Genomic DNA, 447,034 nt, shown 5'->3' on the forward strand with positions numbered 1-447,034 from the left:
CGGCCACCCGTTCGGCGTCGCGCCGCGCCGATTCGGCCTGCGCCTGCGCCTGCGCCAGCGCGGCCTCGGCCTGCGCGACGCCGGCTTCATAGCTGCGCGGGTCGATGCGATACAGCGGATCGCCCGCCTTGACGGGGCTGCCTTCCTCGAACAGGCGTTCCATGATGATGCCGTTCACCTGCGGCCGCAGTTCGGCCTCGGCCGAGGCCACGACCCGTCCCGGCAGGCTGGCCGTCAGCGTCACGTCCGATCCGTGCAGCGTCTGCACCGTCACCGCCGGCGGAGGCGCCTCGCCCCCCTGCTGCTGCGCGCGCGCCGGCATGGCCGCTACCTGCACCGACAACGCGCCGGCGAGGACAAGGATTAGGGTCAGCGTTTTCATGCTGTCAGGTCCGCTTCGTAGGGAAGGATCAGGATCGCGCGCGACACCGCGTCACAGCATAGCAAGGCGGCACCGCGCGCGACGCTAGCGCGATCCACGGGCAAGGGCAACCGCCGGGCTTCGTGTTTTGCGTGCATGGCTGCCCCGCATATGGCTCATGCGTGACGCGGAAAAGCCGTGTCAGTGAAAATCGCGGCTGGGGAACAGGCGCTTGGCCTGTTCGCGCGGATGACGCGCGGCGGGGGCGTGGCGGCGCGGGCGCGGGGCGTCGTCGGCCTCGGGGCGGGTCAGCCCGACCGCATCCTCCAGCGGCGATCCCAGATCCGAGATGCGGGGCGACAGATCCTCGATCCGTTCGGCGATCAGGTGAACGACGATGCCTTCGCGTTCCAGCCGCCCGGTGACGCGCAGCAGCCGCCCGCCCATCACCTCGCGCCGGAATTGCCGGTAGATGCTGTCCCAGACGACGATATTGGCGGTGCCCGTCTCGTCCTCCAGCGTCAGGAAGATCACGCCCGAGGCGGTGCCGGGGCGCTGGCGGGTGATGACCAGCCCGCAGACCGAGACGCGGCCGGGCCGGACATGCAGCAATTCGGCATGGGGCAGGACATCGGGAATGGTCGGGCGCAGCAACTCCATCGGATGGGCGCGCAGGGTCAGGCGGGTGGCCACGTAATCCTCGACCACCTCTTCGCCCAGATGCATGGCGGGCAGGTTCACCGCCGCCTCGTGCACCCCCTCTCCGTCGATGGGATCGGCAAACAGCGGCAAGGGCGCGGGGGCGCGGATCGCGCGCACCTGCCACAGCGCATCGCGCCGCGTCAGCCCCATCCCGGCGAATGCGTCGGCCTCGGCCAGCCGTTCCAGCACCGCGGGCGCGATGCCGGCGCGCAGCCACAGGCTTTCGGGATCGGGATAGCCGTTGCCGCGCGCCGCCGCGATCCAGTCGGCATCGTCCTGCCGGAACCCCTTGACCTGACGAAACCCCAGCCGCAGCGCGAAGGCGCCGTCGGCGCGGCGTTCCAGCGTGCAGTCCCATGCGCTGTGGTTGACGCAGACGGGGCGCACCTCGATCCCGTGCTCGCGCGCGTCGCGCACGATCTGGGCGGGGGCATAGAACCCCATCGGCTGCGAATTCAGCAGCGCGCAGGCAAAGATCGCCGGATGGCGGCATTTCAGCCAGGACGACACATAGGTCAGCATCGCGAAGGCCGCCGCGTGGCTTTCGGGAAAGCCGTAATCGGCGAACCCCTCGATCTGCGAAAAGCACTGTTCGGCCACCTCGCGCGAATATCCCCGCTCCATCATCCCGCTGACGAAACGGTCGCGATGCCGGTCGATGGTGCCCATGCGCCGGAACGAGGCCAGCGACCGGCGCAGCTGGTCGGCCTCTTCGGCGGAATAGCCGGCGCCGACGATGGCGATCTGCATCGCCTGTTCCTGAAACAGCGGCACGCCCAGCGTCCGCCGCGTCACCTGTTCCAGTTCCGGGCCGAAAGGCTGGGGCGCCTCCAGCCCCTGCCGGCGGCGGATATAGGGCCTGACCATGCCGCCCTGGATCGGGCCGGGACGGACGATGGCGACCTCGATCACCAGGTCATAGAATTCCCGCGGCCGCATCCGGGGCAGGAAATTCATCTGCGCCCGGCTTTCGACCTGGAACACCCCCACCGCATCGGCGCGGCACAGCATGTCATAGGTGGCCGTATCGCCCTGCGGCACGGTGGCAAGGTCGTGGTGGATATCCTTGTGCGCGCGCAGCAGATCGAAGGATTTCCGGATGCAGGTCAGCATCCCCAGGCTGAGCACATCGACCTTCAGGATGTTCAGCGCGTCGATATCGTCCTTGTCCCATTCGATGACGGTGCGCTCGGCCATCGCCGCGTTCTCGATCGGGCACAGCTCGTCCAGCCGGCCGCGGGTGATGACGAAACCGCCGACATGCTGGGACAGGTGCCGGGGAAAGCCCACGATCTCGCGGATCAGGCGGATGGTCTGGGCCAGCCGGCGATCGTCGGGATCCAGCCCCATCTGGCGCATCTGTTCGGGGTCCGCCCCCTTGTCCGAGATGCCCCAGACCAGCCCCGACAGGCTGGCGGTCACGTCCTGGGACAGGCCCATCACCTTGCCCACCTCGCGGATCGCGGCGCGCGAGCGGAAATGGATCACGGTCGCGCACAGCCCGGCGCGGTCGCGGCCATAGCGGTCATAGATCCACTGGATCACCTCTTCGCGCCGTTCATGTTCGAAATCGACGTCGATATCGGGCGGCTCGCCGCGATGGCGCGAGACGAAGCGTTCGAACACCATGCCGATCATGTCGGGCGACACATCGGTGATGCCCAGCGCCCAGCAGATGATCGAATTGGCCGCCGAGCCGCGCCCCTGACACAGGATCCCCAGCCCGCGCGCATGGCCGACGATGTCGTGGACGGTCAGGAAATAGGCGGCATAGCCCAGATCGCCCACCACCCCCAGCTCCTTGTCCAGCAGGTCGTGGTAGCGTTGGGGAATCCCGTTCGGGCAGCGCCGGATCAGGCCCTGCCGCGCCAGCCGTTCCAGCCGGGCCTGCGGCGCCTCTCCGTCGGCGATCTCGTCGGGATAGTCATAGCTGAGATCGCCCAGATCGAAATGACAGCGCGCGGCGATCTCCAGCGTGCGGCGGATCGCGGCCGGATGGCGGGCGTAAAGACGGACCATGTCGCGCGCCGGTTTCAGCCGGCGTTCGGCATTGGGCAGGGCGCGGGTGCCGATCCGGTCGATGGTCAGCCCCTCGCGCAGACAGGTCAGCACGTCGGCCAGCGGACGGCGATGGGCGCGGTGCATCAGCACGTCGCCCACCGCCACCATCGGTGCCGACGCCCGCAGCGCCAGCGCCGCGCAGGCGTCGAACCACGCCTGATCCGACCCGTCGTAACGCGGCGCGGCACCCAGGAACACATGGCCGGGATACCGCCTGCGCAGGGTCTGCACCGGCGCCAGCGCGCGGCCCGGATCGACGCCCGGCGGCGGCAGCGCGATCAGGATCATGCCGTCGCAGCCCTGGACCAGATCCTCCAGCATCAGCGCGCAGCAGCCCTTGTCCGTGCGCCGCTTGCCCAGGGTCAGCAGCCGCGACAGCCGGTGCCACGCGTCGCGGTCGGTCGGCAGGGCCAGAAACTCGACCGGGCAGTCGCGCAGCACCAGCCGCGATCCCGCGATCAGCTTCGGCAGGACCGGCATCGCCGCATGGGGCATGTCCACCGGATCGCCCACCTCCTGCCGCGAACAGGGATCGGTGCGGTGGGTCGAGCGGACGGGTAATCTGCCCTCGACCTCGTTGCGCAGGTTCTTCAGCGCCGTCCACGCCCGGACCACGCCGGCCACCGAGTTGCGGTCGGTGATGGCGATGGCCTGCAACCCCAGCTCGGCCGCGCGCAGCACCAGTTCCTCGGGGTGCGAGGCCCCGGTCAGGAAGGTGAAATTCGTGGTGATCGCCAGTTCCGCATAACGCGGCGGCGACGAGGACGAATCGGGGGGCGAATCTGAGACGGGATGCGGGGCGATGACGGTCATGCGAATTCCCCCTGCACGAACCAGCCCGGATTCTGCGGCGTGTGAAACATCCACAGCCGCCGCCCCTGCCGCGTCTCGATCCGCCAGTAATCGCGCAGTCCCGTGCGCCATTCGGGATCGTCCAGCCACCATTCGGGCGCGATCCGTTCCGGTCCGGTGGCGCGCGCCAGATCCAGCGCCATCCGCCGCCAGCGGAACCGCGCGGGCGGGGCCGATCCGCGCGCGACCACGGGTTCGGGCGCGAACAGAACCAGCGGGCGCGGCAGCGGCGCGCACCAATCGCCTTCGGCGCGCGACCATGCGGCCGGCGAGATCAGGAAGCTGCGTTCCGGGATATGGCTGTCGGCGGGCAGGAAACGCTGAACATTCTCAAGCCCGATCCGGGTGCCGATCCGGGTGATCAGGTTTTCCAGCCGGTCCTGCGCCACCTGCGCCCCGCCGATCTGGGCGGCGGGCAGCGGTTCGACCTGCACCGCCTCCAGCCGCAGCTGGTCGATGCCGAAGCCCGCATCGACCTGCTCCACCCCGCGCGCGAACAGCGGCAGGATGCGGGCCGGATCGCGCATCGCGGCGGCCAGCCGCAATTCCACCTGCCGGCTTTCCTGATCGACGCGGCGCAGCGTCAGGCGCAGCAATCGCGCCCCCATGTCGCGCGCGGTCAGCCGCGCGCACAACGCGATCAACAGCCGTTCGGTGCCCGCCATCACATCGTCGCGCAGCCCGATCGGGTCGGGCAGGGTCAGCCGCGCGGCATAGACCGGCGGCTCGGGTTCGGGGTCGATCGGTTCGGGCTGCCGGCCCATCGCCTGATCCAGCCGGGTCAGCAGGCCCGGTCCGAATCGCCGCGCCAGCGGCGCGCGCGGCACCGATTCCAGATCGCCGATCCGGCGCAGGCCCAGACGCTGCAACCCGACCGAGGTTGCCTCGTCCAGCCGCAGCGCCGCGACCGGCAGCGGCGCCAGCGCCTGCGCCCCCTGCCCCGGCGCCGCCCGGTCGCCGTGCCGCCGCCTGCCGTGACGCGCCAGCGCCCAGGCTGCGCCCAGGCTGTCGCCCAGCCCCAGCCGCACCGCGAATCCGGCGCGGTCCAGCCGGTCGCGCATGTCGTCCAACATCGCCTGTTCGCCCCCCGCCAGATGGGCCGAGCCGGTGATGTCCAGCGCCAGACCGTCGCGCCCGTCGCGGCCGACCCACGGACAATATCGCGTGGCCCATCGCCGCAGCACGCCCAGCATCCGCGAATCGGCGGCCGGATCGGCCGGCGCCTGTTCCAGACCGGGGCAGAAGATTCGCGCCTCGGCCAGCCCCATGCCGCGATGCAGCCCCTGCGCTTCGGCCGCCGCGTTCAGGCAATAGATCCGGTCGGTATTGTCCGCGCGCAGGGTCAGCGCGAAAGGCCGGTCAGTCGGACATGCCCGCAGAACCCGGTCGCTTGGAAGACGGGGGAACCACATCGAGACGATGCGTCTCTGCGCTCCATCGAACATGCCAGGCTCCAACGGTTCCTGATTTGTTCTTTTTAAGCTCCCACCGCATCGGAGTCGAGAGGTCCGCGGTTTGCGGATCGAGGATCGGCGCGCAGTGCCAGCGCGTCTCGGCGGCGTTGCTGCCCATCCCTTCGGGGATCAGGCACAGCCCGGTCGCGCCGCCGGCCCGCGCGGCCAGTTGCAGGCGCCGCCCCTCGCGCAGATCCAACGGACGGCTGATTTCGATGACGACCAGCGCGACGACGCCGTCCTTCAGCGCCTCTTCGGCCACGGCCAGCGCGTCGGTCTGATCCTTCGCCTGCGCCACCAGAAGCCGCGCGGGATCGAAGAAGGGCGACAGGCCGACCGGATGCAGCGCCGCGGGCTGCCACGATTCGCGGACCCAGATCAGCGCCCCCTGCGCCTGCGCGCAGGCAACGGCCGCAAATCCCGCCGCGCCGGGGCCGAACGCCTCGTGGACGCGGCCCCGGCGCAGGGGAAAGGGTATGGCTGCGGGATCGGGCATGGCGCGAGATTAGCGAAACCGGGCGGCAAGTTAAATCCGGACGGGGGACGGAAAAAAGGGGGGCGTTGCCCCCCTCTTGCCTGCGGCAATTCACCCCCCAGGATATTTGATCGCCAAAGACCGACGGAGGCGGGCGGTCCGACGCAGCGTCGGCTGGAAAAGTCGCCCCCCGCGATTGCTGCCACAACGCGGGGGGCGGATGTCAGGTGCGCACCTCTTGCCGGGCCGCTGGCTGCTCCGATAGGCGCACGGGGAGGAGGAGGAAAGCCCCGCGACCTTCGCCTGACACAGGTTGCCGGGCCGCCGGGGCGGCCCGATCTTGTTCAGCTACACCCGCTTGTGCCGCCGCAGGTGTTGCACTTCATGCAGGTGCCGTTGCGGACCAGCGTATAGTTGCCGCATTCGCCGCAGGGGTCGCCCTCGTATCCCTGCATCTTCGCCTTGGTGCGGGCATCCAGCGCGGCGGTCGTCACCGACGCGACCTGAAAGCCGGCCGCGGATTCGGCCATGCCGGTGGCGACGGCGGCGGATGACGTGCCGCCCTGCAGCACCATCAGCTCCTGCGGCAGACGCTTGCGCAGATAGCCGGCGCTGCTGATCTGTTTCAGCATGGTCAGCGATTTCAGCTCGGACTGTTCGCTGACGGGCGTGACGTTGCGCCCCTCGAATTCGCCGCCGCCCATGTCGTCGAACCGGGCGCCTTCGGGTTTGACATGCGCCAGATCGGTGCGGTCCAGATAGCTGACGGCCAATTCGCGGAACACGTAATCCAGGATCGAGGTCGCGTTCTTGATGCTGTCATTGCCCTGCACCATGCCGGCCGGCTCGAACCGGGTGAAGGTGAAGGCGTCCACGAATTCCTCCAGCGGGACCCCGTATTGCAGGCCGACCGACACTGCGATGGCAAAATTGTTCATCATCGCCCGGAAGCCCGCACCTTCCTTGTGCATGTCGATGAAGATCTCGCCCAGCTTGCCGTCGTCATATTCGCCGGTGCGCAGATAGACCTTGTGGCCGCCGACATTCGCCTTCTGGGTATAGCCCTTGCGGCGCTGCGGCAGTTTTTCGCGGTGGGACCGCACCATCTCCTTGACGATGATCTTCTCGATCACCTTCTCGGCGATGACGGCGGCCTTTTCCTGTGCGCTGCCGGTGGCCAGGATGTCCTCGGCCTCCTCGTCATCCTCGACCAGCGCCGAGGCCAGCGGCTGCGACAGTTTCGAGCCGTCGCGATACAGCGCATTGGCCTTGATCCCCAGCGACCATGACAGCTCATAGGCGGCCAGCGTATCGGCGATGGTGGCGCTGTTGGGCATGTTGATCGTCTTGCTGATCGCGCCCGAGATGAAGGACTGCGCCGCCGCCATCATGTGGATGTGGCTGTCGACCGACAGATAGCGCCGGCCCCGCTTGCCGCAGGCATTGGCGCAGTCGAAGACCGGCAGATGTTCGTCCTTCAGGAACGGCGCGCCTTCCAGCGTCATGGTGCCGCAGACATGGTCGTTGGCGGCCTCGATCTGTGCGCGGGTAAAGCCCAGATGGCGCAGCAGGTCGAAGCCCGGATCGTTCAGCTTCGCCTGGGGGATGCCCAGCGTCGCCTTGCAGAACTCTTCGCCCAGCGTCCACTGATTGAAGACGAAGCGGATGTCGAAGGCGGTGGCCAGCGCCGCCTCGACCTTCTCGATCTCGCGCGGGCCGAAGCCGTGGCCGGACAGCGCGGTGTGGTTGATGCCGGGGCAATTGCCAAGCGAGGCATGGCCGACCGCATAGGCGATGATTTCCTCGATCTGGGCGCTGGAATAGCCCAGCACCTCCAGCGCGGCCGGGACCGACTGGTTGATGATCTTGAAATAGCCGCCGCCGGCCAGCTTCTTGAACTTGACCAGCGCGAAATCGGGCTCGATCCCGGTGGTGTCGCAATCCATCACCAGACCGATCGTGCCGGTCGGTGCGATTACGGTCGCCTGCGCGTTGCGGAAACCGTGCTTTTCGCCCAGGGCCAGCGCCTGATCCCACGCCTCGCGGGCGATGGCGACCAGCCGCGCGTCGGGGCAGTTGCCGGCATCCAGTTCCACCGGCACCACGTTGACGCCGCAATAATCGCCCGTGCCATGCGCGGCGGCGCGATGGTTGCGGATCACGCGCAGCATGTGGTCGGCGTTCTTGCCATAGCCCGGAAACGCGCCCAGCTCTGCCGCCATCTCGGCCGAGGTCGAATAGGCGACGCCGGTCATGATCGCGCTCAGCGCCCCGCACAGCGCCCGGCCCCGGTCGCTGTCATAGCCAAGGCCCATATTCATCAGCAGCCCGCCGATATTGGCATAGCCAAGGCCCAGCGTGCGGAAGTCATAGGACCGCTGCGCGATCTCCTTGCTGGGGAACTGCGCCATCAGCACGCTGATTTCCAACGTGACGGTCCACAGCCGCGTGGCGTGGACATAGGCGTCGGCGTCGAATTTGCCGCCGGTCCAGAATTTCAGCAGGTTCATCGACGCCAGGTTGCAGGCGGTGTCGTCGAGGAACATGTATTCGCTGCACGGATTGCTGCCCCGGATCGGCCCGTCGGCCGGGCAGGTGTGCCAGGCGTTCACCGTGTCGTGGAACTGGATGCCGGGATCGGCGCAGGCCCAGGCGGCGTGGCCGACCTGTTCCCACAATTCGCGCGCGCTGACGGTCTTCGCTACCTTGCCATCGGTGCGGCGCAGCAATTCCCACGGCTTGTCCTCGCGCACGGCGGTCAGGAACGCATCCGTCACCCGCACCGAGTTGTTCGAGTTCTGGCCCGACACGCTGACATAGGCCTCGCTGTCCCAATCGGTGTCGTAGGTCGGAAACTCGATGCTGTCGAAACCCTGTCGGGCATATTGCAGCACGCGGTTGATATAGGTTTCGGGGATCATCGCGCGCTTGGCCGCCCGGATCGCCGTTTTCAGACCGTCATTGCGGGCCGGGTCGGTCGCGTCCGCGATGCTGCCGTCCCAGGCGCCGATGGCCGCGAAGATGTCATTCAGCCGCGCCTCGTGCGCCTTCGATCCGGCCACCAGGCTGGCGACCTTCTGTTCCTCGATCACCTTCCAGTTGATGAACTGCTCGATATCGGGATGATCCATGTCGCAGATCACCATCTTCGCCGCGCGGCGCGTGGTGCCGCCCGACTTGATCGCGCCGGCCGCGCGGTCGCCGATCTTCAGGAACCCCATCAGCCCGCTGGACTTGCCGCCGCCCGACAGGCTTTCGCCCTCGCCGCGCAGGGACGAGAAATTGGTGCCGGTGCCCGAGCCGTATTTGAACAGACGCGCCTCGCGAACCCACAGATCCATGATGCCGCCCTCGTTCACCAGATCGTCGCTGACCGACTGGATGAAGCAGGCATGGGGCTGGGGATGTTCATAGGCGCTGTCGGACTTGACCAGCTTGCCGGTCTTGTAGTCGACATAAAAATGCCCCTGCGACGGCCCGTCGATGCCATAGGCCCAGTGCAGGCCGGTATTGAACCATTGCGGGCTGTTCGGCGCGGCCATCTGCCGGGCCAGCATGTGCCGCATCTCGTCGTAATAGGCGCGGGCGTCTTCTTCTTTGGAAAAATACCCGCCTTTCCAGCCCCAATAGGCCCAGGCCCCGGCCAGCCGGTCGAACACCTGCCTTGCGCTGGTCTCGCCCACGTAACGCCGGTCCTCGGGCAGGTCGGCCAGCGCGTCCGTGTCGGCCACGCTGCGCCACAGGAATTCGGGCACGCCCTTTTCCTTCACCCGCTTCAGGGCCGCCGGAACGCCGGCCTTGCGGAAATATTTCTGGGCGATGACGTCGCTGGCGACCTGGCTCCAGCCCTGGGGGATCTCGACATGCTCGTTGCGGAACACGATCTTGCCGTCGGGATTGCGGATCTCGCTGACCGTCGTGGTGAAGGCGATGTCGCCATAGGCTCCGCCTTCCGTGGTGGTGAAACGCCGTTCGATCTTCATGCCTGCCCCTCAAGCTTGTCTGGTCTGTCCCTCGTTCCCGATCGTCCGCATGCACATCGCCGCCCCCACCCCCGCACGACGCGGCGAGGGGCGGCAGGCGGCGGACCGCCTGTCAGCTTTCGATCAGGACGCGGCCGGAGAGTTCTGATCCGAGGCTAGTGGGTGCCACCAGATATTGTGTCGCCCGTGCCGCAAGACACAACCTGACCGCTTTCCAACGCGCTTTCAACAGATTTTTTACATGTTGGGGCGGGTGTTTTTGGTTGACAGGCACGGAAGGCGCGGGTGCCAGATTCGCCCACAGGGCGGGGCAAACGCCGCCGCCCAGACGGCGGCACGACCGACAATCGGTCTTTCAAAACAGGGCGTTGCCACATCTTGTTCAACAGTTATCCACAGGCTTATCCCGCACTCATCCGCAGGTTGCGCACAGCGCGCACATCAATGCGCGGGCAGGACGATTCCCGCATCGGTCACGATCAGGTCCAGCGGCTGGTCGAACTCTTCTGTCGGAACCTGCGGCAGTTCCTGCGACGCGAAGGCCAGCCCGATGGCGACCACCGGGCCCGCCGCACGCAGGATTTGCAGGGTCCGGTCGTAATATCCGCCGCCATAGCCGATGCGGTTGCCCGCCCGGTCGAAGGCGGCAAGCGGCACGATCAGCACCTCGGGCGTCAGGACGGGGGCTGATTCGGGCGGATGCCAGGTGCCGAACGGTCCGGGGTCCAGCGGCCCGCCGCGCCAGGCGCGGAAGATCAGCGGCACCGCCCGCCCGGTCACGACCGGCAGGCACAGCGGGCCGTCATGGGCCTGCATGGCGGGCAGCGGATCGGCCTCGCCCCGCATCGGCCGGTATCCCGACAGCACCCGGCCCCGGTGCGGGGCCAGCGCCTGCGTCAGGTGCCCGGTGATGCCGGCCGGATCGCCGCCGTGGCGCAGCCGCGCGGCCAGCGCCTCGGCCCGCAGCGCGGCCTTTTGCGCCGCACTCACAGCAGCACGGTCGAGGCCAGCCCCAGAAAGGCGAAGAACCCGACCACATCGGTCACGGTCGTCACGAACGTCCCCGATGCCAGCGCCGGGTCCGCCCCCAGCCTCTCCAGCGCCAGCGGCACCAGAATCCCCGCGACCGCCGCCACGAACAGGTTGATGATCATCGCCATCGCGATCACCATGCCCAGCAGCGGGTCGTGGAACCACGCATAGGTCACAAGCCCCATGATCGTGGCAAAGATCAGCCCGTTCAGCAGCCCCACCGTCGCCTCGCGCCGCACGACCCGCCAGGTGTTGCTGGCGGTCAAGCTTTTGGTGGCCAGCCCGCGCACCGCCACGGTCAGGGTCTGCGTGCCGGCATTGCCGCCCATCGAGGCCACGATGGGCATCAGCACGGCCAGCGCCACAAGCCGCACGATCGCGCCCTCGAACTGCGCGATGACCGAGGCGGCGAACAGCGCCGTGACGATATTCGTGGCCAGCCACGGCACCCGCTGGCGCGAGGTTTTCCAGACCGTGTCCGACAGGCTGGATTCGTCGCCCACACCGGCAAGGCGCAGGATATCTTCCTGATGTTCCTCGTCCATGACCGCCATCGCATCGTCGATGGTGATCACGCCCACCAGCCGGTCGTCGGCATCGACCACGGGGGCCGAAATCAGGTGATACTGGTTGAACGCATAGGCGACATCGCCCTCTTCGGCATAGGCGCTGACGGGGCGAAAGCTGGCTTCGGTGATCTGGCCCAGCGGGGTGCCGCGCGGCGATGACAGCAGCCGCCCCAGCGCGACATAGCCGACCGGATGGCGGCGCGGATCGACCAGGATGATGTGATAGAACTGTTCGGGCAGCCATTCCTCGGCGCGCAGGAAATCGATGGTCTCGCCCACGGTCCAGTGGGCGGGGGCGGTGACCACCTCGGACTGCATCAGCCGGCCGGCCGAGTATTCGGGATAGGCCAGCGATTGCTGGACCGCGGCCCGGTCGGAATCGTCCAGCGCGGCCAGGATCTCGGCGCGCTCGGGCTCGTCCATGTCCTCGATCAGGTCGACCAGATCGTCGCTGTCCATCTCGCGGACGGCCTCGGTCAGCACGTGCCGGGGCAGCTGCTCCAGCACCTCGTCGCGGATGCCCTCGTCGATCTCGGACAGGATCTCGCCGTCGATCTCGCCGGAATACAGCCGCAGAAAGGTGCGGCGCTCGCCCGTATCCAGCCGTTCGATCAGGTCGGCGATGTCGGCTGCGTGCATCGGTTCCAGCAGCGTGTTCAGCCGTTCGCCGTCTTCGGCGTCGATGGCGTCGTCGATCTGTTCCAGCAATTCCCGGCGCGGCAGGAAATCGTCCTCGTCCGGGTCGGACGGCCTGTCGATCGTCTGATCCCTGGGGTCGGGGCGTTCCTCGTCGGTCATGCGGCCTCTCCTGCGTTGCGCGTCCCGTGTCTCGCCCGGTGCTGCCGGGCCGGTCAACCGTTCAGATATGCCAGCGCCTCGCGGTGCAGGCTGGCGGTCGCGGCGGCGATGACCTGCCCGCCCTGCGCCGCCGGCCCGCCCTGCCAGTCGGTGACGATGCCGCCGGCCGCCTCGACCACCGCCAGAGGGCCTGCGATGTCATAGGGCTGCAACCCGGCCTCGATCACCAGATCGACATGACCCAGCGCCAGCAGCGCATAGGCATAGCAGTCCAGCCCGTATCGCGTCAGCCGCACCCGGTCCGCCACCCGGCGAAAGGCGTTCGCCTCGGCCGGGGTGCCGATCTCGGGAAAGGTCGTCATCAGCGTCGCATCGGCCAGCAGGGCATCGCGCCGCACCGCCAGCCGCCTGCGTCCGCCGGGGCCGGTCAGCTGCGCCCGACCCAGCCCGCCTTCGAACCGTTCGCGCGTATAGGGCTGGTCGATCAGGCCATAGCGGATGCCGTGCCCGTCGCCCAGACCGATCAGCACGCCCCAGCTGGGCGCGCCGCACAGAAAGGCGCGCGTGCCGTCGATCGGGTCCAGAATCCAGGTCAGCCCGCTGTCGCCGTCCGACAGGCCGAATTCCTCGCCCAGGATCGCGTCCTGCGGCCGACGCCGCGCCAGCACCGCGCGCATGGCGGTTTCGCCGGCGCGGTCGGCCTCGGTCACCGGGTCGAAGCCTGCGGCGCGCTTGTTGTCGGCGATCAGATCGGCGTTGCGAAACAGGGGCAGGATGGCCGCACGCGCCGCGTCCGCCATCTCATGCGCGGTCTCGATGATCTGCTGTGCGTCGCGCATGTCGTCCCCGGCCGTGGCAAGTTTTCCTGCCGACAGGTCTAGCGGTAACGGACCCTGCCCGCCAGTGCGCGCACCGGGTCGCGGCCGGGAAAACCCGCGCGGACCCGAACGCCGTCGGGGCAGGACAGACGCAGCGCGACGATGTTGCCGGGCGCAAACGATGTGGAAACGGAACACCCGACCGGCAGCGCGGGGCGGATCGCCGCCAAGGCTGGCCGGCGGGTGCGGGCGGTCCGGCCAGACGCCTAGTCGGCCGAACCGCGGTGCTTTCAGGCGGCGTCCGACAGGACCCGCGCCAGTTCGAAGATCTGCCGGCGCTGCGGGGCGGGCATCGCGTAATAGGCGCGCACCAGTTGCAGCGCCTCCTTGTCGGCCAGGATATCGCCCTCGACCGCGTCGACCGCATCGCCCTCTTGCAGCCCGTCGAAGAAAAAGCTGACCGGCACATCGACCGCCCGCGCGATGTCCCACAGCCGCGAGGCCGACACCCGGTTCATTCCCGTTTCGTATTTCTGAATCTGCTGAAACTTGATTCCGACCTTGTCGGCCAGTTGTTGTTGGGTCATTCCGATCATCCAGCGACGATGGCGGATACGCTTACCAACATGAACATCTACACTATGCTTCATCGCCCATCCTCATGCAATCTCAAGAGGCAATAGCCGAATCCGCCTCAATTATCGAGTGTCAACATGGTAAACAGGGCGCTTCCTGACCAAAAAGACAGGTCTGGCATTGCGCGTTGTGCAGGTTTCGGGGACAACGCCCAAACGAATGAACTCACTGTCTTATTTTTTCGGAGACTGCGATGTCCGACGCCATCCGAATCGCCCGTGTCGAGGTTTTGGGACAGGACCCGGTCCTGCGCACCGCGCCCCCGCCCCGGCCTGCCCCCGATCGGGTGCTGGTCCGGATGCGCGCCGCGGCGCTGAATTTCGCCGATCTGCTGAAGGCCAGGGGACAGTATCAGGAACCGGCCGACCCGCCCTTCGTCCCCGGGCTGGAAGGCGCGGGCGAGGTCGTGGCGGCGCCGCCGGACAGCCGCCTTGCGCCCGGCGACCGCGTCGCGATCAGCGCCGCCGGCACGATGGCGCAGATGGTGGCGGTGCCCGTGGATGCCTGCCACCCCATCCCCGACGGGATGAGCTTTGCGCAGGCCGCCGGGTTCCAGATCGCCTATGGCACCAGCCATCTGGCGCTGGATCTGCGCGCCGGGCTGCGCCCGAACGAGACGCTGGCGGTTCTGGGCGCGGCGGGCGGCGTGGGGCTGACCGCGGTCGAGATCGGGCGCGCGATGGGCGCGCACGTCATCGGCATCGCCCGCGGCGCCGACCGTCTGGACACCGTGCGCGACGCCGGCGCCCATCGCGTGATCGACAGCGCCGACACCCCCAACCTGAAATCGGCGCTGCGCGATCTGGGCGGGGTGGACGTCGTCTATGACCCCGTCGGCGACACGGCGGGCGAGGCCGCGTTCGGGGCGCTGAAACGCGGCGGCAGGTTTCTTGTCATCGGCTTTGCCGGCGGCCGCCCCCCCGCACTGCCGCTGAACCACGCCCTGGTCAAGAACATCGCGATCCACGGCTTTTACTGGGGCGGATACCGGCAGTTGCAGCCGCAGGCCCTGCACGACAGCATGGAGGCGCTGTTCGACCTGTTCCGCGACGGCAAGCTGCATCCCGTCGCGGGCACGACCCTGCCGCTGGAGCGGCTGGCCGAGGGGTATGAGCTGCTGCGCAGCCGCAAATCTGTGGGAAAGATCGTGATAACCTTGTGATGGCGCGATTTTGACGCGGTTTCAGCATTGAAACGCGGGGCCGACCTGCCAATATGGGACGCATATGCAGGGGACTTCCCCGCACCGCCTGAGAGGGAGAGACTATGGCAGATTACAACACCTACCGCACCGCGCAGGGCGTCGGCACCCGCTCGGCGGCGGTCGATGAGGGCCTGCGGGCCTATATGAACCGTGTTTATGGGCTGATGTCGGTCGGAATGATTGTGACCGCCGTCTTCGCCTACGGCATCAGCACGATGGCCGTCGATGCCAGCGGCCAGCTGACGCAGCTGGGCGCCACGATCTATACCACGCCGCTGAAATGGGTGATCATGTTCGCGCCGCTGCTGATGGTGTTCGCGTTCGGCGCGGCGCTGAACCGGCTGTCGGTGCAGGCCGCGACGCTGATGTTCTATACCTTCGCGGCGCTGATGGGTCTGTCCATCAGCTGGATCTTCATGGCCTATACGGACTTCTCGATCGTGCAGACCTTCCTTGTGACGGCCATCGCCTTTGCGGGCCTGTCGCTGTGGGGATACACGACCAAGAAGGACATTTCCGGCTGGGGCAGCTTCCTGATCATGGGCGTGATCGGCCTGATCGTCGCCATGATCGTGAACATCTTCCTGCAAAGCTCGGCGATGCAGTTCGCCATCTCGAGCCTGGGCGTGCTGATCTTTGCCGGCCTGACCGCCTATGACACGCAGAACATCAAGAACACCTATCTGCAGATGCAGAACTCGGACAGCGATTTCATCGGCAAGGCCGCCATCATGGGTGCGTTGCAGCTGTATCTCGACTTCCTGAACCTGTTCATGTTCCTGTTGCAGTTCATGGGCAACCGCGAGTGATCGCGGCGCAGATCCAAGGCTGAACGCACTGAAAAGGCCGGGCGATTGCCCGGCCTTTGTCGTCTGCGCGATGATGTGACCTGCGCAAGGTCGCGCAACATCACGTCAGGCGTTGAACAGGAAATGCAGCACGTCGCCGTCCTTGACCTCATAGGACTTGCCCTCGACGCGCAGCTTGCCCGCCTCGCGCGCGCCCGCCTCGCCCTGGCCGGCGATGTAATCGTCATAGGCCACGGTCTCGGCGCGGATGAAGCCCTTTTCGAAATCGCCGTGGATCACACCGGCCGCCTGCGGGGCCAGCGTGCCCTTGCGGATGGTCCAGGCCCGCGCCTCCTTGGGGCCGACGGTGAAATAGGTCTGCAAGCCCAGAAGCTCGTATCCGGCCCGGATCAGCCGGTCCAGCCCGGCCTCGTCCAGCCCCATCTCGGTCAGGAACATCCGGGCTTCCTCGGGGTCAAGCTGGCTGATCTCTTCCTCGATCCGGGCGGAGATCACCACATGGCCCATGCCCTGCGCCTCGGCCATCTCGGCCACGCGCGCGGACCAGTCATTGCCGGTGGCGGCGTCGTCCTCGGACACGTTGCAGACGAACAGCACCGGCTTGGCGGTCAGCAATTGCAGCATGTTCCACGCCTTGCGCTCATCCTCGGACACCTCGACCGTGCGCGCCGGGCGCCCGTCCTCCAGCACCGCCAGCGCGCGTTTCAACAACGATTCCTGCGATGCGGCATCCTTGTCGCCGCCCTTCAGCTTGCGGGTCAGGTTGGCCAGCCTGCGTTCGATGGATTCCATGTCCGCGATCATCAGCTCGGTCTCGATCACCTCGGCGTCGGCGATGGGATCGACCCGCCCCTCGACATGGGTGACATCGCCATCCTCGAAGCAGCGCAGCACGTGGGCGATGGCGTCCACCTCGCGGATATTGGCCAGGAACTGGTTGCCCAAGCCCTCGCCCTTGCTGGCGCCCTTCACCAGACCGGCGATATCCACGAAGGTGATCCGCGTCGGCACGATCTGCCGGCTGCCGGCGATCTCGGCCAGCCGCTCCAGCCGCGGATCGGGCACCGCGACCTCGCCCACATTCGGCTCGATGGTGCAGAAGGGGAAATTCGCGGCCTGGGCGGCGGCGGTCCGGGTCAGCGCGTTGAACAGCGTGGATTTGCCCACGTTCGGCAGCCCGACAATCCCCATCCGAAAGCCCATGATCGCACCCTTTCCCTGAATTTCGCCGCTGTTTAGGCCCCCTGCCGGGCCAAGTCCAGCCTGCGCGGATTGCGCAGCGCGGGCATCGCGGCTAGTGCTGGGGCGCGACCAAGACGGGGACGGACATGACCAGAATCGACAAGCGTTTTCAGGCGTTGCGGGCCAAGGGCAGGAAGGCCTTCGTGACCTACATGATGGCATCTGACCCCGACGATGCGACCGCGTTGCAGATCATGCAGGGCCTGCCGCAGGCCGGGGTGGACATCATCGAACTGGGCATGCCCTTTACCGATCCGATGGCCGACGGACCCACCATCCAGGCCGCAGCACAGCGCGCCCTGGCCCAAGGCGGCAGCGTCACCCGCACGCTGGACATGGTGCGCGAATTCCGCCGCCGCGACGATGAGACGCCGGTGGTGCTGATGGGCTATTACAACCCGATCTACGCGCGCCCCGGCGGGGTGGATCAGTTCCTGACCGATGCGGTCGCGGCGGGCGTCGATGGGCTGATCGTGGTCGATCTGCCGCCCGAGGAAGACGACGAGCTGTGCCTGCCCGCCGGCCGCGCGGGTCTGAACTTCATCCGGCTGGCCACGCCCACCACCGACGACCGCCGCCTGCCCGCCGTGGTCCGCAATACCAGCGGCTTCGTCTATTACGTCAGCGTGACCGGAATCACCGGCGGCCCCGCCGCCAACGCCGCCGAAATCGCCCCCGAGGTCGCGCGCATCCAGAAGGCCGCCGATCTGCCGGTGGTGGTGGGTTTCGGCATCTCGACCCCCGAGGCCGCCGGGCAGATCGCCGCCATCGCCGATGGCTGCGTGGTGGGCAGCGCCATCGTCAAGCGCATCGGCGAAGGCCGCCCCGTCCCCGAGATCCTCGATTTCGTGCGCGATCTGGCTCAGGGCGCGCATCGCGGATGAGCGTCGGCGAATTCGACCATCTGGCCATCGCCGCCCGCACCCTGGCCGAGGGGGCGGCGTGGTTGCAGGACCGGCTGGGCGTGGCCTTGCAGCCGGGCGGCAAGCACCCGTCGATGGGCACGCACAACATGCTGGTCTCGCTGGGGCCGCGCGAATATCTGGAACTGATCGCCATCGACCCCGACGCCCCCGCACCCGGTCGCCCGCGCTGGTTCGGGCTGGACGATTTCGACGGCCCGCCGCGCATCGCCGGCTGGGTGATCCGGCAGACCCCGCTGACCGCGCCCCCGGGCACCCGCATCGCGCAGGCCAGCCGCGGCGATCTGCGCTGGCGCATCACCGTGCCCGACGCGGGCCAGATGGCGGGCGCGGGCGCGGTGCCGATGCGGATCGACTGGGGCGATGGCGCGCATCCCTGCGACAGCCTGCCCGACCAGGGCCTGCGCCTGACCGGGCTGACGCTGCGCGCCCCGGTGCCGCTGTCCCTGCCGCTGGACGATGCACGCATTGCGGTCGCGACCGGGCCCGCGCGCCTTGCCGCCCGCATCGCCACGCCCACTGGTGCGGCGGAACTGTAGCCGCGCGTCCGCCGTTCCGTGGAACCTGCCGCCCCCGCGCGCCAGCCTCCTGCGACAGGTTCGCCCCTATCGCGCGGACACCAAGCCGGATAGAGTGCCGACCCGATGGATATGACCGCGCCCGGACCGGACTGCCCGAATCTGCCGAAGCCCCGCAGCTTCTGGCAGCGGATCGGCGACCGCATGGCGGCGCTGCTGGGTCGCCAGCCCTCGACCACGCCGCCCGAACGCTCGGTCGCGTTCACCATCGCGGTGATCGCGCTGGGCGCCAAGCTGGCCAAGGCCGACGGCACCGTGGCGCGGTCCGAGGTGACGGCGTTCCGGCGCGTCTTCATCATCCCGCGCGCCGAGGAAAAGAACGCCGCCCGCGTCTTCGATCTGGCGCGGCAGGATGTCGCCGGCTTCGACGCCTGGGCGCGCCGGATCGCGGCGATGTTTCCGCCCGGCGATCCGGTGCTGGAGGACGTGCTGGAAGGGCTGTGCATCATCGCCGTCGCGGATGGTGACATGCACCAGGCCGAGATCGTGTTTCTGGACGAGGTCGGGCGCATCTTCGGCCTCAGCCCGTCGCGCATCGCCGCCATCCGCGCCCGCCACGACCCCAAGGCTGGTTGCCCGCCCTGCGAGGTGCTGGGCATCCCCATCGAGACCCCCCTGCCCGAGGCGCGCAAACGCTGGCGCGACCTGATCCGCGAGGCCCATCCCGACCGCGCCATCGCCCGCGGCCTGCCGCCCGAGGCCGTGCGCCTGGCCGAGGCCCGCACCCGCCGCCTGAACGAGGCGTGGGAAAAGTTCCGCGACATGCATGGCGGCCCCGGCCACAGCCCCGCCTGAGGCGGTTGTGACCCCGCCAGCGCCCCGTTACAGTGGCGCAAACACCCGGGTGACGGATGAGCGAGACGCAGCAGACATATCAGGTCCTGGCGCGGAAATACCGGCCCGAAACCTTCGCCGATCTGGTCGGTCAGGATGCGATGGTGCGCACGCTGAAGAACGCGTTTGCCGCCGACCGCATCGCGCAGGCCTTCATCATGACCGGCATCCGCGGCACCGGAAAGACCACCACCGCGCGGATCATCGCCAAGGGCATGAACTGCATCGGCCCCGACGGCCAGGGCGGGCCGACCACCGAACCCTGCGGCGTCTGCGAACATTGCGTCGCCATCAGCGAAGGCCGCCATGTCGATGTGCTGGAAATGGACGCGGCCAGCCATACCGGCGTCCAGAACATCCGCGACGCCATCATCGAGACGGTCAGCTATCAGCCCGCCTCGGCCCGCTACAAGATCTTCATCATCGACGAGGTGCACATGCTGTCGACCAGCGCGTTCAACGCGCTGCTGAAGACGCTCGAGGAACCGCCGCCGCATGTGAAATTCATCTTCGCCACCACCGAAATCCGCAAGGTGCCGGTCACGGTGCTGTCGCGCTGCCAGCGTTTCGATCTGCGCCGGATCGAGCCCGAGGTGATGATCGCGCTGCTCGACCGCATCGCCATGGCGGAAAACGCGCAGATCAGCGGCGATGCGCTGGCCCTGATCACCCGCGCCGCCGAAGGTTCGGCCCGCGACGCCACCAGCCTGCTGGATCAGGCGATCAGCCACGGTGCCGGCCAGACGACCGCCGATCAGGTCCGCGCCATGCTGGGCCTGGCCGACCGCGGCCGCGTGATCGACCTGTTCGACATGATCCTGCGCGGCGATGCGGCGGCGGCGCTGACCGAGCTGCAATCGCAATATGCCGACGGCGCCGACCCGATCGCGGTGCTGCGCGACCTGGCCGAGATCACGCACTGGGTCTCGGTCGTCAAGATCACGCCCGAGGCGATCGAGGACCCGACGATCTCGCCCGACGAACGCACGCGCGGACAGGACCTGGCCGACCGCCTGCCGATGCGCGTGCTGACGCGCCTGTGGCAGATGCTGCTGAAGGCGCTGGACGAGGTCTCGGCCGCCCCGAACGCGATGATGGCGGCAGAGATGGCGATCATCCGGCTGACCCATGTGGCCGACCTGCCCGACCCCGAATCGCTGATCCGCAAGGTCCAGCAGGCGCAGGCGGCCGGCGATTTCACCCGCGCATCCGCGCCCCCGGCCGCACCCCAAACCGCGCCCGCGCCGCAGCCGGCCCCGCAGCACACGACGCAGCAGGCCCCCGCGCCGCCACCCGCCCCGCGCCAACCCCCACCGCCGGCGTCCCGCGCAGCGGCGCGGCAACGGCGCTGGCCGTGGCCCCCGACGCCTTCGCGGCTTATCCCGATTTCGACGCCGTGCTGGACCTGATCCGCCGCATGGGCGACATGCTGCTGCTGGTGCAGGTCGAAAACCACGTCGCGCTGGCCCGTTACAGCCCCGGACGGATCGAATTCGAACCGCGCGGAAACGCCCCCGCCGATCTGGCCTCGCGGCTGGCCGAACGGCTGCGCGGCTGGTGCGGCGGACAGCGCTGGACGGTCAGCGTGACCGGAACCGGCGGCGCCCCCACCATCGCCGAACAACGCGCGGCGCAGATGGCGCAGGCACGCGAACGCGCGCTGGACCTGCCCATCGTGCAGCAGGTGATGGCCGCCTTCCCGCAGGCCCGGCTGAAGACCGTGACCCGGATCGACCCCGACCCGGACACCACCCCCGACATCGCGGCCGACGGCGCCGCGAACCCCCATGACACCCAGGGACCCCTTGCCGAGATCGAGGAATGGGACCCGTTCGAGGATGAGGATTGAGACGATGATGAAAGGTCTGGGCGGCTTTGGCGACATGGCCAAGATGATGAAGGCGGCCAAGGACATGCAGGACCGGATGGGCCAGATGCAGGCCGATCTGGAAACGATCACCGTGACCGGCGAATCCGGCGCGGGCCTCGTCAAGGCGACCTGCACCGCCAAGGGCGAGCTGACGGCGCTGGACATCGACCCGTCGATCTTCCAGCCCTCGGAAAAAGAGGTGGTCGAGGATCTGATCCTTGCCGCGATCAAGGATGCGCAGCGCCGCGCGCAGGACCGGATGCAATCCGAAATGGGCCGCATCACGCAAGAGCTGGGCCTGCCCGCCGACATGAAATTCCCGTTCTGATGACCGCGGCCCATGGCTGAAGGCAGCGACGACATCCAGGCGCTGATCGCGCTGATGGCGCGGCTGCCCGGCCTCGGCCCGCGCTCGGCCCGGCGCATCGTGCTGTCGCTGATCCGCAAACGCGGCGGCCAGATGCACCAGCTTGCCCGATTGCTGGACAGCGTCGCCACCGGATCGCGCGAATGCCTGGTCTGCGGCAACATCACCGACCGCGACGAATGCGCGATCTGCACCGATCCGGCCCGCGCCAACGGCGAAATCTGCGTGGTCGAGGATGTGGCCGATCTGTGGGCGCTGGAACGCGGCCACGCCTTTCGCGGCCGCTATCACGTGCTGGGCGGCACGCTGTCGGCGCTGGACGAGATCGGCCCCGACGATCTGGGCATCCCCGCCCTGATCGACCGCATCCGGCGCGAGGGCGTGACCGAGGCGATCCTGGCCCTCAACGCCACCGTCGACGGACAGACCACCGCCCATTACATCGCCGACGCGCTGGCCGACAGCGGCGTCACCGTCACCGGGCTTGCGCAGGGCGTGCCCATCGGCGGCGAACTCGACTATCTCGACGACGGCACGATCACGGCGGCGTTGCGCGCGCGCCGCCGGCTGTAACGCGAAAACGGCCGCCTTCGAAAAAGCGGCCGTCATTGCCTTGGGTCAAATATCCTGCGGGGGGTCCGGGGGGCGCAAAGCCCCCCGGCGGTCGCGGGACGCAAGATCAGGCGTCCAGTTTTTCCACCTTGGGCGCGGATTTGGCGATCTCGATCCGGCGCGGCTTCAGCGCCTCGGGGATCTCGCGGACCAGGTCGATATGCAGCATCCCGTCCAGATGGCTGGCACCGTCCACGCGGACATGATCGGCCAGCGTGAACTTGCGTTCAAAGGCGCGCGTGGCGATGCCGCGATGCAGATAGGTGCGGCTGTCATCCTCATCGGCCTTCTTCGCCGACACGATCACGGCGCCGTCGCGAACCTCGACATTCAGATCGTCGGCGGCGAAACCGGCCACGGCGATCGAGATGCGATAGGTATCCTCGCCGGTCTTCTCGATATTGTAGGGGGGATAGGTCGGAGCGGCCAGATCGCCCGACATGGCGCGGTCCACGACATCGGCAAGACGGTCAAAGCCCACCGACGCGCGGTAAAGCGGGGTCAGGTCAAAGTTACGCATGTGCTACATCCTCTCATAAGCGATGCATGTGTCAGGGCCCCCCGGTCTCCGGGCAGGCGGTCTCCGGCGCCGTTCCGGCCGCCGGTATCCCGAAATGTAATCAGGCCGAAGGGCGGTTCAAGACCCTTGCGGCACCGCAATCTCAGGCAATCGCGCCCAGCCCTTCGGGGCGCGGCCCGCCCGTGGCCCAGTCCAGCAACTGCACGGTGTGGACGACCGGCACCCCGGTCGCGCCGCCGATCTGCATCATGCAGCCGATATTGCCCGCCGCGATGATCTGGGGCCCGGTCGCCTCCAGCGTCGCGACCTTGCGGCGTTTCAGTTCCGCCGATAGGTCGGGCTGCAACAGGTTATACGTCCCGGCCGAGCCGCAGCAAAGATGCGCATCCGCCGGTTCCACCACCTGAAACCCGGCCTGCGTCAGCAGCGTCCGCGGCGCGGACTTGATCTGCTGGCCGTGCTGCAGCGAACACGCCGAATGATAGGCCACGCGCGCCCCCTGCCCCTCGGCGCGGGCGCGGTCGGGCAGACCCAGCCCTTCCAGAAACTCGGTCACGTCGCGCGCCAGCGACGCCACGCGCGCGGCGTCCTGCGCGATGTCGTCCTGCGCGAACAGATGGCCGTAATCCTTGATCGTCGTCCCGCAGCCCGAGGTGTTGATGACGATGGCGTCCAGTTCTCCGCCCTGCTCGGCGGCCAGCAGCCGGGCGATGCTGTCGCGGGCGCGCGCCCGGGCGTCGTCCTGCTGCCCCATATGCAGCGTCAGCGCGCCGCAGCAGCCGAATTTCTGGGGGATCACCACCTCGCAGCCCGCGCGGCGCAACAGCCGGATCGTGGCGTCGTTGATGTCCGTGTTCAGCGCCCGCTGCGCGCAACCGATCATCAGCGCGACCCGCGCGCGGCGTGGCCCAATGGGCGCGAAGACCTGCCCGTCATCGTTGCGGCTGACCGGCGGGATCGCCGCCGGCGCCATGTCCAGCATCGCGCGCAGCCTTGCGTCGGGCATCAGCCGCGCGAATGGCCGCGCCAGCCGCGCCCCCGCCAGCGCCAGCCGGAACCGGCCCGGATGCGGGATCACCGTCTTCAGCATCCAGCGCAGCGCGCGGTCGCGCCAGGGCCGGCGATAGGTCGCATGGATATGCGCGCGGGCGTGATCGACCAGATGCATGTAATGCACGCCCGACGGGCAGGTGGTCATGCAGGCCAGGCAGGACAGGCAGCGGTCGATATGCTTGACGGTCTTTTCGTCGGCGGGACGCCCCGCCTCCAGCATGTCCTTGATCAGATAGATGCGGCCGCGCGGGCTGTCCAGCTCGTCGCCCAGGATCTGATAGGTCGGGCAGGTGGCGGTGCAGAACCCGCAATGCACGCAGGTCCGCAGGATCCGGTTGGACCGCGCCACGGCCGGATCGCGCAACTGTTCGGGCGTGAAATTCGTCTGCATCAGTCGGCCCCCGCAAAGATCCCGCGCGGATCGAACCTGCGCCGCAGCCCCGCATCCAGCCGCGCCACCACCGGATCGGGCGCGGGCAGAACCGCGGGCGCCGCACCGGTGATGCGCCGTGCATGGCCGGCAAAACGCGGCAGCACCGGCATCTCGTCCGCAGGCAGGCGCAGATGGATCAGCGCGCCGCCCCAGTCCATCGACACCGGCGCGGGCAGCGCGGACAGGACCCGTGCCGCCTCGCCCGGCCGGCAGACGATGCGCCAAAGATCGCCGTCGGGATCGCCACCGTCCGGCCGCAGAAGCAGCCACGGATCGTCCTGCACCTCGACCACCTCGCCATGGGCGGCAAGCCGGTCGCGCAGGGCATCAGCCCGGATCGCGACCGAGCGTTCCAGCCCCTCCAGCCGGATCAGCGCGCCGCGATCGGGCAGCCAGGCCGCGCCGCTGACCTCGAACGGCGCGGACAGCGCATCGGTCAGCGCGGCGATGGCGGCGGCGGCGTCAAGCCCGGGCAGGCACAGCGTGCAGCGCAGGGGCGGCAGCGGCGCGGTCTTGAACGCAAGCTCGGTCAGCACCCCCAGCCGCCCGCGGCTGCCCGCCATCAGCTTGACCAGATCGTACCCGGTCACGTTCTTCATCACCCGGCCGCCATTGCGGATAAGATCGCCGTTCCCGTCCACGAACCGCACCCCGATCAGCGCGTCCCGCGCCGCGCCCGCCTGCACCCGGCGCGGACCCGAGGCGTTGGCCGCGACCACCCCGCCGATGGTCGATCCGGGCGCGCCCAAAGGCTCGAACCCCAGCATCTGCCCCTCCGCCGCCAGCGCCGCCTGCACATCGGCAAGCCGCGTGCCGGCGCGCACCACCACGGTCAGCGCCTCGGGCTCGTACAGCACGATGCCCGACAGGCCGGACACGTCCAGCCGCGCGCCCGCGCCCTCGCCCGGGTGCAGCCTTGTGCCGCCGCCGACGATGGACACGGCCTCGCGCGTGTCGCTGATGCAGGCGGCCAGCGCCTCTTCGCTGTCAGGCCGCATCGGGGGGCAGGTTCGGCCGCGCATCCCGACGGCTGGCCGAGACCTCCAGCGGAAAGACCTTGGCCGCGTTCAGCAGCCAGCGCGGATCGAACACGTCCTTCACCCGCATCTGCGCGTCCAGATCGGCGGGGCGGTATTGCACCGACATCAGGTCGCGCTTTTCGATGCCGACGCCGTGTTCGCCGGTCAGGCAGCCGCCGACCTCGACGCACAGCCGCAGGATGTCGGCGCCCAGGGCCTCGGCCCGGTCCAGATCGCCCGGCGCGTTGGCGTCGTGGATGATCAGCGGATGCATGTTGCCGTCGCCGGCGTGAAAGACATTGGCGACCGGCAGGCCGTAATCGCGCGACAATTCCCCGATCCGCGCCAGCACCCGCGGCAGGGCCGAGACCGGGATGGTGCCGTCAAGACAGATGTAATCGCCCATCTGCCCCATCGCGCCAAAGGCCGATTTGCGGCCCAGCCAGATGCGGCGCGATTCGTCCTCGGACCGGCTTTCGCGGAACTCGACCGGCTCGAACCCCTGCGCGATGTCGCGGATCAGGGCCAGTTGTTCGTCGATCTCGGGGGCCGTGCCCTCGACCTCGACGATCAGCAGCGCCTCGCAATCGGGATAGCCGGCCTGCGCGAAGGCTTCGGTGGCGCGGATGCAGGGGCGGTCCATGAACTCGATGGCCACCGGCAAGACGCCCGCGCGGATGATCGCCGCGACGCAGGCCCCGGCCGTCTCGCTGCTGTCGAACGCGATCAGCACCGGCCGCGCGCCTTGCGGCTTGGGCAGGATGCGCAGCGTGGCTTCGGTAACGATGCCAAGCTGGCCTTCGGACCCGCAGACCACGCCCAGCAGGTCCAGCCCCGCCGCCTCGCCCATCGGGCCGCCCAGCTCGACCACGGTGCCGTCCATCAGCACCATCGTCACGCCCAGCAGGTTGTTCGTCGTCACCCCGTATTTCAGGCAATGCGCACCGCCCGAATTCATGGCGATATTGCCGCCGATGGCACAGGCCAGCTGGCTGGAGGGATCGGGCGCGTAAAAGAACCCCTGACCGTCCACCGCGCCCGACACCGACAGGTTGGTGCGCCCGGCCTGCACCCGGACCAGCCGGTCGCCGGTCGCGATCTCCAGCACCTCGGTCATGCGCGCCAGGCCGATCACCACCGCATCGGCGGTGGGCATCGAGCCGCCGGCCAGGCTGGTCCCGGCCCCGCGCGGCACGACCGGCACGCCAAGCTGGTGACACAGCGCCATCAGCTGCGACACCTGCTGCGTGGTGCGCGGCAGCACCACCGCCAGCGGCGGACAGCGATAGGCCGACAGCGCATCGCATTCATAGGCCCGCGTCTCGGCCGGGTCGTCGATCACCGCATCGGACACCGCCTGGCGCAGCGCGGCCACGATCGCGTCGCGGCGCGACAGCACAAGCGCATCGGGTTCCGGCATCTGCATCATGGCGCTGACCCCTCCCCGGCCATGGCCCGTCTTGCGCGGCATGTGGCGCGCGGCGCGGCGGTCCCGTCGGACGGGCGCGCGCCGTCCGGTCACGATAGTCCCCGTCACGGGGGCTTTCAAGCCGGCGCGCACCGCCCTACAACCTTTGACATGACCATCGACATCGGCCTGCCCGCGATGCTGTATCTGCCCGACCTTGTCGCGGTCGCGCTGCTGTTTGCGGCGTGGTTCGCGATGGGCTGGCTGACCGAACGCCCGCCTGCGGGCCGGCCCTCGGTGTCGGTGCTGATGGCGCGGTTCCGGCGCGAATGGATGCTGCATTTCGTGACCCGAGAGCCGCGCATCTTCGATGGCAACATCCTGGCCAGCCTGCGCGAGGGCACGGCGTTCTTCGCCTCGGCCTGCATGATCGCGACCGGCGGCATCCTGGCCCTGATCGGCAATACCGACCAGCTTCGCGGTCTGGCGCGCGAATTCGATCTGGCGCGCGGCGCGGCGATCCTGTGGGAAATCAAGCTGCTGGTGACAATGTTCTTCGTCGTCACCGCGTTTCTGAAATTCGTCTGGTCGCACCGGCTGTTCGGCTATTGCGCGATCATGATGGCGGCGGTGCCCAACGATGCCGCCGATCCGGTCGCGCGCGACCGCGCCCTGCAGGCGGCGGATCTGAACATCACCGCCGCGCGCAGCTTCAACGCCGGGCTGCGCAGCGTCTATTTCGCGCTGGGCTCGCTGGGCTGGCTGGCGGGGGCATGGGCGCTGATGGCGGCGACGGTGCTGGTGCTGTTCGTGTCGTGGCGGCGCGAATTCGCCTCGGCGTCGCGCCGGGTCATCCTGCGCAGTCTGCCGCCGCCCCGGCTGCCCGATCCTGCCACACCGCCAGTGTCAGGACCACCGCGCCCCCGGCCGTAAGCACGATCCCCACCAGCCCCGGCGCCCGCCAGCCCCATCCGGCCGCCAGCGCCATCCCGGCCAGGAACGGCCCCAGCGCATTGGCCGCGTTGAACGCCGCATGATTCATTGCCGCCGCCATGTTCTGCGCGCGTCCCGCCACATCCATCAGCCGGGTCTGCAACGGCAGGACCAGCCCCGATCCCGCGCCCAGCAGGAACGACGACAGCACCATCATCGCCCAGTCGCCCACCGCCAGCGCGGCAAAGCCCTGCGTCGCGGCCATCGCGGCCAGCAGCAGATAGGCGGCGCGGATCTGGCCCACGCGCTCGGTCAGGCGTCCCGCGCCCCAGATGCCCAGCGTGCCGCCGACCCCGAACAGCGCCAGCGCCAGCGGGATGGCCCAGCCCGGCGCGGCGGTCGTGGCCAGGATCGCGGCGGTCAGGAAGGAATAGACCGCGAACAGCCCGCCGAACCCGATGGCGCCGACGGCCAGGATCCACAAGACGCGCGGATTGCGCAGCGCCTGCACCTCGTCCCAGGGGCGGGCATCGGGATTGCCGCCGACGCGCGGCGCGACCTTCAGGATCAGCCACGCCGACAGCAGCGCCAGAACGCCCGGCAGCGCGAAACCCCAGCGCCATCCGATCCCCTGCCCCAGCGCCCCGGCCAGCGGAACGCCGGCGATATTGGCGACGGTCAGGCCCATCACGATCTGCGCGGCCCCGCGGGCGCGATGTTCGTGCGGCAGCGCGTCGGCGGCATACAGCATCGCCACGCCCAGAAACCCGCCATGCGGCAGACCGGCCAGAAACCGCATCCCGGTCAGCGTGGCATAGCCCGGCAGCGCCGCCGCCAGCAGGTTCATCACCCCGTAGAAAGCGATCAGCGCCGCCAGATAGCGTCGGCGCGGCAGCCGCGCCCCCATGATCGACGTCACCGGCGCCCCGACCACCACGCCCAGCGCATAGGCGCTGATGACGTGGCCCGCCTGCGGCTCGGTGATGCCCAGATCGCCCGCGAAATAGGGCAACAGACCCATCGCCGCGAATTCCGAGGTGCCGATGGCGAACGCCCCCAGGGCAAGCGCAAGGATGGCGTGACGCAAATCACGGTTCTGGGTCATGTGGCGGTCCGTTCAGGAAGGTGTCGGGCATGGGACGGGTGTTAGCCCCAACATCACCCCCAGGCCCGACATTGGCAAGGGCCGCCGGCGACATGCAAGGGTTGCGCGCGCTGCATACAGACCGCCCGCCGCGGCGGCGTCACAGATGCCCGCGGCGCACCATGATCCACACGATCAGGGCCGCCAGAACCAGCAGCCCGAAGGCGACCGAGGCGGCAAAGCCGATCGCGCGACCTTGCCAGCGGCTGAGTTCACCCAAGGGTTGCAGATGGCCGACCAGCGCGGCATGGGCGCGGCTCAGCGCGGCCAGATCCTGCTGACGGGCAATGCGGGGCTGGGCGCTGATGCGGTCGGCCTCGGCCAGCCGCCGCGCGTGCTTGCGCAGCTTGCCGGGCAGCGCCGCGCCGCGGCGTCTGACCATCACGTGCAGCGGCGGCCGCTCGCCCCGCCGCGCGCCGCCGAAGCGCGCCGCCATCAGCCGCGCCACCTCGTCGGCCATCGGGCCGATATCCTCGAAACTCTGTGCCGGTCGCGTCATGGGCCGCAGGATAGTCGGGATGGCGGAGGCGCGCCAGACGCTCTAGGATCGCGGGATGAAGCTGAATCACACCACAACCGGCCCCGAATCCGGCGTGCCCATCGTCCTGGTCCACGGGCTGTTCGGACAGGGCCGCAATCTGGGCGTCATCGCCCGCAGGCTGGGCCGGACCCGCCGCGTCGTCACCGTCGATCTGCGCAATCACGGCGACAGCCCGCACGATCCCGATCACAGCTACGCTGCGATGGCCGGCGATCTGGCGCAGCTGATCGCGGATCTGGGCGGCCCGGTCGATCTGGCCGGCCATTCGATGGGCGGCAAGGCCGCGATGGTGCTGGCGCTGACGCAGCCCGGATTGCTGCGCAAGCTGGCGGTGATGGACATCGCCCCCGTCGCCTATGACCACGACCAGACCCACCTGATCGACGCCATGCAGGCGGTCGAGCTTGACGGTCTGGACCGCCGCAGCGAGGCCGACCGGCGGCTGGCGCAGAACCTGAACGCGCCGGCGCTGCGCGCCTTTCTGCTGCAACAGCTGGACCTGAAATCCGATCCCGCGCACTGGCGGCTGAACCTGCCCGTCCTGCGCGACTGGATGGATCGCACGACCGGCTGGCCCGACGACCTGCCCAAGGCAACGTTGAAGGGGCCGGCCCTGTTCATGGCCGGTGCCGAATCGGATTATGTGGACAGCGCGGGCGAGGATGCGATCCGCGACTATTTCCCGCAGGCCAAGCTGGTGCGCGTCAAGAATGCCGGCCACTGGATGCACGCCGACGCGCCCGAAGCGGTGGCCGACACGCTGGCCGTGTTTCTGGGCGACGGCTGAGCAGCGCGGCGACAGCCGCCAATCCCGCCGACAGACCCGAATTCAGCCCTTCTGCTGGTCGTCCAGCCGCTCGGCCAGCGATTCGGCCCGCGCGGCCAGTTCCGCCATCGCCTCTTTCAGATCGGCCGGGATCACCGGCACCTCGACCCGCGCCGGGTTGGATTGCAGCCGGTTCAGATGCCGCTCGGCCTTTTCGGCGCGATCCTCCATCGTGGCGTAACGGTCGGCCAGCATCAGCCCGGCCAGCAGCAGCAGCCGCGGCTCGGGCATCCGGCCGGCCTGTTCCAGGATCTGCTGCGCCTCGGCGTCCAGCAGCGCGGCGGCACGCTTCAGCAGCTTTTCCTCGCCGTCCTGGGCGCCCAGACGGTATTCCTTGTGTCCAATCGTGAAATCGACCTCGGCCATCTACCTGTCCCTGTCCTGTCCGTCCGCCGCCTCGCCCTCGGGCACGCCGGCGGAATCGCCTGCCATCTCGGGCAGGATCGTGTCGTCGCCGTCGCGCCCGTCCGGACCCGACGCCTCGTCGCCCTCGGCCAGCAGGCGTTCCAGTTCCTGCATGATGTCGCCCATCTGCGCGATCTCGGCGGCGCGGGCGGCGCGCAGCGCCTCGATCTCGGCCTCCAGCGCGACCAGCGCGGTTTCCTCGGGGTCGCCCTTGCCCTCGGCGCTTTCGATCAGGGCGCGATTCGCCGCCGCCAGCTCCTCGTTCGCGGCAGCCAGCCGCGCGGCCTGTTCGCCCGCGCCCGACAGCCGCGTGCGCGCCTCGGCCAGCGCCGCCTCCAGCGGGCCGCCGCGATCCGCGCGCAGCGCCGCCAGCTCATCGGCCAGCCTTGCGTTCTCGGCCTGCAGATCCTCGATCCGCGATTGCAGGTCCCGCCGGTCATCGGGTTCGGACGCGGCCGGGGATGCGGCCGGTCGGCCGGTTCCCGCCTCCAGCAGCTGGTCGATGCGGTCCAGCGCGGCGCTGAGGCGGCGTTCGCTGACGGAAATATCGCTCATCGCGTCGGTCCTTCGGTGGCGTCAAAGACGGTTTTCGCACCGCCTGCGTCATAAAACAAGAACGGGCGGGAAAACCCCGCCCGTTCCGATGGCCGTGCCCGGCGGTTCAGGCAAGTTCCCGCCGTTCCGCGATCAGCCCTTTGACGATGGCATAGCACGCCCCCAGCAGCACCAGCGTAAAGGGCAGACCGGTCGAAACCGCCATCGCCTGCAACGCGGTCAGCCCGCCGCCCAGCAGCAGGGCGATGGCCACCAGCCCCTCGATGCTGCACCAGAAGATGCGCTGGGGAACCGGCGAATTGACCTTGCCCCCGGCCGAGATCGTGTCGATCACCAGCGACCCCGAATCCGACGAGGTGATGAAGAACACGATCACCAGCACGATGCCGATAAAGCTGGTGATCGCGGTCAGCGGCAGGTTCGACAGCATCTCGAACAGCTTCAGCTCCAGCGCCGCATCGGTGATCCCGCTGATACCTTCCAGCGTCATCGTGATGGCCGTGCCGCCCAGCGCCGTCATCCACAGAACCGAGATCAGGAACGGCACGATCAGCACCGCGATCAGCAACTGGCGCACGGTCCGGCCGCGGCTGACGCGGGCGATGAACATGCCGACAAAGGGCGACCAGCTGATCCACCACGCCCAGTAGAACGCGGTCCATCCGTGCCGGAAATTGTCGTCGGTGCGCCCGAACGGGTTCGACAGCGGGATCAGCTGTTGCGCATAGGCGCCCAGATTGCCGAAGAACCCGGTGATGATCGACAGCGTCGGGCCGACCGCGATCACGAAGACCAGCAGCAGAACCGCCAGCACCATGTTGATCTCGGACAGCCGCTTGACGCCCTTTTCGACGCCCAGGATCACCGACAGGGTCGCCACGCCGGTGATGCACACGATCAGCACGACCTTGGACATGCTGCCCGCCGGAATCCCGAACAGAAAGTTCAGACCGGCCGTCGCCTGCTCGGCCCCCAGACCCAGCGAGGTCGCCAGACCGAACAGCGTCGCCAGCACCGCCAGAATGTCGATGATGTGGCCCGGCCAGCCCCAGATGCGGTCCCCGAAGATCGGATAGAAGACCGAGCGCAGCGTCAGCGGCAGACCCTTGTTGAACGAAAACAGCGCCAGCGCCAGCGCCACCACGGCATAGATGCCCCAGGGGTGCAGACCCCAGTGGAAGATCGTCGCGGCCATGCCCAGCCGCCGTGCCGCGGCCTCGTCGCCCGCCGCCCCGTTCAGCGGCGCCCAGTCGGTGCGCACGCCGTCCTCGACCACCGGGCCGGCCAGCGAGGTCTCGAAATGGCTCAGCGGTTCGCTGACGCCGTAAAACATCAGGCCGATCCCCATCCCCGCCGCGAACAGCATGGCGAACCATCCCGTCAGCGTGAAATCGGGCGTCGCCGCAGGCCCGCCCAGACGGACGCTGCCCAGCGGCGACAGGATCAGCCCAAGGCTCAGCAGCACGAAGATGTTGCCGGACAGCAGGAAGAACCAGGCCATGTTGCCGGTCAGATAGTCGCGCATCTGCGTGAAGACAGGCTCGACCTGATCGGGAAAGATCAGCGTGACGGCGGTGAACAGCACGATCGCCAGCGCCGAGATCATGAAGACCGGGTTGTGGATGTCGAAGGGGAACGGCTTGACGCCGTCGATATTGTCCTGGCCGACATGGTAATCGGTGTCGATGATCTGCGTCGGCCCCTCGGGTTCGGGCAGCGCCTCGACATCGGGCTGATGCGGTTCGGGATCGGCTTCGAACCGGCCGCTCAGCGCTTCTCTCTGGCGGTGTTCGTCTCCGGGGCGGCCCTTGTGATCCTTGCGGGATCGTTCCGTCTTTTTCTGATCCGACATGCGGTCCCTTCCGTTTCTTTTTGTTCAGATCGGTCGTGCGTGCGAATGGATCGGCATATCCTTGCCGAACAGACCCCGCCTTTTTTCACACTCCGCCCCGTTTGGCTACCGCCGCCGGAAAAACTTCGCCCGAACGTCTTGCCCCGCCCCCGCCCGATGCGACGCTGCGGCCCGGATGCCCCGGCTTGACCGCGTTTCGGCCGCGTGCGCAGTATGGCCGCGATGTGCGCAGATCGCGCGGCAAAGGTCGTTCATGGGCAGACAGAACCGCAGCTTCGTGGTCATCGGGCTTGGCGCCTTCGGCAGCGTCGTGGCCGCCGAACTGGCGCGGTTCGGCAATCGCGTGCTGGGCATCGACAAGGATCAGCGCCGGGTCGCCGCGCTGGCCGAACAACTGTCCAGCGCCGTCATCCTGGACGCCACCGACGAGGGCGCGCTGCGCGAGGCGGGCGCGGACCGTTACGATGTCGGGCTGGTCTCGATCGGCAACGATCTGGAGGGCAACGTCATCGCCGCGATGAACCTGCGCCTGATCGGGGTCGAGACGATCTGGGCCAAGGCCGAAAGCCGCACCCATCACCGCATCCTGACCAAGATCGGCGTCGACCGCGTGATCCTGCCCGGCGTGGAAATGGGCCGCCACGCCGCGCAGATGCTGAACAACCCGGCGGTGCAGGACTACATGGCGCTGGGCAACGGGTTCTCGGTCGTCAACCTGATGATCCCAAAGCGGCTGGACGACCGCAAACTGTCGCAGCTGAACCTTGGCGCGGGCGTCACCGCGCTGGGGATCATGCGCGGCACCGAACATGTCGATCTGCACGGCGATCCGGTCCTGCACACGAATGACCGGGTGCTGCTGCTGGGCAAGCGGGTCGATCTGACGCGGTTCGGCGACCGGTTGTGATCCGCCGCCCCCGACCGCTGGACGCGCTGCGCCGCTGGGTCGAGCGGACGCCGCCCCCCGCGGTGCTGGCGGTGCTGTATCTGGCCCTGATCGTCGCCGGCGGTCTGGCGCTGAAGCTGCCGGTGATGACCCGCCAGACGATCAGCCTGTCGGACGCGCTGTTCACCTCGACCTCGGCGGTGACGGTGACCGGGCTGGCGGTGCTGGACACCCAGCACGCCCTGACCTTCTGGGGACAGCTTGTGCTGGCGGCGCTGATCCAGCTGGGCGGGCTGGGGCTGATGACCTTCGCGGTGCTGGTCTGGTCGGCGCTGGGCCTGCCCATGGGGATCACCCATCACAACTATCTGCGCGAGGATCTGAACCAGACCTCGTATCTGCGCCTGACCCGGCTGGTGCGGACGATCCTGCGCGTCGTCGTCATCGCCGAGATCGCCGGCGCGCTGCTGCTGTGCCTGGCCTTCATGCCGCGCGAGGGGCTGGGCGCGGGGCTGTGGCACGCCGTCTTCCATTCCGTCTCGGCCTTCAACAACGCCGGCTTCTCGACCTTCTCGGCCGGGCTGACCGGATACGCCACCGATCCCGTCGTCAACCTGGTCATCCCCGCCCTCTTCATCCTGGGCGGCATCGGCTATGTCGTCGTCTCGGACATCCGCAACCGGCGCGTCTGGCATGGCTGGGGGCTGCACACGCGGCTGATGCTGGTGGGCACGGCGGCGCTGATCGTCATCGGGGTCGGGCTGACCGCGATCCTCGAATGGCACAACCCGCGCACGCTGGCGCAGTTCGACGGCGCCGGCGCGCGGCTGATGGTGGCGTGGTTTCAGGGCGTGACCACGCGCACGGCGGGCTTCAACACCACCGATATCGGCGGGCTGCACGATTCGACCTCGCTGCTGTATATGGCGCTGATGGTGATCGGGGCGGGGCCGACCTCGACCGGGGGCGGGCTGAAGGTGACGACGGTGGTGGTGATGGCGCTGGCGACGCTGGCCTTCTTCCGCCGCCGGACCGAGATCTGGGCCTTCGGCCGCTCGATCGGGCTGGATGAGGTGCTGAAGGTCATGGCGCTGGTCGCCATCGCCTCGGTGCTGATCTTCAGCGCGACCTTCCTGCTGATCGCCAGCCACGAAGGGCGCTTCCTCGACATCAGCTTCGAGGTGGCGTCGGCCTTCGGCACCACCGGCCTGTCGCGCGGCTATACGGCCGAGCTGACCGGCTTCGGCCGGCTGGTCATCATGGCGGTGATGTTTCTGGGCCGGGTCGGGCCGCTGACGCTTGGGTTCTTCCTGGCCACGCGGATCACGCCGCGCGTGCGCTATCCCCGCGGGCAGGTGCATCTTGGCTGATCGCCCCGCCCGGCCTATAAGGCCCGCGTCGTGAAAGGAAATCCCATGCGCAAGGCCACCATCACCCGCAACACCGCCGAGACGCAGATCCAGGTCACGCTGGATCTGGACGGCACCGGCCAATACGACAACCAGACGGGCGTCGGCTTTTTCGATCACATGCTGGACCAGCTTGCGCGTCATTCGCTGATCGACCTGACGGTGCGGGCCAAGGGCGACACCCATATCGACGACCACCATACGGTCGAGGATACCGGCATCGCCATCGGCCAGGCGCTAAGCCGCGCCTTGGGCGACAAGACCGGCATAAGGCGCTATGGCAGCTTTCATCTGGCGATGGACGATGCGCTGGTGCGCGCCGCGCTGGACCTGTCGGGCCGGCCCTTTCTGGTGTGGAACGCCGCCTTTCCGACGGGGCAGATCGGCGGCTTCGACACCCAGCTTGTGCGCGAATTCTTTCAGGCCCTGTCCACCCATGGCGGCATCAGCCTGAATGTCGCGCGGCTGGACGGGTTCAATTCCCACCACATCGCCGAGGCCGCGTTCAAGGCCGTCGCCCGCGCCCTGCGCGAGGCGGTGGAACCCGATCCGCGCATGGTGGGCGTCCTGCCCTCGACCAAGGGCGCGCTATGAAGGTCGCGCTGATCGACTATGACAGCGGCAACCTGCATTCGGCGCAAAAGGCATTCCAGAAGATGGGGCGCGATCTGGGGGCGCGGATCGTCGTCACCTCGGACCCCGACACCGCGCTGCGCGCCGACCGCATCGTTCTGCCCGGCGACGGCGCCTTTCCCGCCTGCCGCGCGGCATTGGGTCAGGTGGACGGCATGGCCGAGGCCCTGCGCGAGGCGGTGCTGACCCGCGGCGTGCCCTTCATCGGCATCTGCGTGGGCATGCAGATGCTGGCCACGACCGGCCACGAATACCGCCGGACCGCCGGTCTGGACTGGATCGGCGGCGAGGTGACGGCGATTGCCGCGCCGGGGCTGAAGGTGCCGCATATGGGCTGGAACGATCTGGTCATCGACCGCCCCCACCCCGTGCTTGACGGCATCGCGACCGGCGATCACGCCTATTTCGTCCACAGTTGGCAGTTCCGCGTCACCGATCCCGCGCATCTGCTGGCGCATGTCGATTACGGCGGCCCGGTCACGGCGGTGGTGGGCAGCGACAACATCGTGGGCACCCAGTTCCACCCCGAAAAATCCCAGACCGTCGGCCTGCGCCTGATCGCCAATTTCCTGCGGTGGAATCCCTGAAAGGGCGGCCGCCCCGCGCGACGCACAAGCCTGCGACCGGTTCCAGACCGATGGCGCGCGCCCTCTCCCCCGCAAGGGTTGACCCTTCCTTAACCGCCAGCCCGCAAGCGGTGTACACGCTGTGCCCATGCGGTGCCCGCGCGGTGCACGCCCCGTGCCCCCCATTTTCCAGCAATTGCGGGGCTTTCAGCGCGTGCCTCCTGTTGCGCCGCACCGTGCAACGCGCGCCGCATCGCGCAACGCCTCAGCCCTCGGCATAGGCCGCATACAGATCGGCCACCCGGCCCGTGACCGGACCCGGCAGCCCCGCGGGCAAGGCGCGGCCGTCGATACTGGCGACCGGGGTGATCCCGCCCAGCGTGCCGGTCACGAACGCCTCGTCGGCGGCATAGGTCTGGGCCAGCGTGAACGCACCCTCGCGCACCGTTCCGCCCGCCTCGCGCCACAGCCGGATCACCGTCGCGCGGGTGATCCCGCTGAAACAGCACGTCCCGTCCGAGGTCCACAGCGTATCCCCCCGCACGATAAAGAAATTCGTGGAATTGCAGCTTGCCACAAAGCCGCGGTCGTCCAGCATCAGCGCCTCGTCCGCGCCCATGCCGACCGCCTGGTTCAGCGCCTGGATAAAGTTCAGCCGGCTGTGCGAATTCAGCCGCAGATCGAACACATCCGGCGTCGAACAGCGAATGGCCGAGGTCATCAGCCGCAGGCCCCGCGCCTTCAGTTCTGGGTTCGGACGCTTGTATTCCGCCAGGATCACGATGGTCGGACCCGAGGCGACAAAGCGCGGGTCCTGATTGATCGTGGTCTTGGTCCCGCGCGTCACCATCAGCCTGATATGGGCGCCGTCCTGCATGTCGTTGGCCGCCAGCGTGCGGAAGATTTCGTCCGCAAGTGCCTGACGATCCATGCCAATATTCAAACTGATCGAGTTCGCGCCCTCATACAGCCGGTCCAGATGCGCCGTCAGCGACAGGATGCGCCCCCGCACCAGCCGCAACCCTTCCCACACCCCGTCGCCCAGCCCGAACCCGGCATCGAAGATCGACACGCGGGCCTGATCGCGCGGCACCATCTCGCCGTTCACATAGACCAGCACATCGTCGTTTCTGGCATCGTGGGCATAGCTTTGGGCGCTGTCCTGGCTGTCGTCGGTCATGTCGTCTCCGGTCTTGTGCGCGCCTCGGCCAGGCTGGCCGCCAAAGCGCGCGTGAACATCCCTGTATCGGTCGACAGCGATGCGAAATCAAAGCCCTGGTGCAGCATGTTCGCGACCATCGCGCCGCTGCCGCAATGGATGCCGGCCATCAACCCCGCCTGCCGGGCCGAGGTCAGGATGGCGCCGATCGCCTCCAGCACCTCGGGCGCGTCGGGTTGCAGCGTCGGTTCGTGACCCAGCGAAAGCCCCAGATCGGCCGGCCCGACATACACGCCCGACAACCCCTCGACCTGCATGATCGCGTCGCGATGGGCCAGCGCCTGCGCGGTTTCGATCATCGCAAAGACCTGCACCAGCCCGCCCGACCGCGCGACGTAATCGGGATGCAGCGAACCCGCCCGCGTCGGCCCATAGCTGCGCGTGCCAAGCGGCGCATAACGCGTCGCCGACACCAGCGCGCGCGCCTGATCGGGCGTGTTCACCATCGGGCAGACGATCCCCGTCGCGCCCGCATCCAGCATCTTCATCGCGATCCCCGGCTCGTTCCACGGGATGCGCACGAATTTCGGCGCCGGGCTGGCCGACATGGCCTGCAACATCGCCAGCGCCACCTGATAGTCGATCAGCCCGTGCTGCATGTCCACGGTCAGCATGTCGAACCCGGACCGCGCCACGATCTCGGCCGTGACCATCGACGGGATGCAGCACCAGCCGTTCACCGCCTTGTTTCCGGCCGCGAAATAGGCCCGGAAATCGTCGCTTGTCAGCCGCATCCCAGCCTCGTTGCCTGTTTGCCGCCCGCAAAGGCAAGCATGACCTGTCCAAAAGAGCAAGCGGGGCGGAAGGTTGTTGCCAGATGCGGGCGCAGGCCGCTAACACCATGCCGATTGTCTTCAGCAGTGCAGGGCGCGCGCATGTCGGGCGGAAAAATCTGGGTCATGCTGCCGGCGCTGGCCTCGGCCGGTCTGCTGTCGCTTGGGCTGTGGGCGGGCCAGCCGCAGCCGCCGGTAACCGGACCGACCCCGCCCGTGGCGACCGGCCCGCGCGCGCCCGCGGGGATGACGGTGCAGTTTCAGGCAGGCAGCCGGCCCGATGCCGCGATGTCGCCCCTGCCCGCGCGCGTGACGGGCCGTGCCGCACGCGATGGCGACGGCTATCTGCATCAATGGCCCGGCTTTCACGCCACCGCCCGGTTCAGCGGCACCGCCGTCGCGCTGGCCATCGACGACAGCGTCAACCGCTATCGCGTGACGCTGGACGAGACGCAAATCGTGCTGACCCGCGTGGGCGCAGGGATGCTGCGCATCGGCGGGCTTGCGCCCGGCCGCCACCAGATTAGGCTCGAGAAGCTGAGCGAAAGCGCCCAGATCGCGCGCTTCGACGGGTTTTTCCTGCCGGCGGGCGCGGACCCGCTGCCGCCGCCGGACCGGGCGCCGCTGATCGAGTTCGTGGGCGATTCCGACACCGTGGGCTATGGCAACACCGCCCCGGGCCGCGACTGCACGCCCGAACAGCAATATCTGGCCACCGACACCTCGATGGCCTACGGGCCGATGGCGGCGCGGGCGCTGGATGCCGATTACCGGATCGTCGCGGCCTCGGGGATCGGGCTTGTGCGCAATCTGGGCGGCGATCACGGTCCGGCCATGCAGGACCTGTATGACCGGACGATCCCGTCCCGTCCCGGCACCGCGCCGCAGCAGCCCGCCGACGTGATCGTGATCGCCGTGGGATCGAACGATTTCGCGGAACGGCCCGACCTGAAGGAAGGGCACCAGAACCTGATGCGCCAGCAGCGGATCTTCGCGTCCCGCCTGTTGCGGTTCATGCGCGCGCGGCGGGCCGAGGCACCCTCTGCCCGGATCGTCCTGCTGGTCTTTGGCGAATACGGCCGCAATCTGGTCGAGGCGCATGAAGAGGCGCGCGACGCCTTTGCGGCGGATGGCGACCGGGCCGATCTGCTGATCCTGCCGGAACTGGCGCGCACGGCCTGTCACTGGCACCCGTCGCTGAACGACCACCAGATCATCGCGGGGATGCTCACCGACCTGCTGCAATCGCCCCGACCGGCGTCGGAACCGGGCGAGGATCGCGACGGCGACTTTCCCCCAAGCTGATTCTGTCCTAACCTGCCGGGCCAGGGTCGGGTGGCGGCACCACGCGCCGCCGACCCTTGCCGATAGCCGACGGAGCCGCGACCGACATGCCGATGCGATCCCTGCGCCCGCTGGCCAACAAGATGCGTCGGCTGGCCCGGCTGCGTCAGCCCGGCCTGCTGGATCTTGCCGTGGACAGTTGGGAAATCTCGCCCGCCGAGATCGTGGACGTGCCGCCGGTGATCTGCCTGCCCGGACAGGCCGACCGCATCACCCGCACCGAATTTGCCAGCCTCGACACCGTCCTGCGGTCGCTGGACGGCGATCCGGCCACGCCGATGGCCGCGACGCGGGGCTATCTGCTGCGCGACGTCGATTTCGTCGACGGCGTGCTTTACGCCGGTCGGGCCGAGCTGCATCTGCGCGCCCGGTCCCGGTCGGCGCTGGCGCATCGGCGGCCCGTCCGCAGCATGTCGGGCGCGCTTTACGAGACATGGGTGGGCAATCGCTGGTTCGGCAACTGGCTGCTGGACGATTGCCTGACCTATCGTCTGGCCGAGGATGCGGGCCATCCCGTCACCTCGACGCCCGAACGCGGCGGCCATGTCCCGCGATACGAGGACTTGCTGGACATGTCGCCGCGCCGGGTCGGGGACGTTCATTTCGACGAATTGATCCTGTTCGACGACCATCCGAACAATTCCGGTCGTCTGGCGCGCGCCCAGGACATGCGCGCCCGGCTGCTGAAGGGCCGCGATCCGCAGCCCAATCCTGGCGTCTTTCTGTATCGCGGCCGCAGCGGCGATGCGCGGGTTCTGGAAAACGAGGATGAGCTGGCCGAAAAGCTGCACGTCCATTACGGCTTTCGGGTGATGTTCCCCGAGGATCACACGGTCGATGAATTGCTGGACGCCTGCGGCGCCACGCAGATCGTGGCCGGGGTTGAGGGCAGCCAGCTGAATCACGGCATGACGGTGATGCCGCCCGGCGGCACGCTGCTGACCCTGCAACCGGCCGACCGCGCGACGACGGCGATGAAGCTTCTGACCGACCGCTGGCAACAGCGTTTCGCGATGATCGTGGGTCCGGGGACCGCCGGTTCCTTTCGCATTCCATGGGACGATGTCCGGCGCACGCTGGACCTGATCCTGTAGTTTTGGACAATTTGGCTGCATTCAGGTCAATATGAGATTGAAATGACAGGGCCCGCCGGTCATTTTGCAGCCTCGGAAAGGGTTGAGCCGTTGGCGGCGATACATCCTTTGCATGTTTTGCAAGTTCGGAGTTTTCGGCCAGTGTGGCAACAGATACGCAAAGATTACGACCGGCACGGACGCCGGATCACCGATGCGGCGTTCATATCGCTGGCTGTCCATCGCTATGGCCGGTGGGCGATGCAGCGCCGGAACCGCGTGGCGCGCTGGATCGCCAACAAGGTCTATGGGCTGATGACGATCCTGATCCTGAACGTGACCAAGGTCTGGATTCCGCCGAATGTGCAGCTGGGCGAGGATTTTCATATTATCCATGCCGAAGGCTCGCTGTCGATCCATCCCGACGTGGTGATCGGGGACCGCTGCGGCGTCATGCACAACGTCACCATCGGCACCAATATGGGACCGGGCGCGCCGAAGATCGGCGATGACGTGTTCATCGGCGTCAACGCGACCGTGCTGGGCCGCATCAGGATCGGCAACCGCGTGCGCATCGGCGCAAACACCGCGGTGACGACCAATGTTCCCGATGACTGCATCGTCGTCGGATCGCCCGGACGGATCTTTCCCAGCCTGCCGATCTTCGCGCAGAAGAAAAAGGCGGAACAGCCGTGATCGCGGGCGGCGATTCCTCGATGTGGCGGCTGCTGGCCGACAATCTGCCTGCCCGTCCGGACAAGGTGGCGCTGATCGACGCGCGGCGGCAGGCAAGCTTTGCCGAGGTCGCGGCCGAGGCCGGGCGCGTGGCGGCCTGGCTGGCGGAACGCGGCGTAAATCCGGGCGACCGGGTGATCGTGCATCTGCGCAAGGGCATCGACGAGGTGACGGCGATGTTCGGCGCCTGGAAGATCGGCGCGGTGGTGGTGAACGTGAACCATCAGTGGACGCCGGCGCAACTGTCCTATGTGGCGGGCGACTGCCGGGCACGCGCGGCCATTCTGGGCGCGAACGTGCTGAAGGGGCTGGCCGCCGATCCGCTGCCGGGATCGGTCGAACATCTGCTGGTGCAGGGGCGCGCGACCGCCCTGCCCGACGGCGCGGCGGCATGGGACGATCTGCCCGCCGCCGACGGTCCCGAGGCGCGCGTCGATCCCGGCGATCTGGCGGCGATCATCTATACCTCGGGGTCGACCGGCAAACCCAAGGGCGTGATGCTGAGCCATCGCAACATCCGCGTGGGCGCGGTGTCGGTCTCGCAATATCTGGGGCTGGCTGCGGATGACCGGCTGCTGTCGGTCCTGCCCTACAGCTTCGATGCCGGGCTGAACCAGCTGACCGATGCGTTGCTGATGGGGGCGACGGTGATCCACCAGCCCGTCGCGATGCCGTCCGAGGTGGTGCGGATGGCCGCCGAACACGGCGCCACGACCATCGCGGGCGTGCCGCCGCTGTGGAATCAGGTGGTGCGCTATCTGGCCGATGCCGCCATCCCGCTGCCCGCCCTGCGGCGGGTAACCAATACGGGGGGCAAGATTCCCCCCAATATCCTGGAACTGATGCCGCAGGTGTTTCCCGGCGCCGACATCTTTCTGATGTATGGTTTGACCGAGGCATTCCGGTCCACCTATCTGCCGCCCGCAAAGTTCGCGCGCAAGATGGGCTCGATCGGGCAGGCGATCCCGAACGCGCAGATCTTCGTGGTCCGCCATGGCGAGGGGATCGCGGGGCCGGGACAGCAGGGCGAACTGGTCCATGCCGGCCCGCTGGTCAGCATGGGATACTGGGAACGCCCCGATCTGACCGCCGAAAAGATCCGCGTGCTGCCGGAGTTGCGCGACGTGCTGGGCGATGCGCCGGTGGTCTGCTCGGGCGATCTGGTGCGCGTGGACGAGGACGGCGATCTGTGGTTCGTCAGCCGCATGGACGACATGATCAAGACGCAGGGATTCCGCCTGTCGCCCACCGAGGTCGAGGATATCGTGTCGCAATCGGGCATCGTGACCGATGTGGTCGCCTTCGGAATCGAGGATGACGATGCCGGCCAGGTCGTTCATGTCGCCGCCAGCCTGATCGGACAGGCGGATGCGCCCGCGCTGCTGGCCCACTGCCGCCGGGCCATGGCGCATTACATGGTTCCGCGCCATATTCACCCGTGGGCAGGGGCGATGCCCCGCACCGCCAGCGGCAAGCTGGACCGCCCCGCCATCATCGCCGCCGCCAGGGCGGCCCGCCAGAAGGACATTGCATGAGCCTGACCGCCGACGACCTGATCCGCTTTATCCGCGACGAGTTGAACATCGAGGACGAGATCGACCCCGAAACCGAGCTGTTCTCGACCGGGATCCTCGATTCCGTCGCGATGATGAACATCATCGGCTTTGTCGAGGAAAAGACCGGGATCGAGGTGCGCCCCGCCGATGTGACGCTGGAGAATTTCGACACCTGCCAACGGATCGTGGAATACGCGCGTGAACAGGCCTGAACCCGACACCGACCGCATCCTGACGCAGGCGGCGGAACGGTTCGGCACGCCCGCCTATGTCTATCTGACCGATGTGATCGAGGCGCGGATCGCGGCGTTGCAGGCGGCGTTCGGCCGCTGGTTCAGGCTGTCCTATGCGATGAAGTGCAACCCGAACCCGGCGCTGCTGGCCTGGCTGAACGGGCGCGTGCCGTTCATCGACGTGTCCTCGGGCGGGGAATTCCTGCTGGCGACCGGCGCGGGCTGGGATGCAGGCCGGGCCAGCTTTACCGGCCCCGCCAAGCGCGAGGTCGAGTTGCGCACGGCCATCGGCGCGGGTCTGGGCGAGTTGGTGATCGAATCGCTGCGCGAGGCGCGGCTGGCGGATCGCATCGCGGCCGGGCTGGGGCGGCGTCAGAACGTGCTGATCCGCATCGCGCCCGACCGCGTGCCCAAGGGTTTCGGCGACCAGATGGCGGGCCGGCCCAGCCCTTTCGGCATCGACGTGGAAGAGGCCCCCGAGGCGCTGGCCCAGATCATGGCGCTGCCCAATCTGCGCGTCGCGGGGCTGCACATCTATTCCGGCACGCAATGCCTGAAACCCGCCGCCATCGTGGAAAACTGGGGCATCTTCACCGCCATCTTCCGCGATCTGTGCGCGTCCCACGACCTGCGCCCCGACCGGCTGATCTTTGGCGCGGGTCTGGGCATCCCCTATCACCCGGGCGATGCGCCGCTGGATCTGGAACAGGTGGCGGCGGGCGCGGCCGACGATCTGGACGCGCTGACATCCGATCCGCGCTTTGCGGACACCGAACTGGTGCTGGAACTGGGCCGCTATCTGGTCGGCCCGGCGGGGTACTTCGTCACCCGCGTCACCTCGGTCAAAGACTCGCGCGGCACCCGGATCGCGATCTGCGACGGGGGCATGAACACGCATCTGGCGGCATCGGGGCATTTCGGCATGGTGCTGCGCCGGAACTATGTCATCCATCGCGTCGGCGGCGGCGAGGGCGAGGTGAAGACCGACATCTCCGGCCCGCTTTGCACCTCGATCGACAAGCTGGGCACGAATGTCGTCCTGCCGCGTCTGGATGAGGGCGATCTGATCGCGATCCATGCCAGCGGCGCCTATGGTCCGACCTCAAGCCCGGTGAACTTCATCAGCCACCCCACCCCACGCGAGATCGTCGCCGAGGGCGGGCAATTGCGCGACGCCACCCGGATCGAAGGGGCGGGGCTGCGCGACTAAGGCCCGCTCTGGACGGCGGGGCGGGGATACGGTTCTATGGTGCGCGAGGATAACCGGAGGCGGCCATGGACGATCTTGAACGGCGCATCGCGCAGGCGCGCGGCGATGAACCGGCCGATCTGGTGCTGCGCGGCGGGCGTGTGTTCGATCTGATCACCGGCGAGACGATCGAGGGCGATGTCGCGATCTGCGGCGACCGGATCGCGGGCGTGGGCGATTATCAGGGACGCGAGGTGATCGACGTCACCGGACTGACGCTGGTGCCGGGGTTCATCGACACGCATCTGCACGTCGAATCCAGCCTGGTCACGCCCTTCGAATTCGACCGCTGCGTGACCCCGCGCGGCATCACCACCGCGATCTGCGACCCGCACGAGATCGCCAATGTCATCGGTCTGGACGGCATCCGGTATTTCCAGCAGGCCTCGCCGCATCTGCTGATGGATCTGCGGGTGCAACTGCCGTCCTGCGTGCCCTCGACCCAGATGGAGACCGCCGGCGCGCGGATCGAAGCGGACGATCTGCGCGAGGTCATGGACCATCCCTCGGGCATCGGGCTGGCCGAATTCATGAACTATCCCGGCGTCATCCACCGCGATCCGACCGCAATGGCCAAGCTGCGCCTGTTTGCGGGCAAGCATATCGACGGGCATTGCCCGCAACTGTCCGGGCGCGACCTGAACGCCTATGTCGCCGCCGGCATCCGCACCGAGCACGAGGCGACGACGGCCGACGAGGCGCGGGAAAAGCTGCGCAAGGGGATGCGGGTGCTGATCCGCGAGGGTTCGGTCAGCAAGGATCTGCGGGCGCTGCAACCGGTGCTGGACGAACGCACGTCGCCCTATATGTGCCTGTGCACGGATGATCGCAATCCGCTGGACATCGCGGAACACGGCCATCTGGATCACATGATCCGCACGCTGATCGTGATCGGCACGCCGCCGCTGGCCGCCTATCGCGCCGCCTCGCTGTCGGGGGCCGAGGCGTTCGGCCTGAAGGATCGCGGGCTGATCGCGCCGGGGCTGCGCGCCGATATCGTGGCGCTGGACAGTCTGGAGGGTTGTCACGCGCAGATCGTGCTGTGCGCCGGCAGGGTCGTGGACGCGGCGGCCTTTGCCTCGCGCGGCAGCGTGGCGCCGGTGGGGCGCAACTCCGTCCGCGCGCCGCGTGTCGGCGCCGCCGATTTCCGCTGCACGGGCAACCGGGTCGAAACCGATGTGATCGGCATCGAGGAAGGCCGGATCATCACCCGCCATTTGGTGGAAGACATCGCGCCGCAGGACGGCGACAAGCGGCCGGACACGTCGCGCGACCTGCTGCGGATCGCGGTGATCGAACGGCACGGCAAGAACGGCAACATCGCGACCGGCTTCGTGCGCGGCTTCGGCATGACGCGCGGCGCGATGGCCGGCACGGTCTGCCACGATCACCACAACATCGCCGTGGTCGGCGCGGATTATGACGACATGGCGCTGGCCGCGAACCGGCTGTCGGCCATCGAAGGCGGGTTCGTGGTGGCGGAAAACGGCCGCATCCTGGCCGAGCTTGCCTTGCCGGTCGCCGGGCTGATGAGCCTTGAGCCGTTCGAGACGGTGCGCGACCGGCTGGCCGATCTGCGCCGCGCGGCCGCAAGCCTGGGCGTGGTGCTGGACGAGCCGTTCCTGCAACTGGCGTTCCTGGCGCTGCCGGTCATTCCGGCGCTGAAGATCACCGATCGCGGCATGGTCGATGTCGAACGCTTCGAGATCATCGCGCGCTAGCGTTGCCGCCCAAGGCGCGGCGGCCGGGGTATCCGGTCAAGGAAAACGCCGGCTTCGCGTCAGTCGTGGCGGATGACCATCGTGCGGATCGCCGCAAATTCATACAGCGCGTCGAAGCCCTTTTCGCGGCCATGCCCGGATTTCTTCATGCCGCCGAAGGGCAGTTCGATCCCGCCGCCCGCGCCATAGGCGTTCACGAAGACCTGCCCCGCCACGATCCGGCGCGCCACCCGCAGCGCGCGCGATCCGTCCTGCGACCAGACGCCGGCGACCAGACCGTATTCGGTGTCGTTGGCCAGTGCGATCGCGTCGGCCTCATCGGTAAAGCGCATCAGCGACAGGATCGGGCCGAACACCTCTTGCCGGGCCAGCGCGTGATCGCGCGGCACCGGACCATAGGCGCGCGGCGCGATCCAGTTGCCGCCTTCGGCCGCGCCCGCGTCGATCCGCCCCTCGGCGATCAGCGGAATGCCGTCCGCATCGGCCTGCGCGCAGAACCCCCGGACGCGGTCAAGCTGCCTGCGGCTGATCAGCGGTCCCAGATCGCGGTCGCTTTCGGGCGCGGCGGCGGTCAGGTTCGGGACCATGTCGCGCAGGCGTTCGGCGATTTCGGGCAGGATGGCATCCTGCACCAGAAGCCGCGCCCCGGCCGAACAGGTCTGGCCGGCATTCTGCGTGATCGCCTTCAGGATCACGGGCATGGCGCGATCCAGATCGGCATCCGCGAACAGGATCTGCGGCGACTTGCCGCCCAGTTCCAGCGTGCAGCCGATATGGTTGTGCGCCGCCGCGATCTGCACCGCAGCGCCGGTTTCGGGACTGCCGGTGAAGCTGAGGAAATCGACGCCGGGATGGGCGGCCAGCGCCGCGCCAGCCACCTCTCCTCGGCCCGGCACGCAGTTCAGCGCGCCGTCGGGCAGCCCGGCATCGCGCAGGATCTCGCACAGGCGCAGCGGGGTCAGGCACGCATCCTCGGCCGGTTTCAGCACGCAGGCATTGCCCATCGCCAGCGAGGCCGCGATGGTGCGGCCAAACATCTGCGCCGGATAGTTCCACGGGATGATATGCCCGGTGACGCCAAGCGGCACATATTCGGTCATGGCCATATGACCCGGCAGGAAGGGGATCGTGTCGCCATGCACCTTGTCGGCCGCACCGCCATAGAATTCCAGATAGCGGGCGGTCGCAGCGATATCGGCGCGGGCCTGGGCGATGGGCTTGCCGGTATCGTGCGCCTCAAGCCAGGCCAGTTCTTCGGCGGCCCCCTCGACCAGCGCGCCTGCGCAGGCCAGAATCCGGCCGCGTTCGGCGGCGGACAGGGCACCCCACGCCCCCTGAAGCGCGCGTCGTGCGGCGGCAACGGCGGCGTCGATATCGGCGGCGTCGCCGTCCGCGATGCGGGTGATGACCTTGCCGGTGGCGGGGGCGATCACCTCAAGCGTCGCGCCGCTGCGCGCGGGCTGCCATGTATTGTCGATGAAGACGCCGTCCGAGGCGGCAATGGCGGATGTGGCGGCACGGGGCTGGACGTTCATGGCGACTCCTTCTTGCGGGCGACAGCGTTGCGCATTCCGCAGCCTCGCGCAAGCGCCGCTCAGCGCGCCGGACGGACCCTGTCCACCGCGGCGATGGCGGCGGCAACCGCCTCGTCGATCTGAAGGTCGCTGGTGTCGATCACGACGGCATCGTCGGCCGGGCGCAGCGGCGCGCTGGCGCGTTCGCTGTCGCGGCGGTCGCGTTCCCGAAGCTGGTCCAGCATCGCCGCGGGATCGGCCCCCAATTCGGCGGCGCGGCGATCCGCGCGCACCCGGTCCGAGGCGACCACATACAGCTTGACCTGCGCGTCGGGGCAGATGACCGTGCCGATATCGCGGCCATCCAGCACCGCGCCGGGCTCACGCGCGGCAAAGCGGCGCTGGAAATCGACCAGCGCCTCGCGCACCTGCGGAATCGCGGCCACGCGGCTGGCGGCCTGACCCGCCTCGGCGCTGCGAAGCTGGGGCCGGGTCAGATCCTCGGCGGTCAGGTTGCGGGCGGCGGCGACGGGATCGCCGCCCTTCACGCCGGTCGCGCGGTAAAGCAGCCCGGTATCCAGATGGTGAAACCCGAAATGGCGGGCCAGGGCGCGGGCGATGGTTCCCTTGCCGGACGCGGCCGGGCCGTCGATGGCGATGATGAAGGACATGAGGACGTGGTGATCTTGCCGTTGCGCGGTTCTGGCCACTTCTTGCACGGCGGCGCGGCGAAGGTCCAGCGGTGCGGTGCGTCCGTCGCGGGAACCGCCGGTCGGATCGCGGAACGAAAAACGCCGGCCATCGCGGCCGGCGTCGTATCGCAGTTCCTGTCGCGGGGCCGGGCGGCGTGAACCGCCCCGCCCGCAGGAAGATCAGGCGCCGCCCAGGGTCTTGGCGACCTCTGCGGCGAAATCCTCTTCGCGTTTGTCGATGCCTTCGCCGACGGCGACGCGGGCAAAGCCCACGATCTTCGCGCCGGCATCGCTGGCGGCCTGTTCGACCGTGACATCGGGATTGATGACGAATTTCTGTCCGTTCAGGGTGACTTCCTCAAAGAACTTGTTCATCCGGCCCTCGATCATCTTCTCGATGACCGCCTCGGGCTTGCCGGATTCGCGGGCCTGTTCGGTCAGAACCTGCTTCTCGCGCTCGACCAGGGCCGGGTCCAGATCGTCCTGACCCAGAGAGGCGGGCGAGGTCGCGGCGACATGCATGGCGATCTGGCGGCCGATATCCTCGTTGCCGCCGTCAAGCCCGACCAGCACGCCGATCTTGCCCATCCCGTCGGCGGCGGCGTTGTGGACATAGGACACGACCAGCGGCGCCTCGACCTTTTCCATCCGTCGCAGGGTCATGTTCTCGCCGATCCGGGCGATGGCGTCGGTCAGAACCTCGGACACGGGTTTGCCGTCGATCTGCGCGTTTTTCAGCGCCTCGACATCGTCCACGTCCAGCGCGGCCGTGGCGATGCGGCGGACCATGTCCTGAAATTCCTCGTTCTTGGCCACGAAGTCGGTTTCCGAGTTCACCTCGACCGCGACGCCCTTGCCGTCGCGCACGGCGACGCCGACCAGACCTTCGGCGGCGACGCGGCCGGATTTCTTCGCGGCCTTGGCCAGACCCTTGGTGCGCAACCAGTCCTGCGCGGCCTGCATGTCGCCGTCATTCTCGGTCAGTGCCTTCTTGGCATCCATCATTCCTGCGCCGGTCGTCTCGCGCAGCTCTTTCACCATTGCGGCGGTGATAGCCATGATCCGTCTCCTTTGTTCGACGCGTCAGGCGGGGCATGTCCCCGCCCGGCGGCAATTGCGTAAACCCGTGGCAATATCCGATCCGCGAAAACGGATCAGGCGTCGGCCGTCGCCTGCGGTTCGGCCTTGGCGTCGGCTTCGCCCGCGTCCAGCAGCTCTTCCGAGGTTTCGGCCAGCGCGCCCAGATCGACGCCCGCGGCACCCATCTGCGCACTCATGCCGTCCAGCGCGGCGCGGCTGATCAGATCGCAATACAGCGCGATGGCGCGGGCGGCGTCGTCATTGCCGGGAATGATGTGGCTGACGCCGTCGGGCGAACAGTTGGTATCGACCACGGCCACGACCGGGATGCCCAGTTTCCGGGCTTCGGCGATGGCCAGGTCTTCCTTGTTCACGTCGATGACGAACAGCAGGTCCGGCAGGCCGCCCATGTCGCGGATCCCGCCCAGGGATGCCTGCAGCTTGGCCTGTTCGCGTTCCAGCCCAAGACGTTCCTTCTTGGTCATGCCTTCGGCGCCGCCGGCCATGATCTCGTCGATGGCCTTCAGGCGGCCGATCGACTGCGACACGGTCTTCCAGTTCGTCAGCGTGCCGCCCAGCCAGCGGTGGTTCATGTAGAATTGCGCCGATCTTTCGGCGGCGTCGGCGATGGCTTTCTGCGCCTGACGCTTGGTGCCCACGAACAGCACGCGCCCGCCCTTGGCGACGGTGTCACGCACGACCTGCAACGCTGCGTCAAGCATCTCGACGGTCTGCGTCAGATCGACGATGTGGATGCCGTTCCGCTCGCCATAGATATATTCGGCCATGCGGGGGTTCCAGCGCTGCGTCTGGTGACCGTAATGAACGCCAGCTTCCAGCAGCTGACGCAGGGTAAATTCGGGAAGCGCCATGTCGATGTCCTTTCCGGTTTGCGCCTGGGCAGGGGTCTTGAAGGCGTCGCCTCAACCGGTGGACCGTGCGGGATGTCTGTCCGCAAAGCCCTCCCCTGCCTGTGAAGTGCGCTGCACATAGTCCGGGCGGGGCGCGGATACAACCCCAAAGACGCCGGGGGCGGCCTATTGCCGGCGGGCGACCAGGTAGGGGCGGATATCGCGGCCGCGCGTGCCGTGCCGGGCGCGTTCGACGATCTGAAAGCCCGCGCCGGCGATCTCGCGCTCAAGCTCGGCTGCGGACAGGAACGCGACGAAGGGCGCCTTGCCGATCAGTTGCATGACCGGCACGGCGATGCGGATCAGCGGCGTCATTTCCGTCAGGCAGGGCGTCTTCGACACGAAGATCCCGCCCGGACGCAGGGTGCGGTGGACGGCGCGCAGCGCCGCGCCCCGATCCTCGATCAGATGCAGCACGTTCATCGCCACCGCCACGTCGAAATGGTCGTCAGGCCAGCCGGCGGTTTCCGGTGCGGCCACCTGGAAACGCACATTGCCGCAACCCTCGGCGCGCGCCTTGTCGCGCGCGATCGCGATCATTGCGGACGAGATGTCGCTTGCGCTGATGTCAGCTGCATGGGGCGCAAGCCGCAGCGCGGTGGTCCCGGTGCCGCAGCCGAATTCCACCACCCTGTCCTGCGGACGCAGCCGGTCGCGCAGGCTTTGGACCGAGCGTTCATAGCCTTGCGGATCGCCGATCCGGCTGGCCGCGTATTTGCGCGCGGCGCGGTCCCAGAAACGGGCATTGCGTGTGACGTCGGCCATCGCGATCTCCGGTCGGCAAGACTGTCGGAATATACGGACAGGACCCGGATCGCGGCAAGACGTCCTGTCCGGGCGGGCGCGCGCCCTCGGCCCGCCTCAGGTCAGGAAACTGTCGGGGACGGCGGCCTTCTTTCGGGCGACATAATCGGCCAGCGCCTCGGCGGTGCCGGGGTCGATGGGCGGTGCCTGGTATTCGGCCAGCATCCGTTCGACCCGGATCGCGGCCAGCGTCGCGGTATCGCGCGCGCCTTCCTCGTCCCAGGTCTCGAACGGCTTGTAATCCAGAATGCCGCTGCGCCAGAACGCGTCCTTGAAATTGGCCTGCGTGTGCGCGCAGCCCAGGAAATGCCCGCCCGGTCCGACCTCGCGGATGGCGTCCATCGCCTGGCCGTTTTCGGACATGTCGATGCCCTGCGCCAGACGGTGCAGGATGCCAAGCTGGTCGGCGTCCATCACGTATTTCTCGTAACTGCTGACCAGCCCGCCCTCCAGCCAGCCGCAGGCGTGCAGCATGAAGTTCACGCCCGACAGCAGGCCGATATTCAGCGTGTTCGCGGTCTCGTACGCCGCCTGCGCATCCGGCAGTTTCGAGCCGCAGAACGCCCCGGCGCTGCGATAGGGCAGGTTCAGACGCCGCATCAGCTGCCCCGCGCCAAGGGTGATCTGCGCGGCCTCGGGCGTGCCGAATGTGGGCGCGCCGCTGTTCATGTCGATCGAGGTGACGAAGGCCCCCGCGATCACCGGCGCGCCCGGCCGGACCAGCTGTGCATAGGCGACGCCGGCCATCACCTCGGCCAGCACCTGCGTCAGCGTACCGGCGACCGTCACCGGCGCCATCGCGCCACCGACGATGAACGGGCTGACGATGCAAGCCTGTCCGGCGCGCGCATAGACCTCCAGCGCGCCCATCATCACCGAATCGAAGGTCAGCGGGCTGTTGATGTTGATCAGCGAGGTCATGACCGTGTTGCGGTCCACGAAATCGGGGCCGAACAGGATCCGCGACATCTCGACCGAATCGGCGGCGCGTTCGGGCAGCGTGACCGACCCCATATACGGCTTGTCCGACAGCGTCATATGCGCGTGCAGCATGTCCAGATGGCGCTTGTTCACGGCGATGTCGGTGGGTTCGCAGACGGTGCCGCCGCTGTGATGCAGCCATTTCGTCATCTGGCCCAGCTTCACGAAGTTACGGAAATCCTCGATCGTGGCATAGCGGCGGCCGCCGGCCAGATCGCGCACGAAAGGCGGGCCATAGACCGGCGCCAGCACAAGGTTGCGGCCGCCGATCTCGACATTGCGTTCGCTGTTGCGGGCGTGCTGGACATAGGTGGCGGGGGCGGTCGCGCACAGGCTGCGCGCCAGACCGCGCGGCAGGCGCACCCGCTCGCCGTCGATATCGGCGCCCGCATCCTTCCACAGTTTCAGCGCGTCGGGATTGTCGACGAAGTTCACGCCGATCTCGGCCAGCAGGGTTTCGGCATTCGCCTCGATGATCTCCAGCGCCTCGGCGTTCAGGATCTGGAAATCGGGCACGTTGCGGGTGATGAAACGCGCGAATTCGGTTCGCGTGGCGGTCCGTTCGGCCCGGCGGGCGGCCCCGCCCCCTCCTCTGCGCGTGCGGCGTTCTGCACCGGCCTCATCCATCATCGCCTGGTCTCCCGATCGTGACTGGTCCCCTTGATAGCGTGCCGGCCCCGCCCTTGCCGCTTGTTTGCGCCGCCCGCCTGCCGCAAAGCGACATCGCGCCGCTTGACGGCGATGGCCGCGACAGCCACATCGGTAAAAACCTGACCAAAAGGACGAATGGCGTCGCGCCGCCCGATCGGCGATGATTTGTCCGTATTCAAGTGTCCATGTCAGTCATCAGTGGGGCCGCGATGAGCAGCCAGTTCCGTTTCGGCAGAGATTACGATTTTCACGAGATTCTGGCAGACGGAATCGTGCATGGCATCGGTGTGGTGCTGGCGCTGATCGGGGTGACGGCGCTGATCTATCACACCACCGTCTGGGGCGATCCGGGCGCGGTGATCGCCGCCTGGATCTATGGGCTGTGTCTGGTGGGCGGGCTGGCCGTGTCGTTCACCTATAACATGCTGCGCCCCTCGCGGCTGAAATGGATCATGCGGCGGCTGGACCATTCGGCCATCTTCATCCTGATCGCCGCGACCTACACGCCGTTCCTGCAACCCGGCCTTGAAGATCCGATGATCTTCGGGCTGCTGCTGGCGATCTGGATCATGGCGGGGCTTGGGGTGGCGCTGAAATGTGCCCTGCCCGGACGCCATGACCGGCTGGCCGTCGTGCTTTATCTGCTGATGGGGTGGAGCGGCCTGGTCGCGATCCGCCCCATCGCCGCCACCCTGCCGCCGGATTCGGTGATCCTGATCGTCGTGGGCGGGGTGATCTATTCGGCGGGCGTGATCTTTCATCTGTGGCAGAAACTGCGCTTTCAGAACGCGATCTGGCACGGTTTCGTGGTGACGGCGGCCGCCGCGCATTACGTCGCCGTGCTCAGCGCGTTCCGGCACACGGGGTTCTGATCCGGCGCAGGTCGTCGCGGCCGCGCGGCGCGACACCGGACCCGCAATCGTCTTGCATCGGTCGCGGCTTGGGGTCAGGTTGCGCCTGACATTCCGGAGGGGCCGTGACATGACTCCGCAACAGCAATCGCAGAAGACCCGCGCCCTGTGCAGGCTGGCGCCGGTCATCCCGGTGATCGTGATACGGGACGCCGCAAAGGCCGCCGATCTGGCCGGCGCGCTGGTGCGCGGCGGCCTGCCCGTGCTGGAGGTGACGCTGCGATCCGACGCCGCGCTGGACGCGATCCGGCAGATGGCCGGGGTCGAGGGGGCAGAGGTCGGGGCGGGCACGGTGCTGACCCCGGACGACGCGACGCGCGCCAAACAGGCGGGCGCCACATTCGCCGTCTCGCCCGGGCTGACCGACCGTCTGGTCGACGCCTGCACCGATCTGGACCTGCCGCTTCTGCCCGGTGCCGCGACCGCGTCCGAGGTGATGCGCGCGGCCGATGCCGGTTTCGACATGCTGAAATTCTTTCCGGCCGAGGCGGCGGGCGGGCCGCCGGCGCTGAAATCGCTGGCAGGCCCGTTGCCCGCCATCGGCTTTTGCCCGACCGGCGGCGTGTCGCCCGACAATGCCCACAGCTATCTGTCGCTGCCCAACGTCGTCTGCGTGGGCGGCAGCTGGATCGTGACCGATGCCGATCTGGCCGATGGCAACTGGGTGGGCATCGAAGGCCGAGCCCGGGCGGCGGCGGCGCTGCGCCGGGCCTGACGGAGAGAGCATGATGGACCGGGCGCATCGGAATGTGGCGGTGCTGATCGCCGCGCAGGCGATCCTAGGCGCGCAGATGCCGGTGAATTTCATCGTCGGCGGGCTTGCCGGGCAGATCCTTGCCCCCAATCCCTGTCTTGCCACGCTGCCGATCTCGATGATCGTTCTGGGTTCCGCCGTGACCGCGCGGCCCCTGGCGCGGTTCATGCAGCATCACGGGCGTCGCAGCGGGTTCGTGCTGTCGGTGCTGGCCGCCGGCGCGGGGGCCGCGATCTCGGCTGCGGGGCTGTGGACGGGATCGTTCCTGCTGTTCATGCTGGGATCGCTGCTGACGGGCGTCTACATGTCGGCGCAGGGGTTCTATCGTTTTGCGGCGACCGACACGGCCAGCGACGATTTCGCCCCGCGCGCGATTTCCTGGGTGATGGCGGGGGGACTGGCCTCGGCCATCGTCGGGCCGGCCATCGTCCGGGCGACGACCGATCTGACCGCGGTGCCGTTTCTGGGCACCTATCTGGCGGTGATCGGGCTGAACCTGCTGGGGCCGCTGCTGTTCGCGTTTCTGGACATTCCAAAGCCCCCGGTGGCGCAGCCGGGCCAGATGGCGGGCAGGCCGATGTCCGAATTGCTGCGCACGCCGCAGATCGGCGTCGCGATGATCTGCGCGATGGTGTCCTATGCGCTGATGAATCTGGTGATGACCTCGACGCCGCTGGCGGTGGTCGGCTGCGGATTCGCGCCCACCCACGCCGCCGATATCGTCAGCGCCCATGTGCTGGCGATGTTCGCCCCCAGCTTCTTTACCGGCGCGCTGATCGTGCGTTTCGGCGCGCCGCGCATCGTCGGCCTGGGGTTGGTGATCCTGGCCTGCGCGGGCGCCGTCGCACTGTCCGGGGTCGAGCTGGGCCATTTCTTCGGCGCGCTGATCCTGTTGGGGATCGGCTGGAATTTCGGCTATATCGGCGCGACCGCGATGCTGGCCCGCGCCCACCGCCCCGAGGAGCGCGGCCGCGTTCAGGGCATGAACGACATGTTCGTGTTTGGCGGGGTGTTCCTGGCCTCGCTGTCCTCGGGCGGGCTGATGAACTGCACCGGCGGGTCGGTTCAGGCCGGCTGGAACGCGGTCAACCTGGCGATGCTGCCGTTTCTGGTTCTGGCCGGCGCCGCGCTGATCTGGCTGGTGATGCGCCCGCAGCCGGCCTGAGGACCGGGGGTTTCACACCCCCGGACCCCCGTGGGATATTTGCACGCCAAAGATCAGAACAGGGTCTTCTGTTCGGGCGTCGTTTCGGGCGGCGGCGATCTGCGCCCGGATTTCGGCGGGGCGGAATCGGGCCGCGCGGGTACGCGGCCATCGCAGAACTCGATCTCGAACCGGGCGGTCTGGCGGGCGGCGGCGGCCGAGGTGATCAGTCCGTCATCGCCGTGGACGACCGCAAAGCCGCGCCTGAGCGTTTCGGTATAGCCAAGCGTCAGCCGCATCCGGTCAAGCGTCAGCAGCGCATCGCGGCGCGTGGCCGTGGCCCGCCCGGCGGCGGTGTCGAGGCGGCGGGACAGCTGATCCAGCAGCGCGCCCTGGCTGATCACCGCGCGCCGCGTCACCGCCACGACCCGCGACAGCGAGGCGTCCAGTCTTTCCTGCAACGCCGTCAGCCGGTCGCTGCGGCGGTCGCGGCGGCGTTCGCGCACCGCGTCCAGACGCAGCCGGGCGCGGTCCAGATGGTGACGCTTGCCTGCCGTGAACTGGCGCAGCGTGGCTGCCGGTATCGGGCGCGAGGCAAGATGCTGTCGCCGCGTCCGCACCAGCCCGCGCAGCGCCGGTTCCAGCCTGACGCCCCACAGATCCAGCCGCTGCCTTGCAGCCTCGGTCAGCGCGGCGGGCCGGCCCATGGCGCGGGCCAGATCGCGCAGGCGCTGGCGCGGCCGGTCGATGCGCTGCGCGCTGGCGCGCGTCATCCGCGCGCCGAATTCGGCCAGGCGCGCGGCCAGATCGGACCTGACCGGCACCGCGATCTCGGCCGCGGCGGTCGGAGTCGGCGCGCGCCGGTCGGACACGAAGTCGATCAGCGTGGTATCGGTTTCGTGCCCCACGGCCGAGATCAGCGGGATGCGGCTGGCGGCGGCGGCGCGGACGACGCTTTCCTCGTTGAAGCCCCACAGATCCTCAAGACTGCCGCCGCCGCGGGCCACGATGATCAGGTCGGGGCGCGGGATCGGGCCGCCATCCGGAAGCGCGTTGAAGCCGTGGATGGCGGCGGTGACCTGGGGCGCGCATCCCTCGCCCTGCACGGCCACGGGCCAGATCAGCACCCGGGTCGGAAACCGGTCGCGCAAGCGGTGCAGGATGTCGCGGATCACGGCGCCCGAGGGCGAGGTGACGACGCCGATCACGCGCGGCAGGAACGGCAGGGCGCGCTTGCGGTCCTGGTCGAACAGACCCTCGGCGGCCAGCGCCTTGCGGCGCTTTTCCAGCATGATCATCAGCGCGCCCGCGCCGGCCGGTTCGATCTGATCGACGATCAGCTGGTATTTCGACTGGCCCGGAAAGGTCGTCATGCGGCCGGTGGCGATCACCTCCATCCCCTCTTCGGGGCGCTGCGCCAGCCGGGCCGCCTGCCCTTTCCACGTCACCGCCGCCAGCACCGACCGGTCGTCCTTGAGATCGAAATAGAGATGGCCGGACGAGGGGCGGGACACGCGCCCGATCTCGCCCCGCACCCGGACGCGGCCGAAGCGGTCCTCGATGCTGCGTTTGACCGCGCCCGACAGTTCGGACACCGTGAATTCATGGGCATTGCTGCCGGCTGCGTCTTCCAGAAGGTCCATGCCGCTTGTTCCCTTTCTTCGGCCAGACTAGAACGCCGGCAAGTCAAGCGAAAGGGCGGCAGATGAACATCCTGATCCTGGGCGGCGGCGGGCGCGAACACGCGCTGGCCTGGGCGATCCGGCAGAATCCGAAATGCGACCGCCTGATCGTCGCGCCCGGCAATGCGGGCATCGCCGACATCGCACGCTGCGCCAGCCTGGACATCGCCTCGCGCAGCGCGGTGCTGGAATTCGCGCAGGAACACGCCATCGACTTCGTCGTGATCGGCCCCGAGGCGCCGCTGGCGTCGGGCGTGTCGGATGCGCTGCGCGAGGCGGGGTTTCTGGTCTTCGGCCCCTCGCAGGCGGCCGCCGCGCTTGAGGCATCGAAGACCTTTACCAAGCAGATCTGCGACGCCTGCGGCGCGCCCACCGCCGCATGGGCGCGGTTTGCCGATGCAGCCAGCGCCCGCGCCCATGTCGCGCAGACGGGCGCGCCCATCGTCGTCAAGGCCGACGGGCTGGCCGCGGGAAAGGGCGTCACCGTGGCCGACAGCGTCGATCAGGCCCATGCCGCGATCGACGCGATCTTCGAGGGCGCGTTCGGCGACACCTCGGTCGTGATCGAGGAGTTCATGGAGGGCGAGGAGGCCAGCTTTTTCGTGCTGTGCGACGGGACGGATTGTCTGCCCATCGGCACGGCGCAGGATCACAAGCGGGTGGGCGAAGGCGATACCGGCCCGAACACGGGCGGGATGGGGGCCTATAGCCCGGCCTCGATCCTGACGCCCGATCTTCAGGATCGGGTGATGGCGCAGATCGTGCGTCCCACCGTGGCCGAGATGGCCCGGCGCGGCACGCCGTTCCAGGGTGTGCTGTATGCCGGGCTGATGATCCGCGACGGGCAGGCGCGGCTGGTGGAATACAATGTCCGCTTCGGCGATCCCGAATGTCAGGTGCTGATGATCCGGTTGGGGGCGCAGGTGCTGGATCTGTTGCTGGCCTGCGCCGAGAACCGGCTGTCGGACGCCCGCGTGAACTGGGCCGACGATCACGCGCTGACGGTGGTGATGGCCGCGAAAGGCTATCCGGGCGATTACCGCAAGGGCAGCGTGATCGGGGGGCTGGACGCCATTCGCGAAAACGGGTTCGAGATGGTGTTTCATGCCGGAACCAGCGAACGAAACGGGCAGATCGTGGCGACCGGCGGGCGCGTTCTGGCCTGCACCGGCCGCGCCGAAACGCTGGAGGGGGCGCACCGCCGTGCCTATGATCTGGTCGACGCCATCGACTGGCCCGACGGCTTCTGCCGCCGCGATATCGGCTGGCGCGAGTTGCAGCGCGTGGACCCGCAGGCGACATCGTGACGGCGTGCCGGTTGCGCGTGGCCCTTGCCCGACACCGGCCGTCCGGCGCGCATGGCGGGCGACCTGCCCCGCCCCCTCTTTCCACGGTCGCGCAAAAGCCCTTATGGTGATCGGCATGAGCGAACACAGCCCCAGTTGCCTTGTCAGCCGCCTGTCGCGTTTCGTGACGCTGACCGACCGCGAATGCGACTTCATCGCTGAGATGGAGCGCGACGAACGGCCCCTGACCAAGGGAAGCCTTGTCGTCGGCGCGGGCGATCTGACCGAAGGCATCGTGGTGCTGAAATCGGGCTGGGCGGTGGTGACGGCGGATATCGCCGACGGGCGCAGCCAGATCCTGCGGATCTATCTGCCCGGCGAGATCATAGGTCTGGCCGAACTTGGCGCCTCCGAGGCGCATCATCGCATCGCGATGCAGACGGACGGGACGATCTGCCCGTTCCCGCGCAAGGGGCTGGCGCCGCTGATCGTGGACTATCCGCGGCTGGCGGCGCTGCTGATCGGGATCGGCAGCCTGGATCAGATCGCGCTGCGCCATCACGCCAGTTCGCTTGGCTCGATGGATGCGGCGCGCAAGCTGAAATTCTTTCTGCTGCAACTGCGGTCGCGTCTGGCGGTCGCCAATGTCGGGCTGGGCAACAGGTTCCACGTGCCCTTCAGCCAGGTCGAGATCGGTCAGGCCGTCGGGCTGACCTCGATCTATGTCAACAAGATGCTGCGCTCTTTCGTGGCCGCCGGCGAGATCGAGATCGAGCGTCCGTATTTCCGACTTCTGGCCCGCGAGAAATGGGAGGAAGAGACGGATTTCGTGGATGCGTTCGTGGAACTGGATACCTCATGGTTCCCGCCCCCCGACGCGGTTCCCGCCACGGATGCCGCCGACGACGCCCGCGTGGGCGCATAGGTGGCGGGGGTCGCAGGCTGGCAGACGCATCCCGGCCTGCGCGGGCGCCGTTTTCCTGTCCGGAAGTTGGGGCGAGGGGCGATCCGGCAGCCCCGTTCCGCACATGAAGATCAAGCGGCGGGATAACGCCGCAGTGAAGGAGGTCACGCCATGCTGTTCGATATTCTGCGCGCCCTGATCTGGCTGGCCGGACTGGGGGTTCTTGCCACGACCGTCCTGCCGCTGACCAATTCGACAAAATGGTGGATCAGGGTGTGGGACTTTCCGCGCCTGCATATTTTCGTCGCGGCGGTGGTCGTGGCCATTGTCGCCATTCTGGTGCTGCGCGCCGATTCGCTGATCATCGTCGCAATCATGGCGATCTGTGCGGCGTATCAGGCCCGCAAGATCTTTCCCTACACGACGCTTTCCCCGGTCGAGATCGAGTTCGCCCAGCCATCGGACCGACCGACGATCAAGCTGCTGGCCTCGAACGTGCTGATGGAAAACGACCAGCATCACCATCTGATCGACCTGATCGACGAGGAAGACCCCGATGTCCTTTTCCTGATGGAAACGGATCAGGTCTGGGCCGATGCGCTGGAGGAGAGCCTGTCGCGATATCCGACCGTGCTGCGCCATCCGCTGGACAACCATTACGGGCTGATCTTTGCCACCAGGCTGGATGCGACATCGGCCGAGGCGGTGTTTCTGGCCGATGACAACACGCCCACCGTGCTGTCGGAACTGCGGGCCCCGGACGGCGCCGCCTTTCACTTCATCGGCCTGCATCCCCGCCCCCCGGTCCCCGGTCAGGACACGGAAGAGCGGGACGAACAGATCCGGCGCGCGGCCACGCTGACCGAACATTCCGACCTGCCGGTGATCTCGATGGGGGATTTCAACGAAACCGCCTGGTCATGGACCGCGCAGCGGTTCAAGCATCACGGCAATTACCGCGACCCGCGCGTCGGGCGCGGTATGCTGTCCAGCTTCGATGCCCGCTATCCGGTGCTGCGTTTTCCGATAGACCAGCTTTACGTCACCGAGGGCATCGACCTGATCTCGTTCGAGCGCAAGCGCACCATCGGATCGGATCACTTTCCGATGGCCGCAGTGGTGGCGATCCGCGGCGCGTGATCGCGGTTCGCGGCGCGCGGTCGGCCCGGCGCCGATCCGGCCTTCCTATTCGCCCGCCTTCTGCGCCATCGCCTGCCGGCGCGGGCGCGGGACGTCGCCGCGCCCGGCGGGCCAACCCTCGCGCTGCTTGCTGCGATCGCCGTCCACCTCTTCGGTCTGGTCGTGAAACAGGTGGATCTGAGTCGGATAGGGCATGTCGATCCCTTCCTCGTCCAGCGCCTTGTAGACCGCCTGCAAGACCTCTCCGAAGACGTGGATCTGCGAGGCGCGGTCGGATTTCGTCCACCACCGCAGGCGCACCACATTGGCGAAATCGCCCAGCTCGACCGGGATCGTTTCGGGCGGCGGATCGCTGCTGACCCCCTCGACCGAGGCGCAGGTCTTCTCCATCAGCGCGCGCGCCTTGTCCCACGGATCGTTGCAGCCGATGCCGATATCGTATTCCGACCGGCGCATCGGAAACGCCGTGTTCACGACGACGCTGTCGGTATAGATCACCGCGTTGGGGATCACGACGCGCCGGCCGTCATAGGTGGTGATCATCGTCGCCCGCGTCTCGATCCGTTCGACCGTGCCCTCGTGCCCGCCCGAGATGATCTGGTCGCCCACCTCGAAGGGCTGGCGCAGCAGGATCAGGATGCCGGCCAGCATGTTCTGAAGGATGTCCTTGAACGCGAACCCGATGGCGACCGAGCTGACGCCAAGCCCGGCGAACAGATCGCCGGGGCTGACCGACGGCGCGACGATGGTGACCGCCAGCATCATGCCCACGATCGCCATCGCCCACCGCGCCAGCGATCCGCCGACCTCGCCCAGGCTGTGACGACCCCGGCGCGCGGCGGCCGAATTCACGAACCGGTCCAGCGCCAGCCCCAGCAACCAGAACACCCCCAGCACGATCAGCGCGACGACGATGTTCGGCAGCAACCTGAAGAACCCGTCCAGCCAGCCGTCCAGCTTGTCGAAGATCAGCCCGACATTGGTGTCTATCTCGTCCATGACGGCGTCCGATCCCGATCACAAAGCCCGTTCACAAGGATTTACACCCGGGCGCGGGCGGGGATGCAAGCGGGATCGGGACCGTCTCAGCCATGATCGTCCAGGCGGTCGCCGATCAGATCGTCGGGCCGGGCCACGTATGCGCCGCCGCATGCCGCAGCCAGTCCCAGCAACAGCGCCAGCGACACCAGCAACGCGACCGAGGCGATGGCATCGCTGGTGGCCTGCGCCGCCTCGATGGCCTGTGCCCGCGCGGCTTCCGCCGTCTCGCGCATCTGGGTGATCGCCGATTCGATGCGCGACTGGACGGTGGCGACCATCTGTTCGGCCTCTTGCGGGGTCACGCCCAGACGGCGTTCCAGCACCGCAAGCGCCTGTTCCTTGTCTTCCTCGGACAGGATGGCGTTCGGGCCGCCGACCATGTCGTCCATCAGCGCGTCCAGATCCTGGTCGATATTTCCGGGCGAGGCGATGATGTCGGCCATCGCCTGGCGAATCCGGGCCATCGCCGCCTGCTGTTCGCTTTCGCTGAACACGTTGCGGAACGCGGTCTGCGCCTCTTGCCGCAGATTGGCCTCGGTGATGCCGTTCTCGCGCAGCGTGGCCTGAACCTCGTCGGGCAGATCATCGATGGACAGCTGGTCGGCCAGTTCCGACGGGTCGGGCAGCGAGATGTCGTCGGGCAGCACCGCCTGCCCGGTCGAGACGACCGTGTCGGCCGCCCCGCTCAGCAGCGATCCGGCGGCACCGAACATCGCGCCCGCGCCCGTCACCGACGCCCAGGCCAGAAAGATCGTAGCCACCGACCACACCGCAGCCCCGTGCAGGACCGAGGCGATCATGCGCGGCACGCCCGCCATGCGCGCGGCGACGTATCCGCCCGCGCCAAGCGCGATCAGGTTGGTCACGATCAGGTAGATGCCCGATCCGATCCCGATGCCTTCGGTGGGATTGCGTTCGAATTGCGGGTCGATTGCGGTGGCACCGATGCCGATGCCGAAGGTCGTGAACAGGATCATCAGCGCGACCGCCACGACCGCGCCCGCAAGGATCGCGCCCCATGACACGCGGTGCACGATGCCGTCCCCGCGCGGCGATGCCGAATAGCCGTAGTTTTCGTTCGTGGGCATGGGGTTCTCCATTCGTGATTGAAGGCTGGCGGCAAGGACGATCCGCGCCCTGCGGGACAGATCGCCGACCGGCCGGCCCAGGCGTCGCCCGCCCGGCCGGTCGTCATGGATGCAACAAGAGGATCAAGCCCGATGCTCGGGCAGGTTCTTCAGCTCATCTTTGGTCATGGTGGTCTGGGCGTGAACCTTGCCGTTCTCGTCCCGCATGAAGTTCAGGCGCGACACGTCCAGCGCGACCTGCTTGGCCCCGATTCCCAGAAAGCCGCCGACATCGACGACCGCCTTGGCGTTCGGGCCGGTGCCGTGGATTTCGGACACATCGCCGATATTGCTGTCGTCGGGGCCATAGACATTGGCGCCCTGCAGCGTGGCGGAATCCAGTTCCTCGGGGCGAAGCGGGGTGTGTTTGGAATGATCCATAAGACCTCCTCAGCGTTTCATGGACAGCGGCGCGCGACATTGCCTGCGACCGACCCCGCAGGGTCGCGGCCGCGAGACGGGCGGCACCGCTGAGGCCCGGATCGGCGCAATCGCCCATCCTTGAAGCTGCGTTCCAGCCTAGGCGGAAAAGCGGCGCGGGATGCTAATATGGGATAAGGAAGCGCGCGGTTTCCCCGAAAAACGACGCGCACGCCGCCCCGCGTCCGACATTTCGTCACGGCGCGGGTGCGGATAGGCGCGGGCACGATCTGCGGGGGGCGGCAGGACGGCCAAGCCGATTCGCCGCACAACCGCCGGGGTGGCGTCAGGCGGCGGAATACAGCCCTTCGTAGATCGGCAGCAGCGTGTCGGTCTCGAACAGGCTGCTGACCGAGGTGCCGTTCCAGATGTTCAGGATCGCCTGCGTGAACATCGGCGCAGTCGGCACGATGCGGATATTGGGCGCGTTCTTCACCGCATCGGAGGGCTGGATCGAATCGGTGATGACCAGCGATTTCATCACCGATTTGCTGACCCGCTCGACCGCGGGGCCCGACAGCACGCCGTGGCTGATATAGGCATGCACCTCGGTCGCGCCGTTATCGACCAGCAGTTGCGCGGCCTTGACCAGCGTTCCGGCGGTGTCGCAGATGTCGTCGATGATCACGCAGGCCTTGTCCCTGACCTCGCCGATCACCGTCATCTCGGCCACTTCGCCGGCCTTCTCGCGCCGCTTGTCCACGATGGACAGGGGCGCGTTGATCCGCTGCGCCAGTTCGCGCGCCCGCGCGACGCCGCCCACATCGGGCGAGACGACCATCAGATCGTCCATCCTGCCCTTGAAATGATGCTGCACATCCAGCGCGAACACCGGCGAGGCATAGAGGTTGTCCACGGGAATGTCGAAGAACCCCTGGATCTGCGCGGCATGCAGGTCCATCGTCAGGACCCGGTCCACCCCCGCCTCGGTCAGCAGGTTGGCGACCAGCTTGGCGCTGATCGGGGTGCGCGCCTTGGCGCGGCGATCCTGCCGTGCATAGCCGAAATAGGGAATGACCGCCGTGATCCGCGCGGCCGAGGACCGGCGCAGCGCGTCGGTCATGATCAGCAGTTCCATCAGGTTGTCATTGGCGGGGTTCGAGGTCGGCTGGATGATATACATATCCTCGCCGCGGACATTCTCGAACACCTCGACGAAGATTTCCTGATCGGTGAACCGCTCGACCCGGGCATCGCACAGCCCGACATTGACGCCGCGATGCATCGACATGCGCCGCGCGATGGAGGCCGCAAGCGGCTTGTTGGCATTACCTGCGATCAGCTTGGGTTCGGTCATGACGGGCATGGGAAAGGGCCTTTGGCGGTTGCGTCAGATTGCGGACGGCTTAGCACCGCGATAGCCTGCGGGCAAACCAAGAAGGACCTCTCTTTATGGCCAGTATCGACTATTATCTGGGGACCATCAGCCCCTTCAGCTATCTGGCCGGCACGCGGCTGGAAAAGATCGCCGACCGGCATGGCGCGTCGATCACCTACAAGCCCGTCGATCTGTTGCAGCTGTTCGACCGCACCGGCGGCATCCGCCCCGCCGACCGTCACCCAAGCCGGATGGAATACCGCGCGCAGGAGCTGGTGCGGTGGGCCGAATATCTGGACATGCCCCTGAACCTGAAGCCCGCGCACTGGCCGGTGAACATGGCGCCCTCATCCTATGCGATCATCGCCGCGCAGCAGGCGGGCGGAGGCGATCTGGGCGGGCTGGTCCACGGGTTCACCCGCGCCGTCTGGGCCGAACAGCGCGACATCAGCGACGACGCCGTGATCCGCGACGTGCTGGGCGCGCACGGCTTCGATCCGGCGCTGGCCGACCAAGGGCTGTTCGTCGGTGCCGAAACCTATGGCCGCAATCTGGAACAGGCGGTCGCGGACGGGGCCTTCGGCGGCCCGTTCTATGTCGTGCGCGACAGCGGCCAGCGGTTCTGGGGACAGGACCGGCTGGAGTTTCTGGACCGGCATCTGGCCAGCCTGTGACCGGGATCTTCAGGCGACACTGGCCGGGCCAGTCCGACCGCCCGGCGCTTGCGCTGCACTGCATGCTGGCCAGCGGCAGCTATTGGGGCGGCATTGCGGGTCATCTGGGCGGGCGGGTCGATCTGTCGGGGTTCGACATGCCGGGCCACGGCCGCAGCGACGACTGGACGCCCGGCCCCGACGATCCCGATTATCACACCGCCGTCACGCGGATCGCGGCCAGCTTCATCACCCGGCCGCTGGACCTGATCGGGCACAGCATGGGTGCCACCGTGGCCCTGCGCCTGGCGGTCGCCGCGCCCGAGGCCGTGCGCAGCCTGACCCTGATCGAACCGGTGCTGTTCGCCGCCGCCCCCGATCCGGACGAACAGGCGCGCGACCGGCAGATGCAGCGATTGTTGTCCGAGGGACGCCGGGAAGAGGCGGCACGCGGCTTTGTCGCCGTCTGGGGCGCGCAGGATTTCGACGATCTGCCGGCGCGGATGCAGCAGCAGATGATCGACCGCATCCATCTGGTCGCCGCCGCCGGACCGACCCTGTCCCAGGATCGCGCCGACATCCTGCGCAAGGGCGGGCTGGAATCGATCCACGCGCCGGTCATGCTGATCTCGGGCCAGCAATCGCCGCCGGTGATCCACCGCATCGCCGGGGCGCTGGCCGAAAGATTGCCCGATGTGGGCCGCGCCACGGTGCCCGGCGCGGGCCACATGCTGCCGATCACCCATCCCGAACAGGTGGCGGGCCTGATCGCGGTCAATCTGGACCGCGCCTGAGGGAAAGCGCGTCAGACGTCGAAATCGTCCTCGTGCCGGACTGCGCCGATGGCCAGCCATTCGGCCCGGATCCGCGCGACCCGCGTATCGCCCCAGGTGCGGAACACGATCTCGAACCCGTCTTCGGTGATCCGGTCGAACGAGATGTCGGCGCGCTGATTGCTGTCGCCGCCGATGTCCCACATGCCGATCGAGACATGCACGACCGGCGCGGCAATGAAGGGCGCGGCGAAATCGACCCGGCGGCGTTCGACCCTGGGGCCTTCGCCGGTCCACATCTCGCCATCGGTTTCAAACGCCGAAAACATCATCGTGGCCCCGCGCGCCACGCCGACGGCGCTGTGACTGAAACGCTGCATCCGACCCTCCTGCGGGGCGACCTTACTATGCGGAATCCGCAACGCAAAAGCCCCGGCATCGCTGCCGGGACCTGCACTTTCAGTCACATCCGGACCGTCCGGTTCACTCGGGCACGGTGGCCTGATTGGGGTCCAGCCCGATATGGGTGCCAAGCGCCTCCATATCGGCCAGCAGCTTGACGGCGGCGGTCACGAATTCCTCGCCCGCCGATTGCTGACCGGCCTTTTCCTGCGCGGCCTTCTTCTTGCGATGCGCCTCGGTCATCATTTCGTTGAAGATCTCTTGCGTGATCTCTTCGCGGGGATGGCCGCGTTCGGCCAGAAGGCTGACGGAGTCGCCGTTGATCTCGGCAAAACCGCCGGTCACGGCGAAATCGGACTGCGCGCCGCCCTCGGCCACGACCGAGACAAGCCCCGGACGCAGCGTGACGATGGTCGGCGCGTGACCCGGCATCGCGGTCATGTCGCCGTCGGTGCCCGGCAGGCGCACCTCGCGCACCGGAACCGACACGAGGCTGCGTTCCGGCGAGACAAGGTCGAACTGCATGGTATCGGCCATTTCGCCCCCTTATGCGGCTTCGGCCGCAAGACGTTCGGCTTTCGCCTTCACATCGTCGATGTCGCCGACCATGTAGAAGGCGCCTTCGGGCAGGTGGTCGAATTCGCCGGCGACCACGGCCTTGAAGGACGAGATCGTCTTTTCCAGCGGCACCTGGACACCGTCGGACCCGGTGAACACCTTGGCCACGTCGAAAGGCTGCGACAGGAAACGCTGCAGCTTGCGCGCGCGTGCCACGGTCAGCTTGTCCTCTTCCGACAGCTCGTCCATGCCCAGAATGGCGATGATGTCCTGCAGCGACTTATAGCGTTGCAGGATGCCCTGAACGTCGCGGGCGACCTGGTAATGTTCCTCGCCCACGATGGAGGGGTCAAGGATCCGGCTGTTGGAATCCAGCGGGTCCACGGCCGGATAGATGCCCAGTTCCGAAATCGCACGCGACAGAACGGTCGTGGCGTCAAGGTGGGCAAAGGTCGTGGCGGGCGCCGGGTCGGTCAGGTCGTCGGCCGGAACATAGACGGCCTGAATCGAGGTGATCGAGCCGTTCTTGGTCGAGGTAATGCGTTCCTGCATCGCGCCCATGTCGGTGGCCAGCGTCGGCTGATACCCCACGGCCGACGGAATACGGCCAAGCAGCGCCGACACTTCCGAACCTGCCTGCGTGAAGCGGAAGATGTTGTCCACAAAGAACAGCACGTCGGTCCCGGTGGAATCGCGGAACTGTTCGGCCAGCGTCAGCCCGGTCAGCGCCACGCGCATCCGCGCCCCCGGAGGCTCGTTCATCTGGCCATAGACCAGGGCCACCTGCGATTCGGACAGGTTGTCGGGCTTGATGACGCCCGATTCCACCATCTCGTGATAAAGGTCGTTGCCCTCGCGCGTGCGTTCCCCGACGCCCGCGAACACGGAATAGCCGGAATGCACCTTGGCGATGTTGTTGATCAGTTCCATGATCAGAACCGTCTTGCCCACGCCGGCGCCGCCGAACAGGCCGATCTTGCCGCCCTTGGAGTAGGGGGCCAGCAGGTCGATGACCTTGATGCCGGTCACGAGGATTTCGGAACTGGTCGCCTGCGCGGCGAAATCCGGCGCCGGCTGGTGGATCGAGCGGCTTTCCGAGGTGTTGATCGGCTCGCCCTCGTCCACCGGCTCGCCGACGACGTTGATGATGCGGCCAAGCGTCGCGTCGCCGACCGGCACGGTGATCGGGCCGCCGGTGTCGCTGACCGGCTCGCCCCGGACCAGACCTTCGGTCGCATCCATGGCGATGGTGCGAACGGTGTTCTCGCCCAGGTGCTGGGCCACTTCCAGCACCAGCTTCTTGCCGTTATTGTCGGTTTCCAGCGCGTTCAGGATCGCCGGCAGGTGTTCTTCGAACTGCACGTCTACGACGGCGCCGATCACCTGTGTGATTTTGCCAGTGGCCTCTGCCATGATGTCACCTCTGCGTTACGGTCAAAGCGCCTCGGCGCCCGAAATGATTTCGATGAGTTCCTTGGTGATCGCCGCCTGACGGGACCGGTTGTATTCGGTTGTCAGCCTGTCGATCATGTCGCCGGCGTTGCGCGTGGCGTTGTCCATGGCCGTCATCCGCGCCCCCTGTTCGGAGGCCGCGTTTTCCAGAAGCGCCGCGAAGATCTGCGTCGCGACCGAGCGTGGCAGCAATTCGGCCAGAATCGCGTCCTCGCCCGGCTCGTATTCGTGGATCGACGAGACGCCGGCGGCGTCTTCGCCTTCGGGAATCTCGGCCGGAATGACCTGACGCGCGGTCGGGATCTGGCTGATCACCGATTCGAACCGGTTGTAGAAGATCGTGGCGACGTCGAAATTGCCCGCTTCGAACCGGTCAAGCACGTCGTCGGCGATCTCGCGCGCGTTCTCGTATCCGACACGCTTGACGTTCGACAGATCGACATGGTTCACGAACAGCTTGCCGTATTCGCGTTTCAGCTGTTCGCGCCCCTTCTTGCCGACGGTCAGGATGGTCGCCTCCTTGCCGTTCGCGCGCAGCCGATCGGCATGCTGGCGCGCCAGCTTGACGATCGAGCTGTTGAAGCCGCCGGCCAGACCGCGTTCCGAGGTCATCACCACCAGCAGATGTTTCTGGTCCGAACCGGTCCCGGCCAGCAGCCGCGGCGCGGTGTCCGAGCCGGCCGAATTGGCCGTCAGCCCGGCCATCACCGCAGCCATGCGGTCGGCATAGGGGCGCGCGGCCTCTGCGGCCTCCTGCGCACGGCGCAGTTTTGCCGCGGCGACCATCTGCATCGCCTTGGTGATCTTGCGCGTGTTCTTGACGCTTTCGATCCGGTTCTTGAGATCCTTGAGGCTGGGCATCTATTCCACCTCTCAGGCGCGAGTCTTGTTGTATTCGTCCAGCGCCGCCTTGATCGCGTCTTCCAGATCACCGGCGACCTTGCGGTCGTTACGGGTGATGTCGTCCAGCAGGGCCGATTTCTGGTTGCGCAGATATTGCAGCAGACCCTGTTCCCAGGCCACGACCTCGCGCACCGGAACCTGGTCGATATAGCCCTTGGTGCCGGCATAGATAACGATCACGATCTCGGCGTTGGTCAGCGGCGAATACTGCGGCTGCTTCATCAGTTCGGTCAGGCGCGCGCCGCGGTTCAGCAGGCGCTGCGTCGCGGCGTCCAGATCCGAGCCGAACTGCGCAAACGCCGCCATCTCGCGATACTGCGCCAGTTCCAGCTTGACCGGACCCGCGACCGATTTCATCGCCTTGGTCTGGGCGGCCGAGCCGACGCGGCTGACCGACAGGCCGGTGTTCACCGCCGGGCGGATGCCCTGGAAGAACAGTTCGGTTTCCAGGAAGATCTGGCCGTCGGTGATCGAAATCACGTTGGTCGGAATATAGGCCGACACGTCACCCGCCTGCGTCTCGATGATCGGCAGCGCGGTCAGAGAGCCGCCGCCATTGGCTTCGTTCAGCTTGGCCGAACGCTCCAGCAGGCGCGAATGCAGATAGAACACGTCGCCCGGATAGGCTTCGCGGCCGGGCGGACGGCGCAGCAGCAGCGACATCTGGCGATAAGCCACGGCCTGCTTGGACAGATCGTCATAGATGATCAGCGCGTCCATGCCGTTGTCGCGGAAATATTCGCCGATGGCGGTGGCCGAATAAGGCGCCAGGAACTGCATCGGCGCGGGGTCCGACGCGGTCGCGGCGACGACGGTCGTATAGGCCATGGCGCCGGTTTCTTCCAGCTTCTTCACAAGCTGGGCGACGGTCGAACGCTTCTGCCCGACGGCGACATAGACGCAGTGCAGCGTCTTCATGCCGTCGTCTTCGCGGCCGTTATAGTTCAGCTGGTTCAGGATCGTGTCCAGCGCAATGGCGGTCTTGCCGGTCTGGCGGTCGCCGATGATCAGTTCGCGCTGGCCGCGGCCGACGGGAATCATCGCGTCGATGGCCTTCATGCCGGTCGCCATCGGCTCGTGCACCGATTTGCGCGGCATGATGCCCGGCGCCTTCACGTCGGCGACGCGACGCTCGGTGGCTTCGATCGGACCCTTGCCGTCGATCGGGTTGCCCAGACCGTCCACGACGCGGCCCAGCAGGGCCTTGCCCACCGGCACGTCCACGATGGAACGGGTCCGCTTGACGGTGTCGCCTTCCTTGATCTCGCGGTCGTCGCCGAAGATCACGACGCCGACGTTGTCGGTTTCAAGGTTCAGCACCATGCCCCGGACGCCGCCGGGAAATTCGACCATCTCGCCGGCCTGCACCTTGTCGAGACCATAGATCCGCGCGATGCCGTCGCCCACGGACAGCACCTGGCCAACCTCGGCCACCTCGGCCTCCTGACCGAAATTCTTGATCTGATCCTTGAGGATGGCCGAAATTTCGGCTGCCTGGATTCCCATTATCCGACCTCTTTCATAGTATTCTGGAGGGAGGCGAGCTTCGAGCGGACCGAAGAGTCGATCATCTGCGAGCCCATCTTTACAATCATGCCGCCGATGAGACCTTCATCGACGCGGGTGTTCAATTTGATCTTCTTGCCTGATTTCTCGGCCAGAGTCTCGCGCAGGCGGGCCTGCTGTTCGTCCGACAGGGCGATGGCGCTGGTCACATCGGCGGTCATCTCGCCGCGTTCCACCGCGATCAGCGCCCGCAACTGACGCACCAGCTGCGGCAGCACGAACAGGCGGCGGTTCTGCGCCATCAGTTTCAGCGTGTTCGCCAGCGTCTGCGACAGTCCCATCTTCCCGGCCAGCGCGGAAATGGCGCGCAATTGCTGATCGCGGGTATAGATCGGGGACGAGATCAGGTCGCGCAGATCCTCGCTGTCGTCCAGCGCCGCGTTCAGGTCGTCGGTCTGCCGGGACAGGTCGTCCAGCCCCCCATCTTCCTTGACGATGTCGAAGACAGCCTGCGCATAGCGTCCGGCGATGCTCTGGGACATGGAAACAGAGTTGGCCACGGTCATCCTTTACGTTTGCGCAAGCCCCGTCGGCGGGCCGGGCATCCGTCCGGTCTGTCGCGGGGTGCGGGTCGCGGTCGCACGGCGTCTGGAGGGCCGTCCGGAAATCTGCGGCGTCTCTAGCAGGTGATTTCGCGGGCGGCAACAGGCAAGCACACGGAAATGAGAGGATTTGCCCCGACCGACTCTTTCGTGATCGCAGCCGCGTACAAGGGCGTCTGCGCGGTCGCGTTGCGTCATCGCCGGGCGTTCAGGGCGATGCCGCCGCCCCCGGTCGGACCGGACGCGGCGGCAGGTCGGCGCGGGTATCGGGTGTCAGAACCCGTGCGACAACTCGGCGCGGGACAATTCGCGACTCAGCGGCCCGCGGGCAAGACCGCGCAGCCTGTCCGCCGCCGATTGCGGACGTTCCACGGCTGCGGCATCGCGTTCCCCGTGCAGCATCGCCGGCGCGACCTCGCGATCGGCGTCGGCCAGCCAGTCGGGCGGCGCCACCAGACGCGGCCGGCTGACCAGCGTGTCAAGCCGGGCCACATCGCGCGGCCAGACCGCCTGCCGCGAACGCTCGGGGTCCTGCGCGGCCCCTGCCCCGTCAAGAAGCTGCCGCGCCCCGCGTTGCGACAGCGCATAGCCCGACGACAGGCCCGCGCCCGCCGCCAGCGGACGCAGCCTGACCCCCGGCGAGGCATCGCAGCCGCCCCACCGCCAGACCCGCGCCCGGTCATAGCAGAACTGCGTCAGATCCGCGTGCAGATAGCCGCCGGATTGCAGAAAACGCACGAAGCCCGGCATCAGCCGGGCTCCGTCCTCGATGATGATCGCGCCGGGCAGGTCGTCGTCCAGAACCCGCCGCCAGGCACGCCGGTGCAGTTCCGACCGCCAGCCGACCGGCGACGCGCCCCGAACCGTTTCCAGAACCTCGAACCGCAACCGCCGGAATCGCAGCGTTTCGGTCAACCCGCCTTCGCGACGCTGAAGCCCCGCACCACAAAGAACCAGGATCGGCCAGCCTTCCAACGCCGGGGATACGCAAACAGCACACATGACATCACACCATTCAAAACTTGCCACAGTCACAGCATAGGCGAATTCCTGCCCATGCGACACCTCACCTTATGGACAGGTCTTTCGCGGCCTCGCGGCGCGCGGTCGGCGCCCGTCCGGGGCGCGGCAGGCCCACACCCTCAAGGATCTCCAGCGGGCTGGGCACCTGCACCTTGATCCCGCGCCCTGCCGGGGTGCGCGTCTGCTTGCTCAACTCGACCAGCACCACACCCGCGATCAGCATCCGGCTGATCCGCGCGCCGGTGCGTTCCCACATCTGCGCGCTGCCCAGCCAGAAGCGCCGGTCCGAGGGCGGAATATAGACCGCCGATCCGTGCCACTCGGTCGCGAATCCGGCCTCGCGCATCTGATGTTCCAGTTGCCCGGCCGTATAGCTGCGCCCCAGCCCGAACGGCGTGCGGTCGGACGCGGCCCACAACCCGGCGCGGTTCGGCACCATCGCGATCATCCGACCCCCCGGCCCCAGCACCCGCCACGCCTCGGCCAGCAGCGCGGCCGGGTGGTCGCTGGTCTCAAGCCCGTGCAGCATCACCAGCCGGTCGAGACTGCCCGTGTCCAGCGGCCAGGCAGTTTCGTCGCACAGCACGCTGCGGTTGGGCTGGCCGATGGGCCACGGCATCACCCCCTGCGGCCCCGGCATCAGCGCAAAGATGCGCCGCGCGCTGGACAGATACGGGCGCAGCATCGGCGCGGCAAAGCCGTAGCCGGCGACATTCATCCCCTGCATCCGTTCGGCCGGCCAGCGCGTCACCAGCCGGTCGCGCAGGATCCGCTGCACGACGCGGCCCAGGGAACGCTGATAATAGAACCGTCGCAGATCGTCGATGTCGTGATGCATTGCGCCCCGGCCCGGCTTTTGTCACCCTGACCACACCACAGAGGGAAGGATTTGCCAATGCCGCTGGAACTGGTGACGCTGCGCTGTCTGAAGGACAACTATGCCTATCTGCTGCATGGCGAGGGCGGCACCGCGCTGATCGACGCCCCCGAGGCGATGCCGATCCTGACCGAGCTTGAGGCGCGCGGATGGACCCTGGACGCGATCCTGCTGACCCATCATCACGGCGACCATATCGACGGCGTGGCGGAAATCGTCAAGGCCACCGGCGCGCAGGTGATCGGCAACGGAAACGATGCCGAACGCCTGCCGCCGCTGGACGTGGCCGCGACGCCCGGCCAGCGGCTGACGGTGCTGGGCGAGCCGGTGGACGTGATCGACGTGTCGGGTCACACGGTAGGCCATGTCGCCTTCCATTTTCCGCAATCGGGCTGCGCCTTTACCGCCGACAGCCTGATGGCGATCGGCTGCGGACGCCTGTTCGAGGGCGATGCCCCGATGATGTGGGACAGCCTGACCCGGCTGAACGCCCTGCCCGGCGAGACGCAGATCTGTTCCGGCCACGATTATTGCGCGGCAAACGGCGCCTTTGCCCTGTCGGTCGATCCCGACAACGCGGCTCTGCGCGACCGTCTTGAGGCGGTGGCCGATTCCCATCGCCCCTGCTCGCCCGCCACGCTGGAGGAAGAGCGTGCGACGAACCCCTTCCTGCGGGTCAACGAGTTGCGCGACGCCCTGGGGATGCAGGGCGCGCCGGATGTCGAGGTGTTCGCAAGGCTGCGCAAGATGAAGGATGAATTCTGATGGAACGCGCGCGACACCGGCACCGGTTTGCATCGCCCGGCCGCTTGAAATCCGCCTCGCGCGACATCACATCTGCCTCAATCGTGGGAAAAACGTGCCGGATTGGCGAAATAGCACTTGATGCGGGACGCAATCCACCAAATCTTAACTGCATCGTGACAGTCTGGGCAGGTGGGCCGCTAGATATGCCCATACCGCCAGCCGACTGACAGGAGACGACCGTGCCAAGTTTCTCGACCTCTCTGGAACAGGCCATTCACCAGGCGCTTGCGCTGGCGAACGAACATCGACACGAGCTTGCGACGCTGGAACATCTGTTGCTGGCGCTGACCGAGGAACCGGATGCGGTTCGCGTGATGCGCGCCTGCAATGTCGATCTGGACGAATTGCGCAAGCTGCTGGTCGAATTCATCGAAGACGATCTTTCGACGCTGATCACCGATGTCGAAGGGTCCGAGGCGGTGCCGACCGCCGCCTTTCAGCGCGTGATCCAGCGCGCCGCGATCCATGTCCAAAGCTCGGGCCGGCAAGAGGTCACGGGCGCGAACGTGCTGGTCGCGATCTTTGCCGAACGGGAATCGAACGCCGCGTTCTTCCTGCAGGAACTGGACATGACCCGTTACGACGCGGTCAACTTCATCGCGCATGGCGTGGCCAAGAACCCCTCCTTCAGCGAAAGCCGCAAGGTCGTGGGATCGGACGAACCCGCCGAGGCCCGGCAGGCCGAGACCGCGCAGGAACCGAAAGAGGAAACGGCGCTGTCGAAATTCTGCGTCGATCTGAACGCCAAGTCGAAAAAGGGCGAGGTCGATCCGCTGATCGGCCGCGAGGGCGAGGTCGAGCGCTGCATCCAGGTGCTGTGCCGCCGGCGCAAGAACAACCCGCTGCTGGTGGGCGATCCGGGCGTCGGCAAGACCGCCATCGCCGAAGGTCTGGCCAAGAAGATCGTCGAGGGCCAGACCCCCGACGTGCTGTCGGGCGCCACGATCTTTTCGCTGGACATGGGCGCGCTGCTGGCCGGCACCCGCTATCGCGGCGATTTCGAAGAGCGGCTGAAAGCCGTCGTCAAGGAACTGGAAAACCACGACGACGCGATCCTGTTCATCGACGAGATCCATACCGTCATCGGCGCCGGCGCGACCTCGGGCGGGGCGATGGATGCCAGCAACCTGCTGAAACCGGCCCTGGCCGGCGGCAAGCTGCGTTGCATGGGGTCCACGACCTACAAGGAATACCGCCAGCATTTCGAAAAGGACCGCGCGCTGAGCCGGCGGTTCCAGAAGATCGACGTGAACGAGCCGACCGTCTCGGACGCGGTGAAGATCCTGATGGGGCTGAAGCCGCATTTCGAAAAGCACCACGAATTGCGCTATACCAATGACGCGATCAAGTCGGCGGTCGAACTGGCCAGCCGCTATATCAACGACCGCAAGCTGCCCGACAGCGCCATCGACGTCATCGACGAGGCCGGCGCGGCCCAGCATCTGGTCGCGGAAAGCAAGCGGCGCAAGACGATCAGCCCGAAAGAGATCGAGAATGTCGTGGCCAAGATCGCCCGGATTCCGCCCAAGAACGTCAGCAAGGACGATGCCGAGGTTCTGCGCGATCTGGAAGTCTCGCTGAAGCGCGTGGTCTTTGGTCAGGATGCCGCCATCTCGGCGCTGTCCTCGGCCATCAAGCTGGCGCGGGCGGGTCTGCGCGAGCCGGAAAAGCCCATCGGCAACTATCTGTTCGCCGGCCCCACCGGCGTCGGCAAGACCGAGGTCGCCAAGCAGCTGGCCACCACCCTTGGGGTCGAGCTGCTGCGTTTCGACATGTCGGAATACATGGAGAAACATGCCGTCAGCCGCCTGATCGGCGCGCCGCCGGGCTATGTCGGCTTCGATCAGGGCGGGCTTCTGACCGACGGGGTGGACCAGCATCCGCATTGCGTGCTGCTGCTGGACGAGATCGAGAAGGCGCATCCCGATGTCTTCAACATCCTGTTGCAGGTGATGGATCACGGCAAGCTGACCGACCATAACGGACGGCAGGTGGATTTCCGCAACGTGATCCTGATCATGACCTCGAACGCGGGGGCCTCGGACATGCAGAAGGCCGCGATCGGCTTTGGCCGCGACCGCCGCGAGGGCGAGGATACGGCCGCGATCGAGCGGACCTTCACGCCCGAGTTCCGCAACCGTCTGGACGCGATCATCAGCTTTGCGCCGCTGTCGCGCGAGGTGGTGGTGCATGTGGTCGAAAAGTTCGTCCTGCAACTGGAAGCGCAGTTGATGGACCGCAACGTCCATATCGAACTGACCCCCGAAGCCGCGGACTGGCTGGCCGAAAAGGGTTACGACGACCAGATGGGCGCCCGCCCGCTTGGCCGCGTGATCCAGGAAAACATCAAGAAGCCGCTGGCCGAAGAGCTGTTGTTCGGCCGCCTGATCAAGGGTGGCGTGGTGCGCGTGAAGATCGAAGACGACAAGCCCGCCTTCGACATCACCGGCCCCGACGCGCCCCGCATCGGCAAGTCCAGAACGCCGCTGCTGACCGCCGAATAACACGGACTGGCAGACAAGGCATCGACCCCGCCGCGACCCGTTCGCGGCGGGGTTTTTCATGTGCCGCTTAGGCCACGGGTGGCAGTTGTGCACATGGTCGCGGCGGCGCGAGGGCATGCGCCGCTGCGCTTGCCGAGTCAGTGTTCCCCGGCCTGCATCGACCGGTCGCGGCGCAGCCGGGCGGGGATCAGCCCGCGCAGCGCGTTGCCGCAAAACAGCTCGCCCCGCTCCAGATCGCCCGGCGTCAGCACCGCCTCCTCGGCCCGGCCCGAGGCCAGCAGCGATGCGCGCAGGACGCCCGGCAGCACCCCGCATGACAGCGCCGGCGTCAGCAGGCGGTCGCCCCGGCGCAGGAACAGGCTGGTGATCGTGCCCTCGCAGATGTCACCGCGTTCGTTCATCAGGATCGCCTCGTCACAATCCGCCGGCAACGCCGCCCGTGCCGCGTCATAGATGGGCCGGTGCGAGGTCTTGATCGCCAGCCACGGATCGGAACTGTCCAGACGCAGCGGCGAGACGACGACGTTCCAATGCGCCGGGTTCGCAGGCAGCTTTGCGTGGGTCAGGGCCACCCGCCCCGCCCGGTCGACCGTCAGCCGCGCCCGCCGCACGTCCGCGTCGCGCGGCAACTGCGCCAGCGCGCGGGCCACCGCATCCTCATCGAGGTCATATCCGACCGCCGCGCAATCGCGCCGCAGCCGCGCCAGATGCAGCGGCCAAAGCGCGATGCGCCCGTGTGTGGCGCGCATCGTCTCGATCACCGTCAGATCGTCGGGGACAGGTTCAGGAATGCGGCCTTGCACAACGCTTCCTCCCATTCCGATCCGCTGCGGCTGTCATGGGTGATGCCGCCGCCGACCCCCAGATGCAGCGTGCCCGGATCGCTCAGCACGGGTGAGCGGATGGCGACGCTGAACCGCATCGGCCCGGCCGGGTCGACCCACCCGATGGCCCCGCAATAGACGCCCCGCGCCGCGCCCTCAAGCTCCGCGATGATCTGCATCGAGCGGATCTTGGGCGCGCCGGTGATCGAGCCGCAGGGAAACAGCGCGCGCAGGATATCGGCTAGCCCCACCCCGTCGGCCAGCCGGCCCTCTACGGTCGAGGTCATCTGGTGCAGCGTCGCATAGGGTTCGATGTGAAACAGGCTGGGCACCCGCACGCTGCCCGGCACGCAGACCCGGCTGATGTCGTTGCGCAGCAGATCGACGATCATCAGGTTCTCGGCCCGGTCCTTTTCGGACGCGGCCAGCGCCGCCGCCGCCGCCGCGTCCTCGGCCGGGCTGCGCCCGCGCGCGGCCGTGCCCTTCATCGGCCGGGTGCGAATCCGGCGGGCGGGATCAACGGCGAAGAACAGTTCCGGGCTGCGCGACAGGATCGGCGGCCCGCCCAGATCGACAAACGCCCCCTCGCCCACCTTCTGACGCGCGGCCAGCGCGGCATACACGGCCAGCGGATCGCCCGACACGCGCGCCGTCATCGGAAAGGTCAGGTTGATCTGATAGGTGTCGCCCGCCTCGATATGGCGGTGGATCGCGGCGATGGCCGTGTCATAGCGCGCGCGGTCCCACAGCGGTTCGGGGGCCGAGATCGACACGGGCGACGCGCCGGGCAGGCCGGGCGCCGCGCGCGGGGCATCGAACACGCCCATCAGGATCAGCGGCACCCGGCGGTCGGGCGGCATCAGCGGCGCCAGCCGGGGGATCAGCGCATAGCCCAGCTCGTAGGCGAGATAGCCGGCCAGCCAGCAGCCGCGCGCCCGCGCCGCCTCGATCGCGGCCAGTGCCGGGCCGACGCCCGCCGCCGTATCGGCGCGGATCAGGGTCAGGGGGTCGGCAAACAAGGTGCCGCCGGGCAGCGGTCCGCGGTCGAACAGGACCCGCCCGCTCACGCCGCGGCCTTCGCCTTTGCCGCCAGATCGCGCGCGATGGCGAATGCGCCCTTGATACGGTCGGCATCGGTGGCCCAGTCGCGGCGCACCACGATCCTGTTGTCGGTGACCTTGGCCATGCCGTTCTGATCGGTCAGGAATTCGACCAGCCCGGCCGGGTTGGGGAATTTGTCCTGATGGAACTGGACCGTCGCGCCCTTGGGTCCGGCATCAAGCCGGGCGATGTTGGCGCGCTTGGCCATCGCCTTGATGCGGATCACGCGCAGCAGCGTGTTCACCTCGCGCGGCAGCGGCCCGAACCGGTCGATCAGCTCGGCGGCGAAACCCTCCAGCTCGACCTTGGTGGTCAGCTCGGCCAGCCGCCGGTAAAGCCCAAGCCGCACGTCCAGATCGGGGATGAAGCTTTCGGGGATCGTGACCGGCACGCCCAGATTCAGCTGCGGCGCCCATTCATCCTCGGGGGTGCCCTCGATCTCGCCCGATTTCAGCTTGGCGATGGTTTCCTCCAGCATCTGCTGATACAACTCGAAGCCGACTTCGCGGATATGGCCGGATTGTTCCTCGCCCAGAAGATTGCCCGCGCCGCGCAGATCCAGATCCTGCGAGGCCAGGTTGAAGCCCGCGCCCAGCCCGTCGATCGAGCCCAGGAATTTCAGCCGCCGCATCGCCTGCGGGGTCAGCGGCTGACGCGGTTTCGTGGTCAGATAGCAATAGGCGCGGGTCTTGGACCGCCCCACCCGGCCGCGGATCTGATACAGCTGCGACAGGCCGAACATGTCGGCGCGCCAGACGATCATGGTGTTCGCGGTCGGAATATCCAGCCCCGATTCCACGATGGTCGTGGCCAGCAGAACGTCGTGGCTGCCGTCGTAGAACCCGTTCATGCGCGTGTCCAGATCGCCGGCGGCAAGCTGGCCGTGGGCGACGATATAGCTGATCTCGGGCACGTTTTCGGTCAGCCAGTGTTCGATGTCGGGCAGGTCCGACAGGCGCGGCACCACGAAGAAGCTTTGTCCGCCGCGATATTTCTCGCGCAGCAGCGCCTCGCGGATGGTCACGCTGTCGAATTCGCTGACATAGGTGCGGATCGCCAGCCGGTCCACCGGCGGCGTGCCGATCACCGACAGGTCGCGCACGCCCGTCAGCGACAGTTGCAGCGTGCGCGGGATCGGCGTGGCGGTCAGGGTGAGCACGTGGATATCGCTGCACAACTGTTTCAGCCGTTCCTTGTGGGCGACGCCGAAATGCTGTTCCTCGTCGATGACCAGCAGGCCCAGATGCTTGAACCGCACGCTTTTGGCCAGCACCGCATGGGTGCCGACGACGATATCGACGCTGCCATCGGCCAGCCCTTCGCGGGTCTTCGCCGCGTCCTTCGTGCCGACAAAGCGCGACAGCGGGCGCACGGTGATCGCGGTGCCGCGGAACCGTTCGGCGAAGGTGCGGAAATGCTGGCGCGCCAGCAGCGTGGTCGGCGCGATGACCGCCACCTGCATCCCCTGCGAGGCGGCGATGAAGGCCGCGCGCATCGCCACCTCGGTCTTGCCGAAACCGACGTCGCCCACGATCAGCCGGTCCATCGGCCGGCCCGCCGCCAGATCCTCGGTCACGTCCTCGATGGCGGCCATCTGGTCGTCGGTCTCGCTGTAGGGAAAGCGGGCCGAGAATGCCTGCCAGTCATGTTCCTCGGGCTCCAGCACCGGGGCGGGCCGCAGCAGGCGTTCCGCGGCCACGCGCATCAGCCGGTCGGCGATCAGCTTGATGCGTTCCTTCAGCCGCGCCTTGCGGGCCTGCCACGCGCCGCCGCCCAGACGGTCCAGCAGACCCTCTTCATGGCCATAGCGCGACAGCAATTCGATATTCTCGACCGGCAGGAACAGCCGGTCGCCGCCCGCATATTCCAGCGCCACGCAATCATGCGGCACCCCGGCGGCGGTGATCGTCTCCAACCCGGTATAGCGTCCGATGCCGTGTTCGACATGCACCACCAGATCGCCTTGCGTCAGGCTGGTCGTGTCCTGCAAGAAGTTCTCGGCCCGGCGCCGTTTCCTGGCGCCGCGGATCAGCCGGTCGCCCAGAACGTCCTGTTCCGAGATGACCGCGATGGACCCAAGCGCGCGCCCGTCGGCCACGAACCCCTCATCCAGCGGCCAGACCGCCAGTCCGACCGCGCCCGCCGTGTCGGGCAGGCCGCGCAGATCGGCGATCGGGGCGATGCCGGTCAGCCCCTCATCGGCCAGCAGACCCGACAGCCGGTCGCGCGCGCCGTCCGAAAAACAGGCCAGGATCACGCGGTGATCGCGCGACAGCGCCTTCACATGATCGGCCAAGGCCTTGAACAGGTTGAGCTGTTCGGCCTGCCGTTCCGGCGCGAAATTGCGCCCCGGCCGGCCGCCCGCGTCCAGAACGCCCGGCCCCGGCGGCCGCGCCAGAACCGACAGGCGCAACACCCGATGCGCGGCCAGCCATGTCGTCCATTCGGCCTCGGTCGGGAACATCTGGTCGGGCGGCACGGGCTTGTAGACCGTATCGGCGCGGCCCTTGGCGGCCAGCGCCGCACGACGCGCCTCGAACTGTTCGCGGATCATCTCGCGCCGGGCGTCGATCACCTGTCCGACATGATCGTCCAGCACGACCGAGGCGCCGGGAAGATAGTCGAACAGGCTTTCCATGCGGTCGTGGAACCACGGCAGCCAGTGTTCGGTGCCGGCCATCTTGCGGCCTGCGCTGACGCCCTCATACAGCGGATCGTTGGTGCCGCCGCCATACTCGGCGCGGTAATTCTGCCGAAAGCGGGTGATCGCCGCCTCGTCCAGGATCACCTCGGACATGGGCGCGATCTCGATCCGGGACAGTTTTTCGGTGGTGCGTTGGGTTTCCGGATCGAAGCGCCGCGCGCCGTCCAGAACATCGCCGAACAGATCCAGCCGCACCGGCCCCAGATCGCCGGGCGGATAAATGTCGATGATGCCACCCCGGATCGCATAATCGCCCGGTTCGGTCACGGTGGGCGATTGCACGAACCCCATGCGGATCAGGAAATCGCGCAGCGCCGCATCGTCGATCCGGTCGCCCACGCGGGCGGCAAAGCTGGCCCCCGCCACCAGATCGCGCGCGGGCACACGCTGCAACACCGCGTTCAGCGTGGTCAGCAGGACGAACGGCCCCCTGATCGCGCCCTGCGCCAGGCCGGCCAGCGTCGCCATCCGCGCCGCCTGGATGTCGGGCGAGGGCGAGACGCGGTCATAGGGCGTCGTGTCCCAGGCCGGGAAATCCAGCACCGGCAGGCCGGGCGCAAGAAAGTCCAGCGCGGCGCGCATCGCGGCCATGCGCCGGTCGTCGCGGGCGATATGGACGACCGGCTGGCCGCGTTCGGCCTCGCGCGCGATCAGCGCCGCGTCATAGCCTTCGGGGGCGCCGGAAAGGATCAACTGTTCGGACATTCCGGGTCAGGTAAAGCGCCGCGCGGCGGTGTCAAGTGTCACAGCCCGTTGGGATGCATCAGTTCCCACAGCATCCCCCACAGCGCCGTCAGCGCCACGGCCACCACCGACAGCGCGGTGACAAGGCGGCGGTGGCGGATCATCAGCCGCACCGTCTCGGCACCCACCCCCTCGACCGGGCGTTCGCCCTCTTGCCCGGCTGCCAGCAGCGGGACCAGCCGGCGGGCCAGCCGCACGCGCATCCAGAACAGGATCAGGAACGGCACCAGCAACAGGGTCAGCGCCTGCGCCATCTCAAGCCCATAGCGAAAGCCGAAGATGGCAAGCGAGGTCAGAAAGAACGCCGACACCGCCAGGAACACCACCCCCTCGTGCCGCCCCAACTGCCAGCGCGGCAGCACCAGCGACAGCCAGTCCAGCAGACTGACGACGGCGGCGCTTTCCGTCTCGCCTGCCCGTTGGGCATGACGCGCGCGGGTCACGATCTCGGTCGGAACGCCCAGCACATTGCGGCCGGTGGCGGACCACATGCCGATCACGACCAGCCAGAACCAGATCGTCCCGAAGGAACGGCTGTCGAGGAAGCTGATCAATCCGTCGAATTGCGGCACGCGCGCGGTTCCTTGTCCTTGCTCGCGCGTGACCTTAGAACGTTGTCACGCCAAGGGAAAGCAGATGCCTGCCCCGCCCCGCAGCCGCGAAAGGATGCCGCCAATGGCCAGCCCGATCATCGCCCCCTTCCCCGCCACGCGCCTGCGCCGGCTGCGCCGCACCGCCAGCCTGCGCGCCATGGTGGCCGAGGTGAACCTGACGCCCGCCAACCTGATCTGGCCGATCTTCGTGACCGAGGTGGCCGGCGCCGAGGGCGAGATCGCCTCGATGCCGGGGGTCGAGCGGCTGACGCTGGACGGGGCGCGGCGCGCGGCGGAACGGGCCGCGCGGCTGGATATTCCGGCGATCTGCATCTTTCCTCATTCCGATCAATCGCTTAAGACGGAAACCTGCGAACGCGCGTGGGACCCTGACAATATCGGCAACCGCGCCATCCGCGCCGTTAAGGAAACGGTGCCCGATCTGGCGGTGATGACCGATATCGCGCTGGACCCCTATAACGCCAACGGCCATGACGGGATCGTGGTGGACGGCGAAATCCTGAACGACGAGACGGTCGAGGCGCTGGTGCGCATGGCGCTGGCCCAGGCCGAGGCGGGTGCCGACATCCTTGGCCCAAGCGACATGATGGACGGCCGCATCGGCGCGCTGCGCGGCGCGATGGAGGCGGCGGGCCACAAACATGTCGCGATCCTGTCCTATGCCGCGAAATTCGCCAGCGCCTTCTATGGCCCGTTCCGCGATGCGGTGGGTGCCTCGGGCCGGCTGGTGGGCGACAAGAAGACCTATCAGGTCAACCCTGCCAATCGCGGCGAGGCGTTGCGCTGCGTCGCCCGCGACCTGGCCGAGGGCGCCGACATGGTCATGGTAAAGCCGGGCCTGCCCTATTTGGATATCTGCCGGGCGGTAAAGGACGAATTCGGCGCACCGACCTTTGCCTATCAGGTCAGCGGCGAATACGCGATGCTGGAGGGCGCGATCCGCAACGGCTGGCTGTCGCGCGAGGCGATGGCGGAAAGCCTCGTCTCGTTCCGCCGGGCGGGCTGCGACGGGGTGCTCAGCTATTTTGCGCCCATGGTTGCCGAAATGCTGGCATGAGAGGGCGGCCTCGCGTATCGTCAGCCCAAGCGGGCCGCAAGTGTCCTGCACAATGAGGCGAGGCGACAAAATGAACAAATCCAACATGATGAGCCGCCGTGGAATACTGGCCGGCGGCGGCGCGGCGCTGGTTCTGGCGGGGTGCAGCAACGCGGTCGGCGGCAATGCCGCGGCGCAGCTGGACGCGCGGGTGGACCAGACGCATCAATATCTTCTTCAGACCTATCCCAATGCCGCCCCCCTGGTGCAGAACGCCAAGGGCGTGCTGTACATGCCGCTGATGACCGAGGCTGCGTTGGGCGTCGGCGGCTCCTATGGCCAGGGGGCTTTGCGCATCGGCGGGGCGACGGTCGATTACTATTCCGCGACCCAGGCCTCGGTCGGCTTTCAGGCCGGCGCGCAGCAATATGCGCATGTGCTGATCTTCCAGACCGATCAGGCGCTGGCCGCGTTCCGCGGCGCGACCGGATGGGTCGCGGGGGCGGATGCGTTCTACGCGATCCCCGCCGGCGGGATGAGCTTGGGCGCCGACACCATCACCGCCCAGTATCCGGTCGTCGCGATGATCTTCGGCCAGTCCGGGCTGATGGCCGGCGCGGCGATCGAGGGCACCAAATACACGCGCATCATCCCGTCGGGCCTGATCGATTTCGGCAGCCTCGGCCTGCCCAGCATGCAGCGCGGCTGACGCACGCGCGGTCCGCACGGGGCCGCGCAGGGTCGTCGCGTTCGGGGACGTCAGGCGGCGGTCAGGTGGCGCAGCCCGTGGGTCACATCGGCCCGCACCGCCAGGCGCAGCGCCGGTTCGTCGCCCGCCCGCAGCGCGGCCAGGATCATCCGGTGATGGCGCGGCGGCTCGTTCCGCCGGACCCGCCCGTAAAGCGCCCGCATCGTCGGGCCCAGTTGCAGCCAGATCGTTTCCAGCATCGCCAGCATCGCCGGCGCCTGCGCCCGCAGATACAGCATCCGGTGAAAATCCAGGTTGCAGCGGATATAGCCGACCGCGTCGTGGCGCTCGACCGCATCCGCGATCCGGCCGTTGATCTGCGCCAGCCGGTCGATCAGCGCGAAATGCGCCCGCGGCAGGGCGCGCGCCGCCAGTTCCGGCTCGATCAGCGCGCGCAGGGCGGCCAGTTCCTCGATCCGTTCGTCCGACAGTTCCGGCGTCGCGACCCGCCCCGACGCCGACAGCGTCAGCGCGCCTTCGGCGACCAGCCGCCGCACCGCCTCGCGCGCCGGCGTCATCGAGACGTGATATTCCCGCGCCAGACCGCGCAGCGTCAGCGGCAGCCCCGGCGCCAGTTCGCCCAGCATGATCCGGCCGCGCAGGCTGCGGTACAGACGCTCATGCGCGGCGGGGTCGGCGGTTCTTGCGGCGGTCATGCGTCATCTGTGATCACGAATCGGCGCAGCGTCAATCGCGGAATTTCCACGCCATCAGATCGCCGCCATGAAGGCGCAGCCAGGCGCGATGCGCGCCATAGCCGGGCATCAGATCCGCGACCGCCGCCCAGAACCGGGGCGAATGATCCATGTGCGCCAGATGCGCGACCTCGTGGGCGGCGACATAGTCCAGCACCTCGGGCGGGGCCATCGCCAGCCGCCACGAGAACATCAGCCGCCCCTGCGACGTGCAGCTGCCCCAACGCGACCGGGTGTCGCGCAGGCTGATGGCCCGAACGGGCCGCCCCAGCACGGCCGCATAGCTGTCGCAGGCCGGGCGCAGGCGGTCATGCGCCAGATGTTTCAGAAACGCCTGCACCACCGGCCCCGCCGGCCGGTTCCGGGGCAGCAGCAGATTTTCTCCTTCCAGCCGAGCGGTCCGCGTCGCCGCCTCGACCAGCAGGCGGGCGCGCCCCTCCACCGGCAGCAGCGCGCCGGGCTCGGCGCGCAGCGGGGCCGGACGGCGCGCGGTGGCCTGCAACAGCCAGTCGCGCCGGGATTCGGCAAAGGCCAGCCCGTCGGCCAGCACGGCCCAGGGCGGCAGGGTCAGAACCGCATCGCCGCCATCGCGCGGCACCCGCAGGATCATGCGACGCGCGCGCGCGGATCGCCGCAACGCGATGCTGAGCCCGCCGGTGATGATGATCCGTTCGTTCAACCGTTCTGCCCGCACGCCGCGTTCCGTCAGAAAAGCCTTTGACAGCCCCGCCAGCCTGTGGCACGGCGTCGGCAAATCCCTAATCGCGGCGGAAGGAGATTACCATGCCCAAAGAGGAATGGGGCACGAAACGCCTGTGCCCGCATTGCGCCACGCGCTTTTACGACCTGAACCAGAATCCGATGACCTGTCCGGCCTGCGGCAACCAGTTCACCGCCGAAAGCTTTGCCGACGGGCGCGGCAAGGCGATGGTTCCCGAAAAGACCGCGGCCAAGAAGACCGACGAGGCGGTCGAAGAGGACGACGATCTGGAAGACGAAGGCGGCGAACTGGACGACGATCTGCTGGAAGACGACGACGATGACGGCGACGTGTCGCTGGACGACATCGCCGACGTCGCGGATGACGACGACGACTGACACAAGATCCGCCTGCCACATCGCGACGCGGCCCCCTGCGGGGCCGCGTTTTTTGTGCGGGAACACCCGGCTTCGCGGCACCCGCGATCTGCGCCGAAACTTTCCCGACACACCCGATTTTCCGCTTGCACCCCGCCACCCCCGCCCCTATACGACGCCACGCAGCGATCGGAACCGATCGCGCAGACCTCCGGTGGGGCCATAGCTCAGTTGGTAGAGCGCTTGAATGGCATTCAAGAGGTCAGGGGTTCGACTCCCCTTGGCTCCACCATCCCGCTTTTTTGGGTTGAAATGTCCGCTAACACCTTGAATGGAAAGGTGAAATTAGCGGTTCGATTACCTTCATCACGGCTATACCGTAAGGGCTCTGCAAAGGCCAGTTTGAGCACTGTCCTCTTGAAGGCAAACTCACCTTTTTCATATAGATTCCAAGGGCTTGCCAGAAACCTCAAGGCGTGTTCGATAAACTCCTCCAGGCGTCCTCGCGGAGGAATAATTTCTTCGGCTTGCTCACGCAGCCTGATCTTTTGACGCTCCAATTTATCGATGCGTGCTTCATATGCCGTTATGACGGTAGGGCTTGAGGCATCGACGATCCGATCCAACAGAGCATCGGTCTGATCCTCAACATCCTGTATCTGGGCAGCCAGCGTCCTTTTCGCGCTGTAGGCTTCTGCTAGCTTCATATCCCAGACGTCGATGAACATCGCTCTGACCAGCTCGTGGTAATCCCCCCTGATTTTAAGGGGATGCGGAAGTAGAATTTTCTCGGCAGGATGAACGAGGAGATTCCGATGAAGAAGACACGATTCACAGAAGCCCAGATCATGGGTGTGCTGCGCCAGATGGAGGGCGGTGTGCCTGCCGCTGAGCTGTGCCGCGAGCATGGGATGAGCAGCGCCACGCTGTACAAGTGGCGGGCGAAGTATGGCGGCATGGACGCCAGTCTGATCAGCGAGATGAAGGCAATGACCGAGGAGAACCGGCGGCTGAAGCGGATGTTTGCAGATGTGAGCATGCAGAATGATCTTCTGAAGGAGGCCCTCGGAAAAAAATGAACCGGCCAGCTCAACGCCGAGAGTTGGCCGTGAAAGCGGTGGCGATAAAGGGTATCAGCATTGCTCTGGCCTGCCGGGCATTCGACGTCAGTGAGACATGCTACCGGTACAGCCCGAAATTGGACGAGGAGAACGAGCAGATCGACGACCTGCTGCTCGGTCTGACGATGGCAAAGAAGACTTGGGGCTTTGGCCTGTGCTTTCTGTATCTGCGCAACGTCCAGGGCCATGGCTGGAACCATAAACGGGTGTACAGGATCTACCGGGAACTGGAGCTGAACCTGCGGATCAAGCCACGCAAGCGCCTGAAACGGGAGAAGCCCGAGGAGTTGGCCGTGCCCGAGGCCCCGAACGAGGTCTGGTCGATGGACTTCATGGCCGACAGACTGGAGGATGGACGACAATTCCGGCTGTTGAACGTTCTGGACGACTTCAACCGTGAAGGACTGGGCATTGAGATCGACTTCTCACTGCCTGCGGAACGGGTTGTTCGGGCATTGAACCAGATTATTGAATGGCGCGGCGCACCTCGAACCATTCGAGTCGATAACGGCCCGGAATACCTCAGTGGCACCCTCACGGAATGGGCTGAGAACAGGGGCATTACCCTGGCCTATATCCAATCCGGCAAGCCCCAGCAGAACGCCTATGTCGAGCGCTACAACCGGACGGTCAGGCACGAATGGCTGGACTTGTACATTTTCGAAGGCATTGAAGAGGTACAGCAGATTGCTACCGAGTGGCTCTGGTCCTACAACAACGAACGCCCCAACATGGGCAACGGCGGGATGACCCCCGCCCAGAAACTGAGAGTCGCCGCGTAGATTCTACGACCAAGCCCCCGCAAAAATGGGGGGATTACCGTGATCCAATCAAAATCATTCACTATCCATCTCCTTTCTTTTATCGTTCAAATCCAAAATCACGGCCTCTATCGCGTCCGCGCGTGCGCTTTCGGCCCTCACGATCTGGCTCGCGGCGCTCGTGCGAGCGCTCGCTCAAACCCATCTCCTGATAGCGGACGATATCTTCGCGCAGCAGCAACAGATCGGCTTGCTGCCGTTCCCGTTGCTCACGGATTTCCTGTTGCAAGACATGCCGTTCGTCGAGCTGATCCGCGATCAGCGTATCACGCTCGTCGCGATCCCGCAGAAGCGCCGCCCAGGCATCACGCTCGTTCTGTTCCCTGATCTTGCTGTATTTGCCCGTGACACGCTGCCAGAGTCCAGAGAACCCGCGCTGCAACTTTGCTGCACGCGCGTTGGTTTCTGCTGTCCAGCGCTTTTCCTGATTTTCTTTTTGCGTCGCGCGTTCCTGACGGTGCCGTCCTGCCAGTTTGCTGCGGCGGAATTCGAGCGCTGTGCGGCCTTGCCTCGCTTCAAGTTCGGCCTGACGGATGAACCCCCTGACGCGATCCGTCATGCGCGCGGCAATCGTAGTCTTGGCCTGACCAACTGAGGGCAGTTCGGCGAGATCGCCGAGTCGGGCCGCAACATCTTTGGTCTTCACGCCTGCTTGCCGCGCCACGGCATAGACCTCACCGCGATAATCAACGGCAACAACGCCACGCCGATCACCACGCGCGAGCGTGAACCCGCGCTCTCTTAAGGCTTGAGCAAAGGAAACGCCTGAATCTGAGCGGCTCCAGGCCTTTTGGAAAAGCGCCTTGATCTGTTTCGGATCGAGGCCCGTGCGCCGCGCTTGTTGCCACTCTTCACGGGTAAATCTGAGCGGATCGCGCTCTTTCCAATCGCGCAGCCCCTTGGGCATTTCCCAACCATGGGCGCGGAACAGTTCACGCGACACGTCGCGCAAATGCAGCTTGTAGTGCGGCAGATTGATCGCCCGCATTCGACCCGCATCAATACGCGACCAGACAACATGCGCATGACGCCGCCCGTCTTTTTCATGGAAGACAATCGCGCGCGGCTGGTTTTCCAGGCCGAGCTTGCGTTCAACTTCGTTTGCCGCCGCTTCGAATTCTTCGACTGTCACCGCCGCATCCTGCGGCGGGTTAAGACTAATCGAGAATAGGTGGTTGGTGCAGCGCGTGCCTTCAGCAATAGCATCGGCCTCAAGAAACGCGCCGCGCAGATCATCACTAACGAAGCCGCGTACCTCATGCAGCTCGACATGATCGTTATCCCGCATGGTCAGCAGATACCGCGCAAGTTGCGCCCCGCCGCTGCGTTCTTTGGCCTTGATAATCACGGCTTCGGACCACGATTGCTATCGCGACCGAGTGCGCTAAGAATATCTTGCCTCATGGCAAGCACGGCTGCACAAGCTTTGCGCAGTTCCTCTTCGGTTTCTGGCGTCACAGGCAACGAGCCGGTGTTCACGGCCTTTGCGAGTTGGTTGAGATTGGCAGAAAGGCGCGAAGACCCGAGTGCGCCGAGCACACGCCCAAGGGCAACGTGGTCTTTCACCGGAAACTTGCCACGCGTCGTCCGAGGGGTCACATCCTCTCCGAACAGGCGTTCGCGAATGTATGCCCCTAAAGCTTGCCCCGCAGCATCATGTTCAAGGATGCCGCGCTCATCGAAGCTGAGCCGCAGCGAAAATGGCGTATGGTGTTTTTCAATTTTCTTGTTGGCTAAGATATTGAAATCATTTGTGGGTTTTTTCATCGTCACGCTCCCGACCGTCAAGGTCTAGTTGCGCGAGATGGCATTCCCAACTCTGAAGGACTTCAAACAGGAGGTTCGATTCCTCTCCCGTCAGGTCCACCAGTATTGCCCTTCAAGGTTGAAATTACCCGCTACGCCTTGAGGGCCATTTCAGCGATTCGACTCCCTGTTTTTCTGCATTCGAAATCGGGCTTGGAAAACGTCCCGCCTTCGGCCCCGCCACATCGACATCCCGCCACGATCCGCCCCCCAGTCTGGACATGGCCGGCGGAGGATGTCATCAGGCGCGTCACATCGACAGATACCACCGTGCGGCCCAGGGCAAGACGATGCGGATCATATTTCATCTTGGTTCCTACAAGACCGGCACGACCAGCTTTCAGAACATGGTCTTCGAGAATCGCGATCTGCTGTCGGATCAGGGCGTGCTCTATCCCCGAACCGGGTTGACGAACGAAAAGGATCTGGGCCACCGGCACACCTCGCTGATCTGGGGGTATCTGTCCGGCAAGGCGGATGCCTGCCCCGATGCGCTGCTGGAGGAGTTGCGCGGATCGCACGCGCACACCGCGATCCTGTCGTCCGAGGCCTGGGCGCATCCGGGCCATCTGTCGCATCTGATCCGGCTGGTCACGCGGCTGGAGGATCACGGCTTTTCCGACCATGCAGCGATGCTGGTGCTGCGCAACCTGCCCGATTATCAGGTCAGCCATTACCGGGAATTCACGGTCAACCGCAACAATACAGGGCCCTATGCCGATTATGTCCGCAAACGTCCGAACCTGTTCGACTATCTTCTGCTGACGCAGTCCTTTCGAGCGATGTTCGGCCCGCGCCTGTCCGTCATCCCCTATACGGATGGCGCGGACATGACGGGCAGGCTGTTCCAGCGGATGGGTCTGGGGGCGCTGCACGACCGGATGGAAAACGTGGCGCGCGCAAATACGAAGCCGTTCGGCCCGCTGGAGATCGAGGCGATCCGCTGCGCGAAAGAGCTGAAAAAGCCTCAGGCGGACGGGCTGGCCGCGCTGTCTTCCCTGCTGGCAGAAGATGACACGCTGCGCGAGGCGACCTGGACCGAGCGTTTCGCGGACCACGTTCCCGCCCTGCCCGCCGCCTACCGGCAACGATTTCAGGACGCCGCCTGCTGGAGCACCGCCGAGGCCGAGGCGATCTTTCGCGAAGACGGCATCGAAGGACGCAACGTGGCCGGGATCACCGCCGCGCTGATGGACCGGCTGCGCGCGATGTAGGGGCCGACGGCGTCTGCGGTCCGCGGACGGCGGTCGCGCCTATTCGGCGGCGGTCCGGTCTGCGGACTGCGATTCCAGCTTTGCGGCGCGTTCCTCGACCAGTTCGACGATATGGTCGATCATCCGGTCGTTCGACAGCTTGTGGCTTTGGCGGCCGGCCAGATAGACCATGCCGCTGCCCGCGCCGCCACCGGTGAAGCCCAGATCGGTCATCAGCGCCTCGCCCGGCCCGTTCACCACGCAACCGATGATCGACAGGCTCATCGGCGTCTTGATGTGTTCCAGACGCTTTTCCAGCGCCTCGACCGTCTTGATCACGTCAAAGCCCTGCCGCGCGCAGGACGGGCACGAGATGATCTGGACGCCGCGCGTGCGCAGGCCCAGGGATTTCAGGATCTCGAAGCCGACCTTCACCTCTTCGACCGGATCGGCGGACAGGCTGACGCGGATCGTGTCGCCGATCCCCGCCCACAGCAAATTGCCCAGCCCGACGGCGGATTTCACCGTGCCGCCGACGAACCCGCCGGCCTCGGTGATGCCCAGATGGATCGGCGCATCCGTCGCCTCGGCCAGCTGCTGATAGGCGGCGGCGGCCAGGAACACGTCGCTGGCTTTCACGCTGATCTTGAATTCGTGGAAATCGTTGTCTTGCAGGATCCTTATATGGTCCAGCCCGCTTTCCACCATCGCATCCGGGCAAGGCTCGCCGTATTTCTCCAGCAGATGCTTTTCCAGCGACCCCGCGTTGACGCCGATGCGGATCGAGCAGCCGTGGTCGCGCGCCGCCCGGATCACCTCGCGCACGCGGTCGGGGCTGCCGATATTGCCCGGATTGATGCGCAGGCAGGCCGCGCCCGCCGCGGCCGCCTCGATGGCGCGCTTGTAGTGGAAATGGATGTCGGCCACGATCGGCACCGGGCTTTCGCGGCAGATCTCGCGCAGCGCCCGCGTGGTGTCCTGATCGGGGGCCGAGATACGCACGATGTCGGCGCCGGCATCGGCGGCGCGGATCACCTGATCCAGCGTCGCGCGGACGTCGCGGCCATCGGTGTTGGTCATGGTCTGGACGCTGATCGGCGCATCGCCCCCGACGGGGACGCGGCCGACCATGATCTGGCGGGATTTCCGCCGCTCGATATTGCGCCAGGGGCGGATCGGGTTCAGCGACATGCGGGCCTCCGGGGTTCGTGTCCCAGATAAGCCATCGCGCCGGTCGCGGCAACCGGTGCACGCAGCCGTGATCGCGGCTCAGCCGCGCGGCAGGCGCAGCGCCGTCATCACCGTCGCCAGCGCGTCGCGCGGCAGCATGACCAGCATCCTGCCCTCGATCTTCAGCGTCACCAGGCCCCTGGCCATGTTCGAGGTGCCGACCCGCGTGCCCGGCGCGAATTCGATCCCCTCGATCGGCCATTCCAGCCCGGTGCTGGTGCCGCGTGCCGGCCCCATCGGATACAGCGATACCCGCGTGCCGGGCATCAGCGGCAGGGTCACGCGCGGCGGCGCCAGAAACACGATGTCGTCGCTGGCCAGCAGGATCACCGGCGGGCGGGTGACGGTGGCCATCGCGGTCAGCGCGGCCAGCGTGTGATCAAGCCGCCGTCCGGCAAAGCCCACCGCCATCACGAAGGGCGCGGCGATCCGGGTCAGGCATTTGGTGAAATCGGTGCTGTCCTGTTCGGCGACATGGGCGACGCGCTGCGCCGGGATGGCCTTGCGGGCCGCGGCGCTGATGCTGTCCAGATCGCCGATCACCCAATCCGGCGGATGACCCAGGGCAAGGGCGCGGTCCGCGCCGCCATCGGCCGCCACCAGCGTCGGCGCGACCGACAGCGACTGGGCCAGATCGGCGGGCCGCACCGCGCCGCCGCCGATGACGGTGACGCCGCGATCCGAGATCACCAGCGGCGGGATCATTCGTTCCGGCCGATCCCGGTGAAGATGCGGCGCAGCGGCACCACCCAGACCAGCCCCAGCACGACATAGACCGCAATTTCGATCCAGATCGGCTGGCGGCCCCAACGCGTGTCCATCCAGTTCACGAGCGTGACCGCCACGATGATATAGGCCGGCAGCCCCAGAACCAGGATCAGCAGGGACAATCGCTTGCGGGTCTTCAGATCCATCACGCCCTCCTTGCCCGCCACGGGGCCTTCATTCCTCCGCACGCGTCACGCGGATCGTCCGCACGACAGCCCGGCACCCTGCCGCGCGGATGCGGTCAGTCCGCGAACGGGTCGGTCACCAGGATCGTATCGTCGCGTTCGGGGCTGGTCGACAGCAGCGCGACGGGACACTGGATCAGTTCCTCGACGCGGCGGACATATTTGATCGCCGCCGCCGGCAGATCCGCCCAGCTTCGCGCCCCTTCGGTCGATTCCTGCCAGCCCTGCATCTCTTCATAGACCGGGGTGACGCGGTCCTGCAGCGCGGCGGCGGTCGGCAGATAGTCGTAATGCCGCCCGTCGATCTCATAGCCGACGCAGATCTTCAGCGTCTCGAACCCGTCCAGCACGTCCAGCTTGGTCAGCGCGATGCCGTTCACGCCGCTGATCGCGCAGGTCTGGCGCACCAGCACCGCGTCGAACCAGCCGCAGCGGCGCTTGCGCCCGGTGACGGTGCCGAATTCGCGCCCGCGTTCGCCAAGGCGCTGACCGTCGCTGTCATGCAGTTCGGTCGGAAACGGCCCCTCGCCCACGCGGGTCGTATAGGCCTTGACGATGCCCAGCACGAAATCGATCGCGCCCGGCCCCATGCCGGTCCCCGATGCCGCCATCCCCGACATGGTGGTGGACGAGGTGACATAGGGATAGGTGCCGAAATCGATGTCCAGCAACGATCCCTGCGCACCCTCGAACAGGATGCGCTTGCCCGATTTCCGCGCCTCGGCCATGATCTTCCAGACCGGCTGCGCATAGGGCAGCAGCCGGGGCGCGACCTCCAGCAGCATGGCCTTCAACTCGGCCCGGTCGATGGGCGTCGCGCCCAGCCCCTGCCGCAGCGCGTCGTGATGGGCCAGCAGCCGGTCCAGCCGCGCGTCCAGCGTTTCCTCGTCGCCCAGATCGGCGACGCGGATCGTCCGCCGGCCCACCTTGTCCTCATAGGCCGGGCCGATGCCGCGGCCGGTGGTGCCGATCCTGGCCTTGCCGGCAGCCTCTTCGCGCAGCTTGTCCAGATCCTGGTGCAGCGGCAGGATCAGGGGCGTGTTCTCGGCGATCATCAGATTGCCGGGCGAGATGTCGACCCCCTGCCCGTTCAGCCGCTCGATCTCGGCGAACAGGGACCACGGGTCCAGCACCACACCGTTGCCGATCACAGCTAGCTTGCCCTTGCGCACGATGCCCGAGGGCAGCAGCGACAGCTTGAAGACCGTGCCGCCGATGACCAGCGTGTGACCGGCATTGTGGCCGCCCTGAAACCGCGCGATCACGTCGGCGCGCTCGCTGAGCCAGTCGACGATCTTGCCCTTGCCCTCGTCGCCCCACTGCGCGCCGACAACCACCACATTGGCCATGAGCCGGTCCCTTCCTTGCCCGAAAATTGTCCGGCATTTCGTCTAGCGCATGGGGCGGTCAGGGAAAAGCCGCGATTTGGCCGACACGCGCCCCCTTGCCGCCTACCAGTGCGGCGGGCGCTGATCGGCCAGGGGGATCGTGCCGCCCTGATCCAGTTCCGTCTGCGCGGCGCTGCGCAGCAGCAACGCGACGCGGCGCGACAGGCTGGCGATCTCGGCGTCCTGGCGGGCGATCACCTCGCTCAGCTCGTCAGTGGCGCGGGTCTGGTGGGCCAGCGCCTCTTCCAGACGCGCGATGCGCCGGTCCATGTCCTTGTCCATACCGCCCCCTTCCGCTACAGCAGCCACGGCTTGCTCTGTAAGGCACAGGACCATGGCGAAAGACAAGAAAAAGCAACCGCGCCCCAAGGCCGAGACGCCCAAGGGGTTCCGCGACTATTTCGGCGCCGACGTGACCGAACGCAAGACGATGCTGGACCGGATCGCGGCCATCTATCATCGCCACGGCTTCGATCCGCTGGAAACCAGCGCCGTCGAGACGGTCGAGGCGTTGGGCAAGTTCCTGCCCGATGTGGACCGCCCGAACGCCGGCGTCTTCGCATGGCAGGAAGAGGCGGTTCCGGGCGGCGGGTCCGGCGACTGGCTGGCGCTGCGATACGACCTGACGGCACCGCTGGCGCGGGTGGCGGCGCAGTTCCGCAACGATCTGCCGACGCCCTATCGCCGCTATGCGATGGGGCCGGTCTGGCGCAACGAAAAGCCGGGTCCGGGCCGGTTCCGGCAATTCTATCAATGCGACGCCGATACGGTCGGCGCGGCCTCGGTCGCGGCGGATGCCGAGATCTGCGCCATGCTGGCCGACGCGCTTGAGGCGGTGGGGATCGCGCGCGGCGACTACATCGTGCGGATCAACAACCGCAAGGTGCTGAACGGGGTGATGGAGGCCGCGCAGGTCGGCGCCGATCGGGCCGAGGACGTGCTGCGCCAGATCGACAAGTTCGACAAGGTGGGACGCGACGGCGTGCTGGCCCTGCTGACCCAGGGGCGCAAGGACGACAGCGGCGCGTTCATCGACGGCGTGGGTCTGACCCCCGCGCAGGCCGCGCCGGTTCTGGCCTTCCTGACCTCGAAAGGCGACAGCAACGCCGCCACGCTGGACAATCTGCGCGCGGCGGTCGGCGCGTCGGCCATCGGGGCCGAGGGCGTGGACGAGCTGGCCGACATCGCCGCCCTGCTGGACGCGATGGGCGTCGGCGCCGACCGCGCCGTCATCGACCCGTCGGTGGTGCGCGGCCTTGGCTATTACACCGGGCCGGTGTTCGAGGCCGAACTGACCTTCGAGATCCTCGACGACAAGGGCCGCAAGCGGCAATTCGGGTCGGTCGCGGGCGGCGGGCGCTATGACGGGCTGGTCGAACGCTTTACCGGACAGAAGGTGCCGGCCACCGGCGTCAGCATCGGCGTGGACCGGCTGCTGGCCGCCCTGCGCGCCAAGGGAATTGCCGGGGCCGAGGCGCGCGGCCCGGTCGTGGTGACGGTGATGGACCGCGACCGCATGTCCGATTATCAGGCGATTGCGGCCGATCTGCGCGCCGCCGGCATCCGGGCCGAGGTCTATCTGGGCAACCCGAAGAATTTCGGCAACCAGTTGAAATACGCCGACAAGCGCGGCGCGCCGGTGGCGATCATCCAGGGCGCGGACGAGGCCGAACGCGGCGTTCTGCAGGTCAAGGACCTGATCCTTGGCGCAAAAATCGCCGAACACGCCAGTCACGAGGAATGGAAATCCCAGCCCGCCCAGACCGAGGTGGCGCGCGCCGATCTGGTCGCCGAAGTCCAGCGCATCCTGCAATGACCTCAAAGCGCGACAAGCAGCAGATCGGCCAGCGCCTTCTGGCCGCCTTTCGCGACGCAGGCGCGGTCGAGATCGCGCCCGATATCCTGCTGCCCGCCGAAACCCTGCTGGACCTGTATGGCGAGGATATCCGCGCCCGCGCCTATGTCACCCAGGACCCGGTCCGGGCCGAAATGATGCTGCGCCCCGATTTCACCGTGCCCGTCGTGCAGGCGCATATGGAAAACGGGGCCGAGCCTGCCCGCTATTGCTATCTGGGCGAGGTCTTCCGCAAACAGGATACGGCCCAGCCTTCCCCGGACAATCCGCGCGACAACGAATATCTGCAATGCGGGTTCGAGCTGTTCAGCCGCCATCCGGGTGCCGATGCCGAGGTGTTCGCGCTGTTTCACCGGCTGCTGTCCCCGCATCGCCTGTCGGCCGAGACCGGCGATATGGGGCTGGTGCTGGACGCCGTGCGGGGCCTGCCGCTCAGCGTGGCGCGGCGCGATGCGCTGCTGCATCACGTCTGGCGGCCGCGGCGGTTTCAGCGCCTGCTGGCCCGGTTCTCGGCCCCGCCCGCGCCGCGCGATTTCGACGATCCGGATGTGCCGTGGACCGGATTGCGCACCCCGGACGAGATGAACGCGCGGATCGCGCGACTGCGCGCGGACGCGGCGCAGCCGCCGCTGCCGGCGGTGTGGACGGACAGGCTGCGGCGGCTGCTGACCCTGCGCGCCCCGGCGCCCGAGGCGATCGCGGTGCTGCACGGGCTGGCCGCTGACATGCCCGCCATCGCCGACGCCACCCGCCGGATCGAGGCGCGGTTCGACGCCATCGCGGCGTTAGGGATCGACCCCGCCGATGTCCTTTTCGACGCGGCGCATGGCCGGACGACGATGGAATATTACGACGGTTTCACCTTCAGCTTCCTTGCCCCGCATGACGGCTGGCCGGCCGTGGCATCGGGCGGACGCTATGACGCGCTGACCCGCGTTCTGGGCAAGGGCCGCGCGATTCCCGCCATCGGCGGGATCATCCGCCCCGGCCTTATCGCCGAGATGGAGGCCGCATGATCCGGTTGGGCGTGCCCTCGAAGGGGCGGTTGATGGAACAAAGCTTCGACTGGTTCGCGGATCGCGGGGTCCGGCTGTCGCGCGCCGGGTCCGACCGCGAATATGCCGGCCGTGTCGATGGCGCGCCGGGCGTCACGCTGATCCTGCTGTCGGCGGGCGAGATCCCGCGCGAACTGGCCGCCGGCCGGATCGAGATGGGCGTGACCGGCACCGATCTGGTGCGCGAAAAGCTGCCCTTCTGGCGCAATCTGGTCACCGAGATCGCGCCGATGGGGTTCGGCCACGCCGATCTGGTCCTGGCCGTGCCCGCCTGCTGGCGCGACTGCCAGACGCTGGACGACCTGACCTCGATCGCCCGCGATTTCCGCGCCGCCCACGGGTTCCGCCTGCGCATCGCGACCAAGTATCACCGGCTGGTGCGGGCCTGGCTGGCCGAACACGAGGTGGCCGATTACCAGCTTGTCGACAGTCAGGGCGCGACCGAAGGCACGGTCGCCAACCAGTCCGCCGAGGCGATTGCCGACATCACAAGCTCGGGCGAGACGCTGAGGGCCAATCACCTCAAGATCCTGCCCGACGGGCTGATCCACGCCAGCCAGGCCACGCTGCTGGCCGCGCGCGCGGCGGCCGACACGCCCGAATTGCAGGCGTTCTGCCGCAGGCTGGGCGTCGGCTGACGCGAGCATGAACCCATTCCCGTCCTGCCGCGTTTGTCCCGCAAGGGCGCACCGGCGCCCGCAACAGAATCGAGGAAATCATGGTCGAAGCGAATGACATCAAGGAACACATGGAAGTCGTCGGCGCGGACGGCGTGCATGTCGGCAAGGTCGATCACATGGACGGCGACCGCGTGAAGCTGACGCGCAAGGACAAGGACCACGGCCAGGACCGCGACCACCACCATTACCTGCCGCTGGCCAATATCGCATCGGTCGATGGCGGCAAGCTGTGGCTGTCGGCGGATGCGGCGAATGCAGCCCAGCTGCTGCAGGAAAAGGACGGATCGCCCGTCGAAGGGCTCTGATCCCGACAGGGCGCCCGGCGGGCGCCCTTTTTTTTTCCGTGCGCAAGTCAGATGGCGCGCGGCTCAGATGCCGACCAGCGCGCGCGCGAATTCATCGGCATCGAAGGCGTCCAGATCGTCGATCTGCTCGCCCACGCCGATGGCGTGGATCGGCAGGCCGAACCGGTCGGCCAGCGCGACCAGCACCCCGCCGCGCGCCGTGCCGTCCAGCTTGGTCATGACCAGACCCGAGACGTCGGCCAGCCTGCGGAACGTCTCGACCTGGTTCAGCGCGTTCTGCCCGGTCGTCGCATCCAGCACCAGCAGCGTATTGTGCGGCGCGGTCGGGTCCTTCTTGCGGATGACGCGCACGATCTTGGCCAGCTCCTCCATCAGGTCCTGCCGGTTCTGCAACCGCCCTGCCGTGTCGATCAGCAGCAGATCGGCGCCCTCGGCCTCGGCCCGGGTCATCGCATCGAACGCCAGGCTGGCGGGATCGGAGCCTTGTGCGGCGACCATCACCGGTACGCCGGCGCGCTGGCCCCAGACCTGCAACTGTTCGACGGCCGCGGCGCGGAACGTATCGCCGGCCGCGATCACCACCTTCTTTCCGGCCGCCTTGAACTGGCTGGCCAGCTTGCCGATGGTGGTGGTCTTGCCCGATCCGTTCACGCCGACCACCAGCACCACCTGCGGCGTCCTGGGATACAGCGGCAGGGGCCGGGCCACCGGGGCCATGATCCGCGCGATCTCGGCGGCCAGCAGCTGTTTCAGTTCGGTCGACGACACGCGCCGTCCCATGCGCCCCTCGGCGATGTTGGCGGTCACGCGCAGCGCGGTCTCGACGCCCAGATCGGTCTGGACCAGCATGTCCTCAAGCTCTTCCAGCATGGCGTCGTCCAGCGCCCGGCGCGGCTCGTCCGCCTTTGCCTCGCCGCGCCCGAGGATGCGGCCCATCAGGCCCGGCGACGGCCGCGCCGCAGGCGGGCTGGCCGCAGGAATGCCGGCTGCGGCGGACGATGGCGTGTCCGCCTCGGGCGCGGTGTTCGTATCGGGCGCGCTGTCGGCGACGATTCCGTCCAGCCCCTCGCCGATCTTCGAGGAAGACCGTGTCAGCCGCTCGCGCAGTTTCGTGAAAAACGACATGTCCGCATCCTTTCGTCGCCGCGAACCTAGCCGCTCTGCCCCACAAGGAAAAGGCGCGGCGCGTTCCGCCTCGCCCTCTTTCCAAATACCTTCGGGGGAATCTCCGCAGGAGATGGGGGCAGACAGCCCCCTGCCGCCCCTGCCTATCCGCGCATCGCCCGGAACAGGCTTGCCAGATGCCGCGTCGAGGGATCGTGGCCGGGCGATTCCCCGCCCGTCAGCAGCGGTTCGACCTTCAGGGCCAGTTCCTTGCCCAGTTCGACCCCCCATTGATCGAAGCTGTTGATCCCCAGAATCGCGCCCTCGACAAAGACCCGGTGTTCATACAGCGCGACGATCCGACCCAGGGTGCGGGGCGTCAGTTGCGGCATCAGCAGCGTGGTCGAGGGGCGGTTGCCCGGAAACACCCGGTGCCGCGCCTGACGTTCCAGTTCCGCCCCCGCGAACCCCTTGCCCCGCATCAACTCCCGCGCCTCCTCGACCGAGCGTCCGCGCATCAGCGCCTCGGACTGGGCCAGGCAGTTCGCGGCCAGAAGGATGTGGTGATGGGACAACCCATCCTCATGCCCCCGCGCGGCCAGGATGAATTCGCACGGCACCGGCATCGTGCCCTGATGGAGCAGCTGATAGAAGGCGTGCTGCCCGTTGGTCCCCGGCTCGCCCCAGACGACCGGACCCGACGGCATGTCCAGATCGCTGCCATCCATCGCCACGCGCTTGCCGTTCGATTCCATCTCAAGCTGTTGCAGATAGGCCGGCAGCCGGATCAGCCGGTTGTCATAGGGCAGCACGGCGCGGGTCGGATAGCCGCAGATCTGGTGATGCCAGATGCCGGTCAGCGCCAGCAGCACCGGCAGGTTTCCGGCCAGATCCGCATTGCGGAAATGGCGGTCCATGGCCGCGCCGCCCGACAGGAAGGCGTCGAAATCCTCGGGCCCGATGGCCAGCATCAGCGACAGCCCGATCGGCCCCCACACGGAATAGCGTCCGCCGACCCAATCCTCGAAGCCGAAGACACGGGACGAATCGATACCGAACTCCGCCGTCAGTTCCACCGCCGAGGACAGCGCCGCGAACTGCGCCGCTGGCTGCGACACGGTTTTCGCCATCCAGCCGCGGGCGGTGCGCGCGTTGGTCATCGTCTCGATGGTGGTGAAGGTCTTCGATGCCACGATCACCAGCGTCGTGGCCGGGTCCAGATCCGCCAGCGTGTCGGCGATGTCGGCGCCGTCCACATTGCTGACGAAATGCGTGCGCGGCCCGTCATGGTAAGGGGCCAGCGCCAGCGTCGCCATCAGCGGCCCCAGATCCGACCCGCCGATGCCGATATTGACCACATCGGTGATGGGCCCGCCCTGCCCGCGGAACGCGCCCGTCCGCACGTCGCGCGCAAAGCCCGTCATCCGCGCATGGGTCTCGCGCACGCCCTCCATCACGTCCCGCCCGTCCACCTCGACGCGGCCCGACAGGTTCCGCAACGCGGTGTGCAGGACGGCGCGATCCTCGGTCTCGTTGATCTTTTGGCCCGCAAACATAGCGTCGCGGCGATCCTCGATGCCGGCCGCCCGCGCCAGATCCAGCAGCAGGTCGCGGGCGGCGGCGTCGATCGTGGTCTTGGAATAGTCGAAAACCAGATCGTCGGCCTCGGCGCAGAAATCGCGCGCGCGGGCCGGATCGGCGTCGAACAAGGCCTCGATCCGCGTGTCGCCTTGCGCCGTGCGATGCATCTTCAGGTCGGCCCAGATGCCCTTCATCGCCGCCCGTCCTTTCGTGCCGCCCATGTCATTCCGCCCAGTGAACGGTGGCCTCATCCAGAAACGCCCGGATCGGCGCCTCGATCGGGTCCATCTTCTGTGCGCGTTCCAGCGCCTCGCGCTTTTCGGGACCCATGATCAGCAAATGGATGTGAATGGCGTTCGACAGGACCGGACGGGTCAGCGTGATGCGCGGCTCGGCCGCGCCCTCGGCCCGCACCGCCATCACCGGCGGCGCGCCTGGCGACAACGCCTCGGCCAGATGATCGGCGCCGGGAAACAGGCTGGCGGTGTGCATGTCGTTGCCCATGCCCAGCAGCACCGCCGTGATCGGCAGATGCGGCTTCAGCGCCTCGGCCAGCGCCTCGGTCGCGTCCTCGGGCCGCGGATCGCCGGTATAAAGATCGATATACTGCGCCGCCGCCGCCCGGTCCTTCAGCAGGTGCCGGCGCAGCAGCCGGCTGTTCGACCGCTTGTGATCGCCATCGACCCAGCGTTCGTCGCCCAGAAACACCGTCACCCGGTCCCAGTCGATATCGGAACCGCTGAGCGTGTCGAACACCTGCACCGGCGAGGTGCCCCCCGGCACGCACAGGCTGCCCTGTTCGTTGCTGCGCAGATGCTGCGCCAGTTGCGAGGCCAGCCTGTCGGCCAGCGACAGCGCCAGCATGTCCCGGTCGGGATATTCCACGAAATTCATGCTCATGCCCTGATCTCCCTCCAGCGTCGGTTGTCGCGATGCATCAGACGCAGCGCTTCTTCGGGGCCGGACGATCCCGCGTCATACGGTTCCGGCCGGCGCTTGCTGTCTTCCCAGCTGTCGATGATCGGGTCGGTCCACGCCCAGGCCGCCTCGACCTCGTCACCGCGCATGAACAGCGTCTGGTTGCCGCGGATCACATCCATGATCAGTCGTTCATAGGCATCCGGCATGTCCTGCCCCTCGGCTCCCAGCGCGTCGGCGAAGGACATGTCCAGCGGCACCTGCACCAGCCGCATCCCGCCCGGCCCCGGTTCCTTGATCATCACCTTCAGGTTCATACCCTCGTTGGGTTGCAGCCGGATGACAAGTTCGTTGGCCTTGGGCGCGCCGGTATCGTCGAAGATCGAATGCGGCGGTTCCTTGAAGGTGATGGCGATCTCGCTGGTGCGGGCGCGCAGCCGCTTGCCGGTGCGCAGATAGAACGGCGTCCCCTGCCAGCGCCAGTTCGAGATGCGCACCTTCATCGCGATATAGCTTTCGGTCCGCGAATCGGGATCGCCCACATCGTCCAGATAGCTGCCTGCCCCATCGTCGCCTTCATACTGGCCGCGCACGATGTCGGCCGGCTCGACCGGTTCCAGCGCGCGGATCACCTTCAGCTTTTCGTCGCGCACGGCGTCGGGGTCGAAATGATAGGGCGGCTCCATCGCGATCAGGCACAAAAGCTGCATCATGTGGTTCTGCACCATGTCCCGGATCGCGCCCGACTTGTCGTAATAGCTGCCGCGCCCGACGACACCCACCGTCTCGGCCACGGTGATCTGGACGTGATCGACATATTGCGCGTTCCACAGCGGCTCGAACAGGATATTGGCAAAGCGCACCGCCATCAGGTTCTGGACCGTTTCCTTGCCCAGGTAATGGTCGATGCGATAGACCTGATCCTCGTCGAAATGCTGCGCCAGCGTCTGGTTCAGCGCGCGCGCGCTGGCCAGATCGCGACCGAAGGGCTTTTCCACCACGATGCGGCTGTCGCCATGGGCCATGCCGTGGCTGGCCAGACGTTCGGCAAGATCGCCGAACAGCGACGGCGCGACCGAGAAATAGAAGGCGTGGATCGCATCCGCGCGCATCCGTCCCGCCAACTCCTTCCAGCCGCCCTGCCCGGTGGCGTCGATGGCGACATAGCCCAGCAGTTTCAGAAACTGCACCAGCCTTGGGTCGTTCTTCTTCACGCCCGCATGTTCCACGATGGCGGCCGCGACCGCGTCGCGGAACTGCGCGTCGTCCTGCTGCGTGCGCGCCGCGCCGATGATCTGCGACGTTTCCGGGATCTGCCCCGCGACAAAGCGCCGGAACAGCCCGGGCAGGATCTTGCGATGGGCCAGATCGCCCGTCGCGCCGAATATCACCAGGTCGAAATCGTCGACCGGAATGACCCGCGAGACCATGCTGTCCTCCTTGTGACCGGCATCCGACATATCTCTTGTTAGCGTTAACAGCAATCTGCTTCAACCTTTCAGCAACCGCGCCAGCCGCGGCAGACGGCTGCGTTTCAGCATGTCGCGCAGATCCATGTCTGCACCCAGCCGCGCGGCCTTGTCATGCGCCTTCTGCACCGCCAGCCGCACCGCCGCAGGGTGATCGGCGTGAAGGGCCAGAAGAAACGTATCCGGGTGGATGGCGCGCAGCCCCAGCGGCATCATCAGGGCGCGGGGGAAATCCCGCAGATTGGCGGTGACGATATGGGACGCGCGCCCCGCAAGCGCGGCTTCGATCACGTGGCGGTCGGCGGGGTCGGGAAGATCCAGGTCGATGACCCGGTGGCCATCGTCCGGCATCGCGGCGTCCGGGAACCGCAGGCGCAGCAGCGCGATCTCGGCCCCCGCGACCGCATCCTGATCCGGCCCCAGCCAGGAGGCGGCGTGCCGCCATTCGGCCAGAATGCGCGCCGACCACAGCGGCACGAACGATCCCGCCTCGGCCGCGTCGACCAGGATCTCTCGCAGGATGGTCGGGAACAGGACATTGGCGTCCAGAACCGCCCTCATCCGTCCAGCCGGAAGAACAGCGCCTTCAAATAGCCGGTTTCGGCCAATTGCGGCAGCGTCGGATGATCGGGCCCGGCCTGCCCGGTATGGATCAGCACGCCGCGCCGCCCGCCCCGGCCGATGCCGCGCGCGCTGACATTGCGGAACTGCGTCAGATCGACGGCATGCGAACAGCTGCACAGCACCAGATACCCGCCCGGCGCGACCAGCGGGGCGGCCAGTTTCGCGATCCGTTCATAGGCGCGCAGCCCCGCGTCCAGCGCCTGTTTCGAGGGCGCGAAGGCCGGCGGATCGCAAACCACCAGATCAAAGCGGCGACCCTCGGCCGCCAGCCCGTCCATCGCCTTGAACGCGTCGGATTGCAGGATGTCCAGCCGGTCGGCTACCCCCATCGCATGCGCCCCGCCCAGCGCCAGTTCCAGCGCCGGGCCGCTGCCGTCCACGCAGGTCGCGCGCGCAGCCCCGGCGGCCAGCGCAGCCAGCCCGAAGCCGCCCACATGGCTGAACACGTCCAGCACATCGGCCCCGGTCGCAAGCCGCTGCGCGAAGGCGTGATTCGGGCGCTGGTCAAGGAACAGCCCGGTCTTCTGCCCGCCCATCAGATCGGCTAGATAGGTGGCGCCGTTCATCGCGACCGGGATCGGACCGGTGGGCGCGGTGCCGCGCAGGATCGCGGTGCGTTCCTCCAGCCCTTCCAGCGACCGCGCCCGGCCCTGCCCGTTCAGAACCACGGTCGACACGCCCGTCACCTCGGCCAGCGCCTCGGCGATCTGGTCGGCCATCGCGTCGGCCCATGCGGCGTTCGGCTGGATGACGGCCGCGTCCCCGAAACGGTCGATCACCAGGCCGGGCAGGCCGTCGGCCTCGGCGTGGACCAGCCGATAGAACGGCGCGGAATACAGACGCGCGCGCATCGACAAGGCGCGCGACAGTCGGGCGCGCAGCCAGTCGCCGTCGATGGTGACGCCCGCATCGCCGTCCATCACCCGCGCCACGATGCGCGAATTCGGGTTGACCGTCACCAGCGCCAGCGGCCGACGATCGGAGTCTTCCAGCACGGCAAAACCGCCCGCCGGCAGGTTGCGGGTCCGCCGGTCCAGCACCGCCTCGTCGGCGAAGACCCACGGGAACCCGTGGCGGATCGCCTGGGGCCTGGATTTGGGGCGCAGGCGGATGACGGGCAAATCGCTCATGTCGGATGATCTCCTTTCCGGGCCGATCTGACACGCGGCCGCCGCCTGCACAAGCACCGGCCCGCCCGCGCCGGCAGGGGATATTGAAGCGTTATCGCTAACGGGATATAGTGGGCGGCAAGCAAACGGAGGCTGCAAGATGACGCTGAACGCCACCATCGACCGGGTGACTGACCGGATCCGCGAACGCTCGGGCACCGCGCGCGACGCCTATCTGCACAAGATCGCCCGCGCGGCCGAGGAGGGACCCCGCCGCGCGCATCTGTCCTGCGGCAATCAGGCCCATGCCTATGCCGCGATGGACGACAAGGAGGACATGGCGACCACCCGCAAGCCCAATATCGGCATCGTCACCGCCTATAACGACATGCTGTCGGCGCATCAGCCTTATGAGAAATTTCCCGACGTGATCCGCCGCGCGGGGCACGCGGCCGGCGCGACGGTGCAGGTTGCCGGCGGCGTTCCCGCCATGTGCGACGGCGTCACCCAGGGTCGGCCGGGGATGGAGTTGTCGCTGTTCTCGCGCGATGTGATCGCGCTGGCGGCGGGCGTCGCGCTGTCGCATGACTGTTTCGATTCGGCGCTGTATCTGGGCGTGTGCGACAAGATCGTGCCCGGTCTGGTCATCGCGGCGGCGACGTTCGGGCATGTTCCGGCGGTGTTCATCCCGGCGGGGCCGATGCCCTCGGGGCTTCCCAACGACGAGAAATCGAAGGTCCGCCAGCAATTCGCCGCCGGAGAGGTCGACCGCGCCACGCTGATGCAGGCCGAGATGGCATCCTATCATTCGCCCGGCACCTGCACCTTCTATGGCACCGCGAACAGCAACCAGATGCTGATGGAGTTCATGGGCCTGCATCTGCCCGGGTCCAGCTTCGTCAATCCCAACACGCCGCTGCGCGAGGCGCTGACCGTCGCCGGCGTCGAACGGGCCGCCGCGATCACCGGGTTGGGCAACGAATATCTGCCTGCCGGGCATGTGCTGGACGAAAGGGCGTTCGTGAACGGCATCGTGGGTCTGATGGCCACGGGCGGGTCGACCAATCTGGTCATGCACCTGCCGGCCATGGCGCGGGCTGCGGGCGTTCTGCTGGATATCGAGGATTTTCACGACATTTCCGAAGCCGTGCCCCTGATGGCGCGGGTCTATCCGAACGGGCTGGCCGACGTGAACCATTTCCACGCCGCAGGCGGGCTGGGATACATGATCGGACAACTGCTTGAGGCGGGTCTGCTGCACGCGGATGTCAAGACCATCAACGGCACCGGTCTGGACGGCTATACCGCCGAACCGAGGCTTGAGGGCGACCGCGTCCGGTGGCAGCAGGGCGCGGCCGAGACGCTGAACGACAGGATCCTGCGCCCGGCCAGCAATCCGTTCGCAAGGACCGGCGGGCTGAAGCAGCTTGACGGCAATCTGGGCCGCGGCGTCATCAAGATCAGCGCCGTGGCCGAGGAACGGCACCGGATCGAGGCGAAGGCGCGCGTTTTCAGCGATCAGGAACAGGTGAAGGCCGCGTTCAAGGCGGGCGAATTCACCGAAGACACCGTGGTGGTCGTCCGGTTCCAGGGGCCGCGCGCCAACGGGATGCCGGAACTGCATTCGCTGACGCCGATGCTGGCCGTGTTGCAGGATCGCGGGCTGAAGGTCGCGCTGCTGACCGACGGGCGCATGTCGGGCGCGTCGGGCAAGGTGCCGGCGGCGATCCACATCTCGCCCGAGGCATCGGTCGGCGGACCGCTGGCGCGGCTGCGCGACGGCGATCTGATTCGCCTGGACGCCACCACCGGCGCCATCGACTGCCTGGCCGAGGATTTCGACAGCCGCACACCGCAGCCATTCGACCCCGCCCCCAGCAGCGAAGGCATGGGCCGCGAGATGTTCGCGTTCTTCCGCAACAACGCGGGCGACGCGACGATGGGCGGGGCCTGCGTCGTGTAGGCTTCTGGCCGCCGCCGCGCGCGCGTTCAGGTGCGGCTAGGTCTGCGGCTCGGTCGGTTCGCCGAAACGCTCGATCATCTTGCTGCGGATCTGGTCGCGCGTCTGGCGATAGACGGCAAGCTTGGCCTCGCGCCCCTCGGCCAGACCCGTGGGGTCCATGATCGGCCAGTATTCGATGTCCAGATGGAACACCCGCGTCAGTTCCAGCGCCAGACGCTGGCTGGCCGGCGACAGGGCGACGATCAGATCGAACCCGCCCAGATCGTCGCCCCAGTCGCGCATCTCCTCGAAGCTGCGGCTGCGGTGGTTTTCCAGCTTCACCCCGATCTCGTCGCAGACGGCGATGGCGAAACCGTCGATCTCCATGTCGTTCTTGACGCCCGCCGACTGCACATAGGCGGTGCGGCCATAGAATTTTTTCATCATCCCTTCGGCCATGGGCGACCGGATCGCGTTGTGATCGCAGCAGAACAGCACCGAATGGGGTATCTTGTCCTGCGCCATCCGGTCAGGCCCGCTGCGGGATCAACGCGCAGACAAGGGTGAACAGGCGCCGCGCGGTGTCGATGTCCAGTTCCGCCTTGCCCTCAAGCCGCTCTTGCAGGGTGCGCGCGCCTTCGTTGTGGATGCCGCGTCGGGCCATGTCGATTGTCTCGATCTGGGCCGGCGGCAGTTTCTTGACCGCGTCGAAATAGCTTTCGCAGATCTGGAAATAATCCTTGACCACCTGCCGGAACGGGCCAAGCGACAGATGGAATTCCGCCACCTTCTCAGCATCCTCGGTGGTCACGTCGAAGACCAGCCTGCCTTCGCGGATGGCCAGGTCCAGCGCGAAGGGGCCGTCGGGCGGCGGCTGGCCGTCGCGGCCGGGCACGGCGAAGACGTTGTCCTCGATCAGGTCGAACACCGCGACGCGGCGTTCCTGTTCCATCTCGGGCGTGGCGGGCGGGATCGCGGAATCGTCGATCTCGATGCGGGTCAGACGGCTCATTCGGTTCCCCTGTCGTTCAACATGGCCAGCCGCGCCTCGACCGAGGCGCCGTGGGCGTGCAATCCTTCGGCCGATGCCAGCCGCACCGCCGCCGGCCCGATCCGGGCCAGCGCCCCCGGCGTCAGCCGCGCAAGCGTCGTGCGCTTGAGAAAATCCAGCACCGATAGCCCGGACGAAAACCGCGCCGACCGCGCCGTCGGCAGGACGTGATTCGGCCCGCTGACATAATCGCCCACCGCCTCGGGCGTGTGCGCGCCAAGAAAGATCGCGCCGGCGTGGACGCATCGTGCCGCCAGCGCCTCGGGGTTCTCGACGCACAGTTCCAGATGTTCGGGCGCGATCCGGTTCGACAGATCCGCCGCCTCGTCCAGATCGCGGGCGACGATGATCGTGCCGTGATCGCGCCAGCTTGCGCCGGCGATCTCCGCGCGCGGCAGCGTCGGCAGCAGCCGGTCGACCGCGCCCGCGACCGCATGGGCCAAGGCCTCGTCGGTGGCGATCAGGATCGACTGCGCATCGGCGTCGTGTTCGGCCTGCGCCAGCAGGTCCAGCGCCAGCCATTCGGGATTCTGCGGCCCTTCGGCGATCACCAGAACCTCGGACGGGCCGGCGATCATGTCGATCCCGACGCGGCCAAAGACCTGTCGCTTGGCCGCCGCGACATAGGCGTTTCCGGGGCCGGTGATCTTGTCCACCGGCGCGATCGTCGCCGTGCCATAGGCCAGCGCGGCGATCGCCTGCGCGCCGCCGACGCGATAGATCTCGTCGATGCCCGACAGTTGCGCCGCCAGCAGGACCAGCGGGCTGACCGCGCCGTCGGGCGTCGGCACGCAGATCACCAGCCGCTCCACCCCCGCGACGCGCGCCGGGATCGCGTTCATCAGCACGCTGGAGGGATAGGCCGCCTGCCCGCCCGGCACGTAAAGCCCCGCAGCCGAGACCGGGGTCCAGCGCCAGCCGAGCGTCGCGCCCTCGGGGTCGGTCCAGCTGACATCCTCGGGCATCTGCCGTGCGTGATAGGCGCGGATCCGTTCCGCGGCCAGGGTCAGGGCGGCGCGATCCTCGGCCGGAACCAGGGCTGTTTGCTCTGCAATCTCGGCGGCCGAAAACCGCAGCCGGTCGGCGGGCAGGTCCAGACGGTCGAAGCGGGCCGTCAACTCGCACAGGGCCGCATCCCCGCGCGCCCGCACATCGGCAATGATCGCCGCCACCGAATCGTTCACATCGGTCGCGCCCTCGCGCTTGGCCGACAGCATCCGGACAAAGCCGGCTTCGAAATCGGGATCGACAGTCTTCAGCGTGATCGGCATGCGGGCCTTCCTTGCAACCCGATCTTGTTAACGGCAAGCCCCGCCCGCCTCAAGCGCGCGCAGCATCGAGCGTGCCGATGAGGTGCAGGACGCGCGTGCAGGGCAAGATCGCGGGGGCTGGATCATGGTGCTGCGAGAGAGGATTGAATTTTCGTTTATCATCGAAAAATCAACGGCTTACAGCAAGTTTTGTAACAGTGGAACCGACCAGAAAATGACCGGATGACGTTGCGTCAACTTGGGCCGACACGGCAAAGAAAAACCCCGAGGGGACGTGACCACCCTCGGGGTTCTTTTCGGATCGCGCCAACCAGGAACGCCGGCCATCCGTGACGGGGTTTTCGCGCCTCAATAACGCCGGGGCACTCGCCGTCTAATCCCCAACACGTTCGCGGCTGTTGGCCCGCCGGGTGTGTCAGCCCGATCTCGTCAGGTCATGCTGCGATCCTCTCGCGCGCCGTCTCCGGCATCAGCCCGATTTCGGCCATCTGTTGGGCGGCGGCTTCCAGCGCGGCCTCGACCAGCGCCGGGTTCGTGACCGGCTTGCCCGCCATCAGGCCGGCAGCTTCGCGCAGCAGGATCGTGCCGGCCAGCATGTCGCGGCGCTCGTCCCATTCGTCTTCGGGTAGATAGGTGTTCGTCACTGTCGCCGTCCTCGTCTTTGGCGTTTTCGATGCCAGATAATCGCATTTTTGCGAATCAGCCGCAAGCCGGAATTGAGGCTGTCAACAGGAAATATGCTGTCGGCTGATCTTGAAAGTAAGTAGTTACTTATCGGCAACACATGGGCAGGGTGCGAGTGAAGAAAAGCCCCGGTCAGCGCAACGCTGCCGGGGGTTTCCTTTGCCGGGCACCACCCCAGCGGACCTACAATGACAAGCGTTCCGAGGAAGAACGATTGACAAGGCGGGTTATACCCCCGGAGCGATTCGGGCGCAAGCGGATAGTGATGATCAGGCGGAGTTCGCAGCGTCTTTTTCTGCCTTGGCGGCTGCGCGCTTCTTACGCATGCGCTGCCGGGCCTGCCCCCTCTTGTGCTGCTTGCGATCCGCGTCACTCATGGGCGACAAATCCATGTAGGCGCGAACATTTCCGCCCTTCTTGGCGGCATACTCGGAACGCGACCTGGCGCTCCGGCCCCTCTTGCCTTCTGGCGTCTGGCGATGCTCCGCGATCTGGTCGATCCGGCGCATGGCGTCGGGGTGCTCCTTGTATTGCTCCTGCACGCGCTTGAACCGCGCGCGGGCTTCGATCACGCGCTTGCCGGCCTCGGTTGTCCGGGGGTCGCCAGCGCCGTGATCCTTGAAAGCCGTGGCGAAGTCCTGCTCCGCGTTGCGAGCGTCGATAAATGCCGCGTCGTAACGGGTTTCGCCGGGCTGGTGGGCCAGGCGGGTGACGGGCTGCGATTCCTCGGCCTCGGCATGAATCCGAAGAAAGTCCATGTCCTCGTCGGTCAGGATGATCGGATCGGATGGCGCGGCAGGCTGGTCAGGCGTGGCCGGTGTCGGGCGCGGATGCGTCTTGGCATCCCATATCCGGCCCTCGGCATCCATCCATTCATCATGCGCAGGCACATAAGCGCGTTCCGGCCCGTCAGGGATCGCGCGCAGCTTGGTAGCAATGTCCGGGTCCAGTTCGGGTGCCGGCGGCTTCACGGGGCCGGCAGGCATTTCGCCGTTGCCGTCAAGGATGTGGTTCAAGACGCCGTGCCAGTAGGCGGCGCTGTCTTGGGGCGCGGGGGTCGTGTGGATGGTCATGGTCGTTCCTCAGAAAAGCAGTCATTGTGGTCGGTCCCTTTGGTGGCGCAGGATTGGTGCCTCCCTGCAACACTCGTGGTATATCAGCAACACTTGCCCGTCAAGCCGAAATTGCCGCCAGAGGCGCTAGAGCCGGCCTTACAGCGCGATCTCGGCCTTGGGATAGGCTGGGGTAGCCGGAATAGACTTGGGGCTGTGCGGGCCTTACAGCGCCGCTGATGGCACGAAAATTGTTTGACCCTCTATTTTGCCCATACAGCGCGTTCTTGGCCTTCTGGTAGGCTTGGGTAGCCGGGGCGGTCAGGATCGCGCTGTGCGGCGCTCTCAGCGGCTCTCAGGGCTATTTGGTGGCTGGTGGGTCCCTACGTGCGCGTGTGCGTGTGCGTGTGCAGGGGTGTGTGTGGGGTGCGGGTGTGGGGTCGGCGGCGGCGCTACCGTGGCGGGGTGCCGATCTGATCGCAGCGGCGCGCCGGAGCGGCGCAGCCGCGACGGTTGGCCGGAGGCGATGTGATCTGACGGGGTGCGTTGCTGGCGGTGCGCCAGCGTCCGACCGGGGGCAGGTCTTGAACAGTTCCCCAGATCAGCCGGAGCGGCGCAGCCGCGACGGTTGACCGGGGACATCTCCATCTTTACGTTTGCGTCACTTTAGCCGTGCCGGAGCGTCCGACCGGAGGGTGATGAAAGATGTTACGCTTTTCTGCCGATACGTTTCTTCTTCTCTTCTTCTTCTCTTCAACTTCTTAAAGAAACAACTCTATATCGGCAGAAAAGCGTAACACCGTATCGGCAGAAAAGCGTAACATATTCCGTTCCGGTCGGGCGGCACCGTATCGGCAGAAAAGCGTAACACCGCTCCGGTGCCGTGGCGGAACGATCAGGTTCCGGTCGGGCCGTGCCGCCCGCGTCACACCTCCGGGCCGAAATACTCTCGGAACGTCGCGGTCACGCGCGCCGGGTGGCCGTCCTCGATATGCCATTCTGCGCAGGTCCACCGCCTCGGCTGGGCCTCGCCGTTCAGGGTGTAGGTGAACGCCCGATACCCGCCCCTTCCGGTCAGGAACGTGTCGATCTGCTGCGCCTCATCCAGCGACAGATACGCCCATTCCAGCCGCACGATCCTGCGAATGTGGTTCAAGCCGCTCGGGCTGGCCTGCCCATAGCCGTCTCCGAACGGCGCTTTCCGCAAGTTGACCTCGGGCGTGATCTGGGTTCCGGCGGACGGGCGCATGGGCGGGGTGAAGGTTGGTGCCGGCATGTCTTATCTCCTTCCTGCCAGCATGGCGCCAGTCCGGTGTTGCCTGACTAATTCGTCGCGCACCAGCCCGCGCATGGCGCGCTCCGTCTCGGCGCTGATCTGCCGGGCAAGGTCTGCGTTGGCCTCGGGGGTGCCGCCGCTGGCGTTCACGTTGATGGTCGGCGACATGGTGATGTTCTGGACGTTCGCAGCGCCGCTGTGCGAGTCGCTGGCGGCCTTCGTGATCTGGCCGGTAGCACCGACTAGGCCACCGGCGGAATAGCCGCGTAGCGCGCTCCTATGCAGCGCCTCAAGGTTGTCCGCTCCGACACGCTTCACAACCTCTTGGGGCATAACATACTCGCCCGCATGGACGATCCCCGCCGGCTCGAATTTGCCGCCCGGCCCGGTGTAGCCGCCTTCGGCAAAACCCGGCGGGGGTGCCAGCAGCGCGCCCAGCGCCGACATGCCGGGCAGGCTGGACGCCACGCGCAGAATCTGGTTCCGAACGATGGCGCGCGCCAGATCGACCAGCGCCCGCTTGAACGTATCGGCGCCATCCGTCGCGGCCATGAACAGATCAGCGGTCGCCTCTGCGCCGTCGCGGGCGTTGTCCTGCAGCCGCCGGATGCGGTCGGCGGCTTCCTCGGCAGCGGCACCGGCTTTGACATAGGTGCCGGCCAGCCCGTCGATCTCGGCTTCCAGTTCGGGCGTGATCGTCTTGCCGGCCTGTTGGGCCGCATGCAGCAATTCCGCCTTGGCGCGGGCGAAGTCCATTGCCTCTGCCAGCTCGCGCTCACCGGATGCAGCGGCGACGATCTCGGCCGTTTCGATCTGTAGCGCCTGCGTGCGCTGCCGGACCTGCTCGACTTCGCGGGCGTAGTCATCGGGCCGGGGCGCAGATCGGCCACCACCGCCGCCACCACCAGAACGCCCGCGTCTGCCACCGCCGCCGCCTGTCGATTTGGGCGGGGCGGCGGGAAAGTCTGCGATGCTGACCGGCGCGGTCGGCGTCGGCTTGGGCGGGGCCTCATAGCCGGTGATGGGCTTGCCGGCATCGCTCATATCGTGAACGACAGTGCCGTCCGGTCGGATGCCGCTGACATACCGGGGCAACGCTGCCGCCTCGGCCCGGATCGCGGCCAGTTCCGCGCGCACCTCGCGCAGCCGGGCGATGGCCTCGGAATTGTCGAACCCAAGTTCGCTGTTGTTCTCGATCTGCGCTTGAAGGTTCTGCACCTCGCGTTCCAGCCCGGCGATCTTCTGTTCGGCCTCGCGCACATCAGGATTCAGAAACTGGCCGCCCTCGGTGATCCCAAGCGCGTCATTCAGGTCCGCGAACCCCTGCGCGTCGGCCAGCGCCCGCAGCCAGGACGAAACCGCGTCCTCTGCGTCGCCGAAGGCGTCGGCGATGCGCTGCACCTCGGCGACAAGGCCGCTGGCGTCGAAGCCATCCACCGCGTCGGCGACCTCGCCAAGCATTCGGGCGAGGGATGCCGATGCGCCGGACGCCTGATCAAAATCACCGGCGGCGCTGACAAGGCTGTTGCCGATCCGGGTCATGGCAGCCGCGACGGTCGATTGCGCGTTCGCGGCCTGTTCGCGCAGATCGGCAGAACCGACCTCGAAGGCGCGGAAGAACGCCGTGCTGGACACCTGCCCGTCATTCACCAGCCGGCGCAGTTCGGCCACGCTGCCGCCCGCCTCTTTCAGCCCGCGCGCCACGGCCTGCGCGATGGTCGGCGTTCCTTCTAAGATGCTGTTGAATTCCTCGGCCCGGACAATGCCACCGCCAAGGGCCTGCGACAGTTGCAGCAACGCCCCGCTGGCGGCGGTCGCGTCGGTGCCGGCCACGCGCAACGCCACCGCAACGCCATCGCTGAATCGGATCAGATCGGCGCTGGACACGCCCAATTCGTTCTGCGCCAGCGCCAGCTTGCTATACAGATCGACCAGCGAGTTGACCGGGGCGCTGTTGCGCTGTGCCGCCTTGAAAAGCTGCTCATAGGTCTCGGCCAGTTCCGCGCCCGCCAGCCCGGCATTGCCCAAGGCGTTGCGCATCGCGGTCGCCTCGTCGGCCAGCCGGCTATATGCGCCGATCTGGCGCGACAGCGCGCTGCCGGCCAGCAGCCCGCCGCCCAGGCGCAGCATGTTCGGCAGGCCGGCGAACGCGCGCTGCATCCGCGCCCCCACGCTATCATAGGCTTGGCCGATCCGCCGGGCGTTGTCGCGGGCGGTGCGCTCCATCTGGCCTGCGGCCCGGCGCTGCGCCTCGTTCGCCTTCTGAAGCCCGCGCTCCAACTTGGTGATGCGGGCCTCGACATCGACCACAAGGCCGGAAAGTTCGCTCATTTTTCGTTCTCACTCGTTACAAAATTAGCAACCCGGCAACATCCGGGTCGTCATATCTGGATTTCGTCTCATGGGCGCTCACGGCGCGGGATACGGCCATCGCGGACGCAACGGCGGCGTCGATCCGGCTGTTCGCGCGGGCCTTGTGCATGCGAACCAGCCCGGTCGTCGGGTTGCGGCTGGTCACGACATTCTCGAAATGCTGGCGCATCACTGGGTCGCCGTTGTGGCGGATCAGCCGCCCGGTCACGATCCGCTCAAGCTGACCGGCAGCAACGCCCATCGGCAGCACCCGCTGCGGGAAGCCGAAGACGGGCAACCCATCGTCATGCAGCCGCTGCATCATCAAGGCGGCAAGATGCGGGTCCACCGCGATCTCCTGCACGTCGAAGGTCGCGCACAGGTCGCGAATGTGGTCCTCGACCATGCCGTTGTCGATGATCGGGCCGGGGCAGACCTCTATCAACCCCTCGTCGCGCCACCGCTCATAGGGCGCTCCGTCACGGTCGCCACGCTGGCGCAGGTTCTCGCCCGGCACGAAAGCGCGCGACCTCAACGTGATCTGCCCATCGTCGTGCCGGAAGCAGATGGCCACGGCGGTCAGGTCGCCCGAAACGGACAGGTCCACGCCGACATAGGCCGGCAGCGTCTCCAGGTCGGCATCGCCATCTTCCAACGCGCGCTGGTCGTAAATGTCCAGATCGAACAGCGGGTCGCGGCTGTTGGCCTGCCAGATATTCAGGTTGAATTGCTTGAAGGACGCCAGTTCGGCGGGGTTGCCTTCCGCCTCCTTCGCCAGCGCCCGCAGCCCGGCCAGCGACGGAAAGCCATAGGCCAGACCGGGATTGCAGCGATGCCAGACGGCTTCGTCCTGCCAGTCTGCATCCGGTTCGGCGGCGAACAGAACCGGAAGGAATTCGTCGTTCTCGATCTCGCCCGATGCCACGCGGCGCGCATAGTCGAATTGATCGGCGGCAAGCCCTTCCGATCCGCGACCGGCGGTCGTGGCGATCACCATCAGCGTGTCATCCAACTTAGCCTGCCCGCTCTTGATGGCCTCCCACAGATCGCGCCCGCGCCATGCGTGAACCTCGTCAATGAGCGTGAAGGATGGCGTCAGCCCGTGGGCGGCACCGCCATCGCTGGCAAGGGCGGTCAAGGTCGATCCGTTCTTTCCGAAGGTGATCTGCTTCTTGCTGTTGAACGCATCGCGGATCGTCACCGCCTTCATCAGCCGCTTGTCCTCGCGGATGATGTTCGCGGCCTCGCGAAACCCGATGCTTGCCTGTTCACGGTCGCAGGCGGCGAAGACCACCTGCCCGGCGGGCCGCGTCTCGGGGCCGAACAGATGCAGCAGCGCCAGCGCAGCGGCCAGGCTGGTCTTGCGGTTGCCACGGGGCAGCATCAGGAACACGGTCTTGACGATGCGCGACCCGTCAGCGTGGCGCGGCCCGTAGATGCGCCTGACGATGCGTTCCTGCCAGTCGCAAAGCTGGAAGGCGCGCGGATGGCTGTTGGTGTTCGCTGCCGCCGGGGCCGCGTTGGTGTTGTCGGCGTTCGGGTGGCGCAGCCGGCGCAGAAATTCCACCGCGCGCTCGCCATGCCCAAGGGGGTCGGGGATAGGGCTGCCGTCATAGATCCATTCGGGAAACGTGCTGGCCATCACCGCACCGCCAGCGGGTCATCGCCGTCATCTTCATCGGCGTCCTTGTCCAGCAGCCGTGCCCGGCTGGACGGGTCCAGCCCCAGGGACGCCGACAGCCGGGCAGCGGTCAGCATAGCGGCGTTCTGGGTGCGCAGCCATTTCGCCATGTCCTCACCCTTCTGCCTGCGCCGGAGCTCTGCCTCCACGATCAGACCGCGCGCCACGCAATACGCCTCCACGAAACCCAGATCGGCCTGACAGATCAGCCCGCGCCGGATCAGCATGGGCAACACGCGGTCCCATTCCTTCGCCGCGAAGGGCGTCAGATGCTTGGGCACCGGCGGCTTGCGCTTGATGGCGTCAGGATCGCGGCCCGCAGGGGTCTTCACGCCGCGCAGATGGGTCGCAGACATCAGCCCACGGCCTCGCACCGGATTTCCAGCCCGCGTCTGCGCCCGATCTCTTGCAGCCCGACGATGTTCCACGCGCGGCCCGCATAGGTCAGCCGGTCGGCGGTCGTGATCGTCTGCACCGGCCAGCGGATCAGGAACACGGCGCGGTTCTTGTCGCCCACGATCTGGTTCAACAGGAATTCGTCGGTGCTGGCCTCCTTGACCTCGGCGCGGGTCGTCAGGATCGGCAACCAACGCTGCCGGGCGGTGCCGTTGTCGTTGACCAGCAGTTCCAGCCGCTCGATCTGGATGCGCGCCTGTAGCTTGCCGGCCCTCATTGATCCCTCCACCGGATCGTGGCGCGCAAGGCGACGGTGCCGAAACTGGCATTGGCGACAGCGCCGGCCTGATCCACCCAGGTCAGGTGCGGGCGCTGCCATTCGTCTATCTCGAAACCCTCGGCCTCGGGCGCGTCGATCAGCGCCATGAAGACCCCAGCCGCGATGCCTTCGCCCGTGCCCGACCCATCGGCGTCGGCCCAGACATGCAGCATGGCCGAAACCTCGGCCACGATCTGCCCACCGGCAGCACGACCCAGGATTTCGGTGCGGGCCGGCGACAGGATGATGCTGGGGAATTCCGACGGTCGCCTGTCACCGGCGCGGATGCGCTCGGGCAGCACCGATGCGGAAATGAACGGATCGGCCAGCAGGCGGGCGCGGACTGCCTGTTGCAGGGCGAGGGACGGGATCATGCCGACGCCTCCTTGATGGCTTTGCGGATCGCGCGGTTGATCCGGCGCTGGACGCGGGCGCGGTTCAAGCGCCAGCTAGGCAACAGGAACGGCTGCGGGTCGGTGCCGGGGTGCTGTGTGCCCGCGAACAGCCCGCCATTGACGTGCGGATCGGTGCCAAATTCGATCAGATGCGCATGGCGCACATCGGGCGCACCGGCCGTCACAGCACCCTGCAAATCGTGCAACTTGCGCCGCCCATCAGTGCCGTATGCGGGCGTCGTCTGGCCGGGGCCTGTCGCCTCGATCGACCGGATCAGATCGCCATCGTCCCGGCTCGCTTCGGCCAGCGTCTTCGCGTCGGCGGCGATCTCGTTCACGGATTTCTGGATGGCCGGCTGGACCTTGGCGACGATCTCGGCCGGAAGGGCAGCAAGGCGGCGGGCCAGCGCATCGCTGGATCGGCGGGTGATGCTCACGGCGTCACCTCGTCCTCGGCAGGCTCCACGGGCGCGACATAGCCGGTGATGCGGTCTTTCAGCGGCGACAGCAAATCAAGGACGCCGAAGGGCAACATATACTGATTGCTGAATGTGATGGCCTCGCGGGTCTCATACATCTGCGCCACCAGCAGCAACGCGGCCTGCGCCATCAGGGCGTTGTCGGGGTCGAAGGGCTGGCCGGTATAGGCGCTGATCCACATGGCGCTGACGTTGCCGTAGTGGGTCAGAATCTGGTCGTCTTGATCGTGGTCGATCACAAGATGCGCCCGGATCAGGGACAGCGGAAGGGCAGGCATATCGGGGTCACTCGCAACAAAAAACTGGTATAGTTGCAAAAATATCACACTCAGGCGTATTCCGCCAGATGGAAACTTATTTCATGGGTATCTTGTGCGCGCCTCACCACGCCGGTCCTGTCTGACGCCTCAAAGTCCGAGACCACCCCGGCATCAGTAAGTGGTGTCTTGACGGCAGACTAATTTTCGGCAGAGTTAAAGCAGGCGGTCCTAAACAGAGGTGAATATGACCGAAAATCCAATCAAGGTAAACGTCAATATTCCGGGCGGGGCTATCGATAAAGCAACCGCTGACTTAATGCTCAAGGCGTTTGGTGGTAGTGCCGAAGAGGCAGGCGGATTAGTCGGCGATGTTATTGGAGTGCTCAGAGATCAAGTCAGCGCGTTCAGATTCAACAATCGTCGGCGAATAGCCAACCGAACACGCGCGAGGCTAATTGAACAAGGTATTTCAACCGAAGATGCGTTACCGCTCCCCAATCGTGAGATTGGTCCCGTCCTTGAAGGTATCTCCGACGTGGATCAGCCAGCTTTATCAGATCTATGGTCGGGTTTAATTGCATCTGCTCTAAATCCGAATACGAATTTAACAGCAGATCGATCTTTTACTGGCACTATCAACCTGTTAAGTGAAGTTGATGCTCTCGTTTTTACTTTGCTGATTAATAGCAAAAAGATGCTTTCTTTAGTAGAAGAATATGCTCCAAAGACATCTCCATCCATTCAGAGCTTTGATGATAGGTGGCATGAGAAGACAGCAACGGTCAGCAATGAGGGCAGAAAGAAGTTATTCGATAGAATACAGCCAGCATGTTTATATTTTAACAATGCACTGGATCAAATTAGCCCCGAACAATTGAGCGCGTCTCTTGATAATCTTATCAGGCTAGGTGTGGTGACTTACGGCCCGGACAAGGCCACTGCTAGTCGTTTAGCAGCGTTCAGCACATCGATATCGAGAGAGAGACCAGAACATATAATCGGAAGAATATTAGAAGAATTACAGAAGCCGGGCAAGCTGCGCGACCGATGGAAAGAATACCCTATTGAGCGGGCTACCGGACGCTTGCCGAAATTTAACATTCACGCGACTGATTGGGGCGAAAGACTGGCGGCGGCATGTATGATTGAATTGCCGAAAGAGATACAAGATACTATTGTTACTTGATTTCCTAACCGTGCCCGCGCCTGATTGGTGGCGTGGTGATGGCGGCGGCGAAGGTCCAGCCGGAACGCAGGCGCTTGGCGATGGTCTGCTTGGCGATGCCGGTGCGCTCCGACCATTCCAGCAGGGTCAGGCGCTCGCCGTCGTGTTCATAGGTGGTTGTCGATGCTGATGGGCGGCGCTTGCGGCTGGCGGCGCTCTTGCGGGACATTACGATGTTGTAGGACGCGCGGGCCTCTGCGGCTGCATGCTGCTTGGCCTCTTGCCGTGTCAGCAGGAAGGCGCGATCCGTTGCCCAGCCGCGGTTGAGGCGGTTGTGCGCTAGTTGAAGATCAACGCCCGTGCGCTGGCACCATTCGGATGCGGTGCGCGTGGTGCCGTTGATCGTGAATTGCCGGTCGGGGAACGGGATGCGCTTGGGCTTGTCGTCGGACGCTGCCTTGCTGAAGGTCTGGCGGTTCATCTTGGTGCCGGCGATCAGGTCTTCGGGCGTGGGTGCCTGGGCGATCTTCACACGCATCCGGTCAACAAGTGCCTGCGCGTCGATCCCGGCAAGGGCGCAGACCTCGGACAGGTCTTTGCTGGGGGTCGTCAGGTAGCTGCGGGCCTCTGCGCAAACGCGCACCTTGTTGTGCGCCTCGAATTCGCCGGATGGGCCGATCAGCGCATCCTCGATGGCGGTCAGCAGGACGACCTGCCATAAGCGCTGGCGCGGGTCGGTGGCGGGTTCGCGTTCAAACATCGGCCTTGGCCTCGGCCCGCTCCTGGCGCTGTTTGGCGCTGTTGTGGCAACGGGCGCACAAGGTTTGCAGGTTCGACCACGACAGCAGCAGCGCCTTGCGGCCCTTGTGGGGAACGATGTGATCGACCACCTCGCCGGGGTTTCCGCAGAATGCGCAGAACGGGTGCAGGCGCATGAATTCGGCCCGCAGCTTGCGCCATTCCACGCCGTATCCGCGCTGCGATGCCGTGGGCCTGTTCCTGTCGTGCTTGGCCTTGCGGGCGCGGGCCGCAGCGATCTGGCAGGCGCATTGCTGGCCCGCCGGAACGATCTGGCCGCAGCAACCCATCAGGCGTGGCGGGCGCGAATTAGCCATGCTGTTGCGCTTTCAGCCGGCGCAGCCCTTCGCGGTCAAATGCCGGGTCGTGGCCCTGCTCCTCGATCTGGCGCAGGCGTTCGGGCGTGTAGGTGTCCCGGTCGGTCTTGGTGGTGGTCTCGGCGGTGCCGGTCGCGCCGGGGGTCAGCTTCACCAGCCGGTCGATATGGGCGCGGAACGCCGTCTCGATCTCGGCGGGTGAAGCCGCCCACGTCTCTGTCGGCGTCCATCCCAGCCAGCCGGTCGCATACTGGAACAGTTGCGCGAAATACTCGCGCATGGGCATTGCAGCCCCCTCGTCACCGCCTTGGCTCGGCGCTTCGTCGGCGCTGTCTTCACCTGCTTGGATCAGGGCGGCTAAGATCGCCAGACAAGCCGCCTGCGCGTCAGGGACGAAACGCGACAGGGGCTTGCCGGCGATGGCGGCAAGAAGGGTTCGGGCTTCTTGCCGATCCGCAGCGGCGGCGAGGATCACCGTGCGGATGGTCGTGAGGGATTGCGTCAGCAACCCCTCGTATGCGCCAGCGATCCCGCCGGGCATGTTCTCCAGCGTGGTCGCAGCCCGCAGCGATGCCCTGAGGGTGACGGTTCGTCCGCCATGCTCAAGGTCGATCTCATATGCGGGCTGCACCGACATGGGCTTAGACGGCCATCGCCAGCTTGCGGAACGCAGCGGCGCGCACAACGGCGGCACCGACGCGGCGGCGGGCGTGGTAGCGCATCAGGCCATTGACGCGAACGCTGTAGGGGTCGGCCATCATCGCCAGCGCCAGCCGGTCATAGATCCGATACCCACGCTTGAAGTCGCCGAAGATCACCGGCTCGGCATCGGCGGCAATGTCGGGCATGTCCACGGCTTCGACCACCGGGCGACCAAGGATCGTCTCGGGCTGGCCGGCCTGATAGCTGGGCTGCCAGATATAGTTGCCGTCGCTGGTCTTCATGCTGCGGATGGCGGCAAGGGTCTGGCCGTTCATCACCCACGTGCCGGCATTGCGATAGGTCGTGGGAAGCGCATACATCAGGGCGATCAGCGCATCCGGCGACAGCGCGGCGGTGTGGCCGTTATCGACGGTCTCGATCTCCGCGTTCGCCATGAAGCCCGAAGGTTCCAGCGCGGTGTTGCCGTGAACGAACGAAAGCGCCTCCTTCTGGCCGAAGTCCTCTGCCAGCGCGAGGGTGACTTCCGGCAGCACGTTGTCGCTGTCTTCCGCCAGTTGAAGCGACAGATCGACATAGGTTGCCAGTTCCTTCACCGCGATCTCGGCCTGATCGAAGGTCGGTTCGCTGCCGGTGCGCGCGGCGGTCTCGCCGACCCACGCGGCGTTGGTGATCGCGGTGCGCTTGGGCAAGACCACGCTGGCGCTGGTCGTGCTGCGCACATCGGCGATGGCGCGGATCGGGCTGAATTCCACCAGATTGCGAAGGAATTCGGCGCTGACATCCTCGGGGGCCAGGACATGGTTCGCGGTGTCGCTGGCCGTGGTCAGGGCCTTGCTTTCCGCGCTGCCGGTGGACAGGTAGTTGATGAAGCTCTTGCGCTCCACGTCGCCCTGCACGATGGCCGGTGCGCCGGGGCGGTTGCCCTTGGCTTCCAGCTTGTCCAGGCGCGACAGCACCGCGTCCAGCTTCTTCTGATCGAAAACCGGCGCGTCATTGGCCGGGGTGGTCTCGGCCTTGGGGGCCAGTTCTTCGTTCTCCACGGTGATATTCTCCTGTGATGTGGATTGCGATTTCAGGGACGTGATCTGTGCGCCGGGGTGGCATGGCACCGCGACAACAGAGATTTCATGCAGGGCCAGCTTGGCGATGCTGCGGCCCTTGGGGTTGCGGGTGGCCTCCTTGGTGACAAAGCCGATGCTCAACCCGCTGACGGCACCGGCGCGGATCATGGCGCGGACCTCGCGGGCGCGCTCCACGTCATCGACCAGCAGCTTGCCCTTGACGGTCAGGCCGGTGTCGGTCTCCGCGATCTCGTTCCAGACGCCGATCACCTGCCCTTGGTCATGGGCGAACAGCATCGGCAGGCTGGCGGGCTGGTCGAACGCGCCCTTCTCGATCACGTCGCCCACGCGGTCGGGTCCAGAAAATGGCCAAGCCGTTCCGGTGATCTCGCCTGCGTCGGTGGCGGTTAGCTGGGCTTTGACCTCGATAAAGTCAGTCATTGGTCTGCACCTCGTCAGCGCCCATCCATCGGGCCGTGATAACGTCCAGCGCCAGCGGCAGGATTTCCCCGATGGGCCGGTTCTTGGCGTAGGTCTCGACCAGCCGGGAAGCCTCTTGCGGATCGGTGTTCGCGCCGATCAGGCCAAGCCGGATGATCTCGACCAGATCGACCAGCCGGAAGTCGCTGCGGGACAGGCGAACGAACAGCGCGCCGATCCCGGTGCTGGTCTTGGTTTCCAGTTCGGCGATCATCGGATCGGACAGCAGGAAGTCGCGTTCGCCATCGCCGAAGAAAGCCCGGTGGGTGATATTCATGCGTCATCATCCAGTGCGGGATTGGCCGGGGCGGTCGTCCCGGTGCTGGTGTAGGGGTTGTCCAGGCTGTCGCCACCTTCGATGGGCGGCATGTTCATGCGGGCGCGGACCTCATTGGCGGTCATGGCACCCATGCTGCGATACTGCCCGAACGCAGCCGCACGGGCCGCGTGATCGACCGACAGCATGTCGTCCACGTTACACTCGATGTAGCGGGTGGCGCGTTCCTCGGGCCTCAGCAGGCAACGGCTGTAAGCCGCCTGCCATCGGGCAATCCACGGGCGAAGGGTGCCGGTCAGGAATTCACGCTGCGCCTGTTCGTAGTTGCTCCAGGTGGCGCGGCTCATCTCGAACAGCGATGCGGGCGGGACGCCGAACGCCCGCGCGATCTCGCGGATTTGTTCGCGCCGGACCTCGGAAAATTCCGCGTCGGCCAGCTTCATCGCGATCTCGTGGAAGGTCATACCTTCATCCAGGATCGCGGTCGAACCGGCCTGATCCCCGCCATGCGACCGGAACCAGCTTGAAGCGATCTTCTTTGCGCCTTCCGCGTCCAGCTTGTTCGGGTGCTGGATCACACCAGAAGGTCTGCCGCCATTGGCGAAGAAACCCGCCATGTGCGCCTCGGCGGCGATGGCAAGCCCGATGGCCTCTTTCGCCAAGGTGATCGGGCTGACGCCTCCAAGGGCCTGAATGTGCAGCACGTCCTGAAACGGCAGGACGTGTTCCCCGCCATCTTTCAGCCGGATGCGGTAGGACGGTTCGCCGAAGTCGTCATGCTCGATGCTGACCGCGCCGGGGTCCATGCGCAGCATGAAGACCGGGCGTCCGTCTGCATTGCGGGCGACCTGCGCGAAGCCGTGGCCCCGCAGCAAGGCGTCGGCGGTCAGTTGTTCGCGAAACGCCTCTGCGCTTGTCCAGTCATTGGCGTGATCGTGAACCAGCGCGAAGGCCGGGTGATCCTTCGCGGCCTCGCGGTCCTCTTGGCGATAGACCTTGAAGGGCAGCGTGGCGACGGATTCGGCAATGAGGGAAACGGCGCGGCGAACAGCAGGGACGCGCATCGCGGTTGTGGCGCTGACGCTGACGCCGGATGCGACGGGCGCGACACCGAACAGCCCAAGCAGCCGGTCGTCGGGCAGGGCCAGTGATTTTTCTTCGATGGGCTGGCCTTGGCCGAAGGCTCGGCCAAGGCGCGACAGGATGGACACTCGGATACTCGCTACAAACTACTGTGGCAAATATGCCACACATGCAGGATTTGTGCAAGCCGAATGTGTTCCGTCAGGGCAGCTTGTAGTCGGGCAGCGCGTCAATGACGCGGGCCTTCGCCACCACCGAAACGTCGCCGTAGTCATCCGATGCCGTCTTGCCCGCGTGGCCTTGGATCGCGTCTGCGATCCGATCCGACAACCCCAGTTCCCGCGTCAGCGACTTGAATCTGTGCCGCCAGCCATGCGACGGCTGCACCCCTTCCGGCACAAGATCAGCCTCTTGAAGCCATTGCGATACGCGACCGGCGGTCACGCGCGCCGATGCAAGGTATCTCTCCGGCTTCTTGCCGCCATGAAACAGCGGGCCGGCAGATGCCGAACGGATGAAGTCGGCAAAGCCCAATGCGACCACCTGCCGGTGTAGCGGAACGTCGCGATAGCCGCCCGCCTTGACGCTGCCAGCGTCGGGCGTGATCCTGACCACCCATCGGTCGCCCTCTTGTCGAACGTCCTCTTTCCGTAGCTGCGCCATTTCAGCGACACGCGCGCCGGTGAAGGCGCAGAGGATCGGCAACCAGCGTTTCGCAGCCGTGATGTGGGCGCTCTCGCGGTTGGCCGGGTTGTCTGCCTCTTTGGGTGTGTAGCTGGTCGAGAATTTCAGGACCGCGACGGCCTCGGGTGTGGTGTAGCCGCGTTCGCGGGTGCGCTGCGCCTTCGCGACGGGTTGCCGAACGGCCTCTGCCTCATTGGTGGGCAGGCGGTCGTTCTCGAACGCCCACCGCAGCAGGGCGCGGACGCTGGCAAGATACTTGTTCGCGATGGTCTTGGGCGATTTGCCTTCGACCAGCAGCTTGTCGCGCCAGTCCAGCAAGTTCCGTTTCGTGATCTGGCGCGCGTCGGAATGACCCAGGAATTTGACCAGATGCAGGATCGCAGCTTCCCATCCTCGCGCGCCGTCCTTGTGCTTGCCCAAGGCTTGCCGCGTGGCGATGTAGTCCTTGAACAGCGCCTTGATCGGCACCGGGTCTGGCTGGTCGTCAGGCGGCGCTGCGTTGGCGATAAGCGGATGCTCGGGCTTGCCGGCGAAGTTGCCTTCGTCGCGCTCCACGGTGCGCGCAAGCGCCTCTAGTTCACCAACAGCGATGGCGCGGGCGATCATGCGCCATTCGTCGGTGGCCGGCGCTGCCGTATGGTTGCCGGTCTGCCGGAACCGCTCGACCTGCTCACCGACAAGGACGGCAAGGCGCTGGTCGTCAAGGGTGCCGGCGATGGCGGCGCGAAGGTCGGCAACATGCTGGTCGTCTATCGACAGGCTCGGCCAGCGCGGATCGTTCCGAAGCGCCTCGTCCATCGCGATTCGCTGCCGGTAGTGGCTGGCGGCGATCTGGTCGGGCGTGAGGGGGTAACGGCCCACCTGCGCCACCATAGCGCCCTGTGACGCGGCCTTGCGCTCGGCCAGCGCCAATTCGTGTTGCAGGACCGCGACGGCACCGGGCAAGTGCTTCATCGCCGTGCGCCGATCAGGGCCTAGCGGATGGCGAAGTTCGGTCTTGCCGACGATCCGGCGAAGGTCTTTCGGCACGACCAGCCGGGCGAAGAATCTGCCGTCGCGGTTGAGAAGGTATCGGGTTGCGCCTGCCATGTCACACACTCGTTTGTAACGAAATTTGTAACATCAGAATGACCAAAGCCCCTGCAATGCAAGGGCTTTTTGACAAATCAATAGGTTAGATGGTGCTGCGAGAGAGGATTGAACTCTCGACCTCTCCCTTACCAAGGGAGTGCTCTACCACTGAGCTACCGCAGCATCGTGTGACGGGCGTTTAGACAATGGCCGATGAACGCGCAAGGGGGTGGGGCCAAGTTTTCGTGGCGTCCGGGCGGCCGCGATGTGCGGGCATTGCTGGACTGTCGCCGGCCCTGACGCTAACAGTGCGGCATGAAAGGTCGGGACCGGGACGCGCGGGACAAGGACGGGCAGGACAAGGCCGCCTCGGCGCGCGAGGACAGGCTGCGCGCGGCGTTGCGTGCCAATCTACAACGGCGCAAGGCGCAGGCCCGGGCGCGCGCGGCGCAGGACGCGGCCGCAGACGACGCATCGGGCGACGACCGACCGGACGACAGGACAGGCAAGGACGACAGCTAGATGGACCAGATTATCGTTCAGGGGAACGGGCCGCTGAAGGGCGAGATCCCGATCGCGGGGGCGAAGAACGCCTGCCTTGCCCTGATGCCCGCGACCCTGCTGACCGATCAGCCGCTGACGCTGACGAACGCGCCGCGCCTGTCGGATATCCGCACCATGACCGAGCTGCTGCAAAGCCTTGGCGCCGAGGTTGCCAGCCTTCAGGACGGTCAGGTCCTGGCGCTGTCCAGCCACGATCTGACCAGTCACCGGGCCGATTACGACATCGTGCGCAAGATGCGCGCCTCGATCCTGGTGCTGGGGCCGATGCTGGCGCGCGACGGGCGCGCCATCGTGTCCCTGCCCGGCGGTTGCGCCATCGGCGCGCGCCCCGTGGACCTGCATCTGAAGGCGTTGGAGGCGATGGGCGCGGAACTTGACCTGCGCGACGGCTATGTCCACGCCAAGGCGCCGCTTGGCGGGCTGAAAGGCGCGGTGGTCGATTTTCCGCTGGTCTCGGTCGGCGCGACCGAAAACGCGCTGATGGCGGCCACGCTGGCCCGCGGGACCACGGTGTTGCAGAACGCCGCGCGCGAGCCCGAGATCGTCGATCTGGCCCGCTGCCTGCGCGCGATGGGTGCCCAGATCGAGGGCGAGGGCACGCGCACGATCACGGTCGAGGGGGTCGAGACGTTGCAGGGTGCCACCCATCCCGTGGTGACCGACCGGATCGAGCTGGGCACATACATGCTGGCGCCCGCCATCTGCGGCGGCGAGGTCGAGTGTCTGGGCGGGCGGATGGATCTGCTGCCGGCGTTCTGCGAAAAGCTGGAAGAGGCCGGCATCAGCGTTCAGGACACGCCGCGCGGGGTCAAGGTGTCGCGGGCCAATGGCCGCGTGCACGCCGTCGATGTCACGACCGAGCCCTATCCCGGCTTTCCGACCGATCTTCAGGCCCAGTTCATGGCGCTGATGTGCCTGGCCGAAGGCACCAGCGTGCTGGAAGAGACGATCTTCGAGAACCGGTTCATGCACGCGCCCGAACTGATGCGGATGGGCGCGCAGATCGAGGTTCACGGCGGACACGCCACCGTCACCGGGGTGGACAGGCTGCGCGGGGCGCCGGTCATGGCGACCGATCTGCGCGCCTCGGTCAGCCTGATCCTTGCCGGGATGGCCGCCGAAGGGCAGACCACGCTGAGCCGGGTCTATCATCTGGACCGGGGTTATGAGCATGTCGTGCGCAAGCTGCGCGGTGTCGGTGCGCAGATCGAGCGCGTGAAAGAGGAGTAGAGGATGACGAAAGACGCGCGCTTTGCCGATGCGGATGCCCGTCCGCTGGCGCTGATGGCCGTGGACGAGGACGATCTGAAGATCATCTCGGCCCTGTCGCAGGACGCGATCCTGCCTGCGTCGGAAATCGGCTTCGATGCCGGCGCGCGGCGTCTGGCGCTGCTGATCAACCGTTTTCGGTGGGAGGACGCCGATCAGGCCCGCGCCGCCGGGCGCGAGTTCGAGCGGGTGCGGTCGCTGCTGATCGTGAACGACGTGCTGCGGATGCAAAGCGACGGCATCGACCGGGACGAGGACATCGTGCTGGAACTGCTGGCCCTGACCTGGACGCCCGGCAAGGACGGCACCGGACGCCTGTCGCTGGAATTTGCCGGGGACGGCACGCTTGCGGCCGAGGTCGAATGCATCAACATTGAACTGCGCGACGTGACCCGCCCCTATGTCGCCCCCTCGGGCAAGGCACCCAGCCATCCCGATTAGGCGGGCAAACCGCGCTGCTGGCGGACACTGACGGGTGCGGCAGGCCGGCCCGGCGGCGGAACGTGGCGACCCCGGAAGGACTCGAACCCTCAACCTGGCGATTAGAAGTCGCCTGCTCTGTCCAGTTGAGCTACGGGGCCGCGCTGTGGGCGCTTTCTGCGTGATCCGGCGCGGTTGCGCAAGCCGGTTGGCGCGGCCGTGCGGGGTTTTCAGGCGGTGTCGTCCGGCAGGGTCAGGGTCATGAAGATGCTGTTGGGATCGGGCCCGTAATCGCCGAAGGGCAGGCATTCCACAAAGCCTGCGCGGGCATACAGGGCGCGGGCGGCGGCAAAGCTGTCCTGCGCGCCGGTTTCCAGCGACAGTCGCGACAGTCCCGCATCGCGCGCATGGTCGATCATGTGCCTCAGCACCGCGCGCGACAGGCCGCGGCCGCGATATTCGGTCAGCACATGCATGGATTTCAGCTCTCCCTGCCGCTGGCCCCATCGTTTCAGCGCGCCCATGGCGACCGCGCGTCCGGCGACCCGCAGCACGAAAAAGTCGATCTGCGGCGCGCGCAGGGTGTCGCGCGGCATCATGTGGATCGATTCGGGCGGCGTGTCGGCATGCATGTCGGCCACGTGGCGCTGAAAGATCAGGTCCAGATCGGCGGACAGCGGGTCTTCGGTCGCGATACGGATATCTGTGTCGTCTTTCATCGGCCTCTCCTGCGCGGCGCAGTGAAAGCGCGGCGCGCGCGCAAGGTCAAGACGGCGCGACATCCGCGCCGGATCGTTGCCAGCCCGGTTTGGGTGACGGCGGGCTGCAATCGCAGGTGGTCCGCAGGGGCCTGTTTCGCTTGACTTGTCGGCGGATGCTTTGCAACATCATGATGTACCTATCTGTTGGACAGGCAAAGTGGAGGGTTCCATGAATATCGACCTGACACGCCGCAGCTTTCTGAGGCTGGCGGGTGCGGGCGTTGCGGCAACCTCGCTTGGGGCCATGGGCTTCGGCGAGGCAGAGGCGGCCGAGGCGGCGCATGTGCGCGCCTTCAAGCTGACCACGACGACCGAGGCGCGCAACACCTGCACCTATTGCTCGGTCGCCTGCGGGATCATCATGTATTCCAAGGGCGATGTGAACGCCGGCGAGAAAGCCGACCTGATCCACATCGAAGGCGATGCGGACCACCCGACGAACCGCGGCACGCTGTGTCCCAAGGGCGCGGCGCTGAAGGATTTCGTCAAGTCCGAAAGCCGCCTGACCCGCCCGCGTTACCGCGCCGCCGGCGCGTCCGAGTTTCAGGACATTTCCTGGGACGATGCGCTGGACAAGATCGCCCGCGCGCTGAAGGACGACCGCGACGCGAACCTGTTGCAGGTCAACGAGGCCGGGGTGCCGGTCAATCGCTGGACGACCACCGGGTTCCTGGCCGCCTCGGCCACCACGAACGAAACCGCATGGCTGACCTACAAGACGGTCCGGTCCATGGGGATCGTCGGATTCGATAATCAGGCGCGCGTCTGACACGGCCCTACGGTAGCCAGTTTGGCTCCAACTTTTGGCCGTGGCGCGATGAGCAACGCCTGGACCGACATCAAAAGCACCGATCTGGTGATCGTGATGGGCGGCAACGCCGCCGAAGCCCATCCCTGCGGCTTCAAATGGGTGACCGAAGCCAAGGCGTCGCGTGGCGCCAAGCTGATCGTGGTCGATCCGCGCTATACCCGCACCGCCAGCGTGTCGGATTACTATGCCCCGATCCGCCCGGGCAGCGATATCGCCTTCCTCATGGGGGTGATCCGCTGGTGCATCGCCAACGACAAGGTGCAGTGGGAATACGTGACCAACTTCACCAACGCCGCCTTGCTGGTGAAAGAGGGCTTCGGCTGGTCGGACGGCCTGTTCACCGGCTATGACGAGGAAAAGCGCGACTATGACAAGGCCGACTGGGATTACCAGATCGGCGAGGATGGCTTTGCCCGCGTCGACATGACGTTGCAGGACCCGCGCTGCGTGTGGAACCTGCTGAAGACGCATGTGGACGTCTATACGCCCGAATTCGTCGAGAATGTCTGCGGCACGCCCAAGGACAGGTTCCTGCAGATCTGCGAGATGATCGGCGAATGCAGCGCGCCCGACAAGGTCATGACGTCGATGTATGCGCTTGGCTGGACGCAGCATTCCAAGGGCGCCCAGAACATCCGCGGCATGGCGATGCTGCAGCTGATCCTGGGCAATATCGGGATGCGCGGCGGCGGGATGAACGCGCTGCGGGGTCACTCCAACATCCAGGGCCTGACCGATCTGGGCCTGATGTCGAACCTGATCCCCGGCTATCTCAGCATTCCGACGGAAAAGGAACCGGACTGGCAGACCTATATGTCCTCGCGCGAGTTCAAGCCGCTGCGACCGGGGCAGACCAGCTATTGGCAGAACTATTCCAAGTTCATGGTCAGCTTCATGAAGGCCATGTGGGGCGATGCCGCGACCGAGGAGAACGACTGGGCCTATCACTATCTGCCCAAGCTGGATGTGCCGACCTATGACATCCTGCGCATGTTCGAGCTGATGAAGCAGGGTCAGGTGAACCTGTATTTCTGTCAGGGCTTCAACCCGCTGATGGCGTTCCCGAACCGGGCCAAGCTGACCGAGGCTTTGTCCAAGCTGAAGCTGCTGGTCGTCATGGACCCGCTTGAGACGGAAACGGCGCATTTCTGGGAAAACCACGGCGCGTATAACGACGTGGACCCCGCTGCGATCCAGACCGAGGTGCTGGAACTGCCCTCGACCTGCTTTGCCGAGGATGAAGGCGCGCTGGTCAATTCGGGCCGCTGGCTGCAATGGCACTGGCCGGGGCCGACCCCGCCGGGCGAGGCCAAGCACGACACCTGGATCATGGCCAACCTGTTCCAGAAGGTGCGCAAGCTGTATCAGGAGGAAGGCGGCGTCTTTCCCGACCCGATCCTGAACCTGACATGGGACTATCAGGACCCGCTTGACCCGTCATCGGCGGAACTGGCCCGCGAAATGAACGGCCGCGCGCTGCGCGACGTGGCGGACCCGGCCAATGAGGGCGCGACCCTGGTGGCCGCCGGCAAGCAGGTGAAGAACTTCACCCAGTTGCAGGACGACGGCTCGACCATGTGCGCCTGCTGGATCTTCTCGGGCTGCTGGAACGAGGACGGCAACAACATGGCGCGGCGGGACAATTCCGATCCCGACGATGTCGGCATGTTCCTGAACTGGTCCTTTGCCTGGCCGCTGAACCGGCGGATCCTGTATAACCGCGCCTCGGCCGACCTGCAGGGCCGTCCGTGGGACCCCGACCGCAAGCTGATCGAATGGACCGGCGAGAAATGGGAAGGCTATGACGTGCCCGATATCGGCGTCACGTCCAAGCCGGGCGAGGTCATGCCGTTCATCATGAACCAGGAGGGCACGTCCCGCCTGTTCACCCGCGGCATGATGCGCGACGGGCCGTTCCCCACCCATATGGAGCCGTTCGAGGCGCCCATTGCCAACGTGCTGAACCCGAAGATGCGCGGCAACCCGGTCAGCCGGGTGTTCGTGGACGACGCCGAACAATTCGCCACCAGCGAAGAGTTTCCCCTTGTCGCCACCTCGTATCGCCTGACCGAGCATTTCCACTACTGGACCAAGCACAACAAGGTGAACGCCTCGTTGCAGCCCGAGTTCTTCGTGGAAATCAGCGAGGAATTGGCGGCCGAGCGCGGCATCACCAGGGGCGGGCGCGTGCGCGTCTGGGGCAAGCGCGGCGAGGTCTGGGCCAAGGCCGTGGTGACCAAGCGGATCAAGCCGATGCAATGCGACGGCAAGACCGTGCATGTCGTCGGCATCCCGCTGCACTGGGGCTTCAAGGGCGCGGCCAAGAAGGGCTGGGGGCCGAACACGCTGACGCCCTTTGTCGGTGACGCCAACGTGGAAACGCCCGAATTCAAGGCGTTCCTGGTCAATATCGAACCTGCAGCAGAGGAGCCGGTGGCATGAGCGTTGCACCTCAACCGACCACATCCGCCTCGAACCCGCCGGTGCAGCCGCTGGAATCGAACCTGCTGCCGTCCGACGTCGTCCGTGCCTCGGCGACGCCGGATCTGCCGCAGCCGGATCGTCAGCTGACCCGCGTGGCCAAGCTGATCGATGTCAGCAAATGCATCGGCTGCAAGGCGTGCCAGTCCGCCTGCGTCGAATGGAACGACACCAACCCGGCCATCGGCGAGAATACCGGCGTCTACGAAAACCCGCACGACCTGACGCCGGACATGTTCACGCTGATGCGGTTCAGCGAATGGGAAAACCCGGCCACGAACGAGCTGGAATGGCTGATCCGCAAGGATGGCTGCATGCATTGCGAGGACCCGGGCTGCCTGAAGGCCTGCCCGGCCCCCGGCGCCATCGTGCAGTATTCCAACGGCATCGTGGATTTCATCCACGAGAACTGCATCGGCTGCGGCTATTGCGTGACCGGCTGCCCGTTCGACATTCCGCGCATCAGCAAGGTCGATCACAAAAGCTATAAATGCACGCTGTGTTCCGACCGCGTGGCGGTGGGTCAGGGTCCGGCCTGCGCCAAGGCCTGCCCGACCAAGGCCATCGTCTTCGGCACCAAGGACGACATGCTGGCCCATGCCAACGAACGGGTCGAGGATCTGAAATCGCGCGGCTATGACAATGCCGGCATCTACGATCCCGAAGGGGTGGGCGGCACCCATGTGTTCTATGTGCTGCATCACGCCGACAAGCCCGGCATCTACAGCGATCTGCCCGAAAACCCGCGCATCTCGCCCATTGTCGAGGGCTGGAAAGGCGTTACCAAGACCGCCGGCATGGCGGCCATGGGGGTTGCGGCGGCCGGGGCCGTGCTGATGGGGCTGTTCACGCGCAACAAGGTCGACCCCGAAGAGGAAGAGGCCGCCGAACGCCTGGTGCAGGATCGGGAGGAAGGGTGATGCGCAGACCTTTCTATTCCGACCCGGCCGATCATATCGAAAGCACCGATCCGGTGCGCGTCAGCCGCTATCGCGGCATCACCCGGCTGAACCACTGGGTGACGGCGTTTTCGCTGATCGTCCTGGCGCTGTCGGGTCTGGCGTTCTTTTCGCCGTCGCTTTATTTCCTGACCGGCTTGTTCGGCGGCGGGCAGATCGCCCGCTGGCTGCACCCGATCGTGGGGGTGGTGCTGTTCTTCAGCTTCCTGCTGCTGTTCCTGCAGATGTGGCGGCTGAACCTGCCCAAGCCCGAAGACACGACATGGCTTGCCAATATCGACGGCGTGGTGACGGGAAACGAGGAAAAGCTGCCCGAATTGGGCAAGTACAATGCCGGGCAGAAGTTCATCTTCTGGGCGATGTCTGTGCTGATCGTGGTGCTGATCGTGTCGGGCATCATGATGTGGGAACAGTATTTCGGCGGCATCGTGTCGATTCCCACGCGGCGCGTCGCCACGCTGATCCACTCGATTGCGGCGGTTGCCATCATCCTGGTGTTCATCCTGCACGTCTTTGCCGCGTTCTGGGTGCGCGGCACGCTGCGCGCCATGACGCGCGGCGACGTGACCGGCGGATGGGCCTGGCGCCATCACCGCAAATGGCTGCGTGAAGTCGCTGGACGTTCGGGCAGCGGCCCGGCAGAATAGGCGACGAACCCCCAGACCCGGTGGCCCGTGCGGCCCGGAGAAATCATGCCCGCATCCATTCAGCCCGATCCTTCCCTCATCGGCGGCGTTCCCACGCCGCCGCTGGCCTTCCTGCCCGACCCCGACCGCCTGTTCGCCAGCCGCGCGCGGCGTTTCGCGTTTCTGGCCGAACATGACGCGCGGCTTGGGCCGTATCTGGCGTTTCTGGCCGAACTGACCACGTTGCAGGCGCGGCTGGTGGACGAATTGCCCGACCCCGATCCGATCCCGACGGATCGGATCGCGCAGGCGCGCGCGCATCGCATGCCGCCCATCGACCGCGATGCGCTGGCCACCGACGAAATGCTGCACCGGACCCTGACCGCGCTGTGCGATCAGGCCCAGTCGCTGGACATGCCGCAGCCCGCCAAGCTGGCCTTGCAAGCGGTGCTGGCCTCGGATCTGGCGGACCGGCACTGGCTGCTGGAAAACATCCTGTCCGACCGCATCCCCGAAGACAGCGCCGCGCCGCACCTGTTCGCCGCCGCCGCGGTGCAGATCCACATGGCACGGCTGGCCGCGACGCTGGACGCCGACGCGCTGGTGCCGATCCGCGCCGGGATCTGCCCGGCCTGCGGCGGACGGCCCGCGACCTCGACCGTGATGGCCGCGCAGGGGATCGAGAATGTGCGCTATGCGACCTGCGCCTGCTGCGCCACAAGGTGGAACGAGGTGCGGATCAAGTGCCTGTCCTGCGGATCGACCAAGGGCATCAGCTATCGCTCGGTCGAGACGGACGAGGCAGCGGTCAAGGCCGAGCTGTGTTCGGAATGCGACAGCTGGATCAAGATCATGTATCTGGCCCGCAACCACAGCCTCGATCCGATTGCCGACGATGTGGGCAGTCTGGGGCTGGATCTGCTGATGAAGGATACCGGGTTCAGCCGAGGCGGGGTGAATCCCTATCTGGCCGGGTATTGATGGCCGGGTTTCGTGCCCTGCCCTCGGTCGATCAGTTTCTGCAATCCGACGCCGGACAGGCCCTGATCGCCGAACATGGCCGCGCCATGGTCACGGATGCGGCGCGCGCCGGGCTGGACGCCGCGCGCGCGGCGATCCGGCAGGGTGCCTCGGGCGACGATCAGGCCGCGCGGCTGCCCGCGCATGTCGCATCCGAACTGGCGGCGGCAACGCGGACCGGGCTGCGGCCGGTGCTGAACCTGACGGGAACCGTGCTGCACACCAATCTGGGCCGGGCGATCCTTGCGCCGCAGGCGATCCAGGCCGCCGCGTCCGCGATGGCCGCGCCGATGGCGCTGGAATTCGATCTGGACGGCGGCGGGCGCGGGCAGCGCGACGATCATCTGCGTGGCTTGCTGCGCGAACTGACCGGGGCCGAGGACGCCACCATCGTCAACAACAACGCCGCCGCCGTGCTGATCGCGCTGAACACGCTGGCGCAGGGCCGCGAGGCAATCGTGTCGCGGGGCGAGCTGATCGAGATCGGCGGCGCGTTCCGCATGCCCGACATCATGGCCCGCGCCGGCACCCGGCTGATCGAGATCGGCACCACCAACCGAACCCATCCGGGCGATTACGAGGAGGCCATCGGTGCCGAGACCGGGGTCATCCTGAAAGTCCACACCTCGAACTATCGGATCGAGGGGTTCACGGCCCAGGTGGCCGCACCGCGCCTGGCCCGGATCGCCGCCGCGGCCGGGGTGCCGCTGCTGAACGATCTGGGTGCCGGATCGCTGGTCGATCTGTCGATCTTCGGGCTGCGGCGCGAGCCGACCGTGGCCGAGGCCGTGGCCGAGGGCGCCGATCTTGTCACCTTCTCGGGCGATAAGTTGCTGGGCGGGCCGCAGGCGGGCTTCATCGTCGGCCGGCGCGACCTGATCGCGCAGATCGACCGCAATCCGCTGAAACGCGCCCTGCGGCTGGACAAGATCCGCATCGCCGCGTTGCAGGCGACGCTGAGCCTTTATCGCGACCCCGACCGGCTGGCCGAGCGGCTGCCGACGCTGCGCCACCTGTCGCGCCCCAGGGACAGCATCGCCGCGCAGGCGGCCCGGCTGGCACCGCAGATCGACGCGCTGCTGGCCCCGATCGGGTTTCACACGGCGTCCTGCGACTGCGCCAGCCAGATCGGGTCGGGCGCGTTGCCCGTCGACACGATCCCGTCGGCCGGGCTGCGGCTGACCGGTCAGGGGGGCGATGCGCCCGACCGACTGTCGGCCCGGCTGCGCGCCCTGCCCCGCCCGGTCATCGGCCATATCCGCGACGGCTCGCTGATCCTCGATCTGCGCTGCCTTGACGAGGATCGCGATCTGCTGGACGCGCTGGCGGCGCTATGATCGTCGGGACGGCGGGGCATATCGACCACGGCAAGACCGCGCTGGTCCGTGCGCTGACCGGCACCGATGCCGACCGGTTGGCCGAGGAAAAGGCCCGCGGCATCACCATCGATCTGGGCTTTGCCTATGCCGATCTGGGCAGCGGCACCATCACCGGCTTTGTCGATGTGCCGGGGCATGAACGGCTGATCCACACCATGCTGGCGGGCGCGGGCGGCATCGACCTTGCGCTGCTGGTCGTGGCCGCCGATGACGGCGTCATGCCGCAGACGCGCGAACACGTGGCGATCCTGTCCTTGCTGGGGATCGCGCAGGGGATCGTCGCGCTGACCAAGTGCGATCTGGTCGATCCCGCACGCCAACAGGCGGCTGCGCAGGAAATTCGCACGACCCTGGCCGGCACCGCGCTGTCTGACGCGCGGGTCCTGCCGGTGTCGTCGCAGACCGGCGCGGGGATCGATGCGCTGCGCACGGCGCTGATCGCGGCCGAGGCGCGGCTGGTCGCGCGCCGCGCCGACGGGCCGTTCCGCCTTGCGGTGGATCGCAGCTTTACGCTGGCGGGGACCGGAACGGTGGTGACGGGAACGGTCATCAACGGCCGCGTGGCGGTGGGCGATCAGGTGATCGTCAGCCCATCTGGCCTGCCGGCGCGCGTGCGCGGCATCCACACCCAGAACCGTCCCGCCGAAACCGGCATCGCCGGCCAGCGTTGCGCGCTGAACCTTGCCGGCGAGGCGATGGGAAAGGACGCCATCCGGCGCGGCGATGTCGTGCTGTCGCCCGAGATCCACGCCCCGAGCGACCGGATCGACGCGATGCTGACCGTCCTGCCGTCCGAGGCGAAAGCGGTCGGAACCTGGTTCCCCGCCCGCCTGCACAGCCACGCGGCCGAAATCGGTGCGCGCATCGTGCCGCTGTCCGATCCTGTCGCGCCCGGTTCCAGCGGACCGGTGCAGATCGTGCTTGACCGGCCCATCGCCGCGTCCGTGCAGGACCGGTTCATCCTGCGCGACGTCTCGGCCAGCCGCACCATCGGCGGAGGCCGGTTTCTGGACCTGCGCGCCCCGGCGCGCAAACGCCGCAGCCCGGACCGGCTGGCCCTGATCGCGGCGGCGCAGCACGACGATCCGGCCGCGGCGCTGTCGGCCATGCTGGCCATCGCGCCGGTCGATCCCGGCATTTTCGCCCGCGACCGGGGCCTGTCGCCCGCCGCGCTTGCGCAGGCGCTGTCGGTCAGTCGCGCACAGCGGATCGGCGATCTTGCCGTCTCGGCCACCCAGATCGACACTTTGCGCGCAGATCTGCACCGCAACCTGACGGATTTCCATGACCAGAACCCGGACCTGCCGGGGCTGGCGCGCGAAAAGCTGCGCCTGTCGCTGTCCCTGCGCCTGCCCAAGCCCGCGTTCCTCGCATTCTTGCAGGACGAGGCCGGGGCGGGACGGGTCGTGATGGACGGCGCCTTCGTCCGCCTGCCCGGCCACGAGGTCCGGTTAAGCCAGGAAGATGAGGCGCTGTGGCAGCGGGTCGCGCCGGCGCTGAGCGGCGAAAAACGCTTTCGCCCGCCCCGCGTCCGCGACTTCGCAGCGGAGTTCGGCGTCGATGAACGAGAGATCCGGCGCGTCCTGAAGCTGACGCAAAAGCTGGGGCGGACCGACCAGATCGCGCGCGATCATTTCTTTGCCCGGCCCGTCACGGCCGAAATGGCGCAGATCGCGCAGGATGTCGCCGCCCGATCCGAAGATGGCTGGTTCGCCGCCCCGGCCTTTCGCGACCGGCTGGACAACGGCCGCAAGGTCGCGATCCAGATCCTCGACTTCTTCGACCGCCTCGGCCTGACCTTGCGTCGCGGCGATTTGCGGCGCATCAATCCTCATCGCAGCGATCTGTTCGATGCATCCGGAAGGGAATCGTCCCCGGTGGGGCGGCCGGTCTTCAAAACCGGTTGGGGCAGCGAGACTGTCCCGGGTGGGTTCGACTCCCATTCCCTTCCGCCAGAATAGGCCCGGCGGACGGTCGGGTCAGCAATCGGGCAGGTCAGCAATCGGGCAGGTCAGCAATCGGGCAGGTCCGCCAGATTATGCTCGGCCGGGCCGGGCTGACGGTCAGGCTCGTCGGTGCGATCCGGCATCTGCTTCAGGTCCAGCCCGCGTGCGGTCGGCGCGTGCCACGTCTTCGATTCCGCCGTGGCGTCCTGCGAATCCGTGCCGATCCGCGACCCGCCGGTGCCCCCTGTCCATCCGGTGCTGCCGGAATCGCCCGAGTCGGTGCCGTCCTGCCCGTCCCCCTGGCCGTCCCCCTGCCCCTCTGCGGCGCCCGCACCCGGCTCGGCCCCGTCCTGCGCCTGCGCGGTCTGCGCGGGGGGAACGACCTCTCCGGCCTCGTTCACGCATGCACCTTGCGGCGCCGACTGCGCATCCGGCGTGTCCGATTGCGCCAGCGCCGCGCTGGCGGCCAGGATCGAGGTCGTGGCGGTTACGGCGCAGACCGCGCGCAGCGAAGAAAAAAACATCGTCATCCTCCATTCCGGTGCAAGCCGGTCCATCTTCCGCAACGCCGCGTCCGCCCTGCGGTTCCCGGCCCGCCAGCTATCTGCTTGCAGTGCCACGTTCCGGCGACTAGAACGGCGGAAATTTTCAGGCCGCCGCTGGCACGGCGACCCTTCTTGCTATGAGGACGATGATGCAGGTCAAGGAAACCCGGAACGAAGGTCTGAAGCGGGGCTATCAGTTCACCCTGCCCGCCGCCGAACTGGCCGAGACGGTCGACGCCAAGCTGAAAGAGGCGCAGCCCGAGGTCGAGATGAAGGGCTTTCGCAAGGGCAAGGTCCCGATGGCGATGCTGAAAAAGCAGTTCGGCCAGCGCATCATGGGCGACGCCATGCAAGAGGCCATCGACAGCGCCCTGCGCAAGCATCTTGAGGATTCCGGCGACCGTCCCGCCGCTCAGCCCAAGGTCGAGATGGAAAATGGCGAGGGTTGGAAGGAAGGCGACGATGTCGTCGTCAATGTCTCGTACGAATCCCTGCCCCCCATCCCCGAGGTCGATCTGACCCAGTTGAAACTGGAACGGCTGAGCGTTCCGGCCGACGACGCGGCCATCGACGAGGCGCTGGAGAACCTTGCGAAATCGGCCCAGAACTTCGAGGACCGCCGCAAGGGCAGCAAGGCCAAGGATGGCGATCAGGTGATCATCGACTTCAAGGGTTTCGTCGATGACGAGCCGTTCGAGGGCGGCTCGGCCGAGGATTACCCGCTGGTTCTGGGGTCGAACAGCTTCATCCCGGGCTTCGAGGAACAGCTTGTCGGCGCCAAGGCCGATGACGAGATCAAGGTCGAGGTCAAGTTCCCCGAGGAATACGGGGCCAAGCATCTGGCCGGCAAGGATGCGGTGTTCGAATGCACGGTCAAGGCCGTCAAGGCCCCGAAACCGGCCGAGATCGACGACGAGCTGGCCAAGAAATTCGGCGCCGAAGACCTGGACGGGCTGAAAAAGCAGATCGCGGACCGGCTGGAACAGGAATATGCCGGCGCCGCCCGCGCGGTGATGAAACGCGCGCTGCTGGACCAGCTGGACGAACAGGTCAAGTTCGACCTGCCCGAGTCGCTGGTCGATGCCGAAGCCAGCCAAATCGCCCATCAGCTGTGGCACGAAGAACATCCCGAGGAACAGGGCCACGACCACGGCCAGATCGAACCGACCGAAGAGCACAGAAAGCTGGCTGAACGTCGCGTGCGTCTGGGGCTGCTGCTGGCCGAGATCGGCCAGAAGGCCGAGGTGCAGGTGAACGATCAGGAAATGACGCAGGCCGTGTTGCAGGCCGCGCGGCAGTATCCCGGCCAGGAACGCGCCTTCTTCGAATTCGTCCAGCAGAACCAGGCCGCCCAGCAACAGCTGCGCGCCCCGATCTTCGAGGACAAGGTCGTCGATCACATCGCGGAACAGGCGAAGGTCGAGGAAAAGCAGGTCAGCAAGGAAGAGCTGGAAAAGGCCGTCGAGGCGCTGGACGAGCTGTAACTCCGCCCCACGCAGACACACCGGAAAGCCGCGGCGCATCGTCGCGGCTTTTTTCGTGGCGCCGACTGCGGCGACGATCCTCGCGCTCTTTCCAAATACCTCGGGGTGAATTGGCCGCAGGCCAAGAGGGGCAGCGCCCCTCTGCCGCGCTTGCGACCGGGTGCCGCGATGCCTATCTTGCGGACATGGCCGCATCGCTCAATCTCGTGAAGCTGTGCGTCGGCGCCGAAGGGCCCGACGATCTGGCGCGTTGGCAGAAGCAGCGTTTCGGCGATGCGCCGGCCTGCCATGTCACCCGCATGTGGCCCCGGCGCGAGGCCGAGTTGCTGGATGGCGGCTCGATCTACTGGGTGTTCAAGGGCGTGATGCTGGCGCGCCAGAGGATCCTGCGCCTTGACGAACGCATCGGCGAGGATGGCATCCGCCGCTGCGCGCTGATGCTGGATCGCGATCTGGTGCGCGTCGGCGCCGTGCCGCGTCGGCCGTTTCAGGGCTGGCGCTATCTCGAGGGCAAGGACGCGCCCGCCGACCTGCCTGCCAGCCGCGGCGAGGAAGAACCGCTGCCGCCCCGCGTGGCGGCGGCGCTGGCCGAGATGGGGCTGGTCTGACGCTCTGCCCGGCAGGTGCCGCTTATCCGGCAGCCCGCATCACCGCGCGCAGCGTATCGGGCGACAGCGGCGCGGGATTGGCCTTCATCGACGAGGATGAGGCCGCCGCATCCGCCGCCAGACCCTGCGCCTCGGCGCCGATCCCCATCTCGCTCAGCCTGGGCAGACCGGCTTCGCGCGACCAATCGGCCAGCATTCCGGCGGCGCGGTCCAGCGTCGCATCCTCGGCCCCGAAAGCCGTGCCGATCCATCTTCCGACCTGATCCAGACGTGTCGGATCGACTGCCTCGCGCCTGTTCGCCATCAGCACATGCGGCAGCAGCGCGCCGCAGATCGCGCCATGCGGCGCGCCGGTCAGGCCGCCAAGCGGCCCGGCCAGCCCATGCACCCCCCCCAGCCCCGCATTGGCCAGCGCCATCCCGCCGCACAGGCTGACCCACGCCATCTCGTCGCGCGCCCCTGGGTCCTCGGCCCGCATCAGGCGGCGGATTGCGGCCAGCCCGCGCGGGATCGCATCGCGGCACAGCGCGTCGGTCATCGGGTTGGCACGGGTGCTGACATAGGGTTCGATGACCTGGGTGATCGCGTCCAGACCCGAGGCCAGCGTGATCCGGCGCGGACAGACATCGGTCAGCGCCGGGTCCACGATGGCCAGCCGGGGCAGCATCCGCGCATCGCGCAGGCTGACCTTGCGCCGGTGCGCGGGCACGCCGATGACGGCGTTGCGCGTCACCTCGGCCCCGGTGCCGGCGGTGGTAGGCATGGCGACGAAGGGCAGCGGCGCGCGATCCAGCGGCAGGCCCTGCCCGACCACCTCCAGATGATCCAGCATCGGACGCAAGGCGGGCACCAGGGCCGCAATCGCCTTGCCGGCGTCGATCACCGATCCGCCGCCCATCGCGACGACAACGCCCGCGCCCGCCTCGCGGGCCGCGCCGACGCCGGCCTCGATCAGCGCCATGTCGGGCTCATCCGCAACCGCAAAGCCCGACACCCGGCATCCTCGCGCCTCAAGCTGCGCGCGCAGATCCGCGCTGCGGGCCGGGGACGCGCCGTGAACCAGCAGCACCGATTGACCCAGTGCCGCCACACGGTCGGGGGCGGCACTGGCTTGCCCCCGGCCGAACAGGATTTCGGTCGCGGTGGCGAAGGCGAAGGGGGACATGGCTGGCTCCTGCGTGGGGTCGGCCCGTTATCCGGCGTGGCCGGGCCGGTGTCGATCGGTCACGGCGCGGGCGCGGCAGGGGCGCGCGGCGAGGGTCAGGCGACTGCCGCGCGATCCTGCTGCGCAAGCTCGGCGTCCAGCGCCAGGATCTGACGCACCGCCTCGGCCGCCTCGGCGCCCTTTTTCACGAAATGCCGGCGATAGAAATCGGTCATGGGCTCGACCTCCTGATAGTTGTGCGGCGTCAGCGAGACCGAGAAACACGGCACGCCGGTCTCCAGCCCGACGGTCATCAATCCGTTGACCACCGCGGCGGCCACGAAATCGTGGCGATAGATGCCGCCATCGACCACGAAGGCGGCCGCGACGATGGCGTCGTATCGTCCGGTCTTCGCCAGTTTCCGGGCGACAAGCGGCATCTCGAACGCGCCGGGCACGTCGAACGCGTCGATCTCGGCACTCGGCAGCAGCCGGGCGGCCTCGTCCACGAAACCGGCATGGGCGCGGTCCACGATGTCCGCGTGCCAGCGCGCCTTGATGAATGCGATTCGGGGGTGGGGTGTCGTGTCGGTCATCTTCTTCGGAACCCTTCGTTAACCAGCGTCAGGTCCCAGAGCACGAGCCTTGACCGGCCCGGAAAACGCGGGCGGCCCAAGGTTCTCTTCCATCCGGACTATACCGTCGGCACCGGAATTTCACCGGCTCTGCTGTCCCTTCACGAAAAGGCGCTCGCGGGCTTTCACCGCCGGTGGGGAATTTCGCCCCGCCCTGAGAACGACCGCGATATAGCATCGCCGCCGCCCGTGGCCAAGATGCCGCGTCGCGGCCATCGGCGGGACGGGCGCGGCAATCAGCGGTCGCCGCCGCCGCTGTCGGGCCCGGCCGCTGCGCCGTCGGCATCGTCGAAGGCAATCCTTGGGTCCTTGTCCGGCGTCTGGGCCGGCTGCTGCTGAATCGCAGCAGGTTCGCGCGCCGTGTCGCTGTCGGCTGCCCCGTTGCCGCGCAGCGTTTCGGGGTTGCGCAGCCAGATATCGCGCTGCGCGAAGGGAATTTCGATCCCCTCTTTCGCGAAGCGTTCGGCGATCTGGTGGCAGACCTCGGACGTGACGCCCAGACCGGCGCCGACATCGGACAGGACCGCCCGAATCTCGAAATCCAGGCTGTCGGCGCCAAAGCCGCGGAACAGGACCGCGGGCGGCGGGTCGATGGTGACGATGGGCTGATCCTCGATGATCTCTTGCAGGATGCGTTCGACCCGGCGCGTGTCGCTGCCATAGGCGATGCCCACCGGGATGATGATCCGGCCGGTCTGGTTGTGCCGCGTCCAGTTGGTCACCGGCTGCGTGATCAGGTCGCTGTTGGGAACGATCACCTCGGTCTTGTCGAAGGTCTCGACCTGGGTGGAGCGCACCGAGATGCGCTTGACGATGCCCTGCTGTCCGCCCGCGCTGATCCAGTCGCCGACGCTGATCGGCCGTTCGATCAGCAGGATGATGCCCGAGACGAAGTTCGACACGATGTTCTGCATGCCGAAACCGATGCCGACGCCCAGGGCACCGGCGATGAAGGCCAGCGAGGACAGATCGATCCCGGCCGAGGTGATCGCCAGCAGCCCGGCCAGAAAGATCCCGACATAGCCCAGCCCCGACACGACGGCGTTCTGCCCGCCGGGATCCAGCTTGGTCTTGGGCAGGACCGATGTGCGCAGCGCGCCCTGCACCGCCCGCGTCGCCATATAGCCCACCGCGAAGACGATCAGGAATGTCAGCACGCCGCCGGGCGAGATGGTGATGCCGCTGATGCTGAACCCGCGCGAGAACGAGGTCCAGTATTCGGCCAGATCGGTGCGGCGCGCGCCCCAGATCACCATGAACAGCGGGATCGACAGGATGACCAGCGCAAACCCGATCAGCAGCGGCGCCAGCCCGTCGCGCGCCCCCTCTTGGCCGCGCATGACCATGTCGAACAGATCGGCGATGAAATCCTGCAACAGGATCAGAAGGCCGATCAGCGCCAGCGTCAGCGCCCAGGGCCACATCAGCATGTTGGCAAAGTTGATCATGCCGACCGCGCCCATCAGCACCGCGAAGACGACGACGACACGCGTCAGCATCCCGGCCACGGCCAGCGTCTTGTGACGATAGGTCAGGTTTGCGCCCTGGCCGCGATGGTTCAGCGTGCGCAGCGCCTTGCCCAGCCGGAACAGCGCGATCCCGGCCAGCAGCAGCAGGATGAAATGCCAGACCGAGACTGCGCCTTCTTCGATGTCCAACGGGACGCGCGCAACCTGATCTCCGACCCGCTCATACAGGCCCGACAGCGGCAGGACGCCGCGCGCCAGAATGTGATGGACGGCAAAGATGACCGAAAGGGTGATGACCAGACGGCGCGCCTTGCCGCGCGGCCGCTCTTCCATGTCCAGCGTGTCGTAATTGATCGACCGCACCGGAAACAGCTGGCGCGCCAGCCAGCCGCCGCCGAACAGGATCACCCCCGCCGCAGGCAGCGCGTTGAGGAAAGGCAGCGTCCATTCGCCGGCCAGTCCGGTTTCCTTCGCGGCCCGGATGCCCAGATAGATCCCGATCATCGGCAGCACGATCTGCCCAAGCGAGGTGATGAACACCACGACGGCGCGCGAATGCTGGGACGCACGCGCCGACAGCCGCGAGGGCAGCGACTGCACCCATGACCGGCCATAGGTCAGCAGCACGACGGCGGCGACCAGATAGGCCAGGATCGGCAGGATGCGCGATCTCACCTGCGCCCAGACCGATCCGTCGGCAAGCTGCGCGACCTCGGCCCCCACGCCTTCGGCCAGTTCCAGCGCGGCATTCGCGGCCGCGACCCAGCTCGTCGGCGCCAGGGGCGAGGGAGAGGCGCGGGCAAGTTCGACCGCCTGCCTGTCGGTGGTGATCTCGTCGATCTGCTTGATCAGCCCGTCGGCGCGGCTGAACGCCTCGACCGCCTTCAGGCGCGGCGCCTGAAGCGTGGTCAGCTGCTGCTGCAATTCGGCCCGCCGCGCAGCCACGTCGGGGTCTTCGGTCTCGCCCTCGGCGGGGGCCGGGCCGATTGCCTCAAGCTGTTCCTTGACGGTCGCGATCCGGCCGGAATTGGTGTTCTGCGCCTGCTGAAACCTGCTGCGCCAGTCGACAAGGGCGGCGCGGGTGATGGCCAGCTGTTCGTCCGTGGCGGGGTCGTCGTCGTTGTCGGTGACCTCTTCGGCCTGCGTCGCGACCTTTTCCCATGCCTGATAATCCAGCCCGCCCCCCTCTTGCGCGGCCAGAGGCGCGGCGACAAGCAGAAGCACCGTCAGCAGGACGGTCAGAAATGCGCGTATCATGCGATAGGGTCCTCTCAGTCCTCGAAGACTTCGGGCAGATCGGGGGTTTCGCGCGTCATCCAGCCGGGAACGGGCAGTCCCTTGGCGCGCAGGAAATCGGGATTGAACAGTTTCGTCTGATAGCGGTTGCCGTAATCGCACAGGATGGTGACGATGGTGTGGCCCGGCCCCATCTCGCGCGCCATGCGGATCGCGCCGGCGACGTTGATGCCTGACGATCCGCCAAGGCAAAGCCCCTCGTGTTCCAGCAGATCGAAGATGATCGGCAGCGCCTCGTCGTCAGGGATGCGCCACGCCATGTCGGGGGTGAACCCTTCCAGATTGGCGGTGATGCGGCCCTGCCCGATCCCTTCGGTGATCGAACTGCCGGGGCTCTCGAATTCGCCGGTGGTGTAGAACGAATACAGCGCCGCCCCCTCGGGGTCGGCCAGCCCGATCCTGACGCCGCGCGGCTGCAGGGCCATCGCGACCCCGGCCAGCGTGCCGCCGGACCCCACGGCGCAGACGAAGCCGTCCACCTTGCCCTTGGTCTGGTCCCAGATCTCGGGGCCGGTGGTTTCCAGATGCGCCTGCCGGTTGGCGGTGTTGTCAAACTGGTTGGCCCAGATCGCGCCGTTCGGTTCGGACGCGGCCAGCGCCTCGGCCAGCCGCCCGGAATAGCGGACATAGTTGTTGGGGTTCTTGTAGGGCGCCGCCGGCACCTCGACCAGGGTCGCACCGGCCAGCCGCAGCATGTCCTTCTTTTCCTGGCTCTGCGTTTCGGGGATGACGATGACCGACCGGAACCCCATCGACGCCCCGACCAGCGCCAGGCCGATGCCGGTATTGCCCGCCGTCCCCTCGACGATGGTGCCGCCGGGGCGCAACTCGCCGCGCGCCACGGCGTCGCGGATGATATACAGCGCGGCCCGATCCTTGACCGACTGGCCGGGATTCATAAATTCGGCCTTGCCCAGAATCTCGCACCCGGTGTCGTCGCTGGCCCGGTTCAGCCGTATCAGCGGCGTGTTGCCGATCGCATCGGACAGATCAGAACAGTTTCGCATAACGATCGACCTTTCTTGAGGTGCGTGAGGCGTTCGGAATACCTACACATGCGGGGTCGCAATGGGCAACCCCGCCGCGCCGCACCGCACACGTCACGATCCTGCCAGTTCCCGCAACAGCCCCTCGCGCCGGTGTTCCAGCCACAGGACCAGCATCGCCAGCGGCCCGTTGGTGATCTGCCCGTCCAGCACCATCCGCACCAGATCCGCGCGCCCGACCAGATGACCCCGAATATCCTCGGTCTCGGTCTCAAGGCCGTGAACGCCCGCGCTGCCGTCGGGCAGATCGGCGATGCCCACATAAAGGTAAAGATATTCGGTCACCGCGCCGGGGGTGGGATAGTGATGGATCGCGGGAAACAGGCGGCCCAGTTTCAGCCCCGCCTCTTCCTGCGCCTCGCGCCGCGCCGCATCCTCGATCCCCTCGCCCGCATCGATGCGTCCGGCGATCGCCTCCAGCAGCCAGGGCCGGGGATCGCGGCGGAAGGCGGGACCGACGCGGAACTGTTCGATCACCAGCAGACGGTCGCGCACCGGGTCCCATGGCAGCACGACCACGGCATCGCCCATCACGAATCCCTCGCGCCGGACGGTCGGGGTAAAGCCGCCCGCATGGGTGCGATGCGACATCTTCCAGACATCGACGGCGAAATAGCCGGAATAGGGTTCCTGCCGGCCGTGCAGCCGGACATCGTCCGCACCGCGTCGCGCCACCAGTTCGCCGCCCGAAGGCGGGCTGGCGGCCGCGCGCAGCCGGCTGTGCGCCCACACGCCGATCATCGGCAACCGCGCCGCGACCTGTTCCGCATCCAGCCGATCGGGCGCGGCCAGAACCTCGTGCGCGATGGCGGCGGCCAGATCGCCGGGCCAGTCGGTGGCCGACCACGTTCCGCTTTCATCTGACTGCGCCTGAAGCCCCATCAGCGGCGGGCCGCCATCGTCAGCATCAACCGCCTTAAGCCCCATCACCGCCGCATAGCGCCGGAACGCCGGCGTCGTCGCGACACGGATCGCCGCGACCTCGCCCGCGCCCTCTGCCAGCACCGGCCAGGTCCCGGCCTCGATCCCGGCACGCATGCCGCCGATCAGCCTGCCCGCCACCGGCTCGGTCGCAGTCCCCGGCGCAAGCCCAAGTGCGGTCCGCATCCGGGGATCGGCCAGCGGACCGAGCAGCCGGACCGTGCCGGTCACAGCGCGCGCCCCTGCATCTGCGCGGCGGCGGCGACCCCCAGATCGCGCGAGGTTTTCAGAAACAGCGCATCGAAGCCCGCAAACAGCAGCGCCGACAGCGCCCTGCCCTCGTCCGAGCCGGCAAAGGCGATGTAGATCTGCAATTCGGCGTCGTTCAGCGGCGAATAGGCCAGCATCAGATACGCCTCCAGCCAGCCCAGAGTCTCGGCCCGGATGGCGGGTTCCTGCGCCCAGGCATCGGCCAGCATCTGCTCCTCGCTCATGTTCATGTCGAACCCGCCGGCATCGGCAAAGCCGCGCGAAAAGGCGATCGCGGCGTTCATGCCGCCGGCCACGTTGGGGCCAAGCAGATCGGCCGTCTCGATCAGCCGCGCGATGTCGCGCACGCGCGGATCGGCGCGGCTGGCCGCCGCGGAAAAGCGTTCGCGCGCCTGCGCCTCGGTCTCGGGATCCAGCATCGCCTGTCGCGCGCTGGTCTCAAGCCCGATCAGCCTTTGTCCCAGCCCGGTGCGATAGAAATCCAGCGCCGCCTCCAGCCGCGGGTCCGGGGTCGCGGGCAGGTTGCGCCGGATGCCGTCCTTGAACAACGCCTCAAGCCGGGCCGGATCGTGGATCCGCGCCACCTTGTCCAGCCAGCCGCCCGCGCCGCCGTTCTGGAACATCTCGTCCTGCATGGCGCGCGCCTCGATCAGCGCCTCCTGACGCAGGATCGGCATCAGCGCATCCATGTCCATCACCTGCCACAGCCGCGCGGCCTGCGCGGCCCGGTCCCCGGCGTCTTCGGACATAACCTGCGGCGGCGCGGGCTGCTGCGCCTGGGGCGCGCCGGCGACCAGCAGCGCCGCGATCAGGCAGAGGGTTCGGAACATGGCGATGCCTTTCTGTGGGAACGGGATTTTTTCGACCAAACCCCCTTGCACTTCAACCCCCACCAATCTAAATCCCCGCCTCACCACACCAGACGCGGAGAGGTGCCGGAGTGGTCGAACGGGGCGGTCTCGAAAACCGTTGAGCCTTCACGGGTTCCGTGGGTTCGAATCCCACCCTCTCCGCCACTTGCCCTCGCGAAAGCGTTCTCCTGATCCGGCTGCGGCGGGATTTTCTCGTTGTTTTCGAGGGTTATGCGGGACGGGCTGAGCACTGACCCCGGCGCCAGGTGGCCCGGAAGCGGTCTCTGAAGGCCGATATTCTCCGGACCTGATGACTGCGCGGGTTTGGTGAATTGTTTGCAAGTATCTGGAGCTGGAAGGTTTTTTCTAGGCGGAAGCTGAACACTTCGACGTCGGTGGCACTCGCCGAGACGGAACAGAGATCGAACTATCGCCAGCGATCGTGTGCCCAGTTCAGCCAGAACATTCGCCACTGACTATACCCGATTAGCGCTTTTGCGTCCGTTCGCTGCGCCCCGCGCAAACGGCCTGGTCGCGGACGAAGGGGCCGTTCAAAGAACTTAATTCAACGACATCTTCAGATACCGACCTCTCGCTGATTTCATATGAATCTAAACAGTAAGTATGGCTCGGGTCTGCGAAGCCGGGGCAAAGCCCTCCCCAACGCTCGGCATTGTGATCGGCGACGGTTTGCTTCATATCAGTAGACGCTGATACCTTATTCCTTCCAAGTATTGACGGCAGGCTATGAGTTCGAAGGATAACCAGGAAAAGCGGCGGCGGAGGGGGCGGCTGCTTGCGCTCTTGCCACTGGCGGTGTTCGGCCTGCTGGGTGCGGCCTTCTATTGGGGCCTCTGGAACAACGACGACCGGTTGCCCTCGACGCTGATCGGGAAACCGATCCCGGAGTTCGCGCTCCCGCCCATCGAAGGGCGGCAGGACGGCCTAGCGTCGGCGAACCTGCAAGGCCAGGTTTCTCTCGTCAATGTCTGGGCGTCGTGGTGCGTCCCCTGCCGCACGGAGAACCCGCTTCTCGTCGACCTGGCCGAAGCGGGCACCGTTCCGATCTACGGTATCAACTACAAGGACGATGCCGAGGAAGCGCTGGGTTTCCTCGACGAGCTCGGCGATCCCTTTACCCGCATCGGCGCGGACCGATCAGGCCGCGTTGCGATAGACTGGGGCGTCTATGGAGTGCCGGAAACATACATAATCGATGCCGAGGGGCGCATTGCATACAAGCATGTCGGCCCCTTTGATCAGGCCTCGCTTGAGGAGGACATTCTGCCGGTCGTGCGCCGGTTGCAGGCGGAGAGCGACCCGTGAGGCGACGTGACGTCCTTGCCGGAGTCTTGGCGCTTGCGGCAAGCCCTGCCTCCGCCCGACCACCGATCCCTAATCACGGGACTCCGCGTGAGCTCCTGTCGCCGCCTTTCGTGGATGGAGATGGACGGGATCTGACGCTGGCGGACTTCGAGGGACGTGTCGTGCTTCTGAACATTTGGGCGACCTGGTGCCCGCCTTGTCGCGAGGAGATGCCGACGCTCGACGCGCTGCAAGCGCGCCTCGGCGGATCGGATTTTCATGTTCTGCCGCTGTCGATCGATCGGGCCGGTCTCGAACCTGTGCGCCGCTTCTACCGAGAGACCGGCATTCGCAACCTCGATCTCTATATCGCGGAGGATACGCGCGCGATGCTGGCCTGGGCCGTGGTGGGCCTGCCGACAACGATTCTGATCGACCGCATTGGGCGCGAGCGCGGGCGCCTCGCAGGCCCGGCCGAATGGAACAGCCCCGAAGCCGTTGCGCAGATAAGCGCTCTTATTGACGAACGTAAGCAATAGGACATGGAAAAGCACGACGACCGCGCCAGCCGTTCCGCTCCGTGCGCACACGTGGTGGCGGTCTACCGATCAGTTTGGAGATGTGGATTTGATTGAACTTTCCGCTCTTGGACTAATGGCGGCATTGCTGGCCGGTGCCGTTTCCTTTCTGTCGCCCTGCGTGCTGCCGCTCGTGCCCGGCTACGTATCCTACGTTGCCGGACGTACGGTCACCGGCAGTGCAGCGCCTTCGAAGGGGCGGGCCGTCTGGCTCAGCTTCTGTTTCGTCCTTGGCTTCTCCACGATATTTATCGCGCTTGGGGCCTCTGCCACCGCGCTCGGTCAGGCGCTGCTGCAGTGGCGCTACGAACTCAACCTCGTCGGCGGCGCGATCGTGATCCTGTTCGGTCTGTTCATGATCGGGGCAGCGCGCCTGTCGGCCATGGAGCGCGACCTGCGTTTTCATCTCGACCTGCCGGGCGGGCAACCGGTCGCCTCCTACGTGCTCGGACTCGCCTTCGGTTTCGGCTGGACACCGTGCATCGGGCCGATCCTCGGCGCCATCCTAACCGCCAGCGCGACAAGCGCGACGATTGGCGAGGGCGTCGCATTGCTTGCCGTCTACTCGGCCGGCCTTGGGATCCCGTTTCTGGTCGTCGCGGGGTTCACCGACAGTATTGCCGGCAGGCTGCGCGGCATCGGTCGTTGGGGTCGCCGCCTGCATCAGGCTGCGGGCGGCGTCATGATCCTGATGGGCCTGGCGATGATGACCGGGCGGTTGAGCGCACTGGCCTACTGGCTGCTGGACACCTTCCCTGTCCTTGCGCGGATCGGGTGAACAGATGCGACTGTACGAGAAACATATCCTCCCTCGGCTGACGCATCTGGCGATGGGCCAGGATCAACTTCTTCCCTACCGGCGCCGCGCCGTCTCCGGGCTGCATGGACGTGTGCTGGAGATCGGGATCGGCTCGGGCCTGAACCTTGCGCTCTACCCCGAGGCCGTGCGTCAGATCATCGGTGTTGACCCGTCGCCCGAACTCCTCTCTCGGGCCGCGCAAACCTCCCATGGCCTGATGCCCGCGGCCGAGATCATCGAGGGCGTGGCCGAAGCATTGCCGCTGGAGGATCGCAGCGTCGACTGCGTCGTCGCCACCTGGGCGCTCTGCAGCGTGTCGGAGCCGGAGAAGGCGCTCGCCGAGATCCGGCGCGTTCTCAAGCCGGACGGCATCTTCCGCTTCGTCGAGCATGGTTTGGCGCCGGAGCCCGGTGTCCGGCGCTGGCAGCGCTGGCTCACGCCCGTCTGGAAACACTGCGCCGGGAACTGTCACCTTGACCGTCCAACGGCCGGCTTGATCGAGACAAGCGGCTTCCGAATGGAGCGGCTCGACACCGGCTACGCGACAGGTCCGAAGCCCTTGGTTTTCATGTATGAGGGGCAAGCTCGCCTCTACTAAGGAAGCTTGGAAAAAGAACAACATCGGCTTTCGATTCGTGGCGCAACACTAATGGCAAGGCAATCAATTCTCGCCTCGAACTTTGGCTGCAGGCTCCGCCTTATGAGGTATTATGAGTAGTCAGCAAGATAACCGGCAGGCCAATCTGACGCGCGGCATCCGCGTCGAGATCGCCAGCCTCGTCTACAACATCATCGAGGTCGTCGTATCCGTCACCGTGGGACTTCTGACCGGCAGCGCGGCACTGGTAAGCTGGGGTCTCGACAGCACGGTCGAGGCCACCTCGGCCGCGACACTGATCTGGCGCTTGAAGGGGGAGAAAGACGGTGCCGAAAAGCGCACGGTCCTGCACCGCAAGAAGGTCGCGCTCTACGTGGTTGCCTGTGCCTTCTGGATCGTTGTCGCGGCGATCCTCTACGAGGCGGTCTCCGCCTTCCTCTCGCAGAAGGCGCCGGGCTTCAACTGGTGGGGTATCGCGATCCTGGGTGCTTCGCTCGTGGTCAACCCGTTCCTCGCCTGGGGCAAGTATCGCTATGGCAAACGGCTCGATGCGCCCGCCCTGAAGTACGATGCCAAGGACACCATGATCTGCCAGTATCAGACAATCGTGGTGTTGGCCGGGATCGGTCTGACGCAATGGATGGGCTGGTGGTGGGCCGATCCGGTCGCGGCGCTTCTGATCGTGCCCTACGTTGCGTGGGAGGCGTTCGAGGCCACCAAGGATGCGCGGTCGGTCGATCCGGACGACGCCGAAGCTACTGCCGACGCCTGACGTTGCGCATGATGAACCGGGATTTAGGCATGGGCGGCAGTTCTCCGGTTTCCAGATCCAGATCCTGATCCGGCACTTCGTAGTCGATGGCGTTCACCAAGAAACTGCAAAACGCCTTCATCTGGCTGATCGCGATCCACTCGCCCGGACAACGGTGGTTCCTGTGGTGATCACCACCGCCCTGCGGAATGAAGTCGTAGGGGGTGACCTCCCGATCGTGAAACCGCTCGGGCCGGAACTCTTGCGGCGCGTCCCACGAGCGAGCGTCGGTATTCGTACCGTAGAGGTCGAGCAGAACCCGGTGTCCTTTGGTAAAGCGATATCCGCGCCACTCGAAATCGCTCTTCACCCGTGCCGCGACCGCGGGAAAGAACGGATACAGACGGCGGACCTCTTGCACGAAAGGTTCGAGCTGTCCCTCGTCATCCTTCAGCTTTTGCCGCCACTCGGGATTCCGATGCAGGGCATGCGCCGCCTGGGCGATGAACGCAGAGACCGCGACGATCGGGCGTACCACGTTCAGAAGCTCCACGGCGGCAACCTTGGAGGTCAGCAGCTCCCCGTTCAGATCACGCCAGGTCGCGACGATATGGGCAGCGCTTTCCTGTGCCGGCCGGAGGCTTCCGTCGCGCACCCGCTCGATGATGCCGGCCGCCCAACGCTCCGCGCGATGCCGCGCCAGACGCGCGCCCCAGTGCTTCCAGCCGACCGCCCCGGCGTCCTGGAATAACGCCGTCATCTGCGCCGTCCGCGTCTCGACCTCCGCTTCGGGAAGCGGCACGCCCGACCAGGCACAGGCGGCTCTGGTGAGGATTTCGCGCACTTCGTCGTAGAGAACGACCTTCTCCGCCGCTTGCCAGTCCCGTGCGTAGCGGTCCAACAAATCCCGCGTCCTGTTTTCGAGAGCTTCGATCCGCTCCGACGCCATGAGTGATATGAACATCCGCTTGCGATGACGGTGGGCCTCGCCATCGAGCCCCTGGATGCCCTTTTCGCCGAGCAGGGTTTTCTGGATACGCTTCGGCATCGAGCCCGCGCGCACGAGCCCATCTTCGGAATAGAAGACCTCGGCTGCTGCGGCACCGGTCATGCAGATCGTCTTCTGCAACAGGATGCGGGTCTCGAACAGGTCGCCTTCAAGATCGCGGCATGTGTCCGGAATGAATCCATATGGGTTGCGCAGCAGGGCGAGCGTGCTGTCGATGCCCTTTGCGGATGGAATGCTGGACATCGATTATTTCCCCGTAACGTTTTCTTCTCGGTGGTTACGTTCGGGCTTGTTCTTCGCCGAGCGGAAGCTGTCCCAGAACAGCAGGGCCGCACCGCAGAAAATCGCCACATCCGCGAGATTGAAGGACGGCCAGTGGTATGATCCGTAATGGAAATCCAGAAAGTCCGGGACGGCCTGATAGCGCAGGCGGTCGAGGACATTTCCGAGCGCGCCTCCGATGATCAGACCGAGGGCCGCACCCGTCAGCCTGTCCGGCGCGCGCCACAACCAGATCAACAGCCATCCAACGATCACGCCAGCAAGCGCGATGAGGCCCCACCACGGTACGACCCCGCCGAGTATACCGAAGCTGACCCCATCGTTCAGAACCCGCACGAGGTTCAGAAAGGGTAAAACCTCGACCCCGCTCTCAAGCGCCGGTGTGCTAAGGGCAAGCGCCTTGGTGCCCTGATCGAGACCAAGCGCTGCGATCGCGCAGAGCCCGCCCAGAACGCGGCTATTCATGCCGCCGCCTTCAGATCGGCCCGCGCATCGCGAATGATCGCCCAAGCGGAGTGCAGGAACAGTCCGGCGATACCGAAGGCGACGATAAGGTCGGGCCACGCGCTGCCCAGCCACGCTACGAGACCGGCGGCGATGACGACCGCCGCATTGCCGATGGCGTCGTTGCGCGAGAATAGCCAGACGGCCCGCATGTTCGCGTCGCCCTTGCGGAACCGCAGCAGCGGCAGAACGGAGACGACATTGACGACAAGGGCGATCATGCCGAGCAGGCCCATGAGACCTGCATCCGGCGTCGTCCGTTCGAAGACCCGGACGATCGTCGTGCCGAGGACGCCAAGACCGAGGAGCCCGAGGAAAATGCCCTGGATCAGGGCCGACCGAGCCCGCCAGGCGAGGCTCCAGCCAATGGCCAGCAGGCCGAGGAAGGTGATCGCGCCATCGCCGATGAAATCGAGCGCATCGGCCTTCACGGCCTGTGATCCGGCGATGAATCCGCCGATCATTTCAAGGACGCCGTAACCCACGTTCAGGATCACGACGATCCAGAGAGCGCGTCGGTAGGCCGGATCCTGATGAGCCGGATTCGGCGGAATATCTCCATCGCCCTCGATCCGGTCGAAGCCGTAACCGGTCACCGCAACGGCCTTTTCGATATCTGGCAGGCGCGCCTCGGAGGCGTTCAGTGTCATGATGTGCGTTGCGGCCGACACCTTCACATCGTCGGGCGCTACTCCGGCCGACTGCGCCGCCCGTTCAATCTGCGCGGCATCCTTTGCGCAATCCATACCGGAAACCCGGTAACGGAAGGGCGGGGCATCAGCCGTCGATCCGGCTCTTTCGGTGTTGGCCATGGTCGCGCTATTCCTGCTAGGATGAATCGAAGAACAACATATCAGCGAGGAGTGATATGGTGCAAATCGTCGATGACCGCAAGAGCGCGACCATCGAGCGACGGGCGAAATTGTTCCGCGGCTTCGCGGACCCGAGCCGCCTGGCCATTCTCGGTGCACTTTGCAATGAGCCATTGGCCGTTCACGAGATCGTCGAGCGGACGGAACTATCGCAACCCAACGTCTCCAACCACCTGAGGTGCCTGCTGGACTGCGGGCTTGTCGCCAGCGACCGCGATGGGCGCTTCATCCGCTACCGTATCAGCAGCCCGCGCATCACGGTCCTTCTGAGCGATGTGGACGCACTTCTCGACGTGGTCGCGGAAGGCGTTGAGGCGTGTGACAATTATCGTGGGGCGTAAAAGGTCGAATTTTGACCGGCACACGCAGCATCGCGAACCTTAGCGCTTTGTCGGCACAGCTTGCCGACAAGTAGAACAGTCGGTTCGCGATCGCCACGCCAGTCCGATCCTTGAGCCTCATAACCCGACTAGAATACCGCCCCCTAGCAACACATAGGCGATCATGGCGAGCCAGAATAGCACCTTCTCGACAGCGCCGCCGGTCGAAAATCAATGAGAGACCTCGTCGCGGACGCAAGACTGCGCGTCGATGGGATCAATCCCACTGACGCTCATCGGGCGATGGGGCGTGGCGATGTCATTTTCGACGTGCGCGAACCGGCAGAGCTGGAGAGCGAAGGCGCAATTGAAGGCGCGGTTCACATTCCGCGCGGCCTGGTCGAAGCGCAGGCCGATCCGACACCTGCGTGGCGAACGAGGCTCTGGCCGCGCAGCGCGATGGCGAGGGCCGTGTTCACGCTCTCTGTGCGTCCGGCGCGAGCGCGGCCCTTGCCGCCGACAGCCTGCGCCAGATGGGCTATGGCACCACCGTGATCGAAGGCGGTCTGGCGGGCTGGAAAAAGGCGGACCTGCCGCTTCGCGCCTGACACTGATACAAACGCTGAAGCGATGTTTTCCGGGCCTCGGCTGGGAACGACGCAACCCTTTTAATGACGGAGTATCACTATGAGACGCCGAAAGTTTCTTACCCTCGCCGCAGCCTCCCTCGCGACCCCTGCACTTAATATCAGCCGGGCGTGGGCCGCCGAGCCCGGCGCGCCCTTGCGGATACCGGAGGTCATGGAGATCGGCCCCGGCGCAGGCAACACACTCGATGCGATACGCGGAACACGCGACTTCATCGCAGGCGCGGCGTCGGAAACCTGGGGCTACTCGCAGGATTACCTCGGGCCGCTGCTGAGGTTCCGGCGCGGGCGCACCGCAAACATAAGTGTCACGAACCGTCTCGATGAACCGATCACGGCTCACTGGCACGGCATGCACGTGCCGGGCTATCTCGACGGTGGGCCGCAACTTGCTTTCGGCCCGGGCGAGACTTGGGCGCCGGAATTACCGGTCGATCACCCGGCGGCAACGCTGTTTTACCACAGTCATGTTCACGGGCGAACAGGCCCGCAGGTCTATCGCGGGCTGGCGGGCATGATTGTCATCGACGACCCCGAGATCGACGATCCGCTGCCGCACGACTATGGCGTCAACGATTTTCCACTCATCGTGCAGGATCGACGCTTCGACCGGTCAGGCCGCGTGACCTATAGTCTTGGCATGATGGACCGGATGCACGGGTTCCAAGCGGACCAGATCCTCGTCAACGGTGTGATCCGTCCCAAGCTTACAGTTCCGGCGGGTCTGGTACGCCTGCGTATCCTGAACGCGTCGAATGCGCGCGTGTACGATTTCCGTTTCACCGATGGCAGGCAATTCCACCAGGTCGCGAGCGATGGCGGCCTACTAGATCGCCCGCTGGCCATGGCCAGCCTCCAACTCAACGGCGCCGAACGGGCCGAGATCGTGGCCGATTTTTCGGACCGGTCACCTGTCTCTCTCGCCTCGCGCGACATCGGGATGGGTGGCATGATGAACGAGGGCACGATGGGTGACAGGGGCGGCTCCATGATGATGGGCGATAGAGGCATGATGGGAGATCGCGGTAGGATGGGCGACCGCGGTATGATGGGGATGGGTGGAAACAGTGGTGCGCCGATCGAGATCATGTCGTTTGATGTGGGCGCAGCTGCGCCCGCCGGCCCCACCCGCCTACCCACCTCGCTGCCTTCGGATGCGCCCGCACTCGGCGATCCAGTCCGCAGGCGCAATTTCACCCTCAACATGCACACCGGGGGTATGATGCGCGGCGGCATGATGGGTGGCGACGGTCAGACGATGGGGATCAACGGCGAACCTTACGTCATGGATCGCATTGATGAGACCATCCGCGCAGGCGAAACCGAGCTTTGGCGCATTAGTACCGACATGATGATGCGGCACACGTTCCACGTTCACGGGACTTCTTTTCGGGTCGTGAGTCAGAACGGACGACCGGTCGACTCAGCGCGGATCGGTTGGAAAGACGTTGTTCGTGTGCAGGGCTCGACCGAAATCCTGCTGAGGTTCGACAAGCTGGCTTCGGAAGAGACGCCATTCATGTATCACTGCCACATCCTCGAACACGAGGATGCGGGCATGATGGGACAGTTTACGGTCACATAACAGGACCCCACCCGCTCGACACCGGGTGTCGTCAAGAGCTTACGTCTTCTTGCGGCGTTCTATCAGGTGTCGGTGTCGCCTTGTTGAAACGCATTACGGAGTATGTCTAGACCCGAACGGAGAACACCTCGCTAAGCTGCGGGTCCGCCGAAGCGGCCGTTCAGTCGCTCGGCAGCATTCGTCAAAAAGGGGCTCAGGTGCAGTCGATTGCCGCACAGATCACGAACGGCCGTTCTCGCTGTTTCAACCAAGGTGTTCGGTCTGGATCGCCCACTCCACTGGAAATGGCTCGAGCACTCGCGCCAGCGTGACCTCCGGCCCCTGCTTCCCGTTTAGTATCGCTTCGACGATGTCGGGGGCGAGCAAGGTCAGGCGCAGGACGCGTGTCATGTAGGAGGGCGCGATCCCCTCGCGTTCGGCAAGTTCGGCGATGGTGGCATACTCACCAGACTCCAGCATCCGCTTCCAACGAAAAGCGCGGGCCAGCGCCTTGACCAGTGAGCTGTCGGCCCTGTGCGGCTGGGTGGCGCCCTCCGGCAACTGCATTTCCTTCCGGCCGCCGCGCTTCACAATGCGGAACGGCACGTGGAGCGTCACCGTCTCAGGGATCGGCGTCGCGCGGGTCATGCTGCTGCGCCCATATCGCCGGCCAGCATCTCGCGCGCGAGGTAGCCGAGGCCGTCAATGCGCAGACGAACGTTCAGCCCGCCCTCTCCAATATCCACACGCTCGACCAGCAGCGCCACGATGCGCGTCTGCTCTGCGGGGAAGAGTTCGTCCCACAGCGGATCGAAGTGCTGCAGGGCCGCGCGGGCGTCTTCCTCGGTGATGTCGTCGGCATTGGCGCGTGCCGCCTTCCGTGTCCCGGCCACGATCTCGGGTTGGCGGAACACTGCGCGGAGCTGATCAATGACGGCGGTTTCGATCTCACCAGCCGAGACACGGCCCACGGGACACGATCCGGCGCCGTGCTTCAGCACCGTCTGGCTGACATAGTAGCGGTACAGTCGGTCGCCCTTCCGGGTGTGCGTCGGCGAGAACGCGGCGCCATCGGGCCCGAACAGCAGCCCCTTCAGCAACGCCGGGGTCTCGGCGCGGGTGCGCGCGGCGCGCTTGCGCGGGCTCTCCCGCAGGATGGAATGCACCCGGTCCCATGTCTCGCGGTCGATGATCGCATCGTGCTCGCCGGGGTAGCTCTCGCCCTTGTGGACCGCCTCGCCGATGTAGGCGCGGTTGTTCAGCATCCGGTAGAGGTACTTCTTGTCGATCCGGTTGCCGCGCGGCGTGCGGATGCCGCGCTTGGCCACCCCGCGCGCCAGTTCCGTCCCCGAGCCAATCTCGAGGAAGCGCGCGAAGATCCAGCGGACGTGTTCGGCCCGTTCCTCGTCGATGACCAGCTTCCGGCTCTCGACGCGGTAGTATCCGTCTTGGTCAAGCGGGTCTGTCGGCCCATTTCCGGCCGTCGCGCAGCAGCGCATTGGCGAGGAGGACGAGCTTGCGCATGACGGCGGTGATCGCGAGCTTTGGTGCTTTGCCGCTTTCAAGCAGCTGCTGGTATTTTCGCTTGAGGTCTGTGTTGAAGCGGATGGCGACGAGGGCGGGCATGAAGATCGCGGCGCGCAGGCTGGCGCGTCCGCCGCGGATCATTTCCTTTCCCTTCCACTTGCCCGAACGGCGCGTGAAGGGTGCCAGCCCGGCGAGGCTCGCGGCCTGTTTCGGCTCGAGGGTGCCGAGCTCCGGCATCTCGATCAGCAGCATGCACGCGGTCACGGCGCCGATGCCGGGAATAGAGGTCAGGATGTCGAGACGCTCGGCCAGGGCGGGGTCCGCTGCGATCAGGGTGGAGATGGTTTCGTCAACTTCGGCAAGCTGCTTCTCGATGATGGCCAGCCGCGCCTTCGCCTGGCGGCGGATCAGGCTGATCGCTGCTGTTTCAGCACGGTTTCCTGCCGCCGTCCGATCCTTGATCAGCGCCAGCCGCGCGACGTGCAACTCCCTCAGTTCGTTCATGAGTTCGCCACGAACCGGCCGCGGCGGCAGGTCGAGTGCGAGCCCCATCCGCGCCAGCAGCATCGCATCCACCCGATCTGTCTTGGCCTGCGTGCCAGTGGCCTCCGCGAAGCGCCGCGCCTGGCGAGGATTGACCTTGACCAGCGCATGTCCCGCCTTTGCGAGCGCTTCCTCCATTCCACGATGATAGGGGCCGGTCGGCTCGTAGACGATCCGCAGTCCTTCGGTGTTGCCGATCCATTTCAGCAAGGTCTTGAACCCGGCCTTGTCGTTTCCGAAAGAGTTGTGTTGCCGATCCGAGAGCCGGAACGCGTCCAGCCGGTCTTTCGAGATGTCGATGCCGATGATATCCTGCATCCGTCTTTTCCTTACCTCTGCTTGTCATGCAGGCCCGAAGCCCTGCTATCCGTTCAGGTCATGAGAAAAGACGGGGGCGATCACACTACCGCACGGCCCGCAACGGCCGACCCATTCTCGATCCGTCCCCCGCCGCTGCCCGGCATATTTGGGGTGCCGGGCAGCGGCTCCCTTATCGCAAGGAAGCCGAGGGAAGTCATAAGACAAGCCATAGGGCGGCACCCCGCCCATCCACATGCCCTTCTTTCGGCTGGCGGCGACCTTGTCGCGGATGCGCTCGGCCGTCACCTCCCGCTCGAACTGCGCGAACGAGAGCAGGATGTTCAGCGTCAACCGGCCCATGGACGTAGTCGTGTTGAAGGACTGGGTGACCGAGACGAAGGTCACGCCGTTCCTGTCGAACACCTCGACCAGCTTGGCGAAGTCGGCAAGCGAGCGGCTGAGGCGGTCGATCTTGTAGACCACCACCACGTCGACCAATCCGTCCTCGATATCCTCCTGCAGCCGCTTCAATCCGGGCCTGTCGAGCGTCCCGCCCGAGATCCCGCCGTCATCATACTGATCGCGGACCAGCACCCAACCCTCGGAGCGCTGGCTGGCGATGTACGCCTCGCAGGCCTCGCGCTGTGCATGCAGGCTGTTGAATTCCTGCTCCAGCCCTTCCTCGGAGGATTTGCGGGTGTAGACTGCACACCGCAGCTTGCGGACGACCTTCGATTTATCGGACGGCTTCGTCATGTCTCCCGGCCCTGCGCTTGCGCTTCGGGCGTTCGCGGCTGCGAACGATCCACTGGATCGTCCGCTCGCCTGCGGCGACCCCCACTCACCCCCCTGTGGTTCTTGAGGCCGAAGAAGGTCCATCCGTTCCAGCGGGTGCCGGTGATGGCGCGGGCGATGGCCGACAGCGACTTGTACGGCCGCCCCTGCCATTCGAAGCCGTCGGCGGTGACGGTGACGATATGCTCGACGCCCTGCCATTCTCGCAGGAGGCGCGTCCCCGTGATTGGTCGGTCGCGGTCGGCGCGGATGCTGCGCTTCGCCCGGTCGCCGCCGTCCAGTTCCTCGCCCAGCCGTTCAAGCCGCCGGATCGTCTCGGGTTTCAGCCCGCCATAGGCGAGTTCTTGGATGCGATACGCGATGCGGCTTTCGAGATAGCGGCGATTGAAGGGCGGCGGCTCGCTATCGAACAGGTCGCGCCACTGTTGCTTCAAGTCGGGCGTCGGCGTGGTCTTGAGCGCGGCCAGGCGCACGGGGATGGGATCGGGCTTGTTCATGCATTTCTCCGGTGAGTTGGAGTTGCATGACGGCATTGGTCGGGCGGATAGTGTAGGCAACGTTCTCCAGTATCGTCAGATACTTCGCCCTTCTCCCGCATGCGCAACCGAACCAGCCCGAGCGCCAGCAGGCCGCACAGCTCAGTGCGGCGTTCTGCGGGCGTCATCTGGTCGGGCGGCAGCGGATTGGGGCGTTTCATGCGGGGCGGGTCCGGGCTGCAGGGGCTTCATCCGTAAAAAGCCACCTGCCGCGCGGGATCGGGACAGCGCTCCAGAAACGATCATGATGGATACCACTGCCGCTTCAGGTTGCGCTTCGGTCTTGTTTTGTTCGGTTGAATCGTCAGACTGGCGTTCCGCAAAGTCTAGTGAGGGCAGCAAGTAGGAGGGCCAGGTGGCTAGGTCATTGTTTCGCGGGGCGCCGGAGCTTTCGCGCCTGTTTATTGAATCTCCAATCCAATTGATCAGCGAATTTCTTTCGCACTCGCAGTTTTCGGTATTCCTAAGCGATGCAATGGCCGCTGTGCCCGCCGATGCTGAAGATCAGATCCGCACCGAAAGAATGGCGGAAGCTCTGAAGGCTCTGAAGAGTGACAGAATTAACCTGATCGAGATCGAGGCCCGTCGCGTCATGCTGATGACCGACACGACGCCTGATGCGATGCTCCGTCGGCTCGCCGAAGACCCGCGCTTCGCTGCGAAGGAAGGGTTGAAGGGGCAGCGCGACGCGGTCGCCAGAAGCCTTTGGGCTTACCTCCATGCCATAGCACTGTTCGAAGCCGCTGAGCGTGCGATGCAGGTGCGGGTCTACCGCGAGCATGGAACGCTATACGAGGCGTGGTCGATAGATGCCTCAATTCCCCTAGCGGCAGCGGGTGTCGACCATGATGCGCTCTCGAAAGAGATCGCCGAGCGCCTGCAGCATGACGATGGCTGTAAAGTGGAGGCTGTCGACCTACCCGCCGAAAACGGTGAGAGTCAGGACGTCTTGCTGGCTGTGACCTTCTTCGGCGCCTATGCGAGCCAGAAAACCGTCCAGCCGGACAAGTCGACGAAGCTGCTCTATTTCCGCCCACCTGATGAGATGCTGCTGGTCTATTCGCATGCCCGGCGACGGATCGAGGTGTGTTCGCGCGACAGGGTGGAACGCAAGATCGTCGCCAATCTGTTCGCCGCAGATACTCTGAAGCACGACATTTCGAACAAGCCCCTGACCCAGAAGACTTACAACCTCTCTCGCTTCCGAAACTCGCTCAAGCTGCCGATACCCGATGAAGAAGCGCATCGGGTCAAGAAGGCAGGCATCATCGAAGTTCAGGTCGCGCTGGGCGACTGGTCTCGGAAGGTGACCCTCAGTGTCGCGCCGGAGGACGACATCGACGCGATCGCGAGGAGCGTCTTCGGGGCGATCATCCCGAAAGCGGGCGGCGGCTATGTCACGAAGGTCCGCTTCCGGATCGAGCATGTGGACGGGCGCGGGCGAAAAGGTGTCCTTCAGTTCGACGTCTTCGGAAGGAACAAGTCGAACATCCAGAGCGAACGGGACCCCGCCAAGCGAGAGCTGGGCTACGATCTCCTCGAAGCCTGGGGTGTGCTTGAACGCATAGGCGACCTTTCGAAGCCGCAGCGCAAGGAGAAGCTTCCGCAGCTGTTGACGCTCTACGACCTCGCTTCCGAGAAGGCGTCCGGCCAGAACCTCGATGAACTTGGTGTTGCCGCCGACGAGTTGACCGGCGCCGGTTTCCTGACACGCAAGGGATGGTCGGATGTCATCCTGTTCGAGGACGATGAGCTTGGTGAAGTCGTTCACAACGTCGAGCGGGACGGCACGAGCGACGAGGCCACGCTGACGCTGGTCGAAGGCGGAACGGGGTCGACGGTCCCGGCAGAGGATGTCTCCGAGTACGAGATCCGTTTCGATTACCTGCGAGATGCGCTGCGTGACTTGCTCAAGCCGATGGGCCTGAAAGGTCGCGTGCGGGAACTCGCCGATCATCTCCATCAGTTGGGTGTCGCGACCATCGGCCTGGCCGAGGCGCCGATCTACCTCGCACGGGCGACATCGGTCGACAAAGTGCTTGATGCGTCCGACCGCCTCGCCCGGGGCGAAGGCAACCGAATTCGCGGGATCGTCTTCGTGCCACAGGACGTGCGGTTTCCCTATTTCGGTTGCCATGTCGTCCTGAGCCTCAGAGATCATGTCGATGCCGATACCGGCATGATCGACGCGGATGCGGTCCGCTCCTCCTATGAGGCTGCGATCGATCCGGCTGCGCGCGGAGCCGCTGTGCACTTCCGCAGGCAAGACGATGGCGCCGCTCAGATCACCGTTCCCGGTCAGGATCCGTGGATCGTCACTGGCGCGAAAAAAGTGAAGCTGTTCGAGCGTCTCTACATGGCTCACCGTGATCGGGAAGGCGGTGTGAAGCTCGCGGTTTTGAAGACGTACGCCGGGTTTTCTCAGCTGCCTCAGTTGTTTGGCGATGAATGGGATGAGGTGAACAACCGGTACCTGTATTCGCCCCGGCATGGCCACTGGGCCCTTTGCGAGGAACCCATCTCCGTTTGATCTCCGTTTGGGGGGTCTGACCATCTCCGATTCGGGCCGTCACTAGGGGTGCTCACTCAGTCAGAGGAGCACCCCGATGCCGACTCCCTTCCCCTCGCGCCAGGCGGCCCAGACGAGCTGGTCCGGCGCCGCGAACACCAAGCTCACCACCTCCAATGCGGAATGGCGCTGCACGCGCTGTGACAAGCTGCTCGGCGTCAGCCGGGACGGCCGCATGCACCTGCGCTTCGCGCGGGGGCACGAGTATCTCGTGGGCTTCCCGGTTCAGGCGACCTGCCGGGGCTGCGGCACGCTGAACCACGCGACCGCACCCGCGCGCTGACGCGCGCATCCACCCAACCCCCTGAAATCGCAGAGACGCGCGACGTCCTGACCTGGCCACGAGAAGGCGCCGGACGCCTGGCCGCAAGGCAGGCGTCCGATGTCCTTCGCGTGGCACGAGATCCGTGATCACCTCATGCATTCATCCTCCAACCTTCACTTTCAGCGCAGTTTCGACGCCATCCGGCGTGCGCAGGCCGCCCTCGCGCCGTTCCGCGATCCGGCGGCCCTGCTGGACGGGCTGCACCGCACGCCCGGCGATCAGGGCCAGAAGAACGTGATCCTCTCCGCGCTCGTCAGGGCGGCGCAGGGCGACGGGCCCGCGTCCGACTGCGCTCTGACGCTGCTGTTGCTGGCACTCTGGCCCGGCCTCGACGCCATCCGCCGCCGGTCGATCTGGCGCAGGATCGGCACCGCCGACGAGATCGCGTCCGACGTGCTGGCGCGCACCACCGAGGCGGTCCGCGGCCTCGACCTCGGGCGCGTCAACTGGATCGCGGCCACGGTGCTTCGGAACGTCGAGCGCGACATGATCCGCGTGCGCCAGCGCGACACGGCGCGCGAACATCTCGCCAGCAGCGCCGATCCCGATGAAGTGGCGGACAGCGGCGACAGCGGGATCGGCGCGGCCGGATACGCGCGGCTCAACGGCGCCGTGCGGAAGCTGCTCGGCGACGACGCCCTGCTGGTGATCCGCGTGGCGATCGAGGGCTTCTCCCAGGCCGAGGTCGCCGTCGAACTGGGCCTGACCGAGGCCGCCGCCCGCAAGCGGTACCAGCGCGCGATGCGCCGGCTGCACGCCGCCCTCTAGGAAATCCCCTGAACGGATGTCCCGATCCGGTCCCGCCATTGGCTTTTCCCATTCGAGCGCCCCGAGCGCCTTCCCTCCAACCGAAAGCAGACACGCATGAACCGCACTGCCGATCTGTCGCTCGAGGATTTCAGGCGTCTTCCGGGGCTCTATCGCCGCTGGGAGCTGACCGAGGTCTGCGAGCCCAACCGCAACTATCAGATCGAGGACGCCGGCATGCACGCCGACGGGACGCCGCTGCTGGCGATCTACGTCGCCGAGCCCGCGCCCGACGTCCGCGAGGCCGCGTGATGCGCCTCCTCGATCACATCATCTCACGGAGAACCGCCATGCCGGACCAGCCGGACGACATCACCCGTCTTCGCAAGGCGAGCTACGCGCTCGAAGACCTCCCCGAAACCATCGCCTTCCCGCAGCGCGCGGGTGACGAGCCGCGCGAGCCGCTACCGGTCGTCGAGGCGACCGTCGACGAGATCGCCTTCGCGATCGTGGAGGCGGAGCGCGAGAGCTCGGCCGCCTACCGCCGCGCCGATGCGCTGAAGCGGCTCTACAAGCTCGCCCGCGAGGCGGGGTGCATCGGCGCAGATCGCGCCGCCACGGCGGTGATGAAGAAGGAGGGCCAGTGATGGCCCTTCCCATCATCGGCGCCGACGAACGGCTCGCGCAGCGCAAGGGCATCAAGGGCGTCATCTTCGGCCGGTCCGGCATCGGCAAGACCAGCCTGCTCTGGACGCTGAACGCCTCGACCACGCTCTTCCTCGATCTCGAGGCTGGCGACCTGGCTGTCGAGGGGCTGGAGATCGACACGCTCCGGCCCCGCACCTGGAAGGAATGCCGCGACTTCGCGGTGTTCATCGGCGGGCCGAACCCGGCGCTGCGCGAGGACCAGCCCTACAGCCAGGCGCATTTCGACGAGGTCTGCGGGCGCTACGGCGATCCGGCGGTGATCGAGAAGTACGAGACGGTTTTCATCGATTCGATCACCGTGGCCGGGCGGCTCTGCTTCCAGTGGTGTCGCGGCCAGCCCGAGGCTTTCTCGGAGAAGACCGGCAAGCCCGACATCCGCGGCGCCTACGGGCTGCACGGCCGCGAGATGATCGGGTGGCTGACCCATCTGCAGCACACGCGCGGCAAGCATGTCTGGTTCGTGGGCATCCTCGACGAGCGGCTCGACGACTTCAATCGCAAGGTCTTCCAGCCGCAGATCGATGGCTCGAAGACCGGGCTCGAACTGCCGGGCATCGTCGATCAGGTCATCACCATGGCCGACATCCCGGACCCGGGCGGCCAGCCGCAGCGCGCCTTCGTCTGCCAGACGCTGAACCCTTGGGGCTATCCGGCCAAGGACCGCTCGGGCCGTCTCGACATGGTCGAGGCCCCGCATCTCGGCCGGCTGATGGAGAAGATCCAGCGCCCCGCGGCGCCTGCCTCCGAACGCCTGACCTGGCCGCCGGTGACGCCCGCCGATCCCGCGCCCGCGCAGGAGCCCGGCCATGGCTGAGCGCCTCTCGCCACGCCCGGTGTCCCGATCCGGTCGCCGGGGTGGCTTTTCCCTTCTGACGCCGCTGCGCGTCCCATCCTCCAACTGAAAGGAGCCGCGCAATGTCCGGACCCTGGAACGACTTCAACTCCGCCCAATCGAACACCAACGTCATCCCGAAAGGCACGCTCGCCAAGGTGCGGCTCACCCTGCGCCCGGGCGGCTTCGACGACCCCTCGCAGGGCTGGACCGGTGGCTGGGCGCGCCGCGCCGCCACCGGCGCCGTCTATCTCGACGCCGAATACACGGTGCTGGAAGGGCCCTATGCCCGCCGCAAGGTCTGGTCGCTGATCGGCCTCTACAGCCCCAAGGGTCCGGACTGGGCCAACATGGGGCGCGGCCTGATCCGCGGCATCCTCAACTCGGCGCGCGGCGTGTCGGACAAGGACAACTCGCCCGAGGCGCAGGCCCGCCGCCGCATCAACGGCTTCGGTGATCTCGACGGCGTCGAGTTCGTCGCCCGCATCGACATCGGCACCGACACCAACGGCGAGGACAAGAACGAGATCCGCGCTGCCGTCACGCCCGATCACCGCGACTACGCAGCGCTGATGGGCGCGGTCGCGCCGCAGTTCACCGCCGCCCCGGCCCAAGGCCATTCCCCGCAGCAGCCCTCCACGGCCACCCAGCCCAGCCAGCCCGCGTCCGCCCCCGGTGCCGCCGGTCGGCCGAGCTGGGCGCAGTAAAGGGGAGATCGGCCATGCGCCTGCGCCCCCGCCAGAAGACCTTCGTCGAGCGCAGCGTGGCTGCGCTCGCTTCCCGCGGCAACACGCTGGGCGTGGCGCCCACCGGTGCGGGCAAGACCATCATGCTCTCGGCGGTCACCGGCGAGATGATCGCAGACGGCGCGAAGGCCTGCGTGCTCGCCCATCGCGACGAGCTGACCGCGCAGAACCGCTCCAAGTTCCAGCGCGTGGTGCCGGGCGTCGCCACCTCGGTGATCGACGCCACGGAGAAGTCCTGGGGCGGCCAGGTCGCCTTCGCCATGGTGCCGACGCTGGCGCGCGCCTCGAACCTCGCCGACATGCCGCGTCTCGACCTGCTCGTCGTAGACGAGGCGCACCATGCCGTCGCCGACAGTTATCGCCGCATCATCAACCGGGTGCGCGAGGTCAATCCCGACGCCCGCATCTTCGGGGTCACGGCGACGCCGAACCGTGGCGACAAGAAGGGCCTGCGCGAGGTCTTCGACAACGTGGCCGACCAGGTGCGGCTGGGCGAGTTGATCGCCTCGGGCCACCTCGTCCCGCCGCGCACCTTCGTCATCGACGTGGGCGTGCAGGACGAGCTGCGTTCGGTCCGCAAGACCATGGCGGATTTCGACATGGCGGAGGTGGCGGGCATCATGGATCGCGCCCCCGTCACCGACGAGGTGATCCGCCACTGGAAGGAGAAGGCGGGCGACCGGCAGACCGTGGTGTTCTGCTCCACCGTCGCCCATGCCGAGCACGTCACCGACGCCTTCAGGGCGGCGGGCGTTTCCGCCGCGCTGATCCACGGGGATCTGGCGGCCGAGACCCGAAAGGCGATCCTCGCCGACTACGCGGCGGGCGACATCCGCGTCGTGGTCAATGTCGCGGTGCTGACGGAGGGCTGGGACCATCCGCCCACTTCCTGCGTCGTGCTGCTGCGCCCCAGCTCCTACAAGTCCACCATGATCCAGATGGTCGGGCGCGGCCTGCGCACCGTCGACCCCGAGGAACACCCCGGCATCGTCAAGACCGACTGCGTCGTGCTGGATTTCGGCACCTCAAGCCTGATCCACGGCACGCTGGAACAGGATGTCGATCTCGACGGCAAGACCGAAACCGGCGAGGCGCCGACCAAGACCTGTCCGGCCTGCGAGGCGGAAATCCCGCTGGCCGCCACCGAATGCCCGCTCTGCGGCGAGGCTTTCCCGCGCGAGGATGAAGGCGCTGGTGAAGGTGGTGGCACCGCGCCGCTGTCGGGCTTCATGATGACGGAAATCGACCTGCTGAAGCGGTCCAGCTTCGCGTGGGTCGACCTCTACGGCACGGACGACGCGCTGATGGCCACGGGCTTCGCGGCCTGGGGCGGCATCTTCTGGCTGGACGGGGTCTGGTACGCCATCGGCGGCGCGAAGGGCGAACGCCCGCATCTGCTGGGCGTGGGCGAGCGCACCGTCTGCCTCGCGCAGGCTGACGACTGGCTGAACACGCACGAGACCGACGAGAGCGCCTTCAAGACCCGTTCCTGGCTCCGCCAGCCGCCGACCGAGAAGCAGCTCCAGTACCTGCCGCCCGAGTGCCGCCATGACTTCGGCCTGACGCGCTACCGCGCCTCCGCGCTGATGACCTTCGGCTTCAACAAGCGCGCCATCCGCCAGCTGATCGACACGGCGGCCTCTCCCGAACGGAGGGCTGCATGACCCATGCCCACATCCACCCCCATCACCGCCGAGGACCGACGGCCGCTCTGGCATCCGCGTGGAACGCTCTGTGCTGTCTGCCGGCAACCCACCCGTGGTTTTGGCTGGTTCGATCCGCACCGGTCGAAGCGGCCCCGGCCCTCGGTCTGGTTCTGCTCAATGCCCTGCCAGTCCTTCTGGACGCGCTTGGCGCGGGAGCGTTTCGCCATGGTTGACCTGACCGAGGAGGAGCGCGCCGCGATCACCGCCACCATGAAGCGCGTCGCCCTGCTGATGGACGAGATCGGCTGGGCCACCCCGCTCGCCGATCTGACCGAGCCGCAGGTGCGCGCGCTGATCGAGGAAGCCGTCGAGGGCTTCCGCGAGGCCATGTCCGACATCGCCCGGGCGCAGACGCCGGAGGTGCCGTTTTGACCAAGCTCTGCACGAAATGCGGCGTCGAGAAGGACGTCTGCGAGTTCGGACGCCGCCGGCTCAGTCCCGATGGTCGGCAGACCTGGTGCCGCGACTGCCGCCGGGAATACCAGCGCGCCTACGCGCAGAAATTCAGGAACCCCGAGAAGCATCGGGAGGCGCAGCGTCGCTATCGCCTGCGCCACGCCGAGAAATATCGGGCCCACAGCATCGTCCGGCATGCCGTCAAGGCTTGTCGGATCGTCGTGCCGGTCTGGTGTCAGCGATGTGGCTGCGTGACCGACCTCGAAGCGCATCACCACGCCTATGACGCGCCGCTCTCGGTCGAATGGCTCTGCTCGACCTGCCACGGGCTCGCCCACCGCAGCTACGAGGGAGGCCAGCATGCTGGACTATAACCGCCGCCCCAGCTTTGCCGACAAGGTCAACGCCGCCGTCGATCGGGCGCTCACGGCCGATCAGGCGACGCGGCCGCCCCGCGACTATCTCGGCGGCTCGCGCCTCGGCCATGCCTGCGAGCGCGCCCTTCAGTTCGAGTTCACGGCGACGCCGAAGGACGAGGGCCAAGACTTCAGCGGCCAATCGCTGCGCATCTTCGCCATCGGCCATGCGCTCGAGGATCTGGCCGTCGCCTGGCTGCGCGGCGCGGGCTTCGACCTCTACACGCGCAAGGGCAACCGGCCCGATGGCGGCCAGTTCGGTTTCTCGGTCGCTGGCGGGCGCATCCGCGGTCATGTCGACGGCATCATTGCCGCCGGGCCCGAGGGCTTCGGTCTGGCCGTTCCCGCACTCTGGGAATGCAAGACGATGAACGCGAAGAACTGGCGCGCCTGCGTCAAGGACGGCGTGACGAAATCCAAGCCGGTCTACGCCGCCCAGATCGCGCTCTACCAAGCCTACATGGAAGGGACGGTCCCCGGCATCTCGGCCGCGCCCGCGCTCTTCACCGCGATCAACAAGGACACCGCCGAGCTTCATCATGAGCTGGTGCCTTTCGACGCCGATCTCGCGCAGCGCATGTCGGACCGCGGGGTGCGGATCCTTCAGGCGACCGATGCGGGCGAGCTTCTGCCGCGCGTCGCCACCACGCCCGACTTCTTCGAATGCCGCTTCTGCCCCTGGTCCGAGCGCTGCTGGGGGCTTCCCGCATGAGCGACGACGGCATCCTGCACTTCAACCCGTGGATGGACTTCAACGACGGGCCGCCGTCCGAGAACCCATTCGGCTGCGACCCCGACCCCGAGCAGATCGCCGTCTTCCTCGACACCGTGTTCAGCTGGTGCGAGGGGCTGATCCCGCTCCGCGGTTTCGTCGACAAGGGTCAGGGCCGGGACGGCAAGCCGCACAACATCTGGATCCCCGCCGATGACACCGCGCCGGGGAAACTCGCGACCTTCGCCGCGTGGGCGAACCGCGAGGGCGCGGCGGTCTATGTCATCCCCGGCACGGTCGCCGAACAGGGCCAGGCCCGCGCCGCCGACGTGCTGCAGATGCAGGCCATCGTCGTCGATCTCGATGCGGGCGACATCCCGGCCAAGCTGGACCATGTCACCCGCCACCTCGGCCCGCCCACGCTCATCATCGAAAGCGGCGGGCGCACGCCCGAGGGCGCGGCCAAGCTCCATGTCTGGTGGAAACTGACCGAGCCCGCCGAAGGCGACGACCTGGCCACCCTCTGTCGCCTGCGGGGCGAGATCGCGGTGAAGGTCGGCGGCGACACGCATTTCCGCTCCGCGCACCAGCCGATCCGGGTGCCAGGCACCGTCTATCACAAGCACGGCCATCAACGCCTCGTGCAGATCCGCGAGCATCGCTCGGTCGAAGTGGATCTTGCCGATTTCGCGGAAAAGGTCGCCGACATGCCGCCGCTGCCAGGCGTGGGCTTCGCCAGCGACGTCTCGGCCCCGCAGGCCAAGCCCGGCATCGACGCGGTGCTCACCACGCCGGTGCGCGAAGGCGCGGTGGACGACTGGTCCCGCTTCCAGGGGGCCAGCGCCGCCATCGGCCATTACGTACGCCTCGTCCACGAGGGCCGCCTCGATCCCTTCGCGGGCTGGGAGGCGATCTGCGGCTACAACGCCGCCATGCTGCGCCCGTCCTGGCCGCTCGATCGGCTGATGGCCGAGTCCGAACGCCTCTGGACGCTGCATGTGAAGCGCAACGGTCCGCCGCTCCTGCGCGCGGCCCGCGTCGATGCTCCGGCAAGCCCGCTGCCGACATTCAGCCTCGGCGCGCTGCTCGACGACACGAGCCCGATGCCCGAGGACATCATCGGTCCGCGCGTGCTGACGCCGGGCGGTCTCCTGGTGCTGGGGGGCGCGCCCAAGGTCGGCAAGAGTGACTTCCTGATCTCCTGGCTCGTGCACATGGCGGCGGGCGTGCCGTTCCTCGGCTTCACGCCGCCCCGGCCGCTGCGCGTGTTCTACCTGCAGGCCGAGATCCAGTATCACTACCTGCGCGAGCGCATGCAGCAGATCGCTCTGGCCGCCGCCGTGATCGCCGCCGCGCGCGACACCTTCATCGCCACGCCCAAGCTGAAGCTGCTGCTCGACGCGGAGGGCGTCGCCCGCGTGGCCGAGGCGATGCGGGCCGCATTCGCCGACGCGCCGCCCGACATCATCGTCATCGATCCGATCCGCAACCTCTTCGACGGTGGCCCCGAGGGTGGCGGCGAGAACGACAACACCGCCATGATGTTCTTCCTGAAGGACCGGGTCGAGCTCCTGCGAGAGGCGGTCAATCCGGACGCGGGCGTCATCCTAGCCCACCACACCCGCAAGGCCAGCAAGCACCAGGTCAAGGACGATCCCTTCCTCGCGCTCTCCGGCGCTAGCGCGCTGCGCGGCTTCTACACCTCAGGTCTGCTCATGCACCGACCAGACGAGGATAGCACCGTCCGCAGGCTGGAGATCGAGCTTCGGAACGGCCCTGCGCTGCCGGGCAAGCTCATCGACAAGGTGAAGGGCGAGTGGGTCGAGCTGAATCCGATGAACGAGCGCCTGGTGCGCAAGGAGGTCGGCGCCAAACTCGATGCCGAACGGCTGCGCAAGCACGATGTCATCCTCGGCATGTTGCTGGATGAGGCGGCGAGCGAGCGCCTCTACACCGCGATGCAGTTCGCCGAGACCTTCGAGAACCGGGGAGGTCTGGGCAGCAAGCACACGATCCGCGAGCGCCTCAGCGTGCTGGCGACCAAGGGCTTCGTGAAGTTCCTGCGCGACGCCTCGGGGTTCGGCTTCCCCGTCACCCGGTCGCGGTTCGGCTATCTCTGCGTCGAGGGCATGCAGTTCGGCGCGCCCGTCGAGCATGTCGATCCGGACACCGGCGAGGTCGCCACAACCGCCCGTCCGGTCCTGCCCAGCCACTTCAAATGCCCCCAGTCCGGACTCTGCCTGCAGGTCGAAAACCCCGCCGTCTGGGTCTACCCGGAGGGGCTCGAGGACGACCTAACTCATATGAGTGAGGCCTGACTCATATGACAGCGCCAACTGTGCACTCAACGAAATCAACGGGTTACGGGCAAATAAGAGTTAGGTCCCTAACTCATGCCCGAAGACTTCATGAAGTCTTATTCCGCAATGATTCCAGCCACTTGAACGCCCCGGAACAGTTAGGTGTCAAACCCCCATACTACGTATGGGAGGGCCACCCCACAGGGTTGGCCACTCCTCCCATACGTCCGGGTCAGCCGCGCGCGCCGCCGTGACGCTCCCTTGTGCTCTCCGATCCGACGACGGCGGGCCCGTACCGCCAAGCACCAGACCGCCGTCGTCTTCCACCACCACAGGCCACCGGCAAAGGAGACCCATCATGGCTCAGCCGACTCTGATCCCGAATTGCGACGGCGCAAGGTTTGAATCGCTGCCGCTCGACACCTCCCGCAACCGCTGCATCCTCGCCCTCGACCTCGGCACCACGACTGGCTGGGCGATCCGCGGCCATGACGGTCTGATCACCAGCGGCACCGTCTCGCTCCGCCCCGGCCGCTTCGATGGCGGCGGCATGCGCTACCTGCGCTTCACCAACTGGCTGACCGAGATCGACCGGCTGTCCGGTCCTGTCGCCGCCATCTGGTTCGAGGAAGTCCGCCGCCACGCGGGCACCGACGCGAGCCATATCTACGGCGGGCTTATGGCCACGCTGACCGCATGGGCGGAACTTCGCGGCGTGCCGTACGAGGGCGTGCCGGTCGGCACGATCAAGCGCCACGCCTCGGGCAAGGGCAACGCCGACAAAGCCACCATGGTCGCCGCCGTCCGCGCCCGCGGCTTCAGCCCGGCCGACGACAACGAGGCCGACGCCATCGCCATCCTGCTCTGGGCGATCGAGACGAAAGGGGGTGTCGCATGAGGTGGCACCCCCATGGCTACGGCGGTCGGCGCCGGGATCCCGAACAGGTCAAGCGCGAGGGCTGGCAGGAACAGGGCGTCCTCGCGGTCTCCGCTGATGACGACCGCCTCACCTGGCCCGAGCGTGAACTGGTCCGCCAGCTGGGCGAGAAGCTCTACGGCCCGCGCCCTTCCGACAGGGAGGCGCGGCATGGCTGATCGCGAATGGACCGCCGACTGCGTCGCCGATCATTTCGAGGAGGCATTCCGCACCCTGCGCAAGCTGCCGCCGGTGAAGGCACAGGGCTACTTCAACACCTGGCCCGACATCGTGCGGACCAGCCGCGAGATCGCCGCGATGGAGCCGCAGCCGATGCGGGTCTGGCCCTCTGCCGCCGCGATCACCCGGCTTGAGCAGACCTTCGACTGGGTGCTCTGGATCGAGGAGGCGGAGCGCAAGCTGGTCTGGTCGCGTGCGGCCCGGGTGCCGTGGAAGCAGATCAGCGGCGAGCTGGGGTGCGACCGCACGACCGCCTGGCGGCGCTGGCAACTGGCGCTGACCAAGATCGCCGCGCGGCTGAATGCACAGTGACTCCAATGTGTTGCAACACTTTTTCCTTCGACATCTGCAACATGATCGTGCTATTCCGAAGGCAAGATGGGGAGAGTGCGCTGGAAGCTCGCTCTCCCTTTTGCGTTGACGGGGGCCTTCTGGACCCCGGTATCCAGCGAGGGTCCGGCCGGGGTCCAGCCCACGGCAGTTTCTGGTTCCTTCCTGGCGACATTTGTATGCTGGCGGGCGAAGCGCGGAACATCGCCAGCGACAGGGCCGGATTTTTGGGAAGCCACCCGGAAGCCGGAGCCACGCGCGCCCCGCGCAAACACCAATGAACGCTGGCCTTCCGACCGGACACCGCTGGTGGCCGCTGGACCCCGTGTGGAGTCCGGCCCGGCATCCGGAGTCCGGAAGCCACCGGCATCCACCCGACCGAGGAACCGTGCCCATCATGACGTTGAGCTTCGCCCCGGACGCGATCGAGACGTGGCCGCTGTCGCGCCTCCAGCCCTACGCGAAGAACGCGAAGGCGCATGGCGCGGATCAGGTCGCGAAGATCGCCGCCAGCATGGCCGAGTTCGGCTGGACCGTGCCCTGCCTCGTCGGCGAGGACGGCGAACTGATAGCAGGCCACGGGCGCGTGCTGGCCGCGACGCAGCTCGGGCTGACCGAGGCGCCGGTGATCGTGCTCGGGCACCTGACCGAAGCGCAGCGCCGGGCGTACCGGATTGCGGACAACAAGCTGACGGAACTCGGCACCTGGGACGAGGCGCTGCTGTCGGCGGAACTGAACGACCTGCTGGCCGAAGACTTCGACCTGTCGCTGGTCGGGTTTTCCGATGGCGAACTCGACAAGCTGCTGGCCTTCGATCTCGACGGTGGCGGCGAGGAAGAGGGCGCCGGGGGCTCCGTGCCGCCGGTGACCATCCCCGAACCCCCACGCAATCCGGCGTCGCGGACGGGCGATCTCTGGATCCTCGGCGATCACCGGCTGCTGTGCGGCGACAGCACCAGCGCGGCCGATGTGCGCCGCCTGATGAACGGTGAGCGCGCGATCCTTTTCGCGACCGATCCACCGTATCTCGTCGACTACGACGGCTCGAACCATCCGACCCGCAACAAGGACTGGTCGGCGTCCTACGGCACGACTTGGGACGACAGTTCGCAGGGCGCGGAACTCTATGACGGGTTCATCGCTGCAGCCGTGGCGGAAGCCATCGCCGAGGATGCTGCCTGGTACTGCTGGCACGCCTCGCGCCGCCAGGCGATGCTGGAAGCCTGCTGGGAGAAGGCTGGCGCCTTTGTGCATCAGCAAATCATCTGGGTGAAAGACCGGGGCGTCCTGACCCGGTCGCATTACCTCTGGAAGCACGAGCCCTGTTTCATGGGCTGGCGTCGCCCGAACCGCCCGCCGAAGGTGGCCGAGGAAACGCTGCCATCGACATGGGCGCTTCCCAGCTTCGCCAAGGATGACCGGCCTGACCATCCGACGCCGAAGCCGCTCGACGCCTTCGGGATCCCGATGCGCCAGCATGTGGCGCGGGGCGGCCTCTGCTATGAGCCGTTCTCCGGCTCCGGGTCGCAGATCATGGCGGGCGAGGCCAATGGCCGCCGCGTCTTCGCAATGGAGATCAGCGCGGCGTATGTCGATGTCGCCGTGGAGCGTTGGCAGGCCGAAACCGACAAGGACGCGATCCTCGACGGCGACGGCCGGACCTTCGCGCAGGTGAAGGCGGAGCGGCTGGGCGACGTCACCGATACGCCGGACACGGACGCCGAACCCGAACCCGCGCGAAAGCGCCAGACCGCCGCGTGACATGCATGACCTGGCTCTACCTTCCTCCGGAGACGCTTCCGGAGCCGGAGACGCATGTCTGTTCGGCCTCTCCCTCTGCTCCGGCGCGGGCGGTATCGACCTCGGGCTCACCATCGCCATCCCCGGATATCGTGCTGTGGGCCATGTCGAACGGGAAACCTTCGCCGCAGCCACTCTCGTGGCGCGGATGGAAGACGCGTCCCTGGATCAGGCTGTTGTCTGGGACGATGTTGCAACTTTCGACGGCCGCCCGTGGCGCGGCGCGGTGGACATCGTCACTGCGGGCTATCCGTGCCAGCCGTTCTCCGTCGCGGGCAAACGCCGGGGCGCCGACGACCCGCGCCACCTCTGGCCGCATGTCGCCCGCATCATCGGCGAGGTCGAACCGCCCTTCGTCTTCCTCGAGAATGTCGCCCATCATCTCCGCCTCGGCTTCCCCGAAGTCGCCGCAGGACTGGTCGGCATGGGCTTGTCTTATGACTTCCCTCGGCTTCCTTGCGATAAGGGAGCCGCTGCCCGGCACCCCAAATATGCCGGGCAGCGGCGGGGGACGGATCGAGAATGGGTCGGCCGTTGCGGGCCGTGCGGTAGTGTGATCGCCCCCGTCTTTTCTCATGACCTGAACGGATAGCAGGGCTTCGGGCCTGCATGACAAGCAGAGGTAAGGAAAAGACGGATGCAGGATATCATCGGCATCGACATCTCGAAAGACCGGCTGGACGCGTTCCGGCTCTCGGATCGGCAACACAACTCTTTCGGAAACGACAAGGCCGGGTTCAAGACCTTGCTGAAATGGATCGGCAACACCGAAGGACTGCGGATCGTCTACGAGCCGACCGGCCCCTATCATCGTGGAATGGAGGAAGCGCTCGCAAAGGCGGGACATGCGCTGGTCAAGGTCAATCCTCGCCAGGCGCGGCGCTTCGCGGAGGCCACTGGCACGCAGGCCAAGACAGATCGGGTGGATGCGATGCTGCTGGCGCGGATGGGGCTCGCACTCGACCTGCCGCCGCGGCCGGTTCGTGGCGAACTCATGAACGAACTGAGGGAGTTGCACGTCGCGCGGCTGGCGCTGATCAAGGATCGGACGGCGGCAGGAAACCGTGCTGAAACAGCAGCGATCAGCCTGATCCGCCGCCAGGCGAAGGCGCGGCTGGCCATCATCGAGAAGCAGCTTGCCGAAGTTGACGAAACCATCTCCACCCTGATCGCAGCGGACCCCGCCCTGGCCGAGCGTCTCGACATCCTGACCTCTATTCCCGGCATCGGCGCCGTGACCGCGTGCATGCTGCTGATCGAGATGCCGGAGCTCGGCACCCTCGAGCCGAAACAGGCCGCGAGCCTCGCCGGGCTGGCACCCTTCACGCGCCGTTCGGGCAAGTGGAAGGGAAAGGAAATGATCCGCGGCGGACGCGCCAGCCTGCGCGCCGCGATCTTCATGCCCGCCCTCGTCGCCATCCGCTTCAACACAGACCTCAAGCGAAAATACCAGCAGCTGCTTGAAAGCGGCAAAGCACCAAAGCTCGCGATCACCGCCGTCATGCGCAAGCTCGTCCTCCTCGCCAATGCGCTGCTGCGCGACGGCCGGAAATGGGCCGACAGACCCGCTTGACCAAGACGGATACTACCGCCTTGCGGCAGGCCTCTTCACGGCGGCGGAAGTCGGCGCGCCCCACAAGCGCGAGCGGCTCTTCATCCTCGCCATCCGCGAAGGGGACGAGCTGGCCGACCCCGCGCGCCTGCTCTGGCACCCGGTCGAGTGGCGGGAACCGGACGGAACTGCTGCGGCTCTGGCCGACGCCAAGGGCCAGCGCCAACGAGAACAGGCAGACAATACCGACGCCGTCGCAGAAAGCGGGCCAGCACGGCATGAACCTGGCGACCACGGCTGCGATGTGGCCCACGCCGCAGACCGACAGTTTCCGCAGCCGGGGCGGCGAACGACGAGACGAGAAGGGTCTGGACCGCATGGCGCGGGACTGGCCGACGCCGATGGCGAACGACGGCTGCAAGCCGAGCGCGGGCAACCGCAAGACGGCCGATCTGACCCATGCGGTGGGATTGTGGATGACGCCGACGGCGCGGGATCACAAGGACGGGGCGACGACACTCGCGAACACGCCGGTGAACGGCCTGCTTGGCCGCCAGATGGGGTGGATGCCGCCCTTCCTCGGCGGCAACGCCATGTGCCACATTCGTGGTGCTTGGTTCCACGAGAGGAAAAGGAGGCATCCATGGAAAAAGGTATCATCGTCGGGGTCGATCTTGCAAAGCACAGCTTTCAATTGCACGGGTCATCGGCGGACGGGACCGTTCTGTTTCGCAAGAAGCTCAGCCGACCACAGTTTCACCGTTTCATGTCGGAGCAGCCGCATTGCACCGTTGTCATGGAGGCCTGCGGCGGGGCACATTTCTGGGCGCGTGAACTTGTGCGACTGGGCCATGAAGCGCGGCTGATCTCGGCGCGCTACGTGAAGCCGTTCATCAAGCGGCAGAAAAACGACGCGGCCGACGCCGAGGCGATTGTCGAGGCGGCAACCCGTCCGACGATGCGGTTCGTCGAGGTCAAGAGTGCAGAACAGCAGGCCCGCGCCGTCGTGTTCCGGACCCGTGAGCAACTTCTGAAGCAACGAACCGAGCTGGTGAACGCGCTGCGTTCGCATCTCTACGAATTTGGGTATGTGGCACCACAGGGGATCCACAATCTTCCGCGCATCGCGGAAATTCTTGATGATGAAAATACGGATATTCCGCTGCTGGCGCGCGAGACCTGCCTTGATCTGCTCTCACAAATCTCCGCTCAAACCGCCCGGATAAATGCGCTGACGAAGCGGATGGGCGAACTGGCCCGCACGGCGGACACGACCCGCAGATTGCAGACAATGCCGGGCATCGGGCCGATCGGCGCTCTGGCTATCGAAACCTTCGCGCCGCCGATGGAAACCTTCGGCTGCGGCCGAAACTTCGCCGCTTGGCTGGGTCTCGTGCCCCGGCAGAACTCGACCGGGGGCAAACAGCGGCTCGGTCGAACGTCGAAGATGGGCCAGCAAGACATTCGGCGATTGCTGATCATCGGCGCGATGGCCGTGGTGCGGTGGACAAGTCAGAAAGGCGCCCGTCCGGGGACATGGCTGGCGCGTATGCTGGCGACGAAGCCGCGAATGCTCGTGGCAGTCGCACTGGCAAACAAGATGGCTCGTGGCATCTGGGCGATGCTGACGCGCAAGGAGGATTATCGAGATCCGGGGCAGTTGATGGCGGCGTGATACCGCGACGACCATCATCTGAAACCGGTACGCCGAGGATGTAGGGAGAGGTGCCAAACTTCATGGGAAAATGATCGAACAGATCAGGGTCAGGAAAACCAGTCCAGGACACAGAGCCACTCGCTCGCCCGCCAGATTTGGACCTGGCCCGCGGATCACCATACCGGCCGGCGGCGCGTGAAAGGCCGCACTATCAGGCCTGACACAAGCACGCACTCGATCAGAAACTCAGAACAAGGCAAATCAACTTGCAAACCGGGCGGCATCCACACAAGGTCCTGGTGACGCCGATGGCTGGGAGCGATACCTCCGAGCCGCGCCGGACCTTGAACCCGCTGTTCGTCGAGGCACTGATGGGTTGGCCCACCGGGTGGACCGGCTTCGCCTCTGTGGCAACGGCGTGGTCCCCTTGGTTGCGGCGCATGCGCTGCGAACTCTCGCGGCTGAACTGCTGGCCGATGGATGAGGCAGCGGCATGAAGCAGACCCGCCTCATGTCGCTGGTCGAGTCCGTCGCCAACGTGATCGTCGGCTACGGCGTCGCGGTCGTGACGCAGATCCTGATCTTCCCGATCTTCGGGCTGCACACGACGCTGGCGCAGAACCTGAAGATGGGCGCCATTTTCACCATCTTATGCCGAGCTCGGCATAACACGGTTTATGCTGAGCGCAGGATTATGCGGAGTCGTCCGGGCGTTGGTGTCGCAAGTATCTGACCCGCATTTGTTTTCCTGCCTGCATCGGTCGGCATAATCGGATTGTCCTTCGTGTGGCGCCGCAGTGGCGCCTTTCACGGAGGACAACATGAACGAACTCAACGCGCCGGTCACACGGCGACGCCTTCTGGATGCAGGACCGCACCAAGCCCTGGTTGACGATTATGCCCGGTATCTTGCCGCAACCGGGCTTTCGCACGTTTCGGTTCGGATCCATCGGGGCTCCGCCCTGCATTTCCTGGCCTGGAGCGTCCAGAGCGGCATCGCGCTGGATCATGCCGGGCAGGATATCGTGGCGCGGTTCGCTGCGCATGATTGCCAGTGCCATTCGTCGCCGCGCTCGCTCGGGCAGTACTACATCAACCGGGTCGATGGCTTCGTGCGCTACCTCGCGGCGCGGGGTACTCTGCCGCCGCAGCCTGTGGCCGAGGCACCGGCGGTGGACCACAACGTTGCGGACTGGCTCGATGCGCAGGCCCGGCAGCGCGGGTTGGCAACGGTCACCATCGCGCGGCACAGTCGGATGCTGGCGCAGATCCTGCCGCTGATCGGCAGCGACCCATCGCGTTACACGCCCCGGATTATCCGCGACGGTTTGATCGAACACGCCCGGACGGCGCGGTCCGTGCATTATCCGAAGATGGTGGCAAGCGCGCTGCGCCTGTATCTGCGCCACCTTGCGCAGCGCGGGGTCGCCGCGCCCGGCCTTGACCGTGCGGTTCCCACGGCAAAGACTTGGCGACTGGCGAGCCTGCCGCGCTATCTGGAGCCGGACGCGGTCGAGCGGCTGATCGCGTCCTGCGATCCCGAGACCCCGGGCGGCCGCCGTGACCGGGCGATCCTTCTGCTGCTGGCCCGCTTGGGGCTTCGGGCGCGCGATGTGGCAGAGCTGCGCCTGGCCGATATCGACTGGCGTGCGGGGAACATAGCTGTCTGCGGCAAAGGTCGCCGGGAAGTCCGGTTGCCATTGCCGCAGGATGCAGGCGACGCCCTGATTGCCTGGCTGAGCGGGGCGCGGCCAGCCGCCTCGGGCGATACTGTATTCTCGCGGCTCTTGCCGCCCTTCGATCCCATCAGTTCCGGCGTAGTCGGCGGTGTGGTGCGCCGGGCGGTCGGTCGGGCCGGCATCGAGAATGCGCCCTCGCGCGGCAGCCATCTGCTCAGGCACTCGGCCGCCATCGCGATGCTGCGCGGCGGCGCCACGCTGGACGCCATCGCCACCGTGCTGCGGCACCGGTCGACCGACACCACGGCGCATTACGCGAAGGTGGATGTCTCCATGCTGGGGGACGTGGCGCAAGGCTGGCCGACCGACGGACCGGCATGCCCAGTGGCACCACCGCTCTTCGGCCTGGTCTGGCCGGAGGGCGCGCCATGCTGAGCCGCGACCTCGACGACTACATCGCGCTGCAACGGGCCCGCGGGTTGAAGTTCACGACCCAGCCCTGTCTGCTCAGGAGCTTCGTGGCTGCGGCCACCTTGGCAGGCGATACGCATGTGACGACCGCCCGCGTGCTCGACTGGGCGGTGCGGACGACATCCGACGTACAGGCGCGCAATCGCCTGGCCGTTGTCCGGCGCTTTGCCGAACATCTGGCCGTCGCCGACCCGGCACACGAGGTCCCGCCCGCCGATGCCCTCGGGCGCTGGCGCTTCGAACGGCGGATGCCGCACATCTATACGGGCGACGAGATTGCCGCGCTGATGATGGCAGCCCGGCGGCTCGGTCCTCCGGGTTCGATCCGGGGCGAGACGCTGGCCACGGCGATCGGCCTTCTGGCGGCAACAGGCCTGCGTGTCTCCGAGGCGCTCGGACTCGACACGAGGGACATGACGTCCGAGGGGCTGGTGATCCGCGAGACCAAGTTCCGCAAGAACCGCCTCGTCCCCTTGCATCCCACCGCACGGACGGCGCTTAAGTGCTACATGCGGCGGCGTGCGCAGGTCCGGGGCGCGGGCGATGCACTGTTCGTGAACGACCACGGCCGACGGCCGTCCTATGTCACGATTTACGCGCTCTTCCTGCGGATCGGCCGCGAGACCGGCATCCGCGGCTTGCCCGGCGAGAAAGGGCCACGGCTCCACGACCTGCGCCACACCTTCGCGGTGCGCTCGCTCGAGGCCTGCGACGGCGACCGCCGCGCGATCTCGCGGCACATGCTGGCGCTGGCCACTTACCTTGGCCATGCCGATCCCAGCCACACCTGGTGGTATCTGCAGGCGACGCCGACGCTGATGAGGCATATTGCCGATGCGGGCGAGGCCCTGATGGCGGAGGGTATGGCATGACGCCCCTCGCTCCGCATCTGTCCGCCTTTCTGCGCGACCACCTGCCGCGCGAACGCGGCGCCTCGCAACATACCATCGCATCCTATGCGCATTGTTACCGGCTGCTTCTGAGCTTCGCGGCCGAGCGACGAAAGACGAGGCCCAGCAGGATCGTCATCGAGGATCTCGATGCGACCCTGATCTGCGCCTTCCTGGATCATCTCGAGGCGGAGCGGTCCAACACGGCCCGCAGCCGCAATGCCCGGCTCGCGGCGATCCATTCGCTGTTCCGCTACGTCGAGTATCGCGTGCCCGCTTGCCTCGATCAGGCGCGGCGGATCCACGCGATCCCGATGAAGCGCAGCGCGCAGCCGCTGGTGGGTTACCTGACGCGGGCCGAGATGCAGGCCCTGTTTGCCGCCCCCGATCTGCAAACGGCCGCGGGGCTGCGTGATCAGGCCATGCTGCATCTTGCCTTCGCGGCGGGCTTGCGGGTCTCGGAACTGACCGGCCTCCGGTTGGACCAGTTCGACGATGCCGCGTTGCCCAGCCTGCATGTGATCGGAAAGGGGCGACGTGAACGCATCCTGCCGCTCTGGCAGGACACGGCCCGCGCCGTCCGGCGCTGGATTGCGGTGCGCCCGAAATCGGCCGACCCGCAGTTGTTCCTGAATGCCGCCGGTCGCATGATGACGCGATCGGGGTTCGAATACATCCTGCGAAAACACGCCGCCGCTGCGGCGAAGGCGGCCCCCTCGATCGCGGCCAAGCGGGTGACACCGCATGTCCTGCGCCACAGTTGCGCCATGCACACGCTGCAAGCCACCGGAGATGTGCGCAAGGTCTCGCTCTGGCTTGGCCATGCCAGCGTCCAGACCACCGAGATGTACCTGCGCGCTGATCCAACAGAAAAGCTCGAAGCGCTGACCGCCATGGGGCCGCCAACCCTGCAACGCGGCCGCTTCACCGTGCCGGACAAGCTGATGGCAATGCTGTCCGACGCCGGTAACGGCCGTAATTATGCGGAGTGAACTCCGCCGAAAAACACCGTGGCGTCGGGTATCGGCGCCGCGGACTCCGCATAATCCTGCGCTCAGCATAAACCGTCGTCTCGATCGCCCGTTCCTTCGCCTTGCGGCGGGTGTTCGAGGCGATCCGGATGCGGAGCGCCAAATGATCGACCGCCGCCCCGTAGGGACGGCGGTCATCAGCTTGTCGGGGTCCGGCGCGTCAGGCGGCGGGGAGTTTGTACACGCGCCCCCGATCCTCGACCTTCTCCGAGGTCACCTCGAGCCCGAGCTTCTTCTTCAGCGCCCCGGCCATCGCGCCGCGCACCGTGTGCGACTGCCAGCCCGTCGCGGCCATGATCTCCTCGATGGTCGCGCCCTCCGGCGCGCGCAGCATGGCGATCAGGGTCGCCTGCTTGGTGCCCTCGCGCGGCGTGCGCGTCTTGGGCGCGGCCTTCGGTTCGGTGGGGGTGTTCGGCGCGGCCTCCTCGGTCGGCGCGTCCGTCGCGCCCGCAGGCGCGGGGTTCGCGTCCTCGGGCGCGATGCCGATGGCGGCGAGACCTGCGTCGGTGGCGACCAGCGTGACGCCGTGGCCGTCGCCGGTCTCGCGCCAGACGGGTTCGCCCTTGCGCATGTCGGCATCGACCTCCTGCAGGAAGCCCTTGGCGAGCATCGCGCCGACCACCTTGGCGGCGGCGCCGCCGCGCAGGCTCTCGGGCAGCGGCAGCGCGATGTGGTCCTCGCGCTGGGCGGCGGCGCTGAGGATGATGGATTGGGTATCGGAAAGCTTGGTCATGGGATCGTCTCCGTATTCGGGCCCGCGTCATGCGGCGCCTTCTACGACCCCGAGCCGCGCAGGGCGCGCGGCGGGAGTTCCGGCAGTGCTGGAGATCAGCGGGCGTGCTCGCCCTCGCCGAAGGCGCTGTCGGTGATGCGCTTCAGGAGGCTGGCGTAGTGTTCGAGGGTGCCGACCATGGCCCAGCCCGCCTCGTCGGGGGCGCAGTTGAAATGCTCGTCGCTGAGCGCCTGCAGGCGCGCGAGCATCTCGTCGATCTCGGCTTTCTTGCCGATGAAGGCGGCGAGCGCGTTCGACCGGTTCCTCGAACCGGTGGCGGAACCGGTCTCACCCTTGTTCCGGCGCGCCTTCTCGGCGCGGAGTTCGTGGCGCGGGGTGGTGATCGGGTTCAGGCGCGTGGTCATCGTGATGGCTCCTTGGTGAGTTGCATCGTCCTTCTGACAGGACGTTCGCTCTGTCCGTGACGCTTATCAACTCGATAAGCACATGAATCTGAATGATAATCGGAGCCGCCGATGCAGGGCATGAGCGAGCGCCAGTACGCCGCGCATGTCGGGCTGTCGCGGGGCGCGATCCAGAAGGCCAAGGCCGCCGAGCGGCTGGTCCTCTATCCCGACGGCAGCATCAACGCGGCCGCCAGCGACGCTAGACGGGCCGAGACGACGGACCCGTCGAAGACGAGGAAGGCACCAGCGCCGAAGCTGAAGCCTGTCCCCGAGGCGGCGGTGGCCGCTGTCGGCGATACGCTGCGCGAACAGGGGCTGGCAGTCCCCGCCGTCGGCGGCGGGACGACCTTCCTGCAGGCCAAGACCGCGAACGAGGTGCTGAAGGCGCAGGAGCGGCGCATCCGGCTCCAGAAGCTGAAGGGGGAGTTGATCGAGCGGGCCCGCGCGCTGGCGCTGGTGTTCCGGCTGGCGCGGGAGGAACGGGACGCGTGGGTGAACTGGCCTGCGCGCGCGGCGGCGCTGATGGCGGCCGAGCTCTCGGCCTCATCCAGCGACGCGACGGGCCAGCAGATCACCGTGGAGCCAGCCGCGATGCAGAAGGTCCTGGAGAAACATGTACGCGCCCACCTCGACGAACTCGCCGAGGTCCGGCCCGACTTCCGGTGAAGATGACGCGCTGACCGACTTCGACGGCGCGGGCGAGATCTTGCGTGCCTGGGGCAACGGACTCCGGCCCGACCCGGACCTGACCGTTTCGGAATGGGCGGACCGGCACCGGATGCTCTCGGGGCGGGCTTCAGCCGAACCGGGGCGGTATCGCACCGTGCGCACGCCCTACATGCGCGAGATCATGGACCGGCTGTCGCCGGGGGATCCCACGCAGCGGATCGTGTTCATGAAGGCGGCGCAGGTCGGCGCGACCGAGGCGGGCAACAACTGGATCGGGTTCGCGATCCACCAGGCGCCGGGTCCGATGCTGGCGGTCCAGCCGACCGTGGAACTGGCCAAGCGCAACTCGCGCCAGCGCATCGACCCGCTGATCGATGAAAGCCCAGAGCTGCGGGAGCGGGTGAAGCCCGCGCGATCCCGCGATGCGGGCAACACGATGCTCTCGAAGGAGTTCGCGGGCGGCATCCTGATCATGACGGGCGCGAACTCGGCGGTCGGGCTTCGGTCCACCCCGGCGCGCTACATCTTCCTCGACGAGGTCGACGCCTATCCCGCCTCGGCCGACGAGGAAGGCGATCCGGTCACGCTCGCCGAGGCGCGCTCCCTGACCTTCGCCCACCGGCGCAAGGTGCTGCTGGTCTCGACGCCCACGATCCGGGGGCTGTCGCGCATCGAGCGCGAGTACGAGGCCAGCGACCAGCGTCGGTTCTTCGTGCCGTGCCCACAATGCGGCCACGCACAATGGCTGAAGTTCGACCGGCTGCGCTGGCAAAAGGGCCGCCCGGAGACGGCCGAGTATCACTGCGAGGGCTGCGACGCGGCAATCGCGGAACACCACAAGACGGCGATGTTGGAGGGCGGCGAATGGCGGGCGACCGCCACGGCCGCCGATCCGATCACGGTCGGGTATCACCTTTCGGCGCTCTATTCGCCGATCGGCTGGCTGAGCTGGGAGCGGATCGTGCGGTCATGGGAAGCAGCCCAAGGGTCGGACGAGGCGATCAAGGCGTTCCGCAACACGATCCTCGGCGAGACATGGGTCGAGACCGGGGAAGCGCCCGACTGGCAGCGGCTCTACGACCGGCGCGAACGCTGGAAATCCGGCACGGTGCCAGCAGGCGGGTTGTTCCTGACAGCCGGAGCCGACGTGCAGAAGGACCGGATCGAGGTCGATGTCTGGGCCTGGGGTCGCGGCTTGGAAAGCTGGCTCGTCGATCACGTCGTCATCGAGGGCGGGCCCGACCGGCACGACGCCTGGTCGGAGCTGACCGCGCTGCTGGACAGGTCCTGGCCGCATGAACGCCGCGCGCATCTCAGGATCGCGCGGCTCGCCATCGACACCGGCTACGAGGCCCCGGCGGTCTATTCCTGGTCGCGGGCGCAAGGCTTCGCGCAGGTGTCGCCGGTCAAGGGCGTCGAGGGGTTCAACCGCTCGAGCCCGGTGTCGGGGCCGACCTTTGTCGACGCGACCGAGGGCGGCAAACGCCTGCGGCGCGGGGCGCGGCTCTGGACCGTGGCGGTCTCGACCTTCAAGGCCGAAACCTACCGCTTCCTGCGGCTGGCACGCCCGACCGAGGAGGAGATGGCCGACGGGGCGGCGTTCCCGCCCGGCTCGGTGCACCTGCCGCACTGGGTCGAGAACGAATGGCTGAAGCAGTTCGTGGCCGAGCAGCTGGTGACGGTGCGCACCAAGCGCGGCTTCGCCCGGCTGGAATGGCAGAAGCTGCGCGAGCGCAACGAGGCGCTGGATTGCCGGGTCTACGCCCGCGCAGCCGCCTGGATCGCGGGCGCGGACCGCTGGCCCGACGAGAAATGGCGCGACCTCGAGGATCAGCTCGGGGCCGCCCCCACCGACACCGATCCCGCCGGGCAGATCAACCGGCCGGTACAGGCCCCGCAGGGCAAGCGCCGCTCCGACTGGCTCGGGCGGCGGGAGGGATGGTTCTGAACATGATCGACTGGACGGAAACCGAGCTTTCGGCGCTGCGCCGGGCCTATGCCAGCGGCACGACGCGCGTCAGCTATGACGGCAAGTCGGTGGATTACGGCTCGGCCGAGGATCTGCTCGCCCGCATCCGGACCATCGAGCGCGCCATCGCGGGCTTCAGCCGCCCGCTGCCCGTGGCGGGGCTCGCTGGCTTCTCGCGCGGGGATCGCTGATGTCGGCGACCTGGTTCGACCACGCCATCGCCACGGTGGCGCCGCGCATGGCGGCTCGGCGCGTGATGGCGCGTCAGGCATTCGAGACGCTGACGCGTGGCTATGACGGCGCGGCGCGCGGGCGACGGACGGACGGCTGGCGCGCGCCGGGATCCTCGGCCGACACCGAAATCGGCGTCGCCGGGGCGCTGCTGCGCGACCGCATGCGCGATCTGGTGCGCAACAACCCGCATGCGGCCAAGGCCGTGGCGGTGCTGGTCAACAACATCATCGGCGCGGGCATCATGCCCCGCGCCGCCAGCGGTGACGACACGCTGGACCGGAAGGTGGATACGCTGTTCGAGCGCTGGACGGCGGACTGCGACGCCGATGGCCAGCTTGACTTCTATGGCCTGCAGACGCTGATCTGCCGGGAGATGGTCGAGGCGGGCGAGGTTCTGGTGCGCCGCCGCCTGCGGCGCGCGAGCTACGGCCTGCCGGTGCCGCTGCAATTGCAGGTGCTGGAAGCCGACTTCCTCGACGCCACCAAGTCCGGAGCCCTCGGCGCAGGGCGCCTCGTGCAGGGGATCGAGTTCGACCCGGTCGGGAAGCGCCGGGCTTACTGGCTGCATGCCGAGCATCCGGGCGACGCCTACGGGGCCTTGCAGAACGGGTTGCAGAGCCGCCCGGTCCCCGCGACCGAGATCGCCCATGTCTACGAGAAGCAGCGCACGCAAGCGCGCGGCGTCCCCTGGGGCGCGCCGGTGATCCGGTCGTTGCGTGATCTCGACGACTATGAAGTGGCCGAACTGGTTCGCAAGAAGACCGAGGCCTGCGTCACCGCCATCGTCTTCGGCGACGACGAGGCGCAACAGGGCATCGCGCCCTCCGTGGTCGATGCCGACGGCAACCGGGTGGAACAGTTCGAGCCGGGGCTGATCGCCTATGCCCGCGGCGGCAAGGACATCCGCTTCAACCAGCCCTCGGCGACGGGCGGCTACGGCGAATACAAGCGCGCGAGCCTGCACACGATCTCGGCAGGCTTCCGCGTGCCCTACGAGCTGCTGACGGGGGACCTGTCCCAAGTGAACTACTCCTCGATCCGGGCGGGTCTCGTGGAGTTCCGCCGCCAGATCGACGCCGTCCAATGGCAGCTGTTCATCCCGATGTTCTGCGCCCCGGTGTGGCGGTGGTTCACGGAAGCCGCATGGGCGGCGGGGCAGATCCCGTCGCCGATCGTGCCTGTGGAATGGTCGCCGCCGAAGTTCGAGGCGGTCGATCCGCAGAAGGACGCGATGGCGAACCTGCTGTCCATCCGCTCGGGCACCATGACGCTGGCCGAGGTGATCGCCCGGCAGGGCCGCAACCCCGACGCCGTGCTGGCCGAGATCGCGGCGACCAACGCCAAGCTCGACGCGCTGGGGTTGGTCCTCGACAGCGACCCTCGCCGCGTCACCAAGACCGGCAGCGCACAATCCAAAGACGGGGCCAGCGATCCGGCGAACGATCCGGCCGCCGACGAACCAGACGCCGACGACCCGACCGCCGACGCGGATACAGACCCGGCGCAGGCCGACCAACAGGACTGACCTTCATGGACACGATGATCGAACTGCCGGCCATGCGCCGGTCGGCGGAGCTTGCGCCGAACACGGCCGATGCCGACAACCGCACCGTCGAGGTGGTCTGGTCGGCCGGGGCTCGCGTCCGCCGTGCCACCTTCTTCGGCGAGCCTTATGACGAGGAACTCAGCCTCGACCCGGCCCATGTCCGGCTCGACCGGCTGAACGCGGGCGCGCCGTTCCTGAAGGTGCACGAGCTCGACACGCTCGACGCGGTGATCGGCTCGGTCGTGCCGGGCTCGGCCCGGATCGAGAACGGTCGCGGCATCGCCTTGGTCCGGATCAGCGAGCGTGCCGATGTCGAGCCGATCTGGCGCGACATCCAGGCGGGGCACATCCGCGCCGTCTCCATCGGCTACCAGGTCCACCGGTTTGATATCTCGAAGCCTGATGGCGCCCGCGAGCTCTGGCGCGCGGTGGACTGGACGCCCTTCGAGGTCTCCGCCGTCGCGGTCGGCGCCGACCCAGCAGCGGGCTTCCGCGCCCAGCACCCCCTTCACGACTGCGTCCTCCACCGCCGGGACGCCCCTTCCACCACGAAAGGACCGATCCCGATGACGGACACGACCCAGACCCCGGCGAGCGACGCCGCAACCCCCGCCAACACCCAGCCGACCGCGCCGGTCGAAACCGAGGACACCCCCATGACCGAGCCGAAACCGGCTGCGCCCGACCCGAAGGTCGCGGCCAGCGAGACGCGCAGCCAGAAGACGCAGGTAACTCCCGCGCCCGATACCGAAGTGGTCGCCACCCGCGCCCGCGAGGCCGAGCGCGACCGCGTCTCCACCATCTACGACCTGGCCGGGCGGCTGAACCTCGAGCGCGGCTTCGCCGAGGACCTGGTCAAGCGCGGTGTCAGCGTGGACGAGTCCCGCCGCCTGATCCTCGACCAGGTCGCAGCGAAGTCTGACGAGACCCGGACCTTCCCCCATGTCTCCGTCCCGCTTGGCGGCCGGGACGAGCGCATCACCCGCCGCGACGCGGTGGCGAACGCGCTGCTGCACCGCTACAGCCCGACGCTGTTCCAGCTGGAAGACGCCGCGCGCCAGTATCGCGGCATGACGCTGCTGGAACTGGCCCGCGAAAGCCTCGGCAATGCCGGGGTGAACACCCGCGGCCTGTCGCGCGACGAGGTGGCGACGCGCGCGCTGCATTCGACCTCGGACTTCCCCGAGATCCTCTCGGCAGTCACCAACAAGACCCTGCGGCAAGCCTACGAGGCCTATCCCCGCACCTTCATGCTGTTCTGCCGCCAGATGGGGTGGATGCCGCCCTTCCTCGGCGGCAACGCCATGTGCCACATTCGTGGTGCTTGGTTCCACGAGAGGAAAAGGAGGCATCCATGGAAAAAGGTATCATCGTCGGGGTCGATCTTGCAAAGCACAGCTTTCAATTGCACGGGTCATCGGCGGACGGGACCGTTCTGTTTCGCAAGAAGCTCAGCCGACCACAGTTTCACCGTTTCATGTCGGAGCAGCCGCATTGCACCGTTGTCATGGAGGCCTGCGGCGGGGCACATTTCTGGGCGCGTGAACTTGTGCGACTGGGCCATGAAGCGCGGCTGATCTCGGCGCGCTACGTGAAGCCGTTCATCAAGCGGCAGAAAAACGACGCGGCCGACGCCGAGGCGATTGTCGAGGCGGCAACCCGTCCGACGATGCGGTTCGTCGAGGTCAAGAGTGCAGAACAGCAGGCCCGCGCCGTCGTGTTCCGGACCCGTGAGCAACTTCTGAAGCAACGAACCGAGCTGGTGAACGCGCTGCGTTCGCATCTCTACGAATTTGGGTATGTGGCACCACAGGGGATCCACAATCTTCCGCGCATCGCGGAAATTCTTGATGATGAAAATACGGATATTCCGCTGCTGGCGCGCGAGACCTGCCTTGATCTGCTCTCACAAATCTCCGCTCAAACCGCCCGGATAAATGCGCTGACGAAGCGGATGGGCGAACTGGCCCGCACGGCGGACACGACCCGCAGATTGCAGACAATGCCGGGCATCGGGCCGATCGGCGCTCTGGCTATCGAAACCTTCGCGCCGCCGATGGAAACCTTCGGCTGCGGCCGAAACTTCGCCGCTTGGCTGGGTCTCGTGCCCCGGCAGAACTCGACCGGGGGCAAACAGCGGCTCGGTCGAACGTCGAAGATGGGCCAGCAAGACATTCGGCGATTGCTGATCATCGGCGCGATGGCCGTGGTGCGGTGGACAAGTCAGAAAGGCGCCCGTCCGGGGACATGGCTGGCGCGTATGCTGGCGACGAAGCCGCGAATGCTCGTGGCAGTCGCACTGGCAAACAAGATGGCTCGTGGCATCTGGGCGATGCTGACGCGCAAGGAGGATTATCGAGATCCGGGGCAGTTGATGGCGGCGTGATACCGCGACGACCATCATCTGAAACCGGTACGCCGAGGATGTAGGGAGAGGTGCCAAACTTCATGGGAAAATGATCGAACAGATCAGGGTCAGGAAAACCAGTCCAGGACACAGAGCCACTCGCTCGCCCGCCAGATTTGGACCTGGCCCGCGGATCACCATACCGGCCGGCGGCGCGTGAAAGGCCGCACTATCAGGCCTGACACAAGCACGCACTCGATCAGAAACTCAGAACAAGGCAAATCAACTTGCAAACCGGGCGGCATCCACACAAGGTTCTGGCCACCGACTTCAAGGCCATGCACCGGGTGCAGCTCGGCGAGGCGCCGCAGCTGCTGGAGGTCGGCGAGAGCGGCGAGTTCAAGCGCGGCACGCTCGGTGAGAGCAAGGAGAGCTACAAGGTCAAGACCTATGGCCGGGTGGTCGCCATCACCCGCCAGACGCTGATCAACGACGATCTCGACGCCTTCACCCGGATCCCGGCGATGTACGGCAACTCCATCGCCCAGCTGGAGTCGGATGTGGTCTGGGGCATCATCACCGCAAACCCGGCGATGGCCGACGGCAACGCGCTGTTCCACACCACGCACAAGAACCTCGCGGGCACCGGCGCGGCGCTCGACGTCGGCAGCGTCGGTGCGGCGCGCGCGGCGATGGCCAAGCAGACCGGCCTCGACAAGAAGACCGTGCTGAACGTCCGCCCCGCCTTCCTGATCGTGCCCGCCTCGCTGGAACTGAAGGCCGAGCAGTTGGTCGCCCAGAACCTCGTGCCCGCGGCGACCTCCAGCGTCGTACCGCAGTCGATCCGGACGCTCGCGCCGATCAGCGAGCCTCGGCTCGACGCGGCGAGCGAGACGGCCTGGTATCTGGCGGCCTCGCCGAACCAGATCGACACCATCGAGTACGCCTATCTCGAGGGTCAGCAGGGCGCCTACATCGAGACGCGCAACGGCTTCGACGTCGACGGGGTCGAGATAAAGTGCCGCCTCGACTTCGGCGCCAAGGCCATCGACTGGCGCGGCCTCTACAAGAACCCGGGCGCGTAACCCGCACCCCGTCCTGAACCCTGACATGCGGGCGGTCCTGACGGGCCGCCCTTCGTCTTTCCACGAGGATCACCCCCATGAAAACCTACGTCCAGCCCGGAAACACCATCACCCTGACAGCGCCCTATGCCGTCGCCTCCGGCGATGGCCTGCTCGTCGGCTCCATCTTCGGCATCGCTTCGGGAGCGGCCGCCATCGGCGAGCCTGTCGAGACCGCGCTCGTCGGCGTGTTCGACATCACCAAGGTCGGCTCGCAGGCCTGGACGGTCGGCGCGAAGGTCTACTGGGACGACACCAACAAGCGCACCACGACCGTCGCGACCGACAACACCCTCATCGGCGCGGCCGTCGAGGCGGTGGCGAGCGGCGCCGGCGACACCATCGGCCGGGTGCGCCTGAACGCGACGTTCTGATGTCGGCCTTCGCCGCCGCCATCGGCGCGCTCTTCGCCGATCCGAACATCGGCCGGGACGCGGTCTACATCGCCGACGGCGGTACACCCGTGCTGGTGCGTGCCGTCGCCCGTCGCGCCGACGCGGTCACCGACTTCGGCGACGCGCGGCTCTGGTCCGAAACCACCCGGATCGACCTGCGCGTGGCCGAGGTGGCGAACCCGCGTCCCGGCGACCGCATCGAGATCGACGGCGACGCCTTCCTCATACAGGGCGAGCCGGTCCGCGACCGCGAGCGGCTGGTCTGGACCGTCGACCTGAGGCCCGCGTGAAACTGAAGCTCGACATCGATCCCGACATCGTCGCGATGATGGCGGCGGAGGTGGCGGCCGGGGAACGCGCCGTGACGGCCGCCATGCGTGAGGCTGGAACCGGACTGAAGAGCGCATGGCGGTTGCAGATCACCGGCGCGGGGCTCGGCCGACGGCTCGCCACTTCGATCCGAAGCCAGAACTTCCCGAGGTCAGGCGAAAGCCTCGATGCGGCGGCGCTGGTCTGGTCGAAGGCGCCGGTCATCGTCGGCGCGCATGACGCCGGCCCGCTGATCCGCTCGAAGAACGGGTTCTGGCTGGCGATCCCGCTGCCTGCCGCGGGCAAGTCCCTGCGCGGCGGCCGGATCACTCCCGGCGAATGGGAGCGGCGACGCGGCCTCCGCCTGCGCTTCGTCTATCGCCGGACAGGCCCGAGCCTGCTGGTCGCCGAGGGGCGGCTGAACACGAAGGGTCAGGCGGTGGTGTCGCGCTCGAAGACCGGGCGCGGCAAGGTCACCGCGCCGATCTTCCTGCTGGTGCCGCAGGTCAAGCTGCCGAAGCGGCTGGATCTGGCGCGGGATACAGACCGGGCGTTGGACAGCGTGCCGGGGCTGATCGTGGCGAACTGGGTGGGGGGTAGGTTGTGATCGCATCGATGCGCAATCTTGCTCGGCAGCCACGAAACCGACGGCTCGGGTTACCCCGCGCAGCACGACAGCTTCGCGACATCCTTGTCGAAGGTCTGCGCGGCGAGCTTCAGCCCCTCTACCGTGGTCAGATAGAGGAAGATCGTCTCGCCGAGCGCCTTTGTCGTCATGCCGAACTTGAGCGCCATGGCGAGCGTCTGGACACTGTCGGCTCCCTCCGGCGCCATGATCACGCCGCCCAGGAGGCGGTCGGTCGCCCGGTCCGCGACGAGCTTGATCAGGCCGCGCGTGTCGCGGGCGGCGAGCGCGCGGGGCACGTTGTCGAGCGTCAGCACACTGGTCTTGACGTCATGACCCGCGGCGCGCGCCTGCGCCTCGGTCAGCCCGACGCCGGCGACCTGCGGATCGGTGAACACCACCCACGGCATCGCGGCGTTGTCGTAGCGCTCCGCCCCGCCCAGAACGGCGTTGCGGGACGCGAGCTTGGCGCCATAGGCGGCCATGTAGACGAACTGGTCGCGGTCGGTCACATCGCCCGCCGCGAAGATGCCGGCCTTCGTGGTCTGCATGTCGTCGCCCACCCGGATCGCGCCACGCGCGTCGGTCTCGACGCCCATCTCCGCGAGGCCCAGCCCCTCGGTGTTGGCTGCGCGTCCCGTCGTCAGGACGAGGCGGTCGGCCGTCAGATCGCGGTCTGCGCCGTCCACCGTCACCGTCAGGACCGCACGGGCCCCGTCGCGCCGTGCGGCGTCGTAGGTCGCGCCATCGAGTATGTTAAGACCTTCGGCGCGCAAAACCTCACTGAGCGCTTCGGACACCTCCGGCTCGGTGCGCGGCAACAGGCGCGAGCGGCAGACGATGGTAACCCGCGTGCCCATCCGCGCCATCATCTGCGCCAGCTCCACGCCGATATAGCCGCCGCCGAGAAAGATCAGGCTTTCGGGCAACCGGTCCAGCTCCAGCAGCGACGTGCTGTCGAGCGTTGGTGCGTCCTGGATCCCAGGGATGTCGGGCACGGCGGGTCGGCCACCGGTCGCGACGATCACCTTGGGAGCCGTGATCCTGCGCCCGCCGACCTCGACCCCGCCGAGGACGAGACGCGCCGGACCCTCGTCGAGATAGGTCACACCGCCGTAGCCCGGCAGCAGATCGGCGTACTTCTTCTGGCGCAGTGTCGCGACAAGATCGTCCTTGGCCGCAATCAGCGCCGACCAGTCGGCGACCTGCGCCTCGCTGTTCAGGCCCGGGAACCGATGTGCTGTCTGCGCACCGTGCAGGGCTTCCGCGGCCCGGATCATCGTCTTGGAGGGCACACAGCCCACGTTCACGCAGGTCCCGCCGATGGTGCCGTGGCCGATCAGCGCGACGCGCTTTCCACCTTCCGCAGCGGTGATCGCGGCCGAGAACCCGGCCGATCCGGCGCCGATCACGGCAAGGTCGAAATCGCCCTTGGGCGCGCAACAATCGTCTTTCATCAAGTCATCCATCCGTTCGAGTGGTCTGGCGCCGCTGCCGCCGCCAGACCGCATACACGGTCAGTGCGACGAAGAAGGCGAGAGCGGGCAGCAAAACGTAGTCGAGCCAGCCCAGCCAGGCCGACAGTCCCACGGCGCCCAGAAGCACCACGAGCACCGGCGTGAAGCAGCAGAGCGCGGCGAAGACGGTGCCGACGATCCCTGTCGCGATCAGCTTCCGGTCGGACTGCTCGGTCATCCCGTCAGCCCGCGACGCGTGCCGGGTAGCCTGCATTGGCCGACGCGGTTGCGATGGCTTCGGCGCTGGTCGCGGCGGTGTCGAAGATCACCGTTGCGGTGCGCGCCTCGAAGTCGATCTCGACGGCGCGCACGCCCGCGACGCCCTCCATCGCGCGCTTCACGGTGATCGGACACAGCGCGCATGTCATGTTGTCGACCGCGAAGGTGACGGTCTGCTCCGCGGCGACGGCCTGCGCGGCAGCAGGGATGGCCGTGATGGGTGCTGTGGCGGTCAGGCCGAACAGAACAAGTGCAAGGATCTTCTTCATGGGGATATCCTTTCGGGGTCAGTAGAGAAGCGGGGCCCACCAGTCGATGGTGAGGGCTGCGAGAACGAGGATGAGGGAGGCCCAGAGCGCGGTCTTGGTGATGCGCGCCGAGGATGGGCGCGCACAGTAGGAACCGGGTTCGCAGACGGTCGGCTTGCGGAAATAGACCTGCCAGAAACCCGCCCCGATGAAGCCGAGCGCGATCACGGCGAAGATCGGCTTGTAAGGCTCCAGCGCCGTGAGGTTGCCGATCCAGGCCCCCGAGATGCCGAGGGTCAGCAGCACCAGCGGCCCGATGCAGCAGGCCGAGGCGAGAAAGGCGCCCACCACACCGCCCGCCGCGAGCCAGCCCTTTCGGGCACGGCGATCCGCTGCTGAGGTGTCCGTTCCGTCGTCCGTCAGCGCCATGTCGCGCACCTCTCGTCTGTGATTGAGGAGAGGTGTAGGGTCTGTAGCAACTACAGGCTCAAGAGGAAACTTGCCCATGACCGATCACGAGCGCGAGAGCGACTTAACACGCGGCGACCTGGCCCGGGCGACCGGCTGCAACATCGAGACGATCCGCTATTACGAGAAGACCGGCCTGCTGCCCGACCCGCCCCGCACGGACGCCGGCTACCGGGTCTATTCCGCCGCACACGCCACACGCCTCCGCTTCATCCTGCGGGCCCGCGAACTCGGGTTCTCGATGGAGGACATCCGCGGGCTGATGGGGCTCGGAGACGGCGCCGCGCCGACCTGCGCGGAGGTCAAGGAACGGACGGAGCGGCACCTTGCCGATGTCCGCGCGAGGATCGCGGATCTTCGGCGCATCGAAGCCGTCCTCGCTGCAACCGCATCCAGGTGTTCGGGCGCCGAAGTCCCCGACTGTCCGGTGCTCGACGCAATTTCCAACTCGGCCGACCCATGACACCTCGCGAAACCATCCTCGCCGCGCTGCACGCGCGGCTCTCGGCGCTTCCCGCCACCGCGCTCCGCGGCGAGATGCTGCCCGAGCGCGTTCCGAACGAGGGGCTGCTGATCCTGCGCGACGGCGAACCGGGCGAGCCCGAGGTGACGCTCTCGCCGCTGCGCTACCAATACCAGCACCGGGCCGAGATCGAGGCGGTCGTGCAGGGCGCCGAGCGTGACGCCGCCTTCGACGCGCTGACCGCCAGCATCGGCACGGCGCTCGCCGCCGACCGCACGTTGGGCGGGCTCTGCGACTGGGTCGAGGCGGAAGCGCCGCGTCCGGTCGATCTGCCCGTCGAGGGCGCGGCGAGCATGAAGGCCGCCGTCATACCGGTCGTGCTGCACTATTCCACGGCCGACCCGCTGGCCTGACCCCGACAACCTGAGGAGAACACCATGGCACGAGCCCAGGGGGCGCGGGCGCTGATGGCGCTTGCGTTCGAGACGACCTATGGAACGCCGCCTGCCAGCGGCTTCACCCGCATGCCTTTCGCCAGCACTTCGCTCGGCGCGGAGCAGCCGCTGCTGAACTCGGAGTTGCTGGGCTACGGCCGCGATCCGCTGGCGCCGATCAAGGACGCGGTGACGGCCGATGGCGATGTCGTGGTGCCGCTCGACGCGGAAGCCTTCGGCTTCTGGCTGAAGGCGGCGTTCGGCACCCCGACCACCACGGGCGCGGAGGCGCCGTACACCCACGAGTTCCAGTCGGGGTCCTGGACGCTGCCCAGCATGTCGATCGAGACCGGCATGCCGGAGGTGCCGCGCTTCGCGATGTATTCCGGTTGCGTGCTCGACCAGATCAGCTGGCAGATGCAGCGCTCGGGCCTGCTGACCGCGACGGCGCGGCTGGTGGCGCAGGGCGAGACGGTGGGGACGACGACCAGCGCAGGCACACCGGCGGCGCTGGAATTGAAGCGCTTCGGGCATTTCAACGGCTCGATCACGCGCAATGGCACGGCGCTCGGCAACGTGGTCTCGGCCGAGATCACCTACGCCAACAACCTCGACCGGATCGAGACCATCCGCTCGGACGGGCGCATCGACGGCGCGGACCCGTCCATCGCGGCGCTGACCGGCCGGATCGAGGTCCGCTTCGCCGACCAGACGCTGGTGACGCAGGCGATCAACGGCGATCCCTGCGAGATGGAATTCGCCTACGTGCTGCCCTCGAGCGAGAGCTTCACCTTCACAGTGCACGCCGTCTACCTGCCGCGCCCGCGTATCGAGATTTCCGGGCCTCAGGGCGTGCAGGCGACCTTCGACTGGCAGGCCGCGCGCGACAGCGTCGTCGGCCGGATGTGCACCGCCACCCTCGTGAACGACGTGGAGAGTTACTGATGCTGACGCTCGATTTGACCAGCGCGCCGCGCTGGCATGACCTCGCGCCCGGCGTCCGGGTTCAACTCCGCCCGCTGACCACCGCCCTGATGGTGGCGACGCGCAGCGACCCCGTAGTGGAGGCGGTCCCCGAGGAGGCCTCGGACGAGGAACGCGCCGTCGCTTTCGCGAAGGCGCTCGCGCGGCGTGCCGTGCTCGTCTGGGACGGCATCGGCGACGCCGACGGCAACCCCATCGACCCAAGCCCCGAGGCCATCGACGCGCTGCTCGATGTCTGGCCGATCTTCGAGGCCTTCCAGCTGACCTATGTCTCGAAGGGTCTGCTGCTGGAGCAGGAAAAAAACGTCTCCGCGCTCTCGCCGAGTGGTCCTTCGGCGGGGGCGACCGCTACTGCGAGGGTTGCGAACCCTGCGAAGGCAGCCCGCAAGCCTGCCCGGACTGCCCGGCGCGGCTGAACCGGCCGGAAACTCCGGAGGGTTGGCAGGTCTGGGACCTCGTCGGCCGCCTCGGAGGCCAGCTCCGCGTTCTGCCGGGCGCGGTGATCGGCTGGGACATGTCGGCCGCGCTGGTGCTCGCGGGCGCGCTCGGCGTGCCGCCGCTCGCCATGGCCGAACTGCTGCCCGTCATCGAAGCGGTGATGGTCACCAAGCTCAACGAACAGATGGATCACTCCCATGGCGGAAAAACGGGTTAGCGTCCGCCTCGCGGCCGTGGGCGGACGGCAGGTGCGCGCCGAGCTGGAAGGTGTCGGTGAGGCCGGGTCGCGTGGCTTCGGGCGGCTTAGCCGCGAGATGGAGGCTGCCAACGCCCGGCTCGCAGCCTTCTCGCGGCGGGTGCGGGTCGCGGCCGCTGCCGCCGTGGCAGCCGCTGCAGCCGCGGGCGTGGCGATGATCCGGTCCGGCCTGCAGACGGTCGATGCACAGGCCAAGCTCGCCCAGTCGCTCGGCACCACCGTCGCCTCGATCCAGACGCTGGAGCGCGCGGGCGAGCTGGCCGGTGTGTCGATGTCCGGCATCGAGCAGGCCACCAAGGATCTGACGCGCCGTCTCAGCCAGGCGGCCGCCGAGACCGGTCCAGCCGCCGACGCGCTCGACCGGCTGGGCCTTTCCGCCAACGAGCTGATCGCCCTGCCGCTGGACCAGCGCGTGGGTGCGATCAACGCCGCCATCGAGAGCTTCGTGCCCGCCGCCGAACGCGCGGCTGTCGCGGGCCAGCTTTTCGGCGAAGAAGGCTCGATCGCCATGTCGCGGATCGACACCGCGACGCTGCGCCAGGCGACCGAGGACGTCCTCGCCTTCGGTGTCGTCGTCTCCGAACAGGACGCCGACCAGATCGAGCGGACGAACGATGCCATCTCCCGGCTCGGGCTGATCTGGCGCGGGCTGTCGAACCAGCTGGCGGTTGCCGCCGCACCCGCACTGGAAGCGGTCGCAGATGCGATGGCGTCTGTTTCAAGCCGCACCGGGCCTCTGGGCATCGCGATCCGCGGGCTCTTCGACAACATCGGCCGCCTGACCACCTATGCCGCCACCTTCGCAGCTTTCCTCGCCGGTCGCTGGGTCGCCGGCATGGCTGCGGCGGCGCTCTCCGTGCGGGGCCTCGCCACGGCGTTGGTCGTCCTGCGCGGGGCGCTGATCCGCACCGGCATCGGCGCGCTGATCGTCGGCGCGGGCGAGCTCGTCTACCAGTTCACCCGTCTCGTCTCTGGCGCGGGCGGCTTCGGCGAGGCGATGTCGCTCCTGAAGGACCTCGCGGTCGAGGTCTGGGAGCGGATCAGGATGGGTGCGGCGGCGGCGGGTGCGGCCGCCACGGCGATGTTCTTCGACCTGAAGGCGGATGCGGCCTCGGGCATGCAGAGCGCCATCGAGAGCGTGGTGGGCTTCGGCAACACCGCCGCGAACACGTTCGAGGGCGCCTACGAGGCGATCAAGGCGATCTGGGGCCTGCTGCCTGCTGCCATCGGCGATCTGGCGTTCCAGGCGGCCAACAGCCTGGTCGACGGCGTCGAGGCGATGCTGAACGGCGTGGTCTCGCGCATCAACGGCTTCATTGGCGGCATCAACCAGGGGCTAGAAGCGCTGGGGTCGGAGCGCCGCATCACGCTGGTGCCCGACCTCGATCTCGGCGAGATCGAGAACCGCTTCGAGGGGGCAGCCAGTGCCGCCACGACGGCGGCGCAGGCGGCGTTCGACAGGGCCTTCGAGGACAACCCGCTGACCGCGCCCGATCTCGGTCTGACCGATGCGGCGAACCGCGCGCTCGACTCCGCGAACCTCTATCGCGGCGCCGCGCGCGATCTGGCGGAAGGGGCGCGTGCACCCCTCGAAAGCTGGCAGGCCCTGCGCGACGCGGTTCGCAGCACCGACGAGGCCAGTACCGATGCGCTGACCGAGGCCACCGGCGCGGCCGAGCGGCTGGAGACGGCGCTCGGCGATGCGGGACGGGCCGCGACGGGTGCTGGTGCGGCGGCCGGAGCTGCTGCCGCTGCGGCAGAGCCCGCGACCGAGGCGGCCGTCACGGGCTGGCAGGCGGTCACCGCCGCGCTGTCGGACTACGCCAGCAAGGCGCGGGAAATCGGCGGCGACATTGGCCAGAGCCTCGTCGGCGCCTTCCAGTCGGCCGAGAACGCGGTGGGCCAGTTCGTGCGGACCGGCAAGCTGAACTTTCGCGATCTGGTGACGTCGCTGCTGGCCGATCTCGCCCAACTGGCGGCGCGGCGGTTCATCCTCGGGCCGATCGCCAATGCGCTCTCCGGCGCGTTCTCCGGCGCGGGCGGCATCTTCGCCAATGTGCTCCACGCTGGCGGGATGGTCGGATCGGCTGGACCCTCGCGGATGGTTCCCGCGATGGCCTTCGCCTCTGCCCCACGAATGCATGGCGGCGGAATGGCCGGACTTCGCCATGACGAGGTGCCCGCGATCCTGCAGCGCGGTGAGCGGGTGCTGTCGCGGCGCGAGGCCCAGAGCTACGGCGCGGGCGGCGGCGTCACCGTCACCATCATGGCCCGCGACGCCGAGAGCTTCCGCCAGTCGCGCACGCAGGTCGCCGCCGACATCGCCCGGGCCGTGTCGCTCGGGCGGAGGGGTATGTGAGTGCGACCCCGCAAGTGGGAACCGGCTGCGGGGGCCAGAGCGCGAACCATGGAGAGACTTGATGGCGTTTCACGAGGTCCGGTTTCCCGACAATATCAGCCGGGGCGCGCGTGGCGGGCCGGAGCGGCGCACGCAGATCGTCGAGCTCGCCTCGGGCGACGAGGAGAGGAACGCCAGCTGGGCCAACTCGCGCCGCCGTTACGATGTCGCCTACGGCATCCGCCGCGCGGACGATCTCGCCGCCGTCGTCGCCTTCTTCGAGGCGCGGAACGGTCGCCTCCACGGTTTCCGCTTCAAGGACTGGGGCGACCACAAGTCTTGCTTGCCTTCGGGCACGCCATCGCCGACCGACCAGGCGATCGGCTCCGGCGATGGCGCGACGACCGTCTTCCAGCTGGTGAAGCGCTACGCCTCCGGCGCGCAATCCTGGACTCGCACGATCGCCAAGCCGGTCGCCGGCACGGTCCGCATCACGCTCGATGGCGCGGAGCAGCTCGGCGGCTGGTCCGTCGACACGACCACCGGCTTGGTGACCTTCGAAAGCGCGCCCGCCGAGGGCGTCGCCATCACCGCGGGCTTCGCCTTCGACGTGCCGGTCCGCTTCGACACCGACGTGCTCGATGTAACGCTAGACCTCGAGCGGCTCGGCTCGATCACTTCCATTCCGCTTCTGGAACTGCGCCGATGAAGACTCTCAATCCCGCCCTGCAGGCCCATCTTGAAGTGGGCACGACCACGCTCGCCTGGTGCTGGCGGATCGCCCGCGCCGATGGCGTCACCTTCGGCTTCACCGATCACGACCGGACGCTCGCCTTCGATGGCACTGACTTCGAGCCCGAGAGCGGGCTCACGGCCTCAGAGGTGCGCTCGGGCTCGGACCTGTCGGTCGATGCGCAGGATGCCGAGGGCGTGCTGACCTCCGACCGGATCACCGAGACCGACATCCTCGACGGCCGCTGGGACAACGCCGAGGTCGAGGTCTGGCGCGTGAACTGGACCAACACCGGCCAGCGCGTGCTGATGCGGCGCGGGGCGATAGGCCAGATCCGGCGTGGGCGGCTCGCCTTCGTCGCGGAGGTCCGCTCGCTCGCGCATGTGCTGGGCCAGACAGTCGGGCGGACCTTCCAGGCGACCTGCGATGCCGCGCTCGGGGACGCCCGCTGCGGCGTCGATCTCGAGGATCCGGCCTACAAGGGAACCGGCGCCGTCATCGATCTCCTGCGCGACAGGGCCTTCACCGCCTCGGGGCTCGGCGGGTTCGCTTCTGGCTGGTTCACCTTCGGCACCATCGAATGGACGAGCGGCGCGAACGCGGGGCGGCGCACCGAGGTGCTGGGCCATGACGTAGCGGACTGCATCGCCGTGCTGACCCTGCTCGAGGCGCCGGTGCGCGCGATCGCCGAAGACGATGCCTTCACCATCCGCGCGGGCTGCGACAAGCGGATCGAGACCTGTGGCGCGAAGTTCGCCAACACCGCCAACTTCCGCGGCTTCCCGCACATCCCGGGCCAGGACACAGTTCTACGCTACGCCACGAAGGATGGCGGGCATGAGGGGTCCGTGCTGTGACCTCCGCCGATCCCACCCGCGTCATCGCAATTGCGCGCTCCTGGCTCGGCACGCCGTATCACGATCAGGCCAGCCTGCGCGGCATCGGCTGCGACTGCCTTGGGTTGGCGCGGGGCGTCTGGCGCGAGGTCGTCGGCCCCGAGCCGTTCCCGATCCCGCCCTATAGCCGCGACTGGGGCGAGACCGGCCCCCGCGAGGTTCTAGCCGAGGGTGCGCGGCGGATGATGATCGAGATGCAACCAACGGCAGCCGGTCCCGGTGCGCTGGTCCTGTTCCGCATGAAGCCTCGCGCCATCGCCAAGCATGTCGGGATCCTGACTGGTCCCGACACCTTCCTCCACGCTTATGAGCGGCTCGGCGTGACCGAGGAACCGTTCACCCCATCCTGGCGGCGGCGCATCGCCTTCGCCTTCCTGTTCCCGCAACGCTGAGACCCGAACATGGCCACCCTCGTTCTCGGTGCCGCTGGCGCCGCCATTGGCGGCAGCATCGGCGGCGCGATCCTTGGTGTCAGCGCCGCGACCATCGGCGGTTTCATCGGCTCCACCATCGGCTCTGTCGTCGACAGCTGGATCGTCTCTTCGCTCGCGCCCACGCAGCGTATCGAGGGCGCGCGGCTCGACACGCTCCGCATCACCTCCGCCACCGAAGGCGCGGTCATCCCTCGGCTCTATGGCCGGATGCGGATGGGCGGCAACATCATCTGGGCGACCGATTTCCGCGAGGAGACGAAGACCACCACGCAGGGCGGCGGCAAGGGCGGCGGGGGCGGCAAGGTCAAGACGACCGAGTATCTGTACTACGCCTCCTTCGCCGTGGCGCTCTGCGAAGGCCCGATCACCGGGATCGGGCGCATCTGGGCCGACGGCAAGCCGATGGACCTCTCCGGCGTCACCTGGCGCTGGTATCCCGGCGACGAGACGCAGACGGCGGACCCGTTCATCGCCGCGAAGATGGGCGCGGCCAACACCCCCGCCTATCGCGGTACGGCCTATGTGGTCTTCGAGGAGCTGGCGCTCTCGACTTATGGCAACCGCCTGCCGCAGCTCTCCTTCGAGGTGTTCCGGCCGCTCGCCGATCCCGACACTGCCGAAGGGCTGACCCGCGCCGTCACCATGATCCCGGCCTCGGGCGAGTTCACCTACGCGACGCAGGCCATCCGCAAGACCGATGGCGGCGCGACGGTGCCCGAGAACCTGAACGCGCTGGCCGACTCCACGGACATGGTGGAGGCGCTGGACCGGCTGCAGGCGATGGCGCCCGCGGTCGAGAGCGTCAGCCTCGTGGTGGCGTGGTTCGGCGACGATCTGCGGGCGGGCTCCTGCAAGGTGCGGCCCGGCGTCGAGGTGTCGGCCAAATCCACCACGCCCGCCAGCTGGTCGGTGAACGGCGTGAGCCGCACCAATGCCTTCCTTGTGAGCCGCGACGATCAGGACCGCCCCGTCTATGGCGGCACGCCGTCCGACTTCGCGGTGGTGCAGGCGATCCAGGAGATGAAGGCGCGCGGGCTGCGTGTGACATTCTACCCGTTCATCCTGATGGACGTGCCGCCCGGCAACAGCCTGCCGAACCCGTATTCCGACAACGCCGCCGGGACCGGCCAGCCCGCTTTCCCCTGGCGGGGCCGGATCACCTGTTCGCCTGCAGCGGGGTTCGCCGGGACCGTCGACAAGACCGCCACGGCCGCAAGCCAGGTCGCGGCGCTGTTCGGCGCGGCCACGCCTGCGAGCTTCAGCGTCTTGGGTCAGTCGGTTTCGTGGGCAGGCACGCCTGGCGACTGGGGCCTGCGGCGGATGGTGCTGCACTACGCCCATCTCTGCGCGGCGGCAGGCGGGGTCGATGCGTTCCTCATCGGCACCGAGATGCCGGGGCTGACAACGATCCGCTCGGGCGCCAGCGCCTATCCGGCGGTGCAGGCCTATCGGGACCTCCTCGCGGATGTCCGCTCGATCCTCGGGTCCGGCACCAGGATCGGCTATGCGGCCGACTGGAGCGAGTATTTCGGGCACCAGCCGGGCGATGGCAGCGGCGACGTGTTCTTCCACCTCGACCCGCTCTGGGCCGATCCGGAGATCGATTTCGTCGGGATCGACAACTACATGCCGCTGTCGGACTGGCGCGACGGGTTCGAGCACGCGGATGCGGCCGAGGGCTGGCCCGCGATCTACGACCGGGCCTACCTGCAGGGGAACATCGCGGGGGGCGAAGGCTTCGACTGGTTCTATGCCAGCGCGGCGGATCGCACCGCGCAGGTGCGGACCCCGATCACTGACGGCGCGGCGGCCAAGCCGTGGGTCTTCCGCTACAAGGATCTGCGCGCCTGGTGGTCGAACGCGCATTACGACCGGCCGGGCGGGGTGGAGAGCGGGACGCCGACGGCATGGACGCCGCAATCCAAGCCGATCTGGTTCACCGAGTTGGGCTGTCCCGCCATCGACCGGGGCACCAACCAGCCCAACGTCTTCTTCGACCCGAAGTCCTCGGAAAGCTTCACGCCGCATTTCTCGCGGGGCTGGCGCGACGACGCGATCCAGCGGGCCTATCTCGAGGCGACGTATCTCTGGTGGGGCACCCCGGCGAACAACCCACTCTCGTCGGTCTACGGTGGCCGGATGGTGCATGTGCCCGAATGCGCCGCCTGGACCTGGGACGCGCGGCCCTATCCGTTCTTCCCGGCGCTGACCGACGTCTGGACGGACGGCGCGAACTGGCGGCTCGGCCACTGGCTGACGGGGCGGCTCGGGGCGGTGTCGCTTGCCGCGCTCGTGCGGCACCTCTGCCTGCGCGCCGGGCTGCCCGAGGACCGCATCGACGTCACCGGGCTTTGGGGCGCGGTCGAGGGCTACGCCATCACGGCGCTGGAGAGTCCGCGCGCGTCGATCACCACGCTGTCGCGCCACTTCGGCTTCGACGCCGTGGAGACCGAGGGCGTGATCCGTTTCATCATGCGTGGCCGGGCGTCGGTCGCCACGTTCGATCCCGACGATCTTGTGGCCGCCCGCGAGGGCGACGTGCTGGAACTGACGCGGGGCCAGGAGACGGAACTGCCGCAGGCGCTGAAGTGGCAGGTCGCCCGCGCCGACGAGGATTACGACGCGGCCCTCGTCGAGGCGCGGCGCATCACCGTCGACACGACACGGATCGCCTCGGAGAGCTTCCCGATGGCGGTGCCGCCCGAGGAAGCCGAGCGGCGCTGCCGCCGCGCGCTGATGGAGGCGTGGGTGGGGCGCGAGACGGCGGCATTCCGTCTGCCGCCCTCGCGGCTCGCGCTCGATCCGGCGGACCCGATCCGGCTCGCCCATGACGGGCGGCTGGTCGACCTGCGGCTCGTCTCCATCGCCGACGCGGAGGCTCGCGGCATCGAGGCGGTCCGCCAGGATCGCGCGACCTACGACCTGCCGCCCGGCGATCCCCGCGCGGCGTCGCTGACGCGCGCCGTGGTGTTCGGCGCGCCGGACGCGGTGCTGATGGACCTGCCGCAGCTGACCGAGGACCAGCCCGCGCACCGGCCGCTGGTCGCGGCGCACGCCGTTCCTTGGCCGGGCGAGATGGCGGTGTTCCGCAGCCCCTCGACCGATAGCTTCGATCTGCTGACCACGTTTGGCAGCCGCGCCCGGATCGGCACGCTGGTGTCGGACTTCTACCCGGGCCCCATGTCGCGCTTCGATCTCGGAAACGCGCTGGTGGTCGAATTGCTGACCGGCACGCTGGAGAGCGTCACCGACCTAACGCTGTTCGGCGGGGCGAACGCGCTCGCGATCGAGAGCGTGCCAGGCGTCTGGGAGATCGTACAGGCGGGCGCGGCGGAGCTTCTGGCGCCCGGGCGGTATCGCCTGACCCGACTCCTCCGCGGTCAGCGCGGCACGGAAGGCGCGATGGGCAATCCGGCGCCTGCGGGCGCGCGGGTGGTGGTGCTCGACGACAGCCTCGCGTCCCTGCCGATCGACGAGGCCGATCTCGGATTGCCGTGGAACTGGTGCATCGGCCCAGCCAGCCGCCCGGTCAGCGACGAGACCTATGTGGCGCAGGTCTTCACGCCCGAAGGCGTCGGACTGCGACCCTTCTCTGTCGCCCATGTCGAGCAGCCGTGGCGTCGCCCACGCACGCCCGGCGATCTGACGATCCGCTGGACGCGCCGGTCGCGCGCGCTTTCGGCCGACAGCTGGGGCGGGCTTGAGGTGCCGCTGGCCGAGGAACTGGAGGCCTATGAGGTCGAGATCCTCGACGGCACCGCCGTGACGCGCGTGCTGAGCACGCCCACCACGAGCGCGATCTACACCGCCGCCCAGCAGACCGCCGACTGGGGCGCGCCGCTCGACCCCGGCGAGAGCCTCACCGTCCGCATCTTCCAGCTCTCCGCCCTCGTCGGGCGGGGCGCGCCCAAGACCGTCACGCTGATACTCTGAGGCATCGCAATGAGTTCTGGAAGAGCACGCATCCTGCGGCGTAAGCTTGGGTCATGCGCCCTGAAGATGAAGACCGTATAGCAGCCCAGCTTGCCAGAGTGATGGCCGTGGCCTGCGTGCGCAACACGCAGTTGGAGGCCCTGCATGCGGGCCGGACGCCCATCTCGCGCACCGGTGACGGCAGCGACGTCATCGTCCAAGATGCAGAAGGCAACCGCATTCCCTGGTCCGAGGTCTCTCGGATCGATGACGACGAGATGCGCGCGCTCATGCGCGAGATTGTCGATCGGCTCTACACCTTCCATCTGCGTATCGATGACCCGGCCTTCCGTGCCGAAATTGATCGCTGGGCCGCGATGACCGCGAAGTGGGACGCGGCGAAACCCGACCCAGTTCTGTCCGCGATTCCGGGGGAGACGCCCGAGCGCGGGTAGCTCGTCAGCACCACCGCCGCGCCACTGTTCGCCGCCTGCCATACAGGCGGCGTTCTTCGTTCTGGAGACCGCCCATGTCCGACGCCACGACCCATCTGCTGATGCCCTACATCCTGGCGGCGCAGGCCCAGAAGCACGTCACCCACAACGAGGCGCTGCGGATCCTCGACGGACTCGTCCAGCTCTCGGTGCTCGACCGCGGCCTGACGGCGCCGCCGGGCAGTCTCGCCGACGGCGACCGTTACATCGTTGGCTCGGGTGCCACCGGCGACTGGGCGGGCTGGGATCTGAACGTGGCGCTCTGGACCGACGGCGCGTGGCTGCGTCTGCCGCCGCGGACAGGTTGGCGGGCTTGGGTCGAGGACGAGGGGCTGCTGTTGGTCTACGACGGCGCGGGCTGGGTCGGCACCACGCCCACGGCACTGCAGAACCTCGCGCTGCTGGGCCTCGGCACGACGGCGGATGGGTCGAATCCGTTCTCGGCCAAGCTGAACGCCGCGCTCTGGACGGCAAAGACCGTGGCCGAGGGCGGCACCGGCGATCTGTTCTACACCATGAACAAGGAGGCTTCCGGCGACGATCTCGGCCTGACGCTGCAGACCGGCTTCGTGACCAAGGCGCTGGTTGGGCTGTTCGGCTCCGATCGGTTCCGCCTCGCGGTCTCGGCCGACGGCAGCACCTTCTTCGACGGGCTGAGCGTCGACAACGCCACCGGCATCGTCGACCAGCCCCGGCTGCCCCGCTTCAAGGCCTACACGAACTACGACAACTATGTCGGCGTCGGGGCCTGGACGAAGATCGGCCTGAACAACACCGACTACAACGATCAGGGGGCCTTCGACGCCGCGAACAACCACTTCGTGGCCCCGGCCGACGGCACCTACCTCTTCGGCGCCACGCTGCTTTACAAGGTCAACGCCAGCGCCACGGCCCGCATGCGCGGGCGGCTGGTCCTGAACGGCACCACCGAAATCCGCGGCTCCCTCGGCGAAATCTCAGCCACCCATGTCTCGCTCGCCACTGCCATTTGGCTGCAGACCATGGTGCCTCTGACTGCGGCCGATACCGTTGAGCTGCAGGGCTATTTCCGGGTCGCGGACGGGTATTTCGCCGCCGATCACACGTCCTTCTGGGGCACGAAAATCGGCTAAGGGAGGCGCGCCATGGCACCCCAAAGACCCGAAGACGGTTTCGTCCGCATGCCGGAGCACGAGTTCGAGGCGATCCTGACCCGCGCCGCCGAGGAAGGCGCGAAGCGGGCGCTGGCCGATGTCGGCCTCGATGGCGACGAGGCCGCGCTCGACATCCGCGACCTGCGATCCCTGGTGGATTGCATCCGGCTGGTGCGCCGCACCGCCATGCAGACCGCCGTCCGCATGATCACCACCGGCGTCATGCTGGCGCTGCTCGCCGGCATCGCCATCAAGCTCAAGATCTTCGGCGGCAGCCCGTAGCCGCGCCTCGTCTCCCATCATCATCGTGACCGCACCCGCCCTTGAGGCGGGTTTTTCTTTTTCGGAGGACCCCATGACCACGACCTTCCACGGCCATTGGCGCAACGTGCCTGAGGGCACCTGGCGCTGGCCGAACTTCAGCCCGGCCGAGATCGCATGCCGGGGCACCGGCAAGTTGCTCATCAACGAACCGGCGCTCGACAAGCTGCAAGCGCTGCGCGACCGGCTGGGCAAGCCGCTGATCGTGCGTTCCGCCTATCGCAGCCTCGAGCACAACCGCGCCGTGGGCGGCGCGACCCGCTCCAAGCACCTCGACGGCGCCGCCTTCGACATCGCCATGGCGAACCACGACCCGGTGGCATTCGAGGCCGCGGCGCGCGAGGTCGGGTTCCTCGGCTTCGGGTTCTACCCGCGATCGGGCTTCATCCATGTCGACCTGGGGCCCGCACGGCAGTGGGGCGATCGCTTCCCGGTCCGGGCGACGGCATTTGCAGCCGAGACGCCGCCCGCACGCGAAGTGCTTGCCGAGAGCCGCACCATGAGGGGCGGCGGGGCTGCCGGAGCGGCGACGCTCGGCGCAGCCGGGGTCGAGGTGGCGCAGAGCGTCCTGACCGAAACGCAGACCGCCATCCTGCCGCTCGTTCCGTACCTCGACATGCTGCGCTGGGTGTTCATCGCCGTGGCGCTCGGCGGGATAGCGGTCGCGATCTACGCGCGGCTCGATGACTGGAAACGGGGGCGGCGATGAGCGGCGGACTGCTCTGCGCGGTTGCCAAGTTTTGGCTGTCTGTGATGAACGAACTGAAGAACCGTGGAGTTCAGGACGTGCTGATCGCGGTCGTAGATGGACTGAAAGGCTTCCCGGAGGCCATTACAGCCGCTTTCCCGGACGCTGCAGTCCAGACCTGCATCGTGCATCTGGTGCGCCATTCTCTGAACTTCTGCGCCTGGAAGGATCGCAAGGCAGTGGCCGCCGATCTTCGCCTGATTTACGGCGCGCCGACCGCCGACCAAGCTGCTGCTGAGTTGGACGCCTTTGAGGAAAAATGGGCCAAGAAATACGCCTCGATTGCCCCGGCATGGCGGCGGGCGTGGCAGGAGGTGATCCCGTTCTTCGCATTCGATCCGGCAATCCGCAAGATCATCTACACCACGAATGCCATAGAAAGTTTGAACCGGGTAATCCGGAAATCGATCAAGACGCGCGGCTCATTCCCAACCGAGGAGGCCGCAACGAAGCTGATCTACCTGGCCATCCGCAACTTCGAGAAAGGAGGCCGGAATGTCCGAGAGTGGTTTGCCGCCCGCAATCAATTCGCTATCATGTTCGACGAACGCTTCAATGCGTGACCGTATCTGAAACCGCATGGGCCGGACCAGATACACAGACTTCATGACACTCCCTTGCAAACGCGCTGACCAATGTTGGTTGCCGCCAACTCGAGAGCGCCTCCACCTGCAGGGCATTTACCGTCTAAGGAACAGCTACTTCACCAGCGATTCTCCACCTTTCGGGACGCGGACATTGACGAAGGGCCGCACTTGACTGCCGGCTTCCAAAGCCATGACCTCACCTGCCACCTGCGCGCAACGCCGCGATGCGCGCGTCCAGCGGCGGGTGGCTGGCGAAGAGCGCCTGCACGCGACCGGCGCTGATGGCGAAGGCGCGCATCTCCTCGGGCAGCGGCGGTGCGTCCTGCGCGCGTTTCAGCCGTTCCAGCGCGGCGATCATGTTGGCGCGGCCGGCCAGCGCCGCGCCGCCGGCATCGGCGCGGTATTCGCGCCAGCGCGAGAACCACATCACGATGGCCATTGCGAGCACGCCCAGAACCATCTCCATGATCAGCGAGACGATCCAGAAGCCGGGGCCATAGCCGCGCTCGATCCGCAGCACCAGCCGGTCGAAGAGCAGCCCCACCAGCCGCGACAGGAAGATCACGAAGGTGTTCACCACACCCTGGATCAGCGCCAGCGTGACCATATCGCCATTGGCGGCGTGGCTGACCTCGTGGCCCAGCACCGCCTCGACCTCACCACGGCTCATGTGCCGCAAGAGCCCGGTGCTGACGGCGATCAGCGCGTCGTCGCGGTTCCAGCCGGTGGCGAAGGCGTTGGGCGAGGGATGATCGAAGATGCCGACCTCGGGCCGGCCGATCCCGGCGCGATCCGCCTGGGCATGGACGGTCTCCAATAACCAGCGTTCCGTGGCATCGCGCGGTCGGGCGATGACGTTAACCCCCATCGCCGCCTTGGCCATCGGTTTGGAAAGGAAAAGCGAGATCAGCGAGCCGGCGAAGCCGATCACCGCGGCAAAGATCAAGAGCGCCGTCAGGTTCAGATCGACGCCGTTCGCCTGCAGCATCCCTTCGATCCCCAGCAGCCGGAAGGCCGCCGAGAGAACCAGCAGGATCGCGAGGTTGGCGCCGAGATAGAGCCCCAGCCGCAGCATGGATCAGCCCTCCGCCTCTTTCGGCGGTGCCGCGCTGACGGTGACGCGGGCGGGGCGGATCAGGCGCTGGCCGATTGCGAAACCGGGCCGGTGCACAATGAGCACCTGTCCCGGCTCCGTCTCCTCGGTCTCCTGCATCTGCATCGCCTCGTGCAGGGCCGGGTCGAAGGCTGTCTTTTCGGGCGCGATGGTGCGCACCCCGAGCGCCTTCAGCCCGGTCTCGAAAGCGGTGCGGATGTTGCGCAGCCCTTCCAGATGCGCAACGATCCGGGGATCCTTGGCATCGGGGCTGTTCCTGGCGGCTTCGATTCCGAGCGCGAGCGCATCCAGCGCGGGGGCCAGCGCCTCGACGGCGATGGCGATACCGTGCTCGCGCCCCTCGATGCGGGCGGCATCGGCGCGCTTGCGCGCATTCTCGGCCTCCGCCAGCGCGCGTTTCCACTTGTCGGTCAGGCGGTCGATTTCTTCCTGCATGTCAGGCTCCGCCTCGGCGGGCGCCGCCTCTTCGGCCGGCGTGTCCGCCGGCGCGGCTGCCTCGTTCTCCGTGGCAGCGGCCGATATCCACTTGTACTTTTCGCTCTCACCCATCCTCCACTCCTTTCGTTGCACTACGTGATGGCGAGCGGGACGGCCGGTCCCGTCGAACGGCGGTCCCCGCGATACCGGCACCGCCCGTCATCTCACGATCCTCAATCGAAGATCCGCTGCTTCAGCCGGATGAAGCTGTCGCCGATCTTGTCGAAGATGCCACCGGTATCGTCGGCAAGGTCGATCTTCTCGTCCAGCTCGTTGAGATTGTCATGAAGCTCCTTGAAATCGTCCTTGTCGCCGTAGCCGAGCGCTTCGGCGATCTCGAGTTGCTGGCGTGCCGCCTCGACATATTCGCTCGGGCTCAGCGGTTCCGCCGTCGCGGCTTCCCCGCTTTTTTCGGCATCGGCAGAGGCGGTGTCGGTCGCTTCGGTTTCCGCCGCGGTGCCATCATCCGGGCCGAGCGCATCTTCGGCCGCGTCGATCAGCAACTGCGCCCGCAGAACGGGAAGCGCGATCGTGTCTTCGGTGATGACCACCGTGCTCAGCGCCGTGGCCAGCGTCTGTTTCGCCTGTTCGGTCTCGCCCCTGTCGATCTCGGCGGTGGCTTTCAGGATCGCGTCCGGATAGGTCGCGAGCGGCAGGTTGGCCGTCTCGACGACGATCTCGCTCGCGAAGTCCCGCATCAGCGGGCGAGCCTGCTGGAGCTTGCCGTCATCGACCAGCTCCTCGATCTGCTCACGAGCCTTTCTGATCGCGTCGACATTGCCCAGAAGATCGCGCTGGACAAGCTGGACATCGACCGGCGCCAGCGCAAGGTCGGGATCGCGGGCCACCACGCTTTGCAGCTTGCCGGTCGCGACTGCCAGCGCCTCGAGCGCGGCATCGCTGTCACCGTCGTCGAGTGCCTTCAGCGCCTCCTTGGTCTTGTCGAGCGCGCTCGTCGCGTCCTTGAGCAGGGTCTTGCGCTTCTCGTCGACCTTCGTCGTCGCCTCGTCCTGAACCGGCTCGCTGACGGCGGCATTGGTGTCGGATGTCGGCGGCTGCTCGTTGTCCTGCGCGAATGCCGGTGTCACGGTCAGCATCGTCGCCAGTGCCAAGGTGCTGACCGCTGCCTTTTTCGCCTGATCGAACATCGTTTCTCTCCTTTCATCTTGCTGCGTTCATCGGCCCGGTTGGGGGGGAAATATGCCGGTGGGCGCGCGGCCGGGCCGAGACGCCTGCGCGCGGCAATCTGGGTCATCGCCCGCCGATCGTCGTGCCCGTCCAGGCCGGCGGATCGGAGGCAGGGAAGGATTCGAGCGAGGCCAGAACCACCGGATCGGTCTCCTCCGTTGCGGGGGCGGGTTTGCGCGATCCGGTCTTTACGCGCGGCACCGGGCCGTCGAGCCGCTCGAGCGGGCGGAAGATCGGCTCCCGCACGCGGCGTGCCGAGTTCCGCTCGTCATCGCGGACGATGTAGTCCCAATCCATCCTCTCGGCATATTCCACCGCGCTTTCGCGATCGGGAAAGCTCAGCCGGATCGGTCGGTAGGGATCGCGCGTCGCGGTCCAGCCCATGAGCGGTTCGATTTCCGCCGCCTGCGCCGGCTCGAATTCTAGGATCCAGTGCCGCGGGCGCGGCCCCGACTGGGTGGCGCTGCGCGATGGTCGATAGATGATCGCCATCGGTACATCGGGCGAGCGCAACTCCATGCCAGGAATGCGCGGCCGGAATGGCGGGCGGTTATGTCCACGTCTGTCGAACATGATGATCTCCTTTCTCCAAACCGGCTCGTTCACGCCGCGGCGTCACTCGCGTTTCCCTTCGCCTTGCGAAGCCTGAGGCCCAGCAGGATCATGACGATTCCGAAGATCGCGGCGTAGATCGCCAGCACCCAGCCGAGCGCCAGCAGGCTCTGCGCGGGATAGACGAACAGGAACCAGACGACGAAAAGCCCCAGCAGAACAGAGACGATGCCCCCCAGGGCCAGCCAGACCTCGCCCTCGATCTCCTTGCGCAACCGGATCGCGGTCACGATCTCGGACACCCCCGAAAAGATCGACCAGAAGGCGATGCTGGCCCAGAGGAAGACCGCGAGCACGAATGTCGCGACAAAGGGCGTGATCAGGACCACGAGCCCCGTCAGAATGCCGAGCACGCCACTGAAAGCGAGCCAGCCCCAGCGTTCCTCGCGGCGCATGTGGCGCACCGCGGCGACAAGGCCGAAGACGCCATCGGCGAAGGCGAAGGCGCCGAAGACCAGCGTCAGCGCCAGGATGGCTTCTGCCGGCATCAGCCAGGCGAGAACCGCGATGACAAGGGCGAGGACGCCGCGCAGGACAAAGGCCCACCAGTTCTCGGACAGGCTGCACAGGAATTCTTCCACGGGGTTTTGCGGGTTTGCATTTGTCGTTGTCATTTTCCGTCTCCTTTCAGTGACCGGCATGCGCGGGCGTGTTCGGTGCATCATGGGAGGGGCCATCGCGGTCTGCGGCCAACGCCGCCGCGATCCGGTCGCGGTCCTCCAGTGGCTGCGGGATCTGCGCAGTGTGCGCCGGCGCGTCCGCCAGCGTGGCCGCTACGCTGTCCGGCGCATGACCGGCCTCCACCAGGCGCTGGTGCAGGAAGGCGCGGGCGGCCTCGTCGATCCGCGCCACCTCTTCTGCGGAAATATCCAGAACCGCGGCCGTCTGCTCCGATGTTTCGTCCTCTATATGGATCTGCTGGACGACCTTGCGCCAGAGGGCGGGCAGATCGGCCAGCGCCCGGTGCAGCGCCAGCGCCGCCTCGCGCCGCGCCATCCAGGTCTCGGCCTCCTCGCCGTCCTCGTCGGCCACCAGATCCTCGAGCAGGAGCAGATCGTCGGGCTGGTAGAAATCAAACATCTCCTGATCCGCCGCGGTCGGGTCGCCGATCGGCTCGTCCGGCACCTCGTCCAGCGGTGTCACATCGTCGGGAATGGCGCGGCGGGCGGCGCGGGCCTCGGCCTCGATCGTCCGGTAAGTCAGCCGGGTCAGCCAGTCGCCGACCGAGAATTCGGTCGGGCGCTCCTCGAAGCGGTCGAGCCCGCTCAGGATCGTGGCATCGACGAGGCCGCGCACGCTCAGGCGGCCCGCGGGCACGGCGTCGCTCGCTTCGAGATAGGTAAGCTCGCGCCTGACCGTGTTGTAGAGATGATCGAGATGGTCCTCGATCAGATCGAAATAGAGCGCGCGCCGGTCCGCCTCGGCGCGGTCCCGTGCGGGCGGCAGAAGCCCCCCGATCCGCGCGCGCCGCGCCGGGCGTTTCCATTCCGGCTCGCGCCTCAGTTTCGACAGATGCCGGTCGAGACGGCGTGTGAGCGCCGCAAAGGGCTTGCGCAGGACCGGCTCGATCTCGAAGCCTTCGTGTCGCGCGGCGAGCACGCCGGAGGGCAGGGCCAGCCTCAGATCGGCGCGGATGCGCGTCTTGCCCCGCGTCTGGGACACCGTGACCTCGAGTCGCACCAGATCGGGGCGGAACCGCGCCAGCCGCTTCTCCAGCAACGCGGCCTCGTGGCGGATCACCTCGGGGCCGCGGTGCCGGCCGTGGGAATCGAGATTGCGAAAAGCCGTGGTCACGTTCATCTGGTTACCCTCCTGCGCCGTGTCCTCGCCGGGGATGCGGGACCATGCGTCCAGCATGCCCGGCTCGGGGTCATGTCGCGGCGTCGGCGCCTCCCTTGTCCGCCTCGTCGCTGGCCGCGGGCTTTCCGGGCTTGGCCTCGGCATCCGCGGCGGCGTCACCCTCGCCCGAATCCTCGGGCGTCTTCGCCGCGCCATCGCCGCCATCGGGTTTTTCGGGCGGGGCCGTCTCGGCCTCATCCGTCGCTTGCGCGTCATCGGTCTCGGTCGCCTCCAGCTTCTCGAAGGCGATCTTCTGGTCCTCGGCCGACCACGCCACGCGGACCCGGTCGCCGTCCTCGACCGAGCCGGAGAGCATCGCGCGGGCCAGTTCCGTCTCCAGATCCGAACGGATCAGGCGGCGCAGCTCGCGGGCGCCGAACTCGGGCTGGAAGCCCACGGCGGCGAAATGGTCGGTGACCGACTCCTCGAACTCCAGCTGCACCCCTTGCGTCATGGCCGTGTGCGCCACACGCGCCAGTTGCAGTCCGACGATCTCGCGGATCTCCGTCCGGTTCAGCGAGTGGAAGACGATGATCTCGTCGATCCGGTTGAGGAATTCCGGCCGGAAGTGGTTGCGCAAAACCTCCATCAGTTCGGCGTGCTGCTTGGCCTCGTCGAACTCCTTGGTGCCGCGCTTCTTCAGGTTGCGCTGGATGATGTCCGAGCCGAGGTTCGAGGTCGCGATGATGATCGTGTGGGTGAAATCCACCACCCGCCCCTTGCCGTCGGTGAGCCGGCCGTCGTCGAAAACCTGAAGCAGGATGTTGTAGACGTCCCCGTGCGCCTTCTCGATCTCGTCGAGCAGCACCACCGAATAGGGCCTGCGGCGCACACGCTCGGTCAGTTGCCCGCCCTCGTCATAGCCGACATAGCCCGGCGGCGCGCCAACCAGCCGCGCGACGGTGTGGCGCTCGGCGTATTCCGACATGTCGATGCGGATCATCGCGTCCTCGTCGCCATAGACGGTCTCTGCCAGCGCCTTGGCCAGCTCGGTCTTGCCGACGCCGGTGGGGCCGAGGAAGAGGAAAGTGGCCGTGGGGGCCGAGCCTTCGCGCAGCCCGGCGCGCGCCAGCCGCACCGCGTCGGCGACCGAGGCGATGGCCTCGTTCTGGCCGATGACGCGCTCGTGCAGGCGCTCCTCCAGTTTCAAAAGCTTCTCGCGCTCCTCACTGGTGAGTTCAGTCACCGGGATGCCGGTCAGCTTCGAGACGATCTGCGCGATATGATCGGTGCGGACCTCGGCGCTGGCCGAGGCACGGTCGCGCTTCCAGGTCTCAAGCAGCGCGTCGAGTTCGGTCTGCTTTTCCTCGAGCTCCTGCTTGAGTTCCGCCGCGCGGTCGAACTGCTTGCGCGCGGCTGCGTAATCCTGCTCGCGCTGGATTTGCTTCACCTCCGCTTCAAGCTCCTGCACATCCACAGGCCGCGCCGTGGCGCTGATCTTCACCCGCGCGGCGGCCTGGTCGATCAGGTCGATGGCCTTGTCGGGCATGAAGCGCCCCGAGATGTAGCGGTCGGAAAGCTCCGCCGCCGCCACGATCGCCTCGTCGGTGATCGTCACCTTGTGGTGACTCTCCAGCGTGTCGCGCAGGCCGCGCAGGATCATGATGGTCTGCGCCACGGTCGGTTCGTCCACATAGACCGGCTGGAACCGCCGCTCCAGCGCCGCGTCCTTCTCGATATGCTTCTGGTATTCGTTGAGCGTGGTCGCGCCGATCAGGTTCAACTCGCCCCGCGCCAGTGCAGGTTTGAAGGTATTGGCCACATCGAGCCCGCCTTCGCCGCCGCCCTGGCCCGCGCCCATGATAGTGTGAAGCTCGTCGATGAAGAGGACAAGTTCGTCCTTGTTGGCCTCGATCTCCTTCAGCACCTTCTGGATGCGTTCCTCGAATTCGCCGCGATACTTGGACCCGGCAACCATCGAGTTGATGTTGAGCTCCACCAGCCGCTTGTCGCGCAGGGCTTCAGGCACCTCGCCCGCGACGATGCGCTGTGCGAGGCCCTCGATGATCGCCGTCTTCCCGACGCCCGGCTCGCCGATCAGAACCGGGTTGTTCTTCTTGCGCCGGGCCAGAACCTCGATCGTCGTCTCGATCTCCCGCGCGCGCCCGATCACGGGGTCGAGCTTGCCGTCGCGGGCAAGTTTGGTCAGGTCGCGGGAAAACTCGTCCAGATCGGGCGTGTTCGAGGGCGTCTCGACCCGGCCCTCCTCGGCGCCGCGGCCGACTACCTTCGTCACTTGTTGGCGCAGCGCCTGCGGCGTCAGGCCCAGCTTGCGCAGGATGTCGGCGGCCAGGCCTTCGCCTTCTTCGGCCAGCCCGATCAGCAGGTGTTCGGGACCGACATAGGAATGGCCAAGTTCATTCGAGGCAATGAAGGCGCGGTTGAGCGCGTCCTTCAGCCTCGGGCTGACGCCGATCTCGCCTTCCTGGGCGGCTTCGCCCTTCGGCGCCTCCTTGTCGATCTGGCGACGCAGGTCGTCCACGTCGATCTTGACCTGGTCGAGCAGCGTCTTGACCACGTCGCTGTGACAGAGCGCGAAGAGCAGATGCTCGGTATCCACCTCGGAGCGGCCCATCTCGCCCGCCTTCTGCGCGGCCTCCTGCAACAGCTTGTTGCCCTGTTCGCTCAGCCGGTCGGCGATGCTGGCCCCGCCCTGGCCGCGCCTGCTGCCGCGGTTGACGGGGATGCGCTGGCCCTCGCTCTCGCCAAAGCGCCTCTCCATGCCGCCGAACGGGCTGTCGCCGAAGAACTCGTCAAGTAGAGAGCTGCCTCCGAAGAGCGATTCGAGCGGCGACCCCGACCGCCGCTGCTGACGCGCCAGCTTGCGATAATCCTCGTCGCAAAGCTCCATCATCTGGCGTTCGCCATTCACCGAGACCTGCGCCCGGAACGAGGCCGGGCGGCGTTTGCAGATATCACAGATTCCGTTTGCCATTTTCGTTTCCTCCTCGGGCGTTGATCGGATCAGCATGAAATCGACTAACGAATGAGGGCGTTGGTCCGGCCCTCAGGGCAGGCACGGGCCACGCGGCCCGTGCCGGGATCAGGCGGACTTCACCGCGATGCGCTTGACGCGGGCCTTGGCCTCTTCGGTCTTGGGCAAAGTGACGGTCAGCACGCCGCGCTTGAACTCGGCCTCTGCCTTTTCAGGGTCGACGCCCGGCGGTACCGGGATCATCCGGTGGAAGCTGCGCCGCGACTGCGAGGTGAAGCCGTCCTTGTCGGTCTTCTCCTCGCGCTCGCCGCGGATCGTCAGCATATCGTCGGTGACATTGACCTCGATGTCGTTTTCGTCGAGGCCCGGCAGGTCGACCGAGACCAGCATCGCCTCGTCGGTTTCCGAGATGTCGGTGCGCGGACCGCCTGCGGTCATGCCGCCGAACGGGTTGTCGAACCGGCCCCAGAAATCCTCGAAGACGCGGTTCAGGTCGCGCTGGAGCGACATCATCGGATTGTCGTCGTCCTGCCGGCGGTCCGAAACCTGGTTGCGGTCCCGGCCCCAGGGAATGAGATCGCTGAATGCCATGGTTGTTCCTCCTTTCGTTTCGCACGTTCGGCCCAGGCCGTCTCAGGCGGCCTTGACCTTGATCTGCTTCGGTTTGGCGACCTCGCTCTTCTTGAGGGTCAGCGTGAGCACGCCGTCGCGGTGGCTGGCCTCGATGCCGCCCGCGTCGATCGTGTCGGGCAGGCTGAAGGCCCGCTCGAACGTGCCGGGGGCGTATTCGGCATATATCCGGCGATAGCCGTCGGGCACCGGCGCCTGGATCACCCCCCGCACCGTCAACGCACGGTTCTCGACCGAGACATCGACGGTATCCGGCGCCACGCCGGGCATGTCGATGACCAGCGTCACCGCGTCATCCTTCTCGAAGATGTCGGTCGCCGGGCGATAGACCGGCCCGCTCATCTCGCGCTCATCACGCTCGCCGGTGCGGGCGACGTCGCCGCCAGTGGTTTTCAGTTCCTGTGCCATGTCTTTCCTCCTTTCCGTTGATCAGGCCGCCTTAACCGAGATCTTGCGCGGCCGTTCCGCATCGGGGCGACCCATCTCGATCTCGAGCACGCCGTTCCTGGCGCGCGCCTCGACCTTGTCGGGGTCCACACGCAGCGGCAGACGGATCGAGCGCGAGAATTCGCCCGTCGGGCGCTCGCGGCGATGCCAGGCGGCATCCTCGTCGTCAGTCGAGGGGTTGCGTTTGCCGGCGATGATCAGGGTGTTTTCTCGCACGGTCAGGTCGATGTCGTCGGTGGTCACGCCCGGAATCTCGGCGGTGACCACAACGCTGTCATCGCCCAGCCACATGTTGACCGGCGGCCAGGCGCCGTCGCTGGCGGTGCGCGGGGAACCTTCGAACATGCGGTTCATCTGCGACTGCAGCTGGCGCAGTTCCGCGAAGGGATCCCACTGGGTTCCTGGATATCCGATATTCAGCATTGTCTCCTCCTTCTTTTCCATCCCGAATGAATCCGCTCGCCCGCGAAATGGCGCGGACGCTCGGGGCTTGCGGGATTGTCGCGAAAGAAGGAGAAAGGATCGAAGACGATCCGGCACGAAGACGCATGGCGACCACGTGTTTCGATTCGCAAGGCCAGTTGCTGCGCCTCGCGGTCGATGACGGGATGATGCGCTGCCGCTGGCACACGCACCGGTTGCGCCACCATCTTCGGGACCCTCTTAGCGGCATCCCGCGCCAGTGAGTTGGGAATGCTGCATTTTGTTGTCAAGAGGGGAGGTGTCATTTTATCGTCAGAAGGGAAGGCGCGAAGGCGAAGCGCAACCGGAGAAGGAAAGCGCGGATGGACAAGAAGACACAGATCAACATCTGGTATGTATTCCTCGCCATCTTCGGCGTCGTGCTGCTGCGCGATCTCTGGGTCCAGACCCAGACCATCGAGTCCATCCCCTACAGCCAGTTCGAGAGCTATCTGGACGAGGGCCAGATCGACGAGATCGTTGTCGGCAGCAACACGATCCGCGGCACCTTCAAGAGCCCGCAGGACGGCAAGACCGGTTTCGTGACTGCCACCGTGCCGCCGGACATGGCGGCCCGGCTCGAAGGCCACGACGTCACCTTCACCGGCGCGGTCGAGAACACGTGGTTCACCACGCTTCTGTCCTGGGTGCTGCCGGCGCTGGTCTTCGTCGGCATCTGGATCTTCTTCATCCGCAAGTTCGCCGAGAAGCAGGGCATGGGCGGCTTCATGTCGATCGGCAAGAGCCGCGCCAAGATCTATGTCGAAAGCGACACCAAGGTCAGTTTCGACGATGTTGCCGGCGTCGACGAGGCCAAGCAGGAACTGGAGGAGATCGTAGAGTTCCTGAAGGATCCCGAACATTACGGCGGGCTCGGTGCGCGCATGCCCAAGGGCGTTCTGCTGGTCGGCCCGCCGGGCACCGGCAAGACGCTGCTGGCCCGCGCCGTGGCGGGCGAGGCGGGGGTGCCGTTCTATTCCATCTCGGGCTCGGAATTCGTCGAGATGTTCGTTGGCGTCGGCGCGGCGCGCGTGCGCGACCTCTTCGAGCAGGCAAGGAAAGCCGCCCCGGCGATCATCTTCGTGGACGAACTGGACGCTTTGGGCCGTTCGCGCTCGGCCGGCCAGACGCCGGGTGGACACGATGAACGCGAGCAGACGCTGAACCAGCTTCTGACCGAACTGGACGGGTTCGATCCGTCCGAGGGCGTGGTGCTGCTGGCCGCCACCAACCGGCCCGAAATCCTCGACCCGGCGCTTCTGCGGGCGGGCCGCTTCGACCGGCAGGTGCTGGTGGACCGGCCCGACCGCGCCGGGCGGGTGCAGATCCTCAAGGTGCACATGAAGAAGATCAAGGTGGCCGACAGCGTCGATCCCGACCAGATCGCGGCGCTCACGACCGGGTTCTCCGGAGCGGATCTTGCCAATCTGGTCAACGAGGCGGCGCTGATGGCCACCCGGCGCAAGGCGCAAAAGGTCGAGATGCAGGATTTCACCCAGGCCGTCGAACGCATCGTCGCCGGGCTGGAAAAGAAGAACCGCCGCCTCAACGAGCGCGAGCGCGAGATCGTGGCGCATCACGAGATGGGCCATGCCATCGTCGGCATGGCACTGCCGGGGGTCGACGAGGTGCACAAGGTCTCGATCATCCCGCGCGGCATCGGCGCGCTCGGCTACACCATCCAGCGCCCCACCGAAGATCGCTACCTGATGACCCGCGAGGAACTGGAGAACAAGATCGCCGTGCTGCTGGGCGGGCGGGCGGCGGAAAAGATCATCTATGACCATCTCTCCACCGGCGCCTCGGACGACCTAGCCCGCGCCACCGACATCGCGCGTTCGATGGTGGCGCGCTACGGCATGGACGAAGACCTCGGCCATGTCAGCTATGACAGCGACCGCCCGACCTTCCTCGGCCAGACCGAGCAAGGCTCGTGGCTCAATCGCCGCTACAGCGACGCCACCGCCGAGCGGATGGACCACGCAGTGAAGGAGGTGATCGACACGATCTTCGAACGCACGGTCGCGCTCTTGCAGGACAACCGCGTGCTGCTGGAAAAGAGCGCCGCCGAGCTGCTGGAACGCGAGACGCTGGAGGATGCCGATCTGAAACGCATCAAGGCCGAGGTGGTGTGCCCCGCCGAGGCCGCCTGACGGGCACGTCAGCGCGGCGCGGCCTCGCCCTCGGCCCGGTCGGGACCGTGCTCGTGCAGGGGCAGGACGGCATGGCTGGTGCTGGGTGTGGCCACATAGCTCTGCTTGGCGCTTGCATCGGTCTTTTCCCGCTGCCGGATGCGTAGGGCATCGAAGGCCGCGAAGAGGCCCAGCACCGCGCCGACGAAGGCAAACAGGCCCGAAGGCCCGATCTGTCCCATGATCAGGCTGGCGGCGAAAGGTCCGACGGCTGATCCCACCCCGTAGACCAGCACGAACGCGCTTGCCGCGGCGATCAACTCGCTCTCCGCGATCCGGTCGTTCACCTCCGCCAGGCAGATCGAATAGAGCGGCATCAACGCCCCTCCCAACAGGAAAGCGAGAAGGATCGCCGAAAATTCGCCCCCTTGCGCCAGTGTCCCGCCGAACAGGACCGCCACGACGGCCCCCGCCACGCTGCTCCCGAAGATGATGACGCGCCGATCCATCAGGTCCGACAGCCATCCCAGGGGCCATTGGAACGCCAGCGCGCCGATCAGCGCCGCCGACAGGATGGTGCCGGTCTGCGCGTCGCTGAAACCAGATTGCTGGCTGGCCACAGGCCCCATGCCGAAGAACGCGCCGACCGCCACGCCCATCACGAAGGCGCCGCTGAGTGCCGTCGGCGAAATCGCCAGCAGGCGCCGGAGGCCGACGCGCGTGGCCAGCACGACGCCCGGATCGCCCGCCCGGCTGAGCGTGATCGGCACCAGCGCCAGCGACAGGCAGATCGACACCAGCGCAAAAAGCACGAAGCCCGAGACCGGCGCCAGCGCCACCATCGGCTGGCTGATCGCCCAGGCGGCGTACATGACGATCGAATAGATCGCGAGAACCCGCCCGCGCCAGCTTGCTTCGGCCGAGGCATTCAGCCAGCTCTCCACCACGATGATCATGCCAGCGTAGCAGGCTCCCTGCAGCACCCGCAGCAGGATCCAGACGCCGGGCGAGACGAAGATCGCGAAACACAGCGCGAAGGCGGAGCCGGCCGAGGCGAAGGCCGCGAAGGCGCGGATATGCCCCACCCGCTGGATGACGCGCGGCGCATGGACCGAGGCCAGCACGAAGCCCACGAAATAGGCGGACATCATCACGCCCACGGTTTCCTCGGCATAGCCCTCGACGCCGGCGCGCAGGCCGATCAGCGTCTGTTGAAGGCCATTTCCGAGGACGAGAAACGCGACGCTGGCGAGAATGGCCATGTATCGAAGGGGAATTCGTGCCATTGCGCGCACCTGTTTCGAAACGAAATCAACCAGTATCGCCTACTCGTGCTGGATGCGTCAAAACGCGAAGGATCACGCGAGTAACCGAGTTTCCTTTCTGCGAAATCTACGACCGCTGCCGCGTGCCCGCAATCACGGTATGAGCACCGCCGCGCCCTGCAATCTCCCCTCTCGCAGATCGGCGAGAGCCTCGTTCGCACGCTCGAGTGGATAGCTCACGACTTCGGTCTTCACGCCGGCATCCGCGGCCAGCGGAAAGAACTCGTCGCCGTCTGCCCGGGTCAGGTTGGCGACCGAGAGAATCGCGCGTTCCTCCCAGAGATCGGCATAGGGAAAGCCCGGAATGTCGGTCATGTGGATGCCGCCGCAGACCACCCGCCCGCCCTTGCGGACGCCTTTCAGCGCGGTGGGAACCAGTTCGCCGACCGGCGCGAAGATGATCGCCGCATCGAACGGCGCCGGTGCCCGCTCCGACGATCCACCGGCCCAGGCGGCGCCGAGGCGGCGGGCGAAGTCCTGTGCCGCCGTGTCGCCGTCGCGGGTGAAGGCGTAAACCTCGATCCGCCGATGCCGCGCGATCTGGCACAGAATATGCGCTGCCGCGCCGAAGCCGTAGATCGCAAGGCGCGACACGTCACCTGCGAGCCTGAGGCTGCGATAGCCGATGAGACCAGCGCAAAGCAGCGGCACCAGCGCGGCAGCCTCGGTCCGCTCGGGTAAGGGAAAGACGAAACGCGCGTCCGCGACGCAATATTCGGCATAGCCGCCATCGATCGTGTAGCCGGTGAAGCCCGGTGCGTCGCAGAGGTTTTCGCGGGCAGAGGCGCAATAATCGCACTTGCCGCAGGTATGGCCGAGCCAAGGCACTCCGACGCGTTGGCCGCGCCGCAGGTTCGAAACGGCGTTGCCCGTCTCCTCGACGCGCCCGACGATCTCGTGGCCCGGGATCAACGGAAGCGCCGGATCTTTCAGATCGCCGTCGACGACGTGAAGATCCGTGCGGCAGACGCCACAAGCCTCGATACGAACCAGAACCTGGTCGGCTTTCGGAGCGGGAATCTTCACATTCCGAAGGTCGAGTTCCGGCTTGCTTCCGTCGAAAACCATCGCCCGCATGCCATTGGCCTTTTTCGTGGTGTAACACGTTTCGCGATGGCGACTGCACTTGAAACTGCCTCAAATCGTACTGACCAAGCCCATGTCGGACCTGGCGGGACGATCTAACCGGTCAGCAGAAGAACCCGCATTTCAACCTCGCGCTGCCGCTGCTGTTTCTCAAGACGCTGTCGCGCCCGTTCCAGCTTGGCGCGCACCAGCAGGAGTCGCTGCAATGCTTCTTCGCGTCTTTCATAGCTGCGCCTGACCCTCGATCCGGGATCACCAACGGTCGCGATTTTCGACCGCTGGCTGGCAGGAAACCATGATTGCGCATCACGCTGAGCCAAGGTCCAAGCGCGGTCAGCCTCGAGATAGCGTCGGTACGATGATATCAGCACCCAGCGTTGTACTCGAAGATCGCCCTGCATGACGAACTCCTTCTCGATAGTTTGCGCGCCCAACCAAAGTAGCAAGAATGATGCGCAACTCAAGCGCGACCGTTCCGTCGCACCGAATGCGTGCTTCAGGTGAATAGCGCCGTGGCGGACGGGTCCGTGCTGTTCTGCAAGAAGCTGTCACGGCCGCAGTTCATCCGTTTCGCTACCAGTCGCGACTGGTAGCGAATAATTGTTCAAACATCATTGTAATCAGATATGACAATGGCTTAGGTGTCAGAGAACGTTCGACCCCGGTCCCATCCCCTCCGCCACTTGCCCTCGCGAAAGCGTTCTCTCAATCCGGCGGCGGCCGGATTTTTCCGTTGTTTTCGAGGGTTATGTCGGAAGGGCTTTGCACTGGCGTCCTCGCCAAAGCAGCCGGGCACGTTCTCTAAGAGCCCATATTCTCCGGACCTCTCGACTGCGCCCATTTAGTCTATAGCCCCTAACCATTTGAAAGTATAGGGATAGTCCCCTGCTCCACCTAAACTCTTCGATGTCAGTGGCACTTGTGGAAAGGAACAGAAATCCAACTCTTTCCCTCCCCCTCCAGTCGCGCAAGCCCCTTCCGCCATTGAGAATTTCCGGAGACGACGCCATCCTGTCGGTGAAGGAGCCCATACATGGCGGAACCGGACCTCGACACCGGCAAGCTCGACGACGCGGCGCTGGCGATCCTCAGCCTGACGCTCCATGACGGCAATCGAGTCTGGAAAGGGATCGACTGGTCGATCACCGACCGGCTGCACGCCAAGGGGCTTATCCACGATCCCATCGGCAAGGCGAAATCGCTGGCCCTGACGGAAGTCGGACTGGCCCGAGCGGAGGCGGCTCTCGCCGAATTGTTCGTGAAGCGGTCGAACGATCCAAAGAGGTCCGAACCATGAAACCGGCCGACGAAGAACGCATCGCTGCCCGGCTGGCGAAACTGATGGCGATGATCTGTGTGCGCAACACGGGGATCGAGGAATTGCACGCGGGGACTGTCCCGGTCACCCACACGGGCGACTATTCGGACGTGTTCATCACCGATGCCGACGGCCGCCAGATTCCATGGTCTGACGCGTCCCATCTCGACGACGACCAGATGCGAAACCTGATGCGACAGATCGTCGACCGGCTCTACACCTTTCACCTCAAGGCTGACGACGCGGGGTTCCGAGACCACCTCGACCGTTGGCTTGCCGTCGCCGAACGATGGGACGAACCGAAGCTGGATGAGGCCTCTCTTGCGACTATCGCCGGCGGGGAAGCCAAACCGCCGAGATAGCCATTCGCGGTCAGGTCAGGCCTCGACGGATGGTCGCCGGATCCCATTATGCAACGGGTTCCACAACGGCGGAGTGCTTTGTGACAATGTCCTGAATTTCCGAGGGCTTGAATGCGACATCCCATGCCCAGTGGCCGAAGCCGCCCGCAGCGTTGACCGCCTTCACCCACTCGTTCAACGCGTCCCGCTTGGCCTTGTTCTGGGGGCTGTCGGTGCCCTTGATCTCAAGCGCCAGAATGATGCCGCTGGCAAGACGCACGAGGAAATCCGGAACATACCGGCGCCGTGAACCGGCCCACATGTAATAGATCTGGAAGCCGAGATGATCGTTCTTGGCATAGGCGATGACGTCTTCGCGCTTCTCGAAGATGTTGGCGGCATGTCCCTCCCAGGACGAATCCCCGACGAGATGGCTGATATGCGACTTGGTGGTCGGAAAGCAGGGCTTGGTGGTGTACCAGGTCCGCATCTGGCCGGTGGCGCCGATCGGGTTTTCCTCGTCGAACACCGGCGTCAGGCGCTCCGTGTTCTGCTCGGTCACGTTGCTCAGCACATGCTGAACGACAAGGTCGATGTTGAGTGCGATCAGAATCCGCCGCCGAAGCGGGTCAGAGTGGAACAGCGACGGGATGTCGAGGCGGTCGGAGTTGAGGAACGCCTCGACGATCCTGACCAGCTGCGCCGCGAGATACTCATGGCTACCCGAAAAGCCGTGGCTGAGTTCGGCGAAGGCCTTCCGTGCTGCCTGAAAGACGAGACGTTGCAGGCGGAAGCCGTCTGGCAGCTTCTCGAGGTCGATGGCTGTCACCTTGCCCATATCGGTCGCGCCGCCGAGCGCAGGAGCCAATTCCGCGCTGATCGGCGTGCTGGCAGGGTCGAGCACGAGCGGCGCTACCTTGCACCAGTCCATGGTCAGCTGCGGTCTCACGACCGTTTCAACCCGCAGCACGTTCGGCCAGCGAAGTTCCAAATGAGCCCGCTCGGGCACGACTTCGATCTGGGTGGTCGGCTTGGGAGGCGGCGGAGCTTCCCCGCCTTCGCCAGTTTCCGAAATGGAAAGCGGCACACCGAAGACGTTGACGTATTCGGGCAGGAAAAGACCATTCTCGTCCGTGTCATAGGACACCCGACGCAATCCGCGCCCGACGACCTGTTCGCAGAGCAGCTGGGAGGTGAACGCCCGGAGACCCATGATGTGCGTGACGTTTTTGGCGTCCCATCCCTCCGACAGCATCGCAACCGATATCACGTTCTGCAGATCCTGTCCGGCCGCTCCCCGCTTCCCGACGTTGTCCACGATCTCACGCAGCAGTTCTTCCTTCTTCAGGGCGCGGAACTGCTGGCGGCGGGTCTCGGGGATGGTCGCAGCGTCGATGATTGCCTTCAGCCGCGCCTCGTAGTCTTTGTCGGAGGTCGCGGTCTCGCCGATCTCAGCCTTCTCCAGCACCTTGGAATCGACCCGGAGCGTTCGGGTCGGTGCGTGCAATTCGGGCCAGTGCGCATCGCCCTTGTTGAAATAGGTCTCGATGCGGGCTGCGGTTTCGGTGCGGTTGCAGACCGTCAGCATGACCGGCGGAGAATGATGCCCGGCCTCCTGCCATTGCGCCCGGGTCTCCCGCCAGTCGGCGCCGAGCAGCGTATAGGCGTCCTGGACCAGCTTTGGCAGCGCCTCATGCGCTTCGGCCTTGCGGTTCAGGTCTTCGGAAACGGTCGGATCGCGGTAGATGTGGTAGAGCTTGGAACGCAGCGTCTTGGCGTCCGGAACCGCATCGTCGCGGACAACGACGCGCGGTGTCTTCACCAGCCCGGCCTCGATCGCGTCGTTCAGGCCGAAATCCGAGATGATCCAGTCGAACAGAGCCGTATCGGTGCTCTTCTTGCCAGTCGGCGCGAAGGGCGTGGCCGAGAGGTCGAAGCAGCGCTGGATGCGCCGGGTTTTGTGGATGCGGTCGAGGCCTTCGATCCAGCGCGTCGCCTCGTCAAGGTCGATGCCATGCTCCTCGGCATGCTTCTTGCTGATCTTCACCTCGGGCGGTTTGCGATAGGCGTGGTGCGCCTCGTCGTTGATGACGATGATATCCTTGTGCGCCGCCAGCTTGCCCAGCACGCGCCGCGTGAAGGCCTCGTCGGACTCGCGCCCTTTCTTCACCACGGATCGCTCCGCTTCCTTCAGCGGCATCAGCGTGTGCCAGTTCTCGATCAGCACCTCAGCCTGGTTCAGCTTCTGGCGCAGGGCCTCGGACGGGCAAAGGTTGAACTCGTCATAGTAGCTGCCCTCGCTGGGCAGCAGCACCTGCAGCCGTTCCTTCACGGTCAGCCCCGGTGCCACGATGAACACGGCGCGGCTGAAATCCTTGTTCCGCTTCGGATAGGTTAGCGCGTTCAGCACCTGCCAGGTGATGATCATCGCCATCACCGTGGTCTTGCCCGCGCCCGTCGCCATCTTGTTGCAGAGCCTCTCCCACACACCGCCATCGCCGGGGATCGCGATGCCCTGCTTGTAGGCCTCGGCGCCTTCGACCCACCATATCAGCGTCTCGATGGCCTCGAGCTGGCAGAAATAGAATGGATGCTGCCGCGCCTCACGGTCGTGCCAGTGCTCCAGCAGCTTGCGGGTAACGATGGTCACGCCGGGCCAACCGTCGTCGCGCCACTGATCCACGCGGGTGCGGATCGTGTTCACCAGATCAAGCACCTCGGTGCGCTTAGTGTTGTTGCGCGCGTCAAAAACCTCATAGCTCGCAGGCCGCCGTTCTGGCTTGATCTCCAGATTTCCGCCCTTGGCCTCGACCCAATGCTGCGCCGGACAGACGAAGGGCGAATTGATGATGAGGGACATGGGCTTATCCCTCCAGCGGCATGATCTTGAGCGACTCGATCCCGCGGTCGTCCACGATCTTGACCGCGATCCGCCGGTTGTCGCCCGCCTCGAAGGGCAGCGAGACGGTGCCGTGGAACTGCTCCAGCAGGTCTTCGTCCAGCTCTGCCCTCACGGTCTTGCGCAGGCGGTTCCAGCCGCCCTTTGCATCCGCCATCGGGAAGAACACCTGGTGCGGCATCAGCGAGCGGTTGTCGTAGTCCACGTCCAGCGACCACATCGCGATCTGCGTCTTGCCGCCGGACACGAGGTCACCCGCCTTCGGGTCGAAATAGTCAAAGCCGTTGACCTCGACCTCCCACAGCCCGTCCTTGCGCTTACGCAGCTCCACGTCCGGCTGGCCCATCAGCCAGAAGGACTGGTTCGAGGCGCGCTTCTTCTTCAGATCCTCGGTCAGCAGGTCGGTGTTCATCTGTGCCTTGAGCAGCGTGACCCCCGGCCAGTTCACCTCGTCGATGTCCTTCGCGGCCTCGGGGTCGAAGGTGAAGGCGCAGAACAGGATGAATTTCGGCGACGGGCGCAGGGTCTCGGCCTCGGTCAGCGCCAGTTCCACCTGCCGCTGCTCCAGCGCCGCGTGCTCGGGGCCGAAGCTGACGACGACGCGCTCGCCCGTCTCTGCCAGCGACCCGCTGGCATGGATGTACTTCAACCCCGGCAGCGTCTCGAACTCGGCGAAGCGGAGCATGGCGCCGCCCTTGCCGCGCACGCCGGTCTTGAGCAGTTCGTCGCGCCACAGCGCCTGGCGGGAGGTCTCGCCGGAGCGGGCGACGGTCTCGTCGGCTTCCTGCGGCGGCATGCTCTCGTCCAGCGATAGGACGGTCGGCGCCGGCACCGCCTCGACCGAGAACGGCCCGCAGATGCGCAGCTTGGACTTGTCGATGCGCGGCTTGTCGTAGAGCGTCTCCTGTTCGGCATGGTCGGCGATGGACTGGTCCATGCGGCGCTGCATCGCCTGCCGGGCGGCGTGGAAGGCATCGAAAGCGGCGCGGGCGGGTTCGGGCCAGTTGTCGGGCCAGTCGAAGGGCACCTCCCATTCGTGCAGGCTGTCGCCCCTGGCGAAGTCCACCGGCTTGCCCTTGCGCGCTCCTTGAGCTGGTTTGAGCGGCTTCGGCGGGGCCTTTGCCAGCGCGGCGTTGAGGTCGGCCAGTGCCGCCGCGATCTTCGGGTGATCTTCCTCGTAAATCGTGTCGATGTCGGGATTGTTGGCGATGCTTTTCAGCGTGATATGCGGCACGGTTTCATAGTCGAAGCCACCGCCCAGCCCGTCCTGCGGATGGCGCAGGGCGTAATAGTCAAAGCTGGCGGTCATCAGCCGCTGCTTGGCCAGCGTGATCGCCACGCGGGATGTGTCGCAGGTGATCCAGCGCCGCCCCCATTTCTCGGCGACGAAGGCGGTGGTGCCGGAGCCGCAGGTCGGATCGAGCACCAGATCGCCGGGATCGGTGGTCATCAACATGCAGCGTTCTATGACCTTGGCACCTGTTCGAACGACGTAGTAGCGACTCTCGGCAAAGCCACCCGTCACCGTGTCGTCCCAGAGATTGGTGATCTTGAACCAAGGAAAGTCCGTAGCAAAACGGCGATATGCGAGTGTTTTCCCGTAGGCTTCCATGCGCTCGGAGCGAAACAGACGCGGCATACCAGTCGCTAAAGACGTTTTCCAACCACCGGGAAAGGGAGAGAAACTCTGACCTAAGAAATCGAACGGATTAGCAGCTTCCCCTGAAGATGACGTAGAAGTCAGATTGTCGCGCCGATAGACGGTCGCGCCTTCGGGCAATGCGCTCCAATCCTGACCTTCGGGCTTGGTCATGCGGCGATGCTCACCATGTTCATCGCGAACATAGTTGTAGTTTACCCACCCTTCACCGCCACGCGTCAGGTAGAGCTGCCGGTATTTGACGCGCTGAATGTCCTTTGCATACCAAACGATATAGTCGTTGGTTGCAGCAAGGACGTTCGTTCCGCCTGTTGGGCTACCGGCGCCAGTTGTCTTCTTGAACGTGATTACACTGACAAGATTTTTAGGGCCGAATACCTCATCCATCAACTCTCGGACGTGGTGCAAATTCTCATCCGAAATCTGCACGAATACCGACCCCCTCTCGGTCAAAAGTTCCCGCGCCAGCATCAGCCGGTCGCGCAGATAGGTGAGGTAGGAGTGGATGCCGAGTTCCCAAGTGTCACGGAACGCCTTGATCATCTCGGGTTCCTGGGTCAGGTCGGCGTCCGAGCGGTCCTTCACGTCGCGCTTGTTCGTGAAGGGCTGGAAGTTCGACCCGTATTTGATGCCATAAGGCGGGTCGATGTAGATCATCTGAACCTTGCCGCCCATGCTCTCCTTGGTCAGGAGCGAGTTCATCACCAGCAGGCTGTCTCCGGCCACAAGCCGGTTCGACCAGCCCTTTTCGTGGTGGTAGAAATCCAGCGCCTGGCGCAGCGGCAGGTTCTCGAACGGCGCCGCGAACAGGTCCGGCTGCCGCCATTGCGTCGCCGAGTCCGTGCCCTTCATCCGCTTGGCTGCATTGGCAAGGATCGTCGCCGGGTCCACCCGTTCATGGACATGGAGCGAGACGGTATCGACCTCAACGCTCGTCCGCTCCGCCTTGCCCGTCCAGTTCAGATAGGGCGCCTGCAGCCGCTTCAGCTCCTGCAGCGCGTCCCTCATCCGCTCCGGATCCTCGCTGGCCAGCGCATCGTCGATGAGCCGTTCGATCCCCGCCCGCGCGCTGTCGAAGTTCAGCACCGGGTCCAGATGCGGGTCATAGGCCCAGACCGTATTGTCGCCATCGGGATCGGTGCCGGCATGGACCATCCCGACCTCGGGGTTGTTCACCCGCGTCTCGCCATGGCGGTAGCTCAGCACCTGCACCGGCCCGTCCGGCCTGCGGGTGGCCTTCTTCTTGCCGGCGGCCCGTCGCTGGCGCGGCGCGCCTTCCTCGGTGAAGGTCAGTTCGAACCCGTCATCCTCGTCGTCGCCACCCTCGTCCAGGTCGTCTTCACCCTCGTCGTCCAGATCGTCGGCGATACGGAAGATCGACCCGCCACGCTCCCTTCCACGCCCCAGCACGCCCTCATCGATCAGCGCATCGCGCGCGGCGATGTAGTCGTCGTCGCCAAGTTCGGGCATCTGCTCGCGCAGCAGCGCCAGCATGGCCCCATTGCCGATGGAAGAACCGTCTTCGGGTGTCAGGGTCAGGATCAGGTCGGAAATGTCGGACATGGGGCCAGGAACTCACGAAAAGGTCTTGTTTTCCATTACCTATCGCGCCGGTTGTCCTTTTGCACGCGGGAATCAGCCTTCAATGCATCCGAGAGACCAGAGTGCATGCTGTTCGGTCCAGTCGGCCGGGAATGGGTCCTTCAGGTTCGCGAGCGTGACATTCGCTGGCTGACGGCCCTCCATGATGGCGTCGACGAGTTCCGGGGAAAGGAGCGACAACCGCATCAGCCGCGCCATGTAGGTGAAGGCGATGCCTTCCCTCTCGGCCAGTTCGGAAATCGACGCGAACTCGCCCGACTCCAGCATGCGCTTCCAGCGGAACGCGCGGGCCAGCGCTTTCACCAGCGTGTTGTCCGGCTTTCGCGCTTGTGCGGCGCCCTCCGGCAGCACCATATCCTTCCGCCCGCCTCGCTTAATAATGCGGAACGGGACATGGATGGTGACTGTGTCGGGGATAGAAGTGTTCCGAGTCATGCGGCGGCTCCGGCATCGGCGGTGATTTCACTCGCCAGCGCCGCCAGCCCGTCCATGCGCAGGCGGACGTTGAGACCGCTGATGCCGATATCGACCCGTTCGACCAACAGGGCCACAAGTCGCGCCTGTTCCGCCGGGAACAGTTCATCCCACAATGGATCGAGCTTCTGGAGGGCTGCGCGAGCGTCTGCCTCAGTGATTCCGTCGTCCTGCGTCCGCGCCGACTTCCATGTCCCAGCCACGATCTCGGGCTGGCACACGGCGCGCAACTGCTCGATGACGGCCGCTTCGATCTCGCCCGCTGGCACGCGACCGATGGGGCATGCCCCCGCGCCATGCTTCAGCACCGTCTGGCTGACATAGTAGCGATACAGCCGCCCGCCCTTGCGGGTGTGGGTCGGCGAGAAGGCCGCGCCATCGGGACCGTAGACCAGTCCTTTCAGGAGCGCGGGCGTATCGGCACGGGTCCGCGCGGCGCGCTTGCGGGGACTCTCCTGCAGGATGGTGTGAACGCGGTCCCACGTCTCGCGGTCGATGATGGCGTCATGCTCGCCGGGATAGCTGTCGCCCTTGTGCACCGCCTCGCCGATATAGGCGCGGTTCGACAGCATCCGGTAGATGTACTTCTTGTCGATCCGGTTGCCACGCGGGGTTCGGATACCGCGCTTACCGACTTCGCGGGCCAGTTCCGTGCAGGAGCCGATTTCGAGGAACCGGGCGAAGATCCAGCGCACATGACCGGCAGCTTCCTCGTCGACCACCAGCTTGCGGTTCTCGACGCGGTATCCGTAGGGCGGCACCCCGCCCATCCACATGCCCTTCTTCCGGCTGGCTGCGACCTTGTCGCGAATGCGCTCGGCGGTCACCTCGCGTTCGAACTGGGCGAACGACAGCAGGATGTTCAGCGTCAGCCGCCCCATCGAGGTGGTCGTGTTGAAGGACTGCGTGACCGACACGAAGGTCACGCCATTGCGGTCAAACACCTCGACCAGCTTGGCGAAGTCGGCGAGCGAGCGGCTGAGGCGGTCGATCTTGTAGACGACGACCACGTCGACCAGCCCGTCGTCGATGTCCGCCAGCAGACGCTGCAGGCCGGGCCGCTCCAGCGTGCCGCCGGAGATGCCACCGTCGTCATACTGATCGCGGACCAGCACCCAGCCCTCGGAGCGCTGGCTGGCGATGTAGGATTCGCAGGCCTCGCGCTGGGCATGCAGGCTGTTGAACTCCTGCTCCAACCCCTCCTCGGAGGATTTGCGGGTGTAGACGGCGCAGCGCAGCTTGCGGACGGGTTTCGATTTTTCCGGCGGCTTCGTCATGTCCGGCCCCGGTGATTCCTGAGGCCGAAGAACACCCAGCCGTTCCAGCGCGTGCCGGTGATGGCGCGGGCGATGGCGGACAGCGACTTGTAGGGCCGCCCCTGCCACTCGAAGCCGTCGCCGGTGACGGTGACGATCTGTTCCACGCCCTGCCATTCGCGCAGCAGCCGCGTGCCGGTGATGGGACGGTCGCGGTCGGCGCGCATGCTGCGCCTCGTCCGGTCGCCGCCGTCCAGTTCCTCGCCCAGCCGTTCCAGCCGCCGGATGGTCTCGGGCTTCAACCCGCCATAGGCGAGTTCCTGAATGCGGTAGGCCAGACGGGATTCAAGGTAGCGGCGGTTGAAGGGCGGCGGCTCGCTGTCGAACAGATCGCGCCACTGCTTCTTCAGGTCGGGCGTCGGCGTGGTCTTCAGCGCGGCCAGGCGCGCGGGGATGGGATCGTGGGTCGTCATGCGGTTCTCCGGTGTGTTGGAGTTGCATGACGGCATTGGTCGGGCGGATAGTGTAGGCAACTTTCTCCCGCGTCGTCAGATACTTCTCTGCCGTTCCGCATCTGCAACCGGACCAGCCCGAGCGCCAGCAGGCCGCACAGTTCAGTGCGGCGTTCGGCGGGCGTCATCAGGTCGGGCGGGAGCGGATTGGGGCGTTTCATGTGGGCCTCGGAGCGGTGGTCTCCTCAGGCCTCTACTCACCGGTATCACGAAACGTCCCACGATGGCGCACCGCGACAATGCGCGCCAAACGGTCTCGACTCCCGGTTGATCGGTCGGGTAGAACATAATCGGAACAGATTTCACCTTCGCCCGGTGAATCGGACGTGCTTCTTTCGTCGGCGTAATGCGGGCCGTGGAGGCGCAATCCGGTTCGCGACTGCAAGCGAGAAGGTTTCAGGGCGAAAGGAGCTCACGTGGCCAAGAGGATCAGGAATTTCGTCGATCGCGCCTTCTCCAGAACCGTCGATCTCGAACTGCTTCATCGCCTGTTGATCCCCTATCTGGGCCAGATCGATTTCGATTGGGACGGGCTGCCGGAGGACGACGGGGAGCGGCGCGAGGCGATCTTCGGCGTCTTCGCCAGGGCCGACATGCGATTTCCGGCAAAGCTGCAATTCGCCCTCTACAACATCTCGACGCTGTCGACGGATGCCGGCGCCCGGATCATCCAGGAGATCGCCTCGGAAGCCGGTGTGGACGTTCTGGCGGCCTGCCGCATCGACGGCGCCGCTGACGATCTGCGATTCACGCCGCGCTTCATGGCGCTGGTCACCTGGCTCGATCACCGTCCGATCTTCGACCGTGCCCTTAGCGCCGCGGCCTTTCTTGCCCATTCGACCAAACTCGAACGCGACGCAGAACGGGAGGACGTCGAACTTCGGCATCACGATGCCGGGGTGAAGGATGGTTTCGCGGAGGCGGCGCGGCTGCATTTTGCGGGCCGCTACAACGGGCATTATTGCGACGTTCGCTGGTTCGAAGAGGACGATCTGCTGCGCGTGCTGGTCCTGCACGGTTCCAAGCCAGAGACGAAGAACGTCGATCAGGAAGGCGCCGAGGACACGCTGAAGTTCCGGGAGATCGTGCAATCGACGATCGAATACGACGAGCGACGGAGCGCGATCTCGGTTGGCTCGAAGTCCGCAGCCGACGCCAAGAAGCTGGTGAAGCTCTTCGGCGCGCATGTTCTCGGTGATGGCGACATTTTCGAGGCTTCGGCCAGGGAGGAACTCTACACGCTCGGTCCCCTGCAGCGGCACGGTGAGAGGTTCAGATTCGCCTTCGATCCCGATGGCGACATCACCCATGTCGCTTTGCGGGAAGTGCGCATCGACGAGGCGCAGCTGACTGCGACCGGGCGCTTGCGTCGCTCGCCGTGGTTTCTGGCGCTGGGCGATTCCGAGAATGCGCTCAGGCGCCTCAAGGATTTGGCTCCAGAGATCGAGGTTGCCGACGTGCGGATCGTGCATGCCAAGATCGACGTCACCATCGAAGTGGACGGCAGCGAAATCGTGGTGCCGGTGACGATCAGACCGCCGCGGACGGTCAGCATGCGCGATCACTCGCACGAACGGCTCATTCTCGAAATGCTGGAAGACAATGAAATCCGCAAACGCCGCCGGACTGATCAGGCTGCTGCTGCAGCAGAGTGACCGCCATCCGATCCGGGCCGTCGGGGCCGCCGATCTGCTGCCCTACGATCCGCGTTTCATCCGCTCGCTCCGGAACCTCGGGATCCTGACCGAGCGCGAGGGCCTGCGCGACGATGGCGCGACCGTCCTGCAGGTCGTCGACGATGCGCTGGTCGCCATCGACCCGGAGACCGGCGCCTGCGAGCGCCATGACGATGCATTGGATGTCCAGACCTTCGATATCGATCTTGCCGCGATCTGTCGTGCGATCCGCGAGCAGTCGGGTCTGGAGGGGCCCGGCCCGTCGCCAATCTCGACGCGGGTGTGGCGGCTCGGCCGATCTTCGCGGCACGGACGGGTGGCCGAGATATGCCTCGTGCGACGGCTGCGCGAGGAAACGGCGCAGGAGATCGTCGATCACGTGCGGGGCGCGATCGACACGGAATCCTCGGTCGCGCTGATCAGCCTCGGCCGCTGCGATCTGCCCACCGCGGTCGCCCGCCAGCTCGACGCAATGCGCATGATCGTGGCCTTGGCCGAGGATCTGATGGGTCACGCCCCGGGCGCGCCCTTCGCACTGGACATCGACCGGATGCGCCTCGCGTCTTCGATGCCAGCCGTCGAGACCCGCCTGGTCGTCGACCGGACAGGACGGCGCGTGATCTGCGAGGGCATCGAACTCGCTGTCGAGCCGCGGGACTTCGATGTGTTCGTCCTGCTGGCCGAAGAGGCAGCGGATGCCGGCGGCTGGGTACTGCGCGACAGCATCGCTGCGGCGCTTCGGGCCAGCACGGGGCGCGACGGCAATCCCGAGCAGGTCGATCGCAGCATAAATCGCCTGCGCGACATTTTCCGCAAGGAGCAGGGACTGTCCGGGGTTCCGAAGAACGGATTCATCGAAACGAAGTCCAAGGTCGGCTTTCGCCTGACATTCGCCGCCTCCGAGATCGGATTCATGGCCTAGACCCGTTCTTCGGCACCGGGAGGTTTTCGGGAGGTTTTCGGGAGAAGCCCGAGAGATAAATAGTTTCAGCAGGTTGCATCTTCGGCTGGTCACCAGAAACGACCAGGACCGAACGACATGCATCCGCCGATTTCCCCCGCCGACTTTGCCACCCTGATCGACGAGGCGACGGTCGCCGCGCGCCGCCTGCACCGCAGGCTGGTGCTGCCCGCCGCCGATCTAGACGACCTCTGCCAGGACCTGCTGCTCGATCTGATCTGCCGGTTGCCCGGTTTCGATGCGCGCCGCGGCGGCATCGGCGCCTTCGCCAATATCGTCCTGCGCAACCAGTCCTCGCGGATTGCGATGCGCCATCACCGTCAGCGCCGGGCGCATGGCGGGAGGATGCTCTCGCTGGACATGCCCGCTGCCGGCGGGGTCGAACCGCTCGGCTGCCTGCTGGCGGAAGCCGATGGGCTGTCCACTTGGCACGGTCAGGACCTCTGCCCGATCGAGGAGGCCGAGCTGCGGCACGACCTCGCCCGTGCGCTGGGCGATCTGCCCGAGGACGCCCGCGGTCTCTGCGCGGCGCTCGGATCCTGCGCCATCGCCGAGATCGTCGGTCGCAGCGGCACCTCCCGTTCCGCCCTCTACCGCCACATCGCCCGGCTGCGGCTCGACCTCGCCATGCGCGGGTTCGGGGTGCGGTGGGACGGATCAAAGGCGGCGTGAGTAGAGGGGAAAGGAGGAGATCATGTTCAAGCCCGCCACCGCATTCACCCCGATCCGGCCCCGGCCGCTCACCGATATCGAGTTCTGCGCCTGGATCGGCCAAGCCGTGCCCGGCGACCGGCTGGAATACCATCGCGGCTTCCTCGGCATCGACACCACGGCGGTGATCTCGACCCTGGCGGAGCCGGAGCGCCGCAGGCTCGGGGCGCTGGCCAGCGCGGCATACCGCGCCTTCGACGCCGCGCTGATCCATCTGGTGCAGGTCCGGGTCGGCCCCGACCGCTTCGCCTATCTCGCCATCGCGCGGACGAAGCCCCGCAATGCGCCGATCCCGTTTTCTCAGCTCATCGTCACAGAGGAGGCCGCCTGATGCGCGCCACCCTCGCCTGGATCGGGGATCGGCTCCCGCCATCGCTTTACTTCCTTCTGGCCGGAAGCCCGGCCGCATCCCTGACCGGAGATCCTGACATGACCGAACCCAACGGCCCCCTTGCGCGCCTGCGCCGCGCGTTCCGCAACTTTGAGGATCTGCCCGAGGTGATCCCCCTTTCGTGGCGTCCCGGCATTGCCACGGAGCCGCTGCCCGTCGAGACCGCAAGCGTCGATGATATCGCGATCGCGATCGTCGCCGCGAATGCCGAACTCTCAGCGGCCATCCAGCGATCCTCGGCGCTGGAAAAGCTCCACCGTCTGGCGCGTGAAGCCGGGGCTGTCGGCACGGACAGCGCCGTGGATGCGGCCCTGAAACGGGAGGGGCGCTGATGGCCATGCCGTTCCCCAGCACCGATGCGCCGACAGAGGCACGCTTCGACAACGTGCCGAAGTTCGACGATCTCGACCGGCTGTCCATCGGCGACATCGCGGACATGCCGCCCGATCTGCTTTTGGCATTGCAGGAGGCAGCGGCCACCGAAACTGCCCGGGTCAAGCGCCTGAAGGACCGTTTCGAGGCGGCACTGGCGCAGCGATATGGCGCCGCAACCGAGGCCGAGCGGTCTGCGCAGGGCAAGACCTCCGGCACCGTCCGGATCGAGGATACGGGCGTCGTGGTCATCGCGGACCTGCCGAAGAAGGTCACCTGGGATCAGGACCGGCTGGCCTCCATGGCGGCACGCATCACGGCCTCCGGTGACGATCCGACCGAGTATCTCGAGATCGCCTATCGCGTGCCCGAGCGGCGCTTCACCGCCTGGCCCGAGGCGATGCGGGATGGCTTCGCGAGCGCCCGCAGCGAGACCACCGGCAAACCCGCATTCCGGCTCGAGGCCCGAGACCGGTGACGCGCGGCGGTGGGTCGCCCGGACGGCAACGCCGGGCAGGTTCCCCTTCGGCACCCGGTCACCCCCGCCGCCGCGCAACTTCCAATCCTTCGGAGAACAACATGACTTTCCGCATCATCACCGCCGACGAACGGCTCTCGGCCGCCGAGAACAAGACCTCGCTGGCGATCTTCGGCCCGCCCGGCGTCGGCAAGACCACGCTGCTGAAATCCCTGCCCGCCGAGGAGACCGTCTGCCTCGACCTCGAGGCCGGCATGAAGTCGGTGCAGGACTGGCGCGGCGCCTCGATCCCGGTGCGCAGCTTCACCGACTTCCGCGATCTGGTCGTGCTGATCGGCGGCCCGGACCCGGCGCAGCATCCACAGTCCTGGTACGGCACCGAGCGCCATGCTTGGCTGCAGGCCCAGCATCGGGACAGCGGCATCGAGGCGTTCCTCGCCGCGCGCCGCATCGTCTTCGTCGACTCGATCACCGACCTGACGCGGCAGGCCATGGCCTATGCCCGACAGCAGCCGGAAGCCTTCTCGGACCGCACCGGCAAACCGGATGTGCGCGGCGCCTATGGGCTCTTGGGCCGCGAGGTGATCCAGGCGCTGAAGCATTTGCAGCATGCCCGCGGCAAGACCGTGATCTTCGTCGGCGTGCTGGAAAAGGTCACCGACGAGTTCGGCACGGTCACCTGGCAGCCGCAGATGGAAGGCAGCAAGGCCGGCCGCGAGCTTCCCGGCATCGTCGATCAGGTGGTCTCGATGCAGCTCTTCGCCCGCGATGCCGAGGGCGGCTGGTTGCTGGACGAGACCGCCTCCGAGCGCCGCCTCGTCTGCAAATCCGGCAACCCCTGGAGCCTGCCGGCCAAGGACCGATCTGGCCGTCTCGACATGACCGAACCGCCCGACCTCGGCGCGCTGCTCGCGCGGATCGACGGTCGCGCCTCCCATCAACCCGCTTTTGCCTCCTGATCCCTGAAAGGAACTGACATGAGCTACGATCTGAATGACGCCCAGCCGCAGATGGCCCCGATCGGCGAATTGATCCCCGACGGCACCTTCGCCAAGGTGCGTCTGACCATCCGCCCCGGCGGGGTGAACGGCGCCACACCGATGGATGCGGGGGTGCTGAAAGCCTCGCAATCGAGCGACGCGAAGATGCTCGATTGCGAATTCACCGTGGTCGAAGGCCCACATGCCCGCCGCAAGTTCTGGCAGAGCTTCACCGTCGCCGGTGGCAAGGTGGATGAGAAGGGCCAGTCCATCGGCTGGAAGATCTCGAAAGCCAGCTTTCGCGCCATGGTCGACAGCGCTCTCGGCCTCGATCCCAAGGACGAAAGCCCTGCCGCCAAGGCCAAGCGGGTGCTGCCCGGCCTCAAGCATCTCGACGGCATCACCTTTGCCGCCCGGGTCATGGTGGAACCCGCCTCCAACCCGCAATACCGCGATCAGAACCGCATCGCCAACGTCGTTCTGCCCGACGAGCCGCAGCATGGGCCGGTCATGCGCGGCGAAAGCGTTCCGCCCGAGCCCGTCAACGCCCCGCCGCGCAAGACCGCGAGCAGCACGCCGCCGGGCTGGCAGGCCCCGGCACCGGCATGGGGCGCGGCGCAGCCGGCCCCCGCGGCCCCGAACTGGGGCGCGCAACCCGGCCCCGCGGCCTCGGCACCGGCACCACAACCGGCGTCGCCGCAGCCCGCTGTCGCGGGGGCGCCGGGGGCGCCAGCGATGCCCGCCTGGCTCAATGGCTGAGGCACGACCCAGTCGGCGGGCGCGGAAACCCAACAAGGAGTCGCACCCGCCGAGCGAGGCAGATCGCTGGCAGGCACAGGTGACGCGCGAGGCCGCGCTGGAGATCGGAAAATGGCTCGAGGCCCGCGGAAGACTGCACCACCCCATCGCAAGCCTTACCATCGGCGATCTCGAGGCCATGGCCAGCAACGCGATCTCGCGCTGGATCGTGCTGCAGTCGCAGCGCCTGCACCGGCAGGATTGGCCGCCAGACGACCCGATCGTGACGCTCTTGCTCGGGTGACGCCCTGCGCGGTCTGCGCGCGCGAGGCGCGCGGCTTCGGCTACTGCCACGGCCTGCGCTGGGATCGTCACCCGCATTACCGCTTCTGCTCGCGTCGTTGTCAGGACGCGGGCAGCGCAATCGCCCAAAGGAATAATGGCATGATCGACAAGACCGCCCGCGAGGCACAGGCGATCCGCGATGCGCGGCGGCTGTTTGCCGAAACGCTCAACGATCTCGGGCTGATGGCGCCCTTCTTCGACCGCAGCCCCGCCGAGATCGACCGCCTGATCGAGGCGGCCGTCACCGGCTACATCGACAGCATGCAGGACCAGGCCGCGCGCAAGGAGCGCAGCGGCACCGTCCTCGACGACGAAATTCCGTTTTGAGGGGCACGCCATGATCGACCTGAATGAAGAATTGGCAGCCTGCAGCTGGACGGGGCTTCTTGCTGCCGCCACCGAGAACGTCGTCACCGAGTTCGAGATCGAGTTCTGCGACGGCCTTCGCCAGAAGCTCGACCGGTTCGGCGCCCGCGCCCGGCTGACGGACGCCCAGTTTCACAAGCTGACCTGCATCGCGCAGGCCGGCGGGTTCTGGGAGCGCGACCAATGATCGACCTGAACCATGGCTCGGGCTGCCTCTATGGCGCTGCCGTGCCACGCCCACCGATTGCAGAAGGCATCGCGGCCGCCATCGACACCGCCCTGGTAGCGCGCAATCGAGCCGAACGGCCCCGAACCTATGTCAGCTCCTCCGGGCTCGGCCGCGACTGCCTGCGCCAGATCCAGTATGATTTTCTGGCCGTACCCAAGGACGAGGGTCAGGGGTTCGCGCCCCGCACATTGCGCATCTTCGAGGCCGGGCACCGGGCCGAGGATATCGTCGCCGGCTGGTTCCGGATCGCCGGCTTCGATCTGCGCACCGAGCGCCCCGATGGCCGCCAGTTCGGCTTCGAGGCACTTGCCGGCCGGTTCAAGGGCCATATCGACGGCTGCCTCGTCTCCGGTCCCGTCGCCATGGACTACCCGGCGCTCTGGGAGAACAAGGCGCTCGGTGCATCCAGCTGGAAGGATGTGGTCAAGCGCGGCGTCAGCCTCGCGCGGCCGGTCTATGCCGCCCAGATCGCGCTCTATCAGGCCTATCTCGACCTGCCGAACCCGGCGCTGTTTACCGCGCTGAACCGCGACACGATGGAGCTCTACAGCGAGCTGGTGCCCTTCGACGCTCGTCTCGCGCAGGAGATGTCCGATCGTGCTGTTGCCGTGGTCCGCGTCTCCGAGGCCGGTGAGTGGCTGCCGCGCGCCGCCGCCGAGCCCACCGCCGTCACCTGTCGTGGCGGCATGGCGGCCGGCAAATGGCACGCGCCCTGTGCGTGGGCGGCACGGTGCTGGAGTGAGCGGTCATGATCCCTGACGCTTACGAGTTGAAACGCATCCTGCGCACGCATCGCGCGCGCTTCTGGTCCTCCGACCTGCTCGCGGCGGCCGAGTTCGCGCCGATCTACTTCTTCGACGATCAGGCCGCCTTCGACAGCGATGTCGTCGATCAGGCGATGACGCGCGTGTTCTCGGGGCCGATCCGACTGCCGCATCCGAGCGTGATCTTCGAGCTGCGCGAACAGCGGTCGGCACCTTCCGGCCTGGTCGTCTGCGCATGCCAGAAGGGCGATATCGTCGAGGCGGTGTTCCTGATGCGCAGGCGGGCGCCGCGCGGCTGGACCGACTGCCTGGTCCGGGTCTGGCTGCACCCCGACGGCATGGCCGAGATCGAGGGCAATCCGGCCGAGCGGGAGGACCAGACTATTCGCGGCCATGGCGAGGTCGCTGCCGGGATCGTCTGGCGGGCGCTGACCATCCTCGGCGCGGCACCAGACATCCGCGACCAGAAGGTATCGCTGGCGAAGCGCTCGCGCCTGGCCCGCGAGGGCGTGCGCGGCTGGGTCTGGCACCAGGTGGCCATCGACCCGGCCCGGTTGCGCGCCGCCGTCCCGCCGCAGGGCGGCAGCCATGCCAGCCCGCGCTGGCACCTGCGTCGCGGTCACTGGCGGCAACTGGCCGATGGCCGGCGCGTCTTCGTGCGCCAATGCGAGGTCGGCGATCCGACCCGCGGCGGCGTGGTCAAGGATTACACCGTGGAGATTCCAGGACATGAGTGATTTCACCCCATCGGCCGCGCAGGCCGCAGCCATTGCCGCGATCCGCGACTGGTTCGAGACCCGCAGCGAACAACAGCAGGTGTTCCGCCTCTTCGGCTATGCCGGCAGCGGGAAATCCACCGTGCTGAAATTCGCCCTCGACGAGCTTGGCCTCTCGCCCCATCGCAGCGCCCGGGACGGCAATTGCCTGCCGGGCGTGGTCACCGCCACATTCACCGGCAAGGCGGCGCTGGTGCTGACCCGCAAGGGCACGCCCGCACGCACCATCCATAGCCTGATCTATTCGGTGATCGAGGCGACCGAGGAAGATATCGAGGCCGCCGCAGAGAAGGTGCGGCAGGCCGAGATCGCCGCTCGGCGTCTGACCGGCTTCGCGAAGATCACGGCCGAGGCCACCATCGAGGCCATGCGCCAGGCGCTGTCGGCGATGAAGCACCCGCGTTTCGCGCTGAACCCGCAAAGCGATGCCGCCGATGCAAGGCTGATCGTGCTCGACGAGGTGTCGATGGTCGGCGAGGAAATGGCCCGCGACCTGATGAGCTTCGGCAAGCCGATCCTCGTGCTCGGCGATCCGGGCCAGCTGCCGCCGATCAAGGGCGAAGGCGCCTTCACCCGCGATGCGCCCGACGTCATGCTGACCGAGATCCACCGCCAGGCGGCGGAAAGCGCCATCATCCGCCTCGCCACCATGGCCCGGATGGGCGAGCCGATCGGGTTCGGCAGCTACGACACCTATGTCGCCAAGCTGCGCAAGGGCGATATCAGCCCGGAACAGGCCCTGCGCGGCGGCCAGCTGATCTGCGGCATGAACGCCACGCGGCTGCAGATCAACAACGCCATGCGCGCCGCCTCGGGACTGGGCGGCTCATATCTGCCCACGGGCGCGGCCGAGAAGATCATCTGCCTCAAGAACGACAGTGCCCTCGGGTTGATCAACGGCATGTTCCTCACGCTGGAGGATATCGTCGACGAGGGCACGCTCTATTTCTCGGCCGTGGTCCATGACGAGGATGGCCGCCGTGTCGCCCCCCACGACAGCGACGGCGGTCCCGGACGCCTGCGCATCTACAAGGGGCATTTCGAGGATCACGTCGCCTATGACGCCAAGCGCCACGATCGCGATTACAAGGAGAAGCGCAAGCTGACCGAGGCGACCTTCGGCTGGGCGATCACCGCCCACAAGGCGCAGGGCTCGCAATGGGAGAACGTCATCGTCTGGGATGACGGGCTTGGCCGCAGCGACCTCGACCGCCGTCGCTGGCTCTATACCGCCATCACCCGCGCCGAACGCGGGCTCGTTCTGCTGGCCTGATGTCACCGCTGGGAAAGGAGGAACCATGAAGAACCTGTCGGGTGATCCGCGATCGGCGGAGGAGAAGGACGCGAAGCGGCGGGCATTCGCGGAAAAGGCTGGAAAGAGCGTCGATGAGGTCCGGGCGCTCGAGGAAGCGCTGTGCAGGGTGCCGATAGAACGCTTTCTCGATGAGCTTTTCGGACCAGATCACAGTGCGTTCTACGACGAGGGTGAAGATCTTTGGATCGTGCCGGACCGGAAGCATCAGGGGCCGGGCTTCGGCTTCATCGCTGTGCGCAGCGATCGAAGCTGGTTCACGGGTGTGGTGAAGCCGGAGGTATTCCAGTGAATGCCGCGGTCATCGACCTCAACGACGTCCGGCCGTTCTGGCCGCAGCCGGATCGCTACGATCTCGACCTGATCGTCCAGCGCCTGCGCGAGACCACGGAGCATTGGGTGCCACGGCTCTTCCCGCTTGGGCGCCGGTCGGGCGACGAATGGCGGCTGGCCAATATCCGGGGCGATGCGCCGCGCAAGATGGGCTCCTGCGTCATCACCTTGCGCGGGCCGCATGCCGGCGACTGGATCGACTTCGACGGCAATCAGGGCGGCGGCCCGATCAGCGCCATCGAGGAAGCGACCGGGCTCGACGGCCGCGCCTTGATCGCGGAAGCGGCGGACATCGCTGGCGTCGCGCCCGGCGCTCCGGAACGTCGCGCATCACCGGTGCCGCCGCCCCCCTTGAAGCGCGATCCTGCGCCCGAGGTCGCGCGACTGCTTGCGGGCGCGGTCCCGCTGGCGGGCAGCGTGGGCGAGACCTATCTGCGCGCACGCGGGCTGGCGGACCCCGCGTCGCCCGATCTGCTGTTCCACCCGGACCTGCCGGATTTCGACAGTCGGCGTGGCTGGCCCGGGCTGATCGCGCTGGCACGGCTTGCGAATGGTGATCGTGCGCCCGGCATCCATCGCACCTTCCTGCTCGACGATGGCAGCGCCAAAGCGCCCACCGGCAAGAAAATGCTGGGCTCGGTCGCCGAGGCCACGGTGCGGCTGTTTCCCATGCCGGAGGATGGCAGCCTTGGCGTCGCCGAAGGCATCGAGACCGCGCTCGCCGCACATGCCCTGTTCGGCACGCCGGTCTGGGCCGCGCTATCGGCCGACGGTCTGGCCCGGTTCCGCTGGCCGGAGGGCACGACCCGCATCACCATCTATGCCGATGCCGGCGATGCCGGACGACAGGCGGCCGCCACCCTGTCGGACCGGCTGAACCGCGCCGATATTCCGAACCAGATCGTGGTTCCGCTGCATGGCGACGATTTCAACGACGATCTCATGCGCGGCGCGCGGGCCGAGGATTATGCGGCCATCGCAGCCGCCGCAGCAGCAGCCGAGGGCGCAGCCACAGCGACCACTCTCCCGGCCGAGAACGACATCGCCGCGCTTGTCGCGGCCACTGCGGCACTGACCAATCCGCCCGAACTCGAAGCCCTGTCGACGCTCCTTGGCCGTCTCGCGCTGGCCCGGCTCGACCCGCTGCCCGAGCGCCAGATCCTCGCCCGGATCAAGACCGCCACCGGCATCGCCATGGCGATCCTCGAAAAGCAGATGGCGGAACTGCGCCGCCGGGTGAATGCCACCGGCGATCCCCATGCGCGGATCGTCAGGCCGGCATGGCTCAGTCGGTTGTGCCAGGACCTCTCCGGCACGCCCGAGCGCAACGAGGCCAATGTCATCATCGCCCTGAACTCGGATGCGGTCTTCGCAGGAGTGCTGGGTTTCGACGACTTCGCCCAAGAGATCGTCGTGCGCCAGCCGTTGCCATGGGACGAGGCGAGCGCCACCTTTCCGCGCCCCTGGGAAGACGCCGACGACATCCGCACCGCCGAATGGCTGCAACTGCGCGGCCTCAACGTCGCCCCGACAGTCGTCAGCCGCGCCGTCGGCGCCGTCGCCCGCGAGTTGCGCCTCCATCCGGTCTGCGACTGGCTCGACACACTGAGATGGGACGGCACGCCCCGGATCGAGACCTGGACCAGCGCCTATCTCGGCGCCGAGCCCACCGCGTTCCACCTTACCGTCGGCGCGCTCTGGCTGATCTCGGCCGTCGCCCGCATCTACCGGCCCGGCGTGAAAGCAGACCACATGCTGATCCTCGAAGGTCCGCAGGGCGCACGCAAATCCACCGCCATCAAGGTGCTCGCAGGCGAGGACTGGTTCACGGATGAGTTGCCCGAACTCGGGTCCAAGGATGCCGCCATCCACATGCAGGGCGTCTGGATCGTCGAGATCGCCGAACTCGACGCCATCGGCCGCGCCGAGGTGTCCCGCATCAAGGCTTTCCTGACCCGCACCACCGACCGCTTCCGCCCGCCCTACGGCCGCTACACCGTCGAGGTGCCGCGCCAATGCGTCTTCGCGGGCACGGTGAACCCCGACACCTATCTGCGCGACGAGACCGGCAACCGCCGCTTCTGGCCGCTGCGCTGCGGCGCCATCGACATCGCGGCGCTGGCCCGCGACCGGGACCAGCTCTGGGCCGAGGCAGTCCACCGCTTCCGCGAGGGCGCGATCTGGTGGATCGATGATCCGGCGATCCTCGCCGAAGCGACCGCCGCGCAGGAGGCGCGCTATCAGGCCGATGCCTGGGACGCCCGCATCGACCGCTGGTTGACCCACGAGACCCGCAGCGTCAATCGCGGCCATGCCGGATATGATGACTGGCAGGACGAGGAGTTCGAGCGTCTCGAGCCGATCCGCGACGTGTCGGTGGGCGAAATCCTCGAAGGCGCCCTCGGCATCGAACCCGCGAAATGGACCAAGGGCGACCAGATGCGCGTCGGCGCCTGGCTGAAGTCGCGGGATTGGGAGCGGTACCGCAGCGGCGCGGGCGCGACCCGCGAATGGCGTTACCGCAGGCCACAGCGCGGCGGCTGACGTCGCGACGGCCGTGTCGGGCGCTTTGTTAACGCCCTCTTGCCGCTGCGGGCGTTGCGCGCAGCGTTTCAGGAAAGTTGACTTGTGCACACCTGTGTGGAAAAGCTCGGAAACACGGGGAGAACAGGGCCAAACATGGATTTCGCTACGCGCAAGCCGCTCTACGAGCAGATAGAGCAGGAACGCGGCACCAAAATTATTTCATATGTGACCGGCGACCGGCCGAACGCGGAGACGCAAATCGGGGCAGACTGCATCGACATTTTTGTGGACGTGCTGGACGCCATCGGACCGACCCAACGCATCTCGCTTCTTCTGCACACCAACGGCGGCAACACCGCCGCCGCTTGGAGACTCGTTAACCTCATCAAAACCTTCTGCGACGAATTTGAAGTTCTGATTCCATACAAAGCGATGAGCGCAGGCACGTTGATCTCGTTGGGAGCGCAGCGGATCGTGATGTCAAAGCAGGCGGCCCTTGGGCCGATTGACCCTAGCTTGGTGCATCCGCTTGGCCCGCAAGTGCCAAACGGAAACCAACTCGCGCGCCTGCCGGTTAGTGTTGAGGCGGTCCGAGGGTATATGGACGCGGCAACGCAGGACCTTGGCATAAAAGATGACAAGGTGCTTGGCAGTCTCCTCACCGATCTTTCCAACAAGGTGCACCCGCTGGTTTTGGGCGAGATTTTCAGGTCGAGGGCGCAAATCCGGTTCTTGGCGGAAAAGCTGCTCAACGGGCATGTGAAGGATGCAGAGAAGGTAAAGGCTATCGTGGATTTCTTGTGCGCAGACTCTGGAAGCCATGACTACACCATCAACCGCCGCGAGGCGGAAACACTTGGACTTCCGGTCGAAAAGCCCAGCGCAGATTTCTATGAAAAGCTGAAGACTCTTCACCGGAGCTATAGCGGGCAGATGCGCCTCTCTGAACCTTTCACACCGATGGCAGTTGTCGGGCCGGACCAAGCCGCCCAATACCAGTTGGTTCGCGGTGTTATCGAAAGCGTGGACAGCGGGTCATACGGCTTCGTGACCGAAGGGCTTATGAGCCGCGCCACGATCCAGTTGCCGCCCCCGAACCCGCCACAAGAGCAGATTCAGGAACAACGAACCTTTGAAGGATGGAAGGCGCTATGATCACTTATCAAGAGACCACCGACGCCACTCACATCTATCGTGATACCACCGCTTTCAGCACGATACGTATGGATCGCACGGCTGATACCGGCAACCTACTGCAAATCATGCGCGACTCGGTCATCATAATCGGTTCACCTGCGTGCCTTCGGTCAGAGGCGAAAATTCCCGAAAGCCCCGTTGGGAGTATTGAGGCCGTTTCTCGGCTCTAGGTTATGAAACAAGGGGGCATCCATTCGGGTGCCCCTTTTTGTTTGGCCGCTGTCCCACTTCGCGGCGTGTCCCACTTCAAGCCCAAGGTAGGACAGAGAAAGCCTTTCAAAATCAATCCCGTCCCACCTGTCCCACTTGGGTCGCCAACTTCTTTCTTTCCCATATGGAGCGCATATGTCCCGGTCGACCTCATTCTTCCTCATGCGACGTAGGGAAAAGGTGGGACAAGTGGGACAGGTGGGATACGCCTTGTTTTGAAAGGAAAATTTGGCGTCCCACTTTGATCGGCAAGTGGGGCAACCCGAGACCAGGTGGGACAGAAGCATCGTCAGGCGCATTTTTCTTGAATGGGCGCGCAGGGCATGATTCTCTGCCCATGACCAAAGCCGAAGGCCCACGATCCGTGAGCCTTCACCATGAACCAGACGATCCCCATGCCGGACCGGCGTCCCGAACAGGGGCGCGTTCCCGTGTCTTGCATCCTCGCCCTCGATCTCGGCACCACGACCGGCTGGGCGATCCGCGCCTACGACGGTCTGATTACCAGCGGCACCGTGTCCTTCCGCCCCGGCCGCTACGACGGCGGTGGCATGCGATACCTGCGCTTCACCAACTGGCTGACCGAAATCGACCGGCTGTCCGGCCCCATCGCGGCAATCTGGTTCGAGGAAGTGCGTCGCCATGTCGGGACCGACGCGGCCCATGTCTACGGCGGGTTGATGGCCACGCTGACCGCGTGGGCCGAGCTGCGGGGTGTCCCTTACGAGGGCGTCCCGGTCGGCACCATTAAGCGGCACGCCACCGGCAAGGGTAATGCGCCGAAGGAGGCGATGATCGCTGCTGCCCGCGCCCGCGGGTTCTCGCCCGCCGACGACAACGAGGCCGATGCTATCGCCATCCTCCACTGGGCGATCGAGACCGGCGGAGGCATGGCATGAGATGGCATCCCCGAGGTTATGGCGGCGCCCGTCGCGATCCCGAGCGGGTCAAGCAGGACGGATGGCGGGAACAGGGACTTCTCGCAGTTTCTCTCGAAGATCCGCGCCTGACCTGGCCCGAGCGCGAACTGGTGCGCCAGCTTGGCAACAGACTCTATGGCCAACGCGCCGAAAGCCGAGAGGCCGCCAATGGCTGACTGGACCCCCATCACTGTCGAGGATCGGCTCGAAAGCGCCGCCGACGTCTTCCGGTCGCTGCCCGAGGCGAGGCCGCAGGGCTACTTCAGCGCATGGCCCGAGTATTTCCACAGCTTCGGCGACAAGGTCGGTCAACAGCCGACGATGCGTCGTCCGAGGCCCGGCCCGCGTCAGATCACCGAAGCCGAGGAGGCCCTGCTCTGGTTGCGCTGGCTGGAACCCGGCGACGCCCGGCTGCTCTGGCTGCGGGCGAACCGCAAGCCGTGGAAGCCGATCTGCTGGGAACTGGGCATCAGCCGCGCCACCGCCAACCGGCGCTGGCAGTATGGCATCGCCGTCATCACCTGGCGGCTCAACGGCAGGCGGGTACCGGGAAAACGCTCGATGGGGTTCGTGGTGGCGAAGGCGGGGTGATCTGCGTCTCAGGCTGCGAACGGGTTCAGAACCTCGACCCCGATCCCGGCGACATCCGCCTCGTTCCGCGTCACCAGCGTCAGGCCGTTCGCCTTGGCCGTCGCCGCCAATAGCGCGTCAATGACCGGCACCGGCCGGATCGCATTCATCCGCCCCCATTCCTCGGCCACCGCAGCATCGACGGGCAGCACCCTGTCGGCAAAGCCCGCAACCACCTCGCCGAGCCATGCTTCCAGCGCCGCAGCCTTCTGCGGGTCGCGCCTGCGGGCCAGTTCCACGCCCTTGCGGATTTCGCCCAGCACCAGCGCGCTGAGCCAGAGATCGTCCTCGGCCACCTCGGCCCACCAGGCGGCGACACCCGGGTCGCAGCGGTTGCCCTTGCGGATTTCGGAGATGACATTGGTGTCGATCAGGAAGCTCACAGGACGGTCTCGCGCCCGAAATCGCGCGGACGGTCAATCTCGATGCCCTCGAGCGGCGCCGCCGCCAGCAGCGCTTTCAACCCGCCCGCGCGCGCGGATGCGATCTTCTCGCGCAGCAGCGCGCGGGTTTCGGCCTCCCGTGCCGGATCGCCGAGTGCCGTGGCAACGTCGCGCACCAGACCGGCATCTTCCTTGCGGACCTGTACCTCGACGCGCACGAAACCCTGCCGCTGGCGGCGCTTGCGCCACTGGGTGACGGGGGATGGATCGGTGCTGGCCATGATGCCCTCCATTTCCGGAAACCATACCGGAAATGTGGTGGGGCGGCAACGGCGTTCAAGATCGGACTGTCAAGCCCTGACGCGCCGATGAGACAATTTCCGGTGAGACACCGCAAGGCGAGACGGATTCGCTCAGCGAGGCTATGAATTCGATATACTCGGGAGAGGAGCGCGCAGGCACTGGCCGCGTCGCTGGCTTCCGGGGTCCAGCGAGGGGACCAGTCGGGCTCCGAACTGCCAAGCCTTTGATATCTTGGTTCCTTCCTGGGCGTTTTCGTATGCTGGCGGGCGAAGCGCGCGACATCGCCAGCGACAGGGCCGGATTTTTGGGAAGCCACCCGGAAGCCGGACCCGCTCATGCCCCGCTCAAACACCAATGAACGCTGGCCTTCCGACCGGACACCGCTGGTGGCCGCTGGACCCCGTGTGGAGTCCAGCGCGGCATCGGAGTCCGGAAGCCACCGGCATCCACCCGACCGAGGAATCTTGCCCACCATGACGCTGAGCTTCGCCCCGGACGCGATCGAGACGTGGCCGCTGTCGCGCCTCCAGCCCTACGCGAAGAACGCGAAGGCGCATGGCGCGGACCAGGTCGCGAAGATCGCCGCCAGCATGGCAGAGTTCGGCTGGACCGTGCCGTGCCTCGTCGCCGAGGACGGAGAGCTGATCGCGGGCCACGGGCGCGTGCTGGCCGCGACGCAGCTGGGGCTGACCGAAGCGCCGGTCATCGTGCTCGGGCACCTGACCGAGGCGCAGCGCCGGGCCTACCGGATCGCGGACAACAAGCTGACCGAACTCGGCACCTGGGACGAGGCGCTGCTGTCGGCCGAACTGAACGACCTGCTGGCCGCGGATTTCGACCTGTCGCTGGTCGGGTTCTCGGACGGCGAACTCGACAAGCTGCTGGCCTACGTTGCGGAAGACGACGGTGAAGAAGGTGGCGCCGGGGGCTCCGTGCCGCCGGTGACCATCCCCGAGCCGCCGCGCAACCCGGCCTCGCGCAAGGGCGATCTGTGGATCCTCGGCGACCATCGCCTGCTGTGCGGCGACAGCACCAGCGCTGCCGATGTGCGCCGCCTGATGAATGGCGAGCGGGCGATCCTGTTCGCCACCGACCCGCCGTATCTGGTGGATTACGATGGCTCGAACCATCCGACCCGCAACAAGGACTGGTCTGCGTCCTACGGCACGACCTGGGATGACTCTTCGCAGGGGGCCGAGCTCTACGACGGCTTCATCGCCGCTGCCGTTGCCGAGGCGATCACCGAGGATGCGGCCTGGTACTGCTGGCACGCCTCTCGCCGCCAGGCGATGCTTGAGGCTTGCTGGGAGAAGGCCGGCGCCTTCGTGCATCAGCAAATCATCTGGGTGAAGGACCGCGGCGTCCTGACCCGCTCCCACTATCTCTGGAAGCACGAGCCCTGCTTCATGGGCTGGCGGCGTCCGAACCGCCCGCCGAAGGTCGCCGAGCAGACGCTGCCCTCGACCTGGGAGATGCCGTCCTTCGCCAAGGACGAGCGTCCCGATCATCCGACGCCGAAACCGCTCGACGCCTTCGGCATTCCGATGCGCCAGCATGTGGCGCGAGGCGGGCTCTGCTACGAGCCGTTCTCGGGCTCCGGCTCGCAGATCATGGCGGGCGAGGCCAACGGCCGCCGCGTCTACGCGATGGAAATCAGCCCGGCCTATGTCGACGTTGCCGTCGAACGCTGGCAGGCCGACACCGGCCGCGAAGCGATCCTCGACGGCGACGGTCGGACCTTCGCGCAGGTGAGGACCGAGCGGCTGAGTGACGGTGCCGAGGCCCCGGCCGATCTCCCGGCAACGGACACCGCCCCCGAACACGCGCGAAAGCGCAAGACCGCGGTATGAAGCAATCCCGCCTCATGTCGCTGGCCGAGTCCATCGCCAACGTGATCGTCGGCTACGGCGTGGCCGTCGTCACGCAGATCCTGATCTTCCCGATCTTCGGACTGCACACGACGCTGGCGCAGAACCTGACGATGGGCGCGGTGTTCACCGTGTTATGCCGAGCTCGGCATAAGATGGTTTATGCTGAGCGCAGGATTATGCGGAGTCCGCGGCGCCGATACCCGACGCCACGGTGTTTTTCGGCGGAGTTCACTCCGCATAATTACGGCCGTTACCGGCGTCGGACAGCATTGCCATCAGCTTGTCCGGCACGGTGAAGCGGCCGCGTTGCAGGGTTGGCGGCCCCATGGCGGTCAGCGCTTCGAGCTTTTCTGTTGGATCAGCGCGCAGGTACATCTCGGTGGTCTGGACGCTGGCATGGCCAAGCCAGAGCGAGACCTTGCGCACATCTCCGGTGGCTTGCAGCGTGTGCATGGCGCAACTGTGGCGCAGGACATGCGGTGTCACCCGCTTGGCCGCGATCGAGGGGGCCGCCTTCGCCGCAGCGGCGGCGTGTTTTCGCAGGATGTATTCGAACCCCGATCGCGTCATCATGCGACCGGCGGCATTCAGGAACAACTGCGGGTCGGCCGATTTCGGGCGCACCGCAATCCAGCGCCGGACGGCGCGGGCCGTGTCCTGCCAGAGCGGCAGGATGCGTTCACGTCGCCCCTTTCCGATCACATGCAGGCTGGGCAACGCGGCATCGTCGAACTGGTCCAACCGGAGGCCGGTCAGTTCCGAGACCCGCAAGCCCGCCGCGAAGGCAAGATGCAGCATGGCCTGATCACGCAGCCCCGCGGCCGTTTGCAGATCGGGGGCGGCAAACAGGGCCTGCATCTCGGCCCGCGTCAGGTAACCCACCAGCGGCTGCGCGCTGCGCTTCATCGGGATCGCGTGGATCCGCCGCGCCTGATCGAGGCAAGCGGGCACGCGATACTCGACGTAGCGGAACAGCGAATGGATCGCCGCGAGCCGGGCATTGCGGCTGCGGGCCGTGTTGGACCGCTCCGCCTCGAGATGATCCAGGAAGGCGCAGATCAGGGTCGCATCGAGATCCTCGATGACGATCCTGCTGGGCCTCGTCTTTCGTCGCTCGGCCGCGAAGCTCAGAAGCAGCCGGTAACAATGCGCATAGGATGCGATGGTATGTTGCGAGGCGCCGCGTTCGCGCGGCAGGTGGTCGCGCAGAAAGGCGGACAGATGCGGAGCGAGGGGCGTCATGCCATACCCTCCGCCATCAGGGCCTCGCCCGCATCGGCAATATGCCTCATCAGCGTCGGCGTCGCCTGCAGATACCACCAGGTGTGGCTGGGATCGGCATGGCCAAGGTAAGTGGCCAGCGCCAGCATGTGCCGCGAGATCGCGCGGCGGTCGCCGTCGCAGGCCTCGAGCGAGCGCACCGCGAAGGTGTGGCGCAGGTCGTGGAGCCGTGGCCCTTTCTCGCCGGGCAAGCCGCGGATGCCGGTCTCGCGGCCGATCCGCAGGAAGAGCGCGTAAATCGTGACATAGGACGGCCGTCGGCCGTGGTCGTTCACGAACAGTGCATCGCCCGCGCCCCGGACCTGCGCACGCCGCCGCATGTAGCACTTAAGCGCCGTCCGTGCGGTGGGATGCAAGGGGACGAGGCGGTTCTTGCGGAACTTGGTCTCGCGGATCACCAGCCCCTCGGACGTCATGTCCCTCGTGTCGAGTCCGAGCGCCTCGGAGACACGCAGGCCTGTTGCCGCCAGAAGGCCGATCGCCGTGGCCAGCGTCTCGCCCCGGATCGAACCCGGAGGACCGAGCCGCCGGGCTGCCATCATCAGCGCGGCAATCTCGTCGCCCGTATAGATGTGCGGCATCCGCCGTTCGAAGCGCCAGCGCCCGAGGGCATCGGCGGGCGGGACCTCGTGTGCCGGGTCGGCGACGGCCAGATGTTCGGCAAAGCGCCGGACAACGGCCAGGCGATTGCGCGCCTGTACGTCGGATGTCGTCCGCACCGCCCAGTCGAGCACGCGGGCGGTCGTCACATGCGTATCGCCTGCCAAGGTGGCCGCAGCCACGAAGCTCCTGAGCAGACAGGGCTGGGTCGTGAACTTCAACCCGCGGGCCCGTTGCAGCGCGATGTAGTCGTCGAGGTCGCGGCTCAGCATGGCGCGCCCTCCGGCCAGACCAGGCCGAAGAGCGGTGGTGCCACTGGGCATGCCGGTCCGTCGGTCGGCCAGCCTTGCGCCACGTCCCCCAGCATGGAGACATCCACCTTCGCGTAATGCGCCGTGGTGTCGGTCGACCGGTGCCGCAGCACGGTGGCGATGGCGTCCAGCGTGGCGCCGCCGCGCAGCATCGCGATGGCGGCCGAGTGCCTGAGCAGATGGCTGCCGCGCGAGGGCGCATTCTCGATGCCGGCCCGACCGACCGCCCGGCGCACCACACCGCCGACTACGCCGGAACTGATGGGATCGAAGGGCGGCAAGAGCCGCGAGAATACAGTATCGCCCGAGGCGGCTGGCCGCGCCCCGCTCAGCCAGGCAATCAGGGCGTCGCCTGCATCCTGCGGCAATGGCAACCGGACTTCCCGGCGACCTTTGCCGCAGACAGCTATGTTCCCCGCACGCCAGTCGATATCGGCCAGGCGCAGCTCTGCCACATCGCGCGCCCGAAGCCCCAAGCGGGCCAGCAGCAGAAGGATCGCCCGGTCACGGCGGCCGCCCGGGGTCTCGGGATCGCAGGACGCGATCAGCCGCTCGACCGCGTCCGGCTCCAGATAGCGCGGCAGGCTCGCCAGTCGCCAAGTCTTTGCCGTGGGAACCGCACGGTCAAGGCCGGGCGCGGCGACCCCGCGCTGCGCAAGGTGGCGCAGATACAGGCGCAGCGCGCTTGCCACCATCTTCGGATAATGCACGGACCGCGCCGTCCGGGCGTGTTCGATCAAACCGTCGCGGATAATCCGGGGCGTGTAACGCGATGGGTCGCTGCCGATCAGCGGCAGGATCTGCGCCAGCATCCGACTGTGCCGCGCGATGGTGACCGTTGCCAACCCGCGCTGCCGGGCCTGCGCATCGAGCCAGTCCGCAACGTTGTGGTCCACCGCCGGTGCCTCGGCCACAGGCTGCGGCGGCAGAGTACCCCGCGCCGCGAGGTAGCGCACGAAGCCATCGACCCGGTTGATGTAGTACTGCCCGAGCGAGCGCGGCGACGAATGGCACTGGCAATCATGCGCAGCGAACCGCGCCACGATATCCTGCCCGGCATGATCCAGCGCGATGCCGCTCTGGACGCTCCAGGCCAGGAAATGCAGGGCGGAGCCCCGATGGATCCGAACCGAAACGTGCGAAAGCCCGGTTGCGGCAAGATACCGGGCATAATCGTCAACCAGGGCTTGGTGCGGTCCTGCATCCAGAAGGCGTCGCCGTGTGACCGGCGCGTTGAGTTCGTTCATGTTGTCCTCCGTGAAAGGCGCCACTGCGGCGCCACACGAAGGACAATCCGATTATGCCGACCGATGCAGGCAGGAAAACAAATGCGGGTCAGATACTTGCGACACCAACGCCCGGACGACTCCGCATAATCCTGCGCTCAGCATAAACCGTGGTAAGCATTGCACGGTCCTTCGCCTTGCGGCGGGTGTTCGAGGCCATCCGGGTTCGGTCGTCCTCGCCGCGGATCCCCAGTACCAAGCCCCTGTCAAAGGAAGGCTGAGGCTGGGCATTAGCCTAACCGTTCAGTGCGCTCCGGCATCCCGGTTCACCGGGTCGGCGAACGGCGCGTCGGGCTCGCAGACATAGAACAGGGCCATGCGCGCGGGAACATCGCCCCTGTTTCGCCCCGTCATGTTCACGCCAGCAGGCTCGACGAAGGCTTGTCCCGCCTCGATCACGACCGGCTCCCGATCGTCCAGTTCGAGCGTGAAGGCGCCCTCGATCGTGTAGACAGTCACCGGGAATCGATGGGAATGGTAAGGGGTGACATCGCCCGGCATCAGGGTCGCGAACAGCACGCGCACCTCCTGTTCGGCGGACCTTGGCAGCCCCGTTACGACCTCTCGGTGTAGCGGCGTCAGCTTGGCCATGCCGTTGTCCTGTGCGCTGCGGGTCACGCCGACCGTCAGGCCGGCGGTCATGGTTTCGACATCGGTTCTCTCGTGCATGTCAGCCTCCATCTCTTTGGTCAGGCTACCAGCGGGCCTGCGACAGCGGCAGCAGCAACTCTGGCGAAACGCGCTGCAAAAATGCATAACGGAAGAATGTTCGACTGGGATGATCTGCGCCACTTGATCGCCGTGTCGCGGCAGGGAAGCACCCTCGCCGCCGCGAAGACGCTCGGCGTGAACCAGTCGACGGTCCACCGCCGCCTGCTGGAGCTGGAGAAAGCCATCGGCCTGACGCTGATGAAGCGCCATCCCAGCGGCTATCGGCTGACCGAACTTGGAGAGGCGCTGATCGATCATGTGCTTGCCGTAGAAACGGCCGTTCAGACGCTTGAACAGCAAATCCGGGCGTTGAAGCACGACCTGAAGGGAGTCGTGCGCCTCACCTGCCCGGAGCCGACCGTACCGCGGATCGTCGCGACCGGGCTGCTGGACCGGTTCCACGAGCGCTACCCCGGGCTTCAGGTGGAGTTCGTGACCAGCGACCGTTACCTCGACCTGAGCAAGGGTGAGGCGGATGTCGCGTTCCGGTCTGGCGAGCCCGTGGACGACACGCTCGTGGGCCGAAAGATCTGCGATTCGATCTGGGCGATTTACGCCAGCAAGAGCTATGTCCAGCAGCACGGCCGCCCGACGAGCATTGCTGATCTGGCTGACCATGCGCTGCTCGGCTTCGACGGGATCATGGAAAACCACCGGGTGGCGAAATGGCTTCCGGTTGCCGTGCCGAATGGCCGCGTCGTGAGCCGCAACAACAGCATGCTGGGCACGCTGTCGGCCGCGAAGGCTGGGGTCGGGATCGCGCCTCTGCCGACGACCCTCGGGGATGCTGAAGACGCGCTGATCCAGGTTCTGCCCCCTGTCGATGAGCTCACCCGAAGCTGGTACCTCCTGACGGCTCCGGACCTGCGAAAGACACCTCGGGTCGCGGCTTTCGTGGATCAGGTCCTTGAAGATGTACCGGCTCTGCGGAAAGCGCTGATCGGCTGACGGTGGAACAAGGCTGAAGGCGATCCGGATGCGGAGCGCCGGATGATCGACCGCCGCCCCACAGGGACGGCGGTCATCAAGTGGTCGTGGTCGGGTGTGTCAGGCGGCGGGAAGCCGGTAGACCCTGCCGCGCCCATCGACCTTCTCCGAGGTCACCTCGAGCCCGAGCTTCTTCTTCAGCGCCCCGGCCATCGCGCCGCGCACCGTGTGCGACTGCCAGCCGGTCGCGGCCATGATCTCCTCGATGGTCGCGCCGTCCGGCGCGCGCAGCATGACGATCAGCGTGGCCTGCTTGGTGCCCTCGCGCGGCGTGCGCGCCTTGGGCGCGGCCTCCGATTCGTCGGGGGTGTCCGGCGCGGGCTCCTCGCTCGGCGCGTCCGTCGCGCCCGCAGGCGAGGTGGCCGCGTCGTCCGGCTCGATCCCGATGGCGGCGAGGCCTGCGTCGGTGGCGACCAGCGTGACGCCGTGGCCGTCGCCGGTCTCGCGCCAGACGGGCTCGCCCTTGCGCATGTCCGCGTCGACCTCCTGCAGGAAGCCCTTGGCGAGCATCGCGCCGACCACCTTGGCGACGGCGCCGCCGCGCAGGCTCTCGGGCAGCGGCAGGGCGATGTGCTCGGCCCGCTGTGCGGCGGCGCTCAGGATCAGGGCTTGGGTATCGGAAAGCTTGGTCATCGTCGTCTCCCGTATCGGGGCGCGCGGAATGCGGGCCCTTCTACGAGGTCGAGCCCGCCAGTCGGCGGGCGGGACCGCGAGCGGGTCGTCTCACTCGGCGTGTTCGCCCTCGCCGAAGGCGCTGTCAGTGATGCGCTTCAGGAGGCTGGCGTAGTGTTCGAGGGTGCCGACATGGCCCCAGTTGATCTCGTCGGGGTGGGCGTTGAAGTGGTCGTCGCTCAGCGCCTGCAGCCGGGCGAGCATCTCGTCGATCTCGGCCTTCTTGCCGATGAAGGCCGCGAGCGCGTTCGACCGGTTCCTCGAACCGGTGGCGGAACCGGTCTCACCCTTGTTCCGGCGCGCCTTCTCGGCGCGGAGTTCGTGGCGCGGGGTGGTGATCGGGTTCAGGCGGGTGGTCATCGTGGCGGCTCCGGGTGAGTTGCATCGTCCTTGTGGGATGGACGTTCGCTCCACGCGCACGGCTTATCAACGACATAAGCGCCTGACTTTGAATGATAATCGGAGCCGTCGATGCAGGGCATGAGCGAGCGCCAGTACGCCGCCCATGTCGGGCTGTCGCGGGGCGCGATCCAGAAGGCGAAGACGGCCGAGCGCCTGGTCCTCTATCCCGACGGCAGCATCAACGCGGCCGCCAGCGACGCACGCCGGGCGGAAACGACGGACCCGTCGAAGACGAGAAAGCCGCCCGTGCCGAAGCTGAAGCCGGTCCCCGAGGCGGCGGTGGCCGCTGTTGGCGACACGCTGCGCGAACAGGGGCTGGCTGTCCCGGCGGTCGGCGGCGGCACGACTTTCCTGCAGGCGAAGACCGCGAACGAGGTGCTGAAGGCGCAGGAGCGGCGCATCCGGCTCCAGAAGCTGAAGGGGGAGTTGATCGAGCGGGCCCGCGCGCTGGCGCTGGTGTTCCGGCTGGCGCGGGAGGAACGGGACGCGTGGGTGAACTGGCCTGCGCGCGCGGCGGCGCTGATGGCGGCCGAGCTCTCGGCCTCATCCAGCGACGCGACGGGCCAGCAGATCACCGTGGAGCCAGCCGCGATGCAGAAGGTCCTGGAGAAACATGTACGCGCCCACCTCGACGAACTCGCCGAGGTCCGGCCCGACTTCCGGTGAAGATGACGCGCTGACCGACTTCGACGGCGCGGGCGAGATCTTGCGTGCCTGGGGCAACGGACTCCGGCCCGACCCGGACCTGACCGTTTCGGAATGGGCGGACCGGCACCGGATGCTCTCGGGGCGGGCTTCAGCCGAACCGGGGCGGTATCGCACCGTGCGCACGCCCTACATGCGCGAGATCATGGACCGGCTGTCGCCGGGGGATCCCACGCAGCGGATCGTGTTCATGAAGGCGGCGCAGGTCGGCGCGACCGAGGCGGGCAACAACTGGATCGGGTTCGCGATCCACCAGGCGCCGGGTCCGATGCTGGCGGTCCAGCCGACCGTGGAACTGGCCAAGCGCAACTCGCGCCAGCGCATCGACCCGCTGATCGATGAAAGCCCAGAGCTGCGGGAGCGGGTGAAGCCCGCGCGATCCCGCGATGCGGGCAACACGATGCTCTCGAAGGAGTTCGCGGGCGGCATCCTGATCATGACGGGCGCGAACTCGGCGGTCGGGCTTCGGTCCACCCCGGCGCGCTACATCTTCCTCGACGAGGTCGACGCCTATCCCGCCTCGGCCGACGAGGAAGGCGATCCGGTCACGCTCGCCGAGGCGCGCTCCCTGACCTTCGCCCACCGGCGCAAGGTGCTGCTGGTCTCGACGCCCACGATCCGGGGGCTGTCGCGCATCGAGCGCGAGTACGAGGCCAGCGACCAGCGTCGGTTCTTCGTGCCGTGCCCACAATGCGGCCACGCACAATGGCTGAAGTTCGACCGGCTGCGCTGGCAAAAGGGCCGCCCGGAGACGGCCGAGTATCACTGCGAGGGCTGCGACGCGGCAATCGCGGAACACCACAAGACGGCGATGTTGGAGGGCGGCGAATGGCGGGCGACCGCCACGGCCGCCGATCCGATCACGGTCGGGTATCACCTTTCGGCGCTCTATTCGCCGATCGGCTGGCTGAGCTGGGAGCGGATCGTGCGGTCATGGGAAGCAGCCCAAGGGTCGGACGAGGCGATCAAGGCGTTCCGCAACACGATCCTCGGCGAGACATGGGTCGAGACCGGGGAAGCGCCCGACTGGCAGCGGCTCTACGACCGGCGCGAACGCTGGAAATCCGGCACGGTGCCAGCAGGCGGGTTGTTCCTGACAGCCGGAGCCGACGTGCAGAAGGACCGGATCGAGGTCGATGTCTGGGCCTGGGGTCGCGGCTTGGAAAGCTGGCTCGTCGATCACGTCGTCATCGAGGGCGGGCCCGACCGGCACGACGCCTGGTCGGAGCTGACCGCGCTGCTGGACAGGTCCTGGCCGCATGAACGCCGCGCGCAACTTCGCATCGCCCGGCTTGCCATCGACACGGGCTATGAGGCTCCGGCAGTCTACTCCTGGTCCCGGGCGCAAGGGTTTGGGCAGGTGTCGCCGGTGAAAGGCGTCGAGGGGTTCAACCGTTCGAGCCCGGTATCGGGGCCGACATTTGTCGATGCGACCGAGGGCGGCAAACGTCTGCGGCGCGGGGCGCGTCTCTGGACCGTGGCGGTGTCGACCTTCAAGGCCGAGACCTATCGCTTCCTGCGGCTGGAGCGCCCGACCGAGGAAGAGATGGTTGAAGGGGCCGCGTTCCCGCCCGGCTCGGTGCACCTGCCGCACTGGGTGGAGAACGAATGGCTGAAGCAGTTCGTGGCCGAACAGCTGGTGACGGTGCGCACGAAGCGCGGCTTCGCCCGGCTGGAATGGCAGAAACTGCGCGAACGCAACGAGGCGCTGGACTGCCGGGTCTATGCCCGCGCCGCCGCTTGGATCGCGGGCGCGGACCGCTGGCCCGACGAGAAATGGCGCGACCTCGAGGATCAGCTCGGGGCCGCGCCCACCGACACCGATCCCGCCGGGCAGATCAACCGGCCGGGACAGGCCCCGCGGGGCAAGCGCCGCTCCGACTGGCTCGGACGGCGCGGAGGATGGTTCTGACATGACCGACTGGACGGAAACCGAGCTCTCGGCGCTGCGCCGGGCCTATGCCAGCGGCACGACCCGGGTCAGCTACGACGGCAAGTCGGTGGACTACGGTTCGGCCGAGGACCTGCTCGCCCGCATCCGCACCATCGAGCGCGCCATCGCGGGCGTCAGCCGACCGCTGCCGGTGGCGGGGCTGGCGGGCTTCTCGCGCGGGGATCGCTGATGTCGGCGACCTGGTTCGACCACGCCATCGCCACGGTGGCCCCACGCATGGCCGCGCGCCGCGTGATGGCGCGTCAGGTGTTCGAGACCCTGACGCGGGGCTATGACGGGGCCGCGCGCGGACGGCGGACAGAGGGCTGGCGCGCGCCGGGATCCTCCGCCGATACCGAGATCGGCGTGGCCGGGGCGCTTTTGCGCGACCGGATGCGCGATCTCGTGCGCAACAACCCGCATGCGGCCAAGGCCGTGGCGGTGCTGGTGAACAACATCATCGGCGCGGGCATCATGCCGCGCGCCGCCAGCGGCGACGACACGCTCGACCGTATGGTCGATGCGCTGTTCGAACGCTGGACGGCGGAGTGCGACGCCGATGGCCAGCTCGACTTCTACGGTCTGCAGACGCTGATCTGCCGCGAGATGGTCGAGGCGGGCGAGGTGCTGGTGCGCCGCCGCCTCCGGCGATCCTCGGACGGTCTGCCCGTGCCGCTGCAACTGCAGGTGCTGGAGGCCGACTTCCTCGACGCCACCAAATCCGGCGCCATCGGCGCGGGGCGGCTGGTGCAGGGGATCGAGTTCGACCCGGTCGGCAAGCGCCGGGCCTACTGGCTGCACTCCGAGCATCCGGGCGACGCCTATGGCGCCTTGCAGAACGGGTTGCAGAGCCGCCCGGTCCCGGCGAGCGAGATCGCCCATGTCTACGAGAAGCAGCGCACGCAGGCGCGCGGCGTCCCCTGGGGCGCGCCGGTGATCCGCAGCTTGCGCGATCTCGACGATTACGAGGTGGCGGAACTGGTCCGCAAGAAGACCGAGGCCTGTGTCACCGCCATTGTCTTCGGCGACGAAGAGGCGCAACAGGGCATCGCGCCCTCGGTGGTCGATGCGGATGGCAACCGGGTCGAGCAGTTCGAGCCGGGGCTGATCGCCTATGCGCGCGGCGGCAAGGACATCCGCTTCAACCAGCCTTCGGCCACCGGAGGCTATGGCGAATACAAACGGGCGAGCCTGCACACCATCTCGGCGGGGTTCCGGGTGCCCTACGAGTTGCTGACCGGGGACCTGTCCCAGGTGAATTATTCCTCGATCCGGGCTGGGCTGGTTGAGTTCCGCCGCCAGATCGACGCGGTGCAATGGCAGCTCTTTATCCCGATGTTCTGCGCGCCGGTCTGGCGGTGGTTCACCGAGGCCGCATGGGCCGCGGGGCAGATCCCGTCGCCCATCGTACCGGTCGAATGGTCGCCGCCGAAGTTCGAGGCGGTCGATCCGCAGAAGGATGCGATGGCCAACCTGCTGTCGATCCGCTCGGGCACCATGACGCTGGCCGAGGTGATCGCGAAACAGGGCCGCAACCCCGACGCGGTGCTGGCCGAGATCGCCGCGACCAACGCCAAGCTCGACGCGCTGGGGCTGGTGCTCGACAGCGACCCACGCCGCGTCACCAAGACGGGCAGTGCACAGACCAGCGATCCGGCGACCGATACCGCCGCTGACGACCCCTCCGCCGATGCGGATGAAACCGACCCGGCGCAGGCCGACCAACAGGACTGACCCCATGGACACGATGATCGAACTGCCGGCCATGCGCCGGTCGGCGGAGCTTGCGCCGAACACGGCCGATGCCGACACCCGCACCGTCGAGGTGGTCTGGTCGGCCGGGGCGCGCGTTCGTCGCGCGACCTTCTTCGGCGAGCCCTATGACGAGGAGCTGAGCCTCGATCCCGCCCATGTCCGGCTCGACCGGCTGAACGCGGGCGCGCCCTTCCTGAAGGTGCACGAGCTCGACACGCTCGACGCGGTGATCGGCTCGGTCGTGCCGGGCTCGGCCCGGATCGAGAATGGGCGCGGCATCGCGCTGGTGCGGATCAGCGAGCGCGCCGACGTCGAGCCGATCTGGCGCGACATCCAGGCCGGGCACATCCGCGCGGTCTCCATCGGCTACCAGGTCCACCGCTTCGAGGTCTCGAAACCCGAAGCCGCCCGCGAACTCTGGCGCGCGGTGGACTGGACGCCCTTCGAGGTCTCCGCCGTCGCGGTCGGCGCCGACCCCGCCGCGGGCTTCCGCGCCCAGTATCCTCTTCACGACTGCGTCCTGCACCGCCGGGACGCCCCTTCCACAACGAAAGGACCGATCCCGATGACGGACAAGACCCAGACCCCGGCGAGCGACGCCGCAACCCCCGCCACCACCCAGCCGACCGCGCCGGTCGCAACCGAGGACACCCCCATGACCGAGCCGAAAGCCGCTGCGCCCGACCCGAAGGTCGCGGCCAGCGATACGCGCAGCCAGCCGAAGACGCAGGCCACACCCGCGCCCGACACCGAGGCTGTCGCGACCCGCGCCCGCGAGGCGGAGCGCGACCGCGTCTCCACGATCTACGATCTGGCCGGGCGGCTGAACCTCGAGCGCGGCTTCGCCGAGGATCTGGTCAAGCGCGGCGTCAGCGTCGACGAGTCCCGCCGCCTGATCCTCGATCAGGTCGCCGCGAAGTCGGACGAGACCAGGACCTTCCCCCATGTCTCTGTCCCCCTCGGTGGACGGGACGAGCGCATCACCCGCCGCGACGCGGTGGCGAACGCGCTCCTCCACCGCTACAGCCCGACGCTCTTCCAGCTGGAGGACGCCGCCCGGCAGTATCGCGGCATGACACTGCTGGAACTCGCCCGCGAAAGCCTCGGCAATGCCGGGGTGAACACCCGGGGCCTCTCGCGTGACGAAGTGGCGACGCGGGCCCTGCACTCGACCTCGGACTTCCCCGAGATCCTGTCAGCCGTCACCAACAAGACCCTGCGGCAGGCCTACGAGGCCTATCCCCGCACCTTCATGCTGTTCTGCCGTCAGGTGCTCGCCACCGACTTCAAGGCGATGCACCGGGTGCAGCTCGGCGAAGCGCCGCAGCTGCTGGAGGTCGGCGAGAGCGGCGAGTTCAAGCGCGGGACGCTCGGCGAGAGCAAGGAGAGCTACAAGGTCAAGACCTATGGCCGGGTGGTCGCCATCACCCGCCAGACGCTGATCAACGACGATCTCGACGCCTTCACCCGGATCCCCGCGATGTACGGCAACTCCATCGCGCAGCTGGAGTCGGACGTGGTCTGGGGAATCATCACCGCAAACCCGGCGATGGCCGACGGCAACGCGCTGTTCCACACCACCCACAAGAACCTCGCCGGGACGGGTGCCGCGCTCGACGTCAGCAGCGTCGGTGCGGCCCGCGCTGCCATGGCCAAGCAGACGGGGCTCGACAAGAAGACGGTGCTGAACGTCCGCCCGGCCTTCCTGATCGTGCCCGCGTCGCTGGAACTGAAAGCCGAGCAGCTGGTCGCCCAGAACCTGGTGCCCGCCGCGACCTCCAGCGTGGTGCCGCAGTCGATCCGCACCCTCGCGCCCATCAGCGAGCCCCGGCTCGACGCCGCCAGCGAGACCGCCTGGTATCTGGCGGCCAGCCCGAACCAGATCGACACCATCGAATACGCCTATCTCGAGGGTCAGCAGGGCGCCTACATCGAAACCCGCAACGGCTTCGACGTCGACGGCGTCGAGATCAAGTGCCGCCTCGACTTCGGCGCCAAGGCCATCGACTGGCGCGGCCTCTATCGTAATCCCGGCGCGTGAGGTCGGGCGTCGATGAATGTCGATGATCGACGGGGGGCGGTGCCGATCCCGGACTTCGCTGGCTACTTTGTCGGACCGGCCGGTCATGTGTGGAGCGCGCATCGAAAAGGCAGAACGCCGAAAGATGCGCACTCGCCATGGCTGGATCGTGCGGACTGGCGCCCGCTCCATCCGTGGCGCGACCACGAGGGCTACCTCCACTACACACTTGTTTGCAGCGGCGGCATCGACCGGCAGCGGATCGCCCTGCACATTCTCGTCGCGGCGGCGTTCATCGGCCCGCGCCCCGAAGGATTGGTCGTTGCCCACCTCGATGGCGACAAGTCCAACAATCGGGCCGACAACCTCGCTTATGTCTCGCAGCGCGAGAACATCGAGCACAAGCGGATGCACGGCACGATGGCCTGCGGCGACCGTTCGCATCTGTCGCGCATGACCGACCGCCAGTGCCTGCGCATGCTCGACTGCCTCAGGGTGGGCTACTCGCGCCGCGAGGTAGCCGGCGCATTTGGCGTCTCCGTGGCCCATGTCGCGGCCCTGAAGACCGGCCGCATCCGAAAACACCTCACCGCCAACCGACACACATGAAAGAGGTCCCCCATGAAAAACTTCGTCCAGCCCGGCAACACCATCACCCTGACCGCGCCCTATGCCGTCGCCTCCGGCGATGGCCTGCTCGTCGGTTCCATCTTCGGCGTGGCCTCCGGCACCGCCGCCCTCGGCGAAACGGTCGAGACCGCGCTCACCGGCGTCTTCGACCTCACCAAGATCGGCTCGCAGGCCTGGACCGTCGGGGCCAAGGTCTATTGGGACGACACCAACAAGCGCTGCACGACGGTCGCCACCGACAACACCCTCATCGGCGTGACCGTCGAGGCGGTGGCGAGCGGCGCGGGCGACATCATCGGTCGGGTGCGCCTGAACGCGGCCTTCTGATGAGCGCCTTCGCCGCTGCCGTGGGCGCGCTCTTCGCCGATCCGAACATCGGCCGGGACGCGGTCTACATCGCCGACGGCGGCGCGCCGGTTCTGGTGCGCGTCGTCGCCCGGCGCGCGGATACCGTCTCCGACTTCGGCGATGCGCGGCTCTGGTCCGAGACCACCCGGATCGACCTGCGCGTCGCCGAAGTCGCGAACCCGCGCCCCGGGGACCGCATCGAAATCGACGGCGACGCCTTCCTCATCCAGGGAGAGCCCGTCCGCGACCGCGAACGGCTCGTCTGGACCGTCGATCTGAGGCCCGCGTAATGGCCATGAAACTGAAGCTCGACATCGATCCCGACATCGTAGCGATGATGGCGGCCGAGGTCGCGGCCGGTGAACGCGCTGTGACGGCCGCCATGCGTGAGGCCGGGACTGGGCTGAAGTCGGCCTGGCGGTTGCAGATCACCGGCGCGGAGCTCGGCACACGCCTCGCCAACACGATCCGAAGCCAGACGTTTCCGAAGTCCGGCGAAAGCCTGGACGCCGCAGCGCTGGTCTGGTCCCAGGCCCCGGTTATCGTTGGCGCGCATGATACCGGCCCACTGATCCGCTCCAAGAACGGTTTCTGGCTGGCGATCCCGCTGCCCGCCGCGGGCAAGTCCCTGCGCGGCGGCAGGATCACGCCCGGCGAATGGGAACGCCGTCGCGGCCTCCGCTTGCGTTTCGTCTATCGCCGGACGGGCCCGAGCCTGCTGGTCGCGGAGGGACGGCTGAACACCAAAGGCCAGGCGGTGGTATCGCGCTCGAAGACCGGACGCGGCAAGGTCACCGCGCCGATCTTCCTGCTGGTGCCTCAGGTCAAGCTGCCGAAGCGGCTGGACCTCGCGCGGGATGCGGACCGGGCGTTGGACAGCGTGCCGGGGTTGATCGTGGCGAACTGGGTGGAGGGGCGAGCAAATCGGACTTGACCGAAATGTCTGACGCGATCCTGTCCAGTAGAATGCGCGCTTGATGGTGCTCGTGACCTTACTCACAAGGATTGAAAAAATCGTCAAAATCGTCAATGATCCGCTTGGTAGCATCTCTAGGGAGGCTAGTACCTTGTCCCAGCGTAGTTCTCGGCGTGATTTCCTTCGTGGAAGCATGGCATCTTTTTCGGTACTCGCGGCATCAGCGTTAGTTCCGTCGAACCGAGCAATTGCGCAGGCCGAAACAGCCGCCGCCCTTGGAGCCATCGCCATCGTAGCAAAGATGGGGAGCATGCTCGTCAGCTTTATGAAGCGGGACCCCGCTTCTTACGTAGCACAGGCTCAGTATCAGATGCTACAAGCAATAGTTATCGAGGTCCAAGCCATCAATAGCGCACTTCAAGGTATGGCTGTTCAGATTCAGGGGCTTTACGAACACGTGTCCGACGCTAATTTCGCGGCGCTAGAAACTGAAATTTACGCTGGAATGGCTAGTGCTTGGATGGGTTTTCTTGAAAAGAAGGCGTCGCGAGCGAGAAGTGAGGAGAATGGAGACCTTTTTGACGTGGCAGCCTATTACAAAGGCGCAAATATTGATTACGAGCAGTTTTCCGACTATCGGCGCCGATTGATTGTTCTCGGCCAGCAAGAGGATTTTCGGGGGATAGCGCACATCGCTACGGCCCAAGAACTCGAGCAGATATTTGTAATTGAACTCACGAGTTCGGAGGCGTTCGAGCACGGTGCGAACATCAACGTGCGTGACGGTGAAGCGGCGGCAAGAGCCTACCTCCAGTATTTTGACGCCGCTCTGAACGCATCGGGAAATAAGTCTCTTCCTAAAGTTGAGGCCGCAGCAAACAAGCGATATGAAGACGCCAAATTTTCCCTGAAACGATTTCCTGACCTAAACTACTCCGAAGAAAGACCCTTCGAAGGAGATTACTTAATGGTCTGCAACGTGGGTCGACGTAGCGAGCAATACGACTGCGGAGCGGCGAGCACAATGCAACGATTGAGGCTTCCCTTTGGCCTTGCGCCAAATCCCAGATCACTTGCGCCTATAGATGTTGGGTTTTGTTGGCAATCTTTCAATTATTTTCATCAATATCGCCTTAGATTGAAGGGAACGCAGGTTGAAGATCCCGTAGTATTTAGGGAGTTGGATCTCGATACCAGTGTATCGCGTGAAAGCACGGAGTCCTTAGCGCGTTTCCCTGAATATCAGGAGTGCAAAAAGACTGTCAGTCATCTAAGCTTAGCCGACAGACAAGCCTGGGAGGCGAAGTATGTAAAGCCGATGGAAGAAGCAGTGATGGCGTTGAATATCGCTGAAGCGGATTACTATGGGGCGAAGGCGATGCGTGAGGCAGTAGAACTTGCCAGAGACCGAACTCGCGAAACACTAAACGCTTACTGCACACGCGGATTCGGCCCAGATGGTCAAGCGTGTGATTGAGGTGACCTCATGATCGGTACATCTTGGGCTTTCGCATCTCGCAGCGCTGTTGTGACACTTCTGATGCTCCTTATTTGGGCTGGCGATGTTCACGCAGGCAGGACGTTCAGCACCGTATCTGTTGGAACTGCAGTTGAAATCATTGACCTTGCAAAGAAGTCTGAGGGTTTTTTCAAGAATGATTTTCCTGAGTTTATCGATAGAACGAAATACGATTGGGCCAACTTCGACCCGGAGAGAGAGGGTGCCACGCTTGCTGTTAATGCTCTTTCTGACATGCCGACAGGAGATGGCGTTCTTCTTTGGTTTCCGGTCCAAAGGATGGGTGAAGACGAAAAGATTGGTAGCTATCTCCCACAAGGGCCCATTCTTGTTGGCGTAGGCGCGAAGCCAGAGAGCGTTGCGGCCGTATTTCTCACGACACCAATGGAGCAGGTGAGTCCAGAACTCGCAAACGCCATGCTTGGTCGTCTTCAGTACGAAAACGGCACGAGTATCCCGAATTCTCTTGTTACTAGCTCAATGTCAAAATCATACTTTCTGTGGATTCAGAAAGTAGGAGACGGAAGAGTTCAAATTTTTCGCGTGAGCGACAGCAATAGTTTCATGCAAGAGGCTGTGCTGGATGCCACCCGCCTTAAGTTGATGAGGCAGGCGCAGAAATCCGATGATACTGTGAGGAATCTTGCTCTCCGAGCTATGCATTTTGATCGACTTTCGTCACAGTTCGAAAGGGAGCTGCGTCAAAAGAACTTGAAGTTTGATTTGGATGCGCTGATGCGGGCTCGAAATGACTCGTCTCGCCTCCTGAAGGAGGCCTACGAAAATATGGCAAGCGCGAGGGAAGCGGCTGAAAAAAATAAGGGCCTCGAAGGTTTCGCGATCATCTTTAACATGATGAGCCTCGCTTCTGATTTTCAAAAACTGAACCAGCAGGCTGTTGCGTCAGCTGACTACAATGAAAGCGCCGCCGATCGCATGCACATTGAATTGCAAAGTATAGATGTTCAGATAATCAACATATACCTGAACGGCGTCGGCGTAGATGACAGTTTTGTTCCTCAACCTAGTATTCCGAACCCTTGGAAGATGGATCAAAATTGAGAGCTTCGCTGCATCAGAACTGATCCCGTATTGCGCTAGGCGACCGCTGATTTCTTCGACCCGAGATTGTCGGGGTTCAGATTTGTATCAAGCAAGCTCTCGAGAGTGAACGTGCCTACCCCCCGCGAAACCATCCTCGTCGCGCTGCACGCGCGGCTCTCGGCGCTGCCCGCCACCGCTCTGCGCGGGGACGTGCTGCCCGAGCGCATGCCGGTCGAGGGCCTGATGATCCTGCGCGATGGCGAACCAGGTGCGCCCGAAGTCACGCTGTCGCCGCTGCGCTATCACTACCAGCACCGAGCCGAGATCGAGGCGGTCGTTCAGGGTGCCGATCGCGACGCCGCCTTTGACACGCTGACCGCCAGCATCGGCGCAGCGCTCGCCGCCGACCGGACGCTGGGCGGGTTCTGCGACTGGGTCGAGGCCGAAGCCCCGCGCCCGGTCGATCTGCCGGTCGAGGGCGCGGCGAGTCTGAAGGCCGCCGTTATCCCGGTCGTGCTGCACTATTCCACGGCCGACCCGCTGGCCTGACCCAACCGACCACAGGAGACGAACATGGCACGAGCCCAAGGGGCGCGAGCGCTGATGGCGCTTGCGTTCGAGACGACCTATGGAACGCCGCCCGTCAGCGGCTTCACCCGCATGCCCTTCGCCAGCACGTCGCTCGGCGCGGAGCAGCCGCTGCTGAATTCGGAGCTTCTCGGCTACGGCCGCGATCCGCTAGCGCCGATCAAGGACGCCGTGACGGCCGACGGCGACGTCGTCGTGCCGCTGGACGCCGAGGCGTTCGGCTTCTGGCTGAAGGCAGCCTTCGGCGCGCCCACGACCACGGGCGCGGAGGCCCCGTACAGCCACGAATTTCAGTCGGGGTCCTGGACGTTGCCCTCGATGTCGATCGAGACCGGCATGCCCGAGGTGCCGCGCTATGCGATGTACTCGGGCTGCGTGCTCGACCAGATCACCTGGCAGATGCAGCGCTCGGGCCTGCTCACCGCGACCGCGCGGCTGGTGGCGCAGGGCGAGACGGTCGGCACCACGACCAGTGCCGGAACGCCCGCCGCACTGGAGTTGAAGCGCTTCGGCCATTTCAACGGGGCGATCACCCGGAACGGCACCGCCCTCGGCAATGTGGTCTCGGCCGAGATCACCTACGCCAACAACCTCGACCGGATCGAGACCATCCGCTCGGACGGCCGCATCGATGGCGCGGATCCATCCATTGCCGCGCTGACGGGCCGGATCGAGGTGCGCTTCGCCGACCAGACGCTGGTGACGCAGGCGATCAACGGCGAGGCCTGCGAGATGGAATTCGCCTACGTCCTGCCTTCAGGCGAAAGCTTCTCCTTCACCGTGCACGCCGTCTACCTGCCGCGTCCACGGATCGAGATTTCCGGGCCGCAGGGCGTCCAGGCGACATTCGACTGGCAGGCCGCGCGCGACAGCGTCGTCGGCCGGATGTGCACCGCCACCCTCGTGAATGACGTGGAGACGTATTGATGCTGACGCTCGACCTGACCAACGCGCCGCGCTGGCATGACCTCGCCCCCGGCGTCCGGGTGCAACTGCGCCCGCTGACGACCGCCCTGATGGTCGCGACGCGCAGCGACCCCGCCGTCGAGGCGGTGCCCGAGGAGGCTTCCGACGAGGAGCGCGCCGTCGCCTTCGCCAAGGCGCTGGCGCGACGGGCTGTGCTCGGCTGGGAGGGCATCGGCGATGCCGACGGCAACCCGATCGATCCCACCCCCGAGGCCATCGACGCGCTGCTCGACGTCTGGCCGATCTTCGAGGCCTTCCAATTGACCTACGTGTCCAAAGGCCTGCTGCTGGAACAGGAAAAAAACGCCTCCGCGCTCTCGCCGAGTGGTCCTTCGGCGGGGGCGAGCGCTACTGCGAAGCCTGCGCGCAAGCGTGCGAAGACTGCCCGACGCGCCTGAACCGGCCGCTTACCCATGAGGGCTGGCAGGTCTGGGATCTCGTCGGCCGCCTCGGCGGTCAGTTGCGCGTGCTGCCCGGCGCGGTGGTCGGCTGGGACCTGTCCGCGGCCCTCGCTCTGGGAAATGCGCTCGGCGTCCCGCCCGCTGCTGCGGGTGAACTCTTGCCCGTCATCGAAGCGGTGATGGTGGCCAAGCTCAACGAAAAGATGGATCATTCCCATGGCTGAGAAGAGGGTCAGCGTCCGCCTCGCGGCCGTGGGCGGACGGCAGGTGCGCGCCGAACTCGAAGGCGTGGGCGAGGCCGGGTCGCGCGGCTTCGGACGGCTGAGCCGGGAGATGGAAGCCGCGAACGCCCGGCTCGCGGCCTTCTCGCGGCGGGTGCGGGTCGCGGCTGCCGCTGCCGTGGCCGCCGCAGCCGCTGCTGGCGTGGCGATGATCCGGTCCAGCCTGCAGACGGTCGATGCGCAGGCGAAGCTGGCGCAGTCGCTCGGCACCACCGTCGCCTCGATCCAGACGCTGGAGCGCGCGGGCGATCTGGCGGGCGTCTCCATGTCCGGCATCGAGCAGGCCACCAAGGATCTGACGCGCCGTCTCAGTCAGGCGGCCGCCGGGACCGGCCCTGCTGCCGACGCGCTCGACCGGCTGGGGCTTTCAGCAAATGAGCTGATCGCCTTGCCGCTGGACCAGCGCGTGGGCGCGATCAACGCGGCGATCGAGAGCTTCGTGCCTGCCGCCGAGCGCGCGGCGGTCGCGGGCCAGCTCTTCGGCGAGGAAGGCTCCATCGCGATGAGCCGGATCGACACCGCGACGCTGCGCCAGGCGACAGAGGACGTCCTCGCCTTCGGGGTTGTCGTCTCCGAGCAGGACGCCGACCAGATCGAGCGGACGAACGACGCCATCTCGCGGCTCGGGTTGGTCTGGCGCGGGCTCTCGAACCAGTTGGCGGTCGCAGCGGCACCTGCGCTGGAAGCCGTCGCCGATGCCATGGCGGCGGTGGCCAGCCGCACCGGGCCGCTCGGCATCGCGATCCGCGGTCTCTTGGACAACATCGGCCGCCTGACCACCTATGCCGCCACCTTCGCGGCGTTCCTCGCGGGACGTTGGGTCGCCGGCATGGCGGCTGCGGCGCTCTCGGTCCGGGGCCTCGCCACGGCGCTCGTTGTCCTGCGCGGGGCGCTGATCCGCACCGGCATCGGCGCGCTGATCGTCGGCGCGGGCGAGCTCGTCTACCAGTTCACCCGGCTCGTCTCCGGCGCCGGCGGTTTCGGAGAAGCGATGTCGCTCCTGAAGGACCTCGCGGTCGAGGTCTGGGAACGCATCAGTATGGGCGCGGCGGCGGCGGGCGCGGCCGCCACGGCGATGTTCTTCGACCTGAAGGCGGATGCCGCATCGGGCATGCAGAGCGCCATCGAGAGCGTGGTGGGCTTCGGCAACACGGCCGCGAACACCTTCGAAGGCGCCTACGAGGCGATCAAGGCGATCTGGGGCCTGCTGCCCGCCGCCATCGGCGATCTCGCGTTCCAGGCGGCCAACAGCCTGGTCGATGGCGTCGAGGCGATGCTGAACGGGGTGGTCTCGCGGATCAACGGCTTTATCGGCGGAATCAACCAGGGGCTCGAAGCGCTCGGGTCGGAGCGGCGCATATCGCTGGTTCCGGACCTCGACCTCGGCGAGATCGAGAACCGCTTCGAGGGAGCGGCGACTGCCGCAACCACGGCAGCTCAGGCGGCCTTCGATCGGGCCTTCGAGGACAATCCGCTCTCCGCGCCCGATCTCGGTCTGACCGAGGCGGCGAACAGGGCGCTCGAGTCCGCCAACCTTTACCGCGGCGCGGCGCGCGACCTGGCGGAGGGGGCCCGTGCGCCCCTCGAAAGCTGGCAGGCGCTGCGCGATGCGGTGCGCGGCACCGACGAGGCAAGCGCTGATGCGCTGACCGAGGCCACGGGCGCAGCCGAGCGACTCGAGACGGCACTCGGCGATGCCGGACGCGCCGCCACGGGTGCAGGTGCGGCGGCCGGGGCGGCTGCCGCTGCAGCGGAGCCCGCGACCGAGGCCGCCGTCACCGGCTGGCAGGCGGTCACCGCCGCGCTGTCGGATTACGCCAGCAAGGCGCGTGAGATCGGCGGCGATATCGGCCAGAGCCTCGTCGGCGCCTTCCAGTCGGCCGAGAACGCCGTGGGCGATTTCGTTCGGACCGGGAAGCTGAACTTCCGAGACATGGTCACGTCGATGATCGCCGACCTTGCCCAGCTCGCGGCGCGGCGTTTCATCCTCGGGCCCATCGCGAATGCGCTCTCCGGCGTGCTCTCCGGGGCGGGCGGCATCTTCGCCAACATCCTGCACGCGGGCGGCATGGTCGGATCGTCCGGCCCCTCGCGCATGGTCCCGGCTATGGCCTTCGCAGCCGCGCCCCGGATGCATTCGGGCGGCGCGGTGGGGCTTCGGCACGACGAGGTGCCTGCAATCCTGCAAAGGGGCGAGCGGGTGCTCTCGCGCCGCGATGCGCAAGGCTACGGCGCAGGCGGTGGCGTCAACGTCACCATCATGGCCCGCGACGCCGAGAGCTTCCGTCAGTCCCGCACACAGGTCGCGGCCGACATCGCCCGCGCCGTGTCGCTCGGGCGGAGGGGCATGTGAGTGCGACCCCGCAAGTGGGAACCGGTTGCGGGGGGCAGAGCACGAACCATGGAGAGACTTGATGGCGTTTCACGAGGTCCGGTTTCCCGACAACATCAGCCGAGGTGCGCGGGGCGGACCGGAGCGGCGCACGCAGATCGTCGAGCTCGCCTCGGGCGACGAGGAGCGCAACGCCAGCTGGGCCAATTCGCGCCGCCGCTACGATGTCGCCTATGGCATCCGCCGCGCCGACGATCTGGCCGCCGTCGTCGCCTTCTTCGAGGCGCGCAATGGCCGCCTGCATGGCTTCCGGTTCAAGGACTGGGGTGACCACAAGTCCTGCCTGCCTTCGGGCACGCCGTCGCCCACCGATCAGTCTATCGGCACGGGCGACGGCGCGACGACCGCCTTCCAGCTGGTCAAGCGCTACGCCTCGGGTGCGCAATCCTGGACGCGCGCCGTCGCGAAGCCGGTGACCGGAACCGCGCGCATCGCGCTCGGCGGGGTCGAGCAGCCTTCCGGCTGGTCGGTCGACACCGCCACCGGCGTCGTCACCTTCAGCACCGCGCCGGGCGCTGGCGCCGCCATCACCGCGGGCTTCGAGTTCGACGTGCCGGTCCGTTTCGACACCGACGCGCTCGACGTGACGCTCGACCTCGAGCGGCTCGGCTCGATCACCTCCATCCCGCTTCTGGAACTGCGCCGATGAAGTCCCTCGACCCCGACCTGCAGGCCCATCTCGACGAGGGGACGACGACGCTCGCCTGGTGCTGGCGGATCGTGCGCGCCGACGGCACGAGTTTCGGCTTCACCGACCACGATCGGACGCTCAGCTTCGAGGGGACGGATTTCGAGCCCGAGAGCGGGCTGACGGCCTCCGAGGTCCGTTCCGGCTCGGACCTCTCGGTCGATGCGCAGGACGCCGAGGGCGTGCTGACCTCGGACCGGATTACCGAGACCGACATCCTCGACGGCCGCTGGGATAACGCCGAGGTCGAAGTCTGGCGGGTGAACTGGGCCGACACGAACCAGCGCGTGCTGATGCGGCGCGGGGCCATCGGCCAGATCCGGCGCGGGCGGCTGGCCTTCGTCGCCGAAGTCCGCTCGCTCGCGCATGTGCTTGGCCAGACGATCGGGCGGACGTTCCAGGCGACCTGCGATGCCGCGCTCGGCGATGCGCGCTGCGGCGTCGATCTGGAGAACCCGGCGTTCAAGGGCACGAGCGTCGTGATCGACCTTCTACGCGACCGCGCCTTCACCGCTTCGGGCCTCGGCGGCTTCGCCTCCGGCTGGTTCACCTTCGGGACCATCGAATGGACCAGTGGCTCCAACGCGGGGCGTCGGGCCGAGGTTCTCGGCCATGATGTGACGGACGGCATCGCCGTGCTGACCCTTCTCGAGGCGCCGGTGCGCGAGATCTCCGAGGGCAATGCCTTCACCATCCGTGCGGGTTGCGATAAGCGGATCGAGACCTGCGGCGCCAGGTTCGCCAACACGGCCAACTTCCGGGGGTTCCCGCACATCCCCGGCCAGGATGCCGTGCTGCGCTACGCCACCAAGGATGGCGGCCACGAGGGAGGCGTGCTGTGACGCAACCTCTCGCATCGGCCGACCCCGCGCGTGTCGTCGCCGTCGCACGCTCCTGGCTCGGCACGCCGTACCACGACCAGGCCAGCCTGCGCGGCGTCGGTTGCGATTGCCTCGGGCTCGCGCGGGGGGTCTGGCGCGACGTGGTGGGGCCGGAGCCGTTCCCGATTCTGCCTTACAGCCGCGACTGGGGCGAGACCGGCCCGCGCGAGGTTCTGGCCGAAGGCGCGCGGCGCATGATGATCGAGGTGTCGCCTGCCGAGGCCGGTCCCGGCGCGCTGGTCCTCTTCTGCATGAGGCCCCGCGCCATCGCCAAGCATGTCGGGATCCTCACCGGTCCCGACACCTTCCTCCACGCCTATGAGCGGCTCGGCGTGATCGAGGAACCGCTCACCCCATCCTGGCGGCGGCGCATCGCCTTCGCCTTCCTCTTCCCGCAACGCTGAGACCCCGACATGGCAACGCTTGTTCTCGGTGCAGCCGGCGCCGCCATCGGCGGTTCGATCGGCGGGGCGATCCTCGGCGTGAGCGCCGCGACCATCGGCGGCTTCATCGGCTCGAGCATCGGCTCGGTCGTCGACAGCTGGATCATCTCGTCGCTGGCGCCGACCCAGCGCATCGAGGGCGCGCGGCTCGACACGCTGCGCATCACCTCGGCCACCGAGGGCGCGGTGATCCCGCGGCTCTATGGCCGGATGCGGATGGGCGGCAACATCATCTGGGCGACCGATTTCCGCGAGGAGACGAAGACCACGACGCAGGGCGGCGGCAAGGGCGGCGGGGGCGGCAAGGTCAAGACCACCGAGTATCTGTACTACGCCAGCTTCGCGGTGGCCTTGTGTGAAGGCCCGATCACCGGCATTGGCCGGATCTGGGCCGACGGCAAGCCGATGGACCTCTCCGGCGTCACCTGGCGCTGGTATCCCGGCGACGAGGCGCAGACGGCGGACCCGTTCATTGCGGGGAAGATGGGCGCAGCCAACACGCCCGCCTATCGCGGCACCGCCTATGTCGTCTTCGAGGAACTGGCGCTTTCGACCTACGGCAACCGCCTGCCGCAGCTGTCCTTCGAAGTCTTCCGGCCGCTCGCCGATCCCGACACCGCCGAGGGGCTTACCCGCGCCGTCACCATGATCCCCGCCTCGGGCGAGTTCACCTATGCAACGCAGGCCATCCGCAAGACCGATGGCGGCGCGACGGTGCCCGAGAACCTGAACGCGCTGGCAGACACCACGGACATGGTGGAGGCGCTGGACCGGCTGCAGGCCATGGCCCCGGCGGTCGAGAGCGTCAGCCTCGTGGTGGCCTGGTTCGGCGACGACCTTCGCGCGGCATCGTGCAAGGTGCGGCCCGGCGTCGAGGTGTCGGCCAAATCGACCACGCCCGCCAGCTGGTCGGTGAACGGCGTCAGCCGCGCCAATGCCTTTCTGGTCAGCCGCGACGATCAGGACCGCCCCGTCTATGGCGGCACGCCGTCGGACTTCGCGGTGGTGCAGGCAATCCAGGAGATGAAGGGGCGCGGGCTGCGGGTTACCTTCTATCCGTTCATCCTGATGGACGTGCCGCCCGGCAACACGCTGCCGAACCCGTATTCCGACAACGCCGCCGAGACCGGCCAGCCGGTCTTCCCCTGGCGCGGCCGGATCACCTGTTCGCCTGCGGCGGGCTACGCCGGGACCGTGGACAAGACCGCCACGGCGGCAAGCCAGGTCGCGGCGCTGTTCGGCACGGCGACGCCCGCCAGCTTCAGCGTCGCGGGTCAGTCGGTTTCGTGGATCGGGCCATCGGGCGACTGGGGCCTGCGCCGCATGGTGCTGCACTACGCCCATCTCTGCGCGGCGGCGGGCGGTGTCGATGCGTTCCTGATCGGGACCGAGATGCCGGGGCTGACGACCATCCGCTCGGGCGCCAGCATCTATCCGGCGGTGCAGGCCTATCGGGACCTGCTCGCGGATGTGCGCTCAATCCTCGGGTCCGGAACGAAGATCGGCTACGCCGCCGACTGGTCGGAATACTTCGGGCACCAGCCGGGCGACGGCTCGGGCGACGTGTACTTCCATCTCGACCCGCTCTGGGCCGATCCGAAGATCGATTTCGTCGGCATCGACAACTACATGCCACTCTCCGACTGGCGGGACGGCTTCGAGCATCTCGACGCGGCCGAAGGCTGGCCCGCGATCTATGACCGGGCCTACCTGCAGGGAAACATAGCGGGCGGAGAAGGCTTCGACTGGTTCTATGCCAGCGCCGCCGATCGAAGCGCGCAGGTCCGCACCGCGATCACGGATGGCGGCGCGGCCAAGCCGTGGGTCTTCCGCTACAAGGATCTGCGCGCCTGGTGGTCGAACGCGCATTACGACCGCCCGGGCGGGGTGGAGAGCGGCACGCCGACGGCGTGGGCGCCGCAATCCAAGCCGATCTGGTTCACCGAGCTGGGCTGCCCGGCCATCGATCGGGGCACGAACCAGCCCAACGTCTTCTTCGACCCGAAGTCGTCCGAGAGCTTCACGCCGCATTTCTCGCGGGGCTGGCGCGATGACGCGATCCAACGCGCCTATCTCGAGGCGACGTATCTCTGGTGGGTCGAGGCGGCGAATAACCCGCTGTCCTCGGTCTATGGCGGCCGGATGGTGCATGTGCCCGAATGCGCTGCCTGGACCTGGGACGCGCGGCCCTATCCGTTCTTTCCGGCGCTGACCGAAATCTGGACGGACGGCGCGAACTGGCGGCTCGGCCACTGGCTGACCGGGCGGCTGGGTGCCGTGTCGCTGGCGGCGCTCGTCCGCCATCTCTGCCTGCGCGCCGGACTGCCCGCGTCCCGGATCGACGTTTCGGGGCTTTGGGGCGCGGTCGAAGGCTACGCCATCACGGCGCTGGAAAGCCCGCGTGCCTCCATCACCACGCTGTCGCGGCATTTCGGTTTCGACGCGGTGGAGACCGAGGGGGTGATCCGCTTCGTGATGCGGGGCCGGGCGTCAGTCGCCACTCTCTCGCGTGACGACCTTGTGGCCGCCCGCGATGGCGACGTGCTGGAACTGACGCGCGGCCAGGAGACCGAACTGCCGCAGGCGCTGAAGTGGCAACTGGCCCGCGCCGACGAGGACTACGACGCCGCGCTCGTCGAGGCCCGGCGCGTCACCGTGGACACGACGCGGATCGCCTCGGAGAGCTTCCCGATGGCGGTGCCGCCCGAGGAAGCAGAGCGCCGCTGCCGCCGCGCCCTGATGGAGGCGTGGGTGGGGCGCGAGACGGCGGCGTTCCGATTGCCGCCCTCGCGGCTCGCGCTCGATCCGGCCGACGCGATCCTGCTCGCGCATGACGGGCGGCTGGTCGATCTGCGGCTCGTCTCCATCGCCGACGCCGAGGCGCGCGGCATCGAGGCGGTCCGCCAGGACCGGACGACCTACGACCTGCCGCCCGGCGATCCCCGCGCGGCGTCGCTGACGCGCGCCGTGGTGTTCGGCGCACCGGATGCGGTGCTGATGGATCTGCCGCAGCTGACCGAGGACCAGCCGGCGCATCGGCCGATGGTCGCCGCGCACGCGGTTCCCTGGCCGGGCGAGATGGCGGTGTTCCGCAGCCCCTCGACCGATGGGTTCGATCTGCTGACGACGTTCGGCAGTCGCGCCCGGATCGGGACGCTGGTCTCCGACTTCTTCGCGGGGCCAGCGTCGCGCTTCGACCTCGGCAATACGCTGGTCGTCGACTTGCTGACCGGAACGCTGGAAAGCGTCACCGACCTGACGCTGTTCGGCGGCGCCAATGCGCTCGCCATCGAGAGCGCGCCCGGCGTCTGGGAGATCGTGCAGGCTGGCGCCGCAGAGCTTCTGGCGCCGGGTCGATATCGTCTGACCCGGCTCCTCCGTGGCCAGCGGGGTACCGAAGCCGGGATGGGCAACCCGGCTCCGGCAGGCGCCCGCGTCGTCGTGCTCGACGATAGCCTCGCATCGCTGCCAATCGCAGAGGCCGATCTTGGCATCCCGTGGAACTGGCGCATCGGCCCGGCGAGCCGCCCGGTCAGTGACGAGACCTATGTGCCGCAATCCTTCGCACCCGCGGGTGTCGGTCTGCGGCCGTTCTCCGTCGCCCATGTCGAGCAGCCGTGGCGAAAACCCCGCACACCCGGCGACTTGGCAATCCGCTGGACGCGCCGGTCGCGCGCACTCGCCGCCGACAGCTGGAGTGGGCTCGAGGTGCCGCTGGCCGAGGAACTGGAAGCCTACGAGGTTGAGATCCTCGACGGTGCCACCGTGAGGCGGGTGCTGAGCGCGACCACGACCAGCGCGATCTACACCGCCGCCCAGCAGACCGACGATTGGGGCGGGCCGCTCGGCCCCGGCGACGCGCTCGACATCCGCATTTTTCAGCTCTCCGCCCTCGTCGGGCGGGGCGCACCCAAGACCGTCACGCTGATACTCTGAAGGCCATCCCATGTCCGACGCCACGACCCATCTCCTGCTGCCCTACATCCTCGCGGCGCAGGCCCAGAAGCACGTCACCCATAACGAGGCGCTGCGGATCCTCGACGGGCTCGTCCAGCTCTCGGTTCTGGATCGCGATCTGGCAGCGCCCCCGGCGAGCCCCGCGGACGGCGACCGCTACATCGTAGGCTCCGGCGCGACGGGCGACTGGGCGGGCTGGGACCTGAACGTCGCGCTCTGGACCGATGGCGCCTGGCTGCGCCTGCCGCCACGCACAGGCTGGAGGGCATGGGTCGAGGACGAGCGTCTGCTGCTGGTTTTCGATGGCGCGGGCTGGGTCGGCACCACGCCGAGCGAGTTGCAGAATATGGCGCTGCTCGGGGTCGGCACGACGGCGGATGCATCGAACCCGTTCTCGGCCAAGCTGAACGCCGCGCTCTGGACGGCGAAGACCGTGGCCGAAGGCGGGACCGGCGATCTGTTCTACACCATGAACAAGGAGGCGGCGGGCGACGATCTCGGCCTGACGCTCCAGACAGGCTTCGTCACCAAGGCGCTGGTGGGGCTCTTCGGCTCCGACAGGTTCAGGCTCGCAGTCTCCGCCGACGGCAGCACCTTCTTCGACGGGCTCAGCGTGGACAACGCCACCGGCATCGTCGACCAGCCCCGGCTGCCGCGCTTCAAGGCGTATACCAACTACGACAACTATGTCGGCGTCGGGACCTGGACGAAGATCGGCCTCAACAACACCGACTACAACGATCAGGGCGCCTTCGATGCCACGAACAACCACTTCGTGGCGCCCGTCGACGGCACCTACCTCTTCGGCGCGACGCTCATGTACAAGGTCAACGCCAGCACGACCGCGCGCATGCGGGGGCGGCTGGTGCTGAACGGAACCACGGAAATCCGCGGCTCCGTCGGCGAGATCTCCGCCACCCATGTCTCGCTCGCCACCGCGATCTGGCTGCAGACCATGGTGCCGCTCACCGCGGGCGATACCGTCGAGCTGCAGGGGTATTTCCGGGTCGCGGACGGCTACTTCGCGGCCGATCACACGTCCTTCTGGGGCTGCAAGATCGGATGAGCGGCGGAAGGAGGATCCGATGACACCACCCCGATCCGACGGCTTCGTGCGCATGCCCGACGCCGAGTTCGAGGCGATCCTGACGCGGGCCGCCGAGGAAGGCGCTAAGCGCGCGCTCGCCGATGTCGGTCTCGACGGCGACGAGGCCGCGCTCGACATCCGCGATCTCCGCTCGCTCGTCGATTGCATCCGACTGGTCCGCCGCACCGCGATGCAGACCGCCGTCCGCATGATCACCACCGGCGTCATGCTGGCGCTGCTGGCCGGCATCGCCATCAAGCTCAAGATCTTCGGTGGCAGCCCGTAGCCGCGCCCCATCCCCATTCATCAGCCCGCAATCACCCGCCCTCGAGGCGGGTTTCTTCGTTTCGGAGGACCCCATGACCACGACATTCCATCGCCATTGGCGCGACGTTCCGGAGAGCGCATGGCGCTGGCGGAATTTCAGCCCAGCCGAGATCGCCTGCCGGGGCACCGGCAAGCTGCTGGTCAACGAACCCGCCCTCGACAGGCTGCAGGCGTTGCGTGACCGGCTGGGCAAGCCGCTGATCGTCCGCTCGGCCTATCGCAGCCCCGAGCACAATCGCGCCGTGGGCGGCGCCACCCGGTCGAAGCACCTCGACGGCGCCGCCTTCGACATCGCCATGGCGAACCACGACCCGGTGGCGTTCGAGGCCGCGGCGCGCGAGGTCGGGTTCCTCGGCTTCGGGTTCTACCCGCGATCAGGGTTCATTCATGTCGATCTTGGCCCCGCGCGTCAGTGGGGCGAGCGGTTCCCGGTCCGGGCGACTGCGTTTGCCGCCGAGACGCCGCCCGCTCGCGAGGTGCTGGCTGACAGCCGCACCATGAAGGGTGGAGGCGCGGCCGGAGTGGCGACACTGGGTGCTGCGGGCGTGGAGGTCGCGCAGCAGGTGTTGGCTGAGACGCAATCCGCCATCCTGCCGCTCGTGCCGTATCTCGACACGCTCCGTTGGGTGTTCATCGCCGTCGCTCTCGGCGGGATCGTGGTCACGATCTATGCTCGCCTCGATGACTGGAAGTGGGGGCGGCGGTGATTTGCGGGCTCCTCACCGGGATCGCCACGAGCCCATGGATGCGGGCGGCGCTGCGCTACGGAGCCATCGCGCTGGCAGTGCTCCTGTTCCTGCTTTCGCTTCGGCGCTCCGGGGAGCGAGCGGGACGCCTCGCCGAACGACTTGAAACTACGGAGAAGGCCAATGACGTCCAACGTCGGATGCTGGAAGCGGCGGCTCGCCGTCCTCGCGATCACCACGAGCTTGCTGACAGGCTGCGCGACGGTGAGTTCTGACGTCGAGGGCCTGGCGGCGTGCCCACCGGTCGTCGAGTACAGCGAGGACTTCCAGGAATCGGCGGCAGAGGAGCTGGCTCTGCTGCCGGAGGCCTCTGCGATAGTGGAGATGCTGAGCGACTATGCCGTGATGCGGGAGCAGGCGCGGACGTGCGATGGCCGAGGATCTTCGCTCGCGCCCGGGCTTCACCGGCACCCCACCGTGTCAGGCAGCCTCGTAGTTGGTGTACACCTCGGTGCTGCCGTCATGAAGGATGAGGAACACGTCGTAAGCCTCGCGTTCGCTCTCCGGCCCCATGCCGGGGGAACCGTAGGGCATGCCCGGAACGGCCAGACCCACGGCGTTGGGACGCTCGGCCAGCAGCCGCCGGATATCAGCGGCCGGCACATGGCCCTCGATCATGTAGCCCTCGACTTGGCCGGTGTGACAGGAGACCATCTCTTGCGGGATGCCATTGTCGGACTTGTAGCGCATCAGCATCGTGCCCATGCTCGCCTCGGTCGTGACGGTGAAGCCATCACCTTCCAGGATCTCGATCCAGGCCGAGCAGCAGCCGCAATTCGGGTCCTTCAGGACGTGTATCGACGGTCCTCCGGATTGCGCCAGCGACAGTTGGGGGAGCCCTGCAAGAAGGGCCGCGCTGCCGATCAGCAGGCCCCGTCGGGTGAGGGTGTCTTGTGTCATGTCGTTCTCCATGGGTTGAAGTCAGGTGCGCTCAGAGGTCGATCCGCCTGAGCCGCAGCGCATTGGTGATGACCGAGACCGACGAGAGGCTCATCGCCGCCGCCGCGATCATCGGCGAGAGCAGGAGGCCGGTCAGGGGATAGAGCACCCCCGCGGCGACGGGCACGCCTGCGGCGTTGTAGACGAAGGCGAAGAACAGGTTCTGCTTGATGTTCCTGAGCGTCGCGACGGCCAGTTTCCGCGCGCGGACAAGCCCCACGAGATCGCCGCGCATGAGCGTGATCCCGGCACTTTCCACGGCCACGTCGGCGCCGGTGCTCATGGCGATGCCGACGTCCGCGGCCGCGAGCGCAGGAGCATCGTTCACGCCATCACCGGCCATGGCGACCGACTTGCCCTTGGCACGCAGCTCCTCGACCAGCTTCTGCTTGTCCTCCGGCAGGACGCCCGCGCGGACCTCGTCGATGCCGAGCTTGCCCGCCACCGCCTCGGCCGTGCGCCGGTTGTCGCCGGTGGCCATGATGACGGTGAGACCCAGCGCGTGCAGATCGCGGATCGCCGCTTCTGTCGTCTCCTTGATCGGGTCCGCCACGGCGACGATCCCGGCGAGCGTGCCATCCACGGCGACGAACATCGCTGTCTTGCCGTCCGCGCGCAGCGTGTCGGCCTCTGCCTCGGCCTCGTCCGTCGACAGCCCGAGATCGGTCATCATCGCCGCATTGCCGAGCGCGACCCTGCGGCCCGCGACGGTGCCGTGCACGCCCTTGCCGGTAACCGCCTCGAAGTCCTGTGCGTTCTCGGGGGTCAACCCGCGGTCCTTCGCTCCCGAGACGATCGCCTCGGCCAGCGGATGCTCCGACCCGCGCTCCAGCGCGGCGGCAAGGCCCAGCACCTCCGCCTCGTCGCCGTGGAACGCCACCACATCGGTCAGTCGCGGCTTGCCCTCGGTCAACGTGCCTGTCTTGTCGACGATCACCGTATCGACCCGCGCCATGCGTTCCAGCGCCTCGGCATCCTTGATCAAGACGCCCGCCTGCGCGCCCCGGCCGGCGGCCGTGGTGATGGAGATCGGCGTGGCAAGCCCCAGCGCGCACGGGCAGGCGATGATCAGGACCGAAACGGCCGAGGCGATCGCGAAGGCCAGCGCCGGTTCGGGCCCGGCCCAGAGCCAGACGCCGAAGGCGATGATGGCTATCACAACGACGGTCGGCACGAAGATCGACGACACCTTGTCCGCGAGTCCCTGGATCGGCGCCCGCGACCGCCGCGCGCCCGCGACCATCTCGACGATCTGCGACAGCACCGTGTCAGCGCCCACCTGCGTCGCGCGCACCGCCAGCGTGCCGTTCTTGTTGATCGTGCCGCCGGTGACGCGGTCGCCCTCGACTTTCTCCACCGGGACCGGTTCGCCCGTGATCATGCTCTCGTCGACCGACGACCGGCCCTCGACCACCTCGCCGTCCACCGGCACGCTGTCTCCGGGCCGGACCCTCAGAAGGTCGCCCTCGACGATGTTCTCGAGCGGTGCGTCGTATTCCGACCCGTCTGCCAAAATGCGCCGAGCGGTCTTGGGCGCGAGGTCCAGAAGCGCGCGGATCGCGTCGCCCGTCCGCTCCCGCGCGCGCAGCTCCAGCACCTGACCGACGAAGATAAGCGCCACGATGACAACGGCCGCCTCGTAGTACGTACCGACGCCGTGGCCCATCCGGTATTCGGCCGGGAACACGCCCGGCGCGAAGGTCGCGACCAGCGAGTAGAGATAGGCCGCGCCGACGCCGAGCGAGATCAGCGTCCACATGTTCGGCGAGACATTGCGGATCGAGTCGATCCCGCGCCGGAAGAACGGCAGCGCGGCCCAGAGGATCACCGGGGTCGCCAGCACGAACTCGGCATAGACCGAGAGGCGGTGCCCCATCCACCCACGCACGTCTAGCCCGACGAGTTCGCCCATGGTGATGATGATGAGCGGCACGGCCGCCGCCGCCGAGATCCACATGCGTCGCGTGAAATCGACTAGCTCGTGACTCGGTTCGTCCGACGGCACCATGGGTTCCAGCGCCATGCCGCAGATCGGGCAGCTCCCCGGCTCGTCACGCACGATCTCGGGGTGCATCGGGCAGGTGTATTGCGTGCCGGGCTGGGCCTTCTGTCCGGCCTTCTTCGCGTTGCCGGAGGCGTAGAAGTACGGATCGGCGTCGAATTTCTCCTGGCACCCGGCGGAGCAGAAGTGGAACGTCTCGCCGTCGTAGTCGCGCGTCCGCGCACCCTCCTTGATCTCGACCTGCATCCCGCAAACCGGATCGGTCGCGGTCTTGGCGCCGGGTTTGATGTCGGAAGAAGCGTGATGGTGATGATGGGTGGCCATGATTGATGTCCTTTCTGTCCCGGTGTGCGGCCTCGAGTCGTTGGAAGGTCAAGAGGTGGGCTCGTGTCTTTCTTCTTGTGCAGAATGGTGGTTGCCATGCGCCGGTTCGCGTGATGGCGGGTTGAGCGCGAGGAAGACGCGCTCGAACAGGAAAACGGCGGTCATGCCGGCGATCGCGACGACGACGATCAGCGGGTCGCTCTGCCATTTGAGCGCGGCGAAGGCTGCGAGAACCACCGCGTCCAACCCGATCGCCGTCAGAAGGACCCATCCCCGCGCGGCGATCTCTTCCCGCAGGGTCCGCCAGACCCCCCAATGGATCAAGATGTCCATCACGAGGTAGAAGAAGGCCCCGAGCGAGGCGATCCGGCTGAGGTCGAAGAAGATGGTCAGCGCGCCGGCGAAGACCACCGTATAGACGAGCGTATGGTCGCGGATAGTGCCCGGCATGCCGAAATGGCTGTGCGGGATCAGCTTCATGTCGGTCAGCATGGCGAGCATCCGCGACACTGCGAAGATGCTGGCAATCACGCCCGAGGCGGTCGCGACCAGCGCGAGCGCGACGGTCAGGTAGAAGCCGACGCGCCCAAGGGCGGGCTCGGCCGCCTCTGCCAGCGCGTAGTCTTTTGCCGCCACGATCCGATCGAGCGGCAGGCTGGCGCCGACGGCGAAGGCGACGAGAAGGTAGACGACGACACAGATCGCGATGGATATGACGATCGCTCGTCCGACGTTGCGGTGCGGGTCGGTGACCTCGGCGCCGCTGTTGGTGATCGTCGTGAAGCCCTTGAAGGCCAGGATCGCGAGCGCCACCGAGGCAAGGAAGCCCGCAACCGCACCGCCATCCGCGCTTTCCGCCGCCTGGAAAGAGAAGCCGCCGGCCCAGAGCGCGGCAATGCCGAAGGCCGCGATGCCGCCCACCTTGAGCACCGCCATGAGCTGCGACAGAAGACCCACGGAGCGGTTGCCTGCCGCATTCACGAGGTAGGCGAAGACGATGAGTCCCACGCCGATGGCAGGGACCAGCCAGCCTTCGGGCTCCAGATCGAGCCCCCGCAGCAGGTAGGTCGCAAATGTCCGCGCCACGAGGCTTTCGTTGATGACCATCGACAGCGCCATCAGCAGCGCGGCACCGGCCGCGACCGTCGTCGGGCCATAGGCCTTCGTCAGGATCATCCCGATCCCGCCCGCAGACGGCCAGGCGTTCGACATCTTGACGTAGGTATAGGCGCTGAATCCCGTCACCAGGGCGCCAGCGACGAAGGCAAGGGGGAACAAGGGACCCGCAAGTTCGGCGATCTGCCCGGTCAGTGCGAGAATGCCCGCACCGATCATCACGCCGGTTCCCATTGCCACTGTATCGAAGAGCGACAAGCTGTTCTTCTGGTACTGCTGGGCCATCACCTCTTCCTTTCTGCCTTTCCGCGCGTGGCGGCCCAGATCAGCGGCAGCCCGGTCACGAGGCCGAGACCGAGAACCGCCCATGTGGCCCGGCCAAGGTCACCGCTCACCGCCTCGCCCCCGAAATGCGCCAGCAGGAAGCTCGCCGGGATGATGCCGGCGAGCGTCGCCAGCGCGAACCGCCAGGCATGCAGGCGGCTGAGCCCCGCGGCGTAGCTGATCATGTCGAATGACACGAAGGGCATGAGGCGGCTCGCAAAGACTGTCGCCGTCAGCGCGGTCTGCGAGCCGAGAAGCCCGGCATCGACCGAGGCGCCGAACACGCGCCGCAGAGCGTCGTGCCCCAGAATCATGCGATTGATCGTGTAGGTCATTATGACGTCCTTTCTCCAATTTTCCGAAGATATTTGATCAGCGCTGCTATGGCCAAAACCAGCAGCAGAAGGATCAGCAGGCCGAACAGCCAGCCGAACCCCATGCCCCAACCCATACCGGCGCCCATGTCGTTCCAATTCATCATGTCGTCCTCCTGTTTTCCGGGCTGCGAGAGGCCCGTCTCTGCGGATCTCGCGAGAAGGTGGTGGAGCGCGCCCGCAGCGATCGGTACGTCGGGGCGCTCGAAGCGAACGCCCCGCCTGCGGTCAGACCGAAGCCGATACCGCGAACTCGGTCATCATGCCGGTCGCCAGGTGCGGCATGTGATGGCAATGGACCATCCAGCGCGCGGCTTCGCCCGCGTCCAGCGCCACGTCCACCATCGACATCGGCGGCACGTAGACCGTGTCGCGGAGTGCGCCGGCAACGCGCTGGCCATTGATGCCGACCACCTGGAACACATGGCCGTGCAGATGCATCGGGTGCCCCATCATCGACATGTTGTGGAACGAGAGCACAACTCGCTCGCCGCTGCGCGCGACAATCGGCCGATGCTGACCCCAGACGGCGCCGTTGATCGTCCAGACATAGGGCTGCATCGAGCCGCCCAGCATCAGCATCTGGCCGCGATCCACAGGGCGTTCCGGCAAGGCGTCCACCGCGATCAGCCGTGCTTCCTGCGAAAGATCGGTGTCGAACGCGGGCGCTTCAACCTCCGCCACGGCATCAACGCGCCGCACCTCGGCACCAGGCGTGGCGAGGATCAGACCGGTGCGCTCCCTTGCGCCTTCGCGCAACGCGAGGATCGGCCAGGCTCCGGTTTCGCTCGGCAGGTCGATCTCGAGATCGAGCCGCTGTCCCATGGCAAGCCCGAACCGGTTTCCCGCCAGCGGCTGCACCGCATGACCGTCCACCGCGACGAGGCGCGCCCCGGCCGCACCGGTATCGATCCAGAACACCGTGGCCGCCGCGGCATTGATCACGCGGAGCCGGATACGGCCGCCGCGTTCGACCCGGACCACGTCGGGGTCAGATAGCGTGCGATCGTTGGCGAGATAGGCGTCCCAGTCGTAGTCGTTCAGGTCCATGGCCATGCCGCCCATCTGGCCGCCCATGCCCATCATCCCGCCCATACCCGGCATCTGGTCCATTGGCATGCCGCCCATCGCGCCGTGATCCATGCCCGGCATGGCGCCCATCCCGCCCATGGGCGTCCCCTGCATGGGTTGAGCGCCGCCGTGATGCGCGTGCGCGTCGTGTTCGCCGCCCGCGTGACCGCCGCTTATCTCGGCCAGAACCTCTTCCGGGGACTTGAACGAGAAATCGTGCAGGAACATCACGACCTCCTGCCGGTCGGCGGCGATGTCCTCGGCCGAACGCACGATCAGCGGCGCGGCGAGCAGCTGCATCTCCTGGACCGGGACATGGCTGTGCATCCAGTGCGTGCCGGGCCGCGCCTCGAAGTCGTAGGATCGTGTCTCGCGCGGCGCGAGCAGGGCCATCGGCATGTCGGGCACGCCGTCCTGCGCGTTGGGCGGGATCTGCCCATGCCAGTGTATGATCGTGCCGACGTCGAGATCGTTGGTCAGATCGACCCGGAACCGTTGTCCGGGATCGAGCACCAGTCCCTGGCCGCCGGGCCCGGCGAGGCCGAAGACCGAAGCCGCGCGTCCGTCGATGTCGAGCGTGCGCGTCGCGGCAGCGAGGCGGATCGGGGCCGCCGCCTGCGCGAGGGCAAGACGGGGCATGTGCGCAACCGCAACGGCTGCTGCACTTGCGGCGAGAAAGCCGCGTCGCGAAAGGGTGTTCATGGTCGTCTCCTCGGGACATCCCGTCCCGTCCATCAATGCCTATGGGACGCCGCGGGCGTCGGCCTGCGGCACGCTCAGAGGAGACGGAGCTTGGGAGGTCGTTCGTTCAGCCCTGGCGCCCGGTTGGCATGGATTGACTCGGGCGGGAGGTCGTGTCTGGCTGGCCCGTACGCATGTCCGGCTTCCATACCCGACATCGTCAGGAAGGCCGATAGACCTGCGCAGACGAACTCGCACACGGCTGCGTCCGCCGATTCACAATGCTGGCCGTCGTCACAGGACGGGTGAGTGTCAGCGGACGCGTGCATCGTGGCGCCTGCATGGAGCGCGTGGTCTCCCTGCATGCCATCCATCCGCGCAACATGGGCTGCGCTGATCGTCGTCACCACGGCGATCGCAAGGACGGCTAGGATTGAGAGGACACGCGCGAACATGCCAGCAAAATAGGCATTGCTCACGAGAATGTCCATTGTCGCTCAAGGTGTGCGTCTGGCACAACATCACCTCCGCGTGAACGCAATGAATTTCTACAGTCGAGGGGGATGGGCGTATTGAGGAGTTTCCTCTGGACTAACGTAGCGAGCGGTCTGGTCGTCGGAGGCTTGATCTTCGCGGCCTATGCCATTTGGCACTATTCGGGTGCCGAGGCTACTTCCCGGGTGTCTGCGGATGTCATCTCGCAAGGCAGACAGATCTATGCCGATCAGTGCGCCGCCTGCCACGGCGCGAATCTGGAGGGCCAGCCCGACTGGCGCTCGCCGCTTCCGTCCGGTCGATTGCCCGCACCGCCGCATGACGCCAGCGGCCATACCTGGCACCATCCCGACGACGTGCTGTTCCGTATTGTGAAGGAAGGCACGGCCGCCATCGTCGGTGGCGGCTACGAGAGTGACATGCCGGGCTTCGGCGACGTTCTGAGCGATCCCGAGATCCGCGCGGTCCTCTCGTACATTAAAAGCACATGGCCGGAGCGCGAGCGCGGCTACCAGGAGAGTGTATCAGACGCGAACTGACGGCCCCCTGATCGTCGGCTGCTACTCGCGCCAGGCCCGTTCGCAGACCGAGTAGAGGAACGTCGCCGACCAGGTCAGCACCATGAAGCCACCTAGCGACTGCATCATGTTGATGATCCGTATCGGCCCGCTGCTCTCGATCTGCGTGTAGCCGAGCGTGGCGAAATTGATGCCGGAGAAGTAGATCAGGCCGTTCCAGCTTGCGTCGTAGGTGCCACCAAGGGCCCCCAGGCCCCAGCCCAGCAGCACCTTGTAGACGACGGCGAAAGCCAGGATCTCGATCGTGTGGAGCGCTAGAAGGCCGACGAACGCCACCATGATCGCCCCCTGCGGCCTTTCGTTGGAGTTCGGCTTCATCGCACGGACGCCCAGCAGCCCGTAGTGATGGCCGATCCCGAGGGCGGCAACCAGCGCGAAGCCGAGCAGAAGCGTCATTATTCATCTCCTCCACGAATATCTCGGCTCCGCTCGACGGGACCGGGCGGACGCGAGGGGGCGAGCCGTTACCCCATCCAGAGCAACCTGGCGGGCATCCAGATACCCATCGCGATCATCATCAGGTTCTCGGTCAGCGAGACGAAGCCAAGCGGCACGTTGCTCGATCCGCCGACGCAGGCGCATTTGAGCTCGCGCTTGTCGATGTAGACCGCCTTGAAGACCGAGACTGCGCCGACGGTACCGATGAAGAGCGCAACCAGCGCCGCGATCCAGATCAGCACGCCCGCGATCATCAGAATGCCAGCCAACGCCTCGCCGAAGGGATAGACGTACCCGTACCGCACCCAGCGGCGCGCCAGTAGGTCGTAGTTGAGGAACATCGTCGAGAAGCTCTCGACGTCCTGCAGCTTCTGGATCGCGAGAAGGCACATGCTGATGGCGATGAACCACTCGAACGCCCGGATGCTGAGCACGGTGCCGAACGCGTACCAGCTGACGGCCAGCGCCATCAGGAAGGCGACGGAGAAGATCGCTATGACCGGCTGGTAGCTGGTCTCGCCCTCGTCCTTCACCTCCTGCCCAAAATGCTTGCGGAGGTCGTCGTAGCCGCCAATCCGCTCGCCACCGATGAAGGTCTGCGGCGTCGTGTCGACGCCGTGCTCCTTCTTGAACGCTTCTGTCGCGTCGCGCGTCTCGAGGTGATGGTCCTCGACCGTGAAGCCGTGCCGCTCGAGCAGGTCCTTTGACTTCAGCCCGTAGGGGCAAAGGTGGTCGGGCATGACCATCCGGTAGAGGATTGCGGTCTTGCCGCTCTGGTCCAAAGCCATGGTGCCCTCCTTCCGCGAAAACGTTCGCCTTGATGCTCAGCCCGCTTCGCAGCCGTAGAAGCCGCGGTAGCCCACGCTCAGTCCCTCATCGAGTTCGAACACGAGCTCCCCGTTCTGGCGCCAGTCGGCCTCGTCGCCGAGCGACCGCACTGTGACCGTGGTGCCGGGCGCCGAGAACGTCGTCGCGCCCTCCTGCGGACCGCTCTCCGCGTCCAGGGCGATGAGGACGCCATTCAGCTTCATCGCGGCCGCACCGACCTCGGTCGACCAGAGAACCGGATCGGTCTCGGGGCTGCGGTTGAAGGTGCAGGGAGCCGGCGCTCCGAGCACGCGATCGGCCTCGGCTTCCGGCATCGGTGCGAGGTCGAGGGTGCTGACGAGGGTGTTCGACAGCGCATCCTCGACGCTGCCCGGCTCGGCCGGCGGGTCCTGATAGATGCTCTCCACCACGTTGCCCCCGGACACATCGGCGATCAGGTAGCGCATTTCCGCAATTTCGCGCCGCTGCGCCTCGATGATCTCGTCGGCGAGCTTGCGCACGCGCGGGTCACGGATCTGCGCCCGCTCCGAGGTCATGATGGCAATCGAGTGGTGAGGAATCATCGCCCGCATGTAGCTCGGGCCCGAGACCGTGACCTGGCTGCGGACGAGCCAGAGCGTCAGAGCGAAGACGATGACCGAGCCCGCGAAGATCGCGATGTTGAGCGCCTTGTTCGAATACATGCCGAGCATGTAGGCGAGCATGATGACGGCCATCGTCGCCCCCATCATGATCGCCATGTAGGTGCGCGTCTCCGAGAAGAAGACGTGCTCCCATGCGTAGGTATTGAGGTACATCAGGACGAACATCACCACCGTGGAGGTGAGGATCATCAGGCTGAATCGGATGTAGGACATGTCGCGACTTCCTGCTCGTTCTGTAATCTGCTTGAGGGCAACTAGACAGCCGCATCTGCCAACGCAGAACTCGGTGGGCGTCCGACAACGCAGCCCAATACCCCAAGGGGGTATGAATTCAACTCGCGCTGGCCTTTGAGGTTCCGAGGAACCCTTCTGCATCAAGGTCGGTTCTTAATTATCGCAGTACGAGATCGGCCCGCCATGAAAGATCGAAAGCAAGCAGCCATCCAAAGACTGGCGCGCCTCGAAGGACAGGTGCGTGGAGTTGCCCGGATGATTGAAGAAGATCGCTACTGCATCGACATTCTCAATCAATCCCTGGCGATCCGGTCGGCCCTTTCGCAGGTCGAAATCTTGATCCTGCAGGATCATGCGGATGACTGCGTGGACCATGCGATTAGATCACAGGATCCCGACGAGCAGCGTCGGAAGTTCAAGGAGCTGGTGGAGGTTTTCGAGAGGGTTTGCCGGTAGCCAGGGAGGGTGCATTAATAACAAATATTTACAATGACTTAGGCGGAGAAGGTTGGACGTCAGGCCCATCCCCTCCGCCACTTGCCCCAGCAAAAGCGTTCTCCCGATCCGGCGGCGGCCGGATTTTTCCGTTATATTCAAGGGTTATACGGGAGGGGCTGAGCACTGGCACCTGCGCCAGGAGGCACGGGAGCGGTCTCTCAGGGCCGATATTCTCCGGACCTCATGACTGCGCGGGTTTGGTGAATTTCTTGTAAGTATCTGCAATGTATCGAATTTTTCGATCCTACGGCTGGGCACTTCGATTCCAGTGGCATTCGTCAGAAGGAACAGAAATCGAACTCGCTCTTGGTCATGGTGTAGCCCCCATGGTCGCTCCAAGTCTTCGCGCGGGTGCCGCCGCGCTGGCCGTTCAGCCTACTCGGCCACCTCAAAACGAGCCAAATGCCCGGTTGAATGGACGGACTCTTATGGTCATTGTGGCCCAAACAGGAGGCGGCGATGAAGACCATGTCAGCCCGAGACGCGAAGCACCAGTTCGGCAGGCTCATCGACACTGCGCGCGCCGAGCCGGTTGTGGTTGAAAAGCACGGGCGTCCGGTGGTGGTCGTTCTCGCCGTCGAGGAATTTGAACGTCTGAAAGCGCTCAGTGAACTTGACCGTCAGGCGACAAAGTCGGTTGGCAAAGGAGATTGAACATGGCCGGAACGAAGAAACCCAAAACCGTCCCGGCGACGCCTTGGCCCGCAGCACCGGATGCCATCCACCAAGAGGGCACCTGGATCTGGCTACCGCTCAAGGGGGAATGGCGCGACAGCACGGGTAAGCCGGAAGAACTGGTGCGGCAAAAATTCATTCGCCACCTGTGCGAGAACTACGGCTACGCCCTCGAGCAGATGCGACAGGAAATGCGGATGATCTCTGGCAGCCGCAGCGCCCGCGCAGACATCGTGATATGGGAGACGCCAGCCAAGGCGGCGGCCGGGCCAGGCGTCTCGCCTGTGCTGGTCATCGAATGCAAGGCCGAAAGCGTCGAGATCAATCTCCGCGACTACTATCAGGGTGAGAGCTACACCCGGTCGGCCGGCGCGGAGTTCTTCATCGCCACAAACAACCGCTTCACCGCCGTCTTCAAGCTCGTACCCGGCGCGCCCGGCGATTTCGTGCAGATCAACGAGATCGCGAAGGCGTCCGACTGGGGCGACGCCAAGCGGATCGAGGAAATCCGCAGCAAGCTGCGGGTCTTTAATCGCAAGGAATTTCAGGACCTTCTGTTCAAGTGCCACTCGATCCTGCGCGACGTCCACAAGATGGACCCGGGCCGCGCCTTCGACACCATTTCCAAGATCCTGTTCGTGAAGATGTATGTCGAACGGTCTGGCCTGCATGGCACCTTCACCGTCGATTTCCTCGACCGGCGCGCATCGACGAGACTGCCGACCGACCCTCAGGTTCACGACGGGCTCTTTGAGCAGACGAAGGCCTACTACAAAGCCGACGACCTGTTCTCGGCCACCGACCGGCTGGAAATTTCCGAGGAAACTTTTCGACGCATCGTGAAGGAGCTTGAGCGCTTCGACTTGTCAAAGACGGGCGACGACATCAAGGGCCTCGCGTTCGAGAAATTCCTCGGCAACACCTTCCGTGGCGAGCTCGGGCAGTTCTTCACCCCGCGCCCGGTCGTGGACTTCATGGTCAGCATGCTCGACCCGCAGGAGGGCGAGCTGATCGCCGATCCCGCCGCTGGCTCTGGCGGCTTCCTGATCCGCGCCTTCGAGCACGTGCGCGAGCGCATCTCGGCTGACGTGCAGAAGCAGAAGGACAAGGTTCAGGCAGATATCGAGGCGAAGGGCCTTCCGATCGAGGAAGAGGAAAAGCTGATCGACGACGCCTTCGCCAAGCTGAACGAGGAGCTTCTCCCGTCAGGCGACGACAACAAGCCGATCGACACCCGCGTCGGTCGCCTTGCGTGGAACTGCATCTTCGGCTGCGATGCCGAGCCTCGCGCCGCGCGCACCGCCAAAATGAACATGATCATGCATGGCGATGGCCATGGCGGGATTCACTACCATGACGGCCTGGTCGACATTAACGGCATCTTCCCAGGCCGCTTCGACATCGTCATCACCAACCCTCCCTTCGGCTCCAATGTCGGCAGCGACCAGAAGGTCGGCGGCAGCGAAGAAACCCGTGTCCCCAAGGAAACCTCGTACATCAACAGGTGCGAGAGCCGGTACGGCGAGCCGTGGCGTCAGAGCCACGACGCCATGCAGAAGGCGATGGGCACGAACATCCTCGACCTCTTCGAGATCGGGAAAGGCAAGAAGAATCGCGCCACCGAGATCGTGTTCGTCGAACGCTGCCTGAATCTGCTGAAGCCGGGCGGGCGGATGGGAATCGTCCTGCCCGACGGCAACCTCAACAATCCGTCGCTGACATGGTTGCGACGCTGGTGCGAGGGCAAGGCGCGCATCCTCGGCGTGGTCAGCCTGCCCGAGGAGACGTTCAGCTCGGCCAAGGCCACCGTGAAGGCGTCGCTCGTGTTCCTGCGACGGTTCACGGAGGCGGAGGAGACGGCGTGGGAGGCCGCGTGGACAAAGGCGCATGCCGACCACGACGCCACCTTCAACGCGCAGCGCGACACCCTCTGCGGTGATCTCGGCCGCAAGGTCGTCACCGCCGAGGAGGCCAAGGTGGAGGATATCCTCACCGAACTGGCGAAGCTGGGTGTCGAGCGCACCACCCCGGCATGGACGGCAGGACCCGAGCCCGACTATCCGCGCGGCATCGGGTCGACGAAGGTCGGCAAGCCGAAATGGAACGGCACGGCGAGCAACGCCAAGGAAGCGACCAAGCTCGAGCGCGACTACATGGCGGCCTTCGATGCGGATACGCAAAAGCGGTCTGACGCCTTCTGGCGCGAACTGACCGCCGGGCTCCGCGCCATCGACGCGGCACATGATGCCGCCCTCTGGGCAACGGTGCGCGAGGAATTCGATTATCCCGTCTTCGTCGCCGCGCCGAAATCGGTGGGCATCACCTCGACCGGCGACACCGGGGACAGCGTGCCGAACGAGCTGCCCGCCCTGCTGGAGGCCTATCGCGCCTTCGAGACGTGGGTAGAGGCCGGGGCCAAACCCGAGGACACGCCGGGTTTTCTCCTGCCCTCCGCTGCCTGATCCGTCAGTGGAGGGCTCTCGAGCCCTGGATCACCGCCGAAGACGTCGAGCACCAGCACTCGCACTTCCCGCCTACACCGCTGCGCGAGCTGATGACCCAGCGGCGCGAGGCAGTGGTCGTCACCGACAGCTTCGGCGACTGGACGCCGATCACGGTGCACCTGACCGGCGAGATTTCAGCGCGCGACAGGACCGCGCCTTACAAGGGCAGCATGTTCGCGGCGTATCCGGGCGACATCGTGTTCTCCAAGATCGGTGCGCGCAGCGGCGCCATCGGCATGCTGCCTGCCGAGATCGCGAAGGCGGTCGTCACGCCGGAATTCCCGGTGTTCACCGCCGACCCCGCGCGGCTGGACGGCGAGTTCGTCAAGCTGGTTCTGCGCACCGGCGGTTTCATCGAAGCCCTGCGACGCAAGGCCAGCGGCACCAGCGGCCGCAAGCGCATCACGCCAGAGGCGTTCCAGGACCTGCGCATCCCGCTGCCGCCACTCCCCGAGCAACAGGCCATCGTCGCCGCCTGGCGCGCGGCGCTCGACAAGGCTGCGTCGCTGGAGCTGGAGGCCGCCGAGACCGAGGCGAAGGCCGCTGAGGCGTTCGAGACCGCGCTCGGCTTCGCACCACCCACCCCGCTTCCCGACCGACCGGTATTCGTGGCGAACTTCAAGGACATTGATCGCTGGAGCCATGAAGGGATCCTACGCCGACTGGTGGACGGGGGCACGACGCACACATCACCATTTCCGATGGTGCAGCTGGGCGACGTCATTGGCGATCTGGAAAACGGCTGGAGCCCCAATTGCCTGAGCAGGCCGGCAGAGCCAGGTGAATGGGGCGTTCTCAAGCTTGGTGCTGTTTCATTCGGTACGTTCGATGAAAACGAGAACAAAGCGCTTCCGAAGCACTTGAAGCCGCGACCACATCTGGAAGTGAACCGCTCCGGGTTTGCCGGAGGCTCCAACTCCTGAGTAGGATGGAGCATCATGAGCAAGACGACGAACAAGTTTTCCCCTGAAGTGCGCGAGCGGGCGGTCCGGCTGGTCCTCGATAACGAGGGTCAGCATGGCTCGCGTTGGCAGGCGATCATGTCGATTTCAGCGAAGATCGGCTGTTCTGGGCACACCCTGAACGAGTGGGTCAAGAAGGCCGAGGTCGACAGCGGCAAGCGAGCGGGCGTTTCCAGCGAGATGGCCGAACGGATGAAGGCTTTGGAACGCGAGAACCGCGAACTGCGCCAGGCGAACGAGATCCTTCGCAAGGCCAGCGCGTATTTTGCGATGGCGGAGCTCGACCGCCGGTCGAAGTGATGGTGGATTTCATCGATGCGCATCGGAATGCGCACGGGGTCGAGCCGATCTGCTCAGTGCTGCCGATCGCCCCGTCCACCTATTACGATCATCTGGCCAGGCGGACCGACCCGGCGCGGTTGTCGGATCGGGCGCGCCGGGACGAGGTTCTGCGTCCTGAGATCCGTCGGGTCTTCGAAGAGAACTGGCAGGTCTACGGCGCTCGCAAGATCTGGCGGCAATTGCGCCGGGAAGACTTCGACGTGGCCCGTTGCACGGTGGCCAGGCTGATGAGGGTCATGGGTATTCAAGGTGTTATCCGGGGCAAGCCACACCGGACGACGATCCCTGACAAGAAGCTGCCTTGCCCACTGGACCGCGTGAACCGCCAGTTCCGCGTGCCCGCACCGAACATGCTGTGGGTGTCGGATTTCACCTATGTCGCAACCTGGAAAGGGTTCGCCTATGTGGCTTTCGTTATCGACGCCTACGCCCGCAGGATTGTCGGCTGGCGCGTCAGCACCTCTCCTCATGCCGGGTTCGTTCTGGATGCCCTCGAACAGGCCGTCCACGAACGCCGGCCCACCAAGGGCATGGGTCTGGTCCACCATTCGGACCGTGGATCGCAATACCTGTCCATCAAATACACCGAACGGCTGGCCGAAGCAGGCATCGAACCCTCGGTCGGCAGCGTTGGCGACAGTTATGACAACGCCTTGGCTGAGACGATCAACGGGCTCTTCAAGGCCGAGGTCATCCATCGTCGCGGCCCATGGCGCAGCTTCGAGGCCGTCGAATATGCAACCCTCGAATGGGTCGACTGGTTCAACAACCGACGCCTCCTCGAGCCCATCGGGAACGTCCCACCCGCAGAAGCCGAAGCCAACTTCTACGCGGCTCTGGAAACTGAACCCATGGCCGCCTAACTAAGATCAATCAGCCTCCGGCAAACCCGGAGCGGTTCAAACCTCCTCAGAAAAGGGCTTTCAAGGCCTAAGCGACGCTGCGTGAATGCAATTTGTCACCCGCGTCGAGACAAGACCGGCTCTCAGCCGAAGTGCGTAGCCTGGTGTTCCCACTCCAGCGGGAACGGCTCCAGTACGCGCGCCAGCGTCACCTCCGGCCCTTGAGCCCCTTCCAGGATTGCCTCGACGATGTCGGGCGCGAGCAGGGTCAGGCGCAGGACGCGGGTCATGTATGAGGGCGCGATCCCCTCCCGTTCGGCCAATTCGGCGATGGTAGCGAACTCACCCGACTCGAGCATCCGCTTCCAGCGGAAGGCGCGGGCCAGCGCCTTTGCCAGCGTGTTGTCCGCCTTGCGGTCTGGCCGGACACCATCGGGCAGGTGCATTTCCTTGCGCCCGCCGCGCTTCACGACGCGGAACGGCACGTGGAGCGTCACCGTCTCGGGGATCGGCGACGCGCGGGTCACGCCGCTTCTCCGACGACCCCGGCCAGCATCTCGCGAGCGAGGCTGCTGAGTCCGTCGATGCGGAGCCCGACGTTGAGTCCGTCCGTGCCTATGTCGACACGCTCGACCAACAGCGCCACAATGCGTGCCTGTTCGGCGGGGAAGAGTTCGTCCCAAAGCAGGTCGAGCTGCTGCAGGGCCGCGCGGGCGTCGGCCTCGGAGATGTCGTCGACGTGGGCGCGCGCCGCCTTCCATGTGCCCGCCACGATCTCGGGCTGGCGGAGCACGGCGCGAAGCTGGTCAATAACCGCCGCCTCGATATCGCCCGCGGGCACGCGGCTGACGGGGCATGATCCGGCGCCGTGCTTCAGCACAGTCTGGCTGACGTAGTAACGGTACAGCCGCCCGCCCTTGCGGGTGTGGGTCGGCGAGAACGCGGCACTATCGGGACCGAACAGCAGCCCCTTCAGCAGCGCGGGCGTCTCGGCGCGGGTGCGGGCGGCCCGCTTGCGGGGGCTCTCCTGCAGGATCGCGTGAACGCGGTCCCACGTCTCCCGGTCGATGATGGCGTCGTGCTCGCCGGGATAGCTCTTGCCCTTGTGGACCGCCTCGCCGATATAGGCGCGGTTGCTGAGCATCCGGTACAGGTACTTCTTGTCGATCCGGTTGCCGCGCGGCGTGCGGATGCCGCGCTTTGCCACCTCCCGCGCCAGTTCCGTGCAGGACCCGATCTCGAGGAAGCGGGCGAAGACCCTGCGCACATGCGCAGCGGTTTCTGCGTCGACCACCAGCTTCCGGTTCTCGACCCGATAGCCGTAGGGCGGCACCCCGCCCATCCACATGCCCTTCTTCCGACTGGCGGCGACCTTGTCCCGGATGCGTTCAGCCGTAACCTCGCGTTCGAACTGGGCGAAACTGAGCAGGATGTTCAACGTTAGCCGCCCCATCGAGGTCGTGGTGTTGAACGACTGCGTGACAGAGACGAACGTCACGCCGTTCCTGTCGAACACCTCGACCAGCTTGGCGAAGTCGGCGAGCGAGCGGCTGAGCCGGTCGATCTTGTAGACCACGACCACATCGACCAGCCCGTCCTCGATGTCCACAAGCAGCTGCTTCAGGCCGGGCCGTTCCAGCGTCCCGCCTGAAATGCCGCCGTCGTCGTACTGATCGCGGACCAGCACCCAGCCCTCGGACCGCTGGCTGGCGATGTACGCCTCGCAGGCCTCGCGCTGGGCGTGGAGGCTGTTGAATTCCTGCTCCAGCCCTTCCTCGGAGGATTTCCGGGTGTAGACCGCGCAGCGCAGCTTGCGGACGACCTTCGACTTTTCAGGCAGCTTGGTCATGTCCGACCCCGGTGGTTCTTGAGCCCAAAGAAGACCCAGCCGTTCCAGCGCGTGCCGGTGATGGCGCGGGCGATGGCGGACAGCGACTTGTACGGCCGTCCCTGCCATTCGAAGCCGTCGGCGGTGACGGTGGCGACGTGCTCGACCCCTTGCCATTCTCGCAGCAGCCGCGTGCCGGTGATCGGGCGGTCGCGATCGACGCGGATGCTGCGCTTCTTGCTGTCGCCGCCGTCCAGTTCCTCGCCCAGCCGTTCCAGCCGCCGGATCGTCTCCGGTTTCAGCCCGCCATAGGCAAGTTCCTGGATGCGGTACGCCAGCCGGGATTCGAGGTAGCGGCGATTGAACGGCGGCGGCTCGCTGTCGAACAGGTCGCGCCACTGCTGCTTCAAGTCGGGCGTCGGCGTGGTCTTGAGCGCGGCCAGGCGCGCGGGGATGGGATCGGGCTTGTTCATGCATTTCTCCGGTGCGTTGGAGTTGCATGACGGCATTGGTCGGTCGGATAGTGTAGGCAACGTTCTCCAGTAATGTCAGATACTTCAACCCCATCCCGCATCCGCAACCGAACCAGCCCGAGCGCCAGCAGGCCGCACAACTCGGCGCGGCGCTCGGCAGCGGTCATCGCCGAAGGGGCGAGCGGATTGGGGCGACGGATGGGACCGGGATCGAACATCATGATCCATCGGTGACGCATTGCGCCGCGGCCCGCGACCTCGGAACGGGTCACCCCACGCGCGATGGGAATGGGTGAACCCCTCCGCCCTTGCACCATCGGAATGGGTTGAGGGGTTCAGGCGTTCCCATTATGTTCATGGCATCCCGCTTGAATCACGAGGCCGCCCATGTCGCTGCAGACGCTCGACCGTACCCAATGGAGTTATGCAGAGGCGCTGGCCCATGTGCAGAATGTGACGGTCGCGCGGCGCGCAACAGAGGCGGCAAAGGCGCCACTGAGGCCCGTGCCCGCACACAACCACTGGAACCCGCCGCAGGATCCGACGATCGCCTGGAAGGCGGAGGCGGCAAACGAGTTGCTGGTCGCGCTGCGGGACGGCGATCTCATCGCGCAGGGCCGCTACACCGAGGAGCGCCCGAACGGCTGGGGCTACGGCAACAGCAGCGGGTTTGGCCTGCATTCGGGCTATCACACCAGCATCCGGCCCGAGCAGTGGCGGGAGGGCAAGTACCTCTCCGACCGGCTGACGGCGCGGGACTGGGAATTCATCGACATCCGCATGCCGCGCTTCCTCGTGAAGGCGATCTGGCCGGATTACGTGCCCGAGCCCGTCCGACCGGCGGCGGGCGCGGACAAGGTGCCCTACACGACACCCTATCTCGAACTGATGCAGGCAGCGATTGCGAAGTTCGGGATCACGGCCGAGACGCAGGGCAAGAAGGACTGTCTCGTCGACTGGTTCCTCGAGCAGGAGATCGAGGGCGAGCCGGTGTCGAGGAACCTCGCCGACGCAATGGCCACGCTGATCCGGCTGCCCTCGGCACAGCGTGGTGGAGCGAAGCGGGTGCTGGGGCCCGATCTGCGGCAGACCGGCTGACTCGCGGGATCAACACTGGTCGACATAGCGAATTGACTGGCATATATTGCCAACGCGCCAATGGAGATGCCGATGCCGACCCGCAATGTCGTCCTGACCGATAGCCAGACCGACCTGATCGAGCGGCTGATCGCCGATGGCCGCTACCAGAATGCGTCCGAGGCGCTCCGGGCCGGGCTGCGTCTGCTCGAGCGCGAGGAGGCCGAGATGACCGCCTTGCGCGCGCGGCTTGCCGCCGGACTGGAGGAAGCACGCTCGGGTGCGCTCGCCGAGGGCTCCGGTGAGGACGCGATCCGCAGGGCCTTTGACGCCGCGCGCACTGCGTCCTGATGCCGAAGCCGTGGCGGCTGACGCGGCAGGCGGAACGGTCGTTCGTCGAGATCGCCCGCTGGACGCTGGAGACCTTCGGGCCGCGCCAGGCCGAGGCCTACGAGGCCGACCTCATCGCCCGCTGCGCCGCCATCGCCGCGGGTGAGGCACCCTCGCAGGACTGCCGCCGCCTCATCGATCCCGACCTGCCGGAGGACCTGCGCTTCACGCGGGCGGGCCAGCATTTCATCGTGTTCGTCGAGACGCCGGAACAGGTGATCGTGGTGGACGTACTGCACAGCCGTTCGGACTTGCCGCGCTGGCTGGCGGCACTTGGATCGCGGAAGGGCCCCGAACAACTCTGACAATGGCCAACTTTGAGGGGTGAGCCCACGGCGTCTGCATCCCGAAGGAGGGGGGAACCGTTCACCCTGTTCGCGCAGACGAGGGGTCACCCCACTGATCGGGTCGGGTCACCAGGAACGCTCCAATAGGGCCATTGTGCCTCTTGGGCTCCACCCATGAACTGACGTATTTCCAATGCCTTGCCGGAAGGGGTCACCCCTTTCCGCTGAGGCTTCGCGTTACCGGGCGGACCGGTTCCAACGTCGCGAGGGCGCCCTGAAGGGCGGCAGAACCGGGGCTGACAACGCCCTCCTTCCGGTTCCGCAGCCCCCGTGTCCGACTGTCTCCGCCACCTCCTGCGCCCCGCCGCATCGGCTCTCTTGCCGACCGGTCCGGATGCGGCCGTTCCGCGGGGGCGGCGATGAGCGGGCGGGACTGGCGGGCCTTCGATGCGGAGTTGCGCGCGCGGGTGCCGGAGCTTGCGGTGGAGCTTCTGGGCAAGCCGACCTTTCGGGCGGGCCAGGAATGGCGCTGGGGCCGCAAGGGCAGCCTTTCGGTCGTCATTTCCGGCGCGCGGGCGGGGATGTGGTTCGACCACGAGGAAGGCCGGGGCGGCTGGTTCTCGGATCTCGTCGGCCTCGGGCTCGGCATGGCGCGCGAGGATGCCACCGACTGGATTGCCGACCGGATCGGCATGGCGGCGCTGCCTAGGCCAGCTCGTCAGCGATCGACACCAGGCGCAACGCCCGCAAACGATCCGGGCGAGCCGCCATCGGCGCTGGCCGCTGCGCCGCCGCCCGAGAGCAACTCCGATGACGATGCCGCGCCCGCGCCAAACCGGGCGGACGAGGCTGCCGAGCGCGCGGCCCGAATCTGGGACAGCGCCCGTTCCGCCCCGGCCGACCATCCCTATCTCGTCGCCAAGCAGGCCGTGCCTCTCGCCCTGCGCATGGACGCGAGCCGCCGCCTCGTCGTGCCGCTGCAAGACGGCGATGGCCGCCTGCACAGTGTCGAGACCATCGCGCCCGATGGGGCCAAGCGTTTCCTCGCCGGTGGCGCGAAGAAGGGTCATTTCGCGGTGGTGGGCGCAGAGCCGGGGCCGCTCCCGGAGCCTGCTGGCCCCGTCCTGATCTGCGAAGGCTGGGCCACCGGCGCGAGCCTGTACATGGCGACCGGGCACAGGGTCGTCGCGGCGATGGACGCGGGCAACCTGATGCCGGTCGCCGAGGCGCTCCGGTCGCGATTTCCGACGGTCGACCTCGTCCTCGTCGCGGACAACGACGCGAAGCCCGACCGCGACGGCAATCCCGGCATCGAAGCCGCGCGCAAGGTCGCAAAAGCCGTTGATGGCCGTTTGGCCGTCCCGGACAGACCGGGCGATGCCAACGACCTGTTCTGCGCCGAGGGGCGGGACGCCGTCGCCGCGCTCGTCGCCGGCGCGGCCCGGATCCCGCCGCCACCGCCCACCTATCCCGCGCCAGTCCTCACGCCCGACGAGGCGCGTGCCAGCCTTTCCGAGGCGATCGCCGGTTTCATGGCCGCGATCCCGGACTACTGGGCCGCTGTCGAGGCGGCGCTTGAGGAGGCCAAAAGTAAAGACGCCAGTCGCGATCCCCTCGATTTCAACATCGTGGCCCGCGCGGCGCTGCCGCCGCTTCTCGGCCTGCCGGTCGACGTGGGTCTCGGCAAGACTTCAAGCGCGCGCGTCGCCATCGCCGAGCTGATCGCCGCGGGCGGGCTTGGGCCACGCAAGGTCGTCTATGCGGTCCCACGCCACGATCTCGGTGCCGAGCAGGTTGCCGCCTTCGAGGCATTGGGCCTCAGCACCATGCTCTGGAAGGGCCGCACCGCGCCCGATCCCACCGACGACAACCCAGACCAGCTCATGTGCCTCGACCCCGAGGCGACTTTCGACGCGCTCGAGATCGAGCATCCGGTCGAACAGAGCTGCTGCAAGGTGAAGACCGGGGCGGAGCTGCTGCTCTGTCCCTGGTTTCACGACTGCGGCTACCAGCGCCAGAAGCCGCACGCGCAGGCGGCGCAGGTCATCGTCTGCGCTCATGACAGCCTGTTCCACATGAAGCCGCAGGCCATCGGCGAGGTCGGGCTCCTCGTCATCGACGAAGCCTTCTGGCAGTCCGGCCTGCGCGGTCTCGACGGCAAGGCGACGCTGACGCAGGACGGTTTGGAGCCCGGCCGCACCTCGCTCACGTGCTACAACGGCAATGGCAAGATGGATGTCGGCGCCACCGCCGACCTGATCGCGGCCCGCGAGCGGCTCTGCAAGGCGCTGCGGGTCACGGAACCGGGTCCGCTGCGCCTCGGCCTCCTCGAAGCGGTCGGCCTTACCCCGGAGGACTGCCGCCATGCCGCGACGCTGGAACGCCGCCGGATGCGCGATGCGGGCCTCCGCCCCGGCATGTCGCCGGTCGAACGGCGCAAGCGCATCGAGGCTGTCCTGCCGCCCGCGGGCGAGCCGTGGGCGCCGCCCGGGCGCTGCGCCACGCTCTGGCTGATCCTCGCCGAAGCGCTGGAGAACGGCCACGATGCGGCCGGTGCCGAACTCGTCCACGAGATGACGGAGGCGGGCTCGGTCCGCGCGCTCCGCCTGCGCTGGCGCAGCACCATGAGGAAAGGCTGGGCGGCCCAGGCGCCGATCCTGCATCTCGATGCGACGCTGCGGCCGGAACTCGTCCAGACCTACCTGCCGCGGATCGATATCGGCGCGCCCGTCGCCGCGCGCCAGCCCCATGTCCGCGTCCGCCAGGTGACCGGCAGCCCGACCTCGGCCCGCGCGCTGACGCCCTCGGCCGACGCGACCGAGCGCGACCGCAAGGCCGCCGCGACCCGGCTGCGCGACCTCCGCGCTTGGATCGACCTCCGGGCCCGCCAATGCCATCGACCCGGCCAGGCAATCGATCTGCTGGTGGTGGGCCAGAAGGCCGCCATCGATGCGCTCAGGTCGGCCGGGCTGCCGCCGCGGGTCGAGGCGGTGCATTTCAACGCGCTGAGCGGGCTCGACCGCTGGGGCGGGATCGGCGGCATGGTCGTGCTGGGCCGCACGCTTCCCGCGCCGCGGACGGTCGAGCTGATCGCGATGGCCCTGACCGGCCGCGTGCCCGCGCCGAACCCGGAGGACGCGGGCTGGTGGTATCCGATGGTCGAGCGCCGGGTCCGGCTCGTGGGTGACCGGACCGCGCCGCTGGCGATGGAGGAACACGCCGATCCGATCGCCGAGGCCGTGCGCTGGTGCATATGCGAGGGCGAGCTGATCCAGGCGATGGGCCGCGGGCGCGGCGTCAACCGCACCGCCGCCACCCTGCTCGAGATCGACCTGCTCACGGACGTCGTCCTGCCGGTCACCGTCGACGCGCTTGTGCCCTGGTCCGACCTCCGGCCGACTCGACGCGACCTGATGGCGCTCAGCGGCATCGTGCTCGAGAACGCCGCCAACATGGCGGCCTGCTTTCCGGAGCTCTGGCCTACGGCAGCCGCCGCGCGGCAGGATCGGTCGAGGAGTGTGACAAACTGCTATTATAGGGATCTCTATAATAGCCAAATGTCACACTCCTCCGCGGAGGTGACCTATCGCCCGGAAGGTCCCGGCCATCGCGCCCGGACCGCCCGCGTCGATCTCTCCCGCATCCCCGATCCGGAAGCCTGGCTCACCAACCGCCTCGGGCCGCTCGCCAGCTTCGAGATGCGGGTCATCGCAGGTGCCGACGCCGGGGTGCCCGATCCCGCCGACGCCGCGCGTCTCGACACGCTCGCATCCCGCCTGACCGCCAGCATGCAGGCCGTTCTCGCCGCGCGCCGGGCCGCGCTCGACGCGCTGTCCGCCCGGCTGGAGGCCGCGAAGCCCGCCGCCCTGCGCCACCCCCATCACACCCAACCAGAAGAGGAGACCGAGGCATGAGTTACGACAGGATCCGCCTCTACGACGCCGGCCGCTTCCACGACACGGAGCTGCCCGACTGGTACCGCGAGGCCGAGCGGCTGAGCGAGACCGAACGCGTGGATTTCCACCGGGCCTTCGACCGCGTGCTCGATTGCGAGCACACGCTCCTGACCGAAGAGGGCATGCTGGGCGGCGCCCTCGAGATCCGGTTCTGGCCGAGCGAGATCCATGGATTCTTCGTGCTGATCGAGACGCCGCTCTCCTTCGTCGAGCACATCGTGATCCCGAACCCCGCGGACTGGCTGCCGTTCATCTCGCGCCATCTCGCACCGCTCATCTCGGTCGCCAACCAGAGCTCCTTGATCTCGCTCCACGGCAGGATCGACAACGCCTTCATCGCCTGGGCGCGTCACGGCAAGGGCTGCCATATCAGCCGCGAGACCGGCGAGAGCCGGATCGACCTCGATAACGACCGCGACCGTCGCAGGGCCCAGCAGGCCCGCGCGGCCATGGAACGAGAGCGGCGGGAGGGGCGTGCATGAAGACGATGCGCTGGCATCCTCTGGGCTATGGCGGCGAGCGGCGGGACGCGGACCGTGTGAAACGGGATGGTTGGCGCGACCAGGGCATGCTCGCCGTCTCCATCGACGACGAGCGTCTCAGCTGGCCAGAGCGGGAAATGGTCCGGCAGCTGGGCGAGAAGCTGTATGGGCCGAGAAACCGTGCACCGAACGCGCGGGAGCGGTGACCGGATTTCCTGCTGGACCCCGGACTCCGCACCGGGGTCCAGGCGGGGTCCACTTGCTAACCCGTTGAAGTTTCTGGTTCCTTCTGGGCCATTGCGTATACGGGAGGGCGCAGCGCGGCATATCGCCAGCGACAGGGCCGGAATTTTGGGAAGCCACCCAGCTCGGAAGCCACCGCGCAACCTGAAATAACGACGCAATAGCAATGCTTTATCTGGTGGACTCCGGGGTGGATACCCTGGACTCCAGAATCCAGCTGGAAGCCGGTGGACTCCACCAGCCGGAAGCCACCCGCGCGGCGGCGCCGATTGCAGCCCACCCATCATCGACAGGAACTCTAATGACCCTCGCCTTTGCCCCCGAGCGGATCGAGATGTGGCCGCTTGCGCGCCTGCAACCCTACGCGAAGAACGCAAAGGCGCATGGCGCGGACCAGGTCGCGAAGATCGCCGCCTCCATGGCCGAGTTCGGCTGGACCGTGCCCTGCCTCGTTGGCGAGGACGGCGAGTTGATCGCGGGCCATGGGCGCGTGCTGGCTGCGACGCAGCTCGGGCTGACCGAGGCCCCGGTGATCGTACTCGGCCATCTGACCGAGGCGCAGCGCCGGGCCTATCGGATCGCCGACAATAAACTGACCGAACTTGGAAGCTGGGACGACGCACTGCTGTCGGCCGAGTTGAACGAGCTGCTGGCCGAGGATTTCGACCTGTCGCTGGTCGGCTTCTCGGACGGCGAGTTGGACAAGCTGCTGGCCTTCGTGCCGGAGGGGGGCGGTGAAGATGCTGGTGCCGGGGGCTCGGTGCCGCCGGTGACCATCCCTGAGCCGCCGCGCAATCCGGCCTCGCGCACCGGCGATCTCTGGATCCTCGGCGACCACCGGCTTTTGTGCGGAGACAGCACGAACCATGACGATGTCCGCCGCCTGATGAATGGCGAACGCGCGGTGCTGTTTGCGACCGACCCGCCCTATCTAGTGGATTACGACGGCTCGAACCACCCGACGCGCAACAAGGATTGGTCGCAGTCCTACGGCGTGACCTGGGACGACAGCTCGCAGGGCGCGGACCTCTACGACGGCTTCATCGCGGCGGCCGTCGCCGAGGCGATCACCGAGGATGCCGCCTGGTATTGCTGGCACGCTTCGCGCCGCCAGGCGATGCTGGAAGCCTGCTGGGAAAAGGCGGGGGCGTTTGTGCACCAGCAGATCATCTGGGTGAAGGACCGAGGCGTTCTGACCCGGTCGCATTACCTGTGGAAGCACGAGCCCTGCTTCATGGGCTGGCGCCGTCCCAACCGCCCGCCGAAGGTGGCCGAGCAGACGCTGCCCTCGACCTGGGAAATGCCGTCCTTCGCCAAGGACGAGCGCCCGGATCATCCGACGCCGAAGCCCCTCGATGCCTTCGGTATCCCGATGCGCCAGCACGTCGCCCGCGGCGGCCTCTGCTACGAGCCGTTCTCGGGGTCCGGCTCGCAGATCATGGCGGGCGAGGCCAACGGCCGCCGCGTCTTCGCAATGGAAATCAGCCCGGCCTATGTCGATGTGGCTGTGGAGCGCTGGCAAGCCGAGACTGGCAAGGACGCAATCCTCGACGGCGATGGCCGGACCTTCGCGCAGGTGAGAGCCGAGCGGCTGAGCGACGGTGCCGAAGCCCCGGCCGACGCGCCGGACACGGACGCCGCCCCTGAACCCGCGCGAAAGCGAATTACCGCAGCATGAAACAGTCCCACCTCATGTCGCTGGTCGAGTCCGTCGCCAACGTGGTCGTCGGCTACGGCGTTGCGGTGCTCACGCAGATCCTGATCTTCCCGATCTTCGGGCTGCACACGACGCTGGCGCAGAACCTGAAGATGGGCGCCATCTTCACCGTGTTATGCCGAGCTCGGCATAAGACGGTTTATGCTGAGCGCAGGATTATGCGGAGTCCGCGGCGCCGATACCCGACGCCACGGTGTTTTTCGGCGGAGTTCACTCCGCATAATTACGGCCGTTACCGGCGTCGGACAGCATTGCCATCAGCTTGTCCGGCACGGTGAAGCGGCCGCGTTGCAGGGTTGGCGGCCCCATGGCGGTCAGCGCTTCGAGCTTTTCTGTTGGATCAGCGCGCAGGTACATCTCGGTGGTCTGGACGCTGGCATGGCCAAGCCAGAGCGAGACCTTGCGCACATCTCCGGTGGCTTGCAGCGTGTGCATGGCGCAACTGTGGCGCAGGACATGCGGTGTCACCCGCTTGGCCGCGATCGAGGGGGCCGCCTTCGCCGCAGCGGCGGCGTGTTTTCGCAGGATGTATTCGAACCCCGATCGCGTCATCATGCGACCGGCGGCATTCAGGAACAACTGCGGGTCGGCCGATTTCGGGCGCACCGCAATCCAGCGCCGGACGGCGCGGGCCGTGTCCTGCCAGAGCGGCAGGATGCGTTCACGTCGCCCCTTTCCGATCACATGCAGGCTGGGCAACGCGGCATCGTCGAACTGGTCCAACCGGAGGCCGGTCAGTTCCGAGACCCGCAAGCCCGCCGCGAAGGCAAGATGCAGCATGGCCTGATCACGCAGCCCCGCGGCCGTTTGCAGATCGGGGGCGGCAAACAGGGCCTGCATCTCGGCCCGCGTCAGGTAACCCACCAGCGGCTGCGCGCTGCGCTTCATCGGGATCGCGTGGATCCGCCGCGCCTGATCGAGGCAAGCGGGCACGCGATACTCGACGTAGCGGAACAGCGAATGGATCGCCGCGAGCCGGGCATTGCGGCTGCGGGCCGTGTTGGACCGCTCCGCCTCGAGATGATCCAGGAAGGCGCAGATCAGGGTCGCATCGAGATCCTCGATGACGATCCTGCTGGGCCTCGTCTTTCGTCGCTCGGCCGCGAAGCTCAGAAGCAGCCGGTAACAATGCGCATAGGATGCGATGGTATGTTGCGAGGCGCCGCGTTCGCGCGGCAGGTGGTCGCGCAGAAAGGCGGACAGATGCGGAGCGAGGGGCGTCATGCCATACCCTCCGCCATCAGGGCCTCGCCCGCATCGGCAATATGCCTCATCAGCGTCGGCGTCGCCTGCAGATACCACCAGGTGTGGCTGGGATCGGCATGGCCAAGGTAAGTGGCCAGCGCCAGCATGTGCCGCGAGATCGCGCGGCGGTCGCCGTCGCAGGCCTCGAGCGAGCGCACCGCGAAGGTGTGGCGCAGGTCGTGGAGCCGTGGCCCTTTCTCGCCGGGCAAGCCGCGGATGCCGGTCTCGCGGCCGATCCGCAGGAAGAGCGCGTAAATCGTGACATAGGACGGCCGTCGGCCGTGGTCGTTCACGAACAGTGCATCGCCCGCGCCCCGGACCTGCGCACGCCGCCGCATGTAGCACTTAAGCGCCGTCCGTGCGGTGGGATGCAAGGGGACGAGGCGGTTCTTGCGGAACTTGGTCTCGCGGATCACCAGCCCCTCGGACGTCATGTCCCTCGTGTCGAGTCCGAGCGCCTCGGAGACACGCAGGCCTGTTGCCGCCAGAAGGCCGATCGCCGTGGCCAGCGTCTCGCCCCGGATCGAACCCGGAGGACCGAGCCGCCGGGCTGCCATCATCAGCGCGGCAATCTCGTCGCCCGTATAGATGTGCGGCATCCGCCGTTCGAAGCGCCAGCGCCCGAGGGCATCGGCGGGCGGGACCTCGTGTGCCGGGTCGGCGACGGCCAGATGTTCGGCAAAGCGCCGGACAACGGCCAGGCGATTGCGCGCCTGTACGTCGGATGTCGTCCGCACCGCCCAGTCGAGCACGCGGGCGGTCGTCACATGCGTATCGCCTGCCAAGGTGGCCGCAGCCACGAAGCTCCTGAGCAGACAGGGCTGGGTCGTGAACTTCAACCCGCGGGCCCGTTGCAGCGCGATGTAGTCGTCGAGGTCGCGGCTCAGCATGGCGCGCCCTCCGGCCAGACCAGGCCGAAGAGCGGTGGTGCCACTGGGCATGCCGGTCCGTCGGTCGGCCAGCCTTGCGCCACGTCCCCCAGCATGGAGACATCCACCTTCGCGTAATGCGCCGTGGTGTCGGTCGACCGGTGCCGCAGCACGGTGGCGATGGCGTCCAGCGTGGCGCCGCCGCGCAGCATCGCGATGGCGGCCGAGTGCCTGAGCAGATGGCTGCCGCGCGAGGGCGCATTCTCGATGCCGGCCCGACCGACCGCCCGGCGCACCACACCGCCGACTACGCCGGAACTGATGGGATCGAAGGGCGGCAAGAGCCGCGAGAATACAGTATCGCCCGAGGCGGCTGGCCGCGCCCCGCTCAGCCAGGCAATCAGGGCGTCGCCTGCATCCTGCGGCAATGGCAACCGGACTTCCCGGCGACCTTTGCCGCAGACAGCTATGTTCCCCGCACGCCAGTCGATATCGGCCAGGCGCAGCTCTGCCACATCGCGCGCCCGAAGCCCCAAGCGGGCCAGCAGCAGAAGGATCGCCCGGTCACGGCGGCCGCCCGGGGTCTCGGGATCGCAGGACGCGATCAGCCGCTCGACCGCGTCCGGCTCCAGATAGCGCGGCAGGCTCGCCAGTCGCCAAGTCTTTGCCGTGGGAACCGCACGGTCAAGGCCGGGCGCGGCGACCCCGCGCTGCGCAAGGTGGCGCAGATACAGGCGCAGCGCGCTTGCCACCATCTTCGGATAATGCACGGACCGCGCCGTCCGGGCGTGTTCGATCAAACCGTCGCGGATAATCCGGGGCGTGTAACGCGATGGGTCGCTGCCGATCAGCGGCAGGATCTGCGCCAGCATCCGACTGTGCCGCGCGATGGTGACCGTTGCCAACCCGCGCTGCCGGGCCTGCGCATCGAGCCAGTCCGCAACGTTGTGGTCCACCGCCGGTGCCTCGGCCACAGGCTGCGGCGGCAGAGTACCCCGCGCCGCGAGGTAGCGCACGAAGCCATCGACCCGGTTGATGTAGTACTGCCCGAGCGAGCGCGGCGACGAATGGCACTGGCAATCATGCGCAGCGAACCGCGCCACGATATCCTGCCCGGCATGATCCAGCGCGATGCCGCTCTGGACGCTCCAGGCCAGGAAATGCAGGGCGGAGCCCCGATGGATCCGAACCGAAACGTGCGAAAGCCCGGTTGCGGCAAGATACCGGGCATAATCGTCAACCAGGGCTTGGTGCGGTCCTGCATCCAGAAGGCGTCGCCGTGTGACCGGCGCGTTGAGTTCGTTCATGTTGTCCTCCGTGAAAGGCGCCACTGCGGCGCCACACGAAGGACAATCCGATTATGCCGACCGATGCAGGCAGGAAAACAAATGCGGGTCAGATACTTGCGACACCAACGCCCGGACGACTCCGCATAATCCTGCGCTCAGCATAAACCGTCGTGTCGATCGCCCGTTCCTTCGCCTTGCGGCGGGTGTTCGAGGCGATCCGAATGCGGAGCGCCAAATAATCGACCGCCGCCCCGGAGGGACGGCGGCCATCGACTTGTCGGGGTCCGGTTCCTCAGGCGGCAGGGAGTTTGTACACGCGTCCCCGGTTCTCGACCTTCTCCGAGGTCACCTCGAGCCCGAGTTTCTTTTTCAGCGCCCCGGCCATCGCGCCGCGCACCGTGTGCGACTGCCATCCCGTCGCAGCCATGATCTCCTCGATGGTCGCGCCATCCGGCGTGCGCAGCATGGCGATCAGCGTGGCCTGCTTGGTGCCCTCGCGCGGCGTGCGCGCCTTTGGCGCGGCTTCGGGTCCGGCGGGAGCGTCCGGCGCGGGCTCCTCGGTCGGCACGTCCGTCGTGCCTACACGCGCGGTGTTCGCGTCGTCGGGCTCGATGCCAATGGCGGCGAGGCCAGCGTCGGTGGCGACCAGCGTGACGCCGTGGCCGTCGCCGGTCTCGCGCCAGACGGGTTCGCCCTTGCGCATGTCCGCGTCGACCTCCTCGAGGAAGCCCTTGGCGAGCATCGCACCGACCACCTTGGCGGCGGCCCCGCCGCGCAGGCTCTCGGGCAGCGGCAGGGCGATGCGGTCCTCGCGCTGTGCGGCTGCGCTCAGGATCAGGGCTTGGGTGTCGGAAAGTTTGGTCATGGTCGTCTCCGTATCGGGGCGTGCGGAATGCGGGCCCTTCTACGAGGTCGAGCCCGCCAGTCGGCGGGCAGGACCGGGAGCGGGTCGTCTCACTTGGCGTATTCGCCTTCATTGAAGGCGCTGTCGGTGATCTCGCGCAGGCGGTCGCGGTAGTGGTTCAGGGTGCCGACATGGCCCCAGTTGATCTCGTCGGGGCTGGTCTCGAAATGGTCCGCGCTCAGGGCGGCGAGCCGCTCCAACATCGCGTCGATCTCGGTCTTGGCGGCGATGAAGGCGTCGAGGGCTTTCGTGTTGTCGGTCGCGCGGCGGGTCATCGGGGTGGCTCCGTGGCTGAGTTGCATCGTCCTTGTGCAATCAGAATCGCTCTGCTTGGCCGGAAAGTGTAGGCAATTCAGAGCCATATGATTGCTATCTGGCCGCCCGCGCTCAGATCAGCCCCATCCCGGCCAGCGATGCGCTGGCGGCGGCGAGCTGCGCAGTGGGCAGTTCGATCTTGAGGTGCGAGATGACGTCGGAGACCTCGGCCGCGATCCCGTCCTCGCGCAGGGCGGCCTCGATCACCTCGGCGACGGCATCGGGGCGGGAGCGGTCGAACTGGTCCGGAAGGGCGTCGTGATCGATGCGGATGGTGGTCGTGCTCATGGCGGGGTCCTTTCAGGATTGGGTGGCGGCGCGGCGTCCGGCCTCGTAGGCCTCGGCGAGCGCGTCGCGGATCGCCCAGACGGCGACGTCGTGGAAATCGAGCCGGTCGGAGTTCCGGGTCTCGAGCGTTTCGAGAAAGAAGCGGCGCTGCGCGATCTCCAGGATCAGCGCGTCGCGGGCGGCGGCGGGGTCGGTCTTGCGGCGGGTCATCTGGGTGGCTCCTTGGGTCGAGTTGCATCGTCCTTCTGGAGACACGTTCCCTCTGTCCGCGACGCATATCAACTCGATAAGCACATGAATCTGAATGATAATCGGAGCCGTCGATGCAGCGCATGAGCGAGCGCCAGTACGCCGCGCATGTCGGGCTGTCGCGGGGCGCGATCCAGAAGGCGAAGACGGCCGAGCGGCTGGTCCTCTATCCCGACGGCAGCATCAACGCGGCCGCCAGCGACGCCCGGCGGGCCGAGACAACCGATCCGTCCAAGACCCGGAAGCCACCAGCGCCGAAGCTGAAGCCTGTCCCCGAGGCGGCGGTGGCCGCCGTCGGCGATACCCTGCGCGAACAGGGACTGGCGGTCCCGGCGGTGGGCGGCGGCACGACCTTTCTGCAGGCCAAGACCGCGAACGAGGTGCTGAAGGCGCAGGAGCGGCGCATCAGGCTGCAGAAGCTGAAGGGGGAGTTGATCGAGCGGGCCCGCGCGCTGGCGCTGGTGTTCCGGCTGGCGCGGGCGGAGCGGGACGCATGGGTGACCTGGCCGGCGCGGGTCGCGGCGCTGATGGCCTCGGAACTCACCGCGGCGCTGGGGGACGGATACGAGGTGGAGGCGGCGCTGATGCAGAAGGTTCTGGAGGCCCATGTCCGCGCCCAGCTCGACAGCCTCGCGGAGATCCGGCCGGGGCTTGGATGACGAGGTCTTCGCCTTCGACGGCGCTGCCGCGCTGATCCGCGCCTGGTCGCGGGGCCTGCGCCCGGACCCGGATCTGACCGTCTCGAGCTGGGCGGACCGTCACCGGAAGCTCGCCTCGCGCGCCTCGGCCGAGCCGGGACAGTACCGGACCGCGCGCACGCCCTACATGCGCGAGATCATGGATCGCCTGTCGCCCGGCGATCCGACGCAGCGCATCGTGTTCATGAAGGCAGCAAAGGTCGGGGCGACCGAGGCGGGCAACAACTGGATCGGCTTCGTGATCCACCAGGCGCCGGGCCCGATGCTGGCGGTCCAGCCGACGGTGGAACTGGCCAAGCGCAACTCGCGCCAGCGGATCGATCCGCTGATCGAAGAAAGCCCGGACCTGCGGGAGCGGGTGAAGCCTGCGCGCTCGCGCGACGCGGGCAACACGATGCTGTCGAAGGAGTTCGCGGGCGGCATCCTGATCATGACCGGGGCGAACTCGGCGGTCGGGCTGCGCTCGACGCCTGCGCGCTACATCTTCCTCGACGAGGTCGACGCCTATCCGGCCTCGGCCGACGAGGAAGGCGACCCGATCACGCTGGCGGAAGCCCGGTCGCTGACCTTCGCCCATCGGCGCAAGGTGTTCCTGGTGTCGACCCCGACGATCCGGGGGTTGAGCCGGATCGAGCGGGAATACGAGGCATCGGACCAGCGGCGCTACTTCGTGCCGTGCCCGCATTGCGACGCGATGCAGTGGCTGAGGTTCGAGCGGCTGCGCTGGGAAAAGGGGCGGCCGGAGACGGCCGAGTATCTCTGCGAGGGCTGCGACGCGGCAATCGCCGAGCACCACAAGACGAGGATGCTCGAGCGCGGCGAGTGGCGTGCGACCGCCACGGCCACCGATCCGGCGACGGTCGGCTACCACCTCTCGGCGCTCTATTCGCCGGTGGGCTGTCTCAGCTGGCAGCGGATCGCGCGGGCACATGAGGCGGCACGGGGCAGCGACGAGGCGATGCGGGCGTTCCGGAACACCATCCTCGGCGAGACCTGGATGGAGACCGGCGAGGCGCCCGACTGGCAGCGGCTGGCGGACCGGCGCGAGGCGTGGGCTCCAGGCACGGTGCCGGCTGCTGGGCTGTTCCTGACCGCGGGCGCCGACGTGCAGAAGGACCGGATCGAGGTCGATGTCTGGGCCTGGGGCCGCGGGCTCGAAAGCTGGCTGGTCGACCATCTCGTGCTCGAGGGCGGGCCGGGCGATCCGGCCTGCTGGCAGCAGCTGACGGAGCTGCTCGGCCGCACATGGGCGCATGCCTCAGGCCAGACGATGGCGCTGGCGCGGCTCGCGATCGACACCGGCTACGAGACCAGCGCGGTCTATGCCTGGTCGCGGCAGGTCGGCTTCGCGCAGGTGGCGCCAGTGAAGGGTGTCGAGGGCTTCAACCGCTCGAGCCCGGTGACCGGGCCGACCTATGTCGACGCCACGATCGGTGGCAAGCGGCTGCGGCGCGGGGCCCGGCTCTGGACGGTGGCGGTCTCGACCTTCAAGGCCGAGACCTATCGCTTCCTGCGGCAGGACCGGCCGACGAGGGAAGAACAGGCCGCCGGCGCGCTGTGCCCGCCCGGTTCGGTGCATCTGCCGGACTGGGCGGATGGCGAATGGCTGAAGCAACTGACCGCCGAGCAGCTGGTGACGGTCCGCACGAAACGCGGCTTCGCGCGGCTCGAATGGCAGAAGCTCCGCGAGCGCAACGAGGCGCTGGATTGCCGGATCTATGCCCGTGCGGCGGCGTGGATTCTCGGGGCGGATCGCTGGCCGGAGGCGCGGTGGGCCGATCTGGAGGCGCAGCTTGGGGTGGTGAAGCAAGGCGAGACGGAGGCCGGGGCGGGAACGGCGGTGCCAGTCCCGCGGCGAATGGCACCGCGGCGGCGCACGGTGCGGTCGAGCTACATGATTTGAAGACCAGCGACGAGGGCGGCGTAGGGTTGTGACGCCTCAGTTGAGACAGCACTTCTTGAACTTCCTGCCGCTGCCGCAGGGACAGAGATCATTCCGGCCAACCTTCGGCGCTTCGCGGTGGAAGGTCTCGCCGGGGACGTCCGACGTCCATTCGTCATCGTGCAGGCCAGAGGCCGTACTGTCGCGCCGATATGCGTCGGAGAAGCAGTACCAGCCGGACAATTCATCGATGGCGCTCTCGATGGGCCGGGTGTTGCGGCTGTGGTGGAACCAGCCGGATGCGCCCGCCTCGGTCGCCTCTTTGAGCGCGTTCCGGAAGTCCTCGACCCTTGAAAGCTCAGGGGAGATCCATTTCCTTTCGTAGGCTTGGACGACCAGTGGCTCCAGATGCGTGAGGCCGAGGTCCGCCACCGCGAAGGCCCAGGATTCCCAGAGCTCGCCGGGCTTTTCGACACCGCTGCCGAAGAAGGCTTCCAGATAGGCGTGGATTTCGGCGGCCTTGTTCGGTTGGCCGCGCGCGATCATCACGAGCGCGTCGATCATCTGGCAGCGCACGAAGACGTCGGCACTCGCGTCCTCGAGCACTTCGAGGATCGGCATGAGGTCGCCGTCGAACACGCCCGCGACGACGCGGGCCGTGCTTTCCGTGATGGCATCGCCGAGGAGGGCGTCGAGGAACGCGCTGTCGTGCCGCAGGAGCGCCGCGAGGGGTCGATAGGCGCGAACGTCACGCCATTCGCCGAGCAGGAAGAAGGCGAGGAGAAAGACCGCCAGATCATCCTCGGCCACGGTGTCCGGTCCGGCACGCCGCAGACGGTGGATCAGGTCGAGGAATACCGGGATCATCTCTTCCCGGTGTCTGCCTGCCTCGATCATCGCCTCGCGCGGAAACCCCTCCGGGACGGCGAGGGCAGTGAATATCTGTTCCGGGGTCACGCCTTGGCTCTCCATGCTTGCATTATTGGCGGGACATATCCCAGCCAGTGAACCCGCGCCACTGGCGCCTTGTCCGACAGGAATGGTTGATGCCAACGGCCGCAGAGATCCGCGCCCGCCGCGACGCGCTGACCGCGCAGCGCTCCTCGGGCGTGGCGCGGGTCAGCTACGACGGCAAGTCGGTGGACTATCGCAGCCTGGCCGAGATCGATCGGGCCATCGAGGCGCTGGATCGCGAGATCGCCGCGGCCGAGGGGCGGCGGATCGTGCGGCAGGTGCGGATGACGACCAGCAAGGGGCTCTGAACCCATGGGCCTTTTCGACCGCTTCCGCCGCCGCTCGACCGGCGGCCCGGCCGCAGTGCGCGCCCGGCTCGAGGGCGCCATGGCGAAACGCCGCCTCCGGGGCTGGAACCCGCCTCTGGAAAACATCAATACGCTGGTCGCCTCGGGCGGGCCGCGGCTGCTGGCGCGTTCCCGCGAGCTGGTGGTGACCAACGGTTATGCCGCCAATGCCTGCGAGGCCTTCGCCGCGAACCTCGTCGGCGACGGCATCAAGCCCTCGTCGCTGATCGGCGACGCCGATCTTCGCGACCGTGTGCAGCGGCTCTGGCTGGCCTGGACCGACGAGGCCGATGCGGACGGGCTGACCGACTTCTACGGGTTGCAGGCCATGGTCGCGCGGGAGATGTTCGTCGCCGGCGAGTGCTTCGTCCGGGCTCTGTTGCACAAATCGGCTGCTGATCGGACTTCCCCTTTCCCCGGACAGATTTATCCTGCGACCTCTGTGATGGGCGTGCCGAGCGCGGTGAAGCCGTTGAGCACGGCGACGCGCACCTGGAACTCCGCGACCTGACGGTCGAACTCGCGTGCGGATAGGCGCTGACCCAGCAGCTTGACGCAGTGCATCTTGGTTTCTGCGCGGCTTCGGCGGTGATAGCCGCTCCATCGTCGCCAGATTGTCCGCCCGACGCGCTTCGATGTGCGCAGGATCTCGTTGCGGGCGACAGCCCCGGCTGTGTCGGGCTTCCAGGGCTTGGCGTTCTTGCGAGGCGGGATGATCGCCGCGGCACCGCGCGCGGCGATGGCGTCGTGGCACTTGCGGGTGTCGAAAGCACCATCTGCCGTGACGCTGGCGATCTCCTGGTCGGGTGGTATCTGGTCCAGAAGTTCGGGCAGCATGGGCGCGTCACCGACGTCGCTGGTGGTGAACTCGGCCGCCCGGATTTCCAGTGATTTCTCGTCGATCCCGATGTGGATCTTGCGCCAGACCCTGCGCTTCGTGCCGCCATGTTTGCGGGCGTTCCACTCGCCTTCACCCTCGACCTTGATCCCGGTGCTGTCGACCAGCAGGTGCAGCGGACCGGCCGATCCGCGGTAGGGGATGTTGACCTTCAGGGTCTTCTGGCGCCGCGACAGCGTGCTGAAGTCGGGCACCGCCCAGTCCAGGCCGATCAACCGCAGCAGGCTCTCGACGAAGCCCGTCGTCTGCCTGAGCGCCATCCCGAACAGCACTTTCATCGTGAGGCAGGTCTGGATGGCTGCGTCGCTGTAGTCCGCTTGTCGCCCGCGCTTGCCAGTCGGCGCGGCCTTCCACGTCATGGCGGGGTCGAACCAGATCGTCAGAGAGCCGCGGCGCTTGAGCGCTTGGTTATAGGCGGGCCAGTTCCTGGTCTTGTAGATCGGGGGTGTCGGTCTGCTCATGCAGTCAAGCTACCACGCTGGATTCACGAGATGAATCCCTCACGCGATTTGTGCAACAGAGCCCGTCCCAGGGAACAGCGGCAGGCGTGGTATTGGATCACTGGCTATTCAAAGCAGCGCGAGCGGTGCGATGGTCTGGAAACGGTGCATCCAGGGCAACACGCTGCGAAGGGACGCAAATATCCATCATTACAAAATAATGGAACGTGCCGGCCTCCGGCGTTTCTATCGGCTCGGCGCCCGTTTCGCCGGCCACCTGACGATCCTCGAGGAACAATTCCACTCTTTGCGATTGCAAGGTCCGTTCCCGGCAATCCACACGCATCAATTTGGCAGCAGCATCGAAGGATATATCACGGACCGTGCGGATGGACTTAAAGAAGGTCCACATCCAGACATCCACCGGTGTCTCCGGCGCAGCTTCCGGCAACTCACCGGCTATCATTGTAGCCATCGTCGGGTTTGAAGCGTTCGAATGAAGCGACGAGAACATATGAGAACATACTGACTACAAGTCCTTCGTGTTCGTTGCGGAACGGTCTTGATCGCTGTGTCAGATATTCAATGCGCCGCTTCACTCAGGTCACCGGCTGCGCCAGTGGTACTGACAGAATCAACGCCACCAGTTCCGCCTGCCTTTGCACGCCGGTCTTGGAGAAGATGTTTCGCAGATGGAATGCGACGGTCGTGCCCGAGATCGCCAACCGGTCTGCAATCTGGCTGCGGCGCAGCCCTTCTGCCAACAAACACGCGACCTGGGCTTCCATCGGCGTCAGGCCGAACAACTGGCCAAGCGTCGCAGTGTCCATAGGAGGTTTGCTGTCTGTGCCGCTCAGTATCAGCATGGCGACCGCCTCATCATGGTGCGAGTGCGCTGGCAGCGACATCCCGATAATCATGAGCTGGCACCCATCGTCCAAGCGCAACCCCGTCGGCGCCATCCCTTTACCCGGGGCCAACCCTGCGATCAACGCGGACAGCTTCCGGCCATTTTCGCCGCTGGCGGCAAAACGCCCACTCAGCGAGATTCCGGCCGCGCCCGACAAGCTTTGGGCCAGAGGATTGGCATGGACCACGCCGCCATTGGCATCGAGCAGCACCACGCCAAGAGCCAGGCGGTCGAGGGCGGCCAGGCCAGATCGATCTCCCGGCATTGCGCGCAACCTTTGCATCCGGTTCAGGCGCGCTTCAACGGTGGCACGAAGCAGGTCGTAATCAATGGGCTTGGTCACATAATCGTCGGCCCCCGCCATGCGCCCATCGATTACCTGCTGGCGCGAGGACAGGGCAGTCAGAAAGACAAAGGGCACGTCATCAAGATCGGGTCTCGTCCGGCGCAAATGGGACATGAACCTCTTGCCGTCCATGCCGGGCATCAGGATGTCACAGAGGATCAGATCGGGGCGCTGCCTTTCCAGACAGGCCAGCGCCTCGCGCGCATCTCCGGCGGCGCTCACGATGTAACCGGCCTCGTGCAGTTCGAAGGCGATGTCGTCGCGCAGGGATGGTTCATCCTCGACACACAGGATCAGTGGCGCGGTCATGCGACGTCATCCTTCGGCAGGTAAAGCGCGGCTGTCAGGCCTCCCCCGTCACGCTGCGTCAAGGTCACGTCTCCTCCCTGTATTCGCGCCAGATCGCGCGCAAGCGTCAGCCCCAATCCGGAGCCGGGCAAAGTCTCGTGCCCGCTGCCTCGGTAGAACCTGTCAAAAGCACACTCAATCTCTTCGGGCGACATACCCCTCCCTCTGTCCTCGATCCGACAGACGATGCAGTCCCGCGACTGAAAAACACTCACATCGACGCGGCAATCGGGCGGAGAATACAAGAGCGCATTGCGCAGGAGGTTGGACAGGATTTCGGCGGTCAGCATCGGATCGCACAGCGCGACAGTTGGTTCTGTTTGCACCGACTGCCGAATACGGGCCGGGTCGCGGTCCCACGCCGTCGCCATCAGGTCATCAATGACTGAAGATACAAGATCGTTTAGGTCATGGGCGCGCAGGCTAGGAAGAACCGCATCGCGTTCCAGCCGGGACATCATCAATGCGGTATCTGTCAACTTCACGAGCCGCGCGACCGCCTCACGGGACACCGCCGCCTTTTCCGAGATCAGTTCTGGTGGAACCGGGCCGCCGCTGCGCCGCGTCAGGCGGTGCATCGCGCTGTCGATTACGGCTAGCGGCGTGCGGAACTGATGGGCAATCAGGTCGGCGAACCGGCGGTGGTTCTCGGAGGTTTCGCGTTCGCGTTCCAGATCGCTGGCGAGCTTCTCAGCCCGCAGGTGGTCCAGCTGTCCGCTCATCAGCCGCCTCTCACGATCGATCAGGATTGCCACCAGCCCCAATCCCGCTACAGCAGCCCCCAGCACTGACATCAGCGCAAGCAAATGCAGGTGCCTCAGGCTGTCCAGGCGCGTGGCCTGACTCTGCCATTCATGGGACATCACCAGACTCGCCTTGGTCCTTAGTGCAGCGACCAGCGCCGTGACATGTGCCCGCAGCGCGGCCGGATCGGCACCTTGCGCGGGGTCAAGCGCCAGAAGCCCACTGCGCCAGCGTGCAAGTGTTTCGGACACTCCCGCATTCTCGAGAAAGCGACGTTGCGGCCCATCTTCCAACAGCGTCAGCCGCGAAACCAATATATCAAAACGGGTCTGGATCTGTTGTGGCGCTGCCTCATCCGAGAGCGCCAGCGCAAGGTTCAAGGCCTCGATCTGCGTCTGGCCAAAGACCCAGATCATGTTCTCGGTTGCGGCAATGCGCATCTGGCGTTCCAGCACCACAAGCTGCCACGCAGCCAGCGCCAACAGGCCCAGGCAGATCGCCACCAGCCCACCAAGCCACAGATAGCGGGCCCGCCCGCCTGTGCCGGTCATTGCACATGCAGCGCGACAAGCTGCCAGACCCATCGCATGTCATACCGTATATCGGCCAGAACGCCGTGATTGTCGCGCGGATAGACGATCCAGACTGGACCCTTGTCACGCGGGGTCAGAGGCACGTCATCCATGTAAAGCGCGGCTAGAACATCAAACCGGTGAAAATCCTCGACAGGTATATCGACGACATAGTCGTTCAACGCTGTCGCGCGCACACTACTTCCCTCGGCTCCGGCATGGGCGAGGACGTCTCGCATCAGCACACCGCGGAACTCCGGCCTGCCATCTGTGACGCTGGTCGATGTCGAAAACTCATGCCAGTCCATCGTATCGAAATCCGCGCGCGTCATCTCCACTCTGCCGTCCGTGACCGCGCCGGTCAGGGTCAGCAGGACGTCCTCGGCAGCCGCTGGTACGGCCATGAACACAAGTGCCGTCATCAACGCGGTCTGAACGATGTGATACCGCAAGCTCATCACCACAACCCAAAATGAAAACCAGGTTCCGGACTGAACTCTATCACAGGAGACTACATGTTCCCCGTTCAAACGAACGGGGCGGCCAGTCTTGAGCAGAACTAAACTCGGAATCAAACAGCAGGAGGATCTACGCTTGACCATCTTCTCGACCATGCGAAGAGCGGGCATACCTGTTCTGGCCTGTCTTCTGGCGCTGCCGGCGCTGGCCGACGAGCCTGGAGGGCTGGTTACCGGCAGTTTTGGCGATCAGCCGCTGGAGCTGACTGTTGCCCCCGAATTGTCCGGCGCGACGATCATCGGCAACTATGCCGATGCCTCCTTGCTTGCCTCACAGATGGAGGGCGATCAGGGGCCGGTCAATCTGGAACTGACGATCAATGGCGAATTGCCCGCGCCCGGCGAAATGGCGCTGACGATCACCTTTGCGCGCGACATGGGACGGAATTGGACCGGCGATCAGGACAGCCTGACACTGACCCTGGAGGAATTCACGCCGGGCGACGGGATTGTCGCCTTGAAGGGCACGCTCACCGGGCAAGTCAGTGGCGGCCCCTCATCCGAAACCCGGCCCGTCACCTTCAGCTTCGACACCCGGCTTGAAGAGCTTGACTGAGATGGCTGGACCCGCCTTTGCCCGAACTGCGGCCCTGCTGCTGATCGCTACGGCAACCTCAGCACTGGCCGGTGAACCGTCCAACCCGGTCTGCCACGCGGACGTCCATCGCGCCGGTAATTTTGACCTGCGACAGATTGGTCCGCTGATCGCGGGAACGTGGACCGAAGCCGCCATCGGAACGAGTGTGGCAATAGGCGTTCAGGAGAGCACCTTCGAGATCATTTATGATCGGAACCGCAACCGATTGTATCTGGGTTCGGACGGCATTCAGACCGAACTGGTGCCGGTTCGAGGTGGCAACAAGCCGCTGCGCTTTGACTTTGTGCGTGGCGAGGCAATGGACCCGCAGTTTTATATGTTGACTTCAACGGGTTCCGAGCCCGGCGCGGAGCCTTGGGAATGGGCGTTGGTTCAGGATTGCCAGATTGCCTCGGCGCCGCAATTCGAATGGCAATTCGGCACCGGTGCGCGGCGCTCGGACGGGATCATCAGTTTCTTCTCGGCCAATGAGGCGATGGGAACAAAACGCAATTCGGCGCGGGGCGTCCGCGAACAGCTGATCAGCCGATAGGAATGCCAATGAAGGTGCTTGTCCCGCTTGTCCTGGCCCTCGGAATCGCAACCCCCGCTGGTGCATTGGACGCCATCGGCGAGATCGGGGCAAACTTGGACGGTGAAGAACTGAACTGGCAGGTGATGCGTCAGGATGATGGCTCGGCGATGGTGCAGATCACCGATATCGGCCCGCTGACCATGATCGAACTGCATGCACTTGGTGACGGCAGCATTTCTATCGGCCTGATCTTTCACGGCAAGCCTTCCGGAGATACGCCGCCCGCCGGTCTGACCATCGACATGCGGCCCGATCGCGGGGCGATGGCGGGCGCGGTCTGGGAAAGCGAGGAAGAGCCGCCGCAGATGTCGATCGACCTGCTGGATCTTGAGGATGAAGGCCGCATCCAGGCCAGCTTTGCGGCAACCCTATGCCGCCGGGATGCCCCGGACGACTGTCGCGACGTCGAGGGGCGGATCGACACGTCGTTGGGTGCAGGCCCATGACACTGGCCGAGTTTCTGGCTGATCCGCTGCGCGTGACGCAAATCTCCGACAGCGTGCTGGAGATCGAGAATCGTCCGGTCCGGCGGGCGGTGATTGCTGCGGCGGTGATATTGGTGGCGATCGCGGCGGGCCTGACAGCCATCGAGGATGGTGCGACCGGAACGGGGATCATCGTGCTTGCCGTGGTGGGCCTGATCGGTTGGCTCTACATGCACGAGTTGGTGCAGCTGACTCAACTGAGCCTGGACAGGCATGCCGGTCTTGTCCGGCTGCGTGTGACCACATTGCGCGGGCGGCGTGAAGAGACATTCGCACTCTCGGACCTGCACAAGCTGGAAAGCATCGCGCACTATGGCACGGCGGCAGGAAACGATGAGACCCGGCTGGTGCTGATTTGCGGATCGGGACCAGAGCGGCGCGAGATCATAGTGCCCATGTTCCGCCCGGATCCCGAAGAGGTGGCGCATCTGACGGGCGTCGTCAATGGCTGGCTTTCCCGCCAGGGAAAGGGAAACCCGTCATGAGTATTGAGACGAATACGCCCGAACGACTGGAACTGGAACTGGCGATACCGCGCTTTATCCTGTGGTTCGTCATGCTGCCTGTCCTGCCGATCACCCTGATCGGGCTGGCCAATCTGATCGGGGGAGAAATCCTGACCGCGCTGGTGCTGCTGGTCGGGCTGAACGGGGCCTTTCTCGCGGGATATATCGCCCTGTCCGAGCGCACACGGCTCAGGTTGGACGCAGGGTCGGGGCTGGTCAGCATCATCCGGACATCGCGCCTCGGCACGCGTCAGCGGGACTATCCGCTCGAGGCGCTCGACAGTGCCGAACTTGACCGCAGCCATACCTCGCGAGAGGACCGCAGCACCTCGAAGGTGGTTCTGGTTTTTCGCAACACCCGCCCGGCAACACGGGTTCCGTTGTCACGTTGGGGCGTATCGGGCGATGGACCTGGGCAGGTCGCCAATGACATCAATGCCTGGCTGCGACGCCATTTCGGGGGCGAACAGACTGCCCCCGCATCTCAACCTTCAAGCTGATTGCCCCAAAAGGAACCGGAGCCATGTGGGATTTCAATATCGGACAAGCTCTCGGACTGTTGGGCCGAACATTGCCTTTCGTGCTCCTGCGTGCCGCCGTCTATTTCGGAATCACACTGGCCTATATTCTGGCCACCGGCGCCGGTATCGGGGTCGGCTGGGGCGTTGGCGCCTTCGGGGATGACGAGTTCCGCGCGACCGCGATGGCTTGGGGCGGCATTGCCGGCTTTGGCCTGACCGGCGCTGTAATGTACTGGCTTCGGGAATACATTCTCTACATCGTCAAGGCAGGCCATGTCGCGGTTCTTGTCGAACTGATTGACGGCAAGCCCCTGCCGGAAGGACGCGGCCAGATCGCCCATGCAACGGCCGTGGTGAAGGGGCGCTTCGGCCAGGCCTCACTGCTCTTCGCGCTGGACCAACTGGTCAAGGGAGTCATTCGCGCCGTCATCGGCCTTGTGCGCGGTGTATTGTCCATCCTGCCGATCCCCTATGTCCGGCAGTTGATGGGCATTGTGCAGGCCTTCCTGCGCGTGGCGGTGGGCTTCATCGATGAGGTGATCCTCGCCCATGCCATCCGCACCCGCTCGACCGATCCCTGGGGATCCGCACGCGAGGCGCTGGTGCTATATGGCCAGAACTGGAAGGCGATGCTCCGGAACGCCGCCTGGCTGACGCTCTTCACCTATGGTCTCGCCTTCCTGATCTTCCTCGTGATGCTCGCCCCGGCAGCGGCACTGGTCTACGTCATGCCCGGCGCCTGGTCGGCGGGCGGCTTCGTTTTCGCGTTGCTGTTCGCCTGGAGCGTCAAGGCTGCCTTTCTCGAGCCCTTCGCCGTCACCTGCCTGATGCAGGTCTATTTCAGGATCACCGATGGCCAGGAGCCGGACCCTGAGTGGGATGCGCGGCTGGAGCAGATGTCCTCACATTTCCGCAAGCTGAAAGAGCGCGCCGGTGCCCGCTTCGGGACAGCGCGCGATGGAGAAGCCGCATGAGATCTCTTGTGACCGCCGGGCTTATCGCCCTGACATCCGCCCTTGCGCCGGCGGCGCTTGCCCAGGAGCGCCCCAGCACGATCCTTGTTTTGGACGCCTCGGGGTCGATGTGGGGGCAGATCGATGGGATAAACAAAATCACCATCGCGCGCGATGTCGTCGGGGACATTGTGTCGGATTTCCCCGCCGATCAGAATCTCGGTTTCGTCACCTATGGCCATCGCGAGCGCGGGCAATGCGCGGATATCGAAACCTTGGTCGAACCCGCGCCCGGCACTGCGGCAGAGATCGCCGGCATCGTTGAAGGGTTGAACCCGCGGGGCATGACCCCGATGACCGATGCCGTCGTCACCGCGGCTCAGGCGTTGCGCCACACCGAACAGGCGGCGACGGTGATCCTGGTTTCCGATGGGATCGAGACCTGCAATCCTGATCCCTGCGCCGCCGCCCGCGCATTGGAAGAAGCGGGCGTAGATTTTACCGCCCATGTCATTGGCTTCGATGTGCGGGGCGAAGCCGACGCCCTGTTGCAGATGCAATGCATCGCCGAGGAAACCGGCGGCCGCTTCCTGACTGCCGACAATGCCCAGGAACTCAACCAAGCCTTGCGCGAGGTCACTGCCGCGCCGGCCTCAGGGAGTTTCACCTTCACCGCAAATCTCGGAGGCGAGGAGATCGGCGACGAGACCATCTGGGAGCGGCCAGCAGCGCCACTGGAGCTTCCGCTTCTGTCCGGCGAGGTGATCTGGGAGATATCGGATACTTCGTTCAACATGGTGCAGACCGGCACCGCGAACCCCTTCATCACGGATCTGCCGTTCGGCGACTATATCGTGACGGTCCATTCGACGGCGCAGGACGACTTCTCGCAGACCGAGGCCAGTTTGGCGTTGGACAGCGCGCGCAATGTCCACGCCATTTTCCCGCCCATCACGTCGCAACAGCCCACCGCCCAGGTCTTCGGCCCTGCACAAACCTTGGTTGGCTCCGCGTTTACGGTGAGCTGGGAAGGTGAGGGTCTGGCTCCGCGTGATTATGTGACAATTGTCCCCGCCGACGCCGAAGACGGAGCCTATGCGGACTATGACCGGCTGGAGAACCGTACCGAAGGCGAGCTTCGTGCACCTGCCGAGCCCGGTCTCTACGAAGTGCGTCTGCAATTGGACGCGGGGGACCGCGTGCTCGCCCGCACCCCGGTCGAGGTGGTTGATGCCGACGTCACGGTCTCCGCACCCGCCCAGGTCGTTGTCGGGTCGGCATTCCCGGTCACCTGGCAGGGCGAGGGCCTGCACCCGCGCGACTACGTGACAATCGTTCCCGCCGGTTCGGCGGACGGCACCTATGCCGACTACGATCGCATGCAAGGTCGGAGCGAGGGCGAGCTGCGGGCGCCTGCCGAGCCTGGCCTCTACGAAGTGCGCCTGCAATTGGACGTGGGGGACCGCGTGCTCGCCCGCACCCCGGTCGAGGTGGTCGATGCCGAGGTTGCTGTCTCCGCGCCGGCTCAGGTCGTTGTCGGGTCGGCTTTCCCGGTCACCTGGCAGGGTGAGGGCCTGCACCCGCGCGACTACGTGACGATCGTTCCCGCCGGCTCGGCGGACGGCACCTATGCCGATTACGATCGCATGCAAGGTCGGAGCGAGGGCGAGCTTCGCGCGCCTGCCGAGCCCGGCCTCTACGAGGTGCGCCTGCAATTGGACGCGGGGGACCGCGTGCTCGCCCGCACCCCGGTCGAGGTGGTCGATGCAGAGGTCACGGTTTCCGCGTCGGCCCAGGTCGTTGTCGGTTCGGCGTTCCCGGTCACCTGGCAGGGTGAGGGCCTGCACCCGCGCGACTACGTCACGATCGTTCCCGCCGGCTCGGCGGACGGCACCTATGCCGACTACGATCGCATGCAAGATCGGAGCGAAGGCGAGCTTCGCGCGCCTGCCGAGCCTGGCCTCTATGAGGTGCGCCTGCAATTGGACGCGGGGGATCGCGTGCTCGCCCGCACCCCGGTCGAGGTGATGGATGGTAATGTTTCGCTTGACGGACCGGACAGGGCGCGGGCCGGCGCCGAGATCACGCTATCCTGGACCGGTGCCATACATCCGCGCGACTACATAGCCATCGTTCCCGGCGGCACACCGGACGGCGAGCAAAGTGGCTATCGCCGTATTCAGGACGAAGATCAGGCCACGTTCACTGCACCCGCGGAGCCTGGTGCCTATGAAATCCGCTACCATTTGGACCGCGGCGATCGGGTCATGGCCCGGCGACCGCTCGAGGTGCTGGCGGCGGATGCGCCGATAGACGAGGGTGCCGGGCTTATGGTTCCTGGTACAGCAAGGCCGGGCGATATCGTTACAGTTTCGTGGACAATCGAAGCTGGCGATGCCGACCGGCGCGTGGCGCTGGCACGAGCTGATGCGCCCGACTTTACCTGGATTATAGTCCATCACGTGGGCGACGAAACCGAAACGGTAATCAAGCTCCCGGACGAGCCGGGACAATACGAAGTGCGGTTTCTCGACCTTCAAAGCCAGAGCGTTCTCGGACGCGCGATGATCACGCTCGGCGAATGAACTACGACAATTTCAAAGAATCGGGAGCACTCACGACCATGCTCAGATCAGCCATCGCTGCATTTGGCTTTCTCGCCCTTGTCGTACCCGTCATCGCTGCAGAACCGGGGGGAGCGGCGTCAGGGACGATCGCAGGCGAAGAGATAGAACTGTCGGTCTGGACAGAGCAGTCCGACTTCACGTCTTCAAGTTTTTCGATCTATTTTCAAGCACCGGCACTGAGAGAGCGCGGCCTGGGCAGCTTGTCCCTCGGCGCAGAGTGGATTGGCGATCTCGATGGTGACTTCTTTTCCGCAGAAATCGATATCCCAATTCTCGATACCGATCCGTATCGCATTTACCGTGCGGACCTGGACGATGGGCTCTGTTGCACAAATCGGCTGCTGATCGGACTTCCCCTTTCCCCGGACAGATTTATCCTGCGACCTCTGTGATGGGCGTGCCGAGCGCGGTGAAGCCGTTGAGCACGGCGACGCGCACCTGGAACTCCGCGACCTGACGGTCGAACTCGCGTGCGGATAGGCGCTGACCCAGCAGCTTGACGCAGTGCATCTTGGTTTCTGCGCGGCTTCGGCGGTGATAGCCGCTCCATCGTCGCCAGATTGTCCGCCCGACGCGCTTCGATGTGCGCAGGATCTCGTTGCGGGCGACAGCCCCGGCTGTGTCGGGCTTCCAGGGCTTGGCGTTCTTGCGAGGCGGGATGATCGCCGCGGCACCGCGCGCGGCGATGGCGTCGTGGCACTTGCGGGTGTCGAAAGCACCATCTGCCGTGACGCTGGCGATCTCCTGGTCGGGTGGTATCTGGTCCAGAAGTTCGGGCAGCATGGGCGCGTCACCGACGTCGCTGGTGGTGAACTCGGCCGCCCGGATTTCCAGTGATTTCTCGTCGATCCCGATGTGGATCTTGCGCCAGACCCTGCGCTTCGTGCCGCCATGTTTGCGGGCGTTCCACTCGCCTTCACCCTCGACCTTGATCCCGGTGCTGTCGACCAGCAGGTGCAGCGGACCGGCCGATCCGCGGTAGGGGATGTTGACCTTCAGGGTCTTCTGGCGCCGCGACAGCGTGCTGAAGTCGGGCACCGCCCAGTCCAGGCCGATCAACCGCAGCAGGCTCTCGACGAAGCCCGTCGTCTGCCTGAGCGCCATCCCGAACAGCACTTTCATCGTGAGGCAGGTCTGGATGGCTGCGTCGCTGTAGTCCGCTTGTCGCCCGCGCTTGCCAGTCGGCGCGGCCTTCCACGTCATGGCGGGGTCGAACCAGATCGTCAGAGAGCCGCGGCGCTTGAGCGCTTGGTTATAGGCGGGCCAGTTCCTGGTCTTGTAGATCGGGGGTGTCGGTCTGCTCATGCAGTCAAGCTACCACGCTGGATTCACGAGATGAATCCCTCACGCGATTTGTGCAACAGAGCCTGGACGATGAACTCTCCCTGACAATTACGAGCGCCTCGCACCAAGGCGGTGTGCTGGCCATCGCGGGCCAGGTGGAAGGTGTTCTAACCAGTGTGGACCGGATTGCCCTTCGAAATCCTGATCCCGACGATACTCTCAGCGTTAGCCTGACGTTTGAAGCCGTATTGGGTGAGTTGCAGTGAGGACCGCGGCGCTTTCCCTAATTGCGATCTGCCTGTCCGCGCCTGTGTTGGCCGATCAGCCGGGTGGGGATATGACTGGGTTTCTGGAAGAGACGCCTGTTTCATGGCGGATCGACGCCGAGCGGTCAGAATACCATTTCGAGAGCGAAGGCATTGGCTCTCTGCGGATTCTTGCCGAACCGCAGGAGGTGCCATCGGGCATCGGTTCCGTTCGGTTGATGGTGATGGTGGCCGATGGGACCACAAGTCTTCTCGAACTGCGGCTCGAGGACGAAGACGGAAATCCCGCTCTTGGACTGTCAAGCGAGGCCGGGGGCCAGGCAATGCTCGACATCGACCACGACAATGACGGTTCACTTCACTTCACCGGCGTGATCGAGGCAGGTCTGATGGCCTACCCGATGTCAGGCCGAACTGCCGGCGAACGACAAATGCTGGTTCTGGATGTGGATGGAGGCCGGATCACTGCTACCGGGCACTAGCGTTCTGCGGCAGGGAGGACAAATCCAATGAGACCGGTCATCGTTTTGACAGCCATTTTGTCCTGCGCCGCCGTTCCCGCGCTGGCGCAGCGCGCGAGCGACATTTCGGGCCTTTGCGGAACGTCCTCGCCGGCAACGTGGCAGGGGCTGCGGGAACACTTCGTGGGTGACTGGCGCGTTGACCACCTGTCCGGCTACGTCCATGCCGGCAGGATGGTCATCCCTATGGAGCCTTCCCCCGAAACAGAGACCATGTCGATCTGGGTATTGGGCGAGGATCTGCTGCTCGACCATGCGGAGATGACCGAGCCGATGGCTATCACCCTTGCCGACGAAGGCCGTTGGGTGATCGAGGCCAACCATCCCGAGATCCCCGAGCCGGCACTGACGCCGGACGAAGCCGTGCTGGCGTGGGCCGGAGACTGCGATCAGGAGGATCTGCCCCGTCTCATCGGTCAGAGCCATGTGGCCATGGCGGGGGCGGTCATGGACATGACGCTGCGCATGCTGCCCGTCGATATGGACACGATCTACGCCATCCTTGAGATCGAGGGTGCCGCCCAGGGCCAGTATGTCGTCGCGCGGCGTGTGGTCTGGCTGAACCGGACCGGCGAATAGGAGGCATTGTGAAACGATATCTCGCCACTCTGTTGGTTGCGTTGATTTTCCCCGCGGCAGCGGCGGCCCAATCTGAGATCGCATTGGCGGGCTGTCCAGCAGAACGCGCTGTCTATACATTGGCGACCGAGGGCGACGAGTATGCCATCACGCTCGTCCCGGCACGGACGCGGGCCGGGTTTTCCTCGGACCTCTATCTGCGGCTCACCACGCCTCAGCGCGACTATTGGTTTGTATTCGAGGTCGCCGCGTCACAGGGAAACATAACGCTAAATCCGGTCGGCGATCCCTACGCGTCCGAAGCGCGTGCAACCGGTCCGGCAAACACCATCGAGGCCTTTCGTTCCCGCTGGCCGGATGCGCCGATGGATGAACTGCCGTCACTGCTGCGCTTCTATGCGTTGGATGCGGAACTGGGCTTTACCTTGGCGCAGCCGCAACAGGGGCAGCCGGCCCCACCTTGGCTGCTGATGCCGGAGTTGAACACGGCGCTTTGGTATCACTTGCCGGCATTGACCGACGATCCGGGAGCCGAACGTGACCCCATGCCACGGGGTATCTTCCGGCTAACGGCCTGCCTCGACACCGCCCCACCCGCAGCCTTCCCATGATACCGAAGGTGGCCGGGAGCGCTTTTCAGTTCATGCCGGCTTCAGCCCGTTTGAACGAACGGGGCGGAGTGCGTAGCGCAGTGCTATAGGCTCCGGCACGAGGGTTGGGGAATGCCGTCGCGTGACGGCGAGTGGAGACCTTTCAACGGCTCTGTTGCACAAATCGGCTGCTGATCGGACTTCCCCTTTCCCCGGACAGATTTATCCTGCGACCTCTGTGATGGGCGTGCCGAGCGCGGTGAAGCCGTTGAGCACGGCGACGCGCACCTGGAACTCCGCGACCTGACGGTCGAACTCGCGTGCGGATAGGCGCTGACCCAGCAGCTTGACGCAGTGCATCTTGGTTTCTGCGCGGCTTCGGCGGTGATAGCCGCTCCATCGTCGCCAGATTGTCCGCCCGACGCGCTTCGATGTGCGCAGGATCTCGTTGCGGGCGACAGCCCCGGCTGTGTCGGGCTTCCAGGGCTTGGCGTTCTTGCGAGGCGGGATGATCGCCGCGGCACCGCGCGCGGCGATGGCGTCGTGGCACTTGCGGGTGTCGAAAGCACCATCTGCCGTGACGCTGGCGATCTCCTGGTCGGGTGGTATCTGGTCCAGAAGTTCGGGCAGCATGGGCGCGTCACCGACGTCGCTGGTGGTGAACTCGGCCGCCCGGATTTCCAGTGATTTCTCGTCGATCCCGATGTGGATCTTGCGCCAGACCCTGCGCTTCGTGCCGCCATGTTTGCGGGCGTTCCACTCGCCTTCACCCTCGACCTTGATCCCGGTGCTGTCGACCAGCAGGTGCAGCGGACCGGCCGATCCGCGGTAGGGGATGTTGACCTTCAGGGTCTTCTGGCGCCGCGACAGCGTGCTGAAGTCGGGCACCGCCCAGTCCAGGCCGATCAACCGCAGCAGGCTCTCGACGAAGCCCGTCGTCTGCCTGAGCGCCATCCCGAACAGCACTTTCATCGTGAGGCAGGTCTGGATGGCTGCGTCGCTGTAGTCCGCTTGTCGCCCGCGCTTGCCAGTCGGCGCGGCCTTCCACGTCATGGCGGGGTCGAACCAGATCGTCAGAGAGCCGCGGCGCTTGAGCGCTTGGTTATAGGCGGGCCAGTTCCTGGTCTTGTAGATCGGGGGGGCGTTGTTGCAGAACTCTCACCGTGAAGGATTCACATCACGAATCCAAGCGGTTAGACGGGCGTCATGAGCAAGCCCAAGCCCGCCCGCTACCGCACGACGAACTGGTCCGCCTACAACGCTGCGCTGAAGAAGCGCGGGTCTCTGCTGATCTGGCTGGACAAGGAGATGGCTTGGCACGCTCCGCATGGGGGCCGCCCCGGGCGCCCGCCAGTCTTCTCGGATGCGGCGATCCAGTTGCCTTGAACCGCTCCGGGTTTGCCGGAGGCTCCAACTCCTGAGTAGGATGGAGCATCATGAGCAAGACGACGAACAAGTTTTCCCCTGAAGTGCGCGAGCGGGCGGTCCGGCTGGTCCTCGATAACGAGGGTCAGCATGGCTCGCGTTGGCAGGCGATCATGTCGATTTCAGCGAAGATCGGCTGTTCTGGGCACACCCTGAACGAGTGGGTCAAGAAGGCCGAGGTCGACAGCGGCAAGCGAGCGGGCGTTTCCAGCGAGATGGCCGAACGGATGAAGGCTTTGGAACGCGAGAACCGCGAACTGCGCCAGGCGAACGAGATCCTTCGCAAGGCCAGCGCGTATTTTGCGATGGCGGAGCTCGACCGCCGGTCGAAGTGATGGTGGATTTCATCGATGCGCATCGGAATGCGCACGGGGTCGAGCCGATCTGCTCAGTGCTGCCGATCGCCCCGTCCACCTATTACGATCATCTGGCCAGGCGGACCGACCCGGCGCGGTTGTCGGATCGGGCGCGCCGGGACGAGGTTCTGCGTCCTGAGATCCGTCGGGTCTTCGAAGAGAACTGGCAGGTCTACGGCGCTCGCAAGATCTGGCGGCAATTGCGCCGGGAAGACTTCGACGTGGCCCGTTGCACGGTGGCCAGGCTGATGAGGGTCATGGGTATTCAAGGTGTTATCCGGGGCAAGCCACACCGGACGACGATCCCTGACAAGAAGCTGCCTTGCCCACTGGACCGCGTGAACCGCCAGTTCCGCGTGCCCGCACCGAACATGCTGTGGGTGTCGGATTTCACCTATGTCGCAACCTGGAAAGGGTTCGCCTATGTGGCTTTCGTTATCGACGCCTACGCCCGCAGGATTGTCGGCTGGCGCGTCAGCACCTCTCCTCATGCCGGGTTCGTTCTGGATGCCCTCGAACAGGCCGTCCACGAACGCCGGCCCACCAAGGGCATGGGTCTGGTCCACCATTCGGACCGTGGATCGCAATACCTGTCCATCAAATACACCGAACGGCTGGCCGAAGCAGGCATCGAACCCTCGGTCGGCAGCGTTGGCGACAGTTATGACAACGCCTTGGCTGAGACGATCAACGGGCTCTTCAAGGCCGAGGTCATCCATCGTCGCGGCCCATGGCGCAGCTTCGAGGCCGTCGAATATGCAACCCTCGAATGGGTCGACTGGTTCAACAACCGACGCCTCCTCGAGCCCATCGGGAACGTCCCACCCGCAGAAGCCGAAGCCAACTTCTACGCGGCTCTGGAAACTGAACCCATGGCCGCCTAACTAAGATCAATCAGCCTCCGGCAAACCCGGAGCGGTTCACTTCTACGAGGCGCTCCGGATCGACCGCAGCAGCGGCCGGGTCGAGATGCCCGAACCCATTGTGCTCCCGGCGGTGAGCGCCGTGCCCGCGCCGCCGCCGAGCGGCAAGCTCGCCGTCTATGCGCGAGACCGCGCCGGGGCCGGATGGCTCGACGTCCAGCGTCCCTCGGGGCGGTTCTTCCCGCTGCAGCCGCATTTCGGGGTCAACCGCATCGCGACCTGGGCGCCATCCTCTGGCACGACCGTCAACACCAACGGCATGCCGCGCACCGCTGTCGGCACCGTCTCCACGCCGACGCTCGCCACCACCAACCTCTCGACCTCGATGCGCCGCTGGCGCGTGACCAGCGCCGCCACCGCCGATGCGGCGGCCGACGAACGCTCGGCCGGCTGGGTCTGCTGGCGCGGTAATGCGGATGGGCTGGGCGGCTTCACCTATGTGAACCGCCTTTCGCTGGTGACGCTGCAGGCGACCGGCATGGGGTTCTTCGGCCTCTATGGCTCGACGACAGCGCTGGCCACGACCCTGACCCTGTCGGCCGTCGTCAACTGCATCGGCATCGGGTTCCAGCGCAGCACCCACACGAACTGGCAACTCGTGCAGAACGATGCTTCCGGCGCGCCCACGCTCACCGATCTCGGGGCGAGTTTCCCGGTCGCGAGCACGACCAACGTCCTGACCCTCACGCTTCTCGCCGCCCCGAACAGCGGCGAGATAGGCGTCCGGGTGGTCGAGGAGGTCAGCGGAGCTTTGGTCGAGGCCGCGCTCGACAGCGACATCCCCGCCGCGACGCAACTCCTGAGCCCCCGGAATTTCATGAACAACGGCGCGACGGCGGCGGCGGTCGCCTATGATTGCTCGGGGGTCTATGTCGAGACGGACTATTGACCAGCTGACCAGCTTTCGACCTATCGCGTCTCAATCAGCAGGCGGGGCGTCAGGCGCTTTGACGTCGAATACCTTCGTCCGGTGCCACTCCAAGAAGACTCGATGCTTGTCCGTCAAAGCGACTGGCCGATCAAAATAAAGCCGCGCACGCGCCTGCTCGCTGAGGTTCTCCGAAAAGACAGGGATGCCGTCATCGCCGAAGGTAACCAGACCGCCATCGAAAACGGCATCCCAAAGAGCCGACAGAAGCAGGCCGTTATGGACATCCAGACGCTCTGCGTCGTTTTCACAGTCGCGCCATGGCTTGATGTGAGAGGCACGGAGAAGCGGCTTGTCGACAATCCCGGTCAGAGGGCATCGCCCCCGCCAGTATTTGATCAGACGCTCACGAAAAATGTTCTGGCCGACACGCTGGACCACAAGGCGTTCCGCCTCTGTCGTCTTCGGCAAGTTCTTTGTGCGGTGAAGAAACTCCTGAAGTGGTGCGTCGGGAAGGCTTGCGGCAAGCTCGTAAACTCTTGGCATCACGCCATAAAGCTGTGCCAGCGAGGCAAACCGGAACCGTGCGAGGCCTGGTCCTGCGGCATCTGACGGCTCAATCCCGATCTCAGCAATGACCCCGGCGTGATCCAAAGCGAGGAGCCACGGACCGGAAGTGTCCCAAGCGAGCCAGATCGACCCCTGCGCGGTCGTCGAACTGTACCGCTGCCAGCCATCGAATTCGCCATGGGGGCGCCGGAAGCCGTTCTGGTACGTGACCTTCTCGCATTCCTGGCGGGTCACGAAGGATTGGGGCGTCTCGATCATTCCCTCACGCCTTCTCGTTCCAGAGCTTCTGGGCGGAGATGCCCATCGCCGTTTCTACGGCATTCGCGGTCCTCGTCACCGCGTACAGGTTCAGGTCCTCGAAGGCGCCCTTGTAGTTCGACAGGTAGCTTTCGCTCCTCGGCGTGAGTCCGTTGCGCATCGCCACCAGGTAGGCCGCCATCTCGGCCTCCACTTCCATCAGCGCGTGGGGCGTGTCACGCCGATCCGGAACACGGCGTCCGTTATCGGCTCCGAGGTGGCCGAGGTACAGGTGCGCCAGTTCGTGGGCGACAGTCACGAAGCGCGTCGGTGCGGCGTGATTCCGGTTGTAGGCCAGCTGGTAGACGTTCTTGCCCTTGTCGTTCTTCGCGCGGGCGAGCAGCCGGATCCAACCCGCCTGGCCGTCTCCTGCGTCGAGCTGGACGAGGTCGATCTTCTCCTTGCCGACGGCCCGCATGAACTCGGCGAAGCGGTTGTCGCTTAAATTGCCGAAGGTCGGGAAGGAGAACGCATCGACCGGCAAGTCCTTGCCCTCGGTATCCTGCACGTCGAACACGAAGTCGACCGGCCCCTTCATGCGCAACACCAAAAGCGGTCGTGCGCCCTTCTTCGGCACGCGGCCGAACCGGTGCCACCAGTCATGCGCTGTCGCGGCATGCGTCAGGCCCGGTTTCTGAATGTGCAGCAGCATCGCGTTGAACGGTGCGAATTCGCGAAGCCGGACCGTGAAGGCGAACAGCTCCTGGATCGCCTCGCTGCTGTCATAGAGCTTTGTCGCCGCGATCAGCTGGTCGATCAGGGCGCGCTCGGACTCGGTTCTTGGACCAGTTCCGTCGAACAGGTCCTTTTGAGCGTCGGGCGACGATGGCGGTGTCAGTAGTGCGTCGAGGTCGAACTTCGGCGGGTAATCGACGAAGGTTTCATCGTCGACCCGCGGGCTGAAACCGCTAACTTCGCCCTGCCGGGCCTGTTCGACGAACAGATCGAAATAGGGGCGGAACCGTCGTTCCTGCTCGGGCGTCATGCCACCCTCGCGCATCAGCACGAGGATGGACTCGGCGTCCGGCGTCCAGTCGAACCGCGAGTCGAAGATCGACTGGACCGCGCCGCGGATGAAGTCGGCCACGCGACCATTGACGACGGGGTCGATGACCGCCATCGCTCACATCCCCATCGCCGTGAATTCGCCGTTCGCTTCCATCCGGTCCCAGGCTTCGAGGACGAGGCGGCGGGTGCGGTATTCGCCGTGTTGGCGGATTTCCTTTTCCTTTAGGACGCGGAAGGTTTCGGAGGGGTAGTCGGGGCCCTTCACGTCGGCGGGGTCGAGGATGTAGCGCAGCTCGTCGCGGCTCAGGCCGTAGGCGCGGGCGTAGAAGGCGTCGAGATCGGCGCGCAGGTGGGCGCGGCGGTCCTCGTCCCAGGCGAAGGGCGGGCCGTCATGGCCCAGATCGCGGGCAAAGGGGGCGAGGCTGTGCGAAGTGTAGGTGAGTTCCAGCACCTTTGGGGTGATGAAGGCGAGGCGGGGTTCGGTGTAGAAGGTGGGAGGCAGAACTGGGAACTGGTAGACCAAAAAGAAGTTCAGGTTCGTTCCGCCGACTTTTTGCCTAGCTGCGAAATCAACGACGAGTGACGCAGTATTTGCGTAGAGCCCCGCGACCAAAGCGGGTGAAATTGTGCGAGGCATAACCCAGACCGGCAAGCTATTTCCGACACCGGCGCGCGGAAAAAGCGATGTAATGAAGGTCCGCTCATTCGTTGCGTTAGTGAGGCCGCGATGCCCCAAGAACCATGCAGCTGCCCAGCCCGTCTGACTTAGGCTTGATGAAACTTCATCGTTAGGGACCCAGTATCTTGCGACCGGTTCCCAAGTTGGCTCGTGCTTGGCGCCCTCGTCTCCGCCGTCCTCGTCGTCACCGGCAGATGCCCAGCGATGATCGTATTGGTGAATCATTTTGGCCTCGTACAATGGCACGAAGCGAGTGCTACCTTTAACCCAATCTGAATTTTCGCGGGCGAACCCATCATCTAACAATTGTGCAGCAGTGCGGAACAAATGGCTATCAGAGGTCATGTTGAACAACCCCTGTCGAAATTCAACACTCCATGGGTTGCTGTCCACGCCTTTTCCTTCGTCAATCAAGACGGGGGCGTTTGCATAAATTTTTGCGGTCAGTTCAGCGTCTGCTGCGGCACGAAAAAGCGGTGCGGTTCGGGTATTGGGGTTAATCGCGAGTATTTGACTGCGCGAAAGAAGATACCTTCGTCGGTTGTCTGCAAGGTGATCTTTGCAAAGGAGATATGATGCAAACTCGGCAGGTTCATTAGTTTTCCCCATCGTGAGAAGAGCAAACGGCGTGTCCGAATGAATTGCCGCGAAAATCTTCCAAGCGTTGTCGAACATCAGGGCTGATACCAACCGATCAGTCTGAACTAAGTTCTCAAAAAACAGGCGCTTTGAAAAGTCCGTCGCGATCCCAGTAGGAACAATCACACCTGCCCGCTGACGAGCTAGGTTAGAGAAGAGCTCTGCGAACAAGCCGTACGTGTTGACCTTGCCACGTGCCGTCAAATCAAAGCGTCCAGACTCCCGTGCGAAGTCATTGGCGGCCTCATACAACCGCTTTTCGCGCAAAAAATCTGCGAAGGCAGCTGGATCTTCAACCTCAAGTGCCGCGATGGCGCGCTTTCGGTTTGCTCCTGTTAAGACCGAAATTTCCGGCTTGATCACAGCAAAGTATTCTTCTTCTCCAAGCTGCATCACCTCCCACGGCGGGTTGCCCAGCACCACGTCGAACCCGCCGCGCTGCATCACATCGGGGAACTCCAGCGGCCAATGAAAGGCGCGGGCGCGGCGCGCGGCCTTGGGCGCGTCCATCATCGCATTCCGGATCTTGCCCTGATTGAGGGCCAGCCACAGCTCCTCGGTCGTCGGCACGGTCCGGGCCGTGGCCCCCGCCGGTGCACCGCCCACCTTGGGCAGCAGGAAGGCCGCGACATAGAGGTTCGCCGCCGCCGTCGCCCGCACAAAGGCCTGCCCCTTTCGCAGTTCCTTGAACCGCGCGGCCTTGGCCTCGATCTGTTCCACCGTATCCTCGGGCAGGTCGCGGAAGCCCGAGAAATCCAGCGCCAGCGGCTTCATCGCCGGCATCGACGCCCGACCGGCGCCGAAGTCGAACCCGCCTTGACCAGCCGTCGCATCGCGATTGGCCTTGAGATAGTATTTCGCAGTTTCCTTGTCGTCGCCGGTCAGCGGCTTGTAGGCGGCGTCGGGGATACCGTCCTGCAGCACCTGCAGGTCGAACACCCCCAGCAGCGCATCGCCGCAGCGGATCTGCGCGTCGAAGAAACCGAGGGGAAGGCCCGGGTCCACCGTCTCGATCCAGAGCGCGACCTTGGTCAGTTCCACCGCCATCGGGTTGCGGTCCACCCCGTGGATGCAGCAGCGCGCGACATCGCGCAGGGCGTGGCGGAAATCGGCGAGCGAGGGCGTGCCCTCGGCCCGGATGCGCGCGAGCCGCGTGGCGATGCGGCGGGCGGCGGCCAGCAGGAAGTGCCCCGAGCCGCAGGCGGGGTCGATGACCGAGAGCTTCAGCAGCGCCCTGTCAGGATCGTCCGCCTCGGCCTCGGTCTTGTCGAGCACGGGGTCGAGGGCGGTGTCGAGCAGCGCCTGAACGAGGCTGTCGGGAGTGTAGTAGGAGCCGGTGGTCTTGCGCTGGTTGCCCTTTTGCTCGGCCGCCTCGGAGGCGAAGACCAGCGTCTTGCCGTCGTCGCCCAGCTGCGGCTGGAGTTCGAGGAGGGACTCGTAGACCGAGCCCAGTTCCTCGGTCTCCATCGCGCGCCAGTTGACCGGGACCATGCCGGTCTTGTCGGCGAGCCAGGAGAGGCGGTAGAGCGCCTCCATGAAGGCGCGGTTGCGCAGGCGGGCGGTTTCGAGGTGGGGCAGCCGGTCCTCGGCAAAGAGGCCGCCGAGGGCGGGCAGCGCAAGGGCGGGCTGGCCCTGCGTGAGGGCGCGGAAGACGATCTTCATGCCTTCGTAGCGGTCGTGGTGCTTGTCCCAGGTGGTGGCGCGGTAGCATTGCTTGCGCAGCGACTGGACCGAATAACCCTGTGCGTAGAGGGCGCGGGCCTCGGGTTTGGCCTTTTCGGGGTGAAGAAGGTTCCGGTCCTCGGCCACCATGAGGAAGATCAGGCGGTAGACGAGACGCAGGAGCTCGTTGAACCATTCGGTCAGGTTCACTTCACCGGACTGGAGTTTCGCGGCGAGGTCGGGGTTGGCCTCGAGGAAGCCAGAGCCGAGCAGTTTGAGCGCAAGCTGGACCTGACCGGCCAAGCGATCACGCGCGGCTTCGCCTTCCTTGGAGCCAGCATCGCGCCAGCGTTCAAGGGGGCAATCGGTGGCGGGGGTGTCTGCCGCGCCGAAGCGGGTACGGTGGATCAGGAGCCAAAGCACCGCGAAGGACGCGATGTCCTCGTTGGTGAACATCTGCGCCAGATCGGCCTCGATATAGGCCGGACGGGTCAGCGAGGCATTGTCCCGCATGAGGCGCAATAGCATCCCGTTGGTCACGATGCCCCAGAGGGCCTCGTCCCGATCATTCAGATGATCTTGAAGGGCGAATGCCGGAGAGCGCGACCTGTCCGTCGAGAGCGTCGGGCTGCGGCGATCAAGCAGCTCGGACGGCGGGACGACGACGACAGGCACACGGTCGGACGCGATCAAGGCGATCGGTGCCGCCGCTACCGCGAGGTCGGTGTACCCGAAGGTTTCCTTGAAGAAGTCGGCGATGAAGCGTGAGGTAGCGGCGGCCGAGGGGTGCTCGATCTTCGCAAAGGCATCGAAATGCGATTGGCCTACGCGGAAGGCGGTGGCGATTTCCTCGCGGATCTGCAGACCTTTGCGAACCCCGTATTCCTCGGGGGATTGCTCGGGTGCTTGGCGCTGATCGATCTTGGCGATCATCGCTGGCGCGATCAGGTTGCCTTCGAGGCTCAGCAACGGCCACGCGGACATATCGGTGATTGGTTTGCGGGCCATGATTACACCTCCCCCGGAACAAGAACGAAGAGGCCGATGACGTCTGGGGGAATGATCGGCTCGACACTGACACGCGACGCGGAACCGGCGGCAGCACGAAGACGGGCGTGGTCTTCAACCAGCTCTGCGGCACGCTTTTGCACGAAATCGGCAATCGGGCCGCCCAGCAGGTCAGGAAGGGCCGCCTTCGCCGTATTGATCATCCGGTCGCGGGCAACAGGCGCAAGATCAGCAGTCGCGGAAGAGGCAAGCAGCGCGCGCGCCTCGCTGCCAGAGGCGATCACCGTGTTGCTGTCGAGGGCAACGAGGGCGGCCTCCTCTGCCAGCAGAAGGCGCTCGCGCCTTGCATGAACCGTGAGCTTGTAACGAATACGCAGGAGCGCGACACGCGTCATCTGAGTGACGGCGGCACTCGGCCAGGCCCCGACACGACCGATGCCCAGATCCGGCAGCGCTTCGGTGTCAAGAGAGGCTTCAAGCAGGCTTTCTGCCAGGGACGATGTCAGCGGATGGGTTCTTGTCAGAAGTGAAGCGCCAGAGGGTACCGGTTCCTGCGTGGCCAGTTTCAGAGAGCCCTTCAGCCCACGCTGCTCCAGCTTTTCCTTGAGGCTGTCCTGAAGGGCGTGCACATGGGCGAACTGCAGCGATTTCTTCTTCTCGAGGGGCACCCCGAAGCGAGACATCGCGCGCTCGAGGAATTCGAGCGTTTCCGCTGGCGATCCAAGCAGTGACTTCACCTTGTCCCATTCAGGAGCGACTTCACTTGGCTTCATTGCGTTTTGTGCAAACCGGGCGCGCGACCGCTTTTCGTTCTCGCTTGCATCGCGCCAGCGGGTCTCCATCACCTGGATACCGTCGCCGATTTGCAGGTCCAGCGTCAGCTGCTTGTGGCTGCCACCGCCACGGCGAAGCATCATTGCCGCCATCAGCGCATCGGTGACCGGTCCCCGCTCGTCGGGGAGAGGCACAGTCACGCCCGTCGCCTTGCGGATTTCTTCAGCCTTGCGGAGAATGACGTCCAACACGGCACCGTCGATGGCGCTGTCGGGCGAAAACATCATGATCGAGCGAACGAGTTCGGCGGGCTGTCCGAAACGATCCACGCGACCTTCACGCTGTTGATGGCGCGTCGGATTCCAGGAAAGGTCGTAGTGGATCACGGTGTCGAACAGCTGTTGAAGGTTGATCCCCTCCGACAGGCAGTCCGTGGCGACAAGGATGCGCTGATCTGTGGCGGCATTTTCTTCCGCCGCCATTTCCGCGACGCGGTCGCGACGTTCGTCCGGCGTCAATTCACCCGTTACCGCCTGAATATTGAGTTTGGGGAAGGCCTTACGAAGTCCTTCCTTCACATGTTCGGCCGTGGCGAGGTAACGGCAGAAGACGACAGGGTTGGCGCCGTCTTTGATCAAGGGTTTGAGGGCCTTGATCAGGGCGTTCAGTTTGGGATCTTCGACCGCAAGAAGTTCGCTGGCCTTGTCGAGTAGCCCTTGGAGAGCGGGATCATTTGAGAAGACAGTATTTGGCTCAATGTCGACGGCGTCTTCGTCATCGCCATCTTCGTCATAAATCTGCGGCTCGAGGCGGTCGTCTTCATTGGAAGCTCGGTTCCGCAAAGCGCTCATCGCGGCTGCTGGTGACGATCCGACACAACGCATTAGTGCCAGAGTGCCCCAGAATGCGAGGCGGCGATCCTTTTGCGCGTCTCCAGCCCGAGATACGACCGAGAAGCAGTAATCAAGTACGGCCTCTTGGAAGGCAACATGCTCGTCGTTCAGGCGATACGAGTATTCGGTCGTTTCATGCTTGGGGAAGGAGCGGTTCTCATCCCAGTCGCCCTCGACAAGGTCGACGCGCCGCCGCTGAACATAGTGCCTGACCAAGCGCTCTCGGTACTTCTGGTTGTCGAAGTTGACGGTCCCGAATTCCGTATCGATTAGCGACAGAAGCCGAGCGAACGCTTCTTCGTCCCCGGAGTGCGGCGTGGCTGTCAGCAGGATCAACCGACGCGCAGGATCGCGTGCAAGGCCTTGGAGTAGGTCGAAACGCTGCTGCTTTCCCTTGTGCGTGCCGACGCAGGCGTGTGCTTCATCGACGATAACGAAATCCGGACAGGCCCTGGCGAACCCATCCCGACGTTTCTCGGCTTTGATGTAGTCAAGGCTGACCACCGTGAAGGGGTAGGCATCGAAAAGGGTTTGCGCCAATGGGAGGTTGCGCTCCAGACGTGCGGCAGTCCCGGAGGTGACGGCAACAGCATCGATCCCGAAGCGATCCTTCAATTCGGTGATCCACTGGTCCACGAGGTGCGGAGGGCAGAGAACCGAAAACGCATCGACTTCTCCGCGATCCATCAGTTCGCGGAGGATCAGACCCGCTTCGATGGTCTTGCCGATGCCAACGTCGTCGGCAATCAACAGCCGCGGGACCTGAAGCCGAAGGGCCATGAGAAGCGGGACCAACTGGTAAGTCCGAGGTTCGAACGCGAGCTGTGCGGCAGACCGGAACGGACCTGCCCCTCGGCGGAGTGTCAGTCGCAACGCGTCGGCAAGAAGGGCCGCCTTGGACTGCACTGTCGTGCGCGCGCCGTCAGGCAGGTCGAAACGAGCGGCTTCGACCGGTGTAAGCTCCAGATCCGGAGCAAGAACCACGATGTCGTTTTCATTGCCCGAGAGAGGACGCAGGGCAAGCAGGCCCTCACCGGGTGTCGGCAAGGCAACCCATTCACGGCCGCGCGCTCTGACAAGGTCTCCAGGAGTAAAATTCACAGTCATATCAACCTTCAAAATTCTTCATGAAGCCATCCGGCAGTCCTTCCGGTGGCGCCGAAGGCAATCCAAAAACGACCCAGCCCTTGTTTACCGCGTCTGCCTCAGCTTCTGCTGTCAGGTCAGCGGTCGTAGCGGCGACCGCGAAAGCGCGCCAAACGAACTCGAATTCCCGCCCACCAAAGCTCGCAGGCATCGTATCGACTTGGGGAATGCCTGCCGCGCTGAATGCCTCAAGCCATGGTGATGGCACGGTTCCAGCGGTCGGCTTCGCAGCAAGGGAAATTGTGCCGCGTGCAAGATCGATCAGGAATTGCGCCACTTCCGGGCTAGAGCGGTCGATCAGCTCATGGTCCGGTTGGTTGAAGTAGGACAGCAGGCAACGGTAGCAGCCGCGAACACAGCTTCCGTCTTTCTTCTCCTGCAACAGATCCGCATCACCCGCCGCAATCGCTGCATCCACACTCTCGAAGTGCATCAGACCCAGTGCGGTTTTCGCCACCTCGTTGATTGCCTTTCCGTCATCAATCAGGCGCGTGAGCACGCCGGCGCCGCCTTCCGTTGCCTCGTAGGCAAGGATTGCGCGACGGTTGTCCCTCGCGGGGAGCGGTTCACCGAGGATTTCGCCCTCTTCCAACTGGAAAACCACCTCGATTCCGCGCAGCAACGCATGCTGAACCGTCGCGATTGTCTCGGACTCATACTGCTCTGGCTTATCGAAGCGGAACAGCAGGGCATTCTTTCTATCGCGGACGATCGGAACAATGCGAACCGGCTTGACCACGTCCGGCGGGACGTCCGTGTCGCTGTCCTCGTCGTCGGATTTCGCCCAGTATCCGGACCTCGGATCGATGTGGAAACCGAAGACCGTCTGGTCCTTTCGGCGCTTCAAGCCCTTGTTCAGTCGGCTGATTTCTGCGCTGTTGGCGTATTGCAGGGCCAAGAGGGAAGTCTCGCCACAGACGAATTTGGCGTTGGTCACTTGGACCTGCCCATCCTTCTTCGGCCAGGAGAAGACGGTCTGGATGTCAAAGCCCTGCCGAACGCGCTCTTCATCATTCGCCGTGATGCGCTCAGTCGGAGCGGCCTCGACGTTGTCGATGCGCAGGGTCTTCTTGATGGGGACCTCACCCGCCATGTGGTTGTTGCACCCATGGCACCGCTCGACCTCGCCCTCATGCGATGCGCCACAGTTGGAGCAGATGTAGATATCCTTGGTCGCCAATTCCGATCCGTCGCCCTGACGCACCTCGGGCGGCAGTTTGGCTTTCATGACCCGGTAGGCGCGGCCCTCATGATAGATCAGACTGCGCGGGCCGAATTCGGAAATTGCGAGGAAGCGGGCTCTGGACAGGAATGACCCTGTCTTACCTTCGCCAGGAACAAACGCGTAGAGTGGCAGGCGCGGGAAGTTGTACCCGGGCAGGAAGCCCTCTGTTGCCAGATACCGATACGAATAGAAGTCGGAGCCATTCGAGGCTTTGCCTTGTTCGAGGATGGCGATCTGATCCTGGGCCTGCATTTGCGCGGCTTTGATCTTGCGCCGGTCGGCTCCCGATAGCCCCGTAATCTCCGAACGCTTGTTGGCCTCGGCCAATTGCGTCCTGGCAGAACTATAAAGCTCCCGCCAACGGTCGAAGGCGCGGTCAAACTCTTTTGGGGCATTCATGGCCGTGTAAAGAACGAACTCGTCTGGATCGTCCATCCAGATCGGGGTTTGCCCTCCCTCGGACGCCAGAATCTGCTTCAAGACACGCGCCATCGGTCCCCGTGCCTGCGAGACCAGAGCGGGTTTCGAGATGACCTCCAGAACGTCTTCCTTCAGCGGGAATTTGTCCCCGTGAAGGTCCAGGATCTCTGGGATGTCGGGAGAAAGCGCCAGTTTCGCTTCCGCCAGCCACACCGCATGCAGGTGCGATCGGACCAGCTCTTCATTGGTAATGTCGAGCGCTGGCGGCCGCACGACGCCGGCGACCATATCGTTGCGCCGTTCAAAGAAATACTGGTCATGCGGAGACCCCGAGGCGCAGTAGGTCACGACAACCGCGGCCTGACCCAATCGACCGGCACGACCAGCACGCTGCGCGTAATTCGCCGGCGTAGGAGGTACGTTGCGCAGGTAGACGGCGTTCAAGGCGGAAATATCAACGCCGAGTTCCATGGTCGGAGAGCAGAACAGCGTGGGCAGGAATCGGTCTGACTCGCCAGTCGCCCGAATTTCCGTTCGGTACTCCGAGGTCGCGAGATGGTCCATGTCGTCCTGCTCGAAACGGAACCGCCATTCCCGCCATTCACGCTGCTTCTGTGAGACCTGAGCCGTGTGCTCGCGTCCCTCCAGCCCCCAGTAGGAACTGCGCCCGTGGCCAAGATCACTGGCAATCGCGGTGTAAAGGTCGTGGAAATATCGGTTGCCGCGGTGGGTTTCATCATCGAGGGCCGGTCCCGGCACAAGCCGAACCGCAGATGGTGACAGACGCCAGCCCGTCACATCGCTATCGAGTTCGACAGGAACCAGCAGCCCTTCGTCGCTCAGGAAGGCAAGCATCCCTTCCATGAACTCGTAGTATTCATCCTTGTTCAGCTTTGTGCCGAGAACGGACTTCCGGTTCACGAGCCGTGCGATCCGCGAATTGGGACCTGCCCGAAGAAGCGTTTGTTCTTCACGCAGCGTGACGACGTTCTTGCTGCCCGCGCGCAGGACAAGCGAGGACCGCGCTCGCGGGTTTTCCTTTTGGTCAATGGCCCAAGGTGCCTGAAGCAGCATTCGGGATTTCTGGGCCACGCCGTCGAGGACAGTCAGGTCCAAGGCTTCGGTCTGAACAGCCAGGCCCTCGAGCATCGCGGACAAAATCGCCTTTAGAATTGCCTGCCGCTGTTCGAGGCTGAGGTCTCCCAGCGCTGGATGGATGGCCATGAAGCGCTCGCGATCTTCAGAGATTTCTTCGAGGCCGAGGAAATTCACGTCGATCAGGTTCAGGACAGACAAGCTGGGGTTGGTGAAGCGCCAACCGCGACGCAGGTCCGTCCAGACACGATGGGCGAGTACCTTTGCGAGCGACCGTTGGGCATCTTCACGAATGATGGCACCAGCATTCGAATCCAGCAGCCAATGCTGGCGCGCCTCTTTGTTGGCGGCAGTAAAGCCGAGCGCCTTCACCACCTGCAGGCCGAACTCGTCTTCTGCGAGCCCACCTGAGCCGGCAGCAATGACCGCGCGAAGTATGGCTCCGCGCAACAGGCTTACGAACAGGAAGTCATTGAAATGGCCAGACTGCAGGGCTGCATCCTGACGGTTATCCGTGAACCCCAAAAGCTTCCGCTTCGTCTCGGGTACGCCGCTGCCAGGTTTGTTCATCCACTCCAGGGCGCTGGCGACCAGCAAGGTTGTTGCCGAGCTTCGCCCTTCGCCGGACAGCCCCGCCAGCTTGCTGCGCTCACGCATCCCCTGCGTCGGTTCGTCATGGCAGCACAGGCAGAACGCGAACTTTCCCGGGATGAACCAGAAATCGTTTCCGCCCGCTCCGTGGCGACCATCAGCACCGACGACGTAGGACACCGGCATACGCTTCTTGCGATACCCTCTCAGCCGTTCAATGCCGTTTTTCTCTTCTCGCCAGCTTTCGGGGTAACCCTCAAGCTCGCCTGTGAACTGGAAGTCAGTATCGCCGGGCGTCACCGGACAGAGATACCCTGCGACCTCGTCTTCTTCAGTGTCGAGCGGCGTGTCGTCGATGCTTCGAGGCAGAAAGCGCAAGCTCCCATCATCGTCGACCTTGGTCACGACATGGTATTCTTGGCCACAATTTCGGCAGAACCGCGTGGGGTAGAGGCGGTTTCCAGGGGCTTCGGGGTCCTCGAGCTGTCCTTCAAGAAGGATCCGACGCGGCCTGGCTGTGAGCGTCGTAAAGACTTCACCGGCACCGGAGATGAAACGGTGGAGTTTGAAGGCGAGAAAGGCTCCGTCCTTCGTGCCGCCGCGCTCATTCTCCGGCAGGCTTACCCGGGTCAGGAATTTTTCGAGATAGTCTCGGCAGGTTTCGGCATCGACCGCGCTGGCCAGAGAAAGCTTTTCAACGGCTTCTTCGAAAGGGCTAGGCTTCTTCCTGCGAAGCTCAAGCCCATCATCCAATCCGAGTTCGAGTTCGGCCCACACCGAGAGCGGATGGCGCTTCAGGGTTTCGTCATCGAGTGCGTCCGGCAAAGGCTGAGTCAGGGCCGTCTTCAAAGCGCCAAGGACGTGCTCGGTCTTCAGGGTGTCATCGGTCGCGCGCTGCAAAGACTCGTCGATGACCGCGTCCGGGCCAATGTCGGTGCCAAACAGACGAGACGCTACCTTCGCGACAGCAAGCGCGCGGCTCTCGTCCGATCCCTCGGAGGCCATCGTTGCCGAGGTCCCAATGCAGATTGGCTCCTTGTCCGGCGAGCACCTGTCCCGCAGGCGTCGAACGAGGACCGCGACATCGGCACCTTGGCGCCCGCGATAGGTATGGAGTTCGTCGAGAATGATGAACTCGAGACCGGACGCGTTCGAGACGACTTTCGAGTCCAGGTCGTCCTGACGCGTCAGAAGCAATTCTGCCATCATGTAGTTCGTCAGGAGAACGTCGGGCGGATTGGCAGCGATGCGCTCGCGTTCTTCACGGCTTTCCTGACCGGTGTAACGCTTGACCACCGGCTTGAGCTCATCGGGCAAACCGGAACCGGCGATGAACTTGTCGATCTCCTTCATCTGGCTATTTGCCAGTGCGTTCATGGGGTAAACGATGATTGCCGTCGTGCGGCGCGGCTTTCCTGCGCGTCGCGCGCGGATGATCGCGTCGACAACCGGCACAAAGAAGCACAGGGATTTCCCCGAACCCGTGCCGGTCGTGACGACATAACTCTTTCCTTGCTTCGCCTTCGCGATCGCCTCGGCTTGGTGCCGGTGAAAGCGAAGAGGCGTGGTGCCAAACCGGAAAACCTTGCCCGTGCCGTCGTCGAGATCACCCGTGGCGACAAGTTCATCGACCGTCGGCCCCGCCATGAAGCGTGGGTTCAGAGACAAGAGGGCATCCGGCCAGAATTTTCCGGCGTCGTACTGGGCATCGATCTCGGATTTCAGGTCGGGCGCCCGGATTGCGCTGAATGAACGCGAAAAGTGCTCGTAAGCACGGATCAATTGATGGTCGAACTCAAACGCTTTCATTCAGGCGGCCTCCTCGGTGTCCGGGCTTGGAACATCGAAGCCCTCGTCGTCCTGGAGAACGTCCTCGCCTTCCTCCGGTACGGAATCTGCCCTGACGATCGCATGCCCGGTTGCCTTTGAAATCATGGCAAGGAGCCGCGTCTCCCGATCCGCCATGAATCCCTCGAAGTCATCCGCCCTCAGCAAGGAGGGATCCAGCCCGTGGGACGCCAGATAATCGTCAAGCGCTTCGCGGGTGATCGGCGGGTTGTCCTTTCCGCCTGTTTCCAGTCGTTCCAGGTAGATCGATGGTGCTACGCCGCCAAGAATGCGGTTGGTCTTATAGCTGAGCGGCGTCTTGTTGACGACGGTGTCAAAGACCTTCGGCTCGATCTTCTGCTTCTTGCACCAGTCCTGCGGGAAGATGTGGTGGATATCGACGTATTCGTCAAAGAACACGGTGTCCTTGAAGTGCTGGCCAGAGCGAAGATCTCTCGCGCCTTCGGCCATCAGAAGGGCATGGATGCCCTTGTAGGCAGCCGACAGGCGGGTGCGCAGGGTGCGCAGGCGTTCCGGTCGGAAACGGCCATCGGTGATTGTGCTGGGTTCGGGGCCACCGTCTAGCCATGCGGGCACCTCGAGAACGTCCTTGGCAAATCGGGACTCGATGGCCGAGCCATAGAGTTCGCCAAAAATGCCGCACCAGAACCAGCGGGCGAGCTGGTCCTTCACTGCGGCGTGGTCGAACCTAGGCCCGATGATGGCGAGGATCGCGGCAAAGGGGACAAGCTGCCCCTGATAGGGCAGATCGATGACCCGATAGATGTGGTTCTGTCGGAGGAACTTCGCTGCCGTCTTGAACCCGTCTTCGACCGCAGCTCGGTGCTTCAGGTAGGCCTCCAGCGGCAGGTCGAGGAGCGACTGACGCGTCGCCCGGACTGCGGACAGTTCCGACTCCTTGCGCCCGGCAGCTATTTCGGCCGCGCGGGTCTCGACCCCATGCAGGAGGGCGATAGCCTGTAGCACGTCGGTGGCTGCGACCTTCTCCAGCACGCCAAACTTCTGTTCGGCCGCCCGCCCAAAGAGCTGAAGCCGGGTCTGCAGCCCCGGCTGGCCGTCGGCGCCGAGCCAGTCGTCCCGCAGGCGATGGCCGCGGGCTGCATACATCGCTGTCACAAGCTCGAATGCGTCGAGCGGCTTGCCGCCGGTATTCACCTTCTCAAAAACAAGACAGACGGCCTCGTGGGAGGTGTCGGGGCTCAATGCGATTACGGGCAGCTGGTAGGCCTTGAAGTTCTGAAGGACCTCATCCTTGAACGGCTTGAAGAGCTTGCGTGTCTCCGGGTCGTTTTCCAGCCAGTATTCGTTGAAGCCATCTTGCCATTCGTCCCAGTCAAAAACCTGGTTCAGCGGGAACATGAGATTTTGGTATTCGAGTTCCGGCGTGGAGAGATCGAGGTCGATCTTCCGGTCGAAGTCCGACTTGATCCGCCGATCCTCGGGTACAGAGACAATGGCGTTTTCGCGGTCCTCGGCCGGATTCATGGCTTTTTGAATGTCGATGTAAAACCAGCGCTTCACGAGCTTGAGGCGAGGCGTGACCGTTTGCACCACATCGCGGCGCAAGCAGGTCTGATAAAGCGAGGTCATGCGCTGCTGGCCATCCAGCAAGAGCTGATCCGGTGCGTCGTCGCCAACTGCAGCATCCGCCCCCTGGATTGGTCGGCGTGCGAAGGTATCAGCCGCACCAGGCTTCACCTCCAGCGTCATCAAGGCGCCTACCGGAAACGCCTGCGAGATCGAGGCGATCAGCCCCTTGATCCGTTCCTCGTCCCAAACCCAACTGCGCTGGAAATCCGGCAACTGAATCTTGCCGTTCCCACACTGACGGAGAAGCTCCTCCAAGCTGACCGGGTTGGTCTTGAATGCCGCTTGTTTACCCAATCTGGCTCTCCTCAAGTGAACTTGCGGGCTTCTGACAACTGGACGCGATGTCCGAAGAAGGCTTCATTTCGAACCCTCCGGAGCGCCAGCTGCTCGAATGCCGCTGAAAATCTCGTCGCGATTGATCAGCACGATCTGTTGGTCTTGGGGCGCACGGGCTTCGGGGGCGGTATCTAGACCGAGGCGTTTAAGCGCATAGTAGAGGAGCGCACGTCTCACCTTGATCTTCGCCTTGCCGCCGCGCATGCCATAATCGAGCGCAATAACCTTCGCTTGTGTTTCCGAGAGGTCGGGGTGGGGCCCGACTTCCAGCGCAACCTCGGCAAGCCAGTCTTGATCGTCGCCGGCCGATTTGTCGCTTTCGCCCGAGCCTCGGACCTCAAGCATCCGAGACAACAGGAAGTCCTTGAAGCAATCGTCGGTTTGGCAGAACGCCCGAGTGTGCCACCGGAAACCGTCAAACGCGATGGCATGGGGGGCGATCCAGCGCCAGCGCGGCACGGGGCTGGACAGGGACTGGTACTTTACCTCGATCGCCTCGGACCGACGGATGGCGCCAACGACCGAACGAAGCGTCGCCGGATTGACCCCACGAACCGGCGTAGGGGCGGCCGCGTAGGGCGGGAGGTTGGCGATCCAGGCGTCCTCGCGGTCGAGGATCCCGTCAGCGACCGATCGCAGCTGTGCAAGGTAGCGGCTCGCGTCTGGTTCGAGGAACTGGGGCTTGAACTCGGAGCCACGTACATAGGTTCGCGCACTCTTGTCGTAGACCATGTTGTCTGGCGCGAAGCCGATGTAGCGGTTCAGGTCGGTGGACGCCTGGTTCACCGAGACCCCGAACTGGTCCATCAGATCGCTGCGGTTCACATGCCCCTCCCAGAACAGGCGGAACTCTATGAACTCGAGGCGCTGCTCGACACCCCAGCGAAGTTCCGACCGGTCGCTCTCCAAAATCACCTCCGGGCCAGATTGGTGGACCCGCAAACTATGCGGGCCCATTTTCTGTGCTCTCGATGACGCTAACTGAGGGGAGGAAAGCGGGCAATCGAAATTGCGCGTAAAGTGATTGTTTTCGAACGCGGTTCTATCTGCAGATGTGGATGGAGGTTATGGCTTGGGCCGGAGGGGCGGAATGGGTGCGTGGTGGCGAACTGCAGGCTATTCAGCACACGCAACTTCCCTGCGCAGGTCAGAACTAGTTGCCGCGCAGGGTTTTGCTGACGATGCCCGCGCCGGTTTCAGCGCCCAGCCTTGATCTCCTCCAAATCACGCAGCTCTTGCTGTTCGAACGCCAGCACATCTTCGACACGATAGATCACTCGCCCGCCTAGCTTCATGAAGCGCGGCCCATCGCCGATCCACCGCCACCGCTCAAGTGTCCTTGGGCTAATTCTCCATCGGGCAGCCAGCTCGATTTGACTGAGGCACATTTCTCGCATTTCCGCTTCCTTTCGAACGACCACCATGGTCGCACGACAACGAATGCGTAGAAAGAAAACCTATTCAAGTCAGTGTGTTGGGGACGCTGCGCGTTGCCGGCGGCGCCCTTCGGACAGTGGGCGCAGCATGGAATTGCCCAGTGAACCGGCGTCGAATTGCGAAATGTTCCCTAGAACTCCGTTAAGCCCTGCAGATTGCCGGAGCCCCCTCAGGGGTCACGGGAGACGGTCCAGTTGTAAGCGCACCTCCTCCGCCATCATCCCTGTTGCGAACACGAACAGGCGCCTATCGCGGCGCGGAAATACTCGTGTTTTCAAAGGGCTTTGCTGCACCCATGCGAACCTCCGAGACTGTGCGCCAGGCAAGTTTCGGGCTCTGAACGGCGCTCCGTCTCTGTTCGGGCGAACCTCGCCGAATTCGGTTCGGTCAGATTTTTCGTCGTCTTTCCAACAGCCTGAGTCCCAACCCCGCCAAAACTTCGCCCCTTGTTTCCATCGCTCTCAAAGCGAACAGAGCCGCAACACGCGAGAGGCGCAGCCGCTGTGTGCGCTGGCCGAGTGGCGCGTAGCGGTGGCGGTGTCCGCCCCTGGCGTCTATCGGAAAACCCCGACGACAAAAGGACTTGAGCTCGATACGGTTAGGAGGCGCGGGCGTCGACCGGCGGCACGCTCGGACCCACGATCAATCAGTTCCAGGAGAGGGCATGGGAACAGTCGATATCATCCCCGACATCCACGGGCAGATCGCTAAACTACAGGGAGCGCTCGATGCCCTCGGATGGCGGCGGAGGCCGGCGGGCTGGTTCCATCCCGACCCGGAGCGGACCATTGTCTTTCTGGGCGACTTCATCGACCGTGGGCCGGAGAACCGGGCCGTCATTCACCTGGTGCGCGACCTGATCGACAGCGGCAAGGCCCTCGCGATCATGGGCAACCACGAACTCAATGCCCTTCACTTCCACACGGCCCACCCCGAGACCGGCCAGCCCCTCCGCGCTCATTCGGAGAAGAACCTGCGCCAGCACGCAAGCTTCCTGGCGGAGTTCCCCGTCGGTGCCGGCGAGACCCGCGAGGCGCTGGCGTGGATGCAGAGCCTCCCTCTGTTTCTGGAAGCTGAGGGGTTCCGCGCCGTGCATGCCTGCTGGGTCGACCCCGCGATCGACCGCGTGCGGGCGCTCACCGACGACGGCGTTTTGTCCGAAGCGCAGTTGATCCGCGCGGCTGACCCTGCCGACGAGCTTTTCCACCTTGCCGAGGAAATCACGAAGGGGCCCGAACAGCAGCTTCCAGATGGGTTTGCATTCCGCGACAAGGAAGGCACCCACCGCGATCACGTTCGGCTGCAATGGTGGAATGCAGGGGCCCGGACCTGGCGTGACATCGCTATCTCGGTTCCTGTTCCGGATGATCTGCCCGATGCACCACTACCGGGAACCCTGATGGCGCAGACCTATCCCGTCCACGAACGCCCGTCTTCTTCGGTCACTACTGGCTCAGCGGCGATCCGGTCCTGCAGGCTCCGAACGCGCTGTGCCTCGACTATTCCGCCGGCAAGGATGGGCCGCTGGTCACATACGAACTGCACCCGGGTGAGACGTTGCTCTCCCCCGACCGGGTTTGGCTTCACGCGATCCCTGACTGACCCTTCGTCTCAGTCGAAAACCCTCACCGGCTGCTCTTCCCACGGCAGGGACGCCACGAAGCACAGGTCGTAGATGCTGATCGTGCTGGGCTCGCGGTGGATGACAAGTGGTTCGAGCACCTCGGGCGCCAGGCATGCGAGGCGCAGGAGGCGGCTGACGTAGCGGTCGGAGAGGCCCTCATCGGTGGCGAGATCAGCGAGCGTGGCGACCTCGCCGCGTTCCAGCCGCTGCCGCCATATCCATGCCCGGCAATGGCACGCAGCATGTGAGGATCCTGCCCGCGACCCATGGCGGCCTCGACATGCTTCGGCGGCAGAATTCGGGGGCGGCCGCCGCGGCGACGCAGTTCGAGCGGAATGTGGACGCGCAGGGTCTTGGGCATCAGGCGACCTCCTTCTTCGGCGGGGCCATCAGCGCGGCGATGGCGCCGAGGCCTTCATGGCGCAGGTCGATGGCGAGGCCCGCCTCGCTTACGGTGATGCGGGCGACCAGAAGTTGGACAATGCGGGCCTGCTCGGCCGGGATGAGCGCCTTCCACAGGTCGTCGAACTGCGCCAGCGCGGCGACGACGGTGGCCTCGTCGAGATCGGGCCGTTCCTTCCGGACCGTCCGCGCGGTGCGCGCCGCCACCTCGGGCGTGCGCAGCATCCGGCGGATTTCGCCGATGACGGCGTCCTCGACCAGCGCCCGGCAGACGCTGGGGCCCGTGCAATTCGGCTGCAGGACGTTTCCGGGTCACGTCCATGGACGTGTAGTAGCAGTAGCGTTAGCCCTTCCGCTTGGTGTGGTGCGGCGTCATAGCGGCACCGGTTTCGGTGAAGATCAGCCCGCGCAGGAGCGCAGGGTGCGCCGTGCGCACCGCCGCCGCCCGCGCCACTCGGTTGTTGGCGATGACCTCGTGGACCTCGTCCCACAGCTTCTGATCGATGATCGCCTTGTGCTCGCCGGGATGAACCTCGTCCTTGTGCAGGGCGAGGCCGAGGTAGACCTTGTTGTGCAGGCCCGAACAGCCCTACCGCCAGGCGCATTTCGACGAGGTGTGCGGGCGGTTCGGCGATCCGCGCGTCCTCGCCAAATACGACACGGTCTTCATCGACTCGATCACCGTGGCCGGGCGGCTCTGCTTCCAGTGGTGCCGCGGGCAGCCGGAGGCGCATTCGGAGAAGACCGGCAAGCCCGACGTGCGTGGCGCCTACGGGCTGCACGGGCGCGAGATGATCGGCTGGCTGACCCACCTGCAGCACACGCGCGGCAAGAATGTCTGGTTCGTCGGGATCCTCGACGAGAAGCTCGACGACTTCCATCGCAAGGTCTTCGTCCCGCAGATCGACGGCTCGAAAACCGGGCTCGAGCTGTCCGACGCCACGACTCATCTCCTGCTGCCCTACGGTAATCCCCCCATTTTTGCGGGGGCTTGGTCGTAGAATCTACGCGGCGACTCTCAGTTTCTGGGCGGGGGTCATCCCGCCGTTGCCCATGTTGGGGCGTTCGTTGTTGTAGGACCAGAGCCACTCGGTAGCAATCTGCTGTACCTCTTCAATGCCTTCGAAAATGTACAAGTCCAGCCATTCGTGCCTGACCGTCCGGTTGTAGCGCTCGACATAGGCGTTCTGCTGGGGCTTGCCGGATTGGATATAGGCCAGGGTAATGCCCCTGTTCTCAGCCCATTCCGTGAGGGTGCCACTGAGGTATTCCGGGCCGTTATCGACTCGAATGGTTCGAGGTGCGCCGCGCCATTCAATAATCTGGTTCAATGCCCGAACAACCCGTTCCGCAGGCAGTGAGAAGTCGATCTCAATGCCCAGTCCTTCACGGTTGAAGTCGTCCAGAACGTTCAACAGCCGGAATTGTCGTCCATCCTCCAGTCTGTCGGCCATGAAGTCCATCGACCAGACCTCGTTCGGGGCCTCGGGCACGGCCAACTCCTCGGGCTTCTCCCGTTTCAGGCGCTTGCGTGGCTTGATCCGCAGGTTCAGCTCCAGTTCCCGGTAGATCCTGTACACCCGTTTATGGTTCCAGCCATGGCCCTGGACGTTGCGCAGATACAGAAAGCACAGGCCAAAGCCCCAAGTCTTCTTTGCCATCGTCAGACCGAGCAGCAGGTCGTCGATCTGCTCGTTCTCCTCGTCCAATTTCGGGCTGTACCGGTAGCATGTCTCACTGACGTCGAATGCCCGGCAGGCCAGAGCAATGCTGATACCCTTTATCGCCACCGCTTTCACGGCCAACTCTCGGCGTTGAGCTGGCCGGTTCATTTTTTTCCGAGGGCCTCCTTCAGAAGATCATTCTGCATGCTCACATCTGCAAACATCCGCTTCAGCCGCCGGTTCTCCTCGGTCATTGCCTTCATCTCGCTGATCAGACTGGCGTCCATGCCGCCATACTTCGCCCGCCACTTGTACAGCGTGGCGCTGCTCATCCCATGCTCGCGGCACAGCTCAGCGGCAGGCACACCGCCCTCCATCTGGCGCAGCACACCCATGATCTGGGCTTCTGTGAATCGTGTCTTCTTCATCGGAATCTCCTCGTTCATCCTGCCGAGAAAATTCTACTTCCGCATCCCCTTAAAATCAGGGGGGATTACCAGACCATATCCGAGGCGCGCCTCGTCGTTCATCCGGACGCCCTTGCGACATTCCAGGAGTATCCGGGCAAACCTTTGGCGAACTTCATCTCGGTGGCGCGCTAGCCGCATGCTGTTAGGCGTGCCCGAGGCGCCCTGACGCATGAGCTCTTGGTAGGTCGTCATAGCTGAGCGGGGCGTGGCCTCGAAAAAACCACGCGGCGATTGGGCATCGGTGCAGGGCACCATTGGGCGATCTCCAATCTCCAAGTCGGAGATCGCATCCGCGGCAGATATGACCTCGCCTACCCCGAGTTCCCGCAGCTGCTGACACCGTGCTTCTTCTAGCAACGCAAAGACGCGATCGATGCCGCCAGCAAGAAATGGCAAAAGACCTTTTCGTATGCCGATGGCGATAAGCCTGGAACGCTTCTGCGGTACTACGAAGCGGGACGCATCCAAGAGCTCGGCTTTCACCACATAACCGGCGGCATCGAGACTATCAGCCAACCTCTCGTAAAAGGATTGCTTTCGCGGCGAGCGCCCCGATTGCAGGTCAATCACGGCCCCACTCTTATGAGCTACCTGCATGCCCGGGACGTTTTCTAGGACCAGCACGTTCGGCTGCAGGGCCTCAACGACTTCAACATACTTGTTGAAGAGTAGGTTCCGGGGATCGTCCTCTATTCTCCGTTCCGCGAAGCTAAATCCCTGACAGGGGGGGCCACCGGCTAGAACCTCGACCTCGCCGCGCAGTTGCTCGAGTTGTTCCTTGTGCTCTCCGAGGACCTCATCGATACCCCACGCCCGCTGGTCCAGCCAGGACGGCCACATGAAGCGGTATGCTTCTGGCGAGTCATCCCCAATGAAATTGGTGGAGAACGTCTCAAATGCCATATCGTCGCGCTCTATTGCAAAGAGGCCACGCATCCCCGCCAGAGAAAGCCCGAGAGACAGCCCTCCACAGCCAGAAAACAAGTCCACAAACTTTCGCGCCTGCTTGACCTCGTCAAACTCGCCTGCATCCTTGCCGAGCGCTTCGCGCAGCGTCCTGCCGCCAGCCGAGCCCCCAAGCCCGGTCAGGTCAGCCAGCAATCCATCCTTTTGCGCCCGCCTGGCCATTGCCTCTTACCCTCAACTTTCCCGAGGCTCGACAGTCGCTGCGTCACTCAGCGCCGTCAGCCGTTCGAATTCTTCCACGGCCACGACCACCACAACCGGGCGGCCGTGTTTCTCGATCACCACCGGTTCGGCTCGGGCGGTGTCGATGAGCAGGCCGAACTGATGCTTCGCGTCCCGTGCGGACATGGCCTTCATGGCATTGCTCCCCGCTTTGGGTCACAATGAACAAAAGAGTCCGATATCACAATCAGGAAGTCGTTGGGATCGACGACCATTGCTGCGACGGACAAAGGACACTTTGATGCGCCAAGTCTCAGTGAACGGGCGTTGGATCTCAGGAGCTTTTGGTGAACGCCCCTGACATCGAAGTGCATAGCCGCGACGCTCTATTATTGTTGTCTTTCCAGTACTTTGAAGAGAATTCACCAAATCCGCGCAGTCATCAGGTCCAGAGAATATCGGCCATGAGAGACGCCTCCGGGCCTCCGGGCACCGGGGTCGGTGCTCAGCCACTCCTGCATAACCCCCGAAAACAACGGAAAAATCCGGCCGCAGTCGGATCGGGAGAACGCTTTCGCGAGGGCAAGTGGCGGAGGGAATGGGCCTGACGTCCAACCTTCTCCACGTCTGTGATACTTTGTTGACCGCTGAAGTGCCAGCAGCTGCGCAGCGCACTTGCTTGCACCTTTCCTCCAAGCAATCGTCTCGACTTGCTCCCATGCGCCAAGTGGTGTTGGCCAATGACAAATCGGCTCATCGCGCATGCACCTTCTGCCCACGCCTGTCTCCGTTAACAGGTCCTCTGCAAGGGCTATTCGATCATCGGCTGCTTCAAAGCCTTCAGGATCCTTTCGATCGCATCGTCGCGCTCGCTGACAAGTTCCTGCACCGAGCGCCCGTCAGCCTCGGCTTCGATACCCTCTATCAGCTTGTCGACCACCTCTGGCGTTAGCGCGGGACTTCCAAGATCAGCCCATCTTCGCTCCTGGCTGGGGCCAAGGTGCTCCAGGTAGTGGCGGATGCCGCCTTCGCCGCCGCCAAGATGATATGCCATGTGCGCGCCGATCACCGACCAACGCAGACCAGGGCCGTTCACCAATGCGCAGTCGACAGCTTCGACATCGGCGATACCTTCGGCGACGATGTTCACCGCCTCGCGCCAGAGCGCCGATGACAGCCGATTGGCAATATGACCCACGGCTGGCCGGTTGAGGAACACCGGCTCGCGGTCCAGATGCCTATAGAATTGATCCGCACGCTGTGCCGCGTGCGTACTGGCCGCGTAAATCTCGACCAAAGGCATGAGATGCGGTGGATTAAAGGGGTGCGCGGTCAGGACCCGGTCAGGTCCCGCCAGCCCGGTTGTCAGATCGGTCCAGGTGAGAGACGAGGTGGAACTTGCGATCAGCAGATCTGGCCCCGCCAGTTCCAGAACCTGTCGATACAGGCTCTGCTTCTCGGGCACACGTTCGACGATGTTTTCCTGCACCCATGAGGCGTCTTCGAGGGCTGCGGAGAGATCATCGGCACTGGTTATCCGACCAGCTTGCCGGGCGGGTCCGGCGATAGCAGACGCGATCTTGGTCGCGCCAAGCACCGCGCGCGTCGCCACAGATGGGTCGATGTCCCAGCATCGTACCTCATATCCATGGCCGGCGAACAAGCCGGCCCAGCTTTCACCGATCAGCCCACTTCCCAGGATCGCTATCGCCCGCTCATCCATGCTCAGTCCTCCTTCGGCAGATCCATGTCCAGAAAGGCTGATGACCAGCATTTTCCATGGGCATCCTGGGCCAAGGTGCGCGTGACACCGCCGCCATGGACGTTGTGGATGACGAAGTTCATCGCGCCGAGTTGCGGCAACTCGAAACGCTCCACCGGCCCGGCGGCCAAGCTGGCAAATCGGCTGGCAACGCTTTCGGCCGTGATTGCAGCACGAAGCCGGGCGTAGTCACTGCGATCAAAGGCGATCAGGGAGAGGTTGATCTTGTCGCCCTTGTCGCCGGTCCGGGAATGAGCAATCTCGCGCAGTTTCACGGCGCCTCCAGCCATTGCGTGATGAGTTCGATCGTGGTCTCGGGCACCAGAACCGGCGCAATCGCAACGGTCTCGCGGGTACTTGCCGTGGCGCCGCCGCCGCCAGCGGGACCGTTGAGATAAAGCGCCTCGACCTCGCGACCGACACGTTCCGCCAAGGCTTTGTCGTCGGCGCGCGCCGTGCAGCGAAGACGGACCTCGTATGGGTCCGCGCCGGTGGACAGGTCACATCCCAGAACGGAATTGATCCCGATCAGGTCGATGCGCAGGTCACGGTAACCGTCGTGCCTTCGCAGCCTCGTCTCAATGATCTCACCCGCAAGCTGCGCCCGTCGGACAGCGTTGGGACCGGCATATGAAATCTGGCCCTCTCCCTGGAAACCATCGCGATAGCCCACAGAAGCTTTCAGCATCCCCGTCTTCTTCGTCCCTGACGCTCCGCTGAGGCGGATGACGTTCTCGCGAACGCTCATGATTTCTACCTTCGAGAAATCCGCGATCACATCGGGCTGATAGTATCGCGTGGGGTCATGAACCTCGTAAAGAAGCTGCTCCGCAACGGTCGCAGGCGAGACCGAGCCGCCGGTGCCTTCCAGCTTGCTGATGACCACACCACCGGTTTCATCGACCTCTCCGATCGGGAAACCAACATCGACCAGCGCCGGCACGTCCTTGACGCCCGGATCTGCGAAGTAGCCGCCGGTGACCTGCGCGCCGCATTCCAGCAGATGACCAGTGAGCACCCCGCGCCCGAGTAACTCACATTGCTGCGGCTTCCAGCCAAAGCTATGGATCAGAGGCCCCATGAACAGCGCCGGGTCCGCGGCACGACCCGTGATGACGACGTCGGCTCCCTCGTCCAGCGCCGCGGCAATGGGGAAAGCGCCGATATAGGCATTGGCAGAGATCACACGATTACCCAAATGGTCGTAAAGAGCGCTTGCTTCGGGTCCTGCGTGACCTTGTCGAACGGCTTCAAGAATGTCGTCGCCCGTGATCACTGCGATTTTCAACGACAAGCCAAGGGCTTTCGCGATCCGCGCCGTCTCTCGACCGGCCGCCAACGGGTTTGCGGCCCCCATATTGCTGACAATGCGAACGCCTGTCCGGGCGCAATCGGGCAGGACCGCCGTCATTCGCTCGGTCAGAAACGGGTCGTATCCTGCATTTGGATCATTGAGACGGCGCAGTTGAGCAAGCGCAATGGTGCGCTCGGCCAAACACTCGAACACCAGAAAGTCCAGATTGCCTTCAGCCGCTAATTGCACTGCGGGCTGGATCCGGTCGCCGGAGAATCCTGCCCCCGTGCCGATGCGAACAGTCTTCATATTGCGGCCCTTGTGCGCGCTCGCCTGCCGCCGAGATAACCGACCACAAGAATCGCCGCGGCGATGAAGGGCGCCACGCTGAACGTCCACAGCGCCAGTGCGATGGCGATCAGGTACAGTGCGCTGTCCAGCAGGCGCTGGCCCGTCATTGGAAAGGAAGACAGCAGGGCTGGCACGGCACAGACGAGAACGGCCGAAGAGAGTGCTGCATCAATGAAGTCAAGCCAGCTGCCCTGACCGACCATGCCGGGATAGATGAGAATCATGAATGGCACCGCATAAATCACCGCGGCCAATCTGACGGCTTGGATCGCGGCCGGCAGCCAGTTGGTCTGGGCGATGCCAGAGGCGACAAAGACCGCCACGCAGACGGGCGGCGTGATCACCGACAGCGTCGCAAAATAGAAGACGAACATGTGGGCGCCCAGCGTCGATGCCCCGCCCTGCACCATCGCTGGAACCAAGGTTGCGGCAACCAGCACATATGCCGCTGTGGTTGGCAGGCCCATGCCCATGATCAGGCAAACGATGGCGACGATCGCTGATACCATCACAAGGTTGTCGCCAGCGACCGAAACGATCGCCGAACTCAGCGTAACGCCGACGCCGGTGAGGTTGATCATCGACACAAGGATCTGTGCTCCTGCCAGCAGCACGCCAATGATGACCAGCCCGCGGCCGGCATCCTGCAGCCCTTCGAGCAGCTTTTCCACGACACCGCGAAAGCCAAGCCGCATGCCGTTCGTCACGACAAAGACGACGATAAGCGCGACAATGCCCCAGAAGGCCGAGGTCGTTACGGATCGTCCGGCAAATATGGCAGTCATCAGCGCGCCGACAGCAGACACCACCGGCAACAGCTTGCGCGGGTGCAAAACGGCGGCCCAGCTTGGCATCTCGTCATCGGGCACAAGACGGAATCCGCGCCGGACCGCGACAAGGTGAATGGTGATGAAGGCTGACAGATAGAAGACCAGCGCAGGTAACACTGCGGCCTTCATGATCGTCAAATAGCTGACGCCAACAATTTCTGCCATGATGAAGGCAGCGGCCCCCATGATCGGTGGCGCGATCTGTCCGCCCGTGGAGGCGACAGCCTCGACCGCAGCGGCGAAGGGCGCCGGATAGCCAAGCCTCTTCATCATCGGGATGGTGAAGTTGCCGGTTGTCGCCACATTGGCCACCGCACTGCCGCTGACCATTCCGAACAGGCCCGAAGAAATCGTCGCAACTTTCGCCGCACCTCCAGGACTGCGCCCGCCAAGCCGAAGGGAAAGATCCATGAACCCCTCGCCCCCGCCGGTATGAAGAAGCATTGATCCGAACAGAACGAACGCCGCGATGACGGTGGCGGCGACGCCAAGCAGCATCCCCCAGACCCCAAGATCACCAAGCAGAATCGTCTCGGTCACAAACTCGGCGTCAAATCCGCGATGCGCGAACTTGCCCGGCAGATGCTGCCCGAAAAGCGCGTATGCCAGGCCGACAAGGACGAGGATCGGAAAGATAAGGCCGACAGCGCGGCGTCCGATCTCAAGAATGGCAATGACCAGTGCCGCCGTCAGCGCCTTGTCCAGCGTCGTCGCATACGGCAGTTCGCCCATGATACGCTGGTAATTGATGACAACATAGGCGCAGGCCACAACGCTGAGCGTACATAACAGCAGGTCGATCACTGCGCCTGCCGCACGCCAGCGCGTCGCCATACCCAAGGGATAAGTCAAAAATCCCAGGATAAGTGTCAGCGCGAGGAATATTCCGCGCTGCTGAAGGCTCTCGAACGGACCGGCGCCCGCCGTATACAGCACGAAAAGCCCCAGCAGGACCGCCACACCCGTTGTCAGCTTTTCGCGGATCACCATCTCAGTGCTACCTTTCCAGTGTTAGCTGCGGGGTTATGGCGCAACCGGCTTTAGTGCGTCTGGTATCTCGTAGCCATTTTCGGTGAACCACCGCGCGGCACCCGGATGGAGAGGAGTGGTGCCGTATTTCAGGGTCACGTCCGCCAGGTTGACGCCTTTCAACTCGGCCAGAGCACCTGACTGGGCAGTTTTGTCTTCCATCACGGCCTTGACGATCTGATAGGCGGTCTCCTCGCTCAGTTCCGGGCGTGAGGCGACACCAAGCGCAAAGCTCCAAGTACTATAGGCGGGAATGCCGTTATCGGGGTTTTCAGGGATGTCGACGACGGACAAGTCAGTCAGTTCTGTCTCGATGATTTTCCTTTGATCGGCGGTCAGGCCGAGGATCGAAATCGGCGTGAAGGTCGCGATGTCCAGCGTCGATGCGTCAGGACGCATGCCGGCACCGGACTTCACATACCCACTCAGCCGGTTGTCCTTGATCAGATCGACAACGTCCGTTGTCGAGCCGCGCACATATTCAGGTTCGACCCCGATCGCCGCCAGAACCTGTTCGGTCGTGCTTTCTGTGGCCGATCCGCGGATGCCAGGGTTAATCCGCTTGCCGGTCATCCCGGCCATGTCGGTGATACCAGAATCCTGCCGGACCACGACGTTCTGGGGTGCCGGCGAATAGACCCAGAGCAGCGGATACTGCTTTGCTTTGCCGTCGAATTCCGCCGTGCCGTTCACGGCATGATGCAGCACGTTGGTGGTGATCAGTCCGAAGTCGACCTGATTACGCTCCATCCGGCGCAGGTTATCCAGCGTTGCGCCGGTCTCAACGACGGTCGACGTGACGTCGGGAACCTTGGCGTTCACGATCTGGCCAACCGCAACGAAGTAGCCGTACTGGCTTGACGATGCCGAGGTCGAGCCGATCAGCAGCTTTTCCTCTGCTACGGCCGGGCCTGCCAGCGCGATTGCCAACGCTATTCCCAGTGCGGAAGTTGAGAGCTGAATGGTCAATGTCGTCTCCTTTTGTGGGAGGCACATTCGAGCGCGAGATCGCGCCGATCAGTGTCAGCCAGCACGCCTCCCCGCGTACTTGCCGTATCTTATGGCCGTCAGCATGCGCGATGAGGAAGCGTTGTGTAAAATGAAAATATCGCAATGATGGTTTCAAAACTTGGAATGGTATGGTGCGCCGGCATAACCTCGACCTCGACGACCTTCAGATCTTCACGATGCTGGCCCGAAAGCTGAACTTTCGCGCCACTGCCGAAGAGGCCGGATTATCGGCGCCTGCTTTGACGCGTTTGATTGCGCGCCTCGAAGATCGCGTCGGTGCCCGCCTGTTTGATCGCACCTCGCGACGCGTCGAACTGACGCCGCAAGGGCACGCGTTCCACAGTATGACGGCGCGACTGCTGGTTCAGGCGGAAATGACTTTGGGAAGTTTTGACCAATATCTCCGTGCAGAGCATGGGCGGCTTTCGGTCACAGGACTGCCATCGATCACCTCGGGCATCCTGCCTTGTGTGATCCGCGACTTCATTTCCCGATATCCTGGGGTCCAGGTGATCCTGCGCGACGGTCTGGCGCAGGACATCGCACAGATGGTGGTGGACGGAGAGGCGGACATCGCGCTGACGATACCGGAGCCCGCGCGGCCATCAGACTTGACCTTCGTGCCTTTGCTGAAGGACGAGTTCGTGGCGCTATCGACGCCAGAGGATGCGATGATTGCTGATGGTCCGATTACGTGGGCGGAATTGCTTGCTCTGCCTTTTGTCACCATGCCCCACGCGACAAGCGTGCGCACACTGATCGAGGCAATCGCACAGAAAGAGGGGCTGGTGGTAACCCCTCGTTTCGAAGCTGCCCACTTGGCAACGGTCGGCGCCCTTGTCGCGCAAGGTTTGGGGGTCACCGCCGTACCCGCCCTGACGCTTCCCGCGATGGGCCAGCCGCAATTGCAGCGGCATGCGTTGATCGACCCTGTCCAGACGCGGGAAATCGGCTTGCTGTCACCCGCCCACAAGACGCGCCCGCCAGCCGTTGAAAAATTCGTCGCGATGCTGATTGCACACTGCCGGAAGTTGCAGCGCCCGGTTCCATAGAGCGGCACGTGGCTGTTCCCTTGGCGCTTTCTGGAGCAGAAGGATCAGGCTTCCAAAGGGCTCGCGTAGACCGCGTTGCCTTTCCCGACCCGGTGCCCCGCGACGGAGGAGACGTTGATGAACTGGCCGCCCTTCTGCGCCTTGAAGTGGGGCAGCGCGGCATGGATGCCGTAGAGCACGCCCTTGATGTTGACGTCGATTGCCTGATCCCATTCGTCCACCCGCCCCATCTCCAGCGGCGAAAGCGGCATGATGCCGGCATTGTTGATCAGGACATCGACCCTGCCAAAAGTCTCGACGACAAAATCGACGAATGCCTTCACGTCCTCCCGATCGGTGACATCGAGCTTGCGAACGGCGACGTGTTCCCGGCCGAGCTCATCGGCGATCGCTTCGAGACGATCCATCCGGCGCGCGCCGAGGACGACTCTGGCTCCAGCGTTCACGAGGTGGCGGGCAGCCTCGGCGCCGAGACCGGAGCTGCCGCCCGTAATTGCGATGATCTTTCCGCTGACGTTTTCCATGTCGTTCCTTTCAGCCCCTCAAGGCGGGTGTTCGGCGGCTATCCAGAAACCCGAACCGCGGTCCGGGCGATGTTCATGATCGCGAAGTCACGAGATGTGCGGGCTCCAGCTCACGCCTCGGGGATCGGCATGCCGTAGTTCGCAAGGGTGATGCTCTCTGGCTCCGGTCCGCCGCGCTTGCCCGTGTCGAGGGCATGGATCGCCGCGACCTGATCGGCCGACAGTTCGAAGTCGAAGACGTCGAAGTTCTCGGCGATGCGGGTGGCCTTGACCGACTTCGGGATCACCGAGCGGCCTTCCTGCAGGTGCCAGCGCAGCATCACCTGCGCGGCGGATTTGCCGTGCAGGGCCGCGATCTCAAGGATCGCCGGGTCCTCCAACGTGCTTCTGTCGCCACCGCGATAGAAGGTGATGCCGCCGATCGGCGACCAAGCCTGCGTGAGGATGCCGTGCCGGGCATTGAGCCGCTGAAGCTCCGGCTGCTGGAAATAGGGATGCACCTCGATCTGGTTCACGCCTGGAACGACCGTGGTCTCGGCAAGAAAGCGGTCCATGTGGTCGGGCATGAAGTTGCTGATCCCGATCGCACGCACGCGGCCGTCCGCCAGCAGAGTCTCCAACGCGTGGTAGGCTTTGATGGTGCGGTCGAAATCGGACGGCAGCGGCTGGTGCAGCAGCAAGAGGTCGATTTGCTCGACACCGAGCTTGGCTGCGCTCTTCTCGAACCCGTGCAACGTCTCGTCGTAGCCGTAGTCGCTGATCCAGATCTTCGTCTCGATGAAGACCTGGTCCCGGGCGATGCCGGAGCGGCGGATGCCTTCGCCGACCTCTTTCTCGTTGCCGTAGGATGCGGCTGTGTCGATGTGGCGGTATCCGACGCGGATCGCCTCTTCGACCGCATCGGTCGTCTCGGCAGGCGGGCTCTGGAAGACACCGAGCCCGAGGGCGGGCATTTCCACCCCGTTGTTCAAAGTTATCATGGATGTGGACAAGGCAGGCTCTCTTTCTGACGTTCAGAGTTCTTGATCGATATCCGCCAGCCAGGTGCTGATCTGGCGGAGCGTGTCGCGCTCGGCATCGCACTCCTGGATGAACGGTTCGAGGATCTGCGCATCGGCGGCGATCGCGGCCAGAGTCTCGGGCGCGCTTCCTGTGCCGTAGCCGCCGTGGGTGATGAACGGCACGAGGATTTTCCCCGCGAGGTCGTGGGTGGCCACGAATGTTCGAATGGGTGCTGGAAGTGCGCCGCCCCAGATCGGGAACCCGAGAAAGACGGTCTCGTATCGAGCCATGTCCAAAACGCCTTCCGCGAGGCGCGGTGTCGCTTCAGCGTCGCGCTGGCGCTGCGCGAGGTCGACATGCGCCTCGTAGTCGACCGGGTACGGCTCCGCCGTTCGGATCTCGAAGAGATCGGCTCCGACGTTCCGGCTGAGAGCTTCCGCAACCACCCGCGTGTTGCCGCTCCGGGTCAGGTAGGCCACGAGCTGGTTCGACCGTCCGAGCGTCTGGGCAGTCACGGGGCTGCTGGCAAAAGAAAGCCCAGCGGCTGCGGCAATCAGAACCTGAAAGGCTTCGCGCCGGGATCTCTGAAACTTTTCATCCATTGATTGAGGCCTTCGCAGCTTGAGAGGTGTCTCTTTGGGCATGCCCAATACCTAGCCGAGATGGCCGCATTCGATTAGATGGTGTAATTGGCATGAACCTATGCACCTGGAGCATTAATGGATGCGTGAGAACATCAACGACCTGCTGGCCTTCGCTGCGGTCGCAACGGACCAGAGCTTCACCCGGGCTGCCGCCCGGCTCGGTACGTCGCAGTCGTCGCTGAGCCGCACGATCCGCAAGCTCGAGGAGCGGCTCGGAGTCCGATTGTTGACCCGGACGACGCGGAGCGTCTCCCCCACCGAAGCGGGCGGGCGTCTGCTGCAGAAGATCGGGCCGCGCCTCGACGAAATCGAGGCGGAGCTGGAGGCACTTGGCGCGCTGCGCGACAAACCGGCGGGCAACGTGCGCATCAACTGCAGCGAATACGCCGCCGAAAGTGTCGTCTGGCCGAAGCTCGCCAAGGTGCTTCCGGCCTACCCGGACATCAAGGTCGAGATCTTCATCCAGCACAGCTTTGCCGACATCGCGGCCGAGAGGTTCGATGCAGGTGTCCGGCTGGGCGAGAGCCTGGAGAAGGACATGATCGCCGTCCGCATCGCCCCGGACGACCGGCTGATCGCGGTGGGATCTCCATCCTATTTCGAGCGGCACGCGCCTCCCGAGACTCCGCGGGACCTGACAGCGCACTCCTGCATCAACCTTCGTCTGGCGACGCGCGGCGGTCTCTATGCATGGGAGTTCGAGAAGGACGGCGCATCACTGAACGTGAAGGTCGAAGGGCAGGTTACGTTCAACACCATCAGGCCGATGGTGGACGCGGCGCTGGCAGGCTTCGGAATCGCCTTCGTCCCCGAGTCCGGCCTCCATGCCCACCTGGTCAGCGGCGCTCTGGTCCAAGTCCTCGACGACTGGTGCCAGCCGTTCTCAGGCTTCCACCTCTATTATCCCAGCCGCCGCCAACAGTCGTCGGCGTTCGAGGTCGTCATGACTGCACTGCGGCATCGGGCGTGAGTGCGCGAGCATTCGCGTGGCACATCCGGTTAAATCGAGCGCTCGTTGACGCGCTTGGACAGCTCTTCGGCGCTTTCGACCCGCTCCGAGTAGCGGTCGGTCAGATAAGCTGAGCGGCCGCGCGTGAGATGGGTGAACTTCACGAGTTCCTCCATCACGTCGACGACGCGGTTGTAGTAAGGCGAAGGGCGCATCCGGCCGGCATCGTCGAACTCGCCCCACGCCTTCGGGACCGAGGACTGGTTCGGGATCGTCACCATCCGCATCCAGCGGCCTAGGATGCGCATCTGGTTGACGGCGTTGAAGCTCTGCGAGCCGCCTGAGACCTGCATCACCGCGAGCGTCTTGCCCTGCGTCGGCCGCACGCCGCCGAGCGACAGCGGCAGCCAGTCGATCTGCGCCTTCATGACGCCGGTCATCGCGCCATGGCGCTCGGGCGAGCACCAGACCATGCCCTCAGCCCAGGTCGCGAGCTCACGCAGCTCCCTGACCTTCGGGTGGTCGGGGCCTTCCGCGTCCGGCAGCGGCAGGCCGGACGGGTTGAAGGCGCGGGTCTCGGCGCCGAACCAGCGCAGCAGGCGCGCCGCCTCCTCCGAGGCGAAGCGCGAGTAGGAGCGCTCCCGCAGCGAGCCGTAGAGCATCAGGATGCGCGGCGGATGCGTGGGCGCGCCCGGCCCGGCGAGCGCGGCCACATCGATCGGCCTGAGCGAGGCGGGGTTAATATTCGGCAGATCCCCGATCGGGAAAGGATGGTCAGCCATGCCGCGCGCCTCCGGCATCCGCCGGAAAGTGGTGCCGCGTCCGGTTGGCGAAGGCGACGAGCGACAGCATGACAGGAACCTCGACGAGCACGCCCACCACGGTGGCGAGCGCGGCCCCGGATTGCAGGCCGAACAGGCTGATCGCGACGGCGACCGCGAGCTCAAAGAAGTTTGATGTGCCGATGAGCGCGCATGGCGCCGCGACGTTGAACGGCACGCGCCATGCCCAGGCGGCGGCATAGGCGAGCGCGAAGATGCCATAGGACTGGATGAGCAGCGGCACTGCGATCAGCGCAATCAGCAGCGGCTGCTCCAGGATGATCTGCCCCTGAAAGCCGAAAAGCAGCACGACCGTCGCCAGAAGGCCGATCACCGAGAGCGGCTTCACCGCCGCCGTGAACCGCGCGACCGCCGCCTCGGCGTCCGCACCCCGCAGGCCCCGTGCGAGCCACTGCCGCGTGGCCGCGCCGGCCGCCAGCGGGATCAGGATGTAGAGCCCGACCGACAGGATCAGCGTCTCCCACGGCACGACGATGTCGGTGACGCCGAGGAGTAGCGCCACGATCGGCGCGAAGGCAAAGATCATGATGACGTCGTTCACCGAGACCTGCACCAGCGTGTAGGTGGCGTCGCCCCGAGTGAGCTGCGACCACACGAACACCATCGCCGTGCACGGGGCGGCGCCGAGCAAGATCAGACCGGCGATGTATTGCTGGGCATCCGCCGGTGCGATCAGGTCCGCGAACAGGACCTCGAAGAACAGGACAGCGAGCCCTGCCATGGTGAAGGGCTTGATCAGCCAGTTCACCACGATCGTCAGCACGAGCCCTTTCGGCCGATCGCCGATGTGGCGCAGGCTCGCGAAGTCGACCGCCACCATCATCGGATAGACCATCGCCCAGATCAGGACGGCAACGACCAGGTTGACGGACGCGATCTCGAGCGCGGCGAGCGTCTCGAACAGGCCCGGCAGCACGTTGCCGAGCAGCAGCCCGGCGCCGATGCAGAGCGCCACCCAGACAGAGAGCCACTTTTCGAAGAAGCCGATGCCGGCAGGCGCCGCTGCGATGGCCTCGGCCGTGGGCGCGTAGGTGTCGTTGCTCATCGGGCGGGGCTCTCGTTTACGCGGCGCCCGTCGGCGTCCACCACGAGCTCGCCGTCCTCCTTGCGGAACTCCCCGCGCTGCGGGTTCGGCAGGATGTCGAGCACCGCCTCGGAGGGGCGGCAGAGCCGTGTTCCGAGCGGCGTCTCGACGATGGGGCGGTTGATGAGGATGGGATGCTCCAGCATCAGGTCGATCAGCTCGTCGTCGGAGAACTTGGGGGCATCGAGCTTGAGCTCGTCGTAGGGCGTGCCCTTCCGGCGCAGGAGGTCGCGCACGGGGATCCCCATCGCGGCGATCAGCGCCACGAGCCGCTCGCGGCTCGGGGGCGTCTTCAGATACTCGATAACCTCCGGCTCATCGCCGGAGTTGCGGATCAGCGCCAGCACGTTGCGCGACGTGCCGCAGTTCGGGTTGTGATAGATCCTGGTGGTCATGCGGTCTCTTTCCGGGCGGCGTGCGTCGAGGGGGCGATCCCGCATGCTGCCGGATCGCCGGCGCAACAGTGGCGGGTCAGATAGTCGATGAGGCCTGTCATGGTGGCGAAGTCCGCTGAGTAGATCAGCGAGCGTCCTTCGCGCTGGACCGTCACCAGCCCGGCGTGCTTCAGTTCCTTGAGGTGGAACGAGAGCGTGGCCGAGGGGAGATCCAGCGCCTCGCCGATCCGCCCCACTGCACGCCCTTCCGGACCGGCCTCCACCAGCAGGCGGAAGATGTCGAGACGCGTCTCCTGCGAGAGCGCGGCAAGCGCAGCGAGTGTGTCCTGTTTTTCCATCTCTCCACAATAGTGGAGATGTAGAGCGAGATCAATCCCGCCTGCGGCCGCCCCGCGGTGTCAGCTCGGCGCACGGCTGATCCTGCAGCGCTGAGGCGCGGACCGATGCCGGTGATCAGAGGAGAGCGAGCGCAATCCCGCCTGTCGCGATCAGCACCACCACTACCCACGGCGGCGCCTTCCACACGGTCAGCAGCACGAACCCCACCAGAGCAAGCGCGAAGTCCTGCGGGCTGAAGATCGCGCTCGTCCAGACGGGATCATAGAGAGCCGCGCCGAGGATGCCGACGACGGCGGCGTTTGCGCCGCGCATGGCCGCCTGCGCCAGCGGCCGCGTCCGAAAGGCGTCCCAGAAGGGAAGCGTGCCGATCAGCAGTAGGAACCCGGGCAGGAAGATCGCGATGAGGCCGATGGCCGCGCCGGCAAGGCCGTTCGGCTCCGGCACCATGACCGCGCCCAGATAGGTGCCGAAGGTGAAGAGCGGCCCCGGAACGGCCTGCGCCGCGCCATATCCGGCCAGGAACGCGTCCTCGCCGACCCAGCCGGGCCGGACCACCTCCGCCTCGAGCAGCGGCAGGACGACATGACCGCCGCCGAACACCAGCGAGCCCGCCCGATAGAAAGCGTCGAAGAGCGCCAGCCCCTGCGATCCCGCCGCTGTCGACAGGACCGGCAGAAGAAACAGCAGCAGGAAGAACAGTCCGAGCGCAGCGGCTCCCACCGTCCTGGAGACCGCGAAGGTCAGATGCCCCGTCGTCGGAGCGGCGCCGCCCCGGCAGAGCCAGAGACCGGCAAGACCGCCGACGACGATGGCCACGATTTGTCCGACCGATCCGGCGGCGAAGACCACGATCAGCACCGCCGCAAGGGCGATGCTGGCCCTCCCGCGATCGGGCGCGAGCGTTCGGGCCATGCCCCAGACAGCCTGCGCGACAACCGCCACGGCGACGATCTTGAGCCCGTGCAGGAGGCCCGCTCCGATCGGCCCGTCGAAGGCGGATGCACCGAACGCGAAGAGCACGAGCAGCAGAGCGGACGGCAGCGTGAACGCCGCCCACGCCGCGGCTGCCCCGAGCGGACCGCCGCGAAGCAGGCCCAGCGCGAAGCCGTCCTGGCTCGAGGCCGGCCCGGGCAGAAACTGGCAGAGCGCGACGAGGTCGGCATAACCCGCCTCGTCGATCCACTTGCGTCGTGTGACGAGCTCGTCGCGGAAATAGCCGAGATGCGCGATCGGGCCGCCGAACGAGGTGAGCCCGAGCTTCAGAAAAGCCCGGAACACCTCGCCCGCCGAGCCCTGCGGGCCGGCACGCTCAGGCGCCGTCGCTTCCCGGAACGACCTCACGAAATAGCTCCCGGATCTTGTCGTGCGCGAGGTTCAGCGCCTCGGTCCCGTAGGGCGTCGCCCTGTAGATGCGCCGATGCGAGCGGCCCGCCCGTTCGGTGCGGGATTCGAGATACCCCTTGCGCTCCATCGCGTGGAGCATCGGGTAGAGCGTGCCCGGGCTGACGCGGTAGTATCCGTCTTGGTCAAGCGGGTCTGTCGGCCCATTTCCGGCCGTCGCGCAGCAGCGCATTGGCGAGGAGGACGAGCTTGCGCATGACGGCGGTGATCGCGAGCTTTGGTGCTTTGCCGCTTTCAAGCAGCTGCTGGTATTTTCGCTTGAGGTCTGTGTTGAAGCGGATGGCGACGAGGGCGGGCATGAAGATCGCGGCGCGCAGGCTGGCGCGTCCGCCGCGGATCATTTCCTTTCCCTTCCACTTGCCCGAACGGCGCGTGAAGGGTGCCAGCCCGGCGAGGCTCGCGGCCTGTTTCGGCTCGAGGGTGCCGAGCTCCGGCATCTCGATCAGCAGCATGCACGCGGTCACGGCGCCGATGCCGGGAATAGAGGTCAGGATGTCGAGACGCTCGGCCAGGGCGGGGTCCGCTGCGATCAGGGTGGAGATGGTTTCGTCAACTTCGGCAAGCTGCTTCTCGATGATGGCCAGCCGCGCCTTCGCCTGGCGGCGGATCAGGCTGATCGCTGCTGTTTCAGCACGGTTTCCTGCCGCCGTCCGATCCTTGATCAGCGCCAGCCGCGCGACGTGCAACTCCCTCAGTTCGTTCATGAGTTCGCCACGAACCGGCCGCGGCGGCAGGTCGAGTGCGAGCCCCATCCGCGCCAGCAGCATCGCATCCACCCGATCTGTCTTGGCCTGCGTGCCAGTGGCCTCCGCGAAGCGCCGCGCCTGGCGAGGATTGACCTTGACCAGCGCATGTCCCGCCTTTGCGAGCGCTTCCTCCATTCCACGATGATAGGGGCCGGTCGGCTCGTAGACGATCCGCAGTCCTTCGGTGTTGCCGATCCATTTCAGCAAGGTCTTGAACCCGGCCTTGTCGTTTCCGAAAGAGTTGTGTTGCCGATCCGAGAGCCGGAACGCGTCCAGCCGGTCTTTCGAGATGTCGATGCCGATGATATCCTGCATCCGTCTTTTCCTTACCTCTGCTTGTCATGCAGGCCCGAAGCCCTGCTATCCGTTCAGGTCATGAGAAAAGACGGGGGCGATCACACTACCGCACGGCCCGCAACGGCCGACCCATTCTCGATCCGTCCCCCGCCGCTGCCCGGCATATTTGGGGTGCCGGGCAGCGGCTCCCTTATCGCAAGGAAGCCGAGGGAAGTCATAAGACAAGCCCATGCCGACCAGTCCTGCGGCGACTTCGGGGAAGCCGAGGCGGAGATGATGGGCGACATTCTCGAGGAAGACGAAGGGCGGTTCGACCTCGCCGATGATGCGGGCGACATGCGGCCAGAGGTGGCGCGGGTCGTCGGCGCCCCGGCGTTTGCCCGCGACGGAGAACGGCTGGCACGGATAGCCCGCAGTGACGATGTCCACCGCGCCGCGCCACGGGCGGCCGTCGAAAGTTGCAACATCGTCCCAGACAACAGCCTGATCCAGGGACGCGTCTTCCATCCGCGCCACGAGAGTGGCTGCGGCGAAGGTTTCCCGTTCGACATGGCCCACAGCACGATATCCGGGGATGGCGATGGTGAGCCCGAGGTCGATACCGCCCGCGCCGGAGCAGAGGGAGAGGCCGAACAGACATGCGTCTCCGGCTCCGGAAGCGTCTCCGGAGGAAGGTAGAGCCAGGTCATGCATGTCACGCGGCGGTCTGGCGCTTTCGCGCGGGTTCGGGTTCGGCGTCCGTGTCCGGCGTATCGGTGACGTCGCCCAGCCGCTCCGCCTTCACCTGCGCGAAGGTCCGGCCGTCGCCGTCGAGGATCGCGTCCTTGTCGGTTTCGGCCTGCCAACGCTCCACGGCGACATCGACATACGCCGCGCTGATCTCCATTGCGAAGACGCGGCGGCCATTGGCCTCGCCCGCCATGATCTGCGACCCGGAGCCGGAGAACGGCTCATAGCAGAGGCCGCCCCGCGCCACATGCTGGCGCATCGGGATCCCGAAGGCGTCGAGCGGCTTCGGCGTCGGATGGTCAGGCCGGTCATCCTTGGCGAAGCTGGGAAGCGCCCATGTCGATGGCAGCGTTTCCTCGGCCACCTTCGGCGGGCGGTTCGGGCGACGCCAGCCCATGAAACAGGGCTCGTGCTTCCAGAGGTAATGCGACCGGGTCAGGACGCCCCGGTCTTTCACCCAGATGATTTGCTGATGCACAAAGGCGCCAGCCTTCTCCCAGCAGGCTTCCAGCATCGCCTGGCGGCGCGAGGCGTGCCAGCAGTACCAGGCAGCATCCTCGGCGATGGCTTCCGCCACGGCTGCAGCGATGAACCCGTCATAGAGTTCCGCGCCCTGCGAACTGTCGTCCCAAGTCGTGCCGTAGGACGCCGACCAGTCCTTGTTGCGGGTCGGATGGTTCGAGCCGTCGTAGTCGACGAGATACGGTGGATCGGTCGCGAAAAGGATCGCGCGCTCACCGTTCATCAGGCGGCGCACATCGGCCGCGCTGGTGCTGTCGCCGCACAGCAGCCGGTGATCGCCGAGGATCCAGAGATCGCCCGTCCGCGACGCCGGATTGCGTGGGGGTTCGGGGATGGTCACCGGCGGCACGGAGCCCCCGGCGCCCTCTTCCTCGCCGCCACCGTCGAGATCGAAGGCCAGCAGCTTGTCGAGTTCGCCATCGGAAAACCCGACCAGCGACAGGTCGAAGTCTTCGGCCAGCAGGTCGTTCAGTTCCGCCGACAGCAGCGCCTCGTCCCAGGTGCCGAGTTCCGTCAGCTTGTTGTCCGCAATCCGGTACGCCCGGCGCTGCGCTTCGGTCAGGTGCCCGAGCACGATCACCGGCGCCTCGGTCAGCCCGAGCTGCGTCGCGGCCAGCACGCGCCCGTGGCCTGCTATCAGTTCGCCGTCCTCGCCGACGAGGCAGGGCACGGTCCAGCCGAACTCGGCCATGCTGGCGGCGATCTTCGCGACCTGATCCGCGCCATGCGCCTTCGCGTTCTTCGCGTAGGGCTGGAGGCGCGACAGCGGCCACGTCTCGATCGCGTCCGGGGCGAAGCTCAACGTCATGATGGGCACGGTTCCTCGGTCGGGTGGATGCCGGTGGCTTCCGGACTCCGGATGCCGGGCCGGACTCCACACGGGGTCCAGCGGCCACCAGCGGTGTCCGGTCGGAAGGCCAGCGTTCATTGGTGTTTGCGCGGGGCGCGCGTGGCTCCGGCTTCCGGGTGGCTTCCCAAAAATCCGGCCCTGTCGCTGGCGATGTTCCGCGCTTCGCCCGCCAGCATACGAATGTCGCCAGGAAGGAACCAGAAACTGCCGTGGGATGGACCCCCGCCGGACCCTCGCTGGATACCGGGGTCCAGAAGAGCCCCGTCAACGCAAAGGGGAGAGCGAGCTTTCCAGCGCACTCTCCCCATCTTGCCTTCGGAATAGCATGATCATGTTGCAGATGTCGAAGGAAAAAGTGTTGCAACATATTGGAGTCACTGCGCATTCAGGCGCGCAGCGATCTTGGTCAGCGCCAGCTGCCAGCGACGCCAGGCGGTCGTGCGGTCGCACCCCAGCTCGCCGCTGATCTGCTTCCACGGCACCCGGGCCGCACGCGACCAGACCAGCTTGCGCTCCGCCTCCTCGATCCAGAGCACCCAGTCGAAGGTCTCCTCGAGCCGGGTGATCGCAGCGGCCGAGGGCCAGACCCGCATCGGCTGGGGTTCCATCGCCGCGATCTCGCGGCTGGTCCGCACGATGTCGGGCCAGGTGTTGAAATAGCCCTGCGCCTTCACCGGCGGCAGCTTGCGCAGGGTGCGGAACGCCTCCTCGAAATGATCGGCGACGCAGTCCGCGGTCCATTCCCGATCAGCCATGACGCGCCTCCCTGTCGGACGGGCGCGGGCCGTAGAGCTTCTCGCCCAGCTGGCGGACCAGTTCACGCTCGGGCCAGGTGAGGCGGTCGTCATCGGCGGAGACCGCGAGGACGCCCTGTTCCCGCCAGCCCTCACGCTTGACCTGCTCTGGATCGCGGCGCCGACCGCCGTAGCCATGGGGGTGCCATCTCATGCGACACCTCCCTTCGTCTCGATCGCCCAGAGCAGGATGGCGATGGCGTCGGCCTCGTTGTCGTCAGCGGGGCTGAAGCCGCGGGAGCGGACGGCGGCGACCATGGCGGCCTTGTCGGCGTTGCCCTTGCCCGAGGCGTGGCGCTTGATCGTACCGACCGGGACGCCCTCATAGGGCACGCCCCGCAGCTCGGCCCATGCAGTCAGCGTGGCCATCAGCCCGCCATAGATGTGGCTCGCGTCGGTCCCTGCGTGGCGGCGGACTTCCTCGAACCAGATGGCGGCGACGGGCCCGGACAGCCGGTCGATCTCGGTCAGCCAGTTGGTGAAGCGCAGGTAGCGCATGCCGCCGCCATCGAAGCGGCCGGGGCGCAGCGAGACGGTCCCGCTGGTAATCAGGCCGTCATGGCCGCGGATCGCCCAGCCGGTCGAGGTGCCGAGGTCGAGCGCGAGGATGCAGCGGTTGCGGGGTGTGTCGAGCGGCAGCGATTCAAACCTTGCGCCGTCGCAATTCGGGATCAGAGTCGGCTGAGCCATGATGGGTCTCCTTTGCCGGTGGCCTGTGGTGGTGGAAGACGACGGCGGTCTGGTGCTTGGCGGTACGGGGCCGGCGTCGTCGGATCGGAAAGCACAACACACCGTCACGGCGGCGCGCGCGGCTGACCCGGACGTATGGGAGGAGTGGCCAACCCTGTGGGGTAGCCCTCCCATACGTAGTATGGGGGTTTGACACCTAACTGTTCCGAGGCGTTCAAGTGGCTGAAATCATTGCGGAATAAGACTTCATGAAGTCTTCGGGCATGAGTTAGGGACCTAACTCTTATTTGCCCGTAACCCGTTGATTTCGTTGAGTGCACAGTTGGCGCTGTCATATGAGTCAGGCCTCACTCATATGAGTTAGGTCGTCCTCCAGCCCCTCCGGGTAGACCCAGACGGCGGGGTTTTCGACCTGCAGGCAGAGCCCGGATTGGGGGCATTTGAAGTGGCTGGGCAGGACCGGACGGGCGGGTGTGGTGACCTCGCCGGTGTCTGGATCGACATGCTCTACGTGCGCGCCGAACTGCATGCCCTCGACGCAGAGATAGCCGAACCGCGACCGGGTGACGGGGAAGCCGAACCCCGAGGGGTCGCGCAGGAACTTCACGAAGCCCTTGGTCGCCAGCACGCTGAGGCGCTCGCGGATCGTGTGCTTGCTGCCCAGACCGCCCCGGTTCTCGAAGGTCTCGGCGAACTGCATGGCGGTGTAGAGGCGCTCGCTCGCCGCCTCATCAAGCAGCATGCCGAGGATGACATCGTGTTTGCGCAGCCGTTCGGCATCGAGCCTGGCGCCGACCTCCTTGCGCACCAGGCGCTCGTTCATCGGGTTCAGCTCGACCCACTCCCCCTTCACCTTGTCGATCAGCTTCCCCGGCAGCGCGGGCCCGTTTCGAAGCTCGATCTCCAGCCTGCGGACGGTGCTGTCCTCGTCGGGTCGGTGCATGAGCAGCCCGGAGGTGTAGAAACCCCGCAGCGCGCTGGCGCCGGAGAGCGCGAGGAAGGGATCGTCCTTGACCTGATGCTTGGTGGCCTTGCGGGTGTGGTGGGCGAGGATGACGCCCGCATCCGGATTGACCGCCTCGCGGAGAAGCTCCACCCGGTCCTTCAGGAAGAACATCATGGCTGTGTTGTCGTTCTCGCCCCCGCCTTCGGGGCCGCCATCGAAGAGGTTGCGGATCGGGTCGATGACGATGATGTCGGGCGGCGCGTCGGGGAATGCGGCCCGGATCGCCTCGGCCACGCGGGCGACGCCTTCCGCGTCGAGCAGCAGCTTCAGCTTCGGCGTGGCGATGAAGGTGTCGCGCGCGGCGGCGATCACGGCGGCGGGCAGCGCGATCTGCTGCATGCGCTCGCGCAGATAGTGATACTGGATCTCGGCCTGCAGGTAGAACACGCGCAGCGGCCGGGGCGGCGTGAAGCCGAGGAACGGCACGCCAGCGGCCATATGCACGAGCCAGCAGATCAGGAAGTCGCTCTTGCCGACCTTGGGCGCGCCGCCAAGCACCAGGAGCCCGCCCGGCGTCAGCACGCGGGGACCGATGATGTCCTCGGGCATCGGGCTCGTGTCTTCGAGCAGCGCGCCGAGGCTGAAGGTCGGCAGCGGGCTGGCCGGGGCGTCGGCGTGGTCCGCGCGCAGGAGCGGCGGACCGTTGCGCTTCACATGCAGCGCCCAGAGGCGCTCGGACTCGGCCATCAGCCGATCGAGCGGCCAGGATGGGCGCAGCATGGCGGCGTTGTAGCCGCAGATCGCCTCCCAGCCTGCGAACGGGTCGAGGCGGCCCTCGTGCACCAGGCGCACGTAATGGCCGATGGCGGCGCTGGCCCCCTGGAAGCGGGACCAGTCGTCAACCGCGCCTTCGCGCACCGGCGTGGTGAGCACTGCGTCGATGCCGGGCTTCGCGGTCGGCGCGGCAACGTCGCTGGCGAAGCCTACGCCTGGCAGCGGCGGCATCTCGGCGACCTTTTCCGCGAAATCCGCCAAGTCGACCTCGACGTCGCGATGCTCGCGGATCTGCACGAGGCGCTGGTGGCCGTGCTTGTGATAGACGGTGCCCGGCACCCGGATCGGCTGATGCGCCGAGCGGAAATGCGTGTCGCCGCCGACCTTCACGGCGATCTCGCCCCGCAGGCGGCAGAGCGTCACCAGGTCCTCGCCCTCGGCCGGTTCGGTCAGCTTCCACCAGACATGGAGCTTGGCCGCACCTTCGGGCGTCCGCCCGCCGCTTTCGATGATCAGCGTGGGCGGGCCGAGATGGCGCGTGACATGGTCGAGCTTGGCCGGGATATCGCCCGCATCGAGATCGACCACGATGGCCTGCATCTGCAGCACATCGGCGGCGCGGGCCTGACCCAGCTCCTCGACCGTGCCGGGGATGACGTAGACGGCGGCGCCCTCCCGGTTCGCCCACGCGGCGAAGGTCGCGAGCTTCTCGTTCGCGGTCTCGTCGGCGGGGATCCAGATGTTGTGCGGCTTGCCGTCCCGGCCCTGACCCTTGTCGACGAAGCCCCGGAGCGGGATCAGCCCCTCGCACCAGCTGAACACGGTGTCGAGGAACACGGCGATCTGCTCGGGGTCGGGATCGCAGCCGAACGGGTTCTCGGACGGCGGCCCGTCGTTGAAATCCATCCACGGGTTGAAATGCAGGATGCCGTCGTCGCTCATGCCGGCAGCCCCCAGCAGCGCTCGGCCCACGGGCAGAAGCGGCACTCGAAGAAATCGGACGTGGTGGCGACGCGCGGCAGAAGCTCGCCCGCATCGGTCGCCTGCAGGATCCGCACGCCCCGGTCGGACATGCGCTGCGCGAGATCGGCGTCGAAGGGCACCAGCTCATGGTGAAGCTCAGCGGTGTCCTTGTTGATCGCGGTGAAGAGCGCGGGCGCGGCCGAGATGCCGGAAACCGTCCCTTCCATGTAGGCCTGGTAGAGCGCGATCTGGGCGGCGTAGACCGGCTTCGACTTCGTCACGCCGTCCTTGACGCAGGCGCGCCAGTTCTTCGCGTTCATCGTCTTGCATTCCCAGAGGGCGGGAACGGCCAGCTCGAAGCCTTCGGGCCCTGCGGCGATGATGCCGTCGACATGACCGCGGATGCGCCCGCCCGCAACGGAGAACCCGAACTGGCCGCCATCTGGCCGGTTGCCCTTGCGCGTGTAGAGGTCGAAGCCCGCGCCGCGCAGCCAGGCGACGGCCAGATCCTCGAGCGCATGGCCGATGGCGAAGATGCGCAGCGACTGGCCGCTGAAGTCCTGGCCCTCGTCCTTCGGCGCAGCCGTGAACTCGAACTGCAGGGCGCGCTCGCAGGCATGGCCGAGACGCGAGCCGCCGAGGTAGTCGCGGGGCGGCCGCGTGGCCTGATCGGCGGTCAGCGCCCGATCGACCGCGGCGTTGACCCGCTCTGCGAAAGTCGGCCGGTGATTGTAATCGAGGGTCAAAACGGCACCTCCGGCGTCTGCGCCCGGGCGATGTCGGACATGGCCTCGCGGAAGCCCTCGACGGCCTCCTCGATCAGCGCGCGCACCTGCGCCTCGGTCAGATCGGCGAGCGGTGTAGTCCAGCCGATCTCGTCCATCAGCAGTGCGACGCGCTTCATGGTGGCGGTGATCGCGGCGCGCTCCTCCTCGGTCAGGTCAACCATGGCGAAACGCTCCCGCGCGAAGCGCGTCCAGAAGGACTGGCAGGGCATCGAGCAGAACCAGACCGATGGCCGGGGCCGCTTCGACCGGTGCGGATCGAACCAGCCAAAACCACGGGTGGGTTGCCGGCAGACAGCACAAAGCGTCCCACGCGGATGCCAGAGTCGCCGCCGGTCCTCGGCCGTGATGGGGGTTGAGGGTGCCATGGGTCATGCCGCCCTCCGTTCGGGAGAGGCCGCCGTGTCGATCAGCTGGCGGATGGCGCGCTTGTTGAAGCCGAAGGTCATCAGCGCGGAGGCGCGGTAGCGCGTCAGGCCGAAGTCGTGGCGGCACTCGGGCGGCAGGTACTGCAGCTGCTTCTCGGTCGGCGGCTGGCGCAGCCAGGAGCGGGTCTTGAAGGCGCTCTCGTCGGTCTCGTGCGTGTTCAGCCAGTCGTCGGCCTGCGCGAGGCAGACGGTGCGCTCGCCGACGCCCAACAGGTGGGGGCGTTCGCCCTTCGCGCCGCCGATGGCGTACCAGACCCCGTCCAGCCAGAAGATGCCGCCCCAGGCTGCGAAGCCCGTGGCCATCAGCGCGTCGTCCGTGCCGTAGAGGTCGACCCACGCGAAGCTGGAGCGCTTCAGCAGGTCGATCTCGGTCATCATGAAGCCCGAGAGCGGCGCGGCGTCCCCGCCTTCGCCCGCATCCAGATCCTCGCGCGGGAACGCCTCGCCGCAGAGCGGGCATTCGGTGGCGGCCAGCGGGATCTCCGCCTCGCAGGCAGGACAGGTCTTCGTCGGCGCCTCGCCGATCTCGGTCTTGCCGTCGAGATCGACGTCCTGTTCCAGCGTGCCGTGGATCAGGCTGGAGGTGCCGAAGTCCAGCACGACGCAATCGGTTTTCACGATGCCTGGGTGTTCCTCGGGGTCGACGGTGCGCAGCCCGCGCCCGACCATCTGGATCATCGTGGACTTGTAGGAGCTGGGCCGCAGCAGCACGACGCAGGAGGTGGGCGGATGGTCCCAGCCCTCGGTCAGAACCGCCACGTTGACCACGACGCGGATGTCGCCCGCGGCGTAGTCGGCGAGGATTGCCTTGCGCGTTTCGGCCGCCAGATCGCCATGGATCAGCGCGGCGGAAACGCCCGCCGCCCTGAAGGCGTCGGTGACGTGTTCGGCATGCGCGACGGTGGAGCAGAACACCACGGTCTGCCGGTCGCCCGCCTTTTCCTTCCAGTGGCGGATCACCTCGTCGGTGACGGGCGCGCGGTCCATGATGCCCGCCACCTCCGCCATGTCGAAATCCGACATGGTCTTGCGGACGGACCGCAATTCGTCCTGGACACCGACATCGATGACGAAGGTGCGCGGCGGCACCAGGTGGCCCGAGGCGATCAATTCGCCCAGCCGCACCTGATCGGCGACGTTGTCGAAAACCTCGCGCAGGCCCTTCCTGTCGCCCCGGTTCGGCGTCGCCGTGACCCCGAAGATCCGGGCGTCGGGATTGGCCTCGCGCACCCGGTCAATGATGCGGCGGTAGCTGTCGGCGACGGCATGGTGCGCCTCGTCGACGACCAGCAGGTCGAGGCGCGGCATGTCGGCGAGGTTCGAGGCGCGCGCCAGCGTCGGCACCATGGCGAAGGCGACCTGACCGCCCCAGGACTTCTCCGTTGCGTCGATGACAGAGGTAGCGACGCCTGGCACCACGCGCTGAAACTTGGCGCGGTTCTGCGCCGTCAGCTCGTCGCGATGGGCCAGCACGCAGGCCTTGGCCCCGTCGTCGATCATCTCGCCGGTGACCGCCGAGAGCATGATGGTCTTGCCCGCGCCGGTGGGCGCCACGCCCAGCGTGTTGCCGCGGGAAGCGAGCGCAGCCACGCTGCGCTCGACGAAGGTCTTCTGGCGGGGGCGCAGGCGCATGGCCGGTCTCCCCTTACTGCGCCCAGCTCGGCCGACCGGCGGCGCCGGGGGCGGACGCGGGCTGGCTGGGCTGGGTGGACGTGGTGGGCTGCTGCGGGGCGTGGCCCTGCGCCGGGGCAGCAGAGGACTGCGGCGCGACCGCGCCCATCAGCGCGGCGTAGTCGCGATGGTCGGGCGTGACGGCATTGCGGATCTCGTTCTTGTCCTCGCCGTTGGTGTCGGTGCCGATGTCGATGCGGGCGATGAATTCGACGCCGTCGAGATCGCCGAACCCGTTGATGCGGCGGCGGGCCTGCGCCTCCGGCGAGTTGTCCTTGTCCGACACGCCGCGCGCCGAGTTGAGGATGCCGCGGATCAGGCCGCGCCCCATGTTGGCCCAGTCTGGACCCTTGGGGCTGTAGAGGCCGATCAGCGACCAGATTTTGCGCCGGGCATAGGGCCCTTCGAGCACCGTGTATTCGACGTCGAGATAGACGGCGCCGGTGGCGGCGCGGCGCGCCCAGCCGCCGGTCCAGCCTTGCGAGGGGTCGTCGTAGCCGCCGGGGCGCAGTGAGGCCCGCACCTTGGCGAGCGTGCCCTTCGGGATGACGTTGGTGTTGGATTGGGCGGAGTTGAAGTCGTTCCAGGGTCCGGACATTGCGCGGCTCCTTTCAGTTGGAGGATGGGACGCGCAGTGGCGTCAGAGGGGAAAAGCCACCCCAGCGACCGGATCGGGACACCGGGCGTGGCGAGAGGCGCTCAGCCATGGCCGGGCTCCTGCGCGGGCGCGGGATCGGCCGGGGTCACCGGCGGCCATGTCAGGCGTTCGGAGGCTGGCGCCGCGGGACGCTGGATCTTCTCCATCAGCCGGCCGAGATGCGGGGCCTCGACCCTGTCGAGGCGGCCGGAACGGTCCTTGGCCGGATAACCCCAGGGGTTCAGCGTCTGGCAGACGAAGGCGCGCTGCGGCTGGCCGCCCTGGTCCGGGATGTCGGCCATGGTGATGACCTGATCGACGATCCCCGGCAGCTCGAGCCCGGTCTTCGAGCCGTCGATCTGCGGCTGGAAGACCTTGCGGTTGAAGTCGTCGAGCCGCTCGTCAAGGATGCCGACGAACCAGACGTGCTTGCCGCGCGTGTGCTGCAGGTGGGTCAGCCAGCCGATCATCTCACGGCCATGCAGCCCGTAGGCGCCGCGGATGTCGGGCTTGCCGGTCTTCTCGGAGAACGCTTCGGGCTGCCCACGGCACCACTGGAAGCAGAGCCGTCCCGCGACGGTGATCGAGTCGATGAAGACGGTCTCGTATTTCCCGATCACCGTGGGATCGCCGTAGCGGCCGCAGACCTCGTCGAAATGCGCCTGGCTGTAGGGCTGGTCCTCGCGCAGCGCCGGGTTCGGCCCGCCGATGAACACCGCGAAGTCGCGACATTCCTTCCAGGTGCGGGGCCGGAGCGTGTCGATCTCCAGCCCCTCGACCGCCAGATCCCCAGCCTCGAGATCGAGGAAGAGCGTGGTCGAGGCGTTCAGCGTCCAGAGCAGGCTGGTCTTGCCGATGCCGGACCGCCCGAAGATGACGCCCTTGATGCCCTTGCGTTGCGCGAGCCGCTCATCGGCGCCGATGATGGGAAGGGCCATCACTGGCCCTCCTTCTTCATCACCGCCGTGGCGGCGCGATCTGCGCCGATGCACCCCGCCTCGCGGGCGAGCTTGTAGAGGCGCTTCAGCGCGTCGGCGCGGCGGTAGGCGGCCGTGCTCTCGCGCTCCGCTTCCACGATCGCGAAGGCGATCTCGTCGACGGTCGCCTCGACGACCGGCAGCGGCTCGCGCGGTTCGTCTCCGGGACGCTGCGGGAGGGAGATGGTTTCGGGGAGATCTTCGAGGGCGTAGTTCACCTTGCGAAGACGGGTGATGGCGTCCGACTGGTCCGGCATGGCGGTTCTCCGTGAGATGATGTGATCGAGGAGGCGCATCACGCGGCCTCGCGGACGTCGGGCGCGGGCTCGGCGACGTAGATCGCCAGCAGCGGCGTCCCGTCGGCATGGGCGCCGGCGTCCTCGATCTGATAGTTGCGGTTGGGCTCGCAGACCTCGGTCAGCTCCCAGCGGCGATAGAGCCCCGGAAGACGCCTGAAATCCTCGAGCGACAGATCGGCAGTGCAGTTCATGCGTGTCTGCTTTCGGTTTGAGGGAAGGCGCTCGGGGCGCTCGAATGGAAAAAGCCACCGGCGGGACCGGATCGGGACATCGGTTCAGGGGATTTCCTCGAGGGCGTCGTGCAGCCGGCGCATCGCGCGCTGGTACCGCTTGCGGGCGGCGGCCTCGGTCAGCCCCAGGTCAGCTCCCGCCTCGGCTTGGGAAAAACCCTCGATCGCCACGCGGATCACCAGCACGGCGTCGTCGCCGAGCAGCTTCCGCACGGCGCCGTTCAGCCGGGCGTACCCATCCGCGCCGATTCCGCTGTCGCCGCTGTCCGCCACCTCGTCGGGGTCGGCGCCGCTGGCGAGATGTTCGCGCGCCGTGTCGCGCTGGCGCACGCGGATCATGTCGCGCTCGACGTTGCGGAGCACCGTGGCCGCGATCCAGTTGACGCGCCCGAGGTCGAGGCCGCGGACCGCCTCGGTAGTGCGCGCCAGCACGTCGGACGCGACCTCGTCAGCGGTGCCGAGCCTGCGCCAGAGCGACCGGCGCCGGATGGCGTCGAGGCCGGGCCAGAGCGCCAGCAACAGCATTGTCAGGGCGCTGTCGGACGCGGGCCCGTCGCCCTGCGCTGCCCTCACGAGAGCGGCGAGGATCAGGTTCTTCTGGCCCTGATCGCCGGGGGTGCGGTGCAGCCCGTCCAGCAGGGCCGCCGGATCCCGGAACGCTGCAAGGGCGGCCTGCGTGCGCCGGATGGCGTCGAAACTGCGCTGGAAGTGAAGATTGGAGGAAGATTGCATGAGGTGATCACGGATCTCGTGCCACGCGAAGGACATCGGACGCCTGCCTTGCGGCCAGGCGTCCGGCGCCTTCTCGTGGCCAGGTCAGGACGTCGCGCGTCTCTGCGATTTCAGGGGGTTGGGTGAATGCGCGCGTCAGCGCGCGGGTGCCGTTGCGTTATTCAGCGTGGCGCAGCCCCGGCAGGTGGCCTGAACCGGAAAGCCCACGAGATACTCGTGCCCCCGCGCGAAGCGCAGGTGCATGCGGCCGTCCCGGCAGACGCCGAGCAGCTTCTCACAGCGCGTGCAGCGCCATTCCGAGTTGGAGGTGGTGGGCTTGGTCTTCGCGGCGCCGGACCAGCTCGTCTGGGCTGCCTGGCGCGAGGGGAAGGGAGTCGGCATGAAAGTGCTCCTCTGATGTGGAGCCCTTCCAATAATCAGCGGTTTGTTAGACCGTCCCGCCCGAAACCCTAGATGAACTCTAGATCACGCGGTGTCGGTCGCCTCGCCGAGACGCCAATAGCGATTGCTCGAGCCGTGCCGGATGTAAGTCGGATGCGCCTTCGCCCATGCGCCGGAAGAGAACAGCTGTCTGGGATTGTCAGACCCCATCCCGTCCATCAGGACCTTGGTCAGCCGCTGGCCTGTGCCATCGGTCGCCGCTTCAACAAGGCTTTCGAAGAGTTGGATCTGGCCCGCGCCGTCAAGCGTTAGCGGATCGAGACCCGGGATGATGAGCGTCGCAGAGCGAGGCGTGTGTCGTACAACTTGGGCGACTTGCGCGGAGGACGCCAGCGTTCGGTTCGCCTCGAATCGCCGAGCCATTTCCTCCTGGTCCAGATCGCCGAGGCTTCCGTCCTGAAGCAACAGGTCGCGTAGCGCGATCACGACGTTCGGCCCGAGGAATCGTGGTGGATCATTGGACACGGCGAGTACGAGACCAGGACCCGCCGTATGTCGCGACCGAAGCGCATTCTCGACATTCTCGCGGGCTTTCAGATCGGCAAGGCGGCGCGCCAGGTAAAGCGGGACCTTTCGCTCACCCAGTGCAATCGGCCCAAGCGAGACGAGGAACTCGTTGATGGTTTCGATGTTCCTGATACCGAGAGAGCCAGCTATCGCCTGGTGGATGGTTTCGGCGAGCCATGCTCGATCGATCCCGTACTCGATCGCATTGGTGTCGAGACGCAATCCGTCCGCCTCCCCAAAGGAACCGGTTTGTCGAACCGTCCCCGGCTCCGGACCCGTTTCCTGCTCAACTTCGACAACCTCATCGTCATCCTCGGCGAGCCCAATCACCTGCCGCCCTTTGCGGGCAATCAATCTCGCACTCACCAAGCGGGCTGGATCGACGCCCGCGGAGTTGAAGAATGCACCTGCAACAGTGTCGCCGGGCAGGTCGTACAGCGACAGAAGAAAGCCGAACCACTGCGCCCGTTCCTGATCGGTGAGCGTCCGCAGGTTCTGCGTAAGACCCCAGTGTTCGAGCAGTCGGAACCCAAGGTCCCGAAGGAACGGATCGCGCATGCTCTGCACGTCCGAACTGCTGCCATTCGAGATCGAGACCCGGAAGGTTCCCTTCTTGCCGTCTGATCGACGGGTGTAACCAATTGCGATGGCGATTTTTGTGAAGCCGAAACTCCGGATCAGGGTGGCTGAATTGGCGACGTATTTCCGGACAACGTCCTCCATCGTGTCTTCTATGGTCACCTTGATGTTCAGCCGCCGGCCCCACGAGCCGAGGCGCACCTCGGCCTCGACTACCGCCGCCAGCGTGATCTCGACATCGTCGAAATCCGGGCGATCCAGATCGAAGGAGGACCTGAAGCGTTCGAGGTTAAACTCTCGGCGGGTCAGCGGCTTGGCCGAAGGCGGGCGCCCTAGAACGACCTCCGCGAAGACTTTCGAGGTTTTTTCGCGAACCTCGCCGCTGGCTGATGCGACCTCGATTTTCTTCAGCTTGGGCGTGTAGATCAGGACAGCCTCGTGTGATGGCCTGTAGTAGTGGACGGTCCAGCCCCCTTCCTCGCGATGATTGTCGATACTTGACAGGGGCCCGGGATGGCGCAGGGCGACCATGAAGGACGGCGGGTAGTTGGCGGTCTCGGGCAATTCGAGGACGGACGCGGTGACCTTGCCCTTCAGTCCCAGAGCTTCCTGAACAGCGTCACAGAGCTTCTCGTCAGGGATTCCCTCTGCGTCGGCAACAGAATCGTGGTCGAAGTCCACCTCGCAGCATGTGTAGTACGTCCGCCGTTCTCGATAGCGCCGCGCGGCATAGAAGCTCTGGGCGTCGTGAAAGTGCATCGGGAAGACCGTGCGCATCCAGATGCTCTTGCACAGCAGGTCAGGCTGGGACTCATAATGGTCGTAGTCGACATTCTGCAGCCGTTGCCCCGCAACCGTGTCGAGTGAGGTCGCTCCCTTGTCCTGGCCCATGTCGAGCAGAGCGCCAGCGATGCCCTCAAGTAGCCCGATGATTTCCTTGTCCTCCGAACGCAGGTACGCACTCAGCGCGGCCTTGCCTTGATCATCGGTCGTGCCATCAATGATTTCCGGCGGAGCGAGAAGAGTGTCGTCGGGCCGTTTGAAGCTGGCGAGAAACTGCCGGACCAGCGCAGCTGGGGCGCCCTGAAGGATACTCCCGAGGTTCGGTCCGAATTCGCTCTTCCTCCGCGCCATGAACTCACCTCAATGAACAACTGCTCTCGATTGATTCAACCCACGATAATCATGGACATATCCGTGATCGGCAACCCCTGATGTTCTCTCCCTGTTCGCATTTCTGCATTCCGTTCTTCTGAGATGTCCCGTCCCGGGCGGCCGGGTGGCTTTTGATCGGTAACAGCACCACCGATCACGGCTACCAAGACATGAAACGACCCAATCCGCTCCCGCCCGACCAGATGACCGCCGCCGAGCGCCGCGCCGAGCTGTGCGGCCTGCTGGCACTCGGGCTGCTTCGGTTGCGGATGCGGGAGACGGGCGAAGTATCTGACGATACTGGAGAACGTTGCCTACACTATCCGCCCGACCGATGCCGTCATGCAACTCCAACTCGCCGGAGAAATGCATGAACAAGCCCGATCCCATCCCCGCGCGCCTGGCCGCGCTCAAGAGCACGCCGACACCCGACCTGAAGCAACAGTGGCGCGACCTGTTCGACAGCGAGCCGCCACCATTCAACCGCCGCTACCTCGAGTCCCGCCTGGCTTACCGCATCCAGGAACTCGCCTACGGCGGGCTGAAGCCCGAAACGATCCGGCGCTTGGAGCGGCTGGGCGAGGAACTGGACGGCGGCGACACGACGAAACGCAGGATCCGCGCCGACCGCGACCGCCCGATCATTGGCACGCGGCTGCTGCGAGAATGGCAGGGCGTCGAGCAGATCGTCACCGTCACCGCCGATGGCTTCGAATGGCAGGGGCGGCCGTACAAGTCGCTGTCGGCCATCGCGCGCGCGATCACCGGCACGCGTTGGAACGGGTGGACCTTCTTCGGGCTGAAGAACCACAGGGGGCGGACATGACGAAGCCGCCGGCTAGATCGAAGGTCGTCCGCAAGCTGAGGTGTGCCGTCTACACCCGGAAATCTTCCGAGGAAGGGTTGGAGCAGGAGTTCAATTCGCTCCACGCCCAGCGCGAGGCCTGCGAGGCGTATATCGCCAGTCAGCGATCTGAAGGCTTGGTGCTGGTCCGCGATCAGTATGACGACGGGGGGATCTCGGGCGGCACGCTGGACCGGCCACGCCTGAAGCGGCTGCTGGAGGACATCGAGGACGGGCTGGTCGATGTGGTCGTGGTCTACAAGATCGACCGGCTCAGCCGCTCACTCGCCGACTTCGCGAAGCTGGTCGAGGTGTTCGACAGGAACGGAGTTACCTTCGTCTCGGTGACGCAATCCTTCAACACCACCACCTCCATGGGCCGGCTGACGCTGAACATCCTGCTCTCGTTCGCGCAGTTCGAGCGGGAGGTGACGGCCGAACGCATCCGCGACAAGGTCGCCGCCAGCCGGAAGAAGGGCATGTGGATGGGCGGGGTGCCGCCCTACGGCTACCGCGTCGAGAACCGGAAGCTGGTTGTCGACGAAGAAGCCGCCACGCATGTGCGCTGGCTCTTCGCCCGCTTCCTCGAGATCGGCTCCTGCACGGAACTGGCGCGGGAGGTCGGCACGCGCGGCCTCCGCACCCCGCGCGGCAATCGGATCGACAAGAAATACATCTACCGGATGCTCAGCAACCGCGCCTACATCGGTGAGGCGGTCCACAAGGGCGACAGCTATCCCGGCGAGCACGACGCCATCATCGATCAGGAAACGTGGGATCGCGTCCACACCATCCTGACCGAAAGCCCCCGCAAGCGCGCTGCCCGCACCCGTGCCGCCACGCCCGCGCTGCTGAAGGGGCTGCTCTACGGTCCCGACGGCGCAGCCTTCTCGCCGACGCACACCCGCAAGGGCGGGCGGCTGTACCGTTACTACGTCAGCCAGACGGTGCTGAAGCATGGCGCCGGGGCGTGCTCCATCGGCCGCGTGCCCGCGGGCGAGATCGAGGCCGCCGTCGTCGACCAGCTACGCGCCGTGTTCCGCCAGCCGGAGATCGTGGCGGGGACATGGAAGGCGGCGCGGGCGGAGGATGGCGAGATCACCGAGACCGACGCCCGCGAGGCGCTGACCCGGCTCGATCCCCTTTGGGACGAACTCTTCCCGGCCGAGCAGGCGCGCATCGTCGGGCTGCTGGTCGAGCGGGTCGAGATCGGCACCGAAGGGCTGAACGTCCGCCTGCGCATGGACGGGCTGGCGACACTGGCGCGCGAAATCACCACCGACATTGGAGCTGCCGCATGACCCGCGCCACGCCGATCCCCGACACCGTCACCATCCACGTTCCATTCCGCATCATCAAGCGCGGCGGACGGAAGGAGATGCAGCTGCCTGCAGACGTCCCGACTCAGCGCCGCCCCGACAATGCCCTCGTCAAGGCGCTGGCCCGGGCCTTCCGATGGAAGCGGATGCTCGAGTCGGGTGAGGTCACCACCATCGCTGAATTGGCTGAGCGTGAAGGAATCGCGGTGTCGTACGTCACCCGGCTTCTACGACTGACGCTGCTTGCGCCAGACATCGTGGAGGCCATTCTCGACGGGCGGCAGGGGCCGGAGGTGACGCTGGCGCGGTTGATAGAGCCGTTCCCATTGGAGTGGCAAGCGCAAGGGGCCCTTGATAACAAGCAGTGACCAGAATGGGCACTGATGGACTGGCTTGCCCCGGCTTACCCTGCTAGGATCCCCGAAATCTTCGAGAGGACAGGGATGGTTATGCAGCCCGAACCCGCGATGACTGTTCGCGACGTCGCTGGCTACCTGAACGTCGATGAAAAGACGGTCTACCGCCTGGCCAAGAGGGGTGAACTGCCCGGCTTCAAGGTTGCAGGCTCGTGGCGCTTCAAGAGGGCCGATCTGGACGCATGGATCGATCAGCAGAAGCAGGCTGCGCAAGATAATTCCGGGGGCGGGCATTGAGTGAACTGAACATCAGCAATTTCATCTGGAACATCGCCGACGATATCCTGCGCGACGTCTATGTCCGGGGAAAGTATCGGGATGTCATTCTGCCGATGACGGTGATTCGGCGTCTTGATGCGGTGCTGGAGCCGACCAAGGACGCCGTGCTCGCAATGAAGACGCAGCTCGACAAGGCTGGCGTTGCCAATCAGCACGCCGCGTTATGCCAAGCCTCTGGAGAAGCGTTCTACAACACCTCGCAGTTCCGCCTGCGCGACCTCACATCCCGCGCGCGGCGCCAGCAGTTGAAGGCGGATTTCGAAGCTTACCTCGATGGCTTCTCACCGAACGTCCAGGAGGTGCTGGACAAGTTCAAGTTCCGCAATCAGATACCGACCCTGGTCGAAGCTGACGCGCTCGGTTTCCTGCTCGAGAAATTCCTCGATCCATCGGTCAACCTCAGCCCGAAGCCTGTGCTGCATGCCGATGGCACCGTGCGCCTGCCGGGCCTCGACAACCACTCCATGGGTACGATCTTCGAGGAGCTGATCCGGCGCTTCAACGAAGAGAACAACGAGGAAGCCGGCGAGCACTTCACCCCGCGCGACGTGGTGGAGCTCATGTCCCATCTCATCTTCATGCCGATCGCCGACGACATCCAGTCGGGCACCTATCTCGTCTATGACGGGGCATGTGGTACCGGCGGCATGCTGACCGTGGCGGAAGAGACGTTCACCAGGCTCGCGACCGAGCACGGCAAGGAGGTCTCGGTCCATCTCTATGGCCAAGAGGTCAACCCCGAGACCTTCGCCATCAGCAAGGCCGACTTGATCCTGAAGGGCGAAGGGCTCGAAGCCGAGAACATGAAATTCGGCTCCACGCTCTCGTCGGACGCTTTCCCGTCCCACGAGTTCGACTTCATGCTGTCGAACCCGCCCTACGGCAAATCGTGGAAGACCGACCTCGAACGCATGGGCGGGAAGAAGGACATTCGCGATCCTCGCTTCCTGATCGAACATGGCGGCGACCCGGAATTCAGCCTGATAACCCGCTCCAGCGACGGCCAGATGGTGTTTCTGGCCAACATGCTCAGCAAGATGAAGACGGCCTCGCCCCTCGGCAGCCGCATCGCCGAAGTCCACAACGGATCGTCGCTTTTCACCGGCGACGCCGGATCGGGCGAGAGCAACGTTCGGCGCTGGGTGATCGAGAATGACTGGCTGGAGGCCATCGTCGCCCTGCCGCTGAACATCTTCTACAATACCGGGATTGCGACCTACATCTGGGTGCTGAGCAACCGCAAGGCGGAACACCGCCGCGGCAAGGTGCAACTCATCGACGCCACGTCCTGGTTCAGGCCATTGCGCAAGAACCTGGGCAAGAAGAACTGTGAACTGGGGCCCGACGATCTTCGCCGGATCACCGACGCCTTCATGCAGGGCCGTGAGGACGAGACGTCGAAAATTTTCCCCAACGCGGCGTTCGGCTACTGGAAGGCCACCATCGAACGCCCGTTGCGCCTGAAGGTCGAACTGTCGGACGTCGCGCTGCGCCGCTTCCGCAAGTCCTGCGCCGATGTGGGCGAGGCCGATCTGGCGCGCGCTGTCGAGGCGGTCGCCGAACATGCGGGCGCCGGCCCGCATCTCGACTTCAACCGCTTCGCCGCGCAGGTCGAGGCGGCGGCCGCCGGGCTTGGCATCCGGATGACCGCCAAGCGCCAGAAGCTGTTGATGTCGGCGTTGGGGGTGAAGGCGGCGGAAGCCGCGCCGGTCATCCGGAAAGTCACGAAGCCGAAGGCCGGCGCGGACATCGACCACGACGCGCTTCACGGCAGCTATCGCACCACCATCGACGGCAAGCAGGTGGTGGTGGAATACGAGCCGGATTCGGAGCTGCGGGACACCGAACAGGTGCCGTTCCTTGAGGACGGCGGGATCGAGGCCTTCGTCCGGCGCGAGGTGCTGCCCCATGCGCCCGACGCATGGATCGACGCCTCGAAGACGGTGATCGGCTACGAGATCAGCTTCACGCGGCATTTCTACAAGCCGCAGCCGCTGCGAGAGCTCGACCAGATCGAGGCGGATATCCGCGCGCTGGAGCAGGAGACGGAGGGCCTGCTGGAGGACGTGCTGGTCGGAGGCCGGGGCGCATGACGGCGCGCGCGCTTACCGTGGCACCGTCGGCGGAACGCGGGGGGCTTGCCCCCTATGCCTCCTATCGCGACAGCGGGTTGCCCTGGCTCGGCGCGATCCCGTCCCATTGGGACGTGCGCCGCAACGGCCGCCTGTTTGCCGAGCGCGTCGAGACCGGCTTCGAGGATCTGCCGATCCTGGAGGTTTCGCTGCGCACGGGCGTGCGGGTCCGTGACATGGAGAACGGCGCCCGGAAACAGCAGATGGCGGACCGCAGCAAGTACAAGCGCGCTGTCCGGGGCGACATCGCCTACAACATGATGCGCATGTGGCAGGGCGCGGTGGGTGTCGCGCCGGAGGACGGCCTGATCAGCCCCGCCTATGTCGTCGCGCGGCCGTTCCCCGAGGTCGATCCGCGCTACTACACCTATCTGTTCCGCACGCCCGCCTATATGCGCGAGGTGAACAAGTTTTCACGCGGCATCGTCTCGGACCGCAACCGGCTCTATTGGGGCGAGTTCAAGCAGATGCCGTCTGCCTTCCCTCCGACCGGGGAGCAGGCGCGGATCGCGGATTTCCTTGATGCCCATGGCCGTCTGACGGCCCGCCTGATCCGCAACAAGCGGCGGCTGATCGGCCTGTTGAACGAGCAGAAGCAGGCGATCATCAACCGCGCCGTCACCCGCGGCCTGAACCCCACCGCCCCGAAGAAGCCCACCGGCATCGACTGGATGCCCGAGGTTCCGGCGCATTGGAAGATTCTGAAACTCAAACGGTTTTCCCGCATGAAGAGCGGGGATTCTATTACTGCGGAGAGCATCGACGAAACTGGAACCTATCCGGTCTACGGGGGAAACGGACTGCGCGGATACACCGACCGTTTCACACATGACGGAACGTTCGCGCTGATCGGGAGACAAGGCGCCCTTTGTGGAAACGTCCACCGCGTGTCGGGAACCCTCTGGGCTTCTGAGCATGCGATTGTGACGACACTCGAGCCCCCTCACGATCTCGATTGGTTCGTGGAATTGTTGCGGGTCATGGACCTGAACCAGTATTCCGAGTCAGCGGCGCAACCGGGTCTCGCAGTTGACGATATTGCGAATCTCTACGCGCCTCTGCCGCCGCCGGGGGAACAAGTCGAAATCGCACAACACTTCAGAAACGAGTTCACGGACTTAAATGCTGTCTTGGAGCGCACAGGTCGCGAAATCACCCTCATCCGCGAATACCGCGAGCGGCTGATTGCCGATGTCGTCACCGGCAAGCTGGACGTGCGCCACATCGAGATCGCGGCGCCTGACGACGAGGCGGACATCGACAAGGACGACGCGCCGGACGACCTGGAGACCGAGGACACGGACGACCTGGCGGAGGCCGAGGACTGACCATGCCGCCGCCCGCCGCCCCGAAAATCTATCACATCGTGCACGTTGACCGGCTGCCCTCGATCATCGCCGAGGGCGGTCTGCTGTGCGATGCCGAGATCGTCCGGCGCACGGCGGCCGCCCCCGCCATGGGCACCACCATCGGGATGACCAGCATCAAGGAACGGCGGCTGAACGAGCTCGAGCTTTCCAGCCATCCCGGCCTGCGGGTCGGCGGCTGCGTGCCCTTCTACTTCTGCCCGCGCTCGATCATGCTCTATCTGATCCATTGCGCGAACCATGCCGAGCTTGCCTATCGCGGCGGCCAGGGACCGATCGTCCATCTGGAGGCCGACCTGCGCGACAGCGTCGCCTGGGCGGAACGCAACCGCTCCCGCTGGGCCTTCACCCTGTCGAACGCCGGGGCCTATTACTTCGAGGACCGGGCCGACCTCGGGCAGCTTGATGCGATCAACTGGGACGCGGTCCAGACGAACCGCTGGGCGGGGAACGGCATCTCGCGCTCGGTCAAGGAAGGCAAGCAGGCGGAATTTCTCATTGAGACGTCTTTTCCATGGCAGCTTGTGACCCGGATCGGGGTAAGGTCGCAGCAGGTCTACGGGCAAGTCAGAGCGGCGTTGCAGGCGGCGGAGCATAAGCCGCATGTCGAAATCAAGCCGGATTGGTACTATTGATGGGGAGGGAGGCCGCGATGTTTGAATACAAGACTGGCGATATTCTGGCCGCTGATGCCGATGCCCTGGTGAATACGGTGAACTGCGTTGGCGTGATGGGCCGAGGGATCGCGCTTCAGTTCAAGAACGCGTTCCCGGAGAATTTCCGCGCCTACGAGCAAGCCTGCAAGCGTGATGAAGTCCGGCCCGGCCATATGTTCGTCTTCGAGACCGGACAGCTGACCAGCCCGCGATACATCATCAATTTCCCGACCAAGCGCCACTGGCGCGGCAAGAGCCGTATGGAGGACATAGACGCGGGGCTGAAGGATCTGCAGCGCGTCATTCGAGAGAAGAAGATTCGGTCAATCGCTATCCCCCCGCTTGGCAGTGGGCTGGGCGGTCTCGACTGGAATGAGGTCCGGCCAAGGATCGAGGAGGCGCTGCGCGGCTTCAACGACCTGCAAGTCATCATCTTCCAGCCGAATGGCGCACCGGAACCGGCCCGGATGGCAAGGCGGCAGACGGCGCCGAACATGACCCCCGGCCGTGCGGCGCTGGTCGGCCTGATGGACCGTTACCTCAGCGGGCTGCTGGACCCGTTCGTGACGCTGCTCGAAGTGCACAAGCTCATGTATTTCATGAAGGTCAGCGGCGAGCCGTCGATGGAGCGGCTCCGGGTAGTGAAGGGCCCATACGGCCCGTATTCGGAAAACCTGACCCACGTCCTGCGCGAGATCGAAGGGTATTTCGTCTCCGGATACCGCGACGGCGGCGATGCGCCCAACAAGCAGCTCGAGCTTGTGCCGGGAGCTGTGCAGGACGCCGACGAATTCCTCGGAGAGCATCCCGACACACGCGCCCGTTTCGACAAGGTGGCCAACCTGGTGGAAGGCTTCGAGACGCCATTCGGCCTTGAGCTTCTGTCAACGGTGCACTGGGTGATCACGCACGAGTCGCCGAACTCGATCAATGAGGCGGTCTCCAAGGTTTACGGGTGGAATGATCGCAAGAAACAGTTCTCGCCGCGGCAGGTCGCACTGGCGGCGGAGGTCCTTCAGAAGAAGGGCTGGATCGATGCCGGTGCATTGCAGGCGGGCTGATGACGACGGACACCAGCGAGAAAGGCCTCGAAGCCCTCATCGTCCGCTCGCTCATTGACGAGGCGGGTTACGTTGCCGGGGCTTCGAAGGATTTCGACCGGGACCACGCCGTTGACCTGACGAAGCTGTCCGACTTCCTCAACGCGACACAGCCCGAGGCTGTCGAGGCGCTCGGCATCGGCGAGGATGGACCGAAGCGGCTGCAGTTCCTGCACCGGCTTCAGGGCGAGATCGCCAAGCGCGGCGTCATCGACGTCCTGCGCAACGGCGTGAAGCACGGCCCCGGCTCAGTGGAGCTGTTCTTCGGCACGCCGACCCCGGGCAACGCCAAGGCCGAGGCGTTGTTCGCCGCGAATATCTTCAGCGTCACCCGCCAGCTGCACTATTCGAAGGACGCCACCAAGCTGTCGCTCGACGTGGCCGTCTTCATCAATGGTCTGCCGGTTGCCACCTTCGAGCTGAAGAACAGCCTGACCAAGCAGACGGTCGAGGACGCGATCGAGCAATACAAGCGCGACCGCAGTCCGAAGGAGTTACTGTTCCAGTTCGGCCGCTGCGTCGTCCACTTCGCCGTGGACGATCACGAGGTGCGGATGTGCACCCAGCTGAAGGGCAAGGCGTCCTGGTTCCTGCCGTTCAACAAGGGCTGGAACGACGGCGCGGGCAATCCGCCGAACCCTCATGGGCTGAAGACCGACTACCTGTGGAAGGAGTACCTGACGAAGCGAAACCTCACCGACATCCTTGAGAACTATGCGCAGGTGGTCGAGGAGGTCGACGAGCGCGGCAAGAAGAAGCCGCCGAAGCAGGTCTTCCCGCGGTTTCACCAGCTTGACGTGGTGCGCAAGCTGCTGGCCGATGCCGAAGCCGTAGGGGCCGGAAAGCGGTACCTGATCCAGCACTCGGCCGGTTCGGGCAAGAGCAACTCGATTGCTTGGCTCGCCCACCAGTTGATCGGCCTGGAGACGGCCGGAACGATGACCTTCGACTCCGTCGTCGTGGTCACCGACCGGCGCGTTCTGGACAAACAGATCCGCGATACGATCAAACAGTTCGCGCAGGTGTCATCCGTCGTGGGCCACGCCGAAAAGTCTGGCGACCTGCGCGCCTTCCTGAAGGCCGGCAAGAAAATCATCATCACGACGGTGCAGAAGTTCCCCTTCATCCTCGACGAGATCGGCGACGAGCACCGTGGGCGAACCTTCGCCATCATCATCGACGAGGCCCATTCCAGCCAGGGCGGCCGCACTGCCGCGAAGATGAACATCGCGCTCGCGGCGAATGGCGCCGAGGAGGAGGACGAGACGGTCGAGGATGCCATCAACCGGCTGATGGAAGCTCGGAAGGTGCTGTCGAACGCCAGCTATTTCGCGTTCACCGCCACGCCAAAGAACAAGACCCTGGAGGTATTCGGCGCTCCGGTCCCGCAGGGCGACAAGGTCAAGCACGTGCCTTTCCACAGCTACACGATGAAGCAGGCGATTCAGGAGGGCTTCATCCTCGACGTGCTGAAGCACTACACGCCGGTCGACAGCTACTACCGGCTCATGAAGACGGTTGAGGACGATCCCAAGTTCGACACGAAGCGGGCGCAGAAAAAGCTGCGCAAGTATGTGGAATCCCATGACCATGCGATCCGGAAGAAGGCCGAGATCATGGTCGATCACTTCCACGACCAGGTCATCGCGCACCGCAAGATCGGCGGTGCGGCCCGGGCGATGGTCATCACCAACGGGATTCAGCGCGCGATCCAGTACTTCCACGCCTTCCAGGCCTATCTGAAGGAACGCAAGAGCCCGTACCAAGCCATCGTCGCCTTCTCGGGCGAACATGAGTATGGCGGCCAGAAGGTCACGGAAGCGACGATGAACGGCTTTCCGAGCAGCCAGATCGAGGAGCTGATTCAAAAGGATCCGTATCGCTTCCTGATTGTCGCGGACAAGTTTCAGACCGGCTATGACGAGCCGCTGCTGCACACGATGTACGTGGACAAGACGCTGTCCGGCGTGAAGGCGGTGCAAACCCTGTCGCGGCTGAACCGGGCACATCCGCAGAAGCACGACACCTTTGTTCTCGACTTCATGAACGACTTCGACGCCATCAAGGCATCCTTCGAGCCGTACTATCGGACCACGATTCTCAGCGAAGAGACCGATCCTAACAAGCTGCACGATTTGAAGGCCTCACTGGACGGCTACCAGGTCTATTCTTGGGAACAGGTGGAGGACTTGGTGGCGCTCTACCTCGGCGGCGCGGACCGGGACAAGCTCGACCCGATTCTCGACGCTTGCGTGGCCGTATACAAGGCAGACCTCGACGAGGACGGACAGGTCGACTTCAAGGGCAAGGCGAAGGCGTTCACCAGGACATACGGCTTCCTGGCTGCGATCCTTCCCTTCAGCAATGCCGATTGGGAGAAGCTGTCGATCTTCCTGAATTTCCTGACGCCGAAGCTGCCGGCCCCGGAGGAGCCGGACCTGTCAAAGGGTATTCTCGAGGCAATCGACATGGACAGCTATCGGGTCGAAGCTCAGGCAACCATGGCCATCGTGTTGCCCGACGCAGACGCAGAAATCGAGCCCGTGCCGACCACGGGGGGCGGCGGCCGGCCCGATCCAGAGCTTGATCTCCTGAGCAATATTCTAAAGATTTTCAACGAGATGTTCGGCAATATCGAGTGGAAGGACAAGGACAAGATCGGGAAGGTGATTGCAGAGGAACTGCCCGCGAAAGTCTCGGCGGACAGGGCGTATCAGAACGCCATGAAAAACTCGGACAAGCAGAACGCCCGGATCGAGCACGACAAGGCACTTGAACGCGCAGTGATCGAGCTGCTCTCCGACCATACCGAGTTGTTCAAGCAGTTCTCCGACAACCCGTCGTTCAAGAAATGGCTGTCCGAAACGATCTTCACAGCGACATACGCCGATGCATCGTAACGGCGAGACCGGAAAAGTTCGACGTGAGGGGCCATAGGAAGCGAAGGGAACCGGGATCGGAGTCCGCGCTGGCGCGAAATAAAATCGTTTATAGTCAGATGATTACAGGCTGTTCACCGAAGCGGCGCAGTCAACAGGTCCGGAGAATATCGGCCCCGAGAGAACACTTTCAGGCCTATTGGCGGCAGGGTCAGTGTTCAGCCCATCCCGCATAACCCTTGAAAACAACGGAAAAATCCGGCCGCGGCCGGATCGGGAGAACGCTTTCGCGGGTGCAAGTGGCGGAGGGGATGGGCCTGCCGTCGAACCTTCTCTGCCCTTTAACACGTTGATTCATTAGTGCGAATTCCAGGCGATCTCCTTCAGATTGTGCTTTGACGTCGATGGGCCCCGCTTCCACAACGAATGACGCGCAAGCGCGAGAGTTCCCCGGCTTCGACCTCCTTCCCCTCGCGGGACGGTGGCGTTACGGCTCTCGGGCGAGGTCTTGAAGTAGCGGAAGGGCGATCGCTGAGTCATGGCGACCGGCTACGGGGCTAGTTGCACCCGTGGCAACCGGGTTCCTTTTACAGGTCCGCAGGCAGCCTTCCGCCGATTTGTGCGTCTTCGGCTCTTGTCGGCTGACCGAAAGGAGAAGGGTGGTTGCGAGGCGAGTGTCTCCCAACTAAGCGGACATTCGGACGGCGGGCAAGGCCGCGTCAACGTGGGACGACGACATTTGACCCTTCGATCGATCCGAGGACTACGCAAGCTTGTGGGTTGCGCCCTTCCCGAGCGAAGATTGTTCATCCGGTACGGCGACCATGTCCGGTTCGTTCGCCTGAGCCCCGCAAGGCAGGCCCTCGCCTGGGCTGGTGGAGCGTTTCTGGTGGCGTGGTGCCTGACGGTCACGTCAGTCCTTATCATGAACTCCATCGGCTCCCTAACCATGCGCGAGCAGGTCAAGCGAGAGCAGGCGCTCTTTGAGGCACTCGGCAGGGAGCGCGACCAGGCGGCGATGGAAGCGCTCGCCGCCCAAGAGCGGTTTGCAGCCGCCATGAAGCAGATCTCGTCAATGCAGAGCAACCTTCTTGCGCTCGAGACCCGCCGCCACGAGATGGAGAGCGAGTTTCAGGCAGCCCAGGCCACTCTGAGCCGTACGATGGACGAGCGCGATGCCGCAGTGTCTGCGGCGGCTGCGTCGCAGGATCCGAGATCTGAGGAACTCGCTGCCACGCTCGACCTACTGACCCTCGCCTTGGCTGAAACGGTGGTCAAGCGTGATCAGGCCGCCACCAAGGCCAAGGAGGCCGTTCGTCTTGCCGGCGAGTTGGAGTTCGATCTGCGGCTGAGAAAGTCGGAGAGTGATCGGATCCTGCATCAGATCGAGAAGGCTCTGATCGCCTCGGTGGAGCCGCTCGACGAGGTGCTCCGTGAAGCCGGACTGGACTCGGAGGCGGTACTCGCATCCGCTGGCGATGTTCACTCAGCCCCGAAGGAAGCCTTGGTTGGGGTGGCGGTCTCCACGAGGGGAATGGCCTCTCTGGACGACGAGACCGTGCGCGCGAACCGCATTCTTGAGCGGCTCGACGAACTCAGCCACTACCGCTTGGCCCTCGAATCGCTGCCGCTCGCCATGCCGGTCCAGGACGCCTTCCGATACACCTCGCCCTTTGGCCGGCGCTGGGGGCGAATGCACAAAGGCGTGGACATGGCAGGACCTGTCGGCACCCCCGTCTACGCCACGGCCGACGGGGTCGTCACCTTCGCTGGCTGGCAGAACGGCTACGGGCGGATCATCATCGTTCGCCACCCCTTCGGTCTGGAGACCCGCTACCCGCACCTCAACGCCATCCGCGTCGAGGTGGGCCAGGAAGTTGCGCGCGGCGAGCGGGTCGGCGACATGGGTAACTCGGGCCGCTCCACGGGATCCCACCTCCACTACGAGGTGCGCGTGAACGGTGAAGCGGTCGATCCGATGGGCTACATTCGCGCCGGCCGGGACCTCCTCTGAGCGCGCCCGCGCGCGCCGGTAGCCGGGCTCTTGCTACGTCAGTGAGGCGAAGGGGCGTCGAACTGCACGTAGAGGTGCTCGACGATCTCGAACTGAAGGTCATGGAACTTGCTTGGGCCCGGTTCGCGGCATGACGCGGGAACTGCACTGCCTGCAGTACGGCGAGCCCGAAATCCAGTACGAGATTGTCCGCCGCCCGAGGAAGACACTGGAGATCGCTGGTGAGCCTGCTGCGACAACGTCGATCCGATCATGACCGAAGGTCATGCGCTCGTCCGCCGGCCGCCGTGCGATCTTGCGCGCGCGAAGGCGCTGAGGGCGAGGCTGCCCGAGAGGATTCGGCAGACAATCTGGGCGCCGGTCAAGCGCGTTGGCCCAGATAAGCAATGGTGACCCGCCGGTCGCGGGACGCGGGGCTGATATGGGCGTGGCCGTGATCGTGAGGCATCGTCTTCTCTCTCAGGTCTCGGCGTCACCTTGATGGACCGCCTTGTGGTGCTCGCCATGCGCGTCGCGCAGGATTCCGATGCCGCCCCAAGCGGCGACGCCGGCGACGGCGATACCGACCACCAGATCGGGCCAATTGCTGCCCAGCCACCAGACGAGACCGCCTGCGACGAGAATTCCGCCGTTTGAAATGAAGTCGTTGATACTGAAGGTGTTGGCCGCTCTGACATTCACGTCCGGATCCTCGAGTCGACCAAGAAGCCGGATGCAGACGCCATTCACGACCGCGGCAATGAGCGCCATGGAAATCATGAGCGGGCCGAGCGGCTCGGAACCGGTGTAGTAGCGACGAACAGCATCGATCAGGATGCCAACCGCCAGAATCAGCAGCAGGCCCCCCGACAAGTTCGCGGCCCAACGCTTCCATTTGTCCGAACGAGACAGCGCGAAAAGGCTGATGGCGTAGACGAAGCTGTCGGAGGTGTTGTCCAGACCGTTGGCGATCAGCGCACTGGAGTCGCCCAGTGCGCCGGTCGCGAAGAAGCCGAACGCAATGGCAACATTCAGCAGCAGAACCGTCCAGAGCGTACGGCGCTGACGTTCATCCGGATCCTTTGACAGTTTTCTGGACATCAGGTTCGCCTCCGTTCGTACTGGCCGGCGGATCAAGGCGGCTCCATCCACCCTGCAGGCGCAAACCACTCGATCCTCGCCGGAAAAGGGTAGCCCTTTGCCCAAGAATCGGTCGAGAGACAGTTTTGGTTCCTCTGGTCCCCAGAAGTTCGAGGGCGGCGCGTGGATTTATGCCCAGCGCTGCGCGGGCCGGGCGGGTTCACGGCAGCGCCCGCAAGGCAGACGCGGCCGCCTGTCACGTCCGGGCGATCGGGTCGCTCGGCCAGCCACGTCCAGAGGATCGACGCCACGATGCAGACGCTTCGGAGTCGATCTGCGCCAGGAACCGGCCGAAGGCGATCAGGCTCGCCACGCCCGGCCCGAGCGAAGCCGCGGAGGCGCCGAGGCGCCACAATGGCGAAACAGCCCGCGATCTCGCGCCAAAGCCGCGGCGGCATAGATCGTCAAGGTCGGCAGCGCCGTCATTCAGCCGCCGCCGTCGGCACGTCGTGGTCATGTGCGCAGTGGGAATGGTCGCTCAGCGACTCGATTACGCGGCAGTCGGCGATGGTCCCTTGTGCGCATTGCCGGATCATCCGCTCCAGCTCGGCTTCCAGCGCCGTCAGCTGCGCGATCCGGGCCTTCACCGCAGCGAGTTGCTCCTTCGCGATGATGTCGGCGGCTGCGCAGGATTGGTCGGGCTGGTCGGAGAGGCTCAGAAGGTCGCGGATGGCGTCCAGCGGAAACCCGAGTTCGCGCGCGTGGCGAATGAAAGCCAGCCGATCCTGTGCGGACTTTCCGTATAGACGCTGGTTGCCGGCGCTGCGCTCCGGCTCGGGCAGGAGGCCGATCTGCTCGTAGTAGCGGATGGTCGGCACCTTCACCCCGGCCGCCTCACCCAGTTTTCCGATGGTGAGCATCAGATTCCCTCTTGAAGCTACAGTAGCTAGAGACATTAAGTTCCCGATTCGATGAAGGCAACTGCCCGATCGGGGCGAAGGAAAGACGATGACGGGAACCGACGTGGAAACAGCGACGGCCTGCGACTGGACCGTTTCGGGCATGGATTGCGGCTCCTGCGCGACCAAGATCAAGGATGCGGTCGGGCGCCTCCCCGGCGTCAGCGGCGTGGAGGTCGGCATCATGTCCGAGCGTCTGCGCCTGACCCTGGACGAGGCGCAGACCGGCCGCGACAAGGTTGAAAAGACGGTCCGGGCCCTTGGATACGGCATCGCACCACGCGCCGCGGCGGCCAAGAACGAGTTTGTGATGCCCGGCGGCCCGAAGGCCGGCACGGCCGCGACACGAGACGAAAGCGGCCACGGCAGCCCCAGCCATGTCCATGACGACCCGGCAGACCGCGGCAAGCGCTGGTATCAGACGGGCAAGGGCAAGCTCGTCATCTTTACCGCTCTCCTACTGGCGGTGGCCTGGGGCATAGAGTTGCTGGCGCCTCAGTTCGGCAAGTGGGCCTTTGTCGCCGCCTGCCTGATCGGCGTGGCACCGGTGGCGCAACGCGCCTTTGCCGCCCTGCGGCTGGGCCAACCGTTCACCATCGAAAGCCTGATGACCGTGGCTGCCATCGGCGCCCTTTTCATCGACGCGGCCGAGGAGGCGGCACTGGTCGTGTTCCTGTTCGCGGTCGGCGAGGTTCTGGAAGGTGTCGCGGCGGGCAAGGCCCGGGACGGCATTCGGGCTCTGGCCAATCTGGTGCCGAAGACCGCATTTCTTGAACTGAATGGCGTCACGAAAGAGGTTCCGGCCGCCAGCCTGCGGGTCGGGCAGTTCGTGCTCGTCCGCCCCGGCGACCGCGTCCCGGCGGATGGCGAGATCGCCAAGGGCACATCCGGCATCGACGAAAGCCCGGTCACCGGCGAGAGCATGCCGAAAACGCGGGGGCCGGGCGATCCGGTCTTTGCCGGGTCGATCAACACCGAGGCCGTGCTGCGCGTAATGGTCACGAAGGCGGCCGAGGACAACACCATCGCCCGCATCATCCGTCTGGTCGAAGAAGCCGAGGAGGCCCGCGCGCCGACCGAACGCTTCATCGACCGCTTCAGCCGCTGGTACATGCCCGCCATCGTCACCGTGGCGGCGCTGGTCGTGCTGGTGCCGCCGCTGGCCTTCGCTCAGCCTTGGGATACCTGGATTTATCGTGGCCTTGCGCTTCTGCTGATCGGCTGCCCCTGCGCGCTGGTCATCTCGGTTCCGGCCTCAATCGCCTCGGCGCTATCCACCGGCGCGCGGCGCGGCTTGCTGATGAAGGGTGGCGCGGTGATCGAGGCGGCCTCGAAGGTCAGCCGCATCGCCTTCGACAAGACCGGCACCCTGACCCACGGGCGGCCGATGGTTACCGATATCGTGACCTTCGGCGCCACCACCGAGGCCGAGCTTCTGGCCGTGGCGGCGGGCGTCGAGACCGGATCCAGCCATCCGCTGGCCATCGCCATCCTGAACAAGGCCACGGAAGCGGGCGTTGCAGCCCTGCCGTCGCGCGATGCCAGGGCGCTGATGGGCAAGGGCGTGATCGCGACAGTCGGGGACGCAGCGGCCTGGGTGACCTCCCCCCGCCATGCGATGGAGAACGGCGGCCTCGACGATCCTGGCCTGCGCCAGGCCACCGTCTTCGAAGAAGAGGGCAAGACCGCCGTTGCGGTGTTCCGTGAAAAGACCCCGCTCGGCCTGATCGCCATGCGCGACGAACCCCGCAAGGACGCGGCCGAGGCGGTCCGGCAGCTCAAGGACATGGGTGTCGCCCCGGTCATCCTGACCGGAGACAATCCGCGCACGGCCGCTGCCATTGCCGGGGGCCTCGGCATGGAGTTCCAGGCCGACATGATGCCCGAGGACAAGCTCACGGCGATCCGCGACATGAGCGAGCACGGTGGCGTGATGATGATCGGCGACGGGATCAACGACGCCCCCGCGCTGAAACAGGCGGATGTCGGCGTGGCTATGGGGTCAGGAACCGACGTGGCCTTGGAAACCGCCGATGCGGCGATCCTTCGCGACCGGGTGATCGATATCCCGGCGATGATCCGGCTCGCGCGCGCCACCATGGGCAACATACGCCAGAACGTCACCCTCGCCCTGGGGCTCAAGGCGGTGTTTCTCGTCACCACGGTGCTGGGTATCACGGGGCTCTGGATCGCCATTCTGGCAGATACCGGCGCTACGGTGCTGGTGACGCTGAACGCGCTCAGGCTTCTGGGCTTCAACCCCACGCGAATGAGCTGAGCCGACACAGCCGGAAAGAGTACAGGCGAGAGCAGTAGAAATGAGCGAGTCAAAGGTCGGACACGACCACGGAGCCGAGGTTGGAGCCGACAACATCACCCGCGTGCGGGCGGTGTTCGTGCTGACCGCCGCCTACGCGCTGGTACAGGCAGTCGGCGGCTGGATCTCGGGTTCGCTGGCACTGGTCGCGGACAGCGGACACATGATCTCGGATGCGGCGGCGCTGCTGCTGGCGCTCATTGCGTATCGTGTTGCCCGCCGCGCGCCGGACCTGACGCGGACCTATGGTTTCCAGCGTGTTCGGGTCCTGGCGGCGCTGGCGAACGGAGCTTCGCTGCTGCTTTTGGTGGCCTGGATCGTATGGGAAGCCATCAGCCGGGTCGGCCAGCCGATCGAGGTGATGGCCGGGCCGATGCTGATCATCGCCTGCGTGGGCCTATCGGTAAACCTGTTCGGCGCCTGGTATCTGTCGCGCGGCGACAAGTCGGACAGCAATCTCAGGGGCGCTTTCCTGCATGTCGTGGGCGATCTTCTCGGCTCCGTCGGTGCGATCGCTGCGGCGATCGGGATCATGCTGACGGGCTGGATGATCCTCGATCCGATTCTGTCGGTCCTGGTTGCCCTTCTGGTCGTGCGTTCGGCCTGGACGCTGGTCGCCGACTCGTTGCGGGTACTGCTGCAGGCCGTCCCGCAAGGGATGGACGTGCAGGCGGCAGAGGCGGACCTGCGAACCCTTCCAGGGGTCGCCGCAGCCGGACATTTTCATGCTTGGACCCTGACCGACGACTCGGTCGTGGCGACTGTCCATGTTCAGCCCGCACCCGGCGCCGACCCGCTGATACTGCCGGCCCTGGTTGCGTCCCGACTCCGCGAGCAGTTCTCGCTGGACCATATTACCGTGCAGGTGGATCCACCGGAGGGCACCATTTCTCCGCATGGCGAAGCTTTGTCCACAAGCGAGGCCCCGGAGCAGCCATGAAGCACGTGACACAGCCGCCGCGCGCTTGGGCGGTCGCCACCCTCGTGACCGCATTTCTCGTCGATCAGCTGTCCAAGTGGATGATCCTCGAATTTGTCATGCGGCCGCCGCGCATCATCGAGATCCTTCCGGTGCTGAACCTGACCCTCGGCTTCAACGAAGGGACCAGCTTTGGAATGTTTTCCGGTTTGCTGTCCGGACGTCCGATGCTGGCAGCCGCGCTGACAGGCGCGCTGACCTTGGTGTTCGCCTTCACGGCCCTGCGCAGCCGTACCGTGCCGGAGGCAATCGCGTTCGCGCTGATCGCGGGGGGTGCCATCGGCAACGTGCTGGACCGGATACGACAAGGGGCGGTGACGGATTTTCTGGATCTGCACTGGCAGGGCTGGCACTGGCCGACCTTCAATCTGGCCGATGTGACAATAACGCTCGGGGCCTCGCTGCTGGTCGCCGGCTGGCTACGCCAAGCCGGACTGAGAGAGAAATCGCATGGATGACCGGAATGCTGCCGCGCTGTCTGCGGGCATGCCCCTCTACGCAGCCTGGCTGGTGGCGATGGCGGCGACGCTCGGCGCGCTGTTCATCGGCGAGGTGCTGGGGCAGATGCCCTGCGTTCTGTGCTGGTATCAGCGCATCGCCATGTTCCCGCTGGCCCTCATCCTCGGGATCGCCTGCCTTCAGGGCGACAGCGCCGTGCGGACCTATGCCCTGCCGCTGTCGATCACCGGCGGCGCGATCGCCCTCTGGCACAGCGGGCTCTACTTCGGCCTGGTCCCGCAGCGTGTCGCGCCCTGCGTCAAGGACGGCCCGTCCTGCACCGACGCTGCGATGACGATTGCCGGGCTGCCGATCCCGATCCTGTCCCTCGTGGCCTTCGCGGCCATCACTCTTGCTCTTGCCCTCATGAAAGGATCCCGCACATGAACCGTCGAACGCTTGTCATCTCGACTGCAGCTGCCGCCGTGGCTGCCTTTGGAGGGGGTGCAGTACTCGTTCAACGCGGTCGCGCGGCCAACAGCGCCCAATTGCCGGCGAACACCCCATCGGTCGACCAGTCGCGGCTGACGCCCCGTCATGCCCCCGTTCTTGGCCCCACTGATGCTCCTGTGACCCTGGTCGAATTCTTCGATCCTTCCTGCGAGGCCTGCCGTGCTTTCCATCCCGTTCTGCAGCGGCTGAGGGACAGCTATCCGACGCAGCTGCGCCTAGTCTTGCGGTACACGGTATTCCACGAAGGCTCCGATGAGGCCGTCCGCATCCTGGAGACAGCGCGCATGCAGGACCGGTTCGAGCCCATTCTGGACGCTCTGCTCGATCAGCAGCCGCGTTGGGCGATCCATGACAGCCCGCAGATGGATCGCGCGTGGCAGATTGCCGCGGAAGCCGGCCTCGACCTCGAACGGGCCCAGGGCGATCGTCTGTTTCCGGGGATCACCGGCGTGCTCAATCAGGACGCCACCGATGTCGAGGCGCTGGAGATCAGGGCTACGCCGACGTTCTTTCTGAACGGCCGCCGGCTCGAGAACGTCAGTCAGCGGTCGCTGGAGGACGCCGTCAGTCAGGCGGTTGCCGCCGTCTGAGGAAAGCGGCCATTTCCGGAGGCATTTCCTGCTCACACAAGGATGTGCGCCGCTCCAAGGTTGAAGTGCACGCTGCTGTGGCCTTTACCATTGGCGAACAGGCCAGGGACCAGTGTTGGACCGATGAGACTGAGCAGACTGCAGAAGACACTCTGGTTCGCCGCGGCACTTGCCGCGGTGGGCTATGGCGGCCTCGTGCTGTCGCGCCCGCTGCCATCGTACGAGACGGTTGCTGAGGGGACGCTCCGGCCCACCTTTGCCTTGTCCGATCCGGCGGGCCGGCAGGTCGAGTCCGAAGATTTCCGCGGCCGCTTCCTCCTGGTTTTCTTCGGCTTCACCAGCTGCCCCGACGTCTGCCCCACGACCTTGGCCGAGGTTGCGACGGTGATGGATGATCTCGGCCCCGATGCCGGGAAGATCCAGCCGCTCTTCATTTCTGTTGACCCCGAGCGGGACGCGGGACGGGAGCTCGCGGCGTTCACGGCGGCATTTCACCCTTCGATCCTGGGGCTCACGGGCGACGCGGCCGCCACGCGCGCCGCCGCCGACAGCTTCAAGATCTTCTATGCCCGCGAGGCGGTTCCCGTCGCGCCGGACGGCTATACGATGGCACATAGCTCCGCCCTCTACCTGATCGGTCCTGATGGCGACTGGCTGCGCCAGTACGACTACGGCACGCCCGCCGCCAATATCCTCGCCGATCTCCGCTCACGTCTCTGAGGTCCCTGCATGAAGCTCCTCTTCGTCCTTTCCCTTCTTGCCATCCCTGGTACGGCCTCCGCCGCCTGCGAGGCGGTTCAGGCGGGCGATCTTGCGGTGTCGGGCGTCTGGTCGCGCGCTTCGATCGGCACGAGTCGTCCCGGCGTCGTGTACGTCACCATCCGGAACGACGGCGTGGAGGACGACACCCTCACGGGGATCGCCACGCCTGCCGCTGCCATGCCGATGCTGCACGAGTCGGTCATGGAGGACGGGATCGCAACGATGCCGCATGTCATGGCGATTCCGGTCCCGGCGGGCGCCACGGTCGCGCTGGAACCCGGCGGACTCCACGCCATGCTGATGGACCTCACTGCTCCCTTGAAGGAGGGCGGGACCTTCCCTGTGACGCTCACCTTCGAGCGTGCTGGTCCCGTCACCGTGGAGGCTGAGATCCTGTCTCTCGCCTCACAGGGCCCGGACTGCGGGTGAGGCGGCGCGCCCTCTTTGTCGGCGGCACGGGTGCCGCGCTCGCCTTCACGCTGGGCCTGGGCTGGTGGCGCGTGGACGGGCCGGGGCGGCCCGCGCAGGCTTCAAGACACATGCTCCTGCCGCTGCCGTTGCGAGAGCATGGCTGGACGTTGACCGATCACAAGGGTGCCACGGTGCGTCCTCAGGACTGGGTGGGCCGGCCTACCCTGGCCTTCTTGGGCTTCACTCACTGTCCCGACGTCTGCCCCACCACGCTCTCGGATATCTCGCTCTGGCTGGAAGAGCTGGGAACTGACGCCGACCGCCTCAACGTGGCACTGATCTCGGTAGACCCCGAGCGTGACACGCCGGAGGTTCTCGCGGACTATCTCGACTATTTTGATCCGCGCATCGTCGGTCTGACGGGAACACAAGCCGAGGTCGCCCGCATCCTTGCCGACTTCCGTGCGAAGGCTGCGCGCATCGAGGACGGAGAAGGCTACTACACCATGAACCATACTGCCGGTGTGTTCATGTTCCGGGCCGACGGAAGCTTTGGCAGCATCATCGACTTTCACGAGGACCGCAGGTTCGCCGTTCCCAAGATCCGGCGCGCCATGGACAAGGAGCAACCATGATTGATCGTATTCGACGCTTCACGCAGGGCGTGGCGGTCCTGCTGACGACAACCTCGGCGGCCATGGCCGCCGATCGCGGGACCGTCCATGTGGTCGAAGGGACCGGCTGCGAATGTTGTTCCCAGTGGACCGAGTATCTGCGCCAGAACGGCTTCGAGGTGACGTCCGAGGAACGCTACGGTGCCCTTCTGATCCGGCACAAAATGGACTTGGGCGTCCCGACCAGTCAGTTGTCGTGCCATACGGGAGAGATCGACGGCTATTTCATAGAAGGCCATGTTCCAGCAGCCGACATCGAGCGCCTTCTGAAGGAGCGGCCGGATGCCTTAGGCCTCGCCGTTCCCGGCATGCCCTATGGCAGTCCAGGGATGGGACCCGAAAACAAGCGTAAAGCCTACGATGTCAATCTTGTTAAGCGGGATGGCTCGGTGGAGGTGTTCTCGCACTACCCCGCCGCGCAATAATCTCCGGATGATAGAAATTGCCGATGCTCCGACCGAACCGCCGTCATTTTTCGCTCACGATGCTCGCGGCACTGACCGCGTGCGGCACGCAACCCCCAGCACCGGTCTTCAAGAGGTACTCAGGCCCCCCCGTGACACAGGTCGTCGTTCAGAAGGAACGGCGCCGAATGTACCTGCTCAACGGGCAGACGGTCCTGAAAGCGTATGACTTCGGACTGGGAAACCAGCCCATCGGCCACAAGCAGTTTGAGGGCGATGGGAAGACCCCGGAGGGCCTCTATTACATCGACCGCTTCAATCCCCGCAGTCGATACCATCTTTCGGTCGGGATTTCCTATCCGAATGAGCGGGACCGAGCTTTCGCGGAGCAGTTCGGATTGGATCCGGGCGGTGATATCATGATCCATGGCCGCGGGCCGGAGGGAAATCGTCTGGTCAGACAGAAGCGGGACTGGACGGCGGGCTGCATCACGGTCAGCGACGAAGAAGTCGAAGATATCTTCGCGATGCTGCGCCTGGGCGTGCCGGTGATGATCTACGCCTGATATCATGGGGCCGGAGGTGAGGGCGGGCCGGAGATGTCTCCGGCTCCGCCCTTCGATGGTAGATCAGAAGACAGCGACCTGCGTGCCTATCTCGGCGACCTCGTAGAGTTGCAGGACGTGCTCGTTATAGAGACCGTAGCATCCGTTCGACGATTTGCGGCCGATCTTCCGGGTGTCGTGGGTTCCGTGAATCAGATATGCAGGCCATGAAAGATAAAGGCCGCGGACGCCCAGCGGATTTTCTGGCACGCCTCCTTCGACGCGTTGCGGCAGCGAAGGATCTCTCTCGCGCATGCTCGGGGTCGGGGTCCACGGAGGGTTTTCCGCTTTTCTGACGATCTCGGTCTTTCCTCTGCGGGTCAGATCCTCTGATACGGGCACCGCTGTAGGGAACAACAAGTATACCGATTCATCGGCAGACCAGTAATGCAGCGCCCGCGAGGTCACATCAGCGAGGATGACGCCCTTTCCCAGACTCGGATAGAAATCGCTCCAATGCCAGGCGCGAAATGACGACTGGTTGCGGCGTTGATCGGCGTTCGGGTCTACCTGAAACACGCCGAGGTCGGGGGCGGCCCCTCCGGCGGAACCGTAGACAGGCATTCCGGTATAGGGGTCGATATTCTGTCCGAGGCTCCGTCCGGCGGGAAGGACGAGCGCCGTGGCCATCAGTCCTGTCAAGAACTGTCGGCGCCCGCTCGATCGATCTGCCTGTGTCATGTCCCACCTTTCAATATTTTTTTCGTTGTATTTCGCGGGATAATAGCTGCCCACTGCTACCCTTCAAGAACAATGGGGATCATGATCCATAACGCCTGCGTGAGGCGGACCGGCAAAGTGTCTCACGTCGACGTGACCTGGTGTTGGCGCTGTGCGGCTGAACGTGGCCCGCCGACTTCCGGCGGGCCACAACGACTCAGTCTTCAATGGGGGCGATCGGGTTGCCGTCCGCGTCGATTGCCGTGAAGATTTCGGGGTTCGGCTCGCCCTCGACGAACAGGTACCCGGCCAAGCCGCGCTCCGCGCGGGAGAGGGCGTGATCGACCAGGACGTAACGACCCGGCACCTCGCATGTGAACTCGACGATCCCCGAGCCGCCCGGCCCGACCTTGATCATCTGCACATTCTCGAGCGGCGGGCTCGACACCGACCCCTCAAGATAGACCCGATCGAAGATCTCGCCAATGACGTGGAACGAGGACGTGTAGTTCGGGCCGCCCACGCCGAAGAAGATCCGGATCGTCTCTCCCACCCGCGCCTGCAGGGGGTAATGTTCCGTCAGAGCGCCGACATGACCGTTGAACACGACGTACTCCGCTCGCTCCTCGACGAGTTTGTCGTAGCTCTCGGTCAGCGTGCCGGCGGTCCCGAAGGGCTCTTCCGTGTAGATCTCGCCCTGCATCACGTAGAACTCGCGGTCGACGGGCGTCAGGCCTTCTTCGGGTTCGACCAGGATCATCCCGTACATGCCATTGGCGATGTGCAGCGCCACCGGCGGAACCGCGCAATGATAGGTGTAGAGGCCGGGATTCAGCGCCCTGAAGCGGAACCTCTTCGTCTCGCCCGGCGCCACGGTCGTCACCTCCGCGCCACCTCCGGGACCGGTGACAGCATGCAAGTCGACGTTGTGGGGATACCAGCTCTCTTCATTGTTCTTGAGGGTCACCTCGACCGTGTCGCCGACGCGAATCCGTTGAAAGGGTCCGGGGATCGTGCCGTTGAAGGTCCAGAACCGATAGACGCTGTTGTAATCGAGATGTGCCTCGATCTCGATCGCCTCGAGTTCGATTCGCACCGTAGCCGGCTCTCGCCGCGTGATCGGCGGTGGAACATTGGCCGGGTTCTCGGCGATGTCCGCCATGTTCGGATGGACCGGGTTCACGCTGTAGAGGCGGTTGCTGAGGCTCGCTGAAGCTTCCGCCTCTTGGGAATGAAGAGTCGGCGCGGCACCTCCATGCGTATGCTGGGCAAAAGCCGCAGGTGCGCCAAGAACGCCGCCGAGCGTCAGACCTGCCGATCCCATCAACAAGCTGCGTCGGCTGACGCCGGCCTGGTCGGGCTCGGACGCTTCGCTCATGGGGAGATTGGAAGAGGATCGACCATCCTGTTGCGACATCGTGTTCTCCTTCTCAGCCGTGGTTCTCGAAGGTCATGAATCCTGTCCGCTCCGTTCCGGATGGCGGGTTTCTCGACGAGACGTAGCCGGGGGGGCGCCCTTTGGCCAGCCTGCGCGCCGCGCTCTCGACACCGCAGCGGCGCCCGGATTACCGGGTCATCACGTGAATATCGGCTCCCGGCAGGGTGCAAGAGCGGCGACGTTCGAAGAAATAGCGGGTTGATCAGGTGGCAAGGGGCTGGTGGGTGCCCCTCGGACGCGTTTTCATGTTCCAGTCTCGCGCGAAATTTGTCTTGGCGCGGAAACCCCGCAGGAAAGGCGATCTCACTCAGCAGATCGCCCGATGCCCCTTGCGACGAGAGTGGAGAGGCTCAGTGTGCGAGCGGCTCCCAGCCATCATGGACGAAATGCGCCTCATAGGCCTCGAGCGCCCCGGCGACGGCCGTCATACCGGCTTGCGGTTCATCGCTTGCGAGCTGCTCTGCGCCTTCGATGACCTGCCCCAGCAACACGTGAAGCTGCGCGTCGGCGTCGGGCGGAAGCTCGCAGTTGGCGATCATGTAGTCCACCTGTGATTGGACGGCAGCGGAAAGGGCCCCGTATTCTGCCGAGGACGCTGCATCGTCGGCGGCCACGGGCGCGACGGCGTTGCGGATGGTTTCCATCGCCGCGCGCAGCGGCGCGTCGGTTTGCCACTTCTGTCCGTCGTCGAGCGACAGCACCAACTCGGCGCCGCCATGCCCATCGTGGGCGTTCTCGGTCGCGGCGAGGGCCGGCGTGCCGGCAAGCACGGCCGCAAGCAGCAGCGCCGTGAGGGAAGCGGATGTTTTCAGCATGTCTGTTACTCCAGTGAACTTTCATCTTCGCTCGGGCGTGGGATTGTGGAAATCCGTCCCGATGCTGGACGACGCCTATCTGCGCTGTGCATCCGGACTTATCCATTCGCCGTTCGGGCAAACGGCTCTTGCAGAAATGCAAAGAGAAGAAGTCCATCCTATGACAGAGAAACGCCGGTCCCGGTTTCCGCGTCTGCCGCCTTCTCTTGCCTGCCCTCGAGCAGGGGAGCCTCCCGCGCCAGCGCCTCGGCCATGAAGTCCATGAACACCCGGATGCGCGCGGTCCGGCGCAGGTCCTCGTGGGTCAGCAGCCACATGTCGATCGTGAAGCTCTCGGGCAGCGGCGCGACCCGCGTGAGGTTGGGGTCGAGGTCCGCGACGGCGCACGGCAGCGTGGCGTTGCCCACGGTCAGTTCGATCTCGATGCCCGGATAGGCGCGGCGGAAGGCCAGCAGGTGCCGCGGCAGCAGGCCCTGCGCCAGCATGTCCACGGTGGTGATCCGCACCACCCCGCTCAGCCGCAGGTCCTGGCCGGTGATCCGCCGGTCGAGAGCGGCGATTTCCTCCTCGACCCGCAGCGCGCTCTCCTGCATCGCCTCGCCGGCCACGGTCAGCGCATAGCCGTTCGGCAGCCTGTCAAAGAGCCGCACCCCAAGGGCCTCCTCGAAAGCGCCGATGCGGCGGAAGACGGTCGAATGGTTCACGCCGATCTCGCGCGCGGCCCCGGAAAGCGTGCCTGCGCGCGCCACCGCGAGAAACAGCCGCAGGTCGTTCCAGTCGTCGATCCGTGCATCCATGCAATGCCGCCTTTCGGATTTGGCGGATCGCTCCGCCGTGGCGTGCAACATAGCTGGCGGTTCAAGCAATGGCCAAGGTAGCGGCTGTGCGTTCCTGCAAGCGCAGCTTTCGGGTTTCCCCAATCGCAACCTCGGACGGAAGTCATAGGTCATTGGCTGAAGGCAGGGACCACCCCCGCCAGAGGACGAAAGGAAACGATCATGACCCAGAAAACCGTTCTTCGCAGTGACGAGCTGTCCTGCCCGTCCTGCGTGCCTAAGATCGAGAAGGCCCTGCGTGGTCTGCCCGGCGTCGAAAAAGCCGAAGTCCGCTTCAACACCGGCAGGATCGAGGTCGAGCACGACCCGGCGCAGTCGGACGTGGAGGCGCTGGTCAAGGCGATCCGCGGCACCGGCTACGAGGCGCGCCCCTCGGCCTTCTGACCGCATCCCGACCCCCGCCGCGCCGCGACCCGGCGCGGCGGTCTGCTGTCTGGATGAGAAGGATGAATGAGATGGAACGACTATCTGCAAACATGAAGGCCGCCTTCGGGCACCCGGCGCGGCGGCGACTTTGGCTGACCGCTGGCAGCGGCATGCTGATCGCCGCCGGGCTGATCGCGCGCTACGGCTTTGGCATGATCGAGCTGTGGTCCGGGCTGATGGTGATCGCGGCGCTGCTGGCCGGCTCGGACATCGCCGTGCGGGCTTGGCGCGCGCTGAAGGTCAGGCATCTGAGCATCGAGCTGCTGGTAACGATCGCCGTCGCGGGTGCGCTGGTGATCGGCGAATACTGGGAGGCGGCCGCCGTCACCTTCCTGTTCATGCTGGGCGCATGGTTGGAGATGCGGACCATGGGCCAGACCCGCGGCGCGCTGAAGGACCTGCTCGACGCCGCGCCCGCCACCGCGACGGTGCTGCGCGACGGCGAACCCGTCGAGATCCCTGCCCACACGGTCCAGCCGGGCGAAACCGTGCTGGTCAAGGCCGGCCAGCGCATCCCCGTGGACGGCGAAGTGACCGAGGGCACCGCCGCGGTCAGCGAGGCCGCCATCACCGGCGAGCCGATGCCGGCCGAGAAGGCGCCGGGCGCGCGCGTCCATGCCGGGACGATCGCCGAGAACGGGTTGCTACGCATTCGCGCCACCAATGTCGGCGCCGACACGACGCTGGCGCGCATCATCCAGCGCGTCGAGGAGGCGCAGGAGGAAAAGGCCCCCAGCCAGCGCATGATCGAGCGCTTCGCCCAATGGTATACGCCCTCGATCATCGGGCTCGCGGTTGCGGCCTTCGCCTTCACGCAGGACATCCGGCTGGCGCTGACGCTGCTGGTGGTGGGCTGCCCCGGCGCACTGGTGATCTCGACCCCGGTGTCCATCGTGGCCGGGATCGGCCGCGCCGCGCGCAGCGGTATCCTGATCAAGGGCGGGCAGCACCTGGAAAACGCGGGACGGATCGACACGATCGCACTCGACAAGACCGGGACGCTGACCGAGGGCAAGCCGCGTCTGGCAAGCGTGATCGCGCTAGACGGCACGGCGGAAGACGAGTTGCTGCGGCTTGCCGCGACCGCCGAGGCCGGCTCGGACCACCCGCTGGGCCGTCCCATCGTCGAGGCGGGGCGCAAGCAAGGACCGCTGCCGACGCCGGAGACGCTGGACGAGCACGCCGGGATGGGCATCAGCGCCCGCATCGAAGGGCGTGAAGTCGCCGCCGGCAACCGCCGCCTGATGGAGAAGCTCGGCATTCCGCTGGGCACGGACGGCGAGGCCGGACTGGAGCGGCTGCTCCGGGCCGGGCAGACGCCGATCCTGGTGGCGGCGGACGGCAAGCTGGTCGGCCTCCTGGGCATGTCCGACATGGCCCGCGAAGGGGCGGCGGAAGCCATCGCCCGGCTGCGCGACATCGGCATCGGCCGCGTGGTCATGCTGACCGGCGACCAGCCCGGCGCGGCCGAGGCCATCGCCCGCGAGGTCGGCATCGACGAGGTCCACGCGGGGCTGATGCCCGAGGACAAGCTGGAGCTGATCCGCGGGATGCGGGCCGGCGGCGCCCATGTCGCCATGGTGGGCGACGGCATCAACGACGCCCCGGCGCTCGCAGCGGCCGACACCAGCATCGCCATGGGCGCGGCCGGCAGCGACGTCGCCATCGAGACTGCCGACATCGCGCTCCTCAAGGACGATCTGGGCAAGATCCCCGATGCCATGGCGATCTCGCGCGCGACGCTGGGCAACATGCGCCAGAACCTCGTGATCGCCCTCGTCACGGTGGCCGGGCTCCTGGCCGGCGTGTTCTCGGGCGACATCCACATGGCAGGGGGGATGCTGGTGCACCAGCTCTCGGTGCTGATCGTCATCGCCAACGGCATGCGGCTGCTGCGCGTGCCGAAGGAGGCCAGACGTGCTGCTGCCGGTCGCGAAAGCCGGGAGCAGCCTGCGACAGCCACGGCGCGGACATAGCTTGCCCCATGGCAGATGCCCCTGCGCCAAGGCGCGGGGGCAACATGTTTCTCCCGAGGCAGGTTTTCGGTAGGGTAGAAGATGCAGGCGGGGCGGATTCTGATTGAGGTGCCGACATGAATGCGGGAACCGGCGAACGACCATGGCGCGGTGTACTCGATTTCTGGTTTCCCGATGGGCGTTCCCTGCAGATCGCCGCATCCGCGCATCAGGACCACTGGTTCTGGCGGATGCAGGGCGGTGCGGACAGCGAGATCATCGCCCGTTTCTCCGACATCACGGCCCAGGCCGCCGCCGGCAATCTCGATCATTGGGCCGCCGATCCTGAAGGCAGGCTCGCGGTCATCATCCTGCTTGATCAGTTCTCACGCGCGCTTTGGCGCGGCAGTCCACGCGCCTTCGCGCAGGATCCGGCGGCACTGGCACTTTCGATGGAGGGGCTGGCGGACGGCCACTACGCCGCGCTGCCCGTGCCATGGTTCAGGATCGTTCACGGCCTGCCGCTCGGTCATTGCGAGGGACCGGATCACCTCGGACGCATCGACCTCCTCATAGGACTTCGTGAGGAAATCGTCGCGGAGGCGCCTGCGCGGCTTCAACCGATCTACCGGTCACTGGTGAAGCAGGCCGGCGATGTACGCAAGGTCATCGCCGCCTTCGGACGCCACCCCCATCGCAACAAGGTTCTCGACCGGGAAGCGACTCCTGCAGAAGAAGCTTACTTGACGGCAGGTGACTTTCCCCACGACAGGGCCTTTCAATGATGCGGTACTGACTTATCGAGCGGTGCCATTGCATCGCCTTAAGCCGAACCCGAGAAGACACTCTCGGCCGAGTTCAATGCCGCGTCGGATAAGGATTGACGTGCCGATCGATGAGAAATCGGTCGCTTTTGACTAATTCGAGCGTACCTCTGGCCAAGCGATACGCAACCCGTATGTCATGGGAGGGGCTAGCAGCGTAAATACGGCCGAGGGCTCGGTCAGCGACGAGATCATGTTCGGCGAGATTGCAGCCACTTCGCAAAACCTCTGGCAAGGAGACGGGACAATGGAACTGTTCGGACTGGCGCTTGCGCTTGGGACTATCGGCCTGGTTGCAGGCCTGGTGGGAGCGGTGATTGCAGCTTACGCGACCCGAAGCGAGACCTCGACACTTACAAGCTATGTACAACACTTCGCGGCCGGTCTGATCATTGCCGCGGCCACCCTCGACTTGATCCCGGAGGCGATTGAATTAGGCGGCGGGCTGTCGCTGATCATCGGCTTCGTGGTGGGCACTGCCTTCATGCTGATGATACGCGCGCTGCTCATCCGCTTCGGCCATAGTCATTCACCTGGTCGCGGACACGACCACTCGAGCCATGACCATTCGGGCCATAGCCACGCTCCTGTCCACGATGCAGCCCATGCCGGTGCCGATGCGAGCATCAACTTCAGACTGGTCACCGCCCTCGCGATCGTTGTCCTGATCGACGGCGCCATCATCGGGGTTGCCGTATCAGCCGGCGGGGCCGGCGCCCTTTTAATTGCGGTCGCACTGTCGATCGAGTTGCTCTTCGTCGCCGCCTCCACCGCCGGATCGACGCGCGCTGGTGGCGGTTCAATCGGCCGCTCGATCGGTGTCAGTGCCTTTGTCGCGATCATGATGCCCATCGGTGCCGTACTGGGCGCGCTGGTATTTGCAGGCGTCTCTGCCCCTATGCTGGTGATGGGTCTCGGATTCGGTGCCGCCGCGCTTCTGTTTACCGCAGTAGCGGAACTGCTGGTCGAGGCCTACGAAATCAAGGAGAGCACCGGAACGATCGCCATGGCAGCGGCCGGTTTCCTTCTCTTCCTCATCCTCATGATGCTGATGTAGGGACGCTGCAGGACGCGGAAATCGAGGAGATGACCGCCTGGGTCGAGGAGAACGCGGGCCAGCAGTAAGGACTCGGGCCGCCGGAGCTTGAAGCTGTGGCGGCCTCAACAACTGCGACGATGCATGGTGCGCGGTCAGCAGAAGGCGAACCCGTGTCGATGACATCAACCAGCTGCCGGCCTTATCGACGGTTACCGCGTGCGCATACGAATGCAAGTTGCCTACGCCCGAGGACGCCGCCCTCAGTGCCTTGCCGTGATCTTCTCCTGGTAGCTCCGCTCGCGTTCCGGCCACGTGCTCTTGATGTAGGCGAGCACGGCCCGGATCTCGGCGTCGCTGAGGACATCGGCAAACCCGGACATGTCGCTCTCGTATCCGCCTCCGACAATGGCGGCGGTGCCTTCCTTGACGATCCGGAACAGAATCTCGTCCGAATGATGCCATGTGTGGCCGGTGGCGTCGTGCGGGGGAGCCGGCAGGCGCCCGGTGGGAAGAGGCATTTGCCAGTCTGGCTGCCCCTCAAGCTGCGCACCATGACATGCGGCGCACTGGGCCTCGTAAATAGTGCGGCCCAGTGCCATCGTCTCGGCATTCTCGGCATCCGCCCGCAACCCGACAAGGATCCAGGTGGCGATGATCGCGGAGGCGGTGAGGCCGATGAGGGTTGGTATCCGAAGCATCATTTGGCATGCTGGACGAACCAGTCCTGCAGGAACACGATCGGCGCGTGCTGTTCGTCGCCGGTGACTTCGGCAAACTGGAGGCAGAAACGGTCTGAATCCATGTCGGCAGCACCATGAGCAGCGGAAATCGAGGAGATGACCGCCTGGGTCGAGGAGAACGCGGGTCAGCAGTAAGGACCCGGGCCGCCGGAGCGTGAAGCTGCGGCGGCCTCAACGACCGCGGCGATGCATGGTGCGCGGTCAGCAGGAGACTGAACCCATGTCGATTCTCACGGCGGCGGTCATACGGGCCACATGCCCGCGAGCGGTGATCGCAAAGCGCTCGTCATCTCCGGCTGGCTCACCGGTCTCTACTTCATCGTGGAACTCGGGATCGGTATCTGGACAGACTCGGTCCTGACGACCACAAGGAACGGGATCAGGAAAGGCGAGAAGCCAGAGGAGCCTGCCGGCAGTCCAGCGGAATGGCGCGATGCGGTCGATCACGGTACCGGACCTGCCTGAAAGCGGTGCGTCGTCCTTGTTCGTTCGGTAAGGACACCACCTGGCCGCTGCTTCCGGCGATAAAGTCGGCATGCCGACGGCCGCCATATTGGTGCGGATTGCAGACCGCAAGCGCTCAGGCTCTCTTGCTAGCTTGTCTCAAGAGAGCAGGCCCGCGCCTGCTCTCTCATCACTGCGTAGTCGCTCAGCATTTCCGCGATGGTCGAGCCTTCCGGCAACGACGCCAGTTCCTCGGCGGCCCGCGCCTGGAGCTCACGGCTGTACTCCACAGCCGGTGGGCACAACCCGGGGCCGCCGTTCTCAAAACCGGCCGTTGTGCAGCCGCTCAGCAAGCTCGTCGCGAGAGCGAGGACGACGAGATGCCGCCTCCAGCATCCGGCGTTGCGCGTCATTGGTCTTCTCCGTGGTTTCGAGACGTTCGGCGAGGCGGCCCGTGCGCTCGCCGGAACGCCGGAGCGCGATCAGGAACAGAAGCACGCTGAGTGCAACGGCGCCGCAGCGCAAAGCCGCCCGCATCCGTGGGCTGGCGGCAATGCCGCCCAGCAGCGTGGCGATCATCGACGCCCCCGTTTCCAGTCATCGAGACGCGCATAGATCGTGACCGCGATCCCAACGAGTGCCACGGCGATGAACACCCAGCGCAGCGTTTCGAGATAGGACACAAGCGGCAGGATGGCGGACTGGGTTTCGGCCAGGACGTCTCGAGCCACCTCGACGCCCGCCGCGCCCAGCGTCGCCACACCGGCCGCTCCGCCACCCTTCATGGTGCGGCTGTCGGCCAGCACTTCGCGTGCGGGCGGGGCTTCGGCCGCGAAGGCAGTCGGCCGGACCGGGAAGCGCTCGCCCCACTGCCGTGCCGGGCCGAGATCGACATGGATGAAGCCCGAGCGCGGGTAGAAGCCAAAGCCGAGGAATCCGACCGCCCGCGCCGCGGCCTCGAAGGCCACCGGGTCGTGGTTCGCCATGGCGATGTCGAAGGCGGCGCCGCCGAGATGTTTCGACCGCTGTGCACCGCCAACGGCGCGGTTGTGCTCGGGGCTGCGATAGGCCGAGCGCACGATCAGCGGTTTTTCCAGCCGGTCGCGCAGCGCCTGCAGCCTGTCGAGCGCGGGTTCGTTGATCAGCAGCTTGCCGGTGCCGCGGCAGGCGATCTCGGCGGGCGAGAAGTTCGGCCAGCGCCAGGCATTCTTCGGCACGTCGCGCCAGTGGCGGTGGAAGGTCGTGGTCATGGGGGGCCTCCAGAAATGAAGAACCCGCCTCGAGGGCGGGTGTGGCTGAGCTGATGGTTCGGGGTGTTGTGCAGCTACGGGCTGCCGCCGAAGATCCTGAGCTTGATGGCGATGCCCGCCAGCAGCGCCAGCATGACGCCGGTGGTGATCATGCGGACGGCGGTCTGCATCGCGGTGCGCCGCACCAGCCGGATGCAGTCCACCAGCGAGCGCAGATCGCGGATGTCGAGGGCGGCCTCCTCGCCGTCGAGGCCGACATCGGCGAGCGCGCGCTTCGCGCCTTCCTCCGCGGCCCGGGTCAGGATCGCCTCGAACTCGGCATCGCGCATGCGGACGAAGCCCTGATCGGATCTGGGTAGTGACATGAGTTCATCCTCACGCTGCTCAGCCGACCTTCGCACCCCAGAAGGACGTGTGATCGGCAGCGAAATAGCCGTCCGCGACCCGGAAATACCCCTGCAACTCGACGGTATCGCCCGCGGTGAGCGACACCATGGTCTGCAGCCAGATCGCGGTGGCGAGCGAAACGTGGGTGGCGGAGATTTCGCCGAGGGAGCCGCGGATTTCCGTGGCGCCGTTCAGCACGAGCCGGCCGCGCATGCGCGCGGTGGTGCTGGCGTTGACCTTGTAGAGGAGCGTTGCGCCGAAGAGGTAGGTGCCGTCGACCGGGGCCACGAACCGGTTGTTCGCGGCATCGAAGGCCCCGTGGTCGTTATAGTCGGTGTTGTTCAGGCCGATCTTCGTCCAGGTCCCGACGCCCACGTAGTTGTCGTAGTTCGTGTACGCCTTGAAGCGCGGCAGCCGAGGCTGATCGACGATGCCGTTCGCGTTGTCGACGCTGAGCCCGTCGAAGAAGGTGCTGCCGTCGGCGGAGACCGCGAGGCGGAAGCGGTCCGAGCCGAAGAGCCCCACCAGCGCCTTGGTCACGAAGCCGGTCTGCAGCGTCAGGCCGAGATCGTCGCCTGCGGCCTCCTTGTTCATGGTGTAGAACAGATCGCCGGTGCCGCCCTCGGCCACGGTCTTCGCCGTCCAGAGCGCCGCATTGAGCTTGGCGGAGAACGGATTCGACGCATCCGCCGTCGTGCCGAGCCCCAGCAGCGCGAGGTTCTGCAGCGTGGCCGGAGTGGTCCCGATCCAGCCGGACTCGTCGTAGACCAGCAGCAATCCTTCGTCCTCGACCCAAGCCCGCCACCCGGTCCGTGGCGGCAGACGCAGCCAGGCGCCGTCCGTCCAGAGCGCCACGTTCATGTCCCAGCCCGCCCAGTCGCCCGTCGCGCCCGAGCCGACGATGTAGCGGTCGCCATCGGTGGGGCTGGCGGGCGGCACGGTTAGATCCCTATCGAGCACCGAGAGCTGGACGAGCCCGTCGAGGATCCGCAGCGCCTCGTTGTGGGTGACATGCTTCTGGGCCTGCGCTGCCAGGATGTAGGGCAGCAGCAGATGGGTCGTGGCATCGGACATGGTATGGCCTTCAAAGTATCAGCGTGACGGTCTTGGGCGCCCCCCGCCCCACGAGGGCGGAGAGCTGGTAGATGCGGATGTCGAGCGTGTCGCCGAGGCCGAGCGGCGCGCCCCAGTCGGCGGTCTGGGCGGCAGCGTTGTAGACCACGTTGGCCGTGGCCGTGCTCAGCACCCGCTTCACTATGGGGCCGTCGAGGATCTCGACCTCGTAGGCTTCCAGTTCCTCGACCAGCGGCACCTCCAACCCGCCCCAGCTGTCGGCCGCGAGTGCCCGGGACCGGCGGGTCCAGCGGATCGTCAGATCGCCGGGACTGCGCGCCTTGCGCCACGGCTGCTCGACGTGGGCGACCGAGAACGGCCGAAGCCCGACGCCCGTGGGCGTGAAGGTCTGCCCCACATAGGTCTCGTCGCTGACCGGGCGGCTTGCGGGGCCGATGCGCCAGTTCCACGGGATGCCGAGATCGGCCTCGGCGATAGGGAGCGCCGCGAGGCTATCGTCCAGCACCACGACCCGTGCGCCCCCAGGCGTCGGGTTGCCCATGGCGTCCTCGGTGCCGCGCTGGCCGCGCAGGAGCCGGGTCAGACGATACCGGCCGGGCGCGAGCAGCTCCGCCGCGCCCGCCTGCACGATCTCCCAGACGCCGGGCGCACTCTCGATAGCGAGCGCGTTCGCCCCGCCGAAGAGCGTCAGGTCGGTGACGCTTCCCAACGTGCCGGTCAGCAGATCGACCACCAGCGCATTACCGAGGTCGAAGCGCGAGGTGGGACCCGCGTAGAAATCCAAGACCAGTGCCCCGATCCGGGCGCGGCTGCCGAAGGTGGTGAGCAGCTCGAAGCCATCGCTCGAAGGGCTGCGGAACACCGCCATCTCGCCCGGCCATGGAACCGCGTGCGCTGCGACCATCGGTCGATGCGCGGGCTGGTCCTCGGTGAGCTGCGGCAGGTCCATCAGCACCGCATCCGGCGCACCGAAGACGACGGTGCGCGTCAGCGATGCCGCGCGCGGATCGCCGGGCGGCAGGTCGTAGGTGGCCCGGTCCTGGCGGACCGCCTCGATGCCGCGCGCCTCGGCGTCGGCGATGGAGACGAGCCGCAGATCGACCAGCCGCCCGCCATGGGCAAGCCGGATCACGTCGGCCGGATCGAGCGCGAGCCGCGAGGGCGGCAGACGGAATGCCGCCGTCTCGCGCCCGACCCATGCTTCCATCAGCGCGCGGCGGCAGCGCCGCTTGGCTTCCTCGGGCGGCACCGCCATCGGGAAGCTTTCCGAGGCGATCCGCGTCGTGTCGACGGTGATGCGCCGCGCCTCGACGAGCGCCGCGTCGTAATCCTCGTCGGCGCGGGCGACCTGCCATTTCAGCGCCTGTGGCAGTTCCGTCTCCTGGCCGCGGGTCAGTTCCAGCACGTCGCCCTCACGAGGGGCCACAAGATCGTCGGGCGCGAGGGTGGCGACCGAGGCCCGGCCGCGCATGACGAACCGGATCACGCCTTCAGTCTCGACCGCGTCGAAGCCGAAATGCCGCGACAGCGTGGTGATCGAAGCGCGCGGGCTTTCCAGCGCGGTGATGGCGTAGCCCTCGACCGCGCCCCAGAGGCCGGAGACGTCGATGCGATCCTCGGGCAGCCCGGCGCGCAGGCAGAGGTGCCGGACCAGCGCCGCCAGCGACACGGCACCGAGACGGCCCGTCAGCCAGTGGCCGAGCCGCCAGTTCGCCCCGTCCGTCCAGACGTCGGTTAGCGCCGGGAAGAACGGATAGGGCCGCGCGTCCCAGGTCCAGGCGGCGCATTCCGGCACATGCACCATCCGGCCGCCGTAGACCGAGGACAGCGGGTTGTTCGCAGCCTCGCCCCACCAGAGGTACGTCGCCTCGAGATAGGCCCGCTGGATGGCATCGTCGCGCCAGCCCCGCGAGAAATGCGGCGTGAAGCTCTCCGAGGACTTGGGGTCGAAGAAGACGTTGGGCTGGTTGGTCCCACGGTCGATGGCGGGACAGCCAAGCTCGGTAAACCAGATCGGCTTGGACTGCGGCGCCCACGCGGTCGGCGTAGCGCTCTCCACCCCGCCCGGGCGGTCGTAATGCGGGTTCGACCACCAGGCGCGCAGATCCTTGTAGCGGAACACCCACGGCTTGGCCGCCGCACCGTCGGAGATCGGGGTCCGCACCTGCGCGGAGCGGTCCGCCGCGCTGGCATAGAACCAGTCGAAGCCTTCGCCGCCCGCGATGTTCCCCTGCAGATAGGCCCGGTCGTAGATCGCGGGCCAACCCTCGGCCGCGTCGGCATGCTCGAACCCGTCGCGCCAGTCCGACAGCGGCATGTAGTTGTCGATCCCGACGAAATCGATCTCCGGATCGGCCCAGAGCGGATCGAGGTGAAATAACACGTCGCCGGTGCCGTCACCCGGCTGATGGCCAAAATACTCGCTCCAGTCGGCAGCGTAGCCGATCTTCGTGCCGGACCCGAGGATCGAGCGCACATCCGCGAGCAGATCCCGATACGCCTGCACGGCGGGATAGGTGGAAGCGCCCGAGCGGATCGTGGTCAGCCCCGGCATCTCGGTGCCGATCAGGAAGGCATCGACCCCGCCCGCCGCCGCGCAGAGATGGGCGTAGTGCAGCACCATGCGCCGCAGGCCCCAGTCGCCGGGCGTGCCGGTCCACGAAACCGACTGACCCGAGACGCTGAAGCTCGCGGGCGTGGCCGCGCCGAACAGCGCCGCAACCTGGCTTGCGGCCGTGGCGGTCTTGTCCGCGGTCCCGGCGAACCCCGCTGCAGGCGAGCAGGTGATCCGGCCGCGCCAGGGGAAGGCGGGCTGGCCGGTCTCGGAGGCGTTGTCGGAATACGGGTTCGGCAGCGTGTTGCCGGGCGGCACGTCCATCAGGATGAACGGGTAGAAGGTCACCCGCAGCCCGCGCGCCTTCATCTCCTGGATCGCCTGCACCACGGAGAAGTCGGACGGCGTGCCGCCATAGACAGGGCGGTCCTGCTCGTCGCGGCTGACGAGGAAGGCATTGGCGCGGCTGACGCCGTTCACCGACCAGCTGGCGGGCGTGGTGGATTTGGCCGACACCTCGACGCCCGGCCGGACCTTGCAGGAGCCCGCGCGCAGATCGTCGCCGAACCAGGCGACGACGAGGCTGACGCTCTCGACCGCCGGGGCCATCGCCTGCAGCCTGTCCAGCGCTTCGACCATATCCGTGGAGTCGGCCAGAGCGTTCAGGTTCTCGGGCACCGTCGCGCCGCCATCGGTCTTGCGGATCGCCTGCGTCGCATAGGTGAACTCGCCGGAGGCCGGGATCATGGTGACGGCACGGGTCAGCCCCTCGGCCGTGTCGGGATCCGCGAGCGGGCGGAACACCTCGAAGGAGAGCTGCGGCAGGCGGTTGCCATAGGTGGAGAGCGCGAGCTCCTCGAAGACCACATAGGCGGTGCCGCGATAAGCGGGCGTGCTCGCCGCGCCCATCCTGGCCGCGATGAACGGATCGGCGGTCTGCGCCTCGTCGCCAGGATACCAGCGCCAGGTGACGCCGGAGAGGTCCATCGGCTTGCCGTCGGCCCAGATGCGCCCGATGCCGGTGATCGGCCCCTCGCAGAGCGCGACGGCGAAGGAGGCGTAGTACAGATACTCGGTGGTCTTGACCTTGCCGCCCCCGCCGCCCTTGCCGCCGCCCTGCGTGGTGGTCTTCGTCTCCTCGCGGAAATCCGTCGCCCAGATGATGTTGCCGCCCAGCCGCATGCGGCCATAGAGCCGGGGGATGACCGCCCCTTCGGTGGCCGAGGTGATGCGCAGCGTGTCGAGCCGCGCGCCCTCGAGGCGCTGCGTCGGCGCCAGCGACGAGATGATCCAGCTGTCGACCACCGAGCCGATGCTGGAGCCGATGAAGCCGCCGATGGTGGCGGCGCTGACGCCGAGGATCGCGCCGCCGATGCTGCCGCCAATGGCGGCGCCAGCCGCGCCGAGAACGAGGGTGGCCATGGATCAAACTCAGCGTTGCGGGTAGAGAAAGGCGAAGGCGATGCGCCGCCGCCAAGGGCGCGTGAGCGGTTCCTCGATGACGCCGAGCCGCTCGTAGGCATGGAGGAAGCTGTCGGGCCCGGTCAGGATCCCGACATGCTTGGCGATGGCGCGGGGCTTCATGCGGAAGAGGACCAGCGCGCCGGGGCCTGCCTCGGCGGGCGACACCTCGATCATCATCCGGCGTGCGCCCTCGGCCAGAACCTCGCACGGACCGGTCTCGCCCCAGTCGCGGCTGTAGGGCGGGATCGGGAATGGCTCGGCGCCCACCACCTCGCGCCAGACCCCGCGCGCCAGCCCGAGACAGTCGCAGCCGACACCGCGCAGGCTGGCCTGGTCGTGGTACGGCGTGCCGAGCCATGAGCGGGCGATGGCGATGACGCGCGCCGGGTCGACCGCTGCGAGGGGTTGCGTCACAGCACGCCTCCCTCGTGCCCGCCGTCCTTGGTGGCATAGCGGAGAACGGCGTCCTGACCGGGGATGTGCGGGAACCCCCGGAAGTTGGCGGTGTTGGCGAACTTCGCGCCGCAGGTCTCCATCCGTTTGTCGCAGCCAGCGCGGATGGTGAAGTGGTCGCCCTCGGCGATCGCGCGCACCGGCGCCTCGAGCAGGGTCAGCACAGCGATACCATCCGTGACGTCGTGGCCCAGCACCTCGGTGCGCCGCCCCGCGTTCGCGCCGCTGGTCCATTCGACCGTGCCGAAGGTGAACCAGCCGGAGGCGAACCCACCGAGGCCCGAGGCGGTGAAGGCCCGGTCGCGCAGGAGATCGATGACAACGCCCGTGCCCTTGTAGGCGGGATCCTCCAGATCGACGCCGCAGCGCGCGTCGCCGAGCGCGGCATCGCAGGTCGCCTGGAAGGTCCGCCCGACCGTCTGGCCCAGCACATGGGCCAGCGAGCGCACCTCGGCGACGAAGGCGAGCCGCCCGCGCCGGATCTGGCCGATGGCCCCGCGCCGCATCAGCACGCGCTGGCTCGTATCGGCCCAGTTCACCCGCCAGACCTCGACCTCGGCGTTGTCCCAGCGGCCGTCGAGGATGTCGATCTCGGTGATGCGGTCCGTGGTCAGCACACCCTCGGCGTCCTGCGCATCGACGGACAGGTCCGAGCCCGAGCGCACCTCCGAGGCCGTCAGGCCGCTCTCCGGCTCGAAGTCCGTCCCATCGAAGGCGAGTGTCCGGTCGTGGTCGGTAAAGCCGAAGGTCACGCCATCGGCGCGGATGATCCGCCAGCACCAGGCAAGCGTCGTCGTGCCCTCGTCGAGATGAGCCTGCAGGGCGGGATCGAAGGTCTTCATCGGCGCAGTTCCAGCAGCGAAATGGAGGTGATCGAGCCGAGCCGCTCGAGGTCGAGCGTCACGTCGAGCACGTCGGTGTCGAAACGGACGGGCACGTCGAACTCGAAGCCCGCGGTGATCGCGACGCCGGACCCCGGCGCGACGCTGAAGGTGACGACACCGGTGGTGGTGTCGACCGACCAGCCGGAGGGCTGCTCGACGCCCGACAGCGCGATGCGCACGCTGCCCGCCACCGGCTTCGCGATGGCGCGCGTCCAGGACTGCGCGCCCGAGGCGTAGCGCTTGACGAGCTGGAAGGCGGTCGTCGCGCCGTCGCCCGTGCCGATCGCCTGGTCGGCCGGACCCGGCGTTAGCGACGGCAGGCAGGACTTGTGGTCCCCCCAATCCTTGAAGCGGAAGCCATGGAGACGCCCGTTCCTTGCTTCGAAGAAGGCGATCACGGCCGCCAGATCGTCGGCGCGGCGGATGCCATAGGCGACATCGTAGCGACGGCGGCTGTTGGCCCAGCTGGCGTTACGCTCCTCGTCGCCCGAGGCGAGCTCGACGATCTGGGTGCGCCGCTCTGGCCCGCCGCGCGCGCCGCGGCTGATGTTGTCGGGAAACCTGACCTCGTGAAACGCCATTACATGCCCCTCCGCCCGAGCGAGACCGCACGGGCGATGTCGGCGTTCGGCCGGCGGAACGTCCACTGGACGTTCCGCTCTTCGGCCTCACCCTGCGTCCGCGACTGCCGGAAGCTCTCGCCGTCACGCCCTATCTTCATGATCAGGCAAAGCATGGTCACATCCCCCTCCGCCCGAGCGAGACCGCGCGGGCGATGTCGGCCGCAACCTGCGTGCGGGACTGCCGGAAGCTCTCGGCGTCGCGCGCCATGATGGTGACGTTCACCCCGCCGCCCGCGCCGTAGCTCTGCACCTCCCGCCGCGACAGCACGCGCTCGCCCCGCTGCAGGATCGCGGGCACCTCGTCGTGTCGAAGCCCGGCCATGCCGCCGCCATGCATCCGGGGCGCAGCGGCGAAGGCCATGGCCGGGATCATCCGCGAGGGTCCGGCCGATCCGACCATCCCGCCAGCATGCAGGACGTTCGCGAAAATGCCGCTCGCCCCGGAGAACACGCCGGATAGCGCGTTTGCGATCGGCCCGAGGATGAACCGCCGCGCCGCCAACTGGGCGAGATCGGCCAGCAGAGAGGTGACGAGGTCTCGGAAATTCAGCTTGCCGGTCTTCACGAACTCGCCGACCGCGTTCTCCGCCGACTGGAAGGCACTCACGAGGCTCTGGCCGATGTCGCCACCGATGTCGCGGGCCTTGCTGGCGTAGTCGGACAGCGCTGCCGTGACCGCCTGCCACCCGGTGACGGCGGCCTTGGTCGCGGGCTCCGCTGCAGCGGCGGCGGCTCCGGCCGCCGCGCCTGCACCTGTTGCGGCGCGTCCGGCATCGCCGAGCGCCGTCTCCAGCCGCTCCGCCGCACCCGTGGCCTCGGTCAGCGCATCGGCACTCGCCTCGTCGGTGCCGCGCACGGCATCGCGGAGCGCCTGCCAGCTTTCGAGCGGCGCGCGGGCGCCTTCCGCCAAATCGCGGGCCGCGCCGCGATAGAGGTTCGCGGACTCGAGCGCCCGATTTGCCGCCTCGGTCAGACCGAGGTCGGGCGCGGTGAGCGGGTTGTCCTCGAAGGCCCGGTCGAACGCCGCCTGCGCCGCGGTGGTCGCGGCCGTTGCGGCGCCTTCGAAGCGGTTCTCGATCTCGCCGAGGTCGAGGTCCGGCACCAGCGAGATGCGCCGCTCCGACCCGAGCGCTTCGAGACCCTGGTTGATGCCGCCGATGAAGCCGTTGATGCGCGAGACCACGCCGTTCAGCATCGCCTCGACGCCGTCCACGAGACTGTTGGCCGCCTGGAACGCCAGATCGCCGATGGCGGCGGGCAGCAGACCCCAGATCGCCTTGATCGCCTCGTAGGCCCCCTCGAACGTGTTCGCCGCCGCATTCCCGAAACCGACGACGCTCTCGATGGCGCTCTGCATGCCCGACGCCGCATCGGCCTTCAGGTCGAAGAACATCGCCGTGGCGGCCGCACCCGCCGCAGCGGCGCCCATCCTGATCCGCTCCCAGACCTCGACCGCCAAGTCCTTCAGCAGCGACATCGCCTCGCCGAAGCCACCCGCGCCGGAGACGAGACGGGTGAACTGGTAGACGAGCTCGCCCGCGCCGACGATCAGCGCGCCGATACCCGTGCGGATCAGCGCGCCGCGCAGGACGACCAGCGCCGTGGCGAGGCCGCGGACCGAGAGCGCGGCGGCGGCCATGCCGGCGACCCAGCGGCCGGCGAGGAACGCCGTGAAGGTGGCGGCATAGGTGGTCAGGCGGCCGATGTTGTCGAAAAGGCCGCGGATCGCGATGCCAAGCGGGCCAGTGCGGCTGGCGACCGCCGCCATGGCATCCGCGACCGCTTCCAGCGCAGGCGCCGCAGCCACGGCCAGCTGGTTCGACAACCCGCGCCAGATCAGCCCGAGCCTTGAGATGGCATCGTTCGTCCGCTCGATCTGGTCGGCGTCCTGCTCGGAGACGACGACCCCGAAGGCGAGGACGTCCTCCGTCGCCTGGCGCAGCGTCGCCGTGTCGATCCGGCTCATGGCGATGGAGCCTTCCTCGCCGAAGAGCTGCCCCGCGACCGCCGCGCGCTCGGCGGCGGGCACGAAGCTCTCGATGGCGGCGTTGATCGCGCCGACGCGCTGGTCCAGCGGCAGGGCGAACAGGTCTGACGCAGAAAGCCCGAGGCGATCCAGCGCATCGGCGGCAGGGCCGGTCCCGGCGGCCGCCTGGCTGAGGCGACGCGTCAGATCCTTCGTGGCCTGCTCGATGCCGGACATCGACACGCCCGCCAGTTCGCCCGCGCGCTCCAGCGTCTGGATCGAGGCGACGGTGGTGCCCAGCGACTGCGCCAGCTTGGCCTGCGCATCGACCGTCTGGAGGCCGGAGCGGATCATCGCCACGCCAGCGGCGGTTGCGGCGGCCACGGCAGCTGCGGCCGCCACCCGGACCCGGCGCGAGAAAGCCGCGAGCCGGGCGTTCGCCGCCTCCATCTCGCGGCTGAGCCGTCCGAAGCCTCGCGACCCGGCCTCGCCGACACCCTCGAGCTCGGCGCGTACCTGCCGCCCGCCCACGGCCGCGAGGCGGACGCTGACCCTCTTCTCAGCCATGGGAGTGATCCATCTGTTCGTTGAGCTTGGCGACCATCACCGCTTCGATGACGGGCAGCAGTTCGGCCATGACGACGGGCGGCACGCTTAGGGCTTCACCGAGCGCCAGCGCCGCCGACATATCCCAGCCGATCACGGCGCCGGGAAGCACGCGCAGCTGGCCACCGAGACGGCCGACCAGGTCCCAGACCTGCCAACCCTCCGGCGTTTCCGGACGGTTCAGTCGCGCCGGGCAGTCCGGGCAGGCTTGCGCGCAGGCTTCGCAGTAGCGCTCGCCCCCGCCGAAGGACCATTCGGCGAGAGCGCGGAGCCGTTTTTTTCCTGTTCCAGCAGCAGGCCCTTGGAGACGTAGGTCAGCTGGAAGGCCTCGAAGATCGGCCAGATATCGAGCAGTGCGTCGATGGCCTCCGAGCTCGGATCGATGGGATTGTCCTCCGCATCGCCGATGCCCTCCCAGGCGAGCACCGCCCGCCGCGCCAGCGCCTTGGCGAAGGCGACGGCGCGTTCCTCGTCCGAGGCCTCCTCGGGCACCGCTTCGACGGCCGGATCGCTGCGTGTCGCCACCATCAGTGCGGTGGTCAGCGGGCGCAGCTGCACCCGGACGCCGGGCGCGAGGTCATGCCAGCGGGGCGCGTTCGTCAGGTCGAGCGTCAGCATCAATACGTCTCCACGTCGTTCACGAGGGTTGCAGTGCACATCCGGCCGACGACGCCGTCGCGGGCGGCCTGCCAGTCGAAGGTCGCCTGCACGCCCTGCGGTCCGGAAATCTCGATGCGCGGGCGCGGCAGGTAGACGGCGTGCACGGTGAAGGTGAAGCTCTCGCTCGAGGGCAGGACGTAGGAGAATTCCATCTCGCAGGCCTCGCCGTTGATGGCCTGCGTCACCAGCGTCTGGTCGGCAAAGCGGACCTCGATCCGGCCGGTGAGCGCCGCGATGGAGGGGTCCGCGCCGTCGATGCGCCCGTCCGAGCGGATCGTCTCGATCCGATCGAGGTTGTTGGCATAGGTGATTTCGGCCGAGACCACGTTGCCGAGGGCCGAGCCGTTGCGGGTGATCGACCCGTTGAAATGGCCGAACCGCTTCAGCTCCAGCGCGGTGGGCGTTCCGGCGCTGGTCGTCGTGCCGACCGTCTCCCCCTGCGCCACCAGCCGCGCCGTGGCGGTCAGGAGCCCCGAGCGCTGCATCTGCCAGGTGATCTGGTCGAGCACGCAACCCGAATACATCGCGTATCGCGGCACCTCGGGCATGCCGGTCTCGATCGACATCGAGGGCAGCGTCCAGGACCCCGACTGGAACTCGTGGCTGTATGGTGCTTCCGCACCCGTGGTCGTCGGTGCGCCGAAGGCCGCCTTCAGCCAGAAGCCGAACGCCTCGGCGTCGAGCGGCACGACGACATCGCCGTCGGCCGTCACCGCGTCCTTGATCGGCGCCAACGGATCGCGACCGTAGCCCAGCAGTTCCGAGTTCAGCAGCGGTTGCTCTGCGCCGAGCGAGGTGCTGGCGAAGGGCATGCGGGTGAAGCCGCCCACGGGCGGCGTTCCATAGGTCGTCTCGAACGCAAGCGCCATCAGCGCCCGCGCCCCCTGGGCTCGTGCCATGGTGGTCTCCTCGGGTTGTCGGGGTCAGGCCAACTGGTCGGCCGTGGAATAGTGCAGCACCACCGGGATCACGGCGGCCTTCAGGCTGGCCGCGCCCTCGACCGGCAGGTCTACGGGGCGCGGGGCTTCCGCCTCGACCCAGTCGCAGAGCCCGCCAAGCGTGCGGTCGGCGGCGAGCGCCGCGCCAATGCTGGCGGTCAGCCTGTCGAAGTCGGCGTCCCGATCGGCGCCCTGCACGACCGCTTCGATCTCGGCGCGGTGCTGGTAGTGGTAGCGCAGAGGCGAGAGCGTCACCTCCGGCTCGCCCGGTTCGCCGTCCCGCAGGATCAGGAGCCCGGCGGCGGGCACGCGCTCGGACAGAACCTCGCCGCGCAGGGTTGTGGCAGGCACCGTCAAAAGACGTGCGTGCAGCGCCGCCAGCGTGGCCTCGCGTGTACTGGGCATGATGTCACCGAAGAAAATCCGAATGGCACAGCACCGGGCGTCGTCGCCCGGTCTTGATCGTAGGCCAACGACGGCGGACGTCCGCCGTCGATCAGACCGTGCCCGTTCCTTTGAAATTCTCGCACGAGTCAACGCCCCGAGCGGTCCCGGCCAGGAGGTCGTCGGCCAGCCTCATCAGTTCGTCCAAGCGCGGATCGCTCAACCGATACCGGACGAACCGACCGTCCGGTTCTCCGACAACCAGCCCGCATTCGCTCAGGCACCGCAGGTGGTTTGAGGCGTTCGACTGCGACAGGCCGGTGGCGCCAACGATCTCCCCAACCGAAAGCGGGCCGTCACGCAGAGCGGCCAAAATCGACATGCGCGAGAAGTCAGCCAAGCCGCGGAAAAGCTTCGCCCGCAACTCGACGACTTGAGCATCAGCCTGCTGAAGGATTCCGGTCTCGCTCGACATATCAGTCTGCAATGATATATAGCCTCGTCTGTCCACGGAAGATCGTAATGAGCGAAACGGCCACAATGAGCAACGCTGAGCACGCGCGCTACAGAGTCACCGGCATGGACTGCCCGTCATGCGCCGCGAAGATCGAGAAGGCGGTGCGGTCGGCCGGGGTCGAGGACGTGAAGGTCTCGACTGCCACGCAGATCATGACGGTGCATGTATCCGACCTGAGTTTGCAGCTGCCCGAAGTGGAGCGTGCGGTGTCGGGCATCGGCTACCGACTGGATCGGCTGGGCGGACCCGAAGCTGATCACGAGGGAGACATCGACGATCTTCCGAAGGACTTGAGCCATATCACCCCGGCCTACCGGCGTGCGCTGTGGATCGTGATCGTGCTGAACGTGGGCTACGGCCTCATCGAGATGGTTGGCGGCTTCATTTCCGGATCGCAGGCCCTGAAAGCCGATGCGCTCGATTTCCTCGGCGATGGCCTGATCACCTTCCTTGGGGTTCTGGCGATCGGCTGGAGCCTGGTCTGGCGAGCCCGTTCCGCTCTGATCCAAGGCTTGTTTCTCGGGGCGCTCGGTCTCGGGGTCCTCGCCAACACGGCCTACCGCGTACTGGTTCAGCAGCAGCCTGAAGCTGAACTGATGGGCCTGTTCGCCGTGATCGCGCTCGTGGTCAACGTGGTTGCCGTTCTGCCGTTGCTGCCCCACCGGGCCGGAGATGCCAACGTTCGGGCCGTCTGGCTGTTCTCGCGCAACGACGCCATCGGCAATGCAGCGGTCGTCGTGGCAGCGGGTCTGGTCGCCTGGACTAACACGGCATGGCCCGACCTCGTTGTAGCGGCAGTGATCGCCGGGCTGTTTCTGCAATCCTCGTGGTCGATCATCCGCGACGCGCGGGCCGATTTGCGGGTGGCCACGTGAGGCCACGCCGGTCACCGGGCTTCGGGCGCCGGATCGTGCAGGCGGCATCAGGACCAGAATACGATCTCTCGGCCGCCGAGATAGACGGGGCCTGTCAGGGCTCCAGATCCTTTTTCCGGCGCGTCCGACTATAGTTTCGCCTCCACCCAATTCGCCACGATCAGTCCCGGTACCGCGTCGTGCGCCCGCTCGGCATCCCTCGCCAGATCAAGCCGCTTCGGCAACTTGACCTGCGGTACCAGCAGGAAGATCGGCGCGGTGACCTTTCCGCGCCCGGTCTTCGAGCGCGACACCACCGCTTGGCCCTTCGTGTTCAACCGGCCCTCCGCCACCAGCAGGCTCGGTCCGGTGCGACGATAGACGAAGCGCAGGCGCAGGCCACGGCGGCGCTCCCATTCGCCGGGCGTGATCCGGCCGCCGCGTAGGGACTTGCCTGCGGCAGGCAGCGGGATCGCCAGCCAGAACCCGTTCTTCGAGCGGATCAGCGGACCGGTGTCATGGGCACCGACGATCACCGGCGCCTTGGACCAGACCAGCGCCGCGGCGTCGAGGCTCTCGCCCGACCTCGGGAAGGTCTGGCTCCGGATCGAGTTGGCGAGCCGGGTGCCAAGGCCCGCGCCGGTGATCTGCAACCGCCACGCGGTCTTCAGCCCGGTCCCGGCCTCGCGCATGGCGGCCGTGACAGCGCGCTCCCCGGCCGTGATCTCCGCCTGCATCATCGCGACGATGTCGGGATCGATGTCGAGATTCAGCTTCATGCAGGTATCAGATACACAGTCCAGGCTAGCCGCTCGCGGTCGCGGACGGGCTCGCCCTGGACCAGGAAGGCGTCGCCGTCGATCTCGAGCCTGTCGCCCGGGCGCGGGTTCGCCACCTCTGCGACCAGCAGATCGATGCGGGTCGTCTCGGACCAGAGCCGGGCATCGCCGAACTCGGTGACGGCGTCAGCACGCCGGGCGACGACGCGCACCAGTACGGGCGCGCCGCCGTCAGCGATGTAGACGGCATCCCTTCCGATGTTCGGATCGGCGAAGAGGGCACTGAGGGCGACCGCGAAGGCGGACATCAGGTCCGCCGCGCGCTGCGCAGCACCTGCGGGCGGGTGCAGATCGGCAGCGGATTGCTCTCGATCTCCAGCCGCACCCACTCGTCGCGATCACGATCGGGGATGGTACGTGCGTAGAGCGGCTGGCCGAGGGTGTTGACCGTCTCGAAGGTGTCGGCGGGCGCGTAATAGATCTCGAACAGCCCCTCGATGCCTTCCGGATAGAAGTACGCCTTGTCGGTCGGCACGCCGAAGCCGACGCCGCCCCTGTAGCGGCGGAAGGTGATGCCGCCGAAGCTGACCTCGTCGGCGACCCGGCCCCGCAGGTCGGCCGCCGCGGCGGTGTTGAGATAGGTCTCGCGCACCTCCTTGTGGGCCACGAGATCGGCGAAGAAGGCCGAGCCGCATTCGGCCCGGACCTGCACCGCACCGGCGGAGAGCCCGCCCATCGACTCTTCCACGCTCTCGATCAGCGCCTGGCAGCGCTTGCGCAGCGCCCCCGAGGCCGGGCTTGCGTTGTCGAGGTCAAAGTCGATCTCGGCCGCCGGAGAGATGCCGAACTCGGTGAAGTAGTTCACCACCGTCGCGTGGTCCTTCGGGTCCTTCACCAGCCCCTGGATGCCGTTCAGGAGGTGATACTCGAAGGTCGTCTCCGCGTCCTGGCGGAGCTTGCGCAGCCTGTACGCCACCTCGGTCTGGACCTGCTGGGTGGCGCTCTCCGAGCCGAAGTCGCGGACGGACTGGATCTCGGAAGCCCAGAGCACATCCTGCTTCTTGAACTGGCGGCAGACGAAAGCGCGCATCTCGCGCCGCTCGGGTACCTGCTGTTCATACGCCGAGCCGCGTTCGGAGAACGGGATCAGCGAGAGGGTGCCGTCGCGGCTCTCGATCACGACGGTGCGGGACCGCACCCCACGCGGCGAGAACAGGCCAGCGCCCGACAGGATCGCGGGCCGGAAGGGGATGTTTTCCAGCGCGCGGGTGAGTTCGATGATGGTGAAGGCATCGCCTTCGAAGATGTCCATGGTGGCCATGGGAATGCCTCCGGTGCATGGATTTTGTGGGACCGCTGGCGGAGATCAGCGGACGAGGATGCCCGCGGCGAGGAGCGCCACATGGGCGGCCGCGATCTCGGCTGCGCTGAGGGTGCCCGCGAAGACGAGGTCATGGCGGTTGACGATCGCGGGGCCGCGGACCACGGCGACGGCAGGCGCATCGCCCGCGCTCGCATCCGCCTTGCCCCAGAGCACCGCGACGGCGGTCTCGGTGCCGTCGACGGCCGCGGGATCGTGGGCGGCGTATTTGCCGGAGGCGGTGATCCTGCCCAGCACGGTGCCGGGATCGAGCGTGCCGGTTGCAATGGTGATGGTCTCGCGGGTGTAGTCGCGGAACGCCTCCCAGACGAGGAAGCCGCCCGCGTGCGGGGTTTCGGTGAGCGTGGTCATGAGTCATCCTTTCAGCCTGAAGGTGCGGGCGACGATCTCGCTCCAGGGGCGGGTGCCCGATGGGCGGCCCGGTTGCGCGTGATGGCCGGCGATCTCGGGCTCAGCCTCGGCTTTCGCGGCCAGGAGCGCCGCGCGGACGTGGTCGAGGCCGGCGTCCTCATCGAGGAAGCGGCCGGCCATCCGCGGCTGTCCGGCAAGGCGGCAGAGGTCGACGACGGCGCGGGCGTGCGAGATGGCCTCGGCGCGGATCGCCGCGGGATCGGGCGGTGCGCCGCCGGGTGGTGGCGTCCCGACCGGCGGCTGCTCGGCGTCGGTGTCGCCGATTTCTTCTTCCCCGGCGCCAGAGGCCTCATCGCTCTCCGCGGCAGCGCCGGTGGTCTCGGCGGCATCGGTGCCGGTGCCGGCGCCGTCGTTGTCGTCACCATCGTTGTCGTCGCCGCTGTCGGTTGCAGCCGCGACCGCTTCGGCCAGCGCCGGCGGCGCGTTGCGGAAGCGCGCGACATCGAAGCGCGCAGCGATCCGCACCGGTTCGGCAAGCCGGTCGGCAAAGCCGAGCGCCAGCGCCTCGCGCGCATCCAGCCAGGTCTCGGCGGCCATCAGCGTCGCGATCTCGTCGATCGACTGGCCGGATTTGGCGGCATAGCCGGCAGCAAGGCTGCCACCCACCTTGTCCAGCGCCTCGGCCATGGCCCGCATGTCGGCGGCGGTGCCCATCACGAGCCCCGCGGGATCGTGGATCATCAGGAAGGCGTTTTCCGGCATGACGATCTCGTCGCCCGCCATGGCGACATAGGAGGCCGCCGAGGCGGCGACGCCGTCGATCCAGACGGTGACCGTGCCCGCATGCCGCTTCAGCGCGTTGTGGATCGCCACGGCGTCGAAGACCGAGCCGCCGGGGCTGTTGAGCCGCAGATCGATGGGCGTGCCCTCGGGCAGCGCGCCGAGTTCCGCAAGGAACCCCTTGGCCGAGACCCCGCAGGCCCCGATCTCGTCATAGATCGCCACTTCCGCGCCGGTGGCCCGGGCGCGGATCGCATACCAGCTTGCCATGCTCTCACTCCTGTTCGGTGGCGGACTCGGTCGCAGCGGCGTCGCCGTGCTCATGCTCGCGAGCCCCATCACCGGGATCCGGCTGCGTCGCGGGCGTCGCCCGTGCCCCCTGCGTCTCGCCGGAGCCGGTGCGGTAGCTGAGACCGAGCGCCGCGGCGCGTGCCGCATCGGCCGCGTTCTCGCGGTCCACTTCCTCGATGTCGTAGCCGGTGGCCTCGACCACCTTGCGGCGCGAGGTGATGCCCGCCCCCATCGCCAGCACCTGTGCCTGGATGTCCTTCAGCGGATCGACCCAGTCCCAGCGCGGCGGGATCCACTGCACCGGCCGCGCCGCCGCGGGATCGTCGAGACCGAGCGCGCCGGAGAGCGCGGCCGCCTCCAGCCATCGCCGCCAGACCGCCCGGCAGAGCTGGTGCACGATCACGCCATGCTGCAGCTGGCCGATGCGGCGCCGGAACTCGACCAGCTCCGCCCTGAGGCTCGAATAGTTCGCCTGCCGGACATCCCCGGTGACCAGGTGATACGGCAGCCCCAGCGAGGCGGAGACCGCGAGCAGCGTCCGGTACTGGAACGCCTCGTAGCCGCCGCCCACGTCGGCGGGCGCGGAGAACTTCACGTCCTCGCCTGGCAGCAGCACCTGCATCGTCCCGGGCTCGAGGCTGGCGATGGCCGCGCCATTGAGGTCCGCTTCGACCTCGCCCAGCATCGGCTCTTCCGGGGCGGTCTTGGTGATGAAGCCCGCGAACATCGCCGCGGTCTTCTTCCGGTCCAGCTCGGCGTCGTCATACTGGTCGAGCAGGAACAGCCGCACCATCGCCGGTGCGACATGCGGCAGCCCCCGGATCTGGCCGGCGTCGATGGGCCGATAGATGTGCAGCACATCCGCGGCGGGTACGCGCACCGTCTCCGGGATCACGTCGCCGATGACCCGGCCGCCCTGATCGGTGCTGTCGCCCGGGTGACGGCGGCGGAAGTGATAGGCCACGCGGCGGCCGATGCTGTCGAACTCGATCCCGCAGCGGATACGGCTGCCCGATGGCAGCACCTCCGTCTTCTCGAAGGGCAGCATCTCCGACTGCAGCAGCTGCAGTTGCAGCGGGACCATGAGCCCGTCCTCGGCCCGGCGCGGGCGCAGGCGGACGAAGCATTCGCCCGCCACGAACATCTCGCGCGCCACCATGGCCTGCAGGCCGTAGAAGTCGGTCAGCCCGTCGGCATCGGCCTCGTCGGTCCAGGCGAGCCAGAGCCGCTGAACGTAGTCGCGAACCGCCGCATCCTCGATCAGCGAGGATGGCTTGATGCCGTCTCCGACGAGGTTTGACGCAAACGCCTCGCAGGCATTCGCCGCGTAACCGTTGGTGACCACCAGTTCGCGCGAACGCGCCAGCAGCCGCGGGCCGCCGGAGGCGACCAGCGCGTTGATGTTCTCGAGCGGCGGGTTCCAGCCGCGCAGGCGGCGCTTCGCCATGGCGCCCTCGAGGCGGGCGCGCACCGCCGCTGGTCCAGCGCTGCCCGGCGATGGGCGGCGAAAGCGGTCGAAGAGGCCCATGGAGTCAGAGCCCCTTCACCGTCGTCACGCGCACCTGCCGCACGATGCGGCGCCCCTCGGCCGCCGCGATCTCGCGGTCCAGCGCCTCGATGGCCCGGTCGATCTCGGCGACGCTGCGATAGTCCACCGTCTTGCCGTCGTAGCTGACCCGCGCCACGCCCGAGGCGCGCTGCACGGCCAGTGCCTCGCGGCGGGCACGGAGTTCTGCGGCCGTGGCCATGGATCACCTCATGTAACTGGAGTGCACGGTCCGGCGTTGCGGGCTTCGTCGAGGCGCGGCCGGCCTCGCCAGCGGGCTGTCCGCAATTGTCGCATCCGCGGCCGACACGCCCAGCTGCGCTTCCAGATCGGCCCAGCGTGCCTCCGGCCAGCGATCCGCCCCGAGGATCCATGCGGCGGCGCGGGCATAGACCCGGCAATCCAGCGCCTCGTTGCGCTCGCGCAGCTTCTGCCATTCGAGCCTGGAGAAGCCGCGCCTCGTGCGGACCGTCACCAGCTGCTCGGCGGTCAGCTGCTTCAGCCATTCGCTGGCCGCCCAGTCCGGCAGGTGGATCGTGCCGGCCGGAAAGACCGCGCCCTCGGCCCGTTCCTCTGCCGCTGGCCGCTCCTGCCGAAGGAAGCGGTAGGTCTCGGCCTTGAAGGTCGAGGTGGCGACGGTCCAGAGCCGCGCCCCGCGCCGGAGCCGCTTGCCGGCAACGGTCGCATCGACATAGGTCGGCCCCGTTACCGGGCTCGTCCGGGTGAAGCCCTCGACGCCTTTCACGGGCGCCACCTGCGCGAAGCCCACCTGCCGCGACCATGCATAGACGGCGCTGGTCTCGAACCCGGAGTCGATCGCGAGCCGCGCCAGCGTCATCGGCTGGCCGGAGGCGTGTTCCCATGTGCGCCCGAGCAACTCGGTCAGCTGCTGCCAGCAGCCCGGATCGCCGGGGCCACCCTCGAGCACGAGGTGGTCGACGAGCCAGCTTTCGAGACCGCGGCCCCAAGCCCAGACATCGACCTCGATCCGGTCCTTCTGCACGTCGGCGCCCGCGGTCAGGAACAACCCGCGTTCGGGCACGGTGCCCGCGGGCCATGGCTCGCGCCGGTCCGCCAGCCGCTGCCAGTCGGGCGCCTCGCCGGTCTCCATCCAGGTCTCGCCGAGAATGGTGTTCCGGAACGCCCGCATCGCCTCGTCGCTGCCCCGTGCCGCCTCATGCGCCCGCGCGACCCGCTGCCAGCTGAGCCAGCCCACCGGCGAATAGAGCGCCGAGAGGTGGTAGCCGACCGTGGCCGGATCGCTTGGTCTCGCCGTCGCGCGCCACTCGCCGCACTCGAGCATCGCCGTCTTGTGGTGCTCCGCGATTGCCGCGTCGCAGCCCTCGCAGTGATACTCCGCCGTCTCCGGGCGGCCCTTCTGCCAGCGCAACCGGTCGAACTTCAGCCACTGCATCGCACCGCAATGCGGGCACGGCACGAAGAACCGCCGTTGGTCGCTGGCCTCATACTCGCGCTCGATCCGGCTCAGCCCCCGGATCGTTGGCGTCGAGACCAGCAGCACCTTGCGCCGGTGGGCGAAGGTCAGCGACCGCGCTTCTGCCAGCGTGACCGGATCGCCTTCCTCGTCGGCCGAAGCCGGATAGGCGTCGACCTCATCGAGGAAGATGTAGCGCGCCGGGGTCGAGCGGAGCCCGACCGCCGAGTTCGCCCCGGTCATGATCAGGATGCCGCCCGCGAACTCCTTCGACAGCATGGTGTTGCCCGCGTCGCGGGACCGGGCGGGCTTCACCCGCTCCCGCAGCTCGGGGCTCTCGTCGATCAGCGGATCGATCCGCTGCCGCGAATTGCGCTTGGCCAGTTCCACGGTCGGCTGGACCGCCAGCATCGGCCCCGGCGCCTGATGGATCGCGAAGCCGATCCAGTTGTTGCCCGCCTCGGTCGCCCCGACTTGTGCCGCCTTCATGAACACGACGCGTTGCGTGGCATCGCCGGGCGACAGCCGGTCCATGATCTCACGCATGTAGGGCGTGCGCACCGTGCGATACCGCCCGGGTTCGGCCGAGGCGCGGCCCGACAGCATGCGATGCCGATCCGCCCATTCCGAGACGGTCAGGTCCGGGTCGGGCCGCAGCCCGTTGCCCCAGGCACGCAGGATCTCGCCCGCGCCGTCGAAGTCCGTCAGGCCGCCAGGATCATCGCCGCTCTCACCGGAAATCGGGCCGGACCTCGGCGAGCTCAATGAGGTGGGCGCGTACATGTTTCTCCAGCACCTTCTGCATCGCGGCTGGCTCCACGGTGATCTGCTGGCCCGTCGCGTCGCTGCACGAGGCCGAGAACTCGGCCGCCATCAGCGCCGCCGCGCGTGCAGGCCAGTTTACCCACGCGTCCCGTTCCTCCCGCGCCAGCCGGAACACCAGCGCCAGCGCCCGGGCCCGCTCGATTAACTCCCCCTTCAGCTTCTGCAGCCGGATCCGCCGCTCCTGCGCCTTCAGCACCTCGTTCGCCGTCTTGGCCTGCAGGAAGGTCGTGCCGCCCCCGACGGCCGGGACAGCCAGCCCCTGTTCGCGCAGTGTGTCGCCGACAGCGGCCACCGCCGCCTCGGGGACAGGCTTCAGTTTGGGCGCGGGCGGCTTGCGGGTCTTCGACGGGTCGGTCGTCTCGGCCCGCCGCGCATCGCTGGCGGCCGCGTTGATGCTGCCGTCGGGATAGAGGACCAGCCGCTCGGCCGTCTTCGCCTTCTGGATCGCACCGCGCGACAGCCCGACATGGGCGGCGTACTGGCGCTCGCTCATGCCCTGCATCGGCGGCTCCGATTATCATTCAAGATCATGTGCTTATCGAGTTGATAAGCGCGGCGGAGAGAGCGAACGTCACTCCAACGAAGCGATGCAACTCACCAAGGAGCCACTACGATGACCAGCCGCCTGAACCCGATCACCACCCCGCGCTTTGAGGCCCGCGCCGAGAAAGCGCGCCGGAACAAGGAAGCGGCACTCGCCGCCTTCATCGGCAAGAAGGCCGAGATCGACGAGATGCTCGCCCGCCTGCAGGCGCTCAGCGACGACCATTTCAACTGCCACCCCGACGAGGCGGGCTGGGCGATGGTCGGCACCCTCGAACACTACGCCAGCCTCCTGAAGCGCATCACGGACAGCGCCTTCGGCGAGGGCGAGCACGCCCGCTGATCTCCGGCCCAGCCGGAACTCCTGCCGCGCGCCCTGCGCGGCTCGGGGTCGTAGGAGGGTCGCGACGGTCGCGGCCCCGAACACGGAGATCCCAGATGACCAAGCTTTCCGACACCCATCTCGTGATCCTCAGCGCCGCCGCGCAGCGTGAGGATCGCAATGTTCTGCCGCTTCCCGGCTCCCTTCGCGGCGGCGCTGCCGCCAAGGTGGTCGGCGCGCTCCTCTCCCGCGGGCTGATCGCCGAAACCACGACCGACAGCCAGACCAAGGCGGACGCCGCGCTCAACCGCATCTGGCGCAACGACGAGGACGGCCGCGCCATCCTCCTGCACATCTCCAACGCGGGCCTCGCCGCCATCGGCGTCGAGCCGGACGGTGGCGACAACGCGCCCACGGGCGCTGACGCGGCGTCGAGCGCGGAGGCCTCGCAGAACGCTCCCGCCGAGACCGACCCCGCGCCCAAGGCGCGCACGCCGCGCACAGGCACCAAGCAGGCGAAGCTGATCGAGATGCTCCGCACCGAGGGCGGCGCGACCATCGACGAGATGGTCGCGGCCTTGGACTGGAGACCGCATACGGTGAGGGGTGCGCTTGCCGGCGCGCTCAAGCAAAAGCTCGGCCTGACCATCACCTCCGAGAAGGTTGACGGAAGGGGCCGCGTCTACACCATCCGCGACTGACGCTCCGCACCGAAACGGACTGAAGGCCGCCGTCCACCCTCGGGCGGCGGTGTCTCATTCTGCACTCCGGATCCGGATCGCCTCGAACAGTCGCCGCAGCAGGTAGCCGCGCGCCAGCGAGACACCGACGAAGGCGAGGCCGATGGTCAGATGCTCCGCGAGCCCGGTCTCGATGCCGAACCACGGGAACACGATGATCTGCGTGGCGATGGCCAGCACATAGCCGACCACGACATTCGTCACGGCCTCGACCATAGACATGATCCGGCTCTGCTTCATCTCAGCCTCTCCGGCAGGCTTTCCAGAAACGCCCTCACGAACTCCGCCGCGAGCGGCGGCACGATCGCATTGCCGTAGCCCCGCAGCAGCCCCATGCGGCGGGGTATCCCATCAGCCAGCGGGAATGTTCCGGGCTCAACGGGCCGCCAGCGGTCGTCGCGGCAGAGGAGCCAATCCGGATCTCGCCAGACGCCGTCCGTCGCGCTGGCGCCGGCCAGGTCGGCGTCGTGGTCGACCAGCCCGCCAGCCAGACCTGTCGGCCGAGCAGCGCGTTGATCGGCACCGCCGGGCATTCCGATCCGTCCTTGTGATCCCGCGCAGAAGCCGTGGCCCAGCCCGCCTCCCTCCATGGCGACGGCGCCGAAGAACAGTCGCTGGCGGATATGCGGGGCGCCGATACCCGCAGCCGGCAGATCGGCCGCCGCGACGGCGTAAGATGCTGCTTCCAGCGCATCCGCCAGAGCGTCGAACCACGCCCAGCCAGCCGGACCCTCAGCCGCTGCGCGAGCCGCGCCGCAAACCGGTCCGAGCACTGCCGCGCTCGCGACCTGCTCGCCGAAGACGATGTTCGGCCGGCAGGCTGCGACGAGTTGCAGGAAAGCGGGGGCGAGATGGCGGTCATCGTCCTGTCCCTTGCGCTGTCCGGCGACGCTGAACGGCTGGCACGGCGGCGAGCCGGTCCAGACGGACAGATCCTCGGCCACGCCGGCGAGGCGCAGCGCGTAGGGCCAGCCGCCGATCCCGGCGAAGAAATGGCATTGCATGAAGCCGCGCAGATCGGCCGGCTCCACGTCCATGATGGAGCGCCCGTCCACCTCGCCCCTGGGCAGGAGCCCAGCGGCGATCAGCTCCCGCAACCAGGCGCAGGCGGCGGGATCGGCATCGTTGTAGTAGACGGACATCACGCGGCGGCGTCGGCCTTGTCGCCCAGCCGCTCGGCCTTCACCTGAGCGAAGCTCCGGCCCTCGCCGTCGAGGATCGCGTCCTTGCCGGTCTCGGCCTGCCAGCGCGCCACGGTGACATCGACATAGGCCGGGCTGATCTCCATCGCAAAGACCCGCCGACCGTTGGCCTCGCCTGCCATGATCTGCGAACCGGACCCCGAGAAGGGCTCGTAGCAGAGCCGGCCCCGCGCCACATGCTGGCGCATCGGGATCCCGAACGCGTCGAGTGGCTTCGGCGTCGGGTGGTCGGGCCGCTCGTCCTTGGCGAAGCTGGGCAGCGCCCATGTCGATGGGAGCGTTTCCTCGGCCACCTTCGGCGGCCGGTTCGGGCGGCGCCAGCCCATGAAGCAGGGCTCGTGCTTCCAGAGGTAATGCGACCGGGTCAGAACGCCGCGGTCCTTTACCCAGATGATCTGCTGGTGCACGAAGGCTCCCGCCTTTTCCCAGCAGGCCTCCAGCATCGCCTGGCGCCGCGAGGCGTGCCAGCAGTACCAGGCGGCGTCCTCGGTGATCGCCTCGGCCACGGCCGCCGCGATGAAGCCGTCGTAGAGCTCGGCGCCCTGCGAGCTGTCGTCCCAGGTCGTGCCGTAGGACGCCGACCAGTCCTTGTTGCGGGTCGGATGGTTCGAGCCGTCGTAATCGACGAGATACGGCGGGTCCGTCGCGAACAGCACGGCACGCTCGCCGTTCATCAGGCGGCGGACATCGTCGTGGCTGGTGCTGTCGCCGCACAGCAGCCGGTGATCGCCGAGGATCCACAGGTCGCCGGTCCGCGACGCCGGGTTGCGCGGCGGCTCGGGGATGGTCACCGGCGGCACAGAGCCCCCTGCGCCACCCTCTTCACCGCCCCCCTCGGGCACGTAGGCCAGCAGCTTGTCGAGCTCGCCATCGGAGAACCCCACCAGCGACAGGTCGAAGTCTTCGGCCAGCAACTCGTTCAACTCGGCCGACAGCAGCGCTTCGTCCCATGTCCCGAGTTCAGTCAATTTATTGTCGGCCAGACGATAGGCCCGGCGCTGCGCCTCGGTCAG

General features: G+C 66.2%; 448 protein-coding genes, 5 tRNA genes, 10 pseudogenes, 1 riboswitch and 2 other annotated features (2 of these 466 only partly in view). Of the genes and pseudogenes, 226 read left to right on the top strand and 237 right to left on the bottom strand.

Annotated elements, in window-relative coordinates; translation table 11 throughout:
* From JHW45_RS10180 to JHW45_RS10220, 9 genes are all read right to left on the bottom strand, one after another.
* Positions 1-382, bottom strand: the 5' end (the start) of a protein-coding gene (locus JHW45_RS10180; protein WP_336385783.1) for an efflux RND transporter periplasmic adaptor subunit. 1,043 nt of this gene lie to the left of the window's left edge; only the first 382 of its 1,425 coding nucleotides appear in the window; it begins with the start codon at positions 380-382; its stop codon lies off the left edge, out of view.
* 180 nt (positions 383-562) lie between these two features.
* Complete coding sequence (locus JHW45_RS10185; protein ID WP_272857591.1) at positions 563-3,937, bottom strand: error-prone DNA polymerase; 3,375 nt, start codon at positions 3,935-3,937, stop codon at positions 563-565.
* Entirely contained in the window at positions 3,934-5,421 is a 1,488-nt protein-coding gene (locus JHW45_RS10190) for a Y-family DNA polymerase (RefSeq protein ID WP_272857592.1), read from the bottom strand. The genes JHW45_RS10185 and JHW45_RS10190 overlap by 4 nt, the downstream gene beginning before the upstream one ends.
* Positions 5,336-5,926 (bottom strand): ImuA family protein, encoded by a 591-nt coding sequence (locus JHW45_RS10195; protein ID WP_272857593.1) that lies wholly within the window; start codon positions 5,924-5,926, stop codon positions 5,336-5,338. Before JHW45_RS10195 ends, JHW45_RS10190 begins: the two co-directional genes overlap by 86 nt.
* A 323-nt stretch (positions 5,927-6,249) precedes the next feature.
* The gene (locus JHW45_RS10200; RefSeq protein ID WP_272857594.1) at positions 6,250-9,888 is read right to left on the bottom strand and encodes a vitamin B12-dependent ribonucleotide reductase; all 3,639 of its coding nucleotides are present in this window, start codon (positions 9,886-9,888) and stop codon (positions 6,250-6,252) included.
* 441 nt (positions 9,889-10,329) lie between these two features.
* Positions 10,330-10,878, bottom strand: coding sequence for a 5-formyltetrahydrofolate cyclo-ligase (locus tag JHW45_RS10205; RefSeq protein ID WP_419181793.1), 549 nt, complete (start codon positions 10,876-10,878; stop codon positions 10,330-10,332).
* Positions 10,875-12,287 (bottom strand): magnesium transporter, encoded by a 1,413-nt coding sequence (gene mgtE / locus JHW45_RS10210; RefSeq protein ID WP_272857595.1) that lies wholly within the window; start codon positions 12,285-12,287, stop codon positions 10,875-10,877. Before mgtE ends, JHW45_RS10205 begins: the two co-directional genes overlap by 4 nt.
* Before the next feature lie 53 nt (positions 12,288-12,340).
* The gene (hisN, locus tag JHW45_RS10215; RefSeq protein WP_272857596.1) at positions 12,341-13,126 is read right to left on the bottom strand and encodes a histidinol-phosphatase; all 786 of its coding nucleotides are present in this window, start codon (positions 13,124-13,126) and stop codon (positions 12,341-12,343) included.
* Positions 13,127-13,395: 269 nt separating this feature from the next.
* On the bottom strand, positions 13,396-13,755 hold the full coding sequence (locus JHW45_RS10220; RefSeq protein WP_272857597.1) for a helix-turn-helix domain-containing protein: 360 nt from the start codon (positions 13,753-13,755) through the stop codon (positions 13,396-13,398).
* Positions 13,756-13,934: 179 nt separating this feature from the next.
* On the opposite strand from JHW45_RS10220, the gene JHW45_RS10225 reads away from it, so the two are divergent.
* Together JHW45_RS10225 and JHW45_RS10230 are read left to right on the top strand one after the other, a co-directional pair.
* Positions 13,935-14,903 (top strand): NADPH:quinone oxidoreductase family protein, encoded by a 969-nt coding sequence (locus tag JHW45_RS10225; RefSeq protein ID WP_272857598.1) that lies wholly within the window; start codon positions 13,935-13,937, stop codon positions 14,901-14,903.
* Positions 14,904-15,007: 104 nt separating this feature from the next.
* On the top strand, positions 15,008-15,754 hold the full coding sequence (locus JHW45_RS10230; protein ID WP_272857599.1) for a Bax inhibitor-1/YccA family protein: 747 nt from the start codon (positions 15,008-15,010) through the stop codon (positions 15,752-15,754).
* Between the two features lie 105 nt (positions 15,755-15,859).
* Here JHW45_RS10230 and ychF read toward each other — a convergent pair whose 3' ends face one another.
* A complete protein-coding gene (ychF, locus tag JHW45_RS10235; protein ID WP_272857600.1) occupies positions 15,860-16,957 on the bottom strand; it encodes a redox-regulated ATPase YchF in 1,098 nt (365 codons plus the stop codon).
* A 125-nt stretch (positions 16,958-17,082) separates the two neighbouring features.
* Between ychF and trpA the strand changes: the two genes are divergently transcribed.
* The 6 genes and pseudogenes from trpA (at position 17,083) to recR (ending at position 22,141) form a co-directional block, all read left to right on the top strand.
* Positions 17,083-17,880 (top strand): tryptophan synthase subunit alpha, encoded by a 798-nt coding sequence (gene trpA, locus JHW45_RS10240; RefSeq protein ID WP_272857601.1) that lies wholly within the window; start codon positions 17,083-17,085, stop codon positions 17,878-17,880.
* Complete coding sequence (locus JHW45_RS10245; RefSeq protein ID WP_272857602.1) at positions 17,877-18,458, top strand: VOC family protein; 582 nt, start codon at positions 17,877-17,879, stop codon at positions 18,456-18,458. The genes trpA and JHW45_RS10245 overlap by 4 nt, the downstream gene beginning before the upstream one ends.
* Before the next feature lie 105 nt (positions 18,459-18,563).
* Entirely contained in the window at positions 18,564-19,292 is a 729-nt protein-coding gene (locus tag JHW45_RS10250; RefSeq protein ID WP_272857603.1) for a molecular chaperone DjiA, read from the top strand.
* A 56-nt stretch (positions 19,293-19,348) separates the two neighbouring features.
* Positions 19,349-21,180: pseudogene (locus JHW45_RS10255) on the top strand (DNA polymerase III subunit gamma/tau).
* A 4-nt stretch (positions 21,181-21,184) separates the two neighbouring features.
* The gene (locus JHW45_RS10260; RefSeq protein WP_272857604.1) at positions 21,185-21,529 is read left to right on the top strand and encodes a YbaB/EbfC family nucleoid-associated protein; all 345 of its coding nucleotides are present in this window, start codon (positions 21,185-21,187) and stop codon (positions 21,527-21,529) included.
* Between the two features lie 12 nt (positions 21,530-21,541).
* Complete coding sequence (recR, locus tag JHW45_RS10265; protein ID WP_272857605.1) at positions 21,542-22,141, top strand: recombination mediator RecR; 600 nt, start codon at positions 21,542-21,544, stop codon at positions 22,139-22,141.
* A 106-nt stretch (positions 22,142-22,247) separates the two neighbouring features.
* On the opposite strand, the gene JHW45_RS10270 is transcribed toward recR, so the two are convergent.
* The 4 genes from JHW45_RS10270 to JHW45_RS10285 all read right to left on the bottom strand — a co-directional run bounded on the left by JHW45_RS10270 (position 22,248) and on the right by JHW45_RS10285 (position 26,631).
* Complete coding sequence (locus JHW45_RS10270) at positions 22,248-22,700, bottom strand: Hsp20 family protein (RefSeq protein ID WP_272857606.1); 453 nt, start codon at positions 22,698-22,700, stop codon at positions 22,248-22,250.
* A gap of 142 nt (positions 22,701-22,842) precedes the next feature.
* On the bottom strand, positions 22,843-24,144 hold the full coding sequence (gene glcF, locus JHW45_RS10275; protein ID WP_272857607.1) for a glycolate oxidase subunit GlcF: 1,302 nt from the start codon (positions 24,142-24,144) through the stop codon (positions 22,843-22,845).
* Positions 24,144-25,184 (bottom strand): FAD-binding protein, encoded by a 1,041-nt coding sequence (locus JHW45_RS10280; protein ID WP_272857608.1) that lies wholly within the window; start codon positions 25,182-25,184, stop codon positions 24,144-24,146. The genes glcF and JHW45_RS10280 overlap by 1 nt, the downstream gene beginning before the upstream one ends.
* Positions 25,174-26,631, bottom strand: coding sequence for an FAD-linked oxidase C-terminal domain-containing protein (locus JHW45_RS10285; protein ID WP_272860596.1), 1,458 nt, complete (start codon positions 26,629-26,631; stop codon positions 25,174-25,176). Before JHW45_RS10285 ends, JHW45_RS10280 begins: the two co-directional genes overlap by 11 nt.
* 153 nt (positions 26,632-26,784) lie before the next feature.
* Here JHW45_RS10285 and JHW45_RS10290 point away from each other — a divergent pair, with 153 nt between their 5' ends.
* A complete protein-coding gene (locus JHW45_RS10290) occupies positions 26,785-27,546 on the top strand; it encodes a DUF599 domain-containing protein (RefSeq protein WP_272857609.1) in 762 nt (253 codons plus the stop codon).
* On the opposite strand, the gene JHW45_RS10295 is transcribed toward JHW45_RS10290, so the two are convergent.
* Together JHW45_RS10295 and JHW45_RS10300 are read right to left on the bottom strand one after the other, a co-directional pair.
* Positions 27,464-28,651 carry an MFS transporter gene (locus tag JHW45_RS10295; protein ID WP_272857610.1) on the bottom strand — a complete coding sequence of 396 codons (1,188 nt, stop codon included), beginning with the start codon at positions 28,649-28,651 and terminating at the stop codon, positions 27,464-27,466. The two genes, JHW45_RS10290 and JHW45_RS10295, sit on opposite strands and share 83 nt — an antisense overlap.
* Before the next feature lie 139 nt (positions 28,652-28,790).
* Complete coding sequence (locus tag JHW45_RS10300) at positions 28,791-29,189, bottom strand: hypothetical protein (protein ID WP_272857611.1); 399 nt, start codon at positions 29,187-29,189, stop codon at positions 28,791-28,793.
* Positions 29,190-29,244: 55 nt separating this feature from the next.
* Between JHW45_RS10300 and JHW45_RS10305 the strand changes: the two genes are divergently transcribed.
* Positions 29,245-30,018 carry an alpha/beta fold hydrolase gene (locus JHW45_RS10305; protein ID WP_272857612.1) on the top strand — a complete coding sequence of 258 codons (774 nt, stop codon included), beginning with the start codon at positions 29,245-29,247 and terminating at the stop codon, positions 30,016-30,018.
* A 42-nt stretch (positions 30,019-30,060) separates the two neighbouring features.
* Here JHW45_RS10305 and JHW45_RS10310 read toward each other — a convergent pair whose 3' ends face one another.
* The 3 genes from JHW45_RS10310 to JHW45_RS10320 all read right to left on the bottom strand — a co-directional run bounded on the left by JHW45_RS10310 (position 30,061) and on the right by JHW45_RS10320 (position 32,869).
* On the bottom strand, positions 30,061-30,423 hold the full coding sequence (locus JHW45_RS10310; protein ID WP_272857613.1) for a cell division protein ZapA: 363 nt from the start codon (positions 30,421-30,423) through the stop codon (positions 30,061-30,063).
* A complete protein-coding gene (locus JHW45_RS10315) occupies positions 30,424-31,017 on the bottom strand; it encodes a hypothetical protein (RefSeq protein WP_272857614.1) in 594 nt (197 codons plus the stop codon).
* 106 nt (positions 31,018-31,123) lie between these two features.
* On the bottom strand, positions 31,124-32,869 hold the full coding sequence (locus tag JHW45_RS10320) for a BCCT family transporter (protein WP_272857615.1): 1,746 nt from the start codon (positions 32,867-32,869) through the stop codon (positions 31,124-31,126).
* Positions 32,870-33,122: 253 nt separating this feature from the next.
* Between JHW45_RS10320 and JHW45_RS10325 the strand changes: the two genes are divergently transcribed.
* The 4 genes from JHW45_RS10325 to hisH are packed head-to-tail and all read left to right on the top strand — an operon-like array spanning position 33,123 to position 36,384.
* On the top strand, positions 33,123-33,776 hold the full coding sequence (locus JHW45_RS10325) for a potassium channel family protein (RefSeq protein ID WP_272857616.1): 654 nt from the start codon (positions 33,123-33,125) through the stop codon (positions 33,774-33,776).
* Positions 33,773-35,125 (top strand): TrkH family potassium uptake protein, encoded by a 1,353-nt coding sequence (locus JHW45_RS10330; RefSeq protein ID WP_272857617.1) that lies wholly within the window; start codon positions 33,773-33,775, stop codon positions 35,123-35,125. The genes JHW45_RS10325 and JHW45_RS10330 overlap by 4 nt, the downstream gene beginning before the upstream one ends.
* A 45-nt stretch (positions 35,126-35,170) precedes the next feature.
* Positions 35,171-35,758: an imidazoleglycerol-phosphate dehydratase HisB gene (hisB, locus tag JHW45_RS10335; RefSeq protein ID WP_272857618.1), complete on the top strand. Its 588-nt coding sequence runs from the start codon at positions 35,171-35,173 to the stop codon at positions 35,756-35,758.
* Positions 35,755-36,384: an imidazole glycerol phosphate synthase subunit HisH gene (gene hisH, locus JHW45_RS10340; RefSeq protein ID WP_272857619.1), complete on the top strand. Its 630-nt coding sequence runs from the start codon at positions 35,755-35,757 to the stop codon at positions 36,382-36,384. The genes hisB and hisH overlap by 4 nt, the downstream gene beginning before the upstream one ends.
* A gap of 244 nt (positions 36,385-36,628) precedes the next feature.
* Here hisH and JHW45_RS10345 read toward each other — a convergent pair whose 3' ends face one another.
* Entirely contained in the window at positions 36,629-37,543 is a 915-nt protein-coding gene (locus tag JHW45_RS10345; protein ID WP_272857620.1) for an aminotransferase class IV, read from the bottom strand.
* Entirely contained in the window at positions 37,540-38,316 is a 777-nt protein-coding gene (locus JHW45_RS10350) for an HpcH/HpaI aldolase family protein (protein ID WP_272857621.1), read from the bottom strand. The genes JHW45_RS10345 and JHW45_RS10350 overlap by 4 nt, the downstream gene beginning before the upstream one ends.
* 141 nt (positions 38,317-38,457) lie before the next feature.
* Between JHW45_RS10350 and JHW45_RS10355 the strand changes: the two genes are divergently transcribed.
* The 7 genes from JHW45_RS10355 (at position 38,458) to ade (ending at position 46,266) form a co-directional block, all read left to right on the top strand.
* Complete coding sequence (locus tag JHW45_RS10355) at positions 38,458-39,660, top strand: SGNH/GDSL hydrolase family protein (protein WP_272857622.1); 1,203 nt, start codon at positions 38,458-38,460, stop codon at positions 39,658-39,660.
* 86 nt (positions 39,661-39,746) lie between these two features.
* A complete protein-coding gene (locus tag JHW45_RS10360) occupies positions 39,747-40,793 on the top strand; it encodes a glycosyltransferase family 61 protein (protein ID WP_272857623.1) in 1,047 nt (348 codons plus the stop codon).
* Positions 40,794-40,934: 141 nt separating this feature from the next.
* Complete coding sequence (locus tag JHW45_RS10365) at positions 40,935-41,468, top strand: serine O-acetyltransferase (RefSeq protein WP_272857624.1); 534 nt, start codon at positions 40,935-40,937, stop codon at positions 41,466-41,468.
* The gene (locus JHW45_RS10370; RefSeq protein WP_272857625.1) at positions 41,465-43,042 is read left to right on the top strand and encodes an AMP-binding protein; all 1,578 of its coding nucleotides are present in this window, start codon (positions 41,465-41,467) and stop codon (positions 43,040-43,042) included. Before JHW45_RS10365 ends, JHW45_RS10370 begins: the two co-directional genes overlap by 4 nt.
* The gene (locus JHW45_RS10375; protein WP_272857626.1) at positions 43,039-43,275 is read left to right on the top strand and encodes an acyl carrier protein; all 237 of its coding nucleotides are present in this window, start codon (positions 43,039-43,041) and stop codon (positions 43,273-43,275) included. Before JHW45_RS10370 ends, JHW45_RS10375 begins: the two co-directional genes overlap by 4 nt.
* Complete coding sequence (locus JHW45_RS10380; RefSeq protein ID WP_272857627.1) at positions 43,262-44,506, top strand: type III PLP-dependent enzyme; 1,245 nt, start codon at positions 43,262-43,264, stop codon at positions 44,504-44,506. Before JHW45_RS10375 ends, JHW45_RS10380 begins: the two co-directional genes overlap by 14 nt.
* Before the next feature lie 65 nt (positions 44,507-44,571).
* On the top strand, positions 44,572-46,266 hold the full coding sequence (ade, locus tag JHW45_RS10385; RefSeq protein ID WP_272857628.1) for an adenine deaminase: 1,695 nt from the start codon (positions 44,572-44,574) through the stop codon (positions 46,264-46,266).
* A gap of 59 nt (positions 46,267-46,325) precedes the next feature.
* Here the strand turns inward: ade and JHW45_RS10390 are convergent, their stop codons facing one another.
* From JHW45_RS10390 to JHW45_RS10415, 6 genes are all read right to left on the bottom strand, one after another.
* On the bottom strand, positions 46,326-47,801 hold the full coding sequence (locus tag JHW45_RS10390) for an aldehyde dehydrogenase family protein (protein WP_272857629.1): 1,476 nt from the start codon (positions 47,799-47,801) through the stop codon (positions 46,326-46,328).
* Between the two features lie 59 nt (positions 47,802-47,860).
* Positions 47,861-48,451 carry a (d)CMP kinase gene (locus JHW45_RS10395; RefSeq protein ID WP_272857630.1) on the bottom strand — a complete coding sequence of 197 codons (591 nt, stop codon included), beginning with the start codon at positions 48,449-48,451 and terminating at the stop codon, positions 47,861-47,863.
* A gap of 201 nt (positions 48,452-48,652) precedes the next feature.
* Positions 48,653-49,531, bottom strand: a complete 879-nt coding sequence (gene tsf, locus JHW45_RS10400; RefSeq protein ID WP_272857631.1) for a translation elongation factor Ts — start codon at positions 49,529-49,531, stop codon at positions 48,653-48,655.
* A gap of 95 nt (positions 49,532-49,626) precedes the next feature.
* A complete protein-coding gene (gene rpsB / locus JHW45_RS10405) occupies positions 49,627-50,424 on the bottom strand; it encodes a 30S ribosomal protein S2 (RefSeq protein WP_272857632.1) in 798 nt (265 codons plus the stop codon).
* 165 nt (positions 50,425-50,589) lie between these two features.
* Positions 50,590-51,228: a class I SAM-dependent methyltransferase gene (locus tag JHW45_RS10410; RefSeq protein ID WP_272857633.1), complete on the bottom strand. Its 639-nt coding sequence runs from the start codon at positions 51,226-51,228 to the stop codon at positions 50,590-50,592.
* A 96-nt stretch (positions 51,229-51,324) separates the two neighbouring features.
* Complete coding sequence (locus tag JHW45_RS10415) at positions 51,325-52,875, bottom strand: trimethylamine methyltransferase family protein (RefSeq protein WP_272860597.1); 1,551 nt, start codon at positions 52,873-52,875, stop codon at positions 51,325-51,327.
* A gap of 233 nt (positions 52,876-53,108) precedes the next feature.
* Between JHW45_RS10415 and trhA the strand changes: the two genes are divergently transcribed.
* The 3 genes from trhA (at position 53,109) to JHW45_RS10430 (ending at position 55,729) form a co-directional block, all read left to right on the top strand.
* On the top strand, positions 53,109-53,771 hold the full coding sequence (gene trhA, locus JHW45_RS10420; protein ID WP_272857634.1) for a PAQR family membrane homeostasis protein TrhA: 663 nt from the start codon (positions 53,109-53,111) through the stop codon (positions 53,769-53,771).
* Positions 53,772-53,880: 109 nt separating this feature from the next.
* Positions 53,881-54,525, top strand: a complete 645-nt coding sequence (eda, locus tag JHW45_RS10425; protein ID WP_272857635.1) for a bifunctional 4-hydroxy-2-oxoglutarate aldolase/2-dehydro-3-deoxy-phosphogluconate aldolase — start codon at positions 53,881-53,883, stop codon at positions 54,523-54,525.
* 10 nt (positions 54,526-54,535) lie between these two features.
* A complete protein-coding gene (locus tag JHW45_RS10430) occupies positions 54,536-55,729 on the top strand; it encodes an MFS transporter (RefSeq protein ID WP_272857636.1) in 1,194 nt (397 codons plus the stop codon).
* A gap of 53 nt (positions 55,730-55,782) precedes the next feature.
* Here JHW45_RS10430 and xseA read toward each other — a convergent pair whose 3' ends face one another.
* On the bottom strand, positions 55,783-57,351 hold the full coding sequence (xseA, locus tag JHW45_RS10435) for an exodeoxyribonuclease VII large subunit (RefSeq protein ID WP_272857637.1): 1,569 nt from the start codon (positions 57,349-57,351) through the stop codon (positions 55,783-55,785).
* A gap of 62 nt (positions 57,352-57,413) precedes the next feature.
* On the opposite strand from xseA, the gene purD reads away from it, so the two are divergent.
* The 3 genes from purD (at position 57,414) to JHW45_RS10450 (ending at position 60,720) form a co-directional block, all read left to right on the top strand.
* Complete coding sequence (gene purD, locus JHW45_RS10440) at positions 57,414-58,697, top strand: phosphoribosylamine--glycine ligase (RefSeq protein ID WP_272857638.1); 1,284 nt, start codon at positions 57,414-57,416, stop codon at positions 58,695-58,697.
* Between the two features lie 115 nt (positions 58,698-58,812).
* Positions 58,813-59,601 carry a Crp/Fnr family transcriptional regulator gene (locus JHW45_RS10445; RefSeq protein WP_272857639.1) on the top strand — a complete coding sequence of 263 codons (789 nt, stop codon included), beginning with the start codon at positions 58,813-58,815 and terminating at the stop codon, positions 59,599-59,601.
* A gap of 150 nt (positions 59,602-59,751) precedes the next feature.
* Complete coding sequence (locus JHW45_RS10450; RefSeq protein WP_272857640.1) at positions 59,752-60,720, top strand: endonuclease/exonuclease/phosphatase family protein; 969 nt, start codon at positions 59,752-59,754, stop codon at positions 60,718-60,720.
* 45 nt (positions 60,721-60,765) lie between these two features.
* Here JHW45_RS10450 and JHW45_RS10455 read toward each other — a convergent pair whose 3' ends face one another.
* From JHW45_RS10455 to JHW45_RS10470, 4 genes are all read right to left on the bottom strand, one after another.
* Complete coding sequence (locus tag JHW45_RS10455) at positions 60,766-61,719, bottom strand: mechanosensitive ion channel family protein (protein ID WP_272857641.1); 954 nt, start codon at positions 61,717-61,719, stop codon at positions 60,766-60,768.
* A gap of 86 nt (positions 61,720-61,805) precedes the next feature.
* Entirely contained in the window at positions 61,806-62,849 is a 1,044-nt protein-coding gene (locus JHW45_RS10460) for a hypothetical protein (RefSeq protein ID WP_272857642.1), read from the bottom strand.
* A 123-nt stretch (positions 62,850-62,972) separates the two neighbouring features.
* Entirely contained in the window at positions 62,973-63,269 is a 297-nt protein-coding gene (locus JHW45_RS10465) for a PRC-barrel domain-containing protein (RefSeq protein WP_272857643.1), read from the bottom strand.
* A gap of 325 nt (positions 63,270-63,594) precedes the next feature.
* Positions 63,595-64,614: a ribose-phosphate pyrophosphokinase gene (locus tag JHW45_RS10470; protein ID WP_272857644.1), complete on the bottom strand. Its 1,020-nt coding sequence runs from the start codon at positions 64,612-64,614 to the stop codon at positions 63,595-63,597.
* A gap of 86 nt (positions 64,615-64,700) precedes the next feature.
* Here JHW45_RS10470 and JHW45_RS10475 point away from each other — a divergent pair, with 86 nt between their 5' ends.
* Together JHW45_RS10475 and JHW45_RS10480 are read left to right on the top strand one after the other, a co-directional pair.
* Positions 64,701-65,300, top strand: a complete 600-nt coding sequence (locus JHW45_RS10475) for a 2-hydroxychromene-2-carboxylate isomerase (protein WP_272857645.1) — start codon at positions 64,701-64,703, stop codon at positions 65,298-65,300.
* A complete protein-coding gene (locus tag JHW45_RS10480; protein WP_272857646.1) occupies positions 65,297-66,073 on the top strand; it encodes an alpha/beta fold hydrolase in 777 nt (258 codons plus the stop codon). Before JHW45_RS10475 ends, JHW45_RS10480 begins: the two co-directional genes overlap by 4 nt.
* 11 nt (positions 66,074-66,084) lie before the next feature.
* Here the strand turns inward: JHW45_RS10480 and JHW45_RS10485 are convergent, their stop codons facing one another.
* The 8 genes from JHW45_RS10485 to JHW45_RS10520 all read right to left on the bottom strand — a co-directional run bounded on the left by JHW45_RS10485 (position 66,085) and on the right by JHW45_RS10520 (position 73,336).
* The gene (locus JHW45_RS10485) at positions 66,085-66,432 is read right to left on the bottom strand and encodes an H-type lectin domain-containing protein (RefSeq protein ID WP_272857647.1); all 348 of its coding nucleotides are present in this window, start codon (positions 66,430-66,432) and stop codon (positions 66,085-66,087) included.
* A 103-nt stretch (positions 66,433-66,535) separates the two neighbouring features.
* Positions 66,536-66,991, bottom strand: coding sequence for a F0F1 ATP synthase subunit epsilon (locus JHW45_RS10490; protein ID WP_272857648.1), 456 nt, complete (start codon positions 66,989-66,991; stop codon positions 66,536-66,538).
* 9 nt (positions 66,992-67,000) lie between these two features.
* Positions 67,001-68,425: a F0F1 ATP synthase subunit beta gene (gene atpD, locus JHW45_RS10495; RefSeq protein ID WP_272857649.1), complete on the bottom strand. Its 1,425-nt coding sequence runs from the start codon at positions 68,423-68,425 to the stop codon at positions 67,001-67,003.
* A 21-nt stretch (positions 68,426-68,446) separates the two neighbouring features.
* A complete protein-coding gene (locus JHW45_RS10500) occupies positions 68,447-69,325 on the bottom strand; it encodes a F0F1 ATP synthase subunit gamma (RefSeq protein WP_272857650.1) in 879 nt (292 codons plus the stop codon).
* A 12-nt stretch (positions 69,326-69,337) separates the two neighbouring features.
* Entirely contained in the window at positions 69,338-70,873 is a 1,536-nt protein-coding gene (atpA, locus tag JHW45_RS10505; protein ID WP_272857651.1) for a F0F1 ATP synthase subunit alpha, read from the bottom strand.
* Positions 70,873-71,439: a F0F1 ATP synthase subunit delta gene (locus JHW45_RS10510; RefSeq protein ID WP_272857652.1), complete on the bottom strand. Its 567-nt coding sequence runs from the start codon at positions 71,437-71,439 to the stop codon at positions 70,873-70,875. The genes atpA and JHW45_RS10510 overlap by 1 nt, the downstream gene beginning before the upstream one ends.
* Before the next feature lie 309 nt (positions 71,440-71,748).
* On the bottom strand, positions 71,749-72,390 hold the full coding sequence (locus JHW45_RS10515; protein ID WP_272857653.1) for a glycosyltransferase family 25 protein: 642 nt from the start codon (positions 72,388-72,390) through the stop codon (positions 71,749-71,751).
* A 151-nt stretch (positions 72,391-72,541) separates the two neighbouring features.
* Positions 72,542-73,336, bottom strand: coding sequence for a class I SAM-dependent methyltransferase (locus JHW45_RS10520; RefSeq protein WP_272857654.1), 795 nt, complete (start codon positions 73,334-73,336; stop codon positions 72,542-72,544).
* 57 nt (positions 73,337-73,393) lie between these two features.
* Between JHW45_RS10520 and gloB the strand changes: the two genes are divergently transcribed.
* Positions 73,394-74,140, top strand: a complete 747-nt coding sequence (gloB, locus tag JHW45_RS10525) for a hydroxyacylglutathione hydrolase (RefSeq protein ID WP_272857655.1) — start codon at positions 73,394-73,396, stop codon at positions 74,138-74,140.
* A 221-nt stretch (positions 74,141-74,361) separates the two neighbouring features.
* Positions 74,362-76,686: an ATP-dependent Clp protease ATP-binding subunit ClpA gene (clpA, locus tag JHW45_RS10530; protein WP_272857656.1), complete on the top strand. Its 2,325-nt coding sequence runs from the start codon at positions 74,362-74,364 to the stop codon at positions 76,684-76,686.
* 137 nt (positions 76,687-76,823) lie between these two features.
* On the opposite strand, the gene JHW45_RS10535 is transcribed toward clpA, so the two are convergent.
* The 4 genes from JHW45_RS10535 to JHW45_RS10550 are packed head-to-tail and all read right to left on the bottom strand — an operon-like array spanning position 76,824 to position 82,631.
* Positions 76,824-77,489, bottom strand: coding sequence for an aminotransferase class IV (locus JHW45_RS10535; protein WP_272857657.1), 666 nt, complete (start codon positions 77,487-77,489; stop codon positions 76,824-76,826).
* The gene (locus JHW45_RS10540) at positions 77,450-78,577 is read right to left on the bottom strand and encodes an aminodeoxychorismate synthase component I (RefSeq protein WP_272857658.1); all 1,128 of its coding nucleotides are present in this window, start codon (positions 78,575-78,577) and stop codon (positions 77,450-77,452) included. Before JHW45_RS10540 ends, JHW45_RS10535 begins: the two co-directional genes overlap by 40 nt.
* Positions 78,574-82,020 carry a transcription-repair coupling factor gene (gene mfd, locus JHW45_RS10545; protein WP_272857659.1) on the bottom strand — a complete coding sequence of 1,149 codons (3,447 nt, stop codon included), beginning with the start codon at positions 82,018-82,020 and terminating at the stop codon, positions 78,574-78,576. The genes JHW45_RS10540 and mfd overlap by 4 nt, the downstream gene beginning before the upstream one ends.
* Before the next feature lie 38 nt (positions 82,021-82,058).
* Entirely contained in the window at positions 82,059-82,631 is a 573-nt protein-coding gene (locus tag JHW45_RS10550; protein ID WP_272857660.1) for a hypothetical protein, read from the bottom strand.
* Between the two features lie 103 nt (positions 82,632-82,734).
* Here JHW45_RS10550 and hemB point away from each other — a divergent pair, with 103 nt between their 5' ends.
* Positions 82,735-83,730, top strand: a complete 996-nt coding sequence (gene hemB, locus JHW45_RS10555) for a porphobilinogen synthase (protein ID WP_419181794.1) — start codon at positions 82,735-82,737, stop codon at positions 83,728-83,730.
* A 70-nt stretch (positions 83,731-83,800) separates the two neighbouring features.
* Entirely contained in the window at positions 83,801-84,418 is a 618-nt protein-coding gene (locus JHW45_RS10560; RefSeq protein WP_272857661.1) for a lipid-binding SYLF domain-containing protein, read from the top strand.
* 50 nt (positions 84,419-84,468) lie between these two features.
* On the opposite strand, the gene JHW45_RS10565 is transcribed toward JHW45_RS10560, so the two are convergent.
* Complete coding sequence (locus tag JHW45_RS10565; protein ID WP_272857662.1) at positions 84,469-85,113, bottom strand: GntR family transcriptional regulator; 645 nt, start codon at positions 85,111-85,113, stop codon at positions 84,469-84,471.
* A gap of 31 nt (positions 85,114-85,144) precedes the next feature.
* The gene (locus JHW45_RS10570; RefSeq protein ID WP_272857663.1) at positions 85,145-85,846 is read right to left on the bottom strand and encodes a M48 family metallopeptidase; all 702 of its coding nucleotides are present in this window, start codon (positions 85,844-85,846) and stop codon (positions 85,145-85,147) included.
* A gap of 89 nt (positions 85,847-85,935) precedes the next feature.
* Here JHW45_RS10570 and JHW45_RS10575 point away from each other — a divergent pair, with 89 nt between their 5' ends.
* From JHW45_RS10575 to JHW45_RS10585, 3 genes are all read left to right on the top strand, one after another.
* Positions 85,936-86,250, top strand: a complete 315-nt coding sequence (locus JHW45_RS10575; RefSeq protein WP_272857664.1) for a TIGR02300 family protein — start codon at positions 85,936-85,938, stop codon at positions 86,248-86,250.
* Between the two features lie 195 nt (positions 86,251-86,445).
* Positions 86,446-86,521 (top strand) — tRNA-Ala (locus JHW45_RS10580).
* Positions 86,522-87,044: 523 nt separating this feature from the next.
* A protein-coding gene (locus JHW45_RS10585) for an IS3 family transposase (protein ID WP_272857665.1) occupies positions 87,045-88,132 on the top strand; the annotation gives its coding sequence in 2 pieces (ribosomal slippage) (positions 87,045-87,306 and positions 87,306-88,132; 1,089 coding nt in all).
* Positions 88,133-88,211: 79 nt separating this feature from the next.
* On the opposite strand, the gene JHW45_RS10590 is transcribed toward JHW45_RS10585, so the two are convergent.
* The 3 genes from JHW45_RS10590 to JHW45_RS10600 form a co-directional block, all read right to left on the bottom strand.
* A complete protein-coding gene (locus JHW45_RS10590; protein WP_272857666.1) occupies positions 88,212-89,519 on the bottom strand; it encodes a relaxase/mobilization nuclease domain-containing protein in 1,308 nt (435 codons plus the stop codon).
* Complete coding sequence (locus tag JHW45_RS10595; RefSeq protein WP_272857667.1) at positions 89,516-89,938, bottom strand: hypothetical protein; 423 nt, start codon at positions 89,936-89,938, stop codon at positions 89,516-89,518. The genes JHW45_RS10590 and JHW45_RS10595 overlap by 4 nt, the downstream gene beginning before the upstream one ends.
* A gap of 131 nt (positions 89,939-90,069) precedes the next feature.
* A complete protein-coding gene (locus JHW45_RS10600; RefSeq protein WP_272857668.1) occupies positions 90,070-90,285 on the bottom strand; it encodes a hypothetical protein in 216 nt (71 codons plus the stop codon).
* Here JHW45_RS10600 and JHW45_RS10605 point away from each other — a divergent pair.
* Positions 90,268-91,191, top strand: coding sequence for a hypothetical protein (locus JHW45_RS10605; protein WP_272857669.1), 924 nt, complete (start codon positions 90,268-90,270; stop codon positions 91,189-91,191). The two genes, JHW45_RS10600 and JHW45_RS10605, sit on opposite strands and share 18 nt — an antisense overlap.
* Positions 91,192-91,230: 39 nt before the next feature.
* Here JHW45_RS10605 and ispG read toward each other — a convergent pair whose 3' ends face one another.
* The 5 genes from ispG to JHW45_RS10630 form a co-directional block, all read right to left on the bottom strand.
* A complete protein-coding gene (gene ispG, locus JHW45_RS10610; protein WP_272857670.1) occupies positions 91,231-92,361 on the bottom strand; it encodes a flavodoxin-dependent (E)-4-hydroxy-3-methylbut-2-enyl-diphosphate synthase in 1,131 nt (376 codons plus the stop codon).
* A gap of 78 nt (positions 92,362-92,439) precedes the next feature.
* The gene (locus JHW45_RS10615; RefSeq protein ID WP_272857671.1) at positions 92,440-93,105 is read right to left on the bottom strand and encodes a thiamine diphosphokinase; all 666 of its coding nucleotides are present in this window, start codon (positions 93,103-93,105) and stop codon (positions 92,440-92,442) included.
* Entirely contained in the window at positions 93,102-93,314 is a 213-nt protein-coding gene (locus tag JHW45_RS10620; protein WP_272857672.1) for a DUF2842 domain-containing protein, read from the bottom strand. Before JHW45_RS10620 ends, JHW45_RS10615 begins: the two co-directional genes overlap by 4 nt.
* 95 nt (positions 93,315-93,409) lie before the next feature.
* Positions 93,410-94,702: an adenylosuccinate synthase gene (locus tag JHW45_RS10625; protein WP_272857673.1), complete on the bottom strand. Its 1,293-nt coding sequence runs from the start codon at positions 94,700-94,702 to the stop codon at positions 93,410-93,412.
* Positions 94,703-94,804: 102 nt separating this feature from the next.
* Positions 94,805-95,023: a SlyX family protein gene (locus tag JHW45_RS10630; protein ID WP_272857674.1), complete on the bottom strand. Its 219-nt coding sequence runs from the start codon at positions 95,021-95,023 to the stop codon at positions 94,805-94,807.
* Between the two features lie 52 nt (positions 95,024-95,075).
* On the opposite strand from JHW45_RS10630, the gene hisS reads away from it, so the two are divergent.
* From hisS to JHW45_RS10650, 4 genes are all read left to right on the top strand, one after another.
* On the top strand, positions 95,076-96,557 hold the full coding sequence (gene hisS / locus JHW45_RS10635) for a histidine--tRNA ligase (protein WP_272857675.1): 1,482 nt from the start codon (positions 95,076-95,078) through the stop codon (positions 96,555-96,557).
* A complete protein-coding gene (locus tag JHW45_RS10640) occupies positions 96,554-97,612 on the top strand; it encodes an ATP phosphoribosyltransferase regulatory subunit (protein WP_272857676.1) in 1,059 nt (352 codons plus the stop codon). Before hisS ends, JHW45_RS10640 begins: the two co-directional genes overlap by 4 nt.
* Positions 97,609-98,289 (top strand): ATP phosphoribosyltransferase, encoded by a 681-nt coding sequence (gene hisG / locus JHW45_RS10645; protein WP_272857677.1) that lies wholly within the window; start codon positions 97,609-97,611, stop codon positions 98,287-98,289. Before JHW45_RS10640 ends, hisG begins: the two co-directional genes overlap by 4 nt.
* A gap of 80 nt (positions 98,290-98,369) precedes the next feature.
* Positions 98,370-98,636 (top strand): DUF2171 domain-containing protein, encoded by a 267-nt coding sequence (locus JHW45_RS10650; protein WP_272857678.1) that lies wholly within the window; start codon positions 98,370-98,372, stop codon positions 98,634-98,636.
* Between the two features lie 63 nt (positions 98,637-98,699).
* Here JHW45_RS10650 and ftsY read toward each other — a convergent pair whose 3' ends face one another.
* The 6 genes from ftsY to JHW45_RS10680 all read right to left on the bottom strand — a co-directional run bounded on the left by ftsY (position 98,700) and on the right by JHW45_RS10680 (position 105,462).
* On the bottom strand, positions 98,700-99,761 hold the full coding sequence (ftsY, locus tag JHW45_RS10655; protein ID WP_272857679.1) for a signal recognition particle-docking protein FtsY: 1,062 nt from the start codon (positions 99,759-99,761) through the stop codon (positions 98,700-98,702).
* A gap of 143 nt (positions 99,762-99,904) precedes the next feature.
* Positions 99,905-101,515 carry a glucose-6-phosphate isomerase gene (pgi, locus tag JHW45_RS10660; protein ID WP_272857680.1) on the bottom strand — a complete coding sequence of 537 codons (1,611 nt, stop codon included), beginning with the start codon at positions 101,513-101,515 and terminating at the stop codon, positions 99,905-99,907.
* A gap of 28 nt (positions 101,516-101,543) precedes the next feature.
* A complete protein-coding gene (gene pgl / locus JHW45_RS10665; RefSeq protein WP_272860599.1) occupies positions 101,544-102,215 on the bottom strand; it encodes a 6-phosphogluconolactonase in 672 nt (223 codons plus the stop codon).
* Positions 102,216-102,217: 2 nt separating this feature from the next.
* On the bottom strand, positions 102,218-103,669 hold the full coding sequence (gene zwf / locus JHW45_RS10670) for a glucose-6-phosphate dehydrogenase (RefSeq protein WP_272857681.1): 1,452 nt from the start codon (positions 103,667-103,669) through the stop codon (positions 102,218-102,220).
* A 60-nt stretch (positions 103,670-103,729) separates the two neighbouring features.
* Complete coding sequence (locus tag JHW45_RS10675) at positions 103,730-104,269, bottom strand: RSP_2648 family PIN domain-containing protein (protein WP_272857682.1); 540 nt, start codon at positions 104,267-104,269, stop codon at positions 103,730-103,732.
* Complete coding sequence (locus JHW45_RS10680; RefSeq protein WP_272857683.1) at positions 104,266-105,462, bottom strand: RSP_2647 family RNA methyltransferase; 1,197 nt, start codon at positions 105,460-105,462, stop codon at positions 104,266-104,268. Before JHW45_RS10680 ends, JHW45_RS10675 begins: the two co-directional genes overlap by 4 nt.
* A 139-nt stretch (positions 105,463-105,601) precedes the next feature.
* On the opposite strand from JHW45_RS10680, the gene edd reads away from it, so the two are divergent.
* Positions 105,602-107,404 carry a phosphogluconate dehydratase gene (edd, locus tag JHW45_RS10685; RefSeq protein ID WP_272857684.1) on the top strand — a complete coding sequence of 601 codons (1,803 nt, stop codon included), beginning with the start codon at positions 105,602-105,604 and terminating at the stop codon, positions 107,402-107,404.
* Positions 107,405-107,440: 36 nt separating this feature from the next.
* Here the strand turns inward: edd and JHW45_RS10690 are convergent, their stop codons facing one another.
* The 13 genes from JHW45_RS10690 to JHW45_RS10750 all read right to left on the bottom strand — a co-directional run bounded on the left by JHW45_RS10690 (position 107,441) and on the right by JHW45_RS10750 (position 118,617).
* A complete protein-coding gene (locus JHW45_RS10690) occupies positions 107,441-107,908 on the bottom strand; it encodes an arsenate-mycothiol transferase ArsC (protein WP_272857685.1) in 468 nt (155 codons plus the stop codon).
* Positions 107,909-107,912: 4 nt separating this feature from the next.
* A complete protein-coding gene (locus JHW45_RS10695; RefSeq protein ID WP_272857686.1) occupies positions 107,913-108,395 on the bottom strand; it encodes a UPF0262 family protein in 483 nt (160 codons plus the stop codon).
* Positions 108,392-109,705 (bottom strand): histidinol dehydrogenase, encoded by a 1,314-nt coding sequence (gene hisD, locus JHW45_RS10700; protein WP_272857687.1) that lies wholly within the window; start codon positions 109,703-109,705, stop codon positions 108,392-108,394. The genes JHW45_RS10695 and hisD overlap by 4 nt, the downstream gene beginning before the upstream one ends.
* A 434-nt stretch (positions 109,706-110,139) precedes the next feature.
* On the bottom strand, positions 110,140-110,349 hold the full coding sequence (locus tag JHW45_RS10705) for a hypothetical protein (RefSeq protein ID WP_272857688.1): 210 nt from the start codon (positions 110,347-110,349) through the stop codon (positions 110,140-110,142).
* Positions 110,350-110,658: 309 nt separating this feature from the next.
* Complete coding sequence (locus tag JHW45_RS10710; RefSeq protein WP_272857689.1) at positions 110,659-111,462, bottom strand: hypothetical protein; 804 nt, start codon at positions 111,460-111,462, stop codon at positions 110,659-110,661.
* 904 nt (positions 111,463-112,366) lie between these two features.
* Entirely contained in the window at positions 112,367-112,717 is a 351-nt protein-coding gene (locus JHW45_RS10715; RefSeq protein ID WP_272857690.1) for a phage tail protein, read from the bottom strand.
* 3 nt (positions 112,718-112,720) lie between these two features.
* Positions 112,721-115,048, bottom strand: a complete 2,328-nt coding sequence (locus tag JHW45_RS10720) for a tape measure protein (protein WP_272857691.1) — start codon at positions 115,046-115,048, stop codon at positions 112,721-112,723.
* A 16-nt stretch (positions 115,049-115,064) separates the two neighbouring features.
* Positions 115,065-116,711 (bottom strand): terminase large subunit, encoded by a 1,647-nt coding sequence (locus JHW45_RS10725; RefSeq protein ID WP_272857692.1) that lies wholly within the window; start codon positions 116,709-116,711, stop codon positions 115,065-115,067.
* On the bottom strand, positions 116,711-117,106 hold the full coding sequence (locus JHW45_RS10730; protein WP_272857693.1) for a P27 family phage terminase small subunit: 396 nt from the start codon (positions 117,104-117,106) through the stop codon (positions 116,711-116,713). Before JHW45_RS10730 ends, JHW45_RS10725 begins: the two co-directional genes overlap by 1 nt.
* A complete protein-coding gene (locus tag JHW45_RS10735) occupies positions 117,106-117,423 on the bottom strand; it encodes a head-tail adaptor protein (RefSeq protein ID WP_272857694.1) in 318 nt (105 codons plus the stop codon). The genes JHW45_RS10730 and JHW45_RS10735 overlap by 1 nt, the downstream gene beginning before the upstream one ends.
* The gene (gene gp17, locus JHW45_RS10740; RefSeq protein ID WP_272857695.1) at positions 117,420-117,839 is read right to left on the bottom strand and encodes a tail completion protein gp17; all 420 of its coding nucleotides are present in this window, start codon (positions 117,837-117,839) and stop codon (positions 117,420-117,422) included. The genes JHW45_RS10735 and gp17 overlap by 4 nt, the downstream gene beginning before the upstream one ends.
* Positions 117,836-118,297, bottom strand: coding sequence for an HK97 gp10 family phage protein (locus JHW45_RS10745; protein ID WP_272857696.1), 462 nt, complete (start codon positions 118,295-118,297; stop codon positions 117,836-117,838). The genes gp17 and JHW45_RS10745 overlap by 4 nt, the downstream gene beginning before the upstream one ends.
* Positions 118,294-118,617 carry a head-tail connector protein gene (locus tag JHW45_RS10750; protein WP_272857697.1) on the bottom strand — a complete coding sequence of 108 codons (324 nt, stop codon included), beginning with the start codon at positions 118,615-118,617 and terminating at the stop codon, positions 118,294-118,296. Before JHW45_RS10750 ends, JHW45_RS10745 begins: the two co-directional genes overlap by 4 nt.
* Positions 118,618-118,843: 226 nt before the next feature.
* Between JHW45_RS10750 and JHW45_RS10755 the strand changes: the two genes are divergently transcribed.
* Positions 118,844-119,785, top strand: a complete 942-nt coding sequence (locus JHW45_RS10755) for an Abi-alpha family protein (protein WP_272857698.1) — start codon at positions 118,844-118,846, stop codon at positions 119,783-119,785.
* 4 nt (positions 119,786-119,789) lie between these two features.
* On the opposite strand, the gene JHW45_RS10760 is transcribed toward JHW45_RS10755, so the two are convergent.
* The 8 genes from JHW45_RS10760 to JHW45_RS10795 form a co-directional block, all read right to left on the bottom strand.
* Complete coding sequence (locus tag JHW45_RS10760) at positions 119,790-120,524, bottom strand: hypothetical protein (RefSeq protein ID WP_272857699.1); 735 nt, start codon at positions 120,522-120,524, stop codon at positions 119,790-119,792.
* Positions 120,517-120,879, bottom strand: coding sequence for an HNH endonuclease (locus tag JHW45_RS10765; RefSeq protein WP_272857700.1), 363 nt, complete (start codon positions 120,877-120,879; stop codon positions 120,517-120,519). Before JHW45_RS10765 ends, JHW45_RS10760 begins: the two co-directional genes overlap by 8 nt.
* Positions 120,872-121,516: a hypothetical protein gene (locus JHW45_RS10770; RefSeq protein WP_272857701.1), complete on the bottom strand. Its 645-nt coding sequence runs from the start codon at positions 121,514-121,516 to the stop codon at positions 120,872-120,874. Before JHW45_RS10770 ends, JHW45_RS10765 begins: the two co-directional genes overlap by 8 nt.
* Positions 121,517-121,520: 4 nt before the next feature.
* On the bottom strand, positions 121,521-123,044 hold the full coding sequence (locus JHW45_RS10775) for a phage major capsid protein (protein ID WP_272857702.1): 1,524 nt from the start codon (positions 123,042-123,044) through the stop codon (positions 121,521-121,523).
* Entirely contained in the window at positions 123,037-123,360 is a 324-nt protein-coding gene (locus JHW45_RS10780) for a gene transfer agent family protein (RefSeq protein WP_272857703.1), read from the bottom strand. The genes JHW45_RS10775 and JHW45_RS10780 overlap by 8 nt, the downstream gene beginning before the upstream one ends.
* Positions 123,357-124,571, bottom strand: a complete 1,215-nt coding sequence (locus JHW45_RS10785; RefSeq protein ID WP_272857704.1) for a phage portal protein — start codon at positions 124,569-124,571, stop codon at positions 123,357-123,359. Before JHW45_RS10785 ends, JHW45_RS10780 begins: the two co-directional genes overlap by 4 nt.
* A 73-nt stretch (positions 124,572-124,644) precedes the next feature.
* The gene (locus tag JHW45_RS10790; protein WP_272857705.1) at positions 124,645-126,216 is read right to left on the bottom strand and encodes an integrase; all 1,572 of its coding nucleotides are present in this window, start codon (positions 126,214-126,216) and stop codon (positions 124,645-124,647) included.
* 90 nt (positions 126,217-126,306) lie between these two features.
* A tRNA-Thr gene (locus tag JHW45_RS10795) sits at positions 126,307-126,381 on the bottom strand.
* Between the two features lie 132 nt (positions 126,382-126,513).
* On the opposite strand from JHW45_RS10795, the gene JHW45_RS10800 reads away from it, so the two are divergent.
* The 3 genes from JHW45_RS10800 to JHW45_RS10810 are packed head-to-tail and all read left to right on the top strand — an operon-like array spanning position 126,514 to position 128,472.
* A complete protein-coding gene (locus tag JHW45_RS10800) occupies positions 126,514-126,720 on the top strand; it encodes a hypothetical protein (protein WP_272857706.1) in 207 nt (68 codons plus the stop codon).
* The gene (gene murA, locus JHW45_RS10805; RefSeq protein ID WP_272857707.1) at positions 126,721-127,992 is read left to right on the top strand and encodes a UDP-N-acetylglucosamine 1-carboxyvinyltransferase; all 1,272 of its coding nucleotides are present in this window, start codon (positions 126,721-126,723) and stop codon (positions 127,990-127,992) included. It abuts the gene before it with no gap.
* A 3-nt stretch (positions 127,993-127,995) separates the two neighbouring features.
* Positions 127,996-128,472 carry a DUF2948 family protein gene (locus JHW45_RS10810; protein ID WP_272857708.1) on the top strand — a complete coding sequence of 159 codons (477 nt, stop codon included), beginning with the start codon at positions 127,996-127,998 and terminating at the stop codon, positions 128,470-128,472.
* A gap of 63 nt (positions 128,473-128,535) precedes the next feature.
* Here JHW45_RS10810 and JHW45_RS10815 read toward each other — a convergent pair.
* Together JHW45_RS10815 and JHW45_RS10820 are read right to left on the bottom strand one after the other, a co-directional pair.
* Positions 128,536-128,612: transfer RNA gene (locus JHW45_RS10815), tRNA-Arg, on the bottom strand.
* A 69-nt stretch (positions 128,613-128,681) separates the two neighbouring features.
* Positions 128,682-129,170 carry a GNAT family N-acetyltransferase gene (locus JHW45_RS10820; RefSeq protein ID WP_272857709.1) on the bottom strand — a complete coding sequence of 163 codons (489 nt, stop codon included), beginning with the start codon at positions 129,168-129,170 and terminating at the stop codon, positions 128,682-128,684.
* A 211-nt stretch (positions 129,171-129,381) separates the two neighbouring features.
* On the opposite strand from JHW45_RS10820, the gene JHW45_RS17985 reads away from it, so the two are divergent.
* The 8 genes and pseudogenes from JHW45_RS17985 (at position 129,382) to JHW45_RS10855 (ending at position 138,443) form a co-directional block, all read left to right on the top strand.
* Positions 129,382-129,981 carry a twin-arginine translocation signal domain-containing protein gene (locus JHW45_RS17985; RefSeq protein WP_473087548.1) on the top strand — a complete coding sequence of 200 codons (600 nt, stop codon included), beginning with the start codon at positions 129,382-129,384 and terminating at the stop codon, positions 129,979-129,981.
* Positions 129,982-130,029: 48 nt separating this feature from the next.
* On the top strand, positions 130,030-132,465 hold the full coding sequence (gene fdnG, locus JHW45_RS10825) for a formate dehydrogenase-N subunit alpha (protein WP_473087549.1): 2,436 nt from the start codon (positions 130,030-130,032) through the stop codon (positions 132,463-132,465).
* Positions 132,462-133,424 carry a formate dehydrogenase subunit beta gene (gene fdxH / locus JHW45_RS10830; protein ID WP_272857711.1) on the top strand — a complete coding sequence of 321 codons (963 nt, stop codon included), beginning with the start codon at positions 132,462-132,464 and terminating at the stop codon, positions 133,422-133,424. Before fdnG ends, fdxH begins: the two co-directional genes overlap by 4 nt.
* Positions 133,424-134,110, top strand: coding sequence for a formate dehydrogenase subunit gamma (locus tag JHW45_RS10835; RefSeq protein WP_272857712.1), 687 nt, complete (start codon positions 133,424-133,426; stop codon positions 134,108-134,110). The genes fdxH and JHW45_RS10835 overlap by 1 nt, the downstream gene beginning before the upstream one ends.
* A 45-nt stretch (positions 134,111-134,155) precedes the next feature.
* Positions 134,156-135,070: a formate dehydrogenase accessory protein FdhE gene (gene fdhE, locus JHW45_RS10840; RefSeq protein ID WP_272857713.1), complete on the top strand. Its 915-nt coding sequence runs from the start codon at positions 134,156-134,158 to the stop codon at positions 135,068-135,070.
* Positions 135,070-136,446: an L-seryl-tRNA(Sec) selenium transferase gene (gene selA / locus JHW45_RS10845; RefSeq protein ID WP_272857714.1), complete on the top strand. Its 1,377-nt coding sequence runs from the start codon at positions 135,070-135,072 to the stop codon at positions 136,444-136,446. Before fdhE ends, selA begins: the two co-directional genes overlap by 1 nt.
* Positions 136,443-138,251 (top strand): annotated as a pseudogene (gene selB / locus JHW45_RS10850) (selenocysteine-specific translation elongation factor); the annotation flags it as partial. The gene selA and the pseudogene selB, both read left to right, overlap by 4 nt.
* Positions 138,252-138,347: 96 nt before the next feature.
* Positions 138,348-138,443: transfer RNA gene (locus JHW45_RS10855), tRNA-Sec, on the top strand.
* Between the two features lie 56 nt (positions 138,444-138,499).
* Here JHW45_RS10855 and JHW45_RS10860 read toward each other — a convergent pair.
* A complete protein-coding gene (locus JHW45_RS10860) occupies positions 138,500-138,964 on the bottom strand; it encodes a hypothetical protein (RefSeq protein ID WP_272857715.1) in 465 nt (154 codons plus the stop codon).
* Positions 138,965-139,128: 164 nt separating this feature from the next.
* Between JHW45_RS10860 and tig the strand changes: the two genes are divergently transcribed.
* Positions 139,129-140,463: a trigger factor gene (gene tig, locus JHW45_RS10865; RefSeq protein ID WP_272857716.1), complete on the top strand. Its 1,335-nt coding sequence runs from the start codon at positions 139,129-139,131 to the stop codon at positions 140,461-140,463.
* 185 nt (positions 140,464-140,648) lie between these two features.
* Positions 140,649-141,071 (top strand): DUF1489 family protein, encoded by a 423-nt coding sequence (locus JHW45_RS10870; RefSeq protein ID WP_272857717.1) that lies wholly within the window; start codon positions 140,649-140,651, stop codon positions 141,069-141,071.
* Positions 141,072-141,093: 22 nt separating this feature from the next.
* On the opposite strand, the gene JHW45_RS10875 is transcribed toward JHW45_RS10870, so the two are convergent.
* The 6 genes from JHW45_RS10875 to JHW45_RS10900 all read right to left on the bottom strand — a co-directional run bounded on the left by JHW45_RS10875 (position 141,094) and on the right by JHW45_RS10900 (position 148,682).
* The gene (locus JHW45_RS10875) at positions 141,094-142,236 is read right to left on the bottom strand and encodes an iron-containing alcohol dehydrogenase (RefSeq protein ID WP_272857718.1); all 1,143 of its coding nucleotides are present in this window, start codon (positions 142,234-142,236) and stop codon (positions 141,094-141,096) included.
* Positions 142,237-142,331: 95 nt separating this feature from the next.
* Positions 142,332-142,811, bottom strand: a complete 480-nt coding sequence (locus tag JHW45_RS10880) for a 6,7-dimethyl-8-ribityllumazine synthase (protein ID WP_272857719.1) — start codon at positions 142,809-142,811, stop codon at positions 142,332-142,334.
* Positions 142,812-142,888: 77 nt separating this feature from the next.
* Positions 142,889-143,016: riboswitch (FMN riboswitch) on the bottom strand.
* Positions 143,017-143,086: 70 nt separating this feature from the next.
* Positions 143,087-145,576 (bottom strand): DUF3772 domain-containing protein, encoded by a 2,490-nt coding sequence (locus JHW45_RS10885; RefSeq protein ID WP_272857720.1) that lies wholly within the window; start codon positions 145,574-145,576, stop codon positions 143,087-143,089.
* Between the two features lie 14 nt (positions 145,577-145,590).
* Positions 145,591-146,622: a cysteine synthase A gene (locus tag JHW45_RS10890; protein WP_272857721.1), complete on the bottom strand. Its 1,032-nt coding sequence runs from the start codon at positions 146,620-146,622 to the stop codon at positions 145,591-145,593.
* A gap of 93 nt (positions 146,623-146,715) precedes the next feature.
* On the bottom strand, positions 146,716-147,813 hold the full coding sequence (locus tag JHW45_RS10895; RefSeq protein ID WP_272857722.1) for an NUDIX domain-containing protein: 1,098 nt from the start codon (positions 147,811-147,813) through the stop codon (positions 146,716-146,718).
* Positions 147,810-148,682, bottom strand: a complete 873-nt coding sequence (locus JHW45_RS10900) for a DUF2059 domain-containing protein (protein ID WP_272857723.1) — start codon at positions 148,680-148,682, stop codon at positions 147,810-147,812. Before JHW45_RS10900 ends, JHW45_RS10895 begins: the two co-directional genes overlap by 4 nt.
* Positions 148,683-148,778: 96 nt before the next feature.
* Here JHW45_RS10900 and JHW45_RS10905 point away from each other — a divergent pair.
* The 6 genes from JHW45_RS10905 (at position 148,779) to JHW45_RS10930 (ending at position 152,755) form a co-directional block, all read left to right on the top strand.
* Positions 148,779-148,868 (top strand) — tRNA-Ser (locus JHW45_RS10905).
* A 582-nt stretch (positions 148,869-149,450) separates the two neighbouring features.
* Positions 149,451-150,029 carry a DsbE family thiol:disulfide interchange protein gene (locus JHW45_RS10910; RefSeq protein WP_123194461.1) on the top strand — a complete coding sequence of 193 codons (579 nt, stop codon included), beginning with the start codon at positions 149,451-149,453 and terminating at the stop codon, positions 150,027-150,029.
* A 161-nt stretch (positions 150,030-150,190) separates the two neighbouring features.
* On the top strand, positions 150,191-150,547 hold the full coding sequence (locus JHW45_RS10915; protein ID WP_336385784.1) for a TlpA disulfide reductase family protein: 357 nt from the start codon (positions 150,191-150,193) through the stop codon (positions 150,545-150,547).
* Positions 150,548-150,662: 115 nt separating this feature from the next.
* Complete coding sequence (locus JHW45_RS10920) at positions 150,663-151,364, top strand: cytochrome c biogenesis CcdA family protein (RefSeq protein ID WP_203561098.1); 702 nt, start codon at positions 150,663-150,665, stop codon at positions 151,362-151,364.
* A gap of 4 nt (positions 151,365-151,368) precedes the next feature.
* Positions 151,369-151,983, top strand: a complete 615-nt coding sequence (locus tag JHW45_RS10925; protein WP_123194464.1) for a class I SAM-dependent methyltransferase — start codon at positions 151,369-151,371, stop codon at positions 151,981-151,983.
* 112 nt (positions 151,984-152,095) lie between these two features.
* Entirely contained in the window at positions 152,096-152,755 is a 660-nt protein-coding gene (locus JHW45_RS10930; protein WP_197717488.1) for a cation diffusion facilitator family transporter, read from the top strand.
* Here the strand turns inward: JHW45_RS10930 and JHW45_RS10935 are convergent.
* Genes JHW45_RS10935 through JHW45_RS10945 form a run of 3 tightly spaced genes read right to left on the bottom strand, consistent with a single transcriptional unit; the run spans position 152,739 to position 155,341 of the window.
* Positions 152,739-153,986, bottom strand: coding sequence for a cytochrome P450 (locus JHW45_RS10935; protein ID WP_163464874.1), 1,248 nt, complete (start codon positions 153,984-153,986; stop codon positions 152,739-152,741). The genes JHW45_RS10930 and JHW45_RS10935 overlap by 17 nt on opposite strands.
* A gap of 3 nt (positions 153,987-153,989) precedes the next feature.
* Positions 153,990-154,490 carry a signal peptidase II gene (gene lspA / locus JHW45_RS10940; RefSeq protein ID WP_123194466.1) on the bottom strand — a complete coding sequence of 167 codons (501 nt, stop codon included), beginning with the start codon at positions 154,488-154,490 and terminating at the stop codon, positions 153,990-153,992.
* The gene (locus JHW45_RS10945; RefSeq protein ID WP_123194467.1) at positions 154,487-155,341 is read right to left on the bottom strand and encodes a cation efflux transmembrane domain-containing protein; all 855 of its coding nucleotides are present in this window, start codon (positions 155,339-155,341) and stop codon (positions 154,487-154,489) included. The genes lspA (JHW45_RS10940) and JHW45_RS10945 overlap by 4 nt, the downstream gene beginning before the upstream one ends.
* A gap of 56 nt (positions 155,342-155,397) precedes the next feature.
* Here JHW45_RS10945 and JHW45_RS10950 point away from each other — a divergent pair, with 56 nt between their 5' ends.
* The 4 genes and pseudogenes from JHW45_RS10950 to JHW45_RS10960 all read left to right on the top strand — a co-directional run bounded on the left by JHW45_RS10950 (position 155,398) and on the right by JHW45_RS10960 (position 157,953).
* Positions 155,398-155,742, top strand: coding sequence for an ArsR/SmtB family transcription factor (locus tag JHW45_RS10950; protein WP_123194468.1), 345 nt, complete (start codon positions 155,398-155,400; stop codon positions 155,740-155,742).
* Positions 155,743-156,024: 282 nt separating this feature from the next.
* A pseudogene (locus JHW45_RS17955) lies at positions 156,025-156,072 on the top strand (hypothetical protein); the annotation flags it as partial.
* A 77-nt stretch (positions 156,073-156,149) separates the two neighbouring features.
* Positions 156,150-156,329 (top strand): rhodanese-like domain-containing protein, encoded by a 180-nt coding sequence (locus tag JHW45_RS10955; RefSeq protein WP_197717489.1) that lies wholly within the window; start codon positions 156,150-156,152, stop codon positions 156,327-156,329.
* Positions 156,330-156,408: 79 nt separating this feature from the next.
* On the top strand, positions 156,409-157,953 hold the full coding sequence (locus JHW45_RS10960; RefSeq protein ID WP_163464875.1) for a multicopper oxidase family protein: 1,545 nt from the start codon (positions 156,409-156,411) through the stop codon (positions 157,951-157,953).
* Between the two features lie 243 nt (positions 157,954-158,196).
* Here the strand turns inward: JHW45_RS10960 and JHW45_RS10965 are convergent, their stop codons facing one another.
* The 5 genes and pseudogenes from JHW45_RS10965 to JHW45_RS10985 form a co-directional block, all read right to left on the bottom strand.
* Positions 158,197-158,580, bottom strand: coding sequence for a hypothetical protein (locus tag JHW45_RS10965; RefSeq protein ID WP_163464876.1), 384 nt, complete (start codon positions 158,578-158,580; stop codon positions 158,197-158,199).
* Positions 158,577-159,371 (bottom strand): annotated as a pseudogene (locus JHW45_RS10970) (recombinase family protein); the annotation flags it as partial. The pseudogene JHW45_RS10970 and the gene JHW45_RS10965, both read right to left, overlap by 4 nt.
* Before the next feature lie 13 nt (positions 159,372-159,384).
* On the bottom strand, positions 159,385-160,320 hold the full coding sequence (locus JHW45_RS10975; protein WP_074555568.1) for an IS110 family RNA-guided transposase: 936 nt from the start codon (positions 160,318-160,320) through the stop codon (positions 159,385-159,387).
* Between the two features lie 159 nt (positions 160,321-160,479).
* Positions 160,480-161,058, bottom strand: a pseudogene (locus tag JHW45_RS10980) (recombinase family protein); the annotation flags it as partial.
* 89 nt (positions 161,059-161,147) lie between these two features.
* Positions 161,148-161,594, bottom strand: a pseudogene (locus JHW45_RS10985) (DUF2924 domain-containing protein); the annotation flags it as partial.
* A 394-nt stretch (positions 161,595-161,988) separates the two neighbouring features.
* On the opposite strand from JHW45_RS10985, the gene JHW45_RS10990 reads away from it, so the two are divergent.
* The 23 genes from JHW45_RS10990 to JHW45_RS11100 all read left to right on the top strand — a co-directional run bounded on the left by JHW45_RS10990 (position 161,989) and on the right by JHW45_RS11100 (position 183,618).
* Positions 161,989-164,163: a hypothetical protein gene (locus tag JHW45_RS10990; protein ID WP_163464879.1), complete on the top strand. Its 2,175-nt coding sequence runs from the start codon at positions 161,989-161,991 to the stop codon at positions 164,161-164,163.
* A 76-nt stretch (positions 164,164-164,239) separates the two neighbouring features.
* A complete protein-coding gene (locus JHW45_RS10995; protein WP_163464880.1) occupies positions 164,240-164,485 on the top strand; it encodes a hypothetical protein in 246 nt (81 codons plus the stop codon).
* 99 nt (positions 164,486-164,584) lie between these two features.
* Entirely contained in the window at positions 164,585-165,295 is a 711-nt protein-coding gene (locus JHW45_RS11000) for an RNA polymerase sigma factor (protein WP_163464881.1), read from the top strand.
* Between the two features lie 96 nt (positions 165,296-165,391).
* Positions 165,392-165,586, top strand: coding sequence for a hypothetical protein (locus JHW45_RS11005; protein ID WP_163464882.1), 195 nt, complete (start codon positions 165,392-165,394; stop codon positions 165,584-165,586).
* A gap of 38 nt (positions 165,587-165,624) precedes the next feature.
* Entirely contained in the window at positions 165,625-165,921 is a 297-nt protein-coding gene (locus tag JHW45_RS11010; RefSeq protein WP_163464883.1) for a hypothetical protein, read from the top strand.
* On the top strand, positions 165,921-166,796 hold the full coding sequence (locus tag JHW45_RS11015) for an ATP-binding protein (RefSeq protein WP_163464884.1): 876 nt from the start codon (positions 165,921-165,923) through the stop codon (positions 166,794-166,796). The genes JHW45_RS11010 and JHW45_RS11015 overlap by 1 nt, the downstream gene beginning before the upstream one ends.
* 101 nt (positions 166,797-166,897) lie before the next feature.
* On the top strand, positions 166,898-167,521 hold the full coding sequence (locus JHW45_RS11020; RefSeq protein ID WP_163464885.1) for a hypothetical protein: 624 nt from the start codon (positions 166,898-166,900) through the stop codon (positions 167,519-167,521).
* A gap of 14 nt (positions 167,522-167,535) precedes the next feature.
* Positions 167,536-169,224: a DEAD/DEAH box helicase gene (locus JHW45_RS11025; protein WP_272857725.1), complete on the top strand. Its 1,689-nt coding sequence runs from the start codon at positions 167,536-167,538 to the stop codon at positions 169,222-169,224.
* Positions 169,225-169,431: 207 nt separating this feature from the next.
* Positions 169,432-169,638 carry a DUF6511 domain-containing protein gene (locus JHW45_RS11030; protein WP_050474573.1) on the top strand — a complete coding sequence of 69 codons (207 nt, stop codon included), beginning with the start codon at positions 169,432-169,434 and terminating at the stop codon, positions 169,636-169,638.
* Positions 169,635-170,036 carry a hypothetical protein gene (locus JHW45_RS11035; RefSeq protein WP_272857726.1) on the top strand — a complete coding sequence of 134 codons (402 nt, stop codon included), beginning with the start codon at positions 169,635-169,637 and terminating at the stop codon, positions 170,034-170,036. Before JHW45_RS11030 ends, JHW45_RS11035 begins: the two co-directional genes overlap by 4 nt.
* Positions 170,023-170,790 (top strand): hypothetical protein, encoded by a 768-nt coding sequence (locus JHW45_RS11040; protein ID WP_163464888.1) that lies wholly within the window; start codon positions 170,023-170,025, stop codon positions 170,788-170,790. Before JHW45_RS11035 ends, JHW45_RS11040 begins: the two co-directional genes overlap by 14 nt.
* Positions 170,787-173,108, top strand: coding sequence for an AAA family ATPase (locus JHW45_RS11045; protein ID WP_272857727.1), 2,322 nt, complete (start codon positions 170,787-170,789; stop codon positions 173,106-173,108). Before JHW45_RS11040 ends, JHW45_RS11045 begins: the two co-directional genes overlap by 4 nt.
* 340 nt (positions 173,109-173,448) lie before the next feature.
* Positions 173,449-173,988, top strand: coding sequence for a crossover junction endodeoxyribonuclease RuvC (locus JHW45_RS11050; protein ID WP_246217986.1), 540 nt, complete (start codon positions 173,449-173,451; stop codon positions 173,986-173,988).
* Positions 173,985-174,185 (top strand): hypothetical protein, encoded by a 201-nt coding sequence (locus JHW45_RS11055; RefSeq protein ID WP_028720215.1) that lies wholly within the window; start codon positions 173,985-173,987, stop codon positions 174,183-174,185. Before JHW45_RS11050 ends, JHW45_RS11055 begins: the two co-directional genes overlap by 4 nt.
* On the top strand, positions 174,178-174,558 hold the full coding sequence (locus tag JHW45_RS11060) for a DUF6362 family protein (protein ID WP_018303644.1): 381 nt from the start codon (positions 174,178-174,180) through the stop codon (positions 174,556-174,558). The genes JHW45_RS11055 and JHW45_RS11060 overlap by 8 nt, the downstream gene beginning before the upstream one ends.
* Before the next feature lie 415 nt (positions 174,559-174,973).
* Positions 174,974-176,338: a site-specific DNA-methyltransferase gene (locus tag JHW45_RS11065; RefSeq protein WP_093359550.1), complete on the top strand. Its 1,365-nt coding sequence runs from the start codon at positions 174,974-174,976 to the stop codon at positions 176,336-176,338.
* A 1-nt stretch (position 176,339) separates the two neighbouring features.
* Positions 176,340-176,969 carry a DNA cytosine methyltransferase gene (locus JHW45_RS11070; RefSeq protein WP_272857728.1) on the top strand — a complete coding sequence of 210 codons (630 nt, stop codon included), beginning with the start codon at positions 176,340-176,342 and terminating at the stop codon, positions 176,967-176,969.
* Between the two features lie 45 nt (positions 176,970-177,014).
* Entirely contained in the window at positions 177,015-177,950 is a 936-nt protein-coding gene (locus JHW45_RS11075; protein ID WP_074555568.1) for an IS110 family RNA-guided transposase, read from the top strand.
* A gap of 622 nt (positions 177,951-178,572) precedes the next feature.
* Positions 178,573-179,604, top strand: a complete 1,032-nt coding sequence (locus JHW45_RS11080) for an IS110 family RNA-guided transposase (protein WP_272857729.1) — start codon at positions 178,573-178,575, stop codon at positions 179,602-179,604.
* Between the two features lie 475 nt (positions 179,605-180,079).
* On the top strand, positions 180,080-180,319 hold the full coding sequence (locus JHW45_RS11085) for a DUF7220 family protein (protein ID WP_272857730.1): 240 nt from the start codon (positions 180,080-180,082) through the stop codon (positions 180,317-180,319).
* An 88-nt stretch (positions 180,320-180,407) separates the two neighbouring features.
* Positions 180,408-181,700, top strand: coding sequence for a tyrosine-type recombinase/integrase (locus tag JHW45_RS11090; RefSeq protein WP_272857731.1), 1,293 nt, complete (start codon positions 180,408-180,410; stop codon positions 181,698-181,700).
* Positions 181,694-182,608, top strand: a complete 915-nt coding sequence (locus JHW45_RS11095) for a tyrosine-type recombinase/integrase (protein ID WP_272857732.1) — start codon at positions 181,694-181,696, stop codon at positions 182,606-182,608. Before JHW45_RS11090 ends, JHW45_RS11095 begins: the two co-directional genes overlap by 7 nt.
* Entirely contained in the window at positions 182,605-183,618 is a 1,014-nt protein-coding gene (locus JHW45_RS11100; RefSeq protein WP_272857733.1) for a tyrosine-type recombinase/integrase, read from the top strand. The genes JHW45_RS11095 and JHW45_RS11100 overlap by 4 nt, the downstream gene beginning before the upstream one ends.
* Positions 183,619-183,817: 199 nt before the next feature.
* On the opposite strand, the gene JHW45_RS11105 is transcribed toward JHW45_RS11100, so the two are convergent.
* Both JHW45_RS11105 and JHW45_RS11110 read right to left on the bottom strand, forming a co-directional pair.
* A complete protein-coding gene (locus tag JHW45_RS11105) occupies positions 183,818-184,390 on the bottom strand; it encodes a DUF3489 domain-containing protein (protein WP_272857734.1) in 573 nt (190 codons plus the stop codon).
* Between the two features lie 95 nt (positions 184,391-184,485).
* Positions 184,486-184,794, bottom strand: coding sequence for a hypothetical protein (locus JHW45_RS11110; RefSeq protein WP_272857735.1), 309 nt, complete (start codon positions 184,792-184,794; stop codon positions 184,486-184,488).
* 111 nt (positions 184,795-184,905) lie between these two features.
* On the opposite strand from JHW45_RS11110, the gene JHW45_RS11115 reads away from it, so the two are divergent.
* The 9 genes from JHW45_RS11115 (at position 184,906) to JHW45_RS11155 (ending at position 194,036) form a co-directional block, all read left to right on the top strand.
* The gene (locus JHW45_RS11115; RefSeq protein WP_272857736.1) at positions 184,906-185,502 is read left to right on the top strand and encodes a hypothetical protein; all 597 of its coding nucleotides are present in this window, start codon (positions 184,906-184,908) and stop codon (positions 185,500-185,502) included.
* On the top strand, positions 185,450-187,453 hold the full coding sequence (locus tag JHW45_RS11120) for a phage terminase large subunit family protein (RefSeq protein ID WP_272857737.1): 2,004 nt from the start codon (positions 185,450-185,452) through the stop codon (positions 187,451-187,453). The genes JHW45_RS11115 and JHW45_RS11120 overlap by 53 nt, the downstream gene beginning before the upstream one ends.
* Positions 187,454-187,455: 2 nt before the next feature.
* On the top strand, positions 187,456-187,665 hold the full coding sequence (locus JHW45_RS11125) for a phage head-tail joining protein (protein ID WP_177208251.1): 210 nt from the start codon (positions 187,456-187,458) through the stop codon (positions 187,663-187,665).
* Entirely contained in the window at positions 187,665-189,233 is a 1,569-nt protein-coding gene (locus JHW45_RS11130; protein WP_272857738.1) for a phage portal protein, read from the top strand. The genes JHW45_RS11125 and JHW45_RS11130 overlap by 1 nt, the downstream gene beginning before the upstream one ends.
* Before the next feature lie 1,375 nt (positions 189,234-190,608).
* Positions 190,609-191,640, top strand: coding sequence for an IS110 family RNA-guided transposase (locus JHW45_RS11135; RefSeq protein ID WP_272857729.1), 1,032 nt, complete (start codon positions 190,609-190,611; stop codon positions 191,638-191,640).
* 248 nt (positions 191,641-191,888) lie between these two features.
* Entirely contained in the window at positions 191,889-192,686 is a 798-nt protein-coding gene (locus JHW45_RS11140; protein ID WP_272857739.1) for a phage major capsid protein, read from the top strand.
* Between the two features lie 77 nt (positions 192,687-192,763).
* Positions 192,764-193,099: a DUF2190 family protein gene (locus tag JHW45_RS11145; RefSeq protein ID WP_272857740.1), complete on the top strand. Its 336-nt coding sequence runs from the start codon at positions 192,764-192,766 to the stop codon at positions 193,097-193,099.
* Positions 193,099-193,410 carry a head-tail joining protein gene (locus JHW45_RS11150; RefSeq protein WP_062563544.1) on the top strand — a complete coding sequence of 104 codons (312 nt, stop codon included), beginning with the start codon at positions 193,099-193,101 and terminating at the stop codon, positions 193,408-193,410. The genes JHW45_RS11145 and JHW45_RS11150 overlap by 1 nt, the downstream gene beginning before the upstream one ends.
* On the top strand, positions 193,407-194,036 hold the full coding sequence (locus tag JHW45_RS11155) for a DUF6441 family protein (RefSeq protein ID WP_272857741.1): 630 nt from the start codon (positions 193,407-193,409) through the stop codon (positions 194,034-194,036). The genes JHW45_RS11150 and JHW45_RS11155 overlap by 4 nt, the downstream gene beginning before the upstream one ends.
* Positions 194,037-194,086: 50 nt before the next feature.
* Here the strand turns inward: JHW45_RS11155 and merA are convergent, their stop codons facing one another.
* Genes merA through JHW45_RS11175 form a run of 4 tightly spaced genes read right to left on the bottom strand, consistent with a single transcriptional unit; the run spans position 194,087 to position 196,467 of the window.
* Positions 194,087-195,523, bottom strand: coding sequence for a mercury(II) reductase (gene merA / locus JHW45_RS11160; protein WP_272857742.1), 1,437 nt, complete (start codon positions 195,521-195,523; stop codon positions 194,087-194,089).
* Positions 195,516-195,749 (bottom strand): mercury resistance system transport protein MerF, encoded by a 234-nt coding sequence (merF, locus tag JHW45_RS11165; RefSeq protein ID WP_272857743.1) that lies wholly within the window; start codon positions 195,747-195,749, stop codon positions 195,516-195,518. The genes merA and merF overlap by 8 nt, the downstream gene beginning before the upstream one ends.
* A gap of 4 nt (positions 195,750-195,753) precedes the next feature.
* Entirely contained in the window at positions 195,754-196,059 is a 306-nt protein-coding gene (locus tag JHW45_RS11170) for a heavy-metal-associated domain-containing protein (protein ID WP_272857744.1), read from the bottom strand.
* A gap of 18 nt (positions 196,060-196,077) precedes the next feature.
* Positions 196,078-196,467 (bottom strand): mercuric transporter MerT family protein, encoded by a 390-nt coding sequence (locus tag JHW45_RS11175; protein ID WP_272857745.1) that lies wholly within the window; start codon positions 196,465-196,467, stop codon positions 196,078-196,080.
* A 76-nt stretch (positions 196,468-196,543) separates the two neighbouring features.
* Between JHW45_RS11175 and JHW45_RS11180 the strand changes: the two genes are divergently transcribed.
* The 15 genes and pseudogenes from JHW45_RS11180 to JHW45_RS11250 all read left to right on the top strand — a co-directional run.
* Positions 196,544-196,969 (top strand): MerR family transcriptional regulator, encoded by a 426-nt coding sequence (locus JHW45_RS11180; RefSeq protein WP_272857746.1) that lies wholly within the window; start codon positions 196,544-196,546, stop codon positions 196,967-196,969.
* Positions 196,966-197,382, top strand: a complete 417-nt coding sequence (locus JHW45_RS11185) for an acyl-CoA transferase (protein WP_272857747.1) — start codon at positions 196,966-196,968, stop codon at positions 197,380-197,382. The genes JHW45_RS11180 and JHW45_RS11185 overlap by 4 nt, the downstream gene beginning before the upstream one ends.
* 24 nt (positions 197,383-197,406) lie before the next feature.
* Positions 197,407-198,348 (top strand): phage tail tube protein, encoded by a 942-nt coding sequence (locus JHW45_RS11190; RefSeq protein WP_272857748.1) that lies wholly within the window; start codon positions 197,407-197,409, stop codon positions 198,346-198,348.
* Complete coding sequence (locus tag JHW45_RS11195) at positions 198,348-198,803, top strand: hypothetical protein (RefSeq protein ID WP_272857749.1); 456 nt, start codon at positions 198,348-198,350, stop codon at positions 198,801-198,803. Before JHW45_RS11190 ends, JHW45_RS11195 begins: the two co-directional genes overlap by 1 nt.
* 98 nt (positions 198,804-198,901) lie before the next feature.
* Entirely contained in the window at positions 198,902-199,042 is a 141-nt protein-coding gene (locus JHW45_RS11200; protein ID WP_272857750.1) for a DUF7697 family protein, read from the top strand.
* Positions 199,023-201,440, top strand: a complete 2,418-nt coding sequence (locus tag JHW45_RS11205) for a phage tail tape measure C-terminal domain-containing protein (protein ID WP_272857751.1) — start codon at positions 199,023-199,025, stop codon at positions 201,438-201,440. Before JHW45_RS11200 ends, JHW45_RS11205 begins: the two co-directional genes overlap by 20 nt.
* A gap of 61 nt (positions 201,441-201,501) precedes the next feature.
* On the top strand, positions 201,502-202,128 hold the full coding sequence (locus JHW45_RS11210; protein ID WP_272857752.1) for a DUF2460 domain-containing protein: 627 nt from the start codon (positions 201,502-201,504) through the stop codon (positions 202,126-202,128).
* Complete coding sequence (locus JHW45_RS11215) at positions 202,125-203,009, top strand: DUF2163 domain-containing protein (protein WP_272857753.1); 885 nt, start codon at positions 202,125-202,127, stop codon at positions 203,007-203,009. Before JHW45_RS11210 ends, JHW45_RS11215 begins: the two co-directional genes overlap by 4 nt.
* Positions 203,006-203,440 carry an NlpC/P60 family protein gene (locus tag JHW45_RS11220; RefSeq protein ID WP_272857754.1) on the top strand — a complete coding sequence of 145 codons (435 nt, stop codon included), beginning with the start codon at positions 203,006-203,008 and terminating at the stop codon, positions 203,438-203,440. The genes JHW45_RS11215 and JHW45_RS11220 overlap by 4 nt, the downstream gene beginning before the upstream one ends.
* 9 nt (positions 203,441-203,449) lie before the next feature.
* Positions 203,450-207,415 carry a baseplate multidomain protein megatron gene (locus JHW45_RS11225; RefSeq protein ID WP_272857755.1) on the top strand — a complete coding sequence of 1,322 codons (3,966 nt, stop codon included), beginning with the start codon at positions 203,450-203,452 and terminating at the stop codon, positions 207,413-207,415.
* A 53-nt stretch (positions 207,416-207,468) separates the two neighbouring features.
* On the top strand, positions 207,469-207,849 hold the full coding sequence (locus tag JHW45_RS11230) for a hypothetical protein (RefSeq protein WP_272857756.1): 381 nt from the start codon (positions 207,469-207,471) through the stop codon (positions 207,847-207,849).
* A gap of 74 nt (positions 207,850-207,923) precedes the next feature.
* A complete protein-coding gene (locus JHW45_RS11235) occupies positions 207,924-209,000 on the top strand; it encodes a DUF2793 domain-containing protein (RefSeq protein WP_272857757.1) in 1,077 nt (358 codons plus the stop codon).
* A gap of 12 nt (positions 209,001-209,012) precedes the next feature.
* Positions 209,013-209,303: a DUF6127 family protein gene (locus JHW45_RS11240; protein ID WP_272857758.1), complete on the top strand. Its 291-nt coding sequence runs from the start codon at positions 209,013-209,015 to the stop codon at positions 209,301-209,303.
* Between the two features lie 73 nt (positions 209,304-209,376).
* Complete coding sequence (locus JHW45_RS11245; protein WP_272857759.1) at positions 209,377-210,051, top strand: YcbK family protein; 675 nt, start codon at positions 209,377-209,379, stop codon at positions 210,049-210,051.
* A gap of 23 nt (positions 210,052-210,074) precedes the next feature.
* Positions 210,075-210,653: pseudogene (locus JHW45_RS11250) on the top strand (IS256 family transposase); the annotation flags it as partial.
* 220 nt (positions 210,654-210,873) lie between these two features.
* On the opposite strand, the gene htpX reads toward JHW45_RS11250, so the two are convergent.
* The 11 genes from htpX to JHW45_RS11305 all read right to left on the bottom strand — a co-directional run bounded on the left by htpX (position 210,874) and on the right by JHW45_RS11305 (position 220,569).
* Entirely contained in the window at positions 210,874-211,752 is an 879-nt protein-coding gene (gene htpX / locus JHW45_RS11255) for a protease HtpX (RefSeq protein WP_272857760.1), read from the bottom strand.
* A 3-nt stretch (positions 211,753-211,755) separates the two neighbouring features.
* On the bottom strand, positions 211,756-212,340 hold the full coding sequence (locus JHW45_RS11260; RefSeq protein WP_272857761.1) for a nucleotide exchange factor GrpE: 585 nt from the start codon (positions 212,338-212,340) through the stop codon (positions 211,756-211,758).
* A 101-nt stretch (positions 212,341-212,441) separates the two neighbouring features.
* Positions 212,442-213,416, bottom strand: a complete 975-nt coding sequence (locus JHW45_RS11265; RefSeq protein WP_272857762.1) for a YfdX family protein — start codon at positions 213,414-213,416, stop codon at positions 212,442-212,444.
* Positions 213,417-213,519: 103 nt separating this feature from the next.
* Entirely contained in the window at positions 213,520-214,029 is a 510-nt protein-coding gene (locus tag JHW45_RS11270) for an NADH dehydrogenase ubiquinone Fe-S protein 4 (protein WP_272857763.1), read from the bottom strand.
* Between the two features lie 29 nt (positions 214,030-214,058).
* The gene (locus tag JHW45_RS11275; protein WP_272857764.1) at positions 214,059-214,682 is read right to left on the bottom strand and encodes an HdeD family acid-resistance protein; all 624 of its coding nucleotides are present in this window, start codon (positions 214,680-214,682) and stop codon (positions 214,059-214,061) included.
* A gap of 13 nt (positions 214,683-214,695) precedes the next feature.
* The gene (locus JHW45_RS11280; RefSeq protein ID WP_272857765.1) at positions 214,696-215,925 is read right to left on the bottom strand and encodes an HPF/RaiA family ribosome-associated protein; all 1,230 of its coding nucleotides are present in this window, start codon (positions 215,923-215,925) and stop codon (positions 214,696-214,698) included.
* 13 nt (positions 215,926-215,938) lie between these two features.
* On the bottom strand, positions 215,939-218,842 hold the full coding sequence (locus JHW45_RS11285) for an ATP-dependent Clp protease ATP-binding subunit (RefSeq protein WP_272857766.1): 2,904 nt from the start codon (positions 218,840-218,842) through the stop codon (positions 215,939-215,941).
* Between the two features lie 108 nt (positions 218,843-218,950).
* Positions 218,951-219,433 (bottom strand): Hsp20/alpha crystallin family protein, encoded by a 483-nt coding sequence (locus JHW45_RS11290; RefSeq protein WP_272857767.1) that lies wholly within the window; start codon positions 219,431-219,433, stop codon positions 218,951-218,953.
* A gap of 42 nt (positions 219,434-219,475) precedes the next feature.
* Positions 219,476-219,880 carry an Hsp20/alpha crystallin family protein gene (locus tag JHW45_RS11295; protein ID WP_272857768.1) on the bottom strand — a complete coding sequence of 135 codons (405 nt, stop codon included), beginning with the start codon at positions 219,878-219,880 and terminating at the stop codon, positions 219,476-219,478.
* A gap of 21 nt (positions 219,881-219,901) precedes the next feature.
* Positions 219,902-220,342: an Hsp20/alpha crystallin family protein gene (locus JHW45_RS11300; protein ID WP_272857769.1), complete on the bottom strand. Its 441-nt coding sequence runs from the start codon at positions 220,340-220,342 to the stop codon at positions 219,902-219,904.
* Positions 220,336-220,569: a hypothetical protein gene (locus JHW45_RS11305; RefSeq protein ID WP_272857770.1), complete on the bottom strand. Its 234-nt coding sequence runs from the start codon at positions 220,567-220,569 to the stop codon at positions 220,336-220,338. Before JHW45_RS11305 ends, JHW45_RS11300 begins: the two co-directional genes overlap by 7 nt.
* A 135-nt stretch (positions 220,570-220,704) precedes the next feature.
* On the opposite strand from JHW45_RS11305, the gene ftsH reads away from it, so the two are divergent.
* On the top strand, positions 220,705-222,534 hold the full coding sequence (gene ftsH / locus JHW45_RS11310; RefSeq protein ID WP_272857771.1) for an ATP-dependent zinc metalloprotease FtsH: 1,830 nt from the start codon (positions 220,705-220,707) through the stop codon (positions 222,532-222,534).
* Between the two features lie 8 nt (positions 222,535-222,542).
* Here ftsH and JHW45_RS11315 read toward each other — a convergent pair whose 3' ends face one another.
* The 3 genes from JHW45_RS11315 to JHW45_RS11325 form a co-directional block, all read right to left on the bottom strand.
* Complete coding sequence (locus JHW45_RS11315) at positions 222,543-223,799, bottom strand: MFS transporter (protein WP_272857772.1); 1,257 nt, start codon at positions 223,797-223,799, stop codon at positions 222,543-222,545.
* Between the two features lie 132 nt (positions 223,800-223,931).
* Complete coding sequence (locus JHW45_RS11320; protein ID WP_272857773.1) at positions 223,932-224,915, bottom strand: zinc-dependent alcohol dehydrogenase family protein; 984 nt, start codon at positions 224,913-224,915, stop codon at positions 223,932-223,934.
* 104 nt (positions 224,916-225,019) lie between these two features.
* Positions 225,020-225,325: a hypothetical protein gene (locus tag JHW45_RS11325; RefSeq protein ID WP_272857774.1), complete on the bottom strand. Its 306-nt coding sequence runs from the start codon at positions 225,323-225,325 to the stop codon at positions 225,020-225,022.
* A gap of 632 nt (positions 225,326-225,957) precedes the next feature.
* Between JHW45_RS11325 and JHW45_RS11330 the strand changes: the two genes are divergently transcribed.
* Both JHW45_RS11330 and JHW45_RS11335 read left to right on the top strand, forming a co-directional pair.
* Positions 225,958-226,221, top strand: coding sequence for a DUF6429 family protein (locus JHW45_RS11330; protein WP_272857775.1), 264 nt, complete (start codon positions 225,958-225,960; stop codon positions 226,219-226,221).
* On the top strand, positions 226,218-226,604 hold the full coding sequence (locus tag JHW45_RS11335) for a hypothetical protein (protein WP_272857776.1): 387 nt from the start codon (positions 226,218-226,220) through the stop codon (positions 226,602-226,604). Before JHW45_RS11330 ends, JHW45_RS11335 begins: the two co-directional genes overlap by 4 nt.
* Before the next feature lie 46 nt (positions 226,605-226,650).
* Here JHW45_RS11335 and JHW45_RS11340 read toward each other — a convergent pair whose 3' ends face one another.
* From JHW45_RS11340 to JHW45_RS11360, 5 genes are all read right to left on the bottom strand, one after another.
* Positions 226,651-229,443, bottom strand: a complete 2,793-nt coding sequence (locus JHW45_RS11340; protein ID WP_272857777.1) for a BPTD_3080 family restriction endonuclease — start codon at positions 229,441-229,443, stop codon at positions 226,651-226,653.
* A gap of 4 nt (positions 229,444-229,447) precedes the next feature.
* Positions 229,448-232,705, bottom strand: coding sequence for a site-specific DNA-methyltransferase (locus JHW45_RS11345; RefSeq protein ID WP_272857778.1), 3,258 nt, complete (start codon positions 232,703-232,705; stop codon positions 229,448-229,450).
* A gap of 72 nt (positions 232,706-232,777) precedes the next feature.
* Complete coding sequence (locus tag JHW45_RS11350) at positions 232,778-233,098, bottom strand: hypothetical protein (protein ID WP_336385785.1); 321 nt, start codon at positions 233,096-233,098, stop codon at positions 232,778-232,780.
* A 77-nt stretch (positions 233,099-233,175) separates the two neighbouring features.
* Complete coding sequence (locus JHW45_RS11355) at positions 233,176-234,495, bottom strand: recombinase family protein (RefSeq protein ID WP_272857780.1); 1,320 nt, start codon at positions 234,493-234,495, stop codon at positions 233,176-233,178.
* The gene (locus tag JHW45_RS11360) at positions 234,492-234,947 is read right to left on the bottom strand and encodes a DUF2924 domain-containing protein (RefSeq protein ID WP_272857781.1); all 456 of its coding nucleotides are present in this window, start codon (positions 234,945-234,947) and stop codon (positions 234,492-234,494) included. Before JHW45_RS11360 ends, JHW45_RS11355 begins: the two co-directional genes overlap by 4 nt.
* A gap of 455 nt (positions 234,948-235,402) precedes the next feature.
* Here JHW45_RS11360 and JHW45_RS11365 point away from each other — a divergent pair, with 455 nt between their 5' ends.
* The 20 genes from JHW45_RS11365 (at position 235,403) to JHW45_RS11460 (ending at position 250,862) form a co-directional block, all read left to right on the top strand.
* Positions 235,403-236,641, top strand: coding sequence for a hypothetical protein (locus tag JHW45_RS11365; RefSeq protein ID WP_272857782.1), 1,239 nt, complete (start codon positions 235,403-235,405; stop codon positions 236,639-236,641).
* Positions 236,589-237,584, top strand: a complete 996-nt coding sequence (locus tag JHW45_RS11370; protein ID WP_272857783.1) for a helix-turn-helix domain-containing protein — start codon at positions 236,589-236,591, stop codon at positions 237,582-237,584. Before JHW45_RS11365 ends, JHW45_RS11370 begins: the two co-directional genes overlap by 53 nt.
* Before the next feature lie 117 nt (positions 237,585-237,701).
* Positions 237,702-238,295 carry a sigma factor gene (locus JHW45_RS11375; RefSeq protein ID WP_272857784.1) on the top strand — a complete coding sequence of 198 codons (594 nt, stop codon included), beginning with the start codon at positions 237,702-237,704 and terminating at the stop codon, positions 238,293-238,295.
* 22 nt (positions 238,296-238,317) lie between these two features.
* A complete protein-coding gene (locus JHW45_RS11380) occupies positions 238,318-238,665 on the top strand; it encodes a hypothetical protein (RefSeq protein WP_272857785.1) in 348 nt (115 codons plus the stop codon).
* A gap of 98 nt (positions 238,666-238,763) precedes the next feature.
* The gene (locus JHW45_RS11385) at positions 238,764-239,057 is read left to right on the top strand and encodes a hypothetical protein (RefSeq protein ID WP_272857786.1); all 294 of its coding nucleotides are present in this window, start codon (positions 238,764-238,766) and stop codon (positions 239,055-239,057) included.
* The gene (locus JHW45_RS11390) at positions 239,057-239,575 is read left to right on the top strand and encodes a hypothetical protein (protein WP_272857787.1); all 519 of its coding nucleotides are present in this window, start codon (positions 239,057-239,059) and stop codon (positions 239,573-239,575) included. Before JHW45_RS11385 ends, JHW45_RS11390 begins: the two co-directional genes overlap by 1 nt.
* A 101-nt stretch (positions 239,576-239,676) precedes the next feature.
* On the top strand, positions 239,677-240,534 hold the full coding sequence (locus tag JHW45_RS11395; RefSeq protein ID WP_272857788.1) for an ATP-binding protein: 858 nt from the start codon (positions 239,677-239,679) through the stop codon (positions 240,532-240,534).
* 18 nt (positions 240,535-240,552) lie between these two features.
* Positions 240,553-241,314 carry a hypothetical protein gene (locus tag JHW45_RS11400; protein ID WP_272857789.1) on the top strand — a complete coding sequence of 254 codons (762 nt, stop codon included), beginning with the start codon at positions 240,553-240,555 and terminating at the stop codon, positions 241,312-241,314.
* Positions 241,315-241,393: 79 nt separating this feature from the next.
* Positions 241,394-241,597: a hypothetical protein gene (locus JHW45_RS11405; RefSeq protein WP_272857790.1), complete on the top strand. Its 204-nt coding sequence runs from the start codon at positions 241,394-241,396 to the stop codon at positions 241,595-241,597.
* A 140-nt stretch (positions 241,598-241,737) separates the two neighbouring features.
* Complete coding sequence (locus JHW45_RS11410; protein WP_272857791.1) at positions 241,738-241,965, top strand: DUF6511 domain-containing protein; 228 nt, start codon at positions 241,738-241,740, stop codon at positions 241,963-241,965.
* A 10-nt stretch (positions 241,966-241,975) separates the two neighbouring features.
* Positions 241,976-242,191, top strand: a complete 216-nt coding sequence (locus JHW45_RS11415; protein ID WP_272857792.1) for a hypothetical protein — start codon at positions 241,976-241,978, stop codon at positions 242,189-242,191.
* On the top strand, positions 242,188-242,985 hold the full coding sequence (locus tag JHW45_RS11420; RefSeq protein WP_272857793.1) for a hypothetical protein: 798 nt from the start codon (positions 242,188-242,190) through the stop codon (positions 242,983-242,985). Before JHW45_RS11415 ends, JHW45_RS11420 begins: the two co-directional genes overlap by 4 nt.
* 17 nt (positions 242,986-243,002) lie before the next feature.
* Positions 243,003-243,734, top strand: a complete 732-nt coding sequence (locus tag JHW45_RS11425; protein ID WP_272857794.1) for a hypothetical protein — start codon at positions 243,003-243,005, stop codon at positions 243,732-243,734.
* Complete coding sequence (locus JHW45_RS11430) at positions 243,727-245,046, top strand: ATP-dependent DNA helicase (RefSeq protein ID WP_272857795.1); 1,320 nt, start codon at positions 243,727-243,729, stop codon at positions 245,044-245,046. The genes JHW45_RS11425 and JHW45_RS11430 overlap by 8 nt, the downstream gene beginning before the upstream one ends.
* Positions 245,047-245,071: 25 nt before the next feature.
* Entirely contained in the window at positions 245,072-245,377 is a 306-nt protein-coding gene (locus JHW45_RS11435) for a hypothetical protein (RefSeq protein ID WP_272857796.1), read from the top strand.
* Complete coding sequence (locus tag JHW45_RS11440) at positions 245,269-247,962, top strand: VapE domain-containing protein (protein ID WP_272857797.1); 2,694 nt, start codon at positions 245,269-245,271, stop codon at positions 247,960-247,962. The genes JHW45_RS11435 and JHW45_RS11440 overlap by 109 nt, the downstream gene beginning before the upstream one ends.
* A gap of 135 nt (positions 247,963-248,097) precedes the next feature.
* On the top strand, positions 248,098-249,099 hold the full coding sequence (locus tag JHW45_RS11445; RefSeq protein ID WP_272857798.1) for an SDH family Clp fold serine proteinase: 1,002 nt from the start codon (positions 248,098-248,100) through the stop codon (positions 249,097-249,099).
* A 629-nt stretch (positions 249,100-249,728) separates the two neighbouring features.
* A complete protein-coding gene (locus JHW45_RS11450) occupies positions 249,729-250,250 on the top strand; it encodes a crossover junction endodeoxyribonuclease RuvC (protein ID WP_272857799.1) in 522 nt (173 codons plus the stop codon).
* Entirely contained in the window at positions 250,247-250,447 is a 201-nt protein-coding gene (locus JHW45_RS11455; RefSeq protein ID WP_272857800.1) for a hypothetical protein, read from the top strand. Before JHW45_RS11450 ends, JHW45_RS11455 begins: the two co-directional genes overlap by 4 nt.
* The gene (locus JHW45_RS11460) at positions 250,440-250,862 is read left to right on the top strand and encodes a DUF6362 family protein (protein ID WP_272857801.1); all 423 of its coding nucleotides are present in this window, start codon (positions 250,440-250,442) and stop codon (positions 250,860-250,862) included. The genes JHW45_RS11455 and JHW45_RS11460 overlap by 8 nt, the downstream gene beginning before the upstream one ends.
* Before the next feature lie 8 nt (positions 250,863-250,870).
* Here the strand turns inward: JHW45_RS11460 and JHW45_RS11465 are convergent, their stop codons facing one another.
* Together JHW45_RS11465 and JHW45_RS11470 are read right to left on the bottom strand one after the other, a co-directional pair.
* Positions 250,871-251,284, bottom strand: coding sequence for a type II toxin-antitoxin system VapC family toxin (locus JHW45_RS11465; protein WP_272857802.1), 414 nt, complete (start codon positions 251,282-251,284; stop codon positions 250,871-250,873).
* Positions 251,281-251,565 carry a hypothetical protein gene (locus JHW45_RS11470; RefSeq protein ID WP_272857803.1) on the bottom strand — a complete coding sequence of 95 codons (285 nt, stop codon included), beginning with the start codon at positions 251,563-251,565 and terminating at the stop codon, positions 251,281-251,283. The genes JHW45_RS11465 and JHW45_RS11470 overlap by 4 nt, the downstream gene beginning before the upstream one ends.
* Before the next feature lie 495 nt (positions 251,566-252,060).
* Between JHW45_RS11470 and JHW45_RS11475 the strand changes: the two genes are divergently transcribed.
* Positions 252,061-253,437, top strand: a complete 1,377-nt coding sequence (locus JHW45_RS11475) for a site-specific DNA-methyltransferase (RefSeq protein ID WP_272857804.1) — start codon at positions 252,061-252,063, stop codon at positions 253,435-253,437.
* Positions 253,438-253,451: 14 nt separating this feature from the next.
* A complete protein-coding gene (locus JHW45_RS17965) occupies positions 253,452-253,754 on the top strand; it encodes a DUF7220 family protein (RefSeq protein WP_419181795.1) in 303 nt (100 codons plus the stop codon).
* Here JHW45_RS17965 and JHW45_RS11480 read toward each other — a convergent pair.
* The 4 genes from JHW45_RS11480 to JHW45_RS11495 all read right to left on the bottom strand — a co-directional run bounded on the left by JHW45_RS11480 (position 253,687) and on the right by JHW45_RS11495 (position 257,605).
* Entirely contained in the window at positions 253,687-254,700 is a 1,014-nt protein-coding gene (locus JHW45_RS11480; RefSeq protein ID WP_272857733.1) for a tyrosine-type recombinase/integrase, read from the bottom strand. The genes JHW45_RS17965 and JHW45_RS11480 overlap by 68 nt on opposite strands.
* Complete coding sequence (locus tag JHW45_RS11485; RefSeq protein ID WP_272857732.1) at positions 254,697-255,611, bottom strand: tyrosine-type recombinase/integrase; 915 nt, start codon at positions 255,609-255,611, stop codon at positions 254,697-254,699. Before JHW45_RS11485 ends, JHW45_RS11480 begins: the two co-directional genes overlap by 4 nt.
* Positions 255,605-256,897 (bottom strand): tyrosine-type recombinase/integrase, encoded by a 1,293-nt coding sequence (locus JHW45_RS11490; RefSeq protein WP_272857731.1) that lies wholly within the window; start codon positions 256,895-256,897, stop codon positions 255,605-255,607. The genes JHW45_RS11485 and JHW45_RS11490 overlap by 7 nt, the downstream gene beginning before the upstream one ends.
* Before the next feature lie 282 nt (positions 256,898-257,179).
* On the bottom strand, positions 257,180-257,605 hold the full coding sequence (locus JHW45_RS11495; RefSeq protein ID WP_272857805.1) for a cupin domain-containing protein: 426 nt from the start codon (positions 257,603-257,605) through the stop codon (positions 257,180-257,182).
* Between the two features lie 96 nt (positions 257,606-257,701).
* On the opposite strand from JHW45_RS11495, the gene JHW45_RS11500 reads away from it, so the two are divergent.
* Positions 257,702-258,595 carry a LysR family transcriptional regulator gene (locus tag JHW45_RS11500; RefSeq protein ID WP_272857806.1) on the top strand — a complete coding sequence of 298 codons (894 nt, stop codon included), beginning with the start codon at positions 257,702-257,704 and terminating at the stop codon, positions 258,593-258,595.
* 99 nt (positions 258,596-258,694) lie between these two features.
* Here the strand turns inward: JHW45_RS11500 and JHW45_RS11505 are convergent, their stop codons facing one another.
* Positions 258,695-259,267, bottom strand: a complete 573-nt coding sequence (locus JHW45_RS11505; RefSeq protein ID WP_272857807.1) for a DUF3489 domain-containing protein — start codon at positions 259,265-259,267, stop codon at positions 258,695-258,697.
* 90 nt (positions 259,268-259,357) lie between these two features.
* Positions 259,358-259,666: a hypothetical protein gene (locus JHW45_RS11510; RefSeq protein ID WP_272857808.1), complete on the bottom strand. Its 309-nt coding sequence runs from the start codon at positions 259,664-259,666 to the stop codon at positions 259,358-259,360.
* A gap of 111 nt (positions 259,667-259,777) precedes the next feature.
* Here JHW45_RS11510 and JHW45_RS11515 point away from each other — a divergent pair, with 111 nt between their 5' ends.
* From JHW45_RS11515 to JHW45_RS11630, 24 genes are all read left to right on the top strand, one after another.
* Positions 259,778-260,374 (top strand): hypothetical protein, encoded by a 597-nt coding sequence (locus JHW45_RS11515; RefSeq protein ID WP_272857809.1) that lies wholly within the window; start codon positions 259,778-259,780, stop codon positions 260,372-260,374.
* Positions 260,322-262,325, top strand: a complete 2,004-nt coding sequence (locus JHW45_RS11520) for a phage terminase large subunit family protein (RefSeq protein WP_272857810.1) — start codon at positions 260,322-260,324, stop codon at positions 262,323-262,325. The genes JHW45_RS11515 and JHW45_RS11520 overlap by 53 nt, the downstream gene beginning before the upstream one ends.
* A 1-nt stretch (position 262,326) precedes the next feature.
* Positions 262,327-262,536, top strand: a complete 210-nt coding sequence (locus tag JHW45_RS11525; RefSeq protein WP_023851464.1) for a phage head-tail joining protein — start codon at positions 262,327-262,329, stop codon at positions 262,534-262,536.
* Positions 262,536-264,080, top strand: coding sequence for a phage portal protein (locus JHW45_RS11530; protein WP_272857811.1), 1,545 nt, complete (start codon positions 262,536-262,538; stop codon positions 264,078-264,080). Before JHW45_RS11525 ends, JHW45_RS11530 begins: the two co-directional genes overlap by 1 nt.
* Before the next feature lie 4 nt (positions 264,081-264,084).
* Entirely contained in the window at positions 264,085-266,142 is a 2,058-nt protein-coding gene (locus JHW45_RS11535; RefSeq protein ID WP_272857812.1) for a prohead protease/major capsid protein fusion protein, read from the top strand.
* 12 nt (positions 266,143-266,154) lie between these two features.
* Positions 266,155-266,730 carry an HNH endonuclease signature motif containing protein gene (locus JHW45_RS11540; RefSeq protein WP_272857813.1) on the top strand — a complete coding sequence of 192 codons (576 nt, stop codon included), beginning with the start codon at positions 266,155-266,157 and terminating at the stop codon, positions 266,728-266,730.
* A gap of 12 nt (positions 266,731-266,742) precedes the next feature.
* Complete coding sequence (locus JHW45_RS11545) at positions 266,743-267,078, top strand: DUF2190 family protein (protein ID WP_272857814.1); 336 nt, start codon at positions 266,743-266,745, stop codon at positions 267,076-267,078.
* Complete coding sequence (locus JHW45_RS11550) at positions 267,078-267,389, top strand: head-tail joining protein (RefSeq protein WP_272857815.1); 312 nt, start codon at positions 267,078-267,080, stop codon at positions 267,387-267,389. The genes JHW45_RS11545 and JHW45_RS11550 overlap by 1 nt, the downstream gene beginning before the upstream one ends.
* Before the next feature lie 5 nt (positions 267,390-267,394).
* Entirely contained in the window at positions 267,395-268,033 is a 639-nt protein-coding gene (locus JHW45_RS11555; protein ID WP_272860600.1) for a DUF6441 family protein, read from the top strand.
* A gap of 43 nt (positions 268,034-268,076) precedes the next feature.
* Positions 268,077-269,492 carry a hypothetical protein gene (locus JHW45_RS11560; protein WP_272857816.1) on the top strand — a complete coding sequence of 472 codons (1,416 nt, stop codon included), beginning with the start codon at positions 268,077-268,079 and terminating at the stop codon, positions 269,490-269,492.
* Between the two features lie 9 nt (positions 269,493-269,501).
* Positions 269,502-270,596 (top strand): hypothetical protein, encoded by a 1,095-nt coding sequence (locus tag JHW45_RS11565; RefSeq protein ID WP_272857817.1) that lies wholly within the window; start codon positions 269,502-269,504, stop codon positions 270,594-270,596.
* Positions 270,597-270,707: 111 nt separating this feature from the next.
* Entirely contained in the window at positions 270,708-271,127 is a 420-nt protein-coding gene (locus JHW45_RS11570; RefSeq protein ID WP_272860601.1) for an acyl-CoA transferase, read from the top strand.
* 24 nt (positions 271,128-271,151) lie between these two features.
* The gene (locus tag JHW45_RS11575; protein WP_083548834.1) at positions 271,152-272,093 is read left to right on the top strand and encodes a phage tail tube protein; all 942 of its coding nucleotides are present in this window, start codon (positions 271,152-271,154) and stop codon (positions 272,091-272,093) included.
* Positions 272,093-272,530 carry a hypothetical protein gene (locus JHW45_RS11580; protein ID WP_083548835.1) on the top strand — a complete coding sequence of 146 codons (438 nt, stop codon included), beginning with the start codon at positions 272,093-272,095 and terminating at the stop codon, positions 272,528-272,530. The genes JHW45_RS11575 and JHW45_RS11580 overlap by 1 nt, the downstream gene beginning before the upstream one ends.
* Positions 272,531-272,598: 68 nt before the next feature.
* Positions 272,599-272,757, top strand: a complete 159-nt coding sequence (locus JHW45_RS11585; RefSeq protein WP_419181863.1) for a DUF7697 family protein — start codon at positions 272,599-272,601, stop codon at positions 272,755-272,757.
* Complete coding sequence (locus JHW45_RS11590) at positions 272,750-275,167, top strand: phage tail tape measure C-terminal domain-containing protein (protein WP_272857818.1); 2,418 nt, start codon at positions 272,750-272,752, stop codon at positions 275,165-275,167. The genes JHW45_RS11585 and JHW45_RS11590 overlap by 8 nt, the downstream gene beginning before the upstream one ends.
* 61 nt (positions 275,168-275,228) lie before the next feature.
* Positions 275,229-275,855 carry a DUF2460 domain-containing protein gene (locus JHW45_RS11595; protein ID WP_083548837.1) on the top strand — a complete coding sequence of 209 codons (627 nt, stop codon included), beginning with the start codon at positions 275,229-275,231 and terminating at the stop codon, positions 275,853-275,855.
* Positions 275,852-276,736, top strand: coding sequence for a DUF2163 domain-containing protein (locus JHW45_RS11600; RefSeq protein ID WP_093359545.1), 885 nt, complete (start codon positions 275,852-275,854; stop codon positions 276,734-276,736). Before JHW45_RS11595 ends, JHW45_RS11600 begins: the two co-directional genes overlap by 4 nt.
* The gene (locus JHW45_RS11605) at positions 276,733-277,179 is read left to right on the top strand and encodes an NlpC/P60 family protein (protein WP_272857819.1); all 447 of its coding nucleotides are present in this window, start codon (positions 276,733-276,735) and stop codon (positions 277,177-277,179) included. Before JHW45_RS11600 ends, JHW45_RS11605 begins: the two co-directional genes overlap by 4 nt.
* A gap of 9 nt (positions 277,180-277,188) precedes the next feature.
* Positions 277,189-281,154: a baseplate multidomain protein megatron gene (locus JHW45_RS11610; RefSeq protein WP_272857820.1), complete on the top strand. Its 3,966-nt coding sequence runs from the start codon at positions 277,189-277,191 to the stop codon at positions 281,152-281,154.
* Positions 281,155-281,164: 10 nt separating this feature from the next.
* Positions 281,165-282,241 (top strand): DUF2793 domain-containing protein, encoded by a 1,077-nt coding sequence (locus JHW45_RS11615; RefSeq protein ID WP_272857821.1) that lies wholly within the window; start codon positions 281,165-281,167, stop codon positions 282,239-282,241.
* A gap of 19 nt (positions 282,242-282,260) precedes the next feature.
* Positions 282,261-282,548 (top strand): DUF6127 family protein, encoded by a 288-nt coding sequence (locus tag JHW45_RS11620; protein ID WP_068282935.1) that lies wholly within the window; start codon positions 282,261-282,263, stop codon positions 282,546-282,548.
* A gap of 73 nt (positions 282,549-282,621) precedes the next feature.
* On the top strand, positions 282,622-283,296 hold the full coding sequence (locus JHW45_RS11625) for a YcbK family protein (RefSeq protein ID WP_272857822.1): 675 nt from the start codon (positions 282,622-282,624) through the stop codon (positions 283,294-283,296).
* Positions 283,297-283,334: 38 nt separating this feature from the next.
* Positions 283,335-283,550, top strand: a complete 216-nt coding sequence (locus tag JHW45_RS11630; protein WP_272857823.1) for a hypothetical protein — start codon at positions 283,335-283,337, stop codon at positions 283,548-283,550.
* Between the two features lie 205 nt (positions 283,551-283,755).
* Here the strand turns inward: JHW45_RS11630 and JHW45_RS11635 are convergent, their stop codons facing one another.
* The 6 genes and pseudogenes from JHW45_RS11635 to JHW45_RS11660 all read right to left on the bottom strand — a co-directional run bounded on the left by JHW45_RS11635 (position 283,756) and on the right by JHW45_RS11660 (position 290,187).
* Positions 283,756-284,235: a DUF411 domain-containing protein gene (locus JHW45_RS11635; RefSeq protein WP_097176411.1), complete on the bottom strand. Its 480-nt coding sequence runs from the start codon at positions 284,233-284,235 to the stop codon at positions 283,756-283,758.
* Between the two features lie 31 nt (positions 284,236-284,266).
* Positions 284,267-286,600 (bottom strand): heavy metal translocating P-type ATPase, encoded by a 2,334-nt coding sequence (locus tag JHW45_RS11640; RefSeq protein ID WP_272857824.1) that lies wholly within the window; start codon positions 286,598-286,600, stop codon positions 284,267-284,269.
* Positions 286,601-286,648: 48 nt separating this feature from the next.
* The gene (locus tag JHW45_RS11645) at positions 286,649-288,001 is read right to left on the bottom strand and encodes an APC family permease (RefSeq protein ID WP_272857825.1); all 1,353 of its coding nucleotides are present in this window, start codon (positions 287,999-288,001) and stop codon (positions 286,649-286,651) included.
* Positions 288,001-288,351, bottom strand: a pseudogene (locus tag JHW45_RS11650) (TVP38/TMEM64 family protein); the annotation flags it as partial. The gene JHW45_RS11645 and the pseudogene JHW45_RS11650, both read right to left, overlap by 1 nt.
* A 23-nt stretch (positions 288,352-288,374) precedes the next feature.
* Entirely contained in the window at positions 288,375-288,521 is a 147-nt protein-coding gene (locus tag JHW45_RS11655; RefSeq protein WP_272857826.1) for a hypothetical protein, read from the bottom strand.
* 121 nt (positions 288,522-288,642) lie between these two features.
* The gene (locus tag JHW45_RS11660) at positions 288,643-290,187 is read right to left on the bottom strand and encodes a multicopper oxidase family protein (protein WP_272857827.1); all 1,545 of its coding nucleotides are present in this window, start codon (positions 290,185-290,187) and stop codon (positions 288,643-288,645) included.
* Between the two features lie 542 nt (positions 290,188-290,729).
* Here JHW45_RS11660 and JHW45_RS11665 point away from each other — a divergent pair.
* The gene (locus tag JHW45_RS11665) at positions 290,730-291,200 is read left to right on the top strand and encodes a c-type cytochrome (RefSeq protein ID WP_419181796.1); all 471 of its coding nucleotides are present in this window, start codon (positions 290,730-290,732) and stop codon (positions 291,198-291,200) included.
* 21 nt (positions 291,201-291,221) lie between these two features.
* Here JHW45_RS11665 and JHW45_RS11670 read toward each other — a convergent pair whose 3' ends face one another.
* From JHW45_RS11670 to JHW45_RS11685, 4 genes are all read right to left on the bottom strand, one after another.
* A complete protein-coding gene (locus JHW45_RS11670; RefSeq protein WP_272857829.1) occupies positions 291,222-291,635 on the bottom strand; it encodes an ion channel in 414 nt (137 codons plus the stop codon).
* 68 nt (positions 291,636-291,703) lie between these two features.
* Complete coding sequence (locus JHW45_RS11675) at positions 291,704-292,465, bottom strand: glutaredoxin family protein (RefSeq protein ID WP_272857830.1); 762 nt, start codon at positions 292,463-292,465, stop codon at positions 291,704-291,706.
* A 36-nt stretch (positions 292,466-292,501) separates the two neighbouring features.
* Positions 292,502-293,362: a DUF305 domain-containing protein gene (locus tag JHW45_RS11680; protein ID WP_272857831.1), complete on the bottom strand. Its 861-nt coding sequence runs from the start codon at positions 293,360-293,362 to the stop codon at positions 292,502-292,504.
* Between the two features lie 174 nt (positions 293,363-293,536).
* Positions 293,537-293,737 (bottom strand): hypothetical protein, encoded by a 201-nt coding sequence (locus JHW45_RS11685; protein WP_272860657.1) that lies wholly within the window; start codon positions 293,735-293,737, stop codon positions 293,537-293,539.
* On the opposite strand from JHW45_RS11685, the gene JHW45_RS11690 reads away from it, so the two are divergent.
* The 5 genes from JHW45_RS11690 to JHW45_RS11710 all read left to right on the top strand — a co-directional run bounded on the left by JHW45_RS11690 (position 293,639) and on the right by JHW45_RS11710 (position 299,227).
* Positions 293,639-293,839 (top strand): metal-sensitive transcriptional regulator, encoded by a 201-nt coding sequence (locus JHW45_RS11690; RefSeq protein ID WP_272860602.1) that lies wholly within the window; start codon positions 293,639-293,641, stop codon positions 293,837-293,839. The genes JHW45_RS11685 and JHW45_RS11690 overlap by 99 nt on opposite strands.
* A gap of 501 nt (positions 293,840-294,340) precedes the next feature.
* Positions 294,341-294,535, top strand: a complete 195-nt coding sequence (locus JHW45_RS11695; protein WP_272857832.1) for a type II toxin-antitoxin system Phd/YefM family antitoxin — start codon at positions 294,341-294,343, stop codon at positions 294,533-294,535.
* A gap of 2 nt (positions 294,536-294,537) precedes the next feature.
* Positions 294,538-297,018, top strand: a complete 2,481-nt coding sequence (locus JHW45_RS11700) for a type I restriction-modification system subunit M (protein ID WP_272857833.1) — start codon at positions 294,538-294,540, stop codon at positions 297,016-297,018.
* Between the two features lie 92 nt (positions 297,019-297,110).
* Positions 297,111-297,983, top strand: a complete 873-nt coding sequence (locus JHW45_RS11705; protein WP_272857834.1) for a restriction endonuclease subunit S — start codon at positions 297,111-297,113, stop codon at positions 297,981-297,983.
* 15 nt (positions 297,984-297,998) lie between these two features.
* Positions 297,999-299,227, top strand: a protein-coding gene (locus JHW45_RS11710; protein WP_272857835.1) for an IS3 family transposase whose coding sequence is annotated in 2 segments (ribosomal slippage) — positions 297,999-298,287 and positions 298,287-299,227 — 1,230 coding nt in all. Because the reading frame shifts where the segments join, the coding sequence is not laid out codon by codon here.
* Positions 298,280-298,396, top strand: a sequence feature (AL1L pseudoknot). Its footprint overlaps the gene before it by 117 nt.
* A 122-nt stretch (positions 299,228-299,349) precedes the next feature.
* On the opposite strand, the gene JHW45_RS11715 is transcribed toward JHW45_RS11710, so the two are convergent.
* The 3 genes from JHW45_RS11715 to JHW45_RS11725 are packed head-to-tail and all read right to left on the bottom strand — an operon-like array spanning position 299,350 to position 301,507.
* Complete coding sequence (locus tag JHW45_RS11715; protein ID WP_272857836.1) at positions 299,350-299,733, bottom strand: hypothetical protein; 384 nt, start codon at positions 299,731-299,733, stop codon at positions 299,350-299,352.
* A complete protein-coding gene (locus JHW45_RS11720) occupies positions 299,730-301,055 on the bottom strand; it encodes a recombinase family protein (RefSeq protein ID WP_272857837.1) in 1,326 nt (441 codons plus the stop codon). Before JHW45_RS11720 ends, JHW45_RS11715 begins: the two co-directional genes overlap by 4 nt.
* Positions 301,052-301,507: a DUF2924 domain-containing protein gene (locus JHW45_RS11725; RefSeq protein ID WP_272857838.1), complete on the bottom strand. Its 456-nt coding sequence runs from the start codon at positions 301,505-301,507 to the stop codon at positions 301,052-301,054. The genes JHW45_RS11720 and JHW45_RS11725 overlap by 4 nt, the downstream gene beginning before the upstream one ends.
* Positions 301,508-301,894: 387 nt before the next feature.
* Here JHW45_RS11725 and JHW45_RS11730 point away from each other — a divergent pair, with 387 nt between their 5' ends.
* The 8 genes from JHW45_RS11730 (at position 301,895) to JHW45_RS17970 (ending at position 309,937) form a co-directional block, all read left to right on the top strand.
* Positions 301,895-302,605 (top strand): hypothetical protein, encoded by a 711-nt coding sequence (locus tag JHW45_RS11730; protein ID WP_272857839.1) that lies wholly within the window; start codon positions 301,895-301,897, stop codon positions 302,603-302,605.
* A 72-nt stretch (positions 302,606-302,677) separates the two neighbouring features.
* Complete coding sequence (locus tag JHW45_RS11735; protein ID WP_272857840.1) at positions 302,678-302,935, top strand: type II toxin-antitoxin system ParD family antitoxin; 258 nt, start codon at positions 302,678-302,680, stop codon at positions 302,933-302,935.
* Positions 302,935-303,279, top strand: coding sequence for a type II toxin-antitoxin system RelE/ParE family toxin (locus tag JHW45_RS11740; RefSeq protein ID WP_272857841.1), 345 nt, complete (start codon positions 302,935-302,937; stop codon positions 303,277-303,279). The genes JHW45_RS11735 and JHW45_RS11740 overlap by 1 nt, the downstream gene beginning before the upstream one ends.
* A gap of 401 nt (positions 303,280-303,680) precedes the next feature.
* Entirely contained in the window at positions 303,681-307,175 is a 3,495-nt protein-coding gene (locus JHW45_RS11745) for a toprim domain-containing protein (protein WP_272857842.1), read from the top strand.
* Entirely contained in the window at positions 307,172-307,699 is a 528-nt protein-coding gene (locus JHW45_RS11750; RefSeq protein ID WP_272857843.1) for a hypothetical protein, read from the top strand. The genes JHW45_RS11745 and JHW45_RS11750 overlap by 4 nt, the downstream gene beginning before the upstream one ends.
* Positions 307,696-307,905, top strand: a complete 210-nt coding sequence (locus JHW45_RS11755; protein ID WP_473087550.1) for a hypothetical protein — start codon at positions 307,696-307,698, stop codon at positions 307,903-307,905. The genes JHW45_RS11750 and JHW45_RS11755 overlap by 4 nt, the downstream gene beginning before the upstream one ends.
* Positions 307,906-308,243: 338 nt before the next feature.
* Entirely contained in the window at positions 308,244-309,620 is a 1,377-nt protein-coding gene (locus JHW45_RS11760) for a site-specific DNA-methyltransferase (protein ID WP_272860604.1), read from the top strand.
* A gap of 14 nt (positions 309,621-309,634) precedes the next feature.
* Positions 309,635-309,937 (top strand): DUF7220 family protein, encoded by a 303-nt coding sequence (locus JHW45_RS17970; protein ID WP_419181797.1) that lies wholly within the window; start codon positions 309,635-309,637, stop codon positions 309,935-309,937.
* Here JHW45_RS17970 and JHW45_RS11765 read toward each other — a convergent pair.
* From JHW45_RS11765 to JHW45_RS11795, 7 genes are all read right to left on the bottom strand, one after another.
* Positions 309,870-310,883: a tyrosine-type recombinase/integrase gene (locus JHW45_RS11765; RefSeq protein ID WP_272857733.1), complete on the bottom strand. Its 1,014-nt coding sequence runs from the start codon at positions 310,881-310,883 to the stop codon at positions 309,870-309,872. The two genes, JHW45_RS17970 and JHW45_RS11765, sit on opposite strands and share 68 nt — an antisense overlap.
* Positions 310,880-311,794, bottom strand: a complete 915-nt coding sequence (locus JHW45_RS11770; RefSeq protein ID WP_272857732.1) for a tyrosine-type recombinase/integrase — start codon at positions 311,792-311,794, stop codon at positions 310,880-310,882. Before JHW45_RS11770 ends, JHW45_RS11765 begins: the two co-directional genes overlap by 4 nt.
* Positions 311,788-313,080 carry a tyrosine-type recombinase/integrase gene (locus JHW45_RS11775; protein WP_272857731.1) on the bottom strand — a complete coding sequence of 431 codons (1,293 nt, stop codon included), beginning with the start codon at positions 313,078-313,080 and terminating at the stop codon, positions 311,788-311,790. The genes JHW45_RS11770 and JHW45_RS11775 overlap by 7 nt, the downstream gene beginning before the upstream one ends.
* A gap of 274 nt (positions 313,081-313,354) precedes the next feature.
* Positions 313,355-313,927 carry a DUF3489 domain-containing protein gene (locus JHW45_RS11780; RefSeq protein ID WP_272857844.1) on the bottom strand — a complete coding sequence of 191 codons (573 nt, stop codon included), beginning with the start codon at positions 313,925-313,927 and terminating at the stop codon, positions 313,355-313,357.
* A gap of 89 nt (positions 313,928-314,016) precedes the next feature.
* A complete protein-coding gene (locus JHW45_RS11785) occupies positions 314,017-314,241 on the bottom strand; it encodes a hypothetical protein (protein ID WP_272857845.1) in 225 nt (74 codons plus the stop codon).
* A 112-nt stretch (positions 314,242-314,353) separates the two neighbouring features.
* A complete protein-coding gene (locus JHW45_RS11790; RefSeq protein WP_272857846.1) occupies positions 314,354-314,569 on the bottom strand; it encodes a hypothetical protein in 216 nt (71 codons plus the stop codon).
* Between the two features lie 12 nt (positions 314,570-314,581).
* Positions 314,582-314,779 (bottom strand): DUF6900 domain-containing protein, encoded by a 198-nt coding sequence (locus JHW45_RS11795; RefSeq protein WP_164614857.1) that lies wholly within the window; start codon positions 314,777-314,779, stop codon positions 314,582-314,584.
* 113 nt (positions 314,780-314,892) lie between these two features.
* On the opposite strand from JHW45_RS11795, the gene JHW45_RS11800 reads away from it, so the two are divergent.
* Together JHW45_RS11800 and JHW45_RS11805 are read left to right on the top strand one after the other, a co-directional pair.
* Positions 314,893-315,477, top strand: a complete 585-nt coding sequence (locus tag JHW45_RS11800; protein WP_272857847.1) for a hypothetical protein — start codon at positions 314,893-314,895, stop codon at positions 315,475-315,477.
* The gene (locus tag JHW45_RS11805; RefSeq protein WP_272857848.1) at positions 315,425-317,419 is read left to right on the top strand and encodes a phage terminase large subunit family protein; all 1,995 of its coding nucleotides are present in this window, start codon (positions 315,425-315,427) and stop codon (positions 317,417-317,419) included. The genes JHW45_RS11800 and JHW45_RS11805 overlap by 53 nt, the downstream gene beginning before the upstream one ends.
* 36 nt (positions 317,420-317,455) lie before the next feature.
* Here the strand turns inward: JHW45_RS11805 and JHW45_RS11810 are convergent, their stop codons facing one another.
* Complete coding sequence (locus JHW45_RS11810; protein ID WP_272857849.1) at positions 317,456-318,355, bottom strand: DUF1186 domain-containing protein; 900 nt, start codon at positions 318,353-318,355, stop codon at positions 317,456-317,458.
* Between the two features lie 89 nt (positions 318,356-318,444).
* On the opposite strand from JHW45_RS11810, the gene JHW45_RS11815 reads away from it, so the two are divergent.
* Together JHW45_RS11815 and JHW45_RS11820 are read left to right on the top strand one after the other, a co-directional pair.
* Complete coding sequence (locus JHW45_RS11815) at positions 318,445-318,660, top strand: phage head-tail joining protein (RefSeq protein WP_272857850.1); 216 nt, start codon at positions 318,445-318,447, stop codon at positions 318,658-318,660.
* Positions 318,661-318,664: 4 nt separating this feature from the next.
* A complete protein-coding gene (locus JHW45_RS11820; protein WP_272857851.1) occupies positions 318,665-319,210 on the top strand; it encodes a phage portal protein in 546 nt (181 codons plus the stop codon).
* On the opposite strand, the gene JHW45_RS11825 is transcribed toward JHW45_RS11820, so the two are convergent.
* The 5 genes from JHW45_RS11825 to JHW45_RS11845 form a co-directional block, all read right to left on the bottom strand.
* On the bottom strand, positions 319,126-320,058 hold the full coding sequence (locus JHW45_RS11825; RefSeq protein ID WP_119136892.1) for an IS5 family transposase: 933 nt from the start codon (positions 320,056-320,058) through the stop codon (positions 319,126-319,128). The two genes, JHW45_RS11820 and JHW45_RS11825, sit on opposite strands and share 85 nt — an antisense overlap.
* Before the next feature lie 97 nt (positions 320,059-320,155).
* The gene (locus JHW45_RS11830; protein WP_272857852.1) at positions 320,156-320,503 is read right to left on the bottom strand and encodes a hypothetical protein; all 348 of its coding nucleotides are present in this window, start codon (positions 320,501-320,503) and stop codon (positions 320,156-320,158) included.
* 133 nt (positions 320,504-320,636) lie between these two features.
* On the bottom strand, positions 320,637-321,602 hold the full coding sequence (locus JHW45_RS11835; protein WP_072463932.1) for a response regulator: 966 nt from the start codon (positions 321,600-321,602) through the stop codon (positions 320,637-320,639).
* A complete protein-coding gene (locus JHW45_RS11840) occupies positions 321,599-322,936 on the bottom strand; it encodes a sensor histidine kinase (protein WP_188128711.1) in 1,338 nt (445 codons plus the stop codon). The genes JHW45_RS11835 and JHW45_RS11840 overlap by 4 nt, the downstream gene beginning before the upstream one ends.
* Positions 322,933-323,415: a putative pterin-binding protein gene (locus JHW45_RS11845; RefSeq protein WP_083539298.1), complete on the bottom strand. Its 483-nt coding sequence runs from the start codon at positions 323,413-323,415 to the stop codon at positions 322,933-322,935. Before JHW45_RS11845 ends, JHW45_RS11840 begins: the two co-directional genes overlap by 4 nt.
* Before the next feature lie 136 nt (positions 323,416-323,551).
* Here JHW45_RS11845 and JHW45_RS11850 point away from each other — a divergent pair, with 136 nt between their 5' ends.
* Genes JHW45_RS11850 through JHW45_RS11885 form a run of 8 tightly spaced genes read left to right on the top strand, consistent with a single transcriptional unit; the run spans position 323,552 to position 330,131 of the window.
* Positions 323,552-324,031 (top strand): hypothetical protein, encoded by a 480-nt coding sequence (locus JHW45_RS11850; RefSeq protein ID WP_011749575.1) that lies wholly within the window; start codon positions 323,552-323,554, stop codon positions 324,029-324,031.
* A 1-nt stretch (position 324,032) separates the two neighbouring features.
* Positions 324,033-324,605, top strand: a complete 573-nt coding sequence (locus JHW45_RS11855; protein WP_011749576.1) for a hypothetical protein — start codon at positions 324,033-324,035, stop codon at positions 324,603-324,605.
* Between the two features lie 8 nt (positions 324,606-324,613).
* The gene (locus JHW45_RS11860; protein WP_011749577.1) at positions 324,614-325,093 is read left to right on the top strand and encodes a hypothetical protein; all 480 of its coding nucleotides are present in this window, start codon (positions 324,614-324,616) and stop codon (positions 325,091-325,093) included.
* A complete protein-coding gene (locus JHW45_RS11865) occupies positions 325,090-325,617 on the top strand; it encodes a hypothetical protein (RefSeq protein ID WP_272857853.1) in 528 nt (175 codons plus the stop codon). The genes JHW45_RS11860 and JHW45_RS11865 overlap by 4 nt, the downstream gene beginning before the upstream one ends.
* Positions 325,614-326,138 (top strand): TMEM70/TMEM186/TMEM223 family protein, encoded by a 525-nt coding sequence (locus JHW45_RS11870; protein ID WP_011749579.1) that lies wholly within the window; start codon positions 325,614-325,616, stop codon positions 326,136-326,138. Before JHW45_RS11865 ends, JHW45_RS11870 begins: the two co-directional genes overlap by 4 nt.
* A gap of 23 nt (positions 326,139-326,161) precedes the next feature.
* Positions 326,162-327,133 carry a hypothetical protein gene (locus JHW45_RS11875; RefSeq protein ID WP_072463935.1) on the top strand — a complete coding sequence of 324 codons (972 nt, stop codon included), beginning with the start codon at positions 326,162-326,164 and terminating at the stop codon, positions 327,131-327,133.
* Positions 327,130-329,697, top strand: coding sequence for a vWA domain-containing protein (locus JHW45_RS11880; RefSeq protein ID WP_272857854.1), 2,568 nt, complete (start codon positions 327,130-327,132; stop codon positions 329,695-329,697). The genes JHW45_RS11875 and JHW45_RS11880 overlap by 4 nt, the downstream gene beginning before the upstream one ends.
* Positions 329,694-330,131: a hypothetical protein gene (locus JHW45_RS11885; RefSeq protein ID WP_272857855.1), complete on the top strand. Its 438-nt coding sequence runs from the start codon at positions 329,694-329,696 to the stop codon at positions 330,129-330,131. Before JHW45_RS11880 ends, JHW45_RS11885 begins: the two co-directional genes overlap by 4 nt.
* Here the strand turns inward: JHW45_RS11885 and JHW45_RS11890 are convergent.
* Entirely contained in the window at positions 330,112-331,044 is a 933-nt protein-coding gene (locus JHW45_RS11890) for an IS5 family transposase (protein WP_119136892.1), read from the bottom strand. The genes JHW45_RS11885 and JHW45_RS11890 overlap by 20 nt on opposite strands.
* Before the next feature lie 316 nt (positions 331,045-331,360).
* Between JHW45_RS11890 and JHW45_RS11895 the strand changes: the two genes are divergently transcribed.
* The 3 genes from JHW45_RS11895 to JHW45_RS11905 are packed head-to-tail and all read left to right on the top strand — an operon-like array spanning position 331,361 to position 333,000.
* Positions 331,361-331,771, top strand: coding sequence for a hypothetical protein (locus JHW45_RS11895; protein WP_128493044.1), 411 nt, complete (start codon positions 331,361-331,363; stop codon positions 331,769-331,771).
* Between the two features lie 27 nt (positions 331,772-331,798).
* Complete coding sequence (locus tag JHW45_RS11900) at positions 331,799-332,389, top strand: hypothetical protein (protein ID WP_272857856.1); 591 nt, start codon at positions 331,799-331,801, stop codon at positions 332,387-332,389.
* A gap of 8 nt (positions 332,390-332,397) precedes the next feature.
* Positions 332,398-333,000 (top strand): hypothetical protein, encoded by a 603-nt coding sequence (locus tag JHW45_RS11905; protein ID WP_272857857.1) that lies wholly within the window; start codon positions 332,398-332,400, stop codon positions 332,998-333,000.
* 201 nt (positions 333,001-333,201) lie between these two features.
* Here the strand turns inward: JHW45_RS11905 and JHW45_RS11910 are convergent, their stop codons facing one another.
* Entirely contained in the window at positions 333,202-334,113 is a 912-nt protein-coding gene (locus JHW45_RS11910) for an IS5 family transposase (protein WP_272860605.1), read from the bottom strand.
* A gap of 72 nt (positions 334,114-334,185) precedes the next feature.
* On the opposite strand from JHW45_RS11910, the pseudogene JHW45_RS11915 reads away from it, so the two are divergent.
* The 3 genes and pseudogenes from JHW45_RS11915 to JHW45_RS11925 form a co-directional block, all read left to right on the top strand.
* A pseudogene (locus JHW45_RS11915) lies at positions 334,186-334,356 on the top strand (transposase); the annotation flags it as partial.
* Positions 334,357-334,415: 59 nt separating this feature from the next.
* A protein-coding gene (locus JHW45_RS11920) for an IS3 family transposase (protein ID WP_272857835.1) occupies positions 334,416-335,644 on the top strand; the annotation gives its coding sequence in 2 pieces (ribosomal slippage) (positions 334,416-334,704 and positions 334,704-335,644; 1,230 coding nt in all).
* Positions 334,697-334,813 (top strand) — a sequence feature (AL1L pseudoknot). It overlaps the preceding gene by 117 nt.
* Positions 335,645-335,942: 298 nt before the next feature.
* On the top strand, positions 335,943-336,572 hold the full coding sequence (locus JHW45_RS11925) for a hypothetical protein (protein ID WP_272860606.1): 630 nt from the start codon (positions 335,943-335,945) through the stop codon (positions 336,570-336,572).
* Between the two features lie 30 nt (positions 336,573-336,602).
* Here JHW45_RS11925 and JHW45_RS11930 read toward each other — a convergent pair whose 3' ends face one another.
* The 8 genes from JHW45_RS11930 to JHW45_RS17910 form a co-directional block, all read right to left on the bottom strand.
* Positions 336,603-337,379, bottom strand: a complete 777-nt coding sequence (locus tag JHW45_RS11930) for an HNH endonuclease (RefSeq protein ID WP_272857858.1) — start codon at positions 337,377-337,379, stop codon at positions 336,603-336,605.
* A gap of 4 nt (positions 337,380-337,383) precedes the next feature.
* Positions 337,384-338,538 carry an ImmA/IrrE family metallo-endopeptidase gene (locus tag JHW45_RS11935; RefSeq protein WP_272857859.1) on the bottom strand — a complete coding sequence of 385 codons (1,155 nt, stop codon included), beginning with the start codon at positions 338,536-338,538 and terminating at the stop codon, positions 337,384-337,386.
* A gap of 3 nt (positions 338,539-338,541) precedes the next feature.
* On the bottom strand, positions 338,542-342,414 hold the full coding sequence (locus JHW45_RS11940; protein ID WP_272857860.1) for an Eco57I restriction-modification methylase domain-containing protein: 3,873 nt from the start codon (positions 342,412-342,414) through the stop codon (positions 338,542-338,544).
* Positions 342,415-342,416: 2 nt separating this feature from the next.
* A complete protein-coding gene (locus JHW45_RS11945; protein ID WP_272857861.1) occupies positions 342,417-345,200 on the bottom strand; it encodes a DEAD/DEAH box helicase in 2,784 nt (927 codons plus the stop codon).
* A complete protein-coding gene (locus tag JHW45_RS11950; protein WP_272857862.1) occupies positions 345,190-350,367 on the bottom strand; it encodes a DEAD/DEAH box helicase in 5,178 nt (1,725 codons plus the stop codon). The genes JHW45_RS11945 and JHW45_RS11950 overlap by 11 nt, the downstream gene beginning before the upstream one ends.
* The gene (locus JHW45_RS11955; RefSeq protein ID WP_272857863.1) at positions 350,368-352,290 is read right to left on the bottom strand and encodes a DUF262 domain-containing protein; all 1,923 of its coding nucleotides are present in this window, start codon (positions 352,288-352,290) and stop codon (positions 350,368-350,370) included.
* A gap of 63 nt (positions 352,291-352,353) precedes the next feature.
* Positions 352,354-353,241 (bottom strand): BrxR family helix-turn-helix transcriptional regulator, encoded by an 888-nt coding sequence (locus JHW45_RS11960; protein ID WP_272857864.1) that lies wholly within the window; start codon positions 353,239-353,241, stop codon positions 352,354-352,356.
* A gap of 287 nt (positions 353,242-353,528) precedes the next feature.
* The gene (locus JHW45_RS17910) at positions 353,529-353,756 is read right to left on the bottom strand and encodes a helix-turn-helix transcriptional regulator (protein ID WP_336385786.1); all 228 of its coding nucleotides are present in this window, start codon (positions 353,754-353,756) and stop codon (positions 353,529-353,531) included.
* Positions 353,757-354,433: 677 nt separating this feature from the next.
* Between JHW45_RS17910 and JHW45_RS11965 the strand changes: the two genes are divergently transcribed.
* Positions 354,434-355,444 (top strand): metallophosphoesterase, encoded by a 1,011-nt coding sequence (locus JHW45_RS11965; RefSeq protein WP_272857865.1) that lies wholly within the window; start codon positions 354,434-354,436, stop codon positions 355,442-355,444.
* 309 nt (positions 355,445-355,753) lie between these two features.
* On the opposite strand, the gene JHW45_RS11975 is transcribed toward JHW45_RS11965, so the two are convergent.
* Positions 355,754-356,020 carry a hypothetical protein gene (locus tag JHW45_RS11975; protein WP_272857866.1) on the bottom strand — a complete coding sequence of 89 codons (267 nt, stop codon included), beginning with the start codon at positions 356,018-356,020 and terminating at the stop codon, positions 355,754-355,756.
* Positions 356,021-356,364: 344 nt separating this feature from the next.
* On the opposite strand from JHW45_RS11975, the gene JHW45_RS11980 reads away from it, so the two are divergent.
* On the top strand, positions 356,365-356,796 hold the full coding sequence (locus JHW45_RS11980; protein ID WP_272857867.1) for an AAA family ATPase: 432 nt from the start codon (positions 356,365-356,367) through the stop codon (positions 356,794-356,796).
* 3 nt (positions 356,797-356,799) lie between these two features.
* Here JHW45_RS11980 and JHW45_RS11985 read toward each other — a convergent pair.
* The 8 genes from JHW45_RS11985 to JHW45_RS12020 form a co-directional block, all read right to left on the bottom strand.
* Positions 356,800-357,887 (bottom strand): IS3 family transposase gene (locus JHW45_RS11985; RefSeq protein WP_272857665.1). Its coding sequence is split into 2 segments (ribosomal slippage): positions 356,800-357,626 and positions 357,626-357,887, totalling 1,089 coding nucleotides; the frame shifts between segments, so codons are not numbered across the junction.
* A 33-nt stretch (positions 357,888-357,920) separates the two neighbouring features.
* Positions 357,921-359,030 (bottom strand): DNA cytosine methyltransferase, encoded by a 1,110-nt coding sequence (locus JHW45_RS11990; RefSeq protein ID WP_272857868.1) that lies wholly within the window; start codon positions 359,028-359,030, stop codon positions 357,921-357,923.
* 39 nt (positions 359,031-359,069) lie between these two features.
* The gene (locus JHW45_RS11995; RefSeq protein WP_013653334.1) at positions 359,070-359,252 is read right to left on the bottom strand and encodes a type II toxin-antitoxin system prevent-host-death family antitoxin; all 183 of its coding nucleotides are present in this window, start codon (positions 359,250-359,252) and stop codon (positions 359,070-359,072) included.
* A 616-nt stretch (positions 359,253-359,868) separates the two neighbouring features.
* The gene (locus JHW45_RS12000; protein WP_272857869.1) at positions 359,869-360,780 is read right to left on the bottom strand and encodes a 3-hydroxyacyl-CoA dehydrogenase NAD-binding domain-containing protein; all 912 of its coding nucleotides are present in this window, start codon (positions 360,778-360,780) and stop codon (positions 359,869-359,871) included.
* Between the two features lie 2 nt (positions 360,781-360,782).
* Entirely contained in the window at positions 360,783-361,094 is a 312-nt protein-coding gene (locus JHW45_RS12005) for an AtuA-related protein (RefSeq protein WP_272857870.1), read from the bottom strand.
* Positions 361,091-362,422: an acyclic terpene utilization AtuA family protein gene (locus JHW45_RS12010; RefSeq protein ID WP_272857871.1), complete on the bottom strand. Its 1,332-nt coding sequence runs from the start codon at positions 362,420-362,422 to the stop codon at positions 361,091-361,093. Before JHW45_RS12010 ends, JHW45_RS12005 begins: the two co-directional genes overlap by 4 nt.
* Positions 362,419-364,284 carry a TRAP transporter permease gene (locus JHW45_RS12015; protein WP_272857872.1) on the bottom strand — a complete coding sequence of 622 codons (1,866 nt, stop codon included), beginning with the start codon at positions 364,282-364,284 and terminating at the stop codon, positions 362,419-362,421. Before JHW45_RS12015 ends, JHW45_RS12010 begins: the two co-directional genes overlap by 4 nt.
* A gap of 33 nt (positions 364,285-364,317) precedes the next feature.
* Positions 364,318-365,292, bottom strand: coding sequence for a TAXI family TRAP transporter solute-binding subunit (locus tag JHW45_RS12020; protein WP_272857873.1), 975 nt, complete (start codon positions 365,290-365,292; stop codon positions 364,318-364,320).
* A gap of 170 nt (positions 365,293-365,462) precedes the next feature.
* Here JHW45_RS12020 and JHW45_RS12025 point away from each other — a divergent pair, with 170 nt between their 5' ends.
* The gene (locus JHW45_RS12025) at positions 365,463-366,386 is read left to right on the top strand and encodes a LysR family transcriptional regulator (protein ID WP_272857874.1); all 924 of its coding nucleotides are present in this window, start codon (positions 365,463-365,465) and stop codon (positions 366,384-366,386) included.
* 44 nt (positions 366,387-366,430) lie between these two features.
* Here JHW45_RS12025 and JHW45_RS12030 read toward each other — a convergent pair whose 3' ends face one another.
* The 3 genes from JHW45_RS12030 to JHW45_RS12040 form a co-directional block, all read right to left on the bottom strand.
* Positions 366,431-366,910, bottom strand: coding sequence for an SDR family oxidoreductase (locus JHW45_RS12030; RefSeq protein WP_272857875.1), 480 nt, complete (start codon positions 366,908-366,910; stop codon positions 366,431-366,433).
* 110 nt (positions 366,911-367,020) lie between these two features.
* Positions 367,021-367,902, bottom strand: a complete 882-nt coding sequence (locus JHW45_RS12035; RefSeq protein WP_272857876.1) for an aldo/keto reductase — start codon at positions 367,900-367,902, stop codon at positions 367,021-367,023.
* A 21-nt stretch (positions 367,903-367,923) separates the two neighbouring features.
* On the bottom strand, positions 367,924-368,514 hold the full coding sequence (locus JHW45_RS12040) for a flavodoxin (RefSeq protein ID WP_272857877.1): 591 nt from the start codon (positions 368,512-368,514) through the stop codon (positions 367,924-367,926).
* A gap of 121 nt (positions 368,515-368,635) precedes the next feature.
* Between JHW45_RS12040 and JHW45_RS12045 the strand changes: the two genes are divergently transcribed.
* Positions 368,636-369,526 carry a LysR family transcriptional regulator gene (locus JHW45_RS12045; RefSeq protein WP_272857878.1) on the top strand — a complete coding sequence of 297 codons (891 nt, stop codon included), beginning with the start codon at positions 368,636-368,638 and terminating at the stop codon, positions 369,524-369,526.
* A 29-nt stretch (positions 369,527-369,555) separates the two neighbouring features.
* Here JHW45_RS12045 and arsH read toward each other — a convergent pair whose 3' ends face one another.
* The 23 genes from arsH to JHW45_RS12160 form a co-directional block, all read right to left on the bottom strand.
* Entirely contained in the window at positions 369,556-370,287 is a 732-nt protein-coding gene (gene arsH / locus JHW45_RS12050) for an arsenical resistance protein ArsH (protein WP_272857879.1), read from the bottom strand.
* Positions 370,280-371,392, bottom strand: a complete 1,113-nt coding sequence (gene arsB, locus JHW45_RS12055; RefSeq protein ID WP_272857880.1) for an ACR3 family arsenite efflux transporter — start codon at positions 371,390-371,392, stop codon at positions 370,280-370,282. The genes arsH and arsB overlap by 8 nt, the downstream gene beginning before the upstream one ends.
* Positions 371,389-371,826, bottom strand: a complete 438-nt coding sequence (arsC, locus tag JHW45_RS12060) for an arsenate reductase (glutaredoxin) (RefSeq protein ID WP_182793615.1) — start codon at positions 371,824-371,826, stop codon at positions 371,389-371,391. The genes arsB and arsC overlap by 4 nt, the downstream gene beginning before the upstream one ends.
* Entirely contained in the window at positions 371,823-372,164 is a 342-nt protein-coding gene (locus tag JHW45_RS12065; RefSeq protein WP_182793614.1) for an ArsR/SmtB family transcription factor, read from the bottom strand. The genes arsC and JHW45_RS12065 overlap by 4 nt, the downstream gene beginning before the upstream one ends.
* Positions 372,165-372,279: 115 nt before the next feature.
* Positions 372,280-373,506: a chromate efflux transporter gene (gene chrA / locus JHW45_RS12070; protein WP_473087551.1), complete on the bottom strand. Its 1,227-nt coding sequence runs from the start codon at positions 373,504-373,506 to the stop codon at positions 372,280-372,282.
* On the bottom strand, positions 373,475-373,636 hold the full coding sequence (locus JHW45_RS12075; protein WP_272857881.1) for a hypothetical protein: 162 nt from the start codon (positions 373,634-373,636) through the stop codon (positions 373,475-373,477). Before JHW45_RS12075 ends, chrA begins: the two co-directional genes overlap by 32 nt.
* 55 nt (positions 373,637-373,691) lie before the next feature.
* Positions 373,692-374,627, bottom strand: coding sequence for an IS110 family RNA-guided transposase (locus JHW45_RS12080; RefSeq protein ID WP_074555568.1), 936 nt, complete (start codon positions 374,625-374,627; stop codon positions 373,692-373,694).
* Between the two features lie 45 nt (positions 374,628-374,672).
* A complete protein-coding gene (locus JHW45_RS12085) occupies positions 374,673-375,302 on the bottom strand; it encodes a DNA cytosine methyltransferase (protein ID WP_272857728.1) in 630 nt (209 codons plus the stop codon).
* Between the two features lies 1 nt (position 375,303).
* Positions 375,304-376,668 carry a site-specific DNA-methyltransferase gene (locus tag JHW45_RS12090; protein WP_093359550.1) on the bottom strand — a complete coding sequence of 455 codons (1,365 nt, stop codon included), beginning with the start codon at positions 376,666-376,668 and terminating at the stop codon, positions 375,304-375,306.
* A 416-nt stretch (positions 376,669-377,084) separates the two neighbouring features.
* Positions 377,085-377,465, bottom strand: a complete 381-nt coding sequence (locus JHW45_RS12095) for a DUF6362 family protein (RefSeq protein WP_099649490.1) — start codon at positions 377,463-377,465, stop codon at positions 377,085-377,087.
* On the bottom strand, positions 377,458-377,658 hold the full coding sequence (locus JHW45_RS12100) for a hypothetical protein (protein ID WP_071796301.1): 201 nt from the start codon (positions 377,656-377,658) through the stop codon (positions 377,458-377,460). Before JHW45_RS12100 ends, JHW45_RS12095 begins: the two co-directional genes overlap by 8 nt.
* The gene (locus tag JHW45_RS12105; protein ID WP_228189155.1) at positions 377,655-378,194 is read right to left on the bottom strand and encodes a crossover junction endodeoxyribonuclease RuvC; all 540 of its coding nucleotides are present in this window, start codon (positions 378,192-378,194) and stop codon (positions 377,655-377,657) included. Before JHW45_RS12105 ends, JHW45_RS12100 begins: the two co-directional genes overlap by 4 nt.
* A gap of 340 nt (positions 378,195-378,534) precedes the next feature.
* Positions 378,535-380,856 (bottom strand): AAA family ATPase, encoded by a 2,322-nt coding sequence (locus tag JHW45_RS12110; protein ID WP_272857882.1) that lies wholly within the window; start codon positions 380,854-380,856, stop codon positions 378,535-378,537.
* Positions 380,853-381,623 carry a PD-(D/E)XK nuclease family protein gene (locus tag JHW45_RS12115; RefSeq protein WP_123644167.1) on the bottom strand — a complete coding sequence of 257 codons (771 nt, stop codon included), beginning with the start codon at positions 381,621-381,623 and terminating at the stop codon, positions 380,853-380,855. The genes JHW45_RS12110 and JHW45_RS12115 overlap by 4 nt, the downstream gene beginning before the upstream one ends.
* Positions 381,620-381,826 carry a DUF6511 domain-containing protein gene (locus JHW45_RS12120; protein ID WP_123644183.1) on the bottom strand — a complete coding sequence of 69 codons (207 nt, stop codon included), beginning with the start codon at positions 381,824-381,826 and terminating at the stop codon, positions 381,620-381,622. The genes JHW45_RS12115 and JHW45_RS12120 overlap by 4 nt, the downstream gene beginning before the upstream one ends.
* A gap of 207 nt (positions 381,827-382,033) precedes the next feature.
* Positions 382,034-383,722 carry a DEAD/DEAH box helicase gene (locus tag JHW45_RS12125; RefSeq protein ID WP_123644166.1) on the bottom strand — a complete coding sequence of 563 codons (1,689 nt, stop codon included), beginning with the start codon at positions 383,720-383,722 and terminating at the stop codon, positions 382,034-382,036.
* A gap of 13 nt (positions 383,723-383,735) precedes the next feature.
* Entirely contained in the window at positions 383,736-384,359 is a 624-nt protein-coding gene (locus tag JHW45_RS12130) for a hypothetical protein (protein ID WP_272857883.1), read from the bottom strand.
* A 101-nt stretch (positions 384,360-384,460) separates the two neighbouring features.
* On the bottom strand, positions 384,461-385,336 hold the full coding sequence (locus JHW45_RS12135) for an ATP-binding protein (protein WP_272857884.1): 876 nt from the start codon (positions 385,334-385,336) through the stop codon (positions 384,461-384,463).
* Positions 385,336-385,632: a hypothetical protein gene (locus JHW45_RS12140; protein ID WP_123644163.1), complete on the bottom strand. Its 297-nt coding sequence runs from the start codon at positions 385,630-385,632 to the stop codon at positions 385,336-385,338. The genes JHW45_RS12135 and JHW45_RS12140 overlap by 1 nt, the downstream gene beginning before the upstream one ends.
* Before the next feature lie 38 nt (positions 385,633-385,670).
* Positions 385,671-385,865, bottom strand: coding sequence for a hypothetical protein (locus JHW45_RS12145; protein ID WP_272857885.1), 195 nt, complete (start codon positions 385,863-385,865; stop codon positions 385,671-385,673).
* Between the two features lie 84 nt (positions 385,866-385,949).
* Positions 385,950-386,672 carry an RNA polymerase sigma factor gene (locus tag JHW45_RS12150; protein WP_123644162.1) on the bottom strand — a complete coding sequence of 241 codons (723 nt, stop codon included), beginning with the start codon at positions 386,670-386,672 and terminating at the stop codon, positions 385,950-385,952.
* Between the two features lie 99 nt (positions 386,673-386,771).
* Entirely contained in the window at positions 386,772-387,017 is a 246-nt protein-coding gene (locus JHW45_RS12155) for a hypothetical protein (protein ID WP_123644161.1), read from the bottom strand.
* Between the two features lie 84 nt (positions 387,018-387,101).
* A complete protein-coding gene (locus tag JHW45_RS12160) occupies positions 387,102-389,297 on the bottom strand; it encodes a hypothetical protein (protein ID WP_123644160.1) in 2,196 nt (731 codons plus the stop codon).
* A gap of 391 nt (positions 389,298-389,688) precedes the next feature.
* Here JHW45_RS12160 and JHW45_RS12165 point away from each other — a divergent pair, with 391 nt between their 5' ends.
* The 10 genes from JHW45_RS12165 to JHW45_RS12210 all read left to right on the top strand — a co-directional run bounded on the left by JHW45_RS12165 (position 389,689) and on the right by JHW45_RS12210 (position 402,324).
* Positions 389,689-390,144, top strand: coding sequence for a DUF2924 domain-containing protein (locus JHW45_RS12165; protein ID WP_272857886.1), 456 nt, complete (start codon positions 389,689-389,691; stop codon positions 390,142-390,144).
* Positions 390,141-391,463, top strand: a complete 1,323-nt coding sequence (locus JHW45_RS12170; RefSeq protein ID WP_272857887.1) for a recombinase family protein — start codon at positions 390,141-390,143, stop codon at positions 391,461-391,463. The genes JHW45_RS12165 and JHW45_RS12170 overlap by 4 nt, the downstream gene beginning before the upstream one ends.
* Positions 391,460-391,849, top strand: a complete 390-nt coding sequence (locus JHW45_RS12175; protein ID WP_263566753.1) for a hypothetical protein — start codon at positions 391,460-391,462, stop codon at positions 391,847-391,849. Before JHW45_RS12170 ends, JHW45_RS12175 begins: the two co-directional genes overlap by 4 nt.
* Before the next feature lie 15 nt (positions 391,850-391,864).
* The gene (locus JHW45_RS12180) at positions 391,865-392,134 is read left to right on the top strand and encodes a helix-turn-helix domain-containing protein (RefSeq protein WP_263566754.1); all 270 of its coding nucleotides are present in this window, start codon (positions 391,865-391,867) and stop codon (positions 392,132-392,134) included.
* Complete coding sequence (locus JHW45_RS12185; protein ID WP_272857888.1) at positions 392,131-394,269, top strand: type I restriction-modification system subunit M; 2,139 nt, start codon at positions 392,131-392,133, stop codon at positions 394,267-394,269. Before JHW45_RS12180 ends, JHW45_RS12185 begins: the two co-directional genes overlap by 4 nt.
* The gene (locus tag JHW45_RS12190) at positions 394,266-395,636 is read left to right on the top strand and encodes a restriction endonuclease subunit S (protein WP_272857889.1); all 1,371 of its coding nucleotides are present in this window, start codon (positions 394,266-394,268) and stop codon (positions 395,634-395,636) included. Before JHW45_RS12185 ends, JHW45_RS12190 begins: the two co-directional genes overlap by 4 nt.
* A 2-nt stretch (positions 395,637-395,638) precedes the next feature.
* Positions 395,639-396,310 carry a type II toxin-antitoxin system toxin DNA ADP-ribosyl transferase DarT gene (gene darT, locus JHW45_RS12195; protein WP_272857890.1) on the top strand — a complete coding sequence of 224 codons (672 nt, stop codon included), beginning with the start codon at positions 395,639-395,641 and terminating at the stop codon, positions 396,308-396,310.
* Between the two features lie 17 nt (positions 396,311-396,327).
* Positions 396,328-397,392: a type II toxin-antitoxin system antitoxin DNA ADP-ribosyl glycohydrolase DarG gene (gene darG, locus JHW45_RS12200; protein WP_272857891.1), complete on the top strand. Its 1,065-nt coding sequence runs from the start codon at positions 396,328-396,330 to the stop codon at positions 397,390-397,392.
* The gene (locus JHW45_RS12205) at positions 397,392-400,331 is read left to right on the top strand and encodes a type I restriction endonuclease subunit R (RefSeq protein ID WP_272857892.1); all 2,940 of its coding nucleotides are present in this window, start codon (positions 397,392-397,394) and stop codon (positions 400,329-400,331) included. Before darG ends, JHW45_RS12205 begins: the two co-directional genes overlap by 1 nt.
* A 754-nt stretch (positions 400,332-401,085) precedes the next feature.
* Positions 401,086-402,324, top strand: a complete 1,239-nt coding sequence (locus JHW45_RS12210) for a DUF5930 domain-containing protein (RefSeq protein WP_336385787.1) — start codon at positions 401,086-401,088, stop codon at positions 402,322-402,324.
* Between the two features lie 228 nt (positions 402,325-402,552).
* On the opposite strand, the pseudogene JHW45_RS12215 reads toward JHW45_RS12210, so the two are convergent.
* The 3 genes and pseudogenes from JHW45_RS12215 to JHW45_RS12230 all read right to left on the bottom strand — a co-directional run.
* Positions 402,553-402,772, bottom strand: a pseudogene (locus JHW45_RS12215) (cation diffusion facilitator family transporter); the annotation flags it as partial.
* An 11-nt stretch (positions 402,773-402,783) separates the two neighbouring features.
* On the bottom strand, positions 402,784-403,404 hold the full coding sequence (locus JHW45_RS12220) for a cation efflux transmembrane domain-containing protein (protein WP_052042060.1): 621 nt from the start codon (positions 403,402-403,404) through the stop codon (positions 402,784-402,786).
* A 461-nt stretch (positions 403,405-403,865) separates the two neighbouring features.
* A complete protein-coding gene (locus JHW45_RS12230) occupies positions 403,866-404,303 on the bottom strand; it encodes a MerR family transcriptional regulator (RefSeq protein WP_036700253.1) in 438 nt (145 codons plus the stop codon).
* Positions 404,304-404,391: 88 nt separating this feature from the next.
* Between JHW45_RS12230 and JHW45_RS12235 the strand changes: the two genes are divergently transcribed.
* The 10 genes from JHW45_RS12235 (at position 404,392) to JHW45_RS12280 (ending at position 411,996) form a co-directional block, all read left to right on the top strand.
* The gene (locus JHW45_RS12235; protein ID WP_272857894.1) at positions 404,392-406,620 is read left to right on the top strand and encodes a heavy metal translocating P-type ATPase; all 2,229 of its coding nucleotides are present in this window, start codon (positions 404,392-404,394) and stop codon (positions 406,618-406,620) included.
* A gap of 40 nt (positions 406,621-406,660) precedes the next feature.
* Positions 406,661-407,599 (top strand): cation diffusion facilitator family transporter, encoded by a 939-nt coding sequence (locus JHW45_RS12240; RefSeq protein ID WP_272857895.1) that lies wholly within the window; start codon positions 406,661-406,663, stop codon positions 407,597-407,599.
* The gene (gene lspA, locus JHW45_RS12245) at positions 407,596-408,096 is read left to right on the top strand and encodes a signal peptidase II (protein ID WP_272857896.1); all 501 of its coding nucleotides are present in this window, start codon (positions 407,596-407,598) and stop codon (positions 408,094-408,096) included. Before JHW45_RS12240 ends, lspA (JHW45_RS12245) begins: the two co-directional genes overlap by 4 nt.
* Complete coding sequence (locus JHW45_RS12250; protein WP_272857897.1) at positions 408,089-408,523, top strand: disulfide bond formation protein B; 435 nt, start codon at positions 408,089-408,091, stop codon at positions 408,521-408,523. The genes lspA (JHW45_RS12245) and JHW45_RS12250 overlap by 8 nt, the downstream gene beginning before the upstream one ends.
* Positions 408,520-409,179: a DsbA family protein gene (locus tag JHW45_RS12255; RefSeq protein ID WP_272857898.1), complete on the top strand. Its 660-nt coding sequence runs from the start codon at positions 408,520-408,522 to the stop codon at positions 409,177-409,179. The genes JHW45_RS12250 and JHW45_RS12255 overlap by 4 nt, the downstream gene beginning before the upstream one ends.
* Positions 409,180-409,302: 123 nt before the next feature.
* Entirely contained in the window at positions 409,303-409,899 is a 597-nt protein-coding gene (locus tag JHW45_RS12260; RefSeq protein WP_272857899.1) for an SCO family protein, read from the top strand.
* A 9-nt stretch (positions 409,900-409,908) separates the two neighbouring features.
* Positions 409,909-410,370 carry a copper chaperone PCu(A)C gene (locus JHW45_RS12265; protein ID WP_272857900.1) on the top strand — a complete coding sequence of 154 codons (462 nt, stop codon included), beginning with the start codon at positions 409,909-409,911 and terminating at the stop codon, positions 410,368-410,370.
* Complete coding sequence (locus JHW45_RS12270) at positions 410,367-410,987, top strand: SCO family protein (RefSeq protein ID WP_272857901.1); 621 nt, start codon at positions 410,367-410,369, stop codon at positions 410,985-410,987. Before JHW45_RS12265 ends, JHW45_RS12270 begins: the two co-directional genes overlap by 4 nt.
* Before the next feature lie 8 nt (positions 410,988-410,995).
* The gene (locus JHW45_RS12275) at positions 410,996-411,451 is read left to right on the top strand and encodes a DUF411 domain-containing protein (protein ID WP_272860608.1); all 456 of its coding nucleotides are present in this window, start codon (positions 410,996-410,998) and stop codon (positions 411,449-411,451) included.
* Between the two features lie 23 nt (positions 411,452-411,474).
* Positions 411,475-411,996 carry a L,D-transpeptidase family protein gene (locus JHW45_RS12280; protein ID WP_419181798.1) on the top strand — a complete coding sequence of 174 codons (522 nt, stop codon included), beginning with the start codon at positions 411,475-411,477 and terminating at the stop codon, positions 411,994-411,996.
* Between the two features lie 63 nt (positions 411,997-412,059).
* On the opposite strand, the gene JHW45_RS12285 is transcribed toward JHW45_RS12280, so the two are convergent.
* The 4 genes from JHW45_RS12285 to JHW45_RS12300 all read right to left on the bottom strand — a co-directional run bounded on the left by JHW45_RS12285 (position 412,060) and on the right by JHW45_RS12300 (position 415,745).
* Positions 412,060-412,716: a L,D-transpeptidase gene (locus JHW45_RS12285; protein WP_419181865.1), complete on the bottom strand. Its 657-nt coding sequence runs from the start codon at positions 412,714-412,716 to the stop codon at positions 412,060-412,062.
* 196 nt (positions 412,717-412,912) lie between these two features.
* On the bottom strand, positions 412,913-414,112 hold the full coding sequence (gene nirK / locus JHW45_RS12290; RefSeq protein WP_272857903.1) for a copper-containing nitrite reductase: 1,200 nt from the start codon (positions 414,110-414,112) through the stop codon (positions 412,913-412,915).
* Between the two features lie 371 nt (positions 414,113-414,483).
* Positions 414,484-414,948, bottom strand: a complete 465-nt coding sequence (locus JHW45_RS12295; RefSeq protein ID WP_272857904.1) for a hypothetical protein — start codon at positions 414,946-414,948, stop codon at positions 414,484-414,486.
* A 158-nt stretch (positions 414,949-415,106) separates the two neighbouring features.
* Complete coding sequence (locus JHW45_RS12300; protein WP_272857905.1) at positions 415,107-415,745, bottom strand: LysR family transcriptional regulator; 639 nt, start codon at positions 415,743-415,745, stop codon at positions 415,107-415,109.
* 201 nt (positions 415,746-415,946) lie between these two features.
* Here JHW45_RS12300 and JHW45_RS12305 point away from each other — a divergent pair, with 201 nt between their 5' ends.
* The 4 genes from JHW45_RS12305 to JHW45_RS12320 all read left to right on the top strand — a co-directional run bounded on the left by JHW45_RS12305 (position 415,947) and on the right by JHW45_RS12320 (position 420,046).
* Positions 415,947-416,168 carry a heavy-metal-associated domain-containing protein gene (locus tag JHW45_RS12305; protein WP_272857906.1) on the top strand — a complete coding sequence of 74 codons (222 nt, stop codon included), beginning with the start codon at positions 415,947-415,949 and terminating at the stop codon, positions 416,166-416,168.
* 62 nt (positions 416,169-416,230) lie between these two features.
* Positions 416,231-418,186, top strand: coding sequence for a heavy metal translocating P-type ATPase (locus JHW45_RS12310; protein WP_272857907.1), 1,956 nt, complete (start codon positions 416,231-416,233; stop codon positions 418,184-418,186).
* A 116-nt stretch (positions 418,187-418,302) separates the two neighbouring features.
* The gene (locus JHW45_RS12315) at positions 418,303-418,950 is read left to right on the top strand and encodes a DUF924 family protein (protein WP_272857908.1); all 648 of its coding nucleotides are present in this window, start codon (positions 418,303-418,305) and stop codon (positions 418,948-418,950) included.
* A gap of 286 nt (positions 418,951-419,236) precedes the next feature.
* Positions 419,237-420,046, top strand: a complete 810-nt coding sequence (locus JHW45_RS12320; protein WP_272857909.1) for a ZIP family metal transporter — start codon at positions 419,237-419,239, stop codon at positions 420,044-420,046.
* A 242-nt stretch (positions 420,047-420,288) separates the two neighbouring features.
* Here the strand turns inward: JHW45_RS12320 and JHW45_RS12325 are convergent, their stop codons facing one another.
* The 16 genes from JHW45_RS12325 to JHW45_RS12400 form a co-directional block, all read right to left on the bottom strand.
* Positions 420,289-420,729 (bottom strand): c-type cytochrome, encoded by a 441-nt coding sequence (locus tag JHW45_RS12325; protein WP_272857910.1) that lies wholly within the window; start codon positions 420,727-420,729, stop codon positions 420,289-420,291.
* A gap of 240 nt (positions 420,730-420,969) precedes the next feature.
* Positions 420,970-421,215 carry a hypothetical protein gene (locus JHW45_RS17915; RefSeq protein ID WP_336385788.1) on the bottom strand — a complete coding sequence of 82 codons (246 nt, stop codon included), beginning with the start codon at positions 421,213-421,215 and terminating at the stop codon, positions 420,970-420,972.
* A gap of 318 nt (positions 421,216-421,533) precedes the next feature.
* The gene (locus JHW45_RS12335; RefSeq protein ID WP_272857911.1) at positions 421,534-421,791 is read right to left on the bottom strand and encodes a hypothetical protein; all 258 of its coding nucleotides are present in this window, start codon (positions 421,789-421,791) and stop codon (positions 421,534-421,536) included.
* A complete protein-coding gene (locus tag JHW45_RS12340) occupies positions 421,788-422,462 on the bottom strand; it encodes a YcbK family protein (RefSeq protein ID WP_272857912.1) in 675 nt (224 codons plus the stop codon). Before JHW45_RS12340 ends, JHW45_RS12335 begins: the two co-directional genes overlap by 4 nt.
* 74 nt (positions 422,463-422,536) lie before the next feature.
* Positions 422,537-422,827, bottom strand: a complete 291-nt coding sequence (locus JHW45_RS12345) for a DUF6127 family protein (protein WP_272857913.1) — start codon at positions 422,825-422,827, stop codon at positions 422,537-422,539.
* 19 nt (positions 422,828-422,846) lie between these two features.
* Positions 422,847-423,923 (bottom strand): DUF2793 domain-containing protein, encoded by a 1,077-nt coding sequence (locus JHW45_RS12350; protein WP_272857914.1) that lies wholly within the window; start codon positions 423,921-423,923, stop codon positions 422,847-422,849.
* Between the two features lie 10 nt (positions 423,924-423,933).
* Complete coding sequence (locus JHW45_RS12355) at positions 423,934-427,899, bottom strand: baseplate multidomain protein megatron (RefSeq protein WP_272857915.1); 3,966 nt, start codon at positions 427,897-427,899, stop codon at positions 423,934-423,936.
* A gap of 9 nt (positions 427,900-427,908) precedes the next feature.
* A complete protein-coding gene (locus tag JHW45_RS12360; RefSeq protein WP_272857916.1) occupies positions 427,909-428,355 on the bottom strand; it encodes an NlpC/P60 family protein in 447 nt (148 codons plus the stop codon).
* Positions 428,352-429,236: a DUF2163 domain-containing protein gene (locus JHW45_RS12365; protein ID WP_272857917.1), complete on the bottom strand. Its 885-nt coding sequence runs from the start codon at positions 429,234-429,236 to the stop codon at positions 428,352-428,354. The genes JHW45_RS12360 and JHW45_RS12365 overlap by 4 nt, the downstream gene beginning before the upstream one ends.
* Positions 429,233-429,859: a DUF2460 domain-containing protein gene (locus JHW45_RS12370; protein ID WP_272857918.1), complete on the bottom strand. Its 627-nt coding sequence runs from the start codon at positions 429,857-429,859 to the stop codon at positions 429,233-429,235. Before JHW45_RS12370 ends, JHW45_RS12365 begins: the two co-directional genes overlap by 4 nt.
* A gap of 157 nt (positions 429,860-430,016) precedes the next feature.
* Positions 430,017-432,434: a phage tail tape measure C-terminal domain-containing protein gene (locus tag JHW45_RS12375; RefSeq protein ID WP_272857919.1), complete on the bottom strand. Its 2,418-nt coding sequence runs from the start codon at positions 432,432-432,434 to the stop codon at positions 430,017-430,019.
* Positions 432,427-432,570 carry a DUF7697 family protein gene (locus JHW45_RS12380; protein ID WP_272857920.1) on the bottom strand — a complete coding sequence of 48 codons (144 nt, stop codon included), beginning with the start codon at positions 432,568-432,570 and terminating at the stop codon, positions 432,427-432,429. Before JHW45_RS12380 ends, JHW45_RS12375 begins: the two co-directional genes overlap by 8 nt.
* Positions 432,571-432,653: 83 nt before the next feature.
* Positions 432,654-433,091, bottom strand: coding sequence for a hypothetical protein (locus JHW45_RS12385; protein ID WP_272857921.1), 438 nt, complete (start codon positions 433,089-433,091; stop codon positions 432,654-432,656).
* Positions 433,091-434,032, bottom strand: coding sequence for a phage tail tube protein (locus JHW45_RS12390; RefSeq protein ID WP_272857922.1), 942 nt, complete (start codon positions 434,030-434,032; stop codon positions 433,091-433,093). The genes JHW45_RS12385 and JHW45_RS12390 overlap by 1 nt, the downstream gene beginning before the upstream one ends.
* Before the next feature lie 24 nt (positions 434,033-434,056).
* Positions 434,057-434,476, bottom strand: coding sequence for an acyl-CoA transferase (locus JHW45_RS12395; protein ID WP_119000849.1), 420 nt, complete (start codon positions 434,474-434,476; stop codon positions 434,057-434,059).
* Between the two features lie 91 nt (positions 434,477-434,567).
* Positions 434,568-434,930, bottom strand: a complete 363-nt coding sequence (locus JHW45_RS12400) for an ArsR/SmtB family transcription factor (protein ID WP_013654510.1) — start codon at positions 434,928-434,930, stop codon at positions 434,568-434,570.
* Positions 434,931-434,977: 47 nt separating this feature from the next.
* Here JHW45_RS12400 and JHW45_RS12405 point away from each other — a divergent pair, with 47 nt between their 5' ends.
* Positions 434,978-435,847, top strand: coding sequence for a cation efflux transmembrane domain-containing protein (locus JHW45_RS12405; protein WP_013654509.1), 870 nt, complete (start codon positions 434,978-434,980; stop codon positions 435,845-435,847).
* A gap of 128 nt (positions 435,848-435,975) precedes the next feature.
* Here the strand turns inward: JHW45_RS12405 and JHW45_RS12410 are convergent, their stop codons facing one another.
* Genes JHW45_RS12410 through JHW45_RS12450 form a run of 9 tightly spaced genes read right to left on the bottom strand, consistent with a single transcriptional unit; the run spans position 435,976 to position 443,716 of the window.
* Complete coding sequence (locus JHW45_RS12410) at positions 435,976-436,605, bottom strand: DUF6441 family protein (RefSeq protein WP_036731875.1); 630 nt, start codon at positions 436,603-436,605, stop codon at positions 435,976-435,978.
* Entirely contained in the window at positions 436,602-436,913 is a 312-nt protein-coding gene (locus JHW45_RS12415) for a head-tail joining protein (RefSeq protein WP_036731877.1), read from the bottom strand. Before JHW45_RS12415 ends, JHW45_RS12410 begins: the two co-directional genes overlap by 4 nt.
* Positions 436,913-437,926: a major capsid protein gene (locus JHW45_RS12420; RefSeq protein WP_272857923.1), complete on the bottom strand. Its 1,014-nt coding sequence runs from the start codon at positions 437,924-437,926 to the stop codon at positions 436,913-436,915. Before JHW45_RS12420 ends, JHW45_RS12415 begins: the two co-directional genes overlap by 1 nt.
* Before the next feature lie 45 nt (positions 437,927-437,971).
* Positions 437,972-438,337, bottom strand: coding sequence for a head decoration protein (locus JHW45_RS12425; protein ID WP_272857924.1), 366 nt, complete (start codon positions 438,335-438,337; stop codon positions 437,972-437,974).
* 3 nt (positions 438,338-438,340) lie between these two features.
* Entirely contained in the window at positions 438,341-439,441 is a 1,101-nt protein-coding gene (locus tag JHW45_RS12430) for a head maturation protease, ClpP-related (RefSeq protein WP_272857925.1), read from the bottom strand.
* Positions 439,392-440,936, bottom strand: a complete 1,545-nt coding sequence (locus tag JHW45_RS12435; protein ID WP_114077108.1) for a phage portal protein — start codon at positions 440,934-440,936, stop codon at positions 439,392-439,394. The genes JHW45_RS12430 and JHW45_RS12435 overlap by 50 nt, the downstream gene beginning before the upstream one ends.
* A gap of 4 nt (positions 440,937-440,940) precedes the next feature.
* Positions 440,941-441,156: a phage head-tail joining protein gene (locus JHW45_RS12440; RefSeq protein WP_114077109.1), complete on the bottom strand. Its 216-nt coding sequence runs from the start codon at positions 441,154-441,156 to the stop codon at positions 440,941-440,943.
* Positions 441,157-441,159: 3 nt separating this feature from the next.
* Positions 441,160-443,172: a phage terminase large subunit family protein gene (locus JHW45_RS12445; protein WP_272857926.1), complete on the bottom strand. Its 2,013-nt coding sequence runs from the start codon at positions 443,170-443,172 to the stop codon at positions 441,160-441,162.
* Positions 443,120-443,716 carry a hypothetical protein gene (locus JHW45_RS12450; protein WP_272857927.1) on the bottom strand — a complete coding sequence of 199 codons (597 nt, stop codon included), beginning with the start codon at positions 443,714-443,716 and terminating at the stop codon, positions 443,120-443,122. The genes JHW45_RS12445 and JHW45_RS12450 overlap by 53 nt, the downstream gene beginning before the upstream one ends.
* A 111-nt stretch (positions 443,717-443,827) precedes the next feature.
* On the opposite strand from JHW45_RS12450, the gene JHW45_RS12455 reads away from it, so the two are divergent.
* Together JHW45_RS12455 and JHW45_RS12460 are read left to right on the top strand one after the other, a co-directional pair.
* Entirely contained in the window at positions 443,828-444,100 is a 273-nt protein-coding gene (locus JHW45_RS12455) for a hypothetical protein (RefSeq protein ID WP_272857928.1), read from the top strand.
* A 95-nt stretch (positions 444,101-444,195) separates the two neighbouring features.
* The gene (locus JHW45_RS12460; protein WP_272857929.1) at positions 444,196-444,780 is read left to right on the top strand and encodes a DUF3489 domain-containing protein; all 585 of its coding nucleotides are present in this window, start codon (positions 444,196-444,198) and stop codon (positions 444,778-444,780) included.
* A 54-nt stretch (positions 444,781-444,834) separates the two neighbouring features.
* On the opposite strand, the gene JHW45_RS12465 is transcribed toward JHW45_RS12460, so the two are convergent.
* The 3 genes in view from JHW45_RS12465 to JHW45_RS12475 are tightly spaced (each overlapping or abutting the next) and all read right to left on the bottom strand, a layout consistent with a single transcriptional unit that may run on beyond the window.
* The gene (locus JHW45_RS12465; RefSeq protein WP_272857930.1) at positions 444,835-445,059 is read right to left on the bottom strand and encodes a DUF7220 family protein; all 225 of its coding nucleotides are present in this window, start codon (positions 445,057-445,059) and stop codon (positions 444,835-444,837) included.
* Positions 445,056-445,961, bottom strand: coding sequence for a DNA cytosine methyltransferase (locus JHW45_RS12470; RefSeq protein WP_272857931.1), 906 nt, complete (start codon positions 445,959-445,961; stop codon positions 445,056-445,058). Before JHW45_RS12470 ends, JHW45_RS12465 begins: the two co-directional genes overlap by 4 nt.
* Positions 445,961-447,034, bottom strand: the 3' portion of a protein-coding gene (locus tag JHW45_RS12475; RefSeq protein WP_272857932.1) for a site-specific DNA-methyltransferase. Its footprint extends 246 nt past the window's final position; only the last 1,074 of its 1,320 coding nucleotides appear in the window; the start codon falls outside the window, past its right edge; the stop codon is at positions 445,961-445,963. Before JHW45_RS12475 ends, JHW45_RS12470 begins: the two co-directional genes overlap by 1 nt.

It is taken from the genome of Paracoccus stylophorae (assembly GCF_028553765.1).
Lineage (GTDB): Bacteria > Pseudomonadota > Alphaproteobacteria > Rhodobacterales > Rhodobacteraceae > Paracoccus > Paracoccus stylophorae.

What these genes read in the sequence shown, in the direction of transcription:
- JHW45_RS10185 (WP_272857591.1), bottom strand. Translation starts at nt 3,937, where the DNA reads ATGACCGTCATCGCCCCGCATCCCGTCTCAGATTCGCCCCCCGATTCG.
- JHW45_RS10190 (WP_272857592.1), bottom strand. Translation starts at nt 5,421, where the DNA reads ATGTTCGATGGAGCGCAGAGACGCATCGTCTCGATGTGGTTCCCCCGT.
- JHW45_RS10195 (WP_272857593.1), bottom strand. Translation starts at nt 5,926, where the DNA reads ATGCCCGATCCCGCAGCCATACCCTTTCCCCTGCGCCGGGGCCGCGTC.
- JHW45_RS10200 (WP_272857594.1), bottom strand. Translation starts at nt 9,888, where the DNA reads ATGAAGATCGAACGGCGTTTCACCACCACGGAAGGCGGAGCCTATGGC.
- mgtE (WP_272857595.1), bottom strand. Translation starts at nt 12,287, where the DNA reads ATGACCGACGAGGAACGCCCCGACCCCAGGGATCAGACGATCGACAGG.
- hisN (WP_272857596.1), bottom strand. Translation starts at nt 13,126, where the DNA reads ATGCGCGACGCACAGCAGATCATCGAGACCGCGCATGAGATGGCGGAC.
- JHW45_RS10220 (WP_272857597.1), bottom strand. Translation starts at nt 13,755, where the DNA reads ATGAAGCATAGTGTAGATGTTCATGTTGGTAAGCGTATCCGCCATCGT.
- JHW45_RS10225 (WP_272857598.1), top strand. Translation starts at nt 13,935, where the DNA reads ATGTCCGACGCCATCCGAATCGCCCGTGTCGAGGTTTTGGGACAGGAC.
- JHW45_RS10230 (WP_272857599.1), top strand. Translation starts at nt 15,008, where the DNA reads ATGGCAGATTACAACACCTACCGCACCGCGCAGGGCGTCGGCACCCGC.
- ychF (WP_272857600.1), bottom strand. Translation starts at nt 16,957, where the DNA reads ATGGGCTTTCGGATGGGGATTGTCGGGCTGCCGAACGTGGGCAAATCC.
- trpA (WP_272857601.1), top strand. Translation starts at nt 17,083, where the DNA reads ATGACCAGAATCGACAAGCGTTTTCAGGCGTTGCGGGCCAAGGGCAGG.
- JHW45_RS10245 (WP_272857602.1), top strand. Translation starts at nt 17,877, where the DNA reads ATGAGCGTCGGCGAATTCGACCATCTGGCCATCGCCGCCCGCACCCTG.
- JHW45_RS10250 (WP_272857603.1), top strand. Translation starts at nt 18,564, where the DNA reads ATGGATATGACCGCGCCCGGACCGGACTGCCCGAATCTGCCGAAGCCC.
- JHW45_RS10260 (WP_272857604.1), top strand. Translation starts at nt 21,185, where the DNA reads ATGATGAAAGGTCTGGGCGGCTTTGGCGACATGGCCAAGATGATGAAG.
- recR (WP_272857605.1), top strand. Translation starts at nt 21,542, where the DNA reads ATGGCTGAAGGCAGCGACGACATCCAGGCGCTGATCGCGCTGATGGCG.
- JHW45_RS10270 (WP_272857606.1), bottom strand. Translation starts at nt 22,700, where the DNA reads ATGCGTAACTTTGACCTGACCCCGCTTTACCGCGCGTCGGTGGGCTTT.
- glcF (WP_272857607.1), bottom strand. Translation starts at nt 24,144, where the DNA reads ATGCAGACGAATTTCACGCCCGAACAGTTGCGCGATCCGGCCGTGGCG.
- JHW45_RS10280 (WP_272857608.1), bottom strand. Translation starts at nt 25,184, where the DNA reads ATGCGGCCTGACAGCGAAGAGGCGCTGGCCGCCTGCATCAGCGACACG.
- JHW45_RS10285 (WP_272860596.1), bottom strand. Translation starts at nt 26,631, where the DNA reads ATGCAGATGCCGGAACCCGATGCGCTTGTGCTGTCGCGCCGCGACGCG.
- JHW45_RS10290 (WP_272857609.1), top strand. Translation starts at nt 26,785, where the DNA reads ATGACCATCGACATCGGCCTGCCCGCGATGCTGTATCTGCCCGACCTT.
- JHW45_RS10295 (WP_272857610.1), bottom strand. Translation starts at nt 28,651, where the DNA reads ATGACCCAGAACCGTGATTTGCGTCACGCCATCCTTGCGCTTGCCCTG.
- JHW45_RS10300 (WP_272857611.1), bottom strand. Translation starts at nt 29,189, where the DNA reads ATGACGCGACCGGCACAGAGTTTCGAGGATATCGGCCCGATGGCCGAC.
- JHW45_RS10305 (WP_272857612.1), top strand. Translation starts at nt 29,245, where the DNA reads ATGAAGCTGAATCACACCACAACCGGCCCCGAATCCGGCGTGCCCATC.
- JHW45_RS10310 (WP_272857613.1), bottom strand. Translation starts at nt 30,423, where the DNA reads ATGGCCGAGGTCGATTTCACGATTGGACACAAGGAATACCGTCTGGGC.
- JHW45_RS10315 (WP_272857614.1), bottom strand. Translation starts at nt 31,017, where the DNA reads ATGAGCGATATTTCCGTCAGCGAACGCCGCCTCAGCGCCGCGCTGGAC.
- JHW45_RS10320 (WP_272857615.1), bottom strand. Translation starts at nt 32,869, where the DNA reads ATGTCGGATCAGAAAAAGACGGAACGATCCCGCAAGGATCACAAGGGC.
- JHW45_RS10325 (WP_272857616.1), top strand. Translation starts at nt 33,123, where the DNA reads ATGGGCAGACAGAACCGCAGCTTCGTGGTCATCGGGCTTGGCGCCTTC.
- hisB (WP_272857618.1), top strand. Translation starts at nt 35,171, where the DNA reads ATGCGCAAGGCCACCATCACCCGCAACACCGCCGAGACGCAGATCCAG.
- hisH (WP_272857619.1), top strand. Translation starts at nt 35,755, where the DNA reads ATGAAGGTCGCGCTGATCGACTATGACAGCGGCAACCTGCATTCGGCG.
- JHW45_RS10345 (WP_272857620.1), bottom strand. Translation starts at nt 37,543, where the DNA reads ATGACCGACGACAGCCAGGACAGCGCCCAAAGCTATGCCCACGATGCC.
- JHW45_RS10350 (WP_272857621.1), bottom strand. Translation starts at nt 38,316, where the DNA reads ATGCGGCTGACAAGCGACGATTTCCGGGCCTATTTCGCGGCCGGAAAC.
- JHW45_RS10355 (WP_272857622.1), top strand. Translation starts at nt 38,458, where the DNA reads ATGTCGGGCGGAAAAATCTGGGTCATGCTGCCGGCGCTGGCCTCGGCC.
- JHW45_RS10360 (WP_272857623.1), top strand. Translation starts at nt 39,747, where the DNA reads ATGCCGATGCGATCCCTGCGCCCGCTGGCCAACAAGATGCGTCGGCTG.
- JHW45_RS10375 (WP_272857626.1), top strand. Translation starts at nt 43,039, where the DNA reads ATGAGCCTGACCGCCGACGACCTGATCCGCTTTATCCGCGACGAGTTG.
- ade (WP_272857628.1), top strand. Translation starts at nt 44,572, where the DNA reads ATGGACGATCTTGAACGGCGCATCGCGCAGGCGCGCGGCGATGAACCG.
- JHW45_RS10390 (WP_272857629.1), bottom strand. Translation starts at nt 47,801, where the DNA reads ATGAACGTCCAGCCCCGTGCCGCCACATCCGCCATTGCCGCCTCGGAC.
- JHW45_RS10395 (WP_272857630.1), bottom strand. Translation starts at nt 48,451, where the DNA reads ATGTCCTTCATCATCGCCATCGACGGCCCGGCCGCGTCCGGCAAGGGA.
- tsf (WP_272857631.1), bottom strand. Translation starts at nt 49,531, where the DNA reads ATGGCTATCACCGCCGCAATGGTGAAAGAGCTGCGCGAGACGACCGGC.
- rpsB (WP_272857632.1), bottom strand. Translation starts at nt 50,424, where the DNA reads ATGGCGCTTCCCGAATTTACCCTGCGTCAGCTGCTGGAAGCTGGCGTT.
- JHW45_RS10410 (WP_272857633.1), bottom strand. Translation starts at nt 51,228, where the DNA reads ATGGCCGACGTCACACGCAATGCCCGTTTCTGGGACCGCGCCGCGCGC.
- JHW45_RS10415 (WP_272860597.1), bottom strand. Translation starts at nt 52,875, where the DNA reads ATGGATGAGGCCGGTGCAGAACGCCGCACGCGCAGAGGAGGGGGCGGG.
- trhA (WP_272857634.1), top strand. Translation starts at nt 53,109, where the DNA reads ATGAGCAGCCAGTTCCGTTTCGGCAGAGATTACGATTTTCACGAGATT.
- eda (WP_272857635.1), top strand. Translation starts at nt 53,881, where the DNA reads ATGACTCCGCAACAGCAATCGCAGAAGACCCGCGCCCTGTGCAGGCTG.
- JHW45_RS10430 (WP_272857636.1), top strand. Translation starts at nt 54,536, where the DNA reads ATGATGGACCGGGCGCATCGGAATGTGGCGGTGCTGATCGCCGCGCAG.
- xseA (WP_272857637.1), bottom strand. Translation starts at nt 57,351, where the DNA reads ATGGACCTTCTGGAAGACGCAGCCGGCAGCAATGCCCATGAATTCACG.
- purD (WP_272857638.1), top strand. Translation starts at nt 57,414, where the DNA reads ATGAACATCCTGATCCTGGGCGGCGGCGGGCGCGAACACGCGCTGGCC.
- JHW45_RS10445 (WP_272857639.1), top strand. Translation starts at nt 58,813, where the DNA reads ATGAGCGAACACAGCCCCAGTTGCCTTGTCAGCCGCCTGTCGCGTTTC.
- JHW45_RS10450 (WP_272857640.1), top strand. Translation starts at nt 59,752, where the DNA reads ATGCTGTTCGATATTCTGCGCGCCCTGATCTGGCTGGCCGGACTGGGG.
- JHW45_RS10455 (WP_272857641.1), bottom strand. Translation starts at nt 61,719, where the DNA reads ATGGACGAGATAGACACCAATGTCGGGCTGATCTTCGACAAGCTGGAC.
- JHW45_RS10460 (WP_272857642.1), bottom strand. Translation starts at nt 62,849, where the DNA reads ATGCCCACGAACGAAAACTACGGCTATTCGGCATCGCCGCGCGGGGAC.
- JHW45_RS10465 (WP_272857643.1), bottom strand. Translation starts at nt 63,269, where the DNA reads ATGGATCATTCCAAACACACCCCGCTTCGCCCCGAGGAACTGGATTCC.
- JHW45_RS10470 (WP_272857644.1), bottom strand. Translation starts at nt 64,614, where the DNA reads ATGCCCGTCATGACCGAACCCAAGCTGATCGCAGGTAATGCCAACAAG.
- JHW45_RS10475 (WP_272857645.1), top strand. Translation starts at nt 64,701, where the DNA reads ATGGCCAGTATCGACTATTATCTGGGGACCATCAGCCCCTTCAGCTAT.
- JHW45_RS10485 (WP_272857647.1), bottom strand. Translation starts at nt 66,432, where the DNA reads ATGCAGCGTTTCAGTCACAGCGCCGTCGGCGTGGCGCGCGGGGCCACG.
- JHW45_RS10490 (WP_272857648.1), bottom strand. Translation starts at nt 66,991, where the DNA reads ATGGCCGATACCATGCAGTTCGACCTTGTCTCGCCGGAACGCAGCCTC.
- atpD (WP_272857649.1), bottom strand. Translation starts at nt 68,425, where the DNA reads ATGGCAGAGGCCACTGGCAAAATCACACAGGTGATCGGCGCCGTCGTA.
- JHW45_RS10500 (WP_272857650.1), bottom strand. Translation starts at nt 69,325, where the DNA reads ATGCCCAGCCTCAAGGATCTCAAGAACCGGATCGAAAGCGTCAAGAAC.
- atpA (WP_272857651.1), bottom strand. Translation starts at nt 70,873, where the DNA reads ATGGGAATCCAGGCAGCCGAAATTTCGGCCATCCTCAAGGATCAGATC.
- JHW45_RS10510 (WP_272857652.1), bottom strand. Translation starts at nt 71,439, where the DNA reads ATGACCGTGGCCAACTCTGTTTCCATGTCCCAGAGCATCGCCGGACGC.
- JHW45_RS10520 (WP_272857654.1), bottom strand. Translation starts at nt 73,336, where the DNA reads ATGCATCACGACATCGACGATCTGCGACGGTTCTATTATCAGCGTTCC.
- gloB (WP_272857655.1), top strand. Translation starts at nt 73,394, where the DNA reads ATGCCGCTGGAACTGGTGACGCTGCGCTGTCTGAAGGACAACTATGCC.
- mfd (WP_272857659.1), bottom strand. Translation starts at nt 82,020, where the DNA reads ATGTCCGAACAGTTGATCCTTTCCGGCGCCCCCGAAGGCTATGACGCG.
- hemB (WP_419181794.1), top strand. Translation starts at nt 82,735, where the DNA reads ATGGCCAGCCCGATCATCGCCCCCTTCCCCGCCACGCGCCTGCGCCGG.
- JHW45_RS10560 (WP_272857661.1), top strand. Translation starts at nt 83,801, where the DNA reads ATGAACAAATCCAACATGATGAGCCGCCGTGGAATACTGGCCGGCGGC.
- JHW45_RS10565 (WP_272857662.1), bottom strand. Translation starts at nt 85,113, where the DNA reads ATGACCGCCGCAAGAACCGCCGACCCCGCCGCGCATGAGCGTCTGTAC.
- JHW45_RS10575 (WP_272857664.1), top strand. Translation starts at nt 85,936, where the DNA reads ATGCCCAAAGAGGAATGGGGCACGAAACGCCTGTGCCCGCATTGCGCC.
- JHW45_RS10595 (WP_272857667.1), bottom strand. Translation starts at nt 89,938, where the DNA reads ATGAAAAAACCCACAAATGATTTCAATATCTTAGCCAACAAGAAAATT.
- JHW45_RS10605 (WP_272857669.1), top strand. Translation starts at nt 90,268, where the DNA reads ATGCGGATCATATTTCATCTTGGTTCCTACAAGACCGGCACGACCAGC.
- JHW45_RS10600 (WP_272857668.1), bottom strand. Translation starts at nt 90,285, where the DNA reads ATGAAATATGATCCGCATCGTCTTGCCCTGGGCCGCACGGTGGTATCT.
- ispG (WP_272857670.1), bottom strand. Translation starts at nt 92,361, where the DNA reads ATGTCGCTGAACCCGATCCGCCCCTGGCGCAATATCGAGCGGCGGAAA.
- JHW45_RS10615 (WP_272857671.1), bottom strand. Translation starts at nt 93,105, where the DNA reads ATGATCCCGCCGCTGGTGATCTCGGATCGCGGCGTCACCGTCATCGGC.
- JHW45_RS10620 (WP_272857672.1), bottom strand. Translation starts at nt 93,314, where the DNA reads ATGGATCTGAAGACCCGCAAGCGATTGTCCCTGCTGATCCTGGTTCTG.
- JHW45_RS10625 (WP_272857673.1), bottom strand. Translation starts at nt 94,702, where the DNA reads ATGGCCAATGTGGTGGTTGTCGGCGCGCAGTGGGGCGACGAGGGCAAG.
- JHW45_RS10630 (WP_272857674.1), bottom strand. Translation starts at nt 95,023, where the DNA reads ATGGACAAGGACATGGACCGGCGCATCGCGCGTCTGGAAGAGGCGCTG.
- hisS (WP_272857675.1), top strand. Translation starts at nt 95,076, where the DNA reads ATGGCGAAAGACAAGAAAAAGCAACCGCGCCCCAAGGCCGAGACGCCC.
- JHW45_RS10640 (WP_272857676.1), top strand. Translation starts at nt 96,554, where the DNA reads ATGACCTCAAAGCGCGACAAGCAGCAGATCGGCCAGCGCCTTCTGGCC.
- hisG (WP_272857677.1), top strand. Translation starts at nt 97,609, where the DNA reads ATGATCCGGTTGGGCGTGCCCTCGAAGGGGCGGTTGATGGAACAAAGC.
- JHW45_RS10650 (WP_272857678.1), top strand. Translation starts at nt 98,370, where the DNA reads ATGGTCGAAGCGAATGACATCAAGGAACACATGGAAGTCGTCGGCGCG.
- ftsY (WP_272857679.1), bottom strand. Translation starts at nt 99,761, where the DNA reads ATGTCGTTTTTCACGAAACTGCGCGAGCGGCTGACACGGTCTTCCTCG.
- pgi (WP_272857680.1), bottom strand. Translation starts at nt 101,515, where the DNA reads ATGAAGGGCATCTGGGCCGACCTGAAGATGCATCGCACGGCGCAAGGC.
- pgl (WP_272860599.1), bottom strand. Translation starts at nt 102,215, where the DNA reads ATGAATTTCGTGGAATATCCCGACCGGGACATGCTGGCGCTGTCGCTG.
- zwf (WP_272857681.1), bottom strand. Translation starts at nt 103,669, where the DNA reads ATGGTCTCGCGGGTCATTCCGGTCGACGATTTCGACCTGGTGATATTC.
- JHW45_RS10675 (WP_272857682.1), bottom strand. Translation starts at nt 104,269, where the DNA reads ATGAGGGCGGTTCTGGACGCCAATGTCCTGTTCCCGACCATCCTGCGA.
- JHW45_RS10680 (WP_272857683.1), bottom strand. Translation starts at nt 105,462, where the DNA reads ATGAGCGATTTGCCCGTCATCCGCCTGCGCCCCAAATCCAGGCCCCAG.
- edd (WP_272857684.1), top strand. Translation starts at nt 105,602, where the DNA reads ATGACGCTGAACGCCACCATCGACCGGGTGACTGACCGGATCCGCGAA.
- JHW45_RS10690 (WP_272857685.1), bottom strand. Translation starts at nt 107,908, where the DNA reads ATGGCGCAGGACAAGATACCCCATTCGGTGCTGTTCTGCTGCGATCAC.
- JHW45_RS10695 (WP_272857686.1), bottom strand. Translation starts at nt 108,395, where the DNA reads ATGAGCCGTCTGACCCGCATCGAGATCGACGATTCCGCGATCCCGCCC.
- hisD (WP_272857687.1), bottom strand. Translation starts at nt 109,705, where the DNA reads ATGCCGATCACGCTGAAGACTGTCGATCCCGATTTCGAAGCCGGCTTT.
- JHW45_RS10710 (WP_272857689.1), bottom strand. Translation starts at nt 111,462, where the DNA reads ATGACCATCCACACGACCCCCGCGCCCCAAGACAGCGCCGCCTACTGG.
- JHW45_RS10715 (WP_272857690.1), bottom strand. Translation starts at nt 112,717, where the DNA reads ATGCCGGCACCAACCTTCACCCCGCCCATGCGCCCGTCCGCCGGAACC.
- JHW45_RS10720 (WP_272857691.1), bottom strand. Translation starts at nt 115,048, where the DNA reads ATGAGCGAACTTTCCGGCCTTGTGGTCGATGTCGAGGCCCGCATCACC.
- JHW45_RS10725 (WP_272857692.1), bottom strand. Translation starts at nt 116,711, where the DNA reads ATGGCCAGCACGTTTCCCGAATGGATCTATGACGGCAGCCCTATCCCC.
- JHW45_RS10730 (WP_272857693.1), bottom strand. Translation starts at nt 117,106, where the DNA reads ATGTCTGCGACCCATCTGCGCGGCGTGAAGACCCCTGCGGGCCGCGAT.
- JHW45_RS10735 (WP_272857694.1), bottom strand. Translation starts at nt 117,423, where the DNA reads ATGAGGGCCGGCAAGCTACAGGCGCGCATCCAGATCGAGCGGCTGGAA.
- gp17 (WP_272857695.1), bottom strand. Translation starts at nt 117,839, where the DNA reads ATGATCCCGTCCCTCGCCCTGCAACAGGCAGTCCGCGCCCGCCTGCTG.
- JHW45_RS10750 (WP_272857697.1), bottom strand. Translation starts at nt 118,617, where the DNA reads ATGCCTGCCCTTCCGCTGTCCCTGATCCGGGCGCATCTTGTGATCGAC.
- JHW45_RS10755 (WP_272857698.1), top strand. Translation starts at nt 118,844, where the DNA reads ATGACCGAAAATCCAATCAAGGTAAACGTCAATATTCCGGGCGGGGCT.
- JHW45_RS10760 (WP_272857699.1), bottom strand. Translation starts at nt 120,524, where the DNA reads ATGTTTGAACGCGAACCCGCCACCGACCCGCGCCAGCGCTTATGGCAG.
- JHW45_RS10765 (WP_272857700.1), bottom strand. Translation starts at nt 120,879, where the DNA reads ATGGCTAATTCGCGCCCGCCACGCCTGATGGGTTGCTGCGGCCAGATC.
- JHW45_RS10770 (WP_272857701.1), bottom strand. Translation starts at nt 121,516, where the DNA reads ATGTCGGTGCAGCCCGCATATGAGATCGACCTTGAGCATGGCGGACGA.
- JHW45_RS10775 (WP_272857702.1), bottom strand. Translation starts at nt 123,044, where the DNA reads ATGACTGACTTTATCGAGGTCAAAGCCCAGCTAACCGCCACCGACGCA.
- JHW45_RS10780 (WP_272857703.1), bottom strand. Translation starts at nt 123,360, where the DNA reads ATGAATATCACCCACCGGGCTTTCTTCGGCGATGGCGAACGCGACTTC.
- JHW45_RS10790 (WP_272857705.1), bottom strand. Translation starts at nt 126,216, where the DNA reads ATGGCAGGCGCAACCCGATACCTTCTCAACCGCGACGGCAGATTCTTC.
- JHW45_RS10800 (WP_272857706.1), top strand. Translation starts at nt 126,514, where the DNA reads ATGAAAGGTCGGGACCGGGACGCGCGGGACAAGGACGGGCAGGACAAG.
- murA (WP_272857707.1), top strand. Translation starts at nt 126,721, where the DNA reads ATGGACCAGATTATCGTTCAGGGGAACGGGCCGCTGAAGGGCGAGATC.
- JHW45_RS10810 (WP_272857708.1), top strand. Translation starts at nt 127,996, where the DNA reads ATGACGAAAGACGCGCGCTTTGCCGATGCGGATGCCCGTCCGCTGGCG.
- JHW45_RS10820 (WP_272857709.1), bottom strand. Translation starts at nt 129,170, where the DNA reads ATGAAAGACGACACAGATATCCGTATCGCGACCGAAGACCCGCTGTCC.
- JHW45_RS17985 (WP_473087548.1), top strand. Translation starts at nt 129,382, where the DNA reads ATGAATATCGACCTGACACGCCGCAGCTTTCTGAGGCTGGCGGGTGCG.
- fdnG (WP_473087549.1), top strand. Translation starts at nt 130,030, where the DNA reads ATGAGCAACGCCTGGACCGACATCAAAAGCACCGATCTGGTGATCGTG.
- fdxH (WP_272857711.1), top strand. Translation starts at nt 132,462, where the DNA reads ATGAGCGTTGCACCTCAACCGACCACATCCGCCTCGAACCCGCCGGTG.
- JHW45_RS10835 (WP_272857712.1), top strand. Translation starts at nt 133,424, where the DNA reads ATGCGCAGACCTTTCTATTCCGACCCGGCCGATCATATCGAAAGCACC.
- fdhE (WP_272857713.1), top strand. Translation starts at nt 134,156, where the DNA reads ATGCCCGCATCCATTCAGCCCGATCCTTCCCTCATCGGCGGCGTTCCC.
- selA (WP_272857714.1), top strand. Translation starts at nt 135,070, where the DNA reads ATGGCCGGGTTTCGTGCCCTGCCCTCGGTCGATCAGTTTCTGCAATCC.
- JHW45_RS10860 (WP_272857715.1), bottom strand. Translation starts at nt 138,964, where the DNA reads ATGACGATGTTTTTTTCTTCGCTGCGCGCGGTCTGCGCCGTAACCGCC.
- tig (WP_272857716.1), top strand. Translation starts at nt 139,129, where the DNA reads ATGCAGGTCAAGGAAACCCGGAACGAAGGTCTGAAGCGGGGCTATCAG.
- JHW45_RS10870 (WP_272857717.1), top strand. Translation starts at nt 140,649, where the DNA reads ATGGCCGCATCGCTCAATCTCGTGAAGCTGTGCGTCGGCGCCGAAGGG.
- JHW45_RS10875 (WP_272857718.1), bottom strand. Translation starts at nt 142,236, where the DNA reads ATGTCCCCCTTCGCCTTCGCCACCGCGACCGAAATCCTGTTCGGCCGG.
- JHW45_RS10880 (WP_272857719.1), bottom strand. Translation starts at nt 142,811, where the DNA reads ATGACCGACACGACACCCCACCCCCGAATCGCATTCATCAAGGCGCGC.
- JHW45_RS10885 (WP_272857720.1), bottom strand. Translation starts at nt 145,576, where the DNA reads ATGATACGCGCATTTCTGACCGTCCTGCTGACGGTGCTTCTGCTTGTC.
- JHW45_RS10890 (WP_272857721.1), bottom strand. Translation starts at nt 146,622, where the DNA reads ATGCGAAACTGTTCTGATCTGTCCGATGCGATCGGCAACACGCCGCTG.
- JHW45_RS10900 (WP_272857723.1), bottom strand. Translation starts at nt 148,682, where the DNA reads ATGTTCCGAACCCTCTGCCTGATCGCGGCGCTGCTGGTCGCCGGCGCG.
- JHW45_RS10910 (WP_123194461.1), top strand. Translation starts at nt 149,451, where the DNA reads ATGAGTTCGAAGGATAACCAGGAAAAGCGGCGGCGGAGGGGGCGGCTG.
- JHW45_RS10920 (WP_203561098.1), top strand. Translation starts at nt 150,663, where the DNA reads ATGGCGGCATTGCTGGCCGGTGCCGTTTCCTTTCTGTCGCCCTGCGTG.
- JHW45_RS10925 (WP_123194464.1), top strand. Translation starts at nt 151,369, where the DNA reads ATGCGACTGTACGAGAAACATATCCTCCCTCGGCTGACGCATCTGGCG.
- JHW45_RS10930 (WP_197717488.1), top strand. Translation starts at nt 152,096, where the DNA reads ATGAGTAGTCAGCAAGATAACCGGCAGGCCAATCTGACGCGCGGCATC.
- JHW45_RS10935 (WP_163464874.1), bottom strand. Translation starts at nt 153,986, where the DNA reads ATGTCCAGCATTCCATCCGCAAAGGGCATCGACAGCACGCTCGCCCTG.
- lspA (WP_123194466.1), bottom strand. Translation starts at nt 154,490, where the DNA reads ATGAATAGCCGCGTTCTGGGCGGGCTCTGCGCGATCGCAGCGCTTGGT.
- JHW45_RS10945 (WP_123194467.1), bottom strand. Translation starts at nt 155,341, where the DNA reads ATGGCCAACACCGAAAGAGCCGGATCGACGGCTGATGCCCCGCCCTTC.
- JHW45_RS10950 (WP_123194468.1), top strand. Translation starts at nt 155,398, where the DNA reads ATGGTGCAAATCGTCGATGACCGCAAGAGCGCGACCATCGAGCGACGG.
- JHW45_RS10960 (WP_163464875.1), top strand. Translation starts at nt 156,409, where the DNA reads ATGAGACGCCGAAAGTTTCTTACCCTCGCCGCAGCCTCCCTCGCGACC.
- JHW45_RS10965 (WP_163464876.1), bottom strand. Translation starts at nt 158,580, where the DNA reads ATGACCCGCGCGACGCCGATCCCTGAGACGGTGACGCTCCACGTGCCG.
- JHW45_RS10975 (WP_074555568.1), bottom strand. Translation starts at nt 160,320, where the DNA reads ATGCAGGATATCATCGGCATCGACATCTCGAAAGACCGGCTGGACGCG.
- JHW45_RS10995 (WP_163464880.1), top strand. Translation starts at nt 164,240, where the DNA reads ATGCCGACTCCCTTCCCCTCGCGCCAGGCGGCCCAGACGAGCTGGTCC.
- JHW45_RS11000 (WP_163464881.1), top strand. Translation starts at nt 164,585, where the DNA reads ATGTCCTTCGCGTGGCACGAGATCCGTGATCACCTCATGCATTCATCC.
- JHW45_RS11005 (WP_163464882.1), top strand. Translation starts at nt 165,392, where the DNA reads ATGAACCGCACTGCCGATCTGTCGCTCGAGGATTTCAGGCGTCTTCCG.
- JHW45_RS11010 (WP_163464883.1), top strand. Translation starts at nt 165,625, where the DNA reads ATGCCGGACCAGCCGGACGACATCACCCGTCTTCGCAAGGCGAGCTAC.
- JHW45_RS11015 (WP_163464884.1), top strand. Translation starts at nt 165,921, where the DNA reads ATGGCCCTTCCCATCATCGGCGCCGACGAACGGCTCGCGCAGCGCAAG.
- JHW45_RS11020 (WP_163464885.1), top strand. Translation starts at nt 166,898, where the DNA reads ATGTCCGGACCCTGGAACGACTTCAACTCCGCCCAATCGAACACCAAC.
- JHW45_RS11025 (WP_272857725.1), top strand. Translation starts at nt 167,536, where the DNA reads ATGCGCCTGCGCCCCCGCCAGAAGACCTTCGTCGAGCGCAGCGTGGCT.
- JHW45_RS11030 (WP_050474573.1), top strand. Translation starts at nt 169,432, where the DNA reads ATGGTTGACCTGACCGAGGAGGAGCGCGCCGCGATCACCGCCACCATG.
- JHW45_RS11040 (WP_163464888.1), top strand. Translation starts at nt 170,023, where the DNA reads ATGCTGGACTATAACCGCCGCCCCAGCTTTGCCGACAAGGTCAACGCC.
- JHW45_RS11045 (WP_272857727.1), top strand. Translation starts at nt 170,787, where the DNA reads ATGAGCGACGACGGCATCCTGCACTTCAACCCGTGGATGGACTTCAAC.
- JHW45_RS11050 (WP_246217986.1), top strand. Translation starts at nt 173,449, where the DNA reads ATGGCTCAGCCGACTCTGATCCCGAATTGCGACGGCGCAAGGTTTGAA.
- JHW45_RS11055 (WP_028720215.1), top strand. Translation starts at nt 173,985, where the DNA reads ATGAGGTGGCACCCCCATGGCTACGGCGGTCGGCGCCGGGATCCCGAA.
- JHW45_RS11060 (WP_018303644.1), top strand. Translation starts at nt 174,178, where the DNA reads ATGGCTGATCGCGAATGGACCGCCGACTGCGTCGCCGATCATTTCGAG.
- JHW45_RS11065 (WP_093359550.1), top strand. Translation starts at nt 174,974, where the DNA reads ATGACGTTGAGCTTCGCCCCGGACGCGATCGAGACGTGGCCGCTGTCG.
- JHW45_RS11070 (WP_272857728.1), top strand. Translation starts at nt 176,340, where the DNA reads ATGCATGACCTGGCTCTACCTTCCTCCGGAGACGCTTCCGGAGCCGGA.
- JHW45_RS11075 (WP_074555568.1), top strand. Translation starts at nt 177,015, where the DNA reads ATGCAGGATATCATCGGCATCGACATCTCGAAAGACCGGCTGGACGCG.
- JHW45_RS11080 (WP_272857729.1), top strand. Translation starts at nt 178,573, where the DNA reads ATGGAAAAAGGTATCATCGTCGGGGTCGATCTTGCAAAGCACAGCTTT.
- JHW45_RS11085 (WP_272857730.1), top strand. Translation starts at nt 180,080, where the DNA reads ATGAAGCAGACCCGCCTCATGTCGCTGGTCGAGTCCGTCGCCAACGTG.
- JHW45_RS11090 (WP_272857731.1), top strand. Translation starts at nt 180,408, where the DNA reads ATGAACGAACTCAACGCGCCGGTCACACGGCGACGCCTTCTGGATGCA.
- JHW45_RS11095 (WP_272857732.1), top strand. Translation starts at nt 181,694, where the DNA reads ATGCTGAGCCGCGACCTCGACGACTACATCGCGCTGCAACGGGCCCGC.
- JHW45_RS11100 (WP_272857733.1), top strand. Translation starts at nt 182,605, where the DNA reads ATGACGCCCCTCGCTCCGCATCTGTCCGCCTTTCTGCGCGACCACCTG.
- JHW45_RS11105 (WP_272857734.1), bottom strand. Translation starts at nt 184,390, where the DNA reads ATGACCAAGCTTTCCGATACCCAATCCATCATCCTCAGCGCCGCCGCC.
- JHW45_RS11110 (WP_272857735.1), bottom strand. Translation starts at nt 184,794, where the DNA reads ATGACCACGCGCCTGAACCCGATCACCACCCCGCGCCACGAACTCCGC.
- JHW45_RS11115 (WP_272857736.1), top strand. Translation starts at nt 184,906, where the DNA reads ATGCAGGGCATGAGCGAGCGCCAGTACGCCGCGCATGTCGGGCTGTCG.
- JHW45_RS11120 (WP_272857737.1), top strand. Translation starts at nt 185,450, where the DNA reads ATGTACGCGCCCACCTCGACGAACTCGCCGAGGTCCGGCCCGACTTCC.
- JHW45_RS11125 (WP_177208251.1), top strand. Translation starts at nt 187,456, where the DNA reads ATGATCGACTGGACGGAAACCGAGCTTTCGGCGCTGCGCCGGGCCTAT.
- JHW45_RS11130 (WP_272857738.1), top strand. Translation starts at nt 187,665, where the DNA reads ATGTCGGCGACCTGGTTCGACCACGCCATCGCCACGGTGGCGCCGCGC.
- JHW45_RS11135 (WP_272857729.1), top strand. Translation starts at nt 190,609, where the DNA reads ATGGAAAAAGGTATCATCGTCGGGGTCGATCTTGCAAAGCACAGCTTT.
- JHW45_RS11145 (WP_272857740.1), top strand. Translation starts at nt 192,764, where the DNA reads ATGAAAACCTACGTCCAGCCCGGAAACACCATCACCCTGACAGCGCCC.
- JHW45_RS11150 (WP_062563544.1), top strand. Translation starts at nt 193,099, where the DNA reads ATGTCGGCCTTCGCCGCCGCCATCGGCGCGCTCTTCGCCGATCCGAAC.
- merA (WP_272857742.1), bottom strand. Translation starts at nt 195,523, where the DNA reads ATGGATGACTTGATGAAAGACGATTGTTGCGCGCCCAAGGGCGATTTC.
- merF (WP_272857743.1), bottom strand. Translation starts at nt 195,749, where the DNA reads ATGACCGAGCAGTCCGACCGGAAGCTGATCGCGACAGGGATCGTCGGC.
- JHW45_RS11170 (WP_272857744.1), bottom strand. Translation starts at nt 196,059, where the DNA reads ATGAAGAAGATCCTTGCACTTGTTCTGTTCGGCCTGACCGCCACAGCA.
- JHW45_RS11175 (WP_272857745.1), bottom strand. Translation starts at nt 196,467, where the DNA reads ATGGCGCTGACGGACGACGGAACGGACACCTCAGCAGCGGATCGCCGT.
- JHW45_RS11180 (WP_272857746.1), top strand. Translation starts at nt 196,544, where the DNA reads ATGACCGATCACGAGCGCGAGAGCGACTTAACACGCGGCGACCTGGCC.
- JHW45_RS11185 (WP_272857747.1), top strand. Translation starts at nt 196,966, where the DNA reads ATGACACCTCGCGAAACCATCCTCGCCGCGCTGCACGCGCGGCTCTCG.
- JHW45_RS11190 (WP_272857748.1), top strand. Translation starts at nt 197,407, where the DNA reads ATGGCACGAGCCCAGGGGGCGCGGGCGCTGATGGCGCTTGCGTTCGAG.
- JHW45_RS11195 (WP_272857749.1), top strand. Translation starts at nt 198,348, where the DNA reads ATGCTGACGCTCGATTTGACCAGCGCGCCGCGCTGGCATGACCTCGCG.
- JHW45_RS11200 (WP_272857750.1), top strand. Translation starts at nt 198,902, where the DNA reads ATGTCGGCCGCGCTGGTGCTCGCGGGCGCGCTCGGCGTGCCGCCGCTC.
- JHW45_RS11205 (WP_272857751.1), top strand. Translation starts at nt 199,023, where the DNA reads ATGGCGGAAAAACGGGTTAGCGTCCGCCTCGCGGCCGTGGGCGGACGG.
- JHW45_RS11210 (WP_272857752.1), top strand. Translation starts at nt 201,502, where the DNA reads ATGGCGTTTCACGAGGTCCGGTTTCCCGACAATATCAGCCGGGGCGCG.
- JHW45_RS11215 (WP_272857753.1), top strand. Translation starts at nt 202,125, where the DNA reads ATGAAGACTCTCAATCCCGCCCTGCAGGCCCATCTTGAAGTGGGCACG.
- JHW45_RS11225 (WP_272857755.1), top strand. Translation starts at nt 203,450, where the DNA reads ATGGCCACCCTCGTTCTCGGTGCCGCTGGCGCCGCCATTGGCGGCAGC.
- JHW45_RS11230 (WP_272857756.1), top strand. Translation starts at nt 207,469, where the DNA reads ATGCGCCCTGAAGATGAAGACCGTATAGCAGCCCAGCTTGCCAGAGTG.
- JHW45_RS11235 (WP_272857757.1), top strand. Translation starts at nt 207,924, where the DNA reads ATGTCCGACGCCACGACCCATCTGCTGATGCCCTACATCCTGGCGGCG.
- JHW45_RS11240 (WP_272857758.1), top strand. Translation starts at nt 209,013, where the DNA reads ATGGCACCCCAAAGACCCGAAGACGGTTTCGTCCGCATGCCGGAGCAC.
- JHW45_RS11245 (WP_272857759.1), top strand. Translation starts at nt 209,377, where the DNA reads ATGACCACGACCTTCCACGGCCATTGGCGCAACGTGCCTGAGGGCACC.
- htpX (WP_272857760.1), bottom strand. Translation starts at nt 211,752, where the DNA reads ATGCTGCGGCTGGGGCTCTATCTCGGCGCCAACCTCGCGATCCTGCTG.
- JHW45_RS11260 (WP_272857761.1), bottom strand. Translation starts at nt 212,340, where the DNA reads ATGGGTGAGAGCGAAAAGTACAAGTGGATATCGGCCGCTGCCACGGAG.
- JHW45_RS11265 (WP_272857762.1), bottom strand. Translation starts at nt 213,416, where the DNA reads ATGTTCGATCAGGCGAAAAAGGCAGCGGTCAGCACCTTGGCACTGGCG.
- JHW45_RS11270 (WP_272857763.1), bottom strand. Translation starts at nt 214,029, where the DNA reads ATGTTCGACAGACGTGGACATAACCGCCCGCCATTCCGGCCGCGCATT.
- JHW45_RS11275 (WP_272857764.1), bottom strand. Translation starts at nt 214,682, where the DNA reads ATGACAACGACAAATGCAAACCCGCAAAACCCCGTGGAAGAATTCCTG.
- JHW45_RS11280 (WP_272857765.1), bottom strand. Translation starts at nt 215,925, where the DNA reads ATGCTGGACGCATGGTCCCGCATCCCCGGCGAGGACACGGCGCAGGAG.
- JHW45_RS11285 (WP_272857766.1), bottom strand. Translation starts at nt 218,842, where the DNA reads ATGGCAAACGGAATCTGTGATATCTGCAAACGCCGCCCGGCCTCGTTC.
- JHW45_RS11290 (WP_272857767.1), bottom strand. Translation starts at nt 219,433, where the DNA reads ATGGCATTCAGCGATCTCATTCCCTGGGGCCGGGACCGCAACCAGGTT.
- JHW45_RS11295 (WP_272857768.1), bottom strand. Translation starts at nt 219,880, where the DNA reads ATGGCACAGGAACTGAAAACCACTGGCGGCGACGTCGCCCGCACCGGC.
- JHW45_RS11300 (WP_272857769.1), bottom strand. Translation starts at nt 220,342, where the DNA reads ATGCTGAATATCGGATATCCAGGAACCCAGTGGGATCCCTTCGCGGAA.
- JHW45_RS11305 (WP_272857770.1), bottom strand. Translation starts at nt 220,569, where the DNA reads ATGGTGGCGCAACCGGTGCGTGTGCCAGCGGCAGCGCATCATCCCGTC.
- ftsH (WP_272857771.1), top strand. Translation starts at nt 220,705, where the DNA reads ATGGACAAGAAGACACAGATCAACATCTGGTATGTATTCCTCGCCATC.
- JHW45_RS11315 (WP_272857772.1), bottom strand. Translation starts at nt 223,799, where the DNA reads ATGGCACGAATTCCCCTTCGATACATGGCCATTCTCGCCAGCGTCGCG.
- JHW45_RS11320 (WP_272857773.1), bottom strand. Translation starts at nt 224,915, where the DNA reads ATGCGGGCGATGGTTTTCGACGGAAGCAAGCCGGAACTCGACCTTCGG.
- JHW45_RS11325 (WP_272857774.1), bottom strand. Translation starts at nt 225,325, where the DNA reads ATGCAGGGCGATCTTCGAGTACAACGCTGGGTGCTGATATCATCGTAC.
- JHW45_RS11330 (WP_272857775.1), top strand. Translation starts at nt 225,958, where the DNA reads ATGGCGGAACCGGACCTCGACACCGGCAAGCTCGACGACGCGGCGCTG.
- JHW45_RS11335 (WP_272857776.1), top strand. Translation starts at nt 226,218, where the DNA reads ATGAAACCGGCCGACGAAGAACGCATCGCTGCCCGGCTGGCGAAACTG.
- JHW45_RS11340 (WP_272857777.1), bottom strand. Translation starts at nt 229,443, where the DNA reads ATGTCCCTCATCATCAATTCGCCCTTCGTCTGTCCGGCGCAGCATTGG.
- JHW45_RS11345 (WP_272857778.1), bottom strand. Translation starts at nt 232,705, where the DNA reads ATGTCCGACATTTCCGACCTGATCCTGACCCTGACACCCGAAGACGGT.
- JHW45_RS11350 (WP_336385785.1), bottom strand. Translation starts at nt 233,098, where the DNA reads ATGGTGCTGCCGGAGGGCGCCGCACAAGCGCGAAAGCCGGACAACACG.
- JHW45_RS11355 (WP_272857780.1), bottom strand. Translation starts at nt 234,495, where the DNA reads ATGACGAAGCCGCCGGAAAAATCGAAACCCGTCCGCAAGCTGCGCTGC.
- JHW45_RS11360 (WP_272857781.1), bottom strand. Translation starts at nt 234,947, where the DNA reads ATGACGACCCACGATCCCATCCCCGCGCGCCTGGCCGCGCTGAAGACC.
- JHW45_RS11370 (WP_272857783.1), top strand. Translation starts at nt 236,589, where the DNA reads ATGAAATCCGCAAACGCCGCCGGACTGATCAGGCTGCTGCTGCAGCAG.
- JHW45_RS11375 (WP_272857784.1), top strand. Translation starts at nt 237,702, where the DNA reads ATGCATCCGCCGATTTCCCCCGCCGACTTTGCCACCCTGATCGACGAG.
- JHW45_RS11380 (WP_272857785.1), top strand. Translation starts at nt 238,318, where the DNA reads ATGTTCAAGCCCGCCACCGCATTCACCCCGATCCGGCCCCGGCCGCTC.
- JHW45_RS11385 (WP_272857786.1), top strand. Translation starts at nt 238,764, where the DNA reads ATGACCGAACCCAACGGCCCCCTTGCGCGCCTGCGCCGCGCGTTCCGC.
- JHW45_RS11390 (WP_272857787.1), top strand. Translation starts at nt 239,057, where the DNA reads ATGGCCATGCCGTTCCCCAGCACCGATGCGCCGACAGAGGCACGCTTC.
- JHW45_RS11395 (WP_272857788.1), top strand. Translation starts at nt 239,677, where the DNA reads ATGACTTTCCGCATCATCACCGCCGACGAACGGCTCTCGGCCGCCGAG.
- JHW45_RS11400 (WP_272857789.1), top strand. Translation starts at nt 240,553, where the DNA reads ATGAGCTACGATCTGAATGACGCCCAGCCGCAGATGGCCCCGATCGGC.
- JHW45_RS11410 (WP_272857791.1), top strand. Translation starts at nt 241,738, where the DNA reads ATGATCGACAAGACCGCCCGCGAGGCACAGGCGATCCGCGATGCGCGG.
- JHW45_RS11415 (WP_272857792.1), top strand. Translation starts at nt 241,976, where the DNA reads ATGATCGACCTGAATGAAGAATTGGCAGCCTGCAGCTGGACGGGGCTT.
- JHW45_RS11420 (WP_272857793.1), top strand. Translation starts at nt 242,188, where the DNA reads ATGATCGACCTGAACCATGGCTCGGGCTGCCTCTATGGCGCTGCCGTG.
- JHW45_RS11430 (WP_272857795.1), top strand. Translation starts at nt 243,727, where the DNA reads ATGAGTGATTTCACCCCATCGGCCGCGCAGGCCGCAGCCATTGCCGCG.
- JHW45_RS11435 (WP_272857796.1), top strand. Translation starts at nt 245,072, where the DNA reads ATGAAGAACCTGTCGGGTGATCCGCGATCGGCGGAGGAGAAGGACGCG.
- JHW45_RS11445 (WP_272857798.1), top strand. Translation starts at nt 248,098, where the DNA reads ATGGATTTCGCTACGCGCAAGCCGCTCTACGAGCAGATAGAGCAGGAA.
- JHW45_RS11450 (WP_272857799.1), top strand. Translation starts at nt 249,729, where the DNA reads ATGAACCAGACGATCCCCATGCCGGACCGGCGTCCCGAACAGGGGCGC.
- JHW45_RS11455 (WP_272857800.1), top strand. Translation starts at nt 250,247, where the DNA reads ATGAGATGGCATCCCCGAGGTTATGGCGGCGCCCGTCGCGATCCCGAG.
- JHW45_RS11460 (WP_272857801.1), top strand. Translation starts at nt 250,440, where the DNA reads ATGGCTGACTGGACCCCCATCACTGTCGAGGATCGGCTCGAAAGCGCC.
- JHW45_RS11470 (WP_272857803.1), bottom strand. Translation starts at nt 251,565, where the DNA reads ATGGCCAGCACCGATCCATCCCCCGTCACCCAGTGGCGCAAGCGCCGC.
- JHW45_RS11475 (WP_272857804.1), top strand. Translation starts at nt 252,061, where the DNA reads ATGACGCTGAGCTTCGCCCCGGACGCGATCGAGACGTGGCCGCTGTCG.
- JHW45_RS17965 (WP_419181795.1), top strand. Translation starts at nt 253,452, where the DNA reads ATGTCGCTGGCCGAGTCCATCGCCAACGTGATCGTCGGCTACGGCGTG.
- JHW45_RS11480 (WP_272857733.1), bottom strand. Translation starts at nt 254,700, where the DNA reads ATGACGCCCCTCGCTCCGCATCTGTCCGCCTTTCTGCGCGACCACCTG.
- JHW45_RS11485 (WP_272857732.1), bottom strand. Translation starts at nt 255,611, where the DNA reads ATGCTGAGCCGCGACCTCGACGACTACATCGCGCTGCAACGGGCCCGC.
- JHW45_RS11490 (WP_272857731.1), bottom strand. Translation starts at nt 256,897, where the DNA reads ATGAACGAACTCAACGCGCCGGTCACACGGCGACGCCTTCTGGATGCA.
- JHW45_RS11495 (WP_272857805.1), bottom strand. Translation starts at nt 257,605, where the DNA reads ATGCACGAGAGAACCGATGTCGAAACCATGACCGCCGGCCTGACGGTC.
- JHW45_RS11500 (WP_272857806.1), top strand. Translation starts at nt 257,702, where the DNA reads ATGTTCGACTGGGATGATCTGCGCCACTTGATCGCCGTGTCGCGGCAG.
- JHW45_RS11505 (WP_272857807.1), bottom strand. Translation starts at nt 259,267, where the DNA reads ATGACCAAGCTTTCCGATACCCAAGCCCTGATCCTGAGCGCCGCCGCA.
- JHW45_RS11510 (WP_272857808.1), bottom strand. Translation starts at nt 259,666, where the DNA reads ATGACCACCCGCCTGAACCCGATCACCACCCCGCGCCACGAACTCCGC.
- JHW45_RS11515 (WP_272857809.1), top strand. Translation starts at nt 259,778, where the DNA reads ATGCAGGGCATGAGCGAGCGCCAGTACGCCGCCCATGTCGGGCTGTCG.
- JHW45_RS11520 (WP_272857810.1), top strand. Translation starts at nt 260,322, where the DNA reads ATGTACGCGCCCACCTCGACGAACTCGCCGAGGTCCGGCCCGACTTCC.
- JHW45_RS11525 (WP_023851464.1), top strand. Translation starts at nt 262,327, where the DNA reads ATGACCGACTGGACGGAAACCGAGCTCTCGGCGCTGCGCCGGGCCTAT.
- JHW45_RS11530 (WP_272857811.1), top strand. Translation starts at nt 262,536, where the DNA reads ATGTCGGCGACCTGGTTCGACCACGCCATCGCCACGGTGGCCCCACGC.
- JHW45_RS11535 (WP_272857812.1), top strand. Translation starts at nt 264,085, where the DNA reads ATGGACACGATGATCGAACTGCCGGCCATGCGCCGGTCGGCGGAGCTT.
- JHW45_RS11540 (WP_272857813.1), top strand. Translation starts at nt 266,155, where the DNA reads ATGAATGTCGATGATCGACGGGGGGCGGTGCCGATCCCGGACTTCGCT.
- JHW45_RS11545 (WP_272857814.1), top strand. Translation starts at nt 266,743, where the DNA reads ATGAAAAACTTCGTCCAGCCCGGCAACACCATCACCCTGACCGCGCCC.
- JHW45_RS11550 (WP_272857815.1), top strand. Translation starts at nt 267,078, where the DNA reads ATGAGCGCCTTCGCCGCTGCCGTGGGCGCGCTCTTCGCCGATCCGAAC.
- JHW45_RS11555 (WP_272860600.1), top strand. Translation starts at nt 267,395, where the DNA reads ATGAAACTGAAGCTCGACATCGATCCCGACATCGTAGCGATGATGGCG.
- JHW45_RS11560 (WP_272857816.1), top strand. Translation starts at nt 268,077, where the DNA reads ATGGTGCTCGTGACCTTACTCACAAGGATTGAAAAAATCGTCAAAATC.
- JHW45_RS11565 (WP_272857817.1), top strand. Translation starts at nt 269,502, where the DNA reads ATGATCGGTACATCTTGGGCTTTCGCATCTCGCAGCGCTGTTGTGACA.
- JHW45_RS11575 (WP_083548834.1), top strand. Translation starts at nt 271,152, where the DNA reads ATGGCACGAGCCCAAGGGGCGCGAGCGCTGATGGCGCTTGCGTTCGAG.
- JHW45_RS11580 (WP_083548835.1), top strand. Translation starts at nt 272,093, where the DNA reads ATGCTGACGCTCGACCTGACCAACGCGCCGCGCTGGCATGACCTCGCC.
- JHW45_RS11590 (WP_272857818.1), top strand. Translation starts at nt 272,750, where the DNA reads ATGGCTGAGAAGAGGGTCAGCGTCCGCCTCGCGGCCGTGGGCGGACGG.
- JHW45_RS11595 (WP_083548837.1), top strand. Translation starts at nt 275,229, where the DNA reads ATGGCGTTTCACGAGGTCCGGTTTCCCGACAACATCAGCCGAGGTGCG.
- JHW45_RS11600 (WP_093359545.1), top strand. Translation starts at nt 275,852, where the DNA reads ATGAAGTCCCTCGACCCCGACCTGCAGGCCCATCTCGACGAGGGGACG.
- JHW45_RS11610 (WP_272857820.1), top strand. Translation starts at nt 277,189, where the DNA reads ATGGCAACGCTTGTTCTCGGTGCAGCCGGCGCCGCCATCGGCGGTTCG.
- JHW45_RS11615 (WP_272857821.1), top strand. Translation starts at nt 281,165, where the DNA reads ATGTCCGACGCCACGACCCATCTCCTGCTGCCCTACATCCTCGCGGCG.
- JHW45_RS11620 (WP_068282935.1), top strand. Translation starts at nt 282,261, where the DNA reads ATGACACCACCCCGATCCGACGGCTTCGTGCGCATGCCCGACGCCGAG.
- JHW45_RS11625 (WP_272857822.1), top strand. Translation starts at nt 282,622, where the DNA reads ATGACCACGACATTCCATCGCCATTGGCGCGACGTTCCGGAGAGCGCA.
- JHW45_RS11630 (WP_272857823.1), top strand. Translation starts at nt 283,335, where the DNA reads ATGCGGGCGGCGCTGCGCTACGGAGCCATCGCGCTGGCAGTGCTCCTG.
- JHW45_RS11635 (WP_097176411.1), bottom strand. Translation starts at nt 284,235, where the DNA reads ATGACACAAGACACCCTCACCCGACGGGGCCTGCTGATCGGCAGCGCG.
- JHW45_RS11640 (WP_272857824.1), bottom strand. Translation starts at nt 286,600, where the DNA reads ATGGCCACCCATCATCACCATCACGCTTCTTCCGACATCAAACCCGGC.
- JHW45_RS11645 (WP_272857825.1), bottom strand. Translation starts at nt 288,001, where the DNA reads ATGGCCCAGCAGTACCAGAAGAACAGCTTGTCGCTCTTCGATACAGTG.
- JHW45_RS11655 (WP_272857826.1), bottom strand. Translation starts at nt 288,521, where the DNA reads ATGATGAATTGGAACGACATGGGCGCCGGTATGGGTTGGGGCATGGGG.
- JHW45_RS11660 (WP_272857827.1), bottom strand. Translation starts at nt 290,187, where the DNA reads ATGAACACCCTTTCGCGACGCGGCTTTCTCGCCGCAAGTGCAGCAGCC.
- JHW45_RS11665 (WP_419181796.1), top strand. Translation starts at nt 290,730, where the DNA reads ATGGGCGTATTGAGGAGTTTCCTCTGGACTAACGTAGCGAGCGGTCTG.
- JHW45_RS11670 (WP_272857829.1), bottom strand. Translation starts at nt 291,635, where the DNA reads ATGACGCTTCTGCTCGGCTTCGCGCTGGTTGCCGCCCTCGGGATCGGC.
- JHW45_RS11675 (WP_272857830.1), bottom strand. Translation starts at nt 292,465, where the DNA reads ATGGCTTTGGACCAGAGCGGCAAGACCGCAATCCTCTACCGGATGGTC.
- JHW45_RS11680 (WP_272857831.1), bottom strand. Translation starts at nt 293,362, where the DNA reads ATGTCCTACATCCGATTCAGCCTGATGATCCTCACCTCCACGGTGGTG.
- JHW45_RS11690 (WP_272860602.1), top strand. Translation starts at nt 293,639, where the DNA reads ATGATTGAAGAAGATCGCTACTGCATCGACATTCTCAATCAATCCCTG.
- JHW45_RS11685 (WP_272860657.1), bottom strand. Translation starts at nt 293,737, where the DNA reads ATGATCCTGCAGGATCAAGATTTCGACCTGCGAAAGGGCCGACCGGAT.
- JHW45_RS11695 (WP_272857832.1), top strand. Translation starts at nt 294,341, where the DNA reads ATGAAGACCATGTCAGCCCGAGACGCGAAGCACCAGTTCGGCAGGCTC.
- JHW45_RS11700 (WP_272857833.1), top strand. Translation starts at nt 294,538, where the DNA reads ATGGCCGGAACGAAGAAACCCAAAACCGTCCCGGCGACGCCTTGGCCC.
- JHW45_RS11705 (WP_272857834.1), top strand. Translation starts at nt 297,111, where the DNA reads ATGACCCAGCGGCGCGAGGCAGTGGTCGTCACCGACAGCTTCGGCGAC.
- JHW45_RS11720 (WP_272857837.1), bottom strand. Translation starts at nt 301,055, where the DNA reads ATGACCAAGCTGCCTGAAAAGTCGAAGGTCGTCCGCAAGCTGCGCTGC.
- JHW45_RS11725 (WP_272857838.1), bottom strand. Translation starts at nt 301,507, where the DNA reads ATGAACAAGCCCGATCCCATCCCCGCGCGCCTGGCCGCGCTCAAGACC.
- JHW45_RS11730 (WP_272857839.1), top strand. Translation starts at nt 301,895, where the DNA reads ATGTCGCTGCAGACGCTCGACCGTACCCAATGGAGTTATGCAGAGGCG.
- JHW45_RS11735 (WP_272857840.1), top strand. Translation starts at nt 302,678, where the DNA reads ATGCCGACCCGCAATGTCGTCCTGACCGATAGCCAGACCGACCTGATC.
- JHW45_RS11740 (WP_272857841.1), top strand. Translation starts at nt 302,935, where the DNA reads ATGCCGAAGCCGTGGCGGCTGACGCGGCAGGCGGAACGGTCGTTCGTC.
- JHW45_RS11745 (WP_272857842.1), top strand. Translation starts at nt 303,681, where the DNA reads ATGAGCGGGCGGGACTGGCGGGCCTTCGATGCGGAGTTGCGCGCGCGG.
- JHW45_RS11750 (WP_272857843.1), top strand. Translation starts at nt 307,172, where the DNA reads ATGAGTTACGACAGGATCCGCCTCTACGACGCCGGCCGCTTCCACGAC.
- JHW45_RS11755 (WP_473087550.1), top strand. Translation starts at nt 307,696, where the DNA reads ATGAAGACGATGCGCTGGCATCCTCTGGGCTATGGCGGCGAGCGGCGG.
- JHW45_RS11760 (WP_272860604.1), top strand. Translation starts at nt 308,244, where the DNA reads ATGACCCTCGCCTTTGCCCCCGAGCGGATCGAGATGTGGCCGCTTGCG.
- JHW45_RS17970 (WP_419181797.1), top strand. Translation starts at nt 309,635, where the DNA reads ATGTCGCTGGTCGAGTCCGTCGCCAACGTGGTCGTCGGCTACGGCGTT.
- JHW45_RS11765 (WP_272857733.1), bottom strand. Translation starts at nt 310,883, where the DNA reads ATGACGCCCCTCGCTCCGCATCTGTCCGCCTTTCTGCGCGACCACCTG.
- JHW45_RS11770 (WP_272857732.1), bottom strand. Translation starts at nt 311,794, where the DNA reads ATGCTGAGCCGCGACCTCGACGACTACATCGCGCTGCAACGGGCCCGC.
- JHW45_RS11775 (WP_272857731.1), bottom strand. Translation starts at nt 313,080, where the DNA reads ATGAACGAACTCAACGCGCCGGTCACACGGCGACGCCTTCTGGATGCA.
- JHW45_RS11780 (WP_272857844.1), bottom strand. Translation starts at nt 313,927, where the DNA reads ATGACCAAACTTTCCGACACCCAAGCCCTGATCCTGAGCGCAGCCGCA.
- JHW45_RS11785 (WP_272857845.1), bottom strand. Translation starts at nt 314,241, where the DNA reads ATGACCCGCCGCGCGACCGACAACACGAAAGCCCTCGACGCCTTCATC.
- JHW45_RS11790 (WP_272857846.1), bottom strand. Translation starts at nt 314,569, where the DNA reads ATGAGCACGACCACCATCCGCATCGATCACGACGCCCTTCCGGACCAG.
- JHW45_RS11795 (WP_164614857.1), bottom strand. Translation starts at nt 314,779, where the DNA reads ATGACCCGCCGCAAGACCGACCCCGCCGCCGCCCGCGACGCGCTGATC.
- JHW45_RS11800 (WP_272857847.1), top strand. Translation starts at nt 314,893, where the DNA reads ATGCAGCGCATGAGCGAGCGCCAGTACGCCGCGCATGTCGGGCTGTCG.
- JHW45_RS11805 (WP_272857848.1), top strand. Translation starts at nt 315,425, where the DNA reads ATGTCCGCGCCCAGCTCGACAGCCTCGCGGAGATCCGGCCGGGGCTTG.
- JHW45_RS11815 (WP_272857850.1), top strand. Translation starts at nt 318,445, where the DNA reads ATGCCAACGGCCGCAGAGATCCGCGCCCGCCGCGACGCGCTGACCGCG.
- JHW45_RS11820 (WP_272857851.1), top strand. Translation starts at nt 318,665, where the DNA reads ATGGGCCTTTTCGACCGCTTCCGCCGCCGCTCGACCGGCGGCCCGGCC.
- JHW45_RS11825 (WP_119136892.1), bottom strand. Translation starts at nt 320,058, where the DNA reads ATGAGCAGACCGACACCCCCGATCTACAAGACCAGGAACTGGCCCGCC.
- JHW45_RS11830 (WP_272857852.1), bottom strand. Translation starts at nt 320,503, where the DNA reads ATGATAGCCGGTGAGTTGCCGGAAGCTGCGCCGGAGACACCGGTGGAT.
- JHW45_RS11835 (WP_072463932.1), bottom strand. Translation starts at nt 321,602, where the DNA reads ATGACCGCGCCACTGATCCTGTGTGTCGAGGATGAACCATCCCTGCGC.
- JHW45_RS11840 (WP_188128711.1), bottom strand. Translation starts at nt 322,936, where the DNA reads ATGACCGGCACAGGCGGGCGGGCCCGCTATCTGTGGCTTGGTGGGCTG.
- JHW45_RS11845 (WP_083539298.1), bottom strand. Translation starts at nt 323,415, where the DNA reads ATGAGCTTGCGGTATCACATCGTTCAGACCGCGTTGATGACGGCACTT.
- JHW45_RS11855 (WP_011749576.1), top strand. Translation starts at nt 324,033, where the DNA reads ATGGCTGGACCCGCCTTTGCCCGAACTGCGGCCCTGCTGCTGATCGCT.
- JHW45_RS11860 (WP_011749577.1), top strand. Translation starts at nt 324,614, where the DNA reads ATGAAGGTGCTTGTCCCGCTTGTCCTGGCCCTCGGAATCGCAACCCCC.
- JHW45_RS11865 (WP_272857853.1), top strand. Translation starts at nt 325,090, where the DNA reads ATGACACTGGCCGAGTTTCTGGCTGATCCGCTGCGCGTGACGCAAATC.
- JHW45_RS11870 (WP_011749579.1), top strand. Translation starts at nt 325,614, where the DNA reads ATGAGTATTGAGACGAATACGCCCGAACGACTGGAACTGGAACTGGCG.
- JHW45_RS11875 (WP_072463935.1), top strand. Translation starts at nt 326,162, where the DNA reads ATGTGGGATTTCAATATCGGACAAGCTCTCGGACTGTTGGGCCGAACA.
- JHW45_RS11880 (WP_272857854.1), top strand. Translation starts at nt 327,130, where the DNA reads ATGAGATCTCTTGTGACCGCCGGGCTTATCGCCCTGACATCCGCCCTT.
- JHW45_RS11885 (WP_272857855.1), top strand. Translation starts at nt 329,694, where the DNA reads ATGAACTACGACAATTTCAAAGAATCGGGAGCACTCACGACCATGCTC.
- JHW45_RS11890 (WP_119136892.1), bottom strand. Translation starts at nt 331,044, where the DNA reads ATGAGCAGACCGACACCCCCGATCTACAAGACCAGGAACTGGCCCGCC.
- JHW45_RS11895 (WP_128493044.1), top strand. Translation starts at nt 331,361, where the DNA reads ATGACTGGGTTTCTGGAAGAGACGCCTGTTTCATGGCGGATCGACGCC.
- JHW45_RS11900 (WP_272857856.1), top strand. Translation starts at nt 331,799, where the DNA reads ATGAGACCGGTCATCGTTTTGACAGCCATTTTGTCCTGCGCCGCCGTT.
- JHW45_RS11925 (WP_272860606.1), top strand. Translation starts at nt 335,943, where the DNA reads ATGCCGCGCACCGCTGTCGGCACCGTCTCCACGCCGACGCTCGCCACC.
- JHW45_RS11930 (WP_272857858.1), bottom strand. Translation starts at nt 337,379, where the DNA reads ATGATCGAGACGCCCCAATCCTTCGTGACCCGCCAGGAATGCGAGAAG.
- JHW45_RS11935 (WP_272857859.1), bottom strand. Translation starts at nt 338,538, where the DNA reads ATGGCGGTCATCGACCCCGTCGTCAATGGTCGCGTGGCCGACTTCATC.
- JHW45_RS11940 (WP_272857860.1), bottom strand. Translation starts at nt 342,414, where the DNA reads ATGGCCCGCAAACCAATCACCGATATGTCCGCGTGGCCGTTGCTGAGC.
- JHW45_RS11950 (WP_272857862.1), bottom strand. Translation starts at nt 350,367, where the DNA reads ATGAAAGCGTTTGAGTTCGACCATCAATTGATCCGTGCTTACGAGCAC.
- JHW45_RS17910 (WP_336385786.1), bottom strand. Translation starts at nt 353,756, where the DNA reads ATGGTGGTCGTTCGAAAGGAAGCGGAAATGCGAGAAATGTGCCTCAGT.
- JHW45_RS11965 (WP_272857865.1), top strand. Translation starts at nt 354,434, where the DNA reads ATGGGAACAGTCGATATCATCCCCGACATCCACGGGCAGATCGCTAAA.
- JHW45_RS11975 (WP_272857866.1), bottom strand. Translation starts at nt 356,020, where the DNA reads ATGCTGCGCACGCCCGAGGTGGCGGCGCGCACCGCGCGGACGGTCCGG.
- JHW45_RS11995 (WP_013653334.1), bottom strand. Translation starts at nt 359,252, where the DNA reads ATGAAGGCCATGTCCGCACGGGACGCGAAGCATCAGTTCGGCCTGCTC.
- JHW45_RS12000 (WP_272857869.1), bottom strand. Translation starts at nt 360,780, where the DNA reads ATGGATGAGCGGGCGATAGCGATCCTGGGAAGTGGGCTGATCGGTGAA.
- JHW45_RS12010 (WP_272857871.1), bottom strand. Translation starts at nt 362,422, where the DNA reads ATGAAGACTGTTCGCATCGGCACGGGGGCAGGATTCTCCGGCGACCGG.
- JHW45_RS12015 (WP_272857872.1), bottom strand. Translation starts at nt 364,284, where the DNA reads ATGGTGATCCGCGAAAAGCTGACAACGGGTGTGGCGGTCCTGCTGGGG.
- JHW45_RS12025 (WP_272857874.1), top strand. Translation starts at nt 365,463, where the DNA reads ATGGTGCGCCGGCATAACCTCGACCTCGACGACCTTCAGATCTTCACG.
- JHW45_RS12030 (WP_272857875.1), bottom strand. Translation starts at nt 366,910, where the DNA reads ATGGAAAACGTCAGCGGAAAGATCATCGCAATTACGGGCGGCAGCTCC.
- JHW45_RS12040 (WP_272857877.1), bottom strand. Translation starts at nt 368,514, where the DNA reads ATGGATGAAAAGTTTCAGAGATCCCGGCGCGAAGCCTTTCAGGTTCTG.
- JHW45_RS12045 (WP_272857878.1), top strand. Translation starts at nt 368,636, where the DNA reads ATGCGTGAGAACATCAACGACCTGCTGGCCTTCGCTGCGGTCGCAACG.
- arsH (WP_272857879.1), bottom strand. Translation starts at nt 370,287, where the DNA reads ATGGCTGACCATCCTTTCCCGATCGGGGATCTGCCGAATATTAACCCC.
- arsB (WP_272857880.1), bottom strand. Translation starts at nt 371,392, where the DNA reads ATGAGCAACGACACCTACGCGCCCACGGCCGAGGCCATCGCAGCGGCG.
- arsC (WP_182793615.1), bottom strand. Translation starts at nt 371,826, where the DNA reads ATGACCACCAGGATCTATCACAACCCGAACTGCGGCACGTCGCGCAAC.
- JHW45_RS12065 (WP_182793614.1), bottom strand. Translation starts at nt 372,164, where the DNA reads ATGGAAAAACAGGACACACTCGCTGCGCTTGCCGCGCTCTCGCAGGAG.
- JHW45_RS12075 (WP_272857881.1), bottom strand. Translation starts at nt 373,636, where the DNA reads ATGGAGCGCAAGGGGTATCTCGAATCCCGCACCGAACGGGCGGGCCGC.
- JHW45_RS12080 (WP_074555568.1), bottom strand. Translation starts at nt 374,627, where the DNA reads ATGCAGGATATCATCGGCATCGACATCTCGAAAGACCGGCTGGACGCG.
- JHW45_RS12085 (WP_272857728.1), bottom strand. Translation starts at nt 375,302, where the DNA reads ATGCATGACCTGGCTCTACCTTCCTCCGGAGACGCTTCCGGAGCCGGA.
- JHW45_RS12090 (WP_093359550.1), bottom strand. Translation starts at nt 376,668, where the DNA reads ATGACGTTGAGCTTCGCCCCGGACGCGATCGAGACGTGGCCGCTGTCG.
- JHW45_RS12095 (WP_099649490.1), bottom strand. Translation starts at nt 377,465, where the DNA reads ATGGCTGATCGGGAATGGACCGCGGACTGCGTCGCCGATCATTTCGAG.
- JHW45_RS12100 (WP_071796301.1), bottom strand. Translation starts at nt 377,658, where the DNA reads ATGAGATGGCACCCCCATGGCTACGGCGGTCGGCGCCGCGATCCAGAG.
- JHW45_RS12105 (WP_228189155.1), bottom strand. Translation starts at nt 378,194, where the DNA reads ATGGCTCAGCCGACTCTGATCCCGAATTGCGACGGCGCAAGGTTTGAA.
- JHW45_RS12110 (WP_272857882.1), bottom strand. Translation starts at nt 380,856, where the DNA reads ATGAGCGACGACGGCATCCTGCATTTCAACCCGTGGATGGATTTCAAC.
- JHW45_RS12120 (WP_123644183.1), bottom strand. Translation starts at nt 381,826, where the DNA reads ATGGTTGACCTGACCGAGGAGGAGCGCGCCGCGATCACCGCCACCATG.
- JHW45_RS12125 (WP_123644166.1), bottom strand. Translation starts at nt 383,722, where the DNA reads ATGCGCCTGCGCCCCCGCCAGAAGACCTTCGTCGAGCGCAGCGTGGCT.
- JHW45_RS12130 (WP_272857883.1), bottom strand. Translation starts at nt 384,359, where the DNA reads ATGTCCGGACCCTGGAACGACTTCAACTCCGCCCAATCCAACACCAAC.
- JHW45_RS12135 (WP_272857884.1), bottom strand. Translation starts at nt 385,336, where the DNA reads ATGGCCCTTCCCATCATCGGCGCCGATGAGCGGCTCGCGCAACGCAAG.
- JHW45_RS12140 (WP_123644163.1), bottom strand. Translation starts at nt 385,632, where the DNA reads ATGCCGGACCAGTCGGACGCCATCACCCGTCTTCGCAAGGTGAACTAC.
- JHW45_RS12145 (WP_272857885.1), bottom strand. Translation starts at nt 385,865, where the DNA reads ATGAACTGCACTGCCGATCTGTCGCTCGAGGATTTCAGGCGTCTTCCG.
- JHW45_RS12150 (WP_123644162.1), bottom strand. Translation starts at nt 386,672, where the DNA reads ATGTCCTTCGCGTGGCACGAGATCCGTGATCACCTCATGCAATCTTCC.
- JHW45_RS12155 (WP_123644161.1), bottom strand. Translation starts at nt 387,017, where the DNA reads ATGCCGACTCCCTTCCCCTCGCGCCAGGCAGCCCAGACGAGCTGGTCC.
- JHW45_RS12160 (WP_123644160.1), bottom strand. Translation starts at nt 389,297, where the DNA reads ATGGCGCGGAGGAAGAGCGAATTCGGACCGAACCTCGGGAGTATCCTT.
- JHW45_RS12165 (WP_272857886.1), top strand. Translation starts at nt 389,689, where the DNA reads ATGAACAAGCCCGATCCCATCCCCGCGCGCCTGGCCGCGCTCAAGAGC.
- JHW45_RS12170 (WP_272857887.1), top strand. Translation starts at nt 390,141, where the DNA reads ATGACGAAGCCGCCGGCTAGATCGAAGGTCGTCCGCAAGCTGAGGTGT.
- JHW45_RS12175 (WP_263566753.1), top strand. Translation starts at nt 391,460, where the DNA reads ATGACCCGCGCCACGCCGATCCCCGACACCGTCACCATCCACGTTCCA.
- JHW45_RS12180 (WP_263566754.1), top strand. Translation starts at nt 391,865, where the DNA reads ATGGACTGGCTTGCCCCGGCTTACCCTGCTAGGATCCCCGAAATCTTC.
- JHW45_RS12190 (WP_272857889.1), top strand. Translation starts at nt 394,266, where the DNA reads ATGACGGCGCGCGCGCTTACCGTGGCACCGTCGGCGGAACGCGGGGGG.
- darT (WP_272857890.1), top strand. Translation starts at nt 395,639, where the DNA reads ATGCCGCCGCCCGCCGCCCCGAAAATCTATCACATCGTGCACGTTGAC.
- darG (WP_272857891.1), top strand. Translation starts at nt 396,328, where the DNA reads ATGTTTGAATACAAGACTGGCGATATTCTGGCCGCTGATGCCGATGCC.
- JHW45_RS12205 (WP_272857892.1), top strand. Translation starts at nt 397,392, where the DNA reads ATGACGACGGACACCAGCGAGAAAGGCCTCGAAGCCCTCATCGTCCGC.
- JHW45_RS12220 (WP_052042060.1), bottom strand. Translation starts at nt 403,404, where the DNA reads ATGTCCAGAAAACTGTCAAAGGATCCGGATGAACGTCAGCGCCGTACG.
- JHW45_RS12230 (WP_036700253.1), bottom strand. Translation starts at nt 404,303, where the DNA reads ATGCTCACCATCGGAAAACTGGGTGAGGCGGCCGGGGTGAAGGTGCCG.
- JHW45_RS12235 (WP_272857894.1), top strand. Translation starts at nt 404,392, where the DNA reads ATGACGGGAACCGACGTGGAAACAGCGACGGCCTGCGACTGGACCGTT.
- JHW45_RS12240 (WP_272857895.1), top strand. Translation starts at nt 406,661, where the DNA reads ATGAGCGAGTCAAAGGTCGGACACGACCACGGAGCCGAGGTTGGAGCC.
- lspA (WP_272857896.1), top strand. Translation starts at nt 407,596, where the DNA reads ATGAAGCACGTGACACAGCCGCCGCGCGCTTGGGCGGTCGCCACCCTC.
- JHW45_RS12250 (WP_272857897.1), top strand. Translation starts at nt 408,089, where the DNA reads ATGGATGACCGGAATGCTGCCGCGCTGTCTGCGGGCATGCCCCTCTAC.
- JHW45_RS12255 (WP_272857898.1), top strand. Translation starts at nt 408,520, where the DNA reads ATGAACCGTCGAACGCTTGTCATCTCGACTGCAGCTGCCGCCGTGGCT.
- JHW45_RS12260 (WP_272857899.1), top strand. Translation starts at nt 409,303, where the DNA reads ATGAGACTGAGCAGACTGCAGAAGACACTCTGGTTCGCCGCGGCACTT.
- JHW45_RS12265 (WP_272857900.1), top strand. Translation starts at nt 409,909, where the DNA reads ATGAAGCTCCTCTTCGTCCTTTCCCTTCTTGCCATCCCTGGTACGGCC.
- JHW45_RS12280 (WP_419181798.1), top strand. Translation starts at nt 411,475, where the DNA reads ATGCTCCGACCGAACCGCCGTCATTTTTCGCTCACGATGCTCGCGGCA.
- JHW45_RS12285 (WP_419181865.1), bottom strand. Translation starts at nt 412,716, where the DNA reads ATGACACAGGCAGATCGATCGAGCGGGCGCCGACAGTTCTTGACAGGA.
- nirK (WP_272857903.1), bottom strand. Translation starts at nt 414,112, where the DNA reads ATGTCGCAACAGGATGGTCGATCCTCTTCCAATCTCCCCATGAGCGAA.
- JHW45_RS12295 (WP_272857904.1), bottom strand. Translation starts at nt 414,948, where the DNA reads ATGCTGAAAACATCCGCTTCCCTCACGGCGCTGCTGCTTGCGGCCGTG.
- JHW45_RS12300 (WP_272857905.1), bottom strand. Translation starts at nt 415,745, where the DNA reads ATGGATGCACGGATCGACGACTGGAACGACCTGCGGCTGTTTCTCGCG.
- JHW45_RS12305 (WP_272857906.1), top strand. Translation starts at nt 415,947, where the DNA reads ATGACCCAGAAAACCGTTCTTCGCAGTGACGAGCTGTCCTGCCCGTCC.
- JHW45_RS12310 (WP_272857907.1), top strand. Translation starts at nt 416,231, where the DNA reads ATGAATGAGATGGAACGACTATCTGCAAACATGAAGGCCGCCTTCGGG.
- JHW45_RS12315 (WP_272857908.1), top strand. Translation starts at nt 418,303, where the DNA reads ATGAATGCGGGAACCGGCGAACGACCATGGCGCGGTGTACTCGATTTC.
- JHW45_RS12320 (WP_272857909.1), top strand. Translation starts at nt 419,237, where the DNA reads ATGGAACTGTTCGGACTGGCGCTTGCGCTTGGGACTATCGGCCTGGTT.
- JHW45_RS12325 (WP_272857910.1), bottom strand. Translation starts at nt 420,729, where the DNA reads ATGATGCTTCGGATACCAACCCTCATCGGCCTCACCGCCTCCGCGATC.
- JHW45_RS12335 (WP_272857911.1), bottom strand. Translation starts at nt 421,791, where the DNA reads ATGATCGCCACGCTGCTGGGCGGCATTGCCGCCAGCCCACGGATGCGG.
- JHW45_RS12340 (WP_272857912.1), bottom strand. Translation starts at nt 422,462, where the DNA reads ATGACCACGACCTTCCACCGCCACTGGCGCGACGTGCCGAAGAATGCC.
- JHW45_RS12345 (WP_272857913.1), bottom strand. Translation starts at nt 422,827, where the DNA reads ATGTCACTACCCAGATCCGATCAGGGCTTCGTCCGCATGCGCGATGCC.
- JHW45_RS12350 (WP_272857914.1), bottom strand. Translation starts at nt 423,923, where the DNA reads ATGTCCGATGCCACGACCCATCTGCTGCTGCCCTACATCCTGGCAGCG.
- JHW45_RS12355 (WP_272857915.1), bottom strand. Translation starts at nt 427,899, where the DNA reads ATGGCCACCCTCGTTCTCGGCGCGGCTGGCGCCGCCATTGGCGGCAGC.
- JHW45_RS12365 (WP_272857917.1), bottom strand. Translation starts at nt 429,236, where the DNA reads ATGAAGACCTTCGATCCCGCCCTGCAGGCTCATCTCGACGAGGGCACG.
- JHW45_RS12370 (WP_272857918.1), bottom strand. Translation starts at nt 429,859, where the DNA reads ATGGCGTTTCACGAGGTCAGGTTTCCCGACAACATCAGCCGCGGCGCG.
- JHW45_RS12375 (WP_272857919.1), bottom strand. Translation starts at nt 432,434, where the DNA reads ATGGCTGAGAAGAGGGTCAGCGTCCGCCTCGCGGCCGTGGGCGGGCGG.
- JHW45_RS12385 (WP_272857921.1), bottom strand. Translation starts at nt 433,091, where the DNA reads ATGCTGACGCTCGACCTGACGAACGCGCCCCGCTGGCATGACCTCGCG.
- JHW45_RS12390 (WP_272857922.1), bottom strand. Translation starts at nt 434,032, where the DNA reads ATGGCACGAGCCCAGGGGGCGCGGGCGCTGATGGCGCTTGCGTTCGAG.
- JHW45_RS12395 (WP_119000849.1), bottom strand. Translation starts at nt 434,476, where the DNA reads ATGCCCAGTACACGCGAGGCCACGCTGGCGGCGCTGCACGCACGTCTT.
- JHW45_RS12400 (WP_013654510.1), bottom strand. Translation starts at nt 434,930, where the DNA reads ATGTCGAGCGAGACCGGAATCCTTCAGCAGGCTGATGCTCAAGTCGTC.
- JHW45_RS12405 (WP_013654509.1), top strand. Translation starts at nt 434,978, where the DNA reads ATGAGCGAAACGGCCACAATGAGCAACGCTGAGCACGCGCGCTACAGA.
- JHW45_RS12410 (WP_036731875.1), bottom strand. Translation starts at nt 436,605, where the DNA reads ATGAAGCTGAATCTCGACATCGATCCCGACATCGTCGCGATGATGCAG.
- JHW45_RS12415 (WP_036731877.1), bottom strand. Translation starts at nt 436,913, where the DNA reads ATGTCCGCCTTCGCGGTCGCCCTCAGTGCCCTCTTCGCCGATCCGAAC.
- JHW45_RS12420 (WP_272857923.1), bottom strand. Translation starts at nt 437,926, where the DNA reads ATGGCCACCATGGACATCTTCGAAGGCGATGCCTTCACCATCATCGAA.
- JHW45_RS12425 (WP_272857924.1), bottom strand. Translation starts at nt 438,337, where the DNA reads ATGACCACGCTCACCGAAACCCCGCACGCGGGCGGCTTCCTCGTCTGG.
- JHW45_RS12430 (WP_272857925.1), bottom strand. Translation starts at nt 439,441, where the DNA reads ATGAGCACGGCGACGCCGCTGCGACCGAGTCCGCCACCGAACAGGAGT.
- JHW45_RS12435 (WP_114077108.1), bottom strand. Translation starts at nt 440,936, where the DNA reads ATGGGCCTCTTCGACCGCTTTCGCCGCCCATCGCCGGGCAGCGCTGGA.
- JHW45_RS12440 (WP_114077109.1), bottom strand. Translation starts at nt 441,156, where the DNA reads ATGGCCACGGCCGCAGAACTCCGTGCCCGCCGCGAGGCACTGGCCGTG.
- JHW45_RS12445 (WP_272857926.1), bottom strand. Translation starts at nt 443,172, where the DNA reads ATGTACGCGCCCACCTCATTGAGCTCGCCGAGGTCCGGCCCGATTTCC.
- JHW45_RS12450 (WP_272857927.1), bottom strand. Translation starts at nt 443,716, where the DNA reads ATGCAGGGCATGAGCGAGCGCCAGTACGCCGCCCATGTCGGGCTGTCG.
- JHW45_RS12455 (WP_272857928.1), top strand. Translation starts at nt 443,828, where the DNA reads ATGACCAGCCGCCTGAACCCGATCACCACCCCGCGCTTTGAGGCCCGC.
- JHW45_RS12460 (WP_272857929.1), top strand. Translation starts at nt 444,196, where the DNA reads ATGACCAAGCTTTCCGACACCCATCTCGTGATCCTCAGCGCCGCCGCG.
- JHW45_RS12465 (WP_272857930.1), bottom strand. Translation starts at nt 445,059, where the DNA reads ATGAAGCAGAGCCGGATCATGTCTATGGTCGAGGCCGTGACGAATGTC.
- JHW45_RS12470 (WP_272857931.1), bottom strand. Translation starts at nt 445,961, where the DNA reads ATGTCCGTCTACTACAACGATGCCGATCCCGCCGCCTGCGCCTGGTTG.